The sequence below is a fragment of the Parvibaculum sp. genome, assembly GCF_019635935.1.
Classification (GTDB): Bacteria; Pseudomonadota; Alphaproteobacteria; order Parvibaculales; family Parvibaculaceae; genus Parvibaculum.
The window spans coordinates 2,729,192-3,177,946 of sequence record NZ_JAHBYN010000001.1 but is presented as its reverse complement, the minus strand read 5'-3'; the positions used below and the strand labels follow the sequence as shown (position 1 = coordinate 3,177,946).

General features: G+C 64.7%; 433 protein-coding genes, 2 tRNA genes, 2 pseudogenes and 3 riboswitches (2 of these 440 only partly in view). Of the genes and pseudogenes, 177 read left to right on the top strand and 260 right to left on the bottom strand.

From position 1 onward, the window contains the following. On the top strand, window positions 1–838 hold the end of the coding sequence (locus KF719_RS15605; protein WP_293509905.1) for an SLC13 family permease. It extends 1,037 nt beyond the left edge of the window; only the last 838 of its 1,875 coding nucleotides appear in the window; its start codon lies beyond the left edge, outside the window; the stop codon is at window positions 836–838. Window positions 839–842: 4 nt separating this feature from the next. Here KF719_RS15605 and KF719_RS15600 read toward each other — a convergent pair whose 3' ends face one another. From KF719_RS15600 to KF719_RS15550, 11 genes are all read right to left on the bottom strand, one after another. After that, window positions 843–1,604 carry an ABC transporter permease gene (locus KF719_RS15600; protein ID WP_293509903.1) on the bottom strand — a complete coding sequence of 254 codons (762 nt, stop codon included), beginning with the start codon at window positions 1,602–1,604 and terminating at the stop codon, window positions 843–845. Further along, window positions 1,601–2,527 (bottom strand): ABC transporter ATP-binding protein, encoded by a 927-nt coding sequence (locus KF719_RS15595; RefSeq protein ID WP_293509902.1) that lies wholly within the window; start codon window positions 2,525–2,527, stop codon window positions 1,601–1,603. Before KF719_RS15595 ends, KF719_RS15600 begins: the two co-directional genes overlap by 4 nt. A gap of 113 nt (window positions 2,528–2,640) precedes the next feature. Continuing rightward, window positions 2,641–3,135 (bottom strand): VOC family protein, encoded by a 495-nt coding sequence (locus KF719_RS15590; protein ID WP_293509901.1) that lies wholly within the window; start codon window positions 3,133–3,135, stop codon window positions 2,641–2,643. A 45-nt stretch (window positions 3,136–3,180) separates the two neighbouring features. Continuing rightward, window positions 3,181–3,912, bottom strand: coding sequence for a thioredoxin family protein (locus KF719_RS15585; RefSeq protein WP_293509899.1), 732 nt, complete (start codon window positions 3,910–3,912; stop codon window positions 3,181–3,183). A 25-nt stretch (window positions 3,913–3,937) separates the two neighbouring features. After that, entirely contained in the window at window positions 3,938–4,291 is a 354-nt protein-coding gene (locus tag KF719_RS15580; RefSeq protein ID WP_293509897.1) for a DUF1428 domain-containing protein, read from the bottom strand. 47 nt (window positions 4,292–4,338) lie between these two features. Next, complete coding sequence (locus KF719_RS15575) at window positions 4,339–4,680, bottom strand: SRPBCC domain-containing protein (protein WP_293509895.1); 342 nt, start codon at window positions 4,678–4,680, stop codon at window positions 4,339–4,341. Next, on the bottom strand, window positions 4,677–5,168 hold the full coding sequence (locus KF719_RS15570; protein ID WP_293509893.1) for a metalloregulator ArsR/SmtB family transcription factor: 492 nt from the start codon (window positions 5,166–5,168) through the stop codon (window positions 4,677–4,679). The genes KF719_RS15575 and KF719_RS15570 overlap by 4 nt, the downstream gene beginning before the upstream one ends. Before the next feature lie 85 nt (window positions 5,169–5,253). Continuing rightward, window positions 5,254–6,741 (bottom strand): NAD(P)/FAD-dependent oxidoreductase, encoded by a 1,488-nt coding sequence (locus tag KF719_RS15565; RefSeq protein WP_293509891.1) that lies wholly within the window; start codon window positions 6,739–6,741, stop codon window positions 5,254–5,256. An 80-nt stretch (window positions 6,742–6,821) separates the two neighbouring features. Then, window positions 6,822–8,249: an MFS transporter gene (locus KF719_RS15560; protein ID WP_293509889.1), complete on the bottom strand. Its 1,428-nt coding sequence runs from the start codon at window positions 8,247–8,249 to the stop codon at window positions 6,822–6,824. A gap of 258 nt (window positions 8,250–8,507) precedes the next feature. Beyond that, window positions 8,508–9,119, bottom strand: a complete 612-nt coding sequence (locus KF719_RS15555; protein WP_293509887.1) for a glutathione S-transferase family protein — start codon at window positions 9,117–9,119, stop codon at window positions 8,508–8,510. A gap of 35 nt (window positions 9,120–9,154) precedes the next feature. Next, complete coding sequence (locus KF719_RS15550) at window positions 9,155–10,423, bottom strand: nucleoside transporter C-terminal domain-containing protein (RefSeq protein ID WP_293509885.1); 1,269 nt, start codon at window positions 10,421–10,423, stop codon at window positions 9,155–9,157. A gap of 236 nt (window positions 10,424–10,659) precedes the next feature. Here KF719_RS15550 and KF719_RS15545 point away from each other — a divergent pair, with 236 nt between their 5' ends. Beyond that, a complete protein-coding gene (locus KF719_RS15545) occupies window positions 10,660–11,565 on the top strand; it encodes an SDR family NAD(P)-dependent oxidoreductase (RefSeq protein WP_293509883.1) in 906 nt (301 codons plus the stop codon). A 62-nt stretch (window positions 11,566–11,627) separates the two neighbouring features. Here the strand turns inward: KF719_RS15545 and KF719_RS15540 are convergent, their stop codons facing one another. The 4 genes from KF719_RS15540 to KF719_RS15525 form a co-directional block, all read right to left on the bottom strand. Next, complete coding sequence (locus tag KF719_RS15540; protein ID WP_293509881.1) at window positions 11,628–12,116, bottom strand: GNAT family N-acetyltransferase; 489 nt, start codon at window positions 12,114–12,116, stop codon at window positions 11,628–11,630. Next, window positions 12,113–13,321, bottom strand: coding sequence for an acyl-CoA dehydrogenase family protein (locus KF719_RS15535; protein WP_293509879.1), 1,209 nt, complete (start codon window positions 13,319–13,321; stop codon window positions 12,113–12,115). The genes KF719_RS15540 and KF719_RS15535 overlap by 4 nt, the downstream gene beginning before the upstream one ends. A gap of 12 nt (window positions 13,322–13,333) precedes the next feature. Then, on the bottom strand, window positions 13,334–13,627 hold the full coding sequence (locus KF719_RS15530) for a putative quinol monooxygenase (protein ID WP_293509877.1): 294 nt from the start codon (window positions 13,625–13,627) through the stop codon (window positions 13,334–13,336). A gap of 131 nt (window positions 13,628–13,758) precedes the next feature. Then, a complete protein-coding gene (locus KF719_RS15525; RefSeq protein ID WP_293509875.1) occupies window positions 13,759–14,559 on the bottom strand; it encodes a crotonase/enoyl-CoA hydratase family protein in 801 nt (266 codons plus the stop codon). A gap of 278 nt (window positions 14,560–14,837) precedes the next feature. On the opposite strand from KF719_RS15525, the gene KF719_RS15520 reads away from it, so the two are divergent. After that, a complete protein-coding gene (locus KF719_RS15520) occupies window positions 14,838–16,301 on the top strand; it encodes a HAMP domain-containing sensor histidine kinase (RefSeq protein ID WP_293509873.1) in 1,464 nt (487 codons plus the stop codon). Window positions 16,302–16,370: 69 nt separating this feature from the next. On the opposite strand, the gene KF719_RS15515 is transcribed toward KF719_RS15520, so the two are convergent. The 3 genes from KF719_RS15515 to KF719_RS15505 form a co-directional block, all read right to left on the bottom strand. Further along, a complete protein-coding gene (locus KF719_RS15515; protein ID WP_293509871.1) occupies window positions 16,371–17,501 on the bottom strand; it encodes an acyl-CoA dehydrogenase family protein in 1,131 nt (376 codons plus the stop codon). Window positions 17,502–17,543: 42 nt separating this feature from the next. Next, window positions 17,544–18,755, bottom strand: coding sequence for an acyl-CoA dehydrogenase family protein (locus tag KF719_RS15510; RefSeq protein WP_293509869.1), 1,212 nt, complete (start codon window positions 18,753–18,755; stop codon window positions 17,544–17,546). A gap of 244 nt (window positions 18,756–18,999) precedes the next feature. Then, window positions 19,000–19,980 carry a nicotinate-nucleotide--dimethylbenzimidazole phosphoribosyltransferase gene (locus KF719_RS15505; protein WP_293509867.1) on the bottom strand — a complete coding sequence of 327 codons (981 nt, stop codon included), beginning with the start codon at window positions 19,978–19,980 and terminating at the stop codon, window positions 19,000–19,002. An 80-nt stretch (window positions 19,981–20,060) separates the two neighbouring features. Here KF719_RS15505 and KF719_RS15500 point away from each other — a divergent pair, with 80 nt between their 5' ends. Next, entirely contained in the window at window positions 20,061–20,297 is a 237-nt protein-coding gene (locus KF719_RS15500) for a DUF1289 domain-containing protein (protein WP_293509865.1), read from the top strand. A 414-nt stretch (window positions 20,298–20,711) separates the two neighbouring features. On the opposite strand, the gene KF719_RS15495 is transcribed toward KF719_RS15500, so the two are convergent. Next, window positions 20,712–20,930, bottom strand: coding sequence for an alkylphosphonate utilization protein (locus tag KF719_RS15495; protein ID WP_293509863.1), 219 nt, complete (start codon window positions 20,928–20,930; stop codon window positions 20,712–20,714). A 65-nt stretch (window positions 20,931–20,995) separates the two neighbouring features. Beyond that, window positions 20,996–21,904 carry a uroporphyrinogen-III C-methyltransferase gene (cobA, locus tag KF719_RS15490; protein ID WP_293509861.1) on the bottom strand — a complete coding sequence of 303 codons (909 nt, stop codon included), beginning with the start codon at window positions 21,902–21,904 and terminating at the stop codon, window positions 20,996–20,998. A 122-nt stretch (window positions 21,905–22,026) separates the two neighbouring features. Between cobA and KF719_RS15485 the strand changes: the two genes are divergently transcribed. The 3 genes from KF719_RS15485 (at window position 22,027) to KF719_RS15475 (ending at window position 25,431) form a co-directional block, all read left to right on the top strand. Continuing rightward, window positions 22,027–22,722 carry a TIGR02281 family clan AA aspartic protease gene (locus KF719_RS15485; RefSeq protein ID WP_293509859.1) on the top strand — a complete coding sequence of 232 codons (696 nt, stop codon included), beginning with the start codon at window positions 22,027–22,029 and terminating at the stop codon, window positions 22,720–22,722. Between the two features lie 72 nt (window positions 22,723–22,794). Next, window positions 22,795–24,294 carry a phosphomannomutase/phosphoglucomutase gene (locus tag KF719_RS15480; RefSeq protein WP_293509857.1) on the top strand — a complete coding sequence of 500 codons (1,500 nt, stop codon included), beginning with the start codon at window positions 22,795–22,797 and terminating at the stop codon, window positions 24,292–24,294. Window positions 24,295–24,333: 39 nt separating this feature from the next. Next, entirely contained in the window at window positions 24,334–25,431 is a 1,098-nt protein-coding gene (locus tag KF719_RS15475; protein WP_293509855.1) for a phospholipase, read from the top strand. Here KF719_RS15475 and KF719_RS15470 read toward each other — a convergent pair. Further along, entirely contained in the window at window positions 25,428–26,261 is an 834-nt protein-coding gene (locus KF719_RS15470) for a sulfite exporter TauE/SafE family protein (protein ID WP_293509853.1), read from the bottom strand. The two genes, KF719_RS15475 and KF719_RS15470, sit on opposite strands and share 4 nt — an antisense overlap. A 37-nt stretch (window positions 26,262–26,298) precedes the next feature. Next, complete coding sequence (gene dusA / locus KF719_RS15465; protein ID WP_293509851.1) at window positions 26,299–27,303, bottom strand: tRNA dihydrouridine(20/20a) synthase DusA; 1,005 nt, start codon at window positions 27,301–27,303, stop codon at window positions 26,299–26,301. 394 nt (window positions 27,304–27,697) lie between these two features. Here dusA and KF719_RS15460 point away from each other — a divergent pair, with 394 nt between their 5' ends. Further along, window positions 27,698–35,086, top strand: coding sequence for a type I polyketide synthase (locus KF719_RS15460; protein WP_293509826.1), 7,389 nt, complete (start codon window positions 27,698–27,700; stop codon window positions 35,084–35,086). Then, complete coding sequence (locus KF719_RS15455; protein WP_293509824.1) at window positions 35,083–36,441, top strand: aminotransferase class I/II-fold pyridoxal phosphate-dependent enzyme; 1,359 nt, start codon at window positions 35,083–35,085, stop codon at window positions 36,439–36,441. Before KF719_RS15460 ends, KF719_RS15455 begins: the two co-directional genes overlap by 4 nt. Before the next feature lie 3 nt (window positions 36,442–36,444). Here the strand turns inward: KF719_RS15455 and KF719_RS15450 are convergent, their stop codons facing one another. Genes KF719_RS15450 through KF719_RS15400 form a run of 11 tightly spaced genes read right to left on the bottom strand, consistent with a single transcriptional unit; the run spans window position 36,445 to window position 49,803 of the window. Then, entirely contained in the window at window positions 36,445–36,825 is a 381-nt protein-coding gene (locus tag KF719_RS15450; protein ID WP_293509822.1) for a hypothetical protein, read from the bottom strand. Between the two features lie 44 nt (window positions 36,826–36,869). Beyond that, complete coding sequence (locus KF719_RS15445; protein ID WP_293509820.1) at window positions 36,870–37,937, bottom strand: hypothetical protein; 1,068 nt, start codon at window positions 37,935–37,937, stop codon at window positions 36,870–36,872. An 8-nt stretch (window positions 37,938–37,945) separates the two neighbouring features. Then, a complete protein-coding gene (locus KF719_RS15440) occupies window positions 37,946–39,781 on the bottom strand; it encodes a polysaccharide biosynthesis/export family protein (protein ID WP_293509819.1) in 1,836 nt (611 codons plus the stop codon). Further along, window positions 39,712–40,941 carry a hypothetical protein gene (locus KF719_RS15435; protein ID WP_293509817.1) on the bottom strand — a complete coding sequence of 410 codons (1,230 nt, stop codon included), beginning with the start codon at window positions 40,939–40,941 and terminating at the stop codon, window positions 39,712–39,714. Before KF719_RS15435 ends, KF719_RS15440 begins: the two co-directional genes overlap by 70 nt. After that, window positions 40,938–41,594 carry an ABC transporter ATP-binding protein gene (locus KF719_RS15430; RefSeq protein WP_293509815.1) on the bottom strand — a complete coding sequence of 219 codons (657 nt, stop codon included), beginning with the start codon at window positions 41,592–41,594 and terminating at the stop codon, window positions 40,938–40,940. The genes KF719_RS15435 and KF719_RS15430 overlap by 4 nt, the downstream gene beginning before the upstream one ends. Continuing rightward, entirely contained in the window at window positions 41,591–43,483 is a 1,893-nt protein-coding gene (locus tag KF719_RS15425) for an ABC transporter permease (protein WP_293509814.1), read from the bottom strand. The genes KF719_RS15430 and KF719_RS15425 overlap by 4 nt, the downstream gene beginning before the upstream one ends. 57 nt (window positions 43,484–43,540) lie before the next feature. Next, window positions 43,541–44,893, bottom strand: a complete 1,353-nt coding sequence (locus tag KF719_RS15420) for a capsular biosynthesis protein (RefSeq protein WP_293509813.1) — start codon at window positions 44,891–44,893, stop codon at window positions 43,541–43,543. Continuing rightward, window positions 44,890–46,497 carry an LTA synthase family protein gene (locus tag KF719_RS15415; RefSeq protein ID WP_293509812.1) on the bottom strand — a complete coding sequence of 536 codons (1,608 nt, stop codon included), beginning with the start codon at window positions 46,495–46,497 and terminating at the stop codon, window positions 44,890–44,892. Before KF719_RS15415 ends, KF719_RS15420 begins: the two co-directional genes overlap by 4 nt. A 58-nt stretch (window positions 46,498–46,555) precedes the next feature. Next, a complete protein-coding gene (locus KF719_RS15410; RefSeq protein WP_293509810.1) occupies window positions 46,556–47,350 on the bottom strand; it encodes an SDR family NAD(P)-dependent oxidoreductase in 795 nt (264 codons plus the stop codon). Window positions 47,351–47,354: 4 nt separating this feature from the next. Beyond that, the gene (locus tag KF719_RS15405) at window positions 47,355–47,936 is read right to left on the bottom strand and encodes a GNAT family N-acetyltransferase (RefSeq protein WP_293509809.1); all 582 of its coding nucleotides are present in this window, start codon (window positions 47,934–47,936) and stop codon (window positions 47,355–47,357) included. A gap of 37 nt (window positions 47,937–47,973) precedes the next feature. Continuing rightward, window positions 47,974–49,803, bottom strand: a complete 1,830-nt coding sequence (locus KF719_RS15400; protein ID WP_293509807.1) for a glycosyltransferase — start codon at window positions 49,801–49,803, stop codon at window positions 47,974–47,976. Window positions 49,804–49,910: 107 nt separating this feature from the next. Here KF719_RS15400 and lpxC point away from each other — a divergent pair, with 107 nt between their 5' ends. Further along, on the top strand, window positions 49,911–50,801 hold the full coding sequence (gene lpxC, locus KF719_RS15395) for a UDP-3-O-acyl-N-acetylglucosamine deacetylase (protein WP_293509805.1): 891 nt from the start codon (window positions 49,911–49,913) through the stop codon (window positions 50,799–50,801). Here lpxC and KF719_RS15390 read toward each other — a convergent pair. The 5 genes from KF719_RS15390 to KF719_RS15370 all read right to left on the bottom strand — a co-directional run bounded on the left by KF719_RS15390 (window position 50,798) and on the right by KF719_RS15370 (window position 56,085). Continuing rightward, entirely contained in the window at window positions 50,798–52,303 is a 1,506-nt protein-coding gene (locus tag KF719_RS15390; protein ID WP_293509804.1) for an NAD(P)/FAD-dependent oxidoreductase, read from the bottom strand. The genes lpxC and KF719_RS15390 overlap by 4 nt on opposite strands. A gap of 206 nt (window positions 52,304–52,509) precedes the next feature. Beyond that, complete coding sequence (locus KF719_RS15385) at window positions 52,510–53,166, bottom strand: OmpW family outer membrane protein (RefSeq protein ID WP_293509802.1); 657 nt, start codon at window positions 53,164–53,166, stop codon at window positions 52,510–52,512. 126 nt (window positions 53,167–53,292) lie between these two features. Beyond that, complete coding sequence (gene mltF, locus KF719_RS15380) at window positions 53,293–54,726, bottom strand: membrane-bound lytic murein transglycosylase MltF (RefSeq protein WP_293509800.1); 1,434 nt, start codon at window positions 54,724–54,726, stop codon at window positions 53,293–53,295. Between the two features lie 437 nt (window positions 54,727–55,163). Continuing rightward, entirely contained in the window at window positions 55,164–55,556 is a 393-nt protein-coding gene (locus KF719_RS15375) for a RidA family protein (RefSeq protein ID WP_293509798.1), read from the bottom strand. Between the two features lie 169 nt (window positions 55,557–55,725). Next, window positions 55,726–56,085, bottom strand: a complete 360-nt coding sequence (locus tag KF719_RS15370; RefSeq protein WP_293509796.1) for a hypothetical protein — start codon at window positions 56,083–56,085, stop codon at window positions 55,726–55,728. 239 nt (window positions 56,086–56,324) lie between these two features. On the opposite strand from KF719_RS15370, the gene KF719_RS15365 reads away from it, so the two are divergent. Further along, the gene (locus tag KF719_RS15365; RefSeq protein WP_293509794.1) at window positions 56,325–56,957 is read left to right on the top strand and encodes a hypothetical protein; all 633 of its coding nucleotides are present in this window, start codon (window positions 56,325–56,327) and stop codon (window positions 56,955–56,957) included. Window positions 56,958–57,347: 390 nt separating this feature from the next. After that, window positions 57,348–57,995 carry a glutathione S-transferase family protein gene (locus KF719_RS15360; protein WP_293509792.1) on the top strand — a complete coding sequence of 216 codons (648 nt, stop codon included), beginning with the start codon at window positions 57,348–57,350 and terminating at the stop codon, window positions 57,993–57,995. On the opposite strand, the gene KF719_RS15355 is transcribed toward KF719_RS15360, so the two are convergent. Next, a complete protein-coding gene (locus tag KF719_RS15355) occupies window positions 57,984–58,556 on the bottom strand; it encodes a dihydrofolate reductase family protein (protein WP_293509791.1) in 573 nt (190 codons plus the stop codon). The genes KF719_RS15360 and KF719_RS15355 overlap by 12 nt on opposite strands. A 22-nt stretch (window positions 58,557–58,578) precedes the next feature. After that, window positions 58,579–59,022, bottom strand: coding sequence for a MarR family transcriptional regulator (locus KF719_RS15350; protein ID WP_293509789.1), 444 nt, complete (start codon window positions 59,020–59,022; stop codon window positions 58,579–58,581). 92 nt (window positions 59,023–59,114) lie between these two features. On the opposite strand from KF719_RS15350, the gene KF719_RS15345 reads away from it, so the two are divergent. After that, window positions 59,115–59,774, top strand: a complete 660-nt coding sequence (locus tag KF719_RS15345; RefSeq protein ID WP_293509787.1) for a glutathione S-transferase family protein — start codon at window positions 59,115–59,117, stop codon at window positions 59,772–59,774. A gap of 336 nt (window positions 59,775–60,110) precedes the next feature. Here the strand turns inward: KF719_RS15345 and KF719_RS15340 are convergent, their stop codons facing one another. The 4 genes from KF719_RS15340 to KF719_RS15325 form a co-directional block, all read right to left on the bottom strand. Continuing rightward, window positions 60,111–61,340, bottom strand: a complete 1,230-nt coding sequence (locus KF719_RS15340) for an acyl-CoA dehydrogenase family protein (protein WP_293509785.1) — start codon at window positions 61,338–61,340, stop codon at window positions 60,111–60,113. Between the two features lie 32 nt (window positions 61,341–61,372). Next, complete coding sequence (locus tag KF719_RS15335) at window positions 61,373–62,500, bottom strand: acyl-CoA dehydrogenase family protein (RefSeq protein ID WP_293509783.1); 1,128 nt, start codon at window positions 62,498–62,500, stop codon at window positions 61,373–61,375. 179 nt (window positions 62,501–62,679) lie between these two features. After that, window positions 62,680–63,951, bottom strand: coding sequence for a serine hydrolase domain-containing protein (locus KF719_RS15330; RefSeq protein ID WP_293509781.1), 1,272 nt, complete (start codon window positions 63,949–63,951; stop codon window positions 62,680–62,682). A 57-nt stretch (window positions 63,952–64,008) separates the two neighbouring features. Further along, complete coding sequence (locus KF719_RS15325) at window positions 64,009–64,500, bottom strand: MarR family winged helix-turn-helix transcriptional regulator (RefSeq protein ID WP_293509779.1); 492 nt, start codon at window positions 64,498–64,500, stop codon at window positions 64,009–64,011. 129 nt (window positions 64,501–64,629) lie between these two features. Here KF719_RS15325 and KF719_RS15320 point away from each other — a divergent pair, with 129 nt between their 5' ends. The 5 genes from KF719_RS15320 (at window position 64,630) to KF719_RS15300 (ending at window position 74,506) form a co-directional block, all read left to right on the top strand. Then, window positions 64,630–65,802 (top strand): efflux RND transporter periplasmic adaptor subunit, encoded by a 1,173-nt coding sequence (locus KF719_RS15320; protein WP_293509778.1) that lies wholly within the window; start codon window positions 64,630–64,632, stop codon window positions 65,800–65,802. Window positions 65,803–65,822: 20 nt separating this feature from the next. After that, window positions 65,823–68,957 carry an efflux RND transporter permease subunit gene (locus KF719_RS15315; RefSeq protein ID WP_293509777.1) on the top strand — a complete coding sequence of 1,045 codons (3,135 nt, stop codon included), beginning with the start codon at window positions 65,823–65,825 and terminating at the stop codon, window positions 68,955–68,957. A gap of 83 nt (window positions 68,958–69,040) precedes the next feature. Next, entirely contained in the window at window positions 69,041–69,577 is a 537-nt protein-coding gene (locus tag KF719_RS15310) for a hypothetical protein (protein WP_293509775.1), read from the top strand. Between the two features lie 238 nt (window positions 69,578–69,815). Beyond that, window positions 69,816–72,455, top strand: coding sequence for an aminopeptidase N (gene pepN, locus KF719_RS15305; protein WP_293509773.1), 2,640 nt, complete (start codon window positions 69,816–69,818; stop codon window positions 72,453–72,455). Window positions 72,456–72,688: 233 nt separating this feature from the next. Continuing rightward, complete coding sequence (locus KF719_RS15300; RefSeq protein ID WP_293509771.1) at window positions 72,689–74,506, top strand: ATP-binding protein; 1,818 nt, start codon at window positions 72,689–72,691, stop codon at window positions 74,504–74,506. Window positions 74,507–74,513: 7 nt separating this feature from the next. On the opposite strand, the gene KF719_RS15295 is transcribed toward KF719_RS15300, so the two are convergent. From KF719_RS15295 to ccmI, 18 genes are all read right to left on the bottom strand, one after another. Continuing rightward, entirely contained in the window at window positions 74,514–75,857 is a 1,344-nt protein-coding gene (locus KF719_RS15295; protein ID WP_293509769.1) for a glutamine synthetase family protein, read from the bottom strand. A gap of 54 nt (window positions 75,858–75,911) precedes the next feature. Beyond that, window positions 75,912–77,252: an FAD-binding oxidoreductase gene (locus KF719_RS15290; protein ID WP_293509767.1), complete on the bottom strand. Its 1,341-nt coding sequence runs from the start codon at window positions 77,250–77,252 to the stop codon at window positions 75,912–75,914. 46 nt (window positions 77,253–77,298) lie between these two features. After that, window positions 77,299–77,829, bottom strand: coding sequence for a periplasmic heavy metal sensor (locus tag KF719_RS15285; protein ID WP_293509765.1), 531 nt, complete (start codon window positions 77,827–77,829; stop codon window positions 77,299–77,301). Further along, window positions 77,826–78,323 carry a hypothetical protein gene (locus KF719_RS15280; protein ID WP_293509764.1) on the bottom strand — a complete coding sequence of 166 codons (498 nt, stop codon included), beginning with the start codon at window positions 78,321–78,323 and terminating at the stop codon, window positions 77,826–77,828. The genes KF719_RS15285 and KF719_RS15280 overlap by 4 nt, the downstream gene beginning before the upstream one ends. Window positions 78,324–78,344: 21 nt before the next feature. Continuing rightward, entirely contained in the window at window positions 78,345–78,926 is a 582-nt protein-coding gene (locus tag KF719_RS15275; protein ID WP_293509762.1) for an RNA polymerase sigma factor, read from the bottom strand. Window positions 78,927–79,032: 106 nt separating this feature from the next. Next, on the bottom strand, window positions 79,033–79,761 hold the full coding sequence (locus tag KF719_RS15270; RefSeq protein ID WP_293509761.1) for an EF-hand domain-containing protein: 729 nt from the start codon (window positions 79,759–79,761) through the stop codon (window positions 79,033–79,035). A gap of 215 nt (window positions 79,762–79,976) precedes the next feature. Beyond that, on the bottom strand, window positions 79,977–81,272 hold the full coding sequence (locus KF719_RS15265; protein WP_293509760.1) for an aminomethyltransferase family protein: 1,296 nt from the start codon (window positions 81,270–81,272) through the stop codon (window positions 79,977–79,979). Next, on the bottom strand, window positions 81,269–82,810 hold the full coding sequence (locus KF719_RS15260) for an NAD(P)/FAD-dependent oxidoreductase (protein WP_293510669.1): 1,542 nt from the start codon (window positions 82,808–82,810) through the stop codon (window positions 81,269–81,271). The genes KF719_RS15265 and KF719_RS15260 overlap by 4 nt, the downstream gene beginning before the upstream one ends. 5 nt (window positions 82,811–82,815) lie before the next feature. Continuing rightward, window positions 82,816–84,414, bottom strand: coding sequence for an NAD(P)/FAD-dependent oxidoreductase (locus KF719_RS15255; protein ID WP_293509758.1), 1,599 nt, complete (start codon window positions 84,412–84,414; stop codon window positions 82,816–82,818). Between the two features lie 215 nt (window positions 84,415–84,629). Continuing rightward, a complete protein-coding gene (locus KF719_RS15250) occupies window positions 84,630–87,602 on the bottom strand; it encodes a bifunctional [glutamine synthetase] adenylyltransferase/[glutamine synthetase]-adenylyl-L-tyrosine phosphorylase (RefSeq protein ID WP_293509756.1) in 2,973 nt (990 codons plus the stop codon). A gap of 23 nt (window positions 87,603–87,625) precedes the next feature. After that, a complete protein-coding gene (locus KF719_RS15245; protein WP_293509754.1) occupies window positions 87,626–89,026 on the bottom strand; it encodes a HAMP domain-containing sensor histidine kinase in 1,401 nt (466 codons plus the stop codon). After that, a complete protein-coding gene (locus KF719_RS15240; RefSeq protein WP_293509752.1) occupies window positions 89,013–89,690 on the bottom strand; it encodes a response regulator transcription factor in 678 nt (225 codons plus the stop codon). The genes KF719_RS15245 and KF719_RS15240 overlap by 14 nt, the downstream gene beginning before the upstream one ends. Window positions 89,691–89,739: 49 nt before the next feature. Next, complete coding sequence (locus KF719_RS15235) at window positions 89,740–91,275, bottom strand: DegQ family serine endoprotease (RefSeq protein WP_293509750.1); 1,536 nt, start codon at window positions 91,273–91,275, stop codon at window positions 89,740–89,742. 64 nt (window positions 91,276–91,339) lie between these two features. Then, complete coding sequence (locus KF719_RS15230; RefSeq protein WP_293509748.1) at window positions 91,340–91,819, bottom strand: cytochrome c-type biogenesis protein; 480 nt, start codon at window positions 91,817–91,819, stop codon at window positions 91,340–91,342. Window positions 91,820–91,823: 4 nt separating this feature from the next. Continuing rightward, window positions 91,824–93,812: a heme lyase CcmF/NrfE family subunit gene (locus KF719_RS15225; protein ID WP_293509746.1), complete on the bottom strand. Its 1,989-nt coding sequence runs from the start codon at window positions 93,810–93,812 to the stop codon at window positions 91,824–91,826. 10 nt (window positions 93,813–93,822) lie between these two features. Continuing rightward, window positions 93,823–94,305 (bottom strand): cytochrome c maturation protein CcmE, encoded by a 483-nt coding sequence (ccmE, locus tag KF719_RS15220; protein ID WP_293509744.1) that lies wholly within the window; start codon window positions 94,303–94,305, stop codon window positions 93,823–93,825. Between the two features lie 134 nt (window positions 94,306–94,439). Then, entirely contained in the window at window positions 94,440–95,372 is a 933-nt protein-coding gene (locus tag KF719_RS15215) for a peptidoglycan-binding protein (RefSeq protein ID WP_293509742.1), read from the bottom strand. 58 nt (window positions 95,373–95,430) lie between these two features. After that, complete coding sequence (gene ccmI / locus KF719_RS15210; RefSeq protein WP_293509740.1) at window positions 95,431–96,294, bottom strand: c-type cytochrome biogenesis protein CcmI; 864 nt, start codon at window positions 96,292–96,294, stop codon at window positions 95,431–95,433. A gap of 153 nt (window positions 96,295–96,447) precedes the next feature. Here ccmI and KF719_RS15205 point away from each other — a divergent pair, with 153 nt between their 5' ends. Continuing rightward, entirely contained in the window at window positions 96,448–98,607 is a 2,160-nt protein-coding gene (locus KF719_RS15205; RefSeq protein ID WP_293509738.1) for an acylase, read from the top strand. Between the two features lies 1 nt (window position 98,608). Here the strand turns inward: KF719_RS15205 and KF719_RS15200 are convergent, their stop codons facing one another. Continuing rightward, window positions 98,609–100,438 (bottom strand): PAS domain-containing sensor histidine kinase, encoded by a 1,830-nt coding sequence (locus tag KF719_RS15200; RefSeq protein WP_293509736.1) that lies wholly within the window; start codon window positions 100,436–100,438, stop codon window positions 98,609–98,611. Between the two features lie 232 nt (window positions 100,439–100,670). Here KF719_RS15200 and KF719_RS15195 point away from each other — a divergent pair, with 232 nt between their 5' ends. Both KF719_RS15195 and KF719_RS15190 read left to right on the top strand, forming a co-directional pair. Further along, on the top strand, window positions 100,671–101,900 hold the full coding sequence (locus KF719_RS15195) for a CoA transferase (RefSeq protein ID WP_293509734.1): 1,230 nt from the start codon (window positions 100,671–100,673) through the stop codon (window positions 101,898–101,900). A 2-nt stretch (window positions 101,901–101,902) separates the two neighbouring features. Beyond that, a complete protein-coding gene (locus KF719_RS15190) occupies window positions 101,903–102,919 on the top strand; it encodes a D-cysteine desulfhydrase family protein (protein WP_293509732.1) in 1,017 nt (338 codons plus the stop codon). Here KF719_RS15190 and KF719_RS15185 read toward each other — a convergent pair. Next, on the bottom strand, window positions 102,916–104,343 hold the full coding sequence (locus tag KF719_RS15185) for a hypothetical protein (RefSeq protein WP_293509730.1): 1,428 nt from the start codon (window positions 104,341–104,343) through the stop codon (window positions 102,916–102,918). The genes KF719_RS15190 and KF719_RS15185 overlap by 4 nt on opposite strands. Before the next feature lie 273 nt (window positions 104,344–104,616). On the opposite strand from KF719_RS15185, the gene KF719_RS15180 reads away from it, so the two are divergent. After that, complete coding sequence (locus KF719_RS15180; protein ID WP_293509728.1) at window positions 104,617–104,823, top strand: cold-shock protein; 207 nt, start codon at window positions 104,617–104,619, stop codon at window positions 104,821–104,823. A gap of 113 nt (window positions 104,824–104,936) precedes the next feature. Next, on the top strand, window positions 104,937–106,304 hold the full coding sequence (locus tag KF719_RS15175) for a YihY/virulence factor BrkB family protein (RefSeq protein ID WP_293509726.1): 1,368 nt from the start codon (window positions 104,937–104,939) through the stop codon (window positions 106,302–106,304). A 533-nt stretch (window positions 106,305–106,837) separates the two neighbouring features. Here the strand turns inward: KF719_RS15175 and KF719_RS15170 are convergent. The 26 genes from KF719_RS15170 to KF719_RS15045 form a co-directional block, all read right to left on the bottom strand. Next, the gene (locus tag KF719_RS15170; RefSeq protein WP_293509724.1) at window positions 106,838–107,323 is read right to left on the bottom strand and encodes an RT0821/Lpp0805 family surface protein; all 486 of its coding nucleotides are present in this window, start codon (window positions 107,321–107,323) and stop codon (window positions 106,838–106,840) included. Between the two features lie 123 nt (window positions 107,324–107,446). Further along, window positions 107,447–108,817, bottom strand: a complete 1,371-nt coding sequence (locus tag KF719_RS15165; protein ID WP_293509722.1) for an ATP-binding protein — start codon at window positions 108,815–108,817, stop codon at window positions 107,447–107,449. Beyond that, on the bottom strand, window positions 108,807–109,478 hold the full coding sequence (locus KF719_RS15160) for a response regulator transcription factor (RefSeq protein ID WP_293509720.1): 672 nt from the start codon (window positions 109,476–109,478) through the stop codon (window positions 108,807–108,809). The genes KF719_RS15165 and KF719_RS15160 overlap by 11 nt, the downstream gene beginning before the upstream one ends. A gap of 23 nt (window positions 109,479–109,501) precedes the next feature. Continuing rightward, window positions 109,502–109,852 (bottom strand): PepSY domain-containing protein, encoded by a 351-nt coding sequence (locus KF719_RS15155; protein ID WP_293509718.1) that lies wholly within the window; start codon window positions 109,850–109,852, stop codon window positions 109,502–109,504. A 72-nt stretch (window positions 109,853–109,924) separates the two neighbouring features. Next, complete coding sequence (locus tag KF719_RS15150; RefSeq protein ID WP_293509716.1) at window positions 109,925–110,596, bottom strand: nitroreductase; 672 nt, start codon at window positions 110,594–110,596, stop codon at window positions 109,925–109,927. 29 nt (window positions 110,597–110,625) lie between these two features. Then, window positions 110,626–111,639, bottom strand: coding sequence for an acyl-CoA dehydrogenase family protein (locus KF719_RS15145; protein WP_293509714.1), 1,014 nt, complete (start codon window positions 111,637–111,639; stop codon window positions 110,626–110,628). A 10-nt stretch (window positions 111,640–111,649) separates the two neighbouring features. Beyond that, window positions 111,650–112,816: an acyl-CoA dehydrogenase family protein gene (locus KF719_RS15140; protein ID WP_293509712.1), complete on the bottom strand. Its 1,167-nt coding sequence runs from the start codon at window positions 112,814–112,816 to the stop codon at window positions 111,650–111,652. 9 nt (window positions 112,817–112,825) lie between these two features. Then, window positions 112,826–113,617, bottom strand: coding sequence for an SDR family NAD(P)-dependent oxidoreductase (locus KF719_RS15135; protein ID WP_293509710.1), 792 nt, complete (start codon window positions 113,615–113,617; stop codon window positions 112,826–112,828). Window positions 113,618–113,757: 140 nt separating this feature from the next. Next, window positions 113,758–113,973, bottom strand: coding sequence for a hypothetical protein (locus tag KF719_RS15130; RefSeq protein ID WP_293509708.1), 216 nt, complete (start codon window positions 113,971–113,973; stop codon window positions 113,758–113,760). A gap of 206 nt (window positions 113,974–114,179) precedes the next feature. Further along, window positions 114,180–114,359, bottom strand: a complete 180-nt coding sequence (locus KF719_RS15125) for a hypothetical protein (protein WP_293509706.1) — start codon at window positions 114,357–114,359, stop codon at window positions 114,180–114,182. Next, window positions 114,356–114,784 (bottom strand): hypothetical protein, encoded by a 429-nt coding sequence (locus tag KF719_RS15120; protein WP_293509704.1) that lies wholly within the window; start codon window positions 114,782–114,784, stop codon window positions 114,356–114,358. The genes KF719_RS15125 and KF719_RS15120 overlap by 4 nt, the downstream gene beginning before the upstream one ends. 94 nt (window positions 114,785–114,878) lie before the next feature. Next, entirely contained in the window at window positions 114,879–118,787 is a 3,909-nt protein-coding gene (locus tag KF719_RS15115) for a glycoside hydrolase/phage tail family protein (protein ID WP_293509702.1), read from the bottom strand. Window positions 118,788–118,790: 3 nt separating this feature from the next. Next, window positions 118,791–119,234: an NlpC/P60 family protein gene (locus KF719_RS15110; protein WP_293509700.1), complete on the bottom strand. Its 444-nt coding sequence runs from the start codon at window positions 119,232–119,234 to the stop codon at window positions 118,791–118,793. Between the two features lies 1 nt (window position 119,235). Next, on the bottom strand, window positions 119,236–120,120 hold the full coding sequence (locus KF719_RS15105) for a DUF2163 domain-containing protein (protein ID WP_293509697.1): 885 nt from the start codon (window positions 120,118–120,120) through the stop codon (window positions 119,236–119,238). A 3-nt stretch (window positions 120,121–120,123) separates the two neighbouring features. Next, complete coding sequence (locus tag KF719_RS15100) at window positions 120,124–120,756, bottom strand: DUF2460 domain-containing protein (RefSeq protein WP_293509695.1); 633 nt, start codon at window positions 120,754–120,756, stop codon at window positions 120,124–120,126. A gap of 1 nt (window position 120,757) precedes the next feature. Next, window positions 120,758–121,387 (bottom strand): phage tail tape measure protein, encoded by a 630-nt coding sequence (locus KF719_RS15095; protein WP_293509693.1) that lies wholly within the window; start codon window positions 121,385–121,387, stop codon window positions 120,758–120,760. A gap of 10 nt (window positions 121,388–121,397) precedes the next feature. Then, window positions 121,398–121,589, bottom strand: a complete 192-nt coding sequence (locus tag KF719_RS15090) for a rcc01693 family protein (RefSeq protein WP_293509692.1) — start codon at window positions 121,587–121,589, stop codon at window positions 121,398–121,400. Beyond that, the gene (locus KF719_RS15085; RefSeq protein WP_293509691.1) at window positions 121,586–121,909 is read right to left on the bottom strand and encodes a gene transfer agent family protein; all 324 of its coding nucleotides are present in this window, start codon (window positions 121,907–121,909) and stop codon (window positions 121,586–121,588) included. Before KF719_RS15085 ends, KF719_RS15090 begins: the two co-directional genes overlap by 4 nt. A 2-nt stretch (window positions 121,910–121,911) precedes the next feature. Beyond that, window positions 121,912–122,325, bottom strand: coding sequence for a phage major tail protein, TP901-1 family (locus KF719_RS15080; RefSeq protein ID WP_293509689.1), 414 nt, complete (start codon window positions 122,323–122,325; stop codon window positions 121,912–121,914). A 140-nt stretch (window positions 122,326–122,465) separates the two neighbouring features. After that, window positions 122,466–122,879, bottom strand: coding sequence for a DUF3168 domain-containing protein (locus KF719_RS15075; protein WP_293509687.1), 414 nt, complete (start codon window positions 122,877–122,879; stop codon window positions 122,466–122,468). Further along, window positions 122,876–123,196: a phage head closure protein gene (locus tag KF719_RS15070; protein WP_293509685.1), complete on the bottom strand. Its 321-nt coding sequence runs from the start codon at window positions 123,194–123,196 to the stop codon at window positions 122,876–122,878. Before KF719_RS15070 ends, KF719_RS15075 begins: the two co-directional genes overlap by 4 nt. After that, window positions 123,193–123,756 (bottom strand): head-tail connector protein, encoded by a 564-nt coding sequence (locus KF719_RS15065; protein ID WP_293509683.1) that lies wholly within the window; start codon window positions 123,754–123,756, stop codon window positions 123,193–123,195. The genes KF719_RS15070 and KF719_RS15065 overlap by 4 nt, the downstream gene beginning before the upstream one ends. After that, a complete protein-coding gene (locus tag KF719_RS15060; protein ID WP_293509681.1) occupies window positions 123,753–124,187 on the bottom strand; it encodes a hypothetical protein in 435 nt (144 codons plus the stop codon). The genes KF719_RS15065 and KF719_RS15060 overlap by 4 nt, the downstream gene beginning before the upstream one ends. A 10-nt stretch (window positions 124,188–124,197) precedes the next feature. Then, the gene (locus KF719_RS15055; protein WP_293510668.1) at window positions 124,198–125,394 is read right to left on the bottom strand and encodes a phage major capsid protein; all 1,197 of its coding nucleotides are present in this window, start codon (window positions 125,392–125,394) and stop codon (window positions 124,198–124,200) included. Window positions 125,395–125,540: 146 nt separating this feature from the next. After that, the gene (locus KF719_RS15050) at window positions 125,541–126,086 is read right to left on the bottom strand and encodes an HK97 family phage prohead protease (protein ID WP_293509679.1); all 546 of its coding nucleotides are present in this window, start codon (window positions 126,084–126,086) and stop codon (window positions 125,541–125,543) included. Window positions 126,087–126,428: 342 nt separating this feature from the next. Beyond that, the gene (locus KF719_RS15045; protein WP_293509677.1) at window positions 126,429–126,671 is read right to left on the bottom strand and encodes a hypothetical protein; all 243 of its coding nucleotides are present in this window, start codon (window positions 126,669–126,671) and stop codon (window positions 126,429–126,431) included. 46 nt (window positions 126,672–126,717) lie between these two features. On the opposite strand from KF719_RS15045, the gene KF719_RS15040 reads away from it, so the two are divergent. Then, window positions 126,718–127,014: a hypothetical protein gene (locus KF719_RS15040; protein WP_293509675.1), complete on the top strand. Its 297-nt coding sequence runs from the start codon at window positions 126,718–126,720 to the stop codon at window positions 127,012–127,014. Here KF719_RS15040 and KF719_RS15035 read toward each other — a convergent pair. The 3 genes from KF719_RS15035 to KF719_RS15025 all read right to left on the bottom strand — a co-directional run bounded on the left by KF719_RS15035 (window position 126,983) and on the right by KF719_RS15025 (window position 130,463). Continuing rightward, the gene (locus KF719_RS15035) at window positions 126,983–128,197 is read right to left on the bottom strand and encodes a phage portal protein (protein WP_293509673.1); all 1,215 of its coding nucleotides are present in this window, start codon (window positions 128,195–128,197) and stop codon (window positions 126,983–126,985) included. The genes KF719_RS15040 and KF719_RS15035 overlap by 32 nt on opposite strands. A gap of 432 nt (window positions 128,198–128,629) precedes the next feature. Then, window positions 128,630–129,925: a terminase family protein gene (locus KF719_RS15030; RefSeq protein WP_293509671.1), complete on the bottom strand. Its 1,296-nt coding sequence runs from the start codon at window positions 129,923–129,925 to the stop codon at window positions 128,630–128,632. Then, complete coding sequence (locus KF719_RS15025; RefSeq protein WP_293509669.1) at window positions 129,828–130,463, bottom strand: hypothetical protein; 636 nt, start codon at window positions 130,461–130,463, stop codon at window positions 129,828–129,830. The genes KF719_RS15030 and KF719_RS15025 overlap by 98 nt, the downstream gene beginning before the upstream one ends. 311 nt (window positions 130,464–130,774) lie before the next feature. Between KF719_RS15025 and KF719_RS15020 the strand changes: the two genes are divergently transcribed. After that, on the top strand, window positions 130,775–131,239 hold the full coding sequence (locus KF719_RS15020; RefSeq protein WP_293509667.1) for an NUDIX hydrolase: 465 nt from the start codon (window positions 130,775–130,777) through the stop codon (window positions 131,237–131,239). Window positions 131,240–131,249: 10 nt separating this feature from the next. Here KF719_RS15020 and KF719_RS15015 read toward each other — a convergent pair whose 3' ends face one another. Next, entirely contained in the window at window positions 131,250–132,755 is a 1,506-nt protein-coding gene (locus tag KF719_RS15015; protein ID WP_293509665.1) for an inorganic phosphate transporter, read from the bottom strand. A gap of 140 nt (window positions 132,756–132,895) precedes the next feature. Next, window positions 132,896–133,357, bottom strand: coding sequence for a YcgN family cysteine cluster protein (locus KF719_RS15010; RefSeq protein ID WP_293509663.1), 462 nt, complete (start codon window positions 133,355–133,357; stop codon window positions 132,896–132,898). 205 nt (window positions 133,358–133,562) lie between these two features. Here KF719_RS15010 and KF719_RS15005 point away from each other — a divergent pair, with 205 nt between their 5' ends. The 10 genes from KF719_RS15005 to KF719_RS14960 all read left to right on the top strand — a co-directional run bounded on the left by KF719_RS15005 (window position 133,563) and on the right by KF719_RS14960 (window position 144,234). Continuing rightward, window positions 133,563–135,620 carry a PBP1A family penicillin-binding protein gene (locus KF719_RS15005; protein WP_293509661.1) on the top strand — a complete coding sequence of 686 codons (2,058 nt, stop codon included), beginning with the start codon at window positions 133,563–133,565 and terminating at the stop codon, window positions 135,618–135,620. A gap of 65 nt (window positions 135,621–135,685) precedes the next feature. Then, complete coding sequence (locus KF719_RS15000) at window positions 135,686–137,491, top strand: ATP-binding cassette domain-containing protein (RefSeq protein WP_293509659.1); 1,806 nt, start codon at window positions 135,686–135,688, stop codon at window positions 137,489–137,491. 140 nt (window positions 137,492–137,631) lie between these two features. Then, entirely contained in the window at window positions 137,632–138,210 is a 579-nt protein-coding gene (locus KF719_RS14995) for a DUF1214 domain-containing protein (protein ID WP_293509657.1), read from the top strand. Continuing rightward, window positions 138,207–138,728 (top strand): DUF1254 domain-containing protein, encoded by a 522-nt coding sequence (locus KF719_RS14990; RefSeq protein WP_293509655.1) that lies wholly within the window; start codon window positions 138,207–138,209, stop codon window positions 138,726–138,728. Before KF719_RS14995 ends, KF719_RS14990 begins: the two co-directional genes overlap by 4 nt. Window positions 138,729–138,838: 110 nt before the next feature. Further along, window positions 138,839–139,885, top strand: a complete 1,047-nt coding sequence (locus KF719_RS14985; protein WP_293509653.1) for an ABC transporter substrate-binding protein — start codon at window positions 138,839–138,841, stop codon at window positions 139,883–139,885. A 19-nt stretch (window positions 139,886–139,904) separates the two neighbouring features. After that, entirely contained in the window at window positions 139,905–140,681 is a 777-nt protein-coding gene (locus KF719_RS14980) for an ABC transporter ATP-binding protein (RefSeq protein ID WP_293509651.1), read from the top strand. Next, window positions 140,678–141,484 carry an ABC transporter permease gene (locus KF719_RS14975; protein WP_293509649.1) on the top strand — a complete coding sequence of 269 codons (807 nt, stop codon included), beginning with the start codon at window positions 140,678–140,680 and terminating at the stop codon, window positions 141,482–141,484. Before KF719_RS14980 ends, KF719_RS14975 begins: the two co-directional genes overlap by 4 nt. A gap of 217 nt (window positions 141,485–141,701) precedes the next feature. Continuing rightward, on the top strand, window positions 141,702–142,037 hold the full coding sequence (locus tag KF719_RS14970) for a DUF2849 domain-containing protein (RefSeq protein ID WP_293509647.1): 336 nt from the start codon (window positions 141,702–141,704) through the stop codon (window positions 142,035–142,037). Between the two features lie 33 nt (window positions 142,038–142,070). Beyond that, the gene (locus KF719_RS14965) at window positions 142,071–143,729 is read left to right on the top strand and encodes a nitrite/sulfite reductase (protein ID WP_293509645.1); all 1,659 of its coding nucleotides are present in this window, start codon (window positions 142,071–142,073) and stop codon (window positions 143,727–143,729) included. Beyond that, complete coding sequence (locus tag KF719_RS14960) at window positions 143,716–144,234, top strand: DUF934 domain-containing protein (protein ID WP_293509643.1); 519 nt, start codon at window positions 143,716–143,718, stop codon at window positions 144,232–144,234. The genes KF719_RS14965 and KF719_RS14960 overlap by 14 nt, the downstream gene beginning before the upstream one ends. Before the next feature lie 111 nt (window positions 144,235–144,345). On the opposite strand, the gene KF719_RS14955 is transcribed toward KF719_RS14960, so the two are convergent. Beyond that, window positions 144,346–144,720 (bottom strand): phasin family protein, encoded by a 375-nt coding sequence (locus KF719_RS14955; RefSeq protein WP_293509641.1) that lies wholly within the window; start codon window positions 144,718–144,720, stop codon window positions 144,346–144,348. Between the two features lie 168 nt (window positions 144,721–144,888). Further along, a complete protein-coding gene (locus KF719_RS14950; RefSeq protein ID WP_293509639.1) occupies window positions 144,889–146,163 on the bottom strand; it encodes a D-amino acid dehydrogenase in 1,275 nt (424 codons plus the stop codon). Window positions 146,164–146,343: 180 nt separating this feature from the next. Here KF719_RS14950 and KF719_RS14945 point away from each other — a divergent pair, with 180 nt between their 5' ends. The 3 genes from KF719_RS14945 to KF719_RS14935 are packed head-to-tail and all read left to right on the top strand — an operon-like array spanning window position 146,344 to window position 149,574. Beyond that, window positions 146,344–147,666: an aminotransferase class III-fold pyridoxal phosphate-dependent enzyme gene (locus KF719_RS14945; RefSeq protein ID WP_293509637.1), complete on the top strand. Its 1,323-nt coding sequence runs from the start codon at window positions 146,344–146,346 to the stop codon at window positions 147,664–147,666. 58 nt (window positions 147,667–147,724) lie between these two features. After that, a complete protein-coding gene (locus KF719_RS14940) occupies window positions 147,725–148,387 on the top strand; it encodes a TetR/AcrR family transcriptional regulator (protein ID WP_293509635.1) in 663 nt (220 codons plus the stop codon). Then, window positions 148,384–149,574, top strand: a complete 1,191-nt coding sequence (locus KF719_RS14935; RefSeq protein WP_293509633.1) for a hypothetical protein — start codon at window positions 148,384–148,386, stop codon at window positions 149,572–149,574. The genes KF719_RS14940 and KF719_RS14935 overlap by 4 nt, the downstream gene beginning before the upstream one ends. 5 nt (window positions 149,575–149,579) lie before the next feature. Here the strand turns inward: KF719_RS14935 and KF719_RS14930 are convergent, their stop codons facing one another. Both KF719_RS14930 and KF719_RS14925 read right to left on the bottom strand, forming a co-directional pair. Further along, a complete protein-coding gene (locus tag KF719_RS14930; protein WP_293509632.1) occupies window positions 149,580–150,722 on the bottom strand; it encodes a mechanosensitive ion channel family protein in 1,143 nt (380 codons plus the stop codon). A gap of 27 nt (window positions 150,723–150,749) precedes the next feature. After that, a complete protein-coding gene (locus tag KF719_RS14925) occupies window positions 150,750–152,375 on the bottom strand; it encodes a peptide chain release factor 3 (protein WP_293509630.1) in 1,626 nt (541 codons plus the stop codon). Window positions 152,376–152,517: 142 nt separating this feature from the next. Here KF719_RS14925 and KF719_RS14920 point away from each other — a divergent pair, with 142 nt between their 5' ends. Further along, window positions 152,518–152,736 carry a hypothetical protein gene (locus KF719_RS14920; protein ID WP_293509628.1) on the top strand — a complete coding sequence of 73 codons (219 nt, stop codon included), beginning with the start codon at window positions 152,518–152,520 and terminating at the stop codon, window positions 152,734–152,736. A gap of 58 nt (window positions 152,737–152,794) precedes the next feature. Here the strand turns inward: KF719_RS14920 and KF719_RS14915 are convergent, their stop codons facing one another. Then, entirely contained in the window at window positions 152,795–153,136 is a 342-nt protein-coding gene (locus KF719_RS14915) for a DUF1491 family protein (protein ID WP_293509626.1), read from the bottom strand. A gap of 215 nt (window positions 153,137–153,351) precedes the next feature. Here KF719_RS14915 and KF719_RS14910 point away from each other — a divergent pair, with 215 nt between their 5' ends. The 4 genes from KF719_RS14910 (at window position 153,352) to KF719_RS14895 (ending at window position 156,116) form a co-directional block, all read left to right on the top strand. After that, window positions 153,352–154,407 carry a hypothetical protein gene (locus tag KF719_RS14910; protein WP_293509624.1) on the top strand — a complete coding sequence of 352 codons (1,056 nt, stop codon included), beginning with the start codon at window positions 153,352–153,354 and terminating at the stop codon, window positions 154,405–154,407. A 317-nt stretch (window positions 154,408–154,724) separates the two neighbouring features. Then, complete coding sequence (locus KF719_RS14905) at window positions 154,725–155,132, top strand: DUF5330 domain-containing protein (RefSeq protein ID WP_293509622.1); 408 nt, start codon at window positions 154,725–154,727, stop codon at window positions 155,130–155,132. Between the two features lie 153 nt (window positions 155,133–155,285). Continuing rightward, on the top strand, window positions 155,286–155,717 hold the full coding sequence (locus KF719_RS14900; RefSeq protein ID WP_293509621.1) for a SufE family protein: 432 nt from the start codon (window positions 155,286–155,288) through the stop codon (window positions 155,715–155,717). Between the two features lie 30 nt (window positions 155,718–155,747). Next, complete coding sequence (locus KF719_RS14895; protein ID WP_293509619.1) at window positions 155,748–156,116, top strand: hypothetical protein; 369 nt, start codon at window positions 155,748–155,750, stop codon at window positions 156,114–156,116. On the opposite strand, the gene KF719_RS14890 is transcribed toward KF719_RS14895, so the two are convergent. After that, on the bottom strand, window positions 156,109–156,666 hold the full coding sequence (locus KF719_RS14890) for a DUF6456 domain-containing protein (RefSeq protein ID WP_293509617.1): 558 nt from the start codon (window positions 156,664–156,666) through the stop codon (window positions 156,109–156,111). The two genes, KF719_RS14895 and KF719_RS14890, sit on opposite strands and share 8 nt — an antisense overlap. Next, entirely contained in the window at window positions 156,663–157,106 is a 444-nt protein-coding gene (locus KF719_RS14885) for a helix-turn-helix domain-containing protein (RefSeq protein WP_293509615.1), read from the bottom strand. The genes KF719_RS14890 and KF719_RS14885 overlap by 4 nt, the downstream gene beginning before the upstream one ends. Window positions 157,107–157,247: 141 nt before the next feature. Between KF719_RS14885 and KF719_RS14880 the strand changes: the two genes are divergently transcribed. Beyond that, window positions 157,248–157,829: a helix-turn-helix domain-containing protein gene (locus KF719_RS14880; protein ID WP_293509613.1), complete on the top strand. Its 582-nt coding sequence runs from the start codon at window positions 157,248–157,250 to the stop codon at window positions 157,827–157,829. A 2-nt stretch (window positions 157,830–157,831) separates the two neighbouring features. On the opposite strand, the gene KF719_RS14875 is transcribed toward KF719_RS14880, so the two are convergent. The 4 genes from KF719_RS14875 to KF719_RS14860 form a co-directional block, all read right to left on the bottom strand. After that, window positions 157,832–158,290, bottom strand: coding sequence for a hypothetical protein (locus KF719_RS14875; RefSeq protein ID WP_293509611.1), 459 nt, complete (start codon window positions 158,288–158,290; stop codon window positions 157,832–157,834). 69 nt (window positions 158,291–158,359) lie between these two features. After that, window positions 158,360–158,890 (bottom strand): PAS domain-containing protein, encoded by a 531-nt coding sequence (locus tag KF719_RS14870; protein WP_293509609.1) that lies wholly within the window; start codon window positions 158,888–158,890, stop codon window positions 158,360–158,362. 86 nt (window positions 158,891–158,976) lie between these two features. Beyond that, window positions 158,977–159,387, bottom strand: coding sequence for a MucR family transcriptional regulator (locus KF719_RS14865; protein ID WP_293509607.1), 411 nt, complete (start codon window positions 159,385–159,387; stop codon window positions 158,977–158,979). A gap of 182 nt (window positions 159,388–159,569) precedes the next feature. After that, complete coding sequence (locus KF719_RS14860; RefSeq protein WP_293509605.1) at window positions 159,570–160,505, bottom strand: alpha/beta hydrolase; 936 nt, start codon at window positions 160,503–160,505, stop codon at window positions 159,570–159,572. A 128-nt stretch (window positions 160,506–160,633) separates the two neighbouring features. On the opposite strand from KF719_RS14860, the gene KF719_RS14855 reads away from it, so the two are divergent. Together KF719_RS14855 and KF719_RS14850 are read left to right on the top strand one after the other, a co-directional pair. Beyond that, on the top strand, window positions 160,634–160,885 hold the full coding sequence (locus KF719_RS14855; protein ID WP_293509603.1) for a hypothetical protein: 252 nt from the start codon (window positions 160,634–160,636) through the stop codon (window positions 160,883–160,885). Then, window positions 160,882–161,256: pseudogene (locus KF719_RS14850) on the top strand (helix-turn-helix transcriptional regulator); the annotation flags it as partial. The gene KF719_RS14855 and the pseudogene KF719_RS14850, both read left to right, overlap by 4 nt. Before the next feature lie 408 nt (window positions 161,257–161,664). Here KF719_RS14850 and KF719_RS14845 read toward each other — a convergent pair. After that, window positions 161,665–162,783, bottom strand: coding sequence for a DUF2336 domain-containing protein (locus tag KF719_RS14845; protein WP_293509601.1), 1,119 nt, complete (start codon window positions 162,781–162,783; stop codon window positions 161,665–161,667). A 131-nt stretch (window positions 162,784–162,914) separates the two neighbouring features. On the opposite strand from KF719_RS14845, the gene KF719_RS14840 reads away from it, so the two are divergent. Then, a complete protein-coding gene (locus KF719_RS14840; protein WP_293509599.1) occupies window positions 162,915–163,214 on the top strand; it encodes a hypothetical protein in 300 nt (99 codons plus the stop codon). Between the two features lie 22 nt (window positions 163,215–163,236). Here the strand turns inward: KF719_RS14840 and KF719_RS14835 are convergent, their stop codons facing one another. After that, window positions 163,237–164,379 carry a hypothetical protein gene (locus KF719_RS14835; protein WP_293509597.1) on the bottom strand — a complete coding sequence of 381 codons (1,143 nt, stop codon included), beginning with the start codon at window positions 164,377–164,379 and terminating at the stop codon, window positions 163,237–163,239. Window positions 164,380–164,467: 88 nt separating this feature from the next. Here KF719_RS14835 and KF719_RS14830 point away from each other — a divergent pair, with 88 nt between their 5' ends. Both KF719_RS14830 and KF719_RS14825 read left to right on the top strand, forming a co-directional pair. Then, window positions 164,468–164,923 carry a Rap1a/Tai family immunity protein gene (locus tag KF719_RS14830; RefSeq protein WP_293509595.1) on the top strand — a complete coding sequence of 152 codons (456 nt, stop codon included), beginning with the start codon at window positions 164,468–164,470 and terminating at the stop codon, window positions 164,921–164,923. 298 nt (window positions 164,924–165,221) lie between these two features. Next, window positions 165,222–166,433: a hypothetical protein gene (locus KF719_RS14825; protein WP_293509593.1), complete on the top strand. Its 1,212-nt coding sequence runs from the start codon at window positions 165,222–165,224 to the stop codon at window positions 166,431–166,433. A 39-nt stretch (window positions 166,434–166,472) separates the two neighbouring features. Here the strand turns inward: KF719_RS14825 and KF719_RS14820 are convergent, their stop codons facing one another. Together KF719_RS14820 and KF719_RS14815 are read right to left on the bottom strand one after the other, a co-directional pair. Further along, the gene (locus tag KF719_RS14820) at window positions 166,473–167,522 is read right to left on the bottom strand and encodes a DUF2332 family protein (protein WP_293509591.1); all 1,050 of its coding nucleotides are present in this window, start codon (window positions 167,520–167,522) and stop codon (window positions 166,473–166,475) included. A 150-nt stretch (window positions 167,523–167,672) separates the two neighbouring features. Beyond that, window positions 167,673–168,812, bottom strand: coding sequence for a citrate synthase/methylcitrate synthase (locus KF719_RS14815; protein WP_293509589.1), 1,140 nt, complete (start codon window positions 168,810–168,812; stop codon window positions 167,673–167,675). Between the two features lie 176 nt (window positions 168,813–168,988). Between KF719_RS14815 and KF719_RS14810 the strand changes: the two genes are divergently transcribed. The 3 genes from KF719_RS14810 to KF719_RS14800 are packed head-to-tail and all read left to right on the top strand — an operon-like array spanning window position 168,989 to window position 172,196. Further along, entirely contained in the window at window positions 168,989–170,212 is a 1,224-nt protein-coding gene (locus KF719_RS14810; protein WP_293509587.1) for a citrate synthase family protein, read from the top strand. Continuing rightward, on the top strand, window positions 170,209–170,883 hold the full coding sequence (locus KF719_RS14805; protein ID WP_293509585.1) for an oxidoreductase: 675 nt from the start codon (window positions 170,209–170,211) through the stop codon (window positions 170,881–170,883). Before KF719_RS14810 ends, KF719_RS14805 begins: the two co-directional genes overlap by 4 nt. 56 nt (window positions 170,884–170,939) lie before the next feature. Next, window positions 170,940–172,196: an MFS transporter gene (locus KF719_RS14800; protein ID WP_293509583.1), complete on the top strand. Its 1,257-nt coding sequence runs from the start codon at window positions 170,940–170,942 to the stop codon at window positions 172,194–172,196. A 6-nt stretch (window positions 172,197–172,202) separates the two neighbouring features. Here KF719_RS14800 and KF719_RS14795 read toward each other — a convergent pair whose 3' ends face one another. From KF719_RS14795 to KF719_RS14780, 4 genes are read right to left on the bottom strand one after another with little or no spacing between them, the layout of a single operon-like run. Then, window positions 172,203–172,880, bottom strand: coding sequence for a YceI family protein (locus tag KF719_RS14795; RefSeq protein ID WP_293509581.1), 678 nt, complete (start codon window positions 172,878–172,880; stop codon window positions 172,203–172,205). Between the two features lie 11 nt (window positions 172,881–172,891). Continuing rightward, window positions 172,892–173,425, bottom strand: coding sequence for an SRPBCC family protein (locus tag KF719_RS14790; RefSeq protein WP_293509579.1), 534 nt, complete (start codon window positions 173,423–173,425; stop codon window positions 172,892–172,894). A 28-nt stretch (window positions 173,426–173,453) separates the two neighbouring features. After that, window positions 173,454–173,897, bottom strand: coding sequence for a VOC family protein (locus KF719_RS14785; protein WP_293509577.1), 444 nt, complete (start codon window positions 173,895–173,897; stop codon window positions 173,454–173,456). A gap of 4 nt (window positions 173,898–173,901) precedes the next feature. Beyond that, window positions 173,902–174,246 carry a metalloregulator ArsR/SmtB family transcription factor gene (locus KF719_RS14780; protein ID WP_293509575.1) on the bottom strand — a complete coding sequence of 115 codons (345 nt, stop codon included), beginning with the start codon at window positions 174,244–174,246 and terminating at the stop codon, window positions 173,902–173,904. 177 nt (window positions 174,247–174,423) lie between these two features. On the opposite strand from KF719_RS14780, the gene KF719_RS14775 reads away from it, so the two are divergent. Continuing rightward, on the top strand, window positions 174,424–175,668 hold the full coding sequence (locus KF719_RS14775) for an MFS transporter (RefSeq protein ID WP_293509573.1): 1,245 nt from the start codon (window positions 174,424–174,426) through the stop codon (window positions 175,666–175,668). Window positions 175,669–175,934: 266 nt separating this feature from the next. Here KF719_RS14775 and KF719_RS14770 read toward each other — a convergent pair whose 3' ends face one another. Then, window positions 175,935–176,840, bottom strand: coding sequence for a crotonase/enoyl-CoA hydratase family protein (locus KF719_RS14770; RefSeq protein ID WP_293509571.1), 906 nt, complete (start codon window positions 176,838–176,840; stop codon window positions 175,935–175,937). Between the two features lie 214 nt (window positions 176,841–177,054). Between KF719_RS14770 and KF719_RS14765 the strand changes: the two genes are divergently transcribed. The 5 genes from KF719_RS14765 to KF719_RS14745 all read left to right on the top strand — a co-directional run bounded on the left by KF719_RS14765 (window position 177,055) and on the right by KF719_RS14745 (window position 182,425). Further along, a complete protein-coding gene (locus KF719_RS14765; protein WP_293509569.1) occupies window positions 177,055–178,620 on the top strand; it encodes an AMP-binding protein in 1,566 nt (521 codons plus the stop codon). A 190-nt stretch (window positions 178,621–178,810) separates the two neighbouring features. Next, entirely contained in the window at window positions 178,811–179,302 is a 492-nt protein-coding gene (locus KF719_RS14760; RefSeq protein WP_293509567.1) for an OmpA family protein, read from the top strand. A 96-nt stretch (window positions 179,303–179,398) separates the two neighbouring features. After that, entirely contained in the window at window positions 179,399–179,851 is a 453-nt protein-coding gene (locus KF719_RS14755) for a MaoC family dehydratase (RefSeq protein WP_293509565.1), read from the top strand. 62 nt (window positions 179,852–179,913) lie between these two features. Then, on the top strand, window positions 179,914–180,318 hold the full coding sequence (gene msrB / locus KF719_RS14750) for a peptide-methionine (R)-S-oxide reductase MsrB (protein ID WP_293509564.1): 405 nt from the start codon (window positions 179,914–179,916) through the stop codon (window positions 180,316–180,318). A gap of 10 nt (window positions 180,319–180,328) precedes the next feature. Next, the gene (locus KF719_RS14745) at window positions 180,329–182,425 is read left to right on the top strand and encodes a S9 family peptidase (protein ID WP_293509563.1); all 2,097 of its coding nucleotides are present in this window, start codon (window positions 180,329–180,331) and stop codon (window positions 182,423–182,425) included. 70 nt (window positions 182,426–182,495) lie between these two features. On the opposite strand, the gene KF719_RS14740 is transcribed toward KF719_RS14745, so the two are convergent. The 3 genes from KF719_RS14740 to KF719_RS14730 are packed head-to-tail and all read right to left on the bottom strand — an operon-like array spanning window position 182,496 to window position 184,494. Then, the gene (locus KF719_RS14740) at window positions 182,496–183,041 is read right to left on the bottom strand and encodes a DUF1254 domain-containing protein (RefSeq protein WP_293509561.1); all 546 of its coding nucleotides are present in this window, start codon (window positions 183,039–183,041) and stop codon (window positions 182,496–182,498) included. Further along, a complete protein-coding gene (locus KF719_RS14735) occupies window positions 183,038–183,607 on the bottom strand; it encodes a DUF1214 domain-containing protein (RefSeq protein WP_293509559.1) in 570 nt (189 codons plus the stop codon). The genes KF719_RS14740 and KF719_RS14735 overlap by 4 nt, the downstream gene beginning before the upstream one ends. Before the next feature lie 29 nt (window positions 183,608–183,636). Then, window positions 183,637–184,494, bottom strand: coding sequence for a TauD/TfdA family dioxygenase (locus KF719_RS14730; protein WP_293509557.1), 858 nt, complete (start codon window positions 184,492–184,494; stop codon window positions 183,637–183,639). A 197-nt stretch (window positions 184,495–184,691) separates the two neighbouring features. On the opposite strand from KF719_RS14730, the gene modA reads away from it, so the two are divergent. Genes modA through KF719_RS14710 form a run of 4 tightly spaced genes read left to right on the top strand, consistent with a single transcriptional unit; the run spans window position 184,692 to window position 187,700 of the window. Continuing rightward, window positions 184,692–185,477: a molybdate ABC transporter substrate-binding protein gene (gene modA / locus KF719_RS14725; protein WP_293509555.1), complete on the top strand. Its 786-nt coding sequence runs from the start codon at window positions 184,692–184,694 to the stop codon at window positions 185,475–185,477. Between the two features lie 7 nt (window positions 185,478–185,484). After that, window positions 185,485–186,153, top strand: coding sequence for a molybdate ABC transporter permease subunit (gene modB, locus KF719_RS14720; RefSeq protein WP_293509554.1), 669 nt, complete (start codon window positions 185,485–185,487; stop codon window positions 186,151–186,153). Beyond that, a complete protein-coding gene (locus KF719_RS14715; protein WP_293509552.1) occupies window positions 186,146–186,874 on the top strand; it encodes an ABC transporter ATP-binding protein in 729 nt (242 codons plus the stop codon). The genes modB and KF719_RS14715 overlap by 8 nt, the downstream gene beginning before the upstream one ends. 52 nt (window positions 186,875–186,926) lie before the next feature. Beyond that, complete coding sequence (locus KF719_RS14710) at window positions 186,927–187,700, top strand: DNA-binding transcriptional regulator (RefSeq protein WP_293509550.1); 774 nt, start codon at window positions 186,927–186,929, stop codon at window positions 187,698–187,700. Here KF719_RS14710 and KF719_RS14705 read toward each other — a convergent pair. Beyond that, entirely contained in the window at window positions 187,687–189,660 is a 1,974-nt protein-coding gene (locus KF719_RS14705; protein WP_293509548.1) for a cellulase family glycosylhydrolase, read from the bottom strand. The genes KF719_RS14710 and KF719_RS14705 overlap by 14 nt on opposite strands. A gap of 72 nt (window positions 189,661–189,732) precedes the next feature. Here KF719_RS14705 and KF719_RS14700 point away from each other — a divergent pair, with 72 nt between their 5' ends. Beyond that, a complete protein-coding gene (locus KF719_RS14700; protein WP_293509545.1) occupies window positions 189,733–190,794 on the top strand; it encodes a serine hydrolase in 1,062 nt (353 codons plus the stop codon). Here the strand turns inward: KF719_RS14700 and KF719_RS14695 are convergent. Beyond that, window positions 190,781–191,182 (bottom strand): hypothetical protein, encoded by a 402-nt coding sequence (locus KF719_RS14695; RefSeq protein ID WP_293509543.1) that lies wholly within the window; start codon window positions 191,180–191,182, stop codon window positions 190,781–190,783. The genes KF719_RS14700 and KF719_RS14695 overlap by 14 nt on opposite strands. A 139-nt stretch (window positions 191,183–191,321) precedes the next feature. On the opposite strand from KF719_RS14695, the gene KF719_RS14690 reads away from it, so the two are divergent. Genes KF719_RS14690 through KF719_RS14680 form a run of 3 tightly spaced genes read left to right on the top strand, consistent with a single transcriptional unit; the run spans window position 191,322 to window position 193,815 of the window. Further along, window positions 191,322–191,612 carry a hypothetical protein gene (locus KF719_RS14690; RefSeq protein ID WP_293509541.1) on the top strand — a complete coding sequence of 97 codons (291 nt, stop codon included), beginning with the start codon at window positions 191,322–191,324 and terminating at the stop codon, window positions 191,610–191,612. Between the two features lie 37 nt (window positions 191,613–191,649). Continuing rightward, entirely contained in the window at window positions 191,650–192,891 is a 1,242-nt protein-coding gene (locus tag KF719_RS14685; protein ID WP_293509539.1) for a serine hydrolase domain-containing protein, read from the top strand. 18 nt (window positions 192,892–192,909) lie between these two features. Then, window positions 192,910–193,815: a DMT family transporter gene (locus KF719_RS14680; RefSeq protein ID WP_293509537.1), complete on the top strand. Its 906-nt coding sequence runs from the start codon at window positions 192,910–192,912 to the stop codon at window positions 193,813–193,815. A 302-nt stretch (window positions 193,816–194,117) separates the two neighbouring features. Here the strand turns inward: KF719_RS14680 and KF719_RS14675 are convergent, their stop codons facing one another. After that, a complete protein-coding gene (locus tag KF719_RS14675; RefSeq protein WP_293509535.1) occupies window positions 194,118–194,987 on the bottom strand; it encodes a TauD/TfdA family dioxygenase in 870 nt (289 codons plus the stop codon). Between the two features lie 72 nt (window positions 194,988–195,059). After that, a complete protein-coding gene (locus tag KF719_RS14670) occupies window positions 195,060–195,899 on the bottom strand; it encodes a TauD/TfdA family dioxygenase (protein WP_293509533.1) in 840 nt (279 codons plus the stop codon). Between the two features lie 89 nt (window positions 195,900–195,988). Here KF719_RS14670 and KF719_RS14665 point away from each other — a divergent pair, with 89 nt between their 5' ends. Beyond that, window positions 195,989–196,690: a Crp/Fnr family transcriptional regulator gene (locus tag KF719_RS14665; RefSeq protein WP_293509531.1), complete on the top strand. Its 702-nt coding sequence runs from the start codon at window positions 195,989–195,991 to the stop codon at window positions 196,688–196,690. A 47-nt stretch (window positions 196,691–196,737) separates the two neighbouring features. On the opposite strand, the gene KF719_RS14660 is transcribed toward KF719_RS14665, so the two are convergent. Further along, window positions 196,738–197,736, bottom strand: coding sequence for a nitronate monooxygenase family protein (locus KF719_RS14660; protein ID WP_293509529.1), 999 nt, complete (start codon window positions 197,734–197,736; stop codon window positions 196,738–196,740). Between the two features lie 227 nt (window positions 197,737–197,963). Here KF719_RS14660 and KF719_RS14655 point away from each other — a divergent pair, with 227 nt between their 5' ends. Both KF719_RS14655 and KF719_RS14650 read left to right on the top strand, forming a co-directional pair. Then, window positions 197,964–198,875, top strand: coding sequence for a LysR family transcriptional regulator (locus tag KF719_RS14655; RefSeq protein ID WP_293509527.1), 912 nt, complete (start codon window positions 197,964–197,966; stop codon window positions 198,873–198,875). A gap of 93 nt (window positions 198,876–198,968) precedes the next feature. Continuing rightward, on the top strand, window positions 198,969–199,976 hold the full coding sequence (locus tag KF719_RS14650; RefSeq protein ID WP_293509525.1) for a nitronate monooxygenase family protein: 1,008 nt from the start codon (window positions 198,969–198,971) through the stop codon (window positions 199,974–199,976). Between the two features lie 167 nt (window positions 199,977–200,143). Here KF719_RS14650 and KF719_RS14645 read toward each other — a convergent pair whose 3' ends face one another. Next, window positions 200,144–201,175: an NAD-dependent epimerase/dehydratase family protein gene (locus KF719_RS14645; protein ID WP_293509523.1), complete on the bottom strand. Its 1,032-nt coding sequence runs from the start codon at window positions 201,173–201,175 to the stop codon at window positions 200,144–200,146. 98 nt (window positions 201,176–201,273) lie between these two features. Between KF719_RS14645 and KF719_RS14640 the strand changes: the two genes are divergently transcribed. Both KF719_RS14640 and KF719_RS14635 read left to right on the top strand, forming a co-directional pair. Further along, window positions 201,274–202,176, top strand: a complete 903-nt coding sequence (locus KF719_RS14640; RefSeq protein ID WP_293509521.1) for a LysR family transcriptional regulator — start codon at window positions 201,274–201,276, stop codon at window positions 202,174–202,176. A gap of 84 nt (window positions 202,177–202,260) precedes the next feature. Continuing rightward, complete coding sequence (locus tag KF719_RS14635; protein ID WP_293509519.1) at window positions 202,261–203,490, top strand: acyl-CoA dehydrogenase; 1,230 nt, start codon at window positions 202,261–202,263, stop codon at window positions 203,488–203,490. Window positions 203,491–203,566: 76 nt separating this feature from the next. Here KF719_RS14635 and KF719_RS14630 read toward each other — a convergent pair whose 3' ends face one another. Both KF719_RS14630 and KF719_RS14625 read right to left on the bottom strand, forming a co-directional pair. Beyond that, the gene (locus KF719_RS14630; RefSeq protein WP_293509517.1) at window positions 203,567–207,433 is read right to left on the bottom strand and encodes a filamentous hemagglutinin N-terminal domain-containing protein; all 3,867 of its coding nucleotides are present in this window, start codon (window positions 207,431–207,433) and stop codon (window positions 203,567–203,569) included. Between the two features lie 16 nt (window positions 207,434–207,449). Continuing rightward, window positions 207,450–209,129 carry a ShlB/FhaC/HecB family hemolysin secretion/activation protein gene (locus KF719_RS14625; protein WP_293509515.1) on the bottom strand — a complete coding sequence of 560 codons (1,680 nt, stop codon included), beginning with the start codon at window positions 209,127–209,129 and terminating at the stop codon, window positions 207,450–207,452. Between the two features lie 111 nt (window positions 209,130–209,240). Between KF719_RS14625 and KF719_RS14620 the strand changes: the two are divergent. Next, window positions 209,241–209,396 (top strand): annotated as a pseudogene (locus KF719_RS14620) (acyl-CoA dehydrogenase family protein); the annotation flags it as partial. Here the strand turns inward: KF719_RS14620 and KF719_RS14615 are convergent. Both KF719_RS14615 and KF719_RS14610 read right to left on the bottom strand, forming a co-directional pair. After that, window positions 209,381–210,022, bottom strand: a complete 642-nt coding sequence (locus KF719_RS14615; RefSeq protein ID WP_293510667.1) for a class I SAM-dependent methyltransferase — start codon at window positions 210,020–210,022, stop codon at window positions 209,381–209,383. The pseudogene KF719_RS14620 and the gene KF719_RS14615 overlap by 16 nt on opposite strands. A 53-nt stretch (window positions 210,023–210,075) precedes the next feature. Then, on the bottom strand, window positions 210,076–211,299 hold the full coding sequence (locus tag KF719_RS14610; RefSeq protein ID WP_293510666.1) for a DUF3419 family protein: 1,224 nt from the start codon (window positions 211,297–211,299) through the stop codon (window positions 210,076–210,078). A 314-nt stretch (window positions 211,300–211,613) separates the two neighbouring features. Between KF719_RS14610 and KF719_RS14605 the strand changes: the two genes are divergently transcribed. Further along, complete coding sequence (locus KF719_RS14605) at window positions 211,614–213,413, top strand: ABC transporter ATP-binding protein (protein ID WP_293509513.1); 1,800 nt, start codon at window positions 211,614–211,616, stop codon at window positions 213,411–213,413. Then, window positions 213,410–215,290 (top strand): ABC transporter ATP-binding protein, encoded by a 1,881-nt coding sequence (locus tag KF719_RS14600; RefSeq protein ID WP_293509512.1) that lies wholly within the window; start codon window positions 213,410–213,412, stop codon window positions 215,288–215,290. Before KF719_RS14605 ends, KF719_RS14600 begins: the two co-directional genes overlap by 4 nt. Window positions 215,291–215,305: 15 nt before the next feature. On the opposite strand, the gene KF719_RS14595 is transcribed toward KF719_RS14600, so the two are convergent. After that, window positions 215,306–215,830, bottom strand: a complete 525-nt coding sequence (locus tag KF719_RS14595; RefSeq protein WP_293509510.1) for a hypothetical protein — start codon at window positions 215,828–215,830, stop codon at window positions 215,306–215,308. Window positions 215,831–216,023: 193 nt separating this feature from the next. On the opposite strand from KF719_RS14595, the gene KF719_RS14590 reads away from it, so the two are divergent. After that, window positions 216,024–216,527: a hypothetical protein gene (locus KF719_RS14590; RefSeq protein WP_293509508.1), complete on the top strand. Its 504-nt coding sequence runs from the start codon at window positions 216,024–216,026 to the stop codon at window positions 216,525–216,527. Window positions 216,528–216,599: 72 nt separating this feature from the next. Next, window positions 216,600–216,974, top strand: coding sequence for a curli-like amyloid fiber formation chaperone CsgH (csgH, locus tag KF719_RS14585; protein WP_293509506.1), 375 nt, complete (start codon window positions 216,600–216,602; stop codon window positions 216,972–216,974). Window positions 216,975–217,041: 67 nt separating this feature from the next. Here csgH and KF719_RS14580 read toward each other — a convergent pair. After that, window positions 217,042–217,116 (bottom strand) — tRNA-Gln (locus tag KF719_RS14580). 158 nt (window positions 217,117–217,274) lie between these two features. Here KF719_RS14580 and KF719_RS14575 point away from each other — a divergent pair. After that, window positions 217,275–217,351: transfer RNA gene (locus KF719_RS14575), tRNA-Pro, on the top strand. A 75-nt stretch (window positions 217,352–217,426) separates the two neighbouring features. Here the strand turns inward: KF719_RS14575 and KF719_RS14570 are convergent. Further along, window positions 217,427–217,600 carry a hypothetical protein gene (locus KF719_RS14570; RefSeq protein ID WP_293509504.1) on the bottom strand — a complete coding sequence of 58 codons (174 nt, stop codon included), beginning with the start codon at window positions 217,598–217,600 and terminating at the stop codon, window positions 217,427–217,429. A gap of 133 nt (window positions 217,601–217,733) precedes the next feature. Between KF719_RS14570 and KF719_RS14565 the strand changes: the two genes are divergently transcribed. Together KF719_RS14565 and KF719_RS14560 are read left to right on the top strand one after the other, a co-directional pair. After that, window positions 217,734–218,369 carry a glutathione S-transferase gene (locus KF719_RS14565; RefSeq protein ID WP_293509502.1) on the top strand — a complete coding sequence of 212 codons (636 nt, stop codon included), beginning with the start codon at window positions 217,734–217,736 and terminating at the stop codon, window positions 218,367–218,369. A 45-nt stretch (window positions 218,370–218,414) separates the two neighbouring features. After that, window positions 218,415–218,656: riboswitch (cobalamin riboswitch) on the top strand. A 139-nt stretch (window positions 218,657–218,795) separates the two neighbouring features. Further along, entirely contained in the window at window positions 218,796–220,787 is a 1,992-nt protein-coding gene (locus tag KF719_RS14560; protein ID WP_293509500.1) for a TonB-dependent receptor, read from the top strand. 68 nt (window positions 220,788–220,855) lie between these two features. Here the strand turns inward: KF719_RS14560 and KF719_RS14555 are convergent, their stop codons facing one another. Continuing rightward, on the bottom strand, window positions 220,856–221,704 hold the full coding sequence (locus tag KF719_RS14555; protein ID WP_293509498.1) for an enoyl-CoA hydratase: 849 nt from the start codon (window positions 221,702–221,704) through the stop codon (window positions 220,856–220,858). Between the two features lie 107 nt (window positions 221,705–221,811). On the opposite strand from KF719_RS14555, the gene KF719_RS14550 reads away from it, so the two are divergent. The 5 genes from KF719_RS14550 (at window position 221,812) to KF719_RS14530 (ending at window position 227,135) form a co-directional block, all read left to right on the top strand. Beyond that, window positions 221,812–222,618, top strand: coding sequence for an enoyl-CoA hydratase-related protein (locus KF719_RS14550; protein WP_293509496.1), 807 nt, complete (start codon window positions 221,812–221,814; stop codon window positions 222,616–222,618). A gap of 36 nt (window positions 222,619–222,654) precedes the next feature. Further along, the gene (locus tag KF719_RS14545) at window positions 222,655–223,089 is read left to right on the top strand and encodes a hypothetical protein (RefSeq protein WP_293509494.1); all 435 of its coding nucleotides are present in this window, start codon (window positions 222,655–222,657) and stop codon (window positions 223,087–223,089) included. A 73-nt stretch (window positions 223,090–223,162) separates the two neighbouring features. Further along, entirely contained in the window at window positions 223,163–225,292 is a 2,130-nt protein-coding gene (locus tag KF719_RS14540; protein ID WP_293509492.1) for a TonB-dependent receptor, read from the top strand. Window positions 225,293–225,302: 10 nt separating this feature from the next. After that, the gene (locus KF719_RS14535) at window positions 225,303–225,830 is read left to right on the top strand and encodes a YcnI family protein (protein WP_293509490.1); all 528 of its coding nucleotides are present in this window, start codon (window positions 225,303–225,305) and stop codon (window positions 225,828–225,830) included. A 69-nt stretch (window positions 225,831–225,899) separates the two neighbouring features. Continuing rightward, window positions 225,900–227,135 (top strand): aspartate aminotransferase family protein, encoded by a 1,236-nt coding sequence (locus KF719_RS14530; protein ID WP_293509488.1) that lies wholly within the window; start codon window positions 225,900–225,902, stop codon window positions 227,133–227,135. A 52-nt stretch (window positions 227,136–227,187) separates the two neighbouring features. Here KF719_RS14530 and KF719_RS14525 read toward each other — a convergent pair whose 3' ends face one another. Then, window positions 227,188–227,385 (bottom strand): hypothetical protein, encoded by a 198-nt coding sequence (locus tag KF719_RS14525; RefSeq protein WP_293509486.1) that lies wholly within the window; start codon window positions 227,383–227,385, stop codon window positions 227,188–227,190. A gap of 59 nt (window positions 227,386–227,444) precedes the next feature. Continuing rightward, window positions 227,445–227,597 (bottom strand): DUF3309 family protein, encoded by a 153-nt coding sequence (locus KF719_RS14520; RefSeq protein ID WP_293509484.1) that lies wholly within the window; start codon window positions 227,595–227,597, stop codon window positions 227,445–227,447. A 248-nt stretch (window positions 227,598–227,845) separates the two neighbouring features. On the opposite strand from KF719_RS14520, the gene KF719_RS14515 reads away from it, so the two are divergent. The 4 genes from KF719_RS14515 to KF719_RS14500 all read left to right on the top strand — a co-directional run bounded on the left by KF719_RS14515 (window position 227,846) and on the right by KF719_RS14500 (window position 231,486). Beyond that, window positions 227,846–229,396 carry an acyl-CoA synthetase gene (locus KF719_RS14515; protein ID WP_293509482.1) on the top strand — a complete coding sequence of 517 codons (1,551 nt, stop codon included), beginning with the start codon at window positions 227,846–227,848 and terminating at the stop codon, window positions 229,394–229,396. A 211-nt stretch (window positions 229,397–229,607) separates the two neighbouring features. Next, complete coding sequence (locus tag KF719_RS14510) at window positions 229,608–229,829, top strand: hypothetical protein (RefSeq protein ID WP_293509480.1); 222 nt, start codon at window positions 229,608–229,610, stop codon at window positions 229,827–229,829. 138 nt (window positions 229,830–229,967) lie between these two features. After that, entirely contained in the window at window positions 229,968–230,486 is a 519-nt protein-coding gene (locus KF719_RS14505) for a MarR family transcriptional regulator (RefSeq protein ID WP_293509478.1), read from the top strand. A 94-nt stretch (window positions 230,487–230,580) separates the two neighbouring features. Then, complete coding sequence (locus KF719_RS14500; protein ID WP_293509476.1) at window positions 230,581–231,486, top strand: MBL fold metallo-hydrolase; 906 nt, start codon at window positions 230,581–230,583, stop codon at window positions 231,484–231,486. Here KF719_RS14500 and KF719_RS14495 read toward each other — a convergent pair. Both KF719_RS14495 and KF719_RS14490 read right to left on the bottom strand, forming a co-directional pair. Then, entirely contained in the window at window positions 231,483–232,229 is a 747-nt protein-coding gene (locus tag KF719_RS14495) for a DUF1499 domain-containing protein (RefSeq protein ID WP_293509475.1), read from the bottom strand. The two genes, KF719_RS14500 and KF719_RS14495, sit on opposite strands and share 4 nt — an antisense overlap. A 62-nt stretch (window positions 232,230–232,291) precedes the next feature. Then, window positions 232,292–233,932 (bottom strand): 3-(methylthio)propionyl-CoA ligase, encoded by a 1,641-nt coding sequence (locus tag KF719_RS14490; RefSeq protein WP_293509474.1) that lies wholly within the window; start codon window positions 233,930–233,932, stop codon window positions 232,292–232,294. 197 nt (window positions 233,933–234,129) lie between these two features. Between KF719_RS14490 and KF719_RS14485 the strand changes: the two genes are divergently transcribed. The 4 genes from KF719_RS14485 (at window position 234,130) to KF719_RS14470 (ending at window position 238,344) form a co-directional block, all read left to right on the top strand. Then, entirely contained in the window at window positions 234,130–235,587 is a 1,458-nt protein-coding gene (locus KF719_RS14485; protein ID WP_293509473.1) for an amidase, read from the top strand. 12 nt (window positions 235,588–235,599) lie between these two features. Beyond that, window positions 235,600–236,466: an HNH endonuclease gene (locus KF719_RS14480; RefSeq protein ID WP_293509472.1), complete on the top strand. Its 867-nt coding sequence runs from the start codon at window positions 235,600–235,602 to the stop codon at window positions 236,464–236,466. A 76-nt stretch (window positions 236,467–236,542) separates the two neighbouring features. Continuing rightward, entirely contained in the window at window positions 236,543–237,928 is a 1,386-nt protein-coding gene (locus tag KF719_RS14475) for an aminotransferase (protein WP_293509471.1), read from the top strand. After that, the gene (locus tag KF719_RS14470; protein WP_293509469.1) at window positions 237,928–238,344 is read left to right on the top strand and encodes a hypothetical protein; all 417 of its coding nucleotides are present in this window, start codon (window positions 237,928–237,930) and stop codon (window positions 238,342–238,344) included. Before KF719_RS14475 ends, KF719_RS14470 begins: the two co-directional genes overlap by 1 nt. Window positions 238,345–238,356: 12 nt before the next feature. Here KF719_RS14470 and KF719_RS14465 read toward each other — a convergent pair whose 3' ends face one another. From KF719_RS14465 to pdxH, 4 genes are read right to left on the bottom strand one after another with little or no spacing between them, the layout of a single operon-like run. Further along, complete coding sequence (locus KF719_RS14465; protein ID WP_293509467.1) at window positions 238,357–239,112, bottom strand: SDR family oxidoreductase; 756 nt, start codon at window positions 239,110–239,112, stop codon at window positions 238,357–238,359. Window positions 239,113–239,122: 10 nt separating this feature from the next. Beyond that, complete coding sequence (locus tag KF719_RS14460) at window positions 239,123–240,694, bottom strand: bifunctional aminoglycoside phosphotransferase/ATP-binding protein (protein WP_293509466.1); 1,572 nt, start codon at window positions 240,692–240,694, stop codon at window positions 239,123–239,125. 7 nt (window positions 240,695–240,701) lie between these two features. Beyond that, complete coding sequence (locus tag KF719_RS14455; RefSeq protein ID WP_293509464.1) at window positions 240,702–241,640, bottom strand: cation diffusion facilitator family transporter; 939 nt, start codon at window positions 241,638–241,640, stop codon at window positions 240,702–240,704. A gap of 55 nt (window positions 241,641–241,695) precedes the next feature. Then, window positions 241,696–242,319, bottom strand: a complete 624-nt coding sequence (gene pdxH, locus KF719_RS14450) for a pyridoxamine 5'-phosphate oxidase (protein WP_293509462.1) — start codon at window positions 242,317–242,319, stop codon at window positions 241,696–241,698. A 188-nt stretch (window positions 242,320–242,507) separates the two neighbouring features. On the opposite strand from pdxH, the gene KF719_RS14445 reads away from it, so the two are divergent. From KF719_RS14445 to KF719_RS14420, 6 genes are all read left to right on the top strand, one after another. Further along, window positions 242,508–242,993, top strand: coding sequence for an RT0821/Lpp0805 family surface protein (locus KF719_RS14445; RefSeq protein WP_293509460.1), 486 nt, complete (start codon window positions 242,508–242,510; stop codon window positions 242,991–242,993). A 24-nt stretch (window positions 242,994–243,017) separates the two neighbouring features. After that, a complete protein-coding gene (locus KF719_RS14440; protein ID WP_293509459.1) occupies window positions 243,018–243,725 on the top strand; it encodes a tetratricopeptide repeat protein in 708 nt (235 codons plus the stop codon). 61 nt (window positions 243,726–243,786) lie between these two features. Next, window positions 243,787–244,674, top strand: a complete 888-nt coding sequence (locus tag KF719_RS14435; protein WP_293509458.1) for a DnaJ C-terminal domain-containing protein — start codon at window positions 243,787–243,789, stop codon at window positions 244,672–244,674. A gap of 135 nt (window positions 244,675–244,809) precedes the next feature. Continuing rightward, on the top strand, window positions 244,810–245,649 hold the full coding sequence (gene fabI / locus KF719_RS14430) for an enoyl-ACP reductase FabI (protein WP_293509456.1): 840 nt from the start codon (window positions 244,810–244,812) through the stop codon (window positions 245,647–245,649). Between the two features lie 102 nt (window positions 245,650–245,751). Continuing rightward, on the top strand, window positions 245,752–246,834 hold the full coding sequence (gene aroC / locus KF719_RS14425; RefSeq protein WP_293509454.1) for a chorismate synthase: 1,083 nt from the start codon (window positions 245,752–245,754) through the stop codon (window positions 246,832–246,834). Next, window positions 246,827–247,357: a hypothetical protein gene (locus KF719_RS14420; RefSeq protein WP_293509453.1), complete on the top strand. Its 531-nt coding sequence runs from the start codon at window positions 246,827–246,829 to the stop codon at window positions 247,355–247,357. Before aroC ends, KF719_RS14420 begins: the two co-directional genes overlap by 8 nt. Before the next feature lie 9 nt (window positions 247,358–247,366). Here the strand turns inward: KF719_RS14420 and KF719_RS14415 are convergent, their stop codons facing one another. The 9 genes from KF719_RS14415 to KF719_RS14375 all read right to left on the bottom strand — a co-directional run bounded on the left by KF719_RS14415 (window position 247,367) and on the right by KF719_RS14375 (window position 257,847). Beyond that, the gene (locus KF719_RS14415; RefSeq protein WP_293509451.1) at window positions 247,367–248,614 is read right to left on the bottom strand and encodes an RNA methyltransferase; all 1,248 of its coding nucleotides are present in this window, start codon (window positions 248,612–248,614) and stop codon (window positions 247,367–247,369) included. Next, window positions 248,604–249,350, bottom strand: a complete 747-nt coding sequence (locus tag KF719_RS14410; protein WP_293509449.1) for a TlyA family RNA methyltransferase — start codon at window positions 249,348–249,350, stop codon at window positions 248,604–248,606. The genes KF719_RS14415 and KF719_RS14410 overlap by 11 nt, the downstream gene beginning before the upstream one ends. Window positions 249,351–249,358: 8 nt before the next feature. Beyond that, complete coding sequence (gene dxs / locus KF719_RS14405; RefSeq protein WP_293509447.1) at window positions 249,359–251,299, bottom strand: 1-deoxy-D-xylulose-5-phosphate synthase; 1,941 nt, start codon at window positions 251,297–251,299, stop codon at window positions 249,359–249,361. Window positions 251,300–251,361: 62 nt separating this feature from the next. After that, window positions 251,362–252,255 (bottom strand): polyprenyl synthetase family protein, encoded by an 894-nt coding sequence (locus KF719_RS14400; protein ID WP_293509445.1) that lies wholly within the window; start codon window positions 252,253–252,255, stop codon window positions 251,362–251,364. 11 nt (window positions 252,256–252,266) lie between these two features. Beyond that, complete coding sequence (locus KF719_RS14395; protein WP_293509444.1) at window positions 252,267–252,527, bottom strand: exodeoxyribonuclease VII small subunit; 261 nt, start codon at window positions 252,525–252,527, stop codon at window positions 252,267–252,269. Between the two features lie 23 nt (window positions 252,528–252,550). Further along, complete coding sequence (locus KF719_RS14390) at window positions 252,551–253,480, bottom strand: histone deacetylase family protein (protein ID WP_293509443.1); 930 nt, start codon at window positions 253,478–253,480, stop codon at window positions 252,551–252,553. Window positions 253,481–253,507: 27 nt separating this feature from the next. Beyond that, complete coding sequence (locus tag KF719_RS14385; protein WP_293509441.1) at window positions 253,508–254,566, bottom strand: MBL fold metallo-hydrolase; 1,059 nt, start codon at window positions 254,564–254,566, stop codon at window positions 253,508–253,510. A 75-nt stretch (window positions 254,567–254,641) separates the two neighbouring features. Continuing rightward, window positions 254,642–256,081, bottom strand: coding sequence for a sodium/glutamate symporter (locus KF719_RS14380; protein ID WP_293509440.1), 1,440 nt, complete (start codon window positions 256,079–256,081; stop codon window positions 254,642–254,644). Then, window positions 256,081–257,847, bottom strand: a complete 1,767-nt coding sequence (locus KF719_RS14375) for an acyl-CoA dehydrogenase (RefSeq protein WP_293509439.1) — start codon at window positions 257,845–257,847, stop codon at window positions 256,081–256,083. The genes KF719_RS14380 and KF719_RS14375 overlap by 1 nt, the downstream gene beginning before the upstream one ends. A 98-nt stretch (window positions 257,848–257,945) precedes the next feature. Between KF719_RS14375 and KF719_RS14370 the strand changes: the two genes are divergently transcribed. Further along, window positions 257,946–258,917: an L-threonylcarbamoyladenylate synthase gene (locus KF719_RS14370; protein WP_293510665.1), complete on the top strand. Its 972-nt coding sequence runs from the start codon at window positions 257,946–257,948 to the stop codon at window positions 258,915–258,917. Here KF719_RS14370 and KF719_RS14365 read toward each other — a convergent pair. The 4 genes from KF719_RS14365 to KF719_RS14350 form a co-directional block, all read right to left on the bottom strand. Then, window positions 258,914–259,795: a VOC family protein gene (locus KF719_RS14365; protein WP_293509438.1), complete on the bottom strand. Its 882-nt coding sequence runs from the start codon at window positions 259,793–259,795 to the stop codon at window positions 258,914–258,916. The genes KF719_RS14370 and KF719_RS14365 overlap by 4 nt on opposite strands. A gap of 709 nt (window positions 259,796–260,504) precedes the next feature. Next, window positions 260,505–261,917, bottom strand: a complete 1,413-nt coding sequence (locus KF719_RS14360; protein ID WP_293509437.1) for an FAD-binding oxidoreductase — start codon at window positions 261,915–261,917, stop codon at window positions 260,505–260,507. Window positions 261,918–261,998: 81 nt separating this feature from the next. After that, entirely contained in the window at window positions 261,999–263,369 is a 1,371-nt protein-coding gene (locus KF719_RS14355) for a serine hydrolase domain-containing protein (protein ID WP_293509436.1), read from the bottom strand. Window positions 263,370–263,375: 6 nt separating this feature from the next. Next, window positions 263,376–264,716, bottom strand: coding sequence for a hemolysin family protein (locus KF719_RS14350; protein WP_293509434.1), 1,341 nt, complete (start codon window positions 264,714–264,716; stop codon window positions 263,376–263,378). Window positions 264,717–264,836: 120 nt separating this feature from the next. On the opposite strand from KF719_RS14350, the gene KF719_RS14345 reads away from it, so the two are divergent. Beyond that, window positions 264,837–265,268 carry a GNAT family acetyltransferase gene (locus tag KF719_RS14345; RefSeq protein ID WP_293509432.1) on the top strand — a complete coding sequence of 144 codons (432 nt, stop codon included), beginning with the start codon at window positions 264,837–264,839 and terminating at the stop codon, window positions 265,266–265,268. 34 nt (window positions 265,269–265,302) lie between these two features. Here KF719_RS14345 and KF719_RS14340 read toward each other — a convergent pair whose 3' ends face one another. Continuing rightward, window positions 265,303–266,040 carry an SOS response-associated peptidase gene (locus KF719_RS14340; RefSeq protein ID WP_293509430.1) on the bottom strand — a complete coding sequence of 246 codons (738 nt, stop codon included), beginning with the start codon at window positions 266,038–266,040 and terminating at the stop codon, window positions 265,303–265,305. 72 nt (window positions 266,041–266,112) lie between these two features. On the opposite strand from KF719_RS14340, the gene KF719_RS14335 reads away from it, so the two are divergent. The 5 genes from KF719_RS14335 to KF719_RS14315 all read left to right on the top strand — a co-directional run bounded on the left by KF719_RS14335 (window position 266,113) and on the right by KF719_RS14315 (window position 269,497). Further along, window positions 266,113–266,595, top strand: a complete 483-nt coding sequence (locus KF719_RS14335; protein WP_293509428.1) for a Fur family transcriptional regulator — start codon at window positions 266,113–266,115, stop codon at window positions 266,593–266,595. A gap of 76 nt (window positions 266,596–266,671) precedes the next feature. Further along, window positions 266,672–267,001, top strand: coding sequence for a hypothetical protein (locus KF719_RS14330; protein ID WP_293509426.1), 330 nt, complete (start codon window positions 266,672–266,674; stop codon window positions 266,999–267,001). Window positions 267,002–267,065: 64 nt separating this feature from the next. Further along, window positions 267,066–267,848 (top strand): SDR family oxidoreductase, encoded by a 783-nt coding sequence (locus KF719_RS14325; protein ID WP_293509424.1) that lies wholly within the window; start codon window positions 267,066–267,068, stop codon window positions 267,846–267,848. 6 nt (window positions 267,849–267,854) lie between these two features. Continuing rightward, complete coding sequence (locus KF719_RS14320) at window positions 267,855–268,325, top strand: MarR family transcriptional regulator (protein WP_293509422.1); 471 nt, start codon at window positions 267,855–267,857, stop codon at window positions 268,323–268,325. Between the two features lie 14 nt (window positions 268,326–268,339). Beyond that, window positions 268,340–269,497, top strand: a complete 1,158-nt coding sequence (locus KF719_RS14315; protein WP_293509420.1) for an L-lactate dehydrogenase — start codon at window positions 268,340–268,342, stop codon at window positions 269,495–269,497. On the opposite strand, the gene KF719_RS14310 is transcribed toward KF719_RS14315, so the two are convergent. Further along, complete coding sequence (locus KF719_RS14310; protein ID WP_293509418.1) at window positions 269,494–269,985, bottom strand: helix-turn-helix domain-containing protein; 492 nt, start codon at window positions 269,983–269,985, stop codon at window positions 269,494–269,496. The genes KF719_RS14315 and KF719_RS14310 overlap by 4 nt on opposite strands. A gap of 89 nt (window positions 269,986–270,074) precedes the next feature. Between KF719_RS14310 and KF719_RS14305 the strand changes: the two genes are divergently transcribed. Further along, the gene (locus KF719_RS14305) at window positions 270,075–270,896 is read left to right on the top strand and encodes a dienelactone hydrolase family protein (RefSeq protein WP_293509416.1); all 822 of its coding nucleotides are present in this window, start codon (window positions 270,075–270,077) and stop codon (window positions 270,894–270,896) included. A 6-nt stretch (window positions 270,897–270,902) separates the two neighbouring features. On the opposite strand, the gene KF719_RS14300 is transcribed toward KF719_RS14305, so the two are convergent. Further along, window positions 270,903–272,048 (bottom strand): PQQ-dependent sugar dehydrogenase, encoded by a 1,146-nt coding sequence (locus KF719_RS14300; protein ID WP_293509414.1) that lies wholly within the window; start codon window positions 272,046–272,048, stop codon window positions 270,903–270,905. 174 nt (window positions 272,049–272,222) lie between these two features. Here KF719_RS14300 and KF719_RS14295 point away from each other — a divergent pair, with 174 nt between their 5' ends. From KF719_RS14295 to KF719_RS14285, 3 genes are all read left to right on the top strand, one after another. Continuing rightward, window positions 272,223–273,188, top strand: a complete 966-nt coding sequence (locus KF719_RS14295; protein ID WP_293509412.1) for a nitronate monooxygenase family protein — start codon at window positions 272,223–272,225, stop codon at window positions 273,186–273,188. A 163-nt stretch (window positions 273,189–273,351) separates the two neighbouring features. Then, on the top strand, window positions 273,352–273,693 hold the full coding sequence (locus tag KF719_RS14290) for a TIGR02301 family protein (protein WP_293509410.1): 342 nt from the start codon (window positions 273,352–273,354) through the stop codon (window positions 273,691–273,693). 222 nt (window positions 273,694–273,915) lie between these two features. Next, window positions 273,916–274,212: a hypothetical protein gene (locus KF719_RS14285; RefSeq protein WP_293509408.1), complete on the top strand. Its 297-nt coding sequence runs from the start codon at window positions 273,916–273,918 to the stop codon at window positions 274,210–274,212. A 70-nt stretch (window positions 274,213–274,282) separates the two neighbouring features. On the opposite strand, the gene KF719_RS14280 is transcribed toward KF719_RS14285, so the two are convergent. From KF719_RS14280 to KF719_RS14265, 4 genes are read right to left on the bottom strand one after another with little or no spacing between them, the layout of a single operon-like run. Further along, window positions 274,283–275,827: an acetolactate synthase large subunit gene (locus KF719_RS14280; RefSeq protein ID WP_293509406.1), complete on the bottom strand. Its 1,545-nt coding sequence runs from the start codon at window positions 275,825–275,827 to the stop codon at window positions 274,283–274,285. A gap of 38 nt (window positions 275,828–275,865) precedes the next feature. After that, the gene (locus KF719_RS14275; protein ID WP_293509405.1) at window positions 275,866–276,519 is read right to left on the bottom strand and encodes a LysE family transporter; all 654 of its coding nucleotides are present in this window, start codon (window positions 276,517–276,519) and stop codon (window positions 275,866–275,868) included. A gap of 21 nt (window positions 276,520–276,540) precedes the next feature. After that, window positions 276,541–278,382 (bottom strand): AMP-binding protein, encoded by a 1,842-nt coding sequence (locus KF719_RS14270; RefSeq protein ID WP_293509404.1) that lies wholly within the window; start codon window positions 278,380–278,382, stop codon window positions 276,541–276,543. Window positions 278,383–278,404: 22 nt separating this feature from the next. Continuing rightward, window positions 278,405–279,397 carry an MDR family oxidoreductase gene (locus tag KF719_RS14265; RefSeq protein ID WP_293509403.1) on the bottom strand — a complete coding sequence of 331 codons (993 nt, stop codon included), beginning with the start codon at window positions 279,395–279,397 and terminating at the stop codon, window positions 278,405–278,407. A 247-nt stretch (window positions 279,398–279,644) separates the two neighbouring features. On the opposite strand from KF719_RS14265, the gene KF719_RS14260 reads away from it, so the two are divergent. After that, a complete protein-coding gene (locus KF719_RS14260; protein WP_293509402.1) occupies window positions 279,645–279,917 on the top strand; it encodes an usg protein in 273 nt (90 codons plus the stop codon). A gap of 14 nt (window positions 279,918–279,931) precedes the next feature. Here the strand turns inward: KF719_RS14260 and KF719_RS14255 are convergent, their stop codons facing one another. Continuing rightward, entirely contained in the window at window positions 279,932–281,269 is a 1,338-nt protein-coding gene (locus tag KF719_RS14255) for a dihydroorotase (protein WP_293509400.1), read from the bottom strand. A gap of 160 nt (window positions 281,270–281,429) precedes the next feature. Here KF719_RS14255 and KF719_RS14250 point away from each other — a divergent pair, with 160 nt between their 5' ends. From KF719_RS14250 to KF719_RS14240, 3 genes are all read left to right on the top strand, one after another. Further along, window positions 281,430–282,305, top strand: a complete 876-nt coding sequence (locus tag KF719_RS14250; protein ID WP_293509397.1) for a folate-binding protein — start codon at window positions 281,430–281,432, stop codon at window positions 282,303–282,305. Then, a complete protein-coding gene (locus KF719_RS14245) occupies window positions 282,295–282,891 on the top strand; it encodes a DNA-3-methyladenine glycosylase I (protein WP_293509395.1) in 597 nt (198 codons plus the stop codon). The genes KF719_RS14250 and KF719_RS14245 overlap by 11 nt, the downstream gene beginning before the upstream one ends. A gap of 123 nt (window positions 282,892–283,014) precedes the next feature. Beyond that, a complete protein-coding gene (locus tag KF719_RS14240; RefSeq protein ID WP_293509393.1) occupies window positions 283,015–283,665 on the top strand; it encodes a polymer-forming cytoskeletal protein in 651 nt (216 codons plus the stop codon). Between the two features lie 16 nt (window positions 283,666–283,681). Here the strand turns inward: KF719_RS14240 and KF719_RS14235 are convergent, their stop codons facing one another. Continuing rightward, the gene (locus KF719_RS14235) at window positions 283,682–284,335 is read right to left on the bottom strand and encodes a pyridoxamine 5'-phosphate oxidase family protein (RefSeq protein ID WP_293509391.1); all 654 of its coding nucleotides are present in this window, start codon (window positions 284,333–284,335) and stop codon (window positions 283,682–283,684) included. A 180-nt stretch (window positions 284,336–284,515) separates the two neighbouring features. Here KF719_RS14235 and KF719_RS14230 point away from each other — a divergent pair, with 180 nt between their 5' ends. Further along, window positions 284,516–285,640, top strand: a complete 1,125-nt coding sequence (locus KF719_RS14230; protein ID WP_293509389.1) for a beta-ketoacyl-ACP synthase III — start codon at window positions 284,516–284,518, stop codon at window positions 285,638–285,640. Between the two features lie 3 nt (window positions 285,641–285,643). Here the strand turns inward: KF719_RS14230 and KF719_RS14225 are convergent, their stop codons facing one another. Genes KF719_RS14225 through KF719_RS14210 form a run of 4 tightly spaced genes read right to left on the bottom strand, consistent with a single transcriptional unit; the run spans window position 285,644 to window position 290,283 of the window. Further along, entirely contained in the window at window positions 285,644–286,015 is a 372-nt protein-coding gene (locus tag KF719_RS14225; RefSeq protein WP_293509387.1) for a hypothetical protein, read from the bottom strand. A gap of 21 nt (window positions 286,016–286,036) precedes the next feature. Beyond that, window positions 286,037–286,897 carry a universal stress protein gene (locus KF719_RS14220; RefSeq protein WP_293509385.1) on the bottom strand — a complete coding sequence of 287 codons (861 nt, stop codon included), beginning with the start codon at window positions 286,895–286,897 and terminating at the stop codon, window positions 286,037–286,039. 3 nt (window positions 286,898–286,900) lie between these two features. Beyond that, window positions 286,901–287,761, bottom strand: a complete 861-nt coding sequence (locus tag KF719_RS14215) for a hypothetical protein (protein WP_293509383.1) — start codon at window positions 287,759–287,761, stop codon at window positions 286,901–286,903. Beyond that, window positions 287,758–290,283, bottom strand: coding sequence for an AAA family ATPase (locus KF719_RS14210; RefSeq protein ID WP_293509381.1), 2,526 nt, complete (start codon window positions 290,281–290,283; stop codon window positions 287,758–287,760). The genes KF719_RS14215 and KF719_RS14210 overlap by 4 nt, the downstream gene beginning before the upstream one ends. A gap of 209 nt (window positions 290,284–290,492) precedes the next feature. Between KF719_RS14210 and KF719_RS14205 the strand changes: the two genes are divergently transcribed. From KF719_RS14205 to KF719_RS14195, 3 genes are all read left to right on the top strand, one after another. Next, entirely contained in the window at window positions 290,493–291,116 is a 624-nt protein-coding gene (locus tag KF719_RS14205) for an HD family hydrolase (RefSeq protein WP_293509379.1), read from the top strand. A 108-nt stretch (window positions 291,117–291,224) separates the two neighbouring features. Next, complete coding sequence (locus KF719_RS14200) at window positions 291,225–291,743, top strand: protein-tyrosine phosphatase family protein (protein WP_293509377.1); 519 nt, start codon at window positions 291,225–291,227, stop codon at window positions 291,741–291,743. A gap of 11 nt (window positions 291,744–291,754) precedes the next feature. Next, entirely contained in the window at window positions 291,755–292,810 is a 1,056-nt protein-coding gene (locus tag KF719_RS14195) for an NAD regulator (RefSeq protein ID WP_293509375.1), read from the top strand. Between the two features lie 12 nt (window positions 292,811–292,822). Here KF719_RS14195 and KF719_RS14190 read toward each other — a convergent pair whose 3' ends face one another. Further along, window positions 292,823–293,569 (bottom strand): FkbM family methyltransferase, encoded by a 747-nt coding sequence (locus KF719_RS14190; protein ID WP_293509373.1) that lies wholly within the window; start codon window positions 293,567–293,569, stop codon window positions 292,823–292,825. Between the two features lie 290 nt (window positions 293,570–293,859). On the opposite strand from KF719_RS14190, the gene nadA reads away from it, so the two are divergent. From nadA to KF719_RS14170, 4 genes are all read left to right on the top strand, one after another. Further along, window positions 293,860–294,930 (top strand): quinolinate synthase NadA, encoded by a 1,071-nt coding sequence (gene nadA, locus KF719_RS14185; protein WP_293509371.1) that lies wholly within the window; start codon window positions 293,860–293,862, stop codon window positions 294,928–294,930. A 19-nt stretch (window positions 294,931–294,949) separates the two neighbouring features. Continuing rightward, entirely contained in the window at window positions 294,950–296,566 is a 1,617-nt protein-coding gene (locus KF719_RS14180) for an L-aspartate oxidase (RefSeq protein ID WP_293509369.1), read from the top strand. Then, window positions 296,563–297,432 (top strand): carboxylating nicotinate-nucleotide diphosphorylase, encoded by an 870-nt coding sequence (gene nadC, locus KF719_RS14175; protein WP_293509367.1) that lies wholly within the window; start codon window positions 296,563–296,565, stop codon window positions 297,430–297,432. Before KF719_RS14180 ends, nadC begins: the two co-directional genes overlap by 4 nt. Window positions 297,433–297,509: 77 nt before the next feature. Beyond that, window positions 297,510–298,331 carry an SDR family oxidoreductase gene (locus KF719_RS14170; protein WP_293509365.1) on the top strand — a complete coding sequence of 274 codons (822 nt, stop codon included), beginning with the start codon at window positions 297,510–297,512 and terminating at the stop codon, window positions 298,329–298,331. A 3-nt stretch (window positions 298,332–298,334) separates the two neighbouring features. Here KF719_RS14170 and KF719_RS14165 read toward each other — a convergent pair whose 3' ends face one another. From KF719_RS14165 to KF719_RS14130, 8 genes are all read right to left on the bottom strand, one after another. Next, entirely contained in the window at window positions 298,335–299,072 is a 738-nt protein-coding gene (locus KF719_RS14165) for a cell wall hydrolase (protein WP_293509363.1), read from the bottom strand. Between the two features lie 445 nt (window positions 299,073–299,517). Further along, entirely contained in the window at window positions 299,518–302,217 is a 2,700-nt protein-coding gene (gene ppdK / locus KF719_RS14160; protein ID WP_293509361.1) for a pyruvate, phosphate dikinase, read from the bottom strand. Between the two features lie 33 nt (window positions 302,218–302,250). Then, window positions 302,251–304,341, bottom strand: a complete 2,091-nt coding sequence (gene glyS / locus KF719_RS14155; protein WP_293509359.1) for a glycine--tRNA ligase subunit beta — start codon at window positions 304,339–304,341, stop codon at window positions 302,251–302,253. Continuing rightward, window positions 304,338–305,231, bottom strand: a complete 894-nt coding sequence (locus KF719_RS14150; RefSeq protein WP_293509357.1) for a glycine--tRNA ligase subunit alpha — start codon at window positions 305,229–305,231, stop codon at window positions 304,338–304,340. Before KF719_RS14150 ends, glyS begins: the two co-directional genes overlap by 4 nt. A 162-nt stretch (window positions 305,232–305,393) precedes the next feature. Then, a complete protein-coding gene (locus KF719_RS14145) occupies window positions 305,394–305,594 on the bottom strand; it encodes a hypothetical protein (protein WP_293509355.1) in 201 nt (66 codons plus the stop codon). 48 nt (window positions 305,595–305,642) lie between these two features. Next, complete coding sequence (locus KF719_RS14140; RefSeq protein ID WP_293509353.1) at window positions 305,643–306,554, bottom strand: S49 family peptidase; 912 nt, start codon at window positions 306,552–306,554, stop codon at window positions 305,643–305,645. A 46-nt stretch (window positions 306,555–306,600) separates the two neighbouring features. Continuing rightward, the gene (locus KF719_RS14135; RefSeq protein WP_293509351.1) at window positions 306,601–307,392 is read right to left on the bottom strand and encodes a methyltransferase; all 792 of its coding nucleotides are present in this window, start codon (window positions 307,390–307,392) and stop codon (window positions 306,601–306,603) included. Further along, window positions 307,389–307,589 carry a DUF2007 domain-containing protein gene (locus KF719_RS14130; RefSeq protein ID WP_293509349.1) on the bottom strand — a complete coding sequence of 67 codons (201 nt, stop codon included), beginning with the start codon at window positions 307,587–307,589 and terminating at the stop codon, window positions 307,389–307,391. Before KF719_RS14130 ends, KF719_RS14135 begins: the two co-directional genes overlap by 4 nt. A 208-nt stretch (window positions 307,590–307,797) precedes the next feature. Between KF719_RS14130 and KF719_RS14125 the strand changes: the two genes are divergently transcribed. Continuing rightward, window positions 307,798–308,817 carry a polyprenyl synthetase family protein gene (locus KF719_RS14125; RefSeq protein WP_293509348.1) on the top strand — a complete coding sequence of 340 codons (1,020 nt, stop codon included), beginning with the start codon at window positions 307,798–307,800 and terminating at the stop codon, window positions 308,815–308,817. On the opposite strand, the gene KF719_RS14120 is transcribed toward KF719_RS14125, so the two are convergent. The 3 genes from KF719_RS14120 to KF719_RS14110 form a co-directional block, all read right to left on the bottom strand. Then, window positions 308,801–309,691 carry a 4-(cytidine 5'-diphospho)-2-C-methyl-D-erythritol kinase gene (locus tag KF719_RS14120; protein WP_293509347.1) on the bottom strand — a complete coding sequence of 297 codons (891 nt, stop codon included), beginning with the start codon at window positions 309,689–309,691 and terminating at the stop codon, window positions 308,801–308,803. The genes KF719_RS14125 and KF719_RS14120 overlap by 17 nt on opposite strands. 4 nt (window positions 309,692–309,695) lie before the next feature. After that, complete coding sequence (locus tag KF719_RS14115) at window positions 309,696–311,471, bottom strand: tetratricopeptide repeat protein (protein WP_293509346.1); 1,776 nt, start codon at window positions 311,469–311,471, stop codon at window positions 309,696–309,698. A gap of 97 nt (window positions 311,472–311,568) precedes the next feature. Further along, entirely contained in the window at window positions 311,569–313,236 is a 1,668-nt protein-coding gene (locus KF719_RS14110; protein ID WP_293509345.1) for an electron transfer flavoprotein-ubiquinone oxidoreductase, read from the bottom strand. A gap of 274 nt (window positions 313,237–313,510) precedes the next feature. Between KF719_RS14110 and KF719_RS14105 the strand changes: the two genes are divergently transcribed. From KF719_RS14105 to mscL, 4 genes are all read left to right on the top strand, one after another. Further along, window positions 313,511–314,377 carry a uracil-DNA glycosylase gene (locus KF719_RS14105; protein WP_293509344.1) on the top strand — a complete coding sequence of 289 codons (867 nt, stop codon included), beginning with the start codon at window positions 313,511–313,513 and terminating at the stop codon, window positions 314,375–314,377. A 139-nt stretch (window positions 314,378–314,516) separates the two neighbouring features. After that, window positions 314,517–316,277: a lytic transglycosylase domain-containing protein gene (locus KF719_RS14100; protein WP_293509343.1), complete on the top strand. Its 1,761-nt coding sequence runs from the start codon at window positions 314,517–314,519 to the stop codon at window positions 316,275–316,277. A 68-nt stretch (window positions 316,278–316,345) separates the two neighbouring features. After that, a complete protein-coding gene (gene moaB, locus KF719_RS14095) occupies window positions 316,346–316,888 on the top strand; it encodes a molybdenum cofactor biosynthesis protein B (protein ID WP_293509342.1) in 543 nt (180 codons plus the stop codon). A gap of 92 nt (window positions 316,889–316,980) precedes the next feature. After that, window positions 316,981–317,409: a large conductance mechanosensitive channel protein MscL gene (mscL, locus tag KF719_RS14090; RefSeq protein ID WP_293509341.1), complete on the top strand. Its 429-nt coding sequence runs from the start codon at window positions 316,981–316,983 to the stop codon at window positions 317,407–317,409. Here the strand turns inward: mscL and KF719_RS14085 are convergent. Genes KF719_RS14085 through KF719_RS14070 form a run of 4 tightly spaced genes read right to left on the bottom strand, consistent with a single transcriptional unit; the run spans window position 317,406 to window position 319,909 of the window. Beyond that, window positions 317,406–318,161, bottom strand: coding sequence for a class I SAM-dependent methyltransferase (locus tag KF719_RS14085; protein WP_293509340.1), 756 nt, complete (start codon window positions 318,159–318,161; stop codon window positions 317,406–317,408). The genes mscL and KF719_RS14085 overlap by 4 nt on opposite strands. Next, window positions 318,158–318,760, bottom strand: a complete 603-nt coding sequence (locus tag KF719_RS14080; protein WP_293510664.1) for a TIGR04282 family arsenosugar biosynthesis glycosyltransferase — start codon at window positions 318,758–318,760, stop codon at window positions 318,158–318,160. Before KF719_RS14080 ends, KF719_RS14085 begins: the two co-directional genes overlap by 4 nt. Window positions 318,761–318,762: 2 nt before the next feature. After that, a complete protein-coding gene (locus tag KF719_RS14075; protein ID WP_293509339.1) occupies window positions 318,763–319,458 on the bottom strand; it encodes a TIGR04283 family arsenosugar biosynthesis glycosyltransferase in 696 nt (231 codons plus the stop codon). Between the two features lie 55 nt (window positions 319,459–319,513). Continuing rightward, window positions 319,514–319,909 carry a cupin domain-containing protein gene (locus tag KF719_RS14070; protein ID WP_293509338.1) on the bottom strand — a complete coding sequence of 132 codons (396 nt, stop codon included), beginning with the start codon at window positions 319,907–319,909 and terminating at the stop codon, window positions 319,514–319,516. Between the two features lie 105 nt (window positions 319,910–320,014). Here KF719_RS14070 and KF719_RS14065 point away from each other — a divergent pair, with 105 nt between their 5' ends. The 4 genes from KF719_RS14065 (at window position 320,015) to KF719_RS14050 (ending at window position 323,798) form a co-directional block, all read left to right on the top strand. Beyond that, window positions 320,015–321,235: a PA0069 family radical SAM protein gene (locus KF719_RS14065; protein ID WP_293509337.1), complete on the top strand. Its 1,221-nt coding sequence runs from the start codon at window positions 320,015–320,017 to the stop codon at window positions 321,233–321,235. 219 nt (window positions 321,236–321,454) lie between these two features. Continuing rightward, window positions 321,455–321,880, top strand: a complete 426-nt coding sequence (locus tag KF719_RS14060) for a GxxExxY protein (protein WP_293509336.1) — start codon at window positions 321,455–321,457, stop codon at window positions 321,878–321,880. Between the two features lie 33 nt (window positions 321,881–321,913). Further along, window positions 321,914–322,543: a ribonuclease HII gene (locus tag KF719_RS14055; protein ID WP_293509335.1), complete on the top strand. Its 630-nt coding sequence runs from the start codon at window positions 321,914–321,916 to the stop codon at window positions 322,541–322,543. A gap of 136 nt (window positions 322,544–322,679) precedes the next feature. Beyond that, complete coding sequence (locus tag KF719_RS14050; protein ID WP_293509334.1) at window positions 322,680–323,798, top strand: site-specific DNA-methyltransferase; 1,119 nt, start codon at window positions 322,680–322,682, stop codon at window positions 323,796–323,798. A 103-nt stretch (window positions 323,799–323,901) separates the two neighbouring features. Here the strand turns inward: KF719_RS14050 and mutY are convergent, their stop codons facing one another. After that, entirely contained in the window at window positions 323,902–325,071 is a 1,170-nt protein-coding gene (mutY, locus tag KF719_RS14045) for an A/G-specific adenine glycosylase (protein WP_293509333.1), read from the bottom strand. A gap of 21 nt (window positions 325,072–325,092) precedes the next feature. Between mutY and KF719_RS14040 the strand changes: the two genes are divergently transcribed. The 9 genes from KF719_RS14040 (at window position 325,093) to KF719_RS14000 (ending at window position 333,661) form a co-directional block, all read left to right on the top strand. After that, window positions 325,093–325,629 (top strand): DciA family protein, encoded by a 537-nt coding sequence (locus KF719_RS14040; RefSeq protein ID WP_293509332.1) that lies wholly within the window; start codon window positions 325,093–325,095, stop codon window positions 325,627–325,629. A gap of 125 nt (window positions 325,630–325,754) precedes the next feature. Next, window positions 325,755–326,456 carry a DsbA family protein gene (locus tag KF719_RS14035; RefSeq protein ID WP_293509331.1) on the top strand — a complete coding sequence of 234 codons (702 nt, stop codon included), beginning with the start codon at window positions 325,755–325,757 and terminating at the stop codon, window positions 326,454–326,456. A 55-nt stretch (window positions 326,457–326,511) separates the two neighbouring features. Further along, window positions 326,512–329,973, top strand: a complete 3,462-nt coding sequence (gene smc / locus KF719_RS14030) for a chromosome segregation protein SMC (RefSeq protein WP_293509330.1) — start codon at window positions 326,512–326,514, stop codon at window positions 329,971–329,973. Between the two features lie 258 nt (window positions 329,974–330,231). Next, entirely contained in the window at window positions 330,232–330,597 is a 366-nt protein-coding gene (locus tag KF719_RS14025) for an AtpZ/AtpI family protein (RefSeq protein WP_293509329.1), read from the top strand. An 81-nt stretch (window positions 330,598–330,678) separates the two neighbouring features. Beyond that, window positions 330,679–331,401 carry a F0F1 ATP synthase subunit A gene (locus tag KF719_RS14020; RefSeq protein ID WP_293510663.1) on the top strand — a complete coding sequence of 241 codons (723 nt, stop codon included), beginning with the start codon at window positions 330,679–330,681 and terminating at the stop codon, window positions 331,399–331,401. 88 nt (window positions 331,402–331,489) lie between these two features. Next, entirely contained in the window at window positions 331,490–331,717 is a 228-nt protein-coding gene (locus KF719_RS14015; RefSeq protein ID WP_293509328.1) for a F0F1 ATP synthase subunit C, read from the top strand. A 73-nt stretch (window positions 331,718–331,790) separates the two neighbouring features. Beyond that, on the top strand, window positions 331,791–332,270 hold the full coding sequence (locus KF719_RS14010) for a F0F1 ATP synthase subunit B' (RefSeq protein WP_293509327.1): 480 nt from the start codon (window positions 331,791–331,793) through the stop codon (window positions 332,268–332,270). 14 nt (window positions 332,271–332,284) lie between these two features. Next, entirely contained in the window at window positions 332,285–332,770 is a 486-nt protein-coding gene (locus KF719_RS14005; protein WP_293509326.1) for an ATP F0F1 synthase subunit B, read from the top strand. 108 nt (window positions 332,771–332,878) lie between these two features. Then, complete coding sequence (locus KF719_RS14000) at window positions 332,879–333,661, top strand: dienelactone hydrolase family protein (RefSeq protein WP_293509325.1); 783 nt, start codon at window positions 332,879–332,881, stop codon at window positions 333,659–333,661. Here the strand turns inward: KF719_RS14000 and KF719_RS13995 are convergent. The 6 genes from KF719_RS13995 to KF719_RS13970 form a co-directional block, all read right to left on the bottom strand. Continuing rightward, on the bottom strand, window positions 333,637–334,224 hold the full coding sequence (locus tag KF719_RS13995; protein ID WP_293509324.1) for a nucleotidyltransferase family protein: 588 nt from the start codon (window positions 334,222–334,224) through the stop codon (window positions 333,637–333,639). The genes KF719_RS14000 and KF719_RS13995 overlap by 25 nt on opposite strands. 2 nt (window positions 334,225–334,226) lie before the next feature. Then, window positions 334,227–335,795, bottom strand: a complete 1,569-nt coding sequence (gene gcvPB, locus KF719_RS13990; protein WP_293510662.1) for an aminomethyl-transferring glycine dehydrogenase subunit GcvPB — start codon at window positions 335,793–335,795, stop codon at window positions 334,227–334,229. An 8-nt stretch (window positions 335,796–335,803) separates the two neighbouring features. Beyond that, window positions 335,804–337,147, bottom strand: a complete 1,344-nt coding sequence (gene gcvPA / locus KF719_RS13985) for an aminomethyl-transferring glycine dehydrogenase subunit GcvPA (RefSeq protein WP_293509323.1) — start codon at window positions 337,145–337,147, stop codon at window positions 335,804–335,806. Window positions 337,148–337,209: 62 nt separating this feature from the next. Continuing rightward, window positions 337,210–337,587, bottom strand: a complete 378-nt coding sequence (gene gcvH, locus KF719_RS13980; RefSeq protein WP_293509322.1) for a glycine cleavage system protein GcvH — start codon at window positions 337,585–337,587, stop codon at window positions 337,210–337,212. Window positions 337,588–337,621: 34 nt separating this feature from the next. Beyond that, window positions 337,622–338,758, bottom strand: coding sequence for a glycine cleavage system aminomethyltransferase GcvT (gene gcvT / locus KF719_RS13975; RefSeq protein WP_293509321.1), 1,137 nt, complete (start codon window positions 338,756–338,758; stop codon window positions 337,622–337,624). Window positions 338,759–338,960: 202 nt separating this feature from the next. Beyond that, window positions 338,961–339,064, bottom strand: a riboswitch (glycine riboswitch). Window positions 339,065–339,151: 87 nt separating this feature from the next. Continuing rightward, entirely contained in the window at window positions 339,152–339,745 is a 594-nt protein-coding gene (locus tag KF719_RS13970) for a hypothetical protein (protein WP_293509320.1), read from the bottom strand. A gap of 244 nt (window positions 339,746–339,989) precedes the next feature. Here KF719_RS13970 and ispH point away from each other — a divergent pair, with 244 nt between their 5' ends. The 3 genes from ispH to rnhA are packed head-to-tail and all read left to right on the top strand — an operon-like array spanning window position 339,990 to window position 342,367. Next, window positions 339,990–340,946, top strand: coding sequence for a 4-hydroxy-3-methylbut-2-enyl diphosphate reductase (gene ispH, locus KF719_RS13965; RefSeq protein ID WP_293509319.1), 957 nt, complete (start codon window positions 339,990–339,992; stop codon window positions 340,944–340,946). A 12-nt stretch (window positions 340,947–340,958) separates the two neighbouring features. Then, window positions 340,959–341,924: a homoserine kinase gene (locus KF719_RS13960; protein ID WP_293509318.1), complete on the top strand. Its 966-nt coding sequence runs from the start codon at window positions 340,959–340,961 to the stop codon at window positions 341,922–341,924. After that, a complete protein-coding gene (gene rnhA / locus KF719_RS13955) occupies window positions 341,921–342,367 on the top strand; it encodes a ribonuclease HI (protein WP_293509317.1) in 447 nt (148 codons plus the stop codon). The genes KF719_RS13960 and rnhA overlap by 4 nt, the downstream gene beginning before the upstream one ends. A 66-nt stretch (window positions 342,368–342,433) precedes the next feature. On the opposite strand, the gene KF719_RS13950 is transcribed toward rnhA, so the two are convergent. Together KF719_RS13950 and KF719_RS13945 are read right to left on the bottom strand one after the other, a co-directional pair. Further along, window positions 342,434–343,333 carry a nucleotide-binding protein gene (locus tag KF719_RS13950; protein ID WP_293509316.1) on the bottom strand — a complete coding sequence of 300 codons (900 nt, stop codon included), beginning with the start codon at window positions 343,331–343,333 and terminating at the stop codon, window positions 342,434–342,436. Continuing rightward, entirely contained in the window at window positions 343,330–343,608 is a 279-nt protein-coding gene (locus KF719_RS13945; protein WP_293509315.1) for a hypothetical protein, read from the bottom strand. The genes KF719_RS13950 and KF719_RS13945 overlap by 4 nt, the downstream gene beginning before the upstream one ends. 396 nt (window positions 343,609–344,004) lie before the next feature. Here KF719_RS13945 and KF719_RS13940 point away from each other — a divergent pair, with 396 nt between their 5' ends. Further along, window positions 344,005–344,943, top strand: coding sequence for a hypothetical protein (locus KF719_RS13940; RefSeq protein ID WP_293509314.1), 939 nt, complete (start codon window positions 344,005–344,007; stop codon window positions 344,941–344,943). A 492-nt stretch (window positions 344,944–345,435) separates the two neighbouring features. Here the strand turns inward: KF719_RS13940 and KF719_RS13935 are convergent, their stop codons facing one another. From KF719_RS13935 to KF719_RS13920, 4 genes are all read right to left on the bottom strand, one after another. Next, the gene (locus tag KF719_RS13935) at window positions 345,436–345,708 is read right to left on the bottom strand and encodes a hypothetical protein (protein WP_293509313.1); all 273 of its coding nucleotides are present in this window, start codon (window positions 345,706–345,708) and stop codon (window positions 345,436–345,438) included. Between the two features lie 39 nt (window positions 345,709–345,747). Beyond that, window positions 345,748–346,356 (bottom strand): methyltransferase domain-containing protein, encoded by a 609-nt coding sequence (locus KF719_RS13930; RefSeq protein ID WP_293509312.1) that lies wholly within the window; start codon window positions 346,354–346,356, stop codon window positions 345,748–345,750. 44 nt (window positions 346,357–346,400) lie between these two features. Next, a complete protein-coding gene (locus KF719_RS13925; RefSeq protein WP_293509311.1) occupies window positions 346,401–346,886 on the bottom strand; it encodes a peroxiredoxin in 486 nt (161 codons plus the stop codon). 96 nt (window positions 346,887–346,982) lie between these two features. Then, the gene (locus KF719_RS13920; RefSeq protein ID WP_293509310.1) at window positions 346,983–347,789 is read right to left on the bottom strand and encodes a protein-disulfide reductase DsbD domain-containing protein; all 807 of its coding nucleotides are present in this window, start codon (window positions 347,787–347,789) and stop codon (window positions 346,983–346,985) included. A gap of 186 nt (window positions 347,790–347,975) precedes the next feature. Here KF719_RS13920 and KF719_RS13915 point away from each other — a divergent pair, with 186 nt between their 5' ends. Continuing rightward, window positions 347,976–348,581, top strand: coding sequence for a YqgE/AlgH family protein (locus KF719_RS13915; RefSeq protein ID WP_293509309.1), 606 nt, complete (start codon window positions 347,976–347,978; stop codon window positions 348,579–348,581). 64 nt (window positions 348,582–348,645) lie between these two features. Here the strand turns inward: KF719_RS13915 and KF719_RS13910 are convergent, their stop codons facing one another. The 11 genes from KF719_RS13910 to coxB form a co-directional block, all read right to left on the bottom strand. Then, a complete protein-coding gene (locus KF719_RS13910; protein ID WP_293509308.1) occupies window positions 348,646–351,579 on the bottom strand; it encodes an EAL domain-containing protein in 2,934 nt (977 codons plus the stop codon). Window positions 351,580–351,622: 43 nt separating this feature from the next. Beyond that, window positions 351,623–352,210 carry a GNAT family protein gene (locus KF719_RS13905; RefSeq protein WP_293509307.1) on the bottom strand — a complete coding sequence of 196 codons (588 nt, stop codon included), beginning with the start codon at window positions 352,208–352,210 and terminating at the stop codon, window positions 351,623–351,625. Window positions 352,211–352,237: 27 nt separating this feature from the next. Further along, a complete protein-coding gene (locus KF719_RS13900; RefSeq protein ID WP_293509306.1) occupies window positions 352,238–353,512 on the bottom strand; it encodes a pitrilysin family protein in 1,275 nt (424 codons plus the stop codon). Between the two features lie 19 nt (window positions 353,513–353,531). Next, complete coding sequence (thrC, locus tag KF719_RS13895; protein ID WP_293509305.1) at window positions 353,532–354,935, bottom strand: threonine synthase; 1,404 nt, start codon at window positions 354,933–354,935, stop codon at window positions 353,532–353,534. Window positions 354,936–355,052: 117 nt separating this feature from the next. Then, window positions 355,053–355,796 (bottom strand): SURF1 family protein, encoded by a 744-nt coding sequence (locus tag KF719_RS13890; protein WP_293509304.1) that lies wholly within the window; start codon window positions 355,794–355,796, stop codon window positions 355,053–355,055. Further along, on the bottom strand, window positions 355,793–356,167 hold the full coding sequence (locus KF719_RS13885) for a DUF983 domain-containing protein (protein WP_293509303.1): 375 nt from the start codon (window positions 356,165–356,167) through the stop codon (window positions 355,793–355,795). Before KF719_RS13885 ends, KF719_RS13890 begins: the two co-directional genes overlap by 4 nt. Window positions 356,168–356,242: 75 nt before the next feature. After that, on the bottom strand, window positions 356,243–357,076 hold the full coding sequence (locus KF719_RS13880) for a cytochrome c oxidase subunit 3 (protein WP_293509302.1): 834 nt from the start codon (window positions 357,074–357,076) through the stop codon (window positions 356,243–356,245). Between the two features lie 99 nt (window positions 357,077–357,175). Continuing rightward, window positions 357,176–357,358, bottom strand: coding sequence for a hypothetical protein (locus tag KF719_RS13875; RefSeq protein WP_293509301.1), 183 nt, complete (start codon window positions 357,356–357,358; stop codon window positions 357,176–357,178). 7 nt (window positions 357,359–357,365) lie between these two features. Beyond that, complete coding sequence (locus tag KF719_RS13870; protein ID WP_293509300.1) at window positions 357,366–358,325, bottom strand: heme o synthase; 960 nt, start codon at window positions 358,323–358,325, stop codon at window positions 357,366–357,368. Between the two features lie 88 nt (window positions 358,326–358,413). Further along, window positions 358,414–360,021 carry a cytochrome c oxidase subunit I gene (ctaD, locus tag KF719_RS13865; RefSeq protein ID WP_293509299.1) on the bottom strand — a complete coding sequence of 536 codons (1,608 nt, stop codon included), beginning with the start codon at window positions 360,019–360,021 and terminating at the stop codon, window positions 358,414–358,416. Between the two features lie 59 nt (window positions 360,022–360,080). Further along, complete coding sequence (gene coxB / locus KF719_RS13860) at window positions 360,081–360,929, bottom strand: cytochrome c oxidase subunit II (protein WP_293509298.1); 849 nt, start codon at window positions 360,927–360,929, stop codon at window positions 360,081–360,083. Between the two features lie 420 nt (window positions 360,930–361,349). Between coxB and KF719_RS13855 the strand changes: the two genes are divergently transcribed. Continuing rightward, window positions 361,350–361,745, top strand: coding sequence for a hypothetical protein (locus KF719_RS13855; protein WP_293509297.1), 396 nt, complete (start codon window positions 361,350–361,352; stop codon window positions 361,743–361,745). A gap of 43 nt (window positions 361,746–361,788) precedes the next feature. Next, window positions 361,789–363,225, top strand: a complete 1,437-nt coding sequence (gene tldD, locus KF719_RS13850) for a metalloprotease TldD (RefSeq protein ID WP_293509296.1) — start codon at window positions 361,789–361,791, stop codon at window positions 363,223–363,225. A gap of 180 nt (window positions 363,226–363,405) precedes the next feature. Here the strand turns inward: tldD and KF719_RS13845 are convergent, their stop codons facing one another. Genes KF719_RS13845 through KF719_RS13835 form a run of 3 tightly spaced genes read right to left on the bottom strand, consistent with a single transcriptional unit; the run spans window position 363,406 to window position 365,686 of the window. Then, entirely contained in the window at window positions 363,406–363,909 is a 504-nt protein-coding gene (locus KF719_RS13845) for a topology modulation protein (RefSeq protein ID WP_293509295.1), read from the bottom strand. After that, window positions 363,906–364,289 carry a VOC family protein gene (locus KF719_RS13840; protein ID WP_293509294.1) on the bottom strand — a complete coding sequence of 128 codons (384 nt, stop codon included), beginning with the start codon at window positions 364,287–364,289 and terminating at the stop codon, window positions 363,906–363,908. The genes KF719_RS13845 and KF719_RS13840 overlap by 4 nt, the downstream gene beginning before the upstream one ends. Window positions 364,290–364,321: 32 nt before the next feature. Further along, window positions 364,322–365,686, bottom strand: coding sequence for a glutamate--cysteine ligase (locus KF719_RS13835; RefSeq protein WP_293509293.1), 1,365 nt, complete (start codon window positions 365,684–365,686; stop codon window positions 364,322–364,324). Window positions 365,687–365,894: 208 nt separating this feature from the next. Between KF719_RS13835 and KF719_RS13830 the strand changes: the two genes are divergently transcribed. After that, window positions 365,895–367,049 (top strand): ATP-dependent 6-phosphofructokinase, encoded by a 1,155-nt coding sequence (locus KF719_RS13830; RefSeq protein ID WP_293509292.1) that lies wholly within the window; start codon window positions 365,895–365,897, stop codon window positions 367,047–367,049. Window positions 367,050–367,285: 236 nt separating this feature from the next. Here KF719_RS13830 and KF719_RS13825 read toward each other — a convergent pair whose 3' ends face one another. Genes KF719_RS13825 through purD form a run of 3 tightly spaced genes read right to left on the bottom strand, consistent with a single transcriptional unit; the run spans window position 367,286 to window position 370,178 of the window. Then, window positions 367,286–367,732, bottom strand: coding sequence for a GNAT family N-acetyltransferase (locus KF719_RS13825; protein WP_293509291.1), 447 nt, complete (start codon window positions 367,730–367,732; stop codon window positions 367,286–367,288). Window positions 367,733–367,763: 31 nt separating this feature from the next. Further along, the gene (locus KF719_RS13820; RefSeq protein WP_293509290.1) at window positions 367,764–368,855 is read right to left on the bottom strand and encodes a phosphotransferase family protein; all 1,092 of its coding nucleotides are present in this window, start codon (window positions 368,853–368,855) and stop codon (window positions 367,764–367,766) included. Between the two features lie 39 nt (window positions 368,856–368,894). After that, window positions 368,895–370,178 (bottom strand): phosphoribosylamine--glycine ligase, encoded by a 1,284-nt coding sequence (gene purD, locus KF719_RS13815; RefSeq protein WP_293509289.1) that lies wholly within the window; start codon window positions 370,176–370,178, stop codon window positions 368,895–368,897. Between the two features lie 128 nt (window positions 370,179–370,306). Between purD and xseA the strand changes: the two genes are divergently transcribed. From xseA to KF719_RS13800, 3 genes are read left to right on the top strand one after another with little or no spacing between them, the layout of a single operon-like run. Then, entirely contained in the window at window positions 370,307–371,740 is a 1,434-nt protein-coding gene (gene xseA, locus KF719_RS13810) for an exodeoxyribonuclease VII large subunit (protein WP_293509288.1), read from the top strand. 31 nt (window positions 371,741–371,771) lie between these two features. Further along, window positions 371,772–371,990 carry a DUF2093 domain-containing protein gene (locus KF719_RS13805; RefSeq protein WP_293509287.1) on the top strand — a complete coding sequence of 73 codons (219 nt, stop codon included), beginning with the start codon at window positions 371,772–371,774 and terminating at the stop codon, window positions 371,988–371,990. Then, the gene (locus KF719_RS13800) at window positions 371,987–372,841 is read left to right on the top strand and encodes a M23 family metallopeptidase (RefSeq protein ID WP_293509286.1); all 855 of its coding nucleotides are present in this window, start codon (window positions 371,987–371,989) and stop codon (window positions 372,839–372,841) included. Before KF719_RS13805 ends, KF719_RS13800 begins: the two co-directional genes overlap by 4 nt. 35 nt (window positions 372,842–372,876) lie before the next feature. On the opposite strand, the gene KF719_RS13795 is transcribed toward KF719_RS13800, so the two are convergent. The 13 genes from KF719_RS13795 to KF719_RS13735 form a co-directional block, all read right to left on the bottom strand. After that, the gene (locus tag KF719_RS13795; protein ID WP_293509285.1) at window positions 372,877–373,812 is read right to left on the bottom strand and encodes a lysophospholipid acyltransferase family protein; all 936 of its coding nucleotides are present in this window, start codon (window positions 373,810–373,812) and stop codon (window positions 372,877–372,879) included. A 16-nt stretch (window positions 373,813–373,828) separates the two neighbouring features. Next, on the bottom strand, window positions 373,829–374,866 hold the full coding sequence (gene lpxK, locus KF719_RS13790; protein ID WP_293509284.1) for a tetraacyldisaccharide 4'-kinase: 1,038 nt from the start codon (window positions 374,864–374,866) through the stop codon (window positions 373,829–373,831). Continuing rightward, window positions 374,859–376,163, bottom strand: a complete 1,305-nt coding sequence (locus tag KF719_RS13785; RefSeq protein WP_293509283.1) for a 3-deoxy-D-manno-octulosonic acid transferase — start codon at window positions 376,161–376,163, stop codon at window positions 374,859–374,861. Before KF719_RS13785 ends, lpxK begins: the two co-directional genes overlap by 8 nt. Window positions 376,164–376,179: 16 nt before the next feature. Next, window positions 376,180–376,926: a lysophospholipid acyltransferase family protein gene (locus KF719_RS13780; RefSeq protein ID WP_293509282.1), complete on the bottom strand. Its 747-nt coding sequence runs from the start codon at window positions 376,924–376,926 to the stop codon at window positions 376,180–376,182. Window positions 376,927–376,933: 7 nt separating this feature from the next. Beyond that, window positions 376,934–378,823, bottom strand: a complete 1,890-nt coding sequence (locus tag KF719_RS13775) for an ABC transporter ATP-binding protein (RefSeq protein ID WP_293509281.1) — start codon at window positions 378,821–378,823, stop codon at window positions 376,934–376,936. A 139-nt stretch (window positions 378,824–378,962) separates the two neighbouring features. Next, window positions 378,963–379,493 (bottom strand): TspO/MBR family protein, encoded by a 531-nt coding sequence (locus KF719_RS13770; RefSeq protein WP_293509280.1) that lies wholly within the window; start codon window positions 379,491–379,493, stop codon window positions 378,963–378,965. Then, the gene (locus tag KF719_RS13765; RefSeq protein ID WP_293509279.1) at window positions 379,483–379,719 is read right to left on the bottom strand and encodes a DUF4170 domain-containing protein; all 237 of its coding nucleotides are present in this window, start codon (window positions 379,717–379,719) and stop codon (window positions 379,483–379,485) included. Before KF719_RS13765 ends, KF719_RS13770 begins: the two co-directional genes overlap by 11 nt. Window positions 379,720–379,792: 73 nt before the next feature. Next, a complete protein-coding gene (locus KF719_RS13760; protein WP_293509278.1) occupies window positions 379,793–380,602 on the bottom strand; it encodes a 3'(2'),5'-bisphosphate nucleotidase CysQ in 810 nt (269 codons plus the stop codon). Further along, window positions 380,589–381,965 (bottom strand): metallopeptidase TldD-related protein, encoded by a 1,377-nt coding sequence (locus KF719_RS13755; protein WP_293509277.1) that lies wholly within the window; start codon window positions 381,963–381,965, stop codon window positions 380,589–380,591. Before KF719_RS13755 ends, KF719_RS13760 begins: the two co-directional genes overlap by 14 nt. A gap of 20 nt (window positions 381,966–381,985) precedes the next feature. Next, on the bottom strand, window positions 381,986–382,390 hold the full coding sequence (locus tag KF719_RS13750) for an MAPEG family protein (protein WP_293509276.1): 405 nt from the start codon (window positions 382,388–382,390) through the stop codon (window positions 381,986–381,988). 120 nt (window positions 382,391–382,510) lie between these two features. Then, window positions 382,511–382,936 carry an alternative ribosome rescue aminoacyl-tRNA hydrolase ArfB gene (gene arfB / locus KF719_RS13745; RefSeq protein ID WP_293509275.1) on the bottom strand — a complete coding sequence of 142 codons (426 nt, stop codon included), beginning with the start codon at window positions 382,934–382,936 and terminating at the stop codon, window positions 382,511–382,513. After that, complete coding sequence (locus tag KF719_RS13740; protein ID WP_293509274.1) at window positions 382,933–383,568, bottom strand: GNAT family N-acetyltransferase; 636 nt, start codon at window positions 383,566–383,568, stop codon at window positions 382,933–382,935. Before KF719_RS13740 ends, arfB begins: the two co-directional genes overlap by 4 nt. Window positions 383,569–383,579: 11 nt before the next feature. Continuing rightward, window positions 383,580–385,106 carry a UbiD family decarboxylase gene (locus KF719_RS13735; protein WP_293509273.1) on the bottom strand — a complete coding sequence of 509 codons (1,527 nt, stop codon included), beginning with the start codon at window positions 385,104–385,106 and terminating at the stop codon, window positions 383,580–383,582. Between the two features lie 160 nt (window positions 385,107–385,266). Between KF719_RS13735 and KF719_RS13730 the strand changes: the two genes are divergently transcribed. After that, the gene (locus KF719_RS13730) at window positions 385,267–385,869 is read left to right on the top strand and encodes a DUF6101 family protein (RefSeq protein ID WP_293509272.1); all 603 of its coding nucleotides are present in this window, start codon (window positions 385,267–385,269) and stop codon (window positions 385,867–385,869) included. Between the two features lie 3 nt (window positions 385,870–385,872). Here the strand turns inward: KF719_RS13730 and KF719_RS13725 are convergent, their stop codons facing one another. The 6 genes from KF719_RS13725 to KF719_RS13700 all read right to left on the bottom strand — a co-directional run bounded on the left by KF719_RS13725 (window position 385,873) and on the right by KF719_RS13700 (window position 390,888). Next, window positions 385,873–386,661, bottom strand: coding sequence for an enoyl-CoA hydratase (locus tag KF719_RS13725; RefSeq protein WP_293509271.1), 789 nt, complete (start codon window positions 386,659–386,661; stop codon window positions 385,873–385,875). Between the two features lie 143 nt (window positions 386,662–386,804). Then, window positions 386,805–387,455, bottom strand: coding sequence for a methyltransferase (locus KF719_RS13720; protein ID WP_293509270.1), 651 nt, complete (start codon window positions 387,453–387,455; stop codon window positions 386,805–386,807). Then, complete coding sequence (locus KF719_RS13715) at window positions 387,452–388,402, bottom strand: bifunctional riboflavin kinase/FAD synthetase (protein WP_293509269.1); 951 nt, start codon at window positions 388,400–388,402, stop codon at window positions 387,452–387,454. Before KF719_RS13715 ends, KF719_RS13720 begins: the two co-directional genes overlap by 4 nt. Window positions 388,403–388,500: 98 nt before the next feature. Continuing rightward, window positions 388,501–389,358: a TIGR01459 family HAD-type hydrolase gene (locus KF719_RS13710; RefSeq protein ID WP_293509268.1), complete on the bottom strand. Its 858-nt coding sequence runs from the start codon at window positions 389,356–389,358 to the stop codon at window positions 388,501–388,503. Between the two features lie 29 nt (window positions 389,359–389,387). Further along, complete coding sequence (gene rsmD / locus KF719_RS13705; protein WP_293509267.1) at window positions 389,388–389,957, bottom strand: 16S rRNA (guanine(966)-N(2))-methyltransferase RsmD; 570 nt, start codon at window positions 389,955–389,957, stop codon at window positions 389,388–389,390. Then, entirely contained in the window at window positions 389,932–390,888 is a 957-nt protein-coding gene (locus tag KF719_RS13700) for a pseudouridine synthase (protein WP_293509266.1), read from the bottom strand. Before KF719_RS13700 ends, rsmD begins: the two co-directional genes overlap by 26 nt. Window positions 390,889–390,967: 79 nt before the next feature. Here KF719_RS13700 and KF719_RS13695 point away from each other — a divergent pair, with 79 nt between their 5' ends. The 3 genes from KF719_RS13695 to KF719_RS13685 all read left to right on the top strand — a co-directional run bounded on the left by KF719_RS13695 (window position 390,968) and on the right by KF719_RS13685 (window position 393,580). Beyond that, window positions 390,968–391,429 carry a nucleoside deaminase gene (locus KF719_RS13695; RefSeq protein WP_293509265.1) on the top strand — a complete coding sequence of 154 codons (462 nt, stop codon included), beginning with the start codon at window positions 390,968–390,970 and terminating at the stop codon, window positions 391,427–391,429. A 127-nt stretch (window positions 391,430–391,556) separates the two neighbouring features. Next, on the top strand, window positions 391,557–392,795 hold the full coding sequence (locus KF719_RS13690; RefSeq protein ID WP_293509264.1) for an acyl-CoA dehydrogenase family protein: 1,239 nt from the start codon (window positions 391,557–391,559) through the stop codon (window positions 392,793–392,795). Window positions 392,796–392,923: 128 nt separating this feature from the next. After that, window positions 392,924–393,580, top strand: a complete 657-nt coding sequence (locus KF719_RS13685; protein ID WP_293509263.1) for a glutathione S-transferase family protein — start codon at window positions 392,924–392,926, stop codon at window positions 393,578–393,580. A gap of 3 nt (window positions 393,581–393,583) precedes the next feature. On the opposite strand, the gene KF719_RS13680 is transcribed toward KF719_RS13685, so the two are convergent. The 5 genes from KF719_RS13680 to KF719_RS13660 all read right to left on the bottom strand — a co-directional run bounded on the left by KF719_RS13680 (window position 393,584) and on the right by KF719_RS13660 (window position 398,854). Further along, window positions 393,584–395,563, bottom strand: a complete 1,980-nt coding sequence (locus KF719_RS13680) for a PAS domain-containing protein (protein WP_293509262.1) — start codon at window positions 395,561–395,563, stop codon at window positions 393,584–393,586. A gap of 184 nt (window positions 395,564–395,747) precedes the next feature. Continuing rightward, entirely contained in the window at window positions 395,748–396,827 is a 1,080-nt protein-coding gene (locus KF719_RS13675) for a phosphotransferase (RefSeq protein WP_293509261.1), read from the bottom strand. Window positions 396,828–396,906: 79 nt separating this feature from the next. Beyond that, window positions 396,907–397,926, bottom strand: coding sequence for a fatty acid desaturase family protein (locus KF719_RS13670; RefSeq protein WP_293509260.1), 1,020 nt, complete (start codon window positions 397,924–397,926; stop codon window positions 396,907–396,909). Beyond that, window positions 397,923–398,579, bottom strand: coding sequence for a TetR/AcrR family transcriptional regulator (locus tag KF719_RS13665; RefSeq protein ID WP_293509259.1), 657 nt, complete (start codon window positions 398,577–398,579; stop codon window positions 397,923–397,925). The genes KF719_RS13670 and KF719_RS13665 overlap by 4 nt, the downstream gene beginning before the upstream one ends. 104 nt (window positions 398,580–398,683) lie before the next feature. Next, window positions 398,684–398,854, bottom strand: coding sequence for a hypothetical protein (locus KF719_RS13660; protein ID WP_293509258.1), 171 nt, complete (start codon window positions 398,852–398,854; stop codon window positions 398,684–398,686). Between the two features lie 164 nt (window positions 398,855–399,018). On the opposite strand from KF719_RS13660, the gene KF719_RS13655 reads away from it, so the two are divergent. Beyond that, the gene (locus KF719_RS13655) at window positions 399,019–400,290 is read left to right on the top strand and encodes an MFS transporter (protein WP_293509257.1); all 1,272 of its coding nucleotides are present in this window, start codon (window positions 399,019–399,021) and stop codon (window positions 400,288–400,290) included. Here the strand turns inward: KF719_RS13655 and ubiA are convergent. Next, entirely contained in the window at window positions 400,287–401,204 is a 918-nt protein-coding gene (ubiA, locus tag KF719_RS13650) for a 4-hydroxybenzoate octaprenyltransferase (RefSeq protein ID WP_293509256.1), read from the bottom strand. The two genes, KF719_RS13655 and ubiA, sit on opposite strands and share 4 nt — an antisense overlap. A gap of 338 nt (window positions 401,205–401,542) precedes the next feature. Continuing rightward, window positions 401,543–402,037 carry an NUDIX domain-containing protein gene (locus tag KF719_RS13645; protein WP_293509255.1) on the bottom strand — a complete coding sequence of 165 codons (495 nt, stop codon included), beginning with the start codon at window positions 402,035–402,037 and terminating at the stop codon, window positions 401,543–401,545. Between the two features lie 167 nt (window positions 402,038–402,204). Here KF719_RS13645 and KF719_RS13640 point away from each other — a divergent pair, with 167 nt between their 5' ends. After that, window positions 402,205–403,002 (top strand): 16S rRNA (uracil(1498)-N(3))-methyltransferase, encoded by a 798-nt coding sequence (locus KF719_RS13640; RefSeq protein ID WP_293509254.1) that lies wholly within the window; start codon window positions 402,205–402,207, stop codon window positions 403,000–403,002. A 7-nt stretch (window positions 403,003–403,009) separates the two neighbouring features. After that, entirely contained in the window at window positions 403,010–404,182 is a 1,173-nt protein-coding gene (locus KF719_RS13635) for a Gfo/Idh/MocA family oxidoreductase (RefSeq protein ID WP_293509253.1), read from the top strand. 24 nt (window positions 404,183–404,206) lie between these two features. On the opposite strand, the gene KF719_RS13630 is transcribed toward KF719_RS13635, so the two are convergent. Then, window positions 404,207–404,569, bottom strand: coding sequence for an endonuclease domain-containing protein (locus KF719_RS13630; protein WP_293509252.1), 363 nt, complete (start codon window positions 404,567–404,569; stop codon window positions 404,207–404,209). Between the two features lie 225 nt (window positions 404,570–404,794). Beyond that, window positions 404,795–405,940, bottom strand: coding sequence for a DSD1 family PLP-dependent enzyme (locus tag KF719_RS13625; protein WP_293509251.1), 1,146 nt, complete (start codon window positions 405,938–405,940; stop codon window positions 404,795–404,797). Between the two features lie 135 nt (window positions 405,941–406,075). Here KF719_RS13625 and KF719_RS13620 point away from each other — a divergent pair, with 135 nt between their 5' ends. The 8 genes from KF719_RS13620 (at window position 406,076) to glyA (ending at window position 414,272) form a co-directional block, all read left to right on the top strand. Then, on the top strand, window positions 406,076–406,321 hold the full coding sequence (locus KF719_RS13620; RefSeq protein WP_293509250.1) for a hypothetical protein: 246 nt from the start codon (window positions 406,076–406,078) through the stop codon (window positions 406,319–406,321). A 32-nt stretch (window positions 406,322–406,353) separates the two neighbouring features. Beyond that, a complete protein-coding gene (locus KF719_RS13615) occupies window positions 406,354–406,962 on the top strand; it encodes a TetR/AcrR family transcriptional regulator (protein ID WP_293509249.1) in 609 nt (202 codons plus the stop codon). Window positions 406,963–407,152: 190 nt separating this feature from the next. Then, a complete protein-coding gene (gene groES, locus KF719_RS13610; protein ID WP_293509248.1) occupies window positions 407,153–407,467 on the top strand; it encodes a co-chaperone GroES in 315 nt (104 codons plus the stop codon). A 104-nt stretch (window positions 407,468–407,571) separates the two neighbouring features. Continuing rightward, a complete protein-coding gene (gene groL, locus KF719_RS13605) occupies window positions 407,572–409,224 on the top strand; it encodes a chaperonin GroEL (RefSeq protein ID WP_293509247.1) in 1,653 nt (550 codons plus the stop codon). A 477-nt stretch (window positions 409,225–409,701) separates the two neighbouring features. Beyond that, on the top strand, window positions 409,702–410,013 hold the full coding sequence (locus KF719_RS13600) for a hypothetical protein (RefSeq protein ID WP_293509246.1): 312 nt from the start codon (window positions 409,702–409,704) through the stop codon (window positions 410,011–410,013). Between the two features lie 119 nt (window positions 410,014–410,132). Continuing rightward, complete coding sequence (locus KF719_RS13595) at window positions 410,133–411,314, top strand: acyl-CoA dehydrogenase family protein (protein ID WP_293509245.1); 1,182 nt, start codon at window positions 410,133–410,135, stop codon at window positions 411,312–411,314. A 148-nt stretch (window positions 411,315–411,462) separates the two neighbouring features. Further along, window positions 411,463–412,737 carry a hypothetical protein gene (locus tag KF719_RS13590; RefSeq protein ID WP_293509244.1) on the top strand — a complete coding sequence of 425 codons (1,275 nt, stop codon included), beginning with the start codon at window positions 411,463–411,465 and terminating at the stop codon, window positions 412,735–412,737. A 137-nt stretch (window positions 412,738–412,874) separates the two neighbouring features. Next, window positions 412,875–412,960: riboswitch (ZMP/ZTP riboswitch) on the top strand. 49 nt (window positions 412,961–413,009) lie between these two features. Then, a complete protein-coding gene (glyA, locus tag KF719_RS13585; RefSeq protein WP_293509243.1) occupies window positions 413,010–414,272 on the top strand; it encodes a serine hydroxymethyltransferase in 1,263 nt (420 codons plus the stop codon). Here the strand turns inward: glyA and KF719_RS13580 are convergent. Continuing rightward, entirely contained in the window at window positions 414,269–414,889 is a 621-nt protein-coding gene (locus KF719_RS13580) for a TetR/AcrR family transcriptional regulator (RefSeq protein ID WP_293509242.1), read from the bottom strand. The genes glyA and KF719_RS13580 overlap by 4 nt on opposite strands. 99 nt (window positions 414,890–414,988) lie before the next feature. Between KF719_RS13580 and KF719_RS13575 the strand changes: the two genes are divergently transcribed. Beyond that, window positions 414,989–416,332 carry an NAD(P)-binding domain-containing protein gene (locus tag KF719_RS13575; protein ID WP_293509241.1) on the top strand — a complete coding sequence of 448 codons (1,344 nt, stop codon included), beginning with the start codon at window positions 414,989–414,991 and terminating at the stop codon, window positions 416,330–416,332. Beyond that, a complete protein-coding gene (locus tag KF719_RS13570; RefSeq protein ID WP_293509240.1) occupies window positions 416,329–417,138 on the top strand; it encodes an SDR family NAD(P)-dependent oxidoreductase in 810 nt (269 codons plus the stop codon). Before KF719_RS13575 ends, KF719_RS13570 begins: the two co-directional genes overlap by 4 nt. On the opposite strand, the gene KF719_RS13565 is transcribed toward KF719_RS13570, so the two are convergent. From KF719_RS13565 to hisS, 4 genes are all read right to left on the bottom strand, one after another. After that, complete coding sequence (locus KF719_RS13565) at window positions 417,127–417,876, bottom strand: TSUP family transporter (protein WP_293509239.1); 750 nt, start codon at window positions 417,874–417,876, stop codon at window positions 417,127–417,129. The genes KF719_RS13570 and KF719_RS13565 overlap by 12 nt on opposite strands. Before the next feature lie 5 nt (window positions 417,877–417,881). Further along, on the bottom strand, window positions 417,882–418,859 hold the full coding sequence (gene hisG, locus KF719_RS13560; RefSeq protein ID WP_293509238.1) for an ATP phosphoribosyltransferase: 978 nt from the start codon (window positions 418,857–418,859) through the stop codon (window positions 417,882–417,884). After that, window positions 418,856–420,031, bottom strand: a complete 1,176-nt coding sequence (locus KF719_RS13555; protein WP_293509237.1) for an ATP phosphoribosyltransferase regulatory subunit — start codon at window positions 420,029–420,031, stop codon at window positions 418,856–418,858. Before KF719_RS13555 ends, hisG begins: the two co-directional genes overlap by 4 nt. 91 nt (window positions 420,032–420,122) lie before the next feature. Beyond that, window positions 420,123–421,634: a histidine--tRNA ligase gene (gene hisS, locus KF719_RS13550; protein WP_293509236.1), complete on the bottom strand. Its 1,512-nt coding sequence runs from the start codon at window positions 421,632–421,634 to the stop codon at window positions 420,123–420,125. A 283-nt stretch (window positions 421,635–421,917) separates the two neighbouring features. Here hisS and KF719_RS13545 point away from each other — a divergent pair, with 283 nt between their 5' ends. Next, window positions 421,918–423,432, top strand: coding sequence for a histidine kinase dimerization/phospho-acceptor domain-containing protein (locus tag KF719_RS13545; RefSeq protein WP_293509235.1), 1,515 nt, complete (start codon window positions 421,918–421,920; stop codon window positions 423,430–423,432). An 8-nt stretch (window positions 423,433–423,440) separates the two neighbouring features. Here the strand turns inward: KF719_RS13545 and KF719_RS13540 are convergent, their stop codons facing one another. Both KF719_RS13540 and KF719_RS13535 read right to left on the bottom strand, forming a co-directional pair. Beyond that, window positions 423,441–424,136 carry a TonB family protein gene (locus KF719_RS13540; protein ID WP_293509234.1) on the bottom strand — a complete coding sequence of 232 codons (696 nt, stop codon included), beginning with the start codon at window positions 424,134–424,136 and terminating at the stop codon, window positions 423,441–423,443. Window positions 424,137–424,143: 7 nt separating this feature from the next. Continuing rightward, the gene (locus KF719_RS13535; RefSeq protein ID WP_293509233.1) at window positions 424,144–425,589 is read right to left on the bottom strand and encodes an XRE family transcriptional regulator; all 1,446 of its coding nucleotides are present in this window, start codon (window positions 425,587–425,589) and stop codon (window positions 424,144–424,146) included. A 211-nt stretch (window positions 425,590–425,800) separates the two neighbouring features. Here KF719_RS13535 and aceB point away from each other — a divergent pair, with 211 nt between their 5' ends. Further along, window positions 425,801–427,426 (top strand): malate synthase A, encoded by a 1,626-nt coding sequence (gene aceB, locus KF719_RS13530; protein WP_293509232.1) that lies wholly within the window; start codon window positions 425,801–425,803, stop codon window positions 427,424–427,426. Window positions 427,427–427,457: 31 nt separating this feature from the next. Continuing rightward, the gene (gene aceA, locus KF719_RS13525) at window positions 427,458–428,756 is read left to right on the top strand and encodes an isocitrate lyase (protein ID WP_293509231.1); all 1,299 of its coding nucleotides are present in this window, start codon (window positions 427,458–427,460) and stop codon (window positions 428,754–428,756) included. A 77-nt stretch (window positions 428,757–428,833) separates the two neighbouring features. On the opposite strand, the gene KF719_RS13520 is transcribed toward aceA, so the two are convergent. After that, window positions 428,834–429,226 (bottom strand): hypothetical protein, encoded by a 393-nt coding sequence (locus KF719_RS13520; protein ID WP_293509230.1) that lies wholly within the window; start codon window positions 429,224–429,226, stop codon window positions 428,834–428,836. A 130-nt stretch (window positions 429,227–429,356) separates the two neighbouring features. Here KF719_RS13520 and KF719_RS13515 point away from each other — a divergent pair, with 130 nt between their 5' ends. Next, window positions 429,357–430,148, top strand: coding sequence for a helix-turn-helix domain-containing protein (locus tag KF719_RS13515; RefSeq protein WP_293509229.1), 792 nt, complete (start codon window positions 429,357–429,359; stop codon window positions 430,146–430,148). A gap of 22 nt (window positions 430,149–430,170) precedes the next feature. Here the strand turns inward: KF719_RS13515 and KF719_RS13510 are convergent, their stop codons facing one another. Continuing rightward, window positions 430,171–431,697 carry an NAD(P)/FAD-dependent oxidoreductase gene (locus KF719_RS13510; RefSeq protein WP_293509228.1) on the bottom strand — a complete coding sequence of 509 codons (1,527 nt, stop codon included), beginning with the start codon at window positions 431,695–431,697 and terminating at the stop codon, window positions 430,171–430,173. Window positions 431,698–431,892: 195 nt separating this feature from the next. Here KF719_RS13510 and rraA point away from each other — a divergent pair, with 195 nt between their 5' ends. Next, a complete protein-coding gene (rraA, locus tag KF719_RS13505; protein ID WP_293509227.1) occupies window positions 431,893–432,384 on the top strand; it encodes a ribonuclease E activity regulator RraA in 492 nt (163 codons plus the stop codon). Between the two features lie 67 nt (window positions 432,385–432,451). Beyond that, a complete protein-coding gene (locus KF719_RS13500; protein WP_293509226.1) occupies window positions 432,452–433,597 on the top strand; it encodes a serine hydrolase domain-containing protein in 1,146 nt (381 codons plus the stop codon). Between the two features lie 7 nt (window positions 433,598–433,604). On the opposite strand, the gene KF719_RS13495 is transcribed toward KF719_RS13500, so the two are convergent. The 3 genes from KF719_RS13495 to speD all read right to left on the bottom strand — a co-directional run bounded on the left by KF719_RS13495 (window position 433,605) and on the right by speD (window position 435,368). After that, complete coding sequence (locus KF719_RS13495) at window positions 433,605–433,796, bottom strand: hypothetical protein (RefSeq protein ID WP_293509225.1); 192 nt, start codon at window positions 433,794–433,796, stop codon at window positions 433,605–433,607. A 181-nt stretch (window positions 433,797–433,977) separates the two neighbouring features. Beyond that, entirely contained in the window at window positions 433,978–434,853 is an 876-nt protein-coding gene (speE, locus tag KF719_RS13490) for a polyamine aminopropyltransferase (RefSeq protein ID WP_293509224.1), read from the bottom strand. Next, the gene (gene speD, locus KF719_RS13485; RefSeq protein ID WP_293509223.1) at window positions 434,853–435,368 is read right to left on the bottom strand and encodes an adenosylmethionine decarboxylase; all 516 of its coding nucleotides are present in this window, start codon (window positions 435,366–435,368) and stop codon (window positions 434,853–434,855) included. Before speD ends, speE begins: the two co-directional genes overlap by 1 nt. A 565-nt stretch (window positions 435,369–435,933) precedes the next feature. Here speD and KF719_RS13480 point away from each other — a divergent pair. After that, a complete protein-coding gene (locus tag KF719_RS13480; protein ID WP_293509222.1) occupies window positions 435,934–436,446 on the top strand; it encodes a hypothetical protein in 513 nt (170 codons plus the stop codon). A 6-nt stretch (window positions 436,447–436,452) separates the two neighbouring features. Here the strand turns inward: KF719_RS13480 and KF719_RS13475 are convergent, their stop codons facing one another. Both KF719_RS13475 and KF719_RS13470 read right to left on the bottom strand, forming a co-directional pair. Then, window positions 436,453–437,391: a nitronate monooxygenase gene (locus KF719_RS13475; protein ID WP_293509221.1), complete on the bottom strand. Its 939-nt coding sequence runs from the start codon at window positions 437,389–437,391 to the stop codon at window positions 436,453–436,455. Between the two features lie 149 nt (window positions 437,392–437,540). After that, window positions 437,541–437,978, bottom strand: coding sequence for a hypothetical protein (locus KF719_RS13470; protein ID WP_293509220.1), 438 nt, complete (start codon window positions 437,976–437,978; stop codon window positions 437,541–437,543). A 236-nt stretch (window positions 437,979–438,214) separates the two neighbouring features. On the opposite strand from KF719_RS13470, the gene KF719_RS13465 reads away from it, so the two are divergent. Next, the gene (locus KF719_RS13465) at window positions 438,215–439,084 is read left to right on the top strand and encodes an alpha/beta hydrolase (protein WP_293509219.1); all 870 of its coding nucleotides are present in this window, start codon (window positions 438,215–438,217) and stop codon (window positions 439,082–439,084) included. Window position 439,085: 1 nt separating this feature from the next. On the opposite strand, the gene KF719_RS13460 is transcribed toward KF719_RS13465, so the two are convergent. From KF719_RS13460 to KF719_RS13445, 4 genes are all read right to left on the bottom strand, one after another. After that, complete coding sequence (locus KF719_RS13460; RefSeq protein ID WP_293509218.1) at window positions 439,086–440,105, bottom strand: TauD/TfdA family dioxygenase; 1,020 nt, start codon at window positions 440,103–440,105, stop codon at window positions 439,086–439,088. An 11-nt stretch (window positions 440,106–440,116) separates the two neighbouring features. After that, entirely contained in the window at window positions 440,117–441,853 is a 1,737-nt protein-coding gene (locus tag KF719_RS13455; RefSeq protein WP_293509217.1) for an amidohydrolase family protein, read from the bottom strand. A gap of 108 nt (window positions 441,854–441,961) precedes the next feature. Next, the gene (locus KF719_RS13450; protein WP_293509216.1) at window positions 441,962–443,347 is read right to left on the bottom strand and encodes an MFS transporter; all 1,386 of its coding nucleotides are present in this window, start codon (window positions 443,345–443,347) and stop codon (window positions 441,962–441,964) included. Between the two features lie 124 nt (window positions 443,348–443,471). Continuing rightward, window positions 443,472–444,416 (bottom strand): aldo/keto reductase, encoded by a 945-nt coding sequence (locus KF719_RS13445; protein WP_293509215.1) that lies wholly within the window; start codon window positions 444,414–444,416, stop codon window positions 443,472–443,474. Between the two features lie 185 nt (window positions 444,417–444,601). Between KF719_RS13445 and KF719_RS13440 the strand changes: the two genes are divergently transcribed. Both KF719_RS13440 and KF719_RS13435 read left to right on the top strand, forming a co-directional pair. Next, window positions 444,602–445,867, top strand: coding sequence for an LLM class flavin-dependent oxidoreductase (locus tag KF719_RS13440; RefSeq protein ID WP_293509214.1), 1,266 nt, complete (start codon window positions 444,602–444,604; stop codon window positions 445,865–445,867). Continuing rightward, window positions 445,867–446,643 carry an alpha/beta hydrolase gene (locus KF719_RS13435; RefSeq protein ID WP_293509213.1) on the top strand — a complete coding sequence of 259 codons (777 nt, stop codon included), beginning with the start codon at window positions 445,867–445,869 and terminating at the stop codon, window positions 446,641–446,643. The genes KF719_RS13440 and KF719_RS13435 overlap by 1 nt, the downstream gene beginning before the upstream one ends. Before the next feature lie 88 nt (window positions 446,644–446,731). On the opposite strand, the gene KF719_RS13430 is transcribed toward KF719_RS13435, so the two are convergent. After that, complete coding sequence (locus tag KF719_RS13430) at window positions 446,732–447,634, bottom strand: SDR family oxidoreductase (protein ID WP_293509212.1); 903 nt, start codon at window positions 447,632–447,634, stop codon at window positions 446,732–446,734. Window positions 447,635–447,656: 22 nt separating this feature from the next. Beyond that, window positions 447,657–448,755, bottom strand: the 3' portion of a protein-coding gene (locus tag KF719_RS13425; RefSeq protein ID WP_293509211.1) for an AMP-binding protein. Its footprint extends 482 nt past the window's final position; the window shows 1,099 of its 1,581 coding nt (coding positions 483–1,581); its start codon lies off the right edge, out of view — the gene reads right to left on this strand; the stop codon is at window positions 447,657–447,659.

Here is a 448,755-nt window from a genome sequence, read left to right as displayed (position 1 = left end):
ACTGGCGGTTCTGCCCGACTCCGCCTTTGCCGGCCGATCCGCCTCGGATATCCGTCTGCGCACACGCTACGACATCAACCTTCTTGCCGTTTCGCGGCAAGGGCGGCGTTCGATGGCGCGGCTGCGCACCATGACGATCCAGCCCGGCGACGTTCTGTTGATGCAAGGCCGGCCGGAGACGCTGAACGAATTCGCCTCGCAGTTCGGCTGCGTGCCGCTGGCCGAACGCGCGCTGCGCATTCCCGAACCACGACAGGCCCTGACAGCGAGCGGCATCATGGCCGTCGCCGTTGGCGGCGCCGCCTTCGGCCTTGTCCCCGCCGCCATTTCATTTGCCGGCGGTGTCCTCGCCTCGATGGCCCTGCGCGTGATTTCGCCGCGATCCGTCTATAATGCCGTCGACTGGCCCGTGATTGTCCTGCTCGGCGCCCTCATACCCGTGGCAGGCGCCATGGCAACGACGGGTACCGCCGACCTGATTGCGCGCGTCATGCTCGAGACGCTGGCCCAGGGCCATGCCGTGATCGCCCTGACGCTGATCCTGATCGTGACCATGACCTTGTCGGACTTCATGAACAATGCGGCGACGGCGGCCGTGATGTGCCCGATCGCGATCGGGACAGCCGAACAACTTGGCACAAGCGCCGACCCGTTTCTGATGGCGGTCGCCGTCGGCGCTTCCTGCGCCTTCCTGACGCCGATCGGGCACCAGAACAACACGCTGATCCTCGGGCCCGGCGGCTTCAGTTTTGGCGACTACTGGCGCCTCGGCCTGCCGCTCGAACTCATCGTGATTGCGGTCGGTGTGCCGATGTTGCTGCTGGTCTGGCCGCTCTGACGTTTTACACTTTCAGCCGGTAGCCGGTCTTGAAGATGTAGACCAGCCCCGCAATGCATAGCGCGAGGAAACCGAACGTCATGGCCAGGCTGATGCCGAGGCCGACATCGCCGCTGCCATAGAACGCCCAGCGGAAGCCACTGATCAGGTAGACCACCGGATTGAAGAGCGTCACCGTCTGCCAGAAGGGCGGCAGCATCGAAATCGAGTAAAAGCTGCCGCCCAGAAAGGTCAATGGCAGGACGATCAGCATGGGGACGAGCTGCAGCCGTTCGAAGCTGTCGGCCCAGACACCGAGAATGAACCCGAACAAGCTGAATGTGAGCGCGGTGAGGACGAGGAAAGACAACATCCAGAAAGGATGCGCGATCTCGTAGTCGACGAAGGCGCGCGCCGTTATCAGAATGATGACGCCGAGTATGATCGATTTCGACGCGGCGGCACCAACATAGCCGATGACGATCTCGAGACCGGAAACCGGCGCCGAGAGAACCTCGTAGATGGTGCCCGAGTATTTCGGCATGTAGATGCCGAAGGAGGCATTGGAAATGCTTTCGGTGAGCATGGTCAGCATCAGCAGGCCCGGGATGATGAAGGCACCGTAGGGAATGCCGTCGATCTCGGTGATGCGCGAGCCGATGGCGGCGCCGAAGACGATGAAATAGAGCGAGGTCGAGATGACCGGCGAGACGATGCTTTGCAGCAGCGTGCGGAAGGTGCGCGCCATTTCGAAGGTGTAGATCGCACGAACGGCATAGAGGTTCATGGCCGCGCCCTCACGAGACTGACAAAAATGTCTTCCAGCGAACTCTGGCTCGTCTGCAAATCCCGGAAGTCGATGCCGAGATCGCCGAGGCGCTTCAGCAACACCGGGATGCCGGTATCCTCGCTCTGGGCATCGAAAGTGTAGACCAGCGCACGGCCGTCTTCCGCAAGATCGAGGCGGTAGCCGTTGAGCCCGTCCGGCACGCGCTCAATTGGCGTTTGCAAGTGCAGGGTCAACTGCTTCTTGCCCAGCTTCGCCATCAGTGCGTGCTTTTCCTCGACCAGTACGATCTCTCCGTTGCTGATGACACCGATGCGATCGGCCATTTCCTCGGCCTCTTCGATGTAGTGCGTCGTCAGGATGATTGTCGTGCCGTTTTCGCGCAGATGGCGGACCATCTCCCACATGTCGCGCCGCAATTCGACATCGACGCCGGCGGTCGGCTCGTCGAGGAACAGGATTTCCGGTTCGTGGCTCAGCGCCTTGGCAATCATCACGCGGCGCTTCATGCCGCCCGAGAGCGTCATGATACGGTCGTCCTTTTTGCTCCAGAGCGACAGGTCGCGCAGCAGCTTTTCAATGTAGCCGGGGTTCGGCGGCTTGCCGAAAAGGCCGCGGCTGAAGGTTACTGTCGCAAGTACGCTTTCGAAGCCGTCTGTCGTCAGCTCCTGCGGCACGAGGCCGATCAGCGAGCGGGCGGCGCGAAAATCGCGGAGGATGTCGTGACCGCCAGCCAGCACGCGCCCGCCGCCCGGATTGACGATGCCGCAGACAATGCTGATCAGCGTCGTCTTGCCGGCACCGTTCGGCCCCAACAGCGCAAAAATTTCACCTTTTCGGATTTCCAGGTCGACGTTCTTCAAAGCCTGGAAACCGCCGGCATAGGTTTTCGAGAGATTGACGATGGAAATAATGGGCTGCATGGGGGAGCGGCTTCCGACTCACATGATCGACTTGCGGTGGGCCCCGGAAGATGGGCCCTCCGGATCCGATTTTCAACGAAGGTTTTCTCAGGCTTTGTTGCGCGGGAACACGCTCACGCCGCATAGGCCTGCTTCAACGCTTCGATATCGAATTTCTTCATCTGCATGAAGGCCTTGACGACGCGCTGCGACTTCGCCGTATCGATGTCGAGCAACATTTCAGGCAATAGGGACGGCACAACCTGCCAGGACAGGCCGAACTTGTCCTTCAGCCAGCCGCAGACGCTCTCCTCGCCGCCTTCGGAGAGCTTCGACCAGAAGTAATCGATCTCATCTTGCGTGTCGCAATGGATCTGGAACGAGATCGCCTCATCGAACTTGAAGACCGGGCCACCATTGATGGCGACGAATTTACGGCCTGCGATCTCGAATTCGACCGTCATCACCGATCCGGCCTCGCGGCCATGGATATCGTGTCCTTCCTCGCCATAGCACGTGATCCTGCCCATCTTCGCGTCCTTGAAGACCGACATATAGAACTTCACGGCCTCTTCGGCCTCCGAATCGTACCAGAGGCACGTGGTGATCTCCCGGGCGGGCAGTTTCATCGGAACTTTCCTTCGATACGCTCCAAGAAAGCGGAAGCGCGGACACTACTCCGCCGTGCAGCAGGATATGACATTGCCGGCGTTTTCATACTCATCGTGAAGCTTCACCCAGCTCATGATGCCGTTCTCGTTGCGGCCCTTGGGCACCATGTCGAGGTAGTTGAAGGCGCCGACCACGGTTTCAGTGCCCCGCGCATAGGTCGAATAGGTGTGGAAGATGTCGCCTTCGTCGTTGCGCGCGAAAACACTCATGCCGTGCAGATCCTCAAGGGCAAAGGGGGATGTGCCGTAGTTGTAACCGGCATTTCCGCTTGCCACCTGTTCGGGCGTGAAGGACACGCCGAAATCGTAGTTGAAGGAGGTGCCGTAGGAGGAAACCCAATCGAAGCGCCAGCCCATGCGCCTCTTCACGGCTTCGATCTCGGGCAACGTGGCGCGGGAAATCGCGACGAATGAAAGATCGGCCTGTTCGAAGTGCTGACGCGCCGCGTCCACGTGGTCGGCGCCGAGCGAACAGCCGGGACAGATATGATCGGAGCCCGGCGTCAACATGAAATGCTGGACGATGAGTTGACTTCGCGGGCCGAAGAGTTCGATCAGCCGGCGCTTTCCGGCCGGCGTCTCGAACACGTAGTCCGTTTCCACTTTCACCCAGGGCAGATCGCGGCGCAACGTGGCCACGCGGTCGCGCTCGCGCGTCAGCGCCTTCTCCTCGGCCAGCAGCGCCTTGCGGGCCGAGAGCCACTCGTCGCGAGAGACGATTTTTTGCGGTTCCATCTTCGTCCTCCTCCCGGTTTCAAGATCAAAGATCGACGATCGGCTTGAACCCGCCATACATCATGCGTGTGTGATCGAACGGCATCGGGTGGGGCATCTTCGCGAGGCGCGGATCGGCCATCACTTTCGCGTTGACCTTGTCGCGATGGGCGCGCGACTTGTAGGAAATCCAGGCGAAGACGACAGTCTCCCCCTTTTTCACCTTGATACCCTTCGGGAAGGTCAGCACACCCTTGATGTCGAGGTCCTCGCCGACACACTCCTTGTACTCGAGCGCACCATATTCTATCCAGATCTTGCCGGCCTTGCGCGACATGCGCCTGTAGGCGTCGATGTTCTTCTTCGGAACGGCAAGTACAAATCCGTCAACGTAGGTCATCTAATCTCTCCTCTCTCAGCGCAAAGACACGGCAGCCGGTGCCGGCATCACGCGAAGAATTCTTCCAGCTTGTTGAGCGATCCCGTCCAGCCATGCTCGTGGCCGGCGCGCGACGCTTCGTCGAACAGTTGTTCGTGATGGAGCGTCAGGATCGTTTCGTCGCCATCGGCTTTCAGCGTCACCGTGACCTGCGACTCGCGCTCCGGCGTCGTGATCCATGACCAGCTGAAAACAAGCTTTTCGTTCGGCACCAGTTCGAGATAGGTGCCACCGACCTCATGGCGGTCGCCGGTATTCTCGATCATCACGGCACGGAAGCGGCCGCCGACGCGCGGATCGCACTCGGCCTCCTTCATGACCACGTTTTCAGGCCCGAACCACTGCATCATTTGCGCGGCGTCCGTCCAGGCGGCGTAGACGCGGGCGGGCGAGGCCTTGAGACGCTTTTTGAGGGTGAGGCTCGGCCGCGCCGCGGGAGCGGAATGATCTTGGACGTTGGCGTTGGCGGACATTCGTCTTCCTCCAGAAATGAGGCGAGCCTGTCGAGCGCGCCGGACCAGAAGCGCTGATAGCGGATCAACCACTGCATCGCTTCCTCCATGGGCCCTGCGTTGAGCTCGCAAGTTACGGTGCGCCCGGTTTTGGTTTTCTCGATCAAACCGGCGTCGGACAACACATCGAGATGTTTCATCACGGCGGGCAGCGACATCTTGAACGGCCTGGCGAGTTCGCTCACGGTCAGGGCATCCTCCCCTTCGAGACGGGCGAGCAGCGCGCGTCGCGTGGGGTCGGCGAGCGCCGCGAAGGTCCGGTCGAGAACCGCTTCTTGATACTTAACCATGTAGTAAAGTATTGAGGCGCGCGCCCGCTTTGTCAAGCACTTGGCTGCGTGGACTTTAAAAAAAGAGGCAGGAGACGTTTCCGTCCCCTGCCCTTCGGTCTCGAGCGATTTGCCGCGCGGATCAGCTCGCCAGCTTCAATGGCTGTTCCGGTGCGGGATTTGAGAATTCCATCGCGCTGTCTTCAATGCTGCCGAATTTCAGCGACACGATGTCGAGCGCGTAGTTCTGGTAAAGCTTCCAAGGCGCCTTGGTGCCCTGCTTCGGGAATTCCTCGATCGACCGCTGCACATAACCCGATGTGAAGTCGAGCCACGGCTCTTCTTCAAGCGACGGGTCACTGACGCGCGGCGTCGCCTGCCGAAGGCCGGTCTTTTCCATATGGTTGAGCAGGCGGCAGAGATAGGCGGAGGTCAGGTCCGCTTTCAGCGTCCACGAAGCATTGGTGTAGCCGAAGGCGGAGGCGAGGTTCGGGACGTCGCTGTACATCATGCCCTTGTAGGCAAAGGTCTTCGACAGATCCATTCGCTTGCCGTCGACCGTTACTTCGAGACCGCTCAGCAATTGCAGCTTCAGCCCGGTCGCTGTGACGATGATGTCGGCTTCGAGTTCCTTACCGGATTTCAATTTGATGCCGGTTTCGGTGAAGGTGTCGATATGGTCGGTGACGACCGATGCATCGCCCTTCTTGATCGCCTCGAAGAGATCGCCGTTCGGCACCAGGCACAGGCGCTGGTCCCACGGGTTGTATTTCGGCGTGAAATGCGTGTCGATGTCGTAGTCGGGCCCGAGCTGTTCGCGCACGCCCTTCAAAATGAACTCCTTGGCGCGCTCCGGCTTCTTGCGGCACATGTTGAAGAAATACATGCCGAGAAGTACGTTCTTCCAGCGGGTGATGCCGTAAGCCATCATTGCCGGAAGACGGCGGCGCAGCCAGTTGGCGATGGCGTCTTCCGCCGGGCGCGAGACGACATAAGTCGGCGAGCGCTGCAACATCACGACATGCGCGGCCTTCCTGGCCATTTCGGGCACCAGCGTCACGGCGGTGGCGCCGCTGCCGATGACGACGACGCGCTTGCCGCTGTAGTCGAGATTTTCCGGCCAGAACTGGGGATGGACAATGTCGCCCTTGAAGCGGTCGGCGCCGGCAAATTCCGGCGTGTAGCCCTCGGCGTAATTGTAGTAGCCGCTGCACATGAAGAGGAAATTGCAGCTGTACTGCACCAGTTCCTTTTCCGGGCCGCGCTCGATGTCGACCGTCCAGGTCGCGGTGTCGGTCGACCAGGCGGCGCGTTTCACCTGATGGTGGTAGCGGATGTGCTTGTCGATGCCGTAGTCGCGGGCGGTCTGTTCCAGATAGTTGAGGATCGACGGGCCGTCGGCGATGGCCTTGGCCTCCTTCCAGGGACGGAAGGAAAAGCCGAGCGTGTACATGTCGCTGTCGGAGCGGATGCCGGGATAGCGGAAGAGGTCCCATGTCCCGCCGAGGCGCGCGCGGCCCTCGAGAATGGCGTAGCTCCGGTTCGGGCTGTAGGTCTGCAGGTGATAGCCCGCGCCGATGCCCGAAATGCCCGCACCAACGACCAGCACGTCGTAATGTTCCAAGGCCATTGCCCGTATCCTCACCGGTTTTCTGTTTCTGACAATTTATCAGTTTTGACGACGCAACTTAAGACCAAGCCGCCCTTGCGTCAATCGGCCGGTTGGGGCCGGGCCGCCCGCCGCCGGGCCAATCGCCGCTCCAGACCCGCCCGCAAGCGCCTTTGGCGCTCATGGGTGATGGGGTAGCGCAGGATTATCGCAATGGAAATCAGCCAGAGGACAAGGGGCACGATGCAATACATGGCCAGCAGGGCGAACAGGGCTTCCGGGGTGTTCTCCCTCGTCTGGGCGTTGAAGCCGGCCCAGGCGAGGAGCGGCAAGGCGAGGCCCACGCCCATCGCTTCGAAGGTCTTGCGGACCATGCCGAGAAAGGCGAACAGGAAGGCTGCGCGCGGCTCGCCGCTCTTGATCGTGTCGAGATCCACGACGTCGGCCATGATCGAAGGGCCGAGAATGGGCGCCGCGCCGAGCGCGAGACCCTGCACGATGTTGATTGCGAGCAAACACCAGAAGACCGCATCGGGCGCGACCGGCTTGACCAGATAGATGACGGCCGGCACCAGCGTGAAGGCGAACATCGAGGCAAACCCCGCGATCGCGATGGCGGTGTGCTTGCCCACGCGTCCGCCCATCCAGACCCAGAACGGCGAACCGACGACGCCGGCCAGGAAGAGCACGAAAATCAGGATCGTGCCGGCGGCACCGATTTCCGCCACGTGATCGAAGAAAAAGATGACGACGCCGATATTGATGGAGCCCGCCAGCGCACCGAATATCGAACTGAAAAGTACGATGCGGAACGGGCCGTTCTTCATCGCGACGCGCAGCCCGCGCCGGAACGGAATGGTGTTGGTGACGGGCACTTTCGGCTCCGGCACCGAAGTGAACATCACCAGCGCGCAAAGCGGCAGGAGCCCGGCCGTCAGCCAGCCCAGCACGCCAACGGCGCTACGGCTCGCCGCGCCGCTTTCGGTGTCGCTCACCTCACCGCTCATGTACGCGCCGACAATCGGCGCCGTGATGGCGATCAACAGGCCGACCAGCAGGAAGATTTCGCGGCTGCCGGTGATGCGGTTGCGTTCCTGGTAGTCACCGGAAAGTTCGGCGCCCCAGGCCCCGTAGGGAATGGTGATCAGCGTGTAGCCGAAATAGATCGCCGCGATCCAGATCAGCAGATAGAGGTTCGTGACCTCGCCCTGCGGCACGAAGAGCATCAGCGCCGAAACGACCATCAGCGGCACGCCGGCGGCGACCCAGGGCCGGCGCCGGCCCCAGCGCGTATGCGTGCGGTCAGAGAGGCGGCCGATCAACGGATCGGTGATGACGTCGGTGATGCGAGCCAGCATCAGGATGAAACCGACTGCCGCGAGATCGAGGCCGAGCGTGCTTGAGTAGAAGGGCGGAATGTAGACGGCGACCGGCAGTCCGATGACGGCGAGCGGCATCACCAGCTGGCCATAGGCGACGAGTTGCCATGGCGTCAGCTTCGGTACTGCTTCTCCATCCTTCGGACCCATTCACCCCTCCCCGGGCTTGGCGCCATTAACTAGTAAATGGAGTTTACGAATTAAAGGCGCGGCGCATAGGCTCAATTTGCACTTTTCCCGGTTCAGCCTGCGTTCAGGTTCAAAACGCCATTCTCAACATCAACCGATGGTTCGAGAGGTCGTCGGTTGCGTTTCCCCCGGGCTTTGACGAGTGCGGGAGAGCGTTTGGGCGGCGTCCATTCCGTACCCCGTGGACGCCGCCTTTCTTTTATGCCGCCGCGCTTGTTTTCATGCAGCCGCGCTGGGCCGCGACGACACCCGCGCATGCCAAGCGCGCAGATTGGCCGCGTCGTCCGGCATTTCAAGGCCGGCAAACTTCGCAAAATCCACCGTGCAAAGCGCCGTGACGTCGGCGGCCGAGAATGCGTTGCCGGCAATGAAATCGCGGCCGCCCAGTTCGCGGTCGAGCCAGCGGAAGGCGGCCGCAACCGCTTCACGATTGGACTCGCCGAAATCGTTGAACTGCTTCACGACCTTGGCCGTGAAAGGATGCGCGTGGCGCCAGAAATTTCCGACCGGACCCATCAACACGAATTCGACGCGGCGCAGCCACATGTCGATCTGCGCGCGTTCGAGCGCGGTGCGACCGAAAAGCGGCGGCTCGGGATGAAGCTCCTCCAGATAGCGGCAGATCGAGACACTTTCGGCGATCACATTGCCGTCGTCGAGTTCGAGGATCGGCGTCTGACCGAGCGAGTTCTTCTGCCGGTATTCGTCGGATTTGTGTTCGCGCTTGATCAGCGACACTTCCTCAAGGGGCAGATCGATACCTTTTTCGGCGGCAAAAATGCGGACGCGGCGTGGATTGGGCGCCGGCATGGCGGAATTGTAGAGCTTCATCGGGGTCTCCGTCGTTGCGTTTTCAGATTGGAATTTCAGACGATGAGGCCGATCACCGCGCCCGTCATCGAGGTCGCGAGTGTGCCGGAGACGAGCGCGCGCGGCGCCAGTTCGACGATTTCGGAGCGGCGCGACGGCACGATGGCGGCAAGTCCGCCGATCATGATGCCGACGCTTGCCGGATTGGCGAAGCCGCAAAGCGCATAGACCATGATCAGGCGCGAGCGGTCGCTCAGCGTTTCGCCCGCCTCGCCTGCCAGCGCGAGATAGGCGAGCAATTCGTTGAGGATCGTCTTGACGCCCATGATCTGACCGGCCGCGGCAGCTTCGGATGCCGGCACGCCCATCAGCCAGACCAGCGGTGCGAAAGCCCAACCGAAAAGGCGCTGCAGGCTGAGCGGCGCGCCGAACACATCCGGCAGCAGCGCCAGCAGGATATTGACCAGCGCCACCAGCGCCACCATCACGACCAGCATGGCGATGATGTTGAGCAGCAGATTCAGGCCGTCGAAGGTGCCGCGGGTCAGCGCGTCCATGCTGTTTTCATATTCGACGACCGGCACATCGTCGCCGACGCCTGTGGGTACGCGGCCAGATTCCTCCGGCACCATCAGCCGCGCGATCAACAGCGCGGCGGGCAACGAGATCAGCGAGGCCGTCACAATCTGCCCGAGCGATCCGGGAACGACGGCAGCGATGATGCCGGCATAGAGAAAGAGCACGGTGCCCGCCACCGTCGCGAGGCCGACCGTCATCACCGCGAAGAGTTCGGAACGCGAGAGTTTTTCGAGATAGGGCCGGATCAGAAGCGGCGCCTCGACCATGCCGACAAAGACGTTGGCGGCGGAGGAAAGTCCGACCGCACCGCCGATGCCCATGCTCTTGCGCAGCAGAAACGCAAAGCCGCGCGTCACCGCCGGCAGGATGCGCCAATACCAGAAGAGCGCCGACAAGGCCGACATGAACAAGACCAGCGGCAACGCCTGAAAGGCCAGCACGAAACTGTTTTGCGGATGGGCGACTTCATAAGGCGCATCGCCGCCGCCGAGATAGCCGAATACGAAGCCCGTGCCGGCGCCCGTCGCCGTCATCAACGCCTCGACGACGCCGTTGAGGCCCAGCATGGCATCGCGCATGACCGGGAGCTTCAACAGGGCCAGCGCAAGGGCGAGCTGCAGCGCGATCGCGACAGCGCCATCCTTCAGCAGATTGCCGCCGGCGGCGCGGCGGTTCTCGCTCAGCGCCCAGGCGAGGCCGACAATCACGGCAAGCCCGAGGGCGCTCTGAAGGGACGAAAGGGGCATGAAACGGGCTCTCGGGCGGGTATCCGGCGGGTGCGGCCATCATAAGGTCGGCGGCCGGGCGCGCAACGGCGGCGGCCACGGTTCGGCTGCGTTTCGCTCCCTTGACCCCTGCCCCCCTCTCATGCACAAAGTCCTCCCAGTTTTCGCAAAGACGGCCCATTTCCCCTCCGAAAGAGCGGTGCGGCCTCCTTCCTTCGGCCCCTCAGGCGGCCGGCAGTTCAACTGGAGAATTACCGATGAGCATTCGATTTGACGGCAAGGTCGCCATTGTCACCGGCGCGGGCGGCGGTCTCGGCCGGTCCCATGCGCTGGAGCTTGCGCGGCGCGGCGCCAAGGTGGTGGTGAACGACCTCGGCGGCGACCGGACCGGCGCCGGCGGCTCTTCGGAAGCGGCCAAGAAAGTGGTCGCGGAGATCGAGGCGCTGGGCGGCGAGGCGATCGCCAACGGTTCGTCGGTGACGGACGACGAGGGCGTCGCCAACATGATCAAGCAGACCATGGACAAGTTCGGCCGCATCGACATCCTGATCAACAATGCCGGCATCCTGCGCGACAAGTCGTTCTCGAAAATGGAAATCGCGGACTTCCAGGTCGTCGTCGACGTGCATCTGATGGGCACGGTGAAGCCGACCAAGGCGGTCTGGGAGATCATGAAGGAACAGAACTACGGCCGCATCGTGGTGACTGCTTCCTCGACCGGCCTTTACGGCAATTTTGGCCAGACGAACTACGGCGCGGCGAAGCTCGCCGTTGTCGGCTTCATCAACACGCTGAAGCTCGAAGGCCAGAAGAACAACATCCACTGCAACGCGCTGGCGCCGGTCGCCTATACGCGCATGACGTCGGACCTGATGCCGCCGGAAGCCGAACAGATGCTGACGCCGGACGCCGTGTCGCCGGGCGTGATGTTCCTCGTTTCCGAAAATGCGCCGACCGGCATGATCCTTTGCGCGGGCGCCGGCGTGTTCGCCGCCGCGCGGATGGAAGAGGCCGAAGGCATTTTCCTCGGCCGCGACGGGCTGACGGCCGAGAAGGTCGCCGAGAACTGGGAGAAGATTTCCGACTTCTCGAACGCGACGCCCTTCTTCATGGGCGGCGAACAGACCGGCAAATTCTTCAAGCTGGCGACCGGCGGCAAGTAGGCCTCACGCGCCGAGACAAAAAGATCGAAGGGGAGCCCGTGTGGCTCCCCTTTTCATTTGCGTCAGCCGAGCAACTTTTCCATGCGCCAGACGCGTTGCGGCATACGGCCTTCGACGGTGCCGATGTCGGTATCGTGTTCGCGGGCGACCGACCAGCCGTGCTTCTCGTAGAAACGCCGCGCACGGTCGTTTCCGACCTGGCATTGCAGCCAGATGCGGCTGTGCCCCGCATTTCGCAATTGCTCTTCGGCCGCGGCGAGTGCGCGCGCGGCCACGCCTTTTCCGTGCCAGGCCGGCAGCACAAAGACCTGGCCGATACCATCGCCATTCCAACCTGCGAAGCCGACGATATCGCCGTCGACGCAGGCGACAACGCAATCGGGCAAGGTCGTTGCCATGCGCGGCTCGAAGAAGGAGAGCGGGCGCAGCGCCGCGACTTCGGGCGACAGATGCGCGTGGCCCGCATGCCAGCCATCGTGCCAAACGCGCGCGAGCGCCGGAATGTCTCCGGCGCTCGCGGGTCTGATCGTTATGTCGCCGGCAGCGCTCAAAGGCCGAGCACGGCCTTCGCCATGATGTTGCGCTGAACCTCGTTCGATCCTGCGTAGATCGACGCCTTGCGCAGCGAGAAGTAGTAAGGCGCCGTCGTCATCGCATAGTCGGGACCGATATTGGGTTCGTTGGTCTCGATCATGCCGTCCTCGACGAAGGGGATGGTGTAGAAACCGACCGCTTCGACCGCGAGTTCGGAAATCGCTTGCTGAATTTCGGTACCGCGGCATTTCAACAGCGAGGATTCCGGTCCGACATTGCCGCCGGTCGAGAGCGCCGAGAAGATGCGCAGTTCCGTGAACTCCATCGCGGTGATCTGCGCTTCGATGTCGGCGATCTTGGCGCGGAAACCCGGATCGTCGGCCAGCGTCTTGCCGCCGACTTTGGTGTCGGCGGCGATCTTTTTCACCTTGCCGATGGCGCGGGTGAGGCCGGCCGAATAGGGATTGCCGCGCTCGAATTCGAGCAGGTACTTGGCGTAGGTCCAGCCCTTGTTCTCCTCGCCGACCCGGTTTTCGATCGGCACTTTCACGTCGGTGAAGAAGACCTGATTGACTTCCTGATGCGGCGCCGGCGTGCCGTCGAGCAGCACCAGCGGCTCAACCTTGACGCCCGACGTCTTCATATCGATCAGCAGGAAGGAAATGCCCTCCTGGGGCTTGCCTTCCTTCGAAGTGCGGACGAGACAGAAAATCCAGTCGGCCCATTGCGCGACCGACGTCCAGATCTTCGAACCGTTGACCAGATAGTGATCGCCCTTGTTCTCGGCTTTCGTCTGCAATGAGGCCAGATCGGAACCGGCGCCCGGCTCGGAGTATCCCTGACACCAGAGCACGTTGGTTTCGAGGATGTCGGGCAGGAAGCGCTTCTTCTGTTCGGGCGTGCCGAACTTCATGATGACCGGCGCCACCATGGTCGGCCCGAAGGGAACCGTGTGCGGCACACCGGCGCGGCCCATCTCGACGTCGAAAATGTATTTCTGCGAGGCGGTGAAGCCCGGTCCGCCATATTCCGTCGGCCAGTTCGGCGCGAGCCAACCCTTCTTCGCCAGCGCCTTCTGCCACTGCACATGGCTTTCCTTGTCGATATAGCCATGTTTCGAGCGTGCGTGCTTCGCACGCATCGCGGGCGTGTAGCTCTCCTCGATGAAGCTGCGGACTTCCTTGCGGAACGCTTCGTCTTCCTTGCTGAACGACAGATCCATGATGTTTCCCGTTTACACCTTGTCGAGGAAGAGCAGCGTCGGCGCACCGCCCAGAACGGCGCCCAGCGACGGGCCGGCGGCGCGGAAATATTCCGTCTTGCCATGCGCGTCGAGGTCGGCCTGGGAGGCATATTGCTCCATCACGACATAGGTCGAGGCTTCGGATTTCGATTTGAAGAAGTCGTATTGCAGGCAGCCCTTCTCATTGGACTTCACCTTGTCGCGCAGGGCGGCGAAGACTTTTTCGAACTCTGCTTCCTTGCCCGGCTGCACTTTCAGGGTCGCCACGACGCCAATGACACTCATGTTTCGCTCCCGTTTTCAGATTGCATGCCTTGTTGTTGCCGGGACTTTAGGGGTAAAGCCCCGCTGCATCAATCGCCACACGGCCCACGCCTGTTCGCGGAGCGCGGCCGCGCTGTTCAATTTCGAACCCTTCATTCGCCCTTGTAGGACGGCGGGCGCTTGTCGAAAAAGGCGTCCAGCGCCTCGCGGTGATCCTTCGTGTGGTGGGCCAGCGCCTGCATGGAGGCCGAGAGCTCCATTACATTGTCGAAGGAGGTCAGCATGCCCTGCCGCAGCAATTGCTTGGTCATGCGCAAAACGTCCGGCGGCTGGTTGCAGATTTTCGCCGCAACCTCATTGGCACGGTCCATCAGCGCGGCGGCCGGGACCACTTCCGAGACGAGGCCCCAGTCCTTCGCGGTCGCCGCATCGATCGTGTCGCCGGTGTAGAGAAGCTCGGAGGCGCGGGCCATGCCGATGATGCGCGGCAGCAGCCAGGCGCCACCATCGCCGGGGATGAGGCCGATCTTCAGGAAGGTGGCGCCGAAGATCGCGCTGTCGGCGGCGATGCGCGTGTCGGCGAGACAGGCGACATCGTTGCCGAGGCCGATGGCCGGCCCGTTGACCGCTGCAATGACCGGCACCTCGATGCCCCAGACGGATTTTACGATGCGGTGGATGCCGTTGCGGTAGCGCTCGCGGATATGGACGCCGGGACCGCCGAAGCCGTCGCCGCCTTCACGCATCGCCTTCACATTGCCGCCGGCCGAGAAGGCCTTGCCGGCGCCGGTGAGGATCACGCAGCGCACGCCCCTGTCGGCATTGATGCGGGCAGCGGCGGCCGTGAAATTGTCCGCGTCCTCCGGCGCGCCCAGCGGGTTGCGGCTCTCGGGCCGGTTGATCGTCAAGGTCACGACCGGGCCGTTCTTTTCGAAAATCAGGGGATCACTCATCGCTGGATTGCCTCTTTCCTGTGCATTGCGCCTGCCTGAAGGACAGATTCTCTTGTTTGGACACCATTATCAGCGCCACGAGAATATCGCGGCATACGGCCAGATTATGCCGTTTTAACCAAGGTTCGGAAAACCTTATTAAGACTTTTGACGGAGGCTAACACATACAGAAATCGAGACGGCCGGGCGGTCGTCCGAGGCAAATGGTGGACCGGCCGAAAAGCCGGAAGGGCACTCAGATGGCATTGGGAGAAACGTCTCGGGAGCGTCAGGCGCCAATGCGCGGTGCCGGCGAACAGCCGGGATGGTCGCAACGCCTGATCATGGCCCTCGGTTCGCGGCAGGCCAACGGGCAGCCGCTCAGCCCCGAAACGCGGCTCGAACAGCTCAAGATGCTGATCGAAAGCCAGCGCATGCCGATGCCCTATTCCTTCCCCGTGCTTGTCGGTCTGTTTGCCTTGTGTTTCGTCGACTCCATCGCCTGGCATTGGCTTGCCATTCCCGTCGCGCTCATCTTTGTGGCGAACTGGCTGAACCGCAAAAACATGGATGCATTCGCGGTCGCCGATCCCGGACCCGAGGATGTCAGCCGCTGGGAGCGGCGCTCCATTCTCATCACCGTCTTCTTTGCCCTCAGCACTGGCTCCATCGCCATCTTCTTCTGGGTGCCCGACGATCCGGTGAAGCAGGCTTACGTGCTGACGGCGCTCATCATTTCGCTTGCGCCGGTGGCGCTTATCACGTCGTGCTCCATGCCGAGCTTCTACGCCGCAACCATGCCGATCGTCCTCATTGCTGCGGCGCGGCTCTTCCTCTCGGGTGAAATCCTGCCCATCGCTCTCGGCGGCGTGCTGCTGATCTTCGCGGTTCTGCTTTCGCAGCTCACGACGCGGCTCAACGGCATCATGATGCATTCGATCACGCTGCGCGAAGACAAGAGCGGCCTCATCGAACAGCTTTTCAAGGCCAAGCGCGATTCCGATGCGGCCCGCGCGCGCGCCGAGGAAGCCAACCGCGCCAAGTCGCATTTCCTTGCCAATATGAGCCATGAGTTGCGCACGCCGCTCAACGCCATCATCGGTTTTTCCGAAGTGATGTCGTCGGAGATTTTCGGCAAGCATGCGGTGCCGACCTACAAGGAATATGCAAACGACATCAACCGGTCCGGCCAGCATCTGCTCGGCCTTATCAACGACGTGCTCGACCTGTCGCGTATCGAAGCGGGCCGCTTCCAGATCACCGAAGAGGAAGTGGACATCGCGCAACTGGCCGACGATTGCCGCCGCATTCTGGAAATCAGGGCACAGGGCCAGCGCGTCACCATCGTCGAAGAGTATGAGCCGAACCTGCCGATCTTCTATGGCGATGCACGCGCCATGCGCCAGACCTGGATCAACCTGCTGACCAACGCGATCAAATTTTCACCGCCGGGCTCCGAGGTGAAGATGTTTGCGCGGATGGAGCCCAACGGCGAGATGCGCTTCGGCGTTCACGACAACGGACCGGGCATTGCCGAGTCGGAGATCGACAAGGTGCTGCACGCGTTCACGCAGGGCGCATCCGGACTTGCCCAGCCCGGCAAGGGCAGCGGCCTCGGGCTTTCGATCGTGAAAGGCCTGCTCGCCGTTCACGGCGGACGTTTCGAGCTGAAGAGCAAGCTCGGCGAAGGCACGCAGGCCGAATGCGTGTTGCCGCCGCAGCGGCTGCGTCAGAACGTGTCGATGGCGAAGCGCGCGTCCTGACACCCTCAAATTTCGCAAAACAGAAAAGGGCCGCTTGCGCGGCCCTCTGACTGTCCGTTTCCGGGGAACCTATGCGGCTTCGGAATAGCGCTTCAGCTGGTGGTCGACATTGCCGAACTGGGTGTCGATCATCGTCAGGCGCTTGAAGTAGTGGCCGACATTGAGTTCGTCGGTCATGCCCATGCCGCCGTGAAGCTGCACGGCCTGCTGACCAACGAAACGCCCGGCCTTGCCGATCTGCACCTTGGCGCCGGCGGCGGCCTTGGTGCGCTCCACATCGCTTTCGCCGAGCTTGAGGTTGACCATGTAGGTCATCGACACCGACTGTTCATGGGCCATGAACATGTCGACCATGCGGTGCTGCAGCACCTGGAACTTGCCGATCGGAACGCCGAACTGCTTGCGCGTCTTGCAGTATTCGACGGTGGCCGTGTTGAGCTCCTTCATGCAACCGATGGCTTCGGCCGAGAGCGCGGCAATCGCCTCGTCGGTGATTTTCTCGACGAGGGGCAGGCCCTTGCCTTCGGCGCCGATCAGCGCGTCGGCGCCGACCTTGACGTTTTCGAAGGTGATTTCGGAGGCGCGGCGGCCATCGACCGTCGGATAGTCGCGGGTCGAAACGCCGGCCGCCGACTTGTCGACGATGAAGACCGAGACGCCGTCGCGATCACGCTGGCCGCCGGAGGTGCGCGCCGTCACGATCAGCTTCTGCGCCCAGGGCGCGCCGAGCACCACGGCCTTGTAGCCGTTGATCGTGTAGCCCGAACCGTCCTTCTTCGCGGTCGTGGTGAGGTCTGCCAGGTTGTAGCGGCCCTGCGGCTCGGCATAGGCGAAGGCCCAGACCGTTTCGCCGCCGACGATGCCGGGGATCAGCGCTTCCTGCTGTGCCGCCGTGCCGCCTTCGCGCAGGAAGCCGCCGGCGATGACCACGGTTTCGACATAGGGCTCGACCACGAGGTGGCGGCCGAACTCTTCCATGACGATCATGTTTTCGATGGCGCCGCCGCCGAGGCCGCCCAACTCTTCAGAGAAGGGCGCAGCGAGAAGGCCGAGCTCGGCGAATTGCGCCCACATCTCGGGACGCCAGCCATCGGCGGTCTTCGTCACCTTGCGGCGCGTGTCGAAGTCGTATTTGTCGGCCAGCAGGCTCTGCACCGTGTTGCGCAGCAGCGTCTGTTCCTCAGTGAACGAAAAATCCATCTCGTGACCTTCCCCTTGATGTTTCTTCGGTGCTGCCGGCGCTTAAAGGCCGAGCACCATTTTTGCGATGATGTTGTGCTGGATCTCGTTCGACCCGCCATAGATCGAGGTCTTGCGCATGTTGAAATAATCCTGCGCGGTGCCGGTGCTGTAGTCGGGGCCCGGCACGAATTCGTTGCCGGTCGCTTCCATGCGCGGCGCCTGCACCATCGCGTAGTTGCCGACGGCCTCGACCGCAAGCTCGGTGATGCGCTGCTGGATTTCGGTGCCCTTGATCTTCAGGATCGAGGCTTCGGGTCCGGGACCGCGGCCTTTGCTCTCGGCGGCAAGCGTGCGCAGCTCGGTCACTTCGAGGGCCGAGAGGTCGATTTCGAGCTCGGCGACCTTGCGCGAGAACTCATCGGTCTTCATCAGCGGCGCGCCGTCGATCAGTTCGGCATTGGCGATGTTCTTCAGCCGCTCGATCGCCTTTTTGGAGCGCGCGACGCCGGCGATGCCGGAACGTTCGTTGCCGAGCAGGAACTTCGCATAGGTCCAGCCCTTGTTTTCCTCGCCGATCAGGTTTTCGGCCGGCACCTTGACGTCTTCGAGGAAGACTTCGTTGACCTCATGCGCGCCGTCCATCGTGATGATCGGACGGACGGTGATGCCCGGCGTCTTCATGTCGATCAGCAGGAAGGAGATGCCCTCCTGCGCCTTGGCGTTCGGGTCGGTGCGGACGAGGCAGAACATCCAGTCGGCGAATTGCGCCAGCGTCGTCCAGGTCTTGCCGCCATTGACGATGTAGTGGTCGCCGTCCTTTTCGTTTTTGGCACGCACCGCCTTGGTGCGCAGGCTGGCGAGGTCGGAACCGGAACCCGGCTCCGAATAGCCCTGACACCACCAATCGTCGCCGGAAAGGATGCCGGGCAGGAAGCGCTTCTTCTGTTCCTCGTTGCCGAAGGTGTAGATCACCGGGCCGACCATCGAGAGACCGAAGGGAAGCAGCGGCGAAGTTTCGGCGCGCGCATTCTCTTCGTTCCAGATGTAGCGCTGGGTGATCGTCCAGCCGGTGCCGCCATATTCGACCGGCCAGTGCGGCACGATCCAGCCCTTCTTGTAGAGGATGCGGTGCCAGCGGAGGATGTCTTCCTTCGACATCTCGCCGCGCGAGCGCCGCGCGCCGCCTTTCAGTTCCTGCGGGTAGTTGCTGGCGATGAATTCGCGAACCTCGTCGCGGAAGGCGAGCTCTTCGGGGGAAAAGCGCATATCCATAGGTCAACCTCCATAGTGGCGGCGCGCGGGGGGTCTTCGCCTCCCGCGCTTCACGCCGGCTTATTCGTATTCAAGGTCCGGTGCCGCCCGTGCCGGAGGGTTTGACCCCCCGCCGATCCCGCGTGCCGAGACGCTATTTTGGCGGTGATAATAGTCGCAAAGGCCCCTGTTGCAAGGGTGTGGACGGTATGTGGCGAACGGGGCGCTGTTCGGTTTTGAACGAAGGCGCGGGCGGGCGGCGGGCTCAAAGCTGCGCCTGCGTCGCCATGCCGCCATGCACGGCAAGCGCCGATTTGACGAGGCCGATGGCGAGTGCTGCCCCTGCCCCTTCCTCGAGCGCGATGCCGGTTTCGAGGAGCGGCGTCTTGCCGATGGCTTCGAGCAGCCGGGCATGGGCGGGCTCGCCGCTCGCATGGGCGGCCAGGCAATGGTCGAGCGCACCGGGCGCCAGCCGGTGGAGAACGGCGGCGGCCGCGCAGGCGACGAAGCCGTCGAGCAGGACCGGAATGCGCTGGTAGCGGGCGGCGAGGATCGCGCCGGCGATGGCCGCGAATTCGCGGCCGCCGACGCGGCGCAGCGCCTCGAGCGGGTCGGAGAGATGACCTTCGTGCTGCGCGAGGGCGGAGGTGACCGCCTCCGCGCCCCAAGCCGATCCGTCCGTCCAGTCATCCGGCGCGCCGCCGAGAAGCGCGCAGGCGAGCGTTGCCGCGACCGTGCGGTTGCCCTCCCCGGCCGCGCCGACGCAGAGGAGATCGGTGCCGCCGGCAATCGCCTCCATGCCGAAGGCCATGGTGGCCGCACATGCGGCTTCGGAGAGCGCGGCATCGACGCGGATGTCGGGTGTCGGCATGTCGAGGGCGAGATCGAAGACCTTGAGGCCCGCATCCGTTTGAAGCGCAATCTGGTTCACTGCCGCGCCGCCTGCCGCATAAAGCTCGACGAGACGATGGGTCGCGTGCGCATCGGCACCGGGCATGGCGGCGGCAAGACCGTGCGTCGCGGCGAAGATCGCGACCAGCGGCCGTGTGACGGCGGGCTTCGGACTGGCAGCCCAAGCGGCCATCCATTCGGCGATTTCGGCGAGGCGGCCGAGCGAGGCTTCCGGCGCCGCGAGATCGCGCGTTCGCGCCCGGGCCGCCGCGCGCGCCGCCTCGTCCGCCTGCGGCAGGCCGGCCAGCAGGTTGCGGATGTCGTCGAAAGGCAGGCCGGTGGCGGCGCGGGTCATCGAAACCTCGTTGACCGTTTGAATTCGGTTCGTGGGCTCTATACTCCGTCGCATCCGCGCCCGGAACCCGGAAAAGCGATTTGACCTATTCGAAGCCGATCAAAAGCCCCTGTCTCAGCATTTGCGCCGTCGACGGCCGCGCCAATGCCTGTGTCGGCTGCGGGCGGACGCTGAAGGAGATCGCCGGCTGGTCGGGCATGAGCGACACGGCACGGGACGACGTGCTCCGGCAATTGCCATCGCGCATCGCGGCGCTGGGCGAGAAGGCGAGCGCCCCCGAAGAGGCTCTGACAAAGATCGCCGAAGTGCTCGGCTAGAAATGCGATGCACCGAAAGCGCCGCGAAGCGAGGCTTCCGGCGTTTCGGCACTTGAACCTTGCGAACCTTCGACAAGTTGAAGGATGCGCGGAGCGGCGGCGACGCCGCCTTGGTTTTGTGTATGGCGGGATTGCGTCCTCATCCGACGCTCCGCGCGCAGCGATTTCTGGATCGTCCTGCCCAACCCAGCGGTGCTCCGGCTTTTATCGGCCGGCCGCTTGCGGATCGTAGTGTCCGCTCCACCATTCAGATCCTCCCGGGACGCACGGTCCGTTACTCCGCGCGGCGCGGGACGCCACTTCCCTCTCCACGCGACCGGTCGTCCGGAAGCGCCCTTCGGTGGAGCGAGATGAACCTAATATGGGGGCCGTTCTGAGGGTGGGGATAAGTTTATTTTCGGGGGATGGTGCGCTTCAAACCTTCTTCAGAAACTCGGTCTTGAGAACGAGGCCCTTCACTTTTTCAGCGTTGCACTCGATCAGGCCCGCGTCACCGGTGAGGCGGATGTTCTTCACGACCGTGCCGCGTTTCAAGGTGACGGATGTGCCCTTCACCTTCAGGTCCTTGATGACCATGACGCTGTCGCCGTCGGCAAGCGCGTTGCCGTTGCTGTCTTTTGTTATGTCTGTCACGAGACGCCGCCTGTTCGAGGGGTTGAAAGGCCCTCTTTAAGCGCCCGCCGCGCCTACTGCAACGATCAACCCACATCCTTTTTGGTGCGGGCGTTGAGCGGGTCGCGCTTCAGGATGCGGCCTTCCAGCGCCCCAAGCCAGTCGAGGCCTTCGCGCAGGCGCACGACGTCGCCGATGACGATGATGGCGGGGGCCTTGAAGTCGGCGCGGGCGACATCTTCGGCTGCCGTGCCGAGTGTCGTTTCGAGCACCGACTGATCCTTCAGCGTGGCGTTGCGCACCAGCGCGACGGGCTCGCCGGCGCGGCGGCCGTTTTCGATCAGCAGTTGCGCGATGGCGCCGAGATGCGAGAGCGCCATGTAGAGGACGATGACGGGCGAGCCCTTGGCGATCGACGGCCAGTCGAGATTTTCAGGGACCGCGCCGCCCGCCATGTGGCCGGTGACGAAGGTGACGGCGTGGTTGATGTCGCGGTGGGTGACCGGGATGCCGGCATAGCCGAGGCCGCCGACGCCGGCGGTGACGCCGGGCACGAGGCGGAAGGGGATGCCGGCATCGACCAGCGCCAGCGCTTCCTCGCCGCCGCGGCCGAAGACGAAGGGATCGCCGCCCTTGAGGCGCAGTACACGCTTGCCCCGGCGGGCGAGCTCGATGAGCCTTGCCGAGATGTCGCGCTGTTTCGGGCTCGGCTTGCCGCCGCGCTTGCCGGAATATTCGAGCTTCGCGCGCGGGTTTGCGAATTGCAGAACGGCTTCGTCGACCAGCGCGTCGTAGACCACGATGTCGGCCTGCTTCAGCGCGTTGAGCGCGTGGAGCGTCAGGAGGCCCGGATCGCCCGGTCCGGCGCCGACCAGCCACACCCAGCCGGGCTCGAAGACCGGCAGCGCCAGCGCCGCCGCCGCGTCGCCCGCGACGTTCGGCACCCGCTTCGACTTCCGGTTCCCGGTCAGGGATATGACTTTTCGCTCGGTCATTTCACGTATTTTATTTGGTGTTTATCTTTCAAGGCAATCGTAGCATGTAAATAAGAGTTTGTCGCGACCGCGCCAAGGCCGGGATTACGGATTTCTCACACGATCCGCCCTACATTAGCACCATGAGACAGAACAACTGGACATGGGCGGCACTGCTGCTGCTCGGGCTTGTGGCGCTGCTGCTCTTCCTCAACAGCCGCTTTCCGGGCGCGCTGCAGGGCGAGGACGCGCAGATGCGGCTCGTGCACAGCCTGTTGCTGCTGGCGCTGGTGGGCGGCAGCGTGGTGTTGGGGTGGCGGGAACGCGCCGGCCTGGCGCTCAAACAGGCGCTGATCTGGATCGCCATCGCGCTGGCGCTGGTCGTCGGATACAGCTACAGCGACGTTTTCAGCGACATGGGTACGCGGACGCGCACCGCGCTTGTGCCCTCGGCGCCGGTGGCGAGCGAGCCCGGCACGGCCTATCTGTCGCGCAACATGTCCGGGCATTTCCATGCCGACGGGCTCGTCAACGGCACGCATGTGCGGTTCATGGTGGATACGGGCGCCAGCGACGTGGCGCTGAGCGCGGGCGACGCCCAACGTCTCGGGCTCGATCTCGACAGCCTGCGCTATACGACGCCCTATCAGACCGCGAACGGTACGATTTATGCCGCGCGCATTACGCTGGACGAAGTGAGTATCGGCGATGTCCGGCTTCGCAACGTGACCGCCTCGGTATCGCGCGAGGGGCTGGGACAGTCGCTGTTGGGCATGAGCTTTCTCGGACGGCTTTCATCGGTCGAGGTTCGGGGCGAACGGCTGGTGCTGCGCGAATAGCAGGGGGCTGCACCGGCGGCGAAAGCCCGTTATAACCGGCCGCAACGCCCTGCCCCACCCGCCGGAGAGACCATGACGCAGAAGCCCCGCGCCGACCTGAAACCCAACACCGCCGATTTCGAGAACCTGGCGCTCGTTTCGCCCAACGGGTTTCGCGAATACGACGCGCGCTGGCTGTTCGAGAAGGAAATCAATCTCGTCGGCATCCAGGCGCTGGGGCTGGGGCTCGGAACGCTGATCCACGAGATGGGCGTCAGCCCGCGGATCGCGGTCGGTCACGATTTCCGTTCCTATTCGGTGTCGATCAAGCAGGCGCTGATCATCGGGCTGATGAATGCCGGCTGCGAGGTGCATGACATCGGGCTGGCGCTTTCGCCTGTCGCCTATTTCGCGCAGTTCGATCTCGATGTGCCCTGCGTCGCGATGGTGACGGCGAGCCACAATGAGAATGGCTGGACCGGCGTGAAAATGGGCGCGCAGCGGCCGCTGACCTTCGGGCCCGACGAGATGACGCGGCTGAAGGAGATCGTGCTGGGCGGCCTCGGGCAACCGCGCGATGGCGGGCGCTACATTCGCGTGCCCGACATGGCGGACCGCTATATCGCCGATCTGACCAATAGGCCAAAGCTCAAGCGTCGGCTGAAAGTCGTCGCGGCCTGCGGCAACGGCACGGCGGGCGCCTTTGCGCCGCAGGTGCTGGCCGGGATCGGCGCCGAGGTGATCCCGCTCGATTGCGATCTCGACTGGACCTTTCCGCGCTACAACCCGAACCCCGAAGACATGGAAATGCTCCATGCGCTGCGGGACAAGGTGCTGGAAACCGGCGCCGATGTCGGCCTCGGCTTCGACGGCGACGGCGACCGCTGCGGCGTCGTGGACGATACGGGCGAGGAAATTTTCGCCGACAAGGTGGGCGTGATGCTGGCGCGCGACCTTTCCGCGCAACACGCGAACGCGCAATTCGTCGTCGACGTCAAATCGACCGGGCTTTTCCTCACCGATCCGGTGCTGATCGCCAATGGCGCGAAGACCGACTACTGGAAGACCGGACACTCCTATATCAAGCGCCGCGCGCATGAGCTCGACGCGCTGGTGGGCTTCGAGAAGTCCGGCCACTACTTCTTCAATCCGCCGATCGGCCGCGGCTATGACGACGGGCTGGTTTCCGCCATCGCGATTTGCGACATGCTGGACCGCAATCCCACGAAGAAGATGTCCGACCTGCGCGAGGCGCTGCCGAAGACCTGGGGCTCACCGACGATGTCGCCCTTTTGTCCCGACGAGAAAAAGTACGAAGTCGTGGAGCGGATGGTGAAGCTCTTTTCCGGCATGGCCGAGAAAGGCGAAAAGCTCATCGGCCAGAAAATCCGCGACACCGTGACGGTGAACGGCGTGCGCGTGACGGTGGAAGACGGGACATGGGGGCTGGTGCGCGCCTCGTCGAACAAGCCGGGGCTCGTGGTCGTGGTCGAAAGCCCGGCGTCGGAAGCCAACATGCGGGCGATGTTCGCCGAGATCGACAAGCATCTCTCGGCACAGCCGGAAGTCGGCGAATACGACCAGAAAATCTGACACTCAGACCTTGCGGACCGGTCCGCGGGAACGCACAAAATGTCCGACGCGCAAAACGAAGCCCTGATCGACGCCGTCGACGCGCTGCTGCCGGCGCTTTTGCAGGCGCTGGAGGCGCTCTCGTTCATTGCGCGGCATCTGCATCCGCCATTGATCGGGGAACTTGTCGAACAGATGGGGCCGGTCGAGGCACGGCTTGCGGAAACGCGGGCAGGATTCGACGCGGCGGTGTGGCCGGAACATCTCGTTGCCTTCCGCGATCATGTGCAGGGCGCCGCAGAGGCGGCGCGGATAGCTTTCGAGGCGTTGCGCGCCGCGAGCGAGGCGGCACCGGAAGCGGGTGGGCCTGTGTTCGGCGCCTATCGGGCGCTGCGCTACCTGCCGCGGGCGATGGAGAGCCTTTATCCCGTCAGCGCGATGCTGCCGCCGGTCAGCCGGTTTTTCCTCAACGAGACGAAGCGCGACGACGCGGCGCTGGTGGAGGCACTTGCAGATGGTGCGACGCGCGAGGGAACCGGCGTTCATCATTTCGGCAACGAGAAAGGACAGCGCGGCGGCTTCTCGCTTTATGTGCCGGAGACATATGACGCGGCGCGACCGCATCCGCTGATCGTCGCCTGCCATGGCGGCAGTGGGCACGGGCGCGGCTTCCTGTGGAGCTGGCTTCGCGACGCGCGCTCGGCGGGCGCGATCCTGCTGTCGCCGACATCGCTCGATGCCACATGGTCGCTGATGGAGCCGGAGCAGGACCGCGCCTCGCTGGCGCGAATGATGGCGCATGCGGGCGAGCGCTGGAACATCGACGCGAGCCGCATATTGCTCACCGGCATGAGCGACGGCGGCACCTTCACCTATCTCGCGGGGCTCGGCGGCGGACCCTTCACGCATCTCGCGCCGATGTCGTCGGCGTGGCATCCGATGCTGATGGGCATGGCCGATCCGGCGCGCATTGCGGGGCTGCCCGTCTATATCGTGCATGGCGCGCGCGACTGGATGTTCGCGGCCGACATGGCGCGGCTCGCCAACGCCGAACTTTCGGCGGCCGGCGCGCGGGTCACCTATCGCGAGATCGGCGACCTGTCGCACACCTATCCGGCGGAAGAGAATGCGCGCGTGATCGACTGGTTTCTCGGTTAGCCGAAGAGCCGATAGAACATTTGTAATGAGGTCAGCGCGAGGAAGAGCGCGAAGGCGCGGATCAACGCCTTGTGGCTGATCGCATGGGCAATCGTCGCGCCCCACGGCGCGGCGAGGATCGAGAGCGGCATGATGAGCGCGAGGCCGATCAAATTGACATAGCCGATGCTGAATGGCGGCAGGCGCGGATCGTTCCAGCCGGCCCAGACGAAGCCGATCATCGCCGGCACCGCGATCAACACGCCGAGACCGGCCGAGGTCGCCACCGCTTCGCGCGGGTTCTTGCCGTAGAGCGTCATGAAGGTGACGCCGAATGTGCCGCCGCCAATGCCCATCAACGCAGAGAGACCGCCGATGGCGGCGGCCACCGGATATTGCACCGCCTTCGAGGGGAGTTGCGATCCGAGGCGCCAGCTTTCCTTGCCGAAGGCGAGATTGGCGGCAACGACCAGCGCGATGGTGGCGAAGACGCCGGTCAACGCATCGCCGCTGACCCAAGCCGCGACGCCCGTGCCGAGCACGACGCCGGCAAGCACCGGCAGCGCCCAGTCGCGCAGCATCTGCCAGTCGACGACGCCTTTTTGCGCATGGGCGCGCACGGAGCGGATCGAGACCAGGATGATGGTGCCGAGCGACGTGCCGACCGCAAGATGCATGCGCACACCTTCGTCGATGCCGAGCAGCGTGAACACATGATAGAGCACGGGCACGATGACGATGCCGCCGCCGACGCCGAGAAGGCCCGCCAGAATGCCCGCGATCAGGCCGGTGAAGACGAGGCCCGCGGCGAAGGGCGCGAGTTCCATCAGCGACATGGCCTCGATGTTCATTTTTGGGTGGCTTCCTGAAAGGCAGAGGAGTGGCAGGCTATTCGGCGGCGGTGAGAATACCGGAAACGGGTTCGCGCACCAGCGCGGCGGCGTCGCGGATGACTTCGACGCCGGCGCCCGCGCGCGGGGCGTTTTCGGAGATGTGACGGCGGAAGGCGCGCGCGCCGGGGCAGCCCTGGAAGAGACCCAGAATATGCCGCGTCATCGCGTGAAGATGGGTGCCGCGCGCCAGCTCGCGCTCGACATAGGGGATGAAACTCTCGATCACATCGTGGCGCGTGGGCACGGGATGGTCATCATCGTAGAAGCGACGATCCGCTTCGGCGAGGATCCACGGGTTCTGATAGGCGGCGCGGCCGAGCATGACGCCATCGACATGGGCGAGATGCGCCACGGCTTCGTCCAGCGTGGCAATGCCGCCATTGATGATGATTTCCATGCCGGGCATGTCGCGCTTCAGTTCATGGACAAGGGGGTAGTCGAGCGGCGGCACGTCGCGGTTTTCCTTCGGCGATAGACCTTCGAGCCAAGCCTTGCGGGCGTGGACGATCAGCGTTTCGCAGCCGGCCTCGCGGACGGCGCGCGCCATGGCCGGCAACGCCTCGCGCGGCTCCTGATCGTCGACACCGATGCGGCATTTGACGGTGACCGGAACGGCGACGCGGACGCGCATGGCCTCGACGCAGCGCGCGACGAGATACGGCTCGCGCATCAGGCAGGCGCCGAAGCGGCCCGACTGCACCCGGTCGGAGGGGCAGCCGACATTGAGGTTGATCTCGTCGTAGCCAAAGCCTTCGCCGATGGCCGCGGCTTCGCCAAGTTCGGCGGGCTCCGAACCGCCGAGCTGGAGCGCCACCGGATGCTCGGCCGGATCGAAGCCCAGCAGCCGCGCGCGGTCCCCATGCAGCACCGCAGCCGTCGTCACCATTTCGGTGTAGAGCAGCGGATGGCGCGCAATCAGCCGCAGGAAGAACCGGTCGTGACGATCGGTCCAGTCCATCATTGGCGCGACGGAGATTGTTTTTGCTTTGTACGTCAACATCTTGTTCAATTCAGGTACGGGCGGCCGTCAAAACGGCGGGATTCCCGTGCTTTCACTGCCGGGCCGTCCCACGTCGGGGACCGCTGACCCTTGCATATCGCGATGGACCGGCCCGGTCGAGGCTTACGGCGACGGCCCCCTGCCGTTCGGTACAAACTGCGGTGCGATAGTACGCAATGGGGCGAACCGACGCTGAAACCAAAGTAGTCGGGCTGACAAGCCGTTGAATCATTCAGATAGGTAGCCTTCAAACAGTCAATTCCACTATAGTCCGGACTGTTCAACTCAAATCCGTTCCGAAGGGCCGTCATGCCGGGGTGACCAGTCCATTGCCGGATTGAGATTTTGGGGGACGGGGCGCTTTTGGGGGCGCGTGTAGATGAGAGTTGGTGACATGAAAAAGACCGACATGGCCATTATCGGCATGGCCTGTCGGTTCCCCGGCGGCTGCAATACGCCCGAAGCGTATTGGGAGGTGCTTGCCGGCGGACGCAATGTCGTCACCGAAGTTCCCGCCGACCGCTGGGATCACTCTCTCTTCAAGCACCCCAACCGGAAGGCGCCGGGGCGAAGCTACACTTTCGCGGCCGGAACGCTGGGTGACATTCGCGGGTTCGACGCCGCTTTCTTCGGCATTTCGGCACGCGAAGCCGACATGATGGACCCGCAGCAGCGGATGCTGCTGGAGATGGGCTGGGAAGCGCTGGAATCCGGCGGGCAAATCCCCGGCCACCACGCCGGACGCAACTGCGCCGTCTATGTCGGCATTTCCTCTACCGAATACGGGTCGAGCCAGCAGGGCAATGGCGACGGCACCAACGCCTATACGATGCTCGGCTCAACGCTTTCGATTGCCGCCAACAGGCTCTCCTACCAGTTCGACCTGCGCGGTCCGAGCATGGCGGTCGACACGGCCTGTTCGTCGTCGCTCGTTGCACTCAACGAAGCGCTCAACGCGCTTCACGACGGGCGCTGCGACATGGCGCTGGTCGGCGGCATCAGCCTGCTTCTCACCCCCCTGCCCTTTGTCGGTTTTTCAAAAGCGACGATGCTTTCCACCTATGGGTTGTGCCGGGCCTTCGGCGAAAACCCGGGCGGATATGTCCGCGGCGAAGGAGGCGGCGTCGTCGTCATCAAGCCCTTGGCGGATGCGCTTCGCGACGGCGATCCGATCCATGCGATCATCGAGGGATCGGGTGTCAATACGGACGGGCATACCAAGGGCATCGCGCTTCCCTCGCATGAGATGCAGCGCCTGCTTATCGAACAAACGATGGCCAAGTTCGACGTCGATCCGGCCGGGATCGACTTCTTCGAGGCGCATGGCACCGGCACGATCGTCGGCGATCCGGCGGAAAGCCGCGCACTCGGCGAAGCAATCGGGCAGAAGCGCAGACCCGCCGACGGGCCGCTGCCCATCGGTTCGGCGAAAACAAATGTCGGCCACCTGGAACCCGCGTCGGGCATGGCCGGGCTCATCAAGACGATCCTGGCGATCCGGCATCGCGCCGTGCCGAAGTCGCTGCATTCAGAGACGCTGAACCCCGACATCGATTTCGACACGCTTCGCATCGCGCCGGTGCAGAAGCTGACGCCGATCGAAGCATCCGGGCGCCCGATCCGCGCCGGCGTCAACTCGTTCGGATTTGGCGGCGCGAATGCGACAGTGCTTTTGCGCGAACATGCTGTTCAGCCGCGCGCGGCACGCGATATTTCGACGGCGCTGCCGCCGCTTGTGCTGTCCGCCAAATCGCCGGCGGCGCTGCGCGCAACGGCGCGCAACTGGGCGACATTTCTGGAATCGAGAGACAAGGACGGTTATTACGACGCCGCATTCACGGCGGCATTCCGGCGCGTGCGTCATCCGAACCGCGCCATCGTTCACGGCGAGACGGTCGGCGATATCGTCGCGCAACTTGCCGCGTTTGCCGACGAGGCCGATTGTGCCGTCGTCTCGAACGAAGCCGCCATTTCACAAGCAAAAGTCGGCTTCGTCTTCAACGGAAATGGCGCGCAATGGCCGGGCATGGGACGCCGGCTCTATGCCGAGAGCGAGACTTTCCGCCGCGAGATCGATGCCATCGACGCATTGATCGTCGAGATCGCCGGGTGGTCGCTTGTCGAAGCATTGCATGCCGAAGATGCCGAACAACGCCTTGGACGAACCGAGGTGGCGCAGCCCGCCTTGCTGGCGATGCAGATCGGACTATGGCGCTGCCTGCAGGAAGCGGGACTGACGCCCGACGCCGTCGCCGGGCACAGCGTCGGCGAAGTCGCCGCCGCATATGTTTCCGGCGCACTCGACCTCCGCCAGACCGTGCTGCTGGTTGTTGCCCGGTCCGAAGCGCAAGGCCGCACACGCGGCCAGGGCCGGATGGCGGCTGCAGGAATTTCGCCGGAACGGGCGCTTGAAATCGAGAGGGATTCCGGCGGCAAGATCGAGCTCGCCGCCGTCAACACATCGACCTCCGTCACACTCGCGGGCGGCGAGCAGGCGCTGATCGAACTCGGGGAAAAGCTGACGGCCGAGAAGATCTTCTTCCGCCTTCTCGATCTCGATTACGCCTTCCACAGCCGCGTTCTCGACCCCGTGCAAAGCCACTTCCTGAAAAAGATCGGTCCGGTCGCACCGGCCGCTACGCGCGTTCCCTATTATTCGACGGTGCTTGGCGCCGAAACGGCTGGCGACGCGCTCGACACCGATTACTGGTGGAACAATATGCGTATGCCGGTGCGCTTTCACGACGCGATCGGCGCCATGATCTCGGACGGCATCGATGTGCTGGTCGAAATCGGGCCGCATAATGTTCTTCAACCTTACCTGCGGCAGATTCTGCGCGAAAAGGGCAAGACCGGCACGCCCATCGCCAGCATGACGCGTAGCGCGCATGATGCGTCGATGCTCCGCCTGGTCGCCGATACGGCGTTCTGCGCCGGCGCCGAACTCGACTTCGGACGGTCATTCCCCGTCCCGGGCCGTTGCGTCGAACTTCCGAGATACCCGTGGCAACACGAAAGCCACTGGACGCCGGTGAAACCCGACGCCGACGGACGCATGTATGCAAATGTCGACGGACCATTTCTCGGCATCCGGCCACAACACGGGCACGCGCTCTGGGAAGCCCAGATCGATGCCGAACTGTTCCCGTTTCTCGCCGACCACAATGTCGGCGGTTCGATCGTCTTTCCGGCGACCGGCTATGTCGAATGCGTCCTTGAAGCATCGGCCGCCCTTTTCGGTGGTGAGCGCCACGATATCGAGACCCTGGAGATTCGGCGGCCGATCGTCCTGGTGCGCGGGCACATGCTCAATTTCCGGTTCATATACGACGAAGACGACAAAGCCTTCCGCATCGAGACGCGCAAACGAATGAGCGACGACCCGTGGACGCTGAATGCCGTGGGCCGCCTCACCGAAGCGCTTGCCGGAACCGACGACACGGAGGTCGTCGCGCAGACCAGCGCTGCATCGGGCAACATCTCGCACGATACGCACTACCGCGTTGCCACCGCATTGGGACTGAACTACGGGCCCGCCTTCCAGACAATCGAGCGGGTGCAGGTGTTCGGCAACGAGGCGGTCGCGGAGTTGCGCGCACCGGACGCGGTTGTCGCGACGCTCGACAAGTTCGTCCTGCATCCGGCGCTGCTCGACGGCTGCCTGCAAACGCTGCTTTCGATATTGTTTGCGAACGGCGTCAAGGAGGGCAACGCCTACCTGCCTTATCAGTTCAACGGCGTGAAGGTTTTCCGGCCGCATGCGCTCGCGGTTCGCTGCCATACGCAACTGCGTTCGCGGAGCGAAAAGTCGCTGGTCGCCGATTTTTCCCTGTTCGACGCCGACAATACGTGCGTTGCCAGAGTGACCGGGCTGCGCTTTCTGCGGGCCGAACTTCATAACGTCAGCGCCGGCACACGGCGTTTCCGTTTCGAGACGCTGCCGCTCGACTATGTTTCCGCATCGTGCCAGACACCCGACGCCGCGGAACTTGCCGAAGCGTTGGCTTTTGCCGAGCGAAACGCCGCCATTTCCGGCGACGGACCCGATCTCGACGCTATTGCGCGCGGATTACTGGCGCGCGCGCCGTCAACACTGTCCAAGGTCAACGGCAAGGCCCACGCGATATCGCACATCGACGTCGCGCCGGGCGATGGCGCGCGCCGCATGTGGCAGGATGCACTGGCACGCCATCCGGCCTATCTGGCTGAACTCGGCGCGCTGATGCATTGCGGCGATACGACGGCGCAAGATGCGGCGCAGCATCGGCCGAGCCCGACCAGCCGCGATCACCTGCTGGAAAGCTCGCCAAGTTTCGCACCGGCTCGCGACCTTCTGATGGACGCTCTGAAAAAGGTCGCATCACTCTGGCCGGCCAACCGCAGGCTGCGGATACTTGAGGTCGGCACGGCCAACGGTCTGGTACGCGGCGCCGCGTCGATTTCCTCAACGGGCGCTGTCGATTTCACGGTCGTCTCGGACGACGAAACGAAACTCTCCAATCTCGAGATGGACATCGACGCTCCGAATGTGCGGTTCCTGCATGCGGATCCGGCCGGGCTCCTGTCCGAAAGCGACCTGACGAAGCTCGGCGAATTCGACATCGTCGTTTGTCCTCTGCCGTCGGCCGCCAGCGGCCTGACGCCGGCGCTGCGCGGAAACATCAACGATCTGCTGGCACCGGGCGGGCTTTTGCTGCTGTCCGAACCCCAGCCCGCCTTCTGGATCGACACCGTTCTGGCGGCGGCCCGTCCGGTGGCGCAGGACGAACGCATGGATTCCGAGGCGCTTGTCCGCTTTTTTTCGGTCGAGGGGTTCTGCAATATTCAGACTGCAACCGCCGGACGCGCGACGGTGTTGATCGCAGATGCGCCGCGGCCGGGCGACTTCCGTACAGCGCCCGCGCGCGCCAGCTTCGACGCCATGGGAACGGGCTGGCTCGTTGTCTACGATCCGTCCAAAGCAGAGGCCAATAGCGCCGGCGCACTGTGCGCCGAACTGGAACGCGCCGGAGCCGTCGCAATCCAGGCACATGCCGGGCACAACCCCGGCGAGGACGACGATGCATTGCCGCTCGACCCCGATGTCGAGATGCAGTGGCTCGAAACCTATCAGGCGATGGCCGGAACCGGAATCGACCTTCGCGGCGTCGTGCTGTTCGGCGACATGTCGGCCGATGCACGTCCCGGCTGGAGCGCACTGCTGGCCGCGCGGGCGATGTCGCATGCCGAATTCAAGACGATGCCGCGCCTGCATATCGTCACGCGGAACGCGTCGAGCTTCCGGGCGACCGGCCAGATGAACCTCACGCAAGCGCCACTTTGGGGCATCGGCCGGGTGATTGCCAACGAAGTGCCGAAGACGCGCCTGCGCATGATCGACCTCCAGGGCGACGATCCGGCGCAAACGGAGCTTATCGCGGCACTTTGCCGATCGCTGCTCGATGCGGACCCGGAATCCGAACTTGTTCTCAGCTCCGAAGGTTCCTTTGCGCCACGACTGCGCGTGGTGCCGAACGAAGGCGCCACCGAAGCGGAGCTGGGCGCGCGGAAGCTCACCTTCTCGACCGGGCGGCTCGGCTCTCTTGCCTGGCAGCCAGCCGCGATGCCGATACCGAAGGCAAATGAAATCGTCGTCGCCCCGCGCGCCGCCGGACTCAATTTCCGCGACGTGATGTATGCGCTTGGCGTGTTGCCCGAGGAAGCGCTGGAGGCCGGGTTTGCCGGACCGAGCGTCGGCATGGAAGCGGCCGGCATCGTGACCGATGTCGGCGCGGAGGTTACCAACATCCGGCCCGGCGACGAGGTGTTGTGCTTCGCCCCCCATTGCTTCGACAGCCATGTCGTGACGCCGGCAAGCGCGGCGGCAATCAAACCGACCCGATTGAGCTTCGAGGAAGCCGCCACAATTCCGACGGCCTTCTTCACCGTGCAATACGCGCTCGACTATCTGGCACGATTGCGGAAGGGCGAGCGCGTCGTGATCCATGGCGCAGCCGGCGGCGTCGGTCTTGCCGCGATCCAGGTGGCTCGCCACATCGGCGCCGAAATCTTCGTGACCGTCGGCACGCCCGAGAAGCGCCAGATGATGCGGATGCTCGATATTCCGGAGAGCCGTATATTCGACTCGCGCTCGCTGTCGTTCGCCGAGGAGATCATGAAGGCGACCGGCGGCGAAGGCGTCGACGTCATTCTCAATTCACTGGCCGGCGAAGCGATACACCGGAATCTCGGTTTGCTTCGCCCGTTTGGCCGCTTCATCGAACTCGGCAAACGCGATTTCTACGAGAACAATCGCATCGGCCTGAAGTTTTTCCGGAACAATCTCAGTTATTTCGGCATCGATGCGGACCAGCTGATGGTCGAGCGACCGGAACTGGCGCGGGAATTGTTCGACGATCTGATCGAGCGATTTGAAACAGGTGTCTATACGCCACTGCCCTATCGGGCTTTCGACGCGGACCGCGCATCGGACGCATTCCGCCTGATGCAGAGATCCGGCCATACCGGAAAGATAATCCTGCGGCCGCCCCATGTGCCGGCCGCTGTGGCAAAGCGCGAAAGCGCAGCCTTCCCGGTGCGGCCGGACGCGGCCTGTCTCGTGACCGGCGGGCTTTCCGGGTTCGGGCTCGCGACCGCGAGATGGCTTGCCGAGAAGGGCGCCGGCGGGCTGGTGTTGATCGGACGGTCCGGCGCGACAAGCGAGGAAGCGCGTGCGGCCATCAAGGAATTCGAGGCCCGCGGCGTGCACGTCATTGCGCGCGCCTGCGACGTTACGGATGCCGCCGCTGTTGGCTCGCTTTTCGACGAAGCGGAAGCCGCCGGCTTTCCAATCCGGGGCATTGTCCACGCTGCGGCCGTCTTCGACGACGCCACGATGGAGACGCTCGATCAACGCCAGTATCAGCGGGTCATCGAACCGAAAATTCGCGGTGCTATCGTGCTTCATGACGTCAGCCTGGGGCGCGAAATCGATTTCTTCGTTCTCTATTCTTCGATCACCACGGCATTCGGAAATCCGGGCCAGGCCAATTATGTCGCCGCGAATGCCTTCCTTGAGGCGCTTGCGCAGAAGCGCCGCGCCGCCGGCCTGCCGGCGCAGGCAATCGGCTGGAGCGCTATCGGCGACGCCGGCTATCTCGCCCGCAACGCCGAGATGCGCGACCAACTTGCATCGAAGCTCGGCGCCGACCCGCTCAGCACGAGCGACGCAATGATATTGCTGGAGGGACTCGTTGCGCGCGACGAATCCAACTTCTACGCCGCCGGCATCAATTGGCAGCGGCTGCGCGCCGGCCTGCCGGTCCTGCAGGCACGCGTCTTCGGCGAATTGGCGCCGAGAACGGTACGGGAAGGTGAGAGCAGCGGAGAGGACATTCTATCAAAGCTCTCGGAAGTCTCGCTGGAGGATGCCATCGGCTTCGTGTCCGGCATTCTGGCGGAGGAAATCGGCCAGGTGCTGCGCCTGACGGCCGACAAGATCGATCTTGGGAAGTCGGTATTCGATCTCGGTATGGACTCGCTGATGGCACTCGAACTGAAGCTCGGCATCGAAGACCGCTTCGGCATCGAGATACCCGTCATGGCGCTTTCCGAGGGCGGAAATGTGACGTCGCTTTCGGCACAGATTGTCGGCCAGATTCGCGGCGAAGATACAAGCGATCAATTCGCCGGCGACGTGCAATCGATAATCTCTCGTCATATCAATGACGACGACGTTGAAAATATACGAAAAACAGACGACACTCGCGACCCTTCAACAAGTGAAAATCAATTCGGCACGTGACAGATTCAGATCCCAACGAACCGCGAAAGCTCTCCAAGGAATCCAAGGAGGAAGCGCTGCGGCGTATCCTCAAGAAGCGCAGCGACATCGCCGGCGAAATGAACGGCGTTGCCAAGCGCGACGCGTTCAGCATTCCGGAATCGCACTACAAGATCGAGAAGTTTTCCGACTATCAGACATTGACGCTTCAGCAGAGCCTCGCGAAAAAGGTCAACCTGGAAAGTCCGTATTTCCAGGAGCACGATGTCCTGGCGCGCAATACGACCGTTATCGGCGGGCGCGAATTCATCAATTTCGGAACCTATAACTATCTCGACCTGAACGGGCATCCGCGGGTCAACGACGCGGCGTACAAGGCGATGGTCGAATACGGCACATCGGCCTCCGCGAGCCGTCTCGTCTCCGGCGAAAGGCGGCCGCATCGGGAGCTCGAAGCCAAGATTGCCGAAGTCCACGGCACCCCGGCGGCGCTCACATTTGTCTCGGGTCACGCCACGAACGTAACGACGATCGGCACGCTGCTTGGAAAGCGCGATCTCATTCTGCATGACAGGTTGATTCACAACTCGGTGTTGCAGGGAGCGCTTCTTTCCGGCGCACAGCGGCAGCCGTTCGATCACAACGACTGGCGCGGACTTGACGACCTTCTGATGCGGTCGCGGCGCAAGTTCGAGAAGGTGCTGATTTGCGTCGAAGGCATCTATTCGATGGACGGTGATGTGCCGCCGATGCCTGAAATCATCGAGGTCGCGCGCAAACACAAAGCCTTGACGATGGTCGACGAGGCACATTCCTTCGGTGCGCTTGGCGCCCGGGGATATGGCATCGGCGAGCATTTCGGCCTGAAGCCGGGCGATGTCGATATCTGGATGGGAACGCTATCCAAGACGCTGGCGGGCTGCGGCGGATATGTGGCCGGTTCGGAAGCGCTGATCACGCTGCTCAAGCATACGGCCTCCGGATTTCTCTATTCGGTCGGCATGCCCCCGCCGATGGCGGCCGCGTCTCTTGAAGCATTGCGGATCATGGAAGAAGAGCCTGAGCGCGTTCGACAACTTCAGGCCAACGGAAAATTGATGCTCGAACTTGCCCGTGAAGCGGGGCTCGACACCGGCTATGCGATCGGCTCGACGGTCCTTCCCGTCATTACCGGCAGCTCGCTGCTCGCGGTGCGCCTGTCGCGCGCCTTGTTCGAGCTTGGCATCAATGCCCCGCCGATCATCTACCCTGCCGTCGAAGAACGGATCGCGCGGTTGCGTTTCTTCCTTTCCAGCGCGCACACGGAAGAGCAAATACGCTTTACCGTCGCACAGGTGGCCGACCAGAAGAAGAAGCTCGAGAATTCGCCGCTGTGAGCCCTAGAGACCGATAACCGTCTTCCAGGATTGCTCGACTAGGCAGACCGCGCTGACCTGCGATCGCCCGTTTCCATCAGCCAGAATCACACGGCGGCAGCGATCTCCAGTTGCGGAAACATAGTCGGGGCCCACATGCACCAGCGTGCTGTTACCGGACGACGCGAGAACAGTCCCGGCGGTTCCCGGTGCGGCTTCTACGGCATAGAGCGCAATCGGATCGCTCGCGGGGCTGGCGGCTAGGACCTCGCTTGCCGACGCGAATTCGCCCGACGTCGAAGTGGTCTCGCAGGCAGCAAGGCCCAACGACAGCGTCAATGCGACCAGAAAGCCCCGCATACCCCAACCCTTTTCGCGATGCGCCGAGGCGCGTCTACCCGTCATTTTCGGCAATCCTAACATAGAAAAGTCGCTTGTCATGCCCGCCGCTACAGCTTCTCGCCATATGCCAGGCGCTCCAGCGTCGGCGGTGTTTTCGTCCCGGATGGCCAGTCGACTGCGCCGGTCAGCCGTTCGCGCAATGCGCGATCCCGAACAAGCGCAATCAGCGCATCGGACCAAGCCTCCTTGTCGCAAGCCGGACGAAGAATGCCGTTACGATCATCCGTGACGACGCTTTCGTAGGGCTCGCCCGCAGCATACACACCCACGGCACCGAAGCGCGCAATGTCGAGATATTTTGTCCAGGATCTGGCTGAATTGAACGGCGTCGGCACCAACGGCGCCAAACCGATGTCGAGGCGCGTCGTCTGGCTTCGCTGCCAATATTCGGGCCAGGGCAATGGCGGTCGCACGGCCACCCGTGGCAGTCCGCCATAGAACCTTCGCGCCTCCGGTCCGCCGACGATTTCAAATTCGCAGTTCGGACAGTCTTCCAGCACCGGGCGCATTACATCGCGCAGCCATTTTCGGTCCGCGCGATGCGTCTTCTGGCCGTGGTAGAAGATGCTGACATTGCCGCTCTCGTTTGACGGCCGTTCCGACGGCAAGGCAAAGCGGAGCGGCGCCGGATCGATGCGGTGAACGTCACCCGCCGCAGCGTAACGGCGCGCAAGGACATCGGACGAGAGCCACAGCTCGCTTGCAAGCGCGCCGATGCGCCCGGCGTAGCGCAGCCAGAAATGAGCCATGTAGATGCGATAGTGCAACGGCAGCGAACGGTCGCCGATCGCGGCGGCCATGTCATCGTCGAGCAGATAGGCGAACCCGCCAAGGCTGGCCCCTGCCCGCTCAAGCGCCTTCAGCGCTGCCGAATCGACATATCGCACGACGATCACGAAAGCGCCGTTCAGCGAAACCGGGGGCGCGCGACCCAGAATCCAGTAATGCACCGGCAAGCCGGCGTTTCGAAGCCGGCCGCGCAGATAGATGTCGCATGTGGGCGAGTGCTCCCAAGTGAGAACGACAATGCGCTCCGGATCGCGCGCGTACGCGCCCCGGCAGCGGAACGTGCGCGCCGAAATGAGCGAACGCTCGTCGTCCGTACCTGGTTTCATCGTCGCGATCAGTTTGCGTTGAGAACAACAGCCGTCGAAAGTGCCACGCGGTATATGACTTCGACGATGTCCTTGAACACCGCAAAAGTCTTTTGACTGGCGGCGGGCAGAACCATGATGTGATCGCCCTTGCGAATTGGCTTTGACCCATCATGCACCGAGCCATCGTTGCGCAGTACCAGAATACGGCCCGCATCGCCGCGATTGCTCAGGCCGCCGGCTTCATCGATATAGGAGCGTACCGAGCGGCGGTTCTGCCAAAGAACGGTTTGCGGCACCTTGACTTCACCGGAAATCACAACGACATCGCTCTTCTTCGGGATCACGATTTCGTCGCCGTCCTCGAGCAGCATGTCCCGCCAGCTATTGCCCGCCAAAACGACGCGCCCCTCCGGCTGAACTGTCCTTACCTGCGCCACAAAGCGTTCGACCAGCGCCGCTTCCTGGACACGTATCGCCGAGTCCGTTGTGCTTATCGAATTGTCCGTCAGAACCGACCGCTGCAGCTCGTAGAGTGCCTGTTCGATCGCTTGCCGTTGTCGCAAGGCCACCGACTGCCGACGCAGATAGATGGAATCGATGTCGGCAAGGCTTGGGTCGATTTCAACCAGTTGGGCAACCGCCCCGAGCCGCGTCGCCCGCGGCACTGCAAATGCCGACGGCCCCATGTCGTTGCCGTCGACCTTGACGACGATGGTCTCGCTTTCGCGGTCGGCCTCGACCTCAATCGAGTCGCCATCGGTCGGTATGTATGTCGCTATCTGGCTGAGTGGAACATAGGTATTAAACTGCTTTCCACTGCGAATGCCGCGGATCAGCGCATGGCTGGCCGAGGGCCGCGCTTGCGCGAGCGCAAGCAATTCACTTCCCGTCGAGCGCACAGGATCGAACTCGTAGCGATATTCGTTTCTTACGTCGCCGGATATCGCGACCGTCGGCATCTGCGATCCGACAACGATTGAGTCATTGTCGGAAAAGCGCACGGCCGGCATTTCGCCATCGGTCAGAAATTTATAAAGATCGATCGTCGCAACGGTCGCGCCGCGCCGGACGACCCTGATGTTCCTGAAGCTGCCGCTCTGGATGTCGATGCCGCCGGCGCGCGCCAGATAATAGAGCACGCTATCGTCCTTCGAACCCGGATAGCGCCCGGGATAAGGCACGGAGCCGGTTACGAAAACGCCGAGCGGCTGCGTGCCGAGCAGGTTCGTATAGACCCTGACGTTGTCGGTGAAGACGCTGGCGACACTGGATCGCACGCGTTGCGCAAGCTGCGAATTGGTTATGCCCTCGACCTTCACCGGTCCGATTTCCGGAAGGAATATGTTTCCTTGAATGTCGACCACGAGGATGCCGTCGAATGTCCTCGCGCCCCACATCCTGACTGCAATACGATCGCCTTGCGCGATCAGATAGTCGGGGTTCACGCCGACGCTGCGGTCGACCAGTCCCGAGTTGGCGAAAATCTGCGAGCCGAAGGGCCGCAAGCCAAGCTCCGGCGACGGCGGGATTGCGTTGGGAATGTCGATCCGCGAACCGCTCTGTTCGCGCAAGAGCAAGTCGCCGCCGACGACACCTCCCTGCACAGCTTGTGGCTGCTCGTAACCCCGCGGATCATCGAAGATGTCACCGAGCGTCTCGGACTCGTTCAAGGCTTGCGGCGCGCGCAGGGGTGCGCCGCTACTCGTCTGCCCGCTTGTCGAACTTTGAGCGTAGAGCGCCTCAGCGCCGAGCGCCGTCAGCAGCGCTGCGGCAAAGATAGCCCCCCAGATCCTCATATACGCGCATGCTCCCTGATGGCGGCCCCGATCAACATCAACAACCCGTATGCTAGCAGCCCGCATACCAGAAACGACACGATAATCAACAATCTGTCGGGCTTGGAGGGGTCATCGGGCAGCGATGGCTCGACAAAAGCGACCAGATAGGCCTGCTTGCGGCTGGCATCCGCCCGTGCAACCTCCAGTGCGGACACCGCGGAGGAGTAGGACGTCCGCGCAAACTCCTCCTCTATGAGCAACCGCTCGTATTCGGCCAACAGGTCGGAATAGGTCGTTCCGGGCAAATCCTCGTTTCTCGTCAACCGGCCCCGCTCCGCCTGCATCTGCTGCTCGATAGCGGCGATCCGCGCCTTGACGCCGGCGATCTGCGCACTGTCCTCGCGCATGTAGCTCCTGAGAGATGCCAGTTCGGTTTTGTACCGCGACAACTCCGCCTCGAGACTTGCGACGATGCCGCTGATCGCCTCGGCGGATCGAACGGGATCGAGATCGCTATGCTCTTCGCGAAACCGATAAAGAGCCAACCTGTTGTCCCGCAGTCTGTTTTCGGCCAGATCCAATTCTTCACGCGCGAATTGCACCGCGTCGGTTCTCGACTGTTGTGAAATGCGGTTGACCATTTCATCGCTTATCTCAACGATCGCCGCGGCTATTCGCCGGGCGTCTTCCGGCCGATAGGCCTGCACATCGAGATGGACGACATTCGCGGTGCTGTCGAAATAGACATCAATACGACCGAGGTAATAGTCGTAGAGTTCCTCGAAGCTGGCATCGGCACTCAATCGCGACCACACGTCCGATTCAGGCATCCTGTAGATCGACCTCAGGTCGACAGCCTCCTCGAGTTTTCGAACAATTTCGCGAGACTGGATATATGCCTCGACGACGTAGCCATCGATGATCCCCGAACCTGTGCCGCCGAGCGACCCCAACAATCCACCGAATGCGGTTGCGATCTGCGAATCCGCGGTCCGAACCGTCATCAGCGTCTGCGACACATAGCGGTCAGATGCCCAGAAGGCATAGTAGACAAACGCTACGCTTGTCGGAATGATCACAAGGCACAGGAACAATATTTTGGATATGCCGAGTTTGGCGACTTCGGCCACCTCGTGCTCGACGAACGGGCGCGCCCGGTCCCGGACGAAAAGCTGAAAGCGGTCGTAGGGGCCGCCGGGCCGTACGAGACGATCGATTTGTTCCTTGCCGAACCGGGAGTTCATGGCGCGCACCTTCTCATATAAAAATCGATCGCATCCTCAATATTGCCAAACGGAAGAAGAAACCCGTCGAATAGAACGAGCCCAATCTCACAATATTCCCGGATTGTATTTTCGTTATGCGAAACCAGCAACATGCCGGAATTCCTCGATTGATTGAGAAACACCCTGCGCGACTTGGCGCGGAAGAAGCGGTCCCCGGCGCCGATGCTTTCATCGATGAGATAACAATCGAATGCAATTGCCAAACTCAGACCGAACGCCAACCGGGACTTCATGCCGGCGCTGTAAGTCCGTACGGGCATGTCGACGTAGTTGCCGATTTCAGCAAATTCCTCCGCACGCTCGAAGGTCTCCCTGTAATCGACGCCGTAGAGTCTCGCAACAAACGAAATATTCTCCCGCGCGGTCAGGTCGCCATGAAAGCCGCCGGAATAGCCCAAGGGCCAGGACAATCGGCCTTCGCGCATGATCGTGCCGCGGGACGGCTGATCCACACCTGCAATCATATTGAGCAAGGTCGATTTTCCGGCGCCGTTCCTGCCAAGCACTCCCACGCGCTTGTCGGTCGGAATCGACAGGCGCGTCTGGCGCAACACCTGACGTCTGCCGACGTCCGTGTCGAAATGCTTTTCGATGTCGATCAGATGTATCATTGGTCCAGAACCCGTCTTCGAAGCGCACGGTCGGCAATGAGACCGAGCACCAGGATCGCCACCGCCCAGGAATACCCGTAGACGATATCCACCCTGCTACCGCCCATCAGCGGGCTGAAATTGCCCCTCACACCATCGACAAAATGCAGCAACGGATTGTAGGCAGCATACTCCGCAACCTGCGGCGGCATCCTGTCCAACGTGAAGAATACGCCGGACGTGATGTAAACTAGTCGGTTCAATCCATCCATTACGTTCTTGATCGAATCGGCCAGCGAAGCCAGCGAGCCGATTATAAGTCCCGCACCTATCCCGGTTATCCAGAGGCCGAACATATTGGCAAACACCGACATGGCGCTGCCGAATGTGTACTTCTCCACGAATACGAAGATGAACGAGACGAACAGGATGAAGACGAAAAGCTGAGTAAAAAACTCCAGAACACTTCGCGCGAAGAAAATGTCCATCGGCTGTACTAGGGAGTGATTCAACAAGGGCCGATTTTGCCTCAATGCATTCGTCAAACCACCGTAGGTCTTGAGATAGAAGAACAGCGGAACGACGCCTGTCGAGACAAACAAGACGACATTCATTCCCAGCGTATCGCGCAGGCGAATGAAATAGAAAATGAACGAGAGCACCAGCACGTGCATCATGGGCTCGAGGACCGCCCAGAGATATCCAAGTTCGTGCCGACCAAACTTTGCCATTGTTTCGCGAAGCATGATCGTTCTTACGGAATGCGCCATGCGCATGATGGCGGCGAACGGATTTCCACGCGCCGCCAGCGTTTCTTCGTTCCAGCGCGGCAAAAAATCCACCGGGATACTCGACATGATTTTCTTGACTTCGGAGTCTTGACCGGAGCCGGGTTTTTTCCGGCGGGGCTTTGGTTCGTCTTCGTCGTTGGCGGGCACCATATCGAGATCAACGTCCGCACCGGCACCTTGTAGCCGCGCCGCCAGTTCGCGCCGCTCCGCCTCGTAATCGGAACCCGCCTCGATTGTCTTCAGAGTACGCAACGCCTCGTCGTCTCGGCCGGCGACAAGCAAGCAGCGACACAAGAGAACTTTTCCTTCGGTCCAGTCCTTGTCCTTGGCCAACTGTGCTTCGAGCCGGTTGATTGCCCGAACGACGTTACCCTGGCGGTAGGCGCATCGCGCGGCAATACGACCAAGCGTTGTGTCCTTGGGAGCGATAAGAACGCCGGCTTCTGCGGCATTTCGTGCTTTTTGCCACTCCTCGCGTTCGCAATATACGTCGGCGAGGAGCCGCATGCGCGCCGCGGTCTCTCCCAGCCGCTTGTTTGCCCGCCGGCCCCAACGGATGACGAGATCGCCGTCACCGCTGCTGTGCGCGATTCGCAATGCTGCGGCAATAAAGCGCGCATTCGCCTCGTTGAATTTCAAGTTCTCACGAAATAATTCCAGGGCGGTCGAGGTTTGCCCGGTCATCGCGCGCAGCCGTGCTTCCAACAGCGCGATTTCGCCTTGCTTGTCGGCGGGCGCGATTTTTCGGGCGCTGTCGAGTATTTCGGCGGCCGGTTCAATTTCCCTGTTCAGCGCCAGAAACATACCGCGGAGATACAACGCGCGCCAACCGCGATATCCCCGCTTCCAGACGCGCTCCGTCAGCTCAAGCCCGAGGCGGTATTTGCGCCGCGCCAACAATTCGCCGCAGAGCCACCACAGACTTTCAAACGACGGCGCGAATGCAGGGTCAGTTTCGAGCGCGGCTATGGCGATGCGGACAGCTTCGTCCTCCTCGCCGGCGGCATACGCCCGCGAGAATTCTTCCGCCTGAGCGGAGAACGATGCGTGATCGACAACGCTTAAACTCACCGGATAAATCCGCCTGTCGTTAGCGAGCGCCACCGTCGAGATGGCCAATGCTCACAATACATCCCATTAGGGCCCGCATGGCGCCCGTCAGCCCGGTGGAAATTCTCACCGAAGGCCTGCCGATACACCCACCTGTTGCGAGCGAGGTCCGCCGGCATTCCCCAGAATTTCATCGGCAACGCCCCTTGGCTCGCCGTGCTCCGGACTTTCTGTGTCGCGGGGCAAATTCGATGTCCCGATTTCAGCAGGCACCCGACCGACGCTTTCGAATCTAGCAATCGCATTCGTGACGGCAAGCTGAATTCCCGCAGGTGTGTAATAGTCACCGTTTATCATGCTCCGCCGCATAAGTAGCCGCCGGAAATCCGCGAACACGTCCTTGTGCGGCATCGTCGCGTTCGACCAGAAGTCGTCCAGCCCGCCTCGGAAGGTCAGCCCCGGCCGGTCGAAAATGGCCTTTCCGAGGCAGATCAGCGGCCGCCCGAGGTCGAGCGCAATCAGGCCGACCGTGCTGTTCAGGGTCACGACGCCGCGTGCGCCGCGTACAAGCGCCTGCAGATCGCCGCCATCGATATAGTCGATCCGACCGGACACTCCGTAGCGATCGGCAATTTCGCGGGTACGGCGACGGAAATTCGTCCAGCCATTGTCCAGCGGGTGCGCCTTGACGACCAGCCGTGCCGTGCCGGATGCGTGCGCGGCGAAGCTGCGTATTACATATTCAAGCGCCTCGGTCATGTTGCTGTGAGGCGAATGCAGACGAACCTGCGAATCGCTGTCGAGCTGCATCGGAAAGACGAAAAACTCATCTCCACTCGCGACACGCCGCTCGATGAGCTTGACAGCTTGCCGACGGCGCAACGGCAATGTTACAAGCCGCCGCGTCCATGTTGCGTATTCCGCCCAGATGGGGAACGGGCGATGCGTCTTGTATTTCGGGTAACGCATCCATTGCAGATAGTTCCATATCTGCCACTGAAAGTCGTAGAGCACACGGCGGCGCATGGCCGCCAGGACCGGTACATAGCCCGGCTCGCCGGATGTAGCGCCGTCGCGATCCCCGAACGAGCCGTGCGGATCGCGTAGCAACGGCGAATGGCCGTTGATCCCGCCCTCTTCAAGCGTCAACCAGTGCGGCCGGATGTAGCCTTCCTCGAAAACCCAGACGCGGCATGCCAAATCGCGGATGGCCTCGATCGCCCAACGGTGCAGCGGTCGGCAGTCGTTGTGAAGGACAATGTCGGAAATTTCATCCGCGACAACCAGATCGCGAACATATGTGCCAAAGTCACTTTGCGTTCCGCGATAGTCGACCGCATTCCATGTCCCCCAGAAGTAGCGGTCGCCACCACAGACATTGATGCGTTTGACGGGATAGCCGCGATCGGCAAGCGCCCGGCCAAGCGCAAGAAAGAAATGGCTGCTGTTCCCCTGAAGAAAAAGGAATGCCCGGTTCATCCGACCTCCCCCACCTGCCGGCCGTCGTCCATGACGTCACCGGCCCCGGCCGCCGCTCCGGTATCTGTCAACGCAACAGTCACGGTTTCGAGCAGGAGACGGTTCAGCGCATCGGCGCTGACAGTCACGGTGCGATTGTCGGTGCGGGCCCGCTTGTGCCAGATGAAGTAGTCGGTCCGCGGATCGTCGTAACCGAGCGCCCGGAAGGCCTTTGGCAGGCTGGGCAAATGATCCCCGTAGAAGCAGAAAACGGCATCCCGATTCATCTCGTTCAAGGCTTTTCGCAACCGGCCGATCATCCTGTCGGCATTCTGAACATGGCTCAGATACTGCAGAACTGCTTTCGACCTGGCGGGGGCCGCCGCGCGAATGGCGTCAGGCACCTCGATCCGCGGCTTGCCCCAGGGACCGTGATTTTCCATCGTGATCGCGAAAACGAAAACAGGCTGCGTCGATTCATCGAGCAGCTTTTCGATTTTCGCCGCGACGGAGGCATCGGACATGTAGGGGCCGATCCGGTCGGATTCCGCAAAAGAGGCGACGTCGATGAATTCGTCAAAGCCGAGATGCGGATAGGCGCGATCACGCCGGAAAAAAGATTTGTGGTAGGGATGGATGCAAACGGTGCGATAGCCGACGCTGCGCAGGTATGACGCAATCGTCCATACCGGCTTTGCACAATAGCCGAGATAGGGGTTGAAACGGTCGACCCCCATCGCCTCGTCGGGTATGCCGGAAAGAAAAGCGAACTCGGTCCTCAATGTGTTGGCGCCCCAGGCGGGCACGCGCAACCGGCCGCTATATCGCGCCTCCCCGGCCATGCGGTCGAAGTGTTTCAGAAATCCGGCAGGCGGCTTTTCCATGATGCGGCGGGCATCGAAGAACGACTCGCTTTGCACGACGATCACCGAGGGCCGCAGGTTCGACTGGCCGAAGGGCCGCGCACGGTCCTCATCTTCGTTTTTCCGCGATTGGGCGATTGCTTCCTCGCTCTCGCCCGCGAGGAGAAAATAGAATATCAGCGTCGTCACCAGACTGAGCTTGGCGACATCCTCCCGGACATCGGTTGACGGACCGAATATCCCGAGTATCTGCCTGAACTCGTTTCTGAGTGGCCCTCTGGTAATTGCATAGATCGAGCCGAAGACGACAAGACAATAAGCGAGCGTCGGCATCCACTCCGCAGCTTCATCCCGTCTGACGATCGGCTCCTCATAAACCAGCCCCGCAACGAGCGCGAGCGTGCCGGCGGACAGCACGGCGGCGACTTTCCAGGGGCCTATATAGCCAACATACAGGGCAGGATGGGCGATCGCCTGGCGCAGCAAGGCAAAATCCGAATAGACCAGCGGCTCGCGAAGTTCGCGGACCTTCGCGTTGTTGACGACGACGATGCCCAGAAACACGATGATGACGAAGACCGTCGAAAACATCGGCCGGTACGTCAGCATCAGGATGGAAACGTAAAACAATATCAGTGGCATGGCGGCGAGCAATCCGACCTTGTGAAAGATCGGCGCATCATTCCGCCGCGGCTTTACAAAACGCTCCAGGACCAACACCGCCGCGAAAGCGATGAAGAGCCCGGCAAGGCCGGCGATCATCAGACGTCCCCCATGGAAGCCAAAACACTCACAAATTCAAACGATCTACATTGGCCCCCTAGGGTGAAATCGTAAAAGCAAAGGCAGGCAGGATCAAGCGGACAAGCCACTCCGGCAGGATGTTGAGACACCTGATTCCCATAGCAAAAACAACGGGATGAGCAATTCTCGCCCGATTCCTCTTCAAACCCGACCGGATCATGATCGCGGCCTTCGCCGGTGTCGTCAGAAAGGGCTTGGGGCCGCTCAAACGGCGGCTCATATCGGTCTCGACATAGCCCAGGGTCACGACATTCAGCCTGACGCCTTTCGGTGCCAGCAGGTGCCGAAGGGCCAGCACATAGGTTTCGAGACCCGCCTTCGAGGCGCTGTAGGCCGGGCTGTAGGGCAGCGGGGCAAGAGCAGCCAGCGAGCCGATGCCGGCGATCTGGCCGCGCCCGCGGGCCGCCATGCGCTCGGCGACCGGCGCGATCGTCCGCAACGCGCCGACAAAATTGGTTTCCGCCGTCCGGAGCGCGGCGTCCCAGGGCTCAAGGCCGCTGGCTGCCGAAACACCCGATGTCACACCCGCATTCGCGATCAGCAGATCGATTGGATGGGCGGCATCGAAAGCGCGGAGAACATCTTCGATTTCCGGCGTTGTGACATCGGCGACGCGGATCTCGGCGGTCGCGCCCCTTGCACGGCACTCGCCGGCGACACGGTTGAGCTTCGCCTCATCGCGGCCGATCAATCCGAGCGTCACACCCGGCGCCGCATAGACGTTCGCCAGCGCGGCGCCTATTCCGCCGCCGGCACCAGTGATGACGACAACCGCCGGGTCGCCCAATGTCTTGTCGCGTCCGGCCGCCACGCGATCAAACCGGACATTGAAGCAGCAGCATCGGAGCGTCGTGCCGCAGCGTGGCGGTACGCGGCATCTCGATTTTGTCGACGCACTCGAAGCCGCGCGCCTCGTAAAGGCTGAGCGCCGTTTCGTTGTCGCCCCAGGCATGCAACGTCATGCTCTTGCAATCGCTGCCGCGCGCGAGCTCGGCGGCGAAATCCAGCAAAAGGCCGCCGACGCCCTGACCGCGCATCGATTCATCGACCGCCAGCGTGTTGATATAGAGGCTTCCGGGCACGTGTTCCTCGAACAAAGGCCGCACCGGATCGAGCCGGTCGCGCGAGAGGACGCTATAGGCCAATTCCGGCAGGCCGATCTGCTCGGCCGGAAAGGCGACCAGGCATCCGACGACACGGTTGTCGGATTCAACCAGATAGGCGTTCTCGAAATGATAGGGGCTTTCCTCGTCGCCGACGCCGAGCGCCAGCGCGTCGCGCGCGGTCAGACCCGGATAGGCATCGTCGAACAGGAACTCGAACAGCCCTTCTCCGGCCATCAGAAGATACCGCACCAGATCGTCGAGATCGGTCGCGGTGCCAATTCTTACATCCATGCTCAATCTCGTAACCCCATGCCAGACAATGTCATTTTCACGACGCCCCGGTCAGATGCGCCGTTGGATCGGGTCTCCCGCGCCAGAACGGCACCACGACGCCGTCGTCCAGATGCTGCATATCTTCAAGCGGCAAATCCTCCAGCCCCGCCATGCGCCGCGCATCGCAATCGCCGATCTCCACCAGAACCGGACCGAGCCACGCTTCCACATTTCCGCCCGGCGGCCCTGCCTGCACATCATAGGGGAAGCTGTCGCCGGGCACAGCATCGAATGCGGCGACATGTATCGCATCGACCGGCCATTTTGCCTCACCAGGCGGCGCGAGCCATATGACGACATCGTCGCGCATCGAAACCGGCTGGCGGCCGCCCGCCCGCGCCGACGTTCGCGCCGCGTGGCCGACGGCTCTCAAAGCCGCAGAAATCGCTGCCGCAGCTGCATTTTGACCCTTCCGCGACAAAACGGCGAACCGGAGCCGACGCCGCAAGAAATCGCTCACCGCCGTGTGCAGGGTCTCAACCATGCCGCGCTCACCGATCGCGATCACCGGACGTCCGAGATGCACCGTCATGCGGGACGCGAGTTCGGCGTCGTCCGCCAGCAACATGTCATAGGCGTCGGCGCTGGCCCGCCAGTCGTCATCGCCGGCGCGTATCCAGGCGATGCTGAGCGCCATCGGGCTGAGATTTCTTGCACACGCCAACGGCAAGCCGGACAGACGCGACAGGATCAGGTCGTAACCGAAGAGATTGCGGTGCATGAAACCGCCCGTCTTGATGTCCGCAAACTCGGCGAATTCTGTCGCGAGTTCCCGCGCCGCCCGGTTTGCCGCCTCGTCGGTCCGTTGCGCCAGAACGGCGACGGCGGGACGTCGTCCCCAATCGAACCGCTCATCGGCCCCGAAAAGACCAAGCCAGGCCAGACGGCGAATGCGATAGCCGAAGCGGGCGCGCAGCGCCCGGAGGCTGTGACGGTGCCAGCGTCGGCGGCGAGCCAAATTCGCGCGCTTGATCCGCGTTGCGCCCATCAGGTGAAGCGCCGAGATGTCATTGAGCGCAACGGAGGGAAGATCGAACCGCGCTGCCGCCTTCAGCCCCAGATCGACGTCTTCATAGGCATAGAGATAGTCTTCGCAGAAACCGCCCATCTTCAGGAATTGAGCGCGGTCGCAGGCGAGCACAGCGCCCGTCACGATCGGCATGTGGCAAGGATGCCCCGCGCGCAGGCCGTCGCGGGAACCGGGCGTCGCGTCGTAGGCGGCGATCCGGCGCTGCCAGAGGTTCCACCGGAAACGAACACCGATTTGCGGGCGCGGCACCTTTGCGCCGGCCACCTTGTGCATCAGCCTGATCCCGACAAGGCCGCCCGTCTGCCTGACGCCGGCGACGATGCGCGGCATGATATCCTCGGTCAATTCGATGTCGTTGTTGAGAAACAGCAGGATATCCCCGCGCGCGATCTGTGCCGCGCGATTGCAGGAGAACGAAAAACTGTGGTTCCGGCCAGGCTTCACATGACGGATGTGAAATCTTGCAGAGGCCGCACGCAGGACATCATCGGTCGCGTCATCCGAGCCGTGATCGACGACGATGATCTCGAGATCGGGCCAGGTGTTGAATGCCGCCAGCGACGCAAACAGAGCGCGCAGCATTTCGCCGCCGTTCAGGGTCAGAATGACGACCGAAACGCGGACAGGCGGCGGCGCGGCGATTTCGAGGGCGATGATGCCGGTGCGATCGGCGGGAAGGCCCGCGGGACGGCGGGCCGCCAGAAACCGTTCCAGCGCAACGGTCGGGCGGAAGCCGGCGGCGGCCAGTCTGACGGCGGTCTCGATGGCTTCGACTGCGCGGGAAAACAATGGCATGATATGAAGCAAGTCGTTGAAAGCTCAAAAGATTTGGCGCGAATTCGCGGCGCAGAGAATGCGACAAAGATTTCGCTGAACAAAGGCCATAATTCGGAACTGCCCCAATGACCAACCCTTCCGCCTTCAGCGCCCGCCAGGGCACGGTGAAGCAGCCGGCCTATTTCGAGGGTGCCGGCCTTCATACCGGGCGCAATACGCGCGTGGCCGTGATGCCCGCCCCTGCCGGACAGGGCATTCGCTTCCGGCGCACCGACCGCTGGGGCAAGGGCGCCGAACTGCAGGCGGACTGGCGCAACTGTGTCGATTTCCCACGCTGCACGATGATGAAGGCGCCGAATGGCGGAAAATTTCAGACCATCGAACATCTGATGGCGGCGCTCTTCGCGCTCGAGATCGACAATGCGACGGTGCTGATGGACGGACAGGAAGTGCCGATCATGGACGGGAGCGCAGCGCCGCTGATCGATGCCATCGCCGCAGCCGGACGCGAGGAGCAGGATGCGCCGCGACAATTCCGGAAAATCGAACGGCCGCTGACCGTTACCGACGACCGCATCTCGCTGAGCGTCGAGCCCGCCGACCGTTTCATCATCGACTACACGCTGGAGCTGCCCTATTGGGGCACGCAAAACTGGGTGGGCGAGGTGACGCCGGAAAGTTTCCGCAACGACATTTGCTATGCGCGGACCTACGGCATCCTTTCGGTGATCTGGCCGGCGCTCATTCTGGGCAAGCTGCGCCTGATCCCGCTGGTGCGCGGTGCGTCGCTTGGCAATGCGCTGCTGATGTACAAGGACCGGGTGCTGAACAAAGGGGGCTTGAAAAGCCCCGACGAATTCCTGCGCCACCGGATCATCGATCTCGTGGGCGACCTTTCGCTGGGCGGCGGACCCATCATCGGCAAGGTGACGGCCTTCTGCTCCAACCACAAGCACAACCGGGCGCTCTTGCGCGCGATCGATGCCGAAAATACGGCGGAACTGAAGGCTTCCTAGCCGCCGACCAGCGCGTATTCGGCGAAGTCGGGATGGCGCATTTCCCACCAGTATCTGGCGGTGAAGCTCGACCAGTTGTTGGTGACCTTGCCGTCGGCGGTCTTGTACCAGCTCGCGCAACCGGCGGCCCAGACCGTCTTCTGCATATCCTTCTGAAGGGCGCGGTTGAACGCTTCCATCGCCTCCTTGCGGACGTCGATGTAGCACAGCTTGCCGTTTTGCAGCGCCTGCACGCATTGGACGATGTAGTTCACCTGGCATTCGATCATGAAGATGATCGAGTTGTGGCCGAGATTGGTGTTGGGCCCGTAGAGCATGAAAAAATTGGGGAAGCCCGCCACCGCAACGCCGCGATGAGCCTCGGCGCCGCGCGCCCAGACATCGTTGAGATCGGCATTGCCGCGGCCGACAATCTTCATCGGCGAAAGGAAATCGGTCGATTCAAAGCCGGTGGCCAGGATGACGACGTCCGCCGGATGGGAAACGCCGTCTTCGGTGACGACCGCATTTTCGGTGACGCATGCGATGTGGCTGGTTTCGACATGGACATTAGGGCGAGCGAGCGTCGGGAACCAATCGTTGGTCAGCAGGATGCGCTTGCAACCGGCCGGATAATCCGGCGTCAGTTTCTTGCGCAGCTCGGGATCCGAAATATGCGCTTCGAGTTCCTTTTTCGAAGCCCGTTCGAAGAGCTTGCCGAAAAAGCTGCCTTGCGTGAAAGCAAGGTAATTGCGCTCCAGCATTATCCAGGTCAGCCAGCGCTGGGCGCGGACGAGCCAGGGCATTGACCGGAAAAGCCTTTTTTCGCGCTCGGTGAAAGGCCGGTCGGGCTTGGGCACGCACCAGTTGGGTGTGCGCTGAAAGATGGTGAGCTTGCCGGCCCTGGGCGCGATTTCCGGCACGAACTGGATGGCGCTGGCGCCATTGCCGATGACGGCGATGTTTTTTCCTGCCAGATCGACGCTGTGGTCCCAGCGCGCCGAATGGAACTGCGCGCCCTTGAAAATGTCGAGGCCGTCGATCTTCGGACAGGCGGGGCGGTTGAGCTGGCCGACGCCGGAGATCAGCACATTGGCGGCGATTTCCTCGCCCGCCGCTGTGCGGATGCGCCAGAGGCCGGCGGCTTCGTCGAAGCGGGCTTCGGTCACTTCGGTGTTGAAACGGATATGCGGCATGAGACCGTATTTGCGCGCAACGCCTTCAAAGTAATCGACGATCTCGGCTTGTCCCGCAAACTTGCGGCTCCAGTCGGGCTTCGGTTCGAAGGAATAGGAATAGAGCATCGAGGGCACGTCGCAGCCCGAACCCGGATAGGTGTTGTCGCGCCAGGTGCCGCCGACGCTCGCGGCTTTTTCTAGGATCGTGAAATTGTCGATGCCGGCTTTCTGAAGCTTGATCGCCATGCAGAGGCCCGCCGCGCCGGCGCCGAGTATGGCGACGCTGAGCGGACGGAACTTCAGATCCGGTCCCGCCAGGACATTGTTGAGCGATTGCTGCGACACGCGGCTTCTCCCTTGTTTTCAAACGGATTTTCCGTTTCCCCGCCGCGCCGGCCGGGCGCTCTAGGGTGCATGCCCCACCATCTATAGCAGGGCGCAAGGGAGTTCAACGGCAGCAAAAACGCGACGCCCGCGCCTTTTCCGGATGAGAGCCGCCGGTGGGGTCACCGGGCGGACCGGAAAAGGGCGCGGGCGTCAGCCCCTCTGGTTCAGAACTTGTAGCCGACGCCGAAGCCGACGATCCACGGGTCGAGATCGACATCGGCCGTGACGGCACCGCCATTGATCGAAACGTCGGTGCTCAGGAAGATCTTCTTCACATCGACGTTGGCGTACCAGTTGCCGGTCAGGGCGACGTCGACACCGCCCTGGAGGGCCCAGCCGAAGCTGTTTTTGTAGTCGATCGAGGTGATGGCGCCGCCCGGCGCGTCCTCCTTGTAGAAGAAGGTGTAATTGACGCCAGCACCCAGATAGGGGCTGAAACGCTCCTTGGGCATGAAGTGGTATTGAAGCGTAAGTGTCGGCGGCAAAAGGCTTACTTTGCCGAGGCTGCCGGCGGCGCTGTGCGAAACGTCGTGGCGCGTGGTGGCGGCGATCAGCTCAAGGGCGATGTTGTCGGTGACGAAATAGGTGAAGTCGACTTCCGGCACCCAGTCGTTGGAGACGCTGACATTGCCGCCGATGGAGGTGGTAGCGTCCTCGTCCGGGATCGCGCCGATAATCCGTGCGCGGACCATGATATCCCCGGCCGACTTGCCACTAAAGCCTTGCTGCGCCTGCGCTTCCGGCACCGACGCGAAACCGGCGGCGGCGACGCCGAGTGCGAGCGCGGCAGCGGCGGCGCGGGATGTTCTTGCGATTTTCATTTGAGCTTCTCCTTGAGGCGGCACCGGACCCCCCGATGCACGAATGGCGTTCACCTCACATTCGCTCAATATCCATATTTTTTTAGTGGTCATTTCGCCGCAGCGGCCCGCCGCAATGTCGCACCCCTAAGTGCCTGTATCGCCTTGCAAAATATGAAGGTAAGTGCGGACCTGCTGGACGAAATGCACCGCCTGCCCGCCCCGCGCCGGCCCGTGGCGCAGCTTGTGGGCCGGATCGGCCAGCAGCGGCAGGGTGCGCCGCATGTCGGCCCAGCTGTTCCTGTCGCGGCCGAGACGCGCGGCCAGCGTGCGGGCATCGTAGAGATGGCCGAGGCCGAGATTCCAGGCGGCGAGCGCCATCCAGGTGCGGTCGGGCTCGGCCACATCTTCCGGGATTTTCTCTTTAAGTTCAGCAAGATAGCGCGCACCGGCCGCGATGCTTTCGGTGGGGTCGCGGCGGTCCTCGACACCGAGCTGCCGCGCCGTCTGCTGCGTCAGCATCATCAACCCGCGCACGCCGGTGGGGCTCACCGCATCCGGGTCCCAATGCGATTCCTGATAGGCGATCGCCGCAAGTAGTTGCCACGAAAGGTTATTTTCGCGCGCGGCGCGGCGGAGCTGTTTTTCGTAGAGCGGCAGGCGCTCGTTGATCGCGCGCTGGAAGGCGCGCAGGTCCACATAGTCGAAACGCGGCAGGAAACCGAAGAATTGCCGCTCCAGCGCCGCCAGCTGACCGGTTTTACGCATGCCGGCGAACCAGTGGCGCATCGGCTCGGCGAGGTCTTCCGAGCCCGGCGCGGCAAGCCAGACGACCGGAAAATCCCCTGTCAATTCAAAGGCTTGCATCAGTTCCGGGTAATAGGGATTGACCACCTGGAAGGTGCGGCTGTCGGTCAGCGCGCAGTCGAGGCGGAAGGCGGCGACGCGGGCGAGCAAAGCCTCAACGTTTTCAGAGAGATAGCTGGATTCGAGGCCGGCTTCGACGAGCAGCGCCGCGCCCGGCGAATCGGCGGAAGCGGCGAAGCGCAGGCCGCGGAGATCTTCGATTTTCCTTGGTTTTTCAACGAGTTGCCGGTTGCAGGCGACGAGCTGGCGCAGCGTGGCGTAGGGCGGACCGGCCGCGAACTGCGCCTTGCGCGCCTCGTCCAGCGCCAGACCCGCCGCCGCGACATGGCCCTTGCGGTTCGCCAGCGCCCGCATAAGCCTTTGTTCTGTCGGGTAAATCCGGAATTCAACCTCGACACCGAGCGACCGCGCGAGCGACCGCATCGCGTCATGTTCAAAGCCCGTGGGCCCGTCGACGCCCTCGTAAAAGGTCGCGGGGCCGAGCCGCGTCAGCACCACCAGCGTGCCATTTTCCTTAATGGATTCAAGGCCTTGATCGACAGGCGGCACATAGAGGCGCAGGAAGATCAGGTGGTTGACGCCGAACAGCACGACCAGCAGCAGGACGAACCACGGAAAGCGCGAGCTGCGGCGCGGCGTCCAGGGGCCGGGCGCGCGCATGAACGCCACCAGCGCGGCGGCCCAAGCCCTTGATTTCGCGATGATTTCCGCCACCCGGCGCGCCCTGCCCTGCCTCATCCGGGCGCAGAATAGCACGCGGCGGCGCCCGCGAATGCGACAGCGGCGGCGCGCGGCTGTCACAATCGGGAAACGGCGGAATTCCGCCGTTCGGCCACGACTGTCACCGGACTGTCAAAAATCTGTCACAACCGGGGATAAGTTTGCTCCGTGTACGGATGGTCGGCGCGCGGGCGGCGGGGATAAGTCGAACTTATCCCCGGGTTCGGGGGCGGTGGACGGATGGGCGTTGCACGAAGAAAGGAAGAAAGGGGTTCACGCAGAGACGCAGAGCCGCGGAGAAGAAAAAATCGAAAAACTTGTCCCCGGTTTTCGCGGCGGTGGCGACGCGGGCGTTTTGAGTCGCCGGACGCGCAATGCGGCGGCGAAAAAACTTATCCCCGGGGTTGGGGGTGAGGCGAAATCGTCCAGCGCTAACCGGGAATGCGGGCGATCACCTTGATCTCGAAATCAAAGCCCGCGAGCCAGGTCGCGCCGACCGCCGTCCATGTCGGATAAGGCGGCGCGGCGAAAATCTCCTGCTTCACCTTCATGATCGTCTCGAACTGGTTTTCGGGATCGGTGTGGAAACTGGTCACGTCGACAATGTCGTCGAAACCGCAGCCCGCCGCCTTGAGCGTCGCCTCAAGATTGGCGAAGGCGAGCCGGACCTGGCGCTCGAAATCGGGCTCCGGCGTGCCGTCGGTGCGGCTGCCGACCTGGCCGGACACGAAGAGAAGATCGCCGGAGCGGATCGCCGCCGAATAGCCATGCGCCTCGTAGAGGGCGTGGCGGCCGGCGGGGAATACCGGGTCGCGCTTGGGCATGGGGGGAGTCCTTCTTGTGGGTGGGGAGATCCCGCGTCTGGATGGGAGGCTGCCAACGATTTTATATTGGAAGGCCATTGACGGAACGCAAGGCGCTGAGACGAGGAGGAGGCGGCGGTGAAGACTGCAGTGCACCGGCAAGAGACGCGCGAAGATGCCGGATCGAAGTTCAGCTCTTCCGTTTGAGGAAGGCGAAGGCCGTCAAGGCCGCGCCGAGGGCAAACAGCGATGCAATCAGAATCCAGGTGCCGAGGCCGGCGCCCAATTGTTGCGCTTCTGGAAAGAACATCCGGAAGGCGCCCGCCGCCACAAGGAGCCAGCCGGAGAGTGTGACCAACAGGCTGAAATCGAACCGCCAGTAATTGTGCGTCGTCGCGATGAAAAGGCCGCCGGCCAGAAACAGCAGACCGTTGAGGTAGACCACTGCCGGGTGGACATCGTGCCAGATATTCAGATTGACGGTTTCGGACACCGTCACGGCCATGAGCACCGGCCCAAGCACCGCAGCAATGCGTGCTGTCAAATTCATGAAGACGAGCCTCCGGCGGTGTTAAATCCAATCGCGTAGGTAGCGGTCGTTGCTATCCAGACAACGGATCGTAGCACATCATCTCTCTTGACCGGGATTGACCGCTCCGGGCCACATGCGGCCGTCGCGCGGGCGGGGTGATTGCATCGGTGGAGGCGAATGTGCATCCTGATTTTCAATCCGCGACGCCGCCGCTTGCGCGCGTTTGAGTTTTCGACACGGAATCCGGAGACAGGATCATGCGCAAGCCGACAAGCGTCGCCAAGCTGGCCGAGTTCGGACGCGAACGCCTCTCCAAATCGTTCTTCATGCGCGATTTCCTGTTTTCGGACATCGCCGCCATTCATGGGCTGGCCAATGTGCCCGACGATCCGGAGCTGGCCATCGCCGCCGGAACACGGCTTTGCGAGGAACTGCTGGAACCGCTGCAGGACAAATTCGGGCGGATCGCGATCCGCTCCGCCTATCGATCGAAGGAAGTAAACGCACTCGGCAACGAGATGCAGCGGCAAGGCAAGGCGGGCTATTCCTGCGCCTCAAACGAAGCGAACTATGCCGCGCATATCTGGGATGAAAGAGATGCCGGCGGCCATATGGGTGCGACGGCCTGCATCGTCGTCCCTTCCTTTCTGGATCGCTTCCCGCAGGACGGCGACTGGCAGAAGCTCGCCTGGTGGATTCACGATCACCTTCCTTATTCCTCGCTCTACTTCTTCAAGGAACTCTGGGCGTTCAACATCCAGTGGCATGAACAACCGGAACGCCGCATCGACAGCTACGCCGAGCCGAAAGGATGCCTGACAAAACCCGGGATGGCGAACCATGCCGGAAGTCATGAATCCGAATGGCGGATGATCGTCTCCGGGGCGTAGCGGGGTTGAGGTTGGGCGGGAAGAAAGACGTGGATGGCCCGAATAAATCGGGCCATGACGTTTTTGGGGGTTGGGGGGGCGCGTTGGATGAGCGGGCCGCGTTTGCCGAAGCGTAAATCCAACATTCAGTGTCATCCCGGCGAAAGCCGGGATCCATGAGCGCGAGCGGCGAGTCAGATGGACCCCGGCTTTCGCCGGGGTGACACTTTTATTTTTGGCTGGCTCGTGATTTTCGCGGGCGCGTTTGAAGAGTCTTTGTGAAGAGAGACGCCGCCAATGGCGGCTTCTGGATTGCCGGATCAAGTCCGGCAATGACGCGTTGGGGGGTGGGAGTTGCGGCGCGAAGTGACGCGTCGCAGGATGGCGGCGTGAAATCACCCGGAGGTTGCGATGACGCCGACCATCACCGCATTCGAGAATTCGCCCGATGGCGGGCGCGGGCTGGCGCGGGATATGCGCGTGCGCTGGGCGCTGGAGGAAGTCGGGCAGGTTTACGACGTGCGCCTGCTGTCGTTTGCGCAGATGAAGGAACCGGCGCATCTGGCGCTGCATCCTTTCGGGCAGATACCGACTTACGAAGAGGGCGAACTGGCGCTGTTCGAGAGCGGCGCAATCATCCTGCACATCGCCGAGCGCCATGCCGGGCTGCTGCCGGACGATGCGGGGGAGCGCGCACGTGCGATCAACTGGATGTTCGCGGCGCTCAACACGGTGGAACCGCCGATCCTCGACCGCGAGACGGCCGGCTATACCGAGCGCGACAAGGACTGGTATGGCGCGCGGCTGGCGATGCTCGACGATCGCGTGCGGGCGCGGCTCGGGCCGCTTGCCGCGCGGCTTGGCGAGGGCGACTGGCTCGACGGTGCGTTCAGCGCCGGCGACCTCATGATGGTGTCGGTGCTGCAACGGCTGAAGGGATCGGCGCTGCTGGCGGAATATCCGGCGCTCACCGCCTATGTCGCGCGCGCCGAGGCGCGGCCGGCGTTCCAACGCGCCTTCGCCGCGCAACGGGCGGTGTTCGAGCGTTCATCGCGGTAGCGCCGCGGGCTCGTAGATCAGCACAGTCGCGCCGGAGGCGAATTGCTTGCGGCTTGTGAGTTTCAGATCGAGCGTTTTCGGGAGCCCCGCGAAAGGATAAGGTCCGTGGCCGGCGATCCGCGGATGGACGATGAACTGGTATTCGTCGATCAGGCCGAGCTTCGCGAGCGCGAGGGGGAGCGTCACGCCGCCGGTCAATATCCCCCTGCCCGGTTCGGCCTTGAGGCGGCGCACGGTTTTTTCGAGATCGGGCCCGCGCACGAGTTCCGCGTTCCAGTCGACGTGCCGCAGCGTGTCGGAGACGACATATTTTTTTGCGGCGTGGATTGTCCGCGCGAAGGGCACCGCCCATTCCTCCATCCAGTCCGGCCGCACACCCGTTTCGGCGACCGGCCGCCACGCCTCCTCCATCATTTCGTAGATGACGCGGCCGAAAAGGAGCGTATCGGCCCGTGCGATATCCGCCGCCGCATGGCTATGCAGTTCCTCGTCGGGCACGCCCTCCTGATGATCGCAGCATCCGTCGAGCGTTACGTTGATCGAATAGCGAAGGGGCTGCATTCGGAAACCTTCGGCTGAAGGGTCAGGCGATGGCGCGGAGGCCGCTGCGGAGTGCGTTGGCGTCGATGGCGGCTTCGCGCTCGAGCGCGGCGTGGGTTCGTTTCCAGACGGGTGCGGCGGCGCGGAGAAGTTTTTTTCCGGCGGCGGTGAGGACGAGGCGGCGGCTGCGGCGGTCGGCCGTGTCGATCGTTATTTTCATCAGGCCCTGACGTTCGAGCGGCTTGATGTTTGCGGTCAGCGTGGTGCGGTCCATCGCCAGGATCGCCGCGACCTCGCCCATCGAGCGCGGGGTTTCGCGGTTCATCGCGTTCAGCAGCGAGAACTGGCCGCTGGTCAGGCCGAGCGGCCGAAACGCCTCGTCGAAGCGCCGCGCCAGCGCGCGCGCCGCGCGCTGCGTGTGCAGGCAGAGGCAGGTGTCGTGGATCAGGCGCGTGGGGACGGTGGAATCGTTTGACGGTTTTGACATGGTGGAATTATATTGATATCAAACTATTTAGCAAGCGTCTTGTGCCGCCGCACGGCAACGCACCGTCCCCCGAACGACAAGGAGTTGGAACGATGATCAGCCTGAGCGTCTTGAAATGGGTGCCGCCGTTTGCGCGCGGCTCGGTGAAGGAATATCGCGTGCGCTGGGCGCTGGAGGAAGCGGGGCTGCCTTACGCGGAACGGGTGCTGACGCCGGCGGATCAGGACGCCGCCGATTATCGCGCGGTGCAGCCTTTCGGACAGGTGCCGGTTTACGAGGAAGACGGATTTGCGCTGTTCGAGAGCGGCGCGATCATCCTGCATATTGCCGAAAAGTGCGAGGCGCTGATGCCGCGCGATGCAAAAGGCCGCGCGCGGGCGGTGCAATGGATGCTGGCGGCGCAGACATCCGTTCAGCCGGCGGTGGACGCGGTGACGGCGCTCGACTTCTTCTATGGCGAGGAGGAATGGGCGAAGATGCGCCGTCCGGGCGCGGAGGAGTTTCTCCGCCGGCGGCTCGGGCAGCTGGCCGGGTGGCTCAAGGGGCGCGAATGGCTCGAAGACCGCTTCACCGTGGGCGATCTGATGATGGTGACGGTGCTGCGCGACCTCCGGCACCGGGATTTCGTGGGTGAATTTCCGGCGCTGGCGGCATATGTGAAACGGGCGGAAGCGCGGCCGGCGTTTCAGCGCGCGCTCAGCGATCATCTGGCGCTTTATGCGGAAGCGGAAAAGGCCGAAGCGGCGGCTTGAGGGAAGAAGGGTCGCGTTTGCCGATCCCATTTCCTCTTTCTCGTCTTGCCCGGACTTGATCCGGGCATCCAGAAGCCGCCGAAAGGCGGCGTCTCTCTTCAAAAATACTCCTTGAAGAAACGTCGTGAGGTTGATGAAGGGATTCTTGCGAAGAGAGACGGCGCTAACGCGCCTTCTGGATTGCCGGGTCAAGCCCGGCAAAGACCAAAAGAGGGGAAAAGAAAAAGGCCGGATCGTGCGATCCGGCCTTTTTGTTTCTGCGGGTGGGGTTCCCCCTCACCCTTCCCACCTTCGGTGGGCCCCTTCCCTCTCCCCGGAGGGGAGAGGGAAAGACTCTTATTTCCCCTTCGGGGCCTGATTGAACGGCAGGTCCTTGTCGACGCGGATGTCCTGTGGCAGGCCGAGGACGCGTTCGGCGACGATGTTGCGCAGGATTTCGTCGGTGCCGCCGGCGATGCGGTAGCCGGCTGCGCCGATCCATTGTTCGGTATAGGCGCCCTCTTCCGGCGAGATTTTCCGGTCGCGGATGACGCCGCCCATGTCCTGCAGGTCCATGCCGAAGGAGCCGAGGTCCTGCATCTTCTTCGCGGCGACGATCTTGGAGATCGAGCTTTCCGGGCCGGGGGTTTCGCCTTTCGACAGCGCGGTCAACGTGCGGAAGCGCGTGAACTTCAAGCCTTGCGCCTGCACATACCAGTCGGCGATGCGCTCGCGGACGCCGCCGTGGCGGATGGCGGGCTCGCCCGCGATGTCGGTGTTGCGGGCGAGCGAGATCAACTCATCGGTGTCGGCATTGCCCTGGCTGCCGCCGACGGCGAGGCGTTCGTTCATCAGCGTCGTCAGCGCGACCTTCCAGCCGTCGCCGACCTTGCCGAGACGCTGACTGTCCTTGACGCGCAGATTGGTGAAGAAGACCTCGTTGAATTCGGCACCGCCCGACATCTGCTTGATGGGGCGCACTTCGACGGCGGGGTCCTTCATGTCGATCCAGAACATGGTGAGGCCCTTGTGCTTCGGCACGTTCGGATCGGTGCGTGTCAGCAGGATGCCGTAGTCGCAGAAATGCGCGCCGGACGTCCAGACCTTCTGGCCGTTGATGACCCAGTCGTCGCCATCCTTCTCGGCTTTCGTGCGAAGACCCGCGACGTCGGAACCGCCGGCGGGTTCGGAAAAGAGCTGGCACCAGATCTCGTCGCCGCGCACGGCGGGACGGACGAAGCGTTCTTTCGCCTCGTCGGGGCCCCATGACATCACGGTCGGGATGCACATGCCGAGGCCGATGGCGAAGATGCCGCCGGGAACCGCGTATTTCGATTCTTCCTGGCCGTAGATCACGTTGTTGATGGTGGTGCCGCCACCGCCGCCCCATTCCTTCGGCCAGGTGATGCAGGCGTAACCGGCATCGGCCTTCTTCGCCTGCCAGGCCTTGGACTGGGCGATCATTTCCTTGAGGTCTTTCGGCGGCGCGATGTCCTTCGCGTTTTCCTTGCGGGTGGCGTTTTTATCGAGCCAGGCGCGCACCTGTTTGCGGTAGGCGGCTTCTTCGGCTGTATCGTTGAAATCCATTTTCGTTCTCCCGAATGTCTTTTTGAGCCGCTTTAAGCCGCGTTCTTCGCTTCAAGGCGCGCGACGAGTTTTTCCTTCCACTGGATCGGCGCGCCGACAGCGAGCGCCAGCAGCTTGGCGCGGCGGTAGTGGAACTGGCAGTCGGATTCCCATGTGTAGCCGATGCCGCCATGCGTCTGGATGTTCTCCTGCGCGGCGAAGACATAGGCATCCGAACCCGCGATGCGCGAGGCGGCGGCGGCTTCGGTCAGCTCCGCGCCCTCGTCGTTCAGCATCATGGCGCCGAAATAGGCGTTCGATTTCGCCAGTTCCTTCTTCACATACATGTCGGCGAGCTTGTGCTTGATCGCCTGGTACGAGCCGATCTGGCGGCCGAAGGCGTAGCGCTCGAGCGCATAGTCGCGCGCCATTTCGAGCGCCGCTTCGGTGCCGCCGACCTGTTCGAAGGCAAAGAGCACGGCGGCGCCGTCGAGCACGCGCGAAAGCTGCGACCAGCCCTCGCCCGGTTTGGGCCCAAGAATTTCGGCGGGCGCGTCCTTGAAGGTCAGCGTCACATGCTGACGCGAGGGGTCGAGCGTGCGGACGGGCGCGGCCGAGACGCCGCCCGCCTTCAGATCGACGATGGCGAGCGAGACTGCGCCTTCGCCGGAACCGCCGGTGTTGACCGCGACGATGGCGAGCGAGGCCGCACCGCCATCGACAACCGGCTGCTTGACGCCGTTGATCTTGCCGCCCGCATGCTTGACCGCGATGTTGCGCGGGTGCGCGGCATGCGTGCCTTCGGAGACGGCGAGCGTGCCGATGATTTCACCCGATGCCAGTTTCGGCAGCCAGGTTTCCTTCTGCTTCTTCGTGCCGAAGAGGCGGAGCGCTTCCGCCGCGAGATAGATGGACGAAGAGAACGGCACGGGCGCCGCGGCGCGGCCGAGCTCTTCCGCGATCACGCAGAGCTCCAGCGCGCCGAGACCGAGACCGCCGAATTCTTCGGGGATCGCGGTGCCGGTGAGGCCCATCTCGACAAGGCCCTTCCAGACCTCGGCCGCATAGGGCTCTTCCTTTTCGAGCACGCGGCGCGTGACCGACATCGGACATTTGTCGGCAAGGAACTTGCGCACCTGCTCCTTCAGCATTTTCTGGTCGTCGGAAAAATCGAAATTCATGACGTCTCCCCTGGCGCTTTGCCAGCACTTGATTGCCCGCATTGGCGGCGTTTGTTTGGGCGCATTCTCACTGCAAAGCGGGCGCATGAAAAGCCCTGCGCAATTGACGCCGCGTCGGCTTGGGATGCGGCGGTGCAGCGAGGTCGAATCTCCGCTGCGCGGCGAAGTTCCGGACTGAATTACGCGGATTTCGGGCTTTCGGATCGCCGGATTTTCCAGATGGCGAGAGCGGCCAGAACGAGGATGACGGCCCAGCCGATGAGCAGCGCGAGGCCCAAGGCCGGGATCATGCCGTCGATCTGCCTCACATCCACGCGCCCGGCATGCCAATAGACCCATTCGCCGCCGAGCATCGCGGCGAGGCCCGGATTGCCGGTCGCGAGGACGAGGATGCCGTCGCCGGTCGCCGGGTCGAGCCGGGCCGTGGTTTCGATGGCGGCGAAGTTCATGCCCTCATGGCCGATGATGTAGCCGCCGCCCGGTGCTTCGGAATAAAGCATGACGCCGAGGCCCCAGATCGGCAGGCCGAATTGCGAGCCGTGGGGCGCGGACATGGCGGCGGCGAGACCGGGCGGCAGGGCGGGATCGCGCGCGCCTTCCATTTGCGCTTCAAGGAAGCGGACGAGATCGGCCGCACTTGCATGGAGTGAGGCAGCGGATGCCGCGGCGAAGCTGCGATAGGCGCAAGGCGCGCCGTCGGCGTCGAAACAGGGGGCAAGCCCCGCCGCTTCCGCCGACGCGAGATCGAATGTCGCGCTCGACATGCCGAGCGGATCGAGGACGGCGCGCTTCATATAGATGTCGAAGGGTTCGCCCGCGATTTCCTCGATCAGGAGCTGCAGCAACGCATAGCCGCCGCCGGAATAGCTCCATGCGGTGCCGGGCGCGAGACCGACACGGGTGCGGCCATCGGCGCCGGGCATGGGGTCCGCCGCTTCCGTCAGCGATGCCTCGAGGGTCTGCACGGGCGTGCCCGGCTCGAAGCCCATGTAGCCCAGGCCATCCGTCAGGCCGGCGGTGTGAGAGAGGAGGCGGCGCGCGGTGACGCCCTCGTTGCCGAACTTGCTTTCGGGAAGCTGCCAGCGTGTGAGATAACGCGACACGGGCGCATCGAGATCGAGCCTTCCATCGGCGGCGAGTTTCAGCACACCGAGCGCCGTCACCCATTTGCTGAGCGAGGCGAGCTGGAAAAGCGTGTCGCGGGTGACGGGCGCGCCGGCCGAGACATAATGTTCGCCAAAGTCCTCGCCCTTTTCGATCAGCATGAAGGCGACGGCGCCCTGCTCCGCCGCGTCGATCGCCGCAGCCGATGTCGAAAAGAAGGACGCCACATCCTCGCGCGGACCCGGATCGGCACGCAACCAGCCGTGGCGCGCGCCGGTGACAACGAGAGCGGTCCAAATCGCCATCGCCAGCAGGGCGGCAAGAATCAAAAGGGAGAGGCTGCGCATTGATTATGCTATGCCGACGCGCGGGCGGTGTTCAAGTTTCAGCGCGGCGGCGCAGACTCAGGCCTCGGTTTCCTCGGACTCCTGGAGATTGGCCTTGATGCGCTCGAGGAAATTCATCAGTTGCGCGTATTCCTCCGGCGTGAAGCCCCGGACCGAGGTTTCGAACATGCCGAAGGCGGCCTGCCACAAGCCGGCGGTGATTTCGTCGATCGGCGGCATCAGATAGACGCGGCGGACGCGGCGGTCGGCGGGGTCGTTGCGGCGTTCGATCAGGCCCTGCTCTTCGAGGCTGTCGAGCAGGCGGCCGAGCGGCGCCTTTTCCATTTCGACGCAGTCGGCAAGTTCGGTCTGGGTGATGCCGTCGCGCTGGCGCAGTTCGGCGAGGATGCGCGACTTGGCCGGGTTGATGCCGGTGCCGGAGGCTTGCAGGCGGCGCGCCCAAGCCTTGCGGAAGAGCCGGTAGACGTCGTGATGGAGCCAGCCGAAGGTCTCGTCCGGCTGGACCCGCGATGCCGGCGGCTTCGGCCGGCTGGCAATCGACGGGGGCATGGCTTGTCCGCCCATTTTATCCTCGGTCCTTGTCCCCGGCTTAAGATCGTGTTTCGCCAGCGATTTCGCTTTGCCGGTATCGTAACAAAAGATACTATAACCTTCTATACGTTTTTCGAAAGGCATCCCATGCTCGTCCGGTTTGACGTTTCCCGTTATGCGCGGCTTCTGGCGGCCGGCCTGATCGCGGCGGCGCTGGCCGGGTGCGGCGAGAGCGCGGAAGAGGAAACGGCCGATCCGGATGCCGGCGCCATCGGCGTCTTTGCCAGCGCGGTGAGCGAACGTGAGCTTGCCGAACCGATTACCGGCACCGGCACCATCGCCGCGCACAAGACGACGACGCTCGGCCCCCGCGTCGACGGCATCATCGAGGAGATCATGGTCAGGGTCGGCGACCGCGTGACCGAAGGGCAGCCGCTTTTCCGGACGCGCGATGTAGAGATCCGCCTCAAGGTGACCGAGCTTGAAAACCAGGTGCGGCTCGCCAAGGCGGATGTGCGCAACACCGGCCTCGCCTTTTCACGCGCCAGCGAGTTGCACGCCAAGGGGTTCGTGGCCGACGGGCGGCTCGACGATGCGCGCTCGGCGCGCGACGCTTCGCAGGCGCGGCTCGGCATTGCCGAAGCGCAGCTTGCCGGCGCCAACCAGATGCTGACCGACTGCACCGTGACCGCGCCTTTCGACGGCGTCATCACACGGCGCGATGTCGACGAGGGCAAGTTCATGGCGACGCGGATGGGCGGCATGGGCGCGATGGGCGGCGGCGGCGACGGCGTTTTGCAGATCATGAAGATCGACATTGTCGGCGCTATCGTGACGGTGCCCGAAATTCACCTGTCGAAAATCGAGGTCGGCACCAAGGGGCGCGTCTATATCGACGGCATCGACCGCAGCTTCGACAGCTATGTCGCGATCCTCAACGATTATGTCGACCCGGTGACGCGCTCGGTCGAACTCCGGCTGCCGATCCTCAATGAGGATTATTCGGTGAAGCCCGGCCTCTTTACGCGCGTCGAACTCTTTCCGGCGCCGCGCCAGGGGCTGACGCTCGACCGGCGGATGCTTTATGGCGGCGAGACCGACCGGCATGTCTTCATCGCCGACGGCAATGTGGCGCGGCGCGTCAGCGTGACGGTGCGGCAGATCGATGCGCAGACGGTGGAAGTGCTGTCGGGGCTCAAGGCCGGCGACAAGGCGCTGGGCGGACCCAACGCGCCGCTGCTTGCCGACGGCATCAAAATCCGGATCGAGGCCGAGCCGGGCCAGATCGCGGCCGGCGCAAGCGACAGCACGGCGCAGTAGCGCGGGCGGAGGGGAAGCGTATGTGGATTTCCGACGTTTCGATCCGGCGGCCCGTTTTTGCCGTCATGGTGATCGGCGCGCTTGTCGTGCTGGGATGGATCTCGCTTGGCCGCGTAGGCGTCGACCTCTTTCCGAAGGTCGAGTTTCCGGTGGTGTCGATCACGACGGTGCTGGAAGGCGCCTCGCCCGAAGGCATCGAAAGCGACGTGACCGATCCGATCGAGGAACAGGTCAACACGATTTCGGGCATCGAGACGCTGTCCTCGACCAGCGCCGAGGGCCTCTCCCAAGTCGTCATCCAGTACGACCTCAACGAAAATGTCGACGTCAAGGCGCAGGATGTGCGCGACAAGGTTTCGCTGGCGCGCGCCAACATTCCGCAGGAAGCCGAACAGTCGATCGTTCAGAAGGTCGATCCGGACGCACAGGCGATCATGTCGGTGATGATCGCCGGCGACATGCCGATCCGGGCGCTGACGCATTTCGCCGACAAGACCGTCAAGGAGCAGTTGCAGCGAATTTCCGGCGTCGGCTCCATCGAGCTTGTCGGCGGGCGCGACCGCGAGGTGCGCATCTGGCTCGACGCGGTGAAGATGCGCGCCTATGGCGTGACGGCCGAGGATGTGACCGGGGCGCTGCGGCGCGAGCACGCGGAAATTCCGGGCGGGCGGCTCGAAACGCCGGGATTGCGCGCCGAATTTCCGGTGAAGACCAAGGGCGAGGTCGCGAGCGTTCCCGAATTTCGCAGCATCGTCGTCGCCTTCCGCCGCGACGGCGCGCCCACCACCATCGGCGACGTGGCGCGCGTCGAGGACGGCATGGCCGACGAGCGCTCCTATGCCGAACTCAACGGCAAGCGCGGCGTGTCGCTCGATATCCGCAAGCAATCCGGCCGAAACACCGTGGAAGTGGCGCGCGCCGTGCGCGAGGCGGTGGCCGAAATCGAAAAGAATGCGCCGGCCGGCCTTGAAATGCGGATCGCGCGCGACACGGCGGTTTTCATCGAAGGATCGGCGGCGGACGTCTTTGTCGACATCCAGCTCGGCATCGTGCTCGTGGTGTTCGTCACCCTCGCCTTCCTGCTGTCGGTGCGCGCGACGATGATCGTCGCCATCGCGATGCCGACGGCGCTCGTTTCGACCTTCTTCGCCTTCTATGTGATGGATTTCACCATCAACATGATGACGCTGATGGCGCTGTCGCTGGCGGTGGGGCTGCTGGTGGACGACGCCATCGTGGTTCTGGAAAGCATCTACCGCAAACTCGAAAGCGGATTGCCGCCGATGCAGGCTGCGGCCGAAGGAACAAAGGAAGTCGGCCTTGCCGTTCTGGCCGCGACCTTTTCGATTGTCGCGGTCTTCGTGCCCATCGCCTTCATGAGCGGCGTTGTCGGGCGTTTCTTCTTTCAGTACGGGCTCGCCATCACTTTTTCGGTGATGGTGTCGCTGCTCGTTTCGCTGACGCTGACGCCGATGCTCTGTTCGCGGGTGCTGAAGCGCGAGGACACCGACCCGACGACCTATGGCCGCGTGGCGCGGTTTTTCGACGATGCCTATAACGGGCTCGACCGTTTTTACGGGCGGCTGCTCGACTGGGCGCTGGCGACGCGCTGGGCGGTGATGGTGGGCGCCGTTGTCGCGGTGATCGCCGGCGTGATGGTGGCGCGGACGCTGCCGATGGCGTTCGACTCGCGTGCCGACCGCGCCGAGTTTCTTGCCACCGTCGAACTTCCCTTCGGCGCGGGCCTTGAGGAAACGCGCGGCGCGGCGACGCGCGTCGCACAGGCCATTCGCGGTGTCGACCAGGTGGTGACGGTTTTTTACACCATCGGTTCCGATGCGCAGAAAAGCGTCAACAAGGCATTCTTCCATGTCGGGCTGACGGCAAAGGACGCGCGCGACGAAAGTTTCATTCCGATCATGGACCGGGTGCGCGTGGCGATGCTGGCGGCGGCGCCCGATGCCAAACATATTTCATTGTCGGACGTGCCGTGGATTTCGGGCGGCGGCTTTTCGGAATTCGCGATGATGTATGTGCTGCAGGGGCCGGACCTCGCGGTGCTGGAGGCAAAGGCCAACGAAGTGACCAACCGGATGCGGGCGAGCCCGCTCTTTGCCGACGTCAAGACCAGCTACGATTCCGGCAAGCCGGAGGTGCAGGTGCAGATCGACCGGCGGCGCGCCGCCGATCTCGGCGTTTCGATCCGCACGCTGGCCGAGACGCTGCGCGCGACAATCGGCGGGGTCAAGGCAGGGTCGTTCGAGGAATTCGGACAGCGCTACGATGTGCGGGTGCGGCTGGAGGAAGACCAGCGCGACGACATTTCGAAACTGTCGATGATCCAGGTGCGCGCCGCCAACGGGCAATCCATCGACGTGCCGAATGTGGCGCGTTTCACCATCGACAGCGGGCCGGCGCAAATCGAACGGCAGAACCGGGCGCGGCGCATCGCGCTGCTCGCCAACAACCCGGAAGGCGCGGCGCTGGGGCCGGCATCGGCCGAGATCGAGCGCTATCTCGAGGAGCTGAAACTGCCGCCGGGCTATAGCTGGAGCGCCGAGGGGCGGTCGAAGCGGATGAAGGAAACCGGTGCGGCGATCGGCTTTGCCTTCATGCTGGCGCTGATCGCGCTCTACATGATCCTCGCCTCGCAGTTCAACAGCTTTGCGCAGCCGGCGATCATCATGCTGTCGGCGCCGCTCTCGTTCGTCGGGGCTTTTGTGGCGCTGAAAATATCGGGTCAGGAAATGACCATGTTCAGCCAGATCAGCCTCCTGGCGCTCATGGGGCTGGTGATGAAGAACGGCATCCTGCTGGTCGACTACACCAACCAGTTGCGGGCGGCCGGCGCCAGCGCCTTCGAGGCGGCGCGCAAGGCCGGGCCGGTGCGGCTGCGCCCTGTGCTGATGACGCAGATCGCGACGGTTTGCGGGCTCATTCCGGTGGCGCTGTCGACCAGCCAGGGGGCCGAGTTTCGCAATTCCATGGGCATTCTGGTTATCGGGGGGCTGATATCCTCAACGCTGCTGACGCTTGTGGTGGTGCCGGTCGCCTATACGCTGATGGAGCAGGCGCGGGCCGGAATCGGCGGGCTTGGCGGGCGTTTCCGGCGGCTGGCGGGCCGCATCCGGCCCGGCGGCGCCCCGGCGGAGTGAAATCCGCCCCATTTCCTTAATCGGACGATAACCGGCGGCGGCGGATACTGGCGGGACCACAGCAGCCAGAGGATCGTCGTCAGATGGCGAAAGCGCAGTTCCACAAAAACCAGCGGGTCTATGTGCGCCCGGTCGGTACCTGGGCCGTGATCGAACGGATCGTGCCCCAGTGGGTCAAGGACATGGATGAGCCGCTGCGCATCCATTACGACGTCGGGCTCGGCCGCGACTTTGCGGCGAAGGAGCTGGAGACCGAAGAGGTTTCGGCGCTCTCCCATCTCGATCCGCAGATGGAGGAGTGGCAGGTGGTCAGGGTGCCCAACAAGTGGCGCTCGGCGGAGGAATGCGCGGGCCACCCCGTGCCCGGCACGCATCCGGTGGTCGTCACCGGCTCGGCCGAAGGCGGCGGCTGGCGCGTGCCCGGCGTCGAATACGACCTGACGCCCGACCGCGTGGAACTGCAAGCCAAGGTGATCGCGGCGGCGCCGAAATTCATGGTGCTGCTGCAACGGCTCGCCGACTATGCGCGTTCGAACGGCGAGAACCTGCCGGACGATGTGATGGCCGTGGCGTCGGACGCCGACATGCTGATTTCGAGCATCATGGGGCCGCAGGCTTAAGGCCTGAGATTTTCCCAACCCTATTCAATCGTCATTGCGAGGAGCGAAGCGACGAAGCAACCCAGAAGCGATAGGCGTCTGTGCCTGCCGCTTCTGGGTTGCTTCGGCCTTTCAGGCCTCGCAATGACGGCCTTTTTTGATCGCTCCTTCATCCACCCCTTGCGCCCGCGCCGCAATTCCGCCATGCCATTCGGGTTCGATTGCGGATGCCGCGCCGCCCCCATTTTCGAGTATCCCCATGCGCACAGAAGATCCCCGCCCTATTCGGCTGAAGGATTACACGCCGCCGGCTTTCAAGGTCGACGAAGTCCGGCTCGAGATCGAACTCGATCCGGCGGATACGCGGGTCAGGTCGCAGCTCAAAATGCGGCGCAATGCCGGCACGGGGCCGCTGGTGCTCGACGGCGAAAAGCTGAAGCTGCATGAGGTTTCCATCGACGGGGTGAAGCTCGGGCCGAACGCCTATCAGGCCGATGGCGAGCATCTGACGATCCTCGACTTGCCGGAGGGGCCGTTCACGCTCGAAACGCTGACGAGTTGCGCGCCGGAAGACAACACGGCGCTGACGGGACTTTATCTTTCAAGCGGCATCTATTGCACGCAATGCGAGGCGGAAGGCTTTCGCCGCATCGCCTATTCGCTCGACCGGCCGGACGCGATGTCGGTTTTCACGACGCGTATCGTCGCCGACGCGAAGGCGGCGCCGGTGCTGCTGTCGAACGGCAATCCGGTGGCGCAAGGCAAGCTCGCCGACGGGCGGCATTTCGCCGAGTGGCACGACCCGTTTCCCAAGCCGACCTATCTTTTCGCGCTGGTCGCCGGCGACCTCGTGCATGTGGAAGACAAATTCCGCACCCTATCGGGCCGCGAGGTGACGCTCCGGATTTTCGTCGAGCGCGGCAACGAGGACCGCTGCGGCTATGCGATGGAAGCGCTGAAGCGGGCGATGAAATGGGACGAGGAAGCGTTCGGGCGCGAATACGATCTCGACATCTTCATGATCGTGGCGGTGAGCGCCTTCAACATGGGGGCGATGGAGAACAAGGGTCTCAACGTCTTCAACGACAAATACATCCTGGCGCGGCCCGACACGGCGACGGATGCCGATTATGCGGCGATCGAGGCGATCATCGCGCATGAGTATTTCCACAACTGGACCGGCAACCGCATCACCTGCCGCGACTGGTTCCAGCTTTGCCTGAAGGAAGGCCTCACGGTTTTCCGCGACCAAGAATTCACCAGCGACATGCGCTCAAGGCCGGTGAAGCGGATTTCGGACGTGCGGCTGTTGCGCGCGCACCAGTTTACCGAGGATGGCGGGCCGCTGGCGCATCCCGTGCGGCCGGACAGCTATATCGAGATCAACAATTTCTATACGGCGACCGTCTACGAGAAAGGCGCCGAGCTCTGCCGGATGATCCATACGCTTGCCGGGCCGAAGCGTTTTCGCAAGGGCATGGATCTCTATTTCGAGCGCCATGACGGCGAGGCCGCGACGGTCGAGAATTTTCTCGATGCGCTGGCCGACGGGGCGAAGCTCGATCTTGCGCAGTTCAAGCGCTGGTACAGCCAGTCGGGCACGCCGGAGGTGCTGGCATCGGGGCGCTACGACGCGGCGCGCAAGACCTATACGCTGAAGCTCAGCCAGGTGTGTGCGCCGACGCCGGGACAGCCGGTGAAGGAGCCCTATCACATTCCGATCGCGCTCGGGCTTGTCGGACCCGACGGCCGGGACATCAAGCTGCAACTCGACGGCGAAGAGAAACCCGGCGCGACAACGCGCGTGCTCAGCCTGACGGAGCGCGAGGCGACATGGCGCTTCCGCAATGTTGCGGACAAGCCGGTGCCGTCGCTGCTGCGGGGCTTCACCGCGCCGGTCAAGCTCAGCACCAACCTCAAGGAACGCGACCTCGTGTTCCTGATGGCGCATGACAGCGACAGTTTCAATCGCTGGGAAGCGGCGCAGCGCTACGCGACCGGGTTGCTGATCGCGATGGTGGATGCACAGAAAAAGGGCGGCGCGCCGCGCAAGGGCACAGCCTTTGCCGAAACGATCCGCAAGCTTCTGGTCTCGAAAAAGACCGATCCCGATTTCGCGGCGCAGATGATCGTGCTGCCGAGCGAGCAGACGCTGGCGCAGGCGATCGGCAAGGATGTCGATGTCGATGCGATCCATGCGGCGCGGGAAGGGTTGCGCGCCTCGATCGCAGCGCAACTGAAGGACGAACTGCTGGCGGCTTATCACGCGCTTGCCATCGACGGGCCCTACAGCCCGGACGCGGCACATGCCGGCAAGCGCGCGCTCCGGAACGCCTGCCTCGCCTATCTGGCGGTCGGGCCCGGCCCTGAGGGCGTCGAACTGGCGGCGGCGCAATTCGCGCAGGCCGACAACATGACCGACGAAATCGCGGCGCTTTCGGTGCTGGCCCATATCGATTGTCCCGAACGCGTGGCGGCGCTCGAGAAATTTTATGCGCGGTGGAAGGACAATCATCTGGTGATGGACAAGTGGCTGTCGATCCAGGCGATGTCGGCGCTGCCGGGGACGCTTGGCGAGGTGAAGCGGCTGACGGGGCATCCAGCTTTCACAATGCGCAACCCCAACAAGGTGCGGGCGCTCATCACCGCATTCGCGACCATGAACCAGCTCCGTTTTCACAGCGCCGACGGCAAGGGCTACGAGTTCGTCGCCGACAAGGTGCTGGAGCTCGACGCGCTCAATCCGCAGGTGGCGGCAAGGCTGCTGGGCGCCTTCAAGAGCTGGCGGCAATTCGAGCCGAAGCGGCGGAACGCGATGGCCCGGCAGCTCAAGCGCGTCGCGGCCGGCGAGCGGCTTTCGCGCGATGTGTACGAAATCGCCAGCAAGACGCTCGGTTGACCCCGCCAACGGCCCGAAGCGGCACAGAGATTTAACCGGGCGTTAACCGCGATTCGCCATGAGTCGGGTGAGTCCTATTTGCATCGGTTAACAAAAAGTAAACGCCGCCTATGGACAAGCCGGAGCCGAGGCCGAATCATCGTTTTGCACCGCCTGATTCGGGCGGGAAGCAAACGTCCGGCGGTGCTAGATTCAGCCCGGCCTCCAGACGTTTCATCGGGATCAGGCGACGCATGTCCGACGCGACCACCACACGATCCGACGCCCTGAAATGGGAAGACGAGGCGCCACGCCGCCGCCGCGTGCTGCCGGCCGGCCTGTTGCCGCGGATCGCGCTCGGCATTTCCGGCGTCGCGCTGGCCGCGCTCAACGGCGCGCTCTATTTCCAGGACGGGGAATCCCGCGCGCTTGTATTTTCGGCGCTGCTGTCGGCCGGCTACATGGTGCTCGCCTACATGCTGGTGCGGCTGCGCGAGAGCAAGATCGAAGCCGACGCCGCGCTGATCGAAAACCAGCATCGCTTCGACATGGCCTTTGCCGGCGCGCGCTGCGGCATCTGGGACTGGGATATCTCTGCGAACCGCATCTACTGGTCGTCGGCGATGTTCGACATGGTGGGGCTGAAGCAGCCGTCGAAACGGCTGACGCCGGCCGAAGTGAAGGCGCTGGCGCATCCCGACGATGCGAGCGCCATCGACGAAATCATGGAAGCGGCGGACCGGCCGTCGCGTTCCTACGACACGATTTTCCGGCTGCGCCATGCCGATGGAAACTTCGTGTGGATGCATGCCAAGGGACAAGTGTGGGGCGGCGGGCGGACCGGCAATGAGCGGCTTGTCGGCATCACCATCGACATTACCGACCAGAAGATCGCCGAGGCGCGCGTCTCGGAAGCGAACGAACGGCTGCGCGATGCGATCGAAAGTGTCGGCGAGGCCTTCGTGCTGTGGGACGCAGGCAACCGGCTCGTCACAGCCAACAGCAAATTTGCCGAGTTTCTCAATCTCGACGATGGCGCGTTGCGCGCCGGCGCGGCGCGGGCCGAGGTGATGGCGCGGGGCGGGCTTGCCGATGCGTGGCCGGAAGCCGGCGTCGATGGCATCAGCGAAATCCGACTGCCGACCGGGCGCTGGCTGCAGATCAGCGAGCGGCGCACCAAGAGCGGCGGGCTCGTGAATGTCGGCACCGACATCACCGCAATCAAGGGCCAGGAAGCGGCACTGACCGACAACAAGCTGGCGCTCGAAAAGACCGTGCGCGACCTCGAAGCCTCGCGGCGGAAGCTGCAGGAGCAGGCGCGGCAACTGGTGGACCTTGCCGAGAAATACGCGGCGGAGAAGACACGCGCCGAAACGGCCAACCGCTCGAAGTCGGAGTTCCTCGCCAATATGAGCCACGAGCTCCGGACGCCGCTGAACGCGATCATCGGTTTTTCGGAAATCATGGAGACGGGGCTGTTCGGCGATCTCGGTTCGCCGAAGTACAAGGAATACGCAGCCGACATCCATGCGAGCGGCGCGCATCTGCTGGAACTCATCAACGACATTCTGGATATGTCGAAGATCGAGGCGGGGCGGATGACGCTCGAAACACAGCGCCTGCCGCTTCCGGAAGTGGTGGAAGAGTCGCTGCGGCTCGTGTCGGGGCGGGCGGATGTGGCGAGCGTCAAGATCGTCGACGAACTCGGCGCGATGCCGCCGGTCGATGCCGACAAGCGCGCCGTCAAGCAGGTGCTGCTAAACCTGTTGTCGAACGCCATCAAGTTTACGCCGGCCGGCGGCTCGATCTATCTGCGCGGGCAGGCGGATGGCGGCATGGCGACCATCGCGGTCGAAGACACCGGCATCGGCATTCCGGCGAGCGCGCTGCCGAAGATCGGCCGGCCGTTCGAACAGGTCGAGAGCCACCACGCGAAGTCGCACAAGGGCACGGGGCTCGGCCTCGCGCTGTCGCGCTCGCTGGTCGAACTGCATGGCGGCACGCTGACCATCGAGAGCACCGAAGGCGTCGGCACGAAAGTCAGCTTCACGCTGCCGCTGGCGCGGGACTAACGCTCCCCTACAAATACCAGTCATATTCCAGCGGCGAGATGGCGCGCTGGAACTTGTCGTATTCGAGCATCTTGGTTTCGGCGTAGACGTCGACGTAACGGTCGCCGAAGTATTCGCGCATGACGTCGGAGTTGCGCAGGCGCTTCAATGCGCTGGGCAGGAAGAAGGGGATGCCTTCGTCCATGATCTCGCAGGCATTGCCCTCGGCCGGTTCGCCGGGATCGATTTCGTTGACGATGCCGTGGTGGATGCCGGCGAGGATGGCGGCTAGCACCAGATAAGGATTGGCGTCGGCGCCCGAGACGCGATGTTCGACGCGGCGCGATTCCGCCGAACCGTTGGGCACGCGGAAGGCAACGGAGCGGTTGTTGTAGCCCCAGGTGCGGTTGACCGGCACGAAGAGATTGGGCCCGAAGCGGCGGAAGGAATTGAGGTTCGGCGCGAAGAAGGCCATCGCGTCGCCGAGCGTTGCCTGCAGCCCGCCGATCGCGTGGCGCAATTTCAGCGAACCCTCGTCGGTGCCGTCGTTGAAGATGTTGTTGCCCTTCTCATCCATCACCGAGCAATGGACATGCATGCCGTTGCCGGTCTGGTCGACAAAGGGTTTGGCCATGAAGCTCGCGAGGAAATTGTGCTTGCGGGCGATGGCGCCGATCAGATGGCGCAGCATGACGGCATGATCGCCGGCGCGGATGGCATCGTCCTCATGCTTCAGGTTGATCTCGTACTGACCGGGCGCAAACTCGGCCGTCGCGCCGGAAGCGGGCACGCCCTGCGCGGCGGCGGCTTCGTCTATCTCCTTCAGGAGCGCCATGAAACCGTCGAGCTCGGTGATGCCATAGACTTCATGCGCGGTTTCACGCGCGCCCGTTGCGGGATTGACCGGCGGCTGCGGGCGGCCCTTGCGGTCCATGTCCTTGTCGAGAAGATAGAATTCGAATTCGCAGGCGACCGTCGCCTTGAGGCCGATGTCCTCGAGCTTCTTCACGACATTGGCGAGGACATTGCGCGGTTCGAGAAGGAGCGGCGAACCGTCCTCGTCGACCATGGTCATCAGCACCTGCGCCTGCTTCATCGACGCCCAGGGCACCGGAACAATGGAACCGGCAACGGGATGCGACTGCGCATCCGGATCGCCGTCGGAGAAGCCCATGCCGAGGATGTCTTCGTTGACGCCCGTTACGTCGAAGAAATAAATCGACTGCGGCATCTGCACGCCGTCGCCGAACACCTTGTCCGCCTCTTCCGAGGGGAAGCGCTTGCCGCGCACGGTGCCGCACATATCGACGAAAATGGCATCGAGATAATCGATCTCGCCATGCTCGGCGAGGAATGCGTTGAATTCGCCCAAGGTCGCCCACTCCGGAGGAGTGAGTTTTTGCCGGTCACTCATGATTTTCCAAGCTTATTTGTCCCGGAGGCGATAGTAGCCGAGAGCCCCCTGCAGATACCAGCGCCGCAGCGCCGGAAAAGGAATGGACGGCGGGCGGCCGCGCATCGGCGCCGGAATATCGGCCAATTCGGCTTTGCCGCCAATGAGTTGCGCCACAAGGCGTCCGGACCAGGGGGCGGCCGAAACGCCGTCGCCGTGATAGGCGAGCGCGAAATAGACACTCTCATCGTCGTCCATGCGGCCGATCGAGGGTGTGAGCCGCGCCGTCATGCAGACGAAGCCGCGCCAGCTATGCGCGATATCGACATGGCGCCAACCGGGAAAAACCTCGCCGAGACGGCGCTCCATGAAGCGGCGCATTTTCACGGCGTCTTCCGGGCGGCCGGTCAGGTCGCCGCGCGCGCCGAAGAGGAAGCGGTTGCCGGGCAACATGCGGTAGTAGAACAGGAGGCGGCGCGTGTTGGCGCAAGGACGTTCGGTGCGCCAGTTCTGCGCCGCAAGTTCGGCGGCGGTCAGCGGGCGCGTGACGACGATGTTGGACATCACCGGCACGAGATTGCGCGCAAGGCCGGGCGCGACGTCGTCGCGGGTGAAGCCGTTGGTGGCGACGACGACACGGCGGGCGCGCAGCGTGCCGGCGGGCGTTGCCAGATGATGCCAGCCGCCCGATTTTTCGCGATGGGAGACAGGCGAAGACCCGTGCAGTTTCGCACCGGCGCGGGCGGCGGCGGCGGCGAGACCGCGGGCAAAACGCAGCGGCTGCAGGCCGAAGCCGACAGGATTGTGCAACGCGCCGAACTGTTCGGTTGAATCGTATTCACTTTCGGCGACTTCCTCGCGCGTCATCAGGCGGGCCGGAATGCCGAACATGCCGTTCAGCAGATCGCGTTCAGTTTCGAGCGCGGCGAACATCGCCGGATGGTGCGCGACATGCAGTGTGCCGTCGCCTTGCGGCTGGAGGTCGATATTTTCGTCATGCGCCAGCGCGCGGACGAGATCGACCGCTTCGACCTGCGAGGCAATGAAGCGTTTCGCCTCGGCCTCGCCATAGCGGGCGATGAGTTCGCCCGGCCCGAGACCCGAAGGCGGATAGGTGCAGAAGCCGCCATTGCGGCCCGAAGCGCCCCAGGCGAGCGGGCCGGCTTCGACGAGACGGACATCGATGTTGAAATCGCGCGCCAGATGCAGCGCGCAGGAGAGGCCGGTGTAGCCGCCGCCGACAATTGCGACGTCGCAGGTTTCGTTGCCGACGGGCCCGCGATCGATGCCGGGGCCGAGCGGCGGCGCTTCCTCTTCCCAGAAGCTGCCGACGGGCACGCCCGCGTCGTACATGCCCGGATGGTACCAGCTCATATTCACCCCGCCCGTTCCGGAAGCCGGAACGGCCAGCCGGTGTCTGTCAGTCCCGCGGTTCGCCGCGACCTTCTTCCCGACGTTCGCGCCAGCGCGGCTTGTAACGATCGCCGCCGTCACGCATCGCCTGCGCCATGCGCTCGCGTTGTTCGGGCGTCAGCTTCGCGAACCCGGCCAGCATAGCGTCGCGGGTGACGGCCGTCATCTCGCGCATCGCCTCGTCCATCGTGTCGAAGGCGGCACGCGCGGCGGCCTCGTCGTAAGGATCGGCGGCGAGCGCATCGGCAAGCGCGGTGCGCGCCGCACCCATGTCGTGCAGATGCGGCCGGATTGCCGGGAAGTGCCCGCGCATCGCCTGACGGATCGCCTCGCGATCTTCGCGCGGCAGATCCTTGAGGCTGTGGAACATGCCCGACATGCCGGGCGATCCGGGCCGCTTGCCATCCGGCGGTCCCATGACGAGAGGCACCGCCATCAGCGCGATCAGAAAAAAGTTCAACGCCAGCGAGCCGAGCAGCGCCGGGCCGAGCCAGCGGCGGGGCGTCTTTGCGGACGACGTTTCGGGTGTTTCGCTCATTGCATCCACTCCTCGGGCCAGTCCAGGTCGGCCATCGCCAGCGCGATCAGCTGGTCGTCTGTCGTCGTTGCGGCGGCGGTTTCCGCGCCGGTCAGAGGCGAGAAGTCGGCAGCGCTGCCGACCATGACGCCGAGCATGATGGAGGCCGCCAGCGTGCCCGCGGCAACAGCCGGCGAGCCATCGGGCCAGACCGCGTCGACAAATGCACGCCACCAGCCGCGCGGTTCGGCGACCGTACGGGGGGTTGCGCTTGCAGCGGCGCGCGGGCGGGCGGCCATCAGCCGCGCCATCAGCGCCGCGGACGGCGCCTCGACCGGCGCGGCGTCGAGCAGCGCGTCGAGACGTTGCGCCTCGGCAACCAGACCACGCGCGTCCGAAGACGCCGCGAGCAGCGCTTCGGCCGGTCCGCGCTCCGCCTCCGGCCAGCGGGACGGCGACGCACCCCATGCGTCGACAATCTCCTTCAGGCGCTCAATCGTGATTTCGTTCGTCATTGTTCCGGTTTCCGTATGCCTTCAAACATTTGAGGCGCTTCGCTGGTTTGAACGCAGCACCTCGTCCTTTTCCGTCGCCAGCGCCAGGCGAAGCTGCCGCCGGGCGCGGCCGAGGAGCGATTCCACGGCTTCGACGCTGATTTCGAGAATTTCAGCCGCCTCAATGTTCGTGAGGCCCTGATAATGAGAAAGCACGATGGCCGTGCGCTGACGTTCGGGGAGCGCCTGCAAGGCGGCTTCCACCCGTTCGGCCAGTTCGCGGCGTTCCAGATTTTCGTCCGGACGCGGATCGCTGCTTGCGGGTTCGGGAATGTCGTCGATGTTCTCGGGCCGGCGCTTGCGCAGGCGGTCGAGACAGAGATTGGTGGCCACGCGGTGAAGCCAGGTGCCGAATTGCGCCCTGCCCGGCTGCCAGCGTTCGGCATGGGTCCAGACGCGCAGGAAAACCTCCTGCGCCACGTCCTCGGCGTCCGCCTGGTTGCCGAGCATGCGGCGGGCCAGCGCGACCATGCGCGGCAGATGCCGCTCCATCAGCAGACGACAGGAAGCCTCGTCGCCTTTGGCAACGGCGGCCACCAGATCGTCATCCGACGCTGCGTCCAACCGAAAGACCCCTCCTTGCCGTCCCCGCGGACGAAGCCGCCGGACGGTCGCGGGAGGATGCCGGATTTCGCCAGCATCCTCCGCATTTCGAAACCGGACCCCGAGATTACTCGGATTTCGACTTCTTGCCATGACCGCCGCGCATTTCATTGCGCTCGATCTTGCCGTCATTGTTCTTGTCCATGCGTTCGAACATCTTCTGGCTGCCGGCCAGGAACTCGTCCTTCGAGATACGGCCGTCGCCATCGGTGTCGAGACGGGCGAAGCGGTCGCCCCGCTCCTTGCCTTCCGGCTTGCCTTCGGCGCGCTCTCCACGATGCGGGCGGTTCTTGGCGGCCTGCATTTCCTCCAGCGTCAGGGCGCCGTCGCCGTCGGCGTCCATGGCGCTGAAATGCTTTTCAATGCGCGCTGCATGGCGTTCGCCGCGCTTTTCCGCGCCATCCTTCTTGTGTTCGGCCATGCGGCTTGCGACCGCGTCCTTCATTTCCTGAAGCGTCACCTTGCCGTCGTCATCGGCATCCATTGCCGCGAAACGCTCTTCGGCCGTGCCAGCGCGGCGGTCCCGCCATTTCGTGCGCATCTCTTCGCGCGCGGCGGTCATTTCGTCCTTGGTGAGGAATCCGTCGCCATCGGCGTCCATCTTCGCAAAGCGCTTCTCGACATGCGCACCGAACTCGGCGGCGGTGATCGCGCCGTCCTTGTCGGTATCGAGCATCTCGAACATCTTGCCGCCGTGATGGCCCTTGCCGCCCCAGGCGGAAGCGGTCATCGGAAGAGCGACGGCGACCGCAAGAGCCGCTGCACCGCCAAGAAGTCCATATTTCAGTTTGCGCATCTCTAATTCCTTGTTTTCCAGGTCTGTACCCCTGGGTTTTCCGGGTTCCCGAAGCTTCGCGGACGCGCCAACTTCGGCATCGCGGGCTCCGGGAACCCGAGCGGCCGGCCGGGCTTTGCCGTTCGGGGGGCTAATGGGCAGAAACGCCTGCCGGCCGCTCGTTATTCAATCAACGGCGGGGGCCGGGAATTCCGTCGGTGGCGGAAAAGGAAGTTTCAGGCGGTCAGGGGCGCCGGAACCGCGCGGCGGCGGGCGGGCGCCCAGAAGGGTTCGTCCACCACGCGGGCGGGCAGCGACACGCGGCGAACCGCGAGTTCGTCGCGGATTTCGGCATCGACCGTCAGCCCGGCCGTGGGCGACCCCGCCTCGAGCGTCGCCAGCGCGATATTCTGGCCGAGCGCGGGCGAGAAACCGCTGGTGGTGGCGATGCCGACCTGGCGGCCGTTTGCGTGAACGCCCACGAACCGCGCCGGCTCGAGCCCCTCGATCGCGAGGCGGACCAGCCTGCGGGCCGGCGCCGCCGCGAGACGGGTAAGCGCCGCGCGGCCGTTGAAGAACGGTTTGTCAAAGGCGACGTGATGGCCCGCGCCCAGTTCGAAGGGCGTGCGCGCATGAGCGGGGTCGATGGCGGCGAAGGCGCCGAGCCAGTCGCGGCCCGCGCGGGCGAAGCCGGCTTCAAGGCGCGCCAGCTCACGCAGGCGGAAACCCGAAGCGCGCAGGCCGAACGGCGCGCCGACATCGGTGAGATAGCGCCAGACATGGGGTGCGTCGTCGGGATCGACCCAGATCTCGTAGCCGAGATCGCCGCTCGTGCCGGTGCGGCTGACATAGACCGGCATGCCGGCGGCGGCCGCCCAGCAGCCGGCCATCGGCGCCAGCCGCTCGATCCCTGTGAGGCCTGCCTCGGCGAGGCAGACCGCGGCGAGCGGGCCTTGCAAGCTCATCGCCGCCAGCGTGTCGCCGACATCTTCCACACGGACGCGCAGGCCGATGGCGCTGTCCATCAGCCAGGCCAGATGCGTTTCCTCCGTGACCAGACGATATTCGTCGTCGCCGAGCCGGAACAGCAGACCATCGCCGACCACCAGCCCGTGCTCCTCGCAAAAATGCACGTGCAGCGCGCGGTCGACGGCCAGCGGTCCGAGATCGCGCGTGACGAGGCGGTCGAGATAGACATGCGCGTCGCGCCCTGCGATGCGGTATTTGGCGAGCGGCGAAATATCGGCAAGCGCCGCCGCGCCGCGAAGGGCGCGGTATTCGTCGTCAGTATCGGTGAGCACCGAGGCGACCGTGAAGCCGTTCCAGCGCGTCCAGCGATTGACGCGGCTTTCGGCGGCGACCGCGAGATGAAGCGGCGTCGTCAGCACGGTGCGCGCGAAAGGCGGCTCGCCGGCGGGCGGTTCGAACAAGGCGGGGTCGACGGCTGCGTGCTCGTCCAGCGGGTCGATGCCGGAGCGCAGCGGGCCGGCTTCGTCGTCGTGCAGAGGCGGGGCCATCGTGTCCGGTGTCATCGGCGCCCCCTTTCCGCAGCAAAAGCCGCCGCCATGTCGCGACCGGGAAGTCCGGTGACACCGCTGGCGGCATGGGTGCCGGGGCCGCAAAGCCAGAGGCCCGATACCGGCGTCGCCGGACCGCGGGGACCGGGAAGGTCGGCCACGCGGGCGCCGCCGCAATACCAGTCGCCGCCCGGAAGGCCGAACCTCGTTTCGATGTCGGGCGGCGTCAGCACATCGCCGGCGATCAGGCGGTCCGGGAAATCCGGCGAATACTGCGCGATGGTTTTCGTCACGCGCTGCATGAATTCGTCGCGCCGCGCCGGCCAGCCGCCTTCGACATCATGCGGCATGAAAGGCACCAGCACCGACATCACATGATGACCGGCCGGCGCCAGCGCCGGATCGACGACGCTCGGGATGGTGATTTCCATGACCGGCTCGGAGGCAAGCGCGCGCTGGCCGAAATCGGTCGCGGCGTGGTCGACGGCGTCGAGCGATGGCGCGACCAGCAGCCGGGCGCCGCACATGGCGGGCGCAAGGCCGCGAAATTCGGGAAGCCCGTCGAGCGCCAGATTGACCTTCGCGACACTGCCGGGGCGCGGCGCGCGGGCGAGACGGCGCGCCTCTTCCGTTTCGATATGCGCGGCGCCGAGAAGTTCGAGCATGGTGAAACGCGGGTCGAGGCTCGAGACAACCAGCGGCGCGATAATCGCGACACCGTCCGACGTTTCGACGCCGGCGACGGCGCCGCCTTCGACCATCAGGCGCGAAACGCGAACGCCGGTGCGGATCTCGCCACGTTCGGCGGCGACAGCGGCGGCCAGTGCATCCGTCGCCGCGCCAAGGCCGCCGACCGGAACGGACAGCCCGCGACCGAGGCTGCGCATCGCCATGCGGTGAAGAAGGCGCAGCACGGTGCCGGGGGCATAGGGCCCGTCGGCGCCGCCCAATACCGCGTCGAGGGCGAGTGCGCCTTTCAGCAACGGGTATTCGAATTCGGCATCCAGAAGATCGCCGACCGATTGCGGCAACAGATGCAGCAGGTCGACCAGCCTGTCGGCACGATTCCACCCGGCGCGCCAGACGAGACGCCGAAGGCCGGATGCGGCCGGCGCCGCGTCGTCGAGCAACAACGGCGCGAGCAGCGCGGCATGCGCCTTCATGCGCCGGTCGAACGCGCGCCAGGCAGCGGCGTCCTTCGGCTGCACGACGGCCAGTGCGGCGATGTCCTTGCGGTTGCGCGGCACGACGAGATGCTTGCCGTCGCGGTCGAGCGCCACGGTCGGCATGTCGCGCGCCGCCATGCGCAGGCCGTGCCTTGCGAGTTTCAGATCGCGTTCGACGCTACGCGGCAGCGCCTCGACGAGATGGGCAACGGTCGAGACGCTGTAATCGGGCATGATCTCGCCGGTGACGGCGACGCCGCCGAGCGTCGCGCTTTCCTCCAGTACCAGGACACGCTGATGGGCGCGGCCGAGATAAGCCGCGGCGGCAAGACCGTTCAGGTCTCCGCCGATCACGATTGCATCGTATTTGCGCCCGCCCCATGCCATGCGCGTCACCTCCGCTTCCGGTGAAGCGCGAGAACGCGTGCGGCGGCGTTGGCGCCGGCCTGCCCCGGCAGCAACGGGCCGGGATGGGCGCTCGGCGAGCAGACATGGAAATTTTCGAGTTCGGTATCGTAGCCACCGGTGCCGGGCAGCGGGCGATTGACGAACATCTGGTCGAGCGTCGTTTCGCCATGCGCAATGTCGCCCGCGGTCAGGCCGATCTGGTCCTCGAGGTCGGCGGCGAGCAGCACCTCGCGCGCGACGATGCGGCCGGCGATGCCCGGGCTTGTGGCTTCAAGCCGCGCAACGACGAGGTCGCCCAGCGCTTCGCGCCGCTCCGCGTTCCACGGGCCGTCATGCAATGTCTCCGGCACGTACTGAACCAGCGCCGAAAGCACATGGCATCCGGCCGGCGCCAATGTCGCATCGGAAAGTGAGGGGATCAGCACCTCGATCGGCGGATTGCGCGGCGGGATGCGGGCACGCCAGTCGTCGAATGCGTGCTGCATCTCGCCGATGGAACCGGCAAGCCGCAGGCCGCCGGCAACTGACGGGCAACCCTGGGGAAGACCCGGAAATTCCGGCGCGGCGTCGAGCGCGAGATTGACCTTGGCCGTCGCGCCTTTCATGCGGAAGCGCCCGACGCGGCCGACAAGGCCGTCGGGCAGGTCCTTCCACTGAAAGAGGCTGAGGAAGCTGCGTTTCAGGTCGAGACCGGAGAGGACGACGCTGGCGCCGATTTCCTCGCCATTGGCCAGCACAACGCCGCGCACCTTGAGATCGCGCATCGCGACGTCGGTGACTTCGGCATCCATGCGCAAACGACCGCCATGTGCCTCGATGACCGCAACAAGCGCCGATGTCAGCGCGGCCGGGCCGCCATGCGGCAAGAGGATGTCGGGCGCGCCGCCATAGGCATCGCCGCGGGCCGCGAGCCAGGGCGTCGAGAGCCGGCCGGCGCTGGCGGGCGACAGCGGCCCCAGCGTGCCGCCCATCATCGCGGCGGCGGCGAGATGCGCCTTCACATCGTCGGATTCGAAATAGCTGTCCAGAAATTCAGCGGCGGAAAGCGCCCACAGACGCAATGCGTCGCGGCGCTCGTCGGTATCGATGGCGGCAACCTTGTCGGCAAGACCGAGCCGCACCCGCAAGGCCGAGAGCCCGCGCGTCACCGGAAATTCCACCGCACCCTCAAGCAGCGGCGTCAACGCACGGGCGGCGCGCAGCATGTCGCGGCGATAGCGCGTCCAGGCGTCGGCGTCACGGCGCGAAAAACGCGCAAGTTCGCGCCGGTGGACATCGCCGTCGCGGTAGCTCGCGTGGTAGCGGCCGTCGGGAAAGATCGTGACGCCGCCTTCGGCGCGAACAAAGCGCAGGCCGTGGCGGGCGAGATCGAGGTCGGCGACAAGGCGCGCAGGCAGACCGCCCGCGCCCAGCACGTAACGCGGCACGCGAAAGCCCGGCGCGATCTCATGCGACGCAGACAAGCCACCCGGCGCCGCATTGCGGTCGAGCACAAGAACGCCGAGACCGGCGCGCGCCAGACTGGCCGCGGCTGTCAGACCGTTGAGGCCGGCGCCTATGACGATCGCATCGTGACGCTCCATGCGCCGTTACTCCACATGCGCTCCGTCCGCCTCAGGTTCTACCTACCCGAAACGTGCCGTATTGACACGCTTCGAAGACGGAGGTTTCCCGGTCGCGCACAACGCTACCGGGCGATTAACCATGTATGTCCGGGATTTCCTTGTCTTCTGCGCGCAAACCCGTTGCAGGATTAACGCATCGCTCTTCCCGGCCCGCATGGCTGCGCTGCAAGGAGTCAGCCAGCCGGGGCGCCCGCGGCCGCAACGACGATAGCATCGAATGCGCCGCGCACCCGGGCCTGATTTTCCAGAAGCTCGGCCTCGAGCGCGGCAAAATCGGGCGCGTTGCCGGCGCGCGCCAGCAAGGACTTGAGGCCGATCGTCGCTTCGCCTGGATTGAAGACGCCTTCGACGCAGATGCGGATGACCTGCGTCAGGTTGAGATTGAGTTCGACGGCGGCGACCAGCATGTCGGCGGTGTCGGGCGGCAAGAGCCCCGCCGCAGCGATGCGCGACAGCGACGTGCGCGTGTGGGCGTGCAGGATTTCCGGATGTTCGTGGCCATGCACCAGTTGAAGAAATTGGCAGATGAATTCGATATCGACGAGGCCGCCGCGCACATGCTTCAGCTCCCACGGATCGGTGCTGACGCGTTCCTTCTCGATGCGGGCGCGCATGTCGGCGACGTCGGCGGCGATCTTTACCTTGTCGCGCGGGCGGCGCAGCGTCTCGCCGATCGCTTCGGCAATTTTTGTCCGCAGTTCGGCGGGCCCCGAAACGGGACGGGCGCGCGTCAACGCCATGTGCTCCCAGGTCCAGGCTTCCTCTTGCTGATAGGCCACGAAACTGTCGAAACCCGTTGCGATGGGTCCGGCGTTGCCGGAGGGACGCAGCCGCATGTCGACTTCGTAGAGCTTGCCCTCGGCCGTCGGCGCCGTCAGTGCGCCGATCAATTGCTGGCAGACGCGGGCGTAGTATTGCGCCGCGTAGAGCGGGCGTTCGCCGTCCGACATCGCATCCGGATCCTCGAGATCGTAGATCACGATAAGGTCGAGATCGGAACTTGCACTCATCTCCTCGCTGCCGAGCTTGCCCATCGCGACGACCGCGAAGCGTCCGCCCGGCATTTTCCCGTGCTTTTCGCCGACACGGCGTTCGGCGACCGGCGCCAGCGCGGCAACCAGCTCGGTTGCGAGCGCCGCGTAGGCCGGACCCGCCTCCTCGGCATCGGCGCTGCCCGTCAACACGCGAACGCCGAGGCGGAATCGATATTCGCGCGCCCAGACGCGCACGAAATCGAGCGTGTCCTGATAGTCGGCGGCATGAACCAGCGCGCTTTCCAGGCTGCGATGCAGGTCTTCGGGATCGGGCAGCACCTTGAAGAAATTCGGGTCGACCACCGCTTCGAGTACGCGCGGGTTCTGGCTCAGATAGCGCGCGAGGCGCGGCGCGGTTCCGCAAATGCCGGCAAGCAGGTCGAGCAGGCTCGGATTTGAATAGAGCATCGAGAAGAGCTGCACGCCTGCCGGCAGGCCGGTGAGAAAGCGGTCGAAGCGGGCAAACGCCGTGTCGGGACTCGATGTGCGCGAGAGGGCGCGCAGCAGCGCCGGCATCAGACTTGTCAGCAGTTCGCGCGAGCGCGGCGTCCGCGTGGCGAGAAAACGGCCTGTGTGCCATCCGCGAATGGCTTCCGACATTTCCGAGACTTTCTCGAAGCCGAGGCCGCGCAGTGTTTCGAGCGTTTCGGGATCGTCTTCCGTTCCGGTGAAAACAAGGCTGCCGCCCTCCTCGCCCAGCGGCGGCGCCGTCTCGAACAGCTTCGCGTAGTGGCCCTGCACGCATTGAAGCTGTTTCGTAAGCGCCTCCGAAAAAGCGGCGCGGCTGTCGAAGCCCATGAAACATGCGACATGATCGAGGCCCTCGTCGTTTTTCGGCAGCGCATGGGTCTGCTCGTCGTCGATCATCTGCAGGCGATGTTCGAGCGTGCGCAGAAAACGATAAGCGTCCTTCAGTTCGACGGCCGCTTCGGGCACAATCCATTTCTTGCGAGCCAGTTCGTCGAGCATCGGGCAGGTTTTCTTGCCGCGCAGATCATGGTCGCGGCCGCCGGCGATCAATTGTTGCGTCTGGACGAAAAACTCGATTTCGCGGATGCCGCCGCGGCCAAGCTTGATGTTGTGTCCGGCGACGGCGACAACGCCGTGACCGCCGACGGCATGGATCTGCCGCTTCATCGAATGAATGTCGTCGATGGCCGCGTAGTCGAGATTCTTGCGCCAGATGTAGGGCGTCAGCATTTTCAGAAAGCGCTCGCCCGCTGCGATGTCACCGGCGACGGCGCGCGCCTTGATGAAGGCCGCGCGCTCCCAGTTCTGACCGCGGCTTTCATAATAGCTTTCGGCGGCGGGCAGCGACACGGCGACCGGCGTTCCGCCGGGATCGGGGCGCAGGCGCAGGTCGGTGCGGAAGACATAGCCGTCCTCGGTTCGTTCCTGCATCAGCTTGACGAGGTCCTTCGTCAGACGGACGAAGAAATCGCTGTCGTCGAGACCGGGTTTGAGCGGAAGCTGGCCCGGCTCGTAGAAGACGACGAGGTCGATGTCGCTCGAATAATTGAGTTCGCGCGAGCCGTATTTTCCCATGCCGAGAACGGCGAGACCGGAGCCCTCGGCTGACATTTCCTCGGGCGCGCGCAAGACCTGTCCGCGTTTCGCCGCGTTGACCAGAAGCCAGTCGATGCCGGCATTGACGGTTGCGTCGGCGAACGAGGTCAGCGCGTTCGTTACCTCGTCGAGTTGCCAGGCGCCGCAGAGATCGGCAATCGCGATCAGCAGCGCCGCTTCGGCCTTGGCGTTGCGCAATGCGGCCATGATGCCGGCCTGCGTATCGCAGTCGGTGGCGGCGCGGACGCGGCCGATCACATCGTCAAGCGCTGCGTCAGGCGCACTGGCGAGAAGGCGCGGCAACCATTCGGGGTGACGACGCAGGATGCGCGTCAGGTAAGGCGAGTTGCCGTGGATCGAAGCCAGCAGATGCCGAACGTCCTTGTCGCCGAGAAGGGCCGCGATCTCCCGCGCCGTGTCGTCCTGCGCCGCGGCGGCCGACGCTTCGAGGTCTTCGATTTCGCGCGCGACGCGGCTCCCGTCATATGAGGGCGGCGCCTTGGCCGCCCATTCGCGCAGCGTCTTTGCGCCGCTTGCCGTTGTCACTTGCCGATTCCCCTGTTCGCTCGTCAGCGGCCCATGACCGGGAGGTGCAGATTGACCTTGAGGCCGGGATTGTTGTCTTCCAGTTCGATCTGCCCGCCGTGCAGCCGCGCCACGGCGGCAACGAGGCTGAGACCAAGGCCCGAGCCCGGCGTGTTGCGGCTTGCTTCGAGGCGCACAAAACGTTCGAGCACATGATGCCGTTCGCCGGCCGGAATGCCGATGCCGCGGTCGGCAACGGCGAGAACCACGCCGCGGCCCGGACGCGCCGGATCGGGCATCGCGGACACCGTGATGATGTGCTCGGCGTCGCCGGACTGCGGAAGGCCATGCTTTAGCGCGTTGTCGATCAGGTTGGCGGTCGCCTGCGACAGCAGCTCGCGATTGCCGCGAATCTGCAGTCCTTCTTGCACGTCCACCCGCAGGGTCAGGCCGCTCTGCTCGGCGACAGGCTCATAGAGTTCGGCGGCGTCGTTGACGATTGCGGCGAGGTCGACCCACGTCATCGCCTCGCGCAGCGACCCGGCTTCGGCGCGTGCGATCATCAACAGCGCATTGAACGTGCTGAGCAGATTGTCGGCCTCGGCGATGGTTCGCTCGAGCGCATGGCGGTAGTCGGCGGGGGAGGCTTCCTGCATCAACGTGACTTCGAGGCGATTGCGCAGGCGGTTGAGCGGGCTGCGGAGGTCGTGGGCGATGTTGTCGGTGACCTGTCGCATGCCGGTCATCAGCGCTTCGATCTGGTCGAGCATCGCGTTGAGATTGCGGCCGAGCTGGTCGAGCTCGTCGCCGGTTCCGGCGATCGGCAGGCGCTGCGAGAGGTCGCCATCCATGATGTCGCGGCTCGACCGGTTGATTTCGTCGACGCGGGCCAGCATGTTGCGGCTCATAAACAGACCGCCGGCAAGGCCGAGCGCGACCGTCATGGCGATGGCCCAGATCAGCGCATTGGTGATGAGGTTTTCGATCTCGCGGCGCTCCTGCACGTCGCGGCCGACCAGCAGGTAGTAGCCCTCCGGCAGAAAGAAGGCGCGGGCGCGGGCGGCCTTCACTTCGGTACCGTCGAGCGTCTTGCGGTTGTAGTCGAAGTCGAACCAGCCATCGGCGCCGACCTCGATGGCGGGGCGCGCGTCCAGCGTGCCGGCGAGGACGCGGCCGGCCGGATCGAGCACCAGATAGAGACTCTGGCCGGGATCGCGCGAGCGCTGGATCACCGTATGGACCAGCAGCGGCAACCCGCCCTGCCGGTATTGTTCGGCAAGACCGGTGATTTCGGCTTCCACCGCCTCGTCGGTCTGGCGCGCCAGAAAGCCGGCGGTGTTCCAATAGACATAGGCCAGAAGCGTGATCGCCGAAGCGGCGAACAGCGCCAGATAGATGACCGCGAGCCGAAAGGTCGAGGTCTTGAGGAGATTAGTCAGCGGCACGTAGCGAGTATCCGGCTCCCCGAACGGTATGCAAGAGCGGCTGTTCAAAATTCTTGTCGATCTTGGCTCTCAGCCGCGAGATATGCACATCGATCACGTTTGTCTGCGGATCGAAATGATACTCCCAGACGTTCTCCAGCAACATGGTCCGCGTGACGACCTGGCCGGCATGCTTCATCAGATATTCGAGCAGGCGGAATTCGCGCGGCTGAAGGTCGATTTCGGTGCCTTCGCGGACCACCTTGCGGGCGAGCAGGTCGATTTCGAGATTGCCGACCTGGAGGCGGGTGCGGACCTGATCGGGGTTGGAGCGGCGCACCAGCACTTCAATGCGGGCCAGCAGTTCGGCGAAGGCATAGGGCTTGGTCAGGTAGTCGTCGCCACCCGCCTTCAGGCCCTTGATGCGGTCGTCGACCTCGCCCAGCGCGGAGAGGAAGAGCACCGGTGTGCGCACGGCCTCCTCGCGCAGCGTCTCGACGACGCTCAGGCCGTCGCGCTTGGGGAGCATGCGGTCGACGATCATCACGTCGAAGGTGCTGGAGAAGGCCAAGGTCAGCCCTTCCTCGCCATCCGCCGCATGGTCGACGATGTGCCCGCTTTCGCGCAGGCCCTTCACGACATAGGCGGCGGCTTCCAGATCGTCCTCGATCACCAGAATGCGCATCGTTCGATCAAACTCCCGTATCGCGGCGGCGGCGGATAGGGCGCGGCGCCTAGGACTTGTTGAGCGACAGCGCGACGAAACGCTGCTGTTCCTCGCTGCGCAGAAGCAGAAGCACCGAGCTCTTGTCGGCCTTGCTCGCCTCTTCGACGCCGGCAACGACATCGCTGGGCTTTTTCACGTCCTTGCCGGAGACTTTCACGATCACGTCGCCGGGCCGTATGCCCTTTTCGGCCGCGTCGCTCGCGGGATCGACGCTCTGCACCACGACGCCGTCCGGCGTCTGCGTCAGCGCAAGGCCGAGGCTCTTCGTCGCGGTGGCGGCCGGCGCTTCGCCCGGCTCGGCGGCCGCGACATCGACCGTGTCGGGGAAGGTGCCGATATTCGCCGTCAGCGTGCGGCGCTTGCCGTCGCGCCAGACGACGATCTTCGAGCGCGTGTCGGGCTTCAGTTCGGCGACGGTGCGGCTCACCGCGCGCACGTCTTCCATATCCTTGCCGTCGACGTTCAGAATGACGTCGCCGATCTGGACACCGGCCTTTTTGGCCGGGCTGTCGTCGGCGACCTGCGCCACAAGCGCGCCTTGCGGCTTGTCGAGCGCGAGGGAGGACGCCATCTCGGAGTCGACCTGCTGGATCGTGACGCCGAGCCAGCCGCGCGTCACGCGGCCGCTGTCCTTCAGGTCGGCGATGACCTTGGAGGCGATCGAAGCGGGAATGGCGAAACCGATGCCGACGCTGCCGCCGCTCGGCGAGAAGATCGCCGTGTTGACGCCGATCACGTTGCCGCGCACGTCGAAGGTCGGGCCGCCGGAATTGCCGCGGTTGATCGAGGCGTCGATCTGGATGAAATCGTCATAGGGACCGGCGCCGATTTCGCGGCCGCGCGCCGAAACGATGCCGGTCGTCACCGTACCGCCGAGACCGAAGGGATTGCCGACCGCCAGCACCCAGTCGCCGACGCGAACCGTGTCGGAATCGCCGAAGGCGACATAGGGCAGATCGGATTTGCTCTCGACCTTGACCAGCGCCAGATCGGTCTTCGGATCGCGGCCGACGAGCTTGGCCGGCATTTCCGTGCCGTCGTTGCGGACCACCGTGATGTCCTTGCCGTCGCCGACGACATGATTGTTGGTGACGATGTAGCCGTCGGCCGAGATGATGAAGCCCGAGCCCAGCGCGGTTGCCTGACGGCCGCGCGGTGCGTTGCCCGGGTCCTGCGGCTGCAGATCGCGGAAGAAGCGCTCGAAGGGGCTGCCGGGCGGGAATGGCAGGTCGGGCGTGCCGGCCGGTGCGCGAACGCTGCGCTCCTCGGCAACGCGAATGCTGACCACGGCGGGGCTCACCTTCTCCACCAGATCGGCGAAGCTCGGCAAACGTTCAAGCTCGGCGGTGGCGGGTGCGGCCGATCTTGTGTCGAGCGGCTGCGCCTGAACGCCCGGCGCAACGAGCGCCAGCGCCAACGCGCCACAGGCCATGGAAACGAAGTATTTCTTTCCGCCGGTCGTCATCGCGATCAACTCCTGTGGATACGGGCCGCCCGGGACGGCGGCAATCATTGCTCGATAGGCTTTGAGGATCAGCATCATGTCCCGATCCTTACCAATTCATGTCTGGGATATTACAAATCTGTAAGGCGAAAAGAAGGCGGCCCTATTCGGCCTTTTCGGCGTCGTCCGGGCCGGTCAGGGCCGCCAGCCGGGCTTTTTCCTCGGCTGTGAGCCGGGGACCGGCGCCGGCGGCGCGCACCCGGCGCAGGGTCAGCAGTACGATGCCGCCGCCGACGATCAGCACGAGGCCGGGCGCCAGCCAGAGCAGCCATGTCTCGGGCCTGAAAGGCGGGGTCATCAGCACGAAATCGCCATAGCGGGCGACGACGAAATCGAAGACTTCGGCGTCGCTGTCGCCGGCGCGAATGCGGTCGCGCACCACCATGCGGAGATCGCGCGCCAGTTCCGCATCGGAATCGTCGATCGACTGGTTCTGGCAAACCATGCAGCGGAGTTCTTTGGAGATGGCGCGGGCGCGGGCTTCCGCGGCGGGGTCGTCGAGCATCTCGCTCGGGTCGAGTGCGGCAAAGCCCGGCGCGGCGAGCGCCAGCAAAAGCAGAAAAGCCGCGAGGCCCGTGCGCATCGCCCTACTCTGCCGCGGCGGGCCGCGCGCCCGCATGGATTTTTGCATTGACCGGAGCGCCGACGCGCAGGCGCCGGTCGGTCAGCGATATGGCGCCGCCAAGCGCCATGATCATGCCGCCGATCCATATCCACGGCGCCAGTGCATTGCGGTAGGCGCGCACGACCCATTTGCCCTCGCCCGCCACGTCCCCGAGTACGACATAGATGTCGGAAACCAGATTGGTGTGGATGCCGGCTTCGGTTTTCTCCTGACGCTCGGCCGGGAAGCGGCGCTTCTCCGGCATCAGGCGGGCGACGAAGCGTTCGCCGCGATCGATGCGGACGATGCCTGTCGTCGCCTCGAAATTCGGCCCGTCGCGCATGCCGACCGCTTCAAGCGTCAGCGTGTAGCCGGCAAGTTCGGCGCTTTCGCCCGGCGCGAGTGCGACGATGGTTTCGGCGCGCCATGCTGTGACGCCGACAATGCCGGCAACCGCGATGCCGAGGCCGCCATGCGCCAGCGCCATGCCCCATGCGGCGCGCGGCAAACGGCGGACGCGGCCGAGGCTCTCGGCCAGGGGCGCCGAAAAGAGTTTGATCCGGTAGGCGATCTCCGACGCTGCACCGGCCACCAGCCAGACGGCAAGCGCGATGCCGAGCGGTGCGAGCCAGGGCCCGTCCCACATGAAACCGTAGGCAACCAGCATCGCGACGAAGGCGAGCCCGGCCGCAGCCATCAGGCGCTCGGCGGCGGCCTGAATGTCGGCGCGCTTCCAACCAAGCAAGGGCCCGAACGGCACCAACACAAGCAACACAATGAAAATCGGTGCGAAGGTGAGATTGAAGAAGGTCGGGCCAACGGTAATCTTCGGCCCGTCCAGGGCATCGAGCAGCAGCGGATAGAGCGTGCCGAAGAATACGGCGGCGGTTGCGGCGGCAAGCAGCAGATTGTTGACCAGCAATGCGCCTTCGCGGCTGACCGGCGCGAAAATGCCGTCCGTCTTCAAGAGCGGCGCGCGCCACGCATAAAGCGCCAGCGAACCGCCGACGAAGAAAATTAGAATACCGAGAATGAAGATGCCGCGCTCGGGATCGACGGCGAAGGCATGGACCGATGTCAGCACGCCGGAGCGCACGAGGAACGTGCCGAGCAGCGACAACGAGAAGGCGATGATGGCGAGCAGCAGCGTCCAGCTCTTCAGAGCGCCGCGTTTTTCGGCGACGATGGCCGAGTGGAGCAGCGCCGTGCCGACGATCCACGGCATCAGCGAAGCGTTCTCGACCGGGTCCCAGAACCAGAAGCCGCCCCAGCCGAGCGTGTAGTAGGCCCACCACGAACCCATCGCGATGCCGATGGTGAGCGAGAGCCAGGCGGCGAGCGCCCAGGGCCGCACCCAGCGCGCCCAGCTTGCGTCGACACGGCCTTCCAGCAGCGCCGCGACAGCGAAGGAAAACGTCATCGAATAGCCGACATAACCCGCATAGAGCCAGGGCGGGTGAAAGGCGAGCGCGCGGTCCTGGAGCAGCGGGTTGAGCCCTGTGCCCTCGAAAGGCGCGGGGTCGAGCCGCACGAACGGATTGGAGGTGAAGACGACGAAGAGCAGGAAAGCGACCGCGATCGAGGCCTGCACCGACAACACGCGGGCGCGCAACGTTGCCGGGAGGTTGGCGCCGAACAGCGCCACCATCGCGCCGAACAGCGCGAGGATCAGCACCCAGAGAACCATCGAGCCTTCATGGTTCCCCCAGACGCCGGAAATCTTGTAGATCAGCGGCTTGGCCGAATGCGAATTGTCGTAGGCGAGTTTCAGCGAGAAATCGGAAACGAGGAAGGCCCATGTCAGGGCGGCGAAGGCGAGCAGCACCAGCGCGAATTGCAGCAGCGCCGCCGGCCCGGCAATGCCCATCAGCGTCGCGTCGCGGCGATGCGCGCCCAGCATCGGCGCCACCATCTGCGCGACGGCAACGGCAAGCGCCAGCACCAGCGCGAAATGGCCAATCTCGATAATCATCGCTCGACAATCATGGATAAGCGCCCTGCCCGTAGGTCTCGGCGTGCGACGCCTCGGCGCCTTCGCCCTGCCAGTTGCCGGTGCGCTTCAGCGCGTCGACGACTTCGGGCGGCATGTAGGTTTCGTCGTGCTTGGCAAGCACCGTGTCGGCGGCGAAGCTTCCGTCTTCCAGCAGCACGCCCTCGGCGACGACGCCCTGCCCCTCGCGGAACAGGTCCGGCAGGATGCCGCGATAGGTAACCCGGATCGTCTCGACCATGTCGGTGACCGCGAAGCGCGCCGCGCCGTCGGCAAGCGTTTCGACCGAACCCGCTTCCACCAGACCGCCAAGGCGGATGCGCTGGCCGGGCGCGACTTCGCGTTCGACGACGTCGCTCGGGCTGTGAAAGAAGACGATGTTGTCGCGCATCGCATAAAGCACCAGCCCGACGGCGAGCGCCAGAATGGCAAGACCGATAGCGATGAATGCGGCGCGGCGCTGCTTGCGCGTCATGGCGTTTCCTGTTTTCCGGACGCTCTGTTGTCGGCCGGCGCGGTGTGGACGAGCTGAGATATAGCGGGACGAGGATAGCCGATCAAACCGCTAAATGGTCGCGGTGAAAGAGGTTTTCCCCGGAAAATGGCTATTCAGAGCCCCAATATCATTCGCGTTGCCGGGCCGGCGATGCCGTCGGCAACGAGCCCGTGTTCCTTCTGGAAAGACTTCAATGCGCCTTCGAGCCCGGCGTCGAAGACACCGTCGACATTGATCGCATAGCCGTCCCTCACCAGCGCCTCTTCCAGTGCGCGAACATCGGCGCCGGTCATGTGGGGCTGTGTCAGGCGCAGGTTGCGCGTTGCGGCATCGACGGCCGAGACCGGCACCGGCGGCCGGTAGTCGAAAACGGTCTGGTCGATACGAACGCCGCGCACCGCGACCGGCAGCGCGAGTTGCCAGTTCTTTGCGCCGATCAACGCCTCGAAGGCATCCATCCGGTAGACGGTTTTGCCGAGCAGCGGGTTTGAATGCGTCGCCAGCCAGTTTCGGCGTTCCTTCACATAGGCGCCGATCCAGCCGCGCTCGCCGGTTTTCGACGGCAGGCCGACTTTCGCCACGGTCCGGTCGCGCATCGCCGCCCATGAGCCGTGGATCGTGCTGTCGTAAACGACCGCCAGCGACAGCGCTTCGGCAAGACCGAGCTTCGATGCCGCCTCGGCGGAGGGACGCCAGAAGACGCGGTCGAAAAAACTGTCCTGCGTTTCCTGCATCGCGGGGTCCGCGCCGGCGTCTTTCAGCAGGCCGCGAAATTTCATGTCGTTGTCGAGCCGCAGGTCGATGTCGGCGAGGCTTTGCAGATAGGGCCTCAGCGCCGCCGCATAGGCTGCGCCCGGCGCCGCGCAATAAGCCTTGATCAGCAGATAGAGATTGCCGCTGCCAAGCGTCGTCTGCGCCATGCCGTAGGTCAGGTGTCCGCTGTCGCCGGCCAGCAGCGTCACGCGACCATAGTCACCGAGCGCGCGTCCCGTCTCGAAGATATTGACGATGGCTTTTGCCGTCTGCTTCTGAATTTCGCTGAGCATGATCCCCCTCCGCCGCGAGTCGGCGACCATGTTAGCCCGGCACGGACGGGGGTGGGGATTACTTCGGGGCGATTTCCGCCTCAACGGCGGCGATGCGCGCCTCGACCGCCGCAGCCCAGGCGGCGTCTTCGGGGGCGCCGGCCAGCAGCTCTTTCCAGCGGGCGAGCGCGGCGTCGCGGCGGCCTTCGTCGTAATCGGCAAGGCCGAGGAAATATTGCGCGCGCGGTTCTCCCGCATCGAGGGCGGCGGCCTTCTCGAAATCGGCCCTGGCGCCCGCCGTCACCCGGCCTTCGGCAGCCAACACACGTGCCTCGCCGCGCGCCGCCAGCCTTTCGGCTGTCACGCCATCGAGGATGATCGCCCGCGTCCAGGCGCCTGCCGCGTCGTCGTAGCGGCCGAGACGCAGATAAGTCGGCGCGACCAGCTCCCAGCCTTGCAGATCGTCCGGCTGCTCCTTCAGCCGCCGTTCGATACGAACGATCAATGCCTCGACCGGCAGGGTGTCGGCCGGCGCCGCAAGCCGCGCCGCAATCGGCCGGTCCGGCAGGCCGGGCGACCCTTCCTGCAGGTAGATCGCCAGCGCCAGCAGCGGCACGCCGAGCGCCAGCACCACGGCCATGCCCTTGCGCCAGCGCGGGTCCGCTGTCTCGCCGCAGCGCGCCGCCTCCTGCCGCATCTCGTCGGCGGCGAGCAGGCGGCGTGAAACCTCGATGCGCGCCGCATCGGCCTCGGCCTCGCCGATCACGCCGCGATCGACGTCGCGGCCGATTTCGGCGAGCTGGTCGCGGTAAAGCGCAACTTCACTCTCGCCCGCGTCGGCGCGCGTCCTGCCGGTCCGCAAGGGCCGGAGCAGGAACGTCACGACGATGCCGGCCAGAAGAGCAAGCGCGACGAAGAGCGGAATGTCGCCCGAAAATGCCAAGGACACAGCCTTTCGCGAGGGTCTGTAGCGGGACGCCCCTTGTATAGAGGCTCGCGCGGGCACGCAAAAGCGGCGCAGGGACGCAGGCCCGCTTTGCGGATCGGACCGCGGCGGCTAGGCTCCGGCGCAATTCGGAGAATCAGGAGGGCGCGCGTGCTGCGGATCGTCAAAACAGGGGGATTGGGGCTTGCCGGCCTCGCGCTTGCGGTGCTCGCCGTCATTCTGGTCAGGGGCGCCGTCGAGACCCCCGCGCGCATCGACCCCGCACCGTTGATCGAACGCGCGGCCGATTACGACGTGCTCATCCGCCGCGACGAATGGGGCGTGCCGCATATTCTCGGGACGAGCGACGCCGATGCCGCTTTCGGCGTCGGCTTCGCCCATGCCGAGGACGATTATGCGACGATCGAGGAAGTCGCTATCGCGACACGCGGCAATCTCGCATCGGTGAAGGGCGAGAAGGCGGCGGTCGGCGACTATCTCGTTCATCTGATGCGGGTGTGGGAAACGGTCGAGGCGCGCTACGAAAGCGACCTCAGCGCGGAAGTGCGGCGCGTGATCGAGGCCTATGCGGACGGCGTCAACTACTATGCAGCCCTCAATCCGGACCGGGTAACGCCCGGTTTCCTGCCGCTTACAGGCAAGGACATTGCCGCCGGCTTCATGTTCAAGACGCCGTTCTTCTATGGGCTCGACAAAACGCTGACGGCGATTTTCGAGGGACGGATCGGCAAGGCGGGCGGCTTGTCCAAGGAAGGCGTCGATGCGTTCCTGCCGACGCAGACGCCGCTGCCGGTCGGCTCCAACGCCGTCGCAGTCAGCCCCGCGCGCTCGGCCGACGGCAAGACGCGGCTCCTCGTCAATTCGCACCAGCCTTTCACCGGTCCCGTCGCCTGGTGGGAGGCGGTGGTGCGCAGTGCCGAAGGCTGGCATGTGGCCGGCGGATTTTTCCCCGGTACACCGTTCATGCTGCATGGCCACAACCGGCATCTGGGCTGGGCCAACACCGTCAACGAGCCCGACCTCATCGACGTCTATGCCCTGACGCTCAATCCCGACAATGAAGACCAGTATCTCCTCGACGGCGAATGGCGCGACTTCGAAAAGCAGGTGGCGGAAATTCGCGTCGATCTCTGGGGACCGTTCTGGTGGACGGCGGCGCGCGACGTTCTGTTCTCGGAGCACGGGCCGGTGCTGAAGACCGACGCGGGCGCCTTTGCCGTGCGCTATGCAGGCATGGGAGAGATCCGGCAGGTCGAACAATATTACGCGCTCAACAAGGCGACGCAGCTCGGCGAATGGATCGAGGCGATGAAGCTGCAGACGCTGCCGAGCATCAATTACATCTATGCGGACCGGCAGGGAAACATCGCCTATGTCTACAACGCGCAGTTTCCGGCGCGCGTCGAGGGGCCGGACTGGTCGGGCGTCGTCGCGGGCGAAGATTCAAGCCTGATCTGGCAGGGTTACCTGCCTTTCGAGGCGGTGCCGAAACTCTTCAATCCCAATTCGGGCTTTCTCTACAACGCCAATAACACGCCCTTCCGCGCCACGGCGCCGCACGACAATCTGCGGGCGGAGCAATTCGCCGCGTCGATGGGCATTCAGACCGACATGACCAACCGGGCGATGCGCGCCGAGGAAACATGGGGCGCCGACCGTTCGATCACGGCCGAGGAATTCCGGACCTACAAATACGATCTGAAATACAGCGACGGCTCGAAAATGGCGCGGCTGATCGAGGAGGTGTTGCAGGCGGATGCCGATGGCGACGCCGATCTCGCCGAAGCGCAGCGTATTCTGGCCGGATGGGACCGCGTGGCGAACAGGGAGAGCCGCGGCGCGGCGCTCGGTGTGTTGATGGCCGAGCCCGTGGTGCGCGCCGGGCTGATGGGGCGCGATCCGCCCGCCGCGCTCGACACGCTGCGCGACGCCATCGCAACGCTGAAAACCCATCACGGCCGTCTCGATCCGCTATGGGGCGACGTCAACCGGCTCCGGCGCGGCGATGTCGACCTCCCCGTCGATGGTGGGCCCGACACGTTGCGCGCCATCTATGGCAGGCTCGAAGCGGACGGCACGCTGACCGCGCGCGGCGGCGACACGTTGATCATGTTCGTGGAATGGGACCGGCAGGGACGGCTGACGTCGGAGAGCGTTCACCAGTTCGGTTCGGCGACGCTCGATGAGACTTCGCCGCATTATGCCGATCAGGCGCCGCTCTTTGCGACGATGCGGACAAGGCCTGTGCGTTTTGAGGAGGAAGACCTCGAGGGTCACATCGCCGAGAGCTACAGGCCGGGCGAGCGGTGAACTAAAGGATCGCGCTTTCCTTCGACGGCGTATCGCGGCCGACGACGCGCGACAGCGGCAGGTCGACATAGACCGTCGTGCCGGCCTCGACCTGGCTTTCGATGGTCAGCGTGCCGCCATGCAGTTCGGTCAGGTGCTTGGCGAGCGGCAGGCCGAGCCCGGTGCCTTCGTGGGTGCGCGACAATGAGCCGTCGACCTGGGTGAACGGCGTCAGCGCGCGGGGGATATCGTGTTCGGCGATGCCGATGCCCTTGTCGATGACGGCGATGCGCAGGCTTTCGGCGCAAATCTGCGTCTCGATCCTCACCGTGCTTCCGTTGGGACTGAACTTCACGGCGTTCGACACGAGGTTGATCAGCACCTGCTTCAAGGCCCGTTCGTCGGCGACGAGGAAGATCGGCGGCGACGGCAATTCGCATTCGATCGTGATATTCGCTTGCTGGGCGCGATGGCGCACGATGCGCATTGCCGCCTGGACCAGGTGATCGAGTTCGGTTTCGTCCTCATGCAGGTTGAAGTGACCCGCTTCGATTTTCGAGAGATCGAGAATGTCGTTGATGAGGCTCAGCAGGTGAACGCCGCTGTCGTGAATGTCTTCGGCATATTCACGGTAACGCGGATTGCCGACGGGGCCGAAGAGCTCGCGCTCCAGCGCTTCCGAAAATCCGATGATGGCGTTCAGCGGCGTCCGGAGTTCGTGGCTCATGTTGGCCAGGAATTCCGATTTCGAGCGGCTTGCCGCCGTCGCCTGGTCGCGCGCCTCGCGTAGCGTCTCGGCTTCCTTGTGACGCGCGGTCACATCCTGAATGCCGATCAGCAGCGCCGCACGGCCCTGGAACTGCACCGTTGCCGCCGAAACAAGCGCCCATATCGTCGAGCCGTCGCGCCGCGTCAGGCGGAACTCCACCGGCACGCCGGCGCGGCCGCTGACCAGCAGGCGCTCGAGACGGGCGTCGAGGTTTTCCTCGGTGAAGAAGGTTCGAACGTCAAACCCCGCGGCGTCCTCTTCCGAAATATCGAAAAGTTTCAGCGCCGCGATGTTGGCCTGCACCAGCTTGTAGTTGGCCGGGTCGACCAGCGAAATCGGCAGCGGCGCGGCATAAAAGAGGCTCTGGAAGCTTTCCTCGGTGGCGCGAACGGCCTGTTCGGCTTCGCGCCGCACCTCGACTTCGCGCTTCAGCTGCTCGTAAAGTTCCTGCTGACGGACAAGCGTCAGAAAGCCGTTGCGGCGCAGCCGGTTCGCCGCGCGCACCATCTCGACACCGATCGCATTGACGACGACGAATAGTGCGGCGATCTGTGCCAGCGCGGCCGGCGACACGTCGGCAAGCCAGGGGCAAATCGCGACGAAGGCGACGCTCAGCGCCAGCGAATTGGCGAGCGTCGCGCGCAGCGCCGTCGGCATTCCGACATAAAAGGCGAAGATGACCACGACCACGGCGAGCAGGCTGGCCGCGAAATCGGTTTGACCGAGCACCAGCGAAACGGGCGAGACAATGGCGACCAGCGCCTGCATCGTCATCACGCAGCGCAGGAATTTCCGGTTGTCGTCGTAGGATGTGTACCGTTTGAGCGCCGTGAGCGCGACGGCAAGCGTCGCCAGCCTGGCCGCCATCAGCGCCACAAAGGCCCAGCCGAAGCCGATCAGCAGAAGGTCGAAGGCCGACCAGCCGACGAAGATATAGACCGCGATCAGGACGGCGCGCAGACGGGAACGCGTTTCGGCCCAGTTGGCGCGCGCATAAGTCTCTTCCAGCGCCCGGTCGGCGAATTCGCCGGTCCAGCGGAAAGCGCGCTCGACCGACGGCCCGGCGGCGCCGGAATCGGGCAAAGCTTCTCCGGCCGTGTCCTCGGACCCCCTCACGCGGCTTCCCTTCCCACAAATGGCCCCGGTCGACGTGTCTCCCCACCCGTCGAGTGCCGGTACAGTACGGGTCAAAGCCTAAATAAAATGCAAAATTTGCCCCGGCGGCCTTTCTCAAAACCGGCGCGCCGCCTATCGTTTCGGCACCTGTCCGGTGTACGAAAACGAGACAGGACAAAGGATCAGGGAGAGAGACGGCATGACGGAACGGAGCGGCGGGAATTCGGCGCAGGGCATACTGGCGGGCATCCGCGTGCTCGATTTCGGCCGCTATATCGCCGGCCCCTATTGCGCGGCGCTTCTGGGCGATATGGGCGCCGAAGTCATCCGCATCGAAAGGCGCGAAGGCAGCGAAGACCGTTTCGTGCAGCCGATCGTCCCGGATGCCGGTCCCGGCGCGGGCGGCGAAGGCGCGATGTTCCTGCAGATGAACCGCAACAAGAAAGGTCTGACGCTCGATCCGATGACGGAGGCGGGACGCGGTATCGTCCGCCGCCTGGTCGCCACCGCCGATGTCGTCGTCGCCAACCTGCCGCCCTCGACGCTGAAGGCGATGGGTCTCGACTATGAGAGCCTTTCGGCGGCGAAGCCCGACATCATTCTCACCACCGTCTCGGCCTTCGGTCATGGCGGCCCCTATAGCGAGCGCACAGGCTTCGACGGCGTCGCACAGTCGATGGTCGGTGCGGCCTATCTGACCGGATACCCCGAGGAACCGGTGAAGAGCTACGCGCCCTGGGTCGATTTCGGCACCGCCTCGCTTTCGGCCTTTGGCACGATGGCGGCGCTGATGGAACGTCAGAAATCCGGCAAGGGCCAGATCGTCGAGGGCGCGCTGCTATCGACGGCGCTCGCCTATTTCAACTTCCACCTGATCGAACAGCAATTGCGCCACACCGATCGCGTGGCGATCGGCAACCGCTCGCCCTATGCGGGACCGGCCGACATTGTGCGCACGAAGGACGGCTGGATACTGGTGCAGGCCATCGGCGCGCCGCTCTTCAAGCGCTGGGCGCGGCTGATGGGTGAGGATCACTGGCTCACCGACCCGCGCTTCAAGGACGATCTGGCGCGCGGCGACAACGGCGCGGTGCTGTCGGAACGCACCTCGCGCTGGGCGGAGACGCGCACCACCGAGGAAGCGCTTGCCGAACTCGAAAAGGCGCGCATTCCGGCCGGGCCCGTCTACTCGCCGCAACAGGCTCTCGACGACCGGCATATCCGCGAAATGGGCTATCTGAAGCCGCTGGATTTTCCGGGCCTGCCGGGTCCGGCGCCCATCATGGAAACGCCGCTGCGCCTGTCGCGCACCCCGGCCACGATCCGTGAGCGCGCGCCGGTTCTCGGCGAGCACACCGACGCCATTCTGGGCGAGCTTGGATACTCACCCGCCGAGATCGCGTCGTTTCGCGCCGAAGGGATCGTCTGACCGTGACCGATCCGCTTGCCCGCTTTCCGCGTTTCACGCTCGCCCATCTGCCGACGCCGCTCACCGAAATGACGCGGCTGCGCGCGGCGCTTGCCGCCCGCATGGATCGTACGCCCCCGCGTCTCTTCATCAAACGCGACGATTGCACAGGACTTGCCGGCGGCGGCAACAAGACGCGCAAGCTCGAATTCCTGATCGGCGACGCGCTGGCCAAGGGCTGCGATACGGTGGTGACGACCGGTGCCTTGCAATCGAACCACGCGCGGCAAACGGCGGCAGCGGCTGCCGCGGCCGGGCTTCGCTGTGTGCTGGTGCTGTTCGACAGCGTGCCCTATGCGGGTCATGCCTATCGCGGCTCGGGCAATCTGCTGCTCGACCGCATTCTCGGCGCCGATATTCGCGTCGAACCGGCGGATGCCGATGCCGGCGCGGTTTTCACACGCATCATGGACGAGATCGAAGCCGGCGGCGGCAAACCCTATCTGGTTCCGGTCGGCGGCTCGAACGCCGTCGGTTCGCTCGGCTATGCGGCTGCCTATCTCGAAATTGCCGATGGGCTCGATGCGCGCGGCATCGGCGCGGCGCGCATCGTTCATGCCTCGTCGAGCGGCGGAACGCAGGCCGGTCTTGTCGCGGGGCGTATGTTGCGCGGCGCCGGTCCGTCGATCGCCGGCGTCAATGTCTACCGCGCCGACAACGACGCAATGGCGGCCGGCATTCTGGCGCTGGCGGCGAAAACGACGGCGCTGCTCGGCATCGCCGCGCCCGGGCCCGATGCGGTGGTGCTGGACGGCGCGCATCTCGGCGCGCGTTACGGCATGCCGACGGCGGACATGAAAGCCGCGGTCGAATGTCTGGCGCGCGAGGAAGGCGTGTTGCTCGATCCGGTCTATACCGGCAAGGGAATGGCCGGCTTCATGGCGCAGGTTCAGGCCGGCGCGCACAACGATGTCGAGGCGCTGGTGTTTCTGCACACCGGCGGCATGCCGGGTCTCTTTGCCTATGAGGGCGAGTTCTAGCTCGCGACCTGCAACGCCACATCGGCGCGGCGGCGCAAAATATCCGCCGTGCGGTCCTCGCCAAGCGCCTCGCGGAAGCGAGCGGCGATTTCAATGAACGCTTCGGCGTTGATGCGGGCCGTTCCGGTCGCGGTTCTGAGCTCTTCGAGCAGACGGTCTTCGTAAGTGTTGAGATAGACCGTGATCTGGCCGCGAACGCTCCGGCAATGGCTCTGCGCGCCGACCGCCTCGCAGATCGGCGACAGGCCTTCGAGGAAGCGTAGACAGGCGCTCATGCGCTCGGTGCGCGCGGTGTCGGGCGCGGCCGAAATATCGGGACGCAGCGGACCGCCGCGTCCATATTGTCCGATCTGGTGCAGCGGCAGGGCCCGCGGAAGATCGGTTTCGAAGCGCGCCATTTCCTGCGAGATCGCCGCGGAGAGGCGCGCCCGCGCGCCGAGCAGGCGTTGGCCCCATTCGCCGTGGCGCCGCAAATCGATTTCGGCGGTGAAGCCGCGCGAAATGCGGGCGAAGCGCTTTATCTCGCCGCGCAGCATGTCGAGATCGGCATGGCCGGGGCGCTTGCTTTCGGCGGCGCGCGCGATCCGGTCCATGTCGGCAAGCAACGCCTCCCCGAGAACCGCCAGTTCGCTGCGGCTGATCAGCATGTCATTGCGATAATGGGCAACCTTCCGCGCCAGGCGGAGGATCTGCCAGGGTTCCGCGAGACGCGCCATCGCGGCAAACGCCACATAGAGCGCCGCCTCGGCGGATTTTTCGCGCGCCTCTTCGTAGAGTTCCTTGACGGCCGTCACCAGACCGTCGTCGAAGTCGGCGGCGCCTTTCGGCAACGCCGATTGCAGTTTCAGCATCACGGGCGCGATCGACAATGCGGCGGCAATCGCGCGCGCATCCTCGATACCACTCTCGCCGCCGAGCCGAGCCTCGATTTCGCGGCGCCGCGCGCCGTCGCGGCGCGCGTCGTCGAGCGCGGCGGCAATGGCGGCCGCGACCGAAGCATGCATCACCGACACGGTCGTATCGCGTGCGCCGGCATCGCCCTTCAATGTGTGATCGACGATGCGCTGCGCCATATCGGGCAAGGCATCGGGCAGCAATTCGGTTTCAAGCCAGGACCACAACGGCTGGATGACGCTGCGCGCGATGCGGCCGCGCGCACGGTCGACCTCCGGCGCATTGGACAGCAAATCCTCAAAGGGCTGACAGAGGCGGCGCATCGGATCGGCCATGCCCGGCCGCGCGCCGCGAAAGGCGGCGAGCAGCGGACGCAGGCCCGACAGAATTGTTTCATAGGGAAGGCCGGCATTGCCGCGCAGCTTTTCGCGCTCGATGCCCGAGGCGAGCTTCAGCACGGCAGGCGGCGGCAATTGCGCCAGGTAGTTTGCCAGGCGCTGCGACAGCGATGCGTTCGGTTCGTTGGCCATGACGTCTCGGCTGAACTCGGCGGCCCCCATGCCGCTCCCCAAGGCTCAACCCTACGGACCCATACTTAAAATTTGGTTCCATATCCCCGCAAATGGCGGGATTTGGCCATTTTCGGCTGTGATTTGGGTGGGTAAGCGCGGTTGCGAGCGCCGCCTTCGGGCCGGGATTTTCGTTGGTCCGGGCCAAATTTCGGTGATAGCGTTTTTCCCCGGGTGCGGCCCCGAACGGCGGCATCCGTTCGTTCTATCTCTATGCGAGGCAATCAGCGCATTATGGCTAGCGGAGTCGTGAAGTGGTTCAACGCCACTAAGGGTTATGGATTCATTGCACCTGCCGATGGAGGAAAGGACGTATTCGTCCACATTTCCGCCGTCGAACAGGCCGGCCAGAAGACCCTGCAGGAAGGTCAGCAAATCCAGTACGAACTGGTCGAGGGGCGCAACGGTCGCTTCTCCGCCGAAAATCTGGTGCTCGGCTGATCGACGAAGATCATCGGCGCGGGCGGCCGCGCCCGCCCGACAAAATATCGAGGCCCTCCCCGGAAACGGCGGAGGGCCTTTCGATTGCGGGCTCCGGCGTCTAGCATGGCGCCATGTTCGGCTCCGCCTCGCTCATCGAGCGCCTCCACGCTCTCATCTGGGATCGCACCCTCGACGACCAGCCCTTCTGGATGCGGGCGATACTCATTGCCGCGCGGATCGGCTGGGCGACGGCGCGCGACATTGCCGGCGGGGCGCTGAGCCTCCGGGCGATGAGCCTCGTCTACACGACATTGCTGGCGCTGGTGCCGGCGCTCGCCATCGCCTTCGCGATTTTCCGCGCCTTCGGTTTCGACAGCTACATCGAAACCATCATGGCCGACTTTCTGGCGCCGCTTGGCGACCAGGGGGCCGAGATCACGCAGCGGATGATGGAGTTCGTGCAGCGGGTCAACGCCAATGTGCTCGGCACGGTCGGCTTTGCATTCCTGCTCTACACGGTCATTTCGCTGATCAACAAGGTCGAGGCGGCGTTCAACAGCATCTGGCACGTCGAATCCAACCGCTCCTTCGCGCGCCAGTTCACCGAAATTGTCAGCATGGGCATTCTCGGACCGCTGATCGTGCTGACTGTTGTCGGCATCATGGCGGGCGCGATTTCCAACACATTCATCGGCAGCGCCGCCGAACACTGGCTGGTCGTCTATATCGTCGAGCAATCGAGCCGGCTGCTGCCCTTTGCGGTGCTGATCGCCGCCTTCGCCTTCATCTACATGATGATCCCCAACACGCGCGTCAAACTCGACGCCGCGCTGGTCGGCGCGACAGTTGCGGGCGTCGTCTGGGGGGCGGCCGGCTGGACCTTCGCCACATTCGTCGTCAAATCGGCGCAATATGTGGCGATCTATTCGGCCTTCGCCAGCCTGGTCTTTTTCATGATCTGGCTCTACGCGGCATGGCTGATCCTGCTCGGCGGCTGCGCCATCGCCTTCTACTACCAGAACCGCGCCTATCTTTCGGCACAGGCCGGCGTCAGCCCGCTGACATTGCGCCAGCTCGACCGTATGGCGGTTCAGGCGCTGCTGCTGATCCACGACGCTTTCGAGCGCGCGCAGACGCCCTGGACCGAAGAAGCGCTGGCGCGGCGGCTGCATGTGCCGATGGAGGCGATGGGTGAACTCTCGCGCGCGCTCTGCAATGCCGGGCTCGTCACCTTCGCCGCCGGCACCCCGCCCCGCTTCGTGCCGGCCCGGCCGGCCGACAAGACCCGTGTCGCCGACGTTCTGGATGCCGTGCGGGCGCAGCGCTACAAGCGCCATGTCGAGGATGCGAGCCTTGCACATGAGCCCCGCGTCGAAGCCTTTTTCGGGGCGCTGGCGGCGCGGGAGGCCGAACTTGCCGATCCGACCACCATCGCCTCGCTGCTGGCGGCCGAGGAACCCGCCGCCGAAGCCGGCAAAGCGACGGCCGCGGGCCGTTAACTTCTCGATTCGATGTCAAAATCCGCGCCGCTCAGGCCCTATCCGGCCGGCGATCCGCGGCATCGCGCGGTGCCGCCTGCTTCGAAAATGTCAACAATGACGGGCATCGCGGACACTCGATCGTGTGTGCATGAACTCTTCACACACATTCTCTTGACGCGCGCGCATTCCGGATTCACGCTTGCGATACTGGGTTCAACAATTGAAAGGAGGTGATCCGATGTCTAACGGTTACGTGACGCCGTTTGCCATCGCCAAGATTTCGATCTCAACAGAGGGTCGTGTGGCGAGGCAGGTAAGGTCGGAAACTTCCGGAGGCCTTTCTGCCTGAGCCTTTATCCTTTATCGCTGCACCGGTTCCGGCGCGGCGACTCTGCAATCGAAATAGATGGGCGCAAACGGGGCGGTCCATAGACAAGATAAACTGACCGCGTCGCTGCCGTTTCCGAACTGGCCGCCGCTTTCCTCAAGGAGAGCGGCGGCCTTTTCACGTTCGGTGTCGCACGAAGGAGATGTCTCACGAAGGTCGGGCGTCAGCCCATGATCTGCCACGAACCGTCGGGCTGGCGGCAGGCGGTGCCGTAGGCCTGTTCGGCGCGACCGCCGATATAGACGGTCTGGTTGTATTCGCGGCAGTAGCCGGAATTCGACTGATAGGAGCGGCCGGGATTGACGTAGCCGTAGTTGCCGCTGTCCGGATTGCGCCACTGCGTCGACTGGCCGCTCTGGAACGCGCTGTAGGAGGCGTTCTGGAGATACATCTGGTCGGCGCGGTCGAGGCTGCGGCCGATATTGTTGCCGACCATCGCACCGATCAGAACGCCGGCGCCCGTCGCCCAGAGCCGGCCCGAACCGCCGCCGATCTGCGAACCGGCAAGACCGCCCGCAACCGCGCCAGCCAATGTGCCGAAGCCTTCCTTGGGGCCCGTACCGCCATATCCGTATCCGGGGCCGCCCGTCTGGCAGCCGGCCAGCGCCAGGGCCAGTGCGCCTACGAAAAGTGTGCTCTTGATCTTCATCGCTGTACCCCATGTCCTGATTGGGTGATGTAACGATGATCAGGATAGGAGAGCGCCCTTGAGCGGGGCCTGAATGCGCCGTTCATCGGGCGTTCAGCTTCGCGGCCCGGATCGGGCCGGATTTCAGTCGGCCGAAGCCGGCAGAAGCAGTTCGGCCCGCAAGCCACCGGTTTCCGAGGTTTCGAGGCGCAACTCGCCGCCATAAAGCTCGGCAATTTCAGTGACGATTGAGAGGCCGAGGCCGGAACCCGGCTTTGTTTCGTCGAGCCGCGCGCCGCGTTTCAGCACTGTCTGGCGCTGCTCTTCGGGCAGGCCCGGCCCGTCATCCTCGACCGCCAGCAGGAAAAAAGGTCGCCCGTTGTGCGTGACACCCGGCGTCACAGTCAGCGTCACCCACGCGGCGGCCCATTTGCAGGCATTGTCGACAAGATTGCCGGCCACTTCCTCCAGGTCCTGTGCCTCGCCGCGAAAGCCGGTCGTCGCCGGACAGTCGACCGCGATGCCGATGCCGCGTTCGGCATAGATGCGTTCCAGCGCGCGCGCGAGCCGCGCCAGCACCGGGGCGACCGGCGTGTTGACGCCGAGCACATTGGCCGATGCCGCCATGCGCGCGCGGGCCAGATGATGGTCGATCTGTTCGCGCATTTGCGCCGCCATGCGGGTCACGGTCTCGCCCAAGGGCCCGTCATGCGTGCGCGCTTCGTTGGTCAGCACACTGAGCGGCGTTTTCAGTGCATGCGCCAGATTGCCGACATGGGTGCGGGCGCGTTCCAGCACCTCGCGGTTGCCTTCCAGCAGCCGGTTGAGTTCGTCGGCCAGCGGTTCGATTTCCTGCGGAAATTTTCCTTCCAGCCGGGTCGCGCGGCCGGAACGGATCTGCGCCAGCGCGAGGCGCACGCGTTCGAGCGGCTGGAGGCCGAAGCGCACCTGGATCAGCAAGGCGATCAGCAGGCCCGCGCCCATTGCCGCCATCGCCGCGAAGAGCCAGGTGTTGAAGCCCTGAATTTCGGCGTTGATTTCGCCGCGATCGCCGGCGACCGCGAAGGAGACCCGGATGTCGTAGTCCGGCAGCGTCACGCGGCGTTCGGCAACGCGCAGCGGCTGGTTTTCCGGGCCGGCGACATCGAAGACCTTGAGGCCGAGATCGTTGCGCTCGATGCCGCGCCGCGCGGAAAGGTCGAGCGACTGATCGAACAGCGAACGCGAACGCAGCGCCGGCCGCTCCGCCATCGGCGAGACCTGCCAGTACCAGCCAGAATAAACGAGGTCGAAGCGCGTTTCGGAAAGGTCGCGAACGCGCACGATATTGCCCTCGCTATCGACCTCCGTCGTCGCGATCAGGCTGTCGAGCAGCACGTCGAGCCGCCCGTCGAAACTGCGCTCGACCGAATTGCGGAAAATGGCGGAGAGGATCAGGCCGCCAGCGACGAGCGCCACGACGCTCCACAGCGCCGCGCCCGCGACAAGGCGGAATGCGAGACTGTCAGACCGCATCTTCCGGCGCCGTCAGCCTGTAGCCGAGGCCGCGCACGGTCTCGATCACATCCTTGCCGAGCTTGCGGCGCAGCCGACCCACAAAGACCTCGATGGTGTTGGAATCGCGGTCGAAATCCTGGTCGTAGAGATGTTCGACGAGTTCGGTGCGCGAGATCACGCGGTCGCGGTGATGCATCATATAGGCGAGCAGGCGGTATTCGAGCGAGGTCAGCTTGATCGCCCTGCCCTCCACCGTCACGCGCGAGCTGCGCGTATCCACGCGAACCGGCCCGCATTCGAGTTCGCTGGTCGCATGGCCGGTGGCGCGGCGCAGCAGCGCCCGCAGCCGCGCCAGCACTTCCTCCATGAAAAACGGTTTGGCCACATAGTCGTCGGCGCCGGCGTCGAAGCCCGCCACCTTGTCCGACCAGCGGTCGCGCGCGGTCAGGATCAGCACCGGCATGGTCTTGCCGTCGCGGCGCCACTTCTCCAGCACCGTCACGCCGTCCATTTCGGGCAGGCCGAGATCGAGCACCACGGCGTCGTAGGGCTCGGTGTCGCCGAGGAAGTGTCCTTCCTCGCCGTCCTGGGCACTGTCCACCACATAGCCCGCTTCCTCCAGCGCGCCGACAAGCTGCCGGTTGAGATCGGGATCGTCCTCGACAACCAAAAGCCGCATACCCCTGTCTCCGCTTCTGCCCGTTACCGGGCGCCCATGACCCGGCCCGAGCTGGCGTCGACCGCCACCACGACGACCCGGTTGTCCGCCGTCCTGATCTTCACATAGTAGGTCTGGCCCGCAAGGCTCATGTCGAGATAGCGGCCCGGATAGCTCGACAGGGCGGCCTGCTTGGCCTGGCCCGGCGAAATCACCCGGCCCTGGCGCACGGCGTCGCGCGCGTCGTCCTCGCGGCCCCAGTACTGGGATTCGACCAGCAGGTCGGAAGCGCCCGGGGCACCGATCACATCGTCGGCGCGCGCCTGCCCGAGCCCCATAAAAATGAGGATCGGAGCGGCGAATGCCAGAGCGGCCCATGTGCGTTTCTTCGTCATGCCCCGGTCTTAGGTCATCCCGACTGAACCCGCGATGAACGGGCGTTCCGGCTTTCTGTCAGAATTCGCCGCTCAGAAGCCGCTGAACGTGGCGAATTCCTCAAGCGGCGCGCGATCCGTACGCAATTGGTTAATGGGCGCCGCCTCGTCCATGTAGCCAAGCCCCATGCCGCAAAAGAGCATAAGCTCATCGGGCATCTGCACAAACTCCGCCACCGTCTTGTACCAGATCGCCCAGGCTTCCTGCGGCGCGGTGTGGAGCCCGTGCTCGCGGGCGGCCAGCATCACCGACTGGATGAACATGCCGAGATCGGACCACTGGCCGAGGCCCATCTGCCGGTCGATGGCGAAGAACAGCGCCACCGGTGCATCGAAGAAGCGGAAATTGCGCATGAACTGCTTCAGGCGTCCGTCCTTGTCGTCGCGCGGCACCTCGATAGTCGCGTACATGTCCTCGCCGCATTTGAAGCGGCGGGCCTTGTAGGGATCGGTCAGGCCTTTCGGATAGATGTCGTATTCGGTGCCTTCGCCGAAGGGGTTTTCCTTCTGCTTCTCCGCGACGATGGCGAGAAATTCCTTCAGCCGGTCGCCGGCGACAACATAGACATGCCAGGGCTGCAGGTTGCCGCCCGAGGGCGCGTATTTCGCCTCTTCCAGTATCTGGCGTACGGTCGCTTCGGGCACCGGCTTGTCGAGAAAGGCGCGGCAGGTGATGCGGCTCTTCAGCGCTTCGGAAACTTTCATCGGTGAGGCTCTCTCTTCGGTTGCGGATTCTATCGCGCCGTCACATAGGGCCAGAGCGCATCGGCGCCGCGCGAGATCGTCGCACGGCCGAGGCTTTCGGCCCATTCGGCGCCGGCGCCGAACTCCGCGCGCCACGACCAGAGGCGGCGCGTTGCGAAATGGAGCCCGTGCTCGTAGGTGAAGCCGATCGCGCCATGCACCTGATGGGCGATCGATGTGGCGATGCTCGAGGCGTCGTCGGCGCGGATCTTCGCCACCGCAATCTCGAATGCGGCGTCGCCCTTGTTCAAGCTTGCACAGGCATGATCGGCGGCGATGCCGGCGGCGGCGGCTTGCGTCGCCAGCACCGCGAGCTGCTGCTGGATCGCCTGGAATTTGCCGATGGGTTTGCCGAATTGCGTGCGCTCATTGGCATAAGCAACCGTCTGCTCGGCCAGATAGTCGAGCGCCCCGGCCATCTGGCAGGCGCGGATCAACGCACCGTAAAGACGCAGCGCATTCTTCGGCAGCGAAACAGATGCCGATTGCACCGTCACATTTTTCAGCGTCACCGCGTCGCGCGGCTCGCGCGCCACATTGATGTCTTGGGCAATTGTCGCGCCGGCGAGCGGCGCCAGCACGACTTCCGTCCCGACCTGCGCCACGCCATGCGCCGCGTTGCGGCCCCAGGGCACACGCGGCGCGATGCCCGACATTTTGCCGTTCTTTAGCGTCAGATCGCCTTCCATCACCGTCAGCACGCCGTCGGGCGCGGCAATGCCGGCTTCCGCCAGCAGCCAATGCGCCAGCACCGCTTCGGCGAGCGGCAGCGGCGCGACATGGCGGCCCGCCGCCTTCAGCACGATTGCCGCATCCGCCCATGTGCCGCCCGCGCCGCCCTGCGCCTCCGGCGCCAGCACGCGGGTCAGACCGTTCGCTTCGAGTTCATTCCACAAGGCTTGCGGCCAGGCGCCGTCCTCGGCCTTCTGGATCAGGTCCCTGGTCACGCGTTCGGCCAGCAGGCCGTTGACGCTGTCGGCGAGGATCGTCTGCAATTCGTTCATGTCCCGCTCCTCACCGCAGTCCGAGCCCGCGGGCGATGATGCCGCGCAGGATTTCGCGCGTGCCGCCGCGCAACGAAAACGACGGTGTCGTCTGTGTCAGGTAGCCGAGCACCTGCTCGTAGTCGCTGCCCGCGCCGACCGTCGGCTCCATCCCCAACAGCTCATGCGCGCGCACCGGCATGTCCTGCTCGAAAATCGCGCCGAGGTCTTTCACCACCGAGGCTTCGAGCGCCGGGTTTTCGCCCTTGTCCAGCATGCCGGCGACCGAGAGCGACATCTGCCGCAGTGTCACCAGATGCGCGACGAGGCGGCCGATCTCGCGCGCGCCCCCCCTTTCATCAAAGGAGCCGCCGCCGCGCTTTTCGAGTTCGCGGATCATCTCGACCATCAGGATGAAGCTCGACAGGTAGCGTTCGGGACCGGAGCGTTCGAAGGCGAGTTCCGCCGTCACCTGGTTCCAGCCGCCGCCTTCGGTGCCGACCATCATGTCGTCGGGCACGAAGGCGTCCTGGAACACGACTTCGTTGAAATGCGACTTCCCGGCGAGATCCTTGATCGGGCGGACGGTGATGCCGTCCGTCGTCTTCATGTCGACCAGAAACTGCGTCAGGCCCGCATGCTTGTTCTGCGGGTCGAGATGGGTGCGGAAAAGACCGATCATGTAATGCGCGGTATGGGCGCCCGACGTCCACAGCTTGGTGCCGTTGACCTTGTAGCCACCCTCCACCTTTTCGGCGCGGGTGCGCGTCGCGGCGAGGTCGGAGCCCGAATCCGGTTCCGACATGCCGATGCAGAAATAGCATTCACCCTTCGCGACGCGCGGCAGGATTTTCTGGCGCTGTTCCTCCGTGCCGAAGCGCATCAGGAGCGGACCCGATTGCCGGTCGCCGATCCAGTGCGCGCCGACAGGCGCGCCGGCCGCCAGCATTTCCTCCAGCACCACATAGCGGTCGAAGGCGCTGCGTTCATGGCCGCCATATTTCTTCGGCCAGGTCATCGCGATCCAGCCCTTCGCGCCCATCTTGCGGCTGAATTCGGGATCGGAGCCCGACCAGGTCTGCGCCCGCGTCACCGCCGGCACGTTGGCGAGTTCCTTTGCCAGGAAGGCGCGCACATCGTCGCGCAAGCCCTTCGTTTCGCCGGGCAGTTCACACAGATCGAAGCGGAAGGCCTGCATCTCGTCTCCTCACGTCACCAATGCGGTCGTGCCGCCGTCGATCCGGATATTGAGCGCGTTGATCGCGCCCGCTTTCGGACTGGCGACGAAGGCCACCAGATCGGCGATTTCCTCGGGCAGCGGAATCTTGCCGGTCAGGTTGCCCATGAAATTCTTCAGCACATGCGGCTCGACTTCGTCCCAAGTCGCGCCCCAGCCGCGCTCACGGCCCTGCGCGATGAAGCGCTCCTCGACTTCCCTGGTGCGGATCAAGCCCGGCGAAACCAGATTGACGGTGACGCCCGTGTTCTTGAGTTCCTTCGCCAGCGAAATCGTCATCGTCGCCAGCGCGCCCTTCGACGCATAATATTGCGGCATGCGCGCGGCCGGTTCCGTCGAGCCGATGGTGCCCAGCATCACGATGCGGCCCCAGCCTTTGCGCGTCATCGCGCCCATGAAAGCGCGCGTCAGGCGCATCGCCGACAGCACGTTCTTCTCATAAGCCTCGATCCAGTCCGGCGTTTCGGATTTCGTCCAGGAGCCCGCATCGGCGGTGCCGTAATTATTGACGAGAATGTCGATGTCGCCCGCGGCAGCCGCGACTTCCGCCGCACCGGCATCGTTCAATATGTCGCCGGCAACGCCCTTCGCCGAGAAACCGGCGGCGCGAATTTCATCGGCGACGGCGTCGGCCGGCCCCTGCTCGAAGCCATGCACCAGCACATGGGCGCCCTCGCGCGCCAGCGCATGCGCGATGGCGCGTCCGGTACCGCGATGCGCACCCGAAACGAGCGCTGTCGTGCCGGTGAGTTGAAGGTCCATAAACGCCGATCCTGCCCGTCGCCCCTCATCGTCCGGGGGCGTTTCTAGCAGCATATGGTTCGCCTGTCCGCGTGGGAACAGCGGCGTTCGGATATAGAAGGGAGATTGGCGGCGGGTGAGAGCCTCTTGCGCGCGGCGGATCAGAATTCCGCTGCGGTAAGCGACACCGGCACGACATTGGAAGCAACGGGCGCGGCGGCTGTCGCGGGCGACAGCGATGCGAGGCTGAACAGGGCGGGATAGGACTTGCCGGTATAGACGCCGGCCGAGAACAGGGCGGTGGCAACGACGCAGACGCCCGTCACCGCCAGCATGCGGCGGCGTGATCGGCGATTGTAAAAAATCTTCCGCGCCATTGGAGTTTCCCCTCGTTCGTTCGGACCGGCGAAAACCGGCCGCCCGGGGTACGCTACAACTGCGATTTTAGGGATTACGCCCTAATGAAACTCTAATAAACCGTGGTGAATTTTAAATTCGCGGCGGCGGAAATCCGCCAAAACGGGCGCCCCGCGCCGCGCCGGACCTCGAATTGGCGCGGCGCGGCGCAGGGAAACCGCCGGGCTCACCGGCGCCGGATGTTGCCGACATTGAGGGCCACAAAGTCGACGATGCGGACGATCTTGCCGACGATCTTGTCGTCCTTCTGCGTCGGCGTCGCGGCGGCGACGGCGGATGCCGCGCCGACGATCGCGAGCAGCGGTTCGATCCAGCTGACCAGCGTTTCGAAGAAGAGAGAAATCATATCGGGGTTTCCTTTCGGGGTTGGACCCGGCCCGGCGCGCGAATGCCCGGCGGATCGGGGGGATAAAAGAAGTTCTTTCCTATCAGCGCATTCGGCACGGTCCGGTGCGCCCAGCGCGGATAATCTGTGTGCGAATGAAAGCGCGTGGCGCCGCGCGTCGGGTCGGGCGCGTCGCCCGTCCAGGCGCGGCAGGCGGCCGAGAGCGCACGCCAGAAAGCCGGATCGGCGAAATCGGAATTCGTCGGCGCGAAACGGCTCTCGCCGATCCGGGGGCGGCCGCCCGCGCACCGGTTCAGCAGCGCCCAGGCGAGCGCCACACATGATTCCTCGCCGTCGTTTCCGGCCGCGTCGCGCACGATCGCTGCGAGCGCCGCCATTTCGGCAAGCGTCGGCGTCCGGTTGAAAAGGTCCCTCGCCCCGCCCATGGCTGCGGCCTCCACCTCTAGGATTTTGTTCCCATATCTCAGAACAAATAGGGAACATTGTCAAGCGAAAGCCACGCCGAATTGGAGAGGTCCGTCAGAGCGCGACGGTTGCGTGGCCGCCCGTGCCGCGGCCGAAGCGCGCGCTCAACTGGTAGACCGCGATTTCGAGCACCGGAAAATCCGCGCCGCCGAAATCGGCGATCTGCTCGGCGGTTGCGTACTCCGCTTGCTGCTCACTCACCGCGAGAATGCGCTTCACCGTCGTGCCGTCGCGGATTTCGACTTCATAGCGTTCCGCTTCTTCGGCGAGCGGCACGTCGAGCCCAGCCCAACTGTCGCCGCCGATGCGCGTGCGGCGGATCCATGCGATCTCGATGTGGCCATCCGCGTCGCGCCGCGCCCGCAGATGCACAGGACTCAACGGACGCAGGCCGACGCCCTCGAAGGCCCGCGTCACGCTCTGATAGGTCGCGTCGTCGCGGGGCAGCGGCGCGGGACCGTAGGCCCAGACCCGCGCGAGGCCGCGCTCGGCGTCGCTCAGCCCGAGTTCGCCCACCGCATCGTCGAGCAGCACGAAGCGCGCACCGGGCGCGAGCGGCGCGCGCATCGCCGCTTCGGTTCCGGCCTGTCCGCGCAACAGGCCGGAGAGTTTCATCTCGCCCGCCGCGACCAGCAGCGCCTCGCGGAACTGCAATATCTCCCAGTCGCCTTCCGGCGTTTCGAGCGCGGCGGCATTGGCGCCCGCCAGCACGGACAGCGCATCGGCGCCTGCCAGCGCGCCGCTCGACAACGCGACGCTGAATTCATTGACCTCGTCCCAGCGCCCGACCGGCCCCGGCATCAACGGCGTCAGCGTCCGGCCGAGCGTCGCGGCGCGCGTCACCACGCGGTCGAAGACAAAGCCCGCGCCGGCGCTCTTGAAAAAAGCGACGCCGCCCGGCCAGGGATCGGCCGCCACCGCGACGCGCGGCGCATGCGGCGTCTCCTCGCCGGTCAGGAGCGGCAAATCCATGAAGACCGCGAGCGGCGTGCCGTAGCTTGGTGCGGCGGCCGGGCGGCTCGTGCGGACCGGCGCCGTCACCGGCCCGTAAAGGCTCGCCTCGCTCTCGACGCCGCGGGCCTCGCGCGCGCCGGCATCGGAAATTTCGGTCAGGCGGATGCGCGCGGCGCGATGCGGCAGGTCGAGCGTCACCACATCGCCCGGATCGAGCGCCAGGAGGCTCGGCGGCAGCGACAGCGCCGCCCGCTCGCGTTCGCTCCACGCCTTCTGCATCCATATATCGGCGATGCCTTGCGCGGCGGCTTGCGTCAGCACCATCGGCAGCGTCGTCGCGGCCACGCGCTCGCTGCTGCCCGCCAACCGTCTCGCCTCAACCGCCGCCTGGCGGTACTCGCCGCCGCCATCGATATAGGCGAGCTTGGCGGCCAGCGGCAGTTCGGTTTCCTGTCCGCGCGTCAGCGCATAGCCGGGCGCGGCGCTGGCCTCGCCGACCGCCAGCATGCCGGGCGTCAGCGCGACAACGGGCGCATCGCCGAAATGGCGGAAGCGGATCAGGCCTTGCGTCTCGGCGGCGTCGAAGAAATGCGCCAGCATCAGCGGTTCGAGCGCGGCGCGCGGCGACATGATGCGGTCGACAACGAAACCTTCGACCGTGCCGCCGAGTTCGCCGACGTCGAAATCCTCAAAGCCCGCCTCGCGCATGATCGCGGCGGCAAGATCGGCCAAAGGTGCTGCACCCATGCGGCCGTTCATCCAGTGGCCGAGCCGCCAGTTCTCGCCATCGGCCCAGATGTCGGTGCGATCCGGGAAAGCCGGAAAGGGCCGCGCGTCCCAGGTCCAGAGAAAGATTCGGGCCGGATCGACCATGCGTCCGCCATAGACTGACGAAACGGGGTTCGCGCCCGCGACATGATCCGCATGCGCCGGGTTCCAATAGGACATCTGCGCCTCGATGAAGCGGCGCTGCATGAAATCGTCCCGCGTGCCGCGCGAGAAATGCGGCAGCGCGCTTTCGGCCGATTTCGGATCGACAAAGACGTTGGGCTGGTTCGCGCCTTTGTCGACTGCCGGGCAGCCGAGTTCGGTGAGCCAGACCGGCTTCGATTGCGGCACCCAGGCGGTCGGCGTCGCGGCTTCCGTGCCGCCCGGCCGGTTGTAATGTTCGTTCTGCCACCAGGACTTGATGTCCTTCGCCCGCCACACCCAGGGCTTGCCATATGCGCCATCGGTGATCGGCGTGCGGATTTGCGCGGCGCGGTCTTCCTCGCTCGCATAATACCAGTCGAAATCTTCTCCGCCCGCGATGCGGCCGCGCAGATAATCGAGATCGTAGATCGAACGCCAGCCCGCCGCGGCGTCGAGATGCGCATGTCCGTCGCGCCAGTCGGTCAGCGGCGCATAATTGTCGATGCCGATGAAATCGACATTGGTATCGGCCCAGAGCGGATCGAGGTGAAAATAGAGATCGCCCGTGCCGTCGCCCGGCGCGTGGCCCGCATATTCCGACCAGTCGGCCGCATAGGAAATTTTCGTCTCCGGCCCGAGGATCGCGCGCACATCGGCGGCAAGCGTCTTCAGCGCCGCGACGGCCGGATAACTGCCGGCCGCACTCCTCACCTGCGTCAGCGCCTTCAGTTCCGAGCCGATCAGGAAGGCGTCGACGCCGCCGGCATCGGCGCAAAGCTGCGCGTAGTGCAGCACCATGCGGCGGTAGGACCATTCGCTGCCCCCCGGCGTCGTACTGCCGAAAAACGCCGCAACCTGCGTTGCCGCCGCGCTCGTCTTGTCGGGCGTGCCGTCGCGGGTGGGCGCCGGGTCGCAGGTGATGCGCCCGCGCCACGGATAGACGGCTTGTGTGCCCGCCGCGCTCCACGGGTCGGGCAGTTCGTTGCCGGCGGCCACGTCCATCATCACGAAGGGATAGAAGACCGCCGCAAGTCCGCGCGCCTTGATGTCCTGCAACGCGCGCACCACCGATGCGTCCGAGGGCGTACCGCCATAGGCCGGCCGGCCGTCAATTGTGCTCACGGTTTGCGCGGCGGCGCGCCCGAGCCCGGCGACCGACCAGTGTCCCGGCTGCGTGATCTTGTGGCCGATTTCGACTTTCGGGCGAACCGTGCAATGCCCGCAGCGCAGATCGTCGCCGAACCAGCTCACCACCAGCGACACGGCCTTCGCGTTCGGGCAGGTCGCCTCGAGATCGTCGAGCGCCACATGCCAGTCGGCACGCGCTTCGGATGTATGCACATTCAGCGCCCGGCTCGACGTCTCGCTCAGGATTTCGCGCTGCGGGCTCGTGTCGTAGACGAATTCGCCGGCGCCGGGGATCATCGTCACCGCGCGCACCATGCCTTCGACTTCGCTCAACGCGCGAAACACTTCGAAGCTCAGTTGCGGAATGCGGTTGCCGAAAGGCGTCACATCCATGTCCTCGAACACGACATAGGCCGTGCCGCGACAGGCGGGCGCCGCGTCCGCGCCCTCGATCGCCTCGATCAGCGGATCGGGCTGCTGCGTTTCGCCGCCCTTGTGCAGCCGCCATGCGAGGCCCGACAGCGGCAGCGGCTTGCCGTCGGCCCAGATGCGGCCGATGCGCGTCACTGCGCCTTCGCAGAGGCCGACCGCGAAGGAGATGCTGTAGCTGTATTCGGTGACGGTCGCCGACGATCCGCCGCCGCCCTTGCCGCCGCCCGACGAACGCCGGCTGACATGCTCCTTGTATTCGGTCGCCCAGATCACCTGGCCCGCCAGCCGCGCGCGTCCGTAAACGCGCGGCACCGGCGCGCCCTCGGTCGAGGCCATCACATGCAGATCGTTGAGGCGCGGGCCTTCGGCGCTTGCCGACGAACCGAAAAGCTGGCCGTCCACATAGGAGCCGAGCCCGGCGCCGAGCGCGCCGCCCAACGCCGCGCCGCCGATGGTCGCGCCGAAGAAGCTCAGGCCCGACGGCAAAAGCGCGCCGCCGATGGCCGACCCGACGGAGGAGAGAACGAGTGTCGCCATGCTTCAGTCTTCCATGCCGGGAAAGCGGAACGCGAAAGCGGCGCGCGCGCGCCACCAGCGGCCCATCGCCGTTTCGACAACCGCATGGTCCGACCAGGCATGGATCATCCGGTCGGCACCGCTGAGGATCGCCGCGTGTTTCGCCGGGCCGCCGTCGCGCATGCGGAACAACATCACGTCGCCCGCGCCCGCATCCGCCGCCGCAATCTCGATCATGTGCCGCCGCGCGGCCTCGGCCATGGTCTCGCGCGCGCCGCCGCCCGGCCGCTCGGCCCAATCGGCCGTATAGGGCGGCGGCAATTCCGGTTCGTCGCCCATCGTCTCGCGCCAGACGCCGCGCACCAGGCCCAGGCAATCGGTGCCGGCACCTTTCAGGCTCGCCTGATGACGATAGGGCGTGCCGATCCAGCCGCGCGCCGCGGCCACGATGTCGTCGCGTCTTGTCATGTCAGCTCCGCCTGCCGCCGTCGTTCGGGCCATCGCCCGCGCGCGCCACCACGAAGTCGTTGCCGGGCATGTGCGGAAAGCCACGAAAATTGATGCCGTTGGCGAACTTCGCGCGGCAGGCCGCGAACTGCTTGTCGCATCCGGCCGTCACCGTGAATGTGTCGCCCGCTTCGACCGGCCGCGCCATGCGCCGCCAGAGTTCGAGCCGCGCGCCTTCCGGCGCAAGCGCATGCGCCTTCACTTCCATCGCCGCGCCTTCGTTGGCGCCGCTCGTGAAAACGAGCTTGCCGCGCTCGAACCAGCCGGCGGCGAAACCGCCAAGCCCGCTTGCTACGAGAACACGGTCGTCCTCGGCGCTTGTCACGGCGCCCTCGCCGTGAAACGCGCCGTTTGCGAGATCGATGCCGCAGCGTGCATCGCCGAGATCCGCGTCGCAGCCATACTGGAAGATGCGGCCTGTCGGCTGGTTGAGCCGGTGCGCGAGGCCGCGCAGCTCGGCGGTGAAACTTCCGCGCCCGCGCGTCACCTCGCCGATATTTCCCTTGCGCAGCAACACGCGCTCCGCCGGCGCCTGCCAGTTGACGCGCCAGATCTCGATTTCGGCATCGTCGTAGAGACCGGCCGCAAGATCGCCCTCCTCGATCCGCGCCGAGGACAGCGCGCCCGCGACATCGAGATTGTCGACCGCGAGCCCGGAGGAATTTTCAAGCGCCGTCGCGGTGAAACCGCCCGCCGCCTCGTATGTCGTGCCGCCGAACGCGATGTCGCGGTCGTGATCGGTGAAGCCCATCGTCGCGCCGTCGGCGCGCGTCAGCTTCCAGCAGGTCGCCAGCGTCGTCGCGCCCGACGCCAGATGCGCGGCAAGGCCGAGGGGGAGGGTTTTCATCGGTCACATCCTCACTTCGACCACCGGCACGGCCGGCACGCTGCCGGCCTCGAAAGCGCCGAGATCGATGTCGAGAAAATCGGTGTCGAAGCGCACCGGCACGTCGAATTCGAAACCCGCGGTCACGCTTGCGCCGCCCGCCGGCGGTGCTGCGAATGTCACGATGCCGGTCGCATGATCGACCGAAAAATCCGTGCCCTCTGTTTTCTCGACGCCGCCGACCGCGACACGCACGCTGCCCGCGACCGGCTTTGCAATCTCGCGCGTATAGCTCGCGCCGCCCGACGCATAGGTCTTGACGAGCTGAAACGCCGTGCGCGTGCCGTCGCCCGCGCCGAGCGTCTGATCCGTCGCGGCGATGCTCACGCCCGGCGCACCGCTCTTCCAGTCGGCGCGATCTTTCCAGCGAAAGCCGTGCAGCCTTCCGTGCCGCGCCTCGAAAAATTCGATCAGCGCATGAATGTCGTCGAGCGCGCGAAGCCCGTAACCGGCATTGTAGCGCCGCCGCGATCCGGCCCAGGGGCTGTTGCGCTCCTCATGGCCCGACCCCAGCGTCACAATCTCGGTGCGCCGCTCCGGCCCGCCCGACGAACCGAAAGCGATGTCGAGCGGAAAGCGGATTTCATGAAAGGCCATGTCAGAGATTCCTCGTTCCCCGTTTCGCCGCACGGGTCAGCATCGCGGCGATCTGCGATTCCGAGCGGCGGAAACTTTCGGCGTCCGCCGCCGTCACGTTGAAGGTCACGTTGATCGCGCTGCCGCCGCCTTCGGTCGCCACGCCGAGGCGGCCGTCGGCCCCGCGCTTCAGCGGCAATATCGCTTCCGGTCCCGCTTCGCCCGCGAGCCCCGAGCCGCCGCGCAGCGGAAACAGCATCGGGCTGTTGACGACGCCGCCTTTCGCAAACGGCAGCACGCGGCCATCGGCAAAGGCGTTGCCCTTCGCACTGCCGACGATGCCGCCGACAAGACCGCTCAAGCCGCCTGCCACCGCGCCCGAAATCGAGCGCGTCACGCTTTCGAGCGCGAGACGCGAAATGTCGAGCGCCAGTTTCCGCAACACGTCGGAAAGCGAGCGGCCCTTCAGTGCAATGCCGTCGAAGGCCGACGACAAGGCGCGGCCGAAATCGCGCCCGCCGGCGCCGGCGCGGCGATAGTCCTCCGTCACGCCGCGCAGCGTGCGCTGCGTTTCGAGGCCGAAGGCGCGCGTCGCCGCAGCCGCCTCCTCCATGGCGCGCGCGGTCGCGGCCGGGTCGGTATCCGGGGTCATGTCGTCTCCATCAGTCGGGGAAGCGCCGCATCAACCCTTCGAGTTCACCGCGCGCCATCGGCGGTTGTCCGCCCGGCGCGAAAGCCCGCGCGGCGGCGGCGAGTTCGGGCAGCGTCAGCCGCCAGAAAATATCGGGCGCGAGGCGCAGCCGTCCGAGGCCGAGCGTCATCGCTTCGTCCCAGGGAAAGCGCGCCGCGCTCATTTCGTCGTCGCGCCGCCGCCGAAGGTCGCCGACAGAAGATCGGCGACCACGGCGATGAAGCCCGCCGCGCCGCCTTCGGCCGTCAGCCGCGCCACCTCGGCATCGGAAATTTCGGCGCCCGCGCCGCGCAAGCCGGCTCCGATCACGCGCACCGCATCCATCGCCGAAATGCGTCCCGTCTCGAAGCGCGCCGCCAGCGCCAGCATGTCCTCGCCGCCGAAGGCTTGCTCAAGCTCCGCCAGCGCCGCCAGCGTCAGCACCAGCGTCCGCCGCTCGCCGCCAAGCACCGCCTCGATTTCGCCGCGATGTCTGTTGGCCATCGTCATGCGCCCGTGAACGAAATCGCGCCGGCGCTTTCGAGCGCCAGGTCGAATGTCACTTCGCCGTCATGCTCGCCGGAAAATTCCAGCGCGACGATCTGGAACGGACCTTGAACCGTTCCGAAATCGGGGATCACCACCTGCCAGTCGCGGATCGCGCCGTCGAAGAAGATCTGGCGCACGCTCGCGTCCGAGCCTGCATCCTTGAAGATGCCGCGCCCGGTCACGCCGGCCGAGCGCACGCCCGCGCCCTCCAGCAGCTCGCGCCAGCGCCCGGCCGATTCCGCATGGGTGATGTCGACGGGCCTTGCGTTGAAGGCGAGCGCGCGCGAGCGCAGCCCGGCAACGGTTGCGAAGCTGCCCGTGCCGGTCTCGTCGAGCTTCACCAGCAGGTCCTTGCCTTTCTGGGCGGTCATTTGCGGCTCCTCGATTAATTGTTGTGCGAATCTTCAAAAATTGTTGTCACCCCGGCGAAAGCCGGGGTCCATGTGCTTCACCACTTGTCGCAGCCACCCATGGATCCCGGCTTTCGCCGGGATGACACCTGTATATTTGTCTATGGACCGACAGCACTCTCCTCCGTCACCGCGCGGAAGCGGATCGTGCCGCGCCAGGTCGTGCCGTCCGGCTCGCGCCGCGTTTCGGCGTCGAGAAAACGCAGGTTGACCAGCGCATGGCCTTCGAGCGTCAGCGCCGCGTCGTGCAGCGCCGCCCGCACCGCGCCGAGGATCGACTTCACTTGCGTCCGCCCGCCGCCGCGCGCGAAGGCGTGAAGCGAAAGCCGGTGTTCGGCGCCCGCGCTTTCGCCCGCGCTCCAGTCGCGCATTTCGCTTTCGCCGAGCGTCAGATAAGGCAGCACCACATCGTCCGGCGGGTTGTCGTGAAGGCGCGTCCCGACCAGCGCGGCGATTGCCGCATCGGCGGCGAGCGCCGCATGGACCGCTTTCTGCAAGGCGAGGTCCGCACTCATTGGCCGCCCTCCTCGCAATCGATCATCAACGTGTGCCGCTTGCCGTCGATGTCGCACATGGTCCGGATGTCGAGCACGCGGCCCTGCCACAGAAGCCGCTTGGCCGCGGTCACGTCGCTCCGGTAACGGATCAACACCTGCAGGCGGCGGCGCGCTTCCATGCGTTCACCGGCGGGCCGTTCGCGCCCCGACAGTGCCATGACGCTCGCCCAGACGGTTGCGACGTCGTTCCACGTCACATCCGCGCCGCCGGCGCCGTCCGGCGTCCGGACCGGCACCTGCAGCGTCACGCGCTCGCGCATTGCGCCCGCGCTCACAGCCGCACCCGCTTGTAAGGCGCGACAAGCGCCGTGATCGTGCGCGGCAGCTCGTTGCCGCTGCCGGTTGGCTCGCGGTTTTCGAACCAGTGCGCCACCAGAAACAGCAGCGCCTGTTTCAGCGGCGGCGGCACATCGGCGGCGGCGCCATAGCCCGCCGTGAAATCCACCGCAATGCCCGCCAGCCGCGTCGCCGGCATCGGCCAGGCCTGACCGCGCTTCGCGGCAAGGCGCGGCGGTTCGCCGGCGAGATCGGTTTCGTAGAATGCCGGATCGATCGGCAGCATCGCGCCGCTGAGGCTCGCGACTTTCACCGCCGTCACGGCGGCAACCGGCGCAAGCGGCAGCCGCACAGGCTCCGCCGGCCAGTCGTCCAGCGTCAGCCGCCAGCTTTGCGTCACGAAAGCACGCCGCGTCTCGGCTTCGAGCGCCGCGCGGGCCGCCGCGATCAGCGCCTCGACGAGCGGGTTCTCCTCCGTCCCGTCGAGGCGCAGATGCGCGCGGGCCTCCGCCAGCGTCACCGGCTCGGCGGCCGGGTCTGTCAGAAGCGCCAGCGTCATGGCGTCACCGGCTTCAGATGCGCATGCGCCAGCAGCGCCAGCGCCGCGACCGGCGTACCGTCCTCATGCGTACCGGTCAGGCGGACCGCGACGCGCGTATAGCGCGCCGGGCCCACATAACCGATCCGGTAGTCGCGCTGGTCGCCCGCCACATCGTCGATGACGGCAAAAATGCCGTCCTCGCCGAGCGGGCCGCCCAGCACCTCGTATTGCGCCGTCACCGGCTGCCAGTCGCCGCCGTTTTCCGAAACCTCGATCGCGCAGGCGATCGCGAGTTCCGGCGACAGCTCCTCGTCGGTCGCGCCGATGCAGACGATATGCTCCACCGCCTCGAAGCCCTTGCGGTCGACCGGCGCGCCGTAGCGCGTTGCGGTCGTCAGCGCGGGATCGAGGGTCTGCACGGTGGCGATGCCGCTATGGATGTCGCGCATCTCGTTCCTCCTATTCCGCGAATTTCAGGAACTTGATCGCCTCGAAGTTCTGCACCCCGCCGCCGACGCGCTTGGTGGTGTAGAACAGCACGTAGGGCTTCGCGCTGTAGGGATCGCGCAGCACGCGCACGCCGAGCCGGTCGACGATCAGGTAGCCGCGCTTGAAGTCGCCGAAGGCGATGGCCGGCGCATTGGCGCCGATCGACGGCATCTCCTCGGCCTCCGTCACCGGATAGTTCAGAAGCGTCGGCGGCTGACCGGCGGCCAGCGCCGGCTGCCAGAGATAATTGCCGTCGACATCCTTGAACTTGCGGATCACGGATTGCGTGGCGCGGTTCATCACGAAGCGGCCATTGGCGCGGTAGCCGGCCTTCACCGCATAGATGAGATCGATCAGCTTGTCGGACGGATTGGTCGCCGGGAAGGCGCCGGCCGCGCCCGTCGCGACGAAGCCGAGCTTGCCCCACTCCCAACTCGCATCCGCCACCATCTCGTAGTCGAGGAAACCGCGCGGCTTCTTCACGCCGTCGCCGGCGACGAAGGCGGCGCCTTCCTGTTCGGCAAAGGCGGTCTGCACTTCTTCCGCCAGCCACTGGTCGATATTGACGGCGGCATCGTCGAGCAGCGTCGAGGTCGCGGCCGGCATCGCATAAAGCTCCATCGCCGGGAACTCGATTTCCGACAACGTCGGCGTCGCGGTGCCGGGACGCGCTTCCGTTTCGCCGACCCAGCCCGTTTGCGGACCGCCGGTCGTGAACGGCTTCTTGTAGCTCGCGGCGCCGATCTGGCGGACGCCGGCGATGGCGCGGATCGGCGACACTTCCGAGACGATGCGGTCGATCAGCCTTTCGGTCTCGACCGGCACCAGGTAGCCGCCGTCGGGTCCGGGCTGCGTCGACAGCGCCTTCGCCTCCAGCCCGCGCAACTCATGCGCCTCGCCCTTGCGGACATAATGTTCGAAGGCGCGCTTGTGTTCGCGCGCCGCGGCGGGGCCTGCCCGTTCGCCGCCGAGTTCGGGCCGGGCCGCCGCCAGCGCCAGGTCCTCGACCTTCTTCGTCTGCCGGTCGAGGGCGCGGTCGATGCGGGCGAGCTTTTCGTCGGTCAGCGGATCGGCCGCCACCTTGCGCTCGATATCGCTCAAGCGTTCGTCATTCGCCTCCTTGAAGGCCTCGAAGGACGACATCAGCTCGTCCATCGCTTCGCGCATTTCGGCGCCGGTCGCATCGGCGCTCTTGCGCTCGCCCTTGGCATCGGGCGCGCTTTTGCGTTCCGGTTCCTTCAGCGAGGCGCCGACGCGCGGCAGGTCGTTCATCCACAGGGACATGGGGTTCTCCGTTCGGGGGGTGAAAGGTTTCAGCTTCGGAAAAGACGCGCCGCCGCCCGCATCGCGCGAACGAGCGCCGCATCGGCGCTCCGTGCCGCCTTGACGGCGCTGACGCGCGCTTCCGGCAGCATCGGAAAAGTGACCACCGAGATTTCCCAGAGGTCGAGTTCGACGAGGCGGCGCGCGCCGCGCTTTCCGTCCTTCTCGGCGCGCACCACGTGGTAGCCGATCGACAGACCGTCGACCGCGCCGGCGCGCATCAGCGCCAGCACCTCGCGGGCGCGGGCGACATCGGGCAGCAAGCGCCCGCGCACGAAGAGGCCGCGCGCGTCCTCGCGGATGTCGGTCCAGACGCCGATCACCTCGCCGGCGTCGTGCTGGTAGAGGAGCTTGACGCCGCGGGCCCCGCGCCGCGTCAGCGAGCGCGCGAAGGCGCCGGGCATCACAATGTCGCGGCCGAGGTCCTCGGCGCCGAACAGCGACGCATAGCCCTCGAACGTCCCGTCGGGCCGGACGCTTTTCGCCTGGAACCGCGCCGCCTTGCGCTCCGCGCCTCTCCGTTCAGCCTCGCTCACGCTTGATCCTCCGTTGTCGGATGGTTTCGGGGTTTGCCGTTCAGGCAACAAAAAGGCGCCCGGCTTCAGGTGAAGCGGTGGCGCCTTCTCAATTTCGGTGTCATCCCGGCGAAAGCCGGCCGATTTTCGGAGCCGACATAACCAACGATGTCACCCCGGCGAAAGCCGGGGCCCATTGGCTCCCTCAGCAAGGGCGATTGCGCACGGCGTCAGTGCCGATGCGTAACATTCAAAGCTGCGGCAAGAGGCGCTGCGAGTGGGCCCCGGCTTTCGCCGGGGTGACACTTCTATTTTTGGCAACGCGGAAAATCGCTCACCGTCATTGCCCGCGCCTTGAAGCCCCTACCTCTCCAGCCTCGCCTCGATCCTTGCCAGCGCCTCGCTCGCGCCTCTCGCGCGCTCCTCAAGCCTCGCCGTGCGCTCGACCATTTCGTCGATGCGGGCGGCGCGCATTTCGAGCGTCGTCAGGCGTTCCGACGCCGACCCGGCCCAGACAAGCGCCGCGCAGCTTTGCAGCAGCAGCGTCAGGATCACCGCGATCGGCACGCGCCGGTCGAGATGCCAGTGTTTTTCGTCGCCGTTCATGTATGCTGCTCCCGTTCCCATCCCCGCCCGGAGACCAGACACAAGCATGACCCCCGAAGAATGGATGATCCTCGCCATGGGCATCGTGCTCGCCTGCGCGCCGATGCTTCTGATCTGGACCGAAAAGCGCACCCGCGCGCGTAGGTTAGCCGTGCCCGCGCTCGTCACGATCAAGGGCTACAGCGTCTCGCCCCATGCGGGCTTCGGCGCCGCCATCGGCGTGATGCTGCTCTACGTCTCCCATGCAATGCGCGGCACCGGCATCAGCTTCGTCTTCATGATTTTCGGCGTCGTCGCGCTGGTCGTCGTCCTCAATCACGTGCAGAAGACGAAGGCCGGCTGACGCGGCCATAGCCCACCGCCTCGCGTTTCTCCTCGTCTGACAGGAACCCCGCGCCGCCGACCCGCGCCCACAGCGCCTCGCGTTCGCTCGACAGCGCTTCGATCGCGTCGGCGTCGTACCAGAGGCGCAAGCGTTCGCCGCCCTCGTAATGCGGGGCGAGCCAGCGCGTCAGCGCCCGGGCCGTGCGGCCCAGGAGTGGCAGCACGCTCGCCCGCCAGAAGGCGCGGTTGGCCTCGCGGTAATTCGCATAGGTGTTGTCGCCCGGAATGCCGAGCAGCATCGGCGGCACGCCAAAGGCGAGCGCGATGTCGCGCGCCGCGGCGTTTTTCGCGCCGATGAAATCCATGTCCTTCGGCGAAAGCCCCATCGGCTTCCAGTCGAGCCCGCCTTCGAGCAGCAGCGGCCGCCCGGCATTCGCCTGGCCGGTATAATTGTCGGCGAGTTCGCGCTTCAGCCGTTCGAACTGGTCGTCGCTGAGGTTCGCGCCCGCCTCGCCGCCCTTGTAAACCAGCGCGCCGGAGGGCCGCGCCGCATTGTCGAGCAGCGCCTTGTTCCAGCCGCCGGCGGCATTGTGGATGTCGATGGCGGTCGCCGCCGCTTCCAGCGGGCTCATCCCGTAATGATCGTCGAGCGGGTGGAAAAGCCGCATATGCAGCACCGGACTTTCGCCGGACCCCGCGTCGCATCGGATCGTCGTCACCCGTCCGTTGACGGCGTATTCATAGGCGGCCGGCCATCCGCTCGCCCCCGGCACGACCTTCATCCGGTCGGGCCGCAGCACATAAAGCTCGCGCGGGCGCCCGTCCACCGATACCTGTTCGAGATAGGCATTCCCCGCCACCTGCAAAAAGCCGAACCAGCTTTCGAAGAGGTCGGGTCCGGCCTGGCCCGCGTTCGGGCGTTCCAGCAGCGTCAGCAGCGGATGTTCGGCGAGCTCGCGCGGCCCCTCGTAAAGCAGCCAGGGCACGCTCGCGGCGGCTTCCGCAATCGCCCGCACGCAGCGATAGGCGACCGCGTTGCGCTGAAAGCCTTCGTCCGCCAGCGCCGCATAATCGCGCGGCGTCCAGACCGGCCGCCCCAGCGTGTGAAAGGCGATGGCCGGCGCAACGCGGCTTTGCTTCACGTCGTGCTCGTCCGCGCGCGGACGCATCAGCCGCGCAAGTTTTTGCAGCAGGTCAGCCATGAATTCGCTCCTGATTTATCGCGGCGGATTTCAAAATTTCGGTGTCACCCCGGGATTTGCCTGTCCCGGCGCAGGCCGGGATCACCGGGGCCCATTGGCGTCTCGTTTCGCGGCGACGTGGATTAGGTCCCGGCAACAAGTGCCGGGATGACACTTTTATTTTTGGAGATGCAGAAATACATTCGCCACCCCCAATGCCGTCATGGCCCGCTTTATGCGGGCCATCCACGTCTTGCTTTCGGCGAGCGACGCAAGAACAGGTTGTGCACGCGAAGGCGCGAAGTTTTATTGGCGCTTCGCGCCGAAGGCGCAATTATTCCCAAACAGACATATCCTGGTGTCCTTCTCTTCTCCGCGACTCGGTGTCTCCGTGTGAGTCCCTTCTTCCTTCTCTTCTTCGCTCCTTCGCGCCTTCGCGTGCAAACCTCTTCCTCACAACCGTCTCACCTTCGGCTCGCCTGCCTCGCCCGACAGCATCAGTTCCGTCAGTGCCCAGACCAGCGCGTCGAGGCGGTCGGGGCTTTTCGCGCCGGGCGTCCAGTCGCACATCTGGTCTTCGAGTTTCGCGAACGCGCCGACATGATGCACCAGCCCGCGCTCGTAAAGCGCGGCCACGGGCTCCGCGCGCAGCCGCTTGCCCCGCGTCGCATGCACAAGCCGGATCGGCGCGTCGGGCATTTCCTGGCGCATCACCTGCGCGACCATCTCGCCGCCGTTGTTCGCTTCGGCGACGATGCGGTCGGCCTCATGGGCGCGGTAGCAGCCGGCGACGCGCTTGGCCCAGGCGAGCGGCGAGAGGCGGCCCATCGAGCGGTCGTCGACGACATAAGCCCGGCCGTCCGGCCCCAGCCCCGCGCAGACAATGCCGCATTCGTCGGCGCCGGCACCGCTCGAGGCCGGCGGATCGACCGCCACCACCACGCGCACGAAATCGCGCGCGTCGCGCAGGCGGGCCCGCTCGATCGTTTCGCGCGTCCACAGCGCGTCCGGGTTGTCCTCGATCAACTCGGCGTCGAGTTCCTGCCGCCCGAGCCGCGTGCCCTCGTAGCGCGCGATCACGCTGCGGAAAAATCCATCGGCGAGGTTGACGCGGTTCGCCGCCGTCGCCGCCCGCGTCACCGCCGTTCTTTCATCGGCGATCAGCCGCTTCACCAGCGGCACGGGCCTTGGCGTCGTCGTCATCACCTGCCGGGGGTGCTGCCCCAGCCTCAGCCCGAATTGCAGCATGTCCCAGGCCGCTTCGGCATGACGCCATTTCGCCAGCTCGTCGCCCCAGGCCGCGTCGAATTGCGGGCCCCGCAGGCTTTCCGGTTCGCCCGCCGAAAACACATAAGCCACCGCGCCGTTCGGCCAGAGCAATCGCTTGCGCGACACTTCGTAGCGCGGCCGCATGTCGGCCCGCGCCACCCCGCGCAATCCCGACGGCCCGTCGATCATCACCTCGCGCACATCGGCGAGCGTCTCGCCGACCAGCGCGATGCGGCCGGCGCGGCCGCTCTCGACCTCTTCCATCACCCATTCGGCGCCGGCGCGCGTTTTTCCGGCGCCGCGTCCGCCCAGCATCAGCCAGGTCGTCCAGCCGCCTTCCGGTGCAAGCTGGTCGGGCCGCGCCCAGAAGCGCCAGCAGGCCTCAAGCGTCCGCGCCTCGCGCCGCGTCAGCTTCTTCGTGAAGTCTGTCCTGATCGGCGGCGGCAAAGCAGCGAGCGAAGCGATCCCGAAGTCCGGCAAAGATCCGCTCGTCTTCGTCGCGCCGCTTTTTTCTGTCGCTGTCGGGGTCATTCTTTTTCGCCTGCCGCGCCGCCTGTTCGATTTCGTGAAGCTTGTCGATCGAGCGCACCAGCGAGGCGAGCCGCCGCGCCTGCCGCTCGCCTTCCGCGTCGTCGCGCGTCGTCCGCCGCTGTCCCTCGACATCGGCGATCTCGCGCGCGATCAGTTTCGTCAGTCGCGCCGCCAGCGCCTCGGCATCCTCGGGCAGGTCGCCGCCGGTTTTGGGCGGCGGCGCTTCCGCGGCCTCGGCGCGTTTCGGCCAGTTCTCATGCAGCGCGCGCGAGGCAATCTTTTGCGATGTGATGCCGTGTTCGAGCCCGATGGCCTTCAACTGTCGCGCGCCGATTTCATAGTCGGCGCGAATGCGGTCCCAATCGATGCCCGCATCGTCCGCCTTGCGCACACGCGGCTTCGCCACCTTGGTCAAGCGCGGCTTCGCCACCTTGGTCAAACGCGGCTTCGCCGCGGGCGGCGCCTTCGCCTTCCGCTTCGTCGTCATGTTCCGTCCGGGTACAATTCTGGAGATGGACTGTAAGTGGGTATCGAGCGCAACGCTGACAACTGGGGATATCTTTCGGGACGCGAAAAAATTGCGGGTGGAGGTCTGTGCGCCAACCAAACAACGGATGTCACCCCGGCGAAAGCCGGGGTCCATGTGACTCACGACTTGCCGCTGCCGCCCATGGTTCCCGGCTTTCGCCGGGATGACACTGGTGGGTGTCGTGGGACCGCGCCCAACGCCTTCTCACCAAATCCCCCCATCCCCGCCCCGACTCGGCTATGCTCCCCCCGCATCACCCCGGAGCCCTCATGCTGCGCCGCCTTGTCCTTTCGCTTCGCTACACCTTCCGCAGCCACGCGCCGCGCGCGCCGCAGCGGCAGGTCGGCGTCATTCCCTATGCGGTGATCGACGGCCAGGTCGCGGTGCTGCTTGTCACCTCGCGGCGCACCGGGCGCTGGATTTTTCCCAAGGGCGGGCTGATCGATGGGCTGACGCCGGCGGAGGCCGCGGCGCGCGAGGCCTTCGAGGAGGCTGGCGTCGAAGGCGAGATCGAAACCGTGCCGCTCGGCGCCTATCGCAGCTTCAAGCGGCGGGGCTTGCGCCCGCTTTCCATCGAGGTCGATCTCTACCCATTGCGCGTCGCGACACAGCACGAGGAATGGCCCGAGAAAAGGCAGCGCCGCCGCCACTGGGCGACCGTCACGGAAGCGCGCAAGCTGCTCTCCGAGCCGCAGCTTGCCGGCCTCGCGATGATGCTGCGCCAGCGCCTCTAGGCGTTTGGCGTCAGGCCACGAAGAATTTCAGCGCCACGTAAATTCCGGCGGCCAGCGCGCCCGCCGCCGGCACGGTGATGACCCAGGCGGCCGCGATGGTCAGCACATGGCGGCGGCGCACCAGTTTGCGCGTCTCGCGCTTCGACTGGCGGCGGATCGCCTCTTCCGGGGTCTTGTTCAGCGTGTCGGGGTCGCCGGCACGCACCTTTCTCGGTTTCACGCCGTCGGCGTTCAACCCGATATTGGCCAGGAACTCGCGCAGGAAGCCGACGCCGAAAACGCCGCCGATCGCAACATGCGTCGTCGACACCGGCAGGCCCATCGCGGAGGCGATCAGCACCGTGATCGCAGCGGCGAGCGCGACGCAGAAGGCGCGCACCGCGTCCATCTTGGTGATCTTCTCGCCCACGGTGCGGATGAGACGCGGGCCGAACAGCGCCAGCCCGAGCGCAATGCCCATCGCGCCGATCAAGAGCACCCAGAGCGGCAGCGCCACCTTGTCGGGCGCGGCCTGGCCGGATTCGGCGGCGGCAACAATCGCGGCGAGCGGGCCGACCGCATTCGCCACGTCGTTGGCGCCATGCGCGAACGACAAGAGTGCGGCGGCGAAGATCAGCGGCAGCGTGAAAAGCCGCGCCACATGCTTGCGGCGGTTTTCGATGGTCGTGGCACGGCGCGCGATCCAGGGGCGCGACAGCCACCAGCCGGCCGCGAAACCGGCGGCGCCCAATGCCCACACCGTTTCGGGCGCCGGCCGCCAGATGCGCGAGAAACCCTTCAGCGACAGATACATCGCGAAGGTGCCCGCCATCAGGCCGATCATCACCGGCACCCAGCGTTTGGCCGCCGTGATCCGGTCCTCGCGAAAGAGCACCGTCCATTTGACGAAGCCGAGAAGGCCGGCCGCGATGATGCCACCCATCAGCGGCGAGATCACCCAGCTCGCGGCAATCGCGCTCATCATCGACCAGTTGATCGCCGCCATGCCGGCCGCCGCGACGCCCGCGCCCAGCACGCCGCCGACAATCGAATGCGTCGTCGAAACGGGCGCGTTGAGGAATGTCGCCAGATGGATCCAGAGTGCGGCGGCGAGGAAGGACGCCATCATCAGCAACACGAAGTCGAGCACCGCAAGCGATTCCGAAGGCTGGACGATGTTGCGCGAGATCGTGTTGACGACATCGCCGCCCGCCAGGATCGCACCCGCCGCCTCGCAGATTGCGGCGATGATCAATGCGGCGCCGAGCGGCAGCGCGCGGCTGCCGACCGCCGGTCCCATATTGTTGGCGACATCGTTGGCGCCGATGTTCAGCGCCATGTAGCCGGCGATCACCCCGCCCGCGATCACGAAGATGCTGAGCGGTCCCACCGGCGCGAGGCCGGCCATGAACAAAAAGATGGCCAGCAGGAAAATGACGGCAAGACCCGGCGCCGCGATCGAACGCGAAAGCGCATAGGTCGCCTCTTCGAGACGGACGACCTTTTTGAGGTCCTTGTCGAGTGTGCTCTTCGCCAAAACCGCCCCCGAATCGTCCGCCGCCCCCAGGCGAACCGGCCGGGGAGAGCCTTTAGCATTTCGGGCGGGGCCCGGCTAGCATTTGTGACGGTTTTTTGACAGTTCGATGACAGTCGGGGGTCCGGGGGGCCCGCCGAGGCTCATTCGGGCGGCATCAGCGGCCAGTCGACGATCCGCAATTCGAGGTCCTCCATGTCGACCTCGTCCTCGTAGAGAAACCGTCCGTGAACGGACATTCCCGCGAGGCGCACCGTCTCGAATTCGCCCGAGACCAGCGGGTGCCACCACGGCAGGTCCTTGCCCTCCTTCAACAAACGGTAGGCGCAGGAAGGCGGCATCCAGTCGATGTCCTCGAGATTTTGCGGCGTCAGCGTCACGCAATCGGGCACCAGCGTCGAACGGTTCGGATAGTCCGAGCAGCGGCAGGTCTCCGCATCGAGCAGGCGGCAGGCGATGTCGGTGTATTCGAGTTGGCCGGTGTCCTCGTCCTGAAGCTTGGTCAGGCAGCACTTCGCGCAGCCGTCGCAAAGGCTTTCCCACTCCTCGCGGGTCATTTCGTCGAGGCGCTTCACGCGCCAGAAGGGTTCGCCGGTACCGGTCATTCCGGCACAGAACCTCGGCCCGCGCGCGCCGTCAAGCGGTTCCGGAAAATCACGGAATGCCTGCCATTGCTTCGCCGCGAAGGCGCCCCAATCCGCTCACAAAGTTAATTCAGTCTCGTTTCGGCGCAGTCCGGGGTGGCATGAGGCTCGCATGAAACCCCTGCCCGGTTGACGCCGGAAGTGTAGCTATCGAGGCAATTGACCCGTGTCGCAGGACGACGACGATCCCTATCCGATGCGCGCGCAGCAGCACCGCGCGCCATCGCACGACCTGCCGGAACCGCCCGATCCGGAGGATGAACGGTCGCGCGCCGCGCGCCGCTACCGTCCGGGTTTTCTTGCGACCCTTTCCTTCGTCCTCACCGCTTTCGTCGTCGGCGCCTTCCTCCTCGTTTCTCAGACGCTGCCCGACCTGCAACGCGCGATCGAAGCCGGGCCCGACGAAAGCCTGATGCTGACCGTGCTCGACGCGGAGGGCAACGAGATCGGCAGCCGCGGCAAGCGCACCACGCCCACGGTGCCGCTCGGCGAAATGCCGCCTTATCTCATCATGGCCGTCCTCGCGACCGAGGACCGCCGCTTCTACGAACATCGCGGTTTCGATCCGCGCGGCATCGCGCGCGCCATGTGGTCCAACCTCAAGGCGTTCGAATTCGTGGAAGGCGGTTCGACCATCACGCAACAGGTCGCCAAGAACCTCTATCTCGACAACAGCCGCACCGTTATGCGCAAGGCGCAGGAGGCGCTGATCACGCTCTGGCTCGAAAACAATCTGTCCAAGGACGAAATCCTGACGCTCTATCTCAATCGCATCTATATGGGCGCCGGAAACTACGGCATGGACGCGGCCGCCCGCTACTATTTCGGCAAGTCGGTGCGCGATGTGTCGCTGCCGGAGGCGGCCATCCTCGCCGGGCTGCCGAAGGCGCCGAGCCGCTTTTCGCCCAGCAACGATCTCGAACGGGCCCGCGCCCGCGCCGGCCAGGTTCTGGACCGGCTGGTTGCGTCCGGCACGCTCACCGCGCAGGAAGTCGCCGGTGCGCGCGCCAACCCGGCCGATGTCGTCGTTCGCGCCCAGGCCGAGGGGCAAGAATATTTCGTCGACTGGGTCGCAGGCCAGGTCGCCGCCGCGATGCCCGGCACGACCGGTCGCTATACCGTTCGCACAACGCTCGATCCGCGCCGCCAGAAGGCTGCCACCGCCGCCATCGAAAAGGCGCTCGCCGACAATGGCGAGGCACGCCGCCTGTCGCAAGGTGCGCTTGTCGCGCTCGGTGCCGACGGTGCCGTGCTCGCGATGGTCGGCGGCAGGTCCTATCTCGAAAGCCAGTTCAACCGCGCGTCGCAGGCGCTGCGCCAGCCCGGCTCCGCCTTCAAGCCGATCGTCTATCTCGCCGCGCTCGAGGCGGGCTACACGCCGGACAGTCCGGTTACGGACGAACCGGTGTCGATGGGCGGCTGGGTGCCCCGCAATGTCGCGGCGCGAGACTGGGGCACGGTCAGCCTCGCCACGGCGCTTGCGCATTCGGTCAACACCATTGCCGTGCAGGTCGGCGACAAGGTCGGCCTCGACAGGATCGGCGCCGTCGCGCGACGCCTCGGGCTCGAACGGCCGCTGCCGCGCAATCTTTCCGTCGTGCTGGGCAGTTCCGAGGTGACGCTGCTGGAATTGACGTCGGCCTATTCGGTCTTCGGCAATGAGGGCCGCCGCTCGCCCCCTTACGGCATTGTCGAAATCGTCGCCGAGAACGGCGACTCGGTCTTTTCGCACACGCCCGAATCCGTTCAGGCGACCAAGCCCGAACATGCCCACGACATGACTTACATGCTCTACAACGTGATGACCGAAGGCACCGGACGCGCCGCGCAGATCGGCGGCCGTCTTGCCGCCGGCAAGACCGGTACCAGCCAGGACAATCGCGACGCCTGGTTCATCGGCTACACAGGCAACGAGACGGCCGGCGTCTGGTTCGGCAACGACGACAATTCGCCGACCGACGGCGCGGCCGGCGGCAATGTCGCCGCGACCGCCTGGCAGTCTTATATGAGCGCCGCGCAAGCGGGCCAGCCGCCAGCGCCGCTGCCCGGCGCCGTGCGCTACCGCGACGCGACGATCCGGACAGCGACCGGCGCACCGTCGGGTTTCTTCGCCGAACTCAGCGATCTTTTCTCGGCGGCGCCGAAGCTCGAAGGCCGTTCGGCCAATTGGGGTCAGGGCTTCCGGCGCGGCGGCGAAACGCTGGGCGGTCCCGGCAAGCGCTGAGTTTGCGTCGCGCCGCGCGATGCGCCATACAGGCGCATAAGCCGCGACATACAGAGATTTTCAGATTGGCCCCGCCGCTTCTTGCCCTTCGCGACATTCGCGTCGCCTTCGCCGATCAGGTGTTGATCTCGGGTGCGAGCTTCGCGCTCGCAGCCGGCGACCGGCTGTGCCTTGTGGGGCGGAACGGTTCGGGCAAGTCGACTTTGCTGCGCATTGCGGCCGGACTTGCCGAGCCCGATGGCGGCGAGATTTTCCGCCAGCCCGGCACGCGCATCGCCTATCTCGAACAGGCGCCGGATTTCGGCGGCGCCGCGACCGTGCTCGATTATGCGACGGCAGGCGGCGCCGAAACACACAAGGCACAAGCCGCGCTCGACGAACTGAAACTTTCGCCGGGCGCCGACCCGGCAACGCTTTCGGGCGGCGAGGGACGCAAGGCGGCGCTCGCCCGCGTGCTTGCCGAGGAACCCGACATTCTGCTGCTCGACGAACCGACCAACCATCTCGACCTGCCGTCGATCGAATGGCTCGAGGAAACGCTGTCGCAGTTTCGCGGCGCCTTCATTCTCATCAGCCATGACCGGGCCTTCCTGCGCCGGCTGACGGCCGGTTGCTTGTGGCTCGACCGTGGTGCGATCCGCCGCCTCGACAAAGGCTTCTCGTCATTCGAGGCGTGGTCGGAACAAATTCTCGCCGAGGAGGAAACCGTCGCGCACAAGCTCGACCGGCTGATCGAACAGGAGACGCAGTGGTCGCGCGAAGGCATTTCGGCGCGGCGCACGCGCAACCAGGGACGGCTGCGGCGCCTGCATGCGATGCGCGCCGACCGCGCACGGCGCGTCGGCCAGACGGGCCGCGTCGAGCTGGTTGCGGAAAGCGGCTCGGCGTCGGGATCGCTTGTCGTCGAAGCGAAGGGCATATCGAAAGGCTGGCCGCAGCCGGACGGCAGCGTGCGCGTCGCCGTCGATAATTTTTCAACGCGCATCATGCGCGGCGACAAGGTCGGGCTGATCGGCCCCAATGGCGCGGGCAAGACGACGCTGCTGAAAATACTCACTGGCGCGCTGAAGCCCGACAGCGGCACGATACGCCTCGGCACCAACCTGACGCCCGTCTATGTCGACCAGACGCGCGCGCTGCTCGATCCCGAAGCGACGCTCTGGCAAACCTTGTGCGAAGGCGGCGGCGACCAGGTGATGGTGCGCGGTAAACCGCGCCATGTGGTTTCCTATCTCAAGGACTTCCTATTTCGAGAGTCGCAGGCGCGCCAGCCCGTCAAGGCGCTGTCGGGCGGCGAGCAATGCCGGTTGCTGCTGGCGCAGGCGCTGGCGAAACCGTCGAACCTGCTCGTGCTCGATGAGCCGACCAACGATCTCGACATGGAAACACTCGACCTGCTGCAGGAAATGCTGACCGACTATGACGGCACCGTTCTGCTGGTCAGCCACGATCGCGACTTTCTCGACCGCGTCGTCACCTCCGTCATTGCGCTCGACGGCGCGGGCAACGCCGCCGAGTATCCGGGCGGCTATTCGGACTACCTGACCCAGTCCCGGCACCAACGCAGCGAGGCATCGCGTCCGGGCCGTGCAGCGGTCACGTCCGTTCGGCCGGAGCGCGCGCGGCCGGCGGGCAAGCTCGGCTACAAGGAGCAGCGCGCCATCGAGGAACTTCAGGAGAAAATGCCGCGGCTTGCCGCGGAAATCGCCGCGCTCGAACAGAAGCTCGCGGATCCGGACCTTTATGCGCGCAGCCCCGACGATTTCCATAAGGCGACGGCACGCCACGATGCGCTCCGGGCGGAGCTTTCCGCGGCCGAGGAACGCTGGCTCGAACTCGAATTGAAGCGCGAGGCGCTTTCCGGCGCCTGAGAGTTAACCACCCCCGCATATTCCCTTTGACTGTTGCACCGGCACGGTTTTGGATGTTCGGCGTTGCGATTCGCGGGCGGGGGTGCGGCGAGGCGAAGCGTGGACCGGTTTCGGATCCAGAAGGATCCGGTGGGGGAATATTGAAGCTCTTCCTGAAGCTTCTTGCATCTTTTGTCGTCGCGCTCGTTCTGGGCGTCGGATCGGCGTTGCTGCTTCTGCGCGGCGGCCTCGGCAGCACGACCGCCGTCGGCCCGTGGATGACGAGCGACGTTATCGGTTCCGCCGATGCCGATCCCTACACGCGCGCCCGCGTCGCCGTCGGCGGATTGCTGGCGCTCAATCGCAGCGAGACAATCTATTTCACCGCCGCGACGGATAGCAACGGCGAGACGCTGCGCATGCAGTGCAGCTACAAGATCGTCGGCTCCGATCCGCCGGCACGCTGGTGGAGCATCACGGCCTATGCCGCCGACCATTATCTGATCCCCAACCCGCAAGACCGCTATTCCTTTGGCGGCAACACGGTGGCGCGCGAGGACGACGGCAGTTTCGTCATTTCGGCCGGTCCGTCGGAAAGCGGCGTCAATTGGATACCGACCGGCGAGGGCGACGGGACGTTCACGCTGACACTTCGACTTTACAATCCGGCCGAGGAAGCGGTTCGCGACCCGTCCAGGATCGCGCTGCCGCGCATCGCCAGGGAGGCGTGCTCACGATGAAGACATGGCCCATGTGGATCGCCGGCACGATCGTGCTTGCCGCCGTCTTTCATATCCTGACGATCTTCGCCCTGCCCTATGGCATCATGGACCGCGCCATGGCCGGCATCGCCGCACAGGCCGGTGGCGTCAACAAGCCGCTCTATCCCGAGCCCGCGACGGCTGCGGCGCGCGGCATCGTCCGTCCGAGCCCCGATCTCCTCTACACGGCCTGCGTCTACGATGTCGGCGCGCGGCCGCTGCGCATCACATCGCCGGTGCCGGACACCTACTGGTCGCTGTCGATGTTCGCCGCCAACACCGACAATTTCTTCGTCGTCAACGACCGGCAGGCCAATGCCGGTTCGATTGAAATCATCCTCGCGACCGACGACACCGCGAATGGCGGCAACGGCGCGCCGGTTGTGGTCGCGCCTTCGAGCCGCGGCATCATTCTCTTCCGGTCGCTGATCGCCTCCGACGAAGAGCGCGCCAGCATCGACGCCATGCGGCGGCAGTCCGGCTGCGAGCCGCTCTAAGCGGATTTCCTTCCTGCCGGTAGGGCCTTTCACGCAGTAGCCCCGCCGGTTTCCTGCTGATACCATCGCCTCCGTTGCCGCGCGGCCGCGCGATTCAGGGGGAGGCCTCCATGAACCGGAATCTGATTTTGGGCGCCGTCGCGGCGGCGGTGGCGGTTGCCGTCGTCATCGTCCTGGCGGTCGGCCCCGGCGGCGGCCGGGACGAGAGCGGCCTCACCCGCGTCAGCTTCGCCACCGACTGGAAGGCGCAGGCCGAGCATGGCGGCTTCTATCAGGCGCTTGCCAATGGCTACTACGCGGAAGCCGGGCTCGACGTCAAAATCGTGCAAGGCGGTCCGGGCATCAATGTGCCGCAACTGCTGGCCGCCCATTCGGTCGATTTCGGCATCGGCTCCAACAATTTCATTCCGCTCAACATCGTCGAGGCGGGCGCCGGCGCCAGGGCCGTGATGGCGACATTCCAGAAAGACCCCCAGGTCTTCATCACGCATCCGCGCGAGGATGTGAAATCGATCGCCGACATGAAGGGCATGCCGATCATGGTGTCGGACGCGACGGTGAGCGCGTTCTGGCAATGGCTGAAGGCGAAGTACGATTTCGAGGACAGCCAGATCCGCAAATACACCTTCAACCTCGCGCCGTTCCTGACAGATCCGGCCGCCATCCAGCAGGGCTATCTCTCCTCCGAGCCCTACATGATCCGCAAGGAAACCGGCATCGAGCCGCAAGTGTTCCTGCTGTCGGACTACGGCTATCCGGGTTATGCCGCGGTCGTTCTCGCCGCCGACCGGACGATCGCCGAGCAGCCGGAAGCGGTTCAGGCTTTCGTCGACGCAAGCATTCGCGGCTGGGTGAGCTATCTCTACGGCGATCCGGCGCCGGCGAACGCGCTTATCAAGCGCGACAATCCGGAGATGACCGATGACGTGATCGCCAACGCGATCTCGATGATGAAGAAATACGGCATCGTCGAATCCGGCGACACGGCAACGCTCGGCATCGGCGCGATGACCGATGCGCGTTGGCGGGAATTCCACCTGACGATGGTGACGGCCGGCGTCTATTCGGCGGGCCTCGATGTCCACAGCGCCTACACGCTGGAGTTCATCAATCAGGGCGCCGGTCTCGGCCTCAAGAAACAACTGACCGGCGAATAAGGGAGCGGCCGCGCAGCCCATGACCTCAGCCGACGCGCCACGGCCTCCGCTGCTCACGCTGACCGGCGTCGCCAAGACCTATGAGGGCGGCACGGTGGCGCTGTCGGGCGTCGATGCGGAAATTCGCCGTGGCGATTTCGTTTCGCTGGTCGGGCCGTCGGGCTGCGGCAAGAGCACGCTGCTCCGGATCGTCGCCGGGCTGATCGCGGCGAGCGCCGGTCAAGTCCGCTGGCATACCGCCGGCGGCGCGCGGCCTGCCGATGTCGGTTTCGTCTTTCAGGATGCGACGCTGATGCCCTGGGCATCGGTTCTCGACAATGTGCATCTGCCGTTGAAGCTTCGCGGTGTCGCGCTCGATAAAGCAAAGCCGCAATTGATGGATGCGCTGGCGCGCGTCGGCCTCGCCGATTTCGCGGAGGCTTTCCCGCGCGAGCTGTCCGGCGGCATGAAGATGCGCGTGTCGCTGGCGCGCGCGCTGGTGACCGATCCGCCGGTGCTGCTGATGGACGAGCCCTTCGCGGCGCTCGACGAATTCACGCGCGACAAACTCGATGACGACCTGCTCGACCTCTGGCGCAGCCAGCGCTGGACGGTGATTTTCGTCACGCACAGCATCTACGAGTCCGTCTATCTGTCGGAGCGGGTGCTGGTGATGGGTGCGCGGCCGGGGCGCGTTCTCGGCGAGGTCGCGATCGGCGCGCCGCATCCGCGCGATGCCGTCTTCCGCCGTTCGCACGACTATGCCGATCATTGCGCGGCGGTCAGCGCCGCGCTGCGCGAGGGGGTGCGCCCATGAACGGCGAGGACAGCGCCCTGTCGCGCTTCACGCGCATTGCCGTGCCGGCCGCCGCCGGTGTCGTCTTTCTGGGAATCTGGGAAGCATCGGTGCGGCTTGGCGACGTGCCGCTTTTCGTGCTGCCGCCGCCCAGCGCAATCGGGGCAAGCCTTGTCGCCAATTTCGGATCGCTGATGGGCTCGCTCTGGGTGACGCTGCGCGTCACGCTGATGGCCTTCGTGCTCGCGGCGGTGGGCGGCATCGGCCTTGCCATTCTCTTCTCGCAAAGCCGGCGGATCGAGATGGCGCTCTTTCCCTATGCGGTCGTGTTGCAGGTGACGCCCGTCGTCGCCATCGCACCGTTGATCCTGATCTGGGTCGGCTATGACCGCGTCGAACTTGCCGTGCTGATCCTCGCCTGGATGGTCGCCTTCTTTCCGATCCTCTCCAATACGACGCTGGGCTTGCGTTCCGCCGACCACAATCTGCGCGATCTCTTCCGGCTTTACGGCGCCAGCCGCTGGCAGGTGCTGAGCGAACTGCAACTGCCTTCGGCGCTTCCCTACATTCTGGCGGGCATGAAAATCTCCGGCGGGCTGGCGCTGATAGGCGCGGTCGTCGCCGAATTCGTCGCCGGTTCGGGCACCGGCGCGGGGCTTGCCTGGCGCATCGTCGAGGCCGGCTACCGGCTCGATATTCCGCGCATGTTCGCCGCCCTGTTCCTCCTGTCGGTGCTCGGCATCACGATTTTTTTCAGCCTGACCTGGGTCGAGCATCGCCTGCTCCGGCGCTGGCATGAGAGCGCGGTTCGCCGGGAATTCTGAGATACTTCCAGAAATTGGTTGAAATCCGCCATTTATCTCATATTTATCAAATTTTACTGTGAATAATAAAGTTCTACACCTCTATTGACGATCTTTAGCGAAAAACCCATGTTACCGGGTAGTTAGCAGCGGCTTCACACGCCTCGCCTCCTCTTCGCCAGATGCCCCGGTGGCGGGCGGTGAATTGGCGCGGATGGAGCCCCAAGGAGCGCCCGGCATGGCCCAGCACAGTCGCAAGGGAGCGCAGTTTCAGGCGCTTACCGCAAACCGTCTCGCCGACGGCATCGTCGTCTACCTGACCGCGGACGATCGCTGGTCGGAATCGCTGCAAGACGCCGATGTGACCGAAGGCAAGGAAGCCGGCGAGGCGCTGCTGGCGCGGGCGCAACCGACGGTCGACAGCAATTTCGTCGTCGAACCCTATCTCTTCGAGGTGACGCGCGAGGATGGCGGCATCCGCGCCGCAAGCGTGCGCGAAACGATCCGGCAGGCGGGCCCGACCGTGCGCCTCGATCTCGGCAAGCAGGCGGAGCTGCCGGGCGTTCATCGCTGAACGCAAGAAACCGCGAGAGGCAAAGGTTCGGTTATGTATCGCTACGACGAATTCGATTATCAGATCGTCAATGAACGCGTCGCGCAGTTTCGCGGACAGGTAGCGCGCCGCCTTTCGGGCGAGTTGACGGAAGACGAGTTCAAGCCGCTCCGGCTGATGAACGGCGTCTATCTGCAACTTCACGCCTACATGATCCGCGTCGCCATTCCCTACGGCACGTTGTCGTCGAAGCAATTGCGCATGCTTGCGCATATCGGCCGCAAATACGACCGCGGCTACGGCCACTTCACGACCCGCCAGAACCTTCAGTTCAACTGGCCGGCGCTGAAGGACATGCCCGATCTGCTGCACGACCTCGCCACTGTCGAGATGCACGCCATCCAGACATCGGGCAACTGCATCCGCAACGTGACGTCGGATCAGTATGCGGGGGCCGCGAAAGACGAGATCGAGGATCCGCGCATCGTTTCGGAAATCATCCGGCAATGGTCGACCTTCCACCCGGAATTCTCGTTCCTGCCGCGCAAGTTCAAGATCGCCGTTTCCGGCACGCCGGACGACCGCGCCGCGATCCGCGTACACGACATCGGCATCCAGATCGTGCGGGACGGCAAGGACGCGATCGGCTACGAAATCTATGTCGGCGGCGGGCTCGGCCGCACACCGATGATCGGCAAGAAGATTGCCGATTTCGTGCCGAAGGAAGATTTACTCGCCTATCTCGAGGCGATCATGCGCGTCTACAACATGTATGGACGCCGCGACAACATCTACAAGGCGCGCATCAAGATCCTCGTGCATGAGATCGGCGCCGAGGAAATGAAGCGGCAGGTGGATGTCGAGTTTGCCGAAATCCGCAAGACCGGTGCCTTGCATTTGCCAGCCGAAGAGGTCGCGCGTATCCAGGCCTATTTCGCGCCGCCCGGTTACGAAACCCTGCCCGACGAAAGCACCGAGCTCAACAAGGCGGTGCTTGCCGACCGGGATTTCGCCAATTGGGTGAAGTCCAATGTCGCCGCGCACAAGGTGCCGGGCTATGCGATCGTCAACATCTCGCTGAAGCCCATCGGCGGCACGCCGGGCGATTGCTCGTCGGACCAGATGGACGCGGTTGCCGACATCGCCGAGAAATACAGCTTCGACGAGTTGCGCGTCACGCATGAGCAGAACCTGACGCTGGCCGATGTGCGCAAAAAGGACCTGCCGGCCGTTCACGCGGCGCTGAAGGCGGCCGGGCTCGCGACGGCCAACATCAATCTCATTACCGACCAGATCGCCTGCCCCGGTCTCGATTATTGCGCGCTCGCCAATGCGCGCTCGATCCCGCTGGCGCAGCAGATTTCGGAGCGCTTCAGCGATCTCGACCGGCAGCACGACATCGGCGAGCTGAAAATCAACACGTCAGGCTGCATCAACGCCTGCGGCCATCACCATGTCGGCCATATCGGCATTCTGGGCGTCGACAAGAAGGGCGTCGAATATTACCAGGTGACGCTGGGCGGCGCGGCCGATGAAAAGACCGCCATCGGCGACATCGTCGGTCCCGCCTTCACCGAAGAGCAGATCGTCGATGCGATCGAAACCATCGTCACGACCTATCTCGGCCTGCGCCAGCCCGGCGAGCGCTTCATCGATACCTATCGGCGCACCGGCATCGACCCGTTCAAGGAGAGCCTCTATGCAACTCATTAGGAACGGGAAGTTCGTCGCGGACGATTTCGCGACCGTCGGAGACGAGGACGCCCTGCCCGATGGCGCCGTCATCGTCAGCCTCGAGCGCTGGCAGAAGGAGCGCGACGCGCTGACGGCGCGCAACACACCGCTCGGCGTGCGCCTGAAGAGCGGTCAGGAGCCCTCGGCCATCGCGGACGATCTCGACAAGCTGAAGGTGGTGGCGCTCGAGTTTCCGGTCTATCGCAATGGCCGCGCCTATTCCTATGCGCGGCTCTTGCGCGAGCGGCACGGCTACACGGGCGAAGTCCGCGCCGTCGGCAACGTGCTGCGCGACCAGTTCCATTTCATGGTCCGCTGCGGCTTCGACGCACTTGAGGTCGCCGACAACATCACACCGGAAATCTGGGCCGAGAGCGTCGGCGCGTTTTCGCTGTCCTACCAGCCGGCGACCGACGGGCGCGAACCCGTGTTGTCGCTGCGCCAGCGCCTCGCGGCGCGCGCCTCGGCCCGCGAAGCGGTCTGACGGCCTCCCCTTCCCCGCGCAGACAAGCAAAAGCCCGGCACCCTTTTCAGGGGCCGGGCCTTTTTACGCAACAGTACTCAACAGACGGGAGTCTGGAGCCTCGCGCGGAAATTACGCAGCGCGGAGCTTCTCGAAAGCTTCGGTGAACTTCGTGGCATAGGGGTTCACGGCTTCGCGAACGGTGTTCACGGTGAGCTCGTTGAGTTCGCGGGCGGCGTCGATGTTCCGCTTGATGGTGGCGCGAACGAGTTCGTTCTGGAGTTCCACCGCCGTCTTGATGCTGCCGGACTTGAGCGCGGCGCGGGCGGTCTCGACCGATTCCTCGAAGTTGGTGCGGGCCAGCGTCACGATGATGCCGGACGCCACTTCGATCGGGTTCTTCACGTCGGCCTTGGGGGCGGCCTTGGCGGTCTTCGCCGTCGCCTTCGCGGCGCGCGGCTTCGCAGTCGTCTTGGTCTTTTTCGCTTTGGGGGTCGCTTCGGGCATTGTTTCTATCTCCTGTACCGCGTGGTCGCTCGCCTCACGCGAGCGTTTCCAAGCACATACCGGCGCGCCGGATTTGTGCGCTGCAATATGAGATAGAATGCCCCTGCCTTAGCGTCAAGTAATTTTTGTGCATCGCACAAAAACACGCATTGCAGCGCGCCAAATTTCCTAAAATCTCCTTATAGAAAAAGGACTTAGTGGAAGTTGCGGCGCGCTGTCGCAGACGAGGTCGGCAAGCGCCGCGCCGCTGCCGGCCCCCAGCGTCCAGCCCAGCGTGCCGTGGCCGCTGTTGATGAAAAGATTCGAAAAGGGCTCCACCCGGCCGATTACCGGGCTGCCGTCCGGGGTCATGGGCCGCAAGCCGCACCAGAATTCGGCCGCGTCGGCGCCGGCCCCCGCCTGCGGCAACAGGCTCGTCAGCGCATTGAGCACCGAGGCGGCGCGGCCGGGCTCCAGCGTCAGGTCGTAGCCGCCGACTTCGGCCTGGCCCGCGGCGCGCAGCCGGTTGCCCAACCTGCTGATGACGATCTTGCGCGCTTCGTCGGTGATGCTGACTTCGGGCGCATTGCCTTCGGGCGCCGGCAGCGTCACCGAATAGCCTTTCACCGGATAGATCCAGGTGCGGATGCCGAGCGGCTTCAGCAGCGCCGCCGTGCCCGCGCCCGCCGCGACGACAACCGCATCCGCGTCGAGCACGCCGCGCGAGGTCACGACGCCATAGGCGCGGCCGGCACGCGCGATGATCTCCTCGACCACCGTACCGGTCTCGAACGTCACGCCGCGTCGTTTCGCGGCCTCGGCCATGTGCTTCGAAAAAAGATGCGCGTCGCCGCTTGCGTCCGACGGCGAATAGAGGCCGCCGGAAATCTCGCCGCGTTGCAGGGCCGATGCGAGTGCCGGTTCGACATCCACGCATTCGGCTGCAGTCAGCAGGCGCTGTTCGACGCCGAGACGCGCCATCGTTTCCATCTCGGTCATGGCGGCGCGCACCGCATGTTCGCTTGCGAAGATGCGCAGGATGCCTCTGTCGCGCCGGTCGAAATCGAGCGAGCGTCCCGCGTCGCGAAAGTCGGCCGCGTAGCTCGCCATGCGCTCGCGCGTCAGCAATGCCAGTTCGAGATTGGGCGGAATGCGCTCCATCCGTGCCGAGGTCCGGCAGCGCAACAGGAAGCGCAGCAGCCAGCGCCACTGGTCGGGGTCCATTTTCGGGCGCAGGCGGAACGGCGCGTCGTCGCGGCCGAGCCAGCGCAGGATCAGGCCCGGAATTTCAGGCCCGGCCCAGGGCGCAACCTCGCAGGCCGACATCTGGCCGCCATTGGCGTAGCTCGTGCCGAGGCCCGCGCCCTCATGCGCCTCGATCAGCGTCACCGTCTCGCCGCGCAGCGCGAGTTCATAAGCGGTGGCGACGCCGACAATGCCGGCGCCGATGACGACGGTTTTCACGATGGACCTGCCAGGAGCGTGAGGGTTTCGAAATTGTCCCTACCGGTATCAAAGCGGCGCGGCTTTGGCGACGGCAAAGAGCGGGGGCGACGGCAAAGAATGGGGCCTTCTGCCGAAAGCCTTTGCCCGGCATACTCGGCCGCCATCCCCCGCGACCGACAAGCCCGGAGCCCGCCGCCGATGACCGACCAAACGCCCCTCTGGCCCTTCGTGCCCTCGCCCCGCGCGGTCGACATTACGCATGCGAAGGGCTGCGTCCTCCACACGCGCGGCGGCGGCGAAATTCTCGATGCGTCGGGCGGCGCCATCGTTTCGAATATCGGCCACGGGCGGGCGGAAGTCGGCGCGGCGACGGCCGAGGCGATGACAAGCATGTCCTATGCGGTGCCGCCCTTCCTGACGCCGGAGCGGACGCGGCTGATGGAGCGTCTGCGCCGCGCCTGGCTGCCGGCGCATCTGACCCGCACCTGGCTTGCCAGCGGCGGCTCGGAAGCGGTCGATGCCGCCTGCCGCCTCGCTGTCCAGCATTTCCGTGCGAAGGGCGACAACACGCGCTGGAAGATTATCGGCCGCGACATTTCCTATCACGGCACGACGCTCTTCACGCTCGGCATCGCCGGACATGAAGCGCGCAAGCGCGGCTTCGAACGGCTCATTCCCGACATGCCGCTGGCGCCGACGCCTTATGCGCTCAGATCGCCGCTCGGCCGCCACCATCCCGATTTCGACATCGCCGCCGCCGACGCATTCGAGGCGCTGGTGCTGCGCGAGGGACCGGAGACCATCGCCGCGTTCATCGCCGAGCCGATCAACGGTTCGTCGGGCGGCGCGCTGATGCCCGGCCCGCGCTACTGGCCACGCATACAGGAAATCTGCAAGCGCCACGGCATTCTTCTCATCATCGACGAAGTGATGACCGGCTTCGGCCGCACCGGCAAGCCGTTCGCCTGCGCGCATTTCGACATCGCGCCCGACATTCTGGTCTCGGGCAAGGGGCTCGCCGGCGGCTATGCGCCGATCGTCGGCGTCTTCGCCTCCGAAGAAATCGTCGCGCCGCTCGCCGAAGGCGGACAGTCGCTGATGTTCTATACCTATGGCGGCCATCCCGGCGCCTGCGCCGCGGCCGACAAGGTGCTTCAGATCATGGAAGACGAAGACCTCGTCGCCCGCGCCGCCGCGCGCGGCCGCGCGCTTGCAGCCCGCCTTGAAGGCCTGCTTGGCCAGCATCCGAACGTCGCCGAAATTCGCGGCGAAGGGCTGCTGCGCGGCATTGAAATCGTCCGCGACCGCGAGACGCTCGAACGCTTCCCCGAAAGCGCCGCCGTCACGCAGCGCGTCATCGGCGCCGGCCTCAAGCGCGGCGTCTTCTTCTATGGCGGCGGCACGGGCGCCATCCGCGATATCGTATGTCTCGGCCCCGCCTTCGTCGTTTCCGACGCCGAACTCGACCGCATGGCCGAAACGCTGAAAGCCGCCATCGACGAGGCCGTCGCCGCCGTCTGACCCCCTCATTTCCAGGTCCATCTTGACGGCGGCACCGCCTTGTCCTATATGTCACCGTATGGTGACAAAAGCCGCAGCCAAACCGAAGCCCCGCCCGCGCGACCGCGCAAAGACCGAGACGGCGATCCTCGACGCCGTTTCGCGGTTGATCCTGCGCGACGGGTTGTCCGGCGTCGGCATCAATGCGCTGGCCCGCGAGGCGGGCGTCGACAAGGTTCTGATCTACCGCTATTTCGGCGATCTCGACGGCCTCTACCGCGCCTATGCCGAACATGGCGACTTCTGGTGGTCGGTCGAGGAGATGTTGTCCGCCACCGAAGGCGCGCCCAATGCGGCCGAAGCGCTGAAGCGCGGCCTTCGTCATCACGCCGCGGCCATGCGCCAACGCCCCGTGACGCTCGCCGTCATCGCCGCCGAGCCCGCCAACCGCACGCCGCTTGTCGTCGCGCTCGAAGAGGTGCGCGAGAAGCGTTCCATCGAATTGATGAAACAGGAAGCCGCGCGTCACGGCGGCTGGGGCGATGTCGACATTGCCGCCGTCACCGCGCTGCTTGCCGCCGCCATCGACTATCTCGCCGCCCGCGCGCTGAAAATCCGCGTCTATGGCGGTGTCGAAATCAAGACCGACAAGAACTGGGAACGCGTGCTCGCAGCCGTCGACGCGATGATCGACGGCCTCTTTGCGGCCAGCGCCCCTGAAACCAGGAGCAGGAAACCATGAGCAAGACACCGAAAGTCACGCGCCGCCGCTTTCTCGAAATCGGCTCGGGCATCACGCTTGTCGCCGGCGCAGGCCTTCTCTGGCGGGCCAACGAGCGCGGCGTCTTCGCCGAGCCGGCGGGCGAGGCCTATGCGCCGTGGCAAATGTGGAACGCGCCGGAATATGCGAACACGCCGCTGGCGCTGGTCGCCGCCGGCATTCTCGCGTCCAACCCGCACAACACGCAGCCCTGGATTTTCCGCGTCACGGATAGCCGGATCGACATTCTCGCCGACACGCATCGTCATCTCGGCACGTTCGATCCCTATTTGCGCGAGATGCATCTCGGTCTCGGTTGTGCCGTCGAAAACATGCTGCTGGTGGCGGCGCCCAACGGCTTTGCTGCCGATGTCCAGTATGCGCCGGGCTCGTTGCTCGACATTGCCGGTCGCGACGGACAGGTGCTTGCGGCAACGCTGCATCTCGCGCGCGCGACGGCGGCAACAGATCCGCTCCACGCCGCCATTCCCCACCGCCACACCGACCGCAACCCTTACGACGCCGCACGGCCGCTCGCCGCCGATGCCTTCGCCGGCATCGCGCATGAGGACGACGTCCGGCTCTGGCTCTTTGGCGACGGCGAAGCGCGCAAGCGTCTCGGCGCGGCGATTGTCGAAGCGACGAATGAAATCGTCGCCGACAAGGAAATGATCGAAGACAGCCATCACTGGTTCCGCGACGGGCCGGACGAGATCGCGCGCGAAAAAAGCGGTCTCACCCTCGACACGGTGGGCCTCTCGCCGGCGGTGCTGGCGATTGCGAAATTGCTCCCGGCGCTGCCCGCCGAACAGAGCCACGGCACCTGGGCGACCCAAACACGCGACACCCATGTGCCGACGGCACCGCTTCTCGGCCTCATCGCCACGCGCGACCGCTACGACCGGCGTCAGGCGCTCGCCGCCGGCCGGTTCTGGCAGCGGCTGCATCTGACGGGCGCGGCACAGGGAATATCGATGCACCCGCTCAATCAGCCGATCGAAACCATCGACCGCGAAAGGCAGCTCGGCCGTGAGCCGGCATCCGAAGCGCGCCTCGCCGCGATCACCGGCGATGAAAGCTGGCAGCCGACATTCGCCTTCCGCGCCGGTTACCCGACAAGGGTTGTGCGGACAAGCGCCCGGCGCGGTGTCGCGGAAGTCGTCGTCTGACGCGCCTATTTGCGCGCCGCGACGATTTCGTCGGCCGAAGGCGGCAGCGTTTCCACGTAAATCGAGCGGCTCGGAAACGCGAAGCCGGTGCCGGAACCTTCGACGATCTGCTTGATCCGGTAGGCCAGCGCTTCTTTCACGGCCAGCCACTCGCCCCAGACGGTCGTGTGGGTGAAGCAATAGACCATGATGTCGATGGAGGAAGGTCCGAAGCTGTCGATGCGCACGAAGAGCGGCGCCAGCGGCGGCTGCGCGAAGTCTTCCGTCGATGTCAGATAGGCCTCGATGTCGCCGCAGATCTGCCGAAGCTGGTCGTGCGTCGTCCGGTATTCGACACCGATCAGCCATGAAATGCGGCGATAGGTCATGGCGCTGAAATTCGTCACCGCGTGATCCGAGAGCTGCTGGTTCGGCACGAAGACCGGCGCCCGGTCGAAACGGCGCACATGTGTCGAGCGGAAACCGATCTTCTCGACCGTCCCTTCGACAATGCCTTCGACCTTGATCCAGTCGCCGATGCCGAAGCGCCGTTCGATCAGAATCGACATGCCGCCGATCAGGTTCTTGAAGAGGTCCTGCGCGCCCAGCGCCACCGCGACACCGAAAAGTCCAAGTCCGGCAATGATCGGCGCCACCTGAATACCCCAGGTCTGCAGGATCGTCGCGCCGGCGATCAGAACGATTGCGGTTTTCGCGCCGGCAATCATCCATTCGAGAATTTCGGGCGTCAGCAGCCGTTCGAGCTTTTTCATCCCCTGGCTCACCGGGACGACACAATTGTAGAGGGCCCAGAAGATCGCAATGATAATCAGCGTACGGTTGAGGCTCTCGGCGAAATCGCGCGCCGTATCCTCGAATGCGAGAAACTCGGTCGCAAAGAAAAATCCGAGTGCAAAAAAAAGAAAACGCAGCGGGTTACGGATCGCGTCCCTGATGTAGTCGTCGACTTTTGTCTCTGTCCTCTCCACCCACCGGTCGGCGATGGACAGCACAAAACGGGTGAAAAGGCCGCGCAGGACATAGAAGATGCCGAAGATCGTCACCGCGACCAGAAGATCGCCGATGCTGTGGCCGAGAACGCCGGTGCTCCAGACGTCCCCGACGAGATACCAGTAGTCCTCGAGATTCGTCAGTATGCCCTGCATCATCTGTCGTCGGGTCCTGTGTTGGGGTCGTTACGCGGCCGCAGTCCGCTCGCGCGTCGCCGAGAATGTCACGTTCGGCCATTTTTCCAGCGTGTAGCCGATTTCCCAATTGCTCTTCGCCATGAAGACCGGTGCGCCGTCGCGATCGGTCGCCATGTTGCCGCGATGGGCCTCGACGAAGTATTTCAGCTCGGCCGCATCCGCCGCCTGCACCCAGCGCGCGGTTTCGAAGGGCGCCGGTTCGAACTGCACCTTGATGTCGTATTCAGCGGCGATGCGCGACGCCAGCACTTCGAGCTGCAACTGGCCGACCACGCCGACGATCCAGTTGGCGCCGATTTCGGGCTTGAAGACCTGCGTCACCCCTTCTTCCGCGAGGCTTTCCAGCGCGCGGCGCATGTGCTTTGCCTTCATCGGATCGTCGAGGCGGACGCGGCGCAGGATTTCCGGTGCGAAATTCGGGATGCCGGTAAAGATCAGGTCTTCCGACTCGCTCAGCGTGTCGCCGACGCGGATCGTGCCGTGGTTCGGAATGCCGATAATGTCGCCGGCATAGGCGTCGTCCAGCAGTTCGCGGTCCTGCGCGAAGAACATGATCGCGTTGTTGACGCCGATGGTCTTGCCGCTGCCCGAAATTTTCAGCCGCATGCCGCGCTTGAACTTGCCCGAACAGATGCGCATGAAGGCGATGCGATCGCGGTGGTTGGCGTCCATGTTCGCCTGCACCTTGAAGACGAAGCCCGTCACCTTCGGTTCCGCCGGTTCGACGATGCGGCTTGTGGCCGGCTGAGCGCGCGGCGGCGGCGCGTAGGCGGCGACCGCGTCCAGCAATTCGCGCACGCCGAGCTTGCGGAGCGCGCTGCCGAAATAGACCGGCGTCATGTGCCCGGCGCGATATTGCTCGATGTCGAAGGCGGGTGAGCCTTCCCGCGCCAGTTCCATCTCGTCGCGGAACTTCCGGAGTTCGTCCGCGCCCAGAAATTCGGCGATGCGCTCGCCGGTCAGGCTTTCGGGCTCGCTGTCGGGGCCGCCCTTTTCCGTGCCGGGCTTTTCGTAAGGGATGAAGCGGTCGTTTTCCGGATCGAAAATGCCGCGCAGCAGCCCGCCCATGCCGGCCGGCCAGATCATCGGCGCGGTGTCGAGCGCCAGCTTCGAGGCGATCTCGTCCATCAGCTCGAAGGGATGCACGCCCTCGCGGTCGATCTTGTTGATGAAGGTGATGATCGGCACGTCGCGCATGCGGCAGACCTCGAAGAGCTTCAGCGTCTGCGCCTCGATGCCTTTCGCCGCGTCGATCACCATGATGGCGCTGTCGGCGGCGGTCAGTGTGCGGTAGGTGTCCTCGCTGAAATCCTCGTGGCCCGGCGTGTCGAGCAGGTTGCAGACGATGTCCTTGTATTCGAAGGTCATCACGGCCGACGTCACCGAGATGCCGCGGTCCTGCTCGATCTTCATCCAGTCGGAGCGCGCGCGCCGGTTGTCGCCGCGGGCCTTCACCTGACCGGCAAGGCGGATCGCGCCGCCTTTCAGCAGCAGGTTCTCGGTCAGCGTCGTCTTGCCGGCGTCGGGATGGGAGATGATGGCGAAGGTCCGCCGCTTGCGGATTTCGCTCGCCAATGCCCTGTCCTGACGGCTTGCGGCCTCGGAAATACTCAACGTTTCGTCTCCGGGATGGATTTGGGCGGAACCTAGCCCAAAGCGCCCCTGCCCGCCACCCCGCGACAAACTGGCCGATGCAAGCCGGTTGCGGGCTGTGCGAGCATGGCGGCATCATGCCATTGAATTTCAGGAGACAGTCATGACCAGCGCCCGGGACGTCGTCGAGCCTCATATCGAGGCCATGCTGAAAGAGGCCGAAGCCGCGAAACTCTCGACCGATGCTGTTGCCCGCATCATGTTCGAACAGGCGGTCCGCATCTGGCGCGGCATCCGCAAGCCGGAAGACATCCGCGCCGAACTGATCGAGGCCGCCGATCATCTCGACCCGGACGAAGACTTTATGTTCATGCGCCCTTAGATGGCGCGGGATGTTCATGCGCCCTTAGGTGGCGCGGGATGTTCATGCGGCCTTGAGTTCAGCTCACCTTTTCCTGAAGGAAGTGCCGGCCCTCGCGGTCCTCGATCTCGACCACCCAGAGGTCGGGGTCGCGGCTGCGCTGCTTCTCGATATAGGCATCGGCATCGGGTTCCGGCGCGGGCTCGGCGGTGGGCCGCGCCATCCAGAACAGCGCGCCCTCGCCGTCGCGGGCCGGCGCATAGACCGTTGCCCGCCCGTCGAGCCGGTTGACCTTGACCAGCACCACACCCGCCGTCGCGTCGCCGCGCCGGACCACCATCGCCGCCGCGCCCGCCGTCTCGCAGCGGCGGATCAGCGCCTTCACCCAGATTTCGGCCTTCAGCCGCGGCGCCGTGTCCATTTATTTCCCCATATTTTCCGTACCGCACCGGTAGGCCCGCGGCCAAGCCGCCGGTGTTCATCCTTAACGCGTTTCCCGTTTGCCGTCGCCCCGTTGCGGGACTAGACTCCCGCACACTCTATTAAGAGAGGCCGTTCCGCAAAGGGCCGATCGCCTGCGGAACCGGCGCTCAGGCTTTTCGGGCGTTGGGGGATGCCATGTCGAGGGGTTGCAACTTGTCGCTACATTTCCTGAACCGGGCGCATCGCGCCGCGCTGCCGCTCGCGGCGGCACTTCTGCTCACCGGCTGCCTGACATCGGGCGACACCAAAGCGCCGCCCGCCGCCGCGCCCCAACCGGCGCCCGCGCCGGTCGCGATGATCACCGACGAAGCGCTGATCGCGGTCATTGCGTCGGGCGTTCCGGTGCCGCTGCCCTCGCCGCTGCCGCGCGGCCCCGTGCAGGTCGCCTCGATCGACCCGTCCGCCGGCGTCTCGGCGCTGACGACCGCGCCGCGCCTTGGCGATCTCACCGGCGTCTATGTCAGCTACGGCTCGGCGCTCGCCATGGTCGCGGAAGCCCGTCTCAACACGCCGAGCGATGTGCGCCGCGCGCTTGCGACGCTGCGCATCCAGGAGCCGGACCGGCTCGCCGAAGCCTGGTATGCGTCGCGCGCCATGATCGCCGCGCAGGACCCCGAATTCGCGCAAGGCGTGCGCAACGAGGCCCGGGCCGTCGGCAAGGTCGCGCTGCTCGAACAGCTCGCGGCCGACGACGACCACATCCTGCAGGTCAGGGGCGTGAGCTCGGCCAGCGCCGCCGTCGCGCTCGCGATCCGCGATGAAACGGCGCGCATGTCGCTGCTTTCGGCCCGCTTCATCGACAAGGCCTATGAATTCCAGAAACAGAAATGGGGCATGATCGAGCCGCAGCCCGCACCGCTCGAAGCCCCGGTCAAGGCCGCGTCGGCAAGCCCGATGGAAAAGGCCCGCGCGGTGCTGTCGGCGCTTTCGCCCATCGGCACGGCCCATGCCTACACGCCCTCGGTGATGAACCGCATCCTGACGCTTGCCGCCCATCAGGTCCTCGACGGCTCGATGGACGCCATGCAGGTCGGCGCCACCCGCAACCCGACCGGGCGCTGCCTCAACTGGGCCCGTCTCAACCTCAACCAGTGCGTCGCCGCCGCCCGCTTCCCCTCCGAGGAAGCCTGGTGCACCGGCAAACACGCGGTCGACGATGTGAGCAACTGCTTTGCCGAGGCGCTGCCGTCGGCGCCGGTCACCCGCTAGGCCGGCAGACGCTCGCGCTGGAGGTCCGGCGCTTCGTACGAATTTGAATTGAATCTCGATCTTTTTTGACGCGCATTCTCGAAAAATGCGCGTCAATTTTTTTGCGTATTTTATTATATTTCTCGAATAATTAGATTATATTTTCAAGTATAGTATAATATCCAAATCAACCAACCTCTGTATTTGTTCGTATAAGACTCAATCTCTATTGCATTTTATCTTTCAGTTTAACTTGGCGACAGCAGATCGCGGCCTAGCCTTCGCCCATGTTGATCGCCGGTCCCTAGGAACGACCGGCCTTTGAAAGGGTGAAAACGATGTCTTTTATTCTCAGAGCCGCTTTCTGGCTGACGGTGCTGGCCTTCCTGCTGCCCGCGGCCGGCGACGAAACCTCCGCACGCACCGCCGATGCCGGTGGCTTCACCGCCGCCTCGCTCGGCGCGCCGCCCGAACCCGCCGAGCCCCAGATGGGCGCCGGCGAAGCGCTGACCATGGCGGCACGCTCGGCCCAGGACGTGATGGGCTTCTGCGGCCGCAATCCGGATATCTGCGAACGAAGCCACGCCATTCTCGGCCATGTCATGCGCCAGACCACGCATTACGGCGGCATGGCCCTGGTCTGGCTGACCGACAAGGCGAAGGAGCAACAGCAGGACAGCACCGCGTTGCCGGTCGCCACACCGGGCCGGCAAGCCCTTGCTCCCTCGCTTTTTGCAGGCGCCTGACCCCACCCATCGGTCGCCTGTCCCTCTGCCGGATGCGGGGACCTAGACCCGCATCCGGTCCACTTCCCGCCCCGTCGCTCTCCCCCCGAGCGGCGGGGCGCTTGTTCTTTGGGGCCCGGCCCGCTATGTCCTGACCGATACGGACGGAGCGCCATGAGCATTCAGGACCTCATCGACGATTTCGCCTTCCTCGACGATTGGGAGGAGCGCTACCGCTATGTCATCGAGCTTGGCCGCGATCTCGAGCCGCTCAGCGCCGCCGAACATTCGTCCGAAAACAAGGTGCAGGGCTGCGTCAGCCAGGTGTGGCTCGTTTCCGAGGTCCGCCCCGGTCCGGACGGTGCTCCGCGCCTTCATTTCCGTGGCGACAGCGACGCCCATATCGTCCGTGGCCTGATCGCCATTCTGATGCGCCTCTATTCCGGCCGCACGCCGGCCGAGATTCTCGCTGCCGAACCCCGCGCCGTCTTCGCCAGGCTCGGCCTCGACGAACATCTGACGCCGCAGCGCTCCAACGGCCTTTATTCGATGGTGGCGCGCATCGAGGCGGATGCGAAAGCGCATCTGGCCCCCGCCGGCCCCTGACCGCTGCCGGCCAACAGAGGAGACGATGAAATGACCTCCGTGTTGCTTGCCCTTCCCTTCCTTGCCACCTTGATCGGCGCGGCGCTCGGCGCCTATGCCGCGTTTCGTCCCGCCCATGTCGCCAGTCTCGTCGGCATCGCCTTCGACCCGGTGCGCGCCGAAAGCATTTCCGAGGTTCGCGCCACCTATGGCGGCGTCTTTCTCGGTTCCCATGCGGCGGCGTTCGTGATGGGCGTCCCGGCGGTCTTCGTTGCGCTCGGTTGCGCCTGGGGCGCGGCCGCCCTTGTCCGGGTGGTTTCGTCGCTTGCCGACAAGGTGCCCTTCCGCGCCAACGGGCCCGGCATCGCCGTCGAGATCGGCATGGCCGGCGCGCTGATCGTGCCGTTTCTCGTCACCTGAGCGGCGCCTTCGCCTTGCGTTTTGCGCCCGCGCGAAGCCCGTAATGCGCGGCCAGCCGGTCGAGCGCGATGGCGAGCACGATCTTGCCGGCGCGTTGCGGCCAGCCGAAGCGGCGTTCGGCCGCCTCCATGCCTTCGAGGTGACAGCAGACGGCGATCAGCAGGTCCGACAATCCCGGTCCCACCGCCGCCATCGCGCGGGCAACGCGGTTGCGCGCGGCCAGCGCATGATCGGCGATGGCGGCCGGATCGCGCACCGCGCCGCGCCGCGGTTGACTGCCGCCGATCGCCGACCAGTCGACGGTGACGCGCGGCGTCAATTGCCCGATCGTGAAATCGCGGCGCAGTTTCTCGCCGGCCTCGAATTGCGTCTCGTCGATCAGCGGCTTGCCATTCAGGCCCTTGCGGCGGCGCAGCCATCCGAGCGGCGTCTCGCCTTCATTGACGCAGACATCGGCCGCCGCGCCATCGAGCGCGATGCGCTTGCGCGCCGTCAGGCGATGCGCCGCCGCGAAGCTGTCCGGATCGGCGGTCCGTTTGTTTTCCGTCATCGGCATCCGCTCCGCGCGCCGCTCTCGAGCGCCAGCGCCAGCGTGTCGAGCAGGCGGTCGAAAGCGGGGTCGTCGCGGCGGTCCTCGATGCGCTGGCAGGCATGGCTCGCCGTCGTCCGGTCGCGTCCGTAGAGGCGACCGACTTCGGACAGGCTGATGCCGAAAATCACATGGGTCAGGTACATCGCCACTTGCCGCGCCTCGGCGACCGGCGCGCGGCGCCGGGTCGGCGCCTGCAACTCGCGCAGCGACACGTTCCAGGCGCGTGCAACCGTCGCCAGCGTAAGTTCCAGCTCGGCCTTGCGTTTTGGCGGCGGCACCGCGGAACGGCGGCGTCCCGGCCGGCCGCGCGCCGGGTCCGTCCGCGGCGCCAGTCCGGCGAATACCGGGCGCCGGGCTTCGGGACCGCCGTCGCGGACGCGCAAGAAATCCAGTTCCATCGATCTACTCCCTGCCAAAATATGTCGCTTTTTTAAGAACAATAGAGGAACATTCCTCCGCTTGGCACTTAAATTTACATATTTCGTATATACCGGGGATAAAGTTCGGTAAGCTCTTGCCGTTGCAAGGAGGATTCGCCCGTGAAGACAAGGATTCGCCACTTCAGGAAGCTGAAGGGCCTGACCCAGTCCGGCCTCGCCCTCCGGCTCGGCACCACGGCGGCGACGGTCTCGCGTCTCGAGACCGCCGACATGACCGTCTCAACGGATTGGCTGGAGCGGATCGCCGAGGCGCTCGACGTGACGCCCGGCGACCTGATCGACGTCGCCTTGCCGAACCGTCTGGTGGCGCTCGGCGAACTGGTCGCGGGCGGCACCGTCGCCGCGCTCCCCTCCGAGGCGGCGCCGGTGCTGACCGTCGAGACGCCGGCGGACAATCCCGTGCTGATCGGCGTGGCGCGGGACCTCGGCCCGTGGCGGGCGGGCGACTTGCTGGTCGGCGACCGTCACGATGGCGAAAGCGCCATGCGCGCCGCACTTGGCCGCGATGCGATCCTGGGCGGCCGCTCGGAAATCGGCTTCGGCCGGCTCATTGCATTTGAAAAAGGCGACGGGCTTCTCGCGCCGCCTGAAACCGGCGCGCATGGCAAGCGCATATCGGCGGCGTTGTGGGTCGCGCCGCTCGTTATGCTGGTGCGGCGCTTTCCGCCGCTAAATCGCTGAAATCAATTCGCGGCGGGTTTGCAACTCACGGTCACGCTTGACGCGCCGTCTTCCGCGCCACCGCAATCCATACCCGGAAAACACATCGCCGCCGCCGCGCCGGTGAAGTTGAAGGCGATATAGGCGCCACCACTGGGCGCATCGACAACGCCGGAGAGCCTGTATTCGCGGGTTTCGCCGCGCTTGAGCGTCACCGTTTCGCCGACCGCGAGATCGGACATCGCGATGTAGTTTTCGCCGTCGAAAATCAGGCTGGCGCTGCCCGCGACATCCGACAAGGTGCAGTGCGCGTGCATATCCGACGGCGCGCCGGCGCTGGCGATCGGAAACTTCGCCTGCTCGCCGCTGCGGATCGTGAAGCTGCCGCCCTGAATCGTCGCGGCCTGCGCCGTCGCGGCCAGAAACACGGCGGCAAACAACATCGCCACCGGCATGCCCGCACGCATCGTTGAAAGTTTCACGGCAACCTCCTCGCATCGTCGCCCGTCAGTCTGCGCCATTCGGGGCGCGTCCTTCAAGCGGCGCGTCGTTCAGGCGATGCGAAGATTGGCGCGTTCGGCCAGCGCGTGGGCCTTTTCCGATTGCAGGAAGGCGTCGTGGCCGAGCACCATGACGATGCGGCCTTCCGCGTCCGCCAGCGGCAGGCGCAACCAGAACTGGAAGACATTGGGTTGCTTCCAGGCGTCGAGCGCGATCACGCCCTGCGCCGGACGGCCGGCGCCGATCACTTCCCGATAGGCGCCGTTCCAGTATTCGGCCTGATCGCCGAGATCGTATTCGTCGAGAAAATGTCCCGTCATCTCGACGCCGAAATAATCGCGCAACCGCGTCCCGGCGAGGCGCACGCGCAGCCGCACCGTCTCGTGCGTTTCGGCGACGATGTCGAGCAGGCTGAGCGAGGGCAACAGCGCACGCAATTCGCCGGGCTGGATGTCGGCGCGCGTCGGAAAGGCGCCGTCGATGGATTTCGAACGCCAGTAATCGAAGAGCTCGCGCTGCTCGGGCACGATCAACTGGGCGCGGATGGCTTGGTCGGCGCGGGTCAGAAGCGCCTCCTCCAAAGACCGGGTTGGCTCCCGGCGGCGAATCATATGGAAAAATCTTGGGCGGATGCGGGCTTTAATGCAAGCCGCGCGGCGCGGAGGCCCTATCGCGCGCGGCGGCGGCCCGTCTGGCCGAGGCCCATCTTCTTGGCAAGCTTGGAGCGTGCCTGGGCGTAGTTCGGAGCCACCATCGGGTAGTCGCGCGGCAGGCCCCATTTCTCGCGATATTGCTCGGGGCTCAGATCGTAATGCGTCCGCAGATGCCGCTTCAGCGATTTGAATTTCTTGCCGTCTTCGAGGCAGATCAGGTAGTCGGGGGTCATCGATTTGCGGATCGACACGGCCGGTTCCGGGCGCGGCCCGGCTTCGGCGGCCCCTCCCACGGAGATTTGCGCCAATGTGCCGAAGACTTTGTGGATAAGACCGGCCAGTTCTTCTGGAGCTATCTTGTTGTGACCGGCATAGGCCGAAACGATCTCGGCCGTCATCTCGATGAGTTCAGTCTTATCCGCCACCACCGCCTCGTAATTTGTTCGGCACGCCGCCCGCCTCCCGACAAGCATCACTTCTCGGGTCGATAATTAATCCGAATATTACAAATGATTCTATAGCTCTTTCAGCGATTAGCAATCAAGGGGCCGAATTTGACGCCTTGCTGCAAATCACCGCGTCACGATTAGCCATGATTTAGCGCGATTTACACCCTGGCGAGGCCGCTTCGTGCCTTTCCGGCCGCTGCATATTGTCCTGCGAGCCAACCGCCGATGCCTTCGATCGCCCGCTCGCCCTCCGGCAGCATCTGATAGAAGGCCTGCCAGACATGGATCATGCCGTCCCAGATTTCGAGATCCACCGCGACGCCGGCGGCGCGGGCGCGGGCATCGAGATCGCGCGCATCGTCGAGCAGGACCTCGTCGCTGCCGACCTGGATCAGCAGCGGCGGCAGGCCCGCAAGATCGCCGTGATTGGGCGAGGCCAGCGGATCGCGCGGATCGGCGCCGGCGAGATACATCGCTGCCAGTTCCTTGATGCCGGCCTGCGTGATCATCGGATCGGCGCCGGCGCAGGATGCATAGGTGCCGGTGTCGCAGGTGAGATCGGTCCAGGGGCTCAACAGCGCGGCCGCCATCGGCATCGGCAGGCCGTCGCGTTTGGCCGCCAGCAGCGTCGCCATTGCAAGGCCGCCGCCCGCCGAATCGCCTGCCAGCGCAATCGTCTCCGGGGCATGCCCCTCGCCCAGCAGCCAGCGATAGGCCTTCAGCCCGTCATCGACCGCCGCCGGAAACGGATGCTCGGGCGCCAGCCTGTAATCGACGCTCAGCACATTCGCGCGCGCCGCCAGCGCCAGCCGCGACGTCAGGTGGCGATGCGACACCGGCGAGCCGAGCACATAACCGCCGCCGTGAAAATAAAGCACCGTCGCGCCGTCCGTTTCCTTCGGCCGCGCCCATTCGGCCTTCAATCCGTCGAGATCGGCGGGCATTGCGGTAACGCCGGCGGGCACCGGGAACACATCTGCATTGCCGTCCATAACCTTGCGGCGTTCGGCCAGCGGCAATTCGGCGCGTTTGCTGCGCTCGCGCACCAGCTCTTTCAGCCGCGCGATGCTCATGGCTTCACGGTCATTGGACATTCCCGCCTCCCTATGGTTCGATTCAACGAGATTCGCGCCCCGCGACGCGTTCCCTTTGGGCAATGCTAGCAGGCGGCGAATGCGGCAGGCTTCAAAAATCGCCGAAGCCGCCTCCACCGGTCAGGCATATGCAGAATCAGTCCGTCGATCTGCCCCGAAACGATCTTTGCTACGCGCGCGGCGCATGGCGGGCTTTCCTGCGCCTTGGCGCGGAAGATCGCGCGCGTGTGCGCGCCTTTGCCGACGCGCCTGGCGATGCGCGCGAAATCGCGCCGGGGCTGATGTCGTTTCGCGCCGGCGAGGATTTGCGCATCGTCTTTGCGCGCAAGTCCGGCCGTACCACCATTCTCGCGCTGACCGGCGGGGAGCAGGCGCCATGAGCCGCGACGCACCGCATCAGAAAATCGCGGGGCCCGACGGCGATACGCTGTTCGTCGTCGTGCCGGCGGCTGACTACGAGCGGCTGAAACGCGCGGCGGAGGATGCAGAGGACTTGCGCGCCGGCCGCGCCGCGCTCGGCTATGACGGGCCGGAGCCCGTGCCCGGCGCCGTTGCGCATCGCATCGCCGACGGCGAAAATCCGGTGCGCGTCTGGCGCGAACATCGCGGCCTCAAAGCCATCGAGCTGGCGCGTGCCACCGGCATGAGCGCGCCTTACCTGTCGGAAATCGAAACTGGCAAGAAGGACGGCACCTTCCGCACCATGGCCGCGATTGCCGAAGTGCTCGGCGTGTCGCTCGACGATCTGGCGCCGCCGGCCGACGAGGAAGGCCGCCGGGCGCGCGAACGCCGGGCGCTGATCGACGGCGTCGGCGCGCAGATCCGCAAGCTCGCCGCGCTCGTCACCGGGCCTGTCGATTTCAACACGGCAGCCGTGCGCCGCGCCGTCACGCGGCTTGCCGCCGACGCCGTGGCGCTGAAGGCGCAGGGCGGCAGTCTCGATAGCTGGCTCGATGAAGTGCTCGACGGCATCAGGGCGGTGCTCGATCTCGTCGACCGCGCCGAGGGCGACATCATCGGCACGGCGCGCACGGCGCGGCTGGAGCTTGAGGAGATCGTATCGGGTCCGCGCTTTGCGCGTGCGGCCGCCGTGACGGCCGAGGCGGCGGTGGAAGAGGAAGTGCCGCCTTACGCCGCGCCGAGCGCCGCCGACTGAGGCTCACGCCTCGTCGCCAAAGCCCGCCTGCAACGTTTCGTTGGCAAGTCCGACATCCCAGCAATGCAGCGCGAAATCGGCGCGGTCGGTCGAGATCGTGTCGAAAAGCTCGCCCATGCGTTCGAGGTCGCCCTTGCCCGGCAGGGCGCCCTTGCGCAGATCGACGGCGGCGACGATCAGGTCGCCGAATTCCTTGCGGTTGAGGCCGGCCGCCTTGGCGAACACCGACAGCGGTTCGCCGCCGGCATCGTTCAGGATACGGAACATCGTTTCGGTGCGAAGGCGTGCGGCGCGCGCAAGACCCTCGGCCAGCGCGCCGATGCCGTCGGCGGATGCGTTGGCGAGCAGCGTGTGCAGGCGCGCCTTGTCGGCCGGCGCCGGACGGCGCACCACCGACAGCGCGGAGGCGAGCGCCGGATCGGGCACGAAATCGCCGTCCAGGATTTCATCCAGCACATTGTGGATATGGCGGCGCTCGGCGGTGAAGCGCGTCAGGATTTCGAGGCGCAAGGGCGACGGCGCCCACCAGAAAATCCGGTGCGCGAGGCGCAGCGTCAGTTCGGGGCGCGCCAGCAGCGGCGCCAGCAATTCGGGTTCGGCGGCGCTGCGCCCGGCCAGCGTTTCGACGGCGCGCAGCGACAATTCGGAGGTGCGGTTTTCGAGCAGCCGGCAGACGAGAGCCGCCTCGCCCCCTTCGATCAACGCATCGGCGATGTCGCTGGTCAGGTCCTTGCGCGCGGCAAGCGCCATGCGGTGCGCCGCGCTTCCCTCGCGCGCCACCTGCACGAGGTCGCCGGCCTTCAATATCTGCCCTTCGCTCAACAGCGGACGCGCGATGTCGATGTCGTCGAGGGCGAGCGCCATCGCCAGTTCGCGCGGCGCGTCCGTATGCGGCGCAAGGCGCTCGGCAAGGCGCTGGCGCATGGCCGGTTCGAAACGCATCGCCAGCGAGGCCAGCATCGTGTCGAGCACGCTGCGTTCCTGCGGCGACACCAGCGAGGCCGGCAGCAGCGCGAGGTCGGCAAGCCGCCGCAGCATCGCGTCCTGATCGGCGGCGCGCGGGCGCGCGTCGTCGTCCTCATCGGTTGCGTAGCCGTGTAGCGCCATGATCCTGCCTTGCATCCTGCCCGCCCGCTCGGGGCCTTGCCCATCAGACCACCGGCCGCGTTAAGGCTCCGTAAAGCATCGCGGTGGATTTCGGCCTTGCCGCGGCCTATCCTGCCTTTCCACCGTCACCAGCAAGGCATTCCGAGATGAGATTTCCGCTGATTGCCGCCGTTCTGGCGCTGGCGCTGGCCGGTTGCGGGCTCGGCGTCAGCGAACATGCCGACGACCCGAACTACAAGGCCGGCCGCTCGGACGGCTGCTGGAGCGCCACCTCGCGCGTGCCGGGCGATCCCACCACGATCACCCGCAACGAGGAAGCCTACAAGACCATCGAGGCCTACAGGGCCGGCTGGAACGCCGGCTACAACGCCTGCCGCATCCGCGACGACAGCGGCGGCGGCATGGGCATGCCCGACAGTTCCGGCCGCGGCACCGGCGTGCGTTGAAGTGCCGCTGTTGATGCGCCGCTCAGGCGCGCTTCGCGTCGGCGGCCAGCGGGTGATCGATTTCCAGCGCCAGAATGTCGGACGGGTCGGCGAGTTCGCGCCAGGCGACACCCGCGATGTCCTCGACCAGCGCCGCGCCGCCGATGGCCGACGGCAACTGGAAGCCCGGCCGCGCATCGCCGGCAAGCGCGCGCCGCGCCAGCACCAGCGCGGCCTCGGCCGAATAGAGATGCGTGTCCGGCGTTTCGAGCCGCGCCCGGCGCAACGTGCCGTCGGGCGCGCGCGCCTCGCCCCAGACAACCGCACGGCCGTTTTTCAGCTGCGCCTCGGTGAGTTTGGTGCGGCGGCGGCCGAGTTTTTTCTCCAGCCGTTTCAGGCCCCAGCCGCGGCGAAACAGGCGGGCGCCGAACGTGCCCCCGGTCAGCACGCGTTCCAGCGGCTCGGGCAGCGCCTCGTAGCATTCGACGGTCGAATAGGCGCCGCGATGCCGCGCCGCCAGCGCATAAACGTTCCAGGGCGCGAGCCAGGCTTTTTCGGGCCCGGCGTCGAAATCGATATCGAGGCTGCGCGCGGCGGGCTTTTCCGGCACCGGCTGGCCGTTCTTCACCGTCTCGCCCGGTTCGCGCATGGCCGCGATCAGCGCCCGCGCCTCGTCGCCGAGCAGGAGCCCGCGCTTCACCGCCAGCGTGATTGCGCGGGCGCCGGGCAGGATATAGGCAAGCCGCGCCGCCAGCGCGTCGATGGCGGCAAAATCGAAGCCCGCGCCCGCGATCAGCATGACGCCGGATTGCTTGGCCGCTTCGTCGCGCGCGCCGAGCGCGGCGATCGTCGCGCGGTCGGCCGAAAGATCGATGAAATGCGTGCCCGTCGCGAGACAGGCGATCAGCAGCGAATTGAAATCGCCCTCGGCGAGCCGCGCCGCGTTGACGACGACGCCGACATCGTCGAGCTGGCCGGCGATGCGATGCGCGTCGCCCGGCGTGAAGATGCGCGGCTCCACCGGCCCGCCCGCCGTCGCGCCGCCCGCCATCGACGTTGCATGTTGCGCGACCGGCGCAATGTCGCGGCCAGCGCCGATATGCGCGACGCCGCGCCCCGCCGCCACGCGCGAGGCGAGCGCACCCACATAGTGGTCGACGCCGTAAATCAGTATGCGCGACTTCATGACCCCACCCAGTTGCCGCCCGGCCCGCGCCCCATTGCGGCGGCGGCCGATCTCCTGTTCATTGTCGCGTGAGGAAGGAAATGCCGCAATGCGAAGCTATGAAAAGAGGCCGGAACGGCCCGTTTTTGCGCTGTCATCGTTAATTTTCGGCGCTGTTTTGCTTGTCTTGCCGCTCATTGCGCCGGGCGCGGCGGAAGCGCGTGTACGGATCGAAACCGGCGCCGACCTCCGCGCGGCTTGCGCGGTGCTGGCCGAGCATCATCTCAATCCGAAATCGCCGACGCCGCGCCAGGCGCTTTTCTGCCGCCAATACCTGATGGGCTATTTCGGCTCGCTCACCTATCTCCATGAAGACGAGCGGCTGAAACGCGCCTTCAACACACCCTCGCAAAACACCGTCGCCTGCATCAATATCGACGGCGCCCGCTCTTACGACCAGCTCGCGCAACAAATCGTCCGCACCGCCGACTGGAACCCGCAACTGATGGAAGAGCCCGCCGTCAAGCTCGCGCAAAAAACCTTCTCCGACCGTCCGCCTTGCTGAGGGCAGGAAACGCCTTCCCTCACCCGCCCCTTTCGTCCACCGCCCTTGAAAATCGGTGCGGCCGAAGATTCGCGTTTCGGCGTCGCCGCCTTGCCAGAGCGTCAGCGTGACGGCAGCCGACAGTTTGTTGATTTTATCGGGCTCGGCGCGCAGTAAGCCATGGGCGCGTGCGCTATCGCCACCTCCAGACGCGAAAGTCGAACGCAAATACGCTTGTCATCGCGGAAGGTGCGCGTGACAATTTGCGTAAAGCGGAGCGAGCTTCGATTGAGGCATAGCCGCTAGGGGGAAACGGTCGATGAAATTTCGGTATCGACGTCTTGGTCCGGCTGTTCTGGCCGGGACGCTGCTCGGCGTTGCGGCGGTCTATTCCCTCATCCCGACCGAACGTAGGATTGTTCTGGGCGACCCTTCGAATGACTCCCATTCCGTTCTTTCCGTTACGCTTCCGCCCAACGTCTCCGGGCGCGGCGTTGACGGAGGCGGATACAAGAGCTTCCTGAAGATATTGATACGCGGCGACAGGTTCGCTGCACTCAGCTCCGAAACTCGGTGTGGAAACCTAGATCGGGACTTGAGCGAATTCTACTTGCCGCCCAGACAACAATTCGTACTGTCGATCAATCCTGCGTCGCCGGATGTGAACGACATCATGTTCAATTACCGATCGGAGCTACACGGCGTCGAGCTCGAACCGATGGAGCGAAGAGAAGACTACCCTCGACGAACCGGCCACTACACAATACCACTGAAGATGAACGAAGATGGCGGCTTGGCGCAGTTCGCGGAATGTCCGTACCGCAACGGGCTTCGTTCGTTGTGCAGGATACAGGTCCAATCGGCACCCGAATACCATTTCAACTTCATCGCATCCGTAACTCACCGCGAGCGCTGGGATCGCCTTATTGATGTGACATCCTGCCTTGTCGAAGGAATGATTACGGTGGAACGCCGTCAGCGCGTAAACAAGAGCCACTTCACGAGCAAGAACGAGAATCCACCGTTCTCTCTGGCGCTAGGCAACAGACATTCCGCCTACTGCATGGACCATCTTCTGCAAGACGAGTTGTCGAAACTGCCGCCCATCGAACCGATCGCATCATGGCGGGGACGGTGCCTTCTGAAGCTAACTTATACACGCCATGAGAGTGGCAGTTCCAACTACGGAATCTATCCGGAAACCGAGCGCGACGACGATGTTCAGTGGGACTATGGCCTGCGTACAGCCTCATACGGATCATCAGGCGAATATATCGGCCCGAGAACGCCGTACGGGAATATGGAACGCTACTATGGCAGCTTCGACGATCAACGCGTCATCCTCCAATGCATGGCAAAGGACGCCGGCGTCGCGCCATGGTGCTTGGTACGCTGGCCGCTAGTCGCTCAGGACGTGGCGATGCAATATCGATTTCCGCTTGAATGGCTGCCGGCATGGAAGCGCGTTCACGCTTTCGTCTTGAGCAACATGTCGCCAGAGTACTCTTTCCCGAAGCACATTCCCCGATAATGTCCTCGTGCCGATGCCGGAACCCGAGGTCGATGCGATTTACCCGCCCCACTGCGTCCATCGGCCGTGAAAATCGGTGCGGCCGAGGGTTTGCGTTTCGGCGGCGCCGCCTTGCCAGAGCGTCAGCGTAACGGCGGCGGACAGTTTGTCGATTTTATCGGGCTCGGCGCGCAGCCAGGCGATGGGCGCATCCTCGGTCGCCCGCGCGCCGGCCGCCGCCATCGCGGCTTCGATGCGCGCCCGCGTCGCCGCCGGCAGATATTGCCAGACGATGGTATGCATCAGCACACGGACGATGCCGTTCCTGCCCGCTGGCCCGAAATGTCGCTCGACCCATTCGGCGGCATCCGCCTTCTCGACCGCACTTCCCGTGCGGGCCGCTTCGTCGAGCGCCGTGGCGATACGGGCGAGCCGCGCGGTCTGGTCGGGCCAGATATAGGCGAGCAGCCTTTCGCGGTCGCGGGCGGGATCGAGCGGGTTGATGTCGCAGCCCGCGCGCGAGACAACCCGCAGCGGCGCATCGAGCGGCGGCAGGCCACCCGTCCATTCGGCGGCGATGGTCACAGCTGCGTCCGGCGCGCCCCATCGCGCTGCCCCGAGTTCATAGGCATAGCGGTCGAAGACGAGGTTCAATCCCGCGCTCGAGCCGATCTCGTGCAGCGCCAGCGGCAGTCCGGTGGCAGCGGCAACGTGCAGTGCGCCACCGAGCAGCGCGTTGGAGCGCCCGGCCTCGTTGGTCTGCGGCGCGCTGTCGAGGAAGCAGGTCAGGAAATCGTCGTGGCCTGCCATCGCCGCCGCAATGGCGTCGCGCAATCGCTCATCGTCCGCCTCATGCGGCGGATAGGCGGCGGCGAGTGCCGCGCAACCGCCCGACCGCGCCAGCGCATTCAGCGCGCCTGCCGCGCGCAAGGCCAGCGCGTCGTTCACCGTATGGCCCGCCCATCCGAGAATGCGCGCGCCGAAGGCCGTCTCCGTCGTCAATCCGTCGGCCAGCGCCTCGCAGACGCGGCCTGTGAAAGGCGAACCGAGATGACGGCAGGCCAGCGCCTGACGGCGGAAGGCATCGGGGATCGTGTGGGTGCCGGTCATTTCCGTTTTTCTCAAACAAAAGTTGTCATTCCGGCGAAAGCCGGAATCCATGGGCCGCGCGTCGAGACACCGCATTCGCCGAACCGCCGATGGACCCCGGCTTTCGCCGGGGTGACGCCCTTGTTTTAATCCTTGGGCGGATCGTCCCCCTCACGCGGCCCGCGTCTCTTCCGGCCAGTCGCCGACATAGACCGATTGCGGGCGGATCAGACGGCCCACCCGCTCCTGCTCCATCACATGCGCCGACCAGCCGGCGATGCGCGCCATCGCGAAGACCGGCGTCACCGCGTCGCGCGGAATGCCGAGCGCTTCCAGCAGCACGGCCGTGTAGTACTCCATGTTGGTGTCGAGGCGCTGGCCGGGCTTGGCCTTTTTCAGCGCCGCCAGCGCGCCGGCCTCGACCTTGCGGGCGAAGCGCAGGCGCTCGTTGTTGTTCGTCAGTAGACTGACGGCCTTGTCGAAGACATCGGCGCGCGGGTCGCGCACCTTGTAGACGCGGTGGCCGAAGCCCATCAGCCGCTCGCCGCTCGCAATCGCGGCGTCGAGCCAGGGGCCGATATTCGCTTCCGTGCCGATCTCGTCCAGCATGTCGAGCACCGGCCCCGGCGCGCCGCCATGCAGCGGCCCCTTCAAGGCGCAGAGCGCGCCGACCACCGCCGAGATCGTGCCGGCGCGCGTTGCTGCGATGACGCGGGCGGTGAAGGTCGAGGCATTCATGCCGTGATCCATCACCGTCACCAGATAGGCGTTCAAGGCTTCCGCCTCGGCCGCACTCGGGTTTTCGCCTTTCAGCATGTGCAGGAAGTCGGCGGCGTGGCCGGCCTTCGGGTCAGGGGCGATCGGTGCCTTCCCCTCCATCTGGCGACAGAGGGCGGCGACGAAAACGGGGGCGGCCCCGAGCACGCGCAGATGGTCCACCAGCGAAGCGGGGATAGCTTCACTTATCCCCGGGGTCGGCTCGCCGTCCGAGAGCACCGACAAGCCGGTGCGCAGACCTTCTGTGACAGTTTTTTGACAGTTCGATGACAGAAGCTGTGGCACCAGTGCGAAAGCGGCGGTGCGGGCGGCCCCCAAAGGGCCCCTCAGGTCGCCCGGTTCGGCCCCGGCGGCGCGCCAGAGTTCGCCCACCGCGCCCTCGAAATCGTGAGCGTTTACAAGGGTTTCGACCTCATATCCCGCAACGATCAGGCGGCCCGCCTCGCCGTCGACATGGCTCAGATTTGTCTCGGCGGCGACCACATTATCGAGGCCGCTGGCCGAGGCGCGCTCCTGTGTGACAGTCTTTGACATCGCTCAACTCCTTCAATTCCGGCGCCGAAATCCCAATAATTTCATGGGCTTGCTCCGCAGGCGCCATGGCGCTGCACAATGGTTCGACAGCGCGCTGTCACAATTGAAGCTGGGGGAAGGTTGATTGACCGTCAATCTTGATTAAGCTAATCAATATAAAATAATCCGAGGGCGTCATGGTCAAAAAGCCCGGAAATCCGCCGGAAAGCCTCTATCTCTCGGCCCGCGAGGCCGCCGCCGAACTCGGCATCAGTCCGGCGACGCTCTACGCCTATGTCAGCCGCGACATGATCCGCTCCGAGCCGGTTCCAGGTTCGCGCGCCAGGCGGTACCGCGCCGAGGATGTGCGGACCCTCAAAAAACGGCGGGTTTCCGCCGAAAATCCGGCCCTTCCCGCCTCTCTCAGCTTCGGATTGCCGGTCATGGATTCGGCCATCACCCTCATCGCCGACGGTCAGCTCCACTATCGCGGCTCGGATGCGACGGCGCTCGCGCGGACCTCCTCGCTGGAGCAGGTGGCGGCGCTTTTGTGGGGCGCGCGCGAGCAACCCTTCACCCGAGAGGCGGTACTGCATCCGGGTGAGAAGCTTCAAAAAATGGCGGAAAGCCTTGCGAAATCGCCCCGCATCGAGCGTTGCCTCGCCCTCCTCCCCCTCGCCGCGCTCGAAGATCCGACCGTCTACAACATGACCGATCGCGGCCTCGCCGCCACCGGCGCGCGGCTGATGCGCTTCGTCGGCGCGGTCATTTCGGGCGAGGAACCGAGCGAAAAACCGCTCCACGAGGTTCTCACCCGCGCGCTGACCCAGGGCGAAAAACCGGCTGCCGAGCTCATCCGCGCGGCACTGGTGCTCTGCGCCGATCATGAGCTCAATGCCTCGGCCTTTACCGTCCGTTGCGTGGCCGGCACCGGCGCCACGCTATATGCAGCGGTGCAGGCCGGCATTTGCGCCGCGCAGGGTCCGCGTCACGGCGGCTTGTCGGGCCGTGTCGAGAGCCTGTTGCTCGACATGGCCAACCGTCAGGATGTCGAGGATGCGGTGCTGCAGCGGTTGAAAGACAACGACCCCGTGCCGGGCTTCGGCCACACCCTCTACCCGGACGGCGATCCGCGCGCCAGGGCGCTGATCTCGATGCTGAAGGAGAAGTATGGCGACGACGCCAACTTCTTGCGCGCGCAACGAATTCTGCGCGTGATGGCGGAAGCGGGCGGTCTCAAACCCAATATCGATTTCGCCATTGCCGCCATGGGCGCCGTGTTGCATCTGCCGCGCGGCGCGGGCTTGAGCATTTTCGTTCTCGGGCGCACCGCCGGATGGATCGGCCATGCGATCGAACAATATCGCACCGGCACGATGATCCGGCCGCGGGCGCGCTACACCGGAGAGGCACCCAGATGACTGAAAAGACTGCACTAATCGCCGGCGCGAGCGGGCTTGTCGGCGGCCATCTGCTGCGACTGCTTCTCGCCGATCCGCAATACGGCCGCGTCGTCGCGGTGACGCGCCGTCCGCTCGACGGCGCCGCGTCGCCGAAGCTTGAAGAGCTGGTCGTGGACTTCGACGCGCTCGACAAGTCGTTGGCGCAGAACGACATTCCGGTCGACGACGCCTTTTGCGCACTCGGCACCACCATCAAGACCGCCGGCAGTCAGGATGCCTTTCGCAAGGTCGATCACGACTACATCGTCGCCTTTGCGAAAGCCGCGAAGGCGCGCGGCGCGAAACGGCTGCTGCTCGTCTCGTCGATCGGCGCCGACCCCGCCTCCTCCGTTTTCTATTCGCGCGTCAAAGGCGAGACGGAACAGGCACTTGGCGCGCTCGGATTCGAGACCTTGCATATTTTCCGCCCCGGCCTGCTGATCGGCGAACGTACGGAATCGCGGCCCGTCGAAGCCCTCGGCAAAATCGTCTCGCCCGTTCTCAATGCGTTGATGCTCGGGCCGGCGCGCGCCTATCGTTCGATACGCGCCGAAAATGTCGCCCGCGCCATGCGCGCCGCTGCGTCAACCGGCGTCACGGGACGGCAAATTCACACCCATGACAGCATGATGCGTCTCGCGGGGGCTTGAAAATTCCTTGCGCGTGATACAGTTCCAAAAATGAATTGAGTTCGGGAGGAGCCGCGATGACGGCGCATGAAGGGATGGCCGCCGCCAATGGCGATGCGGCCGCGGCGCGGCGGCAGCGTCTCAATTTCTATCTCGGTGGACAGGCGAGCTGGTTCGTCAGCCTCGGCATCCAATTCGTCATCTTTCCGTTTCTCGTAACGCAGGTGCTGCACGAACCGGCGGCGCGGGTCGGCATCGCGCAAATGTCGCTGATGGCGCCAGCGCTGCTCTTCATGCTGCTCGGCGGCACCGTTGCCGATCACGGCGATGCGCGGCGCATTCTGATCCGCGTGCATTTCCTGTCGGCGCTGCCGCCGCTGGTGCTGGCCGGCATCTATCTTTCGGGCAACCTCACCTATGCCTCGCTGATCGTCTTTGCCCTGACGATGGGAACGCTCAGCGCCTTCGCGATTCCGGCGCGCGACTCGGCACTCACGCGCGTCGCCGAGACCGGCATTCAACAGGCCGTCACGATGGCGATGGGCGTGCAGATGGGCTCGCAGCTTGTCGGCATGCTGATCGCGGCGCTTGCCGCGCTGACCGGCACGCCGGCGCTGCTGATCTTCCAGGCCGTCATCATGCTGACGGGGTTGTTCGCGTCGTTGAAACTCACGCCACTGCCGCCGAGCAATGCCGCCAGTACCGAAAGCCGGTTCGCGCAAATCGTCGACGGCATCAAGACGGCCGCCGCCGTTCCGATCGTCGCCACGGTGATCGGCCTCAATTTCGCGGTCGGGCTTTTTTATGTCGGCAGCTTCCTTGTCGTTCTGCCCTTGATGATCCGCGACATCTACCTGACATCGGCGGCCGAGTTCACGGTCAAGTTCGCGATCATCAATATCTGTTTCTGGGGCGGCACGATCGTCGTCAACATGGCGCTGCTCCGTATCGGCCATATCGGCCATCGCGGGCGCATGATGATGGGCTCGCTGGCGAGCGGCCTCGTCATCCTGGCGCTGTTCCACTTCCCGATGCCGTTCTGGATGATCTGCGTGCTGGTTTTCTGGTGGGGCATGGGCGCCGGCACGACGATGACGATGGGACGCACCATCGTGCAGATCGCCGCACCTGAAAGCCACCGGGCGCGCGTGCTCGCGGCCTATCAGCTCGGCTTTTCGGGCGGCGCACCCATCGGCGCGTTGACGATGGGCCTGCTTGTCGGCTGGCTCGGCATTTTCGACGCCGTGCTGGTGCCGGCAACGATCATGGTCGGTATCCTCGCCGCGCTTTATTTCCTCTCGCCGATCTGGAGCTACAAGGCGGAGATGGAGTGAGCGGCCTCACTCCGCCTTCGGCGCATCGGCCCATGCGGGGCCGGTGAATTCGGCTTCGATGATGAATTCCACCGGGTCGCCGACACCCATTGTCGAGCCCTCCTCCGGTACGCCGTAGGCGATGCCGAAGGCCGAGCGCGAGAGCGAGCCGCGGGCCGAGAAACCGATGCGCGCGTTCGGATCGAAGGGATGGCCGGCATAGCCGCCGTTGAACTTCGCGTCGAAGACAACCGGCAGCGTGATGCCATGCAACGTCAGGTCGCCGGTGACGCGGGCGGTGTCGTCGCCGGTCATTTCGATTTTCGTCGAGCGGAAGATCATCTCGGGAAATTGCGCAACGTTGAACCAGTCCGGTCCGAGCAGGGATTCGAGAAAGCCCGCAGGCGGGTTTTCGACCGCGAGCGAGGCCGGGTCGACGGTCGCTTCGAGTTTTGCGGCGGCCGGATTTTGCGGATCGATGTCGAGTGTCGCGTCGAAAGTCGCAAACCGCCCCGTGTAGTTCGAGAAGCCCATATGGCTGACGCGGAAGATCAGGCTGGCATGCGACTTGTCGAGCGTGTAGACGCCGCCGGGGACTGGCGCCGTGGATGCAGGGGGAACGTCCGCCGGTTCCTGCGCCGCGAGAGCGGCCGGCGAGCCAAGGAAAAGCGCGAGCGCGACGGCGGCGGCAATCGATTGCTTCATTGTCGTTCTCCTCACTCGAGGTTGGATTTCAGTTTCGCAAGACCCGTTTCGAAATCGCCGCCGATCATCTTGTCCATGTCGAGAAAGATACCGATGAACTTGAACATCAGACTGGACGGACCTTCCATCGCCCAGGTGAGGCGCGTTGCGCCTGCCTCCGGCGTCATCGTGAACATCGCGGTGTTGCTCGCCACCATCGGCGCGGTGAATTCGAGCGCGATGACGATTTCGGACGCCGGCACCGCGTCGCGGATTTCCATGCTGCCGCTGCCGGCATTGCCGTCGCCCTGCCATGCATATCGCGCGCCGACGCCGCGCTCGGCGCCGCTGTAGTCGCGCTCGAGGTTCGGATCCAGCTCCTCGTAAGGCGACCAGGCGCGCCAACGGCGGAAATCCTCGATCTCCGCATAGATCGCTTCCGGCGGTGCGTCGATCAGGGTCGAGCGTTCGACGCGGAACGTGTCGGGCTTCGTCGCCGCATAGGCGAGCAGCGCCGCGAAGACCGCGAGGAGGACCGCCGCAGCGATCAAAATTATCCTGAGCATGGTTGCTCCCTGTCGAGTATGGATTTTGTCAGCCGGGTTTGCCGGCCAGCGGATGCGCGAAGCTCCAGACATGGCCGAACGGGTCCATGACCTGCGCGTAACGGTCGCCCCAGAAAGCGTCCCAGGGTTCGGCAATCACCTTCGCGCCGGCATCGGCCGCGCGTTTTACCGCCGCATCGCAGTTCTCAACCTGAAGATGGATCATCGCTGAGGTGCCGCCGAGGCGTTTCGGCGCGATGGCGCCTTCGCCCGGATAGTCGGGAAAGTCGTCGCAGAGGAAGACGGCCGCACCGTTCACTTCCATATGCGCATGCAACAGACGTTTGCCGTCATCGGAGGGAACGCGCACCAGCTCGGTTGCGCCAAGCGCCTTCTTGTAGAAGTCGAGCGCAGCGGCGGCGCCGTCGATGATGAGATGCGGCGCCAGCGACGGCGCGGGCGGCAGCGGCGGGACGACAGGACCATTGGACATCGGACTACTCCTTGTTCTCCGCGAGATACTTGTCGAGGCGGTCGAGGCCTGCCGTCCAGAGGCGGCGATATTTTTCGAGCCAGTCGTCGACGTCGCGCAGCGCGTCCGGTTCGATGCGGCAGGGCCGCCATTGCGCATCGCGCGAGCGCGCGATCAGGCCTGCACGCTCCAGCACCTTCAGATGTTTGGAGACGGCCGGCAGGCTCATCTCGAAGGGCGCCGCCAGCTCCTTCACGGAGGTTTCGCCGCGCGCCAGACGCTGGAGGATGGCGCGGCGCGTCGGGTCGGCCAGCGCCGCGAACTTGGCGCCGAGGGGATCGGCCGAAGCGTGATGAAGGGCTGGCGGCATGAGCGAGGTCTCTTTATTTAACTCGATGGTTTATTACAAAAGAATGTCGTGCTGTCAACGGTTTCCATTGCGAGAAGTCGCGGCGCCGCCGCGCTTTGCGCCGGGCGGCGGCGCGCCTATAGTAAGGCGACCGAACCAATTTTATCCTTGGCCGAAGCCGGCCGCTCCGAGGCCTCGATGACTGCACAAGACGCGCCCGCCACCGGGACGCCGCGGAACGACCATGGCTGGTACATGGCCGGACTGTGGGGTTACTTCCTTGCGGGCGGCATCCAGGGCGTGTTGTTCCCGTGGATTATTGCTTTCGTGCTGCATGAAAGTTCGGACCGCGTCGGCATCGCGCAGATGTTCTCGATGCTGCCGATGCTGATCCTCGGATTGTTCGGCGGTGCGATGGCCGACCGGGTCGAGTTACGCGCGCATCTGATGCGGTTGCAATTCATCGCGATGGTGCCGCCGCTGGCGCTGGCGGCGTTGATCTGGAACGGAATTCTTTTCTACGAAATGATGATCCTCTACGCGCTGGCGCTGTCGACGCTGGGCGGCTTCATCATGCCGGCGCGGGATTCGATGCTGTCGCGCGTCGCGATGACGAGCCTCGGCGGCAACATCCAGCGCGCGGTGGCGCTCGCCATGAGCGGACAATTTCTCGGACAGGTCGTCGGCTACGCGCTTGGCAGCCCGGCTGAATATGTCGGCGCGGCGCCGTTGCTGATCTTGCAGGCGCTGCTGCTCGGCTTTGCCGCCTTCACGACGTCGCGGCTTGCCGTCTCGCCGCCGGTCGAGCATCGCGCGCCGGGCACGCGCCGCCGGCCGCTGCGCGACGTCAAGGAAGGGCTCGAAGCGGTGTGGCGCGACGAACGCATCCGGCCCGTGCTGCTGTTGATGTTTTTCTCCGGCGTGCTTTTCATGGGCGTCTTCATGGTGCTGTTCCCGCTGCTGATCCGCGACGTCTATCACGGCAGTTCGCGTGAGATCGGCTTCGTGTTCATGTCGTTCTTCAGCGGCATCGGCATTTCGTCGTTCGTGCTGTCGCGGATGCGACCGATCCAGCGCCAGGGCCGCGCGATCATGCTTGCGATGTGCACGGGCTCCGGCGTGATGGTGCTCATTCATTTCGAACCGCCGATCTGGGGCGTGTTCCTGCTCGCGCATTGCTGGGGGCTTGCGGCCGGCATCTCGATGAGCCAGTCGCGCGCGATCGTGCAGGAAAGCGCGACGCCGGCGCTCCGTGCACGGATGCTTGCGGGCTTCAATCTCGGCACGATGGGCGGCGGGCCGATCGGCGCGGTGCTGATCGGCTATCTGATCGCCGCAGTCGGGCCGCTCGATGCGGTTCTGGTGCCGTGCGGGCTGATGGTGTTTCTGTGGTTCGCGATCTACTGGCTGACACCGCTCTGGCGGGTCGAGGCGCCGCGCTAAATCGATCCGTGTACGGATTCGGAGGCTTCCCGAAAGCGGGGATTACTTGTTTTCGGCGCCCCGAAAGGCGCTTCTGTCATCGTACTGTCAAAAAACTGTCACAAACCGTTTTGGCGGCCGTACCTGTGCGCACCAAGGCACGTTTGAGCGCACGTTTTTCGACCCTCAAATCCGTTCCCTTTACGTCACCCGATGCGCCGGGAGAAAATTCGGAGCAAGAAAACTAATCCCCGCCGGAAAATTCAATCCGGCGGGGATAAATCTGGTCAGCTGTATTTGCGTTCCTGCCACCAGGGATAGAAGGACGGCATGTCGGTCGAGGTCTTGCAGGGATAGACCGCCGGCCGCTTTTCGAGGAAGGACATGACGCCTTCCTTGGCGTCGGCGGAGGCGCCGCGCGCGTAGATGGCGCGGCTGTCGACCTTGTGCGCTTCCATCGGATGATCGGCGCCGAGCATGCGCCAGAGCATCTGCCGCGTCAGCGAGACGGAGACGGCTGCCGTGTTGTCGACGATTTCCTTCGCAATGGCGCGGGCGGCGGGGAGGAGGTCGTCGGGCTTGTGCAGCGAACGGACGAGACCGCCCTTCAGGGCTTCCTCGGCGCCGAAGACGCGGCCCGAATAGGTCCATTCGAGGGCCTGGCTGATGCCGACGACGCGCGGCAGGAACCAGCTCGAACAGGCTTCGGGCACGATGCCGCGGCGGGCGAAGACGAAACCGAATTTCGCCGTGTCGGAAGCGAGGCGAATGTCCATCGGCAGTTGCATGGTGACGCCGACGCCGACGGCCGGGCCGTTGATGGCGCCGATGACCGGCTTCAGGCTTTCGAAGATGCGCAAGGTCAGGCGACCGCCGCCGTCGCGCACGCTTTCGTGGGACCAGTCGATCTCGCCATTGGCCATGACGGGCGTGTTCGCCTTTTCCGGACGGTCCTCGCGCTCGGCATAGTCGAAGGTCTTGGCGCCCGCCGACAGATCGGCGCCGGCGCAGAAGGCGCGGCCCTCGCCGGTGACGATGACGGCGCGGATATTGTCGTCGGCATCGGACTTGTCGAAGGCGTCGATCATCTCGAACATCATCTGGCCGGTGAAGGCGTTGAGCTTGTCCGGGCGGTTCAATGTGAGGGTCAGGATGTTGTCCGCCACTTCGTATTTGATCGTCTCATAGGCCATGTCGCTTGCTCCCTGTTGTGGCTTTATGCCGAATTTCCGGTGTGGCGGGCGCTGCCGCTGCGTCAACCCTGCCCTTGCCCATGCAAGTTGACGCGCGTGTCATATTGCTGTGTCTTTGCGCCAGCGGAACCACTGGTTTCTGTCATCAGATATAACAACAGGCGCGCATAAAAGCGACGCCGCCCTTGCAGCGACCCCCGGGAGACGACCGACGATGCATCCTCACGTTCATGCTGCCGCCACGCCCGACAAGCCCGCCTATATCATGGGCGCGACCGGCGAGACGGTGACCTTCAAAGAACTCGACGCGCGCTCGAACCAGGTGGCGCATCTCCTGCGCGACGCCGGCCTGAAAACCGGCGACGCCATCGCCATCTTCATGGAGAACAATGCGCGCTACTACGAAATCTGCTGGGGCGCGCAGCGCGCCGGGCTCTACTACACCTGCATCTCGTCGCGGCTGACGGCCGGCGAAGTGGCCTATATCGCCGCCGATTGCGGGGCCAAGGTATTTTTCACCTCAACGGGCGTTGCCGCCACCGCCGAAGAGCTTGTCCGCGACAACCACCTGCCGGGCGTGGCGCGCAAATATGTCGTGGGCGGCACGCTTGCCGGTTACGAGGCTTACGAGGCGGCGCGGGACAAGTTTCCGACGACGCCGATTGCCGACCAGACGGCCGGCACCGACATGCTCTATTCGTCGGGCACGACGGGACGTCCGAAGGGCGTGAAGCTGCCGCTGACCGGCGCCGCCATCGACGAGCCCAATGCGCTGGTCGGTCTCGCGGCCCTGCTCTACGGCATCGACGACAAGACGGTCTATCTGTCGCCCGCGCCGCTTTATCACGCGGCGCCGCTCCGCTGGTCGATGACGGTGCAGCGTCTCGGCGGCACTGTCGTCGTGATGGAGCATTTCGACGCCGAGGAAAGCCTGAAGCTGATCGAGAAATACAAGGCGACCCACAGCCAATGGGTGCCGACGATGTTTGTGCGCATGCTGAAAATGCCCGAAGAGGTGCGCAAGAAATACGATGTGTCGTCGATGAAAGTCGCGATCCATGCCGCCGCGCCCTGCCCCGTGCCGGTCAAGGAACAGATGATCGAATGGTGGGGGCCGGTGATCTACGAATATTATGCCGGTTCGGAAGGCAACGGTTTCACGGCGCTCAATTCCGAGGAGTGGCTGGCGCACAAGGGTTCCGTCGGCAAGCCGCTGATGGGCAAGGTTCATGTCTGCGACGAGGAAGGCAACGAGTTGCCGCTCGGCGAGGCCGGCACGATCTATTTCGAGGCCGACGATCCGAACGCGCCGATGTTCCAGTACTACAACGATCCGAAGAAGACGCAGGAGAGCCGGCATCCGGCGCACAAGCACTGGTCGACGCTGGGCGATATCGGCAAGGTGGATGCGGACGGCTTTCTCTACCTCACCGACCGCAAGGCCTTCATGATCATTTCGGGCGGCGTCAATATCTATCCGCAGGAGGCCGAGAACATCCTCGTCATGCATCCGAAGGTCGCCGACGTGGCGGTGATCGGCGTTCCCAACGAGGATTTCGGCGAGGAGGTGAAGGCGATCGTGCAGCCGGCCAATTGGTCGGACGCGGGACCGGCGCTCGAAGCCGAGCTGATGGAATTCTGCAAGCAGCAGCTTTCGGCGATCAAATGCCCGCGCTCCATCGACTTCGAGGAAGAGTTGCCGCGCCATCCGACCGGCAAGCTCTACAAGCGCCTGATCCGCGACCGCTACTGGGGCAATCGCGACAGCAAGATCGTTTGAGCGGATGTGGAGAAGACGCGAGGCGGCCCGGCGAATGTCCGGGCCGTTTTGCGTTTCGGGTTCCGCTCACGCAAGCGTTCGATTTCACCCTCCCACAGGGGGACAGCTAGAAGCCATGCTTTTCACGACCGGCAGCTCACTCACACATTATGTGCTAGATTTGGCCGATTCATTCGGACGGAGGTTTTCGATGCACATGGTGCTCAAGGGATTTGTCGCGGCGGCCATGCTGGCTGCCGGAATGGCCGGCGGGACGGCACTGGTTGCCGGGTCCGCGGCGGCGCAGACCTCCGAGATGCACACGCAGGGGCGCGAGTGCCGCAATCTCGGGAAGTCGAACAAGGTGTTCGACCGGAACTATTATGTCTATTTCGAAACCAATTCGAGCCGGGTCGATCCGAAGTACCAGAAGGATTTCGAGCGCATCGTCAAGCTCGCCAAGGGCCAGAAGGCCGGGCAGATCTGCCTGTTCGGCAAGGCCAGCAAGGTCGGCGACCCGAAGGCGAATATCGAGCTTTCGCGAAAGCGGGCGCGGAATGTCGCCGACGGTCTGGCCGCGGCGGGCTGGCCGCGCGCGCAGATACCCATCGTCGCCGAGGGCGAGGCCTGGGGCTGGCTGCAGGAAACGCTGACCTGGGACTCGGCCGAGGACCGGCGGGTGCGGATCAGGCTTTCGCGCTGAGCGCGCTTGGCGCGGTGAGCCAAGGCCGCTAGTTTACGGGCCCAGAGGCTCCCCAGGGGCCGCCAGAGACAACAACCACCCAACGGGAGAGCTTCCATGCGCGTTTTCAACACGGTTGCCGAGTATGTGGCCGAAAAAGGCAACGAGATCGGCGTCAGCGAGTGGGTCCAGATCGACCAGGACCGCGTCAACCAGTTTGCCGAAGCGACGGGCGACCACCAGTGGATCCATATCGACCCGGCGCGGACGCAAAAGGAACTTGGCATCGGCACCATCGCGCATGGCTATCTGACGCTGTCGCTGCTGCCCTACCTGATGGGCAAGATCAGCACCGTGAAGAGCGCGACGCGCGGCATCAATTACGGTTCCAACCAGGTGCGCTTCACCAACATGGTGCCGGTGGGGAGCCGCGTGCGCTGCCGCGTGAAGCTGAAAGACGCGACGCCGAAGGCCGGCGGGACGCAGATCACCAATGAAGTGACCATGGAAATCGAAGGTCAGGACCGCCCGGCGATGGTGGCGGAAACGCTGAGCCTGATTTTCGAATAAGCGAGTTTGCGCGCCCCGCTTCCCGCAAGCGGGGCGCCAACCGACCCCAGGGAGTTGAACGGATGACCGGCGACAGCGCGAAGAAGCCCGACGACGAATGGCAGAAAAAGCTGACGCCCGAGCAATATGCGATCACGCGTTGCGCGGCGACGGAGCGCGCCTTCACGGGGCCCTGGCTCGACGAGCATCGCGACGGCACGTTCAGCTGCATTTGCTGCGGGACGCCGCTGTTCCGCTCCGAAACCAAATATGAGAGCGGCTCGGGCTGGCCGAGCTTCTTCGACGCGGTGACGCCCGGCGCCATCGCCGAACGCGAAGACCTCAGCCACGGGGTGCGGCGGATCGAAATCGTCTGTGCGAAATGCGACGCGCATATCGGCCATGTGTTTCCGGACGGGCCGCGGCCGACGGGCCTGCGCTATTGCACCAACGGCACGGCGCTCGACTTCACGCCCGACGCCGACTGACCAGACCCAAATGAAACTGACGCCCCCCGCCGTGGCGCCGCGCGCCGCGAAACGGCCGCAAAGCGACACGCATCACGGCATCACGCGCATCGACGACTACGCATGGCTGCGCGACGCCAACTGGCGCGAAGTGATGCGCGAGCCGGGCGCGCTCGACAAAGACATCCGCGCCTATCTCGAAGCCGAGAACGCCTATACGGAAGCGGCGCTGGCGCCGCTGGCGGCATTGCGCGAAACGCTGTTTGCCGAGATGAAGGGGCGCATCAAGGAAGACGACAGCTCGGTGCCCTCGCCCGATGGCGCCTTCGCCTATTACACCCGCTTCGAAGAAGGCGCGCAGCACCCGATCTTCTGCCGGCGGCCGCGCGAGGGGGAAGGCGCGGAGCGGATCGTACTCGACGCCAACAAGGAAGCCGAGGGTACGGACTATTTCAGGGTCGGCGATGTCGATCACGATCCGACGCAGCGGCTGGCCGCCTGGTCGGCCGACCGCAAGGGCTCGGAATATTTCACGGTGCGGCTGCGCGACATCGAAAGCGGGCGCGACCTCGAGGACGAAGTGCCCGATACGTCGCCGGGCATCGCCTGGGACGCAGGCGGCGCGAGCTTTCTCTACACGCAGGTCGATGACGAGCACCGGCCGCTGAAAGTCTTTCGGCATGTTGTGGGCACGCCGGCGCGCGACGACAAGCTCGTCTATGAAGAGAAGGACGAGGGATTTTTCGTCGGTGTCGGCAAGGTGCAGAGCGGCAAGTGGCTGGTTATTTCGAGCCATGACCACCAGACCAGCGAGCTTTACCTGATCCCGGCCGATGCGCCGGAGACGGAGCCGATGCTTGTCGCGGCGCGCGAGGACGGCGTCGAATACGATCTCGAACACGATGCCCCGCGCGGGCGCTTTCTGATCCTCACCAATCTCGAGGCCGAGGATTTCAAGATCGTCGAGGCGCCGGAGGACGCGCCGGGGCGCGCGAACTGGCGCGACGTCATTGCGCACCGGCCGGGCACGCTGGTGCTCGATCATGTCTGCTACCGCGACCATCATGTGCGGCTTGAGCGGCGCGACGGGCTGCCGCGCATCGCGATCCGGCGGCTCGCCGACGGCGGCGAACACGAGATCGCCTTCGACGAGGAAGCCTATGACCTCAACATGGGGGCGGGCTACGAATACGAGACGCGCCGCTTGCGGTTTTCCTACAGCTCGATGACGACGCCGGCGGAAGTTTACGACTACGATGTCGAGACGCGCGCGCGCGTGTTGCGCAAGCGGCAGGAGGTGCCGTCGGGGCACAATCCGGCGGACTACATCACGCGGCGGATTTTCGCGACAGCGGCAGACGGGGCGCAAGTGCCGGTGTCGATCCTGCATCGCAAGGGGCTCAAGCTCGACGGCAGCGCGCCCTGCCTGCTTTACGGTTATGGCGCTTACGGCATCAGCATTCCCGCTTCCTTTTCGACCACCTGCCTGTCGCTCGCCGATCGCGGCTTTGTCTATGCGATCGCGCATATTCGCGGCGGCAAGGAGAAGGGCTATCGCTGGTACAGCGACGGCAAGCTGATGAAGAAGCGCAATACATTTACCGATTTCATCGCGGCGGGCGAACATCTGGCGGCGCAGGGTTTCACGTCGCGCGGCAACATCGTCGCGCATGGCGGCAGCGCCGGGGGCATGCTGATGGGGGCGGTCGCCAACATGGCGCCCGATCTCTTCAAGGGCATTCTCGCCGAAGTGCCGTTTGTCGATGTGCTGGCGACGATCCTCGATGCGTCGCTGCCGCTGACGCCGCCGGAATGGAACGAATGGGGCAATCCGATCGAAGCCCGCGAAGCCTATGACTACATGGCGTCCTACTCGCCTTACGACAATGTGCGCGCGCAGTCCTATCCGCATCTCTTCGCGCTCGGGGGGCTCACCGATCCGCGCGTCACCTATTGGGAACCGGCGAAGTGGGTGGCGAAGCTGCGCGAGTTCAAGACCGACGACCATGTGACGCTGCTGCACATCAACATGGATGCCGGCCATGGCGGCAAGTCGGGGCGTTTCGAGCGGCTGAAGGAAGTGGCGCGGGTCTATGCCTTCGCGCTGGCGGTGACGGAGAAGGCGTGAAAAAAGCACGGGCCGCGCTCCCCCTCAAGAGCGCGGCCCGCATGGCGCCCGGCGTTCGATCGCCGGTCGCTCAGCCTTGCAGCGGCGCGCAGACCGAATGCGTGCGGATTTCGTCGAGCCGCGGCATGGCGGCGTCGTTCTCGATCACGCGGCGGACGAGCGCGAGACCTTTTTCGGTGGGCGCGGTGACGGCGTTGAAACCCGCCGGCAGGTTTGCGGGCACATCGCCGCCGGGACCGGTGACGACAATGCCGATCACTTCGCCATCCTGCAGCCCGCCATCTTCGCGGTTGTTGCGGACGAAATAATTGTCGGTGATCGAGGAATAGAGCGCGAGCGAGGTGTAGGGGGCGCTCGCCGGCACCTCGATGCGGACGGGCCCCGCCGACAGGTCGAGAATGCAGATCGAATAGGCGAGGTCGGGGCTCGGCCGGACGACGGCACGCGACTGGTCGGTCGGCGCAGCCCAATGCGTGAACGCATTAAGCGCGCCATCGCCGCCCAACTTGTCCATGGCAGCGGACATCGCAACACGCGGGACGGCCCAGACCGCCGCGAGATGAAGGATGACGGCGGCGACCGCGACGGCGGCAACCCATTGGAGTTTGCGGTTCATCGGCAGGTTTCCTTCACGATGGAGGGCAGAACGGCGGCGGCGGGATCGGCATAGACGGAAGCCTCGGGATTGTAGAAGCGGGCGAGGAGGTCGAAGCTTTCGCCGACCTTTACCGGCAACCAGTTCTTCTCCTGCGGGTCGGCGGAGATGCGGATGACGAAGCTGCCGTCCGGTTCGCGCGCCGTCGTCGTCTGCGAAAAAGAGAAGACGTCGCGCTCGTTGGCGATCAGGAAACTGTCTGCGTCATAGGCCGTGATGCTCCACCAATGGGCGGCGAGGTCCGCACCTTCGAGGCGGTAGGTGCAGTTGCCGGTAAGCGCATCGCCATTGCTGTCGATGCCCGCCCGGTAGTACATGGTCTCGCGCTTGTCGAGCGCGAGAAGGCCGAACAGCGCGACGCGGGCGCGGGTGTACATATCGGCGTCGACGCTGCCGAAAACGATAGAAGTGGTCCATGGGCCGGCCCGGTAGTTTCCGTCGTAGTCGGTGACGAGCCACCATGCGGTGGCCAGGGCGAGGACGAGCGCCGCCGCCAGGGCGGAGCCCCAGTAGATGAGTGTTTTCATTTTTTCTCTCTGTCGTTTGGCGGCGGCGCTCAGCGCGGCCGGTCGCCGATGATGGTGACGCGCTCCATGCGCCTGACCGCCGGCCAGTAGTCCGACACCGCATAGTGCTGGCAGGCGCGGTTGTCCCAGAAGGCGATCGAGTTTTTCCGCCAGCGGAAACGGCACTGATATTCGGGGATCGCGGCCTGGGCGTAGAGGAAGGCCAGCATCGCGTCCGACTCAGCCTTCTCCATGCCGACGATGTGCTGGGCGAAGGCGGCGTTGACATAGATGCCCTTGCGGCCGGTTTCGGGATGCGTACGCACCACGGGATGTTCGACCATCGGATATTTGCGGTTCATCTCCTCGATCTCGGCCTCGCTGCGCCCCCGCGCGCGCATCGCTTTACGGAAATGCGCGAAGTCGTGGACGGCGACGGCGCCGTCGATCTTTTCCTTCACCCAGTCGGGGAGATTGTCATAGGCCGCGTACATGTCGGAGAAGAGCGTGTCGCCGCCGACCTCCGGCACTTCCACTGCGCGCAACACCGAGCCGAGCGAGGGACATTCGCGCCAGGTCACATCGCTGTGCCAGACGTTTTCGCGGCCCTTGCTGTCCTTATCGTGGGTGATGGCGAGGACTTCGGGATAGTCCTTCTTGTGGGGCGCGAAGGGATGCACTTCGAGATCGCCGAAACGGCGGGCGAAGGCCAGATGCTGTTCGGTGGTGATGTCCTGATCGCGGAAGAAAACGACCTTCCATTCGAGCAGCGCGGCGCGGATGGCGGCCAGCGCCGCTTCGTCGAGCGGCTTTGCGAGGTCGATGTCGAGCAGTTCGGCGCCGATGGTCGGCGTCAGCGGCATGACGGTGAAGGGCGCGGCTTGCGGCTTCAGGGCGGGCTGGCTCATGGCTTCCTCCGGGGTCGGGTTTCTCCGAACGCTTGCCGTGAGCCTAGGCGCGACGGCGCGGCGGCGGCCAGCACGCAATTGTGAAGTTCCGCCAGACGGAATTAATGGCAGATTGCCCCGCAAGCGCGGCCGGGCGATAAAGCTTGAGACGCAGCCAGCCGCCCGGCCCGCGCGGCGCCACAAGGGAGATCCAACCCATGAAAACCGGCGCGGTGCTGCGATTCTTCGTGCTGTCGCTCGCGATGCTGCTGCCGTCCGCCGCGCGGGCCGGCGACGCGCCGTCGATTGCGGCCGCTTCCGACCTGCAATTCGCGCTGACGGAGGTGGCGGCATCGTTCAAGGCGAGGACCGGCCGGGAGGTCAGGCTCGCCTTCGGATCGTCGGGGAACTTCTTTCGCCAGATCGGTCAGGGTGCGCCCTTCGAGATGTTTCTGTCGGCGGACGAGGAATTCGTGCAGCGGCTCGCCGACGCCGGACTGACGGAAGACGAAGGCGTGCTCTACGCGGTCGGGCGCATCGTGCTGATTGCGCCGCATGGTTCGCCGCTCGCGGCCGACGGGACGCTTGGCGATCTTGCCGCCGCGCTGGAAGACGGACGATTGAAAAAATTCGCCATCGCCAATCCCGAGCATGCGCCTTACGGGCAGCGCGCCGAGGAAGCGCTGCGGCATGCCGGTTTGTGGGATGCGATCAAGGACAAGCTTGTCTATGGCGAGAACGTATCGCAGGCGGCGCAGTTCGCGCTGTCGGGCAACGCGCAAGGCGGCATTGTCGCGTGGTCGCTGGCGCTTGCGCCGGAAGTGGGCGCGCGGGGCAATCATGCGCTCATTGCCGAAACCATGCACAAGCCGCTGCGCCAGCGCATGGCGCTGCTGAAGGGCGCGGGCGAAACGGCGCGGCACTTCCACACCTTCATGCAGGAAGACGAGGCCCGCGCGATCATGCGGCGCTATGGCTTTGTCCTGCCCGGCGAAACGATGTGAGCGGCTGATGGACTGGGAAGCATTCTGGCTGACGATCCGGCTCGGCGGGCTGACGGTGCTGCTGCTGATCCCCGCCGCCATTTTGACCGGGCGCTGGCTGGCGGCGACGCGGATGCGCGGGCGCGCCTTTGTCGAGGCGGGGCTGGCGCTGCCGCTGGTTCTGCCGCCAACCGTTGTCGGCTTTTATCTGATGATCGCCTTCGGCTCGGGGGCCTGGTTCGGGCAGATGTTCGAGCGGCTGTTCGGGCAGACGCTGGTCTTTACCTTTGAGGGGCTGCTGCTCGCGTCGCTGATCGTCAACATTCCCTTCGCCGTGCAGCCGATCCAGCGCGCCTTCGAGGCGGTGGGGCCGGACCTGCGCGAGGCGGCGGCAAGCTGCGGGCTGTCGCGCTGGCGGACGTTCTGGCGGATCGAGCTGCCGCTCGCCTGGCCCGGCATCCTGACCGGCACGGTGCTCACCTTCGCGCATACGCTGGGCGAGTTTGGCGTGGTGCTGATGGTGGGTGGCAGCATTCCCGGCGAGACGCGCACCATCGCCATTGCGATCTACGACCGGGTGCAGGCCTTCGACGAGGCGGCGGCCGGACAGATGGCGGCGGTGCTGCTGCTCGTTTCGCTCGCCACCATCGCCGCGAGCTACCTGCTGACGCAACGCATCGGGCGGCGCTATGGATAAGGGGCTCACTGTCCGGCTGCGGCAGGAAACGCCGATCCCGCTCGATGTCGCCTTCTCGGTCGCGCCCGGCGAAGCGATGGCGCTGGTCGGCCCGTCGGGCAGCGGCAAGTCGACGACGCTGCGCGCCATTGCCGGGCTCTACCGCGCGGCGGACGGACAGATCGCCTGCAACGGCGCGACATGGTTCGACGGCGCGGCCGGCCTTCACCTGCCGGCGCGGCAACGGCGGGCGGGGCTTGTGTTCCAGTCCTATGCGCTCTTTCCGCATCTGACGGCGCTTGCCAATGTGATGGAGGCGCTCAACGACACGCCGCGCGAGACGCGGCGCGCGGCGGCGACGGCGCTGCTGGCGCGGGTGCATCTCGACGGGCTCGAAGACCGGCGCCCGGCGCAGCTTTCCGGCGGCGAACAACAGCGCGTCGCCGTGGCCCGCGCGCTGGCGCGGCGGCCCGACGTGCTGCTGCTCGACGAACCCTTCTCCGCCGTCGACCGGGTGACGCGGCGCAAGCTGAGGCGCGAGCTTGCCGAGTTGCGCCGCGACCTGCCGATGCCCGTGGTGCTGGTGACACACGATCTCGACGATGTGACGCGGCTCGCCGACCGCATCTGCGTGATGCACAAGGGCCGCATCCTGCAATCGGGGACCGTCAGCGACGTGATGGCGCGGCCTGCCAGCGCCGAGATTGCCGAATTGCTCGACCTCGCAGCGGACGATGCCTGAGCATTTGGCGATTCCGTGAGACGGAATTAGGCTCTGCGGCAGGAGGCGTTTCATGCCGCAATCCGACGCCGACGGCGTTCAGCCGGTCATTCGCAGTCTGCAAATCCTGGAGGCGCTCAACGGCGCCGGGTCGTCGACGCTTGCGGACTTGCATGACGCGACCGGCTTGCCGAAGCCGACGCTGGTGCGGCTGCTCGATACGCTGATTGCGGCCGGCCATGTGGCGCGATTGCCGCGACGCGGCGGCTACGAACTGACCGAGCGGGTGCTGCGTCTGTCGAGCGGCTTTCGCCACGCCGACCGCGTGGTGGAGGCCGCGCGGCCTTTTCTCACGGCGCTGACCGCCGAACACCGGTGGCCGGTGGCGCTGGCGACATTCGACCGGGACGCCATGCTGGTGCGGCTTTCGACACGCCATGAAAGCCCGTTCAGCACCGATCCCGATTTTCTCAATCGCCGGTTGCCGATGCTGATTTCAGCCCTCGGCCGCGTCTATCTCGCCTTCTGTCCGGACGATGAACGCGAATTGATCCTCGCCCTGCTGCGTGAGACGAAAGCACCCGGCAACGCACCGGCGCGCGACAAGACCTATGTCCGAAATACAATCGCGGCCATTCGCAAGGCGGGCTATGCGACGACCGCGCCCCTGCGCGGCGACCCGGCAATGGGGCTTGCGGTTCCGATCATGGAAGGAGAGCGCGTGGCCGCGGCCATCACCATGCGCTATATCGGCTCGACCATGAACGAGGCGGAAGCCGCGCGCCGCTACCTCGCGCCGATGCGTGCGGCAGCGGCGGCGATTGCGGCGGGTCTCATTTCCGCGTGACGATGACCGCGACTTTCTGCGAGCCGACGGCATGGACCTTGAGACTCTGGTTTTCGTCGTCGCGCGTCGCCGTGCCGCCTTCGACCTCGACCTCGTAGCCGTTCGGGTATTGAAGGTTCGGCACGAAGATTTCGGTCTCGCCCTCTCCTTCCGCCTCGTAGACGAAACGGAAGGCGCCGGTTTCGCGCTTGAACTTCATTTTCAGCGGACGGCCGGCAATCGTGCGCGCATAGGGGCGCACGAAGCCCTTCAACGCCCGGCCGCCGCTGTTGATGTCGGAGGGATCGATGCGCTGGTCGATGCTGTAGATCGAGAGGTCTTCCTGGTTCCAGCCGTCGCCGACCGCCTGGTCGTTGCGGTTCGAGGCCGTGTAGTTCCAATGCGTCGAATGCATCAGCAGCTGGTCGAGTGCGTTGTACATCAGATCAAGCGCGATGATGTGCTTCTCCCACGGGCCGTCGGTGCGGTCGCCGGCGTTCCACGCCTTGTAGGCGGCCGCGTCGTCGATATCGAAGGGGATGCCGAATTCGCCGAGCAGCGTCGGCGCGCCGGTGCCGAGATTGAGCGTCCGCGAGGCATCCTTCAGGCGGCCAAGCTGGCGCGTGTAGGAGGCTTCGATGGCGTCGGCTCCTTCGATGGTGCGGCCGGTATAGGGATTGATCTTGACCGGGAAGTCGAAGCGCTTGGTCGAGAGGGTGACGATGTCGTACCAGTGGCTCGCATTGACGGTGCGCACCGGCGTTTCCTGCGGGAAGCCGCGGCCGAGGCCGGCGCCCGGATCGAGCTCGGCGAAGAGCAGCCATTCGTCGTTGATCGCGCGCATGCGCTGCGCGACCCGCGCGAAGAACGGCCCCATGAAGTCGTGTTCCATGTCGTAGCGGTCGCCGTTGCGGCGGCGAACGAAGAAGTCCTCGTCCAGCGGGACGATCTCGCCGCCGTCGAGCCGGTAGACGCCGGCGCGCTCGAAGGGACATTGCCGCCCCTCGCGCCAGATCGTGACGCCGTCGGCGTTGACCAGCACGTCGCGCTTCTTCACCACGGCGCGCGCATCCCAATCGATCCCCATTTCGGGAATCTCGCGGGCAAGGCCGCGCGCCGCCGCGAAACCGTCGAGCGGCGACCAGGCGAGACCCGGCCGCGCCGGAAAGGGGTTTTTCTCGCTCGGGCCGAGATGGCGATAGCTGAGCGGCAGGCCGACATAACCCGAGCCCGGCTCGTTGAGCGAGTCGAAGCCAATGACATTGGACAGACCTTTGACGCGATGCGCGACCGCTTCCATCGCGCCGAGATAATGCTCCTGCAGATAGGTCTGTGCCGAACGGCCCTCGATCAGAAAATCGGGGCAGAAGGCATCGCCGGCGAAGAACAGCGTCCACATGATCGCGTTGGCCGGATATTTGTAGTTCTGCGACCAGGTCATGGTCGGGTAGTTTTCTTCCTGACGCCCGCCGCGCGCGAAATCGTATTTGTATTGCATCACATGCGCGGCGCCCGCCGCATGGAACTTCGTGAAGTCGAGACCGACCGCGTCGAAGAGCCAGCCTGGCGCGCCGTCGCCGCCGGTCATGCGGCTCCAGACATCCTGATGGAAGTCGACAAAGACATACATGCCGTAGTCATCGGCCTTGCGGCAGAGCGCGGCGAAATAGTCGAGATATTCCTCGTCATACCGGCCCGGTCCCGCATGTTCGACCGCTTCCCATGTCGTCAGCAGGCGCAGGCAGTTGAAGCCCCAGGCCTTCAGCCGTCCGAAATGTTCGTCGGCCTCGGCCAGCGGAAAGGGCCGGCCGACGAAGGAAACCGTGCGGTGGTCGGAAAAGTCGGTCGGGATGTTGGTGTGGCCGTTCGGGGTGTAGGGCATCTTGCAGTCGCCGCCCAGATTGACGCCGCGCAAGAGACTCCTGCGGCCATCGGTCCCCTGAAACCACTCACCGTCTATTCCGAGCCTCGGCAATGCCATTCTTTCCTCCCGACCTTCTTGTTGAGGGCGAGGATAGCGGGCACCATCGGCACACACAAACGAGGGATGCCGATGAGCCAGACCATGACGCGCGAACAACTCCCACCCCTGCCCGCGCAGCCCGCGGGCGTCGCCTGGCCGACAAGGGACTGGCCGACAGCGGAGCTGCCCGGAAACATCGACAAGGCCCGTTTCGCGCGGCTGATGGACCATGCCTTCGCCGCGACACCGCCCGACGATCTCGGCGAGACTTTCGGTGTCGTCATCGTCAAGAACGGCAGGCTCGTTCACGAGCAATATGCGGCGGATCATGGGCCGGACGTCACCTGCCCGTCCTGGTCGAAGGCGAAAAGTATCACCCATGCGCTGGCGGGCATTCTGGTTGGCGACGGCAAGCTCGACATTCACGCCGCGGCCGATGTGCCGGAATGGCAGGGCGCGGGCGATCCGCGCGGTGCGATCACGCTCGATTTGCTGCTGCGGATGTCGAGCGGGCTTTCTTTCCGCGAGGATTATGTGCCGGAGCATCCTTCCGACGTCATCGAAATGTTGTGGGGCGCCGGCAAGGACGACGTTGCGCATTTCGCCGCCTCGTTTCCGCTGGAACATGAGCCCGGCAGTTACTGGTCCTATGCCAGCGGCACGACCAACATCGTCAGCCGCTGTCTGGCGCGCGCCGCCGGTGCGCATGGGGCCGACTTCGAAGCCTTCATGCGGGCTCGCCTTTTCGAGCCGCTCGGCATGCGATCGCCGGAGCCGAAATTCGATGCGGCGGGCACCTTCATCGGTTCGTCTTTTTGTTTCTGCACGCCCCGCGACTTTGCGCGTTTCGGCCTGCTTTATCTGCGCGACGGTGTGTGGGAGGGAAAGCGGTTGTTGCCGGAGGGTTGGGCCGATTATGCGCGCCGGCCGACATGGCAGCAGGCCGATGCCGAAAACCCATATGGCGCACATTGGTGGCTCGGCATTGCCGGCGCGGGCAGTTTCTCGGCCAATGGCTATGAAGGGCAATACACAGTCTGCGTGCCGGAGCTCGACATGGTGGTGGTGCGCAACGGCAAGACGCCGCTCGCGCAGAAAGAAAATCCGAAGCGCTGGATCGCCGAAGTCGTCGATTGCTTCAGGGGCGCCTGAAGCGCAGGGCCCAGACGCCGAAGCCGATCGTGAGCACGCCGGGGAGAATGACGCCGAGCCAGTCGGTCGTCGTGCCGCCGGGCGCCGCCGCGCAGCCGGCCGCGATGTCGGCAAGATGCGCCAACGCATGGCCGCCCATGAAGACGGCGGGCGCGAGCAGCAAGGGTGCGGCGAGGCGCGGCCAGAACGCCGCCGCGCCGAGACCCGCCGCGCTCGCGAGGTAAGCGGCGCCGACATCGCGGATCAGGTGCGCATTGGCGGCGCCAGTGAGCGCCAGGTCGGGGATCGAGGCGAACCAGCCGATCGGATCGGCAACCATGCGGCCGCCGTTCAGCAATGCGAAGATGCCCAGAAGCGCGGCAAGGATGCGGAAAACCGTCTGTTCCATGGCGTGAAGCCTAGGAGGCGCGCGGGGCGCGTGGCAGGGCCAATCCCCCGTCAAATATTGGAACCAAATGACGCCGCCGGTCGTGTAGACTGCCCGCCGGCAGGCGAAGGGGCCACCCGTAACCAAAGGGTCACAGGCATTGGGAAGCATCGTCCGATTTCCCGGCGATCTCGTTACCGAGCATGACCGGCGGCGCCTGAAGGCAGCCGCGGACGGCTCGCCGTTCGATCTCGAATTTCGCAAGAACGGTCAAGGCGTGATGGCGCCCTACCTGACGCGTTGCGGCCATATGCGCCCGAGCTTCCGGCTGCGCAAGACCCCGGAGGGCTGGGAGGCGATTTCGCTCGGCGCCGAGGAAACCGGCATGGTCGCCGCGCAGGGGCGCAGCGCCGAGGAACTTTTCCACGCGCTCGGCCCGCGCACTCAATGAACACAACAAAGAAAACAACGCCACGAGGAGACGTCCGATGAACATCATGCCCCGCATTTCGAAACCCGAGGATGTCGGCCTCGACGCCGACCGGCTCGCCAACATCCCCAATTATTTCAGTTCCTATATCGATCGGGGCAAGCTGGCGGGCTTTTCGACGCTGGTTTCGCGGGGAGGCGAGATCGCGCATTTCGAGGTGCGCGGCAATCGCGACCGCGAGCGCGGATTGCCGATGGAGAAGGACACGATCTTCCGCATCTATTCGATGACGAAGCCGATCACCAGCCTCGCGCTGATGATGCTTTACGAGGAAGGACATTTTCAGCTCAACCATCCGGTGTCGCGCTACATCCCGGAATTCAAGAAGCTGAAAGTCTGGGCCGGCGGCACGGCCGAGAAATACGAGACGAAGCCCTGCGCGCGGGAAATGACCATCCGCGATCTGCTGACGCACACGTCGGGCCTCACCTACGGTTTCATGTATGCCCATCCGGTCGACAAGCTCTACCGCGACGCCGGCATCGACGGCGCCAATACGCTGAAACTGACGCTGAAGGAAATGGTGACGGCGCTGGCCGACATTCCGCTGCTCTTTTCGCCCGGCGAACAATGGAGCTATTCGGTATCGACCGATGTCTGCGGCTATCTGGTGGAAGTGCTGTCGGGGCGGCCGTTCGACGAGTTTCTGGCTTCCCGCATCTTCGCGCCGCTCGGCATGGAAGATACGGGCTTCTTCGTGCCGAAGGACAAGCTCGACCGCTTCGCGACCAATTATTTCAAGGACCCGAAAAGCGGCAAGACCGGTATCATGGATGTCGGCGACGAAACCAGCACCTATGCAAAACCGCCGAAGTTCCTTTCCGGCGGCGGCGGCCTCGTCTCGACCATGACCGACTACTGGCGCTTCTGCCAGATGCTGCTCAATGGCGGCGAGATCGACGGCGTGCGGCTCTGCTCGCCCAAGACCATCGAGTTCATGACGCTGAACCACCTGCCCGGCGGCAAGCGGATGAACGAAATATCGAACTCGGCTTTCAGCGAGCTCGCACCGGCCGGCGCGGGCTTCGGCCTCGGCTTTCAGGTGACGCTCGATCCGGCGGAATCGCCAACGATAGGCTCTGCCGGAAACTTTTCCTGGGGCGGCGCGGCCTCGACCTACTTCTGGATCGACCCGGAAGAAGAAATGGTCGCCATTTTCATGACGCAGCTTTACCCCTCCTCCACCTACCCCTTGCGTCCGCAACTGCAACAGCTCGTCTACGGGGCGATTACCGATTAAGGCGGCACCCGGCCTATCATGCCGCTCTGGATACCGATCACGATTGCCGCGGCGTTCCTGCAGAACCTGCGGTCGACGCTGCAAAAGAAACTCACCGGCGAGATGTCGGCGATGGGCGCCACCTATGTGCGCTTCGCCTATGGCCTGCCGGTGGCGGCGCTTTATCTCGCGGGGCTTGTTTTCTTCACCGGCGCGACGCTGCCGGAACCCAACGCGGCGTTCCTCGCCTATGCGGCGCTGGGCGGGCTCGCGCAGATCTGGGGCACGGTGCTGCTGGTGGCGATCTTCGCCTGGCGCAACTTCGCAGTCGGCAATACCTACTCCAAGACCGAGACGATCCAGACGGCGCTGTTCGGCGCGATCGTGCTGGGCGACCTCCTCAGTTTCGGCGCGTTCCTCGCCATTCTGGTCAGCCTTGCCGGCGTCGTCGTCATTTCGATGGCGCAGGCGAAGCTGACGCTCGCCGCTTTCTTCCGCTCGCTCGGCGACAAGCCGACCTTGATGGGGATCGGCTCCGGCGCCTGCTACGGCGTCGCCGCCGTCTGCTATCGCGGCGCCTCGTTGTCGCTGGAGCGGCCGGACTTCCTCACCGCCGCCGCCTACACGCTGGTCGTCGTGCTGGCGATCCAGACGGTGGCGATGACGCTGTGGCTTTTGTGGCGGGGCCCCGCCGATCTGCGCGCGGCGCTTGCGACATGGAAGGTGAGTTCGGTCGTCGGGCTTGCCGGCGCGCTGGCCTCGATGGGCTGGTTCACCGCCATGACTATCCAGAACGCGGCCTATGTGCGGGCGCTCGGCCAGATCGAACTGGTCTTCACCTTCATCTCCTCGCATTTCATTTTCGGCGAGAGAACCAACCGGCTCGAATTCATCGGCATCGCGCTGGTCGCGGGCGGCATTCTGCTGCTGCTCTTCGCGCGCTAGGCCCAAAAAGAAAACCCCGGATCCGGTGGCTGACACCGGACCCGGGGTTGGCGGCGATTTCGGGGAAGACTGCTGCCGCGGCGTCGGGGGGGCAAGGGGTCGCCGGCAAACAATCGCATCCCGATACTGCCGCCCTGACGCGCCTCGGGTGCGCGCCAAGCGAAACACCGTTCTTCGATTGTTGATGAGACTAATCCTCCACGCGGCGGAATCAAAGAGATTCCGTCCGTAGACGCACGATTCTGTTTTCTGTGCCGCAGCGGGACAGAATCCGGTTCCGCCGTGAAGTGTAATGCCTGTCGTTAAACCGGCGTGTCGCCGCCGACGGTCGTACGATGCATCACACGCAAATGGCCGTCATACCCGCCATCGGCGAAATGCAGCGTGCAGCGATTGTCCCACATGGTCAGCATGTTGGGCTGCCAGCGATGACGATAGACGAACTCGTCCTTCGTCATGTGTGTGTAAAGAAAACCGAGCAGCGCCGCGGACTCGTCGGGCGACATACCCTCAATATGCGATGTGTAAACGGGACTGACATAAAGTGCCTTGCGTCCCGTCACGGGATGCGTGCGCACCAGTGGATGCGGGCAGGTTTTTTCGGCCTCCTTGCTGACGATGATCTTCATCGTCCGCTCTTCTTTCTCCTGCGCAAAAATGCCCTTGGTGCCATAGGGCAACGCAGCGGTGTGGATCGCGACGAGGCCGTCGAGCATTCGCTTCATCGTGGCGGAAAGCGCGTCGTATGCCCGCGTGCAGTCGGCATAAAGCGTGTCGCCGCCGACGGGCGGGGTCACCTTCGAATGCAGGAGGGTGGCGGCAGGCGGCTGTTCCTGAAAGCTCCAGTCGGAATGCCAGCCAGCGCCGAAATTGCGCGCCTTCTCGTCCGGCTCGCGGCGCAGTTCCAGAATATGCGGGCGGCCTTCCATCGGCTTGATGAAAGGATCGTGGCCGAAGGGGCCGATCTGCAGCGTGAAGGCTTCGAGCTCGTCGTGGCTGAGGGGCTGGTCGGGAAACCAGACGACCGCATGATCGGCCCAGGCCTGCTTGACCTCGGCCAGCACATCCGGGGGCAGCGGCTTCGAAAGATCGAGGCCCGAGATTGCCGCGCCGAAACCGTTGGCGTTCGGCGTGACCTCGATGCGGCGCGTTCTGGCGGCGGCTTGCGACATGGGTTCCCTCCCTTGCCCCTTTAATGGGGCTTCGGGAGAGATTGCCACAGGCGGGGGCGCGGGCAAAACCGCTTACTGGAGGGGCCCGCCGGCGATCGTGATGCGGTGCATCAAGCGCTTGTGCCCGTGATAGTCGTTGATCGCGAAATGCCAGGTGGCGCGGTTGTCCCAGAAGGCGACCGAGCCTTCCTTCCATTCGAAACGGCAGGAGAATTCGGGCCGCGAGGCATGGGTGTAGAGATAGTCGAGCAGCGGCTTGCTGTCGAAGGCGTTCCAGCCTTCGAAATGCGTCGTGAAGGCAGGGTTCACATAGAGCGCCTTGCGGCCGCTCAGCGGATGCGTGATGACGACGGGATGCACGGCTTCGCCGACAAGGCTTTCGCCCTTGAAGCCCGAGGCCTGGTCGCTCGACTTGTAGGCGCCGGCGGCGCCGAAGACATGTGCATTGGAGTGAACGGCTTTCAGGCCATCGAGCGTCTTCCTGAGCCCCGGCGAAAGCGCCTCATAGGCCTTGTACATATCGGCGAAGAGCGTGTCGCCGCCGGCATCGGGAAGTTCGCGCGCGACGAGGATCGAACCCATCGCCGGCTCGATGTCGTAGGAATGATCGGTGTGCCAGCCGCCGCCGACATTGACGAACTGGTCCTTCTCCTTCCGCACCTCGGCGATCTCGGGATATTTGCCGTTGGCGGGGAAGAACTTGTTGATGTCGATGTCGCCCCAGCGCCGCGCGAAGGCGATGTGGTCTTCCGGCGTCAGCTTCTGGTCGCGGAAGAAGATCACGCCATAGTCGCGATAGGCGTCGCGGATCGTCTCCATGTCGCTGTTCGAGGGATTGGCGAGGTCGACGCCCAGCACTTCCGCGCCGCAGCCGGGCGTGAGCTTCCTGACGGTTGCCGTTGCAAGACCCATGATCTTTCCTCCCGATGGGTTTTCTTGCCCTTGAGGATAGGCGGCGGCGCGCGCTAGATTGTTACTCTGGTGACATTTCTGGAAAAATCATGCCCCCCTCCCCCGACAGGACAAGGATCGCCCGGACTTTCAGCCGCAATGGCTGGTTTTCGCGCTGCCCGGCGCGGCTGCGCGAGGCGCTGGTGGCACATGCGCAAGTGACGACGGTGGAGGCCGGCCGCTGGATCTACGACACCGGCGACGAGGCGCATGGTCTCTACGGCGTTCTCTCGGGCTCGGTGACGACCCATGTGGTGCTCGACAATGGCGAGGCCGTGCCGATCAGCATTTCGGGGCCGGGCACGGTGTTCGGCTATGCGGCGCAGGTGCTGGGCGGCAAGCGTGTGACGACGGCGATTGCACGGGAGCGCGCCGAGACCATCTTCATTCCGCAACACGCGCTGGCGGCCATCGTGCGCGACATGCCGGAGCTCTGGCTGCATTTCGCCGAACTTGCGACCGAGCAACTCGTCTGGGCGGCGCGCGCCTATGCCGAGCGCATGCGGCTCTCGCCGCCGGCACAAATTGCCAGCCGGCTTTACCTCTATTCCTTCCCCTGGGGCGGCGGCGGGCCGGCGACACTGCCGATCCGCCAGGACGAGCTTGCGGAACTGACCGGCTTTTCGCGCAAGACCGTCAATCTCGTGCTGCGGGATTTCGCGAAACGCGGATTTGTGCGAACCGGCTATCGCAATATTTCGGTGCTCGACCCGGAAGGCTTGCAGCGGGTCGCGCGGGAAGGCGCGGCATGAAAAAGCCCGCGCCGTTCAGCGCGGGCCCTTTCGAACATGCGTGACGCCTACTCCGCCGCGCGCGCCGTGGCGATGCCGGCCATGCGGTTCAACCGCCCGGCGATGATCGCCTCGGCTTCCGAGACGATGCGGGTGACGAGTTCCTGGCAGGACGGGATGTCGTGGATCAGGCCCTGCACCATGCCGGCCGACCAGATGCCGTGGTCGGGATCGCCCGCTTCGTAGACGACGCGGCCGCGCGCGCCGGCGACGAGATGCGCGATGTCCTCGATCTTGGCGCCGCCCTTTTTCTCGATCTCGACAACCTCGCGGCTGACCGCGTTTTTCGCCACGCGGGCCGTGTTGTGCAGGGTGCGGAAGATCAGGTCGGTCGCGCGTTCGTCATTGGCGACGATCTGTTCCTTCACCTTCTGGTGAATGGCGCTTTCCTTCGTGCACATGAAGCGCGTGCCCATGTTGATGCCTTCGGCGCCGAGCGCCAGCGCCGCCACGAGCCCGCGCGCATCGCCGAAGCCGCCCGAGGCGATCATCGGGATCTTCACCTTGTCGGCGGCGGCCGGAATGAGGATCAGGCCCGGAATGTCGTCCTCGCCCGGATGGCCCGCGCATTCAAAGCCGTCGATCGAGATCGCATCGACGCCCATGCGCTCGGCCGAAAGCGCATGGCGGACGGCGGTGCATTTGTGAATGACCTTGATGCCATGCGCCTTGAAGTGATCGACATGCTCCTGCGGCTTGTAGCCGGCGGTTTCGACGATCTTGACGCCGGAGTCGATGATCGCCTGACGGTACTCGGCATAGGGCGGCGGCTTCAGCGCCGGGAGGATGGTGAGGTTGACGCCGAAGGGACGGTCGGTCAGGCCCTTGCACTTCTCGATTTCCTTGCGGAGATCGTCCGGCGTCGGCTGGGTCAGCGCGGTGATGAAGCCGAGCGCGCCGGCATTGGCGACGGCCGCCACAAGTTCGGCGCGGCCGACCCATTGCATGCCGCCCTGCACGATCGGGTGATCGACCCCGAACATTTCCGTGAATCTGGTTTTGAGCACTTCGCTGTCTCCCCTGAACGGGCCCCGCGCCACCGGGCCGGGCCGCTTCAATTCTCTTATGTGGCTGTTCTAGCAGAAGGAACGAGGCCTTTGCACATGTGGAATCCGCCACCGGCGATTGCCGCAACGTCGGCCAAGCGTCGCGGGGCGCGGGGCCCAAGTTCTTGAAATGAACTTGAAACCGGCGCAGTCTGCCGCGTCAGGATCGGACAACGGATTGTTCAGGCATGAACAACGAAGCCAATTGGGACGCCTACCGGATTTTTCTGGCGGTGGTCGACACGCAGAGCCTTTCGGGCGCCGGACGGCGGCTGAAGCTCAGCCATGCAACGGTCGGGCGGCACATTGCGACGCTTGAGAAAAATCTCGGCACCAAGCTCTTTGTGCGCGAGCCGACCGGCTATGCGCTGACCGGCGCCGGCGAGCGGCTGCGCGCCGAAGTCGAGCCGATGTCGCTGGCCGCCGAGCGGGCGCTTCACGCGGCGACTGGCGCCGACGGCCAGGCGCAGGGGCTGGTGCGTGTCGCCATTCCGCACAGCCTCGCCTCCTACTGGTTCATGCCCTATCTCGACGAATTCGCGGCGCGCCATCCCGGCATCGAAATCGAAATCGCCAACGAAGTGACGCAGGTTTCGGTGAAGCGGCGCGACGCCGACGTCGTCATCCGTCCCTACGGGCCGGGGCGCGAAAACGTCGTCGGGCGCAAGATCGGCCGCATCGGCGTCGGTTTCTACGCGTCGCGCAGCTATGCCGAGCGCTTCGGCCTGCCGGCCAAGCGCGAGGAATGGAAGGATCACCGGATCGTCGGCTTCGGCGGGCGCGCGGCGGAGGTCGAGCTTGCCGACTGGCTCGCCCATGTGACGCAGGGCGCGCGCGTGGCGCTGCGCTGCTTCTCCGACGCCGATCTCGTGCAGGCGGTGCGCGCCGGCATCGGCATTTCGACGCTGGTCTGCCTGACGGGCGACCATTACGCCGACCTTGTGCGGATCGCGCCGCAGAAACTCGCCAACGGCACCGAGATGTGGCTGCTGGCGCATCCGGACCTGCGCGACACGGCGCCTGTCAGGGCCGTCATCGACTTCATCGGCGAAAAAGCCAAGATCGACCGCGACCGGCTGGCCGGGCGCGACATCGCCTGATCGTATCCGAACATCCCGGCATTCAGCGCTGAACAGACATAACAGCGTAATCCGGTCCATACTGCGCACAGTGAATTTCCGGAGGAACCCGACATGGCGCTACCCGACATTCTGAAAAACAGTCTGGAGATACCCGTTATCGGCTCTCCGCTCTTCATCGTCTCCGGTCCGGAGCTGGTGATTGCGCAATGCAAGGCGGGCATCGTCGGTTCGTTCCCGGCGCTCAATGCGCGGCCGGCACATGTGCTGGAAGAATGGATCACACGGATCAAGGGCGAGCTTGGCGAATACAAGGCCAAGCACCCCGAAAAGAAGGTCGCACCCTTCGCGGTCAACCAGATCTGCCATGCGTCGAACGACCGTCTGTCGCACGACATCGACATCTGCACCAAGCTCGAGGTGCCGATCATCATCACGTCGCTCCGTCCGCCGGCAGAAGTGATCACCGCGGCGCATAGCTATGGCGGCAAGGTTTTCCACGACGTCATCAACGTGAAGCACGCCAAGAAGGCCGCCGAGCAGGGCGTCGACGGGCTGATCCTCGTTTGCGCCGGCGCGGGCGGCCATGCCGGTACGCTGTCGCCTTTCGCGCTGGTGCGCGAGGTGAAGCAGTGGTTCAAGGGCACGGTCATTCTGTCGGGCGCATTGTCGGATGGCTGGGGCATCGCCGGCGCGCTGGCGATGGGCGCCGACCTTGCCTATCTCGGCACGCGCTTCGTCGCCACGGAAGAAGCCAACGCCGATCCGTCGTACAAGGAACATCTGGTCAAATACGCCGCCGACGACATCGTCTACACCAATCTCTTCACGGGCGTACACGGCAACTATCTGGCGCCGTCGGTTGCCGCCGCCGGCCTCGACCCGCACAACCTGCCGGAAGCCGACAAGTCGAAAATGAATTTCGGCTCGGGCGGCAACATGAAGCAGAAGGCGTGGAAGGACATCTGGGGTTCGGGCCAGGGCATCGGCCAGATCGTCGATGCACCGCCTGTCGCCGAACTCGTCGACCGGCTGAAGCGCGAATATGTGCAAGCCTGCCGCGAATTCGCCGAGCGGATGCCGGCGGAAGCGCTCGCCGCCTCGAAGGCCGCGGCCGAATAATCGCTGCAACACAACGACTCAACGCGACGGCGGCGGGAGAAATCCCGCCGCCGTTTTCGTTCAGAGGACATAGAGCGTGGCCGTTTCGTGCAGGAATCCGAGGACATAGATGCCGAGCGCGGTGGCGGCGACGGCGGTGAACATGCGTTCGATGCGGTTGGTGGAGGTCATTGGATCGTTCCTTCCGTGAGGCTGGTGAGGGAGAGGGTTTCGTCTTCGGGATTGAGGTCGCCGGCGCCCAGGCAGCCAAGCGCGGCGAGGCTCTGGCGGACGGCGATGTCGAGCGGCGTGTGGGGTACGGCGCCGAGAAAAGCGGCGAGTTTCGTGTCGTCGAGCCGCACCGGCTTTTTCCAGAGGTAGCGCATCTCGCGCATCTCGCGGAATGTCTCGACGAAAGGCGACAGCAGCGTCAGCGCGAACCAGGGAAGCTTCCTGATGGGCGCATCGGGCCGCCGCGCGGCGGCGCGGATGGCATCGGCCATTTCGATGCCGTGTTCGAGCCAGTGACCGCCGAAATGGAAAACCTCAAAGGCTTGGAGTTCGCCGGTGCGGCCGAGAAGACGCGCCGCCGTCTCGGCCATGTCCGGCAGATAGGCCCAGGCATGACCGATCTTGTGCGGACCGGGATAGGTGACGGCGCGGACCGGCTTGCCGGGCTTCACCAGCCCTTGCGCGAACCAGTTGTTGCCGGCGTAGCGGCTGCCGAAGAAATCGCCGGCGCGCAGGATCAGCACGGGCACGCCTTCGCCGGACGCCGCGCGCAGGCGGCGTTCCATCTCGACACGGAGCTTGCCCTTGCGGGTCTTCGGGTTCTGCGGCGAGGTCTCGGCGAGCAGCGGAAAGGCGTCCGGGCCGAAATTATAGACCGTGCCCGGAAAGAGGATGCGGGCGCCATTGGCCTTCGCCGCCGCGATCGTGTTGTCGATCATCGGCACCACGGTGCCGGCCCAGTTGCGGTAGCCGGGCGGATTGACGGCGTGGACGATCAGGTCGGCGTTGACGGCCGCCGCCTTCACATCGGCGGCATTCATGGCGTCGCCCTTCACCCAGTCGATGAAGGGCATGTCGGCCAGTTGCCGGGCCGCCGCCTTCGGCTTGCGGTGCATGGCGCGCACCTGCCAGCCGTGGTTGCGGAGGGCCAGGGCCATTTCGCTGCCGAAGCCGCCAGTTGCGCCGATGATGAGTGCCGTCGAAGCCATGTTTCAATCTCCAGTTCCGCGTTTCGTTGACTGGAGAATGGGATATTCATATTCGAATATGAATTGCCTAAATTCGGGGAACCTTTATACATTTACGTATGACAGACACATCGCCCGGCTGGGAACTCTATCGCTCCTTCCTTGCGGTCGTCCGGGAGGGCAGCCTCTCGGGCGGGGCGCGGCTGCTCGGCCTGACGCAACCGACCGTCGGCCGCCATATCGACGCGCTGGAGCAATCGCTCGGCACCGCCCTTTTCACTCGCTCGCAGGGCGGGCTCGCGCCGACGGAACTGGCGCTCGCGCTGGTCCCCCATGCCGAGGCTATGTCGATGGCGGCGGAGGCGCTGCAACGCGCGGCTTCAGGCGAGGCGGAGGAAGATCGGGGCACGGTGCGCATCACCGCCAGCGAGATGATCGGGACGGAAGTGCTGCCGCCGATCCTTGCGCGCTTCAGCGAGGAACATCCCCGTATCGCCATCGAGCTTGTGCTGTCCAACCGCTCGGACGATCTCATCCGCCGCGACGCCGACATCGCCATCCGGATGATCCGGCCGACGCAAACCTCCCTTGTCGCGAGAAAATGCGGCACGATCGGGCTCGGCCTTCATGCGCACAAGAACCTGATCCAGCGGCACGGGATGCCGCAATCGGTCGACGACCTCACGCAATTCCCGATCATCGGTTTCGACCGGGAATCGTCGATCCGGCGGTTGAAGGACCTCGGCGGCTTTCCGCTCAGCCGCGAACTCTTCGCGTTCCGCTGCGACAGCGATGTCGGCCAGTTTGCGGCGCTCCGGGCGGGCGTCGGTTTCGGCATGTGCCAATATGCGCTGGCGCTGCGCTACCCCGATCTGGTGCCGGTGCTGCCGGGGGCGGTCGAGTTCGAGCTCGATGTCTGGATCGCGATGCATGAGGATTTGAAGACCAGCCGGCGGATGCGCCTGATGTTCGACCATCTGGCCGAGGAAATGACGGCCTATACGCGCGAAGCGGCGCGCTGAGCCAAACAAGCGGGTGCGGGGCGCCTGCTTGCCTGCTATATCCTTCGACAAACCGCCCTGCCCCGACGTTTCGAGGACGAACCGATGTCGAATGCCGCCGAAGCCAAGTCGCCCGCAACCGGCGAAAAGCCCAATCCGCCGCTCGCCTCCTTCAACTGGCAGGATCCGCTGCTGCTCGACACGCAGCTCACCGAGGAGGAGCGGCTGGTCCGCGACAGCGCGCGGGCCTATGCGCAGGAAAAGCTGATACCGCGCGTGCGCGACGCCAACCGGCACGAGATCTTCCACCGCGAGATCATGAACGAGATGGGCGCGCAAGGGCTGCTCGGGCCGACGCTGCCGGAGAAATACGGTTGCGCCGGGCTCTCCTATGTCTGTTACGGGCTGGTGGCGCGCGAGATCGAGCGCGTGGATTCGGGCTATCGCTCGGCGATGAGCGTGCAGTCCTCGCTCGTCATGCATCCGATCCATGCCTATGGCACCGAAGCGCAGCGCGAGAAATATCTGCCGAAGCTCGCGAGCGGCGAATGGGTCGGCTGTTTCGGCCTCACCGAACCCGATCACGGCTCCGATCCCGGCTCGATGAAGACGCGGGCGAAAAAGGCCGATGGCGGCTATGTGCTCAACGGCGCGAAAATGTGGATCACCAATTCGCCGATCGCCGATCTCGCGGTCGTCTGGGCGAAGACGGAAGACGATGTCATCCGCGGTTTCGTTGTCGAGCGCGGGTTCAAGGGCTTCGAGACGCCGAAGATCGAGGGCAAATTCTCGCTTCGCGCCTCGATCACCGGCGAGATTTCATTGCAGGACGTGTTCGTGCCGGAAGAAAACCTGCTGCCGAATGTGCGCGGGCTTTCAGGCCCCTTCGGCTGCCTCAATCGGGCGCGCTACGGCATTGCCTGGGGCGCGATGGGCGCGGCGGAGTTTTGCTGGCTTGCGGCGCGGCAATATACGCTCGACCGCAAGCAGTTCGGCCGGCCGCTGGCCGCCAACCAGCTCATCCAGAAAAAGCTCGCCGACATGCAGACCGAAATCACGCTCGGCTTGCAAGGCTGCCTGCAGCTCGGACGCATGTTCGACGCCGGTACGGCGGCGCCCGCCTCGATCTCGCTGATGAAGCGCAACAATTGCGGCAAGGCGCTCGATATCGCCCGCGTCGCGCGCGACATGCATGGCGGCAACGGCGTCTCGGACGAGTATCACGTCATCCGCCACGCGATGAACCTCGAAGCGGTCAATACCTATGAAGGCACGCACGACGTCCACGCGCTGATCCTCGGCCGCGAGCAGACGGGCATTCAGGCGTTTTTCTGAGGTGCATCCATACAACGCACCCGCAATAGGCATTTCTCTAAAACACCTAACTTCCTCTTCGGCATTCTCCAACAAACTAACGCGCGAAGATCGATAGAAAATTCCATGCACCCGAATTGTCCAGAATGCTCACACCTCCTACAGTGTACTGTTGCCTGAGGTCGGAGATTGCGTTCCGCGTGTCAAGTTCCAGTCTAAACAAAGCAATGCTGCCACTGACGTCTCCCTCATTCCTTTTTTCTATTGCGCGAGCATGCAATTCATCAGCGCCGAATTCCAAACGAGCAAAATCGTCTCGAAGAGATTGAATATCGGTCCAAAGACCAACACCGGCTTGTGCGGTTTCCACTAATTGCATAGTTGTAGTTCTTGACGTGGCAATTAAAGTTGCCACTCCCGGACCGTATTTGGGGTTTACTTGAGCAAAACCGTTCGCAACAGCGAGCCTGGCGGCGAAAATGGTGGGGCGGATAAGATATTCAGACCAACCTTGGCTTTTCGTCCACGCTTCTATGGACATGGCAACTGCATCTGAAATAACTGCCTCAACGAAATTGATACCCGTTTCGCCAGTAAGTGTGTTTTGCGCCCGCAGGTTCGACAAGAAGATTTGAAAAAGTTGCTCCCGAGCGACAGATTCAACCAACGCACTCTCGAACGCGCTAAAAACAGCGTTTTCAATTAGCGTTCTAATTGTGTAGCTGGAAAGTCCCGGGATCAGGGATAGGACTTGATGTAGCTGTTCCCTCATCTCCGCATGGGATGCGTCCGCCGTTGGCGGAAAAACCGTTGTCACTGTCTTCCCGCTTGGAAGTTCAATCTTCGACAAGTCTTTCTCTTGTCCCGTCAATTGAGCGCTGGATTCCGAGACCGTCGACTTGACAGCCGGACCGGCAACGGCCTGCAAAAGGGTTGCGGGTGTTGGCGTTAGCGGCATGGCTCCCTGCCAGAGGAGCGAAGGATAGTTGCCATTGCCGGCGCGCCATACCGTGTCGCTGAAGCCCGCTGGAAGCGCGGCGCTCTTGAGTTGCGCGGTCGTGAGGCCGGTTGCACCGGTTACCCCAAGCCCGGCCCCCGATGCCTGCCCCGTGTTCTGCATATCCCAATAGGATTGCAGAACAAGCCCAGCTTCCTCACCGACAAAGCCGCCGCGCGCCACTCCCGCGCCGCCGCCGCTCACCTGCCCTGCAGCATAGCTCCAGGCAATGGTCGCTTCGTTCCACCCGGCAAACCCGCCCAATCGCTCGGATCCGGCCACCCCGCCGTTCACAACGCCGGTTGCGTAGGAATTCACGATCCCTGTCAAAGCGTTGTAGCCGACGAAGCCTCCGGCATACCCGCCAAAGCCGTTCAGAGACACCGAACCGGCTGCGCGGGAATGGGAGACGGTTCCGAAGTTCATACCCAAGAAGCCGCCTGCGATCGCGCCCGGGGAGCCGGAAGTTACAGAGACGGAGCCAGTCGCTTCCGACATTAAAATCGTGCCGTCGTTTACGCCGGCCAACCCGCCACCAAATTCGGCCGATGCGCCGCTCAAGGTGAGCGATCCGCGGGCAGCGGATTCGGCGATCACGCCGAGATTTCTGCCGGCCAGACCACCTGCTTCCCCCTTAAAGCCGAACACCGCCAGATTGGTATTCGACGCGAATATCGTGCCGATAAAATCGTTGACGCCGACGAGCCCGCCCGTCGCAGCATAACCGGCCGGCGAGGAGGTGCCCAAAACGGTGCCGCCAGTCGCGGACGATTCCGCGACGATGCCGGAGTTCATTCCCGCCAGCGCCCCCACGACGGCGTCTCCAGCTCTCGTCCCGACGACATGCGCGTTGATCAGATCGATGCCCCGTAAGAATGCCGTGTCGGAAAGGACGCCGAAGAGGCCGACAAATTCGGCGGCGGAAATAATTGTCAGATTTTCAATGGTCGCGCGGTACTCAACAAGAGGGAGATTTCCCCCGATGCCGATCAACGAGCCACTGAACGGATTAAACCAGTCTCCGATCGGAATGAAGCCGGCGCCGCCATTCCAGCCCGCCGTCGCGCTCGCATCGATCCTGTTGGCGATGGCGTAGTTGCCTGAAAGGTTCTGACGGATGTTATTCAGGTCATGAAGGTTATTGACCCACATGTAGGCGCCAAATTGACCTGGCACCAAGGGGTTGGTCAGGACACGAGCGCTGAAGTTTGTTGGATTGGTGTATCCGCCCACCGGATTGTAGCCGAAGTCTACGAAGCCGGTGCTGCCACTGAAATCAACTTTGCCGTTTCCATTGAAAAGTATGGTACCGAGGCCATTGCCATACCCCGGCGCAACGACAGGATGTGTGATGCCGGCACCAAGATTCAGGGAGCCGCCGCCCGTGTTTGCAACAGTGACACCATTGTTGAAGACAATGTTCCGATGCGCCGTAAGCGTCAGAGTGTTGGCGCTGTTCCAAATGATTCCTTCGGCCACGAAAATGTCGCCGCTGCCGGGCAACGCCGCATTCGTTACAATGAACACGTCGTTAGATGCGAGTGCCGCCGTCAGCGCCGAAGGTGTGACGATCCACGTGCCGGTATTGCCGATCGTTATGTCCTGCGGATCAAGCAGGAGCGTTCCGCTTTTTCCATTCGACGCACCGGCATCGACAGAGCCCGCGAAGGCAAGCTGCTGATGACCAGACACTTCGACAAAGCCGCCATCGCCTCGAGATGCGCCACCCCTCGCCTCAATACTACCCGCAAAATCCGTTGTCCCATCCGCCCACACTACGACCTTGCCACCGTCGCCCGACAACTTTGCCGAGGCGTCTATCGCGCTCGCCTCGTCGATAGCGACCGTGCTTGCAGTCGAGATCACTTGAGAATGGGGCATTGCCTTCGAGTTCGTCGACGCCACCGCACTTGGACGTCCGCCGCCCACGTCTCCACCGATCAAAACAGTGCCGCCACCTGCCCGGCCGGAGACATCGATTGTCGCCGACGTCAACTCGATGGCCTCGCCCGTCACCAATACGACACCGCCGCTTGCTCCCTCCTCTCGGCCTGCGGCCGATAGCGTCCCGGAAAGTTTGACTTCCTGCACAGGTGCCCCGGCAAGTTTTGTGGATGCCGCCGCGCCGTTGAGCACGATCAGGCCATCCTTGCGATCGAATGAATCGGCTTCAATGACGCCCGAATTGTTGATGACGGAATCGACCGCCCGGCGCGCCGTAGCGGCGCTCAATTCGACCAGTCCTCCGCCCGCCGATATTTCACCTCGGTTGGCGACGAGGGAAGCAAGTGCCTGCCCGGTCGAAACATCTCTCACTTCGGATGCGATCGAATCCGAAATGACGAGTTGAATCAGGCGATCACCGTAAAGGTCGAGAGTGAATCCGTTGCCGGCCGCAAGCCCCACTCTGCCAAGGGTCGCGACAATCGTGCCGCTGTTCCGTACACCCGGCGCCACCAGTGCTGCGAATCCCTGTCCCATTGCAGTGATCGCACCCTCATTGACGACCGACGCATCCGGGCGGCCCGGTATCGTGAACTGGAACCGGCCTGCCATGAAATCGTCGTTCCCGATGTCATGCGTCGTGGCAAGAAATCCAGCCGTGTCTATTCTTCCGCCTGGTCCAATCAGGATTCCGTCAGGATTGACAAGAAAAATTCGGCCATTTGCCGTCAACTCACCATTGAGTTGCGACGGACCGAAGCCTCCGGTTACGCGATTGAGCGCAACAGACGAGGCACCCGGTTGAACGAACCGCGTCCTTTCGCCCGCGCCGATATCGAACGTATTCCAATTGAGAATGGCCTTGCTGGTCGTCTGCGTCACGGTGACATCGGGCGTACCCACACCGTGCGCTGTCGCATGACCGGCAACCACCTGCGGACCGACGGGATTTGCCATGGCCGCATCGAACCCAAGCAGCGCCGGAAAGAAACTTGCGAGCAGCAGACGACGGATTCTGTTCACCCGGCCCTCCTTTGAGCTAGTAACGCATGGCAACTGAGAAGAAAAACCGCCAATCGTTGCGGGGCCCATCAATTGCCTTGGCTGCGGTCAAGTCGACGTTGAAACTTCCTGCATTAAGTCTCAGCCCCGCACCACCTGACGCAGCCGACGCACTGGATGGAGTTCCAGCGGCGGGTGACAATGTGTGCACCCTGCCGTAATCGGCGAAGCCGTATATCTGGGTGGAGGCATCGGCGATCGCCGCTACCGGAGGCAGATCGTAGCGAAGCTCACCAAGAAGCTGCAAACAACGATCGCCGACAATGGCCGAGGGATCGAAGGCCCGCCCAAAGAATCGACCACCGAAGCCGCATTGCTCGGAAACGAGCAGTGGATCGAAGCCATACAGTGCATAAGCGGCGGCATACGCAGAAACTTCGGACGAAATGGGTTGCGTCCTGCCAAGCATCGCTTCGAGTTTTCTGAAGTCCACGCGACCTGCAGCGCGGGAAGCCTGCGGATGCCCGTTTGCGGTACTACCTAGCCCGTCGATACCCTGACTGAAAGTCAGGCTGAATTGACTAACACCTTGCCAGCGGTCCGCCACATCGGCATCGGCCCTCACTCGCACACCACGGAGACGGTCGACATTGAACGATCCGCCCAGAACATCGCTGTCGTTGTCGTTCATGAAAGCGAGACCCGTAAGCGTCAAATTGCGCTCACGTGATCGGACAACCGGATAACTCAATCCCGCTTCGACGACGGTACTGCGCGTCACAAAGTCCAGTGATTGCAGCGTGGCGGTTCCCGGCTCACCCCAACTGTGGCTAGCGTTGACAGAAAGAGCGAGCCCCTCGCTGCCAAGCACCTGGTTGTAGGACGCTGCAACATACTGCAATTCATCTATTTGCAGGGCGCCGGCATAGACAAAGGTCAATGCTTCGTGCATTCCCGCAACGTTGCTGAAGGTCGCCGAGGCAAGAAACTGCTCCGGTCCCCGCGATGATGTGCCCCGATTGTCAAGGCGAGCATTGACTTCGATGGGAGATTCCAAGACCTCAACAACCAATGTCGATGCTCCGGCCTCCTCTTCAGACGCCTGCAGCGCAGTTCTGATCTGCAGCCCTGGCAGATCGTTTGCCAGAAGAAGATATCTCTCCATGATGCGAATATTTGCGGGCCGCTGCGCGACAATTTTTCGCGCGTATGCCGAAAAGAAATCGCGGTAGAGGGCAAGTTCTTCAGGCCACACGACCTTGTCGATACGACCCTCTATCACTTCGATGCGGATAGAAGCGCCGTCGGCGTCGATCTCCTGTGGCGGCACGATCGCGCGAGCGAGTACGTAGCCGTCCGCGCCGTATCTGGCAGTTATACGGCGCGCGATTTCATAGACGGTCTGTAATGTCACCTTTCGTCCGACGAACTCGGCATAGAGCGGCCTGATATCTTCCAAACCATAGACGGAAGTCCCCTCTACAGCGACATGGGTGAGAAGGAGATCAACCTCATCCGCTCCCGATGGAGCAACCGTACCGGGCAAATAAATAACCGGCGGGCCGGGTTGTACTTGCGGCGCCCGGGGCTCCATGAACCGCTCATGCTCCCTTCCAGGCTGAGCCGCTGGAGGAATAACCTGCGCAACAGCAGTGATTGGTACCAACCACACCATCGACGCGATCGCAAAGCAGCGCAGTCCCGCAATCTGGCTCACTCCGTCCCCCATTCTTTCGGTATTATGAAGAATTGTAGAGAAGAGTCAATTTGCTGAAACTCAGTGTACCTATAATTCTTTGGCCAATACGGTTCGCAGAAGATTTACGTCGCGCGCGACATGCATGGCGGCAACGGCGTTTCGGACGAGTATCACGTCATCCGCCACGCGATGAACCTCGAAGCGGTCAATACCTATGAAGGCACGCATGACGTGCATGCGCTAATCCTCGGCCGCGAGCAGACGGGCATTCAGGCGTTTTTCTGAGCCGGCGGAAGCGTGAGCACCGCATACCAGGCATAGCCGCGATAGAGCCGGCGGAATTCGAGATCGGCGCCGAGCTTTTCGGCAAGCACGCGCAACGCCCGGTCGAGATCGCGGCGCGGCGTGACGTGAAAACGCGCGAGCCATGCCTGCAACAGCGCGCGGCACCAGCGCGGCAGGCGTTCCTGCTGACCGAAATCGACGATGTGCAGGCTGCCGCCCGGCGCGAGGTTGCAGACGCCTTGCGCCAGCGCCGCCTGCCAGTCGGGGATCATCGACAGCGTGTAGGACATGAAGATGCGGTCGAAACGGCTGAGGCCGAATACCGCATAAGGATGAAAGCGCGTCGCGTCGCCGGCCGCGAGATGGATTGCGCCGTCGAAGCCCGCACGCCGCGCGGCGCGACGCGCACTCGCCAGCATTTCATGCGAAATGTCGATACCGAAATAATCAGCTTGACCGTGCAGGCGGGCGGCGTGAACGAGATTGCGTCCGGTGCCGCAGCCGACTTCCAGCACGGTTGCGCCGGGCGGCGGCGACAGGTTCTCGATCAGCCGGTCGCGGCCCAACAGATAGTAGCGCCGCGTCAGATCGTAGAAGTGGCGCTGGCGGCGATAGACGCGGTCCATCAACCGTCCGTGGCTTCCAGCCTCCTCCTCGTGCGCGACCGCGCTCACGTCGCTCATCCTCTGAAGACATAAAGGTGGAAGCCGCCATAGATGGACGACCGGTCCTGCAAGGTGAAGGCGCGCGAGGCTTCGGCGCGGTAGTCCCAGCGCGCAAGAATTTCGTCGCCGACACGGCCCGGCAGCAGGCTCGGTTCGGCGGCGGTGCGGAAAATCACCCGGGCGCCCGGCCGCGCCGTGCGCGTGATTTCGGTCCACAGATCGTTCAGTTGCGCATCCGTCATCCAGTCCTGTGCGTCGAGCAGCACATAGCGGTCGGCGCTCACATCCGCCTGACAGCGCAGATATTCGGTGAAAGAAGCGTTCAGCACTTCGGCCCGGCCCGCATGCGCCTGAAGCGCGGCGAAATTTTCGCGCTTCAGGTAAAGCGGCAAGGGTCCATCGGCGCCCGGCGCGTAGCCGCGCGCGAATGCCTGCCAGGCGAAGTAGTTTTCCTTCAGCGGAAAGCCGCATACCAGGCGTTCGAGCCTTTCGCGCAGCACGAGCCGCATTTCGCGCCCGCCGGCCAGCGCTTCGTATTGCGCCGGCGGAATGCCGAGGCCGTAGAGGGATGAGGGCTTGCCGGTCAGCCAGCGGATGAATTTGCGGTCGAAGACCGGCGCGAGCTTCTCGTCGAAGAAGCGGCGCTGACCCTCGATCGTCGGGGCGTCGAGCAGGGCGCGGAAAGAAATGCCGTAAAGCCGCGCCAGCAGATGCGCGACGCCGATGAAATGTCCAAGCAGGCCGTGGCGATAGAAGCCGCGCGCGAAAAGCGAGATGCGGCGGCGTCCGCTCAGGGTGCGCTTGTCCCAATAGGCGCGCGTCGCCTCGTCGAGCGCCGGCCGCAGCAGCCGCGTGTAAAGGCCGAGATTGTCGCGAATGTCGGCGCGGCCGAAAAAGCGGAAGAAATGTTCATGGCTCGGCAGACGGGCGGCACCGGCGAGCTTCAGTTTCACCAGCGCGACATGCGGCGCATTGAGATCGAGCGCGGTGACGCGCGCCGGCCCCGCGGCCAGATAGGACATCACATTGCAGCCGCCGGACGCGATGGCGACCACCCGGCTTTCCGGCGTCAGCTCCATCGCCGCCATGTCGACCTCCGGGTCCTCCCAGATTTGCGGATAGACAAGGCCGGTGAAGAGCCAGGTGAAGAGGCGCTCCGTCACCCCCTCGCGCGAGGCCGCCTTGTGGCGATGCACGGCGCGGCCGAGGCCGCGGCGCACGCCGCGCCGGCCGGCCACAGGGGTCACGAATTCGGCGTCGGCGGGGATGGCGGTTTCGGACAAGGGCCTCTCCTGGCGAAAACGGATGGCGCCTCCGGCGTCATGCCGGAGGACATCCCGCCGATACCGCTTTCGGATGACAGTGTCGTGACGGTTGGACGACAAGCCCGCTTCCGAATCGGTTTGCGAGGCGTATAGTCGAGGGCGAAGACGACAACTCCAGGAAGCATCGCCGCTCGTTCCCCGTCCGGTTCCCGCCGGAAAATCGGGGTCCGGTGGCCCCCGTTTCAGCCGGCGCGGCCCGCCCGCGCCAAAGCCCCGGACGTTCTCCCGTGGAATCGCCGCGCAAGCCCCCGGAACGCAGCCCCTTGTGGCGGCTCGTGCCTCTGGTCCAGCAGCACAAGCTTCGCTTCTGGGGCGGCATGTCGCTGATCAATTTCGGACGTCTGCTCGAAGCCTTCATGCCGCTTTATCTCAAAATGGGCATCGACCGGATCGCCGCCGGCGACATGCGGCTTGCGCATCCGGCGCTGGCGATCCTCGGCCTGATGGTGGTCCGCTATTTCGCCTTCAATTACGGGCGGCGCTATGTGCGCGAGGTCGGCGTCGAGATCGCCTTCAATCTTCGCCAGCGGCTCTATTGGCATCTCGAGCTGATGGGGCCGCGTTTCTTCTCGCAATTTCCGACCGGCGACCTGATGGCGCGCGCGATCAACGACATCGCGCTGATCCGGCAGCTGATCGGCATGGGCACGCGGCTCCTGTTCGTGCTCGGCTTTTCGGGCCTCATCGCCTTCATTTTCATGTTCTATCAGTCGGCGTCGCTGACGCTGTTGCTGTTGCCGGCGCTGCCCGTCTTCGCCGTCATCGGCTGGGTACTGGCCAAAAAAATCTTCAATCAGTCGACACTGGTGCAGGAAGGTTTCTCGACACTCTCGGCACAAGTGCAGGAAAACCTCAACGGCATCCGCACCATTCAGACCCATGCGCAGGAGGACCGCGAGATCGACCGCTTCGAGGCGACGTCGGATGCTTATGCGCGCGATTACTACAAGCTGATGTTTCTGAATTCCGGCCTCACCTCGGCCATGCTGATCGCAACCGGCTTCACGACGCTGCTGGTGGTCGGCTATGGCGGCTTCCAGGTGATCGAGGGCACGATCACGCTCGGCACCTTCACCGCCTTCATCTTCTATCTCAACATGATGCTGGCGCCGATCAAGGAAGGCGGCGTGATGGTGACGCTGTTCCAGCGCGGCGGCTCGGCGGCGGCGCGGATTTTCGAGATTCTCGACCGCGAGCCTGAAATTCGCGATGCACCCGATGCGGCCCCGCTCGACGAGATCGGCGGCGCGATCACGCTGCATCATCTTTCCTATGTGCATCCGGCGCGTTCGGGTGACGGCTGGCCGGCGCTCAACGACGTCTCGCTGGAAATCGGCAAGGGCGAGATGGTCGCGGTGCTGGGGCGCGTCGGTTCCGGAAAATCGACGTTGCTGCGCCTGATCGTGCGGCTGCTCGATCCGCCGCCGGGATCGGTCTATCTCGACGGACGCGACATCCGCATGCTGCCGCTGACGCAGGTGCGCGGGCAGGTGGCGATGGTGCCGCAGGATCCGTTTCTTTTCGCCACGCATATCGCGCAGAACATTTCCTACGACAATCCGTCGCGCGAAACGGAAGAGGTCTGGCGCGCGGCCGAGAGTGCGGACCTCGAAACGACGATCCGCCGTTTCCCGGATCGGCTCGAAACGATGGTCGGCGAGCGCGGCGTCACGCTGTCGGGCGGGCAGAAGCAGCGCGCAAGCCTGGCGCGCGGGCTGATCCGCGAGACGCCAGTGCTGCTGCTCGACGATTGTTTTTCTTCCGTCGACACGGAGACCGAGGAATTCATTCTCTCGCGCCTCAAGACACTGCGGAAGGGGCGCACGACCATCATGGTATCGCATCGCGTCTCGACCGCGCGCCATGCAGACCGCATCGTGGTGCTGGAAGAGGGCCGCGTCGCGGAGGTTGGCACCCATGCCGAACTGCTGGCGAAGGGCGGGCTTTACGCGACGCTTGAGCGCCAGCAGGGCCGCCGCGACGAACTGGTGCAAAGCCTCGGCGGCCTGACGGAGAGCGAAACATGAGCGATCCGGCAAAGACGGCGAAGAAAAACCGCGACTACACCGTTTTCGACGATGAGATGGAGACGCGCGGCTTCGACTTCGGGCTGGTCGGCCGGTTGATGCACTGGCTCAGGCCCTATCGCCGGCAAGGATGTATCGCGTTGATCTTCGTGCTGCTGGCGGCCAGCGCCGCGGTTCTGGCGCCCGTCGTCGTCAGCCGCGTCGTCGTTGACGGCATTTTGTTGCCCACCGCCGACGAAGGCGCGCCCGATTTCGGCCAGAAGGCGCTCAATGCGCTGCTGGCCGACCTCTTCACGCTGCATCCGATCGTTGCGGCCTGCATTCTCTACGGGCTCTGGACATTGCTCTGGGCGGCGTTCGGCCATGGCTTCCGGGTGATGCTGGCGCGCACCGTGCTCAACGGGTTGCGCGACTTGCGGCGCGATCTCTTCGCCCATCTCGAGCGCCTGCCGTCGAGTTTCTACGACCGGGTCGCGGTCGGCCGCGTGATGACGCGGCTCACCAACGACATCGAAACGCTTTTCGAATTGCTGGCGGGATTCGGCGTGCTGCTTGGCGAATTCGTGCCGTTCTTCGTCGCCGTATCCATCATGCTGGCGCTCAATCCGACGCTGACGATGGAATTGATGCTGCTCTTGCCGGTGGCGGCGCTGGCGACATGGATCTTCCGCATGGCCTCGCGGCAGGTCTATCGCGGCATCCGCTCTTCGATGTCGCGCCTCAACGAGAATTTGCAGGAAAACCTGTCCGGCATCGAGGTCGTGCAGCTTTATGGCCGCGAGCAGATCAATTTCGAGCGCTACAGCGGCATCAACCGCGAGAATCGCAACCAGGAAAACCAGGCCATCCGCATCGAAAGCTATTACGGCCCGGCGATGGACAGCATGGCCTTTCTCGCCATGGCGGCGATCATCTGGTTCGGCGGCAATCACGTCTTCGAAATGACGGCGACGCTCGGCAGCGTCATCCTGTTCGCCCAATTCGCCGACATGATGTTCCGCCCCATCGTGGCGATGGGCGAACAATGGAACGTCGTTTTCCGCGCCATGGCGAGTTGCGAACGCATTTTCCAGGCGCTGGACTGGGACGAGGCGCTGAAGGAGCCGGCGGCGCCGAAACCCCTGCCGAAAGACCTCAAGGGCCATGTCCGCTTCAACCACCTGACCTTCGGCTACCGGCAGGGCCTGACGATCCTCAACGACGTGACGTTCGACATCGCGCCCGGCGAGCGCATCGCCATTGTCGGGCCGACAGGCTCGGGCAAGACAAGCCTCATTCGTCTGTTGTGCCGCTTCTACGACGTGCCGGAAAATTCGATCCTGATCGACGGCATCGACATCATGGACGTGGCGCCGTCGGAAATCCGCCAGCGTGTCGGCGTCGTGTTGCAGGATTTCCACATTTTTTCGGGCTCGGTCTACGACAATATCGCGCTCGGCAATCCGGCGATCACGCGCGAGGCGGCGCGGGCGGCGGCGCGGCTTGTTCATGCCGACCCCTTCATCCGGATGTTGCCGCAGGGCTACGACACGATGCTGACCGAACGCGGGCGCAATCTCAGCCACGGCCAGCGCCAGTTGCTCGCCTTTGCGCGCGTTCTGGCGATGAACCCCGAAGTGCTGATTCTCGACGAAGCGACCGCCAGCATCGACACCGAAACCGAATTGCTGATCCAGGACGCGCTGTCGAAGGTCACCGAAGGCCGCACCTCCATCATCATCGCCCATCGCTTGCAGACGATCCGCGAAGCCGACCGCATCGTCGTGCTGACGGAGGGCCGGATACGCGAGATCGGTACGCATGAGGAACTGATGGCCGTGGGCGGCGTCTACAAGACGCTCTACGAGTTGCAGGTGCAGGATGTGGCGGCGCGTTGACGCGCCGCCATGCCGTCAGCACTTCTGGACGACCAGCGCGATGTTGTTGTTGCCGGTCTGCACGGTCTGGGCGTGATGCCCGGTCCCGCTTTGAATGGTGTATGCCGCATTGTTGCTTCCGCTCTGTTGGGTGTTCGCCGTGTTGCCGCCGCCGAACTGACCGGTCGTCGCCTTGTTGCCAAATCCGGACTGAGACAAAAAAGCATTGTTCCACCGGGGCGCCGCGTAGCCGCAGCTGCGTGCGTTGTCGTTTGCTGCCGATTCCGCAATACGGCCCGCAAGTTTCTCGATCTGCTTGCCTGCCACATATTGAACGACGGGCGACTTTACATTCACCATGCTGCTGAACGTGATGTTTTTCTTCTGGAAGACAAAGGCGATGCCGTTGTCACCCGACTGATTGACGCTGGCGACGCTGCCCGCCCAGGCGGGCGAAACGAACATTGCGAAAGCGAAGACGATGGCGGCAAAGCCTGAAACCCTGTTCTTCATGATGTGCACCTTGATCCTTTCGATCTGTATACGGATTTGATGTCGCATCTTTAGTCTCTGCGCCCTGTTTCTTTCCTGAAGCCCGCATTCACCCCGCATTCACCTCAGTCCGCCGCGCAAAAATTTTGCCGGTGAACGGAAAATGAATGCGCGCTTCAGAACCCGCTCAGGAACACCTCGCTAAAACGGACATCGTCAACCACCGGCCTCGATGCAGGTCACCCAGAGCAGGAGATGCAAAATGAAGAAGTTTCTACTGGCCAGCGCCGCCCTCACCGCCCTCGTCGTTGCGAGCGCCACGGGCGCCAGCGCCGGCAACAGCGCCGCTGTCTATCAGAAGGGCTGGAACAACACCGGCGTCTACACGCAGAACGGCTACGGCAACAAGGGTGCGATCGACACCAAGGGCAATGCCAACTATTCCAAGGCCGTGCAGACCGGGCAGTGGAACTACCTGTATCAGCAGCAGCTCGGCAACCGGAATTCGGCGCTCACCGACCAGTACGGCAAGGGCAACTACGCCGTAACCGGCCAGGAAGGCCGCAACAACGCCTCCGCGACCTACCAGACGGGCCGCAACAACACGGCCGGCACCGCCCAGATCGGCAACAATCACAAGGCGACGACCGATCAGTGGGGCTCGAACAACACCGCGGCCACCATCCAGGTCGGCAACGGCCAGAAGGCCAACACCGTGCAGACCGGTCACGGCAACACTTCGGTCGTCATCCAGGGTGGCTACTGAACACAAAGCTCGCGCAGGGAGGCGGCACCCTCGCCGCCTCCGGCGCCTGCCTCTCAACCAGGGAGTATGACAATGTCGAAATTCCGGATGTCTCTGGCCGTCCTGCCGCTGGTGCTCGGTTGCGCGGCGGCGTCCATCGCCTCCACAAATGATGTGGCGCCCGCCGGATGCGAAATCCGCGCCTATGACGTGGCCGGCGGCGTGCGGATCGAGAGCGTGGTCTATGGCGCACCCGGTTCGGCCGGCAGCTACCAGCTCTCGCTGGTCCGTTCGGGCTCGGGCGGCACTTCGAACGTGTCCCAGGGCGGCGACTACGAGATCGACGACGCCGGCGAAGCCGTCGTGTCGGTCACCGAATTCAACCGCGGCGCCCGCGACCGCTACAGCGTCGAGATGACCGTCGAAGACGCCTACGGCGTCACCTATTGCGACCGGGGATCGCTCTAACCCCGACAGACGCCGCCGATGCGACGACGCGGGCAATCCTCACCCGGTAACCGTTCGATTGGTGGACTGGCTGGGGCGGGAGGGTTCGAACCTCCGAATGGCGGAATCAAAATCCGCTGCCTTACCACTTGGCTACGCCCCAGCGGACACGGGAAGCCTGATGGATCGGCCCCGCGAAATGTGGCGGAACATACCGGCATCGGCGGGGGCCCGCAACCGGCCGGCCCGCACCCCCAACACCGGGTGATCGCCCTTGCGGGGCCCCGTTTTGGCGGCTATAACGCCGCCTCGCATGGGGCACGGAGTGTGGCGCAGTCTGGTAGCGCACCTCGTTCGGGACGAGGGGGTCGCAGGTTCGAATCCTGCCACTCCGACCAATGCGCCAGGACGATCCGAAATGCCAAAAGGCTCCCGCCGCCCTGCGCCGGGAGCCTTTGACGTTTGCCGGCCGCTTAGCGGCCGAGGAGCTTGCCGACCAGGTCGAGAAGCGACCCCACCTTGCCGCCGCCGGGCGTGCAGGCATAGGCCGGCTCGGCGGAAAGGAACATGACGGCCGCGACGGCCACCAATGCGACCGCCGCCGCGCCGCCCGCGACAGCCAGCCGTTTCGATTGAAAGAGTTTCATTACGAGACATCCCCTGTGCCAGTTGGATACAGTTCGCATGCGAACGGCCTTCGTGTGCGGAGGCCGCACATGCGATAACAAATTTCAGAGCAAGACACAGACCGCTTGCCGCAAAACAGAACAGGGAAACGCCATGGCGACGACGCTTTACGATTTCACCCTCGCCCCGAGCCCGCGCCGCGCGCGCATCCTGCTGGCCGAAAAAGGCATCGCACATGAGACGGTGCAGGTGGACCTGACGAAGGCCGAACAACTGGGCGACGCCTACAAGGCGATCAATCCGTCCTGCACGGTGCCGGCGCTGAAGCTCGATAGCGGCACGGTGCTGACCGAGAATATCGGCATCGCCGCCTGGGCCGACGCCATAAAGCCCGAACCGGCGCTGCTCGGTTCGACGCCGGAGGAAAAAGGGCTGGTGCTTTCGTGGAACGCGCGCATCGAGTTCGAAGGCTTCATGCCGATCGCCGAAGTGCTGCGCAACACATCGAAGGGCATGGTCGGTCGCGCGCTGCCGGGCCCGCTCGACCTGCCGCAGATTCCCGAGCTTGCGGCGCGCGGCGCGCAGCGCCTGACGCGCTTTTTCGACATGCTGAACGAACGCCTGAAGGGCCGCGACTTCGTCGCCATCGATCGCTATTCCTTCGCCGACATCACGGCGCTGGTATGCGTCGATTTCGCCAAATGGGTGAAGCATGAACCAAAGCCGGAACATGCCGATCTTCTGCGCTGGCATGCCGCAGCGTCGGCGCGGCCGAGCGCCAAGGCGTGACAGCCACACAAAAACGGCCAGTTTGACACGAGTGCCCCGCACCCTATGATGCGCGCGCTCGATGGTTCCAAGCACTCGTCCTTTGTGGCGGGCGCAAGGAGGCAAGAGGGAACAGGGTGAGGTTTCGCGTGAAGCCGATGCCCTGGCTGCCCCCGCAACTGTAAGCGGCGAGGCCGCGTTCCACCTATGTCACTGGCGCAGCGCTCTTTCGGGAGTGGCGGTCGGGAAGACGGAACGAGGCCGACGACCCGCGAGCCAGGAGACCTGCCACCGGGTTCGTCATCTGCCGAGGGCCGGGGTGCGCCAGCGGGACGGTTGCGCCCCGCCGCGTCTAGTCGCGTCCCGGCATTGCCGTTTCCTGTCTTGCCCCTTCTCCCGGCGCCATGCGGCCGGGGTTGGCCGCGCCAGAGACAGGGCATTTATCCAATGAAACGCACAAACCGGGCGGCGATAGCCGCTCTCCTCCTACCCGTTATCGCGGCCGGTGCCGCGCAGGCGGACGACACACCTGTGGCACCCGAAGTGCTGGTGACATCGGGCATCGAACCGCTGCCGACCAAACAGGTCGCCAGTTCCTTCACCATCGTCACGGCCAAGGACATCGAGACCTTTCAGTATCGCGACGTCGTCGATGCGCTGAAATCCGTTCCCGGTCTGCATGTGGTGCAATCGGGCGCGCGGGGATCGCAGACGTCGATCTTCACGCGCGGCGCCAGTTCCAACCAGACGCTGGTGATGGTCAACGGGTTGCCGGTCAACGATCCGGCCTCGCCCGGCGGGGCGGCCAATCTCGCCAATATCCCGCTCGACAATGTCGACCGCATCGAAGTGGTGCGCGGGCCGCAATCGGCGCTTTACGGCAGCCAGGCGATGGGCGGCGTCGTCAACATCATCACCAGGAGCGGCGGCGCCGAGCCGCGCTCGACGCTGCGCGTCGAAGGCGGAACGCTCGGGACGCTCAACACATATGCGAACACCGGCGGCGCTGCCGGCGATGTCGACTACTTCCTCTCGCTTTCGCGCGAAACGACCAACGGCTCGGATGTCACGCCGGCCCGCCTTCGCGACGCGCGCGGCGAGGAAAAGGACGGCAACGCGGTCGTTTCCGCCTCCGGCCGCATCGGCGCGCGGCTCAACGAACATCTCAGCGCCTCCGCCTTTATCCAATACACCGCATCCGACACCGATATCGACGATGACGGCGCGACGGCGGGCTTCGTGCCGGTGTTCCAGAACTTCGACAGCACCTACAAATCGAAGCGGCTGCTGACCTCGGGCGAGATTTCCGGGCGGTTTCTCGACGGCCAATGGCGCCCGCGATTCTCGGTCGGTGTCACACAATACAAGTCCGATCTCGCCGACAACCCGGATCCCGGCGGTTCGATCTATCTCGCCGATGTCGAATACAAGGGGAAGACGGTCGTCGCGCGTTTCGAGAATGCGCTCGACATCCATCCGCAGCACCTTCTGACTTTCGGTGGCAGCTATACGCGGGATGAGTACTCGTCGAACGGACTGCGCGACTTCGGCGGCTTTGTCGTCACATCGACTTCGGATGCCGACACCGACGCCTTTGCGGTCTATGCAGCCGATCACATGAATTTCGGCGAGCGCTTCTTCGCCACGGTCAGCCTGCATCACGACATGCCGGACGACATGAAGAACCATACCTCGTACACAATCGCGCCGGGCTACTACCATCCGGAGACGGATACGCGCCTGACCGCGAGCTACGGCACCGGCTTCAAGACGCCGTCGCTCTATCAACGCTTCGGCAGCGAGTTCAGCGCCTTTCTCGGCTTCCCCGCCGGGCAATATACCGGCAACCCCAACCTCAAGCCGGAGAAGAGCCGCGGCTGGGAAGTCGGCATCGAGCAGGGATTTGCCGTTGGAAAAGCGCGCGTCGGCGCGACCTGGTTTGAAAACCGCGTCAAGGACGCCATCGAGATCATCTTCGATCCGATCACCGGCGATTCCACCGCCGCCAATCTCCAGCGTTTCGACGTCAAGGGCCTTGAAAGCTTCGTCGAAATCAATCCGACGGCACAACTGACGGCGCGCATCGACTACACATGGATGTCGCTCGACACTAACACGCCCGCCGTCGTCGGCGCCCTGACGCGCCGGCCGCGCCACGAAATCGGCCTCACGACAAGCTGGCGGCCGTGGGACGGAACGGTCTTTTCGGCCAATGTCCAATGGGTCGATCCGGACCGCGACATTCCGCGCGACGGCTTCGGCTTCTATGTCTATCCGTCGCCCTACACCGTCGTGAATGTCGCGGCTTCGCATCGGCTGACGGAGAGCGTGCAATTGACCGCCCGGATCAACAACCTGTTCGACAAGACCTACGAACCGGCGCATGGCCTTGAGGCGCCGGGCATCGAGGCGCTGGCGGGCGTGACTTTGACGTTCTGAATGGCGTATAAACACGAAAGGCGCGGGGATCGCTCCCCGCGCCATTTTCTTTTCCGTGCTGCCCGCGATCAGCGCCCGGTGAAATTCGCGGTGCGCTTCTCGACGAAATGCGCGACGCCCTCCTTGAAATCGGCGCTCGAAAAGCTCTTCTGCATTTCGCTGTCGCCGACTTCGAGCGCGTCGTTGAAGTTCTGGAACAACGCCTTCCAGATTTGCGCCTTCATTACCGCCATCGAACGCGGCGAAACGGTCGCCGCCAGCATCTTCGCGTAGTCCATGACGTTGGCCATGAAGTTTTCCTGCGGGAAGGTCTTGTTGACGAGGCCCATTTCGGCGGCCTCGGCGGCCGACACCTTGCGCGCCGACATCAACAGGTCGAGCGCATGGGCCGGGCCGACCAGATGCGGCAAGAGCCACGAGACGCCATGCTCGGCGATCAACCCGCGGCTGGCGAAGGAGGTGGTGAATTTTGCTTCGGAGCCTGCAAAGCGCATGTCGGCATAAAGCGCGACGACGAGGCCGAGGCCGGCGGCGGGCCCGTTGATCGCGGCAATGATCGGCTTCTTCACCTGCATCAGATAGCCGAAGCGGCCGCCGTAATGCGGGCTGACATCGGGCCCGAGACCGCTTGCGAAATCGAACGTCTCCTCGCGTGCGGCGCTTGCCAGTTCGCGGTCTTCCCATTTGCCGGGCTTGATCGACTGCAGCAGGTTCATGTCGGCGCCGGCGCAGAAGCCGCGGCCCGCGCCTGTGATCACAATGACGCGCACTTCGTCGTCCGCAACGGCTTCGGCCATGGCGCGCTTCAGACTTTTTTCCATCGCCGCCGTCCAGGCATTGAGCTTGTCCGGACGGTTCAGCGTCACCAGCGCGACGCGATCCTTCACCTCATATGTCAGGTCTTCGTAGCCACTCATTCTTTCCTCCCTCGGTTCCGGCGTTTGGCTTTCATGGCGATGCCGTTTGGGTCAGTATAGGCCGAAGCGCGCCGGGTTTTCGAGACGCGCAGCGGGAGGACAAGAGGATGGCCGAATTCAGCGAAATTCTGTTCGAGACGCCCGAGCCGCATATCGCGCGGGTGACGCTCAACCGCCCCGCCCAGATGAACGCCTACACGACGCGGCTCTGCGAGGAGCTTGTCGAGGCGATCGAAACCTATCTCCGCGACGACGAATTGCGCTGCCTGATCCTGACGGGTGCCGGACGCGGCTTCTGCTCGGGCGGCGACATCAGCGGCGCCGACGAGCATCACGCGGAACTGATGGCCTCGCAATTGTCGCATGGCCGCGAGATGCGCGACGGCATGCACCGCGTGATCCAGGCGCTTTCGCGCCTCGACAAACCGACCATCGCAATGATCAACGGACCGGCCGTCGCGGGCGGGCTGACGCTGGCGCTTTCCTGTGACATCCGCATTGCCGCCGACACCGCGAAACTCGGCGACACGTCGGGCCGTTTCGGGTTGTTGCCCGACGAAGGCGGGGCCTGGCTCTTCCCGCGTTTCATGGGGCTCGATCTCGCCCTCAAGATGACGATGCTGGCGGAGGTCTATGGCGCCGAGGAAGCGGAAGATCTCGGTCTCGTCACCGAAGTCGTGCCCGCCGCCGACCTCGAAGCCCGCACGATGGCGCTTGCCCGCGAATTCGCGCTCCGGGCGCCGCTCGCGGTGCGGCTTGCCAAATCGATGATGATGCGCGGCCAGGGCCTGACGCTGGAACAGTCGCTGGGCGACGCGGCCTTGTCGGTGATGATCGCCAATCCGAGCGCCGACGTGCGCGAGGGGGTCAAGGCCTTCTTCGACAAGCGGATGCCCAAGTTCAAGGGCAAGTAGGACCAATCCTGCGACAAGATGGTCGAAAACCGGCCTTTGCGCGGCGATGGCCGCGGCGCTAGACTGCGCCGCATGGGGTTAGCGGGCACATATAATATTGCACGAGGCAGGGTCCGGTTCGGGCCGGCGCATCTCGTTGCGTTCCTCGCGCTCATCGCCCATATCGCCCTGCCGACGGCGCTGCAGATCGCGGGCCCAGCGACGCAGGGCCTGTTCGAGACGGTCATCTGCGCCGGCGGCGAAAACAAGACCGTCTATATGGATGCCGAGGGCAATCCAGTCGAGCCGGCGCCTGCCGGTACATCGCATGACTGCAACTCCTGCCTCCATCATTGCGGCGCGGTGCTCGCCTCCACGGTCGCGCTCGCCGCGCCCGGCTGGTCGCTGCCGGCGCTCGCCGCACCGGTCCTGCGCATATTCGCCGGCGTCGTTGCGACGAATGTCCAGCCCCGCGCGCCGCCCGCCGCCTGACCTCACGACGATCCTCACCCGTTTTGATTGAGCGCCCGCCGCATGGCAGGGCGCATCCATGCAGGCAGGTTTCATGTCCCACATATCTCCGCTTTCGCGCGGCGCCGCGGCGCTCGCCTTTCTTTTTGCCGTTTCGCCTTCGCTCGCCGATGGCTTCGATCCCGTCACCGGCGTTCCGGTCATCACCGTCCATCCAGGCGGCATCGAGGGCGATGTCAGCCCGCTTTCGGGCCTTCCGGCCGCGCCGCAGCGTCCGGGCACACTGACCGTCCCCGGCGTCACGGAAGCCCAGCGCGAAATGTCGCGCATTCCGGGTTCGGTCGCCGTGGTGCCGACGGCGCGTTATGAGGACACCTACGCGCACAATCTCGAAGACGTGATGGATTTCACGCCGGGCGTCTATGCGCGCAAGCGTTTCGGCGCCGAGGTGCGGCTTTCGGTGCGTGGCTCCGGTCTCAGCCGCAACTTCCATATGCGCGGTCTTGAGATCCTGCAGGACGGCGTGCCGTTCAACCTTGCCGACGGCTCGGGCGACTTTCAGGAAATCGATCCGCTGATCGCGCAGCACATCGAAGTCTACAAAGGCGGCAACGGCTTGCGTTTCGGTTCGTCGACGCTGGGCGGCGCCATCAACTTCGTGACGCCGACGGCATGGACGGCGCCCGCCGCCAATCTCGTCCGCGCCGAGGGCGGCTCCTACGGCACAGCACGCATCCACGCACAGGCGGCGCGCGTCTACGGGCCGACCGACATTTACGCCGCGATGACCGGCAATCATGTCGATGGTTTCCGCGCGCAAGAGAAAGAAGAGAGCATCCGCTTCTCGGCCAATCTCGGCCACCGCTTCAACGACCGCGCCGAGACCCGCTTTTATGTGATCTCCAACACGGTCGATCAGGAATTGCCGGGCACGCTGACCCTGCAGCAGGCGCGCCAAACGCCCGAATTGGCAAATCCGGCCAACGTCGCCGGCAATCAGCAGCGCAATGTCCGATCGATCCGCGTCGCCAACAAGACCGCGCTCGATCTCGGCGATGGCGCGGTGCTGGAGTTCGGCGGCTATGGCGGCTACAAGCGCCTCTATCACCCGATCTTCCGGGTGCTCGACCATCGCGGGCCGGTTGCGGGCCTTTTCGCGCGCTATCGCGACGAGGGCACGCTTGCCGGGCATCGCAACATCGTGACGGTCGGCGGCGACGGCTCATGGGGCGAGGTCGACGCCAAGCAGTTCACCAATGTCGCCGGTTCGCGCGGGCCGCTGCTGGCCAGCGGCACGCAGGAAGCGACCAATCTGCGCGTCTATGTCGAAAATCAGTTCTACGTGACGCAAACGGTAGCGCTGATCGGCGGCGCGCAGGGGCTGCATTCGACGCGCAAGTTCACCAATCATCTGGTGCCGGTGCAGAGCGACGAAACGACATTCAGCTCGGTCAGCCCGAAGGCCGGCGTGTTGTGGGACTTCGCCGAGAACGCGCAGGCCTTCGCCAATGTGTCGCGCAGCTACGAACCGCCGACCTTTTCGGAACTGGTGCAGGGCGGCGTCTTCCAGTTCGTGCCGCTCGACCCGCAGCGCGGTGTGACCGTGGAAATCGGCACGCGCGGCGCGACAAAGACCGTTGCCTGGGATCTGACGCTTTATCGCGCCTGGGTGGAAAACGAGCTGATCGGCTACACGCCGGGCGGCGGCATTCCGGCCGCGACCTTCAACGCCGGCGACACCGTCCATCAGGGCGTCGAAGCGTCGCTGACTTTCGACGTTGCCGCCGTCACCGGCCTCGCCCTGCCGGAGGGAGCCCGGTTGTTGCTCGAACAAGCCTATACCTGGAGCGATTTCTTCTTCGACGGCGACCCCGTCTACGGTTCCAACAAACTTGCCGGCATGCCGCCCCATGTTTACGCGGCGGCGCTGCGCTATCGCTCGGGCAGCGGATGGGATGTCGCGCCGAAGCTCGAATGGGTGCCGGATGGCGGCTATGTCGACTATGCCAACCGGCTGAAGGCGCCGGGCTATGCGACGGTCGGCATGGATGGCGGCGTCGATGTCGCGGACGGCGTGCGCATCTTCTTCGATGCGCGCAACCTCACCGGCAAACGCTACGTTTCGACCTACAACACCATCACCGATGCGGCGCTGGTGCCCACCAATGTCTTCTATCCGGGCGAGGGACGCAGCTTCTTCGCCGGTGTGAAGGTCGCCTTCTAGGGAGATGAACATGAAGAAAAGCATTCTGGCCGCCGCGCTCGCCGTCGCGTTCGCCGCTCCCGCCGCCGCGCATGTGACGCTCGACAAGGGTGAGGCGGCGGCTGGCGGTTACTACAAGGCGGAGTTCCGCGTGCCGCATGGTTGCGACGGCGCGGCGACGACGCGCATCTCGATCCGCATTCCCGAAGGCGTCATCGCCGTCAAGCCGCAGCCGAAGCCGGGCTGGGTCGAGACGACGCGCATCGCGAAATATGCGGGTGTCTATGAAAACCACGGCAAGACCGTGACGGAAGGCGTCGTCGAGGTGACATGGGAGGGCGGGCCGCTCGCCGACGACCGCTTCGACGAGTTCGCCTTCCAGGCGAAGCTGCCCGACGACCCGGAAATCATGATGTTGTTCTTTCCGGTGGCGCAGAGCTGTACCGAGGGAGAAATTTCCTGGGACCAGCTTCCGGTGCCCGGCGCCGGCAACCTGCCCCGGCCCGCGCCCGGATTGATGCTCATTCATGGCGAAGGCGGCCACGCGCATCATCATTGATGCCTCTGCGTTGGTGCGGCGGGCGGCCGATCTGCTAGTCTTCTCCCCTCAACCGAGGGGAGAAGACGCATGGGCACGACGATGCCGGAAAAAGGCACGAACTGGGCGGCGCTGAAAGCCGAGATGACGGAGCGCACACAGGGCGACGTCAAATGGCGCGACGGCAAGACCGCCGTCTATGTCTTCAATGCCGGGCCTGACGTCGCCGAGGTGCAGAAAGAAGCCTACACGATGTTCATGTCCGAGAACGGCCTCGGACCCTTGGCCTTTCCGAGCCTGAAGCAGATGGAGGACGAGGTCGTGGGCATGGGCCTCTCGCTTCTCCATGCGCCCGAAGGCGGCGCCGGCAACATCACGTCGGGCGGCACGGATTCGATCACGATGGCGGTCAAGACCGCGCGCGACTATGCGCGCAAGGAAAAGGGCGTCACCGGGCGTTGCAACATCGTCGCGCCCTTCTCGGCGCATCCGGCATTCGACAAGGCGGCGAAGATGATGGAAATCGAGATCCGGCGCGTGCCTTGCGCCGATCTCGTGGCCGATGTCGCGGCGATGGAAAAGGCCGTCGACGGCAACACCATCATGCTGGTCGGCTCGGCGCCCTGCTTTCCCTACGGTTTGATCGATCCCATCGCGGCGCTGGGCGAGATGGCCGAACGCAAGGGTCTGTGGCTGCATGTCGATGCCTGTGTCGGCGGCTATATCGCGCCTTTCGTGCGCATGAACGGCGGCGACATTCCGCCCTTCGATTTCGCGGTGCCGGCGGTTCATTCGATGTCGGCCGACCTGCACAAATACGGCTATTGCGCCAAGGGCGCATCGACCGTCCTCTACCGGTCGGAAGATTTGCGGGCGCACATGATCTTCGACTGCGCCGACTGGCCGGGCGGACGCATGGTGACGCCGACGCTGGCCGGCACGCGACCGGGCGGCGCGATTGCCGCCGCCTGGGCGGTGATGAATTTTCTCGGTGTCGAGGGCTACCGCGCCAAGCACAAGCTCGTCACCGATGCGCGCGAGGCCATTGAGGCGGGCGTGACGAGGCTCGGCTTCCGCATTCTCGGGCGCCCGCAACTCGGTCTCATTGCCTTCACCCACGATGAAGTCGATCCCTTTGCCGTCTGGGGGAAACTTTTCGAGCGCGGCTGGTTTACGAGCCTCACCACCGAGCCCAAGGGCCTGCACCTGATGCTCTCGCCCTTCCATGCGCAGGTGACGGACACCTACCTCGCCGATCTCGAATGGGCGCTTGGCGAGGTGAAGGCCGGGAATGCCGGCAAGAAGCGCGAAGCGCGGTATAGCTGAACAAAAAAGAGCCCGCCGCGCGGGCGGGCTCTCCGTTTGCCGTTGACGGCTCTTAGCGGCCGAAGGCGTCGTCGATGTCTTCGCCCGCCTCTTCGGCGGGACCGTCCTCTTCGAACGCATCCTTGACGGACTCGGCCGCGTCGTCGAGCGCCTCGCCGGCCTGTTCGGCGGGCCCCGGATCGTCGCAGGCCGCGAGGCCGCCCATCAGGGGAAGAACGAGAGCAATTCCGATCATCGATTTGCGCAGCATAAAAACCTCCATGCTTTCAGGGGGACAAACTCGAATTCTGTCGAACGGATGGATGCAGGCTAGATGACGCCTGCCAGCACAAGCACCAGCAGCACGATCAACACCGTGCCGAGGCCGCCGCTCGGGCCGTAGCCCCAACGTGCGCTGTAAGGCCATGTCGGCAATGCACCGACAATCAGAATGATCAGAAGGATCAGAATGAGAAGGTTCATATCCGTCTTCCTTTCCTCTGTCGTTGGCCGTCTCCGGCGCGATCGAACCGCGTTGACGTAGCGTCGCTCCGGCCCGAACAAGTTGTGGGAGGCTGAGGGCGGGTTGTGTCCATAGTTCGGCAATGATGGGGCGATAAGACGACAATCGTGTCGCAAACAGGCTATGCCCGCGCTCCGCCTTTCCGCTTTTCGCCGGTCCGCGCCCTGCTACACTCCGGCCAAAGAAAATGTCATCCGGGGAGGAAACGATGGGCGGAGCAACGGTGCGGTCGGGCGGCCGCGTGGCTGAAAATGCAGCGCTTGCCTTGCGCGCGGCGCGCGCGGCGAGCGGCTTCAGAAGCCTCGGGATCGGGGCGGGCGATGTCGTCGCCGTCTATCTCAGGAACGACTTTCCGTTTTTCGAAGCCTCCGTCGCGGCGGGTCTCGTCGGCGCCTATTCGACGCCGGTCAACTGGCACAACTCGCCCGACGAGGCGCGCTACATCTTCGAGAATTCGGGCGCCAAGGCCATCGTGATCCATGCCGATCTCTGGCGCGGCATCGAGAAAGCCATTCCAAAGGGCGTTCCGGTCTTCGCCGTCGAGACGCCGCCCGAAATCATGTCCGCCTACGGCATACCGGCGGAGGCGGCCGCGTTGCCACAGGGCGTCGAGGACTGGAGCCGCTGGCTCGAAAAATTCGAACCCATCGAAGCCGGGCCCGCCGAACCGCCCGGCACGATGATCTACACATCGGGCACCACCGGCCACCCCAAAGGCGTACGCCGCGCCACACCGACCGCCGACCAAGCGGCCGCCACGCTGCGCATCATCAGCCAGGTGATGGGCTTCACGCCCGAACACGGCAACCCGAGCGACATGGTCACGGTCGTCACCGGGCCGATGTATCATTCGGCGCCCAATGCCTATGGGCTGTTCGGTTTCCGCGTCGGCGCCAACATCATTCTCCAGCCGCGCTTCGATCCGGAAGAGCTGCTCGGAATGATCGAGAAGCACAAGGTCACGCATCTTCACATGGTGCCGACGATGTTCGTTCGCCTGCTGAAGCTGCCGGACGATGTGAAAAAGAAATACGATCTCTCGTCGCTGCGTTTTGTGGTCCACGCCGCGGCGCCCTGCCCGGTCCATATCAAGCAGGCGATGATCGAATGGTGGGGGCCTGTGATCTTCGAATACTACGGCGGCACCGAAACCGGGGCGGTCGTGTTCTGCAACTCGGAGGAATATCTCGCGCATCCGGGCACCGTCGGCAAGGCGGTCGAGGGCGCGAAGATCCTCGTGCTCGGCGAGAACGGCGAGGAGCTGACGAAAGGCGCAACCGGCGAGATCGTCTGCCGCGTACCGTCGATCGCCGACTTCACCTATCACGGCGACGACGAGAAGCGCCGCCGCGCCGAGAAAGCGGGTCTCATCTCGCTCGGCGATGTCGGCTATCTCGACGCCGACGGCTTCCTCTATCTCTGCGACCGCGCCAAGGACATGGTTATCTCGGGCGGCGTTAACATCTACCCGGCCGAAATCGAAGCCGAGCTTCACAAGATGCCCGGCGTCGGCGACTGCGCGGTCTTTGGCATTCCCGACGACGAGTTCGGCGAGGCGCTCTGTGCCGTCGTCCAGCAGCAGCCGGGCGCCGCGCTGAAGGATACCGATGTGAAGGCTTTCCTGCGCGAGCGCATCGCCGGCTACAAGGTGCCGCGTCTGGTCGAATTCAAGAACGACCTGCCGCGCGAGGATTCGGGCAAGATTTTCAAGCGCAAGCTGCGCGAGCCCTATTGGGAGAAGGCCGGGCGGCAAATCTGAACGGACCAAAAGCCCGGAATTTCGCCAAAACCTCGCGTTGCACAGCAGCAACACCTATGTTGCGTCGCAAAATATTCATCGCTGACATCTTGTCAGTTTGTGCGACGCAGCATATCTTGAATTCAAGAGCAAGGGATGCCGCTTCAGGCATCCTCCCCCACGGAAACGACCGGGCCGGGCTTTGTGTCATCCTTGTATGAGGTAAGCCCCCATGACGACCGCCCAGCACTCCGCCTCTCCTCTCGCCACCGAGACTCGACCCTTGGGCGCCAGCTTCACCGCCCGCATCAGCCGCTTCTGGACGGCCGCCAAGGCCCAGGGCGCGCGCACCCGCGCCGAGTTCAACGTCTCCGACGCTCTCGCCGCGGCGGGCTACACGCTGCTCTGGGTCTATTCGGCCGGACTGATCGTCTATATCGCCGGTCTCTACTGAGAATTTCCTCCGGGCGCCTGGTTTGTTTGCCGGCGCCCGGAGCAAAAATCCGGCGCTTGCGCTGCGTCAGGTCAGGCCGATATGATAAGCAATGCTTATTAGTAGCCAGACCCTTAGCAAGCAGCGCATGGTATTTCGATGCCGACCCTGAGAAGCGAGCGCAACACGGCCGAACCGCGGAGTTCCGCCCGGCCCGCCGTCCCGCCTGAGAGTGCGGCACAGAACCCCGAACGTACCACCGGCTTCCTGCTGCGCGACAATTCGCGGCTGATGCGCATTGCCTTCACCGAGCGCGTCAGCGGGCTCACACAGGCCCAATGGGGGGCGCTGGCGCGTTTGTCGCGCCATCAGGGGCTCAACCAGGTCGGCCTTGCGGACCTCCTCGAAGTGCAGCCAATCACCGTTGCCCGGCTGATCGACAAGCTCGCCGCGCTCGGCCTTGTCGAGCGCCGTCCCGACCCGAAGGACCGGCGCGCCCAGCAGCTTTTCCTGACCGACAAGGCCCAGCCGCTGCTCGACCAGATGTGGGACGCGGGCGACGAAATTCTCGACGCCGCCTATTCGGGCTTCAGCGAGCAGGAGCGCCACGATTTCATCGAAATGATGATCCGCATGCGGGCCAACCTGGCGCGCCTGGCGCAGGACGACGGCGTCTGACGGCGCATGAATGCCAACGGGACGGATTGAGGCGCGCGGGTTGAAGCGCGCGGCCGGACAGTCCATTCTCCGGCCCGCAACCGGGAGCTGCCCCATGTCCGTCGAAATTCCCTATGTCCGCGACATCACGTTCGAATACGGCGCCTGCGACGAGGTCTCGCCGCTGATCCGCCGCGTCGTCGCCGACAATCCCTCCGCCTTCACCTTCAAAGGCACCGGCACCTACATCATCGGGCATGGCGAGGTCGCCGTCGTCGATCCGGGGCCGATGCTGATGCCGCATGTCGAGGCGCTGCTGGCGGCGCTCGAGGGCGAAACCGTCTCCCACATCCTGATCACGCATACCCATTCCGACCACTCGCCGGCCGCCAAACCGCTGAAGGCGCTGACCGGCGCACCGACCTATGCCTTCGGCCCGCATGGCGCCGGACAGGACGGCACGGACGATGTGAAAGTCGAGGAAGACGGCGACATGGATTTCAAGCCGGATGTCGAGGTCCGGCACGGCGACATCCTCGAAGGCGAGGGCTGGAGCGTCGAATGCGTCTACACGCCAGGTCACACCTCGAACCATATGTGCTTTGCGCTGCGCGAGGAGAAGGCGCTCTTCACCGGCGATCATGTGATGGGCTGGTCGACCAGCATCGTCAGTCCGCCCGACGGCAACATGAAGAAATACATGGCCTCGCTCGAAATGCTGCTTCAGCGCGACGACGAAATCTACTGGCCGACGCATGGGCCCGCGATCCGCGACCCGAAGCCCTTCGTGCGCGCCTTCATCGCCCATCGCGAGGAGCGCGAGCGGCAGATCATGAAGCAGCTCGCTTCCGGCAAAACCCGCATCGCCGACATGGTGCCGGTCATGTATGCGGCCGTCGACAAGCGGCTTCATCCGGCGGCGGCGCGCTCGGTGTTCGCGCATATGGAACACCTTGTCGAACGCGGCCTCGTTGCCGCCGACGGCAAGCCGTCGCTCGGCGCGAACTACCGGCTGGTCTAGCCGGCCGCCAGATTTTTCTTCAGCGCGTCGCGGAAGGTGCGGATGCGGTTGGCGTTGGCGCCGAGATCGCTGATGCCGACGCGCGAGACCGAGCGGATGTCGACCGCCGCGCCGCCCTCGCGTTCGACAACGCGGATCGCCACATCGTCCCTGAAATTCATCACCCGCGTCGTTGCCGTCGCTTCGATGAGACCGGCTTCCGGGTTGAATGCAACGATGTCCCAGCCCTCGGCGCGGGCGGTTTCCAGCGCCGCCTCGAAGACCTTGCCCGGCTGCGCGCCGACTTCGATGGTCGCGATGTCGGGATAGGCCTGGCGCTGCAGTTCGGCGAGGTTTTCGGGCTCGGCGCGGTCGAGCGGATTGGTGCCTTCGCCGCGCAGCGCGACGACAGCGTCGAATTGCGGCGGGTTGTCGAGGTCGGTCGTGATGTCGTGAATGCCCGGCACCTGCGCGCCCGCCACGATCGCCTGCACCACCGGCGCGGCCACCACAAGTCCGAGCACGAGGCCCATGATCGCGAAGCGCGCGCCGCTGCGGTTCGAGACCAGCGTGCGGACGATGCCGGCCGCCGAGACGATGACGGCGACAAGGCCGATCAGCGCCGCGACCGCCAGGCCGCGCACGGCGATGCCGAAATGGATCAGCTCGGTGCGATTGCCGATCACGCAAACTGCCAGCACCACAAGCGCCGCAACGGCGATCCAGAATCCCCATTTGGCCAGACGCGATTGCTGCCGGTCCATGATGTCGTCCCCCCAGGTACCGTTCGGACGGGCCCGTCATGGACCCGCCCGTCTTTGTCTTGTTACTCGGCGGCGGTCGCCGTCGGCAGTTTGTAGTCCTTGAACTGTTCGCGCAGCGCCAGCTTCTGGATCTTGCCGGTCGCTGTGTGCGGGATTTCCGTCACGAACACCACATCGTCCGGCATCCACCATTTGGCGATCTTGCCGTCCATGTAGCGCAGGATTTCTTCCTTGGTCGGCTTCTCGCCTTCCTTCGGAATGACGATCAGCAGCGGCCGCTCGTCCCATTTGGGATGAACGATGCCGATGACGGCGGCCTCGGTGACTTTCGGATGGCCGACGGCGAGGTTTTCGATCTCGATCGAGGAAATCCATTCGCCGCCCGACTTGATGACGTCCTTGGCGCGGTCGGTGATCTGCATGTAGCCGCCCGGATCGATGGTGGCGACGTCGCCGGTGTCGAACCAGCCGTCCTTGTCGAGAATGTTGCCGCCCTCGCCTTTGAGGTAGGAACCGGAAATGGCCGGTCCGCGCACCATCAGATGGCCGAAGGCCTTGCCGTCCGACGGCAGCTCATTGCCGTCATCGTCGGTGATTTTCATTTCGACCGTGTAGATCGCGCGGCCCTGCTTGACCTTGACGTCGATCTGCTTTTCGAGCGGCAGATCCTCCATGCCGGCCTTTAGGGCGCCCAGCGTCCCCATCGGCGACATTTCGGTCATGCCCCAGGCGTGGAACACCTTGACGTCGTAATTCTTCTCGAAGACCTCGATCATCGAGCGCGGCGCGGCCGAACCGCCGATGACGACGCGGTTCAAGGCCGGCAGTTGCGCGCCGCTCTTTTCGAGATATTGCAGCAGCATCAGCCAGACGGTCGGCACGGCGGCCGTGACGCTCACCTTTTCGGTGTCGAGCAGTTCATAGATGCTGGCGCCGTCCATGTTGGCGCCGGGCATCACGATCTTGGCGCCGACGGCGGGGGCGGCGAAGGCAATGCCCCAGGCGTTGGCATGGAACATCGGCACCACCGGCAGGATCGCGTCGGTCGATTTCATGCCGAGCGCGTCGCCCATGTTGGCGGCCATCGAATGCAGCACGTTGGAGCGGTGCGAATAGAGCACGCCCTTCGGGTTGCCGGTCGTGCCGGAGGTGTAGCAAAGGCCGCAAGCGGCGTTCTCGTCAACCTCGGCCCATTTGAAGTTGCCGTCTTCCGCCTCGACGATTTCCTCGAAGCAGAGCGCGTTCTTGAGCTTCGTCTGCGGCATATGGGCCTTGTCGGTCATGATGACATAGGCCTTCACCTTCGGCAGCTGGTCGGCAATGCCTTCCAGGATCGGCACGAAGGTCAGGTCGAGGAAGACGATCTTGTCTTCCGCGTGATTGACGATGTAGACGAGCTGTTCGGCGAAGAGGCGCGGATTGAGCGTGTGGCAGACCGCGCCCATCCCCATGATGCCGTACCAGGCTTCGAGGTGGCGGGCCGTGTTCCAGGCCATCGTCGCGACGACGTCGCCTTCCTTGACGCCGAGCTTCGTCAGCGCCTGCGCCACCTTGCGGGCGCGCAGATGCACCTCTTTATAGGTGGTGCGCGTGATCGGTCCCTCGACCGAGCGCGTCACGATCTCGCGGTCGCCGTGAAAGCGCGCCGCGTGATCGATGATCGTCGTCACGCGCAGCGGCCAGTCCTGCATCAATCCCTTCATGGATCCGTCCCTCTATCCTGTTTGGCACCCTCGCCGGGCTTTCCCGACATCGGCCCCGTTCGGGGCCTGTTTGGCGGGCAGTCTAGTGGCGTTTCTCCCGCCTCACAACGGCCCGCCGCAGCGTTTGCCTTGCTTTCGGGCCGCCCCGCCCGTTCTAATGGGGCAACAAAACAACAGGATTTCAGGGGGCTTTACCGATGACCGATCTTCATTTCCGCTCGGCGAGCGATCTTGGCCGCATGATCCGCCGCCGGGAGATCGGCTCGGCGGAGCTGACCGAACATTTCATCGCCCGGATCGAAAAGCACGACCCGAAGATCAATGCCGTCGTGGCGCGGGACTTCGACGGCGCGCGCAAGGCAGCGATTGCGGCCGACGCGGCGCTGGCCCGCGGCGAGGTCAAGGGCGCGCTGCACGGCCTCCCCTTCACCATCAAGGACGCCTATGAGGTCGAGGGCCTCGTCTCGACCGGCGGCAACCCCGCCTGGAAGGACAATGTGCCGGCCCGCAGCGCCACCGCCATTGCGCGGCTGCAAGGTGCGGGCGCCATCGTCTTCGGCAAGACCAACGTGCCGTTCCTGTCGGGCGATCTGCAGAGCTACAACGACATCTACGGCACCACCAACAATCCTTACGCGCTCGAATGCGGCCCCGGCGGTTCGTCGGGCGGCTCGGCGGCTTCGCTGGCGGCCGGTTTCACCTCGGCCGAATTCGGCTCCGACATCGGCGGCTCGATCCGCACGCCAGCCCATCTCTGCGGCGTCTTCGGCCACAAGCCGACCTTCGACATCGTGCCGAAGCGCGGCCATCTGCCGGGCCCGCCCGGCGCGCTCGCCGAAGGCGATCTGTCGGTCGCGGGCCCGCTTGCCCGCTCGGCCGAAGACCTCGGGCCCCTGCTCGACATCGCGGCCGGGCCCGATTGGGCCGATGCCGCCGCCTGGAAGCTCGACCTGCCGCCCGCGCGGGCCAAGAGCCCGAAGGAGCTTCGCGTCGCGGTCTGGATCGAGGATGCGTTTTGCGACATCGACAAGGAGAGCGCCGCGCTTTTGACCAATGCCGCGAAGGCGCTTGAAAACGCCGGCGCCAATGTCGACTGGCAGGCGCGGCCCGATTTCACGCTGGCCGAGATCACCGAGGTCTATCTGATCCTTCTCCATTCGCAGGTCGGCGCCGGCATGCCGGAAAAGGTTCAGGCGCAATGGCGCGAGACGCGCGCCAATGCCGCGCCGGACGACAAGAGCCATCGCGTGCTGCAGGCGATCGGCGGCACGCTGACGATCACCGAGCGCGCGATCTGGAAGGAAGCGCAGGCGCGGTTCCGCTGGAAGTGGCACGAATTCTTCAAGAGCTACGACGTGGTGCTGGCGCCGGTGATAATGCGGCCGGCCTTCGAGCATAATCACGACACCAACTGGCACCGCCGCCAGCTCGAGGTCAACGGCGTCATGCGGCCCTACATGGATGTGCTGATCTGGGCCGGCCCCGCCGTTGTCTCCTACCTGCCGGCTTCCGTCGCGCCGGTCGGCCTGACCAGTGCCGGCAAACCCGTCGGCATCCAGATCATCGGCCCGCATCTCGAAGACAAGACGACGATTGCGGTGGCGGGGATGTTCGAGGAGATCCTGGGCGGGTTCACGCCGCCGAAGGGGTGGTGAGGGAATATAATCATGGCGAAGCTAGAGGATTTGAAGCCAAAACAACATTTCCGAGTCTACGATTTGGTTGAAGCTGCTGGGTTGGATGTACGCGATTGGGCGGCGTCTGCAACCGATCCGACAAATCCTCAGACAAATGCCAAGTATCGCTCAAACTGGTCATTTGTTGATCCGGGCAACGCAGTCGTCCTGTTCTTGTGGTACGACGAGTTAGAAGAAAAAGACGACAAAATATATCAGGCGTTTAACCTCAACGATTGGCTCGCCAACTTCGAAGCAAATCCGCGCCGGCATCTAAGGTTATCGCGAGCACGCGCGTTCAGAGACGCTGTGCGAATTGCTTACCAACAGCACCTTCTGGTCAGGGTTATATTCATAGAAGGCAGCAAAGAAGATATTTCAGACCCGGAGGCTGAATCTTCCAAAATTGCCTTGAGATATCTAGATTCGGAGCCTTGGTACGTTGAGAGCTACGACGACACGACCGGTGATTGTGTTATTACGCGTGGTCAGCAATCTGGTGCTCACCCGCTCTACGTGGATCAGTTCTCGTTGCACGATGACACTCAGTCATCCGATCCCGAGCGGCGTAAGGCTATAACTCGGTCATTCAAGAGAAGTGGGGCCGTAAGAAGTAGCGCGCTTGGCCGTGCTGCCGGCCATTGCGAATTTTGCAATGAGCCAGGCTTTCGAATGCCTGATGGCCGCCTCTACCTTGAGACCCATCATATCATCCCGCTATCTCAAGGTGGTCTAGACCAACCAAGGAACGTTGTCGCCCTTTGCGGCAACCACCACAGAGAGGCACATTTGGGAGAACGTCGGGACGAAATCGCGCACAATCTATCTGTTCTGATCTCAACATTCTACAGTCGTTAAACACCCCTTTGACACCTCCGCCTTCCCCTCCCATGATGCCCGCCAAACCGCACAAAATAATCCGAGGAGCTCCCCGATGAGCCTGTCCAACGCCGCCGTTCGCGACATCGAGACGGTGATCCATCCCTACACCAATCTCGACACGTTCCGTTCCTCAGGCCCCATGATCCTGGAGCGCGGCGAGGGCGTTTATGTCTTCGACAATGAGGGCAACAAATATATCGAGGGGCTGGCCGGGCTCTGGTGCACCTCGCTCGGCTATAACGACAAGGAGCTGATCGCGGCGGCGACCGAGCAATATGCGCAGCTTCCCTTCACGCATGTTTTCGGCGGCAAGAGCCATGAGCGCGCGGCGGAAGCGGCCGAGCGCCTCAAGGCCATCGCGCCGCATGCGGCCTCGAAGGTTCTTTTCTGCGGCTCGGGCTCGGAAGCCAACGACCAGCAGGTGAAGCTCGTCTGGTATTACAACAATGCGCTGGGGCGCCCAAAGAAGAAGAAATTCATTTCTCGCATCCGCGGCTATCACGGCGTCACGGTCGCGTCGGCCTCGCTGACCGGCCTTCCCGCCAATCACCGCGATTTCGACCTGCCGATTTCGGGCGTCCTCCACGCCGACTGCCCGCATTACTACCGCTATGCCGAGCCCGGCGAAACCGAAGACGAGTTCACGACGCGACTCGCCAAGAACCTTGAAGAGATGATCATCCGCGAGGACCCCGACACGGTTGCCGCCTTCATCGCCGAACCGATCATGGGCGCGGGCGGCGTCGTCATTCCGCCGGCCGGCTATTTCGAGAAAATCCAGGCGGTGCTGAAAAAATACGACATCTATTTCATCGCCGACGAGGTCATTTGCGGCTTCGGCCGCACCGGCAACATGTTCGGCTCGCAGACTTTCGGCATGAAGCCGGATTCGATCTCGGTCGCGAAAGCCCTGTCATCGGCCTATTTCCCCATCGCCGCCGTGACGGTGGGCGAGGAGATGTACCAGGCGATGATCGACGAGAGCAAAAAGATCGGCACCTTCGGCCACGGCTTCACCTATACCGCGCATCCCGTGGGCGCGGCGGTGGCCGCCAAGACGCTGGAGATTTACGAGAAGCGCAACATTGTCGGCCATGTGCGCGATGTCGCGCCGCGTTTCGCCGCGCATTTCGCGCGTCTCGCCGATCATCCGCTGGTCGGCCATGCGCGCGCGTCGGGTCTCATCGGCGCGCTCGAACTCGTCGCCGACAAGGCGTCGAAAAAGAGCTTCGATGCGAGCCTCGGCATCGGCGCCGCGGTCGTTGCCGCCGCACAGAAGCACGGCCTCATCGTGCGGCCGCTTGCCGGCGACATCGTCGCCTTCTGCCCGCCGCTGATCGTGACCGCCGAACAGATCGACGCGATCTTCGCCGCCATCGAAAAGGCGCTCGACGATGTGGAGGCGCGGGTCGGCAAGGAAGGCCTGCGCGCCGCCTGATGCCCGAGCTTCGCTATCAACTGACCTTCGAGGGCAAGGTCGCGCCGGACGACGACATGGGGGCGCAAATGACGATCGAGGCGACGGCACCGATCCCGGCCGGCGTCGACGATGTGTTGCGCCAGAACGGTTCGTCGGCCTCGCTCAATGCCAGTGTCGAGACGGATGAATATGGCGGCTTCACCGAGACGGGCGAAATCCGCTTCGGCGTCGGCACGCTGCGCTATGTGTCGCGCGGCGAAGGCTTCATCGAGGAAACCGAAGAACCCGACATCCAGCAAGGCTGCGTCATCCGCCGCATCGACGGCGGCAGCGGCATCTTCGAAGGCGCCACCGGCTACATCGCCTCGACATTCACGGTGGACGAGAACGCCCGCTACTGCGACAGCCAGAGCGCGGTGATTTTCACGGGGTGATTGCGCCGCGCCTCAAACGTGCTGGCCGCCATTGATCTGGATTTCGGCGCCGTTGACGTAGCTCGACTGATCCGTGCACAGAAAATAGATCGTCTTGGCCACTTCTTCCGGCGTGCCGAGGCGGCGCATCGGGATTTCGGCGACGATCTTTTCGGTGCCGGGCGACAATATCGCGGTGTCGATTTCGCCGGGCGCAATGGCGTTGACGCGGACGCCGATGCGGCCGAACTCGGCGGCCATTTCGCGCGTCAGCGCCGCCAGCGCCGCCTTCGAGGTGCCATAGGCGGTGCCGGCAAAGGGATGCACGCGCTCGCCGGCGATCGACGTCACATTGACGACCGATCCCTGCGCCGCCTTCAGTTCCGCCACAAGGCCGCGCGCCAGCATGGCGGAGGCAAAGAAATTGACCTGGAAGACCTGCGTCCAGACGTCGAGCCCGGTCTCGAAGACGCCGAGCCGCGCCCCGCCCGGCCCCTTGGGCGAGATCGCCGCATTGTTGACCAGCGCGTGCAGGCGGCTGCCCTGGTCTTTCAGGCGTACGCGCATTTCGGCGATGGCGTCTTCGGTGTTTTTCGGGTCGGCGAGGTCGACCTGAATGTGATCCTCCGGGCCCGCCTCCCAGGGGCAGTCCTCGGGGAAGGGGTGGCGCGAACAGGTGATGACGCGCCAGCCCGCGCTTGAGAAGCGCTTCACCGTCGCGTGCCCGATGCCCCGGCTCGCGCCGGTCAGGATCAGCGTCCTGCGTTCCGAATTCTCGATCTGTGTCATGGGCGGCAATCTAGGCCCTGCCGCCCGGTTTGTCATGGCCGCAGGCTTTCGCGGCCCTTTCGAGCGTTTCTGCGGCGCTGCCCGAGGCGTCGACCTTTTGCCAGTCCATGACCCCGAGGTCGTAGGTCAGTTGTCGGCGCAGCACCTCGACGCCGGCATCCGACGGGTCGCGGCCTTCCTTCTCGCGCGCCGCGACCCGCGCTTCGAGCACGTCCGGGGCGGCGTCGAGCCAGAGCCCGGCGAAGGAAACGCCGAGACCGGCGGCGAGCCGCGCCGCCGCCTGCCGCTCCTCGGGGCGCGCGAACACCGCGTCCAGCAGCACGCCCTGCCCCGCTTCGAGCGCAATCCGCGCCTGGCGCAGCATTTCCGAATAGACCCGGTCTCCGGCGCCCGGCGCATAGGCCGCGTCGGGCAACCGGTCGAGCGGTTCGACGCCGAACATCCGCTTGCGGATAATGTCGGTCCGCAGATGCACGGCGCCGGCCGCGCCGCCGAGCGACGGCGCCAGCGCCTTTGCCAGCGTCGACTTGCCAGTGCCCGACAGGCCGCCCACGGCGACAAGGCGCGGCCGCGGCGGTTTCAGTACCGTGGCGGCAAAATCGAGATGGGCGCGCGCCTTCGCGACTTCCTCTTGCGCGGCCGCCACCTTGGCGCGAATGACGGCGCGGGTGCCGATGAAGAGTGGCAGCAGCGCCAGCCCTTCAAGCGCCGCCTCGATTTCGGCCTCGTTCAGATGATCGAGCCAGACGTTGAGCGCGCGGCTGGCATGCGCCGCAAGGCGGCTGTCGGCGCGGGCGCGAAAACTCAAATCCATCAGCAGGAAGGCCAGATCGTACAGCACATCAATGCGGGCAAAGCGGTCGTTGAATTCGATGCAGTCGAAAATGACCGGGCGTCCGTCGATTTCGGTGACGTTGCCGAGATGAAGGTCGCCGTGGCAATGGCGCACCCAGCCGGCGTCGCGCCGCGCATCCATCAGCGCATGGCGGCTTTCGATCAGCGCGCGGCAGACCTCATCCACTTCGGCGACGCGGCCTGCCTCGAACACCGGGCCGATATGGGGCTCCATGTCGGCCCTGTTGCCGGCAACGATTTCTCGAAATCCCGCGCCGCCGCCGGCATCGTGCCTCACTTCCGCCGCGCGGTGGAAGCGCGCCACGTCGGCGGCAAGACGCTCGACCAGCGGCAGCGGCAACCGCCCCTCATCGGCCATCGTCGCCAGCAACCCTTCGGCCTTGAAGCGCCGCATCTCGACCAGCCAGTCGGCAACCGCGCCCGCATCGCCGCCGAGGCAAAGCCCGTGGCCCACGCGCCGCAGCGCCACGACACCGAGATAGATTTCGGGCGCCGTGCGGCGGTTGAGCGCGACTTCGGATTCGCAAGCCGCGCGGCGTTTTTCGACATCCGAGAAATCGAGAAATGTGAAGCGCACCGGCTTTTTCAGCTTGAAGGCGCGCGCGCCGGCGAGAAAGACATGCGAGATATGCGTTTCGACATGCTCGACCGGCGTCTCCGGCGGCAATCCGTAGCTTTCGGGCCGCGAAAGGAAGTCGATCGTCGCCCTGTCCGTTTCGTCGGTCAAACCTGCCTCACGTCCGCTCGAGGCGAGTCGGCATTTCGACGCCGGCGGGATCCTGATGGACGATGACCTCGGAGCCCGGAAATTCCGCCATGATCTCGCGCTCCACCTCGTCGGCGACCCTGTGCGCGTCCATCAGCGTCATCGCGCCATCCATTTCGAGGTGAAACTGGATGAAGCTCTGCGTGCCCGAGGCGCGGGTGCGCAAATCGTGCAGGTTGACGACTTCGGGATGCGCCATCGCGATTTCCCGGATGCGATCGCGCTCGGTCTCCGAAAGTTCGCGGTCCATCAGCTGGTTGAGCGCCGCAATCACGATCTTCGCCGCGCTCCAGGCGATCAGGCCCGCGATCACGATGCCGAAAAGCGGGTCGGCGCGATGCAGGCCGAAGACGCCCGACAGCAGCAGCGCCGCGATGACCGACAAGTTCATCATCAAGTCGCCGCGGTAGTGGATCGAGTCCGCCTCGATGGCGAGCGAGTTGGTCTGCCGCACCACATGGCGCTGATAGGCGACAAGGCCGAGCGTCACGACGATCGCGAACACCGTCACCGCGATGCCGATTTCGGATTGCGCGACCGGCACCGGCTCGACGAGCCGCAAGACGGCCGCCACGGTGATATATCCGGCGGATGCAAAGATGAAGAACGACTGTCCGAGCCCGGCCAGGGCTTCTGCCTTGCCATGTCCGAAACGATGCTCGCGGTCGGCCGGCGTCAGCGAATGGCGCACGGCAAACAGGTTCAGAAGCGAGGCCGCGCCGTCGAGCAACGAGTCGAACAGCGTGCCGAGCATCGCGATCGAACCGGTCATCCAGAAGGCAACCGCCTTGATCGAGACCAGCGTGACGGCGACCGCGACCGCCGCATAGGTCGCGCGGCGCATCAGCCGTCCGTTATGGGCGGCCGAATCGGGGATAAGTTTTTTTTGCGCGGGTCCGGCCGTCATCGCAAGGTCCGTCGCCGGTCACTTGTGACAGTTTTTTGACAGTACGATGACAGTCTCACGGAAAAAGCCTCTTCTGACGCCACTTATCCCCGCTTTCGCGCTCGAAAACCAGCCGGTCGTGCAAGCGGAAAGGCCGGTCGCGCCAGAATTCGATCCGTACAGGGACGATCCGGAAACCGGACCAGTGCGGCGGCCGCGGCACCTTGCCGATTCCGAATTTGGCAACGAACTTCGCCACTTCGCGCTCAAGCTCGAAGCGGGTTTCGAGCGGCCGCGACTGCCGCGACGCCCAGGCGCCGATCTGGCTGTCGCGGGCGCGCGTGGCGAAATAGGCATCTGCCTCCTCATCGCTGACAGGGTTCACGGACCCGCGCACACGCACCTGCCGGCGCAAACTCTTCCAGTGAAAACAGATGGCGGCCTGCGAATTCTCGGCAAGCTCACGGCCCTTGTCGCTTTCGAGATTGGTATAGAAAACAAAGCCGCGCGCATCGACGTCTTTCAACAGCACCATGCGCACATCGGGTAGACCCGATTTGTCGGCGGTTGCCAGCGCCATTGCGTTGGCGTCTTCCGGCTCCTTCGCGCGCGCCAGTTCCATCCATTCGCGAAATAGCGCGACCGGGTCGTCGGAGGTAAAAATTTCGGCGCCGTCCGCCGTTGTCGTGCTGTCGCTCATCGAGATGCCCTGTTTCGACCTTATCGCCGCGGAAAGTCTGTTTCTGGCCGCCGGACCGCCGAATGCTCCATTCTTGCCACAATCGGTGTCTTATATACCTCTGTTCTTATATGGTTCCGGAAATGGAATTTTCCGCTCCAGACCGAAAGTATGGCGGTCTTTCGACCAAAACCACAGGATGGAATGAGATGAAATTCGTCAAGGGAATTGCCATCGGTGCCGTGGCGCTGGCACTCGCGGCCTGCGATCAGCAAGGCGGCTTTGGCGGCGCCGGCACGAAACAAACAATCGGCACCGTCGGTGGCGCGGTCGCGGGCGGCCTCGCGGGTCAGGCCATCGGCGGCGGCACGGGACGGCTTTGGGCCACCGGCGCCGGCGTGCTGCTCGGCGCCCTGATCGGCAGCGAGATCGGCAAATCGCTCGACCGCGCCGACCAGGCCTATATGGGACAGACAACCTATAACGCGCTCGAAACCGGGCGCTCGGGCCAGGCGGTGCAGTGGCGCAATCCGGACTCCGGCCATTACGGCTCGGTGACACCGCAAGCCGCCTACCAGTCGGGAAACGTGACCTGCCGCGAATACACGCAGACAATCAATGTCGGCGGGCGGAGCGAACAGGCCTACGGAACCGCTTGTCGTCAGCCTGACGGTTCATGGCAAATCCGGAACTGATTTTTCGGGGGCGGGGCGAAGTCCATGATCGAACTTCGGCCCGCCCGAATTCCGGCCCTTGTCGTTCTGGCAATATGGCTTGCATGGCCACAGGCAGCTGCGGCGCAAGGACCGGGCACGACGGTTCGCGACCGGATCGAGCAAAGCCGGAGCGTCACGCGCGCCGATAGTGACCGTTTCGACGAAGGCGTCGCCGCCTATGACGCCGGAGATTTTCAAAAAGCATTCGAGATATGGCTGCCGCTGGCGCAGCGTGACGATCTCGCGGCAATGCGCAATGTCGCGACGTTGCTGCGGCAGGGAAAAGGCGTCGACCGGAATCCCGAGCGCGCCCTCTATTTCTACGAACGCTCCGGCCGCGCCGGGCTCGTCGCCTCGCAAATCAATTCGGCCTTCATGTATCTCGATGGCGACGGCATTCCACAGGATTACAGGAAAGCGTCGTTCTGGTTTCATGCCGCCGCCGTCGCCGGCGTTCCGGTGGCGCGCTACAATCTCGGCGTGATGTATGAGCGCGGACTCGGCGTCGAGGAAGATCCGGCCCGCGCCCTTGCCTGGTACACGCTGGCCGCGCGCAGCGGGCATGCCGGCGCGCTCGACCGGCTGGCGGTTCTGGTGCCGCACCTGCCGGGTCCGACACCGCCAACGGAGGCCGATGCGGCGCTTGAGGCGCGGGCGCCCGCGCCGCCCGCGGCCGAGCTCGACCGGCTCGACAACGCCGCCAACCCTTAACCAATTCGTATCGCGGCGGCGGCTATTCTTCCGGTTTCACCTGGGTGGAGAAACGGGCGCCGTGCGCGATCCTTACGAAATTCTTGGGCTTGCGCGGGACGCGGGCAACGCGGAGGTCAAGGCTGCCTATCGGCGTCTCGCCAAACGTCTGCACCCCGATGCCCAGAGCGAAGGCAATGCCGGGCGCCAGCAGGCCCGCTTCCAGGAAGTGACGGCGGCTTACAATCAGCTCAAGGACGAAGCCGCGCGACGGCGCTTCGAGGCCGAACGGCGTGCCGCGGCAGGCGCCGCGCGCGCGCCGGTCTTCGAGGAAACGATGCGGCGCGGCGCGGCCGAACCTGCACCGTCGGAAGACATCTTCTCCGAACTTTTCGAAGGTATTCGCAGCGCCGGCAAGCGTGTCTTTCGTGCGCGCGGCAACGACCGGGGCTACCGGCTGAGTGTGAGTTTTCTCGAAGCGGCCAACGGCGTCCGCAAGCGTGTGCGTCTCGATGGCGGCAAGACGCTAGAGGTCAATGTTCCGGCGGGCATCGACGAGGGACAGCAGATCAGGCTGCGCGGACAGGGCGACGCGGGGCATGGCGGTGCGGACGCCGGCGACGCGCTCGTTACCGTTGCCGTCGAACCGCACCCCCGTTTCCGGCGCGAGGGTCATGACATTCACCTCACCTTGCCGGTCAGCCTTCCAGAAGCGGTGCTCGGCGCACGGATCGACGCACCCACCGTCTCCGGGCCTGTCTCGCTGACGATCCCCGCCGGCGCCAATGCGGGCACAAGGCTCCGCCTGAAGGGCCGTGGCATTGCCGTCGAGGGCGGTGCGCCGGGAGATCAGTATGTGACGCTGGAGATCGTGCTGCCCGAGGCTACCGATGAGGCCCTCCGCGACTTCGCGGCAACATGGACGGCAGGGGCTAAGCACAATCCACGCAAGGATTTTTCCGATTCCTGAGCCGACATGATTAGACATGAATCGTGAACCGGCGGCATGGCCGAATTCCGGGCTTTTTTGTTCGACCGGTATAGGGTTTTGTGTAGGATGCGCGACGATTTTCGGCCAGACGAAAAAGCAAGAGACGGGGACCCGATGAACGAAGCCACCAGCATCGCAGGCGCGACCCTCAAGGGCGGCCTGATGGCGGGCAAGCGCGGCCTTATCATGGGTGTCGCCAACAACCGGTCGATCGCCTGGGGTATCGCCAAGGCTTGCGCCGACCAGGGCGCGGAGCTGGCTTTCACCTATCAGGGCGAGGCGCTGCAGAAGCGCGTCGTGCCGCTGGCGGAATCGGTCGGGTCGAACATGGTCATGCCGTGCGACGTCACCGACGCCGCCAGCATGGACGCCGTTTTCGAACGGTTGTCGAAGGAATGGGGCAAGCTCGACTTTCTCGTCCACGCGATCGCCTATGCCAACAAGGACGAACTCGACGGGCGCTATGTCGATACCACGTTCGATAATTTCACCGCGAGCCTCGCGATCTCCTGTTATTCGTTCACGGCGCTGTGCCGCCGCGCCGAACCGCTGATGACCGATGGCGGCTCGCTCGTCACGCTCACCTATTACGGCGCGGAGAAGGTCATCCCGCACTACAACGTGATGGGCGTCGCCAAGGCGGCTCTCGAGGCGAGCGTGCGCTATCTGGCGGTCGATCTCGGGCGCAACAATATCCGCGTCAATGCGATCTCGGCCGGGCCGATCAAGACGCTCGCGGCTTCCGGCATCGGCGACTTCCGTTACATCCTCAAATGGAACGAGCTCAACGCGCCGATGAAGCGCACGGTGACGATCGACGAAGTCGGCAAGACCGGCCTCTACCTGCTTTCCGATCTCGGTTCGGGCGTCACCGGCGGGGTCCATTATGTCGATGCGGGCTACAACGTCATCGGCATGAAGGCCGAAGACGCGCCGGACATGAGCATCGTCTGAACTTCTCCTGTATGGTTCGCTTTGGAGACCTGCCCGGACCGGCCGTGCGCGTCTCCTGACCAGTTACAAGGGCGGCCCCGCCGGGGTTCGCATTTCGGAGCCATGTCGCACAATACGTTCGGTCATCTTTTTCGCGTGACGACCTGGGGCGAGAGCCACGGGCCGGCGCTTGGCTGCGTGGTCGACGGCACGCCGCCGCGCCTTGCGCTGAAGGCCGAGGATATCCAGCACTGGCTCGACCGCCGGCGGCCGGGGCAATCGCGCTTCACGACCCAGCGCCGCGAGCCCGACGCGGTCAAAATTCTGTCCGGCACCTTTGTCGAGGACGGCATCGAACTGACGACCGGCACGCCGATTTCGCTGTTGATCGAGAATGTCGACCAGCGCTCGAAGGACTATGGCGACATCGCCGAAAAATTCCGGCCCGGCCATGCCGATTTCACCTATCTCACGAAATACGGTATTCGCGACTATCGCGGTGGCGGGCGTTCCTCGGCGCGCGAAACGGCGGCCCGCGTGGCGGCCGGCGCGGTCGCGCGCGCAGTGCTGCCCGGCGTTTCAATTCGCGGTGCGCTGGTGCAGATGGGGCCGCATAAAATCGACCGCGCCAATTGGGACTGGGCCGAAACCGAGCGCAATCCCTTCTGGTGTCCGGACGCGAAGGCGGCCGCGCAGTGGGAAGACTATCTCGACGGCGTGCGCAAGCAGGGTTCATCCTGCGGCGCCGTGATCGAGATTGTCGCCTCGGGCGCACCTGCAGGTCTCGGCGCGCCGATCTATGGCAAACTCGACGCCGATCTTGCCGCCGCGATGATGAGCATCAACGCGGTCAAGGGAGTCGAGATCGGCGACGGCTTTGCGGCTGCCGCACTTTCGGGCGAAGAGAATGCCGATGAAATGCGCGCCGGAAACAACGGCCCGCTTTTCACGTCCAATCATGCCGGCGGCGTTCTGGGCGGCATCTCGACCGGACAGGACATCGTTGCGCGCTTCGCCGTGAAGCCGACATCGTCGATCCTGGCCCCACGCAAGACCGTGACGCCTGCGGGCGAGGAGACCGAAATCGTCACCAAGGGCCGCCACGATCCCTGCGTCGGCATCCGCGCCGTGCCGGTCGGCGAGGCGATGATGGCATGTGTGCTGGCCGATCATCTTCTGAGACACCGGGGTCAGAACGGTGCGTGACGCGCAACGGCCGGCCGCCGTTCCGCCGGCTGTGCTGACGGCCAATTATGCCAAGGAAAAGGGCGAGGGCATCGTCTATGGCGGTATCCTGATCGCCGGTGTCCTGATCTTGTATGCGATCACGCGAACGCCGGCGCTCGCGACGATCGGGGCGCTCGCCGTACTTGGCGTCGCGCTCTATCACTGGCCCTTTGTCGGGCGCGACCGCCGGGCGATGGAAATTTCTCCGTCCGGTCTCGTCGTCGAGCGGCTCGGGCGCCTGCCGTGGAACGCGATTGCAAGCGTCGAAATCGTCGATCGCTACCTGCGCGCGATCCGCAATGCCGATTTGCGGATCGAGCTGCGGCGCCCGCTTGAAACGGCCGTCGACGATGCGGCGAAGGTTCATCCGTTGCGGCGCGCAATGTATCGTTGCTGGCGTGTCACCGGCCCGCAGCAGATCACCGTCAAGCTCAGCACGCTCGACGCGAAGCCCGAAGTGGTACGCGCCGCTATTGTTCAATATCTCGGCCGCGCCATCTAGACCGGCCGCTCAGCCTTTCAAAAAAACGCCGACCAGTTCGATGTGGGGCGACCAGAGAAACTGGTCCACCGGCGTCAGGCGCGCCAACCGGTAGCCGCCATCGATCAAAGTGCGAGCATCGCGCGCGAATGTCGCCGGGTTGCATGAAACGCCGACGACGATCGGCACGGTGGATTTCGCCAGTTCCGCGCATTGCGCCGCCGCACCCGCGCGGGGCGGATCGAAGATCACGGCGTCAAAGGATTTCATTTCGACGGCGAGCAACGGCCGGCGCATCAGATCGCGAATTTCGGTCGTCAACGGCTTGAAGCGCAGCGACGGTCCCTGCTCGCGGGCCGCGCGCGCGAGCGCCGCCAGCGACGCGGCTTCGCTTTCGACCGCATGAACGGCGGCGCGCGGCGCCAGTGCCGCCGCAAAGGTGCCGCAGCCGGCGAAGAGATCGGCAATCCGCACCGCACCGCCGACCGCTTCGCGCACCAAGGCGACCAGCGCCTTCTCGCCGTCGAGCGTCGGTTGCAGGAATGCGCCGGGCGGCGGGGCAACGCTCAGGCCGGAGAGGTCGACAAGCGGCGCACGGCGCTCGGCAACGACATCGCCGTCCCATGTCAGCCGCGCGAGATCGGCGATCGCTGTCTGCTTTGCCAGTTCGGCGCGCAACGGCCCGTCGAGCGTTTTACCCCCGCTCACCGCCACATCGAGCCCGCTTGCGGATGCCGTCACCAGCATGGAGGCGTGGGCGCTGCGCGACAGGCCATGGCCGATCAGCGTCGCGAGCGCCGGAAGTGCGCGCTCGATTTCCGGCACGACGAGCGGGCATTCCGATACGGGAACAATGTTATGACTGGCCTTGCCGTGATAGCCGAGCGTCAGCGTCTTGCGGCTCCGCGTCGCGGCAAAGGACGCCCGACGCCGACTCCGCGGCCTCGCCGGAATCAAAGTCTCGATGTCAGCTACAACGCCCCGCGGGCGAAGCGCCGCCTCGACCTGCGCATGTTTCCATACGGCATAAGCTTGCGGCGCCATGTGCTGGAGCGCGCAACCGCCGCAGACCGTGAAATGCGGGCATGGCGGCGTCACACGGTCGGGCGACGCTTCGAGAACCGAAACAAGCGTTGCCCTTCCCTCGCCTTCCGGCAGAATGCGGACGCGCTCGCCCTGCAGCACATAGGGCACGAAGAGCGGACCCGCCGGCGTTTCGGCAACGCCGTCGCCTTGCGCGCCAAGCGTGGCGACTTCGACCTCGATTTCAGCGGTCATGGCAGGCCGCCAGCAGGAATTCCCGGTTGCCGTCGCCGCCCTCGATCGGGCTCGGCACGATGCCAAGCACGCGCCAATTCATTTCATTTTCCAGCCAGCGCGAAATGCCGTCGCAGACTTTTTCGTGCAGCGCGGCGTCACGGACGATGCCGCCCTTGCCGACATTTTCAGGCCCGACCTCGAATTGCGGCTTGATGAGGGCGACGAGCGGCGCGCCGGGCTCGGCCAGCGCCAGCGCCGCAGGCAGCGCCTTGGCAAGGCCGATGAAGCTCAGATCGGCAACGATGAATTCGATGCGTTCGGGCACGATCGCACGCGTCAGGTCCTTCACATTCATTCCTTCAATCGCCCGGATGCGGGTATCGCTCGCAATTTCCGGCGCCAATTGTCCGTGCCCGACATCGACCGCGACGACGGATGCCGCGCCATGCTGCAGCAGGACTTGTGTGAAGCCGCCGGTCGATGCCCCGAGATCGAGACAGGTCCGGCCGGCGGGGTCGAGGCCGAAACGGTCGAGCGCATGCCGCAGCTTGAGCGCACCGCGCGACACAAAGGGGTGCTCGGGCGCCATCAGTTCGATTTCGTCGGCCGCGTCCACAAGATCGGCGGGCTTTGCCGCCGGCCTGCCGCCGACACGCACATGGCCGGCGCGGATCGCGCCTTGCGCGCGGGCGCGCGTCGGGGCCAGGCCGCGTTCGACCAGCACAAGATCGAGGCGGCGTTTCTCGCTGCTCATCGAATTTCTCAGACGAGTTTCGGCAAGGGCTTCGGCGCGATTTCCGCGATTTGCCGCTCGAGCCCCAACGCCATCAGCGCCGTTTCGACGATCTGCGGCGCATTGAGATGCGCCGTGTCGTACATCTTTTCAGGCTTGTCGTGATCGATGAAAATGTCAGGCAATGCCATCGGACGCACTTTCAAGCCGCGGTCGAGCGCGCCGGAACGCGCCAGAAAATCGAGCACATGGCTGCCGAAGCCCCCGGCCGCGCCTTCCTCAAGCGTGATCAGCACTTCGTGTTCGCGGGCAAGACGCGCGACCAGTTCCTCGTCCAGCGGTTTGGCGAAGCGCGCATCGGCGACCGTCGCGGTCAGGCCCATCGCGGCAAGCTGATCGGCGGCCTTCAGCGCCTCCTGAAGCCGCGTGCCAAAGGAGAGGATCGCAACCTTCGTGCCTTCGCGCAGGATGCGGCCTTTGCCGATTTCGAGGGGCGTGCCGATTTCCGGCAATTCGAGCCCGATGCCCTCGCCGCGCGGATAGCGGAAAGCCGATGGCCGGTCGTCGATTTCTGCCGCCGTCGCCACCATGTGCATCAGTTCGAGTTCGTCGGCCGCCGCCATGACGACAAAGCCCGGCAAGCAGGAAAGATAGGCGACATCGAAGGCGCCGGCATGGGTCGGCCCATCGGCGCCGACAAGCCCGGCGCGGTCGATGGCAAAGCGCACCGGCAGGCGCTGGATCGCCACGTCGTGCACCACCTGGTCGTAGGCACGCTGCAGGAATGTCGAATAGATGGCCGCAAAGGGCTTGAAACCTTCGCTCGCAAGACCCGCCGCGAAAGTCACCGCATGCTGCTCGGCGATGCCGACATCGAAGGTGCGCGCCGGGAAGCGCTGGCCGAAGAGATCGAGCCCTGTGCCCGACGGCATCGCCGCCGTGATGGCGACAATCCTGTCGTCGCGCTCGGCATGGGCGATCAGGCTTTGCGCGAATACCTTGGTGTAGCTCGGTGCGTTGGCGGTCGATTTCGCCTGCGCGCCGGTGATGACGTCGAATTTCGAAACGCCGTGATATTTGTCGTCGGCGGCCTCGGCGGGCGCGTAGCCCTTGCCCTTCTGCGTCACGACATGAACGAGGATTGGGCCTTCGCCCGCATCGCGCACGTTTTTCAGCACCGGCAACAGGTGATCGAAATTGTGGCCGTCGATGGGGCCGACATAGTAGCAGCCCAGTTCCTCGAACAATGTGCCGCCCATCGCCATGCCGCGCGCATATTCCTCGGCGCGGCGAGCGCTTTCCTCCAGCCGCTTCGGCAGGAGTTGCGCCAGTTGCTTGGCGAGATGTCTCATTGAGCGGTAGGCGCCGCCTGACAGCAACCGCGCCAGATAGGCGCTCATCGCGCCGACCGGCGGGGCAATCGACATGTCGTTGTCGTTGAGAATGATGATCAAGCGGCTGTCCATCGAGCCGGCATTGTTCATCGCCTCGTAGGCCATGCCGGCCGACATTGCGCCATCGCCGATGACCGCGACGACATTGTTGGTGCCGCCCTTGAGATCGCGCGCGACCGCCATGCCGAGGCCGGCCGAAATCGAGGTCGAGGAATGGGCAGCGCCGAAGGGGTCGTATTCGCTCTCGTCGCGCTTGGTGAAGCCCGACAAACCGCCGCCCTGACGCAAGGTGCGAATGCGGTCGCGGCGGCCGGTCAGGATCTTGTGCGGATAGGCCTGATGACCGACGTCCCAGACGATGCGGTCTTCGGGCGTGTTGAACACGTGATGCAGCGCGACGGTGAGTTCGACGACGCCGAGACCCGCGCCCAGGTGGCCGCCTGTCACCGACACGGCGTCGATCATTTCGGCGCGCAATTCGTCGGCGATCCGGCGCAGATCGCTTTCGGGGAAGGCGCGCAGATCGGCCGGGCTGTTCACCCGGTCAAGTAGTGGGGTCGCGGGTTTGCTGGTCAACGCTCACCTCGGCCGGCAAGGGCCAGATACGAATGTCCGGAGCCGGCGATGCGGGGCGGCTCTCAGTTGCGGCGCGTTATAACGAAATGCGCCGCCTGACGCAAAAGGTCGGCTCTTTCGTCAAATAAATCAAGATGTTGGACCGCCTGATCGGCGAGCATGCGGGCCTGCGCCCGAGCCCGGTCGGCACCCAGAATCGAGACGAAGGTCGCCTTGCCGGCGGCGGCGTCCTTGCCCGTGCTCTTGCCCATCAGCGCGGGATCGCCCTCGGCATCCAGCAGGTCGTCGGCGATCTGGTAGGCGAGGCCCATATCGTGGGCATAGGCATGGAGCGCTTTCTCGACGTCGGCCGATGCGCGCCCCAGCACGGCGCCCGCCTCGCAGCAGAACGCAATCAGCGCACCGGTCTTCAGATGCTGAAGCCGTGTGATGGCACCGATGTCGAGCGGCTGGCCCTCGCTTGCGAGGTCGATCATCTGGCCGCCCACCATGCCGCGGGCGCCCGCCGCCGCGGCGAGACGCCGCACCATTTCGATGCGGACGCGGGCGCGTTCATGGGTCGCGGGGTCGGCGACGATCTCGAAGGCGAGCGTCAGCAGCGCATCGCCGGCCAGCATGGCTGTCGCCTCGTCGAAGGCCTTGTGGACCGCCGGCCTTCCATGACGCATCTCGTCGTCGTCCATGCAGGGCATGTCGTCATGGACCAGCGAATAAATGTGGACGCACTCGGCAGCCGCCGCGGCGCGCAATGCGGATTCGGAATTCACACCGAAAAGCCGGGCGCTCTGCGTCACCAGAAAAGGGCGGAAACGCTTGCCGCCGCCGAGCGCCGCGTAGCGCATGGCTTCGGCAAGGCGGCTTTCCGGACCCTCGACGCGCGGCAACAACCGGTCGAGCATCGTCTCGACATCGCTTGCATGGTCGGCCAGCGCATGATCGAAGGGGGAAGCGGCCATGGGCTGCGCGCTCAGTCGATGTCGAGCGGGGCGGCGCCCGAAGGCTCGCCATTGGCCGAAAGCGTGATTTTCTCGACTTTCGCCTCCGCCGCCTTCAGCCGCGCCTCGCAATGGGCTTTCAACGCCGTGCCGCGCTCGTAAAGATCGATCGATTTTTCGAGCGGCGCTTCGCCGGATTCAAGCTGGCCGACGATCTTTTCGAGTTGAGCCAGCGCTTCCTCGAAGCTCAGCTTGTCGATGTCCTTGTGTGCGTCGGCCTTGGCAGCGGACATGGGCGTCTTTCCTCCGGGATTTGTCAGGCGGCCAGCATCAGGGCCCGAACATGCGCGCGGGTGCTCGCGGCGAGCGCCCCCAAGTCATAACCGCCCTCAAGCGCCGAGACAACGCGGCCGCCGCAGAGCTTGCCGGCGAGCTTGACCAGTTCGCCGGTCGCCCAGCCGAAATCTTCCTCGGTCAGGCGCAGATTGGCGAGCGGATCGGCCATATGCGCATCGAAACCCGCCGAAATGAAGATGAAATCGGGGCGGAATTGTTCAAGCGACGGCAGGACGGCGCCGGTCATGGCGGCGCGAAATTCATCCGATCCGGCGCCGGGCGGCAGGGTGCGGTTCAGGATGTTGCCGAGGCCGTGTTCGCCGGCGCGGCCGGTGCCGGGATAGAGCGGCCATTGATGCGTCGAGGCGTAGAAGAGCGCGGGATCGGTTTCGAAGGCGGCTTGCGTGCCGTTGCCGTGATGGACGTCGAAATCGACCACCGCGACGCGCGCGCAGTCATGCGCCGCGCGGGCATGCTGCGCGCCGATGGCGATGTTGTTGAAGAGGCAGAAGCCCATCGCGGTTTCAGGCTCGGCATGGTGTCCGGGCGGGCGCACGGCGCAGAAGGCGTTGCGGACGCGGCCCGCCATCACCTCGTCAACCGCGTGAACCACCGCACCGGCGGCGCGGAAAGCTGCCTCGGCCGAACCCGGCGACATCGCGGTGTCGGCATCGATGCGGCGGAAACCCTCGGCCGGCGCGCCATTTTCGATGCGTTCGATATGCGCGGCCGGGTGAACGCGGGCAATTTGTTCATGGGCGGCGCGGGGCGCCTCGTCGCGCGCCAGCAGCGCGAATTCCTCGGCCTCCAGCGCGCCCAGCACTGCGCGCAGGCGCTCGACGCATTCGGGATGGCCCGGCGGCGTCTCATGCTCGAGACAGGCGGAATGGGTGACGAGAAGCGTGGTCATCAATAACAATTATAGCATGTGACTCGCTCAGGCGCGGCGGTACCAATTGACGCCCTTGTCGTCGCGGGCAACGGTCGCAAGGCCGCGGCCGAGCAGGCAATTCAGATGGGCGAGGCTTTCGCCGGTCGCCATGAAGAAGACTTCGGCGCCGATCTTGCGCTTGAAGAGGGCCGAAAAGACGTCGATGGCGCGTTTCGGCTCGTCGAGCATATTTAGCAGCTTCTCCAGCCCTTCTTCATGGCCGTCGATCAGTTGCGTCAGGCGCGTGTGCAGTCCGTAAAAGGGTTCGTTATGCGCCGGCAGCACCAGCAAATCGTCCGGCAGGTTGCGGCGCAGGCGCTTGCAGCTTTCGATCCAGTCTTCGAGCGGGTTTTCGTAAGCCTCGGTCGGATGGACGCTGACATTCGATGAAATGCGCGGCAGCACCTGATCGCCCGAAATCAGGACCTTCGCTTCCTCGCAATAGAGGCAAACATGCTCGGGCGCGTGGCCCGAACCGATGACGACGCGCCAGACGCGGCCGCCGATCGTCAGTTCGTCGCCTTCGCGCAGGCGGCGGAAAATGTCGGGCATGCGCGAGACATTTTTTCCGAAGCCGCCGAAACGCGCCGCATAGCTGTCGATGCCGCGCTGGCTGAAGCCCGCCGCACGGTAGAAATCCAGCGCTTCCTTCGGCGCTTCGCGGCCAGTGTCGAGGACCAGCGTCTTGCACATCAGGAAATCGGTGCGCGACATCTGGAGCTCGACGCCCCATTTGCGCGTGAACCAGCCGGCAAGGCCGACATGATCGGGATGGAGATGGGTGACGACGAGACCGGTGACCGGCTTTCCCTTGAGGCCCGACTGAAAGACCTGACGCCACAAGGCTTTGACCTCGTCGGTCGAGACGCCGGTGTCGACCACGGTCCAGCCTTCATCGCCCTCGATCAGCCAGAGATTGATGTGGTCGAGCTGGAAGGGCAGCGGCATGCGGACCCATGAAATGCCCGGCGCGACCTCGATGATTTCGGCCGGACCCGGCACCCGCCGCTCGAAGGGATAGCGGAGACCGGCGCTTTCGATGGTCGCTTGCGAAATATCGGACATTCGGGACTCTCATACGGTGCCGCCGCCGAGAGGCCGGGGCGGCCCTTCCCGTGATAGGCGCAGGGGCGCGTGAGGTCAAACGGGGCCCAGCCCCTGCTCGGCCGACGCTGCGGCATCCTTGCGGGCGAGGCGGTATCCGACGCGAATCCAGATGGCGAGCAACAGACTCGTCAATATCAGCACCGGCCAGGGGCCGAAGGCGAAAATCAGCGGCATGGCCGCCGCCGTGAACAAGCCGCCGCCGACGATGGGCGCAAAAAAGAGCTGCTTGTAGCCAAAATTCTCAAGCCCGCCCGAACGGTTTTCCGGGTCGGCGATGCGGAAGAGCATCAAGCCGCTCACCGTCATGCCCATCGCCTGACCGAAATGCGGAATGCCTTGCGCGAACCAGTCCGGCCCCAGCATGCGCGGCGCGAGCACCAGAAGCGCAAAGACATTCCAGGCAATGCCGCCTAGCGCCAGCCAGACGAAGGGACCGAGATTTTCGTGAATCGCCGACAGCGACAGCGTCGCCAGCGCCGCGACGATCAGGATGTCGAGGGCGGCGCCCGAAATGCGGTTGACCAGCGCGCGGTCGACGAGGCCCATGCCGATATAGCGGCTGACGACGATCTGCACCGCGACGCCGCCGAGCATCGCCAGCGGAAAGAGCGGCAGATAGGCAAGTACCGTCGTGCCGCCCTCGCCGCCCCATGTGCTTTCTTCCAGCAAGATCAACAATCTGTGCAGACCCCAGCCGATGGCGATGGCGAGCGCGAAGAGCCCCAGATGCAGCGACATCGGATCGATGGGCTGGGCGGCGTCGGTGGTCGCGGGGCGCGCGGCGAGCTGTTCGGTCGTGTCGGCCGGCGGGTCGGGGTGAAGTGCGGGCGTCGGCGCGCGGATGCCGGACGGATCGACGAGGCCGCGGCGTGCCGCCCAGTTGATCAGCACAAGGCCGATCAGCACCGAACCGACAAGGCCGATGGTCGCAAGGCCGAGCGCGAGATCGGTGCCGGCGGCGAAATCGACATGCTCGAAAGTGGGGCCGAGGCCGGCCGCCGTGCCGTGACCGCCCTCGAAGGAAATCTCGATCAGCGCGCCGGCAACGGGCGGCGTTGCGTAGAAAGGCGTCAGCAGCGCGACGACAAGGCCGATGCCGACGACATATTGTCCCCAGGCGATGGCCTGGCCATAGGCGATGACGGGGCCGGCGCGGCGCCAGATCTGGCCGGGGCCCGGAATGATCTTGCCGAGAAAAAGTCCTGCAAAAACAACGTTGATCAGCAGCGCCGGAAGTTCGCGCCAGATGCCGTAGACGTCTTCGGGAACAAGCGAACCGAAGCGCGTTTCGCCGTCGAAAATCGCGCCGGCGACTTCAGGGCCCGCGAACATCAGAATAAAGCCGGCGATCACCGAGCCCGGAATGAAAAGCCGCGCGAGAACGGCGAGACGCCAGCGCAGATATTTCGAAACGATCAGCATCACCCAGACGATGGCGAGCGCGGCCGAGATCGTTCCGAAGTCGGTCAACATCAGGAAAGCTCGTCGGCGGTGAGGGCGAAAAGGCTTTCGGCGCCCGAGGTTGCAGGGCCCAGCAGGCCGTGGGCGCCGGGCAGGATGTTGGCGGCGTAGAAGCCCGCCAGCGCGAGACGCGCGCTGTCCGCGGTTTTCAGCGCGGCTTGCGCGAGATAGTGGCCGCCGGCGACCGTGCCGAAGAGGCGCAAATACGGCGAGGCGCCGGCGAGGCTGTCATTGGGCGCCGATTTCACGCGGACGAGCATCCAGGCGGTCGCCTTGTCGAGCGCGTCGAGGGCGTCGTCGAGCGCGGCGCCGACCGCGCCCAGCGTCTTCACGTTCGAACGGCGCGCCGCTTCCGCCGTCTCGCGCATTTCAGCGATAAAGCCTTGTGCCACCGAGCCATTTTCGAGCGGCAGTTTTCGCGATACGAGGTCGATGGCCTGAATGCCGTTGGTGCCTTCGTAGATCGGCAGGATGCGCGCGTCGCGAAAGAATTGCGCAGCGCCGGTTTCCTCGATGAAGCCCATGCCGCCGTGAATTTGCACGCCGAGCGAGGCGACCTCGCAACCGATGTCGGTCGAGAAGGATTTCGCAATCGGCGTCAACAGATCGGCGCGGGCTTGCGCGGCGGCGCGGATTTCCGCGGTTTCGCCGGCATGGGCGGTGTCGATGGCGACGCCGGTTGCGTAGCAGATGGCGCGGGCGGCGGCGGTCGAGGATTTCATCGTCATCAACATGCGGCGAATGTCCGGGTGTTCGACGATCGGCGCCATGTCGCCGGGTGCGAGGGTGGAGCCTAAAGGCCTGCCCTGCTTGCGTTCTTTCGCGTAAGCCAGTGCGTGCTGATAAGCCGCTTCGGCGACTGCGACGCCTTGTGTGCCGACCAGCAGACGGGCGTTGTTCATCATCGTGAACATGCAGGCAAGGCCGCGATTCTCCTCGCCGATCAGCGTGCCGACGGCGCCGCCTCTTTCGCCGAAGGACATGACGCAGGTGGGGCTGCCATGAATGCCGAGTTTTTCTTCCAGCCCAATGCAATGGGCATCGTTGCGCGCGCCGAGCGAACCGTCTGCATTCACAAGGAATTTCGGCACGAGGAAGAGAGATATCCCCTTCGTGCCGGCCGGCGCGTCGGGCAGGCGCGCGAGCACGAGATGGACGATGTTGTCCGTCATGTCGTGATCGCCATAGGTGATGAAGATCTTGGTGCCGGTGATGCGGTAGGTGCCGTCGCCTTGCGGAACGGCTTTTGTTTTCAAGGCGTTGAGATCGGAACCGGCTTGCGGTTCCGTCAAATTCATCGTGCCGGTCCATTCACCGGAGATGAGTTTGGCGAGGTAGAGCTTCTTCTGTTCCTCGGTGCCATGCGCGGTCAGCGCCTCGATGGCGCCTTGCGAGAGAATGGGGCAAAGCCCGAAGGACATGCAGGCGGCATTCCACATTTCCTGCATCGCGACGGCGAGCGACACGGGGAGACCCTGACCGCCGTAATCGGGCGTCGCGGCGAGGCTGCCCCAGCCGCCTTCGACCCATTGGCGATAGGCGGCGGCGAAGCCGGAAGGCACTGTGGCGCCTGACTTTTCGAGCTTCGCGCCTTCGGCGTCGCCCGAGCGGTTGAGCGGCGCCAGCACCTCGGCGGCGAGCCTGGCCCCCTCCTCCATCACCGCTTCGACAAGCTCCGGCGAGAGATCGGCAAAGGGGCCCTTGCCCGCCAGCGCCGAAAGGCCGGCGACTTCGTTCAAGGCGAAAGCCATGTCGCGGACGGGCGGGCGGTAGGTCATGGGGGCTCCTCGGAAGGCGGAAAGTGACGGAACGGCGTGGCTTTTCGGCCTTTTACTGTATTCTCCGCCGCAACGGTACCGTTCAGACAGGTAGTTTCATGGCCGATTGCGTCGAGGCGAACGCAGCGAATATCGCGGCTGCGGGCGCGGCGATCCGCGCGGGGCGGCTTGTCGCCTTCCCGACCGAGACGGTTTACGGGCTCGGCGCGGATGCGAGCGACGACAAGGCGGTGGCGCGCATTTTCGCGGCCAAGGGACGGCCGCGCTTCAACCCGCTCATTGTGCATGTGGCTACCTCGCAAGTTTCTGAAAAACATGGGCTATTTACCGAGGAGGCGCGGAAGCTGGCGGCTGCCTTCTGGCCGGGCGGGCTGACGCTGGTGCTGCCGCGGCGCGCGGACACGCCGCTGTCGCTGCTGGTGAGCGCCGGGCTCGACACGGTGGCGCTTCGCGTTCCCGCCCACGAGATCGCGCAGGCGCTTCTGAAAGCCGCAGAAAGGCCGATTGCCGCGCCTTCCGCCAACCGCTCGGGACGGGTCAGCCCGACGCGGGCCGCGCATGTGATGGCGGAGCTTGGAGATGCCGAAACGCTGGCCATGGTGCTGGACGGGGGGCCTTGCCGGCTCGGACTCGAGTCGACCGTGATCGGATTTCCTCAAGGAATTCCGACACTTCTGCGGCCGGGGGCGGTGGCGCGGGACGACATCGAAAAGGTGCTGGGGCGGCGGCTGGCGGAGGCCGATGCGGGTTCGGGCGAGGAAGGCCGCGCCTCGCCGGGGCAGCTTGAGAGCCACTACGCGCCGGGGTCGCCGCTCCGGCTGAACGCGACGGAAGCGGGCAAGGATGAGGTGCTGCTCGCCTTCGGGCCGGACGCGCCGGATGCGAAAACCTCAATGAATCTATCGACTTCCGGCGACCTGACCGAAGCGGCGGCCAACCTCTTTGCGATGCTCAGGGCGCTCGACGCGGAGGCGCGCGGACGGACCATCGCGGTGATGCCGGTGCCCGATAAGGGGCTTGGCGAGGCGATCAACGACCGGCTGAAAAGAGCAGCCGCGCCAAGGGGTTAGCGTTCGGAAATCAGCAAGGTCGGGACGCCGTGGGTCGGCTTGCGGATGGTGGCGACTTCGGTGCCGGGCTTGCGGCCCTTGCGGACTTCCGAGACGTCGAGACCGGCTTTTGCGAGGCGCGCGACGGCGGCGGCGATGTCCGGCACTTTCCAGGCAACCCCCCAGAATCGTTCGGCTTTTGGCGCTTTTTCCTTGTCGAGCGGCTCGACAATTTCGAGCGTCAACCCGCCGGCGCGGAAGAAAAGCTGGCGGACGCCCCATTCCGGTTTCGTGTGGTCAAGCGCCAGACGGATGCCGAATTTTCCGCCGAAGAGCGATTTCGTCGCCTCCGCATCGGGCGTCAGCACCACGGCATGGTCGCAGGCGGCGACGGCCTCGGCCTCGGAAACGCCGTCCGAAAGCGGCGCGGGCGGCAGCGCGTCGTCCGGCCCAAGGTGTTGAATTGCAAAGAGAAAAAGGCCGTTCGTCGCCTCGCGCGGGAACATGACGGTGCGCCAGCGGCGCGTCGCGCCCGACCGATCGTCCGTACCCGAACCATCCATCGGCTGGGTGCCGGCCAGCCCGCGCGCGGCGAAGGCGGCATGGGCCGCGTCCGCATCGGCGAGACCCAACGCCAGCCCGAAAATGCCCTCGCCCGCCTTGTCGAGATGGGCGTTGAGGGCGTCCGCCGTCGGCCCCTCGGCGACGGGGGCGAGCAGCTCCACATAGGTATTTGCGAGGCGGTACAAGACATTAGCCGAGCCCATGCCGGGATGGGTACCGCGCCATGAGGGCGCGCGGCCGAAGATTGCCGTGTAGGTTTTCTCGGCTTCCGCCAGATCGCGGACCGCGACGATGAGGTGATCGACGGCAGTGACTTCGCTTGTATGCGGGCTCATTTGTGACAGTTCTCCGGTGCTGACCGCCGCGCACTCTAGAGCCTGTCGAATGTCGCCGCCAGCACCGTAAAAACGCAGCGGGATTTGCACTTATCCCGCATATCGCCGTAGCGACTGTCATCGTTCTGTCAAAAAACTGTCACAAACGGGGTTATCCCCGGCGGACTTTTCGTTCGTGTACGGAGGAGTGAGGGAGTTATCCCCGATTCTGCCCGTCGCGCGGCCTCCCCCTCACCCTTCCCACCTGCGCGCCAGCGGCGCTTCGGCGGGCCCCTTCCCTCTCCCCCATGGGGAGAGGGAGGCGTGAAAGGTGAAAATAATTTATCCCCGGATTTGGGGGGATGCCGAAAAGGGAATCACGCGGCGGCGCGGAAGAGGTTTTATGGCGCTTCCGCCTTCGTTCCTTGCGCAGGTCGCACCGGAGCGTGTTTGGCACAAAATTAAAAACAAAAACAAGAGTGTCACCCCGGCGAAAGCCGGGGTCCACTCGCAGCGCCTCTTGCCGCAGCTTTTGTAATTGTACGATGGCGCAGACGCCGAGCACCGCCCGCACTTGCTGAGGGAACCAATGGGCCCCGGCTTTCGCCGGGGTGACACCTGCTTTTGGGATTTCGCTGGAGCGACACCTGTTTTTGGGTTTTCGCCGGGGTGACACTTCTATTTATGTCGACGCCCGTGCGCACCTACACAGCCGCCGTCGCCCCCGCCCTCACACTACCTTCCCCGGATTGAGGATGCCTTTGGGGTCGAGGGTCTTTTTCAGCATACGCATCAATTCGATTTCGACGGGCGATTTGGTGGCGGCGATTTCGTCGCGCTTCAAGCGGCCGACGCCGTGTTCGGCGCTGATGGAGCCGCCCATCTGCCTCACGATCCCGTGCACCAGCGCGTTCATGTCGTTCCAGCGGGCGAGGAAGGCGGCTTTGTCCGCACCGATGGGCTGGCTCAGGTTGAAATGGACATTGCCGTCGCCGATGTGACCGAAGGCGACGGTGCGGATGCCCGGCATCGCGGCTTCGACGGCGCGCGTCGCGGCGGCGATGAAGTCGCCCATGCGCGAGACCGGCACCGAGACGTCGTGCTTGATGCTGCCGCCTTCGAGGCGCTGCACGTCGGAGAGCGTTTCGCGCAGACGCCAGAAATCGGCGCGCTGTTTTTCGGAACGCGCCAGCGCCGCGTCGGTCAGCAATCCCTGTTCGAGCCCTTCGGCGAGCACCGCCTCGAGCGTCGCGTCGAGGCCGGCGGTGGCGCTGCCGGCGCTCATTTCGATCAGCACGTACCAGGGCGCGGGATCGGGCAGCGGATCGGCCGCGCCTTCGATGTGCCGCGTCACGAATTCGAGGCCGATGCGCGGCACCAGCTCGAAGGCGGTCACCATGCCACCCGAGACATTGTCGGCGACGCGCAGAAGCTTCACCGCCGATGCGGGATCGGGCACGGCGGCGAAGGCGGTGGCGATGGATTGCGGGCGCGGAAAAAGTTTCAGCACCGCGCCGGTAATGATGCCGAGCGTGCCTTCGGAGCCGAGGAAGAGCTGCTTCAGGTCGTAGCCGGTGTTGTCCTTGCGCAGACCGCGCATGCCGTCCCAGATGTCGCCGTTCGCCAGCACCACTTCGAGGCCGAGCACGAGGTCGCGCGCATTGCCGTAGCGCAGGACCGCCGTGCCGCCGGCATTGGTCGACAGATTGCCGCCGATCTGGCATGTGCCTTCCGAGGCGAGGCTCAGCGGGAAGAGGCGGCCGGCTTCCCCGGCCGCGGCCTGCGCGGCGGCAAGCGTGACGCCGGCATCGAGTGCGAGTGTGTTGTTTTCGGCGTCGAGGGCGCGGATGCGGTTCATGCGCTCCAGCGACAGCACGACCTCGTTGCCCGCCTCATGCGGGATCTGGCCGCCGACAAGGCCGGTGTTGCCGCCCTGGGGAACGATGGCCGTTCCTGTCTCGTGGGCGATTTTCAGTAGCGCCGAAACTTCCTGCGTCGAGGCGGGCCTGAGCACCGCCGCCGCGCGGCCGACATATAGTTCGCGGCGCTCGGCGAGATAGGGCGCGACGTCGTGGCCCTCGACAACGCCCTTCGCGCCGACGACGGCTTGCATGCGGGCGAGTGTTTCGGGCGTGGGTTTCATTTGAATATCACAACAAACACGATGTCACCCCGGCGAAAGCCGGGATGACACTTATATGTTAGTCGACGCTCATGCGCACCCTCACACCCGCTTGTGGGCGCGGGCGCCTTGGTGGAGCCAGCGGGCGCGGTCGGCGGTGTCGCTGCCGAGGAAGTGATATGTCTGGGGCAGCGTCATGCCCGGGGCGGTGCCGAGGAAGAGTTCGGCGTCGACGGCCTGGAGCGGCACGCGCTTGGCGCCGCCGGCGATCACCGCATAGTCGGGCGCCGGGTGGCTCGTCGCGACGAGGCGGCCCTCTTCCACCGTCACCTCGATCGTTTCCATCGTGTTGGCGTAGCGGCCTTCGTAGCGCGCGGGATCGGCGATGAAGGCTTCATCGACCGGCGGCAATTCGGGCGGCGCGATGCCGGCTGCTTCGGTGAAGACTTCGCGGATCAGGCTGTCGGCCATCGCCTTGCCGTTGCCGCCATTGGTGAGGAGGCAGAAGGCGGTGCGGCTCGCCGGGTGATAGCGCAACCACGCCGCCTGACCGATGGTCGAGCCGTCATGGCCGAAGACCTCGTATTTGCCGTCGCCGTCCCAGTCCCACATGAAGGCGGCGAGGCCGATGGCGTCGATGTTCATGCGGCGCGGGCAGACGATGTTGGCCGTTTGCATCGCGGCGACGCTTTCGGGCGACAAGAGCCGCGTGCCGTCCGCCGCGGCGCCGCCGGCCATCAGCATCCGCGCGAAGGCGACGACGTCGCGCGCCATCGCCATCGGCGTCGAGCCGACCGGGGCGTTCGACTGCGCCAGATAGACGATCGGCGTCACGAAGAGCTTGCCGGGCTGGCCGAGATGACCGATCGCCGTCCGATAGCGCATGGCCTGTTCGGGCAGGGTCGAGAAGGCGGGCGTGGCGAGCGGTTTGGCGATGCGCGCGCGGACCGCCTTGTCCCAGATGCGGCCGTCGGCGACCTCGATCATGCGGCCGGCGGCGACAAAGCCGGTGTTGCAATAGGAAAACATTTCGCCGCGGCCATGCACCTGTCCGAGCGCCGCCATCAGGCCGACGAATTTTTCGACGCGGTCCTCGCCGCGCCCGGCATCCTTGAAATAATCGCCCTCGATGCCGCTTCGATGCGCGAGCAGGTCGCGCAAGGTGACTTCGGCGGCGACCGCTTCGTCTTTCACGCGGAAATCCGGCAGCGTGGCGCGCACGGGCACGTCGAGCGCGAGCTTGCCTTCCTCGACAAGCTGCAGGCAGAGCGTGGATGTGTAGAGCTTGGTGATGGAGCCTATCTGGAAGAGCGTTTGGGGCGTGACCGGCACCTGCGTTTCGAGATTGCAGACGCCGGTGGCGGCTTCCGCCAGCGTGTCGCCCGCCCACACCGCCAGCGACGCGCCCGGCACGCCGCATTGGCGCGTCAACGTGTCGAGCAAGTCTTGCAGGCGCGCGGGGGAAAGAGGCATGGCGCTTCAATCGGCGCTTCTGGCCAGCGCGCTGCCGATAGGCAGGTTTTGCGCGGGCACGATCAGCACCTTGTCGATGCGGGGGCCGTCCATGTCGACGACTTCGAAGCGGTAACCGTTCCAGCCGAAATAGTCGCCTTCACGCGGCAGGCGGCCGAACCAGTTGAACATCACGCCGGCCAGCGTGTTGACCTCGCCGCTTTCGTCGCCGGGGAGCTTGGCGAGTTTCAGCAGGCGGCGCACTTCATCCACCGAGACGACGCCGTCGATGATGTAGGAGCCGTCGTCGCGGATGGCGACGGCCGCGTTGACGTTTGCCGCGTGGTCGGAAATGTCGCCGATCATCGCGAAGAAGATTTCCGACATGGTGATGGTGCCGACGACATCGGCATATTCGTCGATGACGAAGGCCATGAACATGTTTTCGGACTGGAGAATGCTCAGCGCCTTCAGCACGCTTGCGGTGCGCGGGATGTAGAGCGGCGGCGACATGCGCGAGAGCAATTCGTCGTTCGACTTCGGATGGAGGAAAAGCTCTTCCAGCCGGACCATGCCGACGAAAGGCCCGTTGGCGCCCTGGCGGACGGGATAGCGCATGTTGTGGTGCTGGCGGATCAGCGCGAGATTGTGCTCGACGGGCTCGGTCGTATCGAGCCAGACAAGCTGGACGCGCGGCGTCATGACCTCGCTGACGCGGGTGTCGCCCAGACGGAAGACGCGGTTGACGATGTCGCGCTCGACGCTTTCGATGGCGCCGGCGGCGGCGCCCTCCTCGATCAGATGCTTGATCTCGTCTTCGGTGACTTGCGGCGCCTCGCGGCCGGCAATGCCGTAGAGCTTCAACACCCAGTCGGTCGAATGCGAAAGGAAGGTGACGGCCGGCGCGAGCAGGCGCGCGAAGCCGCGCATCGGCCGGGCGACGGCGGCGGCGATGCCTTCGGGGTTCGAAAGCGCGATGCGCTTGGGGACCAGCTCGCCGAGGATCAGCGTCAGATAGGTCAGCACGATGACGACGAAGCCGAAGGCGACGGGCTCGGCCCAGGGGCCGATCCAGGGCCAGTCGACCATGACGCTCGAAATCGGCCCGGCCAGCACCGCGCCGCCGAAAGCGCCGGTGAAGACGCCGACCAGCGTGATGCCGATCTGCACCGAGGAGAGGAAGCGGCCGGGCTCGGCCTGGAGCTTCAGCGCCGATTCGACCGGGGCTGTGGCGGCGCCCGCCTGCTTGCGCGCGCCCAGAAGCGCCTGCAGGCGCTGGCGCCGCGCCGAAACGAGCGCCATCTCGGACATCGAAAAAAACCCGTTCACGAGGATCATGACGAGCAGGATGACGATGTTCGAAAGCATGATGTCCCCGGGGGCTGGAAGGCGAGTATAGGCGAGAGCGGGCGCGAGCGCGACGGGGTAGCGCGGGCGGGCGGAAGGGGGCAGGATCGGCGGCTTTCTCAACCGGGCGGGAGAAGGCACATGCCTCATGGGGATAACGAATCGGGGGTGCGGACGGCGCGGGCGGGCGACGGGCCGGCGCTGGCGGCGCTGTGGGCGGCTTGCGGGCTGACGCGGCCCTGGAACGACCCGGCGCAGGACTTTGCCTTCGCGCTGGCGGGGCCGGCCTCGACGGTGCTGGCGATCGAACGGGAGGGGCGCATCGTGGCGTCGGCGATGGTCGGCCATGACGGGCACCGGGGGGCGGTCTACTACGTCGCGGCCGATCCGGCGATGCGGGGGCAGGGCCTCGGGCGCGCGGTCATGGCGGCGGCGGAGCGCTGGCTCGCCGAACGGGGCGTGTGGAAGCTCAACCTGATGGTGCGGCGGGGCAACGAAGGGGCGTTGGGGTTTTATGCCGGGCTCGGCTATGCGCAGGACGAGGTTGTCGTGATGTCGAAGCGGCTGACGTGAGGGAAGGTTTTGGCACGCGGAGCCGCACGGGACTTCAAAACAATCCCATCTGGCGCGTGTCCTTTGCGGGCTTTTTCGCGCGGGGCTTTTCGGGGGGCGGTTCGGCGGTTTTGACGACGGGGTCGAGGAGGCCTGGGTCGTCGTTCGCCACGCGGTTGATCCGTGTGCTGACGGGCTGGGCGTCGAGGAGGTCGGCCGGCGCGGGGCGCATGAGGGCTTGCAGTTCTTTCGGCGGGGTGGCCGGGTCGAGCCACTTCTCCCAGTCCTTCTGGTCGAGGATCACCGGCATGCGGTGATGGACGGGGCTGAGCGTTTCGTTGGCTTCGCAGGTGACGACGGCGCAGGAGTCGATTTCGCTGCCGTCGGCGGGCATCCAGTTGTCCCAGAGGGCGGCCATGGCGAAAGGCGCGCGGTCGACACGGCGGATCACATAGGGCTGCTTGGGGCCTTTGCCTTCTGCCTTCCATTCGTAGAAACCGTCGGCGGGCATCAACGCGCGGCGGTGGCGGAAGGAACCGCGGAAGCTCGGCTTTTCGGCGATGGTTTCGGCCCGCGCGTTGATCAGCAGCGATTGCGGCATTTCCTTCGCCCAGGACGGCACGAGACCCCAGCGGACCAGCATGAAGCGGCGCTTGCCGCCGTCGAGAATAACGATGGGCACCGGCTGGGTCGGCGCGATGTTGTGGCGGGGCGGGAAATTGGGCTTCTCGAACCAGTCGAAAAGCTGCCGCATCGCCTCCGGCGCCGAGGTGATCATGTAGCGTCCGCACATGGGACGAGGATAGCATGGAAGGCGACAGGCCGGGCTGTTACGTTGTAACATCCGTCCGACAGAGGAGACGACATGGCGGCGCGCGCGGCGGTCCACGCCCATACATCGCACAACCACCGGGCCTGCATCGACGATGCACTGGCGACGGCGCGGGCGCTGTGCACCGCGCGGGGCGTGCAACTGACACCGCTGCGCGAGAAGGTGTTGCAGATCGTCTGGCGCAGCCACAAGCCGATGGGCGCCTATGAGGTGCTGGACGAGCTGGCGCGCAGCCACAAATCGGCACGGCCGCCGACCGTCTACCGGGCGCTCGACTTCCTGATGGCGGAGGGCCTCATCCACAAGATCGAATCGCTGAACGCCTATCTTGGCTGCATCGAGGCCGGCGCCCCGCATTCGGGCCAGTTCCTGATCTGCCGGAAATGCGGCGCGACCGAGGAAATCGTCGATCCGCGGCTCGAAACGGCGCTCGAAGCGGCGGCGGCCCGGGCGCATTTCCGGCCCGAGCGCAAGGTGGTCGAGATTTCGGGGCTATGCGCGCGCTGCGGAAAATAGGCCGTCGTTGAAGCTTGGCCGCCTTCGGATAAGATCGCCGCTCGTTTCGCATCCCCTCCCCGGAGTTCGCGCGCCCATGATCCGCCAGACAATCCAGATTCTCGTCCTGACGCTGCTGGCGGCCGGGCCCGCGCCCGCGCAATCGGCCAAGTTCGAGCCCGGTACGCGCTCGGGCCCCTTCGTCGCGACCGACAAGTCGCTGACCGACCTCCTGGGCGAGGGCTACCGCATCCGCGGCAATCTGGGCACGGCGCTGATCCTGCAAAAGGAGGCGTCGGTTTTTTCCTGCCAGGTGCCGCCGGACCCCGAGGCGCTCGACTTCAAACCCTATTTCGTCTGCGCCGAGCTCAGCGAGCTGCCGCGCGCGCCCGAAGTGGAAGCGCCGAAGCCCCGAACGGGTAATTGACCGGCGCCGCCTCTCCGACTGCCATCCGCATCGAAAAACAGAAACCAGAACAGGGAGAAATCTCATGGCCTACAAACCCTTCGACCTCTCGGGCAAGGTCGCACTCATCACCGGCGGCAATGGCGGCATCGGCCTCGGCATGGCCGACGCCATCGCGCAATCGGGCGCCGACGTCGCGATCTGGGGCACCAACGAGGACAAGAACAAGCGCGCCGCCGAACAGCTTCGCGCGCATGGCGTGAAGGTCTATGCGCGGAAGGTGGACGTGTCCGACGAGAAGCAGGTCGTCGACGGCATCGGCGCGACGGTGAAGGATCTCGGACGCATCGACGCGGTGTTCGCCAATGCCGGCGTCGGCTTCGGCGCGCCTTCCTTTATCGGCATGACGACCGAAACCTATCGCAAGACGCTGGCGGTCAATCTCGACGGCGTGTTCTTCACGCTGCGCGAGGCGGCGCGGCACATGGTCGATCGCGCCAAGGCGGGCGATGCCGGCGGCTCGCTGGTGGGGATTGCAAGCCTTGCGGCGATCGAGGGCGCGGCGCGCAACGAGGCCTATGCGGCGACCAAGGGCGGCGTCATTTCGATGATCAAGAGCGTCGCGGTCGAACATGCGCGCTATGGCATGCGGGCCAACGCCATCCTGCCGGGCTGGATCGCCACCGACATGACGGCGCAGGCGCAGGCCGCGCCGGCCTTTGCCGAAAAGGTGATCCCGCGCGTGCCGGCGCGGCGCTGGGGCGAGCCGGAGGATTTCGGCGGCGTCGCGGTCTATCTGACCTCGGATGCTTCGTCCTATCATTCGGGCGATACATTTGTGGTCGATGGCGGCTACGCGATTTTCTGAGGACAGATGACGGACAAGCGGAACGGCACCACGGAAGAGATCGACCGGCGGCTGATCCTGATGGCGCGCACGGTGGTGGTGCTGTTCCGGCAGTTCGAACAGATCGCGCGGGAAATGGACATCACCATCCCGCAATACCGCTTCCTGCTGTTCCTGAAGCGCGGGCCGAAGCGGGCCGGCGAGTTGGCGGTGGAAGCCGCGATCCGCAAACCGACCGCTTCGGGCCTGATCGCCGACATGGAAAAGCGCGGATTGATCGAACGCGCGCCCGACAAGGATGACGGGCGCTCGATCCGGCTGACGCTGACGAAGAAAGGCCTCACGAAACACCGCGAATTCGAGGAGGCGCTGGCGCGCTACCTGCCGTCGCTGGTGGAGGAAGGGGACGCGGAGCGAATGCTCGAGGCGTTTACCGAGCTTGCCTATATCATCGACAGCAAACGCGAAGGCGCGGGGCCGCTGGAGGTGGAGGAGTAGAGGGAGGAGAACCAATGAGCCTCGATCTCAATCCGGTTTCGGTGTCGGACTATCGGGAGCTGGCGCGCAAACGGCTGCCGACGCAGTTGTTCGACTATATCGACGGCGGCTCCTATGCGGAGGCGACGCTCGGCGACAATGTGGCGGCGTTCGGGCGGCTGAAACTCCGGCAGCGCGTGCTGCGCGACGTTTCCGCCATCGACACGGGCACCGCGATTTTCGGCGAACGCTGGAAAATTCCGGCGGCGCTGGCGCCGGTCGGTTTTGCGGGTATGTATGCAAGGCGCGGCGAGGTGCAGGCGGCGAAGGCGGCCGAAAGTTTCGGCGTGCCGTTCACGCTCTCGACGGTCGGCATCTGTTCGATCGAGGAAGTGGCCAAGGCGACGAGCGCGCCTTTCTGGTTCCAGCTTTATGTCATCAAGGATCGCGGCTATGCGCGCGCGCTGATGCAACGCGCGCATGAGGCGGGCTGTCCGGTGCTGGTGTTCACGGTCGATCTGGCTGTGCTGGGGGCGCGCTACCGCGACACGCGCAACGGCATGAACGTCGCCATGTCGCTCGGCAAGCGGTTGAAGGTCGCCGCCGATTTCGCGCGGCGGGTGCATTGGCTCCGCGATGTGGCGCTGGGCGGCAAACCGCTCGACTTCGGAAACTTGCGCGAGGCGGTGCCGGATGCGCGCGGCTTCGGCGAATTCGGGATGTGGGTCGCGCAGAATCTCGATCCGGCGATGACCTGGAAAGACCTCGAATGGGTGCGGGCCAACTGGCCGGGGAAAATCGTCATCAAGGGGGTGATGGACGCCGAGGATGCACGCATGGCGATGGCGGAAGTGGCGCCGGAAGGGATCGTCGTTTCCAATCATGGCGGGCGGCAGCTCGACGGGACGCCGGCGACGCTCGACGCGCTGCCGGCGATCCGCGAGGCGGTGGGCGACGCCACGACGGTGCTGCTCGATGGCGGCATCCGCAGCGGGCTCGACATCGTGAAGGCGGTGGCGCAGGGGGCCGACGCCTGCCTGCTGGGCCGCGCCTGGGCCTTTGCGCTGGCGGCGCGCGGCGAGGCGGGCGTGAAAGCGATGCTCGGCACGATGCGCAGCGAAATGAATGTCGCCATGGCGCTGACCGGACACACCAAGGTTTCGGAGATCGGACGCGAAACGATTGCCGGCTAATCGTTGCGGATATCCGGCTGACGGAAGGCCGGATCGACAACCGCTTCGACATCGGACGCTTTTCGGCGCCTGCCCTTTCCATCGACATAAGCGACCGCGATTTTTTCGCCGGTCGATTTCGCGCGCAGCGTCAGCGGCAGCTTTTTGCCGCCGAGATATTTGTCGCCCCATTGCGTCATCGCCATGAAAGGGAGCGCCAGCGCCTGTCCCATTTCGGTCAATGGATATTCGACGCGGGTGCGCTGGCCCGCCTCGCGGTAGTTGCGGCGCTTGACGATGCCGCTTTCGACAAGACCGGCGAGCCGGTTGCTCAGCACCGTGCGCGGGATGTCGAGATCGGCCTGGAAATCGTCGAAGCGGCGGACGCCGTGGAGCGCCGAACGCAGGATCAGCAGCGTCCAGCGGTCGCCGATCAGCTCGAAGCTGCGCGACAGGTTGCAGTCGGCGGCGGCGACCGGTGAGCGGCGGATGGGGGGCTTTTCCTTCATGGCCGCAGCCTATCTGAGTTGTATATCCGTATCCAGCCTGTCAGGATGCCCGGATCACAGTCCATAAAATGGATGCAGCGGGAGGGCGAATGACGGTGCGCGATCTCAAACAGGACGATGCGCTTGAGGATTTCACGCCGCGCGCGGTGACGCTCAACGGCGCGACCAGGACCGTGCATGTGGCGGGCGCCGGCCCGGCGGTGATCGTGATGACCGAGATGCCCGGCATCAGCCCGCATGTGGCGCGGTTTGCGCGCTGGGTGCGCGATGCGGGCTTTACGATCTACATGCCGTCGCTGTTCGGCCGGGACGGCGCCGTGCCGATGGCGGAGGAAGGCGCGGCGGTGTTCCAGCGCGCCTGCATCAGCGCCGAGTTCCGCGCGCTGGGCGGCGGCGGATCGAGCCCGGTGACGCAATGGCTGATGGCGCTGGCGCGGATGGCGCATGACGAATGCGGGGGGCCCGGCACCGGCGCGATCGGCATGTGCTTCACGGGGAATTTCGCGCTGACGATGATGCTCGAGCCTGCGGTGCTGGCGCCGGTGCTGTCGCAGCCGTCGCTGCCGCTCGACCAACCGGCGGGGCTTGAAATCGCGCCCGAGGAAATCGCGGCGGTCCGGGCGCGGCTCGAACGCGACGACCTGACGGTGCTCGCCTATCGCTTTGCCGGCGACAAGATCTGCCGGGCGGAGCGGTTTGCGGCTTATGCGGAGGCGCTCGGCGACCGCTTCATCGGACGTGTGCTGCCGGACACGGCAGCGAACACGGATGTCGCGCCCTTCTTCGCCCGGCATGTCAACTATCCGCACAGCGTGGTGACGCAACACCTGATCGACGAGGCGGGAGAACCGACGATGGCGGCGCGCGACGAGATACTGGCGTTCTTCAAGCAGCGGCTTGCCGTGACGTGAGCCCCCCTACTCCGCCTTCACGATGCGGATCAGTTCGCCGTTGGGGGCGTCGGTGAGGAGGTAGAGGGCGCCGTCGGGGCCCTGGCGCACGTCGCGGATGCGTTTGCCGAGATCGGCGAGCAGAACTTCCTCGCCCGCGACCTTGTCGCCGTCGAACGTCAGGCGGTAGAGGCCGGGGAGCGCGAGGCCGCCAACGAATAGATTGCCTTTCCATTCGGGGATCGCGTCGCCGGTATAAAACGTCATGCCGGAGACGCCGATCGACGGCGTCCAGTGATGGACCGGGTCTTCCATGCCGGGCGCCGACTTCTTGCCGCTGCCGACGGGCGTGAAATTGTAATTGAGGCCGTGGGAGACGACCGGCCAGCCGTAGTTCTTGCCGGCTTCGGGGATGTTCAATTCGTCGCCGCCGCGCGGCCCGTGCTCGTTGGTCCAGAGGTTGCCGGTTTCGGGATGGAGCGCCGCGCCCTGCTGGTTGCGGTGGCCGTAGGACCAGATTTCGGGGAGCGCATCGTCGCGGCCGACGAAGGGATTGTCTTCCGGCACCGAACCGTCGGGGAAAATGCGCACCACCTTGCCGAGATGCGAGTCGAGATCCTGCGCCTGAGTGCGAAGGTTCGCCTTCGAGCGTTCGCCCAGCGCGATGAAGAGATGGCCTTCGCGGTCGAAGACGAGGCGCGATCCGAAATGCAGGTTGCTGTCTACCTTCGGCCGCTGGCGGAAGACGACTTCGACGTCCTGCAGTTGCGGCGACATGCTTTCGGTGAGATGGCCGCGCACCACCGCGGTGCCGTTCAACCGGCCTTCGCCCTTCTCGGCGTAGCTCAGATAGATCAAACGGTTTTCCGCGAAGTCCGGATCGAGCGCGACATCGAGAAGTCCGCCCTGCCCTTGCGCCACGACTTCCGGCACGCCGTAGATCGCGTCGGACACCCGGCCTTCGGGCGTCACGATGCGCAGAAAGCCCGGCCGCTCGGTGACGAGGAAATTGCCGTCGGGCAGGAAGGCGAGACCCCAGGGACGGTTGAGGCCGGCGGCGAGCGTCTCGACGCGGATTTCCGTTTCTTCGGTCGCGTAAGTCTTGTCGAGCGCGAAAGCGGGCGCGGCGAGCGTGGCGGCAAGAGTGAGGGCGAAAGCGGGGCGGAAGATCATGCGTCACCTTTTTCCGGGGCGGATTTCGGGAGAGATTTACCCGCCTACGCGACCAAAGTAAGGCGGGCGGCGGCGCTTGACAGGGGGGCCGCCAGACGGTTTAGTTAGGAAACCGAACTAAAATGGCGGAACCGGCGAAATGCCGGCGTTTCCGCATGCAGGGAGAGACCCCCAATGACCATCCGCACGCCGCTTTGCGACCTTCTGGGCATCAAATATCCGATCATGCTGGCCGGTATGGGCGGCGTGTCCTACGCCGAACTCGTGGCCGCCGTTTCGAATGCCGGCGGCTTCGGCACGCTGGGGATGGCGGGGCGGCAGCCGGAGGAAATCCGCGCCGAGATGAAGAAGGTCAAGGACCTGACCGACAAGCCGTTCGGCGTCGACCTGCTGGCCGCGGTGCCGGAATCGCTGGAGCGCACCGCCGACATCATGATCGAGGAAGGCGCGACCGCTTTCATTTCCGGTCTCGGCGTGCCGACCAACATTCTCGAAAAGCTGCATGGCGCCGGCATGAAGGTGATGAATGTCTGCGGCACGGTGAAACATGCGGTGGCCGGCGAGAAGGCCGGGCTCGACGGCGTGATCGCGCAAGGGACCGAAGGCGGCGGGCACACGGGCAAGGTTGCCGGCATGGCGCTGATCCCGCAGATCGTCGACGCGGTGAAAAGCATTCCGGTGATCGCGGCGGGCTCCATCGTCGACGGGCGCGGGCTTGCGGCGGCGCTCGCCTTCGGCGCGCAAGGCGTGTGGATGGGTACGCGCTTCATCGCGGCCAAGGAAAGCCATGCGGGCGAGATGTACCGGCAGGTGATCGTGGAAGCGAAGGACACCGACACGATCGTCACGCGCTGCTATTCCGGCAAGACGATGCGCGTGTTCAACAACCCCTATGTGCAGGACTGGGAAAGCCGCCCCGCCGACATCCAGCCCTTCCCGCAACAGGCAATCATCTCGACCAAGGCGAATGTGATGGGCGGCATCGGCGGGCAGATCGAAGGGCTCGACCGCGACCGCTCCTGCTTTGCGATGGGCCAGGGCGCCGGCGGCATTCACGAGGTGCTGAGCGCCGCCGAAATCGTCGAAAAGACGATGGCCGAAGCCGAGGCGGTGCTGGAGCGGCTGAAGAAATACGCCTGAGTGAACGGCTGATTTCTCGGGCGCAATTCCTGCAGCGAACCCGGCGGACCCGCCCGAAAGGCGGGGCAAGCGCCAATTCCGGCGCGGAACGGGACGTTGCATGTCCGGATTCGGGACAGATGGACGGGGTAGATGGAGGCGCGGCGCCCTTGCGGCGCTGACAATGCTGCTGCTCGCCCTGCCGCCCGCGCCCGCCGCCGCGCAGACGATGCCGGCCGAAATGTTTCGCCTCGCCGAAGTGCTGGGCGCCGTTCACCATCTGCGCACCGTTTGCGGCACGCGCGAGGGACAGCTCTGGCGCAACAAGATGATTGAAATGCTGGGCGCCGTCGGGCCGACCGACAAGGACCGGCAGGAACTGATCGCGCGCTTCAACGAGGCCTTTCACGGCACACGCACTCGCTATTCGAGTTGTTCGCGCAGCGCGGCGGCGCAATCGGACAAGCTGTTCGAGGAAGGACAGCGCATCGCCGCGGAACTCGCCGTCAAGGGCTTCGGCCGTTAAGCAACACCACCCGAAAGACGATACACCCGGCGATGTAGATGCGTGGCCGCGCTGCCTCGTAACGAGACAAAGTTCCCTCCATTACGGCCGACATTAACCTCCACTTCACGAATGGCGAGACATTCGGCGCGGGTGTGTTACAAAGATGCGTGTATTCCAACCGCGTGTTGCCGGTTGCGGGCGACGAAACCGTGCCGGGCAGACCACCGGATCGAGGAACAGATGGCCGAAGATTTTCCGGGCGACGCGACTTTCCGCGCCCTCGACGAGGATGGACACGACGCCTCGCCGCTTTCCGAATCCGAACAGCGCCGGGTCGCGCTCCAGAACATTCTGGATGCGTGGGACGAGGCGCTGGGCGAAGGCGTCGACGCCGACATTCTGGCGACGACGGCGATTTTCGCCGCGCTTTCCGACATGGTGGAAGCCTATGGCGAGGAGCCCGTGGCCGACATGGCGAAGGGGCTCGCCGACCGCGTGCGGCAGGGCGAGTTCACGCTCAACCGGACGATGAACTGAATTATCGCAATAGCGATACGAAAAGGCGGGCCCGAAAGCCCGCCTTTTTTATTGCCGGCGCGATGCCGCCCTACAGCATCACTTCGATCAGGCGCGGGCCTTTTGCTTTCATCGCCGAGGCGAAGGCGTCGGCGAACTCTTCCGCCGTTTCGACGCGGACGGATTCGACGCCCATGCCCTGCCCCAACTGCACCCAGTTCAGCTCCGGGTTGTGCAGGTCGAGCATCGAGAGCGCCTTGGGGCCGGGATTTTCGGCGCCGACGCGCATCAGCTCGATGTTGAGGATCGCGTAGGAACGGTTGGCGAAGATCACGTTGGTTACGTCGAGTTTCTCGCGCGCCTGGGTCCACAGCGCCTGCAGCGTGTACATCGCGCCGCCGTCGCCATGCAGACACACAACTTTTCGGTCCGGACAGGCAACCGCCGCGCCGGTGGCGAGCGGCAGGCCCTGACCGATGGCGCCGCCGGTCAGCGACAGATGATCGTGGGGGGCGGCGGTGGCGGTGGCGATCGCCGAACCGATGCCCGACGTCGCCGCCTCGTCGGAGATGACCGCGTTGTCGGGCAGGTAATGCGCGACGATGGCGCCGGCCGTGAACTGATCGAGATTGCCTTTCGGCAGGTCGGGCTTTGCCAGCGCCGCGACATGCGCGGGTTCCTTCGGCGCGGCGACGGCGTCGGCCACCGCCTCGAGCGCGGCGACGCCGTCTTCGTGCGGATGCGCCAGATAAAGAATGTCGGCGCTGTCCGGCGTGCACCAGCTCGGCTTGCCGGGATAGGCGAAGAAGGAGACGGGAGGCTTCGAACCGACGAGAATCAATTGCTCAACGTTTGCCAACGTCTCAACCATCTGCTCGGCAAAATAGGGGATACGTTCGACTGCAACACGGCCGGCGCCGCGCTGCAGGCGGGGCGTGAAGGTGTCGCACATGATGCGCGCGCCGGACTTCGCGGCGATGCGGCCGGCGGCATTGAGGCCGCGCTCCTTCAGCGCTTGCCCTCGAATGAGGATCGCCGTCTTCTTGCCGTTCTTCAGGGCTTTCGCCGCCGCATCGACGGCGGAAGCGGAGACGGCAGCAGGCTGCGTCGGCGGCAGTTTCGGCGCCGGGTGTTCGGCATCGAGCCAGGCGGTGTCGGCGGGGAGGATCAGGGTCGCGATCTGGCCGGGTGGCTGCATCGCGGCATGAACGGCGCGGGCGCCGTCGGCAGCCACGGTTTTGGGGCTGGTCGAGGCGTGGACCCAGCCCGACACGGGGCGCGCGAAACCGAAAATGTCGGAGGCGAGCGGCGCGTCGTATTGCGCGTGATAGGTCGCGTGGTCGCCGACGATGTTGACGATGGGCGTGGAGGCGCGGCGCGCATTGTGCAAGTTTGCCAGACCGTTGGCGAGGCCCGGCCCGAGATGCAGGAGCGTCGCGGCCGGCTTTTCGGCCATGCGGCCATAGCCGTCGGCCATGCCGGTGACGGCGCCTTCGAAGAGACCGAGGATCGCGCGCATGCCCTCGACCTTGTCGAGCGCGGCGACGAAATGCATCTCCGAGGTGCCGGGGTTGGAGAAACAGACCTCGACGCCGGAATCCACCAGCGTCCGCACCAGGCTTTCCGCACCGTTCATTTGCCGCTCTCCCTCTCTTTTATTCGTTGTCATTTATTCTAGAACAATTGCATCGCCGCGACACGGCCAAGAACGACGATGCCGAAGGCGACGATCAACCCGCCCGAGACGCGATTGACGAGGCCGAGCAGACGGTCGTCCATGCGGGCGCGGAAGAGGCTGACAAAGCTCGAGACGCTGGCCCACCAGAGGAGCGAGCCGGCGGCGACCGCAACGACGACGGTGGCCGCATGGGCGTAGTCGTCGCCGGCGGAAGCGAGGCCCGCAACACCGCCGAAAATGGCGATGAAGCCCAGCATGGTGGCCGGATTGGTGATCGTGAGCACGAAAGTGATGGCGAAAACGCGCGCCGTGGCGGCGGCCATGGCGGCCGAGATGTTTTCGGCGGGTTCTTGACGGGTGTGCGGCTTCGAGAACCAGGTGCGCAGACCGAGGCCGAGCAGAAAGAGGCCGCCGACAACCTGCAGCAGGGTTTCGATGCGAATGACAAAGTCGATCGCCTGGGTGATGCCGAAAGCGGCGACGACGGCAAAGAGCGCATCGCCCGCCGCAGCGCCGCCGCCCGACAGGAAACCGTTGAGCGCGCCATAGCGCAGCGTGCGGCGAATGACGATCAGATTGACGGGGCCGATGGGCGCCGCGACGGCCATGCCGATTGCCACGCCATTTACCGCCAAACCGAGATCGATCATTCCGTGTTCCGTCTTCCTCGCTCAGACAACGACGACATCGTTGCCGGGCGGATCGGCATAGAGCTTCTCGACAAGCGCGGCGCGGCGGCCGAGCGCCACCGACTGGTTGATGTAGCCCTTGTCGGTGAGTTCGCCGGCATCGACGCTGGCGGGCTCGACCATCAGCAGCGCGCGGGCGACGCGCGTGCTCGAACCCGGATTGCCCTTGTTGTGGGCGCGCATGCCTTCGGCCAGCCGTTCGAGCACCGCCGGATGATGGACGATGTCTTCCGCCGCCAGGCTCTGGTCGCCGGCGATGTTGCGGCAGGCCGGAATGTTGGGGAAGCCGAGCAGGCCGATATATTCGCGGTCGAGACCGGCAATCAGCGCATCGGCCAGCACGCCGTTCGAGGCGGCGACCGCGTCGACGCGCAGCTTGCCGGCGCTGACCCAGGTGCCGGTCGAAAGCTTGAAATCCTCCGCCACGCGGCCGTCGAAGACGAGGCCTTCGAGCGGATTGTCCGGGTTGACGAAGCGCGCGCCGTCGCCGAGGCGGTAGAAGCCTTCCTCGTCATAGGCGTCGCGGGTTTTTTCCGGATTCTTGTAGTAGCCCTTGGTGATGCAGGCGCCGCGCACGCGCACTTCCATTTTCAGGCCGACGGGCGCCAGCTTCAGTTCGATGCCGGGCAGCGGCAGGCCGAGCAGCCCCATGCGTTCGGTCGGCCAATGGACGTTGGTGATGGTGGGCGCGGTTTCGGTGGCGCCGTAGCCCGACGAGAAGGCGATGCGTTCGCCGACCGCGCGGATGGCAACGCGCTGGATGCGCTCGTAAAGATCCTGGCTCAGCGCCGCGCCGCCATAGGCGAGCGTGCGGAGACGCGAAAAGAAGTTCTTCGCCAGTTCGTCGTCGCGTTCCAGTTCGTCGGCCAGCATGGTGTAGGCGGCGGGCACGTTGGAATAGGCGGTGGGCGCGATCTCGCGCAGGTTCGCCACCGTTTCGGCGAAGCCGCCGGGAACGGGACGGCCGCCATCGATGTAAAGCGTGCCGCCGGCGACCAGCAGGTTGTTGAGGATCGCGTTGCCGCCGAAGCAATGGTTCCAGGGCAGCCAGTTGAGCAGCACCGGCGGCTCCTCGTTTTCCTCTTCGAGCGTGACGCTTTTCGGCATCACGGAATTGACGCACATCATCTCCTGCGTCGTGATGACGGCCTTCGGCATGCCGGTGGAGCCGGAGGTGAAGAGATATTTGGCAACCATGCCGGGCGCGAGCCGCGCATAGCTTTCCTCAACCGCTTCGCCCGGTGCGGTGTCGGTGAGATCGGAGAAGGAGGTGCCGCGCGAGGCATCGACGGTGACGAGTTCGACGCCATCGAGGTCGAGCGCCGCGAGGCCGCGCGCGAAGGGCGCGCTTTCCTGCATGAAGATCAGTTTCGGTTCGATGAGATCGACGACGTAGCGCAGCTTCTCGAAATCGGAACTCATGGTGCTGTAGGACGGCGAGACCGGCGCGACGGGCACACCCGCCAGGATCGCACCATAGGTCATCAGCGCGTGTTCGATCGAATTGCCGGACAGGATCATCACCGGCGTCTGCTGATTGAAGCCGCGGTCGAGCAGCGCCTGCGCGATAGCGCTGACCTTGCGGTTGGCATCCGCGTAGGTCAGCAGTTCCCAACTGCCCAAGCCTTCTTTCGCGGCGCGGCGCTTGCCGAGCCAGACGCGGCCCGGCGCCTCAGCCGCCCATTTGCGGATCGGCTGGATGAGGTTGGCGGGGACGGCGCGCAGCGGATGCGGATTGCGCAGCACAATCGAGCCGTCGGGGCGGCGCTCGACCTCGACTTTCGGTTCGACATAGCCGGGATCGCGGAAGGGCGGCAGGTTCATGTCCAAGGGTTTCGCGCTCCGCTCAGGCGTTGACGTCGATGATGGCGCGGCCGCGCACCTTGCCGGCGATGATTTCCTCGGCAAGACGCGGCACATCGTCGAGTTTCGCGCGGAAGCTCATCGCCTCGAGCTTTTTCATGTCGAGATCGGTCGCAAGGCGCTTGTAAGCCTCGATGCGGATCGCCTTCGGCGCCATGACGCTGTCGATGCCGCAAAGCGTGACGCCGCGCAGGATGAAGGGCGCGACGGAGGCCGGCAGGTCCATGCCCTGCGCCAGACCGCAGGCGGCGACGGCGCCGCCATATTTGGTCATCGCCAGCGCATTGGCCAAGGTGTGGCTGCCGACCGCATCGACGGCGCCCGCCCAGCGTTCCTTGCCGATGGGCTTGCCGGGCGCGGAAAGCTCGTTGCGATCGATGATTTCGGCGGCGCCGAGATCTTTCAGGTAATCGGCTTCCGAAGCGCGACCGGTGGAGGCAATGACGCGGTAGCCGAGTTTCGACAGGAGCGCGACGGCGACCGAGCCGACGCCGCCCGCCGCGCCGGTCACCAGCACGTCACCCTTGTCGGGCGTGACGCCGTTTTTTTCGAGCGCGAGGACGCAAAGCATCGCGGTGTAGCCGGCGGTGCCGATGGCCATGGCCTGTTCGTTGGAGATCGCATCGGGAAGCTTCACCAGCCAGTCGCCCTTGACGCGCGCCTTCTGCGCATAGCCGCCATTGTGGCCTTCGCCGACGCCGAAGCCGTTGAGGACCACGCGGTCGCCGGGCTTGAAGTCCTTGTGGTCCGACTTCTCGACCTTGCCGGAGAAATCGATGCCGGGGATCAGTGGCCAGGAACGCACGATCGGCGCCTTGCCGGTCAGCGCCAGGCCGTCCTTGTAGTTGACCGTCGAATAATCGACCGCAACCGTGACGTCGCCTTCCATCAGATCGGCTTCGGTGAGGGTCACGAATTCGGGTTTCGGGCCCTGATCGGTCTTCTGCACGCGGAGGGCGCGGAACTTGTCGGTCATCTGGTGGAGTCCTTCCCTGAAACGGTGGGCCGGTTTGACGGATTCCAGCCTCTTGCGGCGACAAACGAACCCAAATCGCGGGCCGGGTCAAGCGGGGGGCGGCGGGCTGGCACTCGCCGCGGCCGGTGAGTGCCAAGCCTATGATTTTATTGACCGAATCGCCTTGTAGCGAATTTGTCAATATCGACAGTGCGAGAATTATTGCTCAGGATTCGCATGTGTTCGCGTTGTTGCCCGGAGGTGTCGCGTGAGGCAGGTTTCCGAATTCAAGAAGTTGCTCGATGGCTACAGGCTGGTGACAGCCGAAATTCTCTACCGGATGCCCGACCATCCGAAGCTGCTGCAGAGCTATATCTGGCAGGATCTGGACATGGCGCCGAAATATCCGGTGCTCGGAAAGTTCCTCGATTTCTGGAACCGCGAGCTCGACGGGCCGATCCATTCGGTCACGGTCGGAACAAGGCGGGTGATCCACCCGAGCGAATTTATTCGGGCGGATTTCGTGGCGACGCTGCACTGAGGCGCCGGGCCGCGTCAGTGACGCGGCAGATTCTCGACAAAGAGGATCGGCTCGCCGGTGGCAGCGCCCTGCAACTCATCGTCCCACATGACGCGGCGGCCGCGCACGACCGTGCCGATGGGCCAGCCCTTGACCTTCATGCCGTTATAGGGCGTCCAGCCGCATTTCGAGGCGATCCATTTGTCCTCGATCACGCGGGTGGCGGCCATGTCGACCACCGTTATGTCGGCGTCGTAGCCGACGGCGAGGCGGCCCTTGCGGGACATGCCGAAAATGCGCTGCGGGCCCGCCGATGTCAGATCGACAAAGCGTTGCAGCGTCAGGCGGCCTTCGTTGACGTGGTTCAGCATGACGGGCACCAGCGTCTGCACGCCGGGCATGCCGGCAGGCGATTTCGGATAGGTCTGTTCCTTTTCCTCGATCGTGTGCGGGGCGTGGTCGGAACCCAGCACATCGACGACGCCGGACGCGATGCCGGCCCATAATCCGTCGCGATGTTCGTGGCCGCGGATCGGCGGGTTCATCTGCGCCAGCGTGCCGAGCGCCTCGTAGCATTCGGGGGCGGCCAGCGTCAGATGCTGCGGCGTCACCTCGACGGTGGCGATGTCCTTGGCCGCGGCCAGGATCGGGATTTCGTCGGCGGTCGAGACATGCAGCACATGGATGCGCTTGCCGGCCTCGCGCGCCAGCCGCAGCAGACGCGTGGTGCAAAGAATGGCGGCCTCGGCATCGCGCCAGACGTGATGCGTGTCGACATGGCCGAGCAGCGCCAGCTCGCGGCGCTCGCGCAGGCGGGCTTCATCCTCCGAATGAATGGCGGCGCGGCGGCGGATCGCCTTCAGCACGCGCAACACATCCTCGTCCTTGTCGACCAGCAGGTTGCCGGTGGAGGAGCCCATGAAAATCTTGATGCCACAGCAGCCGGGCTCGCGCTCGATGTCGGCGAGGATGTCGACATTCTCCGTCGTCGCGCCGCCGTAAAACGCAAAGTCGCAATACATGCGGTGGCGGGCGCGGGCGACCTTGTCGGCCAGCGCTTCCGGCGTCGTCGTCGGCGGTTTGGTGTTCGGCATTTCGAAGACGGCGGTGACGCCGCCCAGCGCGGCGGCGCGGCCGCCCGACTCCAGGTCTTCCTTGTGCTCGTTGCCGGGTTCGCGCAGATGCACCTGGCTGTCGACGACGCCCGGCAACAGGTGGAGGCCGGTTACATCGACGGTTTCGGCTGCGGCGGCGCGGGAGAGGTCGCCGATGGCGGCGATGCGGCCGTCCTTGACCGCCAGGTCAGCCTTGCCCGTTCCATCCTGATTGACGACGGTGCCGCCACGGAAAACGAGATCGTAGGTCTGGCTCACAGCGGGCTCCTCTCAGGCGTGGAGCGGCATTGCCGCCACGCGCGGTCGTTCGCGTCTCCTGCGGGTTATAAGTGGCGGGGTGACGGAAGCCAAGCCGGGCGCTTGCGGGCGGCGGGCGGCGGGCCTACATCTGAGGCACCATGAATCGGGGCAAGACGCCATGAACGGGGTGAAGGCCTGTGCGCTGAGCGGGCGCGGGGTGCTGAGGGTCGGCGGGCCGGAGGCGCGGAGCTTCCTGCAGGGGCTCATCACCAACGATGCCGAGGCGGCAAGTGGCGACAAGGCCGTCTATGCCGCGCTGCTGACGCCGCAGGGCAAGTTCCTGTTCGATTTCTTCCTTTTCGCCGATCCAACGGACAAGCAGGCGCTGCTGCTCGATTGCGACGGCGCGCGGATCGCCGATCTCGTCAAGCGGCTGACCATGTACAAGCTGCGCGCCAAGGTGAGGATCGAGGATCTGAGCGCGACGCACGGGGTTGCCGCCTACTGGAACGAGGACGGGACGGCGGTGGCCGCCGAAGGTCCGCGGCTTGCCGACCCGCGCCTCGCCGCGATGGGCGCCCGCGCCATCCTGCCCATAACAGCGCTTGCGGCGCTTGGCGGGGACATGGCCGGCTGGCAGCGCCACCGGATCGGCCTTGGCGTCGGCGATGCGGCCGAGGATTTCGAACCGGACCGGACTTTTCCGCTGGAGGTCAATCTCGACCTCCTCAACGGCATCGACTTCCACAAGGGCTGCTTTGTCGGACAGGAAGTGACCTCGCGCACCAAGCGGCGCGGCAGCGTGCGCAAACGGCTCGTGCCCTGCGACGTCGAAGGCGACCTGCCGGCGCCGGGAACGCCGGTGAAGGCCATCGCGCGCGAAGTGGGCACGGTCTTCTCGGGCGACGCGGAGACGGCGCGTGTGTTGGCGCTGCTCCGGCTCGACCTCATCAAGGATGCCACGCTTGAAGCCGGTCCTTCGGGCCTCGCGCCCGACATTCCGGCCTGGCTCGCGCCCGAAATTCAACCGGAGGACGGCGACGATGGCGGCTGAAGCGAAGCGCTGCCCCTGGCCCGGCGAAGATCCGTTCTACATCGCCTATCACGACGGGGAATGGGGCGTGCCGGAGTACGACGACCGGGCGCTTTTCGAGAAGCTGGTGCTGGACGGCTTTCAGGCCGGGCTTTCCTGGATCACGATCTTGCGCAAGCGCGAGAGCTTCCGCGCGGCGTTCGACGGTTTCGAGCCGGAGCGCATCGTCCGTTACAAGCCGGCGAAGGTCGAGAAACTTCTCCAGAACCCCGGCATCATCCGCCATCGCGGCAAGATCGAAGCGACGATCGGCAATGCGCGGGCCTGGCTCGACATCATGGAAGAAGATGGCGGCTTCTCCGGCTTTCTGTGGGACATCGCCGGCGGCGCACCGAAACAGAACAAATGGAAACGTATCGGCGACGTGCCGGCCGAAACGCCGATGAGCGTTGCGATGTCGAAGGCGCTGAAGGCGCGCGGCTTCAAATTCTGCGGACCGACAATCGTCTATGCGTTCGCGCAAGCGGTCGGCATGGTCAACGATCACCTTGTGAGCTGTCCGCGACACGCCGACTGTTCCGCATTGGCGCAAAATAAAAACCGATAATTAAGCGTCGTTACGAGCAGTTGTTTCGAGACATTCATTCTTCCGCCACAATGTCGGCACATGCGGGCCACGTTGCGATTTTAGGCTGCGCAACGTTTCAGCCAGCGGAGGGGAATTTCAAAAATGTTCAAGCGCCCCAAGGGTGTTTCCGATCCGGATTTTTCCGCGCCACCCGGCCCGCAGGAACGCGACGCCGCGTCCCATAATGCGCGTGCCGAGGCGACCGGCGACGACAGCGCCGACAAGGGAACCCGCATCATCACACCATCCTATCAAGCAAGGAAACCAACCGTGCGCACGCTTCACACGCCGGGCGGGCAGACGTCCGCCACAACGCCCACCCACGCCGCCAACCTGCATGTGGGGCGCGGCCTCAAGCTCGAAGGCAAGATTCAATCCTGCGACGCGCTCGTCATCGAGGGCGATGTGCAGGCGACGATCGAAAGCGGCACACTGACCATCAGCGAAACCGGCGAAGTGCGCGGCGAAGCGACGGTCGACGAGGCGGAAATCAACGGCAAGTTCGAGGGCACGCTGACGGTGCGCAAGTGCCTGACCATCAACACGACCGGCCGCATCAACGGCAAGATCCGGTATGGCGAACTGCGCGTCGAGCAGGGCGGCCAGATCAGCGGCGAGATTCAAGCGGAAGACGCCAAGGACGCGCCGTCGCGGCCGGCGAGCGTCAAGGCGGCGGAAAGCGGCGAGACCAAGAGCGATAGCGGCGCCAGCGCCGGGTCCACCGGCAGCGAACGCGCCGCCTCGTTGAACTGACCTGCTTCGCGACCGGTCAAGGCACCAGCCATTCGACGGTCTGCACATCCGCCGGCCAGCGGATGCGCGCGCGGCGATGGCCGCTGCGACTCAGCACCACCAGATCGGCCTCGTCGAAGCCGAAACGGATCAAGGCGAAATTGACGCGGCCTTCCTCCAGCCGGTCCGCTGAGGGGATCATGCCCTCGACTTCGGGCGGCAGGCCGGAAGTGGGGCTGTCGCTCGCCGTGCCGGGCGCGGCGACCGCCAGATAGGCGCGGCGGCTCGGCAGGCCCGCCGCCTCCCAAGCGTCTGCCGCGGGCGCGCCCGTCAGCGGCACGGCGTTGCCCGCCAGCCGCAATTGCACGTCGCGGCGCGGATCGTAGAACATCATCGAGGCGCGGGGCTCGCGCGCCAGTTCGGCGACCTTGGCCGAGCGGGCGTCGGTGAACAGCTCCAGCATGCGGGCCTGGCGGTCGAATTTGCGCAAAATCACCGTTCTGACCGCCGGGGCGCCCGCTGCCGACAAGGTCGCGAGCGCCGGTTTACGCAGGGGCGAGCCCGCATCCGCCGCCCCCTCCTCCAGCAGCACGAAGGCGAGCGCCGCCATGTCAGGAAGGGTCAGGGCGTGCAGCGCCGCACCCTCGAAAGGTGCCGGGACCGCGCGCCCTGCCCCGCTGTCATTAGCCATATCGCACTCCAATCCGCTCAATCGGCCGCTCGGCAGTGGAAACGCCGGCGGGCCTGTTCTAATTTAGCCGGGCGGCGGGGGAACGCCGCATGCGTTTCCCGCCGAACGGCGGAAACGCCCCAACAAGAAACATCCCGCGATATACGCCGGCAAGGCGAACCGGGAAGAATCGGGTGGACATTGACCAAAGTCGTCATCAGCGGAACCGGCGTCTTCACGCCATCCCAATCCGTCAGCAACGCTGAACTCGTCGAAAGCTTCAACACCTATGTGCGCCGCCACAACGAAAAACACGCCGACGCCATTGCGCGCGGCGAGATGGAACCGCTTGCGGAATCGAGCGTCGAATTCATCGTCAAGGCGTCGGGCATCGAAGCGCGCTATGTGATGGACAAATCCGGCATCGTCGATCCCGAGATCATGGCGCCGCGGCTTCGGCAGCGTTCCAACGACGAACCGTCGATCCTGGCCGAAATGTCGGTCGATGCCGCCAACAAGGCGATGAAGCGCGCAGGCAAGACGGCCGCCGACATCGACGCCGTGCTGGTCGCCTGCTCCAACCTCGAACGTCCCTACCCTGCGATCGCCGTCGAGGTGCAGGACCTTCTCGGTATCGAGGGTTTCGGCTTCGACATGAACGTCGCCTGTTCGTCGGCGACCTTCGGCATCCAGACGGCCTACGACATGCTGCGTTCGGGCTCGGTCGATTGCGTGCTGATCGTCGATCCCGAAATCTGCTCGGGGCATCTCAATTTCCGCGACCGCGACAGTCATTTCATTTTCGGCGATGTGTGCACCGCGATCATCCTCGAGCGCGAGGAGACCTGCACCGTCGAAGGCGCCTGGGAAATTCTCGGCACGCGGCTTCTCACCAAATTCTCCAACAACATCCGCAACAATTTCGGCTTCCTCAACCGCGCGACGCCCGAAGGCGTCGGCGCGAAGGACAAGCTGTTCGTGCAGGAAGGCCGCAAGGTCTTCAAGGAAGTCGTGCCGATGGTGTCGCAGCTCATTCTGGAGCACATGGCGGATGCCGGGCTCGATCCGAAAGACCTGAAACGCATGTGGCTGCACCAGGCCAACAAGAGCATGAACGACTTCATCGGCCGCAAGGTGCTGGGCCGCGATCCGGAACCCGGCGAGCAGCCCAACATCCTGCAGGAATACGCCAACACCAGTTCCGCCGGCTCCATCATCGCCTTCAGCAAGTTCAGCGAGGATATGAAGCCCGGCGATCTCGGACTGATATGCAGCTTCGGCGCCGGCTATTCGGCCGGCAACGTGCTGGTCAGGAAGCGCGCGTAGGCGTCAGCTCTTCAACGGCTCCACCGTGACGATGCGGAAGGTCTGCATCTCGCCGTCCTGTTCGGTGACGGAAAGATATTCGCCCGATTTGAATTCGTGACGGTCGAGCTTGAAGAAGGGCTCGTCGGCTTCCGGCGTCGAGAGATCGTAGTCGATCGCCCAGCCCCGCCCAATATGGCGCAACAGGCCTTTCTGATCCGCCTCGCCCTGCCAGAAGCGGCGCACGGTGCATTCCTTCGAATGCGCCTTCCATGCCGCCGGGTCAAGCATCATGTCGCCGTCGAGCGGCACGACGAGATCGTAGCCATGCGCGGGCGAGCCGTTGGGAAATTCCTCGTTGCGGGCGAGGGTCATGTGGACGTGATAGAGGGTCATTGAAAGTTCCGTTCCGGTTGTTCAGTGCGCCATCAGCACAGGAATGGTGGCATGGGACCTGATGTGTTGCGTCACGCCGCCAATGATGAATTCGAGCAGGCGGCTGTGGCTGTAACCGCCCATGACGAGGAGGTCGGTACCCGCTTTCTCGGCGGTTTCGAGCAGCACTTCGCCGGCGGCGCGACCGCGCGCATCGACCAGATGCACATCGGCGACGACGCCGTGCAGCGCCAGATAGTCGGCAAGCGTCGAGCCGGGATCGGGATTGAGTTCCTTGTCGCCGATGCAGAGGATCGTGACCTTGCGCGCCTTTTCGAGAAACGGGATCGCGGTGGTGACGGCGCGCGCGGCTTCGGCGCTTTCGTCCCAGGCGATGGCGACGGAACCGCCGACCGGCGCCCATGATTTTTTCGGCGCGATCAGCACCGGGCGTCCGGCGCTCATCATTGCGGCCTCAAGCGCCGTGCCGCCGGCAATGCCGGTCGCGCTTTCGCCGAAAACGATGAGGTCGGAGAGGCGGCTGTGACTGGCGACGACTTCGTCGCGGCGTCCGGTGACGTCGAGAAAGCGAACCGACGGCAGCGGCGGCTCCGCGCCCTTGCCGACAATCGGAAATCCCGCCTTGGCCGCCGCCGCTTCCAGCATCTTCAGGACGCGGGCCGAGGCGTCGTCGGCGCCTTCGCGGGCCGCCTGCAACAGATCCTCGATCACCTGACCCGACACACCGTCGCCCAGATAAGGCAGGGCCTCGGTCGGGTCGGGCCGCGCGAAAAGCGCCACGATCTGCGCGCCGAAATCGCCCGCGATGGACAGCGCCGTGCCGAGCACCTCGCTGTCCGACGGGCGGCCGGCAAGCGGCACCAGAATTTTTTTCACGGACATGGATCAGTCTCCCTTTTCCGCGGGTGAAGATGCCGGACGCGGTTCGCGCTCGGCACCGAGAAGGAGGATCGGACAACCGGCCGCCGCCGAAAGACGCGCGGCGTCCTCATCGTCGCCGAGCCATCCGGCATTGACAATCAGCAAGCCGACACCCGCCGTCCTTGCCGCCGCCGCGATGTCGGCGGGGCTGCGGCCCTTCGCGCCGAGGCGGCGGAAGGGCGCGCCGATGCGGGCGGCCAGCGTTTCGGCAAAGGCCGCACAGCTTTCTCCGATGCTTGAGCCTTCGTCGATCGAAGCAACGCCGCGGCCGGCGGCGCCGGGCGGCAATGCAGCGGTGAAAGCGCCTTTCAGGCCGATGCCGCGCGCCACCAGCAATACGTCGGCATGCGCATCGAGGGTCGCGGCGCGCACGGTGCGGCCGACCTCTTGCGAGGGCGCCGACGCGGAACGGATGACCAGCGTGTCGTCGGCGCTCGCGCCGGCCACGATCGAAGTGAGCGGGCGGCCGCGCTTTACATCGAAGCTCCAGTCGACATGGGCCTCGGCGGCGACACGCGCAAGCACACGGCGCGCGCTCTCGGCCTGAGCACGCATGGCGCGCAGCATGCGCTCGGGATCGAGTTCGCGCACCTCGCCCGAAAACGAGACCTCGCGCGCAAAAGGCAGGCTCGACAGGGCCAGCAGGTTTTCGTCCTCGACGAAAATGCCCTTGAGGCGCGCATCCATGGACGCCGCCAGACGCGCGGCCAGCGACAAGGCCTCGCGCGTCAGGAACGAGGTGTCGAGCCCGATGACGATGCGGGTCGCGGCGGGGTCTTCGGTTTGCGCCGCTTGCGTGTGCCGTTTGTCGCGGGCGGCCATCATGCCCCCCTCTTGCCGTTGTCGTCGGAGCGCTGGGCGAAGCGGCGCTGATTGTCGGCGAAGGCCGCGAGCCGGTCCTCGGTTCGCGCATAGATCGTGCCCGGCGGAAACCTGCCGTCCGATCCGCGAACGCCGGCGGGCGCGCCCATCAGCAGTTCAACGCCTTCTTCGACATGCTCGACAGGATAGATCGCAAACATGCCGCGTTCCACCGCGTCGACAACGTCCTGACGCAGCATCAAATGCTTGACGTTGGCGGCCGGGACCAGCACGCCCTGCTCGCCGGTCAGGCCGCGACGCATGCAGATGTCGAAAAAGCCCTCGATCTTGTCATTGACGCCGCCGATGGCCTGCACCTCGCCGAGCTGGTTGACCGAGCCGGTGACGGCAAGGCCCTGCGCGATGGGCGCTTCGGCCAGCGCCGAGATCAACGCGTAAAGCTCGGCGGAAGATGCGCTGTCGCCATCGACGCCGCCATAGGATTGTTCGAAAACGATACTGGCGCTCATCGACAGCGGGATTTCGGGCAGGAACTGGCCGGAGAGATAGCCCGACAGGATCAGTACGCCCTTGGTGTGGATCGGGCCGCCCAGCGCCACCTCGCGTTCGATGTCCATGACGCGCGCGCTGCCAAGGCCCATGCGCACGCGCGCCGTGATGCGGCTCGGGCGGCCGAAGGAAACGCTGCCCATCGAAAGCACCGAGAGGCCGTTGACCTGGCCGATACGTTCGCCTTCGGTGTCGATCATCACGATATCGCGCGTGATCATTTCGAGGCTGCGTTCGCGCAGGCGGTCGGCGCGGCCGATCTGGGCGTCGACGGCGCTGTCGATGTGGTCGGCCGTGATGGCGATTGCGCCTTCGCTGCGCGCGATGTGGTCGGCCTCGCGCATGAGATCGACGATGGGACGCAGGATTGTGGTCAGCTTCTCGGCATCTTCGGCCATGCGCGCCGAACGCTCGATGACGCGGCCGACGCCGGCGCGATCGAGCGGCAGCAGATTTTCCTCGCGACAGAAGCCCGCAAGCAGACGCGCATAAAGCAGTTCGTTTTCCGGTTCGCGGTCGATCTCGTCCTCGAAATCGGCGGCGACCTTGAAGAGCTCCTCGAAATCGGGATCGAGATTGCTCAGCATGTAATAGAGGTAGCGGTCGCCGAGCAGCACGATCTTGATGTCGAGCGGGATCGGATCGGGTTCCAGCGTTACCGTGCTGATGAGGCTCAGATATTCGCCGGCGCTTTCGATGACGACCTTGCGGCGGCGGATGGCACGCTTCAGCGCCTCCCAGGCCAGCGGTTCGCGCAACAGCTTCAAAGCGTCGATCAGCAGATAGCCGCCATTGGCGCGATGCAGCGATCCCGGCTTGATGAGCATGAAGTCGGTGACGAGCGCACCCATTTGCGGCATGTGCTCGACGCGGCCAAGCAGGTTGGCCATGGTCGGGTGATCTTCGTAGAGGATCGGCGCACCGCCGCCGATATAGCCGCCGGCATCGGCGAGGTCTTGCGCCTTCAGCGTCGCCGAGCCCTGCCGGCGCGCGCTTTCACTGTTTTCGACGACGATGTTGACTTCGTAGCGGCGGAACGGATTTGCCGCCGGAAAGCCGCCGCCCTGCCCTTGCGCCAGCGCCTGCATGAGCTGCATCGGCGGCACCTGCCCGGACGCATCGGCGCCTGCGCCGGTAAAAAGAGCGATATTCTCGATCAGATCCGCCTTCACGGCGTCCAGCCAGTTTCGAACGGGCGTTACGCCGTCGAAAAAGGCGCGCAGCTCGCGCATGACGCGTTCGACCTCGCGCTCCGCGACCTCGCGGTTCAGCGCCTGTATGTGCAGGCGATGTTCCTTCTGCCAGCCGGGAATATGTTCGATCGTGTCGGCAAGTTCCTTTTGCAGGCCCTGGATGACATCTTCGATGCGTTTGCGTTCTTCCTCGGGAAGCTTGTTGAATTCTTCCGGCTTCAGCACATTGCCGTCATGCACCGGCGCCAGCGCGAAGCCCGCCGGCGTGCGCAGAAGCGCGATGTTTTCGGCCTCCGCATGGGTGCGCAGTTCCTCGAAGGCCTGCTCCTGCTTCTCCTGATACTCCTCGTCGATCGACTGACGCCGGTTCTGATATTCCTCGCTTTCGACAATCGCCGGCATCGTCGCCTTCAGATCGTCGACGAGGCGCGCCATGCTTTCCTTCAGCGTGCGGCCGGTGCCGGCGCCGAGCTCCAGCGCCACCGGCTTGTGCGGCGTGTCGAAATTGTTGACATAGACCCAGTCGGCGGGCGCGCGCTGGCGCAGCGCCACGCCCGAGAGGAAACGCAGCACCGCCTCGTGCTTGCCGGCGCCGTCGGGGCCGAGCACGAACAGGTTGTAGCCTTGGCGGCGGATACTCGCAGCGAAGCGCAGCGCCTCCAGCACCCGCTCCTGACCGACAAGACCGCTGTGATCTTCCAGCTCGGCCGTGGTCGCGAAGTCGAATTGCGCAAGGTCGCAAGAGCGATAGAGGAGTTCCGCCGGAACCGGATCGACTGCCATTCTTCCCTGGTTTTTCCGGCCGCATTGTTCGCCGCGCGGCCGTTGCGAGCATAGCCCCACATTGATCATGGACAAAGTCCGGGGCAGCGCAACCACAGCTTGGCCACAAGCGGGTGCGGCAGATGCGCCCGACCGCGCATCTCGGCCTTGTCGACAAGGCGGTTGACGCGCCGTAAGTTTCGCCTCCGCATTCGTGAAGGCAGATTTTCATGACCAAGGCCCGCTCGCCGCGCGGCGCAGACAAGATCGGCCCCGCGCCCCGCGCCTGGCAGCGAATGCTGAGCGGGCGGCGCCTCGATCTGCTCGATCCTTCGCCGCTCGACGTCGAAATCGAGGACATTGCGCATGGGCTGGCGCGCGTTGCGCGCTGGAATGGGCAAACGCAAGGCGATCACGCCTTCTCCGTCGCCGAACATAGTGTGCTGGTGGACGATATATGCGCGCGCTTCCGGCCCGGCTGGCCGGCGCGGTGGCGGCTGGCGGCGCTGCTGCACGATGCGCCCGAATATGTGATCGGCGACATGATCAGCCCGTTCAAGGCGGCGCTCGGCATCGACTACAAGGCGTTCGAGCACCGGCTTGCGGCGGCCATTCATATGCGCTTCGGTTTGCCGAAAGAATTGCCGCAGAATATCGAGGAGACGATCAAGCGCGCCGACAAGGCGTCGGCCTTTCTCGAGGCGACGCAGATCGCCGGATTTTCCGACGACGAGGCGGCGCGGATTTTCGGACGGCCGCGCGGACTTGCGCCGATCCCCATCGAACCCTTGCCGACGAAGAAGGCGCAGGCGCGCTTCCTCGCCCGGTTCCGTCTGCTGACCGACGGCAATTGAGGCCGTAAAGCCCCGTTGCGGCTCGATTATGCCCCGACTTTGCACAAATCTGTGTTATTCAGGGTCCATGATCGATTCAGCCGGGTTTTGTCCTTCGCCGAGTAAAAGATGATCTATGTCAGCCCCCTCAGCGCCGTCGAGGATGCCGTTGCTTCGCTGCGGCCGTCGCATCTCGTCAGCCTGCTCGATCCCGAAACCATGATCGGCACGCCGCGCGGCATTGCGCCTGCGCGTCACCTGCGGCTCGGAGTCAACGACATTGCCGAACCGCTGCACGATCTGGTGCCGCCGGGCGCCGAGCATGTGTCATCGCTGATCGATTTCGTGCGCGGCTGGGACCAGCAAAGCCCGCTGCTCGTTCATTGCTGGGCCGGCATCAGCCGCTCCTCGGCGGCGGCCTTCATCGCGCTTTGCGCGCTCAACGAAGATCATCCGGAAGTCGAACTCGCGCGGCTGATCCGGTCGCGCGGGGCGCATGCACACCCCAACCGCCTGATGGTGCGGATCGCCGACGAATTGCTGGCGCGGCAAGGCCGCATGTCGGCGGCCGTCGAGGCGCTGGGACCGGGACGCGCGGTCTGGGAGGGCGAAATTTTCTCGGTGCCCGTGCGGCCCGGCGCGGCGTGACGGACCCGAAAATGACGAAAGCGCAGGGCACATTTTCCAGCCAGTCGGCCGCCGAGGCGGCGATGCGCGCCGACAAGGCCGTCGTCATCGGCCTCAACGCCGCCATTGTGACCGTGTCGGACGACCAGCCGAAAATCCTTGTCGTGCCGCATGACGAAACCGACGGCGCCAGCGGCTGGGACGCGCTGCCTTTCGGCCCGTTCAACCCGGTGCGACACCGGACGCTCGAAATCGGCCTGCGCGCCTGGGTGCAGGAACAGACACAACTGGAACTTGGCTATGTCGAGCAGCTTTACACCTTCGGCGACCGCGGGCGGCATTCGCTCGAAAGCGACGCGCCCGGCGAGCATGTCGTTTCGGTCGGCTATCTGGCGCTGACGCGCGGGCACGACGAAGCGCTGAAGGGCGCGGCGTGGCGCGACTGGTATCAATATTTCCCGTGGGAGGACTGGCGCGCCGGCAAGCCACCGATCATCGACCAGGCGATCGTGCCGCTGCTGCGCGAATGGGCCGGGCGGCAATCGGAAGCGCCGCCCGAGGAATTGGCGCGCGGCAAGCGGCGCGACCGGATGCGGCTTTGCTTCGGCATGGACGGCGTGCCATGGGACGACGAAAAGGCGCTGGAGCGCTATGAGCTTCTCTACAGTGCCGGGCTGCTTCTCGAAGCGGCGCGGGACGGACGGCCCAATGCGCGCGGCCTTACCGGCAAGCATGCGCCCAATCTCGGGCGGCCGATGCAGTTCGACCACCGGCGCATTCTGGCGACCGCGATGGGCCGGTTGCGCGCCAAGATCAAATACCGCCCGGTCGCCTTCGAGCTGATGCCGCCGAGCTTCACGCTTTATGAATTGCAGAAGACCGTCGAGGCGCTGCTCGGCCTGCATGTTCACAAGCAGAATTTCCGCCGCCTCGTCGAGAATGCCGGCCTCGTGGAGCGCACAGGAAGGATGTCGACGCGCACCGGGGGGCGGCCCGCCGAACAATTCCGCTTCCGCCGCGAGGTGCTCAACGAGCGCCCGGCGCCGGGCCTCAAGCTCGCGCCGTCGCGCAGCCGGGCGAACAGCTGATGTTTCCGCCCGTTATTCCGCAGATAAAGCCGCGCGCAGATGCGCGCCGCCAAAGAGATAGATTTCATCTACCTTGAAGGTGCCAAGATAGAAGAAGCCCTGCTTTTCGAGATAATTCCTGATGTCGTCGGCGTAAAAGTTGTTCTCGACCGAAATGACGGACACCGGATAGCGGCCGAAATCGATGCTCTTCAGGATATCGAGTTCGCCGCCCTCGGTATCGACGCTCAGGAAATCGATGCTGCGGATGCCAAACCGGTCCATGAGCGACGCAAAAGTATGGCAATCGACCTCGATGTTCCGTGTCGCGGATCCGTGACGCTGGCGGCTATGCCGCAGGCGGCGCGCCGTCAGGCCGCGATTGTGGGTCTCGAGCGTGCTTAGCATGTTGGGCGCGCCAACTATCTCGACAAGCTGCGCCTTGCCGCCCTCAGGCGTCACGCAACCATTTACGAGATGGCAGGACCGGTTTGCCTTCAACTTCTCGAAGACGGAGGGAAGCGGCTCGACGGCGACGCCCGTCCAGCCGAGTTCTTTTTCGAAGCGATAGCTGTTGCTCACCGTCACGCCATCATTGGCGCCGATATCGACGAAGATTCCATTGCGCTTGCCGCCGAGCAGGTCGGCGACAAAGATATCCTGTCCGCAGGCGGCAAATTTGTCCCCCTCGATCGACGGCAGCATCCGCCTTCGGCGGTGATAGAGGAAGCGGTTGATGTGATGGCGGAGCTTTAGCGCGAATTCGGCGAGCGCGTACATGGGCAAACTCAAGGTAGAGCCGGGCCAAGCCCGGCGGAAACCGGCGCGCACCATATCATGAAGCGCCTGCCTGTCTCGCCGTGCGGTAGTTGCGGCCGTCGCGCCTTGAATTCGGGTCCTGAGGCGCCATATCATCGCTGTTGACGGCCTTAATACTCAGTCGTAGCATAAGCCCGGATGAGAGACCGGCCTCCTTTCGGGCCCGTTGTGGCGTAAGGACGGAAGCCGGTGTTTTTGAGCCCTTATATATACTCACTATGAGCATATAGGGACAGCAAGAGGAGGCCGACATGGCCCTTGCAGGCGAGATTGAAAAGAGCGCGGCGGCAAAGCCCGCGGCGCGCGCGTTCAAGCCGCTGGAGATGCCCGAGCTCGAATACACGCCGGGCCTGGCGAAGGAAATGGCGCCGCTTTACGCGCGCGTCAAAAACGTCATCCCCTCGGTCGAGTGGCCCTTCTTCGCGCCCTATATCCACGCCATCAACCGCCTCAAGAAAGAGCGCAACGCGGTCGTGCTGGCGCATAACTACCAGACGCCGGAAATTTTCCACGGCGTCGCCGACATCGCCGGCGACAGCCTGCAGCTTGCCAAGGAAGCGGCGAAGGTCGACGCCGATGTGATCGTGCAGTGCGGCGTCCACTTCATGGCCGAGACGTCGAAGCTCCTGAACCCGCACAAGACGGTGCTGATCCCCGATGTGAAGGCCGGCTGCTCGCTGGCCGACTCGATCACCGGCGCCGATGTGCGGCTGCTGCGCGAGAAGTTTCCGGGCGTGCCGGTCGTCACTTACGTCAATACATCGGCCGAAGTGAAAGCGGAGAGCGACATCTGCTGCACGTCATCGAACGCCTTGCAGATCGTCGAGAGTTTCGGCACCGACCGCGTGCTCTGCATCCCGGACGAGTTTCTGGCCAAGAACATCGCCAAGCAGACGAAGGTGAAAATTCTCACCTGGAAGGGTCATTGCGAAGTGCATGAGCGCTTCACGGCGGAGGAGCTGCGCCAGTATCGCCGCGACGACCCGAACATCGTCATCATCGCGCATCCCGAATGCCCGCCCGAAGTCGTCGAGGAAGCGGACTTCTCCGGTTCCACTTCCGGCATGATCAAATGGGTGAAGGACAACCAGCCCAAGCGCGTCGTCATGGTGACGGAATGCTCGATGAGCGACAATGTGGCGGTCGAAAACCCCAATGTCGAATTCGTGCGGCCCTGCAATCTCTGCCCGCATATGAAGCGCATCTCGCTGAAGAACATTCTCGAGAGCCTCGTCTATATGCGTGAGGAAGTGACGGTCGATCCGGCGGTCGCGGCGCGGGCGCGCCTTGCGGTCGAGCGGATGATCAATCTCGGCAACTGATCCTTTCGAGGGCGCCATCATGGCTCACGGCAATATCGTCGATGCCGGCGACGTTCTGATCGTCGGTGCGGGGCTTGCGGGCCTCTTCACGGCGCTGAAGCTTGCGCCCCGCCCGGTGACGGTTCTAGCCGGCGCGCCCATCGGCGATGGCGCATCGTCGGCCTGGGCGCAGGGCGGCATCGCGGCGGCGATCGAAGCCGGCGATACACCGGAAGCCCATGCCGCCGACACGATCGCGGCGGGCGCCGGCATCGTCGACGAAGACGCCGCGCTGTCGATCGCGCGCGAGGCCGCTATCCGCATCGAAGACCTGCTTCGTCTCGGCGTTCCCTTCGACCGCGACATCGAGGGCAAGCTCGCGGTCGGCCGCGAGGCCGCGCACAGCCACCGCCGCATCGTGCATGTGAAAGGCGACCAGGCCGGCAAGGCGATCATGCAAGCGCTTGTGGCGGCGGTGCGTGCGACGCCCTCGATCCGCGTGATGGAGGGCCTGTCGGCCTATGAGCTGGCCGTCGAGGATGGCCGCGCCGTCGGCGTCTTCGCGCGGCCGGCCCATGCCGCGACCGCGCCGCAGCCGCTCCTCATCAAGGCGCGGGCGCTGGTGCTGGCATCGGGCGGCGTCGGCCAGCTTTTCGCCGTCACCACCAATCCGCTCGAAGCGCGCGGCGAAGGCGTTGCGATGGCGGCGCGCGCCGGGGCGCTGATCGCCGATCCCGAATTCGTGCAATTCCACCCGACGGCGATTGCCGGTCCGCGCGATCCCGCGCCGCTGGTGACGGAGGCGCTGCGCGGCGAAGGCGCGATCCTGATCGACAATATGGGCCGCCGCTTCATGGCCGCGATCCACGAAGATGCCGAGCTCGGGCCGCGCGACATCGTGGCGCGCGCGATCTTCCGCGAGATCGAAGCCGGGCGCGGCGCTTTCCTCGATGCCCGCGCGGCGCTCGGGTCGCGTTTTCCGGACGCCTTCCCGACCGTCTACAAAAGCTGCCTCGCGCTTGGCATCGACCCGGTGCGCCAGCCGATCCCGGTGGCGCCGGCGGCGCATTATCATATGGGCGGCATTCACGTGGATGCGCGCGGACGCAGCACCATTGCCGGCTTGTGGGCCTGCGGCGAAGTGGCGTCCACCGGCATGCATGGCGCCAATCGCCTTGCCAGCAATTCGCTGCTGGAGGCGATCGTCTTCGGCGCGCGCATCGCCGCCGATATCGAGGGCGCGGTGCCGGGCGCGCGGGCGGGCGTTCACATCGCGCCGCCGATGCTTGCCTCCGCAATGCCGCTCGATGCGCCGATGGTGGCGCAGCTTCGCCAGATCATGACAGCGCATGTCGGTGTGGAGCGCCATGCGGCGGGGCTTGCCTTCGCGCTCGGCGAGATCGCGCGGCTCGAACGTGCCGCCGGACCGTCGAGCCTCTTCGGCAACATCGCGACGACCGCGAAGCTGATCGCCGCCGCGGCCTTTGCGCGCGAGGAAAGCCGGGGCGGGCACTATCGCAGCGATTTCACCCGCGCCCGCGCGCCCTGGCGGCACCGCAGCTACATCACGCTGAAAGACGCGTCGCGCATCGCCGAGGCCGCTGTCGCCGAAGCATCGCCCGCGGCCGGCGAGATCGCCGCGCAGGCCGGCGCATGAGCCTTCACCTTGAGCCCCTGCCCGCGTTGCTGATCGAGCCCGCGGTGCGCGCGGCGCTGGCGGAAGATCTCGGCCGCGCCGGCGACATCACCACCATGGCGACGGTGCCGGCGGAAGCGAAAGCGCGTGTGCTGCTGAATGCGCGCCAGCCCGGCCGCATCGCCGGTCTCGATTGCGCGCGCATGGCGTTTCGTCTGGTCGAGCCGGCGCTGAAGGTGGCAGTGCTGAAAGGCGACGGATCGGATGTCGAACCGGGCGACACCATCGCCGCCATCGAGGGCCCGGCACGCGGCATCCTGACGGGCGAGCGCGTGGCGCTGAATTTTCTCGGGCACATGTCGGGCATCGCAACCGCGACGCGCGAGATCGCACGCGCCATCGAAGGCACGAAGGCGCAAGTCTGCTGCACGCGCAAGACGACGCCAGGGCTTCGTATTTTCGAGAAATATGCAGTGCGCGCCGGCGGCGGCATCAATCATCGCTTCGGGCTCGACGATGCCGTGCTGATCAAGGACAACCACATCGCAATGTCGGGCGGCGTCGCCGCCGCCATTGCGCGCGCGAAAGCCGCGAGCGGTCACATGGTCAAGATCGAGGTCGAGGTCGACACGCTCGATCAACTCGACGAGGCGTTGGCCGTCGGCGTCGACGCGGTGCTGCTCGACAACATGACGCCCGACATGCTCGCCGAGGCCGTGCGCCGCATCGGCGGGCGCGCGATTGCCGAAGCGTCGGGCCGCATCACCGCCGCGACCGCGCCCGCCATCGCCGCCTCGGGCGTCGATCTCATCTCCTGCGGCTGGATCACCCATTCCGCGCCCTGCCTCGATATCGGCCTCGATTTCGATTCCCTCACGGCATCCTGACCCCGCTCGTTCGCCCTTCCCCGCGCGCCGGAACTGGACTACGGTCCATAAAATCAGAACAACAGGCGGGACCGATCATGGGACAGGCGAACGGACGGAAATCCATCTTCATCACCGGGGCGGCTTCGGGCATGGGGCTCGAAACGGCACGGCTCTTTCACGGCAAGGGCTGGTTCGTCGGCGGCTACGACGTCAACGGCACGGGGCTCGTTGCGCTTGAAGAGGAACTGGGGCCGGAAAACTGCGTCGTCGCCCGGCTCGACGTCACCGACAAATCGGCTTTCGATACGGCCGTCGCGCTCTTCGGCAAGGCGACCGGCGGGCAGATGGACATTCTGTTCAACAATGCGGGCATCGGCCGGGGCGGGCTCTTCGAGCAGATGCCGTTCGAGGACATCATGGCCGTCGTCAACGTCAATTTCGTCGGCGTGCTGAACGGCATCTATGCGGCCCTGCCGCTCCTCAAGGCGACGAAGAATTCGCTCTGCTTCACCACCTCGTCGTCGTCGGCCACTTACGGCATGCCGGGCATCGCCGTTTATTCGGCGACGAAACACGCGGTGAAGGGGCTCACCGAAGCGCTTTCCATCGAATTCCGGCTGATCGGTGTGCGCGCGGCGGATGTGCTGCCGGGGCTGATCGACACGCCGATCCTGCCGGAAGGCACGGTTGCCAATGCGCCGAAGGAAGGCATGTTCCGCGCCATTCCGCCGGTCGAGGTCGCCAAGGTGGTGTGGGAGGCTTACGGCTCGGACAAGCTGCACTGGTATGTGCCGCCGGAGCTTGTGGAGCTCGACAAGATGGCCGGCAATGCCCCCGAAATGGTGCGCGACCAGATCGCCAATTCGGGGCCGCTGGCGCCCTTGCTCAAGGAAATGGAAGCGGCCGCAAAAGGCTGAGGATCAGGAGCGGTTCTCGCGACGCGGCTTGCTGTAGAAGATGTGACGGCCGATCTTCGCCACCTCGACCATGCTCGCCGCCCAATAGGGCTGCACATAGTCGGCGTGATAGAACATCGCCGGGCCCACTTCCGCGTCGTCGAGGCGGCCCATCGTCACATATTCAGCCGTGCGCATCGCCTTCGCCCAGGCGCGGCGCTCGTTCGGCACCTTGCTGAGCGTGCGGTCGCAGGTGAAGGAGAACTGGCAGCCCGTGTTGCGGGCCGATCCCTGATAGACGACGCCGCAAATCGTGTCGGGATAATTTTCCGAACCGACGCGGTTGAGGATCACGCGGGCGACCGCAAGCTGGCCGCGCGCGCTCTCGCCCCGCGCCTCGAAATAGATGCCGACGGCAAGGCAGCGGCGTTCCTCTTCCAGTACGCGCGCCTTGACCTGCAACAGCGGCGAGGCGACATCCATCGGACGTCCATGCGCCGGCAGAATGACCGCCGCCTGCTGGAGATCGGCATCGAGAAAGAGCGTGTCGTTGGAGAAGGCGCCGGCAAGGTCGCGGCCGTGAACAGGCGCGAAAGCCATCATCGGCGCGGTGTCGGCACGGGCCTCGACCACGGGCGTCTCCGTCGTCATCGCGCCCAGCACGGTCGCGGAGACCGCCCCCAGGGCAACAACGCCGAAAGCCGCATAAGCAGCCCCGGAGAAGACGTGGCCCAGATCGAGCCAATCAAATAACCTGCGCATCGTTCTCTAATCCGTCGCTTTGTTGTTCATTCGGATCTGGGACAGCGCCTCTCTTCGGAGGCTTCGGCCCGGTTCCTTTTCGGGAACCTTGCAAGATCCACGGACAGCACCGCTCTACGTGCCAGAGCCCGATGCCGCCTCGACACCTGGGCAAATATTTACGCACTCATCAGCTGTCGGGAGGTAACACGGCGATTCGGGGCTCACAATGTCATAGTTGCCACACCGTTAGCGCAAACCCCTATGTCATTGGCCTCAAAAGAGTTTTTGACTGTGACAAATTGTACATCCGCGCCGGCGGATGGTTTGTACGCTTCGATATTCACCTTAATGGCGCACATTGCGCGCGACTCAAACGTTAATGAAACTGTCGCAATTTCGACACAAACATTAATCGTCTGTACACGATCAAATCCCGATACGGGATTGTCCGCTCACGGATGTCTCAGGCGGTGCTGCCGGCCGTTCCGGCCGCGGCGCCCATGTGCAGTGCCGCCTGGGCGGCGGCGAGGCGGGCAATCGGCACCCGGTAGGGCGAGCAGGAGACATAGGTGAGGCCGACTTCCTCGCAAAATGCGATCGAGGCCGGGTCGCCGCCATGCTCGCCGCAGATGCCGAGCTTGATGCCGGGCCGGGTGGCCCGCCCGCGCTCGGCGGCGATGCGGACAAGCTCGCCCACGCCGTCGCGATCCAGCGAAACGAAGGGGTCCTGCATCAGGATTTTCTTCCCCAGATAATCGTTCATGAACTGGGCGGCATCGTCGCGGCTGATGCCATAGGTCGTCTGCGTCAGGTCGTTGGTGCCGAAGGAAAAGAACTCGGCGCTTTCGGCGATTTCGCGCGCCATCAGCGCCGCGCGCGGCAGCTCGATCATGGTTCCGACATGATAGGTCAGCCCGACGCCCTGCTCCTTCCCGACTTCGGCCGCCACCGCATCGATGCGCGCCTTCAGGAAGTCGAGTTCGGTCTTCATCGCGACCAGCGGCACCATGATTTCGGGGATGACCGGCGCACCGGTTTTCTTCGCAGCCTCGAGCGCGCCCTCGAAAATGGCGCGCGCCTGCATCTCGTAGATCTCGGGGAACGAAATGCCGAGGCGGCAACCGCGATGACCGAGCATCGGATTGCTTTCGGCAAGTTCGGCCAGACGGCGCACCAGCTTGTCGGCCGGCATGCCGGTGTCGGCCGCGACCTGCGCGATTTCCGCGTCGCCCTTCGGCAGGAATTCGTGCAGCGGCGGATCGAGCAGGCGGATCGTCACCGGCAGACCGTGCATGATCTCGAACAATTGCCGGAAGTCGTCGCGCTGCATCGGCAAAATCTTGTCGAGCGGAGCGCGGCGGCCCTTCGCGTCGTCGGCGAGGATCATCTGGCGCACGGCGACGATGCGGTCTTCGTCGAAGAACATGTGTTCGGTGCGGCAGAGGCCGATGCCTTCGGCGCCGAACTTGCGCGCCGTCTCGGCGTCGTGCGGCGTTTCGGCATTGGTGCGCACTTCCATGCGGCGATGCTTGTCGGCCCAGCCCATCAGCGTCGCGAAATCGCCGGAGAGCTCGGGCTGCAAGGTCGGGATTTCGCCCTTCAACACCTGCCCCGTCGACCCGTCGACCGTGATGACGTCGCCTTTTTTCACGGTGACACCGGAGGCCGTGAACGTCTCGGTCTTGTAGTCGATGCGGATGGTGCCGGCGCCCGACACGCATGGCCGGCCCATGCCGCGCGCGACGACCGCCGCATGGCTCGTCATGCCGCCGCGCGTCGTCAGAATGGCCGCGGCCGAATGCATGCCGTTGATGTCTTCGGGGCTCGTCTCGACGCGCACCAGAATGACCGATTTGCCGATCTGGCGCATCGAGGCGGCTTCCTCGGAATTGAACACGACCTCGCCCGAGGCGGCGCCGGGCGATGCCGGCAGGCCCGTCGCCAGCACATCGCGCGGCGCATCCGGGTCGAGCGTCGGATGCAGAAGCTGATCGAGCGAGGCCGGATCGACGCGGGAGATCGCCGTCTTCTCGTCGATCAATCCCTCGCCCACCATTTCGACGGCGATTTTCAGCGCCGCTTTCGCCGTGCGCTTGCCGGCGCGGGTCTGCAGCATCCAGAGCTTGCCGTCCTGTACCGTGAACTCGACATCCTGCATGTCGGCATAATGCTTTTCGAGGCGGTCGAAGACGGCCGCCAGCTCGGCGAAGGCGCCGGGCATCGCCTCTTCCATCGAGGGCTTCTTGTCCTTCGCGATTTCGCGCGCCTTTTTTGTCAGGCTTTGCGGCGTGCGGATGCCGGCCACCACGTCCTCGCCCTGCGCGTTGATCAGGAATTCGCCGTAGTAGTCCTTCTCGCCGGTCGAGGGATTGCGCGTGAAGGCGACGCCGGTGGCCGAGGTCTCGCCCATATTGCCGAAGACCATCGCCTGAATGTTGACCGCGGTGCCCCAGCTTTCGGGAATGTTGTGGAGACGGCGATAGGTTTCGGCGCGGCGGTTGCGCCACGAACCGAAGACGGCCGAGATCGCGCCCCAGAGCTGCTCGTCGACATCCTGCGGGAAGGGGCGGCCGAGCTCCTCCTCGACGCGCGCCTTGAAGAGCGTGACGATGTTCTTCCAGTCTTCGGCGGAAAGCTCGGTGTCGAGTTTCAGCTCCTGCTCTTCCTTGAAGTATTCGAGGATCTCCTCGAAATTGTGATGCTCGACGCCCAGCACGACGTCGGAATACATCGCGATGAAGCGGCGGTAGCTGTCATAGGCGAAGCGTTCGTCGCCCGCACGCGCGGCGAGCCCCGCCGCGGTTGCGTCGTTGAGGCCGAGGTTCAGCACCGTGTCCATCATGCCGGGCATCGAGGCGCGCGCGCCGGAACGCACCGAGACCAGCAGCGGGTTCTTCGCGTCGCCGAAATTCGCGCCGATCGCGCGGCCGACTTCGGCGAGAGCGGTTTCCACCTGCGCTTTCAGGCCGTCCGGAAAGGCGCGGTCGTTTTCATAAAAGGCGGTGCAGACTTCGGTGGTGATGGTGAAACCCGGCGGGACCGGCAGGCCGATATTCGACATCTCGGCGAGATTGGCGCCCTTGCCGCCCAGCAGGTCGCGCAAACGCGCCGCGCCTTCCGCCTTGCCGTCGCCGAAGGAATAGACCCACTTCTTCTCAGCCATCGCACTCGCCTTTGGTTTGGCTTTACCGGGCGCCTAGCCCTCGACCTTCGAAAAATCCGCGACCTCGTGCAGCGCGCTGCGGATCTGCGCCAGCAGCTTCAGACGGTTGGCGCGAACGCCTGCGTCGTCCGCATTGACCGTCACCTTGTCGAAGAACGCATCGACCGGCGCACGGAGCTTCGCCAGCGCCGACATGGCGGCGGCGAAATCCTCGCGCGCGACGGCGGCTTTTGCATCTTTCGTCGCGGCGGCGATGGCGGCGGCGAGCGATTTCTCCTCGTCCTGCGCGAAGAGCGATGCGTCAGGCGCGGCGTCGAAGGCACCCTCGCCGTCCTTCTTTTCCTCGATGCGCAGAATGTTGGTGGCGCGCTTGTAGCCGGCCAGCAGGTTCTTGCCGTCTTCGGTGTTGAGGAATTCGGAGAGCGCCTCGACGCGATTCACGATGAGAACGAGATCGTCTAACGGGCGAGAATTCATATCAAGCGAAAAGACGGCGTCTACAAGATCGTGTCGTGCGCCCCGATCGCGCAGATAGACTTTCAGGCGCTCGATTATAAATGTGAAAACTGCGTCATGTGTCACACTACCGAACTGTCCGGGACCCCAGCTTCCAAACTGCACGTTTGCATCATCAAGTGCACGCCTCAAACGAAAACGCACTTTTCGTTCTAACAGAATCCTGACAATGCCGAGCGCCGCCCGACGTAAAGCAAACGGATCACGCGAACCAGTTGGAGCTTCCCCAACACCAAAGAAACCCACCAGCGTATCCAGCTTATCCGCAAGCGCGACGACAAGGCCATTGTGTGTCTCCGGCAAACTATCGCCAGGACCAACCGGCTTGTAGTGATCGCGAATTGCCTTGGCTGTTTCCTCCCCAAGACCGTCCGTTCGGGCAAAATAATAACCCATCAAACCTTGAAGCTCAGGAAACTCGTAGACCATTCCGGACACAAGGTCGGCTTTGGCAAGATTTGCAGCAGACAACGCAATCATAATGTCGGCATCAGGAACCATCTCGGACAACCTTGCCGCTAGTTGTCCGATACGCAGGGCCTTGTCCTTCACGGAACCAAGACCTTCATAAAATTTGACGTCCGCGAGCTTTGACAGACGATCTTCCAGCCGCACCTTCCGGTCCTGATCCCACAAGAAACGCGCGTCGGCGAAGCGGGCGCGGAGTACGCGTTCGTTGCCGTTGACGATGGCCTTGCCGCCGTCTTCGGCTTCGAGGTTGGCGACGACGATGAAGCGGTTGGCGAGCTTCCCCGCCTTGTCGTGAAGCGCGAAATATTTCTGGTTGGCGCGCATGGTGCTCGTCAGCACTTCCTGCGGCACCGACATGAATTCATCGTCGATCCTGCCGATCAGCGGCACCGGCCATTCGACAAGCCCCGCCACTTCGTGGAGCAGCGCCTCGTCCTCGACCAGCGTCAGACCTTCGGCTTCCGCCAGCGCCTTCGCGCCCGCATGGATGAAATGCGCGCGCTTCGCCGGGTCGAGCACGACCCTGGCGTCGAGCAGTTTCATTTCGTAGTCGGCGAAATCCTTCACCGCAAACGCATCCGGGGCCATGAAGCGATGGCCGCGCGTCGTGTTGCCGGACTTGATGCCATCGATCTCGAACGGCACGACCTTACTGTCGAGAATGCAGAGCACCGAATGCAGCGGCCGCACCCAGCGCAGGCTGCCTGCGCCCCAGCGCATCGATTTCGGCCAGGGGAAGGCGCGGATGACGGCGGGCACGATGTCGGCGATCAGCGCGGCGGTGTCGCGGCCCTTTTTTTCGGTGACGGCGACATAGAAGGCCCCCTTCTTGTCTTCCTGCACCGTCGCTTCGTCGATGCTCTTGAGGCCCGCCGCGCGCAAAAACCCGTCGATCGCCTGTTGCGGCGCGCCCACTTTCGGCCCCTTGCGCTCTTCCTTCACATCCGGCGTCTTGTCCGGCAAACCGTCGATCACCAGCGTCAGGCGGCGCGGCGTCGCGAAGCTGCGCGCGTTGCTGCCTGCAACACCCGCTTCCTTCAGCGCATCGGTGACGAGCCGCACGAGATCCTCGCCCGCGCGCTTCTGCATCCGCGCCGGGATTTCCTCGGAGAAGAGTTCGAGCAGGAGTTCGCTCACGCGCCGCCCCCCGCTTCGGTCTTCAGCCAGGCTTCGGCGCAGGCTTTCGACAGCGCGCGGACGCGGCCGATATAGGCCTGGCGTTCGGTGACCGAAATCACGCCGCGCGCATCCAGCAGGTTGAAATTGTGGCTGGCCTTGATGACCTGGTCGTAGGCCGGTAGCGGCAACGGCTTGTCGCGGTCGAGCAGCGCCGCGCATTCCTTTTCCGCGTCCTCGAAATGGCGGAACAGCATTTCGGTGTTCGCGGCCTCGAAATTATGCGTCGAGAATTCGACTTCGGCCTGATGGAAGACGTCGCCATAGGTCACGCGGTCGGCGCCTTGCGCACCGTTGAAATCAAGTTCGTAGCCGTTGTCGACGCCCTGAATATACATCGCGAGGCGTTCGAGGCCGTAGGTCAGCTCGCCCGAAACGGGATTGCAGTCGAAGCCGCCGACCTGCTGAAAATAGGTGAACTGCGAGACTTCCATGCCGTCGCACCAGACTTCCCAGCCGAGCCCCCAGGCGCCCAGCGTCGGGCTTTCCCAGTCGTCCTCGACAAAGCGGATGTCGTGGTTCTTCGCATCGATGCCGAGCTCCGCCAGACTTTCGAGGTAGAGCTCCTGCAGGTTTTCCGGGTTCGGCTTCAGGATCACCTGAAACTGGTAATAGTGCTGGAAGCGGTTGGGGTTCTCGCCGTAGCGGCCGTCGGTCGGGCGGCGCGAGGGCTGCACGTAAGCGGCCTTCCACGGTTTGGGGCCGAGCGCGCGCAAGGTCGTCGCCGGGTGAAACGTGCCCGCGCCCATCGACATGTCGTAGGGCTGCAGAATCACGCAGCCGGCCCGCGCCCAATAGGCCTGCAGTTTCAGGATCAGGGACTGAAAGGAATGGTCGGGCTTCGCCGTCATTTTGGCCTGGTCCGCGTGTCGCGCCTCGCGCCCGTTGCGGGTGGCGGGCGCCGCCGCTCTAAGGCGCGCGCAAGGTAGCCGCGCCTCCCCGGAGGGTCAAGCAAACGGACGGCTTGCCGCCGATGCGCGACCGGCGGTCAAGTTCAGGGAATCGCTTGAAAATCAGATGTCGCGGCGGCTGTGGTCCGGCACATAGGTGCCGTCGCCCCGGTCGCGCAGCGTGCCGAGATCGCGCGGCTCCACGCGCGAGCGCGGCTGCGCGCGGGCGAAGGCTTCCCGCTGCCGCTCGACCGAGCGCTGAAGCGCTTTCCAGGCGGCATAGAAAGCCAGAATGAATACGGCCGCGAAAACGATCTTGGTCATGGGACCGACCCTCTCGAATCCGCCGGGGAACGGCCCCGGCTTTGCGTATTAAAGGCCAAAACGGCTCCAAAGGGAACGCTTCTCGGCCGCGGCAATCAGTCCGTCGGCCAGCCCCGCCCCCATTTCGGCGGCAAATCCGCCCCCGATGGCCGGAAAAGTGGGCCGAAGCCGGCTCGATATGCCGCCGCCGGGCCGCCACCAGGGCTGGCGCTGGACGACGAGACGCAGTTTCACCTTGTCGCCGTAAAGACCGCGCATATGGCTGCGCAGATCGGCCAGCCCGTCGATCAGTCCGCGTTCCAGCGCGCCGGCGCCGGCCCAGAACTCGCCGGAGAAAATCGCCGGGTCGTCCGCCTTCAAGCGTTCGCCGCGCGCCTTGCGGACCAGCGCCTTGAAATTCTCGTGCACGTCCTTCTGCAACGCCTCGAGGCGCGCCACGTCTTCTGCCTTTTCAGGCTGGAAGGGATCGAGCATCGCCTTGCTCTCGCCCGAGGTATGCACACGCCGCTCGACGCCGAGCTTTTCGATCAGGCCGGTGAAGCCGAAGCCCGCCGAGACGACGCCGATCGATCCGACGACCGAGCTTTCATCGGCATAAATCTCGTCCGCCGCACAGGCGATCATGTAGCCGCCCGAGGCTGCCACATCCTCGGCGAAAGCATAGACCGGCAGGCTTTTCTCTTCCGCGAGCGCGCGGATGCGCTTGTAGATCAGCGAGGACTGCACCGGCGAGCCGCCCGGCGAATTGACGATCAGCGCCACCGCCTTCGCGTTCTTCATCGAAAAGGCCGCTTCGAGCGCCGGAGCGACGGCGGCGAGGTTCAGCCCGCCGCGCAAGGGCTGGCTCGGGCCGATGGTGCCCGAAAGCCGCACCACGGCGACGACCGGCCGCGGCTGCCAATCGGGGGCGACGCGCTTGCGGAGAGGTGTGGGGAGGAAAGGGGCAATCAGATTTTTCATAAGAGGATACATAGGCGCGGACGCCCGGCCCGGCAAGGCGGCGCCCTCAGGCCGGTTGATCGAGCAGCAATGCCTCGCCGCCGCGCAGGATCGCCTCCGTCCGGTCGGTGAAACGGCCGTCGCGGCCATGCAGCACCAGTCCGGACCGCAGGCTCAGCGGCGCCTTCGAATCGCGCTGGCCACGGACGATGACGCGCGAGGCCGACTTGCCGGCCGCCGGCCAGAGCGGGAAAACCTCGATTCCCCCCAGATGCCCGGTCATGACGGCCAGAAGGTCAGCCAGCGCATCGGCGCGGTGGATAAAGGTCACGGTGCCTCTCGGCCGCGCCATCGTGCAGCAGAAGCGCACCCAGTCGTCGAGGTCGGAGCCGAGCGTCAGATGCGCCTGCGCCTTGCCGGCATCGGGCGGCGCGGGGCTCGTCGCCGGATCGTGAAAGGGCGGATTGGCGAAGACGTGATGCCAGCCATTGGGCTCAAGCCCCAACGCCGCGAGATCGCGCGGCGAAAGGCCGATATCGCCCTCGACGATCGAAACGCGATCGCCCATGCCGTTGCGTTCGATGTTTTGGCCGGCAAGGCCGACAAGCTCGGGCTGCAATTCGAGGCCTGCGACTTCGAGGCCGGGCACGCGCGCGGCAAGACAGAGGCTCGCGACGCCGACGCCGGCGCCCGCTTCCAGCGCCCGCTCGCCTTCGCGCGCCGGAACGGCGGCGGCCAGCAGCACCGCATCGATGCCGGCGCGATAGCCCTTTTCCGGCTGCAGCAATTTCAGACGGTTGCCGAGAAATCCGTCGTCGGTCGTTGCCGGTGCGATGTCGTCCGCCGCGTTGCCGCTCATCCTTCCTGCCTCACCTCGTCGAGAATTCGCCGCGCCTCGTCATAGTCCTCATCGACCACCATGATACGCTGCGGAAGAATGCCGAGCGAGCGTTGCATGTGTGCGTCCATGCCGAAGCTCTCGATGCCGGCTTCGGTCAGCCGGTGCGTCAGATAGGAGATCAGCACCGGGTCGCCCGTTCTGATCAGCTCTTTCATGCCGCCTCCGTTGTGCAAATTTGCGCATCGCGACAACGCATTTCGCAAGTTCCGCATCTTGCCAGCAGTGCATTGCGACAAATGGCCCCGTCGCGCGCGGGCCCGGCCCTTGCCGCTCGGGGGCCGTCAACCTATGCTTACTCGCAGCAGCATAACACATGCAGGGCATGGAGATTCAGCCCCGCATGCGAATTTTGAGGAGCGGATATTGGGCGTTGTTGTTCCCCTCGAGGAAGAGCGCGGGCGCGGCCAGAACGCGGTCAAGCAGCTTCAGGCGCTGGTGGCCGACGACATGGAGGCCGTCAACGAATTCATCCGTGAACGGATGGCTTCCGAGGTGCCGATGGTGCCGGAACTTGCCAGCCACCTCATCAATTCGGGCGGCAAGCGCCTTCGGCCGATGCTCACCATCGCCGCATCGCGGATGTGCGGCTACAATGGCGACGACCATATCAAGCTTGCGGCGTCCGTCGAGTTTCTGCACACGGCGACCCTGCTTCACGACGACGTGGTGGACGAAAGCGACATGCGGCGCGGCGCCAAGACCGCGCGAATGCTGTGGGGCAACCAGGCGAGCGTTCTCGTCGGCGATTTCCTGCTCGGCCGCGCCTTCAAGCTGATGGTCGAAACGCGGTCGCTCCGCGCACTCGAAATCATCGCCGACGCCGCCTCGATCATCGCCGAGGGCGAGGTGATGCAGCTTGCCGCGGCCAAGGACACCAGCACCACCGAAGACGCCTATCTGCGCGTCATTCAGGCGAAGACGGCGGCGCTCTTTGCCGCCGCCACCGAAATCGGCGCCGTCATTTCGGAGCGCAACGGCACCGAGGCCGCGGCACTCGAATCCTACGGCCGCAATCTCGGCATCGCATTCCAGCTTGTCGACGACGCACTCGACTATGGCGGCCGCGTGGCGGCGCTCGGCAAGAATGTCGGCGACGATTTCCGCGAGGGCAAGATCACGCTGCCCGTCGTGCTGGCCTTCCGGCGCGGCACGGCGGAAGAACGCGCCTTCTGGCAGCGCACCCTGCAGGACGGCGAGCGCGGCGACGGCGATTTCGCGCATGCGGTCGAGCTGATACAGAAGCACGATGCGCTCACCGACACGATCTTGCGCGCGCGCCACTACGGCGCCATTGCAACCGACGCGCTGGCGATCTTTCCCGAAAGCGCCTACCGGCAGGCGCTCACCGATCTCGTCGAGTTCTGCATCAACCGCAATCACTGACGCCGCAGGCAACCGCCCACCAGCCGGGATGCGCGCGCGCAATCGCGGCGGCGGCCGCTTCCGCCGCCGCTTCATCGGCATAGATTCCAAAGCAAGTGGCGCCCGAACCCGACATGCGGGCAAGGCGGCAGCCGGCGCTCGCCGCAAGCGCCGCCAGCACGTCGCCGATTTCGGGCGCGTGCGCCCTTGCCGGCGCTTCGAGGTCGTTCGCCGCGCCGGAGAGCCAGTGCAGCAGTTCTTCCAGCGTTGCAAACAACGGCAAGACTGGCGCTTCCGGCGCGTGCGCCAATGCCGGTGCGGCCAGTGCACGGAAAACCTCCGCCGTCGCGAGCGCAATGCCTGGATTGACCAGCACCAGATGGAAGCGCGGCAACGCTTCGAGGCGGGCGATGTTCGCGCCGATGCCCCACATCAAGGCAGGGGGCGCATCGAGGCAGACCGGCACGTCGGCACCGAGCGCGGCCGCCATCTCGCCGAGCGCCGCCGCACCGGGATCGACGTCCCATAGCCGCACAAGCGCGCGCAACGCCGCCGCCGCATCGGCCGAGCCGCCGCCAATGCCGGACGCAACGGGGAGGTTCTTCTCAAGCGTCAGGCGCGCGCCGGCGTTTGTGCCCGTCCGCTCGCGCAGCAGCCGCGCGGCGCGTAGCACCAGATTGTCGGGATCGCCGCCAAGCGCCGCCGCGAAGGGACCGCGCAGATCGAGCGTCAGGTCGCTCGCGGGTTCGGCGCTCACACGGTCGCCGATGCGCGCGAAGACGACGAGGCTCTGCAGTTCGTGATAGCCGTCGGCGCGGCGGCCGATGACGCGCAGGCACAGATTGATCTTGGCGGGCGCGTCCTCGACGACCCGGCGGCTGTCCTCGCCCGGCACGGCGTCAGAGCCCCTTGGCGTTCGCGGCGGCTTCCTCGCGTTCGGCGCTTTCGGCGGCTTCGAGGCCGAATTCGAGCTTGGCGCGCAGCAGCTTCACCCGCTTTTCCTCCGGGTTCATCGCGAGGGCGTGGTTCCACTGGAAGCGCGCCTCGATCCGGCGGCCGACTTTCCACAGGGCGTCGCCCAGATGTTCGTTGATCGTCGGATCGTCCGGCTGCAATTCGACCGCGCGTTCGAGATATTTGACCGCGAGCGCATATTCGCCGAGCCGGTAGCGCGCCCAGCCGAGACTGTCGACGATGAAGCCGTCGTTCGGGCGCCGCTCCACTGCCTTTTCGATCATCGCCAGCGCTTCATCGAGATGGCGATGCTGCTCGATCCAGGAATAGCCGAGATAGTTCAGCACCAGCGGGTGGTCGTCGGAAAGTTTCAACGCCAGCTTCAGGTCGGTTTCCGCCTTGTCCCATTCGCCAAGGCGTTCGAAGCAGATGCCGCGCGCGTAATAGAGCGTCCATTCGCGATCCGCCGGCGTGCCGGAAAGCGCGATGGCGCGCTCGTAATAGGTCACGGCCTCGGCATAGTTTTCCTTGGCGCGGTAGATGTCGCCGATCGCAACCAGCGGATCGATACGGTCGGGCATGTCGCGCGCCAGACGCCGCAGCAAGGCAACCGCCTCGGTTTCGCGTTCCAGCCTGTCGAGCGCGAGGGCGGTCTGGATGCGCGCATTCATGTAGAGCGGCGAGGCGCGGTCGATCTTGCCGTAGGCGTCGATCGCGTCCTGCCAACGCTTGCGGCTTTCATGGGCGCCGGCGAGCAATGAACGGGCGATGTCGAAGTCGGGACGCAGGTAGAGCGCGAGATGGAGATAGACCTCCGAGAGATCGCTTGATGTGTCCTGCATCAGCGCGCTGCCGAGACCGTAGAGCGCTTCGGCGGCGCCGTCGGAGGCATTGCGTACCTGAGCCGGCAGCGCCTCGCCGCGCGCAAGGCGCGCCAGGTGATCGCGCACCAGCGGATGTTCGGGCGCGAAGACCAGGAAGCCTTCCAGCGCCGCGCGCGCTTCGTCGGTTCGGCCCTGGCGCTGCAGGAAACTCGCATAGGCCTCGACGACACGCACGCTTGAGCCGCCACTGGCGCTCATCGCCTCTGCATAGGCCTCGTTCGCGCCTTCCATGTCTCCCAGCAGGTCCAGCATCAGGCCCTGATGGTAGGCGCGGAACAGCGCGAAGGCCGTGCGGCCCTCGAAGGCGCCGATCTTTTCGAACACCAATTCCTTGTTGCGCTCGCCCGCGGCCGCCCAGGCCGAAGTCAGCGTGCCGACAAGCGCCGTGAAGGGGCCGGGCGCCGATGCCGCGATCTCGTCGCGCGCGGCGGCATAGTTGCCCTTCTTGATGTCCGCCAGCGCCAGCGTCAGGCGCGCCATGCGCTGACCGGGTTCGTTTTCCACCAGCCGTTCGGCCAGCCGGACCGCGCGGTCGATGTCGCCGGCGGCGAGCGACGCCATGAAGGCCCGGTCGAGAACCAGCGGATCGTCGGGTTGGCCGCGCAACGCGGCGTCGTAGAATTCGGCCGCCTTGCGCTGGTCGTTGATCGATGCCGCGTGGCGGCCGGCGAGGTAGGCGCCGTAGGGCGTTTCGCCACGCTTTGCGCCGAGATCGGCGAAAGAGCCGAGCCCCGCGCAGCCGCCGAGCGCCGCCAGCGCCGCGGCCAGCGCGGCGCGCTTCAATCCTTGCCGGAAGTACCTGCCGGTCTTCGGCGCCCTACCTGTCGTGGTGGCCATATGGGGCCCTGCCTCCGAGATTGCCTCGCGCGGCCACCGAAGCGGTAGCCGTCGCAAAGCCTACAGGAGCGCGCGCGCCGGAAACAGGCGCGCCGCCTCACATATTCGGGTAATTCGGCCCGCCCGCGCCCTCCGGCACCACCCAGTTGATGTTTTGCGCCGGGTCCTTGATGTCGCAGGTTTTGCAGTGAACGCAGTTTTGCGCGTTGATCTGGAAGCGCGGATTGGAACCGTCGTCGTCGCGGATCACTTCATAGACGCCGGCCGGGCAATAGCGCTGCGCCGGCTCGTCGAAATTCGGCAGATTGTAGGCGATCGGGATCGCCGGATCCTTCAGCGTCAGGTGAACCGGCTGATCTTCCTCGTGATTGGTGGCCGAGATGAACACCGAGGAAAGTTTGTCGAAGGAAATCTTGCCGTCGGGCTTCGGATAAACGATCGGCTTGCAGGCGCTCGCTTTCTTCAGCGTCGCGTGGTCGGGCTTCTTGTGGCGGAGCGTGAAAGGCAGGCCGAGACCGAGATTGTTCATCCACATGTCGAGCGCGCCGAAGCCGGTACCGAGGAAGGTGCCGAGGCGCGAGAGCAGCGGCTTCACATTGCGGACGCGCTTCAGGTCCTTGTAGACCGCGCTCTTTTCATACGCCTGCGTGTAAGTCACCAGCTCGTCGGCCTGCCGCCCGTCCTTCACCGCCTCGAAGGCGGCCTCGGCGGCCATGATGCCGGTCAGCATCGCGTTGTGGCTGCCCTTAATGCGCGGCACGTTGACGAAACCGGCCGAGCAGCCGATCAGCGCGCCGCCGGGGAAGGTGAGTTTCGGCACCGACTGGAAACCGCCTTCGGTGATGGCGCGCGCGCCATAGGCGATGCGCTTGCCGCCCTCGAACGTCTCGACGATCGAGGGGTGGTGCTTGAAGCGCTGGAACTCGTCGAAGGGCGAGAGATAGGGATTGCTGTAGTTCAGGTGAACGACGAAACCGACCGAAACGAGGTTCTCGCCGAAATGATAGAGGAACGAGCCGCCGCCGGTCGAATTGTCGAGCGGCCAGCCCAGCGTGTGCTGCACGAGGCCCTTGCGGTGCTTCGACGGATCGACCTGCCACAGCTCCTTCAGGCCGATGCCGAATTTCTGCGGCTCGCAGCCTTCATCGAGCTTGAATTTGCGGATCAGCTCCTTCGACAGCGATCCGCGTACGCCTTCGGCGAAGAAGGTGTATTTGCCGCGCAGCTCGATGCCGGGCGTGTAGCTGTCCTTGTGCGAACCGTCCTTGGCCACGCCCATGTCGCCGGTGACGACGCCGCGCACCGATCCGTCCTCGCCGTAAAGCACCTCGGCGCCCGCGAAACCCGGATAGATTTCGACGCCGAGACCTTCGGCCTGTTCGGCGAGCCAGCGGCAGACATTGCCGAGGCTGACAATGTAGTTGCCGTGATTGTTCATCAGCGGCGGGAACAGAATGTTCGGGATGCGCAAGCCGCCGGCCGGTCCGAGATAGATGAAATGATCGGCCGTCACTTCCGTGTCGACAGGTGCGCCCAACTCGCGCCAGTCCGGCAGCAGCGTGTCGAGGCCGATCGGGTCGATCACCGCGCCCGACAGGATATGCGCGCCGACTTCCGAGCCCTTTTCGATCACGCAGACCGACAGGTCGAAATCTTCCGCCGCCGCGAGCTGGCGCAGCCTGATCGCCGCCGACAGACCGGCCGGGCCGCCGCCGACGACAACGACGTCGTATTCCATAAATTCGCGTTCGACCTGCTCGCTCATTCAGCCTCTCCTGCCGCGTCTTTCCGCCTCGCCCGAGGGGCCCCGATATCCGCCCCTGAGCCTCGCAAAATCGGGGTCCGTTATGGTGCGAATGGCCCCGCCGGTCAATATATTGGGCCGCGCCGGACACAGCGCCCCAGTTGCGTGTTATTCTCAACAAAACCGGCGCCGGTTCTTTCCGGAAAGCGCCGGGAAATGCCAGAATGAATAATTGTAGATGCGCGATGGCGAGCGTCAAACCGGCGCCCGACAAACTCTGGAAACCGCAAGGTCAATGAACCGGTCCGGCTCACCGTCCGATCCTCTCGCGCCCGACGAAGCGGCGGCGCTGCTTGCCTTTTATGTCGAGGCAGGCGTCGGCGAGGCATTGTGCGATGCGCCGGTCGATCGCTACGCGCTCGACGAAGCGGCCGCGCCCGCCGCCGACGCGACCCGCGCGGACAGACAAGCGGCGCCGGCGCCCGTTGCAGCCGCGCCGAAGCCCGCGCCGCTGCGCCCGCCCGCCCCCGCCGCCTTGCCGCTCGACGACGCCCGCGCTGCCGAGAGCGCGCGCGAAATTGCTTCGGCCTGCAAGACGCTCGACGAGTTGCGCGCCGCGCTCGAAACATTCGAAGGCTGCCCGTTGCGCTACACCGCGAAGAACCTCGTCTTCGCCGACGGCAATCCGCAAGCGCGCTTGATGCTGGTCGGCGAAGCGCCGGGCCGCGACGAGGATCTGCAGGGCCTGCCCTTCGTCGGACGCGCCGGGCAGTTGCTCGACCGGATGCTCGCCGCGATCGGTCTCGACCGCACGTCCGTCTATATCGTCAACACGCTGCCCTGGCGGCCGCCCGGCAACCGCACGCCGACGCCCGCCGAACATGCGGTCTGCATGCCCTTTGTCGAGCGCCACATCGAACTCGTCGCGCCGGAGGTGCTGTTGCTGCTTGGCGGCGTCTCGGCCAAGCAGTTGCTGCGCACCGACACCGGCATCACCCGGCTTCGGGGCAAGTGGTCGACATATAATTGCGGCGGGCGCGACATTCCGGCGCTGCCGACGCTGCATCCGGCCTACCTGCTGCGCCAGCCGGCACAAAAAAGGCTGGCATGGCGAGACCTTCAATCGCTGAAGGCACGGCTCGACGCGGGGCCCGCCGGTTAACTTTACAGATTTTTTAATGGCCCGTTCCGGTTCTATTCCGGCATCGGCGCTTGCCGGGCGGGGGCCGCGCCGCCAAGATGCCCCCATGAGCGTCTGGGGGACTTTCGGCATATCCGTGGCAACGCGGCGGAGATGGTTTGTGCGTTCGGCCGTCGCGGCCGGGCTCGCCATGCTGATGCTTGCCGCGCCGCTTGCAAGCCCGGCCCAGGCCGAAATACCGGCCGTGCCGCAGGCGCGCATCTGGAGCCCGGAAATCCTGACCGGCGCCGACCGCGAAATTTATCGCCAGATCTTCGCCGCCACCGAGCGCGGCCGCTTCGCGGAAGCCGACAAGCTGACCGCGCAGTTGAAAGACCGCCGCCTGATCGGCCATGTGCTGCATGTCAAATACATGGGCCCGCACTACATCACGCGCTATGCGGAACTGCGCGACTGGATGGCGGCCTATAACGATCATCCCGGCGCCGCCGACATTCACAAGCTGGCGCTGCGCAAGCGTCCGGCCTCGGCCGCGCTGCCTGCCCGCCCCGCGGCCCGTCAATGGCGGCAGCCCGCCCATGCGGTCTATGCGATCGACGACGAGGAAACCGATATCCGCTCGCCGCGCTTCCGCGAAATCGACAGTCAGGTGCGCCGCATGGTGCGCGAGGGCAAGGCGGAAGCCGCGCATGCATGGCTTGCCCGCGGCAATGCGCGCGCTTCGCTCCGGCCTTATGAATATGACCGGATCATGGAGCGCGTCGTCGCCTCCTATTTCCTCGAGGGCGAAAGCGAAAAGGCCTTCGTGCTCGCCAGCGAGATGCTGCGCAACGGCATGCGGCCGCTGCCGCGCGCCGACTGGTATGCGGGGCTCGCCGCGTGGCGGATGGAGAACTACAGCGCGGCCGCGCATCATTTCGGACGGCTGGCGCGCTCGGGCGGGGCCAATGAATGGACGCGCGCGGCCGGCGGCTTCTGGGCGGCGCGTTCGTATCTCGCCGACGGCCAGCCGCAGCATGTCGCGCCGATGCTCGAACTCGCGGCCGATACCGGCGCGACCTTTTACGGGCTGCTGGCGACGCGCCAGCTCGGCCGCGATCTCCGCATCGACTGGATCGAACCCGATCTCGATCCTGCATCCTTCCGCGCGCTGATCGAGAACGCGCAGGTGGCGCGCGCGGTTGCGCTTTTCCAGGTCGGCAAGCGCGAACTGGCGCGCGAGGAACTGATCCGCGCCCATGCCCATATCGATCCCTCGCTCGATCAGGCGCTGATCGCACTCGCCAATGACTTCAAGCTTCCGGCCGTCGAATTGCAGGTCGCCAATGCGGCGCATCTGCCGGCGGTGAAGCGTAACGGCGGACGCATCGCGCTCAATGCCGGCCTTTTTCCGGTTCCCGACTACAAGCCCTCGAACGGCTACAAGGTCGACCGTGCGCTGCTGCTCGCCTTCATGCGGCAGGAGAGCAAGTTCCAGCCCGGCGCGATGTCGCATGCCGGCGCGCGCGGCCTCATGCAGATCATGCCGGCAACCGCCAGCCACATCACGCAGGACCGTTCGCTGGCCCGCGACAATCGCGACAAGCTGCTCGACCCGACCTTCAACGTGACGCTCGGCCAGGAATATCTCGCCGAGCTGATGGGCGCGGGCGAGCCTTACGGCAATCTCTACATGCTGACGACGGCCTATAATGGCGGGCCCGGCAATCTTTCGCGCTGGCTCGAAAGCATCGACTTCAAGGGCGACCCCTTCCTCTTCATTGAGTCGATCCCGGCCGCCGAAACGCGCGGCTATATCGAGCGTGTGCTGACCAATTACTGGATCTACAGCGACCGCCTCGGCACGCCTGCCGGCTCGCTCGACGCGTCCGCCGCCGGCGCTTGGCCGGTCTATGGGCAGGCAACGGGAAGCATCCGTTAGCGCTTCGCGACATTTCCGGCATTTTGGGCTATAGGGTTCGTTCATTCGCCCCGCGAAAGGCCACCCCCATGCCCGGCATCGACGAAACACGCGAATTCATCGCCCTCAACATCGCCGTCCTCACGGTGTCGGACAGCCGCACGCCCGAGACCGATACTTCGGGCGACGTGCTCGTCGAGCGCATCGAAAAGGCCGGACACAAGGTGGCGGCGCGGCGCATCGTGCCGGACGACACGGTCCATATTCGCGGTCAGTTGATGTCCTGGATCGCGGATGAAAGCATCGACGCGGTCATCTCGACCGGCGGCACCGGGCTGACCGGCCGCGACGTGACGCCGGAAGCCTTCAAATCGGTCTACGACAAGGAGATCGACGGTTTCTCGGCGCTCTTCCATCGCGTTTCCTACGAAAAGATCGGCACCTCGACCGTCCAGTCGCGTGCGACCGCCGGCGTCGCCAATGGCACCTTCCTTTTCGCACTGCCGGGCTCGCCCGGCGCCTGCAAGGACGGCTGGGACGAAATTCTCGTCCACCAGCTCGACCACCGCTACCGGCCCTGCAATTTCGTCGAGATCATGCCGCGGCTCGAGGAACACAAGCAGCGGAAGTGAGCGGCGGGTTTTTGCGTGTTGTAAGCGCACGATCCGCGTATCAGGATTCCCTTGCGGCGCGAATCGCCTGCCGCTTTTGCGAGGGGACCCCCATGTTCAAGGAATTCCGCGACTTCGCCCTCAAGGGCAATGTGCTCGACATGGCCGTCGGCATCATCATCGGCGCGGCCTTCACCACCATCGTCAAGTCGCTGGTCGACGACATCATGATGCCGCCGATCGGCGCGCTGATGGGCGGCGTCGATTTCAGCGACTATTTCATCGCGCTGACGCTGGCCGAAAACGGTCCGGCGACGGTCGATGCGGCGAAGGCAGCCGGTGTGCCCGTCATCGCCTACGGCAAGTTCATCAATGCGTTGCTGCAATTTTCGATCGTCGCCTTCGCGCTCTTCCTCGTCATCAAGCAGATGAACGCGCTGAAGGCCCGCATCGCCAAGGGCGAGGCGCCGCCGCCTTCCGCGCCGCCGCGCCAGGAAGTGCTGCTGGAGGAAATCCGCGACGCGCTCCGGGCGAAGAACTAGTCCTTCCGCCGCAGCACATAGAAGACATAGGAATACTGGCCGGGATTGTTCTCGAAGAGGGCAATCTCGGCTTCCTCTGCCGCGAGAACGCTTTCCGCCGCCTCGCCATATGTCTCGCGCATCGCCGCGATCCGCGCCCGCATCGGCGTGTAGTAGTCGGTCCACCAGTCCTCGGGCGGCAGTACCTGCGTCGCGATCACCTCATAGCCTGCACGTTCGGCAGCCGCGACATTGGATGCGATGTTGCCCATATTCGGGTAGGCCTCGTTCCAGAAAATGCGTGCCTCATCCGAGGGCGTATCGGTGAGCCAGGTGCATTCGGTGACGGCCATATAGCCGCCGGGCTTCAGGAAGCGCCGCCAGAGCTTCAGCCCGCGCGCGAAGCCCAGCAGATAGATCGCGCCTTCCGACCAGACGAGGTCGAATTCGCCGTCATGAAAGGGCAGCGCGCCCATGTCGCCGCGCTTCACGACGAGGCGTTCATCGCTCACGCCTTCGCGTTCGGCGCGGGCCGACAGTTTTTCGAGAAACGGTTCGTAGAGATCGACCGCCGTGACGTGACCCCTGGTCAGCCGCAAGAGATCGAATGTCGAGGCGCCCTGCCCGCAGCCGATGTCGAGAATGCGCGCACCCTCAGCCAATTCCGGCAGCATCGACAGCGCCTTCGCCGTCGAGGCAGCGCTGCCCGGCCCGTTGCGCGGCAGCGCGAGCTGCAGGTCGAGAAAGACCTTGAAGGGGTCGAGGTCGCTCATCGCTTTTCCTTCCAGTGCGCGTAGTCGGCGCCGGTGTCGATGTCGGGCAGGCGTTCCAGCAAGGCAAGGCTCATGTTCCGTTCACGGATGTTCTTCGCCGTGTCCGCCAGCGTCTGCGCGCTCGACCAGCGCACGCCCTCGAATATCTCCGGCACACGCGGCCGCCGCTTCAACCCCACCAGCCAGTAGCCGCCGTCTTCGGCCGGACCGAGCACCGCATCGTGCCGCCCGAGCGCCGCGAAGGCTTGCGCGATGTGGCGCCGTTCGATGCCGGGAATATCCGCGCCGATAATGACGACGGGCCCCGGCGGCAGGTCGCGGAAAAGCCGCCCCATGCGGGCGCCGAGATCGCCTGGCCCTTGCGCGATGCGCGGCAGACCGTCCGGCCAGATTCCGGGTTCATGCACCGCGCGGTCGGGCGAAAGCGCCAGCACGGTCCGCCAGCGCGGATCGGGCGCGACGCGGCCGATCAGCGCCGCCGCCGTCGCGCGGAAAAACCGCACCGCCGCCACCGCGCCGATGTCGCGCGCCAGCCGCGTTTTCACGCGGCCGATCTGCGGCGTCTTCGCCATGATCACCAGTTGCGGGTCGAGGGACATCGTCACCCGTAAAGCCGCGCGATCACGCGTGGCGGAACGCGCAGATAGTAAAGCGCGAGGCAGCCGAGATTGCGCAGCGAGCGGGCGATGAAGCCTTCCTTGAGGTAGCGCGCCGGCGACGTCACCGCCAGCGACCGCAACATGACGAGCCGCCGCCGGCCGATGCGGCGCACCAGATCGACATCCTCCATCAGCGGCAGGTCGCGATAGCCGCCGAGCCGGTCGTAGAGCCTGCGGTTCACCAGCAGCCCCTGGTCGCCATAGGGAAGCTTCAGAAGCGCGCAGCGCAAGGCCACCATGAATTCGAGAAAGCGCGCCCATCCCGAAAAATCGTCGAGCGCGAATTTGAATGCCGCCGCCATCTCGTGATCGCGGAAGCGGCCCGCCTCGATCTGCTCGAACAGCTTCTCGACCTCGGCGATCCACGAGGCGTCGAGCACCGTGTCGGCATGGAGAAACAGCAGCCAGTTGCCGCGCGCCGCCGCCGCGCCGGCCGCGAGTTGCGTGCCGCGCCCGCGCTTCGCCTGCACGAGCTTCGCGCCGGCCGCCTCGACGATTTCGAGCGTCTCGTCCGACGACCCGCCATCGACGACGATCACTTCCTGCACCAACCCGCGCACGGCCGCCGTCACCAGCGGCGACAGCGTCCGCGTCAATGTCTGTTCGGCATTCAGGGTCGGGATCACCACGCTCAGCATGGCGCGCAACATAGCGGGCGGGCGAGTTTTTTCAAAACCGGCCGCCGCGTGCCCGTCATCGCGGCCGGATCTCCGTTCCGATGCCGGCGGTGATGAAGACCGCGCTTGCCTTGCCGTCGATATCGGCGGTGTGCCAGACACCCGGCGCGTTGATCGCGTATTGGCCGGCCTCGAGCGTGACCGTCGTCACGCCCTTCGGCGTCTCCTGATGCAGCACCAGCCGCCCCTCGACGCAGAGCACGACTTCCGCGCCTTTCGGGTGCATTTCCCAACTGTCCCAGGGTGCCGCGAAAGTATGCATCGAGACGAGGCGACCCTCGGCGCCGTCGCTTTCGTGGCGCGCGCCGTATTTCTCGTACCAGCCGATGTCTCCGGTGAATTCGGGTTCGATCTCGGCCGTCGCGCCGAGGCCGAGATGGACCGGGTTTTTCGCCATCCGATGGATGCTCATCGCTTCCTCCTGCATTCCGCGGCCTTATCCTCGCGCCAGCCTAGCGGCGGCGGCAGTCATCGACAATGTTCTTGTTATGTTCTGTAAATCTGCTATCTTTCTTCCATGTCTTCGAGTCGCGAACCAGCGCCCCCCGGCCGCTCCGCCCCCCACCCCGCCAATTCCCCGATTGGCCCCCGGGCGGCAGACGGCCCGGAAACACGGACCCGGTCCCCGTCCCCCGCGGGGTCCGCCTCGTACCCCCCGAGGGTCCGTGCCACCCCTCTGCCCGAGAACGGCCGCCGCGGCCGGGGTGCGCTGACGAACGGGAGCGGCCGCTACGAGCCGCAGGCGCGCGAGGCGCTCGACGACGGCTGGGGCGCGCTCGACGCGCCGGCGCCGCTGAAAACCGAAGTCACCTCCGAAAATGCCCGCGCGGTGCTGACGCGTAATTCCTCGCCCGACCTGCCCTTCGACCGCTCGATCAATCCCTATCGCGGCTGTGAGCATGGCTGCATCTACTGCTTCGCGCGGCCGACGCATGCTTACATGGGCCTCTCGCCCGGCCTCGATTTCGAGAGCCGTCTCTTCGCCAAGCCCAATGCCGCGGCGCTGCTGGAGAAAGAACTGGCGCGGCCGGGCTATGAGCCGCAGCCGATCGCGCTCGGCACCAACACCGATCCCTATCAGCCGATCGAGCAGCGCTACCGCATCACGCGGAGCCTTCTCGAAGTGCTGTCGGCCTATAACCACCCCGTCACCATCGTCACCAAGTCGGCGCGCGTCACCCGCGACATCGACATTCTTTCCTCGATGGCCGAACGCAATCTCGCCAAGGTCTATCTGTCGATCACGACGCTCGATGCGAAGCTCGCCCGGACGATGGAGCCGCGCGCCTCGACGCCGTCGCGCCGCATGGAAGCGATTTCGATGCTGGCCCAGGCCGGCGTCCCCACCGGCGTCATGGTCGCGCCGGTCATCCCCGCGCTCACCGACAGCGAAATGGAAAAAATCCTGACGGGCGCGGCCTATGCCGGCGCGAAGGAGGCCGGCTTCATCGTGCTGCGCCTCCCGCTCGAAATCAAAGACCTCTTCCGCGAATGGCTCGCTGAAAACAAACCCGACGCCGCCGCCCATGTCATATCGCTGATCCGCCAGATGCGCGGCGGCAAGGATTACGACGCCGAATGGGGCAAACGCATGCGCGGCGACGGCCCCTACGCCTGGCAGATCGCCCGCCGCTTCGAACTCGCCACCAAAAAACTCGGCCTCGTCAAAAAGAGCGGTGAGCTCGACAACACCCGCTTCATGGTCCCCGGCCGCGGCAAACAACTGGCGCTGCTTTAAGGAAGATTTTGCACGCGAAGGCGCGAAGACGCGAAGGATATGAAGATGCGAAAGAGATTGGCGGCGAGAGGATGGTTGCGCCTTCGGCGCGAAGACACTTCCGGCGCGTAGCGCCAGAAAGACTTTTCTTTCTTCTTCGCGCCTTCGCGCCTTCGCGTGCAAATCCTTTCTTTCCTGCAAACTTCGGATAAGCAAGACGAGTGGGTCATGGAAAATTCGATGGACGGGCTGGAAGAATTGTCGGCCGAAATCGTCGACGCAGCACTAAAATTGCACAAGGGACTCGGGCCCGGATTGCTCGAGTCTGTCTACGAAGCTGTACTCGAACGCGATCTGAGGCGACGCGGATTGAAGGTGGAGAGGCAGAAACCTCTCTCTTTCGAATACGACGGAATGGAGTTCGCCGATACGTTGCGGATTGACCTGCTTGTCGATCAACGCATTATTGTGGAAATCAAATCGGTCGAACGTTTGCTTCCAGTCCACCCCAAGCAGGTGTTGACGTATCTCCGGTTGCTTGATCTTTCGATGGGCTTTTTGATTAACTTCGGCGCGCCGACGCTCAAGGAAGGACTGCACAGGATCGTGAACGGCCATGTTCCCTCCGCCGCTTCGCGTCTTCGTCTCAACCGGATGTCTGTCTAGCCATTCCCTTGCCCTTGCGGCACACTCCGCTTCATGCCGCGCGCGCCGTCACCTTTGCCCGATTTCCGCTTCGAACTTGAGGCCGGGCATCCGCGTCTTGCCGTTTGCGGCGTCGACGAGGCGGGGCGTGGGCCCTGGGCGGGGCCGGTGGTGGCGGCCGCCGTCATTCTCGACGCCGCTTGCATTCCACCCGGCCTCAACGACTCGAAAAAACTCGATGCCGCGCGCCGCGAAAGCCTGTTTGCCGCGCTCGAAGCCTCAGCCGTCATCGGCATCGGCGAAGCCAGCGTCGCCGAAATCGACCGTCTCAACATCCTGCAGGCAACCATGCTGGCGATGCGCCGCGCCGTCGCGGCGCTCGCCGTCCCGCCCGCCTTCGCCCTGATCGACGGCAACCGTCTGCCCGCCCTTCCCTGCCCGGCGCGCGCTATCGTCAAGGGCGACGCGCTGTCGCTGTCGGTCGCCGCCGCCTCGATCGCGGCCAAGACCGTCCGTGACCGGACGATGTGCGAACTTGCCGAAATCCATCCCGGTTACGGCTTCGAGCGCCACAAGGGCTACGGCACGGCCGCGCACGCGCAAGCGCTTTTACGCCTCGGGCCTTCGCCCGCGCATCGAACCTCTTTCGCGCCGATACGCAAGATGTTGAGTCCCGCCGCCTGAGGGGGACTCGATCTTGTGTCCCGAATCCGTTAACCTCTTGATTCAAAAAGCTTATTGACCGCGATTCCGCGCCGACTCATCATGCCCCCCAATCCGGCGGTGGAACCGGAAGCATGTTCAGTAACAGGGGTGTACCGTGGGGCGCGTCAATCTCCGGGCCGGGCAGAAAAGCGCCGGCAATCCGGCCGAGACCATCATTCAGGGCGATTGCATCGCGGCGATGAACGCATTGCCCGAAAAGTCGGTCGATCTCGTTTTCGCCGACCCGCCCTACAACCTGCAGCTCGGCGGCGAGCTGACGCGGCCCGACCAGTCGAAGGTCGATGCGGTCGACGACGACTGGGACAAGTTCGCGAGCTTCGCCGAATACGACCGCTTCACGCATGACTGGATGAAGGCGGCGCGGCGCGTCTTGAAAGACACCGGCGCCATCTGGGTCATCGGTTCCTATCACAACATCTTCCGCGTCGGCGCGACGATGCAGGATCTCGGCTTCTGGGTGATGAACGACGTCGTCTGGCGCAAGTCGAACCCGATGCCGAACTTCCGCGGCACGCGCTTCACCAATGCACATGAGACGCTGATCTGGGCGACGCGCGACGCCGATCAGAAGAAATACACCTTCAACTACGACGCTATGAAGGCCCTGAACGACGATCTGCAGATGCGTTCGGACTGGCTCTTGCCGCTCTGCACCGGCGGCGAACGCCTGAAGGATGGCGACGGCGGCAAGGCGCATCCGACGCAAAAGCCCGAGGCGCTTCTCCACCGCGTGCTGCTCGCGACCACCAATGCCGGCGACACCGTGCTCGATCCCTTCTTCGGCACCGGCACCACCGGCGCCGTCGCCAAGAAGCTCGGCCGCAAGTTCATCGGCATCGAGCGCGAGGCGCGCTACATCAAGGTCGCGCGCGAACGCATCCGCCTGGTCAAGACCGGCGCCGCCGAGGACCTGAAAGTCACGACCTCGAAAAAAGCCGAACCGCGCATTCCCTTCGGCACGCTGGTCGAGCGCGGGCTGCTTGAGGCCGGCGACACGCTTTACGATCCGGCGCGCCGCCACGCCGCCCGCATCCGCGCCGACGGCTCGATCGTCTGTCGCGATGCGTCGGGCTCGATCCACAAGATCGGCGCCCATGTGCAAGGCCTCGACGCCTGCAACGGCTGGACCTTCTGGCACTTCAAGACCGACGGCAAACTGAAACCCATCGACATATTGCGGCAGAAGGTCCGCGCGGAGATGGGGGAAGGGTGAGAGGCGGTTCGCGCAGCGAGCGAAAAGGTCCGGTGGACCTTCTCGAGCCTCGAACGCCCTGAGCCATGCGAAGGGCCGGGCCGATCCGCCTACGGATAAAACCTCACCGCTTCGCGAACAGCGGCCCCGCCTCCGGCATCGCATGTGCCGCGACCTTCCGCATCACGGTCGGAAGGGCCTCGCCATGCAGCTCGTCGAGCGGCACCCAGCGCCCTTCCGCCCCGGGGACAAGTTTTTTTCGCGTCGCGGCGGTGAAAACGCTCAGTTCGAGATCGAAATGGGTGAAGCTGTGGGTCACCAGACCGGGGACAAGTCGCCATTCGGCGGTGGTTGGCGCATGGGGATAAGCCCAGTCGAAATCGGTTTGTGACAGTTTTTTGACAGTTCGATGACAGTCACTCCTGTCCCAGGGCGTTCCGGGCACTTCCATCATGCCGCCGAGAAGCCCCTTGTCGGCCCGCCGGCGCAGCCAGACATGGCCATTCCGGGTCAGCCAGAAGCAGGCGCCCTGCCTTGCCGGCTTCGGCTTTTTCGGCGCGCGGGCGGGGCGCAGGCCTTGCGTCCCGTTCGTCCGCGCGTCGCATAAGTCATTGATCGGACAGCGATTACAGGCGGGGCTTTTCGGCGTGCAGACGGTCGCGCCGAGGTCCATCATCGCCTGCGCGAAGTCGCCGGCGCGGGTGTCCGGCGTCAGCGTCTCGGCGGCCTTGCGGATCTCGGGCTTTGCCTTTGGCAGCGGCGTTTCGATGTCGAAGAGCCGCGCCACCACGCGTTCGACATTGCCGTCGACCACCGTCGCGCGTTTGCCGAAAGCGATGGCGGCGATCGCGGCGGCCGTGTAGGGGCCAATGCCGGGGAGGCGTCCAAGTCCTTCCATATCCTCGGGAAATTTCCCTCCGTGGTCGGACGATATGGCTTTCGCGCAGGCATGCATGTTGCGCGCGCGGGCATAGTAGCCGAGCCCCGCCCAGGCCTTCATCACATCGTCCTGCGGCGCCTTCGCAAGCGCCTCCACCGTCGGCCAGCGCTTCAAAAAGCCCATAAAATAAGGCCCGACGGTTGCCACCGTCGTTTGCTGCAGCATGATTTCGGAAAGCCACACCGCATAGGGATCGGCCGCCTCGCCGCTCCGCGCGCGCCAGGGCAACACGCGCGCATGCTTGCCGTACCAGGCGAGCAATTTCGGCGCGGCCTGTTTTTCCTTGTATTCCGGGGCTTTTCTGGCGTTTTTCGGCATGCTCCAGTCATCGCGCGAAAGGGCATCGCAGGTCAATTCGCCTGTCCGGCAAAATCGATGCAGAATGCGCGCATGAACGGCATCCTCGGAAATCGCGTCGCCTCGCGGCGCTACAGTCCCGCGCCCGTCGGCGCACGGATCGGCGCCATCGCGCATGCGGCCTTCGCAAAGCGCGGTTTCACACAGTCGCATGTGCTGGCGCATTGGCCGGAGATCGCGGGCGCCCAGCTCGCCGAATTTTCGTCGCCCGAAAAGCTAATCTTTCCAAGGGCTTCCGGAGAGGGCGCCCGGCGCGACGGGGCGACGCTGGTGGTCCGTGTCGACGGGCCCATCGCCGTCGAGATCCGGCATCTCGAACCGCAGATCGTCGAGCGTATCAACAGCTATTACGGGCACAGCGCCGTCGCGAAGCTGAAGCTCGTTCAGGGGCCGCTGCCGGTGAAGCACGGACCGCGCCTCCGGCGGCTCCGGCCGCTCTCGGCGGATGAGCGCGCGGCCCTGGCGCAAGAGCTTGAAAAGATTGAAGAACCGGCGTTGAAAGCAGCGTTGGCGAAGCTCGGCGAGCGGGTGGTCGGCGCGCGCCGGCCCCGCTGAGGCGGTCGAGTCGCGATTCTCGCGCCGAGGCAACAAAAAGGATTGGTTGAGGGCGGAAGCGCGCGCAGCCATAATGCCCCAACATCTAGTGGGAACAGGTCATCGTGAATCAAAATAGAGCTATTTTGGCCGGCGCCGCCGCGGTTATTCTCGTGCTGGCCATCGGCGGGTATTTTATCTTCGGGTCCTCGAATGGCGGCGCCGAAGGCCGCGTCGACCGTTCGGCCTTCGAAGAGGAACTGATGGTTCCCGGCCCGCTCGGCGACATGACGATGGGCGACCCCAATGCCCCCGTTACCGTCATCGACTATGCCTCGCTCACCTGCGCGCATTGCGCCAGCTTCGAGGTCAACACGATGCCGCTCCTCAAGGAGCAATACATCGAAACCGGAAAGGTCTACTACATCCTGCGCGACTTCCCCTTCGATCCGATCGCGACGGCGGCTTTCATGCTGGCGCATTGCGCGGGGCCGGAGCGCTATTTCGGATTTGTCGGCGTGCTCTTTCGCCAGCAGCAGGCTTGGGCGTTCACGCAAACGCCGATGGAAGATCTCAAAGCGCTGGCGCGGCAAGGCGGGTTTTCCGAAGAGGCCTTCGACGCCTGCATGAAGAACCAGGAAATCTTCGACCACATCAAGGACAATGCGTTGCGCGGCGCAAAGACGTTCGGCGTCCGCTCCACACCGACTTTCTTCATCAATGGCGAGAAAGTCGAAGGCGCATTGCCCTGGAGCCAGTTCGAACCGCTGATCCAGAAGGCGCTGGCGGGTCAGGACATCACGTCATCCGGAACGCCGGAGGGCGCATCGACGCCGGTCGAAGAATAGCCGCCACGCCTGCACTTTTCGAAGACAGAGACAACGCCAGAGATCGAGAAACACAGTGAAGTTCAATCGCCTCCGCCTTTCGGGTTTCAAATCCTTCGTCGATCCGACCGATGTCGTCATCGAGCCGGGGCTGACCGGCATTGTCGGTCCAAACGGCTGCGGCAAGTCGAACCTGCTCGAGGCGATGCGCTGGGTGATGGGCGAAAACTCGTTCAAGAACATGCGCGGCTCGGGCATGGAGGATGTGATCTTCTCCGGCACCAGCGGCCGCCCGGCGCGCAACCATGCCGAGGTCGTTCTCTATATAGACAATGGCGACCGCTCGGCGCCGCCCGCCTATAACGACAGCGAAACCATCGAAGTGTCGCGGCGGATCGAGCGCGACCAGGGCTCGACCTATCGCATCAACGGCCGCGAAGTGCGGGCGCGCGACGTGCAGTTGCTTTTCGCCGACGCGTCGACGGGCGCGCATTCGCCGGCACTGGTGCGTCAGGGTCAGATCGCGCAGCTCATCTCGTCGAAGCCGATCAACCGCCGCCGCATTCTCGAAGAAGCGGCCGGTATCACCGGGCTCTATACGCGCCGTCACGAGGCGGAACTTCGGCTGCGGGCGGCGGAGACCAACCTCACCCGCCTCGACGATGTGGTGGCGCAGCTTGAATCGCAGCTTGCGAGCCTCAAGCGGCAAGCGCGGCAGGCCGTGCGCTACCGCAATCTGTCGGGCCATATCCGCGAAGCGGAAGCGATCCTGCTGCATCTCAAATGGACCCATGCGGTCGAGTTGCTGGCGCATGAGGAAGAGCGGCTTGCGACGACCGATATTCGCGTCACCGAGCTGACCCGCGAGGCGGCAGCGGCATCGACCATGGAAGCGCAGGCCGCCGACGCACTGCCGCCCTTGCGCGAAACCGAAGCGGCGGCGGCCGCGCGGCTGCACCGTCTTACCGTCGAGCGCGACAATCTCGACGCCGAAGAAGCCCGCGCCCGCGAGCAAGCCGAGCGCCTGACGGCGCGGCTGCAGCAGATCGCGCAGGATCTCGCGCGCGAACGCGACCTGATCGAAGACACGCAAGCCGCCATCGCCCGGCTCGACGAGGAAGCCGGCGCGCTTCGTGCGGCTGAAGAAGGCCAGACGCAAGCGCAGGGCGAGGCCGAGGCGCGTGTCGAGGAAACGCGCGGCCGGCTCGACGCGCGCGAGCATGAGCTCGACCAGCTCAACCAGGAAATCGCGCGGCTTTCCGCCGAGCGCAACAGCCTTGTGCGCAGCATCGATGCCGGCCGCCAGCGTATCGAAAAACTGGAGCGCCAGCTTGCCGAAATCGTCCGCGAGCGCGAGACGCTGGCGGATGCCGAGGAGAAGAAGGCGCAGATCGCACTGCAATCGGCGGAGCTCGATGCAGCGGCGGCGCGGATGGCCGATGCCGAGCGCGTCACGCTGGAAGCCGAAGAGGCGCGCCGCACCGCGCAGGAGGCTGAAAAGTCCGCGCGCGAACCGTTGCAGGTCGCCGAACGCGTGGCGGGAGATCTCGCGGCCGAAGCGAAGACGCTCACCGATCTGTTGTCGGTCGGCGAGAGCGACCTCTGGCCGCCGATGATCGACGCTGTGTCGGTCGAGCATGGCTACGAAACCGCGCTTGGCGCGGCACTCGGCGACGATCTTGCTGTGCCGGGCGACAAGGCGGCGCCGATCCACTGGGACGCGCTGCCGCCGTTCGAGACAGCGCCCGAACTTCCGGATGGCGCGACACCGCTTTCCTATTTCGTGCAAGGGCCGGCGGCACTTTCCCGCCGCCTGTCGCAAATCGGCATTGTCGTGTCGGGCGAAGACGGCAAGCGCCTGCAGGCGCTGCTCAAGCCAGGCCAGCGGCTTGTCACGCGCGAGGGCGCGCTGTGGCGCTGGGACGGCTACACGGCGGCAGCCGATGCGCCGACGGCGTCGGCCCGGCGGCTTGAACAACGCAACCGGCTGGCCGATCTCGAAGCCGAGCTCGGCGCGGCGCGCGAAAACGCAAGAGCGGCGCGTTCGGCTTTCGATGCCGCCCATGTCGCGGCCGAGGACGCGACGGCACGCGAACAGCAGCAAAGGCAGGCGCTGCGCGAGGCGCAAGCCGAACACAACCGCATCCGCGAAACGCTGACGGCAGCGGAGCGCGCGGCATCCGCGCAACTTTCACGTCTTGCGGCACTCACCGAATCCGAGGAGCGCCTGACCGGCGACCGGGTCGAAGCCGGCCGGACGCTTGAAGAAGCCGAAGTCGCGCTTCAAAACCTGAAGCCCGACGAGGAATTGCGGCTGCGTGCCAGCGAATTGCGCGATCTCGTGGCCTCCCTTCGGCTTGAGCTTTCCGAAGCGCGGGCCCAGCACGAAGGTTTGCGCCGCGAAGCCGAGGCGCGGACACGACGGCTCGATGTCATCGCCGAGGAAAGTGCGGCATGGCAGTCGCGCGCCGCCAACGCGGGCAAACAGATCGAGACGCTGGAAACGCGGCGCGTCGAAGCCGAAGCCGAATTGAAGACGCTCGAAAGCGTGCCGGCCCAGATCGAGGAAAAGCGGCACGCGCTGATGAGCCATATCGGCGCGGCCGAAACGGCGCGCGGGGAAGCGGCCGACGCGCTGGCAAGCGCCGAGAAACTGCTTTCCGAAACCACCAAACACGCAAAAGATGTGCAGTCGCATCTCGCCGAAACGCGCGAGGAACGGGCGCGGATCGACGGGCTGGTGGACGGTGCGCGGGAGCGGCGGCGCGAGGCAGAAGAGCGCGTGCGGGAGGTGCTGGAGTGCGAACCGGCGGACGCGCTGGCGCAGGCCAATCTCGCCGAAGGCGCCGACCTGCCGGACCTCGAACAGATCGACGCCAAGCTCGAACGGCTGAAGCGCGAACGCGAAAGCCTTGGCGGCGTCAACCTTCGCGCCGAGGAAGAAGCGCGCGAGTTGACCGAGCAGCTCGAAACCATGACCGGCGAGCGCGAAGACCTAGTCAGCGCCATCGCCAAACTGCGTCAGGGCATCGGCAGCCTCAATCGCGAGGGCCGGGAGCGGATGCTCGAAGCGTTCGAGAAGGTCAACGCCAATTTCTCGCGGCTCTTCACGCATCTCTTCGGCGGCGGCGAAGCGCATCTGAAGCTCACCGAGTCCGACGATCCGCTGGAAGCCGGCCTCGAAATTTTCGCGCGTCCGCCGGGCAAGCGGCTTCAGGTGATGTCGCTTCTATCGGGCGGCGAGCAGGCGCTGACCGCGATGTCGCTGATCTTCGCCGTGTTCCTCACCAACCCCTCGCCGATCTGCGTGCTGGACGAGGTGGACGCGCCGCTGGACGACGCCAATGTCGAACGCTTCTGCGATCTGATGGACGAGATGACGCGCACCACCGATACGCGCTTCCTGATCATCACCCATCACGCGCTGACGATGGCGCGCATGAACCGGCTGTTCGGCGTCACCATGCAGGAGCGCGGTGTCTCGACGCTGGTGTCGGTCGATCTCGACGTGGCGGAGCGGATTCGCGAGGCGTCCTGAGCGTTCGCCGGCCGCACCTGCCGCAACGGAAAGGCCCCCTTTCAGGGGGCCTTTTTCGTGCGACCGCCAGACTCGTTTCGCGGCTGCGCCGAGGCCGAATGCCGCAGCCGCGAAAGACATCGGAATTGTCTTTTTTTACAATGACTTACCTGTCACTCAGCGGTTCTTGACAGTGCCAGACCCTGCAAGTAGGGTGCGCGCGGCTTGAGGCAGGGCTCTGCATTTGCAGCGGGGCTTTTTCGCGGGGAGCATGGCGTTTTGGCGGACCATCAGGACGGCAAAACTCCGGACACTTCCGGCGCGGAAAAGGGGCGCAACTCCGATCTCGCGGATTTCGGCGCCAGGCTGCGGAAAACGCAGCAGGCCCACCTGAAGCCCGCGTCCGGCAGGGGCCGGAGCACGGCCATGGGCATTGCCTTCCGGCTGGTCACCGAACTGGTGGCCGGCGTTTTTGTCGGGATGGCGATCGGCTGGGTTCTGGACGGCTGGCTCGGCACGCGGCCCTGGTTTTTGCTGGTGTTTTTCTTCATCGGCGCGGCGGCGGGCATTTTGAATGTGTACCGGGCGGCACGGCAGATCGCCGCTTCAGCCGAACGGGACGCAAGCGGCGATCAACAGGGCTGAGGCCCATCCGAGACAAGGGCGGCGAGCGTGGCGACAGAAAACGCAGAACATGGCGGCGGCGGCGGCTTCGCCATCGACCCGATGCACCAGTTCGAGATCAAGACGCTTTTCCCGATGCAGTTCGGGAATATCGATGCTTCCTTCACCAATTCATCGCTGTTCATGGTTCTGGCCGCCGCGGTCGTGACCGGCCTGATGCTCACCGGCATCAACCGCCGCGCCATGGTGCCGGGACGGCTGCAATCGATCGTCGAGCTCTCCTACGAGTTCATCGCCAACATGCTGCGCGACAATGTCGGCTCGGCGGGTTTGCGTTTCTTCCCCTTCGTGTTCACGCTCTTCACGTTCATTCTGGCGTGCAACCTCCTGGGCATGATCCCCTATTCCTTCACGGTGACCAGCCACATCATCGTCACCTTCGCGCTCGCCTTCTTCATCTTTATCGGCGTGACGATCATCGGCTTTGCCGTGCATGGGATCGGCTTCGTGAAGTTCTTCGTTCCGCATGGCGTCCCGGTCTACCTGCTGCCGCTGGTGGTGCCGATCGAGGTCGTGTCGTACCTGACGCGTCCGATCAGCCTGTCGGTTCGTCTCTTCGCCAACATGATGGCCGGTCATACGGTTCTGAAGGTGTTCGCGGGCTTCGTCATCGCGCTCGGCGCCTTCGGCGTCGCGCCCGGCATCGTGCCGCTGGTGTTCATGGTCGGTCTGACCGGCCTCGAAGTCCTTGTCGCGGCGCTGCAGGCCTATGTGTTCGCGATCCTGACCTGCATCTATCTCAACGACGCCTTGCATATGCACTGAGGCGCCGGCCCAAACGGGGCGGAAGCCCTTTCGATCAACCGCAACGGGGCGCGACCCGCACCCTTTACGACAACGGAGACTGAAGACCATGGAAGCAGAAGCTGCAAAGCTCATCGGTGCGGGTATCGCCTGTATCGCTCTTGCCGGCGCCGGCGTCGGCATCGGCACGATTTTCGGCAACTACCTGGCGGGCGCCCTGCGCAACCCGACCGCGGCGCAGGGCCAGTTCGGCAATGCGCTGCTCGGCTTCGCACTTGCCGAAGCGACGGGCCTGTTCGGCCTCGCCGTCGCGTTCCTGATCCTCTTCGCGTTCTGATCGGCGCGAACGCTCGCGTGTTCCGGCGCCGCCTTGTTGCGCGGCGCCGGCAATCGCTTTCAGGAGAAGCGGCATGCCGCAACTAGAATTTCATACCTTCGTGCCGCAGCTTGTCTGGCTGGCGATCACGTTCGGCTTTCTCTATCTGATGATGGCCCGCGTGGCGCTGCCGCGCATCGCCAACGTCCTTGAGGAACGCCGCGACCGCATCGCCGACGATCTCGACCAGGCCGAGCAGTTCAAGCGGCAGACGGACGAAGCCATTGCCGCCTACGAGAAGGCACTGGCGGATGCCCGCGCCAACGCGCATGAGATCGCGCAGGCGACCCGCGACAAGCTGAACGAAGAAACCGAACGGCAGCGAAAGTCGATCGAGGCGCGCCTCGCCGAAAAAATCGCCGCCGCCGAAAAGCAGATTGCCGCGACCAAGGAAAAGGCGCTCGGCAATGTGCGTGCCGTGGCCATTGAGGTGGCCGATGCCGTTGTCACCGAACTCCTCGGCGGTGCCGACCGTGCCGCCGCCGAGCGCGCGGTCGACGGCGAACTCAAATAGAAGGACCGGAACCCATGTTCGCGTCTCCCGATTTCTGGGTGCTGATTTCCTTCCTGATGTTCATCGGGCTGCTGGTCTACTACAAGGTGCCCGGCATGATCGGGGGGCTTCTCGACAAACGCGCCGCCGACATCGCGGCCGAACTCGACGAAGCACGGCGGCTGCGCGAGGAGGCGCAACAGCTTCTCGCCTCCTACCAGCGCAAGCAGCGCGAAGCCATGAAAGAGGCCGAGGACATCGTTGCCCAGGCGAAGGTCGAGGCCGAGAACCTCGCCAGGGAAATCCGCGCCAATATGGAAGCGCAGGTCGAGCGGCGCACCAGGCTCGCCGAGGACAAGATTGCCCAGGCCGAATCGCAGGCGCTGAGCGAGGTCCGCGCAACCGCCGCCAATGTGGCCATCGGCGCGGCCCGCAAGGTGATCGCCGACAAGGTGACCGCGGCTGAAGACGAAAAGCTGGTCGAACGCTCGATCGCAGATCTCGCCTCCAAGCTGCACTGAGGCAAACCGGCCTTCAAAAAGCCCCGCCCCGCGCAAGCCGGGCGGGGTTTTTGTTTGCATTCGCCGCCGCTCCGCCCCTTCAATAGATCAACCGCGGGAGGGGCGACCATGCTGAACAACTACACAAAGACCGAATTCACCCATGAGGACGAAACCCGCCCGGTCTATGTGCGGGGGCATGGCCCGGCCGTCATCGTCATCCACGAAATTCCCGGCATCACCCCGGAGGTGATCCGCTTTTCCGACTGGGTGGTCGACGCCGGGTTTCGCGTCTACATGCCCGAACTGCTGGGCGAGGCCGGCAAACCGCTGACAAACGGCTATGTGCTTTCCTCGATCGCAAAGCTCTGTGTGCGCCGCGAGTTCCACATCCTTGCGTCCAACCGGTCGAGCCCCGTCACCGTCTGGCTCCGCGCGCTGGCGCGGCACGCGCATGAGGAGGCCGGCGGCAAGGGCGTCGGCGCGGTCGGCATGTGCTTCTCGGGAAATTTCGCGCTATCGATGATGATGGAGCCGACGATGCTGGCGCCCGTCCTGTCGCAGCCCTCGATGCCTTTCCCGGCCGGCGCGGCGCGCAAGGCGGCGCTGCATGTGTCGCCGGAGGAGCTTGCTTGCGTCAAGGATCGCTGTGCGAAGGGCGCCAAGGTGCTGGGCCTGCGCTTCAAGGGCGACTTCATGTGCCCGCCGGAAAAGTTCGAGAGCCTGCGCCGCGAGCTCGGCGATGCGTTCGAAGGAATCGAAATCGACGACCGCCACGCCAATCCCGATTCGCCAGCCCCGAAGCCGCATTCGGTGCTGACCGTCGACCTGATCGACCGCGACGGCGAACCGACCAAGGAGGCGGCCAAGCGCGTGATCGCGTTTTTTCAGGAGCGTCTCAAGGCGGCCTGACCGCTTTCGACAATCGTCAGCTCCGGCCACTTTTCCTTCCAGCGCGCGGCCTTCTCGGCGAGACGGTCGGCGTTGAAATTGGCGACGGGATTCGGACGGATGGTCATGGTCTCGATGTCGCCGAAGCCGAAGGGGGCATAGGTTCGCAAGCCCCCGCCCGCCGCCTGCACGCCAACCATGCAGGCCGGCGCCAGAAAGCGGTCGATGCCGTCGCAGGCACATGTCAACTGCGGATAGGGCATGCCAAATTTTTCCGGATACCAGAGGTGGACGCGCGCCTGGTTGCGCAATTCGACTTCGATGCCGCGCGGCGCGAAGAGAGCGTGCGCACACGCGATGGCGCGATCTTCCGCGTCCCAACTCGTGTCGGGGTCGAAATAGAAGACGTCGTAGTCCTTGATGCCGTAATCCGGTGCGCGGCCTGTCAGCCCGTTCCAGACCGCCTGAAAGAGGCTGCCCGACACAAGCCATGCGTCTGGCAGATCGAGTTCGGGCAGCAGGTCGAGGATCGCGCGGTTGGTCTCGTTGGCGAGCGCCAGCGAAAGAAACCGCGCTTCGTCCATCCCTATTCGGCCGCCTGTTTCGGGGCGGGCGGCACCCAGCGCAGCACCGGGCTGCGGGCGGCGGCGGTTTCGTCGAGGCGGCGGCGCGGCGAAAGGTAAGGCGCGCCGGTGAAGCGTTCCTTGTCGTTCGACTTCGCGGCGCGGGCGAGATCCTTCAGCGTCGCAATGAAGAGATCGACGGCCTGTTTCGATTCCGTCTCGGTCGGCTCGATCAGCAGCGCGCCATGCACCACCAGCGGGAAATACATCGTCATCGGGTGGTAGCCCTCGTCGATCATCGCCTTGGCGAAGTCGAGCGTTTCGACGCCTGTGCCCTTCAGGAAGCGATCGTCGAACAGCGCCTCATGCATGCACGGGCCTTCAAATGGCGCCGAGAGATCGTTCTTCAGCGAGGCCAAGACATAATTGGCGTTCAGCACCGCGTCCTCGGCGACCTGGCGCAGCCCGTCCGAACCGTGGCTCATCATGTAGGCCAGCGCGCGAACGAACATGCCCATCTGGCCGTGGAAGGCGGTCATGCGGCCGAAGGGCGTTGTGCCGTCGGCCTTCGCGTCCTCGGCCGTTTCGACCAGACGGAAACCGTCCGTCCCGTGCACCACATAGGGGCGTGGCGCGAAGGGCGCCAGCGCCTCGGAGAAGACCACCGGCCCCGCGCCCGGCCCGCCGCCGCCATGCGGCGTCGAGAAGGTCTTGTGCAGGTTGATGTGCATGGCGTCGACGCCGAGATCACCCGGCCGTACGCGGCCGACAATGGCGTTGAAGTTGGCGCCGTCGCAGTAGAAATAGGCGCCCGCTTCATGCACCGCATCGGCGATTTCGATGATGTCGCGTTCGAAAAGGCCGCAGGTGTTCGGGTTGGTCAGCATGATCGCGGCGACATCGGGCCCGAGCTTCGCCTTGAAGGCTTCGAGATCGACACGACCTTCCTTCGTTGCCGGAATGGCATCGACCTTGTAGCCGAGCAGCGCCGCCGTCGCCGGGTTGGTGCCATGCGCCGATTCGGGTACCAGCACGCGGCTGCGCGCTTCGTCCTCGCCGCGCGCGATCAGCGCCGCGCGAATGGCCATCATGCCGCAGAGCTCGCCATGTGCGCCGGCCTTGGGTGAAAGCGCCACGCCCGGCATACCTGTCAGTTCTTTCAACCAATGCGCCAGCGTGTCCATCAGTTCAAGCGCGCCTTGCACCGTTTTGACCGGCTGCAACGGGTGCAGATCGCCAATGCCCGGCAGCCGCGCCATTTTTTCGTTGAGGCGCGGATTGTGTTTCATCGTGCAGGAGCCGAGCGGATAGAGACCGGCGTCGATCGAGTAGTTCTTGGCCGACAGCCGCACATAGTGCCGCACGATCTCTGGCTCCGACACGCTGGGCAGGCCGATGCGCCCATGGCGCTCGAAATTTCCGAGGCGCGCGGTGAAGGGGGCGGGCTCATCGAGATCGACGCCGCAGGCACCCGGATTGTCGAGTTCAAAAAGGAGCGCCTCTTCGAGCTGCAAGGCGCGGTTGCCGGTGAAGGTCTCATGCGCGGCCGACGATGCACCGGCGATCGAGGTCGGGCGTCCTTGTTTGTTCATTCCGGACATCAGAGCACCTCCTCAAGCGCGGCGGCATAGGCGGCACGGTCCGCATCGGTATTGATTTCGGTTGAGGCGACGATCAGCAAATCGTCGAGCCCGGCGCCCGGCAGCAGACGCGATGCCGGCACGCCGCCGAGCACGCCCTTGTCGGCCAGCGCATCGACGACTTCGGCTGCCGGCCTGGACAAGCGCATCGTGAATTCGTTGAAGAAAGCCTGGTTGAGAATTTCGACACCCGGCACTTTCGCCAGCCGTTCAGCAAGGTTGACGGCGGCGGCGTGGTTGATGCGCGCGAGACGCTTGTAGCCCTCCTCACCCAACAACGACATATGGATCGTGAAGGCGAGGCAACAGAGGCCCGAGTTCGTGCAGATGTTGGATGTCGCCTTTTCGCGGCGGATGTGCTGTTCGCGCGTCGACAGCGTCAGCACGAAGCCGCGCTTGCCATCGGCGTCGACCGTCTCGCCGCAGAGGCGGCCGGGCATCTGGCGGATGAACTTCTGTCGTGTGGCGAAGAGACCGACATAGGGCCCGCCGAAATTGAGGCCGTTGCCGATCGACTGCCCCTCGCCCACCACAATGTCGGCACCCATCTCGCCGGGCGGCGTGACGGCGCCCAGCGAAACGATCTCCGGCACGACCGCGATCAGCAGCGCGCCCTTCGCATGTGCGGCCTCGGCGATGGGGCGAAGATCGACCAACTCACCGAAGAAACCCGGCGTCTGCACGACGACGCAACTCGTGTCGTCGGCGATATGGGCGACGATGTCTTCGGTCGTTCCCGGCACCGCCGCCGGCATCACCTCGAGTTCGTAGTCGGCGAATTCCGACAGGTTGCGGACGACCTCGGCATATTGCGGGTGCAACGTGCCCGACAACACGGCCTTCTTGCGCCTGGTCACGCGATGCGCCATCAGCACCGCCTCGCCGCATCCGGTCGAGCCGTCATACATCGAGGCGTTCGCCACTTCCATGCCGGTGATCATCGCCACCTGGGTCTGGAATTCGAACAGGTATTGCAGCGTGCCTTGCGTAATCTCGGGCTGATAGGGCGTGTAGGAGGTGAGGAACTCCGAACGCTGGATCAGATGATCGACGGAAGCCGGCACATGATGGCGATAGGCGCCCGCACCGACGAAGAACGGCACCGAACCGGCCGCGACGTTCCTTGAGGCCATCTTTGCGAGTGCGCGCTCGACATCGAGCTCGCCCTTGCGGCGCGGCAGATCGACAAGACCTTCGAGGCGCGCACGTTCCGGCACATCGCGGAACAGCTCGTCGACAGTTTTCGCGCCGATGACGCCGAGCATTTCGCGGCGGTCGGTTTCGGTCAGGGGCAGGTAGCGCATAATCGCAACATCCTTGTTCGGGCTTGTGCGGAGTTGATGGCCGCGGTGCCGGCGCGGCCGGTTCAGTGGAGACTTTCGACGAATTCCTTGTAGGCGCTCTCGTCCATCAGCTTGTCGAGCTCGGAAGGATCGGACATACGCAGTTTGACGAACCAGCCATCGCCCATCGCGTCTTCATTGACGCCGGCGGGCGTCGCCTCGATATCGCCGTTGACGTCGATCACCTCGCCGCTGACCGGCGTGTAAACCTCGCTGGCGGCCTTGACGCTTTCAACGACCGCCGCTTCGTCGCCGGCTTCGATGGTCTTGCCAACTTCCGGCAATTCCACATAGACGACGTCGCCCAGCTGTTCCTGCGCATAGTCCGTGATGCCGATGGTGGCGATGTCGCCGTCCACACGGACCCATTCATGCTGATCGGTAAAACGAATGTCGCTCATCTGAAGTCCCCTGATCCCTTGCTGGAGGCCACTCTCAATTGCCCCGGTAGAAACGTTTTTCGACAAACGGCATCGCCGCGACATGCGCGGCGCGTCCCTTGCCCCGCACCATCAACTCGACCGCCGTGCCGGATTTCGCCGCGTCCGCGTCGACATAGCCCATCGCGATCGGACCGCCGACACTCGGGCCGTAGCCGCCGCTCGTCACCACGCCGATCTTTTTTCCATCGGCATAGATCTCAGTGCCTTCGCGTGCAGGCGCCTTGCCCTCCGGCAGCAAACCGACGCGTTTGCGCGGTGCACCGGCCGCGATCTGATCCAGAATGATTTTTGCGCCGGGAAAGTTCGCTTCGGTGCGGCGGCGCTTGCCGATCGCCCAGCCAAGCGCGGCTTCGATCGGCGTCGTCGTTTCGTCGATGTCGTGGCCATAGAGACAAAGCCCGGCCTCGAGGCGCAGCGAGTCGCGAGCGCCAAGTCCGATGGGTTTCACTTCCGGTTCAGCCAACAGTTTTTTCGTCAGCGCCGCGGCATCTTTCGCCGGCATCGAAATCTCGTAACCGTCTTCGCCGGTATAGCCCGAGCGGCTGACCATGCAGGGAACGCCAGCGACATCCATATCGCGCGCGGTCATAAATGTCTGCGACGCCGCTTGCGGCGCGAAGCGGGCAAACACCTCCGCCGCCTTCGGACCCTGCAATGCGATCAGCGCGCGGTCCTCAAGACGTTCCAGCACGACGCCCGAGGGGAGATTGGCGGCAATGTGAGCGAAGTCGGCATCCTTGCAGGCGGCATTGACGATCAGGAAAAGTTTTCCATCCGTCTGTGTCCGCGTCACCATCAGGTCGTCGCGGATGCCGCCCTTGTCGTTCAACAACAAAGTGTAGCGGATGGCGCCGGGCGCGAGGCCGAGAATGTCGCCCGGCGTTAACGCTTCGACCGCGCGGGCGGCCGTTTCATGGTCGCGCGCGGTGAGGAAGGCCTGCCCCATATGCGAGACGTCGAAGAGACCGGCGGCGTCGCGCGTGTGCAGATGTTCGGCGAGAACGCCGTCTGGATATTGCACCGGCATGTCGTAGCCGGCGAACGGCACCATCTTCGCGCCCAGTTCGATATGGAGCGCGTGAAGCGGCGTTATCTTCAAGATGTCCGTGGTGACGGCAGGGTCCGACATTGGGCTTCCAGGCTCGTCCCGCCGGCGATTTGGGCGATGGACGAAAACGAATCGAGTTGGCCGCTACCCGGCGGATTTCTCCGCTTGTAGCGCCCCACTCTGTCGCTGAACCTGAGAGATTTCGCGGTGAGGGAACGCGTTCCCGTCGCTTACGCCCTTCGGTGAGACCGGCCAGTCAATGCCGGGCTGCTTTCCAGAGATTCATCCCCCTGCGGTCCTTGGTGCCTGAGAGTTTCCGGGGCGGTTGCTCCTTCGGCGTCGGAATCCAGTCGAAATTTAGGTTCCGATCTCTCCCGCAGGGTTCGTCTGTGTGTCGCCGATCATATGGACGGGGCGGCGAGAGTCAATCGATGCCGTCCGAAAAATGGCCGAATCACAAGGTTTTCAGCGGATTCAGCGGATGGGCGTATAGGCCACCTGGCGGTTGTATTCGAGTTGTTCCGCCGTCAGCTGGAAGCCGACCAGGACCTGATAGATGCGCCCGTCGGCGGTGCCGCCATAGGGAAGAATCGTTCCGTCGACCGTCTTGAGGAAGCGCGCCTGACGCTGACCGGCCGGGAAGCTCACCGGAATCTGGTAGACCTGCTTCTTGTCCAGCGTGTCAAAACGGCGGGTTACCGCCACAAAAACGTTGAAAACGAGATCGCGCGAGGTCGCGGCCGGTCCGAGTTCGGCGATGCCATCAAATGCGAGATCGACGCTGATTGTTGCGTCGCTTGTGTTGTAGGTGCATTTGGAGACGACGCGGCCGATCTCGGCGCGGGCAACGATGTCGGTGAGGTCGGTGCCGGCGCCGCGCAACAAGGTGATGTGGTCGGTTTCGCCCAGCACCCCTACCTGTGGACAGGGAAGCTGCGTGGTGCCGCCTTCCTTTTCGCTGCTGCCGAACGGATTGAGCGAGGAGCAGCCGCCCAAGGCCAGCGCCAGCGACGCGACCAGCGCCAGGGAAAGTCTGCTAAGTCGTTGCGGCGCAATCGAAATCGGCATCTGATCTCACTCTGTTGTGGCGGGCGCGAGCGGCTGGCTGCCGATCGGTGGCTTTCTTGACTTTCCCGGATGGGGCCCCTCTAGTACCGGCGATGGAGCGTTCCCCGAAAGCCTTGCATTTCATACGGTTAGCAAGACGGGCGGGCGCTCCCGACGGCGCGGAAACTCTATCGGAGAGCTCCCGAAGTCACAAGACGGCACGGATTCACGCGCCGCTGTCATCGATCTGTCAAAAAACTGTCACATGACTGTCACAAACCAGAAACCGCCCCTCACCCTGCTGCTCGCAAATCCGCGCGGATTTTGCGCCGGGGTCGACCGCGCCATCCAGATTGTCGAAATGGCGATCGAGAAATTCGGCGCGCCGGTCTATGTGCGCCACGAGATCGTGCATAACCGCTTCGTGGTCGAGAGCCTGGAGCGCAAGGGAGCGGTCTTCGTCGAGGAACTGGATGAGGTGCCGGCCGGGGCGCGGGTGATTTTTTCGGCACACGGCGTGCCGAAATCCGTGCCGGCGGAAGCCGAGACGCGCGAACTCTTTTATCTCGACGCCACCTGCCCGCTCGTCTCGAAGGTGCATGTCGAAGCCGAGCGGCTGCACGAACGCGGCCTCGAAATCCTGCTGATCGGCCATGCCGGACACCCGGAAGTCATCGGCACGATGGGGCAGTTGCCGGAAGGCGCGGTCAGGCTCATCGAAACGGCGGCGGACGCCGAAGCGTTCCGCCCGCGCGACCCCGCGAAGCTTGCTTTCGTCACGCAGACGACGCTGTCGGTCGACGACACGGCGGAGATCGTGGCGGTGCTGCGCCGCCGCTTCCCCGAGATCGCCGGTCCGCACAAGGAAGATATCTGCTACGCGACGACCAACCGGCAGGAGGCGGTGAAGGCGATCGCGCCGCGCGCCGAGGCGATGCTGGTGATCGGCGCGCCCAATTCGTCGAACTCGATGCGGCTTGTCGAAGTCGCCGAACGCGCGGGCTGCGCTTACGCCGCGCTGGTGCAGCGCGCCGCCGACATCGACTGGCAGGCGCTCGGGCGCCCCGCGACCGTCGGCCTGACGGCGGGGGCGAGCGCGCCCGATGTGCTGGTCGAGGAGGTGATCGAGGCCTTCCGCCAGCGCTTCGAGGTGACGGTCGAGGATGTTCCGGTGCGCCGCGAATCGGTACAGTTCAAGCTGCCGCGCGCGCTGGCGGTCTGACCGGGGAAATTCATGGCCGTCTATACGGAAGTGCCCGACGAGGAACTCGAAGCCTTTCTCGCCGCCTACGACATCGGCGCGCTGCTCTCTTACAAGGGCATCGCCGAGGGCGTCGAGAATTCCAACTACATGCTGCACACCGACAAGGGCGTCTTCTTCCTGACGCTTTATGAAAAGCGCGTGGCGGCGGGCGACCTCCCCTTCTTTCTCGGGCTGATGAACCATCTGGCCGGGCGCGGCATCAACTGCCCGACGCCGATCCGCAACCGCGCGGGCGAAATGCTGGGCGAACTCAGCGGGCGGCCGGCCGCCATCATCAGCTTTCTCGAAGGCGTGCATGTGCGCCGCCCGCAGCCGCGCCATTGCGTCGAGGTGGGTGCCGCGCTCGCGAAACTGCATCTCGCGGGCCGCGACTTCGCGCTCCAGCGGCCGAACGCGCTCAATGTCGATGCCTGGGGGCCGCTTTTCGACAGCTGCCGCGCCGGCGCCGACGCCGTGGCCGCCGGCCTTGCGGCGGAACTCGACCGCGAACTCAACCAGCTCGCGCGCGATTGGCCGCGCGACTTGCCGGCGGGCGTCATCCATGCCGATCTCTTTCCCGACAATGTGTTTTTCATCGGCGACCGCTTGTCGGGCCTGATCGATTTCTATTTCGCCTGCAACGACGCCTTCGCCTACGACCTCGCGATCTGCCTCAACGCCTGGTGCTTCGAAAGCGACGGCGCCTTCAACATCACCAAGGCCCGCGCGCTGCTGCAGGCCTATACGCAGGTGCGGCCGCTCGACGCGGCGGAACTGGCGACGCTGCCGCTGCTGGCGCGCGGCGCGGCGATGCGCTTTCTGCTGACGCGGCTTTACGACTGGATCAACCATCCGCCGGGGGCTTTCGTGAAGCCGAAGAACCCGAAGGAATATCTCACGCGGCTGCGCTTTCACCGCGGCGTTTCATCGCCGGCCGGTTACGGGCTCGACGCATGAGCGGCGAGACGGTCGACATCTATACGGACGGCGCCTGCTCGGGCAATCCCGGCCCCGGCGGCTGGGGGGCGCTGATGATCTGGAACGGGCACGAGAAGGAAATCTCGGGCGGCGAGCCGGCGACCACCAACAACCGCATGGAGCTGATGGCCGCGATCATGGGCCTCGAAGCGCTGAAGCGCGGCACGCGCGTGCGCATCCACACCGACAGCACCTATGTGAAGGACGGCATCACGAAATGGATTCACAACTGGAAAAAGAACGGCTGGAAGAACGCCGCGAAACAGCCGGTGAAGAATGCCGAACTCTGGAAGCGCCTCGAAGCGGCGCTTGAGAGCCATGATGTGAGCTGGCACTGGGTGAAGGGACATTCCGACCACCCGGAGAACGACCGCGCGGATGCGCTGGCACGGCAGGGGATGGGGCCGTATTTGGCGGGGTGAGGGGGTGGGATGGCTGAAAGCCCGCAGTGATCGACGTCAACGCTCGTCACTGTCTGCTCCGCCCTGCTATCGCATTACTTTGTTCCAGTCGATCTTGTGACCGGCCGCCTCAAGCTCTTTCGCAAGGCTCTGTTTCCAACCCGTCCCTTCGTAGGATTCCCAAACGACGCCGGCGAAGTCGCTTGGGATTTCCACCACCCCCCGCTTGAGAGCGAGCACACGATCACGCCCTAGCTTTCCGATAAAGTAGCCAAGCTCGAGCAGAACGTTCTGGCGTGCTCGCGGCTCGAGTTCCGTCATGTCTTTGGCACGACCAACATCATCGGGGGTGAGAAGAATGATCGCGAAACCGACATCGCTGTGGGCTTCGACTTTCTCGATCACAGTGCGGCCGCGGCTGGCTTGCTCGTGCAAGATAATGGCCTCAAAGCCGAGCTTTTCGAGAAAGCGAGCGACCGCTTCACGCGCCTCGCCATCATGCCCATGAACGATGAATACCTTATTCGACATGGGCAGCACGATCGACATACGGCGCGTACCCTGAGTTACCACGTACGCTTTATAGTCGCGTGCAAAGGGAATTATAAGCTGGGTCGTAACTGCCTGAATGTCGCGGGTCATATTGTTGCCCGAGTAGTAGAACGTGTGGGCAAAGTCATGCATGAAGTCCGGATCATCGCAAAACTTCAGCGCAAGCAAGAGGCGAAGTCCAAGGACCTGACCGTCGTCATCAGGCCAATCGAGTTGCGCTGTCCCAATCATACCGCCTTGCGTCGCCTCACCGGCGGCTATGAACGCATCAACATCGAGGCCCTGCACAAGATCAGCATTGACGGTCGCAAGGTCAGGGTGGCGGAGAAGCCTGCCGAGGCGTTTTAGCGGCTGGGTGAAAGTCTGAGAGTCGGAACTCTGCAGGTCTAGCACTGCATTGTTGATCTGCTCGAACAAATCGAGGCTCTGGTTCATGCGGAGCCTTTCAGGCGCGCTGCGGCTGCGCGCTCGAGAATAGCCTCGCGAGATTTCTCCTTGAGAGCGTCGGCCATTTGTCGAATCAGAAGATTGTTCTCGGACCCGTCGAACTTCGCATCGACCATCGCCTCCATCGAGGTAATCGCCTGCGCGATGCTGGCCGGATCATTGGGGTCGAATTGCACGGTGCCGATATCGCCGTCAGCATCCGCCGCTGCCCAAGCCGCCTTTTTTAGGGTTTTTTGCAGCTTGTCTAGACCTTTGATCTTCATGGGCCCTCCCCTTTCGACGACTCTATTGGTTCCCATGCAGTATAGATCACCAAACGGACGAGGCGTAGTGTCGAAGAGATACGTCAGGTACGGACCCAGCCCGAGCGGGAGTGACGGACAGCGCCTCTTTCCAAAGAGGATCGCTGTCTGTCGCCGAACATAAATTCTCGTGCCATTTTTGGGAGATTGCGTAGCAGCGACGGGATCTCTGCTTCTGGCACCTCGCGGCGAAACAAGCCACCTGACATGGAACGAAGCGGATTTCCACGATGGCCGCTCATGGCGCGAAGGTCACGAATCGTCCGGACCCATCGTTCACGGACTGCACCTGATCCATAGCAGTCATAGCAGGGCCCGTATGAGTGTTTTTACAGGCGGCCTGATACGGAGGAGCAGATGAAAGCCGAAGAATTCTGGAAGAATTTCAATCTAGGCACTGAACTCGATATCTCTGGGCGTTTTCTCTACGATGGACTGTACGCTTTCCATCTCATGGAAAACTTCACACGTGAGGAGGATGCTTTTGAGGTTCTCTATTCGGTAGCGGTGGGTGTCGAGCGTCTCATCAAGATCGCGCTCATCCTATCAAACCATGACAAGAGCACGGACCGGGAAGCGTTCGAAAGCGAACTGATAACACACAGCCATCAGGAACTGCTATATCGTCTCGCTGTCAGCCACCCCATCAACATCGGCAAAGTTCACCATGACTTTGTTGCAATGCTAGCGGATTTCTACAAATCCAGCCGGTACGGTCGCTATAGCTTGGCCTCGGCAGCAGCCCCGACAAAAGAACGTGATGATCTCATTGCATTTTTGGAGAAGCATCTGCATATCGAGATTGATGTCACGACGATGTTCGGCGTCACAAAAAACAATCTTAAAATCAGAAAATTCTTCGGCAAAGTTGTCTCAAAGATAGCTCTGCCAATCTACAAGATCATCTACGAAGAGGCAGGCCGCCTCAAACTGTATACATACGAGGTCCAGTACGGCACCAAAGCCTCGAAGATTTTCACGTTCAAGAGGTTCGACTTCTTTGACGAGGACATTCTGCAAGCGGAATTGCTAACCTATTTTATGTCCGACAAGGCCTCTGGACCGAACTCGCAACTACTCCGGGAGGAAGCTGAGGCGCTTCCATTCGACCCCGCCGAAGAGCAGGACTACATGCTTGCTCTACGTTCGGAGAGGAAGAAATTGATGATCCTAGATCAGCTTGATGCCCTCTACGAAGAGCATGTCAGCGATGTGGCCAATCGACTTGAGCTAATGAGAGCCTCCTATTTCAGCCTTGATTTCCCCTTCGAGGATGAAGGCGAAGAAGACTCCTAGTGGCTCAAAGCGGCTGTCCGAGGTTGGCCGGTCAGGCCTGGCAATGACGAAGATGCGGCGGGTGATCGTTTTGCATGTGCCTTTGCCAACCATTCAGTGTCACCCCGGCGAAAGCCGGGGCCCACTCGCAGCGCCTCTTGCTGCGGCTTTTGAAATCGTGCGTCGGCGCTGACGCCGCGTACCGTCGCCCTTGCTGAGGGAACCACCCGCCTTCGCAACGCTAGGGCGTCGCTTCGGCGGGCAGGATGGGCCCCGGCTTTTGCCGGGGTGACATTGTGTTTTTGGGTGACGGGAAGCAGGTTGGCACGCGAAGCCGCGAAGGCCGCGAAGAAGAGATTGCTATTGAATGCCACAGCAAGAGGCGCGGCACATGGACTCCGGCTTTCTCCCTTCGCTGCGTTGCAGCTTCGGGAGACAGGTCGCCGGGGTGACACAGTGTTTTTGGGCGGCGGGAGAGATTCAAATTGCGATGGGCGCTTGCGCTTCGGGCGATCAGACCTTTTCCGTTTCCTTCGGGGCCGAAACGCGGCGGGGCTTTGCCTCCGCTTTGGGCCGGGGCAGGAGGCGGAAGCGGGACTGGCACCATGCGAAGTCGATGCCGACATCGAGCAGCGCGTCGGAACGGCCGCAGGGGCAGGCAAATTCCAGCACGGCGAGCACGCGGTAGGTCTCGCCGGCCTGCAGCGGCACCGGCTGGCCGGTGACATGGTTCGGGGCGGCGTTGACGCAAAGAACGATATCGCCGGGTCCGACTGCGTCGCTCATGGCTTCCATCCCTTGTGCGGGCATTGTCCGGGGACAAGTTTAGTCTTCGGCCGGCGCGGGGGAAAGGCCGGTGGACGGCGCGCCGGGGGTCTGGCGGAAGACGGCCATCTGGCTGGCGCCGCCGAGAAGGGAGTGGCGGCCGGCGATGTCGTGGCGGGTGACGGCATAGCCGTGGCGGGCGGCGACGCCGGCGGCCCAGCGGGCGAATTTCGCGCGGTCCCATTCGAAGCGGTGACCGGGGTGGCGGAACCTGTGGGACGGGACGCCGAGCAGCGCGTTGAACTCGGCATTGGGCGTGGTGACGATCACCGTTTCGGGATGGAGGCGCGCAAAGACCGCGTGTTCGAGCGTCGAGAGGCGGTCGGGCGCGATGTGTTCGATCGTTTCGATCAGCACGGCGCAATCGACGCCGGCAAGCGCGGGGTGATGTTCGGTCATCGAGCCCTGCATCAGTTCGACACGGGCCGCCGGCGCCGCACCGGTGCGGGTGCGGGCGCGGGCGAGACGGGCGCGCAGGCGGGCCAGCGCATCGGGGCAGAGGTCGAGGCCGACGATCCGTTCGATGCGCGGCTCGACGGCGAGGCGCAGCAGCAGGTCGCCGTCGCCGCAGCCGAGATCGGCGATGGTGCGGGCGCCACATGCCCGCACCGCGTCGCGCGCGGCGTCGAGCCGCTGTTCGTGGAGCCAGCCGGTCAGAGCTGCTTCAGCATGTTTTCGGCGCCCGACACTTCGGCCTTGCCGCCGGCGGGCTCCATGTTGAGGCTTTTGACGACGCCGTCCTCGACCAGCATCGAATAGCGCTGCGAGCGCATTCCCATGCCGAAGCCCGAGCCGTCGAAACCGAGGCCGAGCGCCTTGGTGAAGTCGCCATTGCCGTCGCCGAGCATCGTCACCTTGCCGCCGGCGCCCTGCGCCTTGCCCCAGGCGCCCATGACGAAGGCGTCGTTGACCGAGAGGCAGGCGATTTCGTCGACGCCCTTGGCCTTGAAGGTTTCGGCATTCTGGATGAAGCCCGGCAGGTGCTGGTTGGAGCAGGTGGGCGTGAAGGCGCCGGGCAGCGCGAAGACGACAACCTTGCGGCCGGCGAAATATTCCGACGTCTTGAGCGGCGCGGGGCCCTTGTCGGTCAGTTGCATCAGGGTCGCATCGGGAATGCGGTCTCCGACCTTGATCGTCATGGCTGGCTCCTTGGTGTGTTTGGGTTTTTCGGGTGATTGTTGGGGCGCATTAAAGCGCCAATCGGCGCCGCCCGCCAGCCCCGGCGGGCACGCGTTTCAGGGCGTCCACCAGCCGATATGGGCGGTTTCGGCACCGGCAAGGATGAAGCCGAGCCTTTCGCCGGCAAGCGCGGCGGCCGAGAGCGCGCCGACCTCGACGGTGTAATGCAGGGTGTCGCCGGCGCGGCGGACATCGGGCACGCCGAACCAGACGCCTTCCGGCCCGTCGACGATGAGTTGCGGCGCGGCGCAGGGGCGCGGGCAGCCGGTGTAGGCGATTTCGAGCACCGGCGCTTCGGCCTCGCGCCAGCGGATGGCGAGTGCTTGCGGATCTTCAAGCGGTTGCGGCAGGCGGGCGAGCGCGGCGACGAGGCGCGGCAGAGCGGGCGAAGGTTCGGCGTGCGCGGCGGGCGGCACGGTGAGCGCGAGGCCGGCGTCGCGGGGCACGCAGATGCTGTCGGAACAGACGCCATAGGTCATCGCGACGTTCAGCGCGACCGGCAAGGCGGGATCGGCGGGGACGACGCGGAGCGGCCAGATCACTTCGTTTTCGTAGCCATAGGTGACGTCGCCCGGATCGTCGAAGCGGCGCGGCGCCGGCCAGCCGAGATCGATGTCCGCGACATTTTCCGACGCCGACCAGTCGAACGTGGGCGCGATGCCGCTGTCGCCCGGATTTTTCCAATAGGTCTTCCAGCCGGGCGCAAGCCGCATGTCGATGCCGGCCAGAAACGGCGCGCCGTCATGCGCCGCGACCGCCGCTTCGATGGCGACGGCGGACGCGCGCTCGGCACCTGCGGACGCCGCGGGCAGCGGCAACAGCGCGACTGCCGCCGCGCCGAGCAGCGTTCGCCACAATTTCATCGATTTCCGCACGTGCAATCCTTCTTCGCCGGTTGCCTTGCAGAATATCAGATCGCACAGACCGGCGAAACGCCGCGCGATACGATGCGTGACACATGACGCGTGACACATGATGCGTGACATGGGGCCCGCGAGAGGGCAGGATTTCAGGTGTGCAACACGCCAACGGCCGGAGGCAGGCAGCCCATGAGCCCGATGTCGGCGGATTTCAGCTACCAGCCCGGCGATGACGGGTTTCTCGAAGGCAAGATGCTGATCGCCATGCCGACGATCGGCGATACGCGGTTCGAGCGGACGCTGATCTATATGTGCGTTCACAATCCGGACGGCGCGATGGGCATTGTCGTCAACAAGCTCGCGCCCAACATCACCTTTCCCGATCTCCTCGAGCGCCTGTCGATCGCGATGCCGGACGCGGCGGAGCGGATCACCTGCCCCGTGCTTGTCGGCGGGCCGGTGGAAATGGGCCGCGGCTTCGTGCTGCATACGCAGGATTATTTCTCGGAAGAGTCGACGCTGCCGGTCGACGAGGATGTCGGCTTGACGGCCAGCGTCGACATTCTGCGCGCGATGGCCGGCGGTCACGGTCCGCGCCAGGCGCTGCTGGCGCTCGGCTATGCCGGATGGGCGCCCGGCCAGCTCGATGCCGAAATCCAGAGCAATGGCTGGCTGCATTGCGACCCCGACCCGGATTTGCTGTTCGGCCTCGACATCGAGACGAAATATCAAAAGGCGCTGGCGAAACTCGGCGTCGATATTTCGCTGCTGTCGGGCGATGCCGGCCACGCCTAGAGTCGTTGTTTTGTCGCGTTTTCGAACGCAAAACCGGCAGCCACTTTTGCTGAAAACGCTCCGGTCAGCGCCGCCAGTGACGGGCGATGAAGTCGAGCGCCTCGGCGGCGGGCATCGGCTGGCCGAAATAATAGCCCTGCCCGTAGTCGCAACCCATGCCGGCAAGATCGCGCGCCTGCGTCTCGCTTTCGGTGCCTTCGGCCACCACTTCCATGCCCAGATCATGCGCCAGCGTCACCATCGAGCGGATGATCAGCGGCGTTTCGCGGTCGGCCGACATGCCGGCGACGAATGAGCGATCGACCTTCAGCGTGTCGAAGGGAAAGCGCTGCAGATAGCTCAGGCTCGAATAGCCGGTGCCGAAATCGTCGAGCGAAAGTCCGGCGCCGAGCGCCTTCAGGCGCGCCAGCATCGTTGCCGCGAATTCCGGATTTTCCATCACCAGCGATTCCGTGACTTCGAGCTTCAGCGAGCCCCGTTCGATGTCGATGCGGTTCAGGACGCGCTTCACGTCCTCGATCAGGTCGTGACGCAGCAACTGGCGGCTCGACACGTTGACGCTGACGGTGAGCGGCCGCTCCATCGGAAAGAGTTTCTGCCAGGTCGCCAGTTCCTCGCTCGCGACGCGAAGCGCAAAGCGCCCGATTTCGGTGATGACGCCGAGTTCCTCGGCGAGCGGCACGAAATTGTCCGGCGCCAGCAATCCTTCCTTCGGATGGTTCCAGCGGATCAGCGCCTCGAAGCCGCGCACGCCGCCATCCGTCAACGACATGATGGGCTGATAGTAGAGCTCCATCTCCTTGCGCTCGATCGCATGACGCAGATCCGTTTCAAGCGTCAGGTTGTCGTCGGTCTCGGCGCGCATTGCCGGTTCGAACATGTCGATCCGCGCCTTGCCGAGACGCTTGGCGCGATACATCGCGATTTCGGCTTCGGTGAAGAGTTCTTCGGGGTTTTCGTGCGCGTCCTCGCAGATCGCCACGCCGATCGACGATGTCGGATAGACCTCGTGACCCGCCACCTCGATCGGCTGGCGAAGAAACTCGCTCGCCTGTTCGGCGAAGGCGCGGGCATCGTCGCGCCGGGTGCGCGAGGTCAGCAGAACGGCGAAGGCGTCGCCGTCGATGCGGGCGACCGTGTCGTCCTGCGTTACCAGCGATTCCAGCCGCCGGGCAATCGCGATCAGCAGCGCATCGCCGCCCGAATGACCGAGACTGTCGTTGACGGTCTTGAAGCGGTCGAGATCGATCAGCAGGATCGCGGCGCGCGGACGGTCGAGAAGATCGGGCCGGCGAATGGCGCGCTCGAGGCGGTCCATGAAGAGCGCGCGGTTGGGCAGGCCCGTCAGGCTGTCATGCACGCTGTCATGCAGCAGCCGCTCTTCGGCGTGTTTGCGCGCCGAGATGTCGCGCACCGTGCCAATGCAGCGCGCGGTGCCCGTGTCGGCGGCGGCGACGCAACTGGCGCTGAGCGCGACCCAACGGAAAGCGCCGTCGGAGTGGCGCATGCGGAACTCAAGCGTGAAAGACACGTTGCCGCGATGGAAATAGGCATTGAGAGCGGTGCGATATGTCTCGCGGTCGGCAGGATGCATATGCTCGCGCCAGAGAACCTCGTTGCCATCCAGCGTACCGGCGTCGAGCCCGAGCATCGCCTCCACCGATGGCGACACATAGAGCCGGTCGTTGGTCGCATCCCAGTCCCAGACGCCCATGCGCGCGCCCGAAAGCGCGAAGGCGTTGCGCTGTTCGCTGCGCAAGGTGCCGAGATCGGCGCGGCGGCGGCCGCCCTGCGCGTGATAGGCCGCGGCAAAGGCAAAGAGCGTCAGCGCCGCCGTCAGGAGCCCGCCCGCAAAGGTCGTACCCGCAAAGGTGCCGGGGACCCAACCTGCCGTATGAAGCGCGGCAACGAGCCCCGCAAACCCGAACAGCACGGCGCCCGGAATGAGGAGCTGAGCCGGGCGGACGCCGCGGAGCGCGGCCATCACCACCAGCGGCACGCCGGCGGCGACGGCGATGGTGACGATGCCGCGCACGTAGAAAGCGCCGAGCGGGACACTGACAAGCGCCAGCGGAATGCCGGCCAGCGCCGCATATGACATCAGGCGCGCAAGGCGCGAGGGCCATTTAGCAAGACGTTCGAGATCGAGAAAAAATCGCTCAAGCGCGAATACGGCGGCGGCGAAAAGCGCCAGCGCCGAGGTGCGGATCGTCAAGTCCCAGCGCGGTCCGAGATCGAAAAGTGCCGCGATGTAGCCGAACTCCGCCAGCAGCACGAGAAAGCCGGTGCCGAGAAGACCCGCCGTTGCGCGGGCCGCGGCCACGCGGGTCAGGATCGCCAGCGCCGAGAGATAGATTGCAAAGGCCGCGACGACCGCAAGCATGCCGCCCTCGACCAGCGCCAGCCGCCGCATGAAGGACGTCCATGCATCGACATGCCAAAGATAGAGGCCCGCCGGCGGTTCGCCGGCGTGAAGCGCCACGGTGATGCTGGTTTCGGCGTCCGCCGATATCGCAAAGACCGAAAAGCCGCGCCGCCGGTCGCCGGACACCGGCAGCGGGTCCTCGCCGCCCGCGGCCACGGCGCGGTCGATCGCCTCGCGCGGCAACGGCCAGAGCAAATTGCCAATCCCCTCGCCCCGCTCGTCGGCCACCAGATAGCGCCGCACCGGCTCGGCGGAACGGTTGCGCAGCGCGACGGCGAGCCATGTGCCGGTTGCGCCATCGCCGTCGAACAGCACGACAGTGCCGTCCGCCAGCACGCCTTCGTCGATTTCGGCCGCTTCATCTTCGATTTCGCTGGTGATTTCGGCGGTGCCGGACAGCGGCGGTTCGATTGTCAGACGCCGTCCGTCGGCCTTGTATTGCTCGGCATGGGGCGTCAGATCGACGGCCGGCGCCGGGTCGTCGAGCGCCACGGCGTCGAGCGCCAGCGCAGTGCCGGGGAGCGCGGCCGCCAAAAAAATCGCCGTGAGCGCGCCGCGCATGCGCGCTTTCATCTGGCCCCCTTGCCGCATCGGCCGCTAACTCCCCTTCGCAAAATCACCGGCGCGGATCGTCGCGCAAGATGGCAAACACGACGTGATCGCGCCACATACCGTTGATGCGGAGATAGCCGCGCGCATGACCCTCTTCGGTGAAGCCGCATTTGCGCAGCACAGCACGGGATCTTTCGTTTTCGGGCAAACAGGCCGCCTGCAATCTGTGCAACTTCAGTTCCTCGAATACGTAAGGGACCAGCGCCCTGACCGCGGCGGTCACATAGCCCTGCCCCGCATATTTTTCACCCGCCCAGTAGCCCAGCGTGCAGGATTGCTGAACCCCCCGCTGAACGCCCGACAGCGTGCATCCGCCGACAAGGGCTTCATCTTGCTCGCGAAAGATGAAGAAGGGGTAGGCATGATCCTCGCGGATTTCGCGCATATAGCGGCGGAGGCGGCGGCGAAAGGCGGTTCTGGTCAGATCGTCCTGCGCCCAGGTCGGCTCCCAGGGTGTCAGGAAATCCCGGCTGTTTTCGCGCAGTTGCGCCCAGGCGGCATAATCGCCGGGCTGCGGGGTGCGCAGATAGACGCCCTCGCCCAGAATGAGGGGCGCGGTGTCCGGCTTCGTAATCGAACGGAGAAATGCCATAGCGGGACGCGCCTCCCCACCGCGACCTCAACCTGCAAATCTTGCCGCGATCCGGTCATAGGATTCAAGTCCGCCATCCTTGCCATCGAGCGGGCCGATCGCCGAAAGGGCCATGTGCCTGCCGCCCAGAAGCCGGCCGGCATAGCGGCGCACCGCGGCGGCGTCGACCGCCTCGATGCGTTCGATCAATTCATCGATGGGCAACACGCGGCCATGGACCGTGAACTGGCGCGCAATCTGCTCGGCGCGGGACGAGGAGCTTTCGAGACCCATCATCAGGCCGGCCTTGATCTGGGCGCGGGCGCGGACGACTTCGTCCTCGGTTGCGTCCTCACCGATCCGGCCGATTTCGCCGGACAGCACCGGCAACAGCTCGGCCACATCGTCGGGCGAGGTGCCGGCATAGACACCGAAGACGCCGGTGTCGGCGAACGACCATGAGAAGGCGAAGGTCGAATAGCAGAGGCCGCGCTTCTCGCGCACCTCCTGGAAGAGCCGCGAGGACATGCCGCCGCCGAGGACGCCGGCGAGCACCTGTGCCGTGTAGTAGTCGGGATCGGAATAGGTCGGGCCCTCGAAGGCGAGCGCCAGATGCGCCTGTTCGAGATCGCGCTCGATGCGGCGCTCGCCGGCGGCGAAACGCGCCGTTTCGGCACCATTGGATACGCGGCTCGGCAGCGCGCCGAAACGGTCGCGCGCCAGGGCGACCAGCGCGTCGTGATCGATGCCGCCGGCGCCCGCCAGCACCATGCCCGGCGCCAGATAGCGCTCGCTCATATAGCCCTGCAGCGCATCGCGGCCGAAACCGGACACCGTGTCGACGGTGCCGAGGATCGAGCGTCCGAGCGCCTGATCCGGATAGGCTGCTTCGAGCAGATAGTCGAAAACCATGTCGTCGGGCGTGTCGTGCGCCTGTCCGATCTCGGAAATGATGACGCCGCGCTCGCGCTCGACCTCCTGCGGGTCGAACACGGAATGCTGCAGGATGTCGGCCAGAATATCGACGGCGAGCGGCAGGTCCTGCTTCAGGACGCGCGCGTAGTAAGCCGTCGCTTCATGCGTCGTATGGGCGTTGAGATAGCCGCCGACCGTTTCGATTTCCTCAGCGATCGCCAGCGCCGAGCGGCGCTCGGTGCCCTTGAAAGCCATGTGTTCCAGCATGTGCGACACGCCATGCTGACGCAGATCTTCATGGCGGGCGCCGGTGTTGACCCAGACGCCGACCGAGGTGGTCTCCAGATGCGGCATGCTGTCGGTGACGACGGTCAGGCCATTTTCCAGCTTGGTCACTTCAACGGACATGGGCGGGCTCCTTCGACGGTTACGCAGTTACGGAGCGGGCGCGTTCGCGGATGAACGCTTCGACCGCTGTGAGATCGTTGGGAAGCACCGTCAGGCGCTCTTCGCGCGTGAAGAGATCGGCCATGGCGGGGGGGAGCGCCGGGCGAATGCCCGTCGCCGCCTCGACCGCATCGGGGAACTTCGCCGGATGCGCGGTCGCCAGCGTCACCATCGGCACCTCCGCGCTGCCGCGCAGCTTTGCCGCGACGGCAAGGCCGACCGCGGTGTGGGGATCGACCAGTTCGCCGGTCGCCTTCAGCGTCGCTTCGATCGTCGCCCGGGTCTCCTGCTCGTCGGCGCGCGCCGCGCCGAACATGGCGCGGATCGCGTCGAGCCGGACGGCGTCGATCTCGAAGGCGCCCGATTGCGCAAGGCTCTGCATCAGCCGCGTCACCGCGGCGCCGTCGCGCCCATAGGCATCGTGGATCAGGCGTTCGAAATTGGACGAGACCTGGATGTCCATGCTGGGGCTGATCGTCGGCACGACCGTGCCCACTTCGTAGCGGCCGGTCTCGAGCGCGCGCGCCAGGATGTCGTTGACGTTGGTGGCGACGATCAGGCGCGCAACCGGCAGCCCCATGCGCGCAGCCGCGTAGCCCGCGAAAATGTCGCCGAAATTGCCGGTCGGCACCGAGAAAGCGACAGGCCGTGCCGGGGCGCCGAGCGCCACCGCGCTGGTGAAATAGTAGACGATCTGGGCGAGGACGCGGCCCCAGTTGATCGAGTTGATGCCGGCCAGCGCCACCTCGTCGCGGAAACGATGGTCGTTGAACATCGCCTTGACCAGCGCCTGGCAATCGTCGAACGAACCTTCGACCGCGATGTTGTGGACGTTGGCGTCGAGCACCGTCGTCATCTGGCGGCGCTGCACTTCGGAAACGCGACCCTTGGGGTGGAGGATGAAAATGTCGGTCGTGTCGCGGCCCTTGAAAGCCTCGATGGCGGCCGAACCGGTGTCGCCCGAGGTGGCGCCGACCACCGTGATGCGGCGGCCGCGCGCCGCCAGCACATGGTCGAACAGCCGGGCGAGTATCTGCATCGCCACGTCCTTGAAGGCGAGCGTGGGCCCGTGGAACAGCTCCAGCAGCCAGTCGCCGGGGCCGGTTTGCGTCAGTGGCACAATCGCGCGGTGGTTGAAGCCCGCATAGGCCCGGACCAGCATCCGCTGCAGCGTGGAATCGTCGATCGAGGGGCCGATATAGGGCCGCATGACGCGAAAGGCGACTTCCTCGTAAGGCAGGCCGGCCAGCGCCTTGATCTTGCGCTCGCTCATTTGCGGCCATTCCGCCGGCACATAGAGGCCGCCGTCGCGGGCCAGGCCTGCGAGCAAAGCGTCCTCGAAATCAAGCTCCGGGGCGGCGCCCCGCGTGCTGACGTACTTCACCATAATCTCCTGGAGTGCCAGCGCGAAAGAGGCTCGCGGGCCGGTCGAGGGCTACCCTATCCGGCCCCGGCGCGGGAGGCAATTGCGCTGAGCGGGTCGCGGCAAAATGGCCGGAAATCAGGGTTTCGGGCGCCCGATCCGGCCCTGAGACCTGTGATAAATCAAATAGATAGCGATCAGGACCAGCGCCAGCCCGAACCAGGTCAGGGCGTAGTCGAGATGGTTGTTGGGCAGGTCGACGCGGGTCCGGCCGGCTTTCGGCCAGGGCCCGGCCGCGGGGTCTGTCTCGGCCTCGACGAGGAACGGCGCGACATGCGTCAGACCGAGATGGGCGCTCATCCCTGCCGGGTCGCGGACCATCCAGACGTTGCGTTCCGGATCGTCGGCGCCGTCGAACGCGCCGCGCGGTTGCGGCGTCCGCAGGATGCCGGTGAGGCTCACCTGACCTTCGGGTTGCGCCGCCGCGCGCGTCGCCGGGTCCTTCATTGCCACTGGGACAAAACCGCGATCGACGAAGACGATCGCATCCGCCTCGCCCGTCAGCACGAGCGGCACGATGACCGCGTAGCCGGGGGCGCCTGTCTCGCCTTGCGTGAAATAATGCAGCTCATGCTCGTGCATGAAGCGGCCGGTGAGCGAGACGCGCGCGTATTCGAACGCCGCCGCGTCGAGCGACGGCCAGCTTTCCGGCGCGGGCAAGGCCACCGGATCGGCGGCCATGCGCTCGGTCATCGTCGCGATCAGGCCGCGTTTCCATTCAAGCCGTTCGACTTGCCAGAAGCCGAGCCCCAGCAAGACAGGCAGCATCGCCGCGGTCAGCAGCGTCGGCCAGAGCATTGGGCGGAAGAAGCGGTTGGTCATATGTCGAGCTGTCCTTCGCGCGCCTTGTGGCGGAATTGCTGGGCGATCATCCAGCTCTTGAGCGGGCGCAGCAGAAGCAGCGGCAGGGCGATCGTCATCGGCAGCCACAACAGCGCATGCAGCCAATAGGGCGGCGACCAGGTGAATTCCACCCAAAGCACCAGCCCGACGATGATGAAGCCGGCAATCATCATGATGAAGACCGCCGGACCGTCGCCCGAGTCGGCAACGGACAGGTCGGCCCCGCAATGCCCGCAGACGGGCTTCACCGTCAGGAAGCCGTCATAGAGCGGCGCGGCACCGCAGGCCGGACAGCAGGACTTCAACGCCACCGTCACGGAGGACGGCATCTGGTGGCTTTCCGTGCTCATGGTGCTCCTTCAAGCGAAAGGGCGGCCACGCTGTCGGCGGGCCGCCCCCTCATTCGCCGCAGGCCGTGCCTGCGATCAGTGATAGACCGCGCCGACCGAGGCCCAAACGTAGATGGCGAAGAACAGGAATATCCACACCACGTCGACGAAGTGCCAGTACCAGGCGGCCGCCTCGAAGCCGAAATGCTGTTTCGCCGTAAAGTGGCCCTTCATCGCGCGCAGCAGACAGACGATCAGGAAGATCGTGCCGACGATCACATGGAAACCGTGGAAGCCGGTCGCCATGAAGAAGGTCGAGCCGTAGATGCTGCCGGCGAAGGAGAAGGCCGCGTGCTGGTATTCGTAGGCCTGAACCGCCGTGAAGATGAGGCCGAGCGCCACCGTCAGCGCGAGGCCCTGCACGAGGCCCTTGCGGTCGTCGTGAAGCAGCGCGTGGTGCGCCCAGGTGACGGTCGTGCCCGAGGTCAGCAGGATCAGCGTGTTGATCAGCGGCAGGTGCCAGGGATCGAACACCTCGACGCCCTGGGGCGGCCAGCTGCCGCCGGTGAATTCGACGCGAGCGGCCTGGATTTCCTCGCCGGCGAAGAGGCTCGCATCGAAGAAGGCCCAGAACCAGGCGACGAAGAACATCACTTCGGAGGCAATGAAGAGGATCATGCCGTAGCGCAAATGAAGCTGCACCACCGGCGTATGGTCGCCCCTGTGCGCCTCGCGGATGACGTCGCGCCACCAGCCGAACATCGTGTAGAAAACGATGGCAAAGCCGATCAGCATCGCCCAAGCAGGCGAACCGTGCATCCACGTGACCGCGCCGATGGCCAAGATGAAAGCGCCGATGGCACCGACGATCGGCCATGCGCTCGGGTCTACCAGATGATAGTCGTGATGTTTGGCGTGAGCGTCTGCCATGTCCCCGTCTCTCCAGTTCGCAGGCGGCACACGCCGCCAGATCAGCCTATTTCAAGTCGTCGGCGCGAAAGCAGCGCCCGGCGCCGAAGCGATCCGTCCTCAAATCGGGCGGTTCGCCACATTGCCCCCAAGTTTCACAATCGTCACGATGAAGAACAGCAACATCAGCCCCCCGAGCGTCCAGGCGATCGCCAGATTGCGCTGACGGCGGCGCTTGAGTTGCTCTTCGGTCCAGACCGGCGGCGCAACCTCGTGGCGCTTGCTTTCGTCTTCATCGGTCATTTCAAACTCACAATAGCGCAATCGCGCTGAAAGCAGCGATCCCGAGCGCCTTCTCGGCCAGGAGCAACGAGAAAACGAGGAAAAGATAAAGGATCGAATAGCCAAAGAGGCGCTTGGCGGCCTTGTCCTGCGCCGCGCCGGAGCGGCTCCGCCAGAGGGCGAAAGCGAGCCAGAGGAACCCAGCGCCGAGAGCGGCGGTTGCACCCGCATAGAGCGGCCCGGCAAAGCCGAGCGCCGCCGGCAGCAACGTCACCGGCACGAGCAGCAGCGAATAAATCAGAATCTGGCGGCGCGTCTCCGCCTCACCCGCGACGACCGGGAGCATCGGCACGCCGACTTTTTCGTAGTCGTCGCTGCGATAGAGCGCCAGCGCCCAGAAATGCGGCGGTGTCCACATGAAGATAATCAGAAAGAGAACCACCGGTTCGATCGCCAGCGAGCCCGTGACCGCCGCCCAGCCGATCATCGGGGGGAACGCGCCGGCAGCGCCGCCGATAACGATGTTCTGCGATGTGCTGCGCTTCAACCACATCGTGTAGACGACCAGATAGAAGAAAATGGTGAAGGCAAGCAGCGATGCCGCCACCCAATTCACCAACACCCCCATTGTCATCACCGAGAAGACCGAAAGGATCGAACCGAAGGCGGCCGCCTCGCCCGGCGTCACGCGGCCTTGCGGAATGGGCCGGCCGGCGGTGCGCGCCATCTTCGCGTCGATATCCGCGTCGTACCACATGTTGAGCGCGCCGGAGGCGCCGGCGCCGACCGCGATGCAGAGCAGCGCCGTGAAGGCGATGACCGGATGAATGGCGCCGGGGGCAACCGCGAGACCGACAAAGGCGGTGAAGATGACCAGCGACATGACGCGGGGTTTCAGCAGGGCAAAAAAGTCGTGCGCGGAGCCCATGCCGCCTTCGTGCAGGGTGCGCGAGTCGAACTCTTCCTTGCTGATCGCTCTGTCGGACATTGACGGTCGATGCTTTCATTTCCCGATGCGGCCGGGCGTCCGTCCCGAAAGGGACACTCCGGCCGGGTGGTCCCGGCCGGAGCGATCATCACTTGATCCGCGGCAGTTCCGAGAACTGGTGGAACGGCGGCGGCGAGGAGAGCGTCCACTCCAGCGTCGTCGCGCCCTCGCCCCACGGGCTGTTGGCGGCTTTTTCCTTGCGGATGAAAGCCTGGGCCACGCCGTAGAGGAAGATCAGGACGGCAAAGGCCGAAATGTAGGACCCGATCGACGAGATGTAGTTCCAGTAGGCAAAGGCATCCGGATAGTCCGCGTAACGGCGGGGCATACCTTGAAGCCCGAGGAAATGCTGCGGGAAGAAGACCATGTTCACGCCGACGAACGTGACCCAGAAATGCAGCTTGCCGACGAACTCGGAGTACATGTAGCCGAACATTTTCGGGAACCAGTAGTACCAGCCGCCGAAGATCGCGAAGACGGCACCGAGCGACAGCACGTAGTGGAAATGCGCCACCACGTAGTAGGTGTCGTGGAGCGCGCGGTCGACGCCGGCATTGGCCAGCACCACGCCGGTCACACCGCCGATGGTGAACAGGAAGATGAAGCCGACCGCCCAGAGCATCGGCGTCTTGAAGTCGATCGACCCGCCCCACATCGTCGCGATCCAGGAGAATATCTTGATGCCTGTCGGCACCGCGATGACCATGGTCGCGGCCACGAAATAGGCCTGCGTGTTGACCGACATGCCGACCGTGTACATGTGGTGCGCCCAGACGACGAAGCCGATGACGCCGATGGCGACCATCGCATAGGCCATGCCGAGATAGCCGAACACGGGCTTGCGGGAGAAGGTCGAAATGATCTGGCTGACGATGCCGAAGCCCGGCAGGATCAGGATGTAGACTTCCGGGTGCCCGAAGAACCAGAAAAGATGCTGGAACAGGATCGGGTCGCCGCCGCCTTCGGGCGCGAAGAAGGTCGTGCCGAAATTGCGGTCGGTGAGCAGCATGGTGATGGCGCCCGCCAGAACCGGCAGCGAGAGCAGCAGCAGGAAGACCGTCACCAGGATCGACCAGACAAAGAGCGGCATCTTGTGCAGCGTCATGCCCGGTGCGCGCATGTTGAAGATCGTGGTGATGAAGTTGATGGCGCCGAGGATCGACGAGGCGCCGGCGATGTGGAGCGCGAGGATGGCGAAGTCCATCGCCGGTCCGGGCGAACCGGAGGTCGAGAGCGGCGGATAGATCGTCCAGCCGCCCGAAGCGCCTGTGCCGCCGGGGGCGCCCGGCACGAACATCGAAATGATCAACAGGCCCAGCGCCGGCGGCAGCAGCCAGAACGAGATGTTGTTCATGCGCGGGAAGGCCATATCGGGCGCGCCGATCATCAGCGGCACGAACCAGTTGCCGAAACCGCCGATCATGGCCGGCATGACCATGAAGAAGATCATGATCAGACCGTGCGCCGTCACCAGCATGTTGAAGAGGTTATAGTCGCCGCCCAGAACCTGATCGCCCGGAAGCTGCAGCTCCATGCGCATGACGACCGACATGGCGCCGCCGATGACCCCCGCGATAATCGCGAAGATCAGGTACATCGTGCCGATGTCCTTGTGGTTCGTCGAATAGACGTAACGCTTCCAACCCGTGGGGTGGTCGGCGTGATCGGCGTGCGCACCCGCAGCTTGCCCTGCCATCTCTGTAACCCTTCGTTCTTCCGGTTTTACGCTCTTGCCTTACCGTGGTGGAAACGCGTTCAGCGCGCTTCCGCCGGGCGGGCTTCAGCCAGTTTCAGTTTTCCGTCGCCGCCGAGCGACGCCTGCTCCTGCGCGACCCACTCGTCGAATTCTTCCTTCGTCACAACCTTGACGCTGATCGGCATGAAGGCGTGCCGCGTGCCGCACAGTTCCGAGCACTGGCCATAGAACATGCCGGTACGGTCGGCGCGGAACCAGGTCTCGTTGAGACGGCCCGGGATTGCGTCGATCTTGACGCCGAAGGACGGCACGGCGAAAGCGTGGATCACGTCGGCCGCGGTGACGATGACGCGCACCGTCGTGTCGACCGGCACCACCATGTCGTAGTCGGCCGCGAGCAGGCGCGGCTGGCCCGGCTGCAGCTGATCGTCGGGGATCATGTTCGAGATGATCGAGATGTCGCCGTGGTCGGGATATTCATAACCCCAGTACCACTGATAGCCGACCGCCTTCACTGTCAATTCCGCTTCCGGAATCACGACCTGCTTGTAAAGCAGCCGGAAGGACGGGATGGCGATGACGACGAGGATCATCACCGGGATGACCGTCCATGCGACCTCAAGCAGCGTGTTGTGCGTGGTCTTGGAGGGGTTCGGATTGGCCTTGCGGTTGAACCGCAGGATGACGATGCCGAGAAGCAGCGTCACGAAGACGACGATGATCGTGATGATCCAGAGCAGGAAGTCGTGGAACCAGACGATGTCGTCCATCACCGAAGAGGCGGAGGGCTGAAGACCGAGACCGCCATCATGCGGCTGGCCCGCAAACGCGGCGGTCGCAAAACCACCGTCCAGATGCCCGCCCGCAAGAGCGATCGCGAAGAGGCCAAAACCGATCAGAAACCGCATGCTTATCCCCAGCTAGTCAATTCTACGTCCGGCCGCCTGGAGCCGCGCCCTCGGGCACCCAAAGCTGGCCGTCAGAAACCATAAACCGTTCGCCGCCGCAAGTTCCGCCGTCGCCCTGCGCCGGATTCTCCTGTGGCGTTTATCCCTGACGGCGCCCCGTTTCGCCGCAGATTATTGAATGCCTCCCCGCGCCGCGGACGACTCGTGTGGCCGAGTATAGACAAGGCAATGGGAGAGGCCACAGCGAGGGTCGGGTTTTGCGACGTTTTGCCACAATAAAAGACCGAATCGGAGATTATGGCGCGGCAGGCCCGGCGGCCGGAATTTCCGCCTCCCGGGCCTTCCCCGCCGCCTGAAATGCCCTAGAGTAATGGTTGGATATTGCCGGTTTTTCCCTTCGGCCGAGAGACGCCCCCGACGATGCGCGACGAAGCCCTGATTCATTTCCACCTGGGACGCCGGATTTCGGCCGGCCTGCTGCTGCCGCATAATGGCGGCGCGGCGCCGGAGCTGATCTCGGAGGCGGCGCCCTGGCTCGACAAGAGCGATCCCGGCCGCTGCGTGGTCGGCTTCTGCGCCGCCCATCCGGATCTTGTCGGCGATGTCGTGGCGCCGCCGCCCGACGGCTGGCAGAACTGGCGCTTCGTGCAGTGGGACGACTGGTTCGGCCGGATCAACGGCGTCTTCCTGGTCGATCTCGCCTCGCTGAAGGTGACGCAGTATCCGCTCTACAGCTGCGCGCCGCAGGTGGTGCGCTGCGACCTGTCGGGCCTGCCGCGCCGGTTGGTGCCGGTCGAGGAATGGCTCGACCGGTAGAGCCCTGCCCGCCTGCAATTTTTTTATCAAGGATCACACGACCATGAGCCGCGCATCTTCCGACGATCTGTTTTTCACCCGGACCGGGCTCGACCGCGCCCGCGTCGAGGGACTTGTCGGCGAAGCGTTGAACGGCGCCGATGACGGCGAGCTTTTCATGGAATACCGGCAGTCGGAGGCCCTCGGCTTCGACGATGGCCGGCTCAAGACGGCGAGCTTCGACACGTCGCAAGGCTTCGGCCTGCGCTGCGTCGCCGGCGAGGCAACCGGCTATGCGCATACCTCCGAACTCAGCGAGGAAGCGCTGAAGCGCGCCAGCGCCGCCGTGCAGGCGGTCAAGAGCGGCCACACGGGCTCGCTGGCCGAGGGCCCGGCGCGCACCAACGCGCATCTTTATTCCGACGAGAATCCGCTGGGCGGCCAGAGCTTCGAGGAGAAGGCGAAATTGCTGGCCGAGATCGACGCCTATGCGCGCGGGCTCGACAAGCGCGTGCGGCAGGTGTCGGCGTCGATGACGGGCGAGTGGCAGGCGGTGGAGATCATCCGGGCCGGCGGCGCGACGTTGCGCGACGTGCGGCCGCTGGTGCGCCTCAATGTGGCGATTGTCGCGGGCGAAGGCGACCGGCAGGAGACCGGCTCCTTCGGCGTCGGCGGGCGGATGGGCTATGACGTTTTCATCGATCCGCTGAAATGGCGCGGACAGGTGGACGAGGCGCTGCGGCAGGCGCTCGTCAATCTCGAAGCGGTGCCGGCGCCCGCCGGCGAAATGGATGTGGTGCTGGGGCCGGGCTGGCCGGGCATTCTTTTGCATGAAGCGATCGGCCACGGGCTCGAAGGCGATTTCAACCGCAAGAAGACATCGGCCTTTGCCGGATTGCTCGGGAGCCGCGTCGCGGCGCCGGGCGTGACGGTGGTCGATGACGGGACGCTGGCCGACCGGCGCGGCTCGCTGTCGATCGACGACGAAGGCACGCCAACCTCGCGCACGGTGCTGATCGAGGACGGCATTCTCAAAGGTTATATGCAGGACAGGCTCAATGCGCGGCTGATGGGCATGGCGGCGACGGGCAACGGGCGGCGCGAATCCTACGCGCATCAACCGATGCCGCGCATGACCAACACCTACATGCTGTCGGGCGACCGCGAGGCGGACGAAATTCTTTCGTCGGTGAAGAAGGGTCTTTATGCGGTGTCGTTCGGCGGCGGACAGGTCGACATCACGTCGGGCAAGTTCGTTTTCACCTGCACGGAAGCCTACCTGATCGAAAACGGAAAGATCGGCGCGCCGGTGAAGGGTGCGACGCTGATCGGCAACGGGCCGGACGTGCTGACGCGCGTCTCGATGATCGGCAACGACATGAAGCTCGACCCCGGCATCGGCACCTGCGGCAAGGCCGGACAGGGCGTGCCGGTGGGCGTCGGCCAGCCGACGCTCCGGATCGACGGGCTGACGGTGGGCGGCACGGCGAAGGCGGCGTGATTATCCGTCTACGGAGCAAAGTGCGACTTATCCCCGCTTTTTGACAGTTTCAGGGCGCCTCTGTCACCGAACTGTCAAAAAAACTGTCACAAGCGCCGTGTGCAGCTCGTTTGGACCGGGGACAAAGCGGAGATAAATAAAACTTATCCCCGGTTTGCCGCGCGCCGGGCGTCTACGGCGTCAGGCCGCGGCCAGAAACGCCGCAATCTCCGTATCGCTCCGCAGACGGAACTGTTTTGCATGGGACGCGTCGCGGGCCAGCGCCTCCTCGATCATCGCGTCATGCGTGCGCTTGAAGTTCCAGATGAAGAGGTAGAAGGCCGGGTCGAATTTTTCCGGGCAGCCCGGCGCGAGGTCGGCGCGGGTTTCGCCGAACAGCGTCAGCGTGCGGCGGAAGGCGCGCCACAGACAGACGCGGCGCGGCTGATCGACCCAGACCACCGTGTCGGCGCGCGGCAGGCGCAAGTCGAAGGTGCGGCTGAAATTGCCGTCGACGATCCAGCGATCTTCCGCCACCGCGGCGGCGACCTTCGGCCGGAACTCGTCGTAGGAGCTCTCGACCCAGCCCGGCTTCCAGAACAGCACGTCGAGATGGACGACCGGCAGGCCGAGTTTCTCGCCCAGCTTTCGGGCAAGCGTCGACTTGCCGCCGCCCGAGCAGCCGATGACGAGGATGCGTTTCATCCCTTCTTGCTGTGGCAGACGGCCTGGAGCTTGTTGCCTTCCGGGTCGCGGACATAAGCGCCGTAGTAATTCGGATGGTAGTGGGGGCGCAGGCCCGGCGCGCCTTCGCTGGTGCCGCCCCTTTCGAGCGCCGCCGCATGGAAGGCATCGACCGCGGCGCGGTCGGGCGCGAGGAAGGCGGCGTGCCAGCCATTGCCGGCGTGATGCGGGTTGCCGTCGAAGGGCGTGACGACGAAGACCTTGGGTCCGGTGGCCGTGCCGTAGGATAGCGTGCCCGGCACCTTGAAGAAGGGCTCCAGCCCAAGCGTACCCAGCACCGCGTCGTAGAAGGCTTCGAGCTTTTGCGGATCGTTCGAACCGATGGTGACGTGACTGAACATGGAATGCGCTCCGTTGTTGCCGCGACCACTGCCTAGAACGCGAATTCCTTGAACACCGGATCGACCGAGCCGTTCCAGCGGCCGTGGTAGAGGGCGAGCAGTTCCTCGGCGGGGGTGATGCCGGTTTCGACGATTTTTTCGACGGCGGCGAGGTGGATCGCCTCGGTGGCGCCGACACCGTCGCCTTGCGCGCGGGCGTCGAGGCCGGCGCGGGAGAGCTCGACGGCGCGGCGCGCGACATCGAGCAGCGTGCCGCCCCGGAAGGGCGTGTTCAGCGCCAGCCTCGGCACGTCGTCGCGCAGCTTCTGACGCTCCTCGTCGGTCCAGTCCTTGACGAGATCCCATGCGGCGTCGAGCGAGGACTGCTCATAGAGCAGACCGACCCAGAAAGCGGGAAGCCCGCAGATGCGCGCCCAGGGGCCGCCATCGGCGCCGCGCATTTCCATGTAGTTCTTGATGCGCGCCTCGGGGAAGATCGTCGTCAGGTGGTTGTTCCAGTCGCCGCGCGTCGGCACTTCGCCCGGCAGCGCCGGCAGGCGGCCTTCGAGGAAATCGCGGAAGCTCTGCCCGGTCGCGTCGATATATTTGCCGTCGCGATAGACGAAATACATCGGCACATCGAGCGCGTAATCGACATAGCGTTCGAAGCCGAAGCCCTGTTCGAACACGAAGGGGATCATGCCGGAACGCGCCTTGTCCGTATCCGTCCAGACATGCGAGCGGTAGGAGAGATAGCCGTTGGGCTTTCCTTCCGTGAACGGAGAATTGGCGAAGATCGCGGTCGCGACCGGCTGCAGCGCGATGGCGACGCGCAGCTTCTTCACCATGTCGGCTTCCGACGAAAAGTCGAGGTTCACCTGCACGGTGCAGGAGCGGTACATCATGTCGAGACCCATGGTCCCGACCTTCTTCATGTATTCGGTCATGATCTTGTAGCGGCCCTTGGGCATGACCGGAATTTCGTCGCGCCGCCAGTTGGGCGTGAAGCCGAGCCCCAGAAAGCCGATGCCGTGCTCGTCGCCGACTTCCTTGACCTGCGCCAGGTGGTCGTGCAGCTCCGAACAGGTCTGGTGCAGCGTTTCGAGCGCCGCGCCCGAAAGCTCGAACTGACCGCCGGGCTCCAGCGAGATGTTGCCGTGACCTTCGCTTTCGAGGCCGATGATGTGTTCGCCTTCCATCACCGGTTGCCAGCCGAAGCGGGTGAGTCCCTCCAGCATGGCGCGGATGCCGTGGTCGCCGCCATAGGGGATGGGGGTCAGGTTTTTCGCGCAGAAGGGAAATTTCTCGTGCTCGGTGCCGATGCGCCAATCCGCTTTCGGCTTGTTGCCGCGCTCCAGCGCGGCCACGAGATCGCGACGGTCGGCGATGGGCTCGGGCCCGGCGACGAGTATGCTCATGCGAGCCCCTTTGTTCCTCCGCGGACCTCGGCGCGGCCGGGTCCGTCTCACGGCGCTCTGCGGCGCCGCCCAGATGTAGGAGCGCCATTCGCCGCTGACAAGCGCAAATCTCGCGCCGCGATTTACACTCATTTTATACAGCCGGCATTTTACAGATCGGGGTTGCGGGATGTACTGGTAACGGGCGCGGCCACAAAGGAGAGACGCGATGCGGATCGGCATTCTGACGGGCGGCGGCGATGTGCCGGGGCTCAATTCCTGCATCAAGGCGGTGACGCGGCGCGCGGCCGAGCTGGGCTGGGAGGTCGTGGGCTTTCGCCGCGGCTGGGCGGGGCCGCTCAACTACAATCCCGACGACCCGGCGGGGAGCGCGCAACATCTGATGCGTCTCGACACCGAGACGGTCCGGACCATCGATCGCGAGGGCGGCACGATACTTCACACGACGCGCACCGATCCGCAATGGATGGTCGAGGACAAGCTTCCCGATTTTCTGAAGGGCCGGTTCAAGCTCAGCGACAAGGGAACCGTCGACACGACGCCGCATATATTGCGCGTCTTCGAACATCTCGGGATCGATGTGATGATCACGATCGGCGGCGACGGCACGCTTGCCTATGCCGCACAGCTTCACAGCGAAGGCATGAAGATCGTTTCGATCCCGAAGACCATGGACAATGACGTGTTCGGCACCGATTACTGCATCGGCTTTTCGACCGCCGTGTCGCGCTCGGTCGAGCATATCAACGCGCTCAGGACATCGACCGGCAGCCATGAGCGCATTGCCGTGGTGGAGCTTTTCGGACGGCATTCGGGCGAGACGGCGCTGATCGCGGGTTATCTCGCCGATGCCGACCGCGTGCTGATCGCCGAAGTGCCGTTCGACACGGAGAAGCTGGCTGCGCTGGTTGCGGCGGACCGCATGGACAATCCGGCACGCTACGCGATGGTGGTGGTTTCGGAAGGCGCGCGGATGGAAGGCGGCGAGACGATGACTTATGGCGCCGCCGACGATTACGGCCGCAAGCGGCTGGGCGGCGTGGGCCACATGCTGGGCGAGGAACTGACGCGGCTGACGGGCGTCGGCGCGATCACGCAGTCGCTCGCCTATCTGATGCGGGCCGGGCCGCCCGACGCGCTCGACCAGATGGTGGCCAAGGGTTTCGGCACGCTGGCGGTGCAGGAAATCGCCGCCGGGCGCAGCGGTTTCATGACCGCGGTGCGCGACGGCAACTACACGACGGTACCGGCCGAAACCTGCGTGACCCGGAAAAAGCGCGTCGACGTGGCCGCGTTCTACGATGTGAACGCCTATCGCCCGCGCATCGCACAGGTGAAGGGCAAGCCGATGTTCCTGTATTGAGGCGAGAGAGGATTCGCGACGATGCAGCTCACTTCCCACCCTCCCCTTGGGGGAGGGTCGACAAAATTCAAGCGCAGCGCGGAATTTTTCGGGGCGGGGGCGCGGCCTCGCCTCAATAAATCTCTATTGTCTGTATACGCTGAACCTCGGCGACCCCGCCCCAAACGGTCTTCGACCGTTTGACCCTCCCCCAAGGGGAGGGTGGGAAGGAACGTGACGCTGGTTCGCCGCGACCGCTACCGCTTCAATTGCATCAGCTGGCGGGCTTCGCCGTCGTCGCCGATGGTCAGGAAGCCGAGGCGCTCGTAGAGCGAGTGCGCGTCGGTGGTGGAGAGCATGATGCGGTGAACGGAAGCCAGCGCCGGATCGCCGACCATCGTCTCGACGATCCATTTGCCGTGGCCGGCGCCGCGATGGACCGGGAGGATGTAGACGTCGCTCATCCAGGCAAAGCGGGTCATGTCGGTGACCATGCGGCCGAAGCCCGCCTGCTCGCCATCCGGCGAATAGAGACCATAGGCACGCGAATTCTGAATGCTGGTCCAGAGATTTTCCGGCGAAACGTCGCGCGCCCAATAGGTCGCCCCGAGCATCTTCAGGATCGATTCCCGGTCGAGACGCGATTTGTCGGTGTTGATCTCGAAGCCGTGGCGGCTCCATGACGAAACGTCGGACGAACTCATACGCCTACTCTCTTTTTACCTGTTGTTTTTGTTATTTGGCCCCCGCGCGTTGGGCATAGGTCCAGGCTTCCTGTGCGAGCGGCCGCACATTCTGCGCCATCTGTTTGGCATGTTCGCTTGATGCCGTTCCGTCCCTCACCCGCCCCGCGATTCCCTGCAGGATACCGGCAAGACGGAAGAAATTATACGAAAAATAAAAATCGAGATTCTCGATGCCCGGACGATTCGTCCGTTCACAGTACATCTGGATGTATTGTTCGAGCGTCGGAATGCCGAGCGCCTTGAGATCGGCGGTCTGGATCGAGCCGGTGCCACCGCCCGTGCCCTGCCCCGGCATCACCCATTGCATCAGGCTGTAGGTGAAATCGCCGAGCGGATGACCAAGCGTCGAAAGCTCCCAGTCAAGCACCGCAATGACTTTCGGCTCGGTGGGGTGCAGGATCGTGTTGTCGAGGCGGTAGTCGCCATGCACGACGGAAGTCGAATCATCCTGAGGCACGTTTTCCGGCAGCCATTCCATAAGCCGGTCCATCTCCGGAATCGATTCGGTGACGGAGGCGACATATTGCTTCGACCAGCGCGAGATCTGGCGGGCGAAATAATTTCCCGGCTTGCCGAAATCGCCGAGGCCGATCTTTTCGTAATCGACCATATGGAGACGGGCCAGCGTGTCGTTGAGCGTTTCGTAGATTTTCCAGCGCGTGGCGGGCTCCATGCCCGGCAGCAGCGGCTCCCAGAGCACGCGGCCCTCAACCATGTCCATAATGTAGAACATGGTGCCGATGACGCTGTCGTCCTCGCAGAGACAATATGTGCGCGGCGCCGGATAGCCGATGCTGTGGAGCGCGGTGATGACCTTGTATTCGCGGTCGACAGCATGGGCCGACGGCAAGAGCTTGCCGGGCGGCTTGCGGCGCAGCACATATTTTTTCGACGGCGTCTTCAGCTGATAGGTTGGGTTCGACTGGCCGCCCTTGAACTGACTGACGGTCAGCGGTCCCTTGAAGCCCTCGACATGGGCTGCCATGTATTCCTCAAGGCGCTTCTCGTCGAATTTGTGCGTGTCGGCCACTTCCTTGGTGCCCGAAAACTGCTCCTGCCGGCTCGGCGCTGCGTCGGTCATGGTTTTCTCCCCGGTGTCGTTTTTCTTGTTCGAATGCTCTCAGGCGTTCTGCTTTTCGCGCTCGATGGCGCGGTAGCCGATGTCGCGGCGGCAGAAGCCTTCCGGCCAGTCGATCGCCGCGACGGCGCGATAGGCGCGGGCCTGCGCCTCGACGGTGCCGGCGCCTGTCGCCGTCACGTTGAGCACGCGGCCGCCATTGGCGAGGATGCGGGGCCCCTCCGCCTTCGTGCCGGCGTGAAAGACTTCGACGCCGTCGATGGCGCCGGCGGCCGCGAGGCCTTTTATTTCCGTGTTCTTTTTGTAGTCGCCCGGATAGCCGTTGGCCGCCATCACGACGGTGAGCGCCACCTCGTCCTTCCAGCGCAGGGCGGCCGATGCGAGCGTGCCGTCATGCGTCGCCATCAGGAGCGGCAGCACATCGCTGTCGAGGCGCATCATCAGCACCTGGCATTCGGGATCGCCGAAGCGGGCATTGTATTCGATCAGCTTGGGGCCTTCGGCGGTCAGCATCAGGCCCGCATAGAGGACGCCCTTGAAGGGCGTACCGCGGGCGGCCATCGCCTTCACCGTCGGCTCGATGATTTCGCGCATCGCACGGGCGCAGAGACCGGGCGTCATGACGGGCGCCGGCGAATAGGCGCCCATGCCGCCGGTGTTGGGACCCTGGTCGCCGTCGAAGGCGCGCTTGTGATCCTGCGCGGTGGCGAGCGGCAGGGCGGTCTTGCCGTCGCAAAGGGCAAAGAAGCTCGCCTCCTCGCCTTCGAGGAATTCCTCGACCACGACCTCGGCGCCGGCGGCGCCGAAACGGCCGGAGAATATCTCGTCGATGGCGGCTTCGGCTTCGGCCGCCGTCAGCGCGACGATGACGCCCTTGCCGGCGGCGAGCCCGTCGGCCTTGACGACGATGGGGGCGCCTTTCTTGCGGATGAATTCCTTCGCCTTCGCCGCATCGGAGAAACGGCCATAGGCGGCGGTCGGGATGTTCCACTCGGTGCAAAGGTCTTTCGTGAAACCCTTGGAGCCTTCGAGTTGCGCGGCGGCGGCGGACGGGCCGAAGCTCGCAATGCCTTCGGCGTCGAGACGGTCGACCAGCCCGCCGACCAGCGGGTCTTCCGGGCCGACGACAACGAAGCCGATCTCCTTTTCGCGGCAGAAGGCGACGACGGCGTCGAAATCCATCGGTGCGAGCGCCACGCATTCGGCGACGGCGGCGATGCCGCCATTGCCCGGCGCACAATAAAGAGTGCCACAGAGCGGGCTCTGCCGGATTTTCCAGCACAGCGCATGCTCGCGGCCGCCTGAGCCGATGACAAGAATGTTCATGGGGCCTTGAACTCCCGGAAGCGGGACCTTCAGAAAACGGGCCCCGCGAAAGCGGTTTCCTTGTAACATGGGGTCCCCCGCCGGCAAACCGCCGTGCGCCCCGCAACGCCGAGCGCCGAAAGCCCGATATGGCCGCTTCCGATACGTCAACGCCCGCCGCCGCCGGCAATGCCCATGAATTCTCGGTCAGCGAGCTTTCCTTCGCGCTGAAAAAGACCGTGGAGGACACTTACGGCCATGTGCGTGTGCGCGGCGAAATTACCGGCTATCGGGGGCCGCATTCCTCCGGCCATTGCTATTTCGGGCTGAAAGACGACAAGGCGCGCATCGATGCGGTGATCTGGAAAGGCAATTTCTCCAAGCTGCGCTTCAAGCCCGAAGAGGGCATGGAGGCGATTGCGACGGGCAGGCTCACCACCTATCCCGGCAGTTCGAAATACCAGATCGTGATCGAGCATCTGGAGCCCGCCGGCGCCGGCGCGCTGATGGCGCTGCTCGAAGCGCGGCGCAAGAAACTCGCGGCCGAGGGGCTGTTCGCACCCGAGCGCAAGCGGGCGCTCCCGTTTCTGCCCGATGTCGTCGGCGTGGTGACGAGCCCGACCGGCGCGGTCATTCGCGACATCCTGCACCGGCTTGCCGACCGTTTTCCGCGGCATGTGCTGGTCTGGCCGGTGCGCGTGCAGGGCGAGACGTCGGCGGCCGAAGTGGCGGCGGCGATTGAGGGTTTCAACCGCATGGAAAAAGGCGGGAAGCTCCCCCGCCCCGACCTCATCATCGTGGCGCGGGGCGGCGGCTCGATCGAGGATTTGTGGTCGTTCAACGAGGAAATCGTCGTGCGGGCGGCGGCGGCGAGCGCCATCCCGCTGATCTCGGCCGTCGGCCACGAGACCGACACGACGCTGATCGACTTCGCGGCCGACCGCCGCGCGCCGACGCCGACGGCGGCGGCCGAAATGGCGGTGCCGGTGCGCGCCGATCTCGTGGCCGAGGTGCAGGATCGCGCGCGGCGGCTGATGCGGGCGGAGGCGCGGACCATCGAGACGGCGCGCAACGAATTGCGCGGGCTCGCACGCGGGCTGCCGCGGTTGACCGACATTGTGGCGCTGCCGCGGCAACGCTTCGACGCGGCATCGGAAAGGCTCGGCCGGGCGCTGGCGCGCGCGGCGGAAGTCAAACGCGCAACGCTGCATCGTGTCGAGGGGCGGCTGTCGGTGACGCCGATCGAACGGCGCATCGCCGAGGCGCGACGGCGGACCGGCGAACTGGGCGTCCGCGCGCTTGCGGCCGAGAAACGCCTTGTCGCCGACAATGCGCGGCGGCTCGACGGCGCGGCGAAGCTGCTCGAGAGCTATTCCTATCAGGGCGTGCTGAAGCGCGGCTATGCGGTGGTGCGCGACGGCGCGGGCAAACCGATCCGCAGCGGCGCGGACCAGAGGGCCGGTGCGCCGCTCGATATCGAATTCGCCGAGGACAGGCTTGGCGCGGTCGTCGCGGGGACGCCGGAAAAGCCGCGGCCGGCGCCGAAGAGCAAGCCCGACAGTCCGCAGGGGAGCCTGCTTTGATCGCCGCGGCCGCCTGGGTTATGGTGGCACCATGAACAGGATGGAAAAAATGGGCGGCGGCGAGGCGGAGCTCGTCTATGGCGACGGCGAGTTTCACGTCGTGCGCCCGGGCAGCCATGTCATTTGCGCGGTGACCGGCGCGCGCATTTCGCTCGACGAATTGCGCTACTGGAATGTCGACCGGCAGGAAGCCTATGCAAGCGCCGAAATCTCGCTGAAGCGCTATCTCGAGTTGCAGAACGCGCCATGATGCGGCTGGCAGTCGTTCTGAGCGCCCTGCTGTTTGCCGCGCCGGCTTTTGCCGCGCCCGAGCATATTCCCAATCTGGAACTACAAGGCCCGATGGAGCAAGGGTCGCTGGTCATCGGCATGGCAGTGCCCGGCGCGCGGGCGACGCTCGACGGCGCGGCGCTGCCCGTCGCCGAAAACGGAATCTTTGCCTTCGGTTTCGACCGCGACCACGGACCGTCCGCCCGCCTCGCCATCACCTATCCGGACGGCACGAGCTTCGAGCACCTGCTCGAGATTGCGCCGCGCGAATGGGCGATCCAGCGCATTGACGGGCTGCCGCAGAAATATGTGACGCCGCCGCCCGAAACGCTGGCGCGCATTGCACGGGAACGCGAGATGAAGACCGCGGCGCGCGCCGTGCGCGTCGACGATACCTGGTTCGCGCAGCCGTTTGTCTGGCCGGCGACAGGGCCGATCAGCGGCGTTTTCGGTTCGCAGCGCATCTATAATGGCGAGCCGCGCCGACCGCATTACGGCGTCGATGTCGCCGCGCCGACCGGCACGCCCATCGTCGCGCCGCAGGCCGGCGTGGTGACGCTGGCCGAGGCCGACATGTATTTCGAAGGCGGGCTCGTGTTCCTCGATCACGGTCATGGGGTGACCAGCGTGATGATGCATATGAGCCGTGTCGATGTGGAGACAGGTCAGCACGTCGAACAGGGCGAGACCATCGGCGCGGTGGGTTCGACCGGGCGTTCGACCGGTCCGCATCTGCACTGGGGCATGTTCTGGCGCGGTGCGCAGATCGACCCTGTAACTCTGGTCGGGCCGATGCTCGATGCGGCATCTCTCGCGGCAGGCGGCGACTAGCCTGCTCGCCTTTCCGGACAATGCGCCGATTTCCCTTATTCGGGCGAGTCTACCTGTGCGGCGGTAATCCGGTGCAGATGCCAGGGTCTGACCGACCAGCGGTCGTGCAGCCAGAACCATTCATGCGGACGGGCGCGGATGCGCGCTTCGAGGAAATCGTTGATCTCCTGGGTGATGCGCAATACGTCCTCGAAGGGTTCGGCGCCCGGACGGGCGGTGATCGGGTTGTAGACCGTGACGCGGAAATGCGCGCCTTCGAGACGCTCGATGCAGGCGGGAATCACCGGAATGTTGTAGCGCACCGCAAGGCCCGCAGGCGCACCGGTCGTCATGGCGCGGATACCAAACATCCTGGCTTCGATGCCATCGTTCAATTTCTGGTCGGTCAGCATGGCGACGAACTTGTCTTCGCGCATCAGGCGAACGATGACCCGCGCGCCGGGACCGCTTTTCGGAATTTGCGTCGCGCGCGTCAGCCGCGCGCGAAGCGACACCATCCATTCGTTGACGAAAGGGTTGTTGGCGCGGCGATAGACCTCTCCGCCTTCGACACCCTCGAAATGCATTACGACCGGCAACAATTCCCAATTGGCGAAATGGCCGGAGACAAAGACGCCGCCGCATCCGGCTTCGGCCATTGCACGCAGCGCGCCCGCATCGACGATTTCGATACGTTGCCGCTCGTCGGGACGCATGAATTTATCCAGATGTGCGTATTCTCCGACGGTGCGGCCGAGGTTTTCCCACATGCCGACGACGATGCGCTCAACCTCCTCGGTTGAGAGCTCCGGCATGGCGCGGCGAATGTTGGCGCGGGCCCGGTTGGAAATACCGAGCTTCGGGCCGACGAACCGCGCCAGCCTGCCGGCGGCGGCCGAAGCGCGATCGAGGCCCATGACGCCGAAGACCGCCAGCGCAGTCTTCAGCCCCAGATATTCCAGAAGGTGGATGACGGTGTGCTTTTTTGCCATGTTCCGACGAATCATATCAGCTTTGACGGCGGCGGGCCCGCCGTGCGGCGTCGGCAATCAACGCCATCAGCGTGTCGATGTCGGCGATCAGGGCCCGGACGGGAAGCTGCATCGCGGCCTCGCGAAGCCGCGCCCGCGCGCTTCCGACCGGCGCATGGGTCAGGCGCGCCGCATCCTTCTCGGTCGTGACGAGGCGTGCGCCGCGCTCGCGCGCCTTGACCAGAAGCTGAAGCGCATCGCGCTCGGAATACATGTGATGGTCGGCGAAATCGACCGTCTCCACGATCTCGGCGCCCAGATCGGCAAGCGTCCGGTAAAATTTTTCCGGCCGCCCGATGCCTGCGAAGGCAAGAAGCGGCACGCCGGCGAAATCCGGTGGAGACACCGGCCGCGTGATGGCATTGAAAACAGGGAGACCGCGTGCGCGGGCCCTTGCCGCAATGCCGTCGGCGGCATGTCCGCGCCCGTTGAGGACGATCGCATGGGCGCGTTCAAGCGCATCGTCGATGCGTTCGCGCAAGGGGCCGGCCGGCATCAGCCGCCCGTTGCCGACGCCCGATGCGGCATCGACGACGAGGATCGAAAAATCCTTCGCAAGATAAGGGTTCTGAAATCCGTCATCCATGACGACGAGCCGCGCGCCGCCGCGCACCGCCGCCGCCGCGCCTTCGGGCCGCCGCGCCGACACCCAGGTTGGCGCCGCGGCGGCGAGCAACAGCGGCTCGTCGCCGACATCGACCGCGCTGTGACGCGCGGGATCGACCCGTATCGGGCCCCGCTCGCGCCCGCCATGGCCGCGGGTCAGAAAATGGACGGCCTCGCCGGCCGCCATCAGACGTTCGGCGATCGTCAGCGCCACGGGCGTCTTGCCGGCGCCGCCCGCCGTCAGATTGCCGATGCAGATGACCGGCACGGCGGCGCGCTCGGACACCGCGCGGCGGCGGCGGATGCGTCCCGCCATGCCGAAAAGCCAACCAGCCGGCGCCAGCAATCGCGAGGGTAGAAGCGGCGCGGCGCCGCGGCGCGGCGGATACCAGAAGCGCGGTTCACGCATCGGCGCCACTCCTCCCGGCGGGCAGCAGCGGCAAAAGCGCCTCGAAGGCGCGCGAGGTCGCGCCGCTGTCGGCGCTCGCGACGGCGCGGGCCGACGACGCCATGCGGCGGCGCAACGCTTCGTCGGCAAGGAGACGCCCGACGGCGCCGGCAAGCGCCGGTGCGGCCGCGATGCGCGTCATTGCGTTCGCCTTCTCGAAGGCCGTATAGGCTTCGGCAAAATTGAAGTCGGAAGGGCCGGCGATCAGCGCGCTGTCGAGACGCGCCGCCTCGAATGGATTGTGGCCGCCCGCCGAATTGAGCGTACCGCCGATGAAGGCGATGCCGGACAGCATGTAGTAGAGGCCCATCTCGCCCAGCGTGTCGCCGAGATAGATATTCGTCGCCGGCGCGATCCTGTCGCCGCTGCTGCGCTGCGCGACCTGAAGCCCGAGCCCCCGGCATTCGGCGGCAACGGAAGCGCCGCGCGCCGGGTGACGCGGCACGACGATCGTCAACAGATCCGGATGCGATTGCGCAAGCTGGAGATGCGCGTCCGCGGCGGCGCGCTCCTCGCCTTCATGCGTGTTGCTGGCAATCCAGACCGGACGCGCGCCGATCTCGTCGCGCAAGCGCGCCAGTTCGGCCGTGTCGTGGGCGAGCGGCGGCGCATCGTGTTTGAGGTTGCCTAGACGCAGCACCGAACGCGATCCGAGGCTGCGCAAGCGTTCGGCGCTGGCGGCATCCTGCGCCATCGCGACCGAGAAACGGCTCAGCAAGCCTTCAGCAAAGCGCGGGGCGCGTCGCCATTTGCCGAATGAATTTTCGGTGATCCGCGCATTGACCAGCGCCAGCTTCGCGCCGCGCATATGGGCGGCGGCGATCAGGTTGGGCCAGAATTCCGACTCGACCCATATCGCCAGATCGGGCCGCCAATGATCGAGAAAACGCGCGCAGTAGTCCGGATGATCGAGCGGGACAAACTGGTGGACAGCGCGCGGCGGCAGCCTTTCGGCCATCAGCTTCGCGGAGGTGACGGTGCCGGTCGTCACCAGCACCGAGATATCGGGAGCAGCAACGAGAAAGCGCTCGACGAGCGGCATGACCGACAATGATTCACCGATGCTTGCCGCATGAAACCAGACGAGGCGTCCTTGCGGGCGGACCTGCGACGCATATCCGAGGCGTTCGCCGAGGCGCGCCGGTTCCTCCTTGCCGCGCGTCACCCGGCGGCGCAGCAGCAACGGCACGGCGGGCGCGAGGGCGCGCGTCAGCAAACGATAGAAGACGAAGCCGGGCGATGAGAGGCGCCGCGTCATTGTCGAAACGCGCGGCTCAACGCGCCACCGCCCCTGCGTCCTGCAACGGCGGCGCGCGTCCGACAAGCCGCTCGGCTTCGGCCGCCACCGCATTGAGACCGTCTTCCACGCTCTGCCGCGCCGCTTCGATTTCCGCAGGCGTCGCGTCGCGTTCGACATAGATTGGCTCGCCCCAAACCAGCGCGCCCTTCGAAAATGGCAGGTTGATGGTGAAGTTGTCCCAGTTGTTGAGCTTGATGCGCGCGCGTGTGGTCGCGGCAACCGGCACGATGGGGCGGCCCGACAACCGCGCCAGCATCACGATCCCCTCGCCCGCGCGCCGGGCCGGGCCGGGCGGGAGATCGGCGGTGAGCCCGATCGAGATATTTTCACCAAGCGCGCGGACCATCGCGCGCAACGCGCCGGCACCGCCCTTGCCCTTGTGTTTGTAGCTGCGCTCCTCGCCCTTCGGCACGCCGGCGCCGCGGATCGTGCTGACGCCGAGATGACGCATCACGCCGTCGACGATTTCGCCATCGCCATGTTTGGAAACGAGGATGCACCACTCGCGCCAGTTGTGCCAGAAGGGCGGCAGGATGAGATTCTGGCCGTGCCATGTCGCGGCGACAAACGGCTTGTCGACATTCCAGAAACTGGCGGCGATGTCGCCCCGCCTGATTTCGAAGCGGCATGTGCGCCGCACGATGCGGATATAGAGCGCGATCAGAAACGCAATGGTTTCGGTGAAGGCCGCGCTCTTGAATATCTTTTTGCCAAGCGACATCGGACGCCTACTCTCCCGCCAGCGCCGCCTGCGGCGCGCCGTCCTGTGCTACTGCGGGGCTGCGCGTCTCGTCTTCGATGAATTGCGAGCGCGAAAGCTCCGCATAAAGGCCGCCCTGCGCGACAAGCTCTGCATGCGTGCCCTGCTCGACGACGCGTCCGCCATCGATGACGTAGATGTTGTGGGCGTGTTTGATGGTGGAGAGGCGGTGCGCGATGACGAGCGTTGTGCGCCCTTCCATTAGTCGCGCCAGCGCGCTCTGCACCTGCATCTCGGAGGCGGTGTCGAGCGCCGAGGTCGCTTCGTCGAGCAACAGGATCGCCGCGTTTTTCAGCATGGCGCGGGCGATGGCGATGCGCTGGCGCTGGCCGCCGGAGAGCTTGAATCCGGCCTCGCCAACAGTCGTTTCGTAGCCGGCGGGCAATGACACGATAAAATCATGCGCGGCGGCGTTGCGCGCCGCTTCCTCGATTTCGGCGTCGGTGGCGTCGGGAGACCCATAGGCGATGTTGGCGCGGATCGTGTCGTCGAACAGGAACGGCTCCTGCGTGACCAGCGAGCTTGCGCTGCGCAACGAGGCGAGCGTGACCTGCGACACGTCCTGTCCGTCGATCAGGACGCGGCCGGAGGCCGGATCGTAGAAACGCGGAACGAGATTGAGAATGGTGCTCTTGCCGGCGCCGGAGGGGCCGACAAGCGCCACTGTGTGTCCCTTGGGCACGTCGATCGAAACGCCTCTGAGCGCCGGCGTGCCGTCGCTATACCGGAAATGCACGTCCTCGAAACGGATGGCGCCGTCGCTGACCTTCAACGGGCCTGCGCCTTCCGGCGCGCGGATGCCGGGTTCGATGTCGAGAATGGGGAATACGCGGATCGCGGCGGCGACGCCCTCTTGCATCAGGGTCTGCGTGCTGGCGAGTTTTTTCAGCGGTTCGTAGGCGAGCATCATCGCCGAAAGAAAGCCGGCGAGATCGCCGATGGTGAGCAGACCCGTCTGCACGCTGCGGCCGCCGAAATAGATGACGGCGGCGATGCCGAAGCCGGAGAGGATACCGGTGACAGGGCTTGCCGCCGCGCGGCTTTTCAGGGCGCGCAGCGAATGGCGCAGCACCTCGTCGATCGAGCGTGAGGCGCGCTCGATTTCGGTTGCCTCCTGGTCGTACGCCTTGACGACGCGGATGCCGCCGAGCGCTTCGGAGATCACGGCCGACAAATCGCCCGATCCCTGCATCGTCTGGCGGGCGGCCTTGCGCGAGCGGCGGCCGAGCTGGCGCACCAGAATGGCGACGAAGGGAATGACGGCGGTTCCCATCAGCGCAAGTTTCCAGTTGAGATAGAACATTGCGCCGATCAGGGCGATCACGGTCAACAGGTTCTGACCGAGGTCGATGACGGTTGTGGTGATCGAGTCGCGCACCTTGCTTGCGTCGAAAAGAAAGCCCGAAATAAAACGACCCGAATGCGTACTGCTGACCCAGGCGAGATCGGCATGCATGATGCGGTCGAACATGCGCCGCTGGATCGTGGCGACGATGTACTGCCCGATCGTACTCATGTTGACCTTAGCGAAATAGGTGGCGACCGCCTGTACCGAGGTGGCGGCGATGGCGCCCACCGCAACCAGCAGCAATGTCCACGCATCCGAGCCGACGATGTTGTCGAGCGCGTGTTTGATGAGGATCGGCAGAACGCCGGTTGCGCCGGCGACAACCACGCTCGCCGCCAACGCCGACGCCGCCAGCCGCCAATGCGGCTTCAAATACTCGCGCGCCATCCGGCCGACCACCTGGCCGGTGGTGAGCTCTGCTGGGTCGGCGGGACTTGCGGGCCCGGGCGAATCCGGGTGGGCGCCCGGTCCCCCCTGGCCGGTGTCGGCGGCGGATTTCTGGCTTGGCATCTGGCCTGTCTCGTTCGGGCCCGTCTTTGTGGTCCGGGGTCGCCCGGACCATATCACGGCGCGTTACCCGCCGCCATAAAGCCGGCAAATGGTAAACGCTTCATGCAATTGGCTTTTTGCCCGATTTTCAGATCGTTCGTCAATTGAGCAGCGCAATGCCGATGGTCAGGTAAGTGGCAAACAAGGTCCAGCCGAGATAAGGCACCAGCAGCCAGCCGGCCAGCCGGTCGACCCTGAGGAACGCCATGATCGTGATCGCGATGGCGATGTCGAGAACCAGTACTGTCGCGACGGCGAGCATGGGGTTTTTCAGCCCGAAGAAAACGATGCTCCAGGACAGGTTCAAAGCGAGTTGCATGCCGAACAGGGCGAGCGGCCCACCCGCCTTGTCGAAGCTCCCTGCCGTCCGCCAGACAAGCCAGGCCGAAATCGCCATCAGGAAATAAAGGAAGTTCCAGGCGATGGGGAAGACCCATCTGTCCGGATTGAGCGGCGGCTTCACCAGCGTCTCGTACCAGTCGCCGACGCTCGTCGCCGTCACGGCGCCGCCTACCCAACCGACAAAGAAGACGACAATCAGGAAACCGAAAAGGCATACCAGCGACGTCAGCGCGCTCGGTCCGGCCGACGCTTTTCCCGCGCTGTAGGGTGACGGGTTTTCAGTGGTCATGGTCATTCGCCTCGTCGGGATCGAGAAGCCGATGCAGATGCACGATGAAATAACGCATATGCGCGTTGTCGACGGTTCGCTGCGCCGCCGCCTTCCAGGCCCGATGCGCCTCGTCATAGCCGGGGAAGATGCCGACAATGTCGAGCGCGTTCGTGTCCTTGAATTCCCTGCCTTCGAGATGCGTCAGTTCGCCGCCGAAAACGAGATGGAGAAGCTGTTTTGACATGGCGGCCCCGAAAGGAGGAACGATTTCGAGTCGAATCCTAACATGCCGGGGATGTCGAGCGAAGGCGCGGCGGCTAATCCGGCAGCCGAACCGCGCCCACTTTGGCAAACAAGGCATCGTAGAGCGCGGGCCCCGCGACGAGCAGGCTCCGGTGGCGCGTATTTTCACGATTGTAGATAAAGGGCTTGCCGTCATGCGTGGTCATGCGCCCTTGCGCCTCGTGGACGATGAGATCGGCTGCCGCCAGATCCCAGTCGCTCTTGCCGTTAAGCGCCAGCGCGGCATCGACCGCGCCGCAGGCGACCAGCGCGATCCTGTAGGCGACGGAGTTGCGCTCGAGAATTTCCATCTCGGGCCAGGGCTCGATGCCGGCGCGCGCCCAGCCGGGATTCTTGAACATCGGCGCGAAGGCGGCCATCCGGCATCCTTCGATCGTCGCGCAACCGCTGACGCAGATCGGCGCGCCGTTGAGATATGCGCCGCCGCCCACCGCCGCCTCGAAGAATTCGCCGGTCGCGGGATTGAACAGCACGGCAAGCGCCGGCCGTCCATCCACAACCAGTGCGACGGAAATGGCGAAGTCGGTTTTACCTCTGGCGAAGGCGCGGGTGCCGTCGATCGGATCAACCACCCAGGTCAGCGACCGCGCAAGCCGCGCGGGATCGTCTTCGGTTTCTTCCGAGAGCCAGCCATAGCCCGGGCGCGCACCCATGAGACGCGCGCGCAGGAGATCGTTGACCGCGATGTCGGCCTCGGTGACAGGGGTGTCGTCGGCGTCTTTCGACCATTTCCGGAGGTCAGTGCCGAAATAGCGCATGGCGAGCGCGCCCGCATCCCTGACCGCTTCCTTCAGCAGCGCGAAATCGCCGTCAGGTACCGGCAACGGTCATCCCTTCGACGCGGATCGTCGGCGCATTGGTGGCGTGACGGAATTCGAGATCGTCGGCCGGCGTCATGTTGAGGAACATATCCTTCAGGTTTCCGGCGATGGTGATTTCGCTGACCGGATAGACGATCTCGCCGTTTTCGATCCAGAAGCCGGAGGCGCCGCGGCTGTAGTCGCCGGTGACGCCATTGACGCCCATGCCGATCAGCTCGGTCACGTAGAGACCCTGTTTGATGTCGGCGATCAGTTCCTTCACCTTCAGGCAGCCCGCTTCCATGTAGAGATTGCTCGGCGCCGGCGCTGGCGGGCCGCCTGTGCCGCGCGCCGCATGACCGGTCGTTGCGAGGCCGAGCTGGCGCGCCGTTGCGCTGTCGAGCAGCCATGTCGTCAGCCGCCCGTTCTCGACGAGCAACATGCGGTTGTTCCGGACGCCTTCGCCGTCGAAAGGCTTCGAGCGCAAGCCGCGCTTCATGTGCGGATCGTCGACAATGGAAATCTCTTTCGCGAAGACCGCGCGGTCCATGTCGTTTTTCAGGAAGCTGGTGCCGCGGGCAATCGAGGTGCCGGAAATCGCGCCGGCGAAATGTCCGACAAGACCGCCCGAGACGCGCGGGTCGTAGACGACGGGGACCGATTGCGAGCGCACCTTGCGCGGATGAAGCCGCTTCACCGCTTTCTCGCCGGCGCGACGGCCGATGACGGATGCGCCTTCGAGGTCTTGTCCGTGGCGGGCCGTCATGTAGTCGTAGTCGCGCTCCATCGCGGTGCCCTCGCCGGCCAGCACCGAACAGGAGATCGAACAGGAGGTTCCGGCATAGCTGCCGGCAAAGCCGCCGCCAGAGGCTTCGCGCGTGACCAGCGCAACGCCGGAACGGCCCCAGCCGGCGCCGGCGCCACTCGAATTGGTGACGCCCGCGACCGCCAGCGCCGCCTCCTCCGCCTCGGCGGCGAAAGCCGCAAGCTGCTCGGCCGTGGGCGGGGCGGACTTGTCCTCGATGTCGAGATCGGGCCAGTCGCGCGCCAGAAATTCCGGATCGGCAAGGCCGCAATACGGGTCTTCGGGCGCCGCGCGGGCCATGGCGACGACGCGCTCGATCATCGGCGCCAGCGAGGCTTCCGAGAGATCGGTCGTCGAGACGCTCGCCTGCCGCTTGCCGACAAAGACACGCAGGCCGACATCGCAGCCTTCCGAGCGTTCGACATCCTCAAGCTTGCCGAGACGCCACGAGACGCCGAGCGAGGTGCCTTCCATGGCCACCGCCTCGGCCGCATCGGCGCCCGCCTTCAGCGCGCGGCCGACAAGCGAGGACGCCATGTCGAGCGTCGACATCCGCTCCGCCGTCTTTGCCGCTTTTGTCATGCTTGCCCCGAATTACCTTGTCAGACGAGCGCGTAGAAGAGACAGGCGCCGCCCGCGACGAGCTGGCCGATCCAGGTGAGCAATGTGCCGATCAGGCGCGGCGGCGTCGAGGCAGAGCTGCGCGAGAGGCCGATCGCATGCAGCACGCGGCCGATGGTGAGCGCGAGACCGACGATATGCAGCACATAGATCGAGGCCGACAGCATGTGCAGCACCACGAGGCCGATCAGACCGATGGGCGTGTATTCGACATTGGTGATGTGGGCGCGGTTGGCGTTGTAAAGCTTCTCGTCGTCGCCGGTGCCGCTCATCACATTGGTGCGCACGCGGTTCGCAGAAACCTGATAGGCGAGAAAGAGATTGATCAGAATGTTGAGGCCGGCATAAACGCCGACAATCGCCAGCGAGATCGAATAGAATGTCATCGGGTCGCCTCCCTTGTTTGGCCTGCCGCCACCTTGATTCTACGGGTCGGCAGGAACGCTAGCACGTGAAGCAGACCCCGTCACAGCGCCGGGCGCGCTTCTTTCCTTGAAAATAGTGTCTTAATCGTCGGTGGCGGGCTTGCGGCTGCGGAGCTGCTTCGTCGCGCCGCGCCTCACCTTGCTCTCGAGGCGACGCTTCTTCTCGCCGGGGCTTGGTTTCGTCGGCACCCTAAATTTCGGCCGGTGTGCGGCCGCCGCGATCATCTCGACAAGGCGCTTGATGGCGTCGCGGCGGTTTGCCTCCTGGGTGCGGAAGCGGTTTGCGGTGATGACGATGACGCCGTCCCGGGTGAGTTTCGTGCCCGCCAGGCGCTCGAGCCGCGCCTTGACGCGCCCGTCCAGCGACGGCGAGGCGCGCATGTCGAAGCGAAGCTGCGCGGCGGTCGAGACCTTGTTGACATTCTGCCCGCCCGGACCGCCGGCGCGGATATAGGTGATGGCGATTTCATCGTCGCCGATGGAGAGCGTGTCCGTGACCGGGATCATGTCGCGCTGCCCCCGGCGGCGGAGACTTCAATTCCCATCCAGACCGTGTGCGTCCGCGCCGAGCGCTCGATCTCCGAAAAGCCGTAGCGCGCGTAGAAATGCAAGGCGCGCGTGTTTGTCGCGCCGCAACCGAGATGCACGCCGCGCGCGCCGGCTTCGCCGACCGCATCGAGGAAGCGGTCGAGCAGGCGGCGGCCGACATCGCGGCCCTGCAGGCGCGGCAGCAGGTTGATGTGGAGATGCGCCGGGTAGAACGCAACGATCCGCTCGGGCGTTTTGTAGGGATGGTGGATCACATATTGGCGGCGTTCGTCGGCGCTCCAGCTTTCATGCGGCTTCGCGGCGGGGTCTTGATATTGCGCCCGGAGGGCCGGCCACCATTCGGTTTCGAGCCGCGCGTCGAAGGTGCGCGTATCCGCGGCGCCGACGATGTAACCGGCGACGCCCGCTTCGTCTTCGGCCACAAAGGCTCTTGCCGGTTCGAGCAGCGCATAGGGCGCGGCATAGATGTGGCCGATCAGTTTCGGATCGTCATGAAGCGCCGTCGCGTCCTGCCCGGAATCGCCTGTCCGCAGCGCGATGTCGTAAAGCGCGTCGAGATCGGCGGGGTGGAAGGGGCGGATCGCGGGCATGGTCGGCGCCGTCACTTCCAGATCGGCTTGCCGGTGCCGGGGAGGCCGAGGCTCGACCATTTTTTCGTCACCGCCTCAATCACCTCTTCGTCCATGCGGATCTGGCGGCCCCATTCGCGCTTCGTTTCGGGCGGCCATTTGTTGGTGGCATCGAGGCCGATCTTGCCGCCGAGGCCGCTTTCGGGCGAGGCGAAGTCGAGATAGTCGATCGGCGTGTTTTCGATCAGCGTCACGTCGCGCACCGGGTCCATCCGCGTGCTGATCGCCCACATGACATCCTTCCAGTCGCGCGCGTCGATGTCGTCGTCGACCACGATCACCCATTTCGTGTACATGAACTGCCGGAGATAGGACCACGCCCCCATCATCACGCGCTTGGCGTGACCCGGATAGGCCTTCTTCATCGAGATGACGGCGATGCGATAGGAGCAGCCTTCGGGCGGCAGCCAGAAATCGACGATCTCGGGGAATTGCTGCTGCAGCAGCGGAATGAAGACTTCGTTGAGCGCTTCACCCAGCACCGAAGGCTCGTCCGGCGGGCGGCCGGTGAAGGTCGAGAGATAGATCGGGTCTTTCCGCATCGTGATGGCGCTGACGGTGAAGACCGGGAACTTCTCGACCGAATTGTAGTAGCCGGTGTGGTCGCCGTAAGGACCTTCGTCCTCGTAATCCTCCAGCGAGACATGGCCCTCGATGACGATTTCGGCTTCGGCCGGCACTTTCAGCGGTACGGTCTTGCAATCGACAAGCTCGACCTTCTGTCCGCGCAAGAGCCCCGCGAACTGATACTCGCTCAGCGTGTCGGGGACCGGCGTGACCGCGGCGAGGATCGTGCCCGGATCGGCGCCGATGACGCAGGCGGCCGGCAGCGGCTCCGACTTTTCCTTTTTCCAGCGCGCGTGATGCTGCGCGCCACCGCGATGGGCGAGCCAGCGCATGATCGTCTTGTCGCGCCCCAGCACCTGCATCCGGTAGATGCCGAGGTTGAAATCGTCTTCCTTCGTGCCCTTCGGCCCCTTGGTCACGACCAGCGGCCAGGTGATGAGCGGCGCCGGCTCGCCCGGCCAGCAGGTCTGGATCGGCAGGTCGTGGAGATTGATGTCGCCGCCCTTCAGCACGACCTCCTGACACGGCGCCGAAGACAGCGTTTTCGGCTTCATCGCCATCACGGTTTTCAGGAGCGGCAGCATTTCGAAGGCTTCGCGGAAGCCGCCCGGCGGTTCGGGCTGGCGCAGGAAGGCCAGCGCCTCGCCGACTTCGCGCAGGTCTTTCGCATGGCGGCGTTCCACGCCCCCCATCGTTACGGCCTGCGCCACGCGCTCCACGGTGCCGAAAAGATTGACCAGCACCGGCATCGGCGAGGTCCGCCCATCGGCCATCAAGGCCTGTTCGAAGAGCACCGCCGGTCCCTGCTCGGCCAGCAGGCGGGTCTGGATTTCGGTCATTTCGAGAACGGTCGAGACGGGCGCGCCGACGCGGGCCAGATCGCCCGAGGCGTCGAGTTTCGAGAGGAATTCGCGCAACGAGGCGTAAGACATCGGTTTTCCGGGCTTTCTTGCGGCTTTCCGGGGCGGGGGCGCCGGGGCGCGCAGAATGCCGCATTCCCGCATTCCTGCCAAATTGACCCGATCCGTTAACAGGGCGCCAACCGTTCGGCGCTTACGCTTATTGCCGGAAGTTCAGGCAGGAGAGCGTTGGTTGATTACGGACGGAACAGCATCCCGGCGACAGGCCCCGCGCATCTGGCGCGGCGGCGAGATCGACGCCGACCCATTTCACCTGCCCCAGTATGCCGCCATTCCGGCAGCCGAGCTTGTGCAGCGCGCCTTCGGCTTCATCCGCTATGCGACGGTCTATGCGGATGCGGTGACGGTCAACGATTCCTCGCCCATTCTGGGTGTCTTCGAATGGTCGGAGAAGATGTCGGCCTATGAGGGCGTCGCCTTGCGTGTCGTCGCGCGCGACCGGCACGGCGTCGCGAAATCGCTGCTGGTCGAGCTGACGCATGCCACCAACGCGAAACTTAATATCGTCCTCCATGCCTCGCATGACGGGCTCGACGCGCCGGCACGCTGGCGCTCATGGGGCCGCGTGCTTCGCCTGCCGCTGCTGGTCGAGGATCGCGAGGGCATGCTTCATCCGGCCGAACGCAAGCTCGGGGCGCTGCATGTCGGCGAGCCGCAGCCGCATTCGGGCGCAAATCCGCTCTCGGCGCGCCGCCCGCTCAGCTTCGGCCAGTCCGGCCAGCCGCGCAGCTGGGGCGAACGGCTGGTTGTCGGCGCCCGTCCGCCCGCCTACTGAGGCTCAACCGAATTTCGAAAAATCCGGCTGACGCTTTTCGAAGAAGGCGCTGATCGCTTCCTTCACTTCGTCGGAACGTAGCTGCGCACCGAAGACGCGGGCCTCGGCCTCGCGCGCTTCGCCGACCCGCGGGCGGTCATTGTCCTTCAACAGCGCCTTGGTCGCGCGCACCGCATTGGGCGCCTTCGCGGCGAGCGCCTTGGCGCGGGCGAGCGCTTCGACCGGCAACTCGTTGTCCGGGAAGACATCGGCAACGAGGCCGATGGCTTCGGCTTTTTCCGCGCCGATCTTCTTGCCGGTCAGGAAAAGGTCGGCCGCCTTCTGAATGCCGATCTGACGCTGCAGCAGGAAGGTCGAGCCCGCTTCCGGCACGAGGCCGAGATTGACGAAGGGCATCTGGAAGGTCGCGCTCGCGCCGGCATAAACCAGATCGCAATGCAGCAGCATGGTGACGCCGACACCTACCGCAAGCCCGTTCACCGCCGCGACGACAGGCTTTTCGGCATTGGCGAGATTTTCGAGGAAGCGCGTCACATGCGGCTTTTCCTTCGGCTGTTCGTCGACGGGTGTCGTGCCCGCCTTGGCGAAGTCGGCAAGGTCGTTGCCCGCCGTGAATGAGCCGCCGGAGCCGGTGTAGTAGGTGACGCGGATTTTCGGATCGGCATCCGCCGTCTCGATCGCGTCGGCCAGCACCTTGTACATCTCTGCCGTCAGGGCGTTCTTCTTGTCCGGGCGGTTGATGGTGACGATCTGGACACCGTCTTCGACGGTCACGAGCACATGATCGGTCATCGGGCGATCCTTCGATTGAGCGTTGCAACTATGGCTGTAAGTTCTTTTTCGGAATTTACTTTGCCGCGCCACCCTGCGCAAAGCCAATCCATGCAAAGCGCTGTGCGCCGAGCAGGGGTCGGCTGCACGTATCTGAACAGCGCTCAGCCGGGCGACACGCGCCAGACGCTGGTGTTGCGGACGTCCGTGTCTTCCAGTTCCCGCGTGGTTTTCACGGCATAGGCGACCAGTTTTTCGAGGCCGGATTTCGGCAGATAGGTGCGGCCCGGATCGCCGATCAGCACCGTCGCGCCCTCGCCCGCCAGCTTGCGCAGCCAGACTTCGATGCGCGCCGCCAGCGGCCCCTCGTAGCACATGTCGCCGACGAGGATGACATCCCAGCCGCGATTTTCGACACCGACGAGATCCTCGGTCGTCGCGGCGACGGCGACACCGTTCGTTTCGGCGTTGAGCGCGATCGCGGCCACGGCGAAAGCATCAATGTCGGCGGCGAGCACGGAAGCGGCGCCGGCCTTCATTGCGGCGATTGCGATGAGGCCCGAGCCCGAGCCGAAATCGAGAACGCGCCGCCTGCGGACGATTTCCGGATTGTCGAGGATGTAGCGCGCCAGCGCCTGGCCGCCGGCCCAGGCGAAAGCCCAGAAAGGCGGCGGCAGACCCGACTTTTCAAGCTCCTCTTCGGTCATCTGCCAGATCGGTACGATCTCGCTGGCAAGATGCAGCCTGATTTCGGGAATGAGTGGCGGCTCGTGGAGCGCGGTGTTCTCGCGGATGAAGCGCGCGGGATCGCTCATGCGCCGGCGGGAAGCGCCGCGAGAACCGCGCGGGCCTTCTCGCTGTCCGCCGCGATCTGCGCCTTCAGGCTGTCGAGCCCGTCGAACTTCCGTTCGGGGCGCAGATATTCGATGAACGACACCGCCGCATGCGCGCCGTAGATGTCGCCGGCGAAATCGAAAATATGCGCTTCCAGCAGTACATCCTTCTTGTCGAAAGTCGGGCGGCGGCCAACATTCGCGACGCCGTCGTAAAGCCCCTTGTGCGGCCCGTCCTCGATTTCGACTTTCACCGCATAGACGCCGAGCGCCGGCTCGACATGATCCTCGAGCGGCAGATTGGCGGTCGGGAAACCGATGGTGCGGCCGCGCTGGTCGCCCTGCTGGATATGCGTCTCGACGGTCCACCAATGGCCGAGCAGCTTCGCGGCGCCGCGTGGATCGCCTTGCGCCAGAAGCTCGCGGATGCGGGTCGAGGAATAGGCCTCGCCGCCGTCGCGCACTTCATCGACAATCGAAACGCCGAAGCCTTCCATCCCGCCCATATAGGAGAGCGCCGCCGCGTCGCCGCCGCGCGCCTTGCCGAAGCGAAAATCGTAGCCCGCCACCACATGAACGGCGCGCAGGCCTTCTACCAGCACGTCGAGCACGAATTCCGGCGCAAGCTTTTGCGACATGCGCGCGTCGAAGGGCAGCGCCGCCAGAACATCGACGCCGAGTTTTTCGAGAAGGCGCGCCTTGGCGCGAAAGGGAGTCAGGCGGAAGAAGGGCCGGTCGGGAAAGAAGAATTGCTGCGGGTGCGGCTCGAAGACGAGCACGCCGAGCGGCACGCCGAGCTCGTTTGCGATTTCCGCCGCGCGGCCGATCACCTGCCGGTGGCCTAGATGCACGCCGTCGAAATTGCCGAGCGCATAGACGCCACCTTGCAGGCCGGGCGGCACGTGCTCGTAATGGCGAAGAATCTGCATCTCTGGGGGCCGGGCTCCGGGCGCATGAGGTTTGGCCAAAGGTGATGGCGGATCGGTCCCGATGCGTCAAGTGTGGGGAATGTCAGGCCGCTTGTGCACTACCAGACAAGGCGCGGCATGGCGCCGACGGCCGTCACGCCTGCCCGCGCCAGCACCTGGGCGACGCGGGGCCCTTCCGGCGTCTCGGGCGTGGGCCCGCAATCGGCGGCGGCGATGCCGCCGGTGATGAAAAGCGCGTCGATCCCTGCGTCATTGGCGCCCATGATGTCGGTCATCGGGCCGTCGCCGACGGCCAGGATGCGCGCATCGGCGACCGGCGCGCCTGCAATTTCCGCCAGCCGGTGGCGGGCCACTTCGTAGATCGGCCGGTGCGGCTTGCCGAAATAGATGACTTCGCCGCCGAGCTTTTCGTAAAGCGCCGCCAGCGCGCCGGCGCAATAGATGTGCTTGTCGCCGCGCTCGACCACAATGTCGGGATTGGCGCAGATCAACGGCAGCTTGCGCGCAACGAGCTTTTCGAATTGCGCGCGGTAATCTTCCGGTCCTTCCGTTTCGTCGTCGAAGAGGCCTGTCACCAGAACGAATTCGCCCTCCGCTTCGCCGACGCGCGCAACGCCGGTGCCCTCGTAGAGGTTCAGGTCGCGGTCGGGGCCGATGTAGTAACAGGCCTCGCCCAACGTCTTGCTCGCCAGATAGGTGCGCGTCGCATCGCCCGAGGTCAGAATTCCATTATAGGCGTCGAGCGGAATGCCCAGGCGCTCGAACATCTGCGGCAATGCCGCCGAGGGGCGCGGCGCGTTGGAGAGCAGCAGCACATGCCCGCCCTTCGCCTGAAAATTCGACAGCGCGTCGGCGACGCCCGGATAGGCTTCGCGTCCGTTATGCAGCACGCCCCAGACATCGCAGAGCAGCGCGTCGTATTTGTCGGCGATGGCGGAGAGACCGGAAATCAGCAACGGTATATTCCTTCGGTCGTGAGCGGGTGTCAGGCAGGCGCCTGCATGAAGACGATCTCGGTGACGCCGTAGCGGCGGCGGTCGAGCTCCGCGAAACCTTCGGGTGCAGCGAAGTCGGAGGTTACGGCTTCCTCGACCACGCAAAGTGCTTGCGGCGCGAGCCAGCCGCCGTCGCGGGCGGAGAGAAGCGCCGCTTCGCCGAGCTTGCGGCCATAAGGCGGGTCGGCGAAAACCAGCGAGAAAGCGGGGCCGACGCTGCCGGGTCGTGGCCCGAGCAAGGTCGCATCGCGCTTGTAGAGCTTCGCATGGCCGTTGAGGCCCAGATGATCGAGATTTTCGCGGATGGCGGCGCGGCTTTCGGCGTGATCGTCGACAAACAATGCGAAAGATGCGCCGCGCGACAAGGCTTCGAGGCCGAGCGCACCCGAACCGGCGAAGAGGTCAAGCACGCGCGCGCCTTCGAGTTCGAACGCGCCGAAATCGGCATGCGCGAGAATGTTGAACAGGGCCTCGCGCTGGCGCTCGCCGGTGGGGCGTACGCGGTCGCCTTTCGGCGCGGCGATGCTGCGGCCCTTATGGGCGCCGCCGACGATCCGCATGGCGTCCCTTTCCCGTGCCGGATGCATCGGCTTTTTTCGCCCGGAAAGTTTTCTGCCGGGGCTTTGTGCCACCCGGTTTTCCCGACGCCTTGCTGTCCGGTTTTTTCAGAGTACCACCTGCCGGTTTCGGTGCCGGTCCGCGCGGCGCCGGCGCGCCTGTGTGCGCAAACTTTTCAGCATGCACGCCAAGCTGGTCCATCAGCACGCGGTTCGGCACCTGCGCCACCTCGCCTTCCGCAAGATCGCCGACCTGAAAGGGGCCGAAGGACAGCCGGATCAGGCGGTTGACCTTGAGGCCCAATGCGCCGAGCACGCGCTTCACCTCGCGGTGCTTGCCTTCTTTCAAACCGACCGTCAGCCAGACGTTGGAGCCCTGCACCTTGTCGAGCTTCGCTTCGATCGAGCCGTAGCGAACGCCGTCGACAGTGATGCCGTCTTTCAGCTTGTCGAGATCGGCCTGGCCGATCGCGCCCCAGGCGCGGACGCGGTAGCGCCTTGTCCAGCCGGTGGCCGGCAGTTCGAGCAGCCGCGCCAACTCGCCATCATTGGTCAACAGCAACAGGCCTTCGGTGTTGATGTCGAGGCGGCCGACCGAAACGACGCGCGGCATGCCAGCGGGCAGGCGCTCGAAAACGGTGGTGCGGCCTTCCGGGTCTTTTGCCGTCGTCACGAGGCCGGCCGGCTTGTGATAGCGCCAGAGCCGCGTCGGCTCCTGTTTTGGCAGCGCCTTGCCGTCGACCACAATCGCCTCGCGGCCGGTGACATTCAGTGCCGGGCTTTTCAGCACCTTGCCGTCGACCGTCACCTTGCCATCGGCGATCAGCTGTTCGGCCTCGCGGCGCGAGCAGAGCCCGGCGCGCGCAATCACCTTGGCGATACGCTCGCCGGCGGGCGGCGCTTTGGAGGCGGGCGTTTTGGGGCTGGCGTTCATGGCCTCTCTTTATCAGGCGGCTCGCCGAACCGAAAGCCACTGCTTGACGGGGCCGCCGCCGCGCGGGCAGGGTCCGCCCATGAGTGCCGACGCAACCCCGCGCCCCATGGACATCGCCTTCGCCGAGGCCGAGGCGGCGGCTCTGCGCGGCGAAGTGCCGGTGGGGGCGGTCGTCGTCGATCCTGGCGGCACGGTCATCGCCCGCGCCGGCAACAGGACGCTCGAACTGAAAGACCCGACGGCACACGCCGAAATGCTGGCGATCCGCGCGGCCTGCGCCGCCCTCGGCTCGGAACGGCTGACCGGCTGCGACCTCCATGTGACGCTGGAACCCTGCCCGATGTGCGCGGCGGCGATCTCGTTTGCGCGGTTGCGCCGCCTCTATTACGGGGCGGCGGATGAAAAAGGCGGCGGCGTCGATCACGGGCCGCGCATCTTCGAACACCCGACCTGCCATCACCGGCCCGAGGTCTATGGCGGACTCGGCGAGACAAGGGCGGCCGCACTTTTGCGCGACTTTTTTGCCGCCCGCCGAAGCTGAACAAAGCCCCAGGCCGCCTACGGCTTTCCGCGTGATTTGCCGGGCACAACCCGCTAGAGTGCGCCCATTCGCCATTGAGCGGAGGCCTCAAGGCCTCCAACCATAAAAAATACGAAGGGGAGACCTGATGAATTTCGAACACTCCGACAAAACCAAGGAACTGCTGGCGCGGCTCGAACGGTTCATGGACAAGTATGTCTATCCGAACGAGAAAACCTATAACGACCAGATGGATGCGTTCCGCGCCGCGGGCAATCCCTGGCAGGTGCCGCAGATTCTCGAAGACCTGAAGCCGAAGGCCAAGGAAGAAGGCTTGTGGAACCTGTTCCTGCCGGAATCCGAGCGCGGCGGCGGGCTGACCAACGTCGAATACGCCACGCTTTGCGAAGTGATGGGCCGGGTCGGCTGGGCGTCCGAGGTTTTCAACTGCTCGGCGCCCGACACGGGCAACATGGAAGTGATCGAACGCTACGGCAATGAGCGCCAGAAGAAGGAATATCTGGAGCCGCTGCTCGAAGGAAAAATGCGGTCGGCGTTCCTGATGACCGAGCCGGACGTCGCCTCCTCGGACGCAACCAACATCGCGACCCGCATCGAACGCGACGGCAACGAATATGTCATCAACGGCCGCAAGTGGTGGTCGTCGGGCGTCGGCGACCCGCGCTGCAAGATCGCCATCGTGATGGGCAAGACGGATCCGAAAGCCGACACCTATCGTCAGCAATCGCAGATCCTGATGCCGCTCGACGCCAAGGGCGTGAAAGTGGTGCGCATGCTGCCGGTGTTCGGCTATGACGACGCGCCGCATGGTCACGCCGAAGTCATTCTCGACAATGTGCGCGTGCCGGCCGAAAACCTGCTGCTTGGCGAAGGCCGCGGCTTCGAGATCAGCCAGGGCCGCCTCGGGCCGGGCCGCATCCATCACTGCATGCGCACCATCGGCGTCGCCGAACGCGCGCTCGAAAAGATGTGCGAGCGCCTGCTGAGCCGCGAAGCCTTCGGCAAGAAAATCGCCGATCACTCCGTGTGGGAACAGCGCGTGGCGGAAGCGCGCACCGAAATCGAGATGTGCCGTCTGCTGACGCTGAAAGCGGCCTACATGATGGACACGGTGGGCAACAAGATCGCCCGCACCGAAATCGCGATGATCAAGGTCGCGGCGCCGCGCATGGCCCTCAAGGTCATCGACGACGCGATCCAGGCGCATGGCGGCGGCGGCGTGACCACCGATTTCGGTCTCGCGCGCATGTATTCGGGCATTCGCACGCTGCGTCTGGCCGACGGTCCGGACGAGGTGCATAACCGCACCATCGCGCGGCTCGAGTTCAAGAAGCACATGAACAAGGTCCGCGCCGCGGCGGAATGATCGTGAAGAACAACCGCTTCATTCGCCGGCTTTTTGCTTTCGGATAGGCGGAAACGCGTACGGCCGGTCCCTTGCGGGGCCGGCCGTTTCCATGTGGCAAACAGAAGACCAGCAGCGGATAGCGGCCCATGACCTCATCCCCGATGAAACTTTACAACGCGCAGCTCTCGCCTTTCGCGGCGCGCTGCCGCCTCGCCATCTATGCCAAGGGTCTCGACGTCGCGTTGATCGACGTCGCGCCGGGCGCCGTGCCGCCCGAACTCGATACGCTGACGCCGATGCACAAGGTGCCTTTGCTGGTGCATGGCGATGTGGTGGTGCCCGAATCCGAAACGATCTGCGAATATCTGGAGGACATCGGCGCCGGCGCGCCGCTGCGCCCGGAAGACGCGGTCGAGCGGGCGCGCATGCGGCTCCTTTCGCGCATCGGCGATCTCTACATCATGGAGCCGATGGGCGAACTCTTCGGTCATATCAACCCGCAGGGCCGCGATCAGGCGCTGGTCGATCGCGAGATGACCGAACTGTTGAAGGCCATCGGCTGGCTTGAACACTATCTCGACGGTTCGCCCTTTGCGGTCGGCGGCCGGCTGAGCCTCGCCGATTGTGCCCTGGTGCCGATGCTGTTTTTCTTCGACCAGATCGGTCCGATGTTCGGCCATGCCTCACCGCTGAAGAATTACCCCTCAGCCGAGGCCTACTACAAGGGTATTCAGGCGCATCCCGCCGCGGCGAAGGTCGTTGCCGAGCTCGATGCCGCGCTGCGGCGCATGATGGGAAACTGAGTTCTATCCGCCTGCCGTGTTGGCGAGGGCCGGCTTTTCCGGCGCTTCGTTCTCCGCCGGCATCTCGTCCGCGCCGGGTACCGGCACGACGCAATGCGGCATCAGGGGCAGTCGGACCGTCACGACTGTGCCCTTTTCCAGTTCGCTTTCGATCGACATCGCGCCGCCATGCAGTTCGGTCAGCGAGCGCACCAGCGCGAGACCGAGGCCCGTGCCCTGTTTGCTCAAGGCGGCGTCGGTCGCCACCTGCTCGAAGGGACGGCCGAGGCGGGCGATCTGATCGGCCGGGATGCCGCGGCCATTGTCCGACACGGCAATGCCTATTCCGCTATCCGTCTCAACGACCTTCACCGACACCTTGCCGCCCGAGGGCGTGAACTTGATCGAGTTCGACAGCAGATTGAGCATGATCTGCTTCAGCGCCCGCTCGTCGGCGACAATCTCGTCGACCGCCATGTCGTCGGCCATGCTCAAGGCAAGGCCGATACCGTTTTCCTCGGCGCGGCCGCGAACGAGGCGCAGGCTCGACTCCATCAGATTGCGCAGATCGACCGGTTCCGGGTGAAGCTCGTATTTTCCGGCCTCGATCTTCGACATGTCCAGAATGTCGCTGATGAGATCGAGCAGCAGCGCACCGCTTTCGTTGATGAGCTGCGCGTATTCGAGATAGCGCGCATGGCCGAGCTGACCGAACATCTGCATGCGCAGGATTTCCGAGAAGCCGATGATCGCGTTCAAGGGCGTCCGGAGTTCGTGGCTCATGTTGGCAAGAAAACGCGACTTGGTGCGGTTGGCCGCCTCGGCACGCTCGCGGGCGTCCATCAGTTCCATTTCATGGCGCTTGCGCTCGCCGATATGACGGCTGACGCCAATGATTTCGGTCGTCCGTTTTCCCGTCTCGTCGCGTACCGGGCTCATCGTCGTTTCGAGCCAGACATAGCTGCCGTTGCTGTGCAGGAACCTGTAGTCGAATTGTACCTGCCGGCCGTCGACGGCACATTCGATGAAGGCATCGCGGACGCGCGGGAAGTCGTCGGGATGGATCATTGCCTCGTCGACAGGCCTGCCGATGAATTCCTCGGGCTTGCGCCCGAGAATCGGCTCGACGGCCGGCGACATGAAGATGACCTGCGACAGCGTGTCGTAATGTGCGACGATGTCCGATGCCTGTTCGGTCATCAGGCGGTACCTGGCCTCGTTGGCTCTCAGCGCGAGTTCGGCCTCGATCTCCTCGGTCACGTCCTCGGCAAGCCCGACCAGCGCGCCGATCTCGCTATGCGCGTCGCCTTCGGCATAGGCATGCGTCTTGATGTAGCGGTAATTTCCGTCGTCGGCGCAGAAGCGCGTGACGCAGCTCACCGGCTCCTGCGTTTCGAAGGCGTCGAGAAATTTCGACAGCAGCTCGTCGCGGTCGTCAGGATGCACAAGGTGCTCGTACCAGTCGCCGCCGCGCGGCAGTTGCGCTTCGTCGCGGCCGAGAATGCGCGCCACGCCGCGCGACCATTGCGGCGCGGGCTCGCCCTTGACCCAGCGCCAGTTACCGAAGCGCGCGAGTTGTTCGGCCTCGCGAAGCTGGTTTTCAAGCCTGTGTGTTTCGGTGACGTCGCGCGAGACGCAGAGAATGCCGGCCACGTCCGGGTCCGCCAGCAGATTGCGTCCGCGCGCCTCGACGCGCCGCCAGGTGCCGTTCGCATGCGGCAAGCGGATCAGCTCCATGACTTCGGAATCGGGAACCCGCGCGCATTCCGCAAAACGCTTGCGCAGGCGTTCGCGGTCGTCCGGATGCACAAGGCCGAAAATCGATTGGCCGATCAGCGGCTTTTCGGAGACGCCGATGACTTCGCGCACCGCGGGGCTTTGATAGGTGATGATGCCGTCGCGATCGAGGATCGTCAGGATGTCGCCGGCGTTCTCGACCAGCGCGCGATAGAACCGTTCGACCGGAAGCGAGCGCCTGTCGTTGGCGCGCGTCGACGCGGCCATGCCGGCTCCCTGCCCCGTTTTGGCGGAACGATCCATCCCTGCTCCCCACATCCGGCTCGTCGCCGGCCACCTTCATGCGGGCGATCGGTTCGCCCGTAACGAGGTAAATGCTAGGGGGATTTGTTTAACGTTCCCTTGAATCGGGAATATACGTTAAGGAGGGCTTAACCTTGTTTTCGGCGGTTCAGGCTGGCCGCTGCACAATGTCCCATGCGTGGTCGGCCAGCATTCGGCAAGAATCGCCGAGCGTCATGGCGCGCTCGGAACTCGCATTGCCATCGAGCCCGCGCTTGTAGACGCCCTGGCTGATGGAGGCGAGACGGAACATCGAGAAAGCGAGATAGAAGTTCCAGTGCGGAATGCCGTCGCGGCCCGCATGGCGGCAATATTCGGCGACGAATTCCTGCTCGGTGGGCACGCCGGGCGTTTTCGTCCGGTCGACCGCGGTCGCACCGCCGGCGACGCCCAGAAGATCGTACATGCAGGCATAAGCGACATCGGCAAATGGATGGCCGATGGTGCAGAGTTCCCAATCGAGCACGGCGATCATGCGCGGCTCGGTCGCATGAAACATCGTGTTGCCGAGGCGGTAGTCGCCATGCGCGATCGTTACCGACGGCTCGGCGGGAATATGCGCCGGCAGGTAGTTGATGAGTTCTTCCATCGCCGGCACGTCGGCCGTCTGCGCGCCGCGATATTGCTTGATCCAGCGGCCGATCTGCCGTTCAAAATAATTCCCGGGCTTGCCGAAATCGCCGAGGCCGACTTTTTCGTAGTCGACCTTGTGGAGCTTCGCGAGGTTTTCGGCGAGATTGGCATAGACCGCGCGGCGCTCCGCTTCCGTCGCGTCCGGCATGACCGACTCGCGGAAGACGCGGCCTTCGAGATAGTCCATCACATAGAAGGACGTTCCGATGACGCTGTCGTCCTCGCAAAGCGCATACATATGCGGCACGGGCACATCGGTTTCGGCGAGCGCCTTCATCACGCGGTATTCGCGGTCGACCTGGTGGGCGCTGGCGAGCAATTGCCCGGGCGGCTTCTTGCGCATCACATAGCGCTTGCCGCCGCCGGCGCCGGTCGTCGTCAGCAGGAATGTGGGATTGGACTGACCGCCCTCGAACTGGCGGACATCAAGCGCGCCGCCGAAGCCTTCCACGGCGTCGCGGCACCAGGCTTCGAGGCCCTTTACATCGAAGCGATGCGCCTCGCGGATTGCCGTGGTTTCTTCGGCGGCCTGATTTGCGGCCCGGTTGTCGGCCATGAGCGTCTCTCTCCCCCCATGCGAATAGCTGTTGGGAGAGACTTAGCACGCAGGCCAACGCCGGCAAAGGCGAGGTTCCTTACGCTGCGTCCTCGGCAGGCTTGAAGCCTTCGCCCATCGTGCCGTCGACGCGGCGCGTGCGGGCATTGTGCACAAGCTTGCCCGGCCGGTCGTCGGTGTCGGGGCGCGAGGTCGCCATGCGGATGACCTCGCGGTAGCTGCCCTTCGTCTCGATGCGGGGACCGAAGCCGTTGGCGATCAGGAATGCGCGCGCCTTGGGCAGGTTGTAGCAGGGCACCCACATCATCAGATGGTGCTCGACATGGTAGTTGACCCAGTAGGGCGCGATGAAGGCGCGTTCGAGCCAGCCGGCCTTTGTCGTGCGCGCCTGACGGAAGGGGTCGTTGTCGTCCGGCACCATTGCATGTTCGGCTATGTTGCGGATGCGCGTGATCGCCTGCTGCCAGGTCAGGAACGGCACAAGCCAGAGCGCGAAATAGAGGTACCAGTGGCCGGCGGCGGCGAGCACCGCGAAGATCGCAAGCTGCGCCACCGTGGCGCGGCCGAGTTTTGTCCAATAATGTTCGAGACGCTGCCTGAGCGGCCATTCGGCCTTGCCGAGCGCATTCATGATCTGCGCCTTGCGCTGCTGATAGCCGGTCTGACCGGTCAGGTCGCGGATCATCTTGCGGCGGAAGCTCTTGCGCGTGATCGGAAACGGCGCCGAGAGCACGAGGTCCGGATCCTCGGGTTGCTGCGTATGCGCGTGATGCTGAAGGTGATAGCGGCGATAGGCCAGCGTCTCGGCCATCATCGGATAGGCGCAGAGCCACTGGCTCAGAAACATGTTGAGCTTCTGGTTGTGCGTCAGGATGCCGTGCGCGCCGTCATGCATCAGGATCGCGAGGCCGAGCTGGCGCGCACCGATGATCGCGACCGCGAGGATGTAGGTCAGCGGATTGGGGAAGGCGACGAAGACCGCCATCGCGCCAAAGATAACGGTCCAGGCATGCGCGACCTGAAAGGCGCCGCGCCAATCGGAGCGCTGGCGCACAATCGCGAGTTGCGCGGGTGTGAAAAGTTCGCTGGCCGTGCTCATGCTTTTGCTCTCCGTTCGATCTTTCCGGCTTTCCGTTCGGGCAGGCCCGCGCCGACGCCGGCAAGGCAGAAGGCGACAATTTCGTCGACGACGCGGTCGGGGTTTTCATCGAGTTCGTGCGATTGCGGCGCGAGCGGTCCGATCAGCGCCGTCGGGATGGCGCCGGCGATGCAGGCGGCCGCGATCTTCACATTCGTTTCGGGAAGTTCGCCCGACGCGATCCCGTCTTCGAGGATGCGCGCGAAAATTTCGGCATGGGTACGACGGAAGAAGGCGCGTTCCTCGGCAAGATTGGCGTCGACCGGCTCGGCGAGCAACGCATAGGCGAGGCGGCGTCCGCGGATGGCGCGGCCGGCGAAGGTTTGCAGCACTTCGACCAGACGTGTGCGCGCCGGCGCATCGCTTGCCGCGATGAGGGCGAGCCTGTCCATCTCCTGCGCCGAAACTTCGCGAAAGATCTGGCGGCAGAGTTCTTCCTTGGACGAGAAGTAGCGATAGATCGTGCCGGTGGCGATGCCGGCGCGGCGCGCAACTTCACTCACCTGCGCCGCCGCGAAGCCGCCTTCCGCCACGAGATCGCGCGCGGCATCGAGAATGCCGCGCCGCGTCTCGGCGAGCCGGGCTGAAACCTTGTCTGTCTGGCGATAGGCCAAGATGTGAACCTCAATTCATTCGCAAAGAATGAACCATGGTTCATGGGCCGGCGTCAAGCGTAGTGGCGCAGTCCCGACGCGTCTCTGCCCGCCGTGGCGCGGCCTCAATCGGCCGGGCTGAAGACCGGGCCGAAGCCACTCAAGGGCTTGTTTTCAATCGGCTTTTTGGCTGGCGCCGCACGCCGTTCTCCGGCGTCCTGCCAATGCGGCTGGCCGCTGAAGGCGGCCGCGGCGATGGCGGCCTGGTGGAGCCATTCTCTCAGCATCTTGTTCATGGGATGCCTCCTAATGTTGCGTTGCAGCATATCTAGCCATGCAGTGCAAAAATTCAAGTGGCACGGACTGCGTCAAAAGCGCATAGCGGGTTGCGCGGGAAAGGGAGCGACTCGCTTATTGTCCTCAGGCATAAATCCGCGAACCTCGAAACGCCGGTCCATCGATGAGCCCCGCCTCGCCCGACCATCCGTCCACGGAAGAAGACAGCGCCGCCGCACTTTTCCGGCTGCGCGACTTCCGGCTCTACATTTCGGGGCGCTTCCTCGGCACGCTTGCCATGATGATCCAGTCGGTCGCCGTCGGCTGGCAGGTCTACGACATGACCGAGAGCGCGATGGCGCTCGGCATGGTCGGCCTCGCGCAATTCCTGCCGATGGTGCTGATCACCCTGCCCGCCGGCGACATCGCCGACCGCATCGACCGCAGGCTGATCGTCGCGGCGTCGGCGCTGCTCGAAGCTTCGGCGGCGGCCTGGCTGATCGCGCTGTCGCTGCTCGGCACGACGGAGGTGCTGTGGTTCTATGCCGCGCTGGCGCTGTTCGGAACGGGGCGCGCTTTCATGGCGCCCGCCTCGCGCTCGTTCGTGCCTATCATTGTCTCGAAGCTGCAATTGCCGCGCGCCATCGCGGTCAGCTCGTCCTCCTTCCAGATTTCGGTGATCGTCGGACCGGCGCTGGGCGGCTTTCTCTATATCTTCGGACCGGTCGCCGCCTATGGCACGGCGCTGGCGAGCTTTCTCGTCGTTGCCGTCGCTTTCCTGGCGATGAAAACGCGTCCCGCGCCGCTGCCGGACGGACCCGCCGTCACGGCATTGCATCGCCTTACCGCCGGCATTTCCTTCATGCGCCGCACGCCCATTGTCTTCGGCGCGATCTCGCTCGACCTCTTCGCGGTGCTGCTCGGCGGCGCGACGGCGCTGTTGCCGATTTTTGCGCGCGACATTCTGGAGGTCGGACCGGCCGGGCTCGGCGTCATGCGCGCCATGCCGGCCGTGGGCGCCATTGGCGTCAGCCTGATGCTGATCTGGCGGCCGATCCGTGCGCGCACGGGCCACATCATGTTTGCCTGCGTCGCGGTGTTCGGCATTGCGACCATCGTATTCGGGTTGTCGCGCGATTTCGGATTGACGCTGGCGGCGCTTGCGCTGATGGGCGCCTCCGACATGGTGAGCGTCAACATCCGTTCGACGCTGGTGCCGCTGGCAACGCCGCAGCCGATGCTCGGCCGCGTGACGGCGGTGGAAATGCTGTTCATCGGCGCGTCGAACGAGCTTGGCGAGTTTCGCGCCGGCGTGTCGGCGGCGCTGTTCGGCACGGTGCCGGCGGTGCTGATCGGCGGCATCGGCACTCTGGGCGTTGTCGGCTTGTGGATGTGGCTCTTTCCGGCGCTCAGGAAGGTCGACAAGTTCGACGATGTGAAGCCGCCCGGCAGCTAGACGAACTGCCCGGCGACAATGGCGGCAAGCAAGATCAATCCGAAGTCGCGATTGCCGCGAAAGAGCTGCAAACAAAGGGACGGATCGTCGATGTCGAGACGCCGGATCTGGCGAACGAGATGCGCGGCGGCGGCGGCGAGGCCGATCCAGAAGAGAAGTCCGAGACCCGCCAGCGCACCGGCGGCGGCGAAGCCCGCCAGCGCCGCGCCGTAGAAAACCCACATCCATTTGTAGGTTGCGGGCCCGAGCCTCAGCGCGCTCGAACGCACGCCGGCAATGGCGTCGTCCTCGCGATCCTGATGCGCATAGATCGTGTCGTAGCCGATCGTCCAGAAAACGGCGCCCGCATAAAGCGCAAGCGGCGCGGCGGCGAGCGAACCGTGTACGGCCGCCCATCCCATCAGCGCGCCCCAGTTGAAGGCGAGGCCGAGTACGATTTGCGGCCAGTCGGTGATGCGCTTCATGAACGGATAGACCGCGACCAGCGCGAGCGAAGCGAAACCGAGCCATATGGCATAGGCATTGAGCGCGAGCAGGACCGCAAGGCCGATGAGGCATTGCACGGCAAGGAATGCCCAGGCGGCGCGCAACGAGACCGCACCGGAGGGCAAGGGCCTTGAGCGCGTGCGCGCGACGGCGGCGTCGATGTCGCGGTCGACGATGTCGTTATATGTGCAGCCCGCGCCGCGCATGACGACGGCGCCGACGGCGAAAAGCGCCAGCAGCCCGGCGTAACGCCAATCGTCCGTGGCCAGAGCAACCGACCACCAGCAAGGCAGCAGCAACAGCCATGTGCCGATGGGCCGGTCGGCGCGGGCGAGGCGCAGAAAGGGGCGCGCGAAAGCGGGGGCGCGCGTGTCCACCCAGTTTTCAGGGGGCGCGTCGGCAACGGCGGAGGGGGCGGGATCGGTCATCGGATACTCGGCTGGGGATACTCGGCTGGCGCTTCGATTCGGTATGCCGGCATGATGCCATGGCGGGACCGGACGGGGATTTGTGACAGCGATTGTGACAGCGGAATCGGGCCTCAAAGCACCCCCTGTCACCGAACTGTCAAAGATCTGTCACGCGCGAACTTATCCCCGGTTTTCGGGCCGGGCAGGCGAATTTCTCTTTGGCAATGCAGCATGGCGAGCCGGAACACAGGCGAACCGGTTTATCCCCCGTTTGCCGTGTTGGCAACGGCTTGAACGCGATTCAACCAGAGTTGCCTCCAAGGCAATCTTCTCGTCGTTACCGCCAGTACAGATTTTCAGGGTTCGATCCGGATGACGCCCGAAGGTGAGCCGCTTTCGAGCAGTGCCGGCAGGTGACGCCGGAGCGAGGAGGGAAAAAAGATATCCTCGCTCGCCATGAGGTCCGGCAGCGCCCACCAGCGCATGTCGCGGATGACCGCGCGTTCGAGACCGGTCCAGCCGGCGGTGGCGAGCTCCGATTTGCCGGTATGGGCGATGAAGAAATGTTCCTGCAGCAGCCGCTTCTCGCCGCCGACCGTCAGGACATGCTCCGTGTACCACACATTGGGGCCGAGGCGGGCATCCGTGAGCCCCGTTTCCTCGGCGAGTTCGCGGCGCGCGGCCTCTTCCGGCGTTTCGCCGGGCTCGATTTCGCCGCCGATCGTCACCCAGTAGGCATCGCGCAGAACCGCGCCATCGGCGCCGCCGACCGCGGGGTCGTGCATGCGGATCAGCAGCAGGCGGTTCGTTGTGTCGAAGAGCAGGACGCGGGCTGTGGGACGGGGGCGCATGGGCGAGACGGTAGCGAAGTTGTGCGGGAAAGGAAACGCGTGGCCGCCGCCGCGTGCAATCGCACTTGCTGAGGGAACCAATGGGCCCCGGCTTTCGCCGGGGTGACAAATTTGTTTTGGGTTGCGGACGTGCGCACCTTACAAGAAGAGGAACGTTTGAGGACATCATGACCAGCCCCAACGACGCGCCCGACACCGACGACAACCCGCGCTGCGCGAGCGGCAAGGCGCGGCTTTTTGTCGAGGGGGATTTGCGCGGCGGTGCATCGCTGACGCTCGAGGCGGATCAATCGCATTATCTCGTCAATGTGCTTCGGATGGGCGCGGGCGACGGCGTGCTGCTCTTCAACGGGCGAGACGGGGAATGGGCGGCGCGGATTGCTGAACCGCACAAGAAGCGTTGCGTGCTCGAACTTGCCGCGCAGACGCGGGCGCAGGAACCGCTGCCCGATATCTGGCTGCTCTTTGCGCCGGTCAAGAAGGCGCGGCTCGATTTCATCGCGCAGAAGGCGACCGAGATGGGGGCGGCCGTCATCCAGCCCGTCATCACGGCGCGCACGGTCGTCACGCGGCTGAAGGACGAACGGTTGCAGGCCAACGCCGTGGAAGCGGCCGAGCAATGCGGGCTTGTGGCGGTGCCGGAGGTGCGCGAGGCGGCGAAGCTCGGCAGCCTGCTGGAGCGCTGGAGCGCGGTCGCGCCGGGGCGGCGCATTCTCTTTTGCGACGAGGGCGAACGGCCGGGCGCGGCGCGGGCGGCGCTTGAGCGGCTTGCGGGCGAAGGCTGGCGCGGGGCGCCGCTCGCCGTGCTTGTCGGGCCCGAAGGAGGATTTTCTCCCGAGGAGCGGGAGATGCTCCGCTCACGGAGCGATACGGCGGCGCTGTCGCTCGGGCCGCGCATCATGCGCGCCGACACGGCGGCGATCGCGGCGCTGGCGGTTGTCGGGCTGGTGCTGGGGGACTGGTGAGGGCGGCATGACTTCCACACAGACACTGACCATCGCCGTTGCCGGGCTCGGGCAGCGGATTGCGACCGTGATCCGGCATCTTGTGGCGGCGGCGCCGGGGGTGCGCGTCGCCGGTTATTGCGATCCGGCGCCGGTGGGGCTTCGCGCGCTCGAAAAACGCGGCATCGCGGCCGGTGAAAATTTTACGGATGTCGAGGCGATGCTGGCAGCGGTGAAACCCGACCTGTTGATGGTCGGTTCGCCCAATCATCTGCATCTCGACCACATCAAGGCGGGGCTTGCGGGCGGCGTGCGCGTCTTTTCGGAAAAACCGGTGGTGCGCACCGAAGACGAAACCTGGGAACTGGCGCGGCTCTTGCGCCAGCATGGCGAAGCGTCGGTGATCGTCGGGCTGGTGCTGCGTTCCTCGCCGCTGGTCGCCGCCGTGCGAAGGCGACTCGCGCATGAAAGTTTCGGGCGGCTTGTCAGTTTCGAGGGAAACGAGCATCTGCATCCCGAACATGGCGCCTTCCTGATGCGCGACTGGCGGCGGCACGAGCGCCACGGCGGCTCATTCCTGCTCGACAAATGCTGTCACGACTTCGATCTCTACCGGCTTTTTGCCGGCGCGCTGCCGGCGCGCGTCGCCAGTTTCGGCGGGCGGACGATCTTCACGCCCGAGAATGCGGCGCTCGCCGAAGCGCGCTACCCGGCCGGAGATCCGGCCTATGCGCTGTGGCGGGCGGGGTGGAACGGCGGCAACGACGTTTTCTCGTCCGACGCCGATGTCGCCGACAACCAGGTGGCGCTGGTCGAATATCAGAACGGGGTCAGGCTTGCCTTTCACGCCAACACCCATGCGGGGCTGATGCAGCGGCGCTGGTATTTCGCCGGGACGGGGGGCGCGATGGAGGCCGATCTCGTGACCAACCGGCTCTCCTTCCGCGACGCGCTGGGGCTTGACGATCCGCAGACGGAGGATATGGGGCTCGGGCCGGAAGCGCATTACGGCTCGGACCCTGCGATGGGGCGCGACCTTGCCGCGCATCTGCTCGAAGGCGCGCCCTTCCCGGTGCAGGTGCAGGACGCGATGGTGGCGGGGCTGACCGTGATGGCGGTCGACCGCGCGATGCGCGAGGGGACGGTTGTCGATTGCGGGGCGCTGTGGGAGAGGCTTGGGAAGGAGATGGGGCGGGGGTGAGGTTTTCGGGCGGCAGGTGGTCGTCTAGTCGACCGCAGGCGGAAGATCGTTCCGCTGTTTTCCCAACGCGTGCCAGATCGTCTCGACAATCTCGTCTGTCTTGAGCAGTACATCATTGTTCCAGAAACGCAGCACCGCATAGCCCTCATTGTTGAGCCAATTCGTCCGGCGCGTGTCGTGCGCAAGGCCCGCTGGCTCATTGTGCTGTCCGCCATCGACTTCAACGACGAGCTTGCGCTCAAGGCAGACAAAATCAACGATGTAGATTCCGATGCGATGCTGACGCCTGAAATGGAATCCCAGCGCGTTGTTTCGCAATCGGCTCCAGAGGCGGCGCTCCGCATCTGTCATGCTTTTTCTGAGATGACGCGCCTGTGCTTGGGTCATGTTGTCAATCTACCACCCTCCCCTTGGGGGAGGGTCGGAATTTGGGGCGCGTCAGCGGCACAAATTACGGGGCGGGGTTGGGGTGGACACGGCGGGTTCCAGTGCCGCGACTGGCCCCGTCACGTGACGCTTTCCCCCGCCCCGAAATTCGCGTAGCGAATTTCGACCCGCCCCCCAGGGGCGGGTGGAAGTGACGCGACAATCAACGGAAGCTCTGCACGGCTCCTACGCGCTGCGGCCGCGCGCCTCTATCGGCCAGATGTCGACGAGGGTGTCACCGCGGACCACGTGGTAGGCGTCGTAGAGGTTCACCGTCGGGTCGCAATGCGGGGTCATGGCCGTCAGTGTGCTGCCGATTTCGAGCCTGGCACCGTCGGGGAGCAGGACGCCGCCCTGTTCGTCGCCGAAGAAGAAGTAGCCCGCCCCTTCCGGCGCGCCGGACAGCAGCATGGGCGGGTCGGCGTCGGTGGAGAAGGATTTGAAGCCGGCATCGGTGGTGGCGAGATTTTTGGTGTTGGCCGAGACCACCGTCATCTGCACCGAGAGCGAGGTTTCGAAGGGGAAGGTCGCGCCGTTGCCGAGCGCGACGTCGTTATATTGCTTGTCCATGAAGATGTAGGAGCCGCCCTGAAGCTCGGTCAGCACGTTCGCTTCCGGGTCGATGTTGTAGGTGCCGGTGCCGCCGCCCGAGACGATGTCGCAGCACATGCCCTTCTGCTTCAGCGCGTCGCGCATTTCGCCGAGCGTCGTCATGGCGGCCAGCGACTTTTCGCGGCGTTCGGCGAAGTCGTGAATATGCATCAGGTGGCCGGCATAAGCCTGGAGACCTTTCAGTTCGAGCGTATCGGCAGCGTCGATCAGCTCGGCGAGTTCGAGCGCATCCTCGCCGGGGCGGATGCCGGTGCGGTGCAGGCCGACATCGAGATCGATCAGGACTTTCTGCGGGCGGCCGGCTTCCGCCGTCGCGGCGGCGGCGAGCGCGCGGACATTGAGCGCGTTGTCGACGACGACCATCAGGTCCGGGATTTTTGCGTTGAGCGCCGCGAGACGCGCGATGCCCTGCGCGGTGACGACGGGCGAGGTGATGAGGATGCTTTCGATGCCGCCTGCGGCCATCGCTTCCGCCTCGCCGAGCTTGGCGCAGCAGATGCCGAGCGCGCCGGCGGCGATCTGCGCCTTCGCAATGGCCACCGATTTGTGCGTCTTGGCGTGAGGGCGCAGCGCAAGGCCGCCCGTCCGGCAATGCGCGGCCATCAGCGCGACGTTGCGCTCGAAGGCGTCGAGGTCGAGCACCAGGGCGGGCGTCGCCAGCTTCGCGCGCGATCCCGGCTCGCCGATCAGGGCCCGGTTGGTTTCCAATGCGCCGTTCATGCCGCCTCTCCCCGCTTGATTTGCGGGGCGCATCCTAAGTGCTGAGGGCACGGCATACAAACCGGGGATTGCGGCAGGCGCCATGCAATATGTTAGGGTCTGGCCGGTTACTTGTATTGCAGGGGGTGTGTGAAAATGGAATCGATAACGCTTTCGGGGCTTGTGGTGCTTGCCTCGCTTTCGGGCGCGATGACGGGGATGCCGGCAGAGGCCGAAATCAGCAAGCCGCCTTCGGCCCTGCAAACGGCGCAGGCGAGCTGTTCGCTCAGCGGCGAGCAGCGGGCGGGCGCGCGCAAATACTGCTATTACAATTGCGGCGAGACGGTGCGGACCGTCGTGGTGGCCGCCGGCAGGGTTTGCCCGGCCAGCATCCGGCGGTAGGCTGCCGAGAGCAACTGGGTTTCAGACGGATCATGGCGAAAGCACAAGGCAGCGCGGCCGCGCAAAAACCGGGAACGGACAAGCGGGACCTCATCGTCGAGGCCGCGCTCGATCTGTTCCGGCATTACGGCTACCGGCGCACCTCGATGGAGGACATCGCGCGGGCGGCGGCCGTCGCCAAGGGCACGCTCTATCTCTATTTCAGCAGCAAGGACGAGCTGTTCGAGGCGATCTGCCGCTCGCTTGCCGAACAGATCGCCGAGGGCGTGAGCGCGGCCGAGGCGCTGGACCTGCCGCTGGAGCCGAAGCTGACCGCGCTGATGGAGGCGAAGTTCGGCTTTGCCTATCGCTGGGTGCTTTCAAGCCCGCATGCGGCGGAGCTGATGGAATCGAGCAGCCGGCTGAAGACCGACCATTTCGAGCCGGTGACGCAGCAGTTCCGCAATGCGGTGCTGAAGCTGATCCGCGAGGGCACGGCGCGCGGCGAGCTCAACCCGAAAGCGGCGGGGCTCGCCCCCGAGGCCGCCATGGACGCCCTGATCGCGGCCGCCTATGGCGCCGAGAAGTCGCCGGACGAGGCCACTTTCAAGGCGCGGCTGGCCGCCATCATGCGGATGACGCTTCGGGGCTTGAGGGCCTGACGGGCCCCCTGCGCGCGCCCCGCAATACGCCAAAAACCACCCGGTCCCGCCCCTGCCCCGCTTGACAGCGGGCTTGCGGGCTCCTATTTGTCCACAGCGCCTTTAGCACTCACTTCGCTTGAGTGCTAACAGGGCTAAAAAATCAAAGATTTTCCGCAATTTAGCGGTTGGGACACAGGAGAAGCCAGAGATGAAATTCCGTCCTCTGCATGACCGCGTCGTTGTTCGCCGGGTCGAGGAAGAATCCAGGACCGCCGGCGGGATCATCATCCCCGACACGGCGCAGGAAAAGCCCTCCCAGGGCGAAGTGGTCGCGGTGGGCCCGGGCGCCCGCGGCGACGACGGCAAGATCGTCGCGCCGGACGTAAAGCCCGGCGACCGCGTGATCTTCGGCAAGTGGTCGGGCACCGAGGTCAAGATCGACGGGGAAGACCTGTTGATCATGAAAGAGTCCGACATCATGGGTGTGCTGGAAGGCGCGGCCAAAAAGAAAGCCGCTGCGTAAGGCTCGCAACCGGATACCGGTCGCGGGCTTTTTTCATGGGTTCCCCCATGAAGGCCGACGCGACCGCTCGTTCCGTTTCATGAATTCAGAAGGATCAAGGAAAAATGGCTAAGGAAGTCAAATTCGGCCGTTCGGCGCGCGAGAGAATGATCCGCGGCGTCGACATTCTCGCCGATGCGGTGAAGGTGACGCTCGGCCCGAAAGGCCGCAACGTCGTGATCGAAAAGTCGTTCGGTTCGCCGCGCTCGACGAAAGACGGCGTGACGGTCGCCAAGGAAATCGAGCTTGAAGACAAGTTCGAGAACATGGGCGCGCAGATGGTCAAGGAAGTCGCTTCCAAGACCAACGACACGGCCGGCGACGGCACCACCACCGCGACCGTGCTGACGCAGGCGATCGTGCGCGAAGGCGCGAAGGCGGTTGCCGCCGGCATGAACCCGATGGACCTGAAGCGCGGCATCGAAATCGCCGTGCGCGCGGCCGTCGAGGACATCACCAAGCGTTCGAAGAAGGTGAAGTCGAACGACGAAGTGGCGCAGGTCGGCACGATCTCGGCCAATGGCGAAAGCGAAATCGGCGCGATGATCGCCGAAGCGATGGCCAAGGTCGGCAATGAAGGCGTCATCACGGTGGAAGAGGCGAAGTCGCTTGACACCGAACTCGATGTCGTCGAAGGCATGCAGTTCGACCGCGGCTACCTGTCGCCCTATTTCATCACCAATGCCGACAAGATGATCGCCGAGCTCGACGAGCCGCTGATCCTGCTGCACGAGAAGAAACTCGCCAGCCTGCAGGCGATGCTGCCGGTTCTCGAAGCCGTGGTGCAGTCGGGCCGTCCGCTGCTGATCATCGCCGAGGACATCGAGGGCGAGGCGCTTGCCACGCTCGTCGTCAACAAGCTGCGCGGCGGCCTCAAGGTCGCGGCCGTCAAGGCGCCGGGCTTCGGCGACCGCCGCAAGGCGATGCTCGAAGACATCGCGATCCTGACCGGCGGCCAGGTGATCTCGGAAGATCTGGGCATCAAGCTCGAATCCGTGACGCTCGACATGCTGGGCAAGGCCAAGCGCGTCTCGATCACCAAGGACGACACCACGATCATCGACGGCTCGGGCAAGAAGAAGGACATCGAAGCCCGCGTCGGCCAGATCAAGCGGCAGATCGAGGACACGACGTCCGACTACGACAAGGAGAAGCTGCAGGAGCGTCTCGCGAAGCTCGCCGGCGGCGTGGCCGTGATCAAGGTCGGCGGCGCGACGGAAGCCGAAGTGAAGGAGCGCAAGGACCGCGTCGACGACGCACTGAACGCAACGCGCGCGGCTGTCGAAGAAGGCATCGTGCCGGGCGGCGGCACGGCGCTGCTGATGGCGACCAAGGCGGTCGGCAAGCTCGTCAACGAGAATGCCGACATCCAGGCCGGTATCGCGATCGTCCGCAAGGCGCTCGAAGCGCCGATCCGGCAGATCGTCGAAAACGCCGGCGTCGAAGGCTCGATCGTCGTGCAGAAGGTGCTGGAATCGAAGCAGGCCAATTGGGGCTTCGATGCGCAGAAGGAAGAGTATTGCGACCTCGTGGCCGCCGGCATCATCGACCCGACCAAGGTCGTGCGCACGGCGCTCCAGGACGCAGCCTCGATCGCCGCGCTCCTCGTCACCACCGAAGCGATGATCGCCGAAGCGCCGAAGAAAGACGGCGGCGCGCCGGCCGGCATGCCCGGCGGCATGGGCGGAATGGGCGGAATGGGCGGCATGGACTTCTAAGGAAGTCCCGCCTCTCATCCGAGAGACAAGCGAAGGGCCGGTGGAAACACCGGCCCTTTTGCTTTGCGGCGGACGCGGCGGACAAATTTCGAAAAAGGCCGAAAAAAATTTTCAGCGATATGCCGCATCAGGCAACGAAAACTCCAGTGACAAACAATCAACAAGTGTTGGAGCGCGCAGTACGGATGCAATCTCCGCATTTATGTTCACCAGATCATGTTGGAGGCGATGTCACCCGCCACTATCTAATGGAACCACAGAAATCGCGAAATGGAATACAAACAAAATCGATGTTTTAAATTTCTATGCAAATTGCACCTATCCGAAGTGCTTGTTTTTCTTGATAAATTTGCTATACTTAACTCTATTGATTGTAGACGGCCCGAGTAACCAAATCATCTGACCAATAATTAAGCGTTTGTGCGGCGCCCTGGCAGGGGTGCGGAGGCTGCCGCGCGGCCAAATGCGGGGGATTGAATGAGTGTTGCCCAGGAGTTACGACATCTCGAATTTATGATCGCGGGACTTTTTCATAGTGTCGGCGCGATCATCGACCGGCTGATCGAAAACGGCGCTGTCGAACGGGTCGAAATCGACGCGGCATTGCAGGCCGTCGAGGACCGAACCTTCGCCGAGACCGATCCCGAGATCAACCGCTGCAATCCGGCGCGTCAGGCGCTGGCCCGCTCGGCGCGGGTGCTGCGCGTCATCAATGCGAAAGGCAGCCACGGCCACGTGCTGACAACGCGCGAGTTGCGGGCGATGCTGCAATTCGAGCAGGAAGTCTGACGCAGCCGGCGAATGGCGACGAATATGGCAAAGGGCCGGTGGAAACACCGGCCCTTTTGCTTTGCGGCGGGCGACCGCTAGACTGCCGCCAACAGAAATTCAAACCGGGCGGCAGACAGATGGACTTCTCCTTCTCCGAAAAGGACGAACAGTTCCGCATGAAGGTGCGGGACTTCTTCGAGAACGAATATCCGCGCGAGATCGTGGAGAAGATGGCGTCGGGCGCGTCGCCCGCGAAAGCCGATTACCAGACATCCGAGCGCGCGATGGCGGCCAAGGGATGGCTTGCCGTCAACTGGCCGAAGGCGGATGGCGGCACCGGCTGGACGGCGAACGAGAAATATATCTTCGACGAGGAGCTTGAGCGCGCGGGCGCGCTGAACGTCGTGCCGATGGGCCTGCTTTATGTGGGGCCCGTCATCTACACTTTCGGTACGGACGAACAGAAGAAGCGCTTCCTGCCCGGCATTCTCGACAGCACCACTTTCTGGGCGCAGGGCTATTCGGAGCCCGGCTCGGGCTCCGACCTCGCCTCGCTGCAGGCGAGCGCTCAACGCGACGGCGACGACTACATCGTCAACGGCACCAAGATCTGGACCAGCCTCGGGCAACATGCCGACTGGATTTTCTGCCTGCTGCGCACCAGCCACGAGGAAAAGAAGCAGGAGGGCATCAGCTTCCTGCTGATCGACATGAAGACGCCGGGGATCACGGTGCATCCGATCATCACCATCGACGGCAAACATGCGCTCAACAGTGTCGTCTTCGAGAATGTGCGCGTGCCGGCCGAAAACCGCATCGGCGAGGAAGGCAAGGGCTGGCACTACGCCAACTACCTGCTGGGCCACGAGCGCACGTCTTACGCGCATGTGGCGGGCAAGCGGAAACAGCTTGCCGATATTCGCAGCGTCGCGCAGGCGCGCGCTCTTCTGGCCGACCCGGCATTCGCGGCCAAGCTCGGCACCCTCGAAACGCGGCTCGACGCGCTCGAAATCACCGTGCTGCGGACGCTTTCATCGGTCGCCGAGGGCGGCGCGCCGGGCAACGAATCCTCGATCCTGAAAATCATCGCCACGGAACTCGCCCAGGACATTACCGAGCTCGGCATGGAGGCCTACGGGCTCTATGCCCTGCCCACCTTCCCGGACGCGGTGGCACCCGGCTGGACGCACAACACCGCGCTGCCGGCCGGCGCCGCGCCATCGGTGGCGCGCTATCTCGGGGCGCGGGCGCAATCGATCTATGGCGGCTCGAACGAAATCCAGAAGAACATCATCGCCAAGCGGATATTGGGGCTTTGAGGCCCGGGTCCGCCATCTAATTCACAGGACCGACCGGTAAAGACGCTGCCCGAATTGGGTGGGCGTGTAAAACACTATTTGGGTTTGACTTCCGTACAAGGACGAGTCCTAGTATTCAGTATCCGGCACATCGCATTCGGGGGCTCCAATGCGTAACCTGCTGAAGTTGGCTTTCCTTCCATTCGTTCTTGTCTTTCTTGCGGGCTGCAATCTCGCCCTTCAGGAAGTTACCGATGCGTCGAGCTACAACAAGCTGATTGCCACGACAAACGACAGGATGCTTCTTCTGAATGTCGTACGCGCGAGCAAGGGCTATCCGCTGTACTTCACGTCAATCGACGCCATTTCCGCCAACGTAATGGTCCAGAGCGAATTTGGGCTCGACCTGCCGTTTGGAAACGCGGCGCCAAATTCGTACAAACTCACGCCAAAATTGACGTACAAGGACAATCCCACGATGTCCATTACGCCAATCGCAAGCAAGGAGCGCCTGTCGGCGATCATCAACCCTCTCGAATTGCAGACGCTCCAGATTGTCATGGACCAAGGCTGGGACCCGTCGCTTATTTTCCATCTTGCTGTGAGAAAGGTGGTTTGGACGACCGATGACGGAAAGGGCAAGAGAACGACAATGACTGTCGACAATGACCCTGGCGATCTATCCGCATTTGAGAAATTTGCATGCTTCTCGAAAGCACTGCATGACGCCGAACCAACGTTTCGAAGAAATCCCGGCAAGAAGTCATTCGCTGTGGACAATGCGAATCTCGCTTCAATCGACAAGATTGTTGCCGTGTCTGAAAAGGGATACACGATCGCCGACGGGAGGGGAATGCCGATAGTGGCTGTTACAGATGCTGATTTCAACCTAACAACCGAAAGAGCTTTTGGCCCACGCGAGATGCATGCGTGCGAAGTAGATTCAGCGACCAATTTGGCAGCCAACGGAACACCCAACATTCCGAATGGCGTCTCCACGCCTCAAGTGTATTCTCTCTCGGCGGTGGGCGAGCGGCCGCCACCAACCGATATACAAAACAATGCGTCAAAACAGCAGATGATCCTGAGCCTTCGCTCGCCACACGATATGCTTAAATATCTCGGCGAGATTGTTCGCTGTACGCAGCGGAAGGCGCCCGAAGCGCCCGTCGAATGCGCCGGCGAAAACGACGTTGTGATAGGCATGCGCGGAAGGCAACAAGGCGAACCGTTGATCTCAATTGACGTACTGCCGCCTGACCCGTTCTTCGACTATGGCGCGTTGAGCGTTGTCTTTCACGGCAATACACATGCAATCCCGGATGAGAACAAGCGCCCGAATCTCGCATTGCAGGCGTTTGCCTTCATTTCGCAGGTCATTGCGATGAGAACGTCTCAATCGGATATTCTGTCGCCACAGACCATATTGACCGTTCAGCAGTGATTTAACCTTGGGGTCCGGCTCCATTCCTTAGGCTTTCCCATTTCGTCGAATGAGCGGAGTCCCGCGCGAATCCCCAAGCGCAGCACTTGTCATGCGCGCTACGCGCGAATAGTCTTTCCCCCACTTCCGGTCGTACATATCCTCCGCGCGACTGGCGATATCAGATGGGTCACCATCGGGGAGCGCGGAGACTGGTCTTCAGCCGATCGCCTGGGCAGCACTTCAAGATGCTGGCCGGGCGTTTTTGTTTTCAGGCTCGAAGGAGACGCGACATGACAAGCTCACCCGAACGCACAAGGCTGGCGCAATCCGACAACGATATATTCGTGGCGCTGAAGGGCGAGGAGGCGCGGCAGCGCGCCGAACTCGAACTGATCCCGTCGGAAAACTACGCCTTTCCCGAAGTGCTGACGCTGCTGGGCTCGGCCTTCACCAACAAATATTCGGAAGGCTATCCGGGCCGGCGCTATTATGGCGGGCAGGAATTCACCGACCGCATCGAAAACCTCGCGCGCGAGCGGGCGAAGGCGCTGTTCCGCGCCGAGCACGCCAATGTGCAGCCGCTGTCGGGGTCGCCGATGAATCAGGCGGTTTATCTGGGGCTGCTCGAACCCGGCGACACTATTCTGGCGATGGATCTTTCGCATGGCGGGCATCTGACGCATGGGGCGCCGGTGAGCCATATGGGGCGCATCTTCAATTTCGTGCGCTACAAGACCGATCCTTCGACCGGCGCCATCGACTTCGAGGCGCTGCGCGATGTGGCCCGCGCGACGAAGCCGAAGCTTGTCGTCTGCGGCTATTCCTCCTATCCGCGCGATTACGACTATGCCGATTTTCGGCGTGTGGCGGATGAGGTCGGCGCGCTGACGATGGCCGACGTTTCGCATATTGGCGGGTTGATTGCCGCCGATGTCATGCGCAATCCGCTCGATGCCGGCTTCGACGTGATGACGACGACGACGCACAAGTCGATGCGGGGGCCGCGCGGCGGGCTTATTCTCTGCAAGGAGAAGTTCGCCAAAAAGATCGACGCTTCGGTGTTTCCGGGTTTGCAGGGCGGTCCGCATATGAACCAGGTGGCGGCGACCGCGACGACGCTGAGGCTGGCCGCGATGCCGGCCTTTCAGGACTATGCGCGGCAGGTTCTGGCGAACGCCAAGGCGCTGGCCGCCGCGCTCAACGTCCGGCAGGTCAAGCTCGTCACCGGCGGCACCGACAATCATCTGCTGGTGATCGACACCGTGCAGAGCTTCGGCCTCGACGGGGCGAAGGCGGAAGCGGCGCTCGACCGCGTGGGGCTCACCGTCAACAAGCAGGTGATCCCCGACGATCCCAACCCGCCGATGCGGCCTTCGGGCGTCAGGCTCGGCACGCCGGCGCCGACGACGCGCGGCATGGGCCACGCGGAAATGGAAGAGATTGCCGCGATCATCGCCGAGACGCTTGCGGCGGGCGGCGACGCGGCGGCCGAAACGAAACTTGCGGCGCGCACGCACACGCTGACATCGCGCTTTCCGGTGCCGGGGCTTTAGAGAGCCAGAAACCCGCCAACTTCGTCGCGCAACATGCGGCGATATTCGGCCATCAGCCTGTCGCCCTCCTTGCGGTCGACCGCGATCGCGAGGCGGACGGCGGCGCCGGTCAATTGCATCGTCAGGAAACAGACGGTTTCGAAACGCGCGCGCTCCTTGCGCGGCACCAGATGTTTCAGCGCATCGGCGACGACGCGGGCATTGGCGCGGCTGTCGGTGATGTCGAGTTCCTGCAGCTTCTTGTCGGATTGCGTGCCCGACCAGATGTCGCGCACCACGGGCTCGGTCAGGAACAGCGCGTAATAATCCTCAAGCAGCCGGTCCACGCGGGCCAGCGCATCGTCGCGCGTGGCAACGCCCGCGAGACTTTCGGCGATGCCGGCGCGGACGCGTTCAGCGAAGCGTTCGGCCAGCGTTTGCAGGATCGCCGCCTTGTCGGGGAAATACTGATAGAGAGAGCCGATGGGCACGCCCGCACGCTCGGCGACCTCGGTCATCTTCACCGCGTCGCTGCCCGTTTCGGCGATCAGCTCGCTGGCGGCGGCCAGAATCCGCTCGACGCGCGCCAGCGCCCGGGCCTGGGTCGGTTTGCGGCGCGCGGCGGCGGCATCGCTCATTGGGGCTTCCATTTCATCTTTTCGCTTGCGCGGAAAAATATGAGGGTTTATCACTTATCACAAATATGAGGATTATTCACTTTTTTCGGGAGCACGGCGATGAGCGAAACGGCAAGGGTGTGCGTCGTCGGCGGCGGGCCGGCGGGACTGAGCCTGGCGCGGGCGCTGCTGCGCCACGGCGTGCCTTTCGACGTCTATGAACGGCATTCGGATGTCGGCGGGCTTTGGGACCGGACCAATCCCGGATCGCCGGTCTACGACTCGGCGCATTTCATTTCGTCGAAGACGCAATCGCATTACCACGACTTCCCGATGCCGGACGCCTATCCCGACTATCCGTCGGGCAAACAGATCCACAGCTATATGCGCGACTTCGCCGACGCTTACGGATTGCGGGAACATATTCGTTTCGGCGTGGCGGTGGAGCGCACCGAATTGCAGCCCGACGGAAGCTGGCAGGTGACGCTGTCGAGCGGCGAGACGAAGCGTTACGGTTCGCTCGTCTGCGCCAACGGCACCAACTGGCATCCTTCGATGCCGGATTATCCGGGCGAATTCACCGGCGAGATGCGCCACGCCGTCACCTACAAGTCGATGGATGAATTCAAGGGCAAGCGCGTGCTCATCATCGGCGCGGGGAACTCCGGCTGCGACATTGCCTGCGACGCGGCCAAGGCCGCCGACAAGGCTTTCATCAGCTTGCGCCGCGGCTATCATTTCGTGCCGAAGCATCTCTTCGGCGTTCCGGCCGATGTCGTCGCGAATGGCGGGCCGCATCTGCCGATGTGGCTGGCGCAGCGCGTCCTGGGCGCCATTCTGCGTGTCCTCAATGGCGACCTGACGCGGCTCGGCTTGCAGAAGCCCGACCACCGGCTTTTCGAAACACATCCGATCCTCAACACGCAATTGCTGCACTATCTCGGCCATGGCGACATCGCGGCGAAGCGCGACGTGGCGCGGTTCGAGGGCAAGACCGTTCATTTCAAGGACGGGTCGTCGGAGGAGATCGATCTCATCATCTGCGCCACCGGCTACACTTGGAAAGTGCCCTATGTCGATCCGGCGCTTTTCTCGTGGAAGGGCGGCAAGCCCGATCTCTACATGAATCTTTTCAGCCGCACGCAGCCGACGCTTTACGGCCTCGGCTTCATGGAAACCAATGGCGGCGCCTACAAGCTGTTCGACGAAATGGCCGACCTGATCGTGCGCACCATCATGGCACGCGCGAAGGGCGACGCGGCGCTCGACAAGCTGATCGCCACCGACCGGCCGGACCTTTCGGGCGGTATCAAATTCGTCGGCTCCGACCGGCACGCCACCTATGTCGAGATCGACGCCTACAGGAAGCAAATGACGCGCATCCGCAAGCGCTTCGGCTGGCCGGCGCTGGAAGACGGCTGCTTCGACGCGTTGCGCGTTGGCGACAAACGGGCGGCCGCGTGAAAGCCCTCGTCACCGGGGCGGGCGGCGGCATCGGCGCGGCGATTGCGCGCGCACTCGATGCGCGCGGCTGGCGGCTGGTGCTTGTCGACCGCGAGGCAGGGCTTCTCGACGCGGTGGCGGCGGGGCTGAAGACGCCGCCCGAGAAGCTCGCCTGCGATCTTTCCTCGCGCGAGGATGTGGAGCGGCTTTGCACGGCGATCATGCGCGATCACGCCGATCTCGATGTGCTCATCAACAATGCCGGCATCGGCATTCCGGGGGCGGTCGCCGATCTCGACCAGGAGGTTCTCGACCGCCATCTCGAAATCAACCTGCGCGCGCCGGTGCGGCTGATGCGCGCCGTGGCGCCGCAAATGATCGCGCGGGGCAAGGGCGCGATGGTCGCCACCGTTTCGCTTGGCGGCATTATTTCGCTGAAAGACAGCGCCATTTATTCGGCGTCGAAATTCGGCTTGCGCGGTTTCCTTGCCGGTTTCCATCAGGAAATGGCCGCGCATGGCGTCAAGGTGTCGGGCGTTTATCCGGCCGCCGTCGACACGCCGATGCTGCATCACGAGGCACTGCATGGGGGATCGGTGCTCAACTTCATCGACAAGGTGATGACACCGGAAGATGTGGCGGCTGCGACGCTCAAGGCCATCGACAGCGGAAAGCTCGAAATCTATGTGCCGTGGAGCGCCAGCATTCTCGCGCGCTTCTTCGGCGCGTTTCCGTGGATGATCCGTCCGCTGCTGCCGACGATGGAGAAGATCGGCGAGAAAGGCCGCCTCAAATTCATCGCGCGCAAAGGGTTTTCAGTCGAGTAGCAGCACGAGCCCGCGCGTAATCAATATGGCGCCGAGGACGAAGAGGATGTAGCGGCTCCAGCTTTTGAACTGGCCGTCATTCATGCGGTCGAGCGCCATCTTGCCAAGCGTCGTGCCGAGCATGGCGAGCGGCGCGACCATGACGTAAACCCACCATGCAAGTCCTGCCTCGGGCAGCAGATGCGCGGCCAGCGCGCCGAAATAGAGCAGCTTGGTCAGATGCTGCAAGGTCTGCGTGACCGCCTTGGTGGCGACGATCTGGTGGCGCGTCAGCGGACTGCGCACGAAGAACACATCGAGGATCGGACCGGCGACACCCGCCGTCAGCGTCAGCGCGGTGACGACGAAGCCGCTCGCGACCGAAACCATGCGCTTGGTCACGTCGAGGCCCCAGCTTGCCGGGATCGCGAAGGCGACGAAGGGGATCGCGCCCAGCACCAGCAGCACCGTCGCCTCGTCGGGCACGAAGCTGACCAACAAGAAGAGCGCCAGCGCCGCGGCGGCGCCCACCATGTTGGTGGCGACGATCGGCCAGACGATGTCGCGGCGGTTGATGACGGCGCGGTAGCCGTTCGACACCGCCTGCGTCACGCCATGCAGCATCATCGCGGCGCCAACCGGGAAGGCGATGACGAGAAACGCCATCAGCACCATGCCGCCCGCCATGCCGAAAATGCCCGATAGTGTCGCCGTCACAAGGACCACAAGGGCGGTGACGGCGGCAAGCATGGGCGTCATTTATGTCAGCTCCGGGATTTCAGACGCTCGAGCAGCCGCTCGCGCAGCGGGTTTTTCGCCTCGAACACATAATCGGCGCGGGCGGCAGTGACGGTTTCGCGGCCCTTCGCATTCAGGAAGGCGACGAGATCGTAGAGCCGGTCTTCGGGACCGTGGACGATGCGCACCGGCGCCGCGCCCGCGCCGAAAGGCACGCTGGCGCCGAAGCGCTTTTCGAGTTCGGCCAGCAGTTTCGCGTCGTCGTTGCCGCCGGCAAAGCGCACCTCGACGGTCTTCGCGGCGCGGGCCTGCGCCGAGACGCGGTCGAGGATTTCGCCGGCCGCGGCGAGCGCCGCATCGCTCCAGTCGGCGCCGAGCGCAGCGACAAGATTGGCCTGGCTTTTCAATATCGTGCCGTCGTCCAGCACTTTCAGATTGTTGGCCGTCAGCGTCGCGCCGGTCGAGGTGATGTCGACGATCACTTCGGCGGTACCGGCCGCCGGCGCGCCCTCGGTCGCGCCGAGGCTTTCGACGATGCGATAGTCGGTCAGCCCGTGTTCGGCGAAGAAGTTGCGCGTCAGGTTGAAATATTTCGTCGCGACGCGCAGCCGCCGTCCGCGCCGCGTGTGAAAGGCCAGCGCCACATCGTCGAGATCGGCCATGGTGGCGACGTCGATCCAGCTTTGCGGCACGGCGACCACGACATCGGCGTGACCGAAGCCCAAGGGCAACAGCAATTCGACATCGCGCTCGGGCGATGAAAGTTTTTCGCGGATCAGGTCTTCGCCGGTCAGCCCCAGGTGAATGAGGCCTTGCTCCAACTGTCCGGCGATTTCAGAGGCCGACAGGAACGCAATCTCGACATTGGCGACGCCGTCGAGCCGGCCGGTATAGCCGCGGCCGCCATCCTGGCGCACCTTCAGCCCGGCACGGGCGAAAAAGGCGCTGGCGTTTTCCTGAAGGCGGCCCTTGGAGGGCAGGCCGATCGTCAGTTTGCCGCTCATTTGCCCGCCTCCCGGTTGAGGGCCATCAGCAGGCGTTCGATGCCGACCGCGCAGCCGACCGCCGGCACCGGCGCTTTGGCGCCCAGCGCCGCGAGCAGCCGGTCGTAGCGCCCGCCGCCGCAGATCATCGCGTCTTCGCCGAGCGCGGCGACGCGGAACTCGAACACGAAGCCGGTGTAGTAGGCCATGTTGCGGCCGAAGCCGGCCGAGAAATGCGCGCGCGACAAATCGAGCCCGGCCTTGCCGATCAGGTCAAGACGGCGCTCGAAGCGCGCAATGGCCGCGTCGAGCGAAACGCCGGCGGATTTTGTCAGCTTCGCGATGCGGGCGATGCTGTCGGCGGGCGTGCCCGAAACGGCGAGGAAATCCGAAATCAGTTTCGCGGCCTCGCGGGGCACGCTGCTGGCCGCGAGTTCGGCCTGTTCGAGCAGGCGTTCGGCAACCTCGCCCACCGTGCGGCCGCCGACCGGCGCAATGCCGGCGAGTTTCAGCACATCCTCGATGACGTTTCGCGCGCTTTCCTCGTCGAGACCGGCAATGGCCGAGATCAGCGCGGCGCGGTCGCCGGTTTCGTCTTTCACGCCGCCCGCCGCGAGCTGCTCAAGCAACGCGCGAAAATAGTCGGGCCGCCAGAAGTGGCGCTTCAGCCGCGCCCGCCAGCCCGGCGGCAAGTCGAGCGCATCGACCAGCGCATCGAAAAGCGCGAGGTCGCCGGTTTCAATCGCGTAATCCTTCAGGCCCGCCTCGGCCAGCGCGCGGGCCGCCAGCGCGACCACTTCGGCATCGGCGCCTTCGGCATCTTCCGTCCCCAGACATTCGACGCCGGCCTGCGTGAACTCGGTGAGTTTTGCCGAGCCGCGCTTCTGGTAACGATAGGCCGCGCCCAGCGAACAGAGCCGCTGCGGCCCGCCCTCGCTTTCGAGATAGAGACGGCAGACCGGGATCGTCAGTTCGGGGCGCAGGCAAAGCTCGTTGCCGCCCGGATCGGCGAAGACATACATGCGGCGACGGATGTCCTCGCCCGACATGTCGAGGAATATATCGGCGGGCTGGAGAACCGGCGCGGCAACAGGCGCATAGCCTGCGCGCTCGAAACCGCCGCGCACGGCAAGGCCCAGCGCCTCGCGGGCGCGCAAGGCTTCGCCTTTCTCGGCTGCAATCGACGTCGACATCTGAATAACCTTTCGGGCCTCCGCCGTTTCCGGCGCGCCCCTGTCTAGCATGAAAATGGTAAATATCGGGAAGCGGGATTTCGGAGGCGGCTCAGCCGCGATGGAGTCCATGCCGGGCGAGAATGGCCTTCACCTCTTCCACCAGCCGGGCGCGCGGCACGGCGACCTGCGCCGGCTGGCCTTCGCGCCAGGCGGTGTTGTCGGCGATTTCCTTCGACATTTCGGCGCCGAGGATCAGGTCCTTCAGCGTGATCTCGCCCTTGGCGCGCTCGTCCTCGCCCTCGATGACGGCAACGGGAGCGCCGCGCTTGTCGGCATATTTCATCTGCGCCTTCATGCCCGAGCCGCCGAGATACATTTCGGCGCGGATGCCGGCGGCGCGCAATTCGCTTACCATCTGCTGGTAATCGGCCATGCGGGCGGCATCGAGCGTCAGCACGACGACGGGCGCCGCCACATCCTCGATGTCGAGCTTGCCGAGAAGTTCCAGTGCCGCCTGCAGACGGCTGACGCCGATGGAGAAACCGGTGGCCGGAACCTTGACGCCCTTGAAGCGTTCGACGAGGCCGTCATAGCGCCCGCCCGAGCCGACCGAGCCGAAGCGCACCGGATTGCCCGCCTCGTCCTTCACTTCGAACAGGAGATCGGATTCGAATACGGGGCCGGTGTAGTAGCCGAGGCCGCGCACGATCCATGAATTGAATTCGATGCGGTCGAGGCCATAGCCCGCCGCTTCGAACAGCGCATCCATTTCGGCAAGCTCGTCGAGGCCTTCGGCGCCGGTGGCGCTGCCGCCGACGATCTTGCGCCAGTTTTCGAGCACCAGCTTTCGCGTCGTCGCGCCTTCGCCGAGGCCGGACTCGACATAGTCGGCAACGGCGGTGATCTGCGAGGGCGAGAGCCCCGCGCCCTTGGTGAAGTCGCCGGACTCGTCCTTGCGGCCCGCGCCCAGCAGCAATTCGACGCCCTTGCGGCCGAGCTTGTCGAATTTGTCGATGGAACGCAGCACGGTGGCGCGGGCCAGTTCATTCGCATCGCCGCCAAGGCCGATGGTTTCGAGCAGCCCGTCCAGCACCTTGCGGTTGTTGACGCGGATGCGGTAGAGCCCACGCGGAATGCCGAGCGCTTCGAGACAGTCGGCGCCCATCATGCACATCTCGGCATCGGCGGCGACGCCGGGGGCGGCCACCGTGTCGGCATCGAACTGCGTGAACTGGCGGAAGCGGCCCGGCCCCGGCTTCTCGTTGCGCCAGACGGAGCCTGTCTGATAGCGGCGGAAGGGCTTGGGCAAGCCGTCGTAATTCTCGGCGACGTAGCGGGCCAGCGGCGCCGTCAGATCGTAGCGCAGCGACAGCCATTGTTCGTCGTCGTCCTGAAACGAAAAGACGCCCTCGTTCGGCCGGTCTTCATCCGGCAGGAACTTGCCCAGCGCGTCGGCATATTCGATGGCGGATGTTTCCAGCGGATCGAAGCCGTAGCGTTCGTAAACCTCGCGAATGCGCGCAAGCATCCTCAGCTCCGCCCGGACCATGCCGGCGGAGAGGTCGCGCAGCCCCTTCGGCACGCGCGCCTTGGGGCGGAAAGTTTTCGGGCTCTTGCTCATATCTTCACAAGCGGTTCGGGCCGGATTTGCGCCGTAAATCCGGCGCGGGCGCATACCTAGCCCATCGCCTCTCCGGGAACAAGCGGGCCCTAACGGCGCTCATTAGTGGCTGCCCCGGAATGGAACCACCAAATCCTGTGGTCCTTTACTTTCTGTTTACCAAATAGGTGGATTCTTAACACACACAGCGGCGGACCGATTCGCGCCGGAATATGTGATTGGTTGCAGGGGCCCTTTTGGGGGGGCGGAGAGTGAGTTGAACTTGGCTCGTCCAGGTATCGTCATGAGTCACCAAATCAGCCCCCTCGGCGAGAGCGGCAGCCGCCCGCTGCCGCCGCTTGCCGCCCATGTCGTCAGCGTCTCCACACCGCTTTGCAACTCGTTGCGCGGCCTTGCCGCGTCCGGCGCCGCGGGCCCGCTCAGCTTCAGCTTTTCCCATCCCGAAGACGGCATCGACCCGTTGCTGGCGCCCGGCATCGACGCATTGATCGTCGATCTCGGCGACGGCGACGCATCGTCGTTCGATTTCCTGCGCCGCGCGGTGGCGCTCGGCCCGAATGCGCCGGTTATCGCGGTCGGCGCCGACGACGCCGCCTTGCAGGCGGAAGCCATCGAAGCGGGCGCCGAGGATTGCCTTGCCGCCGACACCGACGCGCCGCGTGCGCTCGGCCTGGCGCTGCGCCGCGCGATCAAGCGCCGTCTCGCGCGGGACGAACGCCCCGCCGCCATGCCGGCAGAGGCCGACACGCAGCCGCGCGTGACGCTGGTGCAGGAAACGCCGGAGGCGATCGTCATTCTCGACAGTTCGGGGCTTGTGCGCTTCGCCAACAGCGCGGCGCGCGAGCTGCTTGGCCGCGAGGGCGACGAACTGATCGGCCAGCCTTTCGGCCTGCCGAGCGAGGCCGGCGAACACGACGTCACAATCACCCGGCCCGACGGCGACAACCGTTTCGTCGAAATGCGCGTCATCGACACGCGTTGGGGCGGCGTGCCGGCGCGTGTCGCGGCCTTGAACGACGTCACCGTTCGCCAGAAGCTCGAACGCACCATGCAGGCGGCCGAGGCGCAGAGCCACGAGACGCGGCGGCGCAGCCAGAGCTTCTTCTCCAACGTCAATCACGACCTCAGGACACCGCTGACGCATATCATCGGCTTTTCGGAGATGATGAAGAACGAGCGCCTCGGGCCGGTCGGCACCGCGCGCTACAAGGAATATGCGAGCGACATCTATTCCAGCGGCACGATGCTGCTCGACATGATCGAGGACCTGCTCGGCATCGCCGAAGCGGAAATGGACCAGATCGAGCTCACCGACGAAATCTGCAATCTCGCGCAGCTTGCCGAGATCGCGGTGGCAAGCCAGCGCCAGCACGCGGTCGACGAAGGCGTGACCATCGAGGTCGATTGCCCGGAACGGCTGCCGGGCCTGCGCGGCGACGCCAAACGCCTCCGGCAGGGGCTTTTCCGGCTGCTGGCCGAAGCGGTTCATTGTGCGCATCGCGGCTCGACCGTTCGCCTCACCTTGCGTGAGGAACGGGGCGGCATCGCGGTCACGCTGGCCGAGCGGCGCAACCGGGCGGCCGAACAGAACGCGCTGCCCTGGATCGAGGAAGTGGACGATCCTTTCGTCAGCGCCGAAGACAGCGGCGCACCGCGCGAGGAGAGCCTGGCGCTGTCGCTGACGCGCAAGGTGATGGAGCTGCATGGCGGCAGCCTCGGCGTCGTGCGCGGCGAACAGGCGACCGGCAGCGGCATGGAAATCGCGCTGCGCTTTCCGCCCGAGCGCGTCATCCGCTAGCGGCCGCGCTATTCGGTCAATTCGAAAATAATCGGCACCACGAATTCGAGCGTCGCGGCACGCATGTCCGGCGGGAAGGGCGGGAACGGCGCGGCGCGTTCGATGGTGGCCGTCAATTCGCGGTCGAGAACGACCGAGCCGGTCTTGCGCGTGATCCGGTAGGAAATCAAACTGCCGTCGCGCGCGACACGCAGATACACCCGGCCCTCGCCTTCGATCCGCTGACGCCGCGCCATGCGCGGATATTGCTTGTGGCGCGCCAGCCAGGCCGAGACGGCGGCGAAATAATCCGCCTCCATCGTTTCCTGTCCGACGCCGGTTTCGGCGGCGCCTTCGCGCGCGAGGCCGGCCGGGCCCGGCGTCGCGGCAGGCGGCGGCGGCGGGGCCTCGGGCGCCGCTTCCTCGGGCTCGGGTTCGCGCGGCGCGGCGCGGCGCACCGGCGCGGGCTCCGGCTTCGGCGGCTCGACTTTCGGTGTTTCGGGTTCGGGTTGGGGCGGCGCGGGCTCGGCGGTTTGCGGCGCGTCGCTGAAGGCCGCGAAGTTGATCGTCGTGGCGCTGGCGCCCGGCGAGGGCCGCTCCAGCGCCGCGACGAACCATTTCAGCCCCGCCACCGCCGCGAAACCGTGCAGCACCAGCGCGATGCCGATGGCGATCCAGAGATCGCGCGGTCGCGTTGCGGCAATGGGACGGGCATCGGGACGCATCGGACTGTCACGCGCTCCTTGCCGGAACGCCGAAAGGCGAAATGCCGCGCACATGATCGTCGACGGTCAGACGGTGCTTCAGCGGCGGGAAGGCGCGTTGCGAACAGTCGAGGCGCTCGCACAATCGGCAATTGACGCCGATGGGCATGGCGCCGCGTTCGTCGTCGAGATCGTAGCCCTGGCTGTAGACGAGGCGCGGCGCATGGGCAATTTCGCAGCCCAGCCCCACCACATACTGGTCGCCGGGCACGCCGATGCCGGAACCGGCGCGGCTCACCGTGCGGGCGATCGAGAAATAGCGGGTGCCGTCTTCCATCTGGACTATCTGCGTGTAGATCTGGCCCGGAACGCGGAAGGCATCATGCACATTCCAGCGCGGGCAGGTACCGCCAAAGCGGGCAAAGTGGAAGCCTGCGGCAGAAAACCGCTTCGAGACATTGCCGGCATTGTCGACGCGAATGAGGAAGAACGGGATGCCGCGCGCGCCGGCGCGTTGCAGCGTGGTTAACCGGTGGCAGACTTGCTCGAAGCTGGTGCCGAAGCGGCGGCCGAGCAGGCGGATGTCGTAATGCGTCGCTTCCGCCGTCTTGTGAAACGCCGCATAGGGCATCAGGAGCGCGGCGGCGAAATAATTCGCCAGCGATACGCGGCAGAGGCGCCGCGCCTCGTCGCTTTCGAGGCCCGACGCCTCGACGATGTCCTCGATGGTGCGCGACTGTTCGAAATAGCCGAGCTGGTAGGCAAGCTGGAAGGAACGCCCCGGCTGGTCGAGCAGTTCCGACAGGAAAATCGTCTGGCGGTGGCGGTCGTAGCGGCGCAGCTCGAGCGGCATCATGTCGGCCGGCACCACGCGCGTCGAAACGCCGTGCATGTCGCGCAGCGTGTTGCGCAAGCTCACATAGGGCTCGTCGGCGCCGAGGCCCATTTGCGTGTAGAGCCGCTCGGCCGCGTCGTCGAGTTCGGGGAAATGGTTGTTGCGGCTGTTGATGAAGTCGCGCACCTCCTCCAGCGGCAGACCCGGCGCTTCGGCGCCGTCGCCCATGTCGCGGTCGGCAAGACGCTCGGCCAGTATCGAGCCGTTGGTGACGCTTTCCTGCCAGGCCCGGTAAAGCCGTGCCACGGCGTCGGCGGCCACCGGGCTTGCGCCGGCCATGTCCTGCAGGTCCTGGCCCGTGAGCCCGGCGTCGCGGAACAGCGGGTCGGCGAAGACCTCCCTGAGTGCTGTCAGCGCCTGTGCCTCGTCGTCGCCGCCCAATGTGCGAAGCTCGACGTCATAGACTTCGGCCAGCTTCAGCAGGATCTGCACCGAGACCGGGCGCTGGTCGCGCTCGATCAGGTTGAGGTAGCTCGCCGAAATGCCGAGATCGGCCGCCATGCGCGCCTGGGTCAGTCCGCGCTCGCGCCGGAGCCGCCTAATGCGCGGGCCGGCAAAGACTTTTTTGTCCGAAGCCATCTCCGAAATCTCCCGGTTTTTGCGCCTGTTTCCGGGACTTTAATTTACAAGATTTACATAATCAACAGAATCGCACTGGAATCTTGTGAAGTTCTTTACTTCAATAATTTCAATCACTTAGGAAATATTGGACAAGCAGCTGTCGAGATTGTATGACCGCGCGCATCAGAACACCGTCAAGACCGACACCGGCCAAGGGAGGCGAGCGAGCATGAGCACCAGCGCAGCCACGAAGATTGCCGACGGCATCGCCGTCAAGGGCGCGATGAAGCCGGGCTATGAGCGCGTACTGACCGCCGAGGCGCTTTCCTTCGCCGCCGAAATCGAACGCAAGTTCGGCGCGCGCCGCCGCGAGCTGCTGGCCGCCCGCGCCGAGCGGCAGAAGAAGTTCGACGCCGGCGAATTGCCGGACTTCCTGCCCGAGACCAAAGCGATCCGCGAGGGCGACTGGAAGGTCGCGCCGATCCCGAAGGATCTGCTCGACCGCCGCACCGAAATCACCGGCCCGGTCGACAACCGCAAGATGGTCATCAATGCGCTCAATTCCGGCGCGCAGTCCTACATGACCGATTTCGAGGACGCGGCGGCGCCGACCTGGGACAACATGATCGGCGGCCAGATCAACATGATGGCCTATTGGGACAAACAGATCGGCTTCACCGACGAGACGAACGGCAAGCGCTACGACGTGATCGAAAAGCCGGCGACGCTGATCGTCCGGCCGCGCGGCTGGCACCTGGAAGAGGCGCATGTCGAGATCGACGGGCGTCCGATGTCGGGCGGCCTCTTCGATTTCGCGCTCTATTTCTTCCACAATGCGAAGAAGCAGATCGCGTCGGGCTCCGGCCCCTATTTCTATCTGCCGAAGATGGAGAGCCACAAGGAAGCCCGGCTCTGGAACGATGTCTTCGTTCACGCGCAGAAAGAGCTTGGCATCAAGAACGGCACCATCAAGGTCACGGTACTGATCGAAACGCTGCCCGCCGCCTTCGAGATGCACGAAATTCTCCATGAGCTGAAGGACCACATTGTCGGCCTCAATTGCGGCCGCTGGGACTACATCTTCAGCTACATCAAGCGGCTCGGCAAAAACCCCAACTTCATCCTGCCCGACCGCGCGCAGGTGGTGATGGGCGATGCCTTCCTCAACGCCTATTCGCTGCTGCTGGTGAAAACCTGCCATGAGCGCGGCGCCTTCGCGATGGGCGGCATGGCGGCGCAGATTCCGGTGAAGGGCGACGAGGCCGCAAACAACGCCGCCTTCAACAAGGTCCGCGCCGACAAGGAGCGCGAGGCCAATAACGGTCACGACGGCACCTGGGTCGCGCATCCCGATCTCGTCGCGGTGGCGATGGAGATTTTCGGCAAGCTCGAAGGGCCGAACCAGCTCGCCCGCCAGCGCCAGGACGTCAATGTCGGCCAGAAGGAATTGCTCGCGCCGCACAAGGGCGAACGCACCGAACACGGGATGCGCGAATGCTGCCGCGTCGGCGTGCAATATATCGAGGCATGGATCGGCGGCCGCGGCGCCGTGCCGCTCTACAATCTGATGGAAGACGCCGCCACCGCCGAGATCAGCCGCACGCAAATCTGGCAGTGGATCTATCACGGCGCGGCGCTTTCCGACGGCCGCAAGGTGACGCCCGAACTTTTCGACGACGTGCTGGCCGACGAAATGAAGACGCTTCGCGAAACGCTGGGCGAGGCGCGCTGGAACGACGGTCACTTCGAAGAGGCGATCCGCCTCTTTGCCGAAATGACCAAGGCGCAGGATTGCGAGGAATTCCTGACGCTGCCTGCCTATCGCCTCATTCTCGAAAACGAAAACAGAGCCTGAATTCAATCCTGACCCCGCAGAGGACAGTCCCATGAGCAAGAAGACCTTCTACGATCTCGTTCCCGGAGCGCCCAAGGGCCGCTTCGACAATGTGAAGCGCAACTACAGCGTCGAAGACGTCGAGAAGCTGCGCGGCTCCTTCCCCATCGAGCACACACTCGCCACGCGCGGCGCCAACAAGCTCTGGGAATTGCTGCACACGACCGACTACGTCCACTCGCTGGGCGCGCTTTCCGGCAACCAGGCGATGCAGATGGCGCGTGCGGGCCTGAAGGCGATCTACCTCTCGGGCTGGCAGGTTGCTGCCGACGCCAACACGGCCGGCGCGATGTATCCCGACCAGTCGCTCTATCCGGCCAATGCCGGCCCCGAGCTTGCCAAGAAGATCAACCGGGCGCTGAAGCGCGCCGACGAGATCGAGCATTCGGAAGGCGGCGCCAAGCGCGACTGGTTCCTGCCGATCGTCGCCGACGCGGAAGCCGGCTTCGGCGGGCCGCTCAACTGCTTCGAAATCATGAAGGCTTACATCGAAGCCGGCGCCTCGGGCGTCCACTACGAAGACCAGCTGGCGTCGGAAAAGAAGTGCGGCCATCTCGGCGGCAAGGTTCTGATCCCGAGCCGCGCGCATGAGCGCAACCTCAACGCTGCGCGCCTCGGCGCCGACGTCATGGGCACGCCGACGCTGATCATGGCGCGCACCGACGCGGAGAGCGCCAACCTGATCACGTCGGACATCGACGAGCGCGATCACGAGTTCATCGATTTCGACAAGGGCCGCACCGTCGAAGGCTTCTACCGTCTGAAGCCGGGTACGGGCGTCGATCATTGCATCAAGCGCGGCCTCTCCTTCGCGCCTTATGCCGACCTTCTGTGGTGGGAAACCTCGAAGCCGAACCTCGACGACGCCAAGCGCTTCGCCGAAGCGGTGAAGAAGGAATATCCCGACCAGCTTCTGGCTTACAACTGCTCGCCCTCGTTCAACTGGGAAGCCAATCTCGACAAGGCGACGATTGCGAAGTTCCAGAAGGAAATCGCCGCGATGGGCTACAAGTACCAGTTCGTGACGCTGGCCGGTTTCCACCAGCTCAACCACGGCATGTTCGAGCTGGCGTCGGGCTATCGCGACCGCGGCATGGCGGCCTATTCGGAACTGCAGCAGGCCGAATTCGCTTCGGAAGCCAAGGGCTACACCGCGACCCGCCACCAGCGCGAAGTCGGCACCGGCTATTTCGACCTCGTCGCCATCGCGGCGGCCGGCGGCGAAAGCTCCACCACCGCGCTCGGCGACTCGACCGAAGCCGACCAGTTCAAGAAGGCCGCCGCGCACTAAACGGCGTCTTCAACGGACCAAACGCAAAACCGCCGGGGGAAACCCCGGCGGTTTTTTTGTGGCAATAGGGCTTCGCGTCAACCCGCGCGGCGCAAGCCGAGGAATTGCAGTTCGGCGAGGATGGCGACGGCGACGGCCTGCGCGATCACGAAGGCCAGCCCAAGCGCGTTGAGGTCGAAGACGCCGAGGACGACGACCGCGATGGATGCAACCACCCAGAGCGCGTTGCCGGCGATCACCGCCTCGACGGCGCCGGCGGCGGGCGGTTCGGCCCTGCCGATCAGCGCGAGTACGGCCACCCAGGGAAGGAAGGCGATGCCGACCCAGAAGAGGAAGCCGGCGGGCAGCCCCGTCAGCTGGGCGACCGGCCCCGAGGCGGCGATGAACAGCGCGGCCATGGCGCCGCTGGCGGCGGCATCCGCCAGCACGGCCTGACGCGCGGAAATGGAATTGACGATTGCGATTGCCATTGGAAATCTCCTTTGCTCCGGTTTCGGCTTCGGTATCCGCTTGTCCGCCATAGTTGGGGCCGGCCGCGCGCGAAGTCGATTACGCGGGAGGTAATTGTCCCGCGGCGCGGGCGCGCATAGGCTCTGCCCTATGAACATGCACACCCCGCCCGTCGGCGAGCGCCTGCGCGAATGGCGCCAGCGCCGCCGCCTCAGCCAGCTCGCCTTTGCCTGCGACGCCGAGATTTCGGCGCGGCATTTGAGCTTTCTCGAAACCGGCCGCGCGCGGCCGAGCCGCGACATGCTGCTGCATCTGGCCGAGCTTCTCGACGTGCCCTTCCGCGAGCGTAACGCGCTCTTGCTCGCCGCCGGCTTCGCGCCGGTCTATTCGGAAGCCGGGCTCGACAGCCCGGATGCGGCGGCGGCGCGGCGCGCGGTCGATCTGGTGCTGAAGGGGAGCGAGCCTTATCCGGCGCTTGCCGTCGACCGGCACTGGAACCTTGTCGCGGCGAACGATGCGGCGGGTCTCTTCCTGCAGGACGTCGATCCCGCCCTGCTCGAAGCGCCGGTCAATGTGCTGCGCTTGAGCCTCGATCCGCGCGGGCTCGCGCCCCGCATCGAAAATCTCGCCGGCTGGCGCAGCCACATCTTCATGCGGCTCGAGCGGCAGGTCGCGCAGACGGCAGATCCGGGGCTCGCGGCGCTGCTCGAAGAGCTGAAGGCGATGCCGGGCGGCGAGGCGGCAGACATCGCCGCCGAATATGGCGGGCTTATCGCGCCGGTGAAAATCCGCACCGAAGAAGGCACGCTGACCTTCTTCACCGCCACCACGGTTTTCGGCACGGCGGTCGACATTTCCTTTTCGGAACTGGTGATCGAATCCTTCTTTCCCGGCGACGCCTTCACGGCAGCCGCGATGCGCGCGGCAGCGGGCGACGCCTGACGTCGGGCCGCGTCGCCCGCGCCTATTCGGCGACCGCGACCGGCGTTCCGATGCCGTCGGCGGCGCCTTGTGCGCTTGTCGTCCGTGTACGGAGGTTAAACTCGGCGAAGTTCGGCCGCCGCACGCGCCACCAGTATTTGAAAGTGTAGTTGGCCCAGTTGTTGGTCACCTTGCCCGACGCCGTCTTGTACCAGCTCGTGCAGCCGCTCGCGAAAACCGAGTTCGCATTGTCGACCTGCACGCCCTCGTTTGAAGCGCGCTGCACTTCCGGCTTCACGTCGAGATAGAGCAGGTCGTCATTGCGCAGCTTCCTGACGCATTGGGTAATGTAGTTCGCCTGGCACTCGATCATGAAGATGATCGAGTTGTGACCGAGATTGGTGTTCGGCCCGTAGAGCATGAAGAAATTCGGGAAACCCGCCACCGTCATGCCGTGATGCGCTTCGGCGCCGGTTTTCCATGCATCCTTCAGGTCGCGGCCAGCAAGGCCCTTCATCGTCATCGGCCCGAGGAAATGCGTCGTGTCGAAGCCGGTGCTGTAGATCACGGTGTCGAAGTCGCGCGTGCGGCCGTCCTTCGTGCGGATGCCCGACGGCAGGATTTCGTCGATGCCTTCGGTGACGACATCGACATGATCCATGCCCATTGTCGGCCACCAGTCATTGGCAAACAACACGCGCTTGCAGCCCGGCTCGTAGTCCGGTGTCAGCTTTTTCTTCTTTTCGGGATCGGAGAGATAGAGGTTCATCTCGTCGATGCCCATCTGCTTCAGCTTGTCCCCGGACGTATGGAACGAGCGGAACAGCAGCTCGCCGAACCAGTAGATCTTCCAGCGCTGAATTTTCATCGTCCAGGGCAGCGCGCGATAGAGCGCCTTTTCCCAACCGTAGAACTCGCGCTGCGGGCGCGGCAGAACCCAGCTTGCCGAGCGCTGGAAGATCGTGACGCTGCCCGCTTCCTTGGCGATCTCGGGCACGAACTGGATGGCGGACGCGCCATTGCCGATCACAGCGACGCGCTTTCCCTTCAAATCGACATCGTGGTTCCACTGCGCCGAATGCCAGGCGTCGCCGGCGAAACTGTCGCGACCCTTGATGTCGGGCCAGACCGGGCGGTGCAACTGTCCGGTGCCTGCCGCCACGACATTTGCGGTGAAGCTTCGGTCGCCGGATTTCAGCGTCCACATGCCCGTCTGTTCGTCGAAACGCGCATCGTCGATTTCGGTGTTGAAGCGGATATGGCCGCGCAGCCCGTATTTGTCGACGACGGATTCGAGGTAGTCCTTGATGTCGGCGGCGAAGACATATTTTTTCGTCCAGGTCGGCCGCATGTCGAAGGAATATTGGTACATGTGCAGCGGCACGTCGCAGGAACAACCCGGATAGGTGTTGTCGCGCCATGTGCCGCCGATCTCGGATGCCTTTTCGTAGATCGTGAAATCGGTGAAGCCCGCCTGCTTCAGTTTGATCGCCGTGCAGATGCCCGCGACGCCCGCGCCGAGAATGGCGACGCTGGGGCCGGCGGATGCTTTCGCCTGAGCCAAGGCCATGTTTCCCTCCCTGCCGGTTCGGCGGCGGCTCTCCCAAACCTCCGCTATCCGGCGCCTCGATGTCATTATGGGGCAAGCCTAGCGGGTTTTGACGGCGCACGGAACCGCCCGAAGGAAGGGCGACAAAGCATTGGCGCACGGCGGCCCGCCCTCGCTATAAGGATCGCCGACATTGCCGCAAGGGAACCGCCATCCATGACAACAGAAGTTTCACCCGCCACCACCGACCTTTCCGACGCGCATGGCGCGCTTGTGCAGCATGCGGCGCCGGTCTTTCGCGACTATGGCGGACGGACGGCGTTTTCCGGGCCGGTCACGACGCTCCGTGTGCGCGACGACAATGCGCTGGTGCGGGCGGCCGTCGAGGGCAAGGGCGAGGGCCGCGTGCTGGTGGTCGACAATGACGGGCGGATGGAATGCGCGTTGTTCGGCGGCAATCTCGGCAAGCTCGCGGAGGAAAACGGCTGGGCCGGCGTCGTCGTTCACGGCTGCGTGCGCGATACGATGGAACTGAAGGCCTGCGCCATCGGCGTCAAGGCGCTGGCCGCGCATCCGAAGCGCAGCGCGCGCGAGGGAAAGGGCGAGAAGGACGTGGAGGTACGTTTCGCGGGCCTGACGATCCGGCCCGGCCATTGGCTTTACGCCGATGACGACGGTATCATCCTTACCGAAACAAAATTGACCTGATGCCGGTCCGCGGACGGAACATCTCCATCCGCCGCCGCACCGGGCGACATTCCCTGGGGGGCACCACATGTCGGACGCCGCAACCGCCGTCGAAATTCACGGCACCTGCGCCAAAGGCTTCGAGGCGGTGCGCGATACGTTTGCTGCGCATTTTTCCGGCGCCGGCGAAGTCGGCGCGTCGGTCGCCATTGTGCGCGATGGCCAAGTGGTGGTCGACCTATGGGGCGGCTCGGCCGACCGGGCGCGCACACGGCCCTGGACGCGTGATACGCTCGCCAATGTCTGGTCGACAACCAAGGGCATGGGGTCGCTTGTCTGCGGCATGCTGGTCGAGCGCGGCCTCATCGCCTATTCGGACAAGGTGTCGAAGCACTGGCCGGAATTTGCGGCGGAGGGCAAAGGCGACATCACCATCGGCCAGATGCTGTCGCACCAGGCCGGACTTTGCGGTCCGACGACGCCGACGACCGTCGAGGAAATGTGCAACCACGCGCTGATGGCTGAGCGTCTTGCGGCGCAGGCGCCGATCTGGGCGCCGGGTTCGCGGTCGGGCTATCACGCGCTCACCGTCGGCATTCTCGCGGGCGAGCTTGTCGCGCGCGTCACCGGCAAGAGCATCGGCACATGGTTTCGCGAGAATGTGGCGGAGCCGCACAAGGTCGATTTTCACATCGGCCTGCCGGCCTCGGAGGACTTCCGCGTCGCCGAGATGATCCCGTCGGCGGTTTCGAGCCTGCCGCCGCCCGAAACGCTCAATGTTTCGCAGGTCGCGGCGCTCGGCAATCCGGCGCCCGATGCACGCGTTCCCAACGAACGCTTCTGGCGCGGCGCCGAATTGTCGTCCGCCAACGGACAAGGCACGGCCGCGGCCATCGCGCGCGTCTATGGCGCGCTGGCCGGCGACGGGCGGATTGAGGGCAAGGTGCTGGTGAAACCGGAAACGATCCGCGCCATGACGGACCTGCAGATCGAGGGGCCGGACGAGGTGCTGGGCATGCCGGCGCGTTGGGGGGCGGGCTTCATTCTCAATGTCGGCGGGCTTTACGGACCCAACGACGAAGCCTTCGGCCATTCAGGATGGGGCGGTTCGTTCGGGCTTGCCGATCCGAAGACCGGCCTCGGCATTGCCTATGTGATGAACCAGATGGGGCCGGATCTCGCGGGCGACGCACGCGCCAATGCGCTGATCGCGGCGACCTACGCTTCGCTTTGAGGCGACGTCAGACGATGACCAGTTCGACCAGCTTCCAGAGACCGAGCGCCGAAATCGAAACCGAAGCGACCAGACCGGCGCCGACGATCACGAAATCGGACGTACGCGGCGCTTCGGCATCGTCCGCACGCGGCGCAACCGGCCTTGCCTGCGACCGGTCATAGCCGGTCAGATCGTCTCCATCCCAAACCTGGGTCATCCTGCCCGTACTCCCTTTCTGGGCCGACCGGGACACCACCCGGACAGACGGCGGGAATTGAAGTGAATCGAATCATGGCTTGCCGATTCGCGCAAACGAAAATCACACATAAGCCATGCGCCGGCGTCGTCGCCGCATGGTCCATGCTCGCCGCAAGTCCTTGCTAAAAGATGAATCGGGCTCAGGCGTTCTCGACCAGATCGAGCACGTAGCGCGGCAGCGCGAATGCCGCATGATGCACCGCAGGCGTGTAATAACGTGTGGAAATCCGTGCTTCTTCGAATCGTGCCTGAAGTTCGCTCACACGCAGGGATGCGAGGCTCTCGTCGTCGGTGCCCCAGCCCATCGCCATCGGTCCGCCGACATAGGTCGGGATTGTGGCCATGTAGCAGGTGGCGACGCGGAAGAGACGCCGGAATTTTCCGATGGTGCTTGCGAGCTCCGCCCCTTGCATGAAGGGCACGCCGTTTTGCGTGACGATGACGCCGCCCGGCGCGAGGCGCGCCTTTGCCGCGCGGTAGAATTCCTCGCGGAACAGCACTTCGCCGGGGCCGATGGGATCGGTCGAATCGACGATGACGACATCGTAGCTCTCGCCCGTCTCCTCGACGAATTTCGCGCCGTCGGCGAAGACGAGATCGAGACGCGGATCGTCGAAGGCGCCGGCCGAGACTTGCGGCAGATGCAGTTTGGCGAATTCGGTCACGGCCGGGTCGATCTCGACCATGGTGATTTTCTCGACAGCCTTGTGGCGCGCAACCTCGCGCAGGATGCCGCCGTCGCCGCCGCCGATAATCAGCACGCGGCGCACCTTGCCATGCGCGAGAATCGGCACATGGGTCATCATCTCATGATAGATGAACTCGTCGCGTTCCGTCACCTGCGTGATGCCATCCAGCGCCATCATGCGGCCGAACAGCCGGTTTTCGAAGATCACCAGATGCTGTTCGGCGGTGTCTTCCTCGTAGAGCACCTTGTCGGCGCGGAAGGCGCAGGTGAAGCCTTCCCCCTCATAAAGGGTTTCGGTCACCCAACGCCCATCCGGCTTTCCGTTCATCAGACCATATCCTTGCCGCGCAGGTGTTCGCCGACGCGGATGTCCGACGGCGCGAAGGCTTCGCGCAGCACTTCGATCGCGTTGTGCGGTTCGGCCTCGCCGCACATGAAGACGTCGAGAGCCGCATAATTGGCCTCGGGCCAGCTATGAATCGAGATATGGCTCTCCGACAGCACCGCCACGCCCGACACGCCGCCATTGGGCGTGAAGTGATGGAGATGGATGTGCAGCAGCGTCGCCTTCGACACTTCGACGCAACGCCGCAGCGTCGCCTCGATATGGGCCAGATCGTCGAGCCGGCTCGCGCCGACCAGGTCGATGATCAGATGCGTGCCGGCAAAACGCTCGCCGTCGCGCTCGATGAAGAAGTCGGTGCGTTCGTCGCTCGACGTGAGGGGCGATGCCTTCACTTCTTTCGACTGCGCAATCGGGAACTCGAGTACTTCCGCCTGGGTGTTGCTTGAAACTTCGTTCAAGTCGATCCCCAATTGGAAGAGGGCATTGGTTTCGGACATTGTGCCTCTCTCCAACCAGTAGATGGACCGGCACCGGAGACGGACATGCGCGCCGCTCCGGGACCACTGATTTGTCTGTGAACTGAATATGCGGAAGCCCGAAGGCTCACGCGCGAAATGGCTGCCGATTGCGGGGCGATATCTCGCCCGACATGCACATCCGTTGTTTGCCTTGAAAGGCGCTTCGCGGCGTGCGGCTCGGCTTGATCCGGGGCGTCAGCCCCTCGGACTAGAACCGGACATATGCAATCTCCCTCGAAACCCGGCGGAGGTACCTGAACGATGCCTCGGGTGAGGCATGCCGCCGAAATTGTCCAAAGAGACGCGTACGCCGTTACATAACCGGTTCGGCCAGTGGCACGTGCGATTGCGTTCAGGGCGTGTGTAGAGGCCGCATTGCAGCATGTCAATGAAAACCAAGGCTTTCCGCCAAAATTCTGTGGTTTCCATAAACCGGCGCAGGGGAGCGCCGCGCCGCATCGCCTATTTTTTTATTTGCGACTCATTCTCATTTGCATCATTCTCGGCGTCAGCAACCGCATCGCGAACGTCCGAGGATCCGCCCATGAAACCTGCCGAAGCCGCCGCCCCTGCCCGCTCCTTCTCGATCTACGAACCCGACCAGCCGATCGGCGAGCTCGGGTTTGCCGAGCAGTTCGTTGTCTGGTGCCTGCGTGTGCAATGGCGGCTCGCCGAAGACGGCGCCGGCCGCTCGCACTTGGTGCAGCGCGCCTTCGATGCGCTGGAGTTGCCGGGCGGCGCGGCGATGGTGGCCGAACTCGCGGCGGCCTTGATGCGCACCGTGGGGCGGCCGCTGTCGATCCCGTGCCCGCACTGGCGCGTGCTGACAAACGACGAGGCGCGCGTGCTGGATTTTATCGCCGGGCTGCAGCATCACGGCCAGGCCGCGCAAGGGCGTTTCGACGGGAGCTGGCGCGCGGCGCCTTGCGGCGCCTCGCCGGTCTGGGCGCCGGCGCAGCGGCTGGCGCTGGCGCTAACGGCGGCGGGCCTGACGCTCGGCAATGCCGCGCAGCCGGGCGTCGCCTTTCCCGAGGCGATGCCGCGGCTGCTGCACTAGGGCGCGTCAGCCGAAGCTTTTCGCCGTGCCGAGCGCGCCCATGCGCGCGGTGATGGCGAAAAACTCGGCGACGGTTTCCTCGATGATGTCTTTCGCCGATTTGATCGCGGTGATCAGCCCGGCCGTTTCGCCGGCAAGACCGACAGCGGCTTCCATGTCGCCGCCGAAATAAAGATCGAGGATGCGCGCGAAAGTGTCCGGCGGCATCAGGCCTTCCTCGTGGATCGCGGCCGTGCGCTCCGTCTTCAGGGCGCGGATGCAGGGCGTCGATTTCTTGTTGAGAACGTAGGTGCCGGTCTCTTTCGCGTCGACGATTGCCTGCTTGTAATTGATATGGACCGGGCTTTCGGCGCAGCTGACGAAGCGCGTTCCCATCTGCACGCCTTCGGCGCCGAGCGCGAAGGCCGCCGCCATGCCCTTGCCGTCGCAGATGCCGCCCGCGGCGATCATCGGAATGTCGGACTTCGCGCGGATCGCCTGCAGGAGCACCAGCGTGCCGACCTCTTCCGGGTTCTTGAAGCCGCCGCCTTCGGTGCCCTCAACCACGAGGCCGTCGATACCGGCATCGACGCATTTCATCGCCGCGTCGACCGTCGGCACGGCGTGATAGACGGTGATGCCCGCATCGTGCAGCGGCGCGATGAACTTGGCCGGGCTGCCGGCCGATGTCGTGACGAACTTCACGCCCGCGTCGCAGACGAAACGCAGCATCGCGTCGTCCTTCAGGAACCGAATCGGCAGGTTGACGCCGAAGGGGGCGCCGGTCAGCTCGCGCATTTTCAGGATCTCGGCCTTGCAGGCTTCGGTCTCGCCGGACGAGGTTTCGATGATGCCGAGGCCGCCCGCCTTGCAGACGGCGGAGGCGAGCTGCGAACGGGCGATCCAGCCCATCGGCGCCTGGACGATCGGATATTTCGCGCCCGTATGGGCAAGCACGCGGTTCATGCAGGGCTCCCTGTCGAATGGATATTGGCAATTTCGATGCCGGAAGTAGGCCCCAGCCGATGCCCCGGCGCAAGACGGCCTGTCCATGAAAAAGGGCGGGTTCCGGCGCCCGCCCTTTTCCGATACCCGATGAATGTTGCCCGCGCGCCTTACTTGAAGTGGCCGTAGGCCCGCACCACCGCTTCCGAGAGTTCCTTGTAGGCCCCCTCGACGCCGGTCTTGATCTCGTCGAAGGCGCCCTCGCCCTGACGCGCCAGTTCGGCCGCGCGCTTCGTAAGGCGCTTGCGATCCGCCTTCAGCTGTTTCAGCACGCCGCCATAGCGCTTTTCGGTTGCCTTGAGCGCCTTCTTCGCTTCCTTCTCGGCCTTGTCGACTTCGCGCGACAGCTTGGCGATCTGCTTTTCGAGTTGCTTGCGCAACGCCTCCTTTTCGGGTGTCAGCCCGGACGCCTTCTTCTTTTTCTGGGCGGACTTCTTTCGCGCCGGGGCTTTCTTCGCAGCCGCCTTCCGGGGGGCTGCCTTCCTGGCCGGTCGCGCCGCCGATCTAGGGCCGCCCGCCGCGCCACGCTTTTTAACGTCTTCAGCCATGGTCCAGTGCCTCTTTCCTGAAATTCGGCGATATCGGTCTTTTGCGCTCCGCACGGCCGTCGCCGGATGATCGAGATTGACGCGCCGGCCCCGCCCGATCAAGTGCCGCCGGTCCACAGCCGGGCGCCCGGATATTGGTAATTTTGTAAGACCTTTCGGCCTTAATGCGAGGCAGACGGTGCGGCAGGCGCGGGGGCGCGCCCGGCGGCCGTGGGCGAGGCGGGGACGGTTTATTCATGTACAGCGATTTCGGCGGTGATCTTCGAACGGGCGGCGAAGGACGCACGGTCATGCTCGTTCACGGCATGTGGAGCCGCCCCGGCGCCTGGGACAAATTCCGCGCCTTCTTCGAGGCGCGCGGCTACCGCGTCGTCGTGCCGGCGCTTCGCCACCGCGCCGAACCGGGCGCCGACCCGCATCCCGAGCTCGGCGTCACCAGCATCGCCGACTACGCCGACGACCTCGCCGCCGAAATCCGCAATCTGGGCCACAAGCCCGTTATTGTCGGCCATTCGATGGGCGGCCTTCTCGCGCAGATACTGGCCGCGCGCGGCCTCGTGCATGCGGCCGTCTGTCTCGCCCCGGCGCATTGCGCGGGCTACATGTCGTTCGATCCCGGTCCGCTCTGGATTTTCCGCAACCAGACCCTGTCGCGCCGCTTCTGGGAGCGGCCGCAACTGCCGACATTCGAGACGATGCGCTACGGCATATTGAACGGCTTTCCCGAGGCCGAGCGCGAGGCGATGTATGCGACGCTGGTGCCGGAATCGGGCCGCGCCTTTTTCGAGATTGCCTACTGGTTCTTCGACCGCCGCCGCGCCACCGCGATCAACCCGGCCGACATCTCCTGCCCGCTGCTGATGCTGACCGGCACCAACGACCGTCTGACGCCGGTTCACATCACGAAGCGGGTGGTCGAGGGATATGAAGGCCGTGCAAGGCTCGAAACGCTGCCGGGCCACGCACACTGGCTGCCGGCCGAACCCGGCTGGGAACGCATCGCCGAACGGACGGCGGCCTTCTTCGAAATCGAGGCCCCGGCGCTTGTGCGCCAGATACCCGTCACCGCGCCGGCGCCGGCGGGCGGGCTCGTTCCGGCGCGCTAATTCACGCGTCGAGCTTCAATTCGCTCTTCGTCCGCTTTTGCGCCCAGTGACCCGAAAAGTTCCGGAACTTTTCCGGACGGTCGGTCAGGCGCGCCGTTTCGAGCCAGAGCCGCTTCAGATGCCGCTTGCGGTTGCGTTCCGGCCAGTCCTCGTAAGCCGTTCGTGCATGCAGCACGTGGTAGTTGTTGACGAACTGCATGTCGCCGGGCTCGAGATCCATATAGACGTTGAAATCGCGATCGGCGCACATCGCATCGACGAGATCGAAGGCTTCGCGCGCCTTGGGGCTCAGGCGCGGTGCGGCGGCGTGGCGCTGGCTCGATTCGATATAGGGGCGGATGTAGCGCACGAAGAGGCGGCCTCCATGTTCGGTGAAGACCGGCATGAAATAGAAAGGCTCGCCGCCTTTCGGTTCCTCACCGCGGTAATCGTAGGGCTGCGGCGTGTAGAGAATTTCGGCAAGGTCGGGCCGCGCGCGCACAAGCTCGTTGTGGATCGCCAGCGCGTTCGCCACCGTCGAGATGCCGCCCGACTTCGCCTTGCGCAAACACATCAGGCCGACGAGGTCGGAGCCGTCCGAATGATAGGGGAAGGCGACGCCGCCGATTTCGTTGCCGCGCGAGGTCGGATCGGCGCCCGACTTGCCCTGATCGGTCACGTCGCCCAGGAGATGCCCGTGCCTGTTTTGCGGCCAGGGCTTGCCGAGATGCATGCCGATGCCCCAATAGATCAGCGAGGCGTCGTCGTCGGAATAGCGCTCGACCGGAAGTCCGCGAATGAGCGCGAAGCCGCGGCCGTCGATCAGGTCCGCTTCGACTTCGGCGAGACGGGCGCCGAGTTCCGGCAGCGGAAAATCCGCCGCCGTCACGTCGAGCAGATCGCCTGTGCGCGATTTGGCATGTGCGAGCGCCGCTTCCAGCTCGGCAACGTCGTCCGGCGACAGATGCAGCGTCCATTGGCTTTCGTCGGCGACATCGCCGGCGCGCCATTCGCCAGCAGGTTCCAGAACCCGAATGGCCATGCGTGCCTCCCCTATTCCGCCGCAGCGCGGGCGGGCGCCGGCTGGTGGCCGCGCACCAGCTTGCCCGGCAGCGCGCCTGTCGGCTTGCCATCGCGATAGATCACCTCGCCGCTGACGATCGTTGCAACATAGCCCTCGGCTTCCTGCATCAGCCGGCGCGCGCCCGACGGCAGGTCGTAGACCATGCTTGGCGGCTTCAGCCGCAGGCGCTCGAAGTCGATCACGTTGACATCGGCCTTCATGCCGGGCGCGATCAGCCCGCGATCGAGAAGGCCGATGGCTTCCGCCGTGTCGCGGGTCTGGCTGCGGACGACGAAGGGCAGATCGAGCCTTTCGCCGCGCGAGCGGTCGCGGCACCAATGGGTCAGCATATAGGTCGGCACACTGACATCGCAGATGACGCCGACATGCGCGCCGCCGTCCGAGAGGCCGAACAGCGTGTTCGGATTGCGGATCATGGTCAGCGCATTGTCGAGATTGAACTCGTAGTAGTTGTGCAGCGGGAAGAAGAGGAAGTTGCGGCCGCCGTTCGCCGTCAGCATGTCGTAGACGATGGCGTCGGGGTTTTCGCCGGTGCGCCTGGCGCGGGCGCCGATGCTGTCTTCGGGCGAAGGCTCGTAGTTCGGCGGATCGCCGAGTTCGAACATCTTGTGATAGGCGCCCGCCAGCGAATTGAGGAACGGGTGGCCGGGCTCGAGATCCTCGGCCAGCAATTTTTCGCGGAAGGCCGGGTCGCGCATGATCGCGACGCGTTCTTCAAGCGGCTTGTCCGCAATCGCGCGGTAGCTCGGCCGCGTCAGGAAGGGATGCACCGAGCCCTGAAGCCCCAGCATCAGGCCGACCGGACGGCCCTGCACCTGCGCCTTGATCGGCAGGCCGCGTCCCGCCGCGCCGTCGAGCCGCTTCAGCAGCTCGCGCCACTGGTCGGGCACCACATCGGCCTGCACCAGCGAAAAGCTCAAGGGACGGCCCGACACTTCGACCAGTTTCTCGACCAGCGAGAATTCGTGATCGACATCGCGGAAGTCCGACACCCATTGCAGCACGCCGGCGCCTGCGTCCTTCAGGCCTTCGGCAATCGCGATCATTTCCTTGTCGGCGGCGCCGATGGTCGGCGTCAGGTCGCCGTCCGAGGTGCGATGCGCGACCGTGCGCGAGGTCGAAAAGCCGATGGCGCCGGCCTTGATCGCGTCACGGACGATTTCGCGCATCTCGGCGATTTCGGCGTCGGTTGCCGGTTCGCGCTTCGCGCCGCGCTCGCCCATCACATAGACGCGCACTGCGCCATGCGGCACCTGCATCACGAGGTCGATGTCATGCGGCAGCGTTTCGACCGCGGCCATGTAGTCGGCGAAGCTTTCCCATTTCCAGGAGAGGCCTTCGTGGAGCGCGGCGCCCGGAATGTCCTCGACGCCTTCCATCAGGCGGATCAGCCGGTCGTGATCTGTCTTCTTCACCGGCGCGAAGCCGACGCCGCAATTTCCCATGACGACGGTGGTGGAGCCGTGGATCGAGGACGGCGTCATGCGGCTGTCCCAGGTCACCTGACCGTCGTAATGGGTGTGGATGTCGACCCAGCCCGGCGTGACCAGCAGGCCCTTCGCGTCGATTTCCTCGCGGCCCTTCGTGGCGACCTTTCCGATCTCGACGATGACGCCCTTGTCGATCGCGACATCGGCCTCATAAGCCGCGCCGCCCGAACCGTCGATGATCGTGCCGCCGCGGATAACGAGATCCACCTCACCCATAATTCCCTCCGAATGCCTTTTATTTCTGTTGGTGGCATTCTAGCGCGGCGGGACGGCATTTCGAAATCGAAAGGGAAACCGCCCGGAAACGCAAAGGAAACGGGCCGCTCAATCGGCCGAACGGTTGATCGCGGCCTCCTGCGCCAGCCGCGTGTTGCGCCGCTCGATCAGCCCGCGCAGACGCGCCTGACGCGCCGCTGTCAGCGGATAGGTCCAGGTGAGCCAGAGCGCGGCAAGGAAGAAGAGCGACGGGATCACCGCATAGGAGAAGGTGAGCCACCACATCTCATCCGGCCCGTTGACCACGCCGGGCGCGGGGTTGAAGCCGAAAAAGGCCACCACGTTGAGCGAAATGCCGGTGCCGAAGGCCGTGGCGAGTTTGGTGGTCATGCCCGAGATGGCGAAGAAGGTGCCGGCGCGCTTGCCCTTGGAGCGCGCGGTGTCGACATCGACCACGTCGGCGAGCATCGCCAGCGGCAGGAACTGCAAGCCGCCGAAGCAGAGCCCCTTGGCGACGAACATCACCGTGAAAATCTGCGTCTGGCCGGGCTCGAGGAAGAAGGCGATGGTCGAAAGCGCGGCCGCCGCCGTCATGCAGACCGCGAAGGCCTTGTGCTTGCCCATCTGGCGGCCGAGCCAGAGCCAGCCCGGAATGGCGAGCAGGCCGGCGCCGAAATAATAGAGGTAGAGCATGCCGACACCGGTGACGCCGATATAGTCGCGCATGAAGAAGAGCGAGAGCGCGTTGCGGAAGGCCTCGCCGCCGGTGACGATCAAGACGATGGCGAGCACGCGCACCATCGGACCGTTCTTGCCGACATGGCGCAGGCCTTCCAGCAGCGGCACCTGGCGCGCGACCTTCACATGCGCGGGCTCGGCGACGCGCCAGCAGACCAGCACCACAAGCAGCGGCATCAGAATGATGATCGCCCAACCCATCGCTTCCAGCACCGGCTTCGGCCGCGCCGGACCGTCGATGAAGAGCGGCAACAGCGCCGGAATGAGCGCAGCCAGCATCAGCCCCACCAGCACATAGAATTCGCGCGAGGCGGTGATGCGCGACCGCTCGTGATAGTCGGGCGACATTTCGGCGCCCCAGGCGAAATAGGGGATGTAGACCAGCGTCGAGCCGATGAACATGACGGCGAGCCATGCCAGCAAATAGACGCTGCCGACCGAGGTGAAACCAAAGAGATACGGCATGAAGAGGAAGAGCACGCCGACGACAAGGATCGGCAGGCCGAGCAGCATGAAGGGCTTGCGGCGGCCGATGCGCGTGTGCGTATGGTCGGAGAGATAGCCGATCATCGGATCGGTGACGACGTCGGTGAGGCGCGCCAGCATGATCATCGTGCCGACGGCGGCCAGCGACACGCCAAGCTCGCCGGCATAGAAAGGCGGCAGCCACACCGCCACCGGATAGCCGAACATCGCGATCGGCAGGCCGATCGAACCGTGAATATAGATCGAGGATCGCGACAGCGGCGCGGTCATTCAATTTCCCCCTCGCGGCTTTCCTTCGCGAAGGCGCCGCCTTGTTTGTCTGTGTCAATTCCGATGCGGTGAGTATAGGGACGGCGGCCGCTCTCCCAAGCGAAATCGGCCGCGGCGGCCGGGTCTAGAAACGGAACGTCAGCTTGTTAATCTCATCGAGTTCTTCCGCCGTCATTTCCCATGCGCCGGCCTCCACGTTCTGTTCGACCTGTTCGGGCTTCGTCGCGCCGGCGATGACGCTCGCGACATGGGGCTGCGAGGCGAGCCAGCCGATGGCGGCGTCGAGCGTCGACTTGCCGCGCGCCTCGGCAAACGCCGTCACCTTCTCCACAATGTCGAAATTGGCGTCGGTCAGGAGGTTCTTGCCCATGGCGGCGGCGACCGTCAGGCGGCCGTCTTCCGGGCCGTTGCCGCCGCGGCGGTATTTGCCGGTCAGCATGCCGCTTGCCAGCGGAAAATAAGGGAGGATGCCCGCGCCATATTTCTTCGCCGCCGGCACCAGCTCGAATTCGATCTTGCGGTCGAGCAGATTGTAGTGGTTCTGCGCGCTGATAAAGGGCGCGAGACCCGCTTCCTTCGCGATGTAATGCGCCTCGACAAGCTGCCAGCCGGCGAAGTTCGAACAGCCGATGTAACGCACCTTGCCGGCGCGGACCAGATCGTCCAGCGCCGAAATCGTTTCCTCGATCGGCGTATCGGGATCGGGGAAATGCATCTGGTAGAGATCGATATAATCCGTGTTCAGACGTTTGAGGCTCGCTTCCACCGCCTGCACGATATAGCGGCGCGAACCGCCCTTCATGTATTCACCGTCGTCCATCGCGAGGCTGAACTTCGTCGCCAGCACGATCTCCTTGCGCCGCGCGCCCAACGCATGGCCGAGCATCCGCTCCGAGCCGCCCTTGTTGCCATAAACATCGGCCGTGTCGAACAGCGTGATGCCGAGATCGAGCGCCTTGCCGACAACGCTGTCGGTTGCGGCCTGATCGATCTTCATGCCGAAATTGTTGCAGCCGAGACCGACAACCGAAACCTTCAGACCCGAATTTCCAAGCGTTTTGAAACGCATGACATTCTCCCTCCGCATTTTGCTTTTGACGTCACGATAGGTCGTCTGGCAGCCAAGCGACGTAACGTTTGCGTGAGACCGGCGAAGTGGCTAGACTCCCGGCCTAGGGTGAACACCCTAACAACGACGAGGGCCAGACGCCACGCAAGTGCGCGTCGAAAAGAGCCCCTTCCGGGAGGACCGACATGAAATTCACCTGGTTCAATCTGATGCCCTGGCCCTATCTGCCGGACGATTTCCGGGAGAAGCATCGCTCGGTCTGGGTCGACATCGACTCGCGCCTGTTCGATCCGGCAAAGAGCCATGAGGTCTACAATTCCTACATGGACATGCTCGAATATGCGGGCACGCTGGGCTTCGACGGCATCGGCGTCAACGAGCATCACCAGAACGGCTACGGCATCATGCCCTCGCCCAACATCATTGCGGCGGGCCTTGCGCGGCGCACGTCGGATGTCGGCCTTGTGGTGCTCGGCAATTCGATCGCGCTCTACAATCCGCCGGTGCGCGTCGCCGAAGAATTCGCGATGCTCGACTGCATTTCGGGCGGGCGTCTCGTTGCCGGGTTCCCGGTCGGCACGTCGATGGACACCAATTACTGCTACGGGCAGATACCGGCGCTGACGCGCGAAAAATATCAGGAAGCGCACGACCTGATCCGCCGCGCCTGGTCGGACCCCGATCCCTTCGCCTGGAACGGGCGCTACAACAAGCTCCGCCACGTCAACATCTGGCCGCGGCCGATTCAGGATCCGCCGCCGATCCATATTCCGGGCGGCGGTTCGGTCGAGACCTATGATTTCTGCATCGACAACACCTATTCCTATTCCTACCTCTCTTTCTCCGGCTATATCCGCGCCAAGGCGCTGATGCAGGGCTATTGGGACCGCGTCGCAGAGCGCAACGCGCCCGACGAGAGCCCCTACCGCGCGGGCTTTGCGCAGACAATCTGCGTGGCCGACACCGACGAGGAAGCCGAGCGGCTTTATTCGGAGCATGTCAGCTACTTTTACAATCGCTGCCTGCATGTCTATGGCGGCTTTGCCGATGCGCCGGGCTACCGGACCATCAAGACGATCCAGACCGGTGCGCTGTCGCAATATGCGCCGCCCATCGACGGCTATTCCTCGCTCACCTGGAAAGACCTGACCGAGCAGGGCCATGTGATCGCGGGCAGCCCCGAGACCGTGCGCCAGCGCATGGAGGAACTCATCAAGGGCCTCAACGTCGGCAACATCTTCTGCCTCATGCATGTCGGCAACATGCCGATGGACAAATGCATGCATTCGACAAGGCTCTTTGCTGAAAAAGTGATGCCGCATCTGCGCGGCATGTTCCCCGACTACAAGGACGACAACCGCTTCTGGTGCAAGCCGCTGGCAAAGCAGGTGAAGCCGGGCAGCCTGCCGGCCGAAAAGGAAGTGGCCGCGATGGTGGGAGGGAAGGACTGATGGAAACGAAAACGATCGACACCCACCACGTCCCCGTCCGCTACTTCGAAGGCGGAAAAGGAGAGCCTCTCGTCTTCCTGCATGGCGCCGGCGGCGTCACGGCGGAAGACCCGCTGCTGGCGAAGCTCGCGGAAAAATATCATGTCTATGCGCCGCTGCTGCCGGGCTATGGCGACTCGGAAGAATGCGGCGAGTTGCGCGAGATGCTCGACATCACGCTCCACACTTGGGACGTGGTGGCGGCGCTCGGCCTGAAGAATCCGATCCTTGCCGGTCATTCGATGGGCGGCATGATCGCCGCCGAAATGGCCGCCATCGCGCCCAACGACGTCAGCCGCCTCGGCCTTATCTGTCCGGCCGGTCTCTGGCTCGACGAGCATCCGATCCCCGACATTTTCGCGATGCTGCCCTACGAGCTTCCGGCGGTGCTCTTCCACGATGTCGAAGCCGGCACCGCGCTGATGACGGCGGGCGTCGCGCTCGACGATCCGGAATGGCTGAAGGGCTTTCTCGTGCAGAATGCGCGGCAGATGGGCATGGCGGGCAAGATCCTCTTCCCCGTGCCGGATCGCGGTCTTTCGCAGCGCCTCTACCGCATCAAGGCGAAGACGCTGCTGATCTGGGGCGACAGCGACAAGCTGATCCCGCCGGCTTACGCCCATGCCTGGAAAAAAGCGATCAAGGGCGCCGAGCTTGTCTCGATCCCGGAAGCCGGACACCTGATGACACTCGAAAAGCCGGATCACATCGTCAAGGCATTGGCGAAGCTCGGCTGACACACGAAATCGGCGTCAAAAACAAAAAACAGACGCGGATAGGAGCGAAGGGCCATTCCCGAAAGGGCGTGGCCCTTCTGCTTTGCATCTACCCCTCGCCCATCTTCTGGTCCGGGCGGCGGTCGGCCAGCATCTTCTTGACGATGGGTCCGAGTTTCGCCGGGTCGAAGCGGGCATCCTGTTCGACGGTGGGCCCGCGATGCCAGCCTTCATAAACGCAGAGGCGGCCGCGCATCGATTCAAACACCTGCCCGGTCACGTCGCGCGCCTCGGCCGACCCCAGCCAGACGACGATGGGCGCGACATTCGAGGGATCGCGCGGGTTCCATTCGCCGGGCTTCAATTCCTCCGGCGGCCCGAGGTCTTCGGTCAGCCGCGTCAGCGCGCCGGGCGAGATCGCGTTGACCGTCACGCCGTAGCGGATCAGTTCCTTGGCGGCGATCAGCGACATCGAGGCGATGCCGGCTTTCGCTGCACCGTAATTGGTCTGCCCCGGATTGCAGAAAAGGCCCGACACCGAGGTCGTGTTGATGATGCGCGCGTCGTTCGTCTCGCCGGCCTTCGCCCGCTCGCGCCAATAGCCGACGGCGTGGCGCATCGGGCAGAAGGTGCCGCGCAAATGCACCTTGATGACCGCATCCCATTCGTCGATCGTCATGTTGAAAATCATGCGGTCGCGCAGGATGCCGGCATTGTTGACCAGCACGTCGAGCGTGCCATAGGTCGAGATCGCCTGGTCGATCATGCGTTTGGCGCCTTCCCAGTCGGAGACGTCGTCGCCGTTGGCCACCGCCTCGCCGCCCATCGCCCTGATTTCGTTGGCGACATCTTCGGCGGGGCCCGCCGAGCGGCCTTCGCCGTCGCGCGCGCCGCCGAGATCGTTGACCACCACCTTGGCGCCCTGGCGCGCATATTCGAGGCAGTATTCGCGGCCCAGCCCGCGCGCGCCGCCGGTGACGATCACCACGCGGCCTTCGCAAATGCCCGCCATCTTCTCCTCCCCTGCTTCGTTTTCAGATTTTCTTGTCGCCCTGCCAATAGGCGTCGCGGATCGTGCGGCGCAAAACCTTGCCGCTCGGCATACGCGGTAGTTCGGCCATGAAATCGACCGAGCGCGGGCGCTGATAGCCGGGCAGGTTCGCCGCCGCGAAGTCGAGCAGCTCGCGTGCCATCGCCGCGTCGGGCTTGTAGCCCTCGTTCAACTCGATGACGAGTTTCACCTCCTCACCCCATTCCTCGTTGGGCACGCCGACGGCCGCCGCGTCGGCCACTGCCGGATGTTTCAAAATCTCCTGGTCGATTTCGGCCGGATAGATGTTGACGCCGCCCGAGATGATGACCTCGGCGCTGCGGCCGGTGAGGAACAGGAACCCGTCCTCGTCGATGTAACCCATGTCGCCCATGGTGTAGAAATCGCCGCGATAGGCGCCGTCGGTCTTTTCGGGCGCCTTGAAATACTCGAAGCGGCCGGTTTCCGGCGCCTTGAAATAGATCGTGCCGACATCGCGCGGCTTCACCGGCTTGCCGTCCTCGTCATGCACTTCGACGACGACGCCGGGCAACGGCTTGCCGACCGTACCCTTCTTCACCGGCCATTCATGGCTGTCGACGAAAATGCCGCCGCCTTCGGTCGCCGCGTAGTACTCGAAGACCACCGGGCCGAACCATGCGATCGAACCTTCCTTCACATGCGCGGGGCAAGGGGCGGCGCCATGCAAGATCCAGCGCAAGGAGGATATGTCGTATTTCGCCTTCGTCGTTTCCGGCAGTTGCAGCATCCGGTGCAGCATGGTCGGCACGACATGCGTATGCGTGATCCTGTATTCGGCGACGAGGCGCAGCGTTTCCTCGGCGTCCCATTTGTCCATCAGTACGCAGCCGACGCCGGCATTGAGCGGGAAACTCATGTTCAAGGCCAGCGGCGCCGCGTGATAGAGCGGGCCGGTGACAAGCGCCAGATCGCCCTCGCGGAAGGCCGCCGTCTCGGTCAGCTTGACCAGCAGCGGCGAGAGGGGCGCGGCCTGACGGCGATAGACGCCTTTGGGGTGGCCGGTCGTTCCGGAAGTGTACATCATCTGTGTACCGAGCACCGGATCGGCGAGGTCGCTCCCG

Bases quoted from the DNA above. Each gene is read 5' to 3' on its own strand.
- KF719_RS15600 (WP_293509903.1), bottom strand. From the start codon at position 1,604: ATGAACCTCTATGCCGTTCGTGCGATCTACACCTTCGAAATGGCGCGC.
- KF719_RS15595 (WP_293509902.1), bottom strand. From the start codon at position 2,527: ATGCAGCCCATTATTTCCATCGTCAATCTCTCGAAAACCTATGCCGGC.
- KF719_RS15590 (WP_293509901.1), bottom strand. From the start codon at position 3,135: ATGAAACTGCCCGCCCGGGAGATCACCACGTGCCTCTGGTACGATTCG.
- KF719_RS15585 (WP_293509899.1), bottom strand. From the start codon at position 3,912: ATGGAACCGCAAAAAATCGTCTCTCGCGACGAGTGGCTCTCGGCCCGC.
- KF719_RS15580 (WP_293509897.1), bottom strand. From the start codon at position 4,291: ATGACCTACGTTGACGGATTTGTACTTGCCGTTCCGAAGAAGAACATC.
- KF719_RS15575 (WP_293509895.1), bottom strand. From the start codon at position 4,680: ATGATGCAGTGGTTCGGGCCTGAAAACGTGGTCATGAAGGAGGCCGAG.
- KF719_RS15565 (WP_293509891.1), bottom strand. From the start codon at position 6,741: ATGGCCTTGGAACATTACGACGTGCTGGTCGTTGGTGCGGGCATTTCG.
- KF719_RS15560 (WP_293509889.1), bottom strand. From the start codon at position 8,249: ATGGGTCCGAAGGATGGAGAAGCAGTACCGAAGCTGACGCCATGGCAA.
- KF719_RS15555 (WP_293509887.1), bottom strand. From the start codon at position 9,119: ATGAAGCTCTACAATTCCGCCATGCCGGCGCCCAATCCACGCCGCGTC.
- KF719_RS15550 (WP_293509885.1), bottom strand. From the start codon at position 10,423: ATGCCCCTTTCGTCCCTTCAGAGCGCCCTCGGGCTTGCCGTGATTGTC.
- KF719_RS15545 (WP_293509883.1), top strand. From the start codon at position 10,660: ATGAGCATTCGATTTGACGGCAAGGTCGCCATTGTCACCGGCGCGGGC.
- KF719_RS15535 (WP_293509879.1), bottom strand. From the start codon at position 13,321: ATGGATCTGTCGTTCAGCAAGGAAGACGAAGCGTTCCGCAAGGAAGTC.
- KF719_RS15530 (WP_293509877.1), bottom strand. From the start codon at position 13,627: ATGAGTGTCATTGGCGTCGTGGCGACCCTGAAAGTGCAGCCGGGCAAG.
- KF719_RS15525 (WP_293509875.1), bottom strand. From the start codon at position 14,559: ATGAGTGATCCCCTGATTTTCGAAAAGAACGGCCCGGTCGTGACCTTG.
- KF719_RS15520 (WP_293509873.1), top strand. From the start codon at position 14,838: ATGCGCGGTGCCGGCGAACAGCCGGGATGGTCGCAACGCCTGATCATG.
- KF719_RS15515 (WP_293509871.1), bottom strand. From the start codon at position 17,501: ATGGATTTTTCGTTCACTGAGGAACAGACGCTGCTGCGCAACACGGTG.
- KF719_RS15510 (WP_293509869.1), bottom strand. From the start codon at position 18,755: ATGGATATGCGCTTTTCCCCCGAAGAGCTCGCCTTCCGCGACGAGGTT.
- KF719_RS15505 (WP_293509867.1), bottom strand. From the start codon at position 19,980: ATGACCCGCGCCGCCACCGGCCTGCCTTTCGACGACATCCGCAACCTG.
- cobA (WP_293509861.1), bottom strand. From the start codon at position 21,904: ATGACCGAGCGAAAAGTCATATCCCTGACCGGGAACCGGAAGTCGAAG.
- KF719_RS15485 (WP_293509859.1), top strand. From the start codon at position 22,027: ATGAGACAGAACAACTGGACATGGGCGGCACTGCTGCTGCTCGGGCTT.
- KF719_RS15480 (WP_293509857.1), top strand. From the start codon at position 22,795: ATGACGCAGAAGCCCCGCGCCGACCTGAAACCCAACACCGCCGATTTC.
- KF719_RS15475 (WP_293509855.1), top strand. From the start codon at position 24,334: ATGTCCGACGCGCAAAACGAAGCCCTGATCGACGCCGTCGACGCGCTG.
- KF719_RS15470 (WP_293509853.1), bottom strand. From the start codon at position 26,261: ATGAACATCGAGGCCATGTCGCTGATGGAACTCGCGCCCTTCGCCGCG.
- dusA (WP_293509851.1), bottom strand. From the start codon at position 27,303: ATGTTGACGTACAAAGCAAAAACAATCTCCGTCGCGCCAATGATGGAC.
- KF719_RS15460 (WP_293509826.1), top strand. From the start codon at position 27,698: ATGAAAAAGACCGACATGGCCATTATCGGCATGGCCTGTCGGTTCCCC.
- KF719_RS15450 (WP_293509822.1), bottom strand. From the start codon at position 36,825: ATGACGGGTAGACGCGCCTCGGCGCATCGCGAAAAGGGTTGGGGTATG.
- KF719_RS15445 (WP_293509820.1), bottom strand. From the start codon at position 37,937: ATGAAACCAGGTACGGACGACGAGCGTTCGCTCATTTCGGCGCGCACG.
- KF719_RS15440 (WP_293509819.1), bottom strand. From the start codon at position 39,781: ATGCGGGCTGCTAGCATACGGGTTGTTGATGTTGATCGGGGCCGCCAT.
- KF719_RS15435 (WP_293509817.1), bottom strand. From the start codon at position 40,941: ATGAACTCCCGGTTCGGCAAGGAACAAATCGATCGTCTCGTACGGCCC.
- KF719_RS15430 (WP_293509815.1), bottom strand. From the start codon at position 41,594: ATGATACATCTGATCGACATCGAAAAGCATTTCGACACGGACGTCGGC.
- KF719_RS15420 (WP_293509813.1), bottom strand. From the start codon at position 44,893: ATGAACCGGGCATTCCTTTTTCTTCAGGGGAACAGCAGCCATTTCTTT.
- KF719_RS15415 (WP_293509812.1), bottom strand. From the start codon at position 46,497: ATGATCGCCGGCCTTGCCGGGCTCTTCATCGCTTTCGCGGCGGTGTTG.
- KF719_RS15405 (WP_293509809.1), bottom strand. From the start codon at position 47,936: ATGGATGTAAGAATTGGCACCGCGACCGATCTCGACGATCTGGTGCGG.
- KF719_RS15400 (WP_293509807.1), bottom strand. From the start codon at position 49,803: ATGCCATTGTTTTCCCGCGCAGTCGAAGCCATCGAGACCGCCGTCAGA.
- lpxC (WP_293509805.1), top strand. From the start codon at position 49,911: ATGACCAACCCTTCCGCCTTCAGCGCCCGCCAGGGCACGGTGAAGCAG.
- KF719_RS15385 (WP_293509802.1), bottom strand. From the start codon at position 53,166: ATGAAAATCGCAAGAACATCCCGCGCCGCCGCTGCCGCGCTCGCACTC.
- KF719_RS15375 (WP_293509798.1), bottom strand. From the start codon at position 55,556: ATGCCCAAGCGCGACCCGGTATTCCCCGCCGGCCGCCACGCCCTCTAC.
- KF719_RS15370 (WP_293509796.1), bottom strand. From the start codon at position 56,085: ATGAATTTGACAGCACGCATTGCTGCGGTGCTTGGGCCGGTGCTCATG.
- KF719_RS15365 (WP_293509794.1), top strand. From the start codon at position 56,325: ATGCGCAAGCCGACAAGCGTCGCCAAGCTGGCCGAGTTCGGACGCGAA.
- KF719_RS15360 (WP_293509792.1), top strand. From the start codon at position 57,348: ATGACGCCGACCATCACCGCATTCGAGAATTCGCCCGATGGCGGGCGC.
- KF719_RS15355 (WP_293509791.1), bottom strand. From the start codon at position 58,556: ATGCAGCCCCTTCGCTATTCGATCAACGTAACGCTCGACGGATGCTGC.
- KF719_RS15350 (WP_293509789.1), bottom strand. From the start codon at position 59,022: ATGTCAAAACCGTCAAACGATTCCACCGTCCCCACGCGCCTGATCCAC.
- KF719_RS15345 (WP_293509787.1), top strand. From the start codon at position 59,115: ATGATCAGCCTGAGCGTCTTGAAATGGGTGCCGCCGTTTGCGCGCGGC.
- KF719_RS15340 (WP_293509785.1), bottom strand. From the start codon at position 61,340: ATGGATTTCAACGATACAGCCGAAGAAGCCGCCTACCGCAAACAGGTG.
- KF719_RS15335 (WP_293509783.1), bottom strand. From the start codon at position 62,500: ATGAATTTCGATTTTTCCGACGACCAGAAAATGCTGAAGGAGCAGGTG.
- KF719_RS15330 (WP_293509781.1), bottom strand. From the start codon at position 63,951: ATGCGCAGCCTCTCCCTTTTGATTCTTGCCGCCCTGCTGGCGATGGCG.
- KF719_RS15325 (WP_293509779.1), bottom strand. From the start codon at position 64,500: ATGCCCCCGTCGATTGCCAGCCGGCCGAAGCCGCCGGCATCGCGGGTC.
- KF719_RS15320 (WP_293509778.1), top strand. From the start codon at position 64,630: ATGCTCGTCCGGTTTGACGTTTCCCGTTATGCGCGGCTTCTGGCGGCC.
- KF719_RS15315 (WP_293509777.1), top strand. From the start codon at position 65,823: ATGTGGATTTCCGACGTTTCGATCCGGCGGCCCGTTTTTGCCGTCATG.
- KF719_RS15310 (WP_293509775.1), top strand. From the start codon at position 69,041: ATGGCGAAAGCGCAGTTCCACAAAAACCAGCGGGTCTATGTGCGCCCG.
- pepN (WP_293509773.1), top strand. From the start codon at position 69,816: ATGCGCACAGAAGATCCCCGCCCTATTCGGCTGAAGGATTACACGCCG.
- KF719_RS15300 (WP_293509771.1), top strand. From the start codon at position 72,689: ATGTCCGACGCGACCACCACACGATCCGACGCCCTGAAATGGGAAGAC.
- KF719_RS15290 (WP_293509767.1), bottom strand. From the start codon at position 77,252: ATGAGCTGGTACCATCCGGGCATGTACGACGCGGGCGTGCCCGTCGGC.
- KF719_RS15285 (WP_293509765.1), bottom strand. From the start codon at position 77,829: ATGAGCGAAACACCCGAAACGTCGTCCGCAAAGACGCCCCGCCGCTGG.
- KF719_RS15280 (WP_293509764.1), bottom strand. From the start codon at position 78,323: ATGACGAACGAAATCACGATTGAGCGCCTGAAGGAGATTGTCGACGCA.
- KF719_RS15270 (WP_293509761.1), bottom strand. From the start codon at position 79,761: ATGCGCAAACTGAAATATGGACTTCTTGGCGGTGCAGCGGCTCTTGCG.
- KF719_RS15265 (WP_293509760.1), bottom strand. From the start codon at position 81,272: ATGACACCGGACACGATGGCCCCGCCTCTGCACGACGACGAAGCCGGC.
- KF719_RS15260 (WP_293510669.1), bottom strand. From the start codon at position 82,810: ATGGCATGGGGCGGGCGCAAATACGATGCAATCGTGATCGGCGGAGAC.
- KF719_RS15255 (WP_293509758.1), bottom strand. From the start codon at position 84,414: ATGGAGCGTCACGATGCGATCGTCATAGGCGCCGGCCTCAACGGTCTG.
- KF719_RS15240 (WP_293509752.1), bottom strand. From the start codon at position 89,690: ATGCGCATTCTGGTGATCGAGGACGATCTGGAAGCCGCCGCCTATGTC.
- KF719_RS15235 (WP_293509750.1), bottom strand. From the start codon at position 91,275: ATGATGCTGATCCTCAAAGCCTATCGAGCAATGATTGCCGCCGTCCCG.
- KF719_RS15230 (WP_293509748.1), bottom strand. From the start codon at position 91,819: ATGCGCACGGGCCTCGCGGCTTTTCTGCTTTTGCTGGCGCTCGCCGCG.
- KF719_RS15225 (WP_293509746.1), bottom strand. From the start codon at position 93,812: ATGATTATCGAGATTGGCCATTTCGCGCTGGTGCTGGCGCTTGCCGTT.
- ccmE (WP_293509744.1), bottom strand. From the start codon at position 94,305: ATGACGCGCAAGCAGCGCCGCGCCGCATTCATCGCTATCGGTCTTGCC.
- KF719_RS15215 (WP_293509742.1), bottom strand. From the start codon at position 95,372: ATGCTCAGCGAAATTCAGAAGCAGACGGCAAAAGCCATCGTCAATATC.
- KF719_RS15195 (WP_293509734.1), top strand. From the start codon at position 100,671: ATGACGGAACGGAGCGGCGGGAATTCGGCGCAGGGCATACTGGCGGGC.
- KF719_RS15185 (WP_293509730.1), bottom strand. From the start codon at position 104,343: ATGGCCAACGAACCGAACGCATCGCTGTCGCAGCGCCTGGCAAACTAC.
- KF719_RS15180 (WP_293509728.1), top strand. From the start codon at position 104,617: ATGGCTAGCGGAGTCGTGAAGTGGTTCAACGCCACTAAGGGTTATGGA.
- KF719_RS15175 (WP_293509726.1), top strand. From the start codon at position 104,937: ATGTTCGGCTCCGCCTCGCTCATCGAGCGCCTCCACGCTCTCATCTGG.
- KF719_RS15170 (WP_293509724.1), bottom strand. From the start codon at position 107,323: ATGAAGATCAAGAGCACACTTTTCGTAGGCGCACTGGCCCTGGCGCTG.
- KF719_RS15165 (WP_293509722.1), bottom strand. From the start codon at position 108,817: ATGCGGTCTGACAGTCTCGCATTCCGCCTTGTCGCGGGCGCGGCGCTG.
- KF719_RS15160 (WP_293509720.1), bottom strand. From the start codon at position 109,478: ATGCGGCTTTTGGTTGTCGAGGACGATCCCGATCTCAACCGGCAGCTT.
- KF719_RS15155 (WP_293509718.1), bottom strand. From the start codon at position 109,852: ATGACGAAGAAACGCACATGGGCCGCTCTGGCATTCGCCGCTCCGATC.
- KF719_RS15150 (WP_293509716.1), bottom strand. From the start codon at position 110,596: ATGAAAGTTTCCGAAGCGCTGAAGAGCCGCATCACCTGCCGCGCCTTT.
- KF719_RS15145 (WP_293509714.1), bottom strand. From the start codon at position 111,639: ATGAACGAATTGCAGACGATCCTCGCCGACAGCGTCAACGGCCTGCTG.
- KF719_RS15140 (WP_293509712.1), bottom strand. From the start codon at position 112,816: ATGCAGGCCTTCCGCTTCGATCTGTGTGAACTGCCCGGCGAAACGAAG.
- KF719_RS15135 (WP_293509710.1), bottom strand. From the start codon at position 113,617: ATGGACCTTCAACTCACCGGCACGACAGCGCTCGTTTCGGGTGCGCAT.
- KF719_RS15130 (WP_293509708.1), bottom strand. From the start codon at position 113,973: ATGGCGCGGAAGATTTTTTACAATCGCCGATCACGCCGCCGCATGCTG.
- KF719_RS15125 (WP_293509706.1), bottom strand. From the start codon at position 114,359: ATGATTTCTCTCTTCTTCGAAACGCTGGTCAGCTGGATCGAACCGCTG.
- KF719_RS15120 (WP_293509704.1), bottom strand. From the start codon at position 114,784: ATGGGCGGGGCGAGGGACCTTTTCAACCGGACGCCGACGCTTGCCGAA.
- KF719_RS15115 (WP_293509702.1), bottom strand. From the start codon at position 118,787: ATGGCGACACTCGTTCTCTCCTCCGTCGGGTCGGCCATCGGCGGCGCG.
- KF719_RS15110 (WP_293509700.1), bottom strand. From the start codon at position 119,234: ATGACAAGACGCGACGACATCGTGGCCGCGGCGCGCGGCTGGATCGGC.
- KF719_RS15105 (WP_293509697.1), bottom strand. From the start codon at position 120,120: ATGAAAACCCTCCCCCTCGGCCTTGCCGCGCATCTGGCGTCGGGCGCG.
- KF719_RS15100 (WP_293509695.1), bottom strand. From the start codon at position 120,756: ATGGCCTTTCATGAAATCCGCTTTCCGCTCGACATCGCTTTCGGTTCG.
- KF719_RS15095 (WP_293509693.1), bottom strand. From the start codon at position 121,387: ATGACCCCGGATACCGACCCGGCCGCGACCGCGCGCGCCATGGAGGAG.
- KF719_RS15090 (WP_293509692.1), bottom strand. From the start codon at position 121,589: ATGAGCGCGGCGCGCTTTCCCTGGGACGAAGCGATGACGCTCGGCCTC.
- KF719_RS15085 (WP_293509691.1), bottom strand. From the start codon at position 121,909: ATGGCCAACAGACATCGCGGCGAAATCGAGGCGGTGCTTGGCGGCGAG.
- KF719_RS15080 (WP_293509689.1), bottom strand. From the start codon at position 122,325: ATGACCGCCCAGAAAGGCAAGGACCTGCTGGTGAAGCTCGACGAGACC.
- KF719_RS15075 (WP_293509687.1), bottom strand. From the start codon at position 122,879: ATGAGTGCGGACCTCGCCTTGCAGAAAGCGGTCCATGCGGCGCTCGCC.
- KF719_RS15065 (WP_293509683.1), bottom strand. From the start codon at position 123,756: ATGACGCTGGCGCTTCTGACAGACCCGGCCGCCGAGCCGGTGACGCTG.
- KF719_RS15060 (WP_293509681.1), bottom strand. From the start codon at position 124,187: ATGCGCGACATCCATAGCGGCATCGCCACCGTGCAGACCCTCGATCCC.
- KF719_RS15055 (WP_293510668.1), bottom strand. From the start codon at position 125,394: ATGCGCGAAGCGATGGACGAGCTGATGTCGTCCTTCGAGGCCTTCAAG.
- KF719_RS15045 (WP_293509677.1), bottom strand. From the start codon at position 126,671: ATGAACGGCGACGAAAAACACTGGCATCTCGACCGGCGCGTGCCGATC.
- KF719_RS15040 (WP_293509675.1), top strand. From the start codon at position 126,718: ATGACCCCCGAAGAATGGATGATCCTCGCCATGGGCATCGTGCTCGCC.
- KF719_RS15035 (WP_293509673.1), bottom strand. From the start codon at position 128,197: ATGGCTGACCTGCTGCAAAAACTTGCGCGGCTGATGCGTCCGCGCGCG.
- KF719_RS15025 (WP_293509669.1), bottom strand. From the start codon at position 130,463: ATGACGACGAAGCGGAAGGCGAAGGCGCCGCCCGCGGCGAAGCCGCGT.
- KF719_RS15020 (WP_293509667.1), top strand. From the start codon at position 130,775: ATGCTGCGCCGCCTTGTCCTTTCGCTTCGCTACACCTTCCGCAGCCAC.
- KF719_RS15010 (WP_293509663.1), bottom strand. From the start codon at position 133,357: ATGACCGGTACCGGCGAACCCTTCTGGCGCGTGAAGCGCCTCGACGAA.
- KF719_RS14990 (WP_293509655.1), top strand. From the start codon at position 138,207: ATGAAGACATGGCCCATGTGGATCGCCGGCACGATCGTGCTTGCCGCC.
- KF719_RS14985 (WP_293509653.1), top strand. From the start codon at position 138,839: ATGAACCGGAATCTGATTTTGGGCGCCGTCGCGGCGGCGGTGGCGGTT.
- KF719_RS14980 (WP_293509651.1), top strand. From the start codon at position 139,905: ATGACCTCAGCCGACGCGCCACGGCCTCCGCTGCTCACGCTGACCGGC.
- KF719_RS14975 (WP_293509649.1), top strand. From the start codon at position 140,678: ATGAACGGCGAGGACAGCGCCCTGTCGCGCTTCACGCGCATTGCCGTG.
- KF719_RS14970 (WP_293509647.1), top strand. From the start codon at position 141,702: ATGGCCCAGCACAGTCGCAAGGGAGCGCAGTTTCAGGCGCTTACCGCA.
- KF719_RS14965 (WP_293509645.1), top strand. From the start codon at position 142,071: ATGTATCGCTACGACGAATTCGATTATCAGATCGTCAATGAACGCGTC.
- KF719_RS14960 (WP_293509643.1), top strand. From the start codon at position 143,716: ATGCAACTCATTAGGAACGGGAAGTTCGTCGCGGACGATTTCGCGACC.
- KF719_RS14955 (WP_293509641.1), bottom strand. From the start codon at position 144,720: ATGCCCGAAGCGACCCCCAAAGCGAAAAAGACCAAGACGACTGCGAAG.
- KF719_RS14945 (WP_293509637.1), top strand. From the start codon at position 146,344: ATGACCGACCAAACGCCCCTCTGGCCCTTCGTGCCCTCGCCCCGCGCG.
- KF719_RS14940 (WP_293509635.1), top strand. From the start codon at position 147,725: ATGGTGACAAAAGCCGCAGCCAAACCGAAGCCCCGCCCGCGCGACCGC.
- KF719_RS14935 (WP_293509633.1), top strand. From the start codon at position 148,384: ATGAGCAAGACACCGAAAGTCACGCGCCGCCGCTTTCTCGAAATCGGC.
- KF719_RS14930 (WP_293509632.1), bottom strand. From the start codon at position 150,722: ATGATGCAGGGCATACTGACGAATCTCGAGGACTACTGGTATCTCGTC.
- KF719_RS14920 (WP_293509628.1), top strand. From the start codon at position 152,518: ATGACCAGCGCCCGGGACGTCGTCGAGCCTCATATCGAGGCCATGCTG.
- KF719_RS14915 (WP_293509626.1), bottom strand. From the start codon at position 153,136: ATGGACACGGCGCCGCGGCTGAAGGCCGAAATCTGGGTGAAGGCGCTG.
- KF719_RS14905 (WP_293509622.1), top strand. From the start codon at position 154,725: ATGTCTTTTATTCTCAGAGCCGCTTTCTGGCTGACGGTGCTGGCCTTC.
- KF719_RS14900 (WP_293509621.1), top strand. From the start codon at position 155,286: ATGAGCATTCAGGACCTCATCGACGATTTCGCCTTCCTCGACGATTGG.
- KF719_RS14895 (WP_293509619.1), top strand. From the start codon at position 155,748: ATGACCTCCGTGTTGCTTGCCCTTCCCTTCCTTGCCACCTTGATCGGC.
- KF719_RS14890 (WP_293509617.1), bottom strand. From the start codon at position 156,666: ATGACGGAAAACAAACGGACCGCCGATCCGGACAGCTTCGCGGCGGCG.
- KF719_RS14885 (WP_293509615.1), bottom strand. From the start codon at position 157,106: ATGGAACTGGATTTCTTGCGCGTCCGCGACGGCGGTCCCGAAGCCCGG.
- KF719_RS14860 (WP_293509605.1), bottom strand. From the start codon at position 160,505: ATGTCCAATGACCGTGAAGCCATGAGCATCGCGCGGCTGAAAGAGCTG.
- KF719_RS14855 (WP_293509603.1), top strand. From the start codon at position 160,634: ATGCAGAATCAGTCCGTCGATCTGCCCCGAAACGATCTTTGCTACGCG.
- KF719_RS14845 (WP_293509601.1), bottom strand. From the start codon at position 162,783: ATGCAAGGCAGGATCATGGCGCTACACGGCTACGCAACCGATGAGGAC.
- KF719_RS14840 (WP_293509599.1), top strand. From the start codon at position 162,915: ATGAGATTTCCGCTGATTGCCGCCGTTCTGGCGCTGGCGCTGGCCGGT.
- KF719_RS14835 (WP_293509597.1), bottom strand. From the start codon at position 164,379: ATGAAGTCGCGCATACTGATTTACGGCGTCGACCACTATGTGGGTGCG.
- KF719_RS14830 (WP_293509595.1), top strand. From the start codon at position 164,468: ATGCGAAGCTATGAAAAGAGGCCGGAACGGCCCGTTTTTGCGCTGTCA.
- KF719_RS14825 (WP_293509593.1), top strand. From the start codon at position 165,222: ATGAAATTTCGGTATCGACGTCTTGGTCCGGCTGTTCTGGCCGGGACG.
- KF719_RS14820 (WP_293509591.1), bottom strand. From the start codon at position 167,522: ATGACCGGCACCCACACGATCCCCGATGCCTTCCGCCGTCAGGCGCTG.
- KF719_RS14815 (WP_293509589.1), bottom strand. From the start codon at position 168,812: ATGTCAAAGACTGTCACACAGGAGCGCGCCTCGGCCAGCGGCCTCGAT.
- KF719_RS14810 (WP_293509587.1), top strand. From the start codon at position 168,989: ATGGTCAAAAAGCCCGGAAATCCGCCGGAAAGCCTCTATCTCTCGGCC.
- KF719_RS14805 (WP_293509585.1), top strand. From the start codon at position 170,209: ATGACTGAAAAGACTGCACTAATCGCCGGCGCGAGCGGGCTTGTCGGC.
- KF719_RS14800 (WP_293509583.1), top strand. From the start codon at position 170,940: ATGACGGCGCATGAAGGGATGGCCGCCGCCAATGGCGATGCGGCCGCG.
- KF719_RS14795 (WP_293509581.1), bottom strand. From the start codon at position 172,880: ATGAAGCAATCGATTGCCGCCGCCGTCGCGCTCGCGCTTTTCCTTGGC.
- KF719_RS14790 (WP_293509579.1), bottom strand. From the start codon at position 173,425: ATGCTCAGGATAATTTTGATCGCTGCGGCGGTCCTCCTCGCGGTCTTC.
- KF719_RS14785 (WP_293509577.1), bottom strand. From the start codon at position 173,897: ATGTCCAATGGTCCTGTCGTCCCGCCGCTGCCGCCCGCGCCGTCGCTG.
- KF719_RS14780 (WP_293509575.1), bottom strand. From the start codon at position 174,246: ATGCCGCCAGCCCTTCATCACGCTTCGGCCGATCCCCTCGGCGCCAAG.
- KF719_RS14775 (WP_293509573.1), top strand. From the start codon at position 174,424: ATGACTGCACAAGACGCGCCCGCCACCGGGACGCCGCGGAACGACCAT.
- KF719_RS14770 (WP_293509571.1), bottom strand. From the start codon at position 176,840: ATGGCCTATGAGACGATCAAATACGAAGTGGCGGACAACATCCTGACC.
- KF719_RS14765 (WP_293509569.1), top strand. From the start codon at position 177,055: ATGCATCCTCACGTTCATGCTGCCGCCACGCCCGACAAGCCCGCCTAT.
- KF719_RS14760 (WP_293509567.1), top strand. From the start codon at position 178,811: ATGCACATGGTGCTCAAGGGATTTGTCGCGGCGGCCATGCTGGCTGCC.
- KF719_RS14755 (WP_293509565.1), top strand. From the start codon at position 179,399: ATGCGCGTTTTCAACACGGTTGCCGAGTATGTGGCCGAAAAAGGCAAC.
- msrB (WP_293509564.1), top strand. From the start codon at position 179,914: ATGACCGGCGACAGCGCGAAGAAGCCCGACGACGAATGGCAGAAAAAG.
- KF719_RS14745 (WP_293509563.1), top strand. From the start codon at position 180,329: ATGAAACTGACGCCCCCCGCCGTGGCGCCGCGCGCCGCGAAACGGCCG.
- KF719_RS14740 (WP_293509561.1), bottom strand. From the start codon at position 183,041: ATGAACCGCAAACTCCAATGGGTTGCCGCCGTCGCGGTCGCCGCCGTC.
- KF719_RS14735 (WP_293509559.1), bottom strand. From the start codon at position 183,607: ATGAAAACACTCATCTACTGGGGCTCCGCCCTGGCGGCGGCGCTCGTC.
- KF719_RS14730 (WP_293509557.1), bottom strand. From the start codon at position 184,494: ATGAGCCAGCCCGCCCTGAAGCCGCAAGCCGCGCCCTTCACCGTCATG.
- modA (WP_293509555.1), top strand. From the start codon at position 184,692: ATGAAAACCGGCGCGGTGCTGCGATTCTTCGTGCTGTCGCTCGCGATG.
- modB (WP_293509554.1), top strand. From the start codon at position 185,485: ATGGACTGGGAAGCATTCTGGCTGACGATCCGGCTCGGCGGGCTGACG.
- KF719_RS14715 (WP_293509552.1), top strand. From the start codon at position 186,146: ATGGATAAGGGGCTCACTGTCCGGCTGCGGCAGGAAACGCCGATCCCG.
- KF719_RS14710 (WP_293509550.1), top strand. From the start codon at position 186,927: ATGCCGCAATCCGACGCCGACGGCGTTCAGCCGGTCATTCGCAGTCTG.
- KF719_RS14705 (WP_293509548.1), bottom strand. From the start codon at position 189,660: ATGGCATTGCCGAGGCTCGGAATAGACGGTGAGTGGTTTCAGGGGACC.
- KF719_RS14700 (WP_293509545.1), top strand. From the start codon at position 189,733: ATGAGCCAGACCATGACGCGCGAACAACTCCCACCCCTGCCCGCGCAG.
- KF719_RS14695 (WP_293509543.1), bottom strand. From the start codon at position 191,182: ATGGAACAGACGGTTTTCCGCATCCTTGCCGCGCTTCTGGGCATCTTC.
- KF719_RS14685 (WP_293509539.1), top strand. From the start codon at position 191,650: ATGAACATCATGCCCCGCATTTCGAAACCCGAGGATGTCGGCCTCGAC.
- KF719_RS14680 (WP_293509537.1), top strand. From the start codon at position 192,910: ATGCCGCTCTGGATACCGATCACGATTGCCGCGGCGTTCCTGCAGAAC.
- KF719_RS14675 (WP_293509535.1), bottom strand. From the start codon at position 194,987: ATGTCGCAAGCCGCCGCCAGAACGCGCCGCATCGAGGTCACGCCGAAC.
- KF719_RS14670 (WP_293509533.1), bottom strand. From the start codon at position 195,899: ATGGGTCTTGCAACGGCAACCGTCAGGAAGCTCACGCCCGGCTGCGGC.
- KF719_RS14665 (WP_293509531.1), top strand. From the start codon at position 195,989: ATGCCCCCCTCCCCCGACAGGACAAGGATCGCCCGGACTTTCAGCCGC.
- KF719_RS14655 (WP_293509527.1), top strand. From the start codon at position 197,964: ATGAACAACGAAGCCAATTGGGACGCCTACCGGATTTTTCTGGCGGTG.
- KF719_RS14650 (WP_293509525.1), top strand. From the start codon at position 198,969: ATGGCGCTACCCGACATTCTGAAAAACAGTCTGGAGATACCCGTTATC.
- KF719_RS14645 (WP_293509523.1), bottom strand. From the start codon at position 201,175: ATGGCTTCGACGGCACTCATCATCGGCGCAACTGGCGGCTTCGGCAGC.
- KF719_RS14640 (WP_293509521.1), top strand. From the start codon at position 201,274: ATGACAGACACATCGCCCGGCTGGGAACTCTATCGCTCCTTCCTTGCG.
- KF719_RS14635 (WP_293509519.1), top strand. From the start codon at position 202,261: ATGTCGAATGCCGCCGAAGCCAAGTCGCCCGCAACCGGCGAAAAGCCC.
- KF719_RS14615 (WP_293510667.1), bottom strand. From the start codon at position 210,022: ATGGACCGCGTCTATCGCCGCCAGCGCCACTTCTACGATCTGACGCGG.
- KF719_RS14600 (WP_293509512.1), top strand. From the start codon at position 213,410: ATGAGCGATCCGGCAAAGACGGCGAAGAAAAACCGCGACTACACCGTT.
- KF719_RS14595 (WP_293509510.1), bottom strand. From the start codon at position 215,830: ATGCGACATCAAATCCGTATACAGATCGAAAGGATCAAGGTGCACATC.
- KF719_RS14590 (WP_293509508.1), top strand. From the start codon at position 216,024: ATGAAGAAGTTTCTACTGGCCAGCGCCGCCCTCACCGCCCTCGTCGTT.
- csgH (WP_293509506.1), top strand. From the start codon at position 216,600: ATGTCGAAATTCCGGATGTCTCTGGCCGTCCTGCCGCTGGTGCTCGGT.
- KF719_RS14570 (WP_293509504.1), bottom strand. From the start codon at position 217,600: ATGAAACTCTTTCAATCGAAACGGCTGGCTGTCGCGGGCGGCGCGGCG.
- KF719_RS14565 (WP_293509502.1), top strand. From the start codon at position 217,734: ATGGCGACGACGCTTTACGATTTCACCCTCGCCCCGAGCCCGCGCCGC.
- KF719_RS14560 (WP_293509500.1), top strand. From the start codon at position 218,796: ATGAAACGCACAAACCGGGCGGCGATAGCCGCTCTCCTCCTACCCGTT.
- KF719_RS14555 (WP_293509498.1), bottom strand. From the start codon at position 221,704: ATGAGTGGCTACGAAGACCTGACATATGAGGTGAAGGATCGCGTCGCG.
- KF719_RS14550 (WP_293509496.1), top strand. From the start codon at position 221,812: ATGGCCGAATTCAGCGAAATTCTGTTCGAGACGCCCGAGCCGCATATC.
- KF719_RS14540 (WP_293509492.1), top strand. From the start codon at position 223,163: ATGTCCCACATATCTCCGCTTTCGCGCGGCGCCGCGGCGCTCGCCTTT.
- KF719_RS14535 (WP_293509490.1), top strand. From the start codon at position 225,303: ATGAAGAAAAGCATTCTGGCCGCCGCGCTCGCCGTCGCGTTCGCCGCT.
- KF719_RS14530 (WP_293509488.1), top strand. From the start codon at position 225,900: ATGGGCACGACGATGCCGGAAAAAGGCACGAACTGGGCGGCGCTGAAA.
- KF719_RS14525 (WP_293509486.1), bottom strand. From the start codon at position 227,385: ATGCTGCGCAAATCGATGATCGGAATTGCTCTCGTTCTTCCCCTGATG.
- KF719_RS14520 (WP_293509484.1), bottom strand. From the start codon at position 227,597: ATGAACCTTCTCATTCTGATCCTTCTGATCATTCTGATTGTCGGTGCA.
- KF719_RS14515 (WP_293509482.1), top strand. From the start codon at position 227,846: ATGGGCGGAGCAACGGTGCGGTCGGGCGGCCGCGTGGCTGAAAATGCA.
- KF719_RS14510 (WP_293509480.1), top strand. From the start codon at position 229,608: ATGACGACCGCCCAGCACTCCGCCTCTCCTCTCGCCACCGAGACTCGA.
- KF719_RS14505 (WP_293509478.1), top strand. From the start codon at position 229,968: ATGCCGACCCTGAGAAGCGAGCGCAACACGGCCGAACCGCGGAGTTCC.
- KF719_RS14500 (WP_293509476.1), top strand. From the start codon at position 230,581: ATGTCCGTCGAAATTCCCTATGTCCGCGACATCACGTTCGAATACGGC.
- KF719_RS14495 (WP_293509475.1), bottom strand. From the start codon at position 232,229: ATGGACCGGCAGCAATCGCGTCTGGCCAAATGGGGATTCTGGATCGCC.
- KF719_RS14490 (WP_293509474.1), bottom strand. From the start codon at position 233,932: ATGAAGGGATTGATGCAGGACTGGCCGCTGCGCGTGACGACGATCATC.
- KF719_RS14485 (WP_293509473.1), top strand. From the start codon at position 234,130: ATGACCGATCTTCATTTCCGCTCGGCGAGCGATCTTGGCCGCATGATC.
- KF719_RS14480 (WP_293509472.1), top strand. From the start codon at position 235,600: ATGGCGAAGCTAGAGGATTTGAAGCCAAAACAACATTTCCGAGTCTAC.
- KF719_RS14475 (WP_293509471.1), top strand. From the start codon at position 236,543: ATGAGCCTGTCCAACGCCGCCGTTCGCGACATCGAGACGGTGATCCAT.
- KF719_RS14470 (WP_293509469.1), top strand. From the start codon at position 237,928: ATGCCCGAGCTTCGCTATCAACTGACCTTCGAGGGCAAGGTCGCGCCG.
- KF719_RS14465 (WP_293509467.1), bottom strand. From the start codon at position 239,112: ATGACACAGATCGAGAATTCGGAACGCAGGACGCTGATCCTGACCGGC.
- KF719_RS14455 (WP_293509464.1), bottom strand. From the start codon at position 241,640: ATGACGGCCGGACCCGCGCAAAAAAAACTTATCCCCGATTCGGCCGCC.
- pdxH (WP_293509462.1), bottom strand. From the start codon at position 242,319: ATGAGCGACAGCACGACAACGGCGGACGGCGCCGAAATTTTTACCTCC.
- KF719_RS14445 (WP_293509460.1), top strand. From the start codon at position 242,508: ATGAAATTCGTCAAGGGAATTGCCATCGGTGCCGTGGCGCTGGCACTC.
- KF719_RS14440 (WP_293509459.1), top strand. From the start codon at position 243,018: ATGATCGAACTTCGGCCCGCCCGAATTCCGGCCCTTGTCGTTCTGGCA.
- fabI (WP_293509456.1), top strand. From the start codon at position 244,810: ATGAACGAAGCCACCAGCATCGCAGGCGCGACCCTCAAGGGCGGCCTG.
- aroC (WP_293509454.1), top strand. From the start codon at position 245,752: ATGTCGCACAATACGTTCGGTCATCTTTTTCGCGTGACGACCTGGGGC.
- KF719_RS14415 (WP_293509451.1), bottom strand. From the start codon at position 248,614: ATGACCGCTGAAATCGAGGTCGAAGTCGCCACGCTTGGCGCGCAAGGC.
- KF719_RS14410 (WP_293509449.1), bottom strand. From the start codon at position 249,350: ATGAGCAGCGAGAAACGCCGCCTCGATCTTGTGCTGGTCGAACGCGGC.
- KF719_RS14400 (WP_293509445.1), bottom strand. From the start codon at position 252,255: ATGGCCGCTTCCCCCTTCGATCATGCGCTGGCCGACCATGCAAGCGAT.
- KF719_RS14395 (WP_293509444.1), bottom strand. From the start codon at position 252,527: ATGTCCGCTGCCAAGGCCGACGCACACAAGGACATCGACAAGCTGAGC.
- KF719_RS14390 (WP_293509443.1), bottom strand. From the start codon at position 253,480: ATGACCACGCTTCTCGTCACCCATTCCGCCTGTCTCGAGCATGAGACG.
- KF719_RS14385 (WP_293509441.1), bottom strand. From the start codon at position 254,566: ATGTCCGATATTTCGCAAGCGACCATCGAAAGCGCCGGTCTCCGCTAT.
- KF719_RS14380 (WP_293509440.1), bottom strand. From the start codon at position 256,081: ATGTTGACCGACTTCGGAACGATCTCGGCCGCGCTCGCCATCGTCTGG.
- KF719_RS14375 (WP_293509439.1), bottom strand. From the start codon at position 257,847: ATGACCTACCGCCCGCCCGTCCGCGACATGGCTTTCGCCTTGAACGAA.
- KF719_RS14370 (WP_293510665.1), top strand. From the start codon at position 257,946: ATGGCCGATTGCGTCGAGGCGAACGCAGCGAATATCGCGGCTGCGGGC.
- KF719_RS14365 (WP_293509438.1), bottom strand. From the start codon at position 259,795: ATGAGCCCGCATACAAGCGAAGTCACTGCCGTCGATCACCTCATCGTC.
- KF719_RS14360 (WP_293509437.1), bottom strand. From the start codon at position 261,917: ATGAAACCCACGCCCGAAACACTCGCCCGCATGCAAGCCGTCGTCGGC.
- KF719_RS14355 (WP_293509436.1), bottom strand. From the start codon at position 263,369: ATGCCTCTTTCCCCCGCGCGCCTGCAAGACTTGCTCGACACGTTGACG.
- KF719_RS14350 (WP_293509434.1), bottom strand. From the start codon at position 264,716: ATGCTTTCGAACATCGTCATCCTGCTCGTCATGATCCTCGTGAACGGG.
- KF719_RS14345 (WP_293509432.1), top strand. From the start codon at position 264,837: ATGCCTCATGGGGATAACGAATCGGGGGTGCGGACGGCGCGGGCGGGC.
- KF719_RS14340 (WP_293509430.1), bottom strand. From the start codon at position 266,040: ATGTGCGGACGCTACATGATCACCTCGGCGCCGGAGGCGATGCGGCAG.
- KF719_RS14335 (WP_293509428.1), top strand. From the start codon at position 266,113: ATGGCGGCGCGCGCGGCGGTCCACGCCCATACATCGCACAACCACCGG.
- KF719_RS14330 (WP_293509426.1), top strand. From the start codon at position 266,672: ATGATCCGCCAGACAATCCAGATTCTCGTCCTGACGCTGCTGGCGGCC.
- KF719_RS14325 (WP_293509424.1), top strand. From the start codon at position 267,066: ATGGCCTACAAACCCTTCGACCTCTCGGGCAAGGTCGCACTCATCACC.
- KF719_RS14320 (WP_293509422.1), top strand. From the start codon at position 267,855: ATGACGGACAAGCGGAACGGCACCACGGAAGAGATCGACCGGCGGCTG.
- KF719_RS14315 (WP_293509420.1), top strand. From the start codon at position 268,340: ATGAGCCTCGATCTCAATCCGGTTTCGGTGTCGGACTATCGGGAGCTG.
- KF719_RS14310 (WP_293509418.1), bottom strand. From the start codon at position 269,985: ATGAAGGAAAAGCCCCCCATCCGCCGCTCACCGGTCGCCGCCGCCGAC.
- KF719_RS14305 (WP_293509416.1), top strand. From the start codon at position 270,075: ATGACGGTGCGCGATCTCAAACAGGACGATGCGCTTGAGGATTTCACG.
- KF719_RS14300 (WP_293509414.1), bottom strand. From the start codon at position 272,048: ATGATCTTCCGCCCCGCTTTCGCCCTCACTCTTGCCGCCACGCTCGCC.
- KF719_RS14295 (WP_293509412.1), top strand. From the start codon at position 272,223: ATGACCATCCGCACGCCGCTTTGCGACCTTCTGGGCATCAAATATCCG.
- KF719_RS14290 (WP_293509410.1), top strand. From the start codon at position 273,352: ATGCTGCTGCTCGCCCTGCCGCCCGCGCCCGCCGCCGCGCAGACGATG.
- KF719_RS14285 (WP_293509408.1), top strand. From the start codon at position 273,916: ATGGCCGAAGATTTTCCGGGCGACGCGACTTTCCGCGCCCTCGACGAG.
- KF719_RS14280 (WP_293509406.1), bottom strand. From the start codon at position 275,827: ATGAACGGTGCGGAAAGCCTGGTGCGGACGCTGGTGGATTCCGGCGTC.
- KF719_RS14275 (WP_293509405.1), bottom strand. From the start codon at position 276,519: ATGATCGATCTCGGTTTGGCGGTAAATGGCGTGGCAATCGGCATGGCC.
- KF719_RS14270 (WP_293509404.1), bottom strand. From the start codon at position 278,382: ATGAACCTGCCGCCCTTCCGCGATCCCGGCTATGTCGAACCGAAAGTC.
- KF719_RS14265 (WP_293509403.1), bottom strand. From the start codon at position 279,397: ATGACCGACAAGTTCCGCGCCCTCCGCGTGCAGAAGACCGATCAGGGC.
- KF719_RS14250 (WP_293509397.1), top strand. From the start codon at position 281,430: ATGAACGGGGTGAAGGCCTGTGCGCTGAGCGGGCGCGGGGTGCTGAGG.
- KF719_RS14245 (WP_293509395.1), top strand. From the start codon at position 282,295: ATGGCGGCTGAAGCGAAGCGCTGCCCCTGGCCCGGCGAAGATCCGTTC.
- KF719_RS14240 (WP_293509393.1), top strand. From the start codon at position 283,015: ATGTTCAAGCGCCCCAAGGGTGTTTCCGATCCGGATTTTTCCGCGCCA.
- KF719_RS14235 (WP_293509391.1), bottom strand. From the start codon at position 284,335: ATGGCTAATGACAGCGGGGCAGGGCGCGCGGTCCCGGCACCTTTCGAG.
- KF719_RS14225 (WP_293509387.1), bottom strand. From the start codon at position 286,015: ATGACCCTCTATCACGTCCACATGACCCTCGCCCGCAACGAGGAATTT.
- KF719_RS14220 (WP_293509385.1), bottom strand. From the start codon at position 286,897: ATGTCCGTGAAAAAAATTCTGGTGCCGCTTGCCGGCCGCCCGTCGGAC.
- KF719_RS14215 (WP_293509383.1), bottom strand. From the start codon at position 287,761: ATGATGGCCGCCCGCGACAAACGGCACACGCAAGCGGCGCAAACCGAA.
- KF719_RS14210 (WP_293509381.1), bottom strand. From the start codon at position 290,283: ATGGCAGTCGATCCGGTTCCGGCGGAACTCCTCTATCGCTCTTGCGAC.
- KF719_RS14205 (WP_293509379.1), top strand. From the start codon at position 290,493: ATGACCAAGGCCCGCTCGCCGCGCGGCGCAGACAAGATCGGCCCCGCG.
- KF719_RS14200 (WP_293509377.1), top strand. From the start codon at position 291,225: ATGATCTATGTCAGCCCCCTCAGCGCCGTCGAGGATGCCGTTGCTTCG.
- KF719_RS14195 (WP_293509375.1), top strand. From the start codon at position 291,755: ATGACGAAAGCGCAGGGCACATTTTCCAGCCAGTCGGCCGCCGAGGCG.
- KF719_RS14190 (WP_293509373.1), bottom strand. From the start codon at position 293,569: ATGTACGCGCTCGCCGAATTCGCGCTAAAGCTCCGCCATCACATCAAC.
- nadA (WP_293509371.1), top strand. From the start codon at position 293,860: ATGGCCCTTGCAGGCGAGATTGAAAAGAGCGCGGCGGCAAAGCCCGCG.
- KF719_RS14180 (WP_293509369.1), top strand. From the start codon at position 294,950: ATGGCTCACGGCAATATCGTCGATGCCGGCGACGTTCTGATCGTCGGT.
- nadC (WP_293509367.1), top strand. From the start codon at position 296,563: ATGAGCCTTCACCTTGAGCCCCTGCCCGCGTTGCTGATCGAGCCCGCG.
- KF719_RS14170 (WP_293509365.1), top strand. From the start codon at position 297,510: ATGGGACAGGCGAACGGACGGAAATCCATCTTCATCACCGGGGCGGCT.
- KF719_RS14165 (WP_293509363.1), bottom strand. From the start codon at position 299,072: ATGCGCAGGTTATTTGATTGGCTCGATCTGGGCCACGTCTTCTCCGGG.
- ppdK (WP_293509361.1), bottom strand. From the start codon at position 302,217: ATGGCTGAGAAGAAGTGGGTCTATTCCTTCGGCGACGGCAAGGCGGAA.
- KF719_RS14150 (WP_293509357.1), bottom strand. From the start codon at position 305,231: ATGACGGCGAAGCCCGACCATTCCTTTCAGTCCCTGATCCTGAAACTG.
- KF719_RS14145 (WP_293509355.1), bottom strand. From the start codon at position 305,594: ATGACCAAGATCGTTTTCGCGGCCGTATTCATTCTGGCTTTCTATGCC.
- KF719_RS14140 (WP_293509353.1), bottom strand. From the start codon at position 306,554: ATGAAAAATCTGATTGCCCCTTTCCTCCCCACACCTCTCCGCAAGCGC.
- KF719_RS14135 (WP_293509351.1), bottom strand. From the start codon at position 307,392: ATGAGCGGCAACGCGGCGGACGACATCGCACCGGCAACGACCGACGAC.
- KF719_RS14130 (WP_293509349.1), bottom strand. From the start codon at position 307,589: ATGAAAGAGCTGATCAGAACGGGCGACCCGGTGCTGATCTCCTATCTG.
- KF719_RS14115 (WP_293509346.1), bottom strand. From the start codon at position 311,471: ATGGCCACCACGACAGGTAGGGCGCCGAAGACCGGCAGGTACTTCCGG.
- KF719_RS14110 (WP_293509345.1), bottom strand. From the start codon at position 313,236: ATGAGCGAGCAGGTCGAACGCGAATTTATGGAATACGACGTCGTTGTC.
- KF719_RS14105 (WP_293509344.1), top strand. From the start codon at position 313,511: ATGAACCGGTCCGGCTCACCGTCCGATCCTCTCGCGCCCGACGAAGCG.
- moaB (WP_293509342.1), top strand. From the start codon at position 316,346: ATGCCCGGCATCGACGAAACACGCGAATTCATCGCCCTCAACATCGCC.
- mscL (WP_293509341.1), top strand. From the start codon at position 316,981: ATGTTCAAGGAATTCCGCGACTTCGCCCTCAAGGGCAATGTGCTCGAC.
- KF719_RS14085 (WP_293509340.1), bottom strand. From the start codon at position 318,161: ATGAGCGACCTCGACCCCTTCAAGGTCTTTCTCGACCTGCAGCTCGCG.
- KF719_RS14080 (WP_293510664.1), bottom strand. From the start codon at position 318,760: ATGTCCCTCGACCCGCAACTGGTGATCATGGCGAAGACGCCGCAGATC.
- KF719_RS14075 (WP_293509339.1), bottom strand. From the start codon at position 319,458: ATGCTGAGCGTGGTGATCCCGACCCTGAATGCCGAACAGACATTGACG.
- KF719_RS14070 (WP_293509338.1), bottom strand. From the start codon at position 319,909: ATGAGCATCCATCGGATGGCGAAAAACCCGGTCCATCTCGGCCTCGGC.
- KF719_RS14065 (WP_293509337.1), top strand. From the start codon at position 320,015: ATGTCTTCGAGTCGCGAACCAGCGCCCCCCGGCCGCTCCGCCCCCCAC.
- KF719_RS14060 (WP_293509336.1), top strand. From the start codon at position 321,455: ATGGACGGGCTGGAAGAATTGTCGGCCGAAATCGTCGACGCAGCACTA.
- KF719_RS14055 (WP_293509335.1), top strand. From the start codon at position 321,914: ATGCCGCGCGCGCCGTCACCTTTGCCCGATTTCCGCTTCGAACTTGAG.
- KF719_RS14040 (WP_293509332.1), top strand. From the start codon at position 325,093: ATGCAGAATGCGCGCATGAACGGCATCCTCGGAAATCGCGTCGCCTCG.
- KF719_RS14020 (WP_293510663.1), top strand. From the start codon at position 330,679: ATGCACCAGTTCGAGATCAAGACGCTTTTCCCGATGCAGTTCGGGAAT.
- KF719_RS14015 (WP_293509328.1), top strand. From the start codon at position 331,490: ATGGAAGCAGAAGCTGCAAAGCTCATCGGTGCGGGTATCGCCTGTATC.
- KF719_RS14010 (WP_293509327.1), top strand. From the start codon at position 331,791: ATGCCGCAACTAGAATTTCATACCTTCGTGCCGCAGCTTGTCTGGCTG.
- KF719_RS14005 (WP_293509326.1), top strand. From the start codon at position 332,285: ATGTTCGCGTCTCCCGATTTCTGGGTGCTGATTTCCTTCCTGATGTTC.
- KF719_RS14000 (WP_293509325.1), top strand. From the start codon at position 332,879: ATGCTGAACAACTACACAAAGACCGAATTCACCCATGAGGACGAAACC.
- KF719_RS13995 (WP_293509324.1), bottom strand. From the start codon at position 334,224: ATGGACGAAGCGCGGTTTCTTTCGCTGGCGCTCGCCAACGAGACCAAC.
- gcvPB (WP_293510662.1), bottom strand. From the start codon at position 335,795: ATGAACAAACAAGGACGCCCGACCTCGATCGCCGGTGCATCGTCGGCC.
- gcvPA (WP_293509323.1), bottom strand. From the start codon at position 337,147: ATGCGCTACCTGCCCCTGACCGAAACCGACCGCCGCGAAATGCTCGGC.
- gcvH (WP_293509322.1), bottom strand. From the start codon at position 337,587: ATGAGCGACATTCGTTTTACCGATCAGCATGAATGGGTCCGTGTGGAC.
- gcvT (WP_293509321.1), bottom strand. From the start codon at position 338,758: ATGTCGGACCCTGCCGTCACCACGGACATCTTGAAGATAACGCCGCTT.
- KF719_RS13970 (WP_293509320.1), bottom strand. From the start codon at position 339,745: ATGCCGATTTCGATTGCGCCGCAACGACTTAGCAGACTTTCCCTGGCG.
- ispH (WP_293509319.1), top strand. From the start codon at position 339,990: ATGACTGTCACAAACCAGAAACCGCCCCTCACCCTGCTGCTCGCAAAT.
- KF719_RS13960 (WP_293509318.1), top strand. From the start codon at position 340,959: ATGGCCGTCTATACGGAAGTGCCCGACGAGGAACTCGAAGCCTTTCTC.
- rnhA (WP_293509317.1), top strand. From the start codon at position 341,921: ATGAGCGGCGAGACGGTCGACATCTATACGGACGGCGCCTGCTCGGGC.
- KF719_RS13950 (WP_293509316.1), bottom strand. From the start codon at position 343,333: ATGAACCAGAGCCTCGATTTGTTCGAGCAGATCAACAATGCAGTGCTA.
- KF719_RS13945 (WP_293509315.1), bottom strand. From the start codon at position 343,608: ATGAAGATCAAAGGTCTAGACAAGCTGCAAAAAACCCTAAAAAAGGCG.
- KF719_RS13940 (WP_293509314.1), top strand. From the start codon at position 344,005: ATGAAAGCCGAAGAATTCTGGAAGAATTTCAATCTAGGCACTGAACTC.
- KF719_RS13935 (WP_293509313.1), bottom strand. From the start codon at position 345,708: ATGAGCGACGCAGTCGGACCCGGCGATATCGTTCTTTGCGTCAACGCC.
- KF719_RS13925 (WP_293509311.1), bottom strand. From the start codon at position 346,886: ATGACGATCAAGGTCGGAGACCGCATTCCCGATGCGACCCTGATGCAA.
- KF719_RS13920 (WP_293509310.1), bottom strand. From the start codon at position 347,789: ATGAAATTGTGGCGAACGCTGCTCGGCGCGGCGGCAGTCGCGCTGTTG.
- KF719_RS13915 (WP_293509309.1), top strand. From the start codon at position 347,976: ATGAGCCCGATGTCGGCGGATTTCAGCTACCAGCCCGGCGATGACGGG.
- KF719_RS13910 (WP_293509308.1), bottom strand. From the start codon at position 351,579: ATGAAAGCGCGCATGCGCGGCGCGCTCACGGCGATTTTTTTGGCGGCC.
- KF719_RS13905 (WP_293509307.1), bottom strand. From the start codon at position 352,210: ATGGCATTTCTCCGTTCGATTACGAAGCCGGACACCGCGCCCCTCATT.
- KF719_RS13900 (WP_293509306.1), bottom strand. From the start codon at position 353,512: ATGTCCGTTGAAGTGACCAAGCTGGAAAATGGCCTGACCGTCGTCACC.
- KF719_RS13890 (WP_293509304.1), bottom strand. From the start codon at position 355,796: ATGACCAACCGCTTCTTCCGCCCAATGCTCTGGCCGACGCTGCTGACC.
- KF719_RS13885 (WP_293509303.1), bottom strand. From the start codon at position 356,167: ATGAGCACGGAAAGCCACCAGATGCCGTCCTCCGTGACGGTGGCGTTG.
- KF719_RS13880 (WP_293509302.1), bottom strand. From the start codon at position 357,076: ATGGCAGACGCTCACGCCAAACATCACGACTATCATCTGGTAGACCCG.
- KF719_RS13875 (WP_293509301.1), bottom strand. From the start codon at position 357,358: ATGACCGATGAAGACGAAAGCAAGCGCCACGAGGTTGCGCCGCCGGTC.
- KF719_RS13870 (WP_293509300.1), bottom strand. From the start codon at position 358,325: ATGTCCGACAGAGCGATCAGCAAGGAAGAGTTCGACTCGCGCACCCTG.
- ctaD (WP_293509299.1), bottom strand. From the start codon at position 360,021: ATGGCAGGGCAAGCTGCGGGTGCGCACGCCGATCACGCCGACCACCCC.
- coxB (WP_293509298.1), bottom strand. From the start codon at position 360,929: ATGCGGTTTCTGATCGGTTTTGGCCTCTTCGCGATCGCTCTTGCGGGC.
- KF719_RS13855 (WP_293509297.1), top strand. From the start codon at position 361,350: ATGCGCGACGAAGCCCTGATTCATTTCCACCTGGGACGCCGGATTTCG.
- tldD (WP_293509296.1), top strand. From the start codon at position 361,789: ATGAGCCGCGCATCTTCCGACGATCTGTTTTTCACCCGGACCGGGCTC.
- KF719_RS13845 (WP_293509295.1), bottom strand. From the start codon at position 363,909: ATGAAACGCATCCTCGTCATCGGCTGCTCGGGCGGCGGCAAGTCGACG.
- KF719_RS13840 (WP_293509294.1), bottom strand. From the start codon at position 364,289: ATGTTCAGTCACGTCACCATCGGTTCGAACGATCCGCAAAAGCTCGAA.
- KF719_RS13835 (WP_293509293.1), bottom strand. From the start codon at position 365,686: ATGAGCATACTCGTCGCCGGGCCCGAGCCCATCGCCGACCGTCGCGAT.
- KF719_RS13830 (WP_293509292.1), top strand. From the start codon at position 365,895: ATGCGGATCGGCATTCTGACGGGCGGCGGCGATGTGCCGGGGCTCAAT.
- KF719_RS13825 (WP_293509291.1), bottom strand. From the start codon at position 367,732: ATGAGTTCGTCCGACGTTTCGTCATGGAGCCGCCACGGCTTCGAGATC.
- KF719_RS13820 (WP_293509290.1), bottom strand. From the start codon at position 368,855: ATGACCGACGCAGCGCCGAGCCGGCAGGAGCAGTTTTCGGGCACCAAG.
- purD (WP_293509289.1), bottom strand. From the start codon at position 370,178: ATGAACATTCTTGTCATCGGCTCAGGCGGCCGCGAGCATGCGCTGTGC.
- xseA (WP_293509288.1), top strand. From the start codon at position 370,307: ATGGCCGCTTCCGATACGTCAACGCCCGCCGCCGCCGGCAATGCCCAT.
- KF719_RS13805 (WP_293509287.1), top strand. From the start codon at position 371,772: ATGAACAGGATGGAAAAAATGGGCGGCGGCGAGGCGGAGCTCGTCTAT.
- KF719_RS13800 (WP_293509286.1), top strand. From the start codon at position 371,987: ATGATGCGGCTGGCAGTCGTTCTGAGCGCCCTGCTGTTTGCCGCGCCG.
- KF719_RS13795 (WP_293509285.1), bottom strand. From the start codon at position 373,812: ATGGCAAAAAAGCACACCGTCATCCACCTTCTGGAATATCTGGGGCTG.
- lpxK (WP_293509284.1), bottom strand. From the start codon at position 374,866: ATGCGTGAACCGCGCTTCTGGTATCCGCCGCGCCGCGGCGCCGCGCCG.
- KF719_RS13785 (WP_293509283.1), bottom strand. From the start codon at position 376,163: ATGACGCGGCGCCTCTCATCGCCCGGCTTCGTCTTCTATCGTTTGCTG.
- KF719_RS13780 (WP_293509282.1), bottom strand. From the start codon at position 376,926: ATGTCGCTTGGCAAAAAGATATTCAAGAGCGCGGCCTTCACCGAAACC.
- KF719_RS13775 (WP_293509281.1), bottom strand. From the start codon at position 378,823: ATGCCAAGCCAGAAATCCGCCGCCGACACCGGCCAGGGGGGACCGGGC.
- KF719_RS13770 (WP_293509280.1), bottom strand. From the start codon at position 379,493: ATGACCACTGAAAACCCGTCACCCTACAGCGCGGGAAAAGCGTCGGCC.
- KF719_RS13765 (WP_293509279.1), bottom strand. From the start codon at position 379,719: ATGTCAAAACAGCTTCTCCATCTCGTTTTCGGCGGCGAACTGACGCAT.
- KF719_RS13755 (WP_293509277.1), bottom strand. From the start codon at position 381,965: ATGACAAAAGCGGCAAAGACGGCGGAGCGGATGTCGACGCTCGACATG.
- KF719_RS13750 (WP_293509276.1), bottom strand. From the start codon at position 382,390: ATGACATTCTATTCGATCTCGCTGGCGATTGTCGGCGTTTATGCCGGC.
- arfB (WP_293509275.1), bottom strand. From the start codon at position 382,936: ATGATCCCGGTCACGGACACGCTCTCCATCGGCGACGATGAAATCGCC.
- KF719_RS13740 (WP_293509274.1), bottom strand. From the start codon at position 383,568: ATGCCCGCGATCCGCCCCTTCCACCCCGCCGATCTCGACGCGCTTTAC.
- KF719_RS13735 (WP_293509273.1), bottom strand. From the start codon at position 385,106: ATGTCTTACGCCTCGTTGCGCGAATTCCTCTCGAAACTCGACGCCTCG.
- KF719_RS13725 (WP_293509271.1), bottom strand. From the start codon at position 386,661: ATGACCGATCATGTGCTCGTGACCGTCGAAGACGGTGTCCAGATCGTC.
- KF719_RS13720 (WP_293509270.1), bottom strand. From the start codon at position 387,455: ATGAGCGATCCCGCGCGCTTCATCCGCGAGAACACCGCGCTCCACGAG.
- KF719_RS13715 (WP_293509269.1), bottom strand. From the start codon at position 388,402: ATGCAGATTCTTCGCCATTACGAGCACGTGCCGCCCGGCCTGCAAGGT.
- rsmD (WP_293509267.1), bottom strand. From the start codon at position 389,957: ATGCGGATCGTCGGCGGCGCCCATAAGGGCCGCAGCATCGCCGCGCCG.
- KF719_RS13700 (WP_293509266.1), bottom strand. From the start codon at position 390,888: ATGAACGCCAGCCCCAAAACGCCCGCCTCCAAAGCGCCGCCCGCCGGC.
- KF719_RS13695 (WP_293509265.1), top strand. From the start codon at position 390,968: ATGAGTGCCGACGCAACCCCGCGCCCCATGGACATCGCCTTCGCCGAG.
- KF719_RS13690 (WP_293509264.1), top strand. From the start codon at position 391,557: ATGAATTTCGAACACTCCGACAAAACCAAGGAACTGCTGGCGCGGCTC.
- KF719_RS13685 (WP_293509263.1), top strand. From the start codon at position 392,924: ATGACCTCATCCCCGATGAAACTTTACAACGCGCAGCTCTCGCCTTTC.
- KF719_RS13680 (WP_293509262.1), bottom strand. From the start codon at position 395,563: ATGGCCGCGTCGACGCGCGCCAACGACAGGCGCTCGCTTCCGGTCGAA.
- KF719_RS13675 (WP_293509261.1), bottom strand. From the start codon at position 396,827: ATGGCCGACAACCGGGCCGCAAATCAGGCCGCCGAAGAAACCACGGCA.
- KF719_RS13670 (WP_293509260.1), bottom strand. From the start codon at position 397,926: ATGAGCACGGCCAGCGAACTTTTCACACCCGCGCAACTCGCGATTGTG.
- KF719_RS13660 (WP_293509258.1), bottom strand. From the start codon at position 398,854: ATGAACAAGATGCTGAGAGAATGGCTCCACCAGGCCGCCATCGCCGCG.
- KF719_RS13655 (WP_293509257.1), top strand. From the start codon at position 399,019: ATGAGCCCCGCCTCGCCCGACCATCCGTCCACGGAAGAAGACAGCGCC.
- ubiA (WP_293509256.1), bottom strand. From the start codon at position 401,204: ATGACCGATCCCGCCCCCTCCGCCGTTGCCGACGCGCCCCCTGAAAAC.
- KF719_RS13645 (WP_293509255.1), bottom strand. From the start codon at position 402,037: ATGCGCCCCCGTCCCACAGCCCGCGTCCTGCTCTTCGACACAACGAAC.
- KF719_RS13640 (WP_293509254.1), top strand. From the start codon at position 402,205: ATGACCAGCCCCAACGACGCGCCCGACACCGACGACAACCCGCGCTGC.
- KF719_RS13635 (WP_293509253.1), top strand. From the start codon at position 403,010: ATGACTTCCACACAGACACTGACCATCGCCGTTGCCGGGCTCGGGCAG.
- KF719_RS13630 (WP_293509252.1), bottom strand. From the start codon at position 404,569: ATGACCCAAGCACAGGCGCGTCATCTCAGAAAAAGCATGACAGATGCG.
- KF719_RS13625 (WP_293509251.1), bottom strand. From the start codon at position 405,940: ATGAACGGCGCATTGGAAACCAACCGGGCCCTGATCGGCGAGCCGGGA.
- KF719_RS13620 (WP_293509250.1), top strand. From the start codon at position 406,076: ATGGAATCGATAACGCTTTCGGGGCTTGTGGTGCTTGCCTCGCTTTCG.
- KF719_RS13615 (WP_293509249.1), top strand. From the start codon at position 406,354: ATGGCGAAAGCACAAGGCAGCGCGGCCGCGCAAAAACCGGGAACGGAC.
- groES (WP_293509248.1), top strand. From the start codon at position 407,153: ATGAAATTCCGTCCTCTGCATGACCGCGTCGTTGTTCGCCGGGTCGAG.
- groL (WP_293509247.1), top strand. From the start codon at position 407,572: ATGGCTAAGGAAGTCAAATTCGGCCGTTCGGCGCGCGAGAGAATGATC.
- KF719_RS13600 (WP_293509246.1), top strand. From the start codon at position 409,702: ATGAGTGTTGCCCAGGAGTTACGACATCTCGAATTTATGATCGCGGGA.
- KF719_RS13595 (WP_293509245.1), top strand. From the start codon at position 410,133: ATGGACTTCTCCTTCTCCGAAAAGGACGAACAGTTCCGCATGAAGGTG.
- KF719_RS13590 (WP_293509244.1), top strand. From the start codon at position 411,463: ATGCGTAACCTGCTGAAGTTGGCTTTCCTTCCATTCGTTCTTGTCTTT.
- glyA (WP_293509243.1), top strand. From the start codon at position 413,010: ATGACAAGCTCACCCGAACGCACAAGGCTGGCGCAATCCGACAACGAT.
- KF719_RS13580 (WP_293509242.1), bottom strand. From the start codon at position 414,889: ATGAGCGATGCCGCCGCCGCGCGCCGCAAACCGACCCAGGCCCGGGCG.
- KF719_RS13575 (WP_293509241.1), top strand. From the start codon at position 414,989: ATGAGCGAAACGGCAAGGGTGTGCGTCGTCGGCGGCGGGCCGGCGGGA.
- KF719_RS13565 (WP_293509239.1), bottom strand. From the start codon at position 417,876: ATGACGCCCATGCTTGCCGCCGTCACCGCCCTTGTGGTCCTTGTGACG.
- hisG (WP_293509238.1), bottom strand. From the start codon at position 418,859: ATGAGCGGCAAACTGACGATCGGCCTGCCCTCCAAGGGCCGCCTTCAG.
- KF719_RS13555 (WP_293509237.1), bottom strand. From the start codon at position 420,031: ATGTCGACGTCGATTGCAGCCGAGAAAGGCGAAGCCTTGCGCGCCCGC.
- hisS (WP_293509236.1), bottom strand. From the start codon at position 421,634: ATGAGCAAGAGCCCGAAAACTTTCCGCCCCAAGGCGCGCGTGCCGAAG.
- KF719_RS13545 (WP_293509235.1), top strand. From the start codon at position 421,918: ATGAGTCACCAAATCAGCCCCCTCGGCGAGAGCGGCAGCCGCCCGCTG.
- KF719_RS13540 (WP_293509234.1), bottom strand. From the start codon at position 424,136: ATGCGTCCCGATGCCCGTCCCATTGCCGCAACGCGACCGCGCGATCTC.
- KF719_RS13535 (WP_293509233.1), bottom strand. From the start codon at position 425,589: ATGGCTTCGGACAAAAAAGTCTTTGCCGGCCCGCGCATTAGGCGGCTC.
- aceB (WP_293509232.1), top strand. From the start codon at position 425,801: ATGAGCACCAGCGCAGCCACGAAGATTGCCGACGGCATCGCCGTCAAG.
- aceA (WP_293509231.1), top strand. From the start codon at position 427,458: ATGAGCAAGAAGACCTTCTACGATCTCGTTCCCGGAGCGCCCAAGGGC.
- KF719_RS13520 (WP_293509230.1), bottom strand. From the start codon at position 429,226: ATGGCAATCGCAATCGTCAATTCCATTTCCGCGCGTCAGGCCGTGCTG.
- KF719_RS13515 (WP_293509229.1), top strand. From the start codon at position 429,357: ATGAACATGCACACCCCGCCCGTCGGCGAGCGCCTGCGCGAATGGCGC.
- KF719_RS13510 (WP_293509228.1), bottom strand. From the start codon at position 431,697: ATGGCCTTGGCTCAGGCGAAAGCATCCGCCGGCCCCAGCGTCGCCATT.
- rraA (WP_293509227.1), top strand. From the start codon at position 431,893: ATGACAACAGAAGTTTCACCCGCCACCACCGACCTTTCCGACGCGCAT.
- KF719_RS13500 (WP_293509226.1), top strand. From the start codon at position 432,452: ATGTCGGACGCCGCAACCGCCGTCGAAATTCACGGCACCTGCGCCAAA.
- KF719_RS13495 (WP_293509225.1), bottom strand. From the start codon at position 433,796: ATGACCCAGGTTTGGGATGGAGACGATCTGACCGGCTATGACCGGTCG.
- speE (WP_293509224.1), bottom strand. From the start codon at position 434,853: ATGAACGGAAAGCCGGATGGGCGTTGGGTGACCGAAACCCTTTATGAG.
- speD (WP_293509223.1), bottom strand. From the start codon at position 435,368: ATGTCCGAAACCAATGCCCTCTTCCAATTGGGGATCGACTTGAACGAA.
- KF719_RS13480 (WP_293509222.1), top strand. From the start codon at position 435,934: ATGAAACCTGCCGAAGCCGCCGCCCCTGCCCGCTCCTTCTCGATCTAC.
- KF719_RS13475 (WP_293509221.1), bottom strand. From the start codon at position 437,391: ATGAACCGCGTGCTTGCCCATACGGGCGCGAAATATCCGATCGTCCAG.
- KF719_RS13470 (WP_293509220.1), bottom strand. From the start codon at position 437,978: ATGGCTGAAGACGTTAAAAAGCGTGGCGCGGCGGGCGGCCCTAGATCG.
- KF719_RS13465 (WP_293509219.1), top strand. From the start codon at position 438,215: ATGTACAGCGATTTCGGCGGTGATCTTCGAACGGGCGGCGAAGGACGC.
- KF719_RS13460 (WP_293509218.1), bottom strand. From the start codon at position 440,105: ATGGCCATTCGGGTTCTGGAACCTGCTGGCGAATGGCGCGCCGGCGAT.
- KF719_RS13455 (WP_293509217.1), bottom strand. From the start codon at position 441,853: ATGGGTGAGGTGGATCTCGTTATCCGCGGCGGCACGATCATCGACGGT.
- KF719_RS13450 (WP_293509216.1), bottom strand. From the start codon at position 443,347: ATGACCGCGCCGCTGTCGCGATCCTCGATCTATATTCACGGTTCGATC.
- KF719_RS13445 (WP_293509215.1), bottom strand. From the start codon at position 444,416: ATGCGTTTCAAAACGCTTGGAAATTCGGGTCTGAAGGTTTCGGTTGTC.
- KF719_RS13440 (WP_293509214.1), top strand. From the start codon at position 444,602: ATGAAATTCACCTGGTTCAATCTGATGCCCTGGCCCTATCTGCCGGAC.
- KF719_RS13435 (WP_293509213.1), top strand. From the start codon at position 445,867: ATGGAAACGAAAACGATCGACACCCACCACGTCCCCGTCCGCTACTTC.
- KF719_RS13430 (WP_293509212.1), bottom strand. From the start codon at position 447,634: ATGGCGGGCATTTGCGAAGGCCGCGTGGTGATCGTCACCGGCGGCGCG.